The sequence below is a fragment of the Prochlorococcus marinus str. MIT 1013 genome (assembly GCF_027359395.1).
Classification (GTDB): Bacteria; Cyanobacteriota; Cyanobacteriia; order PCC-6307; family Cyanobiaceae; genus Prochlorococcus_B; species Prochlorococcus_B marinus_E.
The window spans coordinates 1,172,643-1,634,015 of sequence record NZ_CP114778.1; the positions used below are offsets into that span (position 1 = coordinate 1,172,643).

General features: G+C 34.6%; 447 protein-coding genes, 8 tRNA genes, 1 other RNA gene, 3 pseudogenes and 1 riboswitch (2 of these 460 running past the window's edge). Of the genes and pseudogenes, 215 read left to right on the top strand and 244 right to left on the bottom strand.

Translation table 11 applies throughout. From position 1 onward, the window contains the following. Positions 1–427: the end of a photosystem I core protein PsaB gene (gene psaB / locus O5633_RS07015; RefSeq protein ID WP_269608922.1), read on the top strand. It extends 1,802 nt beyond the left edge of the window; the window shows 427 of its 2,229 coding nt (coding positions 1,803–2,229); the start codon falls outside the window, past its left edge; the stop codon is at positions 425–427. Positions 428–701: 274 nt separating this feature from the next. Here the strand turns inward: psaB and O5633_RS07020 are convergent, their stop codons facing one another. Then, positions 702–1,229: a photosystem I reaction center protein subunit XI gene (locus O5633_RS07020; RefSeq protein ID WP_269608923.1), complete on the bottom strand. Its 528-nt coding sequence runs from the start codon at positions 1,227–1,229 to the stop codon at positions 702–704. Positions 1,230–1,266: 37 nt separating this feature from the next. Then, a complete protein-coding gene (locus O5633_RS07025; RefSeq protein WP_269608924.1) occupies positions 1,267–1,383 on the bottom strand; it encodes a photosystem I reaction center subunit VIII in 117 nt (38 codons plus the stop codon). Between the two features lie 133 nt (positions 1,384–1,516). Between O5633_RS07025 and O5633_RS07030 the strand changes: the two genes are divergently transcribed. Continuing rightward, positions 1,517–1,999 (top strand): HEAT repeat domain-containing protein, encoded by a 483-nt coding sequence (locus tag O5633_RS07030; RefSeq protein ID WP_269608925.1) that lies wholly within the window; start codon positions 1,517–1,519, stop codon positions 1,997–1,999. Here O5633_RS07030 and O5633_RS07035 read toward each other — a convergent pair. Further along, complete coding sequence (locus O5633_RS07035; protein WP_269608926.1) at positions 1,957–2,919, bottom strand: glycosyltransferase family 2 protein; 963 nt, start codon at positions 2,917–2,919, stop codon at positions 1,957–1,959. The genes O5633_RS07030 and O5633_RS07035 overlap by 43 nt on opposite strands. Further along, positions 2,920–3,705, bottom strand: coding sequence for a C40 family peptidase (locus O5633_RS07040; RefSeq protein ID WP_269608927.1), 786 nt, complete (start codon positions 3,703–3,705; stop codon positions 2,920–2,922). A gap of 21 nt (positions 3,706–3,726) precedes the next feature. Here O5633_RS07040 and O5633_RS07045 point away from each other — a divergent pair, with 21 nt between their 5' ends. Then, the gene (locus tag O5633_RS07045; RefSeq protein ID WP_269608928.1) at positions 3,727–4,620 is read left to right on the top strand and encodes a serine hydrolase; all 894 of its coding nucleotides are present in this window, start codon (positions 3,727–3,729) and stop codon (positions 4,618–4,620) included. On the opposite strand, the gene O5633_RS07050 is transcribed toward O5633_RS07045, so the two are convergent. From O5633_RS07050 to O5633_RS07060, 3 genes are all read right to left on the bottom strand, one after another. Then, the gene (locus O5633_RS07050; RefSeq protein ID WP_011295180.1) at positions 4,613–4,747 is read right to left on the bottom strand and encodes a hypothetical protein; all 135 of its coding nucleotides are present in this window, start codon (positions 4,745–4,747) and stop codon (positions 4,613–4,615) included. The genes O5633_RS07045 and O5633_RS07050 overlap by 8 nt on opposite strands. A gap of 122 nt (positions 4,748–4,869) precedes the next feature. After that, complete coding sequence (locus tag O5633_RS07055) at positions 4,870–5,433, bottom strand: hypothetical protein (RefSeq protein ID WP_269608929.1); 564 nt, start codon at positions 5,431–5,433, stop codon at positions 4,870–4,872. Between the two features lie 91 nt (positions 5,434–5,524). Continuing rightward, the gene (locus tag O5633_RS07060) at positions 5,525–6,550 is read right to left on the bottom strand and encodes a hypothetical protein (RefSeq protein ID WP_269608930.1); all 1,026 of its coding nucleotides are present in this window, start codon (positions 6,548–6,550) and stop codon (positions 5,525–5,527) included. A 350-nt stretch (positions 6,551–6,900) separates the two neighbouring features. On the opposite strand from O5633_RS07060, the gene O5633_RS07065 reads away from it, so the two are divergent. The 5 genes from O5633_RS07065 to O5633_RS07085 all read left to right on the top strand — a co-directional run bounded on the left by O5633_RS07065 (position 6,901) and on the right by O5633_RS07085 (position 12,769). Further along, positions 6,901–8,706, top strand: a complete 1,806-nt coding sequence (locus O5633_RS07065) for a tetratricopeptide repeat protein (protein WP_269608931.1) — start codon at positions 6,901–6,903, stop codon at positions 8,704–8,706. A 56-nt stretch (positions 8,707–8,762) separates the two neighbouring features. Beyond that, positions 8,763–9,344: a class I SAM-dependent methyltransferase gene (locus tag O5633_RS07070; protein WP_269608932.1), complete on the top strand. Its 582-nt coding sequence runs from the start codon at positions 8,763–8,765 to the stop codon at positions 9,342–9,344. A 5-nt stretch (positions 9,345–9,349) separates the two neighbouring features. Continuing rightward, positions 9,350–9,751, top strand: a complete 402-nt coding sequence (locus O5633_RS07075; protein WP_269608933.1) for a DUF6165 family protein — start codon at positions 9,350–9,352, stop codon at positions 9,749–9,751. 562 nt (positions 9,752–10,313) lie between these two features. Continuing rightward, positions 10,314–12,170 (top strand): tetratricopeptide repeat protein, encoded by a 1,857-nt coding sequence (locus tag O5633_RS07080; RefSeq protein WP_269608934.1) that lies wholly within the window; start codon positions 10,314–10,316, stop codon positions 12,168–12,170. A gap of 2 nt (positions 12,171–12,172) precedes the next feature. Then, the gene (locus O5633_RS07085; protein WP_269608935.1) at positions 12,173–12,769 is read left to right on the top strand and encodes a 2OG-Fe(II) oxygenase; all 597 of its coding nucleotides are present in this window, start codon (positions 12,173–12,175) and stop codon (positions 12,767–12,769) included. Between the two features lie 347 nt (positions 12,770–13,116). On the opposite strand, the gene O5633_RS07090 is transcribed toward O5633_RS07085, so the two are convergent. Beyond that, on the bottom strand, positions 13,117–13,998 hold the full coding sequence (locus O5633_RS07090; protein WP_269608936.1) for a tetratricopeptide repeat protein: 882 nt from the start codon (positions 13,996–13,998) through the stop codon (positions 13,117–13,119). Positions 13,999–14,788: 790 nt separating this feature from the next. Between O5633_RS07090 and O5633_RS07095 the strand changes: the two genes are divergently transcribed. The 5 genes from O5633_RS07095 (at position 14,789) to O5633_RS07115 (ending at position 21,079) form a co-directional block, all read left to right on the top strand. After that, on the top strand, positions 14,789–16,501 hold the full coding sequence (locus tag O5633_RS07095) for a tetratricopeptide repeat protein (protein ID WP_269608937.1): 1,713 nt from the start codon (positions 14,789–14,791) through the stop codon (positions 16,499–16,501). Between the two features lie 236 nt (positions 16,502–16,737). Further along, on the top strand, positions 16,738–18,639 hold the full coding sequence (locus O5633_RS07100) for a tetratricopeptide repeat protein (protein WP_269608938.1): 1,902 nt from the start codon (positions 16,738–16,740) through the stop codon (positions 18,637–18,639). Between the two features lie 64 nt (positions 18,640–18,703). Then, positions 18,704–19,369 (top strand): Fe2+-dependent dioxygenase, encoded by a 666-nt coding sequence (locus tag O5633_RS07105; RefSeq protein WP_269608939.1) that lies wholly within the window; start codon positions 18,704–18,706, stop codon positions 19,367–19,369. Positions 19,370–19,495: 126 nt separating this feature from the next. After that, complete coding sequence (locus tag O5633_RS07110) at positions 19,496–20,473, top strand: tetratricopeptide repeat protein (protein ID WP_269608940.1); 978 nt, start codon at positions 19,496–19,498, stop codon at positions 20,471–20,473. Between the two features lie 6 nt (positions 20,474–20,479). Beyond that, positions 20,480–21,079, top strand: a complete 600-nt coding sequence (locus O5633_RS07115; protein WP_269608941.1) for a 2OG-Fe(II) oxygenase — start codon at positions 20,480–20,482, stop codon at positions 21,077–21,079. A gap of 1,045 nt (positions 21,080–22,124) precedes the next feature. Here the strand turns inward: O5633_RS07115 and O5633_RS07120 are convergent. Both O5633_RS07120 and O5633_RS07125 read right to left on the bottom strand, forming a co-directional pair. Next, the gene (locus tag O5633_RS07120) at positions 22,125–22,268 is read right to left on the bottom strand and encodes a hypothetical protein (RefSeq protein ID WP_269608942.1); all 144 of its coding nucleotides are present in this window, start codon (positions 22,266–22,268) and stop codon (positions 22,125–22,127) included. Between the two features lie 110 nt (positions 22,269–22,378). Beyond that, positions 22,379–22,819, bottom strand: a complete 441-nt coding sequence (locus O5633_RS07125; RefSeq protein WP_269608943.1) for a hypothetical protein — start codon at positions 22,817–22,819, stop codon at positions 22,379–22,381. Between the two features lie 518 nt (positions 22,820–23,337). Here O5633_RS07125 and O5633_RS07130 point away from each other — a divergent pair. From O5633_RS07130 to O5633_RS11655, 3 genes and pseudogenes are all read left to right on the top strand, one after another. Beyond that, complete coding sequence (locus tag O5633_RS07130) at positions 23,338–23,619, top strand: hypothetical protein (protein WP_269608944.1); 282 nt, start codon at positions 23,338–23,340, stop codon at positions 23,617–23,619. Further along, a pseudogene (locus O5633_RS11710) lies at positions 23,620–23,694 on the top strand (AlpA family phage regulatory protein); the annotation flags it as partial. Positions 23,695–23,876: 182 nt separating this feature from the next. Further along, positions 23,877–25,364 carry a tetratricopeptide repeat protein gene (locus tag O5633_RS11655; RefSeq protein ID WP_332299674.1) on the top strand — a complete coding sequence of 496 codons (1,488 nt, stop codon included), beginning with the start codon at positions 23,877–23,879 and terminating at the stop codon, positions 25,362–25,364. Positions 25,365–26,331: 967 nt separating this feature from the next. On the opposite strand, the gene O5633_RS07140 is transcribed toward O5633_RS11655, so the two are convergent. The 3 genes from O5633_RS07140 to O5633_RS07150 all read right to left on the bottom strand — a co-directional run bounded on the left by O5633_RS07140 (position 26,332) and on the right by O5633_RS07150 (position 28,124). After that, positions 26,332–27,186 carry a class I SAM-dependent methyltransferase gene (locus tag O5633_RS07140; protein ID WP_269608945.1) on the bottom strand — a complete coding sequence of 285 codons (855 nt, stop codon included), beginning with the start codon at positions 27,184–27,186 and terminating at the stop codon, positions 26,332–26,334. A gap of 536 nt (positions 27,187–27,722) precedes the next feature. Then, the gene (locus O5633_RS07145; RefSeq protein ID WP_269608946.1) at positions 27,723–27,893 is read right to left on the bottom strand and encodes a hypothetical protein; all 171 of its coding nucleotides are present in this window, start codon (positions 27,891–27,893) and stop codon (positions 27,723–27,725) included. Further along, entirely contained in the window at positions 27,894–28,124 is a 231-nt protein-coding gene (locus O5633_RS07150) for a hypothetical protein (protein ID WP_038654304.1), read from the bottom strand. It lies immediately after the preceding gene. A 459-nt stretch (positions 28,125–28,583) separates the two neighbouring features. Between O5633_RS07150 and O5633_RS07155 the strand changes: the two genes are divergently transcribed. The 3 genes from O5633_RS07155 to O5633_RS07165 all read left to right on the top strand — a co-directional run bounded on the left by O5633_RS07155 (position 28,584) and on the right by O5633_RS07165 (position 31,114). Then, positions 28,584–30,059 carry a tetratricopeptide repeat protein gene (locus O5633_RS07155; RefSeq protein WP_269608947.1) on the top strand — a complete coding sequence of 492 codons (1,476 nt, stop codon included), beginning with the start codon at positions 28,584–28,586 and terminating at the stop codon, positions 30,057–30,059. Positions 30,060–30,223: 164 nt separating this feature from the next. Beyond that, positions 30,224–30,394, top strand: coding sequence for a hypothetical protein (locus O5633_RS07160; protein WP_269608948.1), 171 nt, complete (start codon positions 30,224–30,226; stop codon positions 30,392–30,394). A gap of 99 nt (positions 30,395–30,493) precedes the next feature. Then, entirely contained in the window at positions 30,494–31,114 is a 621-nt protein-coding gene (locus O5633_RS07165) for a tetratricopeptide repeat protein (protein WP_269608949.1), read from the top strand. A 3-nt stretch (positions 31,115–31,117) separates the two neighbouring features. On the opposite strand, the gene O5633_RS07170 is transcribed toward O5633_RS07165, so the two are convergent. Beyond that, positions 31,118–32,113 (bottom strand): hypothetical protein, encoded by a 996-nt coding sequence (locus O5633_RS07170; RefSeq protein ID WP_269608950.1) that lies wholly within the window; start codon positions 32,111–32,113, stop codon positions 31,118–31,120. A 166-nt stretch (positions 32,114–32,279) separates the two neighbouring features. Here O5633_RS07170 and O5633_RS07175 point away from each other — a divergent pair, with 166 nt between their 5' ends. Beyond that, positions 32,280–32,489 carry a hypothetical protein gene (locus tag O5633_RS07175; RefSeq protein WP_269608951.1) on the top strand — a complete coding sequence of 70 codons (210 nt, stop codon included), beginning with the start codon at positions 32,280–32,282 and terminating at the stop codon, positions 32,487–32,489. A gap of 789 nt (positions 32,490–33,278) precedes the next feature. Beyond that, positions 33,279–34,985: a tetratricopeptide repeat protein gene (locus O5633_RS07180; protein WP_269608952.1), complete on the top strand. Its 1,707-nt coding sequence runs from the start codon at positions 33,279–33,281 to the stop codon at positions 34,983–34,985. 470 nt (positions 34,986–35,455) lie between these two features. Here O5633_RS07180 and O5633_RS07185 read toward each other — a convergent pair. Further along, positions 35,456–35,544 (bottom strand) — tRNA-Ser (locus tag O5633_RS07185). A gap of 60 nt (positions 35,545–35,604) precedes the next feature. Beyond that, a complete protein-coding gene (gene alr, locus O5633_RS07190) occupies positions 35,605–36,813 on the bottom strand; it encodes an alanine racemase (RefSeq protein ID WP_269608953.1) in 1,209 nt (402 codons plus the stop codon). Between the two features lie 73 nt (positions 36,814–36,886). Here alr and O5633_RS07195 point away from each other — a divergent pair, with 73 nt between their 5' ends. After that, entirely contained in the window at positions 36,887–37,393 is a 507-nt protein-coding gene (locus tag O5633_RS07195) for an HNH endonuclease (protein ID WP_269608954.1), read from the top strand. Between the two features lie 4 nt (positions 37,394–37,397). Here the strand turns inward: O5633_RS07195 and prfA are convergent, their stop codons facing one another. The 30 genes from prfA to rplC all read right to left on the bottom strand — a co-directional run bounded on the left by prfA (position 37,398) and on the right by rplC (position 53,929). Further along, the gene (gene prfA / locus O5633_RS07200; RefSeq protein ID WP_269608955.1) at positions 37,398–38,495 is read right to left on the bottom strand and encodes a peptide chain release factor 1; all 1,098 of its coding nucleotides are present in this window, start codon (positions 38,493–38,495) and stop codon (positions 37,398–37,400) included. A gap of 39 nt (positions 38,496–38,534) precedes the next feature. Then, complete coding sequence (rpmE, locus tag O5633_RS07205; protein ID WP_269608956.1) at positions 38,535–38,795, bottom strand: 50S ribosomal protein L31; 261 nt, start codon at positions 38,793–38,795, stop codon at positions 38,535–38,537. Between the two features lie 37 nt (positions 38,796–38,832). Continuing rightward, positions 38,833–39,240: a 30S ribosomal protein S9 gene (gene rpsI / locus O5633_RS07210; RefSeq protein WP_269608957.1), complete on the bottom strand. Its 408-nt coding sequence runs from the start codon at positions 39,238–39,240 to the stop codon at positions 38,833–38,835. Beyond that, positions 39,237–39,689, bottom strand: a complete 453-nt coding sequence (gene rplM, locus O5633_RS07215; protein ID WP_269608958.1) for a 50S ribosomal protein L13 — start codon at positions 39,687–39,689, stop codon at positions 39,237–39,239. The genes rpsI and rplM overlap by 4 nt, the downstream gene beginning before the upstream one ends. A 219-nt stretch (positions 39,690–39,908) precedes the next feature. Continuing rightward, positions 39,909–40,721: a tRNA pseudouridine(38-40) synthase TruA gene (gene truA, locus O5633_RS07220; RefSeq protein WP_269608959.1), complete on the bottom strand. Its 813-nt coding sequence runs from the start codon at positions 40,719–40,721 to the stop codon at positions 39,909–39,911. 71 nt (positions 40,722–40,792) lie between these two features. Further along, positions 40,793–41,143, bottom strand: coding sequence for a 50S ribosomal protein L17 (gene rplQ / locus O5633_RS07225; protein WP_158467287.1), 351 nt, complete (start codon positions 41,141–41,143; stop codon positions 40,793–40,795). A 39-nt stretch (positions 41,144–41,182) separates the two neighbouring features. Beyond that, on the bottom strand, positions 41,183–42,121 hold the full coding sequence (locus O5633_RS07230) for a DNA-directed RNA polymerase subunit alpha (protein WP_269608960.1): 939 nt from the start codon (positions 42,119–42,121) through the stop codon (positions 41,183–41,185). Positions 42,122–42,172: 51 nt separating this feature from the next. Beyond that, positions 42,173–42,565 carry a 30S ribosomal protein S11 gene (rpsK, locus tag O5633_RS07235; protein ID WP_011295451.1) on the bottom strand — a complete coding sequence of 131 codons (393 nt, stop codon included), beginning with the start codon at positions 42,563–42,565 and terminating at the stop codon, positions 42,173–42,175. 63 nt (positions 42,566–42,628) lie between these two features. Continuing rightward, entirely contained in the window at positions 42,629–42,994 is a 366-nt protein-coding gene (gene rpsM, locus O5633_RS07240) for a 30S ribosomal protein S13 (protein ID WP_269608961.1), read from the bottom strand. Positions 42,995–43,107: 113 nt separating this feature from the next. After that, a complete protein-coding gene (rpmJ, locus tag O5633_RS07245; protein ID WP_011295453.1) occupies positions 43,108–43,224 on the bottom strand; it encodes a 50S ribosomal protein L36 in 117 nt (38 codons plus the stop codon). Between the two features lie 44 nt (positions 43,225–43,268). Next, complete coding sequence (locus O5633_RS07250; protein WP_269608962.1) at positions 43,269–43,817, bottom strand: adenylate kinase; 549 nt, start codon at positions 43,815–43,817, stop codon at positions 43,269–43,271. Between the two features lie 21 nt (positions 43,818–43,838). Next, positions 43,839–45,158: a preprotein translocase subunit SecY gene (gene secY, locus O5633_RS07255; protein WP_269608963.1), complete on the bottom strand. Its 1,320-nt coding sequence runs from the start codon at positions 45,156–45,158 to the stop codon at positions 43,839–43,841. Between the two features lie 60 nt (positions 45,159–45,218). After that, positions 45,219–45,671: a 50S ribosomal protein L15 gene (gene rplO / locus O5633_RS07260; protein WP_269608964.1), complete on the bottom strand. Its 453-nt coding sequence runs from the start codon at positions 45,669–45,671 to the stop codon at positions 45,219–45,221. 5 nt (positions 45,672–45,676) lie between these two features. After that, on the bottom strand, positions 45,677–46,303 hold the full coding sequence (rpsE, locus tag O5633_RS07265) for a 30S ribosomal protein S5 (protein WP_269608965.1): 627 nt from the start codon (positions 46,301–46,303) through the stop codon (positions 45,677–45,679). Between the two features lie 14 nt (positions 46,304–46,317). Next, positions 46,318–46,686 carry a 50S ribosomal protein L18 gene (rplR, locus tag O5633_RS07270; RefSeq protein ID WP_269608966.1) on the bottom strand — a complete coding sequence of 123 codons (369 nt, stop codon included), beginning with the start codon at positions 46,684–46,686 and terminating at the stop codon, positions 46,318–46,320. Between the two features lie 33 nt (positions 46,687–46,719). Further along, a complete protein-coding gene (rplF, locus tag O5633_RS07275) occupies positions 46,720–47,259 on the bottom strand; it encodes a 50S ribosomal protein L6 (protein WP_269608967.1) in 540 nt (179 codons plus the stop codon). A gap of 17 nt (positions 47,260–47,276) precedes the next feature. Further along, positions 47,277–47,678 carry a 30S ribosomal protein S8 gene (rpsH, locus tag O5633_RS07280; protein WP_269608968.1) on the bottom strand — a complete coding sequence of 134 codons (402 nt, stop codon included), beginning with the start codon at positions 47,676–47,678 and terminating at the stop codon, positions 47,277–47,279. A gap of 19 nt (positions 47,679–47,697) precedes the next feature. Further along, complete coding sequence (rplE, locus tag O5633_RS07285; protein WP_269608969.1) at positions 47,698–48,237, bottom strand: 50S ribosomal protein L5; 540 nt, start codon at positions 48,235–48,237, stop codon at positions 47,698–47,700. A gap of 93 nt (positions 48,238–48,330) precedes the next feature. Then, positions 48,331–48,642: a 50S ribosomal protein L24 gene (gene rplX / locus O5633_RS07290; protein ID WP_269611330.1), complete on the bottom strand. Its 312-nt coding sequence runs from the start codon at positions 48,640–48,642 to the stop codon at positions 48,331–48,333. A 47-nt stretch (positions 48,643–48,689) separates the two neighbouring features. Beyond that, entirely contained in the window at positions 48,690–49,055 is a 366-nt protein-coding gene (gene rplN / locus O5633_RS07295) for a 50S ribosomal protein L14 (RefSeq protein ID WP_011295463.1), read from the bottom strand. Further along, positions 49,052–49,318 (bottom strand): 30S ribosomal protein S17, encoded by a 267-nt coding sequence (gene rpsQ, locus O5633_RS07300; RefSeq protein WP_269608970.1) that lies wholly within the window; start codon positions 49,316–49,318, stop codon positions 49,052–49,054. Before rpsQ ends, rplN begins: the two co-directional genes overlap by 4 nt. Before the next feature lie 9 nt (positions 49,319–49,327). Further along, positions 49,328–49,540: a 50S ribosomal protein L29 gene (gene rpmC, locus O5633_RS07305; RefSeq protein WP_269608972.1), complete on the bottom strand. Its 213-nt coding sequence runs from the start codon at positions 49,538–49,540 to the stop codon at positions 49,328–49,330. Next, a complete protein-coding gene (rplP, locus tag O5633_RS07310) occupies positions 49,537–50,022 on the bottom strand; it encodes a 50S ribosomal protein L16 (protein ID WP_269608973.1) in 486 nt (161 codons plus the stop codon). Before rplP ends, rpmC begins: the two co-directional genes overlap by 4 nt. Before the next feature lie 12 nt (positions 50,023–50,034). After that, positions 50,035–50,769: a 30S ribosomal protein S3 gene (gene rpsC / locus O5633_RS07315; protein WP_269608974.1), complete on the bottom strand. Its 735-nt coding sequence runs from the start codon at positions 50,767–50,769 to the stop codon at positions 50,035–50,037. Beyond that, positions 50,769–51,149 (bottom strand): 50S ribosomal protein L22, encoded by a 381-nt coding sequence (gene rplV / locus O5633_RS07320; RefSeq protein WP_269608975.1) that lies wholly within the window; start codon positions 51,147–51,149, stop codon positions 50,769–50,771. The genes rpsC and rplV overlap by 1 nt, the downstream gene beginning before the upstream one ends. 2 nt (positions 51,150–51,151) lie before the next feature. After that, the gene (gene rpsS / locus O5633_RS07325) at positions 51,152–51,427 is read right to left on the bottom strand and encodes a 30S ribosomal protein S19 (protein WP_269608978.1); all 276 of its coding nucleotides are present in this window, start codon (positions 51,425–51,427) and stop codon (positions 51,152–51,154) included. Between the two features lie 35 nt (positions 51,428–51,462). After that, positions 51,463–52,326, bottom strand: a complete 864-nt coding sequence (gene rplB, locus O5633_RS07330) for a 50S ribosomal protein L2 (protein ID WP_269608979.1) — start codon at positions 52,324–52,326, stop codon at positions 51,463–51,465. A gap of 4 nt (positions 52,327–52,330) precedes the next feature. Then, positions 52,331–52,642, bottom strand: coding sequence for a 50S ribosomal protein L23 (locus tag O5633_RS07335; protein WP_269608980.1), 312 nt, complete (start codon positions 52,640–52,642; stop codon positions 52,331–52,333). After that, positions 52,635–53,270, bottom strand: coding sequence for a 50S ribosomal protein L4 (gene rplD, locus O5633_RS07340; RefSeq protein ID WP_269608981.1), 636 nt, complete (start codon positions 53,268–53,270; stop codon positions 52,635–52,637). The genes O5633_RS07335 and rplD overlap by 8 nt, the downstream gene beginning before the upstream one ends. 2 nt (positions 53,271–53,272) lie before the next feature. Further along, positions 53,273–53,929 (bottom strand): 50S ribosomal protein L3, encoded by a 657-nt coding sequence (gene rplC, locus O5633_RS07345; protein WP_269608982.1) that lies wholly within the window; start codon positions 53,927–53,929, stop codon positions 53,273–53,275. A gap of 370 nt (positions 53,930–54,299) precedes the next feature. On the opposite strand from rplC, the gene O5633_RS07350 reads away from it, so the two are divergent. From O5633_RS07350 to recA, 5 genes are all read left to right on the top strand, one after another. Beyond that, entirely contained in the window at positions 54,300–54,764 is a 465-nt protein-coding gene (locus O5633_RS07350) for an NAD(P)H-quinone oxidoreductase subunit N (protein ID WP_269608983.1), read from the top strand. A 12-nt stretch (positions 54,765–54,776) separates the two neighbouring features. Next, complete coding sequence (locus O5633_RS07355; RefSeq protein ID WP_269608984.1) at positions 54,777–55,799, top strand: LdpA C-terminal domain-containing domain; 1,023 nt, start codon at positions 54,777–54,779, stop codon at positions 55,797–55,799. Between the two features lie 183 nt (positions 55,800–55,982). Beyond that, positions 55,983–56,054: transfer RNA gene (locus tag O5633_RS07360), tRNA-Gln, on the top strand. Between the two features lie 13 nt (positions 56,055–56,067). Continuing rightward, the gene (locus tag O5633_RS07365; RefSeq protein ID WP_269608985.1) at positions 56,068–56,844 is read left to right on the top strand and encodes an HAD family hydrolase; all 777 of its coding nucleotides are present in this window, start codon (positions 56,068–56,070) and stop codon (positions 56,842–56,844) included. 112 nt (positions 56,845–56,956) lie between these two features. Further along, entirely contained in the window at positions 56,957–58,090 is a 1,134-nt protein-coding gene (gene recA / locus O5633_RS07370) for a recombinase RecA (protein ID WP_269608986.1), read from the top strand. Between the two features lie 20 nt (positions 58,091–58,110). Here the strand turns inward: recA and O5633_RS07375 are convergent, their stop codons facing one another. Both O5633_RS07375 and O5633_RS07380 read right to left on the bottom strand, forming a co-directional pair. Beyond that, positions 58,111–58,350 (bottom strand): DUF2839 domain-containing protein, encoded by a 240-nt coding sequence (locus tag O5633_RS07375; protein ID WP_269608987.1) that lies wholly within the window; start codon positions 58,348–58,350, stop codon positions 58,111–58,113. Positions 58,351–58,388: 38 nt separating this feature from the next. Then, positions 58,389–59,837 (bottom strand): helicase, encoded by a 1,449-nt coding sequence (locus O5633_RS07380; RefSeq protein ID WP_269608988.1) that lies wholly within the window; start codon positions 59,835–59,837, stop codon positions 58,389–58,391. A 73-nt stretch (positions 59,838–59,910) separates the two neighbouring features. On the opposite strand from O5633_RS07380, the gene O5633_RS07385 reads away from it, so the two are divergent. Continuing rightward, entirely contained in the window at positions 59,911–60,786 is an 876-nt protein-coding gene (locus O5633_RS07385; protein WP_269608989.1) for a prephenate/arogenate dehydrogenase, read from the top strand. Here O5633_RS07385 and crtD read toward each other — a convergent pair. Next, positions 60,779–62,296 (bottom strand): C-3',4' desaturase CrtD, encoded by a 1,518-nt coding sequence (crtD, locus tag O5633_RS07390; protein WP_269608990.1) that lies wholly within the window; start codon positions 62,294–62,296, stop codon positions 60,779–60,781. The genes O5633_RS07385 and crtD overlap by 8 nt on opposite strands. Positions 62,297–62,324: 28 nt before the next feature. Here crtD and O5633_RS07395 point away from each other — a divergent pair, with 28 nt between their 5' ends. Then, positions 62,325–63,212 carry a fructosamine kinase family protein gene (locus O5633_RS07395; protein ID WP_269608991.1) on the top strand — a complete coding sequence of 296 codons (888 nt, stop codon included), beginning with the start codon at positions 62,325–62,327 and terminating at the stop codon, positions 63,210–63,212. Between the two features lie 37 nt (positions 63,213–63,249). On the opposite strand, the gene O5633_RS07400 is transcribed toward O5633_RS07395, so the two are convergent. Next, positions 63,250–63,612 (bottom strand): CAAD domain-containing protein, encoded by a 363-nt coding sequence (locus O5633_RS07400; RefSeq protein ID WP_011295483.1) that lies wholly within the window; start codon positions 63,610–63,612, stop codon positions 63,250–63,252. 122 nt (positions 63,613–63,734) lie between these two features. On the opposite strand from O5633_RS07400, the gene O5633_RS07405 reads away from it, so the two are divergent. Then, positions 63,735–64,247 (top strand): M67 family metallopeptidase, encoded by a 513-nt coding sequence (locus O5633_RS07405; RefSeq protein WP_269608992.1) that lies wholly within the window; start codon positions 63,735–63,737, stop codon positions 64,245–64,247. A gap of 23 nt (positions 64,248–64,270) precedes the next feature. Next, the gene (gene moeB, locus O5633_RS07410) at positions 64,271–65,419 is read left to right on the top strand and encodes a molybdopterin-synthase adenylyltransferase MoeB (protein WP_269608993.1); all 1,149 of its coding nucleotides are present in this window, start codon (positions 64,271–64,273) and stop codon (positions 65,417–65,419) included. A gap of 2 nt (positions 65,420–65,421) precedes the next feature. Here moeB and O5633_RS07415 read toward each other — a convergent pair whose 3' ends face one another. Next, a complete protein-coding gene (locus tag O5633_RS07415) occupies positions 65,422–66,573 on the bottom strand; it encodes a cob(I)yrinic acid a,c-diamide adenosyltransferase (protein ID WP_269608994.1) in 1,152 nt (383 codons plus the stop codon). Between the two features lie 133 nt (positions 66,574–66,706). Between O5633_RS07415 and larE the strand changes: the two genes are divergently transcribed. Further along, positions 66,707–67,549: an ATP-dependent sacrificial sulfur transferase LarE gene (larE, locus tag O5633_RS07420; protein ID WP_269608995.1), complete on the top strand. Its 843-nt coding sequence runs from the start codon at positions 66,707–66,709 to the stop codon at positions 67,547–67,549. Positions 67,550–67,603: 54 nt separating this feature from the next. On the opposite strand, the gene speD is transcribed toward larE, so the two are convergent. Both speD and recF read right to left on the bottom strand, forming a co-directional pair. Beyond that, on the bottom strand, positions 67,604–68,071 hold the full coding sequence (gene speD, locus O5633_RS07425; protein ID WP_269608996.1) for an adenosylmethionine decarboxylase: 468 nt from the start codon (positions 68,069–68,071) through the stop codon (positions 67,604–67,606). 41 nt (positions 68,072–68,112) lie between these two features. Then, entirely contained in the window at positions 68,113–69,213 is a 1,101-nt protein-coding gene (recF, locus tag O5633_RS07430) for a DNA replication/repair protein RecF (protein WP_269611331.1), read from the bottom strand. 79 nt (positions 69,214–69,292) lie between these two features. Here recF and O5633_RS07435 point away from each other — a divergent pair. Then, a tRNA-Arg gene (locus tag O5633_RS07435) sits at positions 69,293–69,366 on the top strand. A 14-nt stretch (positions 69,367–69,380) separates the two neighbouring features. On the opposite strand, the gene O5633_RS07440 is transcribed toward O5633_RS07435, so the two are convergent. The 8 genes from O5633_RS07440 to O5633_RS07475 all read right to left on the bottom strand — a co-directional run bounded on the left by O5633_RS07440 (position 69,381) and on the right by O5633_RS07475 (position 80,246). After that, on the bottom strand, positions 69,381–69,833 hold the full coding sequence (locus O5633_RS07440) for an N-acetyltransferase (protein WP_269608997.1): 453 nt from the start codon (positions 69,831–69,833) through the stop codon (positions 69,381–69,383). A 1-nt stretch (position 69,834) separates the two neighbouring features. Next, complete coding sequence (gene ppc, locus O5633_RS07445; RefSeq protein ID WP_420063636.1) at positions 69,835–72,825, bottom strand: phosphoenolpyruvate carboxylase; 2,991 nt, start codon at positions 72,823–72,825, stop codon at positions 69,835–69,837. Between the two features lie 29 nt (positions 72,826–72,854). Further along, positions 72,855–73,994, bottom strand: a complete 1,140-nt coding sequence (gene gshA / locus O5633_RS07450; RefSeq protein ID WP_269609000.1) for a glutamate--cysteine ligase — start codon at positions 73,992–73,994, stop codon at positions 72,855–72,857. After that, positions 73,991–75,511, bottom strand: coding sequence for an anthranilate synthase component I family protein (locus O5633_RS07455; protein WP_269609002.1), 1,521 nt, complete (start codon positions 75,509–75,511; stop codon positions 73,991–73,993). Before O5633_RS07455 ends, gshA begins: the two co-directional genes overlap by 4 nt. 61 nt (positions 75,512–75,572) lie before the next feature. Then, on the bottom strand, positions 75,573–75,998 hold the full coding sequence (psaD, locus tag O5633_RS07460; protein ID WP_269609003.1) for a photosystem I reaction center subunit II: 426 nt from the start codon (positions 75,996–75,998) through the stop codon (positions 75,573–75,575). 96 nt (positions 75,999–76,094) lie between these two features. Beyond that, a complete protein-coding gene (locus O5633_RS07465; RefSeq protein WP_269609004.1) occupies positions 76,095–77,444 on the bottom strand; it encodes a sensor histidine kinase in 1,350 nt (449 codons plus the stop codon). 435 nt (positions 77,445–77,879) lie between these two features. Further along, on the bottom strand, positions 77,880–79,151 hold the full coding sequence (gene rodA / locus O5633_RS07470) for a rod shape-determining protein RodA (protein ID WP_269609005.1): 1,272 nt from the start codon (positions 79,149–79,151) through the stop codon (positions 77,880–77,882). A gap of 9 nt (positions 79,152–79,160) precedes the next feature. Further along, positions 79,161–80,246, bottom strand: coding sequence for an Mrp/NBP35 family ATP-binding protein (locus tag O5633_RS07475; RefSeq protein WP_269609006.1), 1,086 nt, complete (start codon positions 80,244–80,246; stop codon positions 79,161–79,163). A 180-nt stretch (positions 80,247–80,426) separates the two neighbouring features. Here O5633_RS07475 and hemF point away from each other — a divergent pair, with 180 nt between their 5' ends. Further along, entirely contained in the window at positions 80,427–81,473 is a 1,047-nt protein-coding gene (gene hemF, locus O5633_RS07480; protein ID WP_269609007.1) for an oxygen-dependent coproporphyrinogen oxidase, read from the top strand. An 11-nt stretch (positions 81,474–81,484) separates the two neighbouring features. Here hemF and O5633_RS07485 read toward each other — a convergent pair whose 3' ends face one another. Beyond that, on the bottom strand, positions 81,485–82,237 hold the full coding sequence (locus O5633_RS07485) for an N-acetylmuramoyl-L-alanine amidase (protein WP_269609008.1): 753 nt from the start codon (positions 82,235–82,237) through the stop codon (positions 81,485–81,487). 12 nt (positions 82,238–82,249) lie between these two features. Next, a complete protein-coding gene (locus O5633_RS07490; protein WP_269609009.1) occupies positions 82,250–82,807 on the bottom strand; it encodes a cofactor assembly of complex C subunit B in 558 nt (185 codons plus the stop codon). Between the two features lie 185 nt (positions 82,808–82,992). On the opposite strand from O5633_RS07490, the gene O5633_RS07495 reads away from it, so the two are divergent. Further along, complete coding sequence (locus tag O5633_RS07495; RefSeq protein WP_269609010.1) at positions 82,993–83,637, top strand: ribonuclease D; 645 nt, start codon at positions 82,993–82,995, stop codon at positions 83,635–83,637. 21 nt (positions 83,638–83,658) lie between these two features. Here the strand turns inward: O5633_RS07495 and O5633_RS07500 are convergent, their stop codons facing one another. Then, positions 83,659–83,928 carry a hypothetical protein gene (locus tag O5633_RS07500; RefSeq protein WP_269609011.1) on the bottom strand — a complete coding sequence of 90 codons (270 nt, stop codon included), beginning with the start codon at positions 83,926–83,928 and terminating at the stop codon, positions 83,659–83,661. Positions 83,929–83,985: 57 nt separating this feature from the next. After that, positions 83,986–85,206 (bottom strand): lipid-A-disaccharide synthase-related protein, encoded by a 1,221-nt coding sequence (locus O5633_RS07505; protein WP_269609012.1) that lies wholly within the window; start codon positions 85,204–85,206, stop codon positions 83,986–83,988. 57 nt (positions 85,207–85,263) lie between these two features. Here O5633_RS07505 and O5633_RS07510 point away from each other — a divergent pair. Together O5633_RS07510 and O5633_RS07515 are read left to right on the top strand one after the other, a co-directional pair. After that, a tRNA-Cys gene (locus O5633_RS07510) sits at positions 85,264–85,334 on the top strand. A 342-nt stretch (positions 85,335–85,676) separates the two neighbouring features. Next, positions 85,677–86,108, top strand: coding sequence for a hypothetical protein (locus O5633_RS07515; protein WP_269609013.1), 432 nt, complete (start codon positions 85,677–85,679; stop codon positions 86,106–86,108). 67 nt (positions 86,109–86,175) lie between these two features. On the opposite strand, the gene O5633_RS07520 is transcribed toward O5633_RS07515, so the two are convergent. Continuing rightward, complete coding sequence (locus tag O5633_RS07520; protein ID WP_269609014.1) at positions 86,176–86,355, bottom strand: hypothetical protein; 180 nt, start codon at positions 86,353–86,355, stop codon at positions 86,176–86,178. 50 nt (positions 86,356–86,405) lie between these two features. Here O5633_RS07520 and O5633_RS07525 point away from each other — a divergent pair, with 50 nt between their 5' ends. Beyond that, positions 86,406–87,377, top strand: coding sequence for an aldo/keto reductase (locus O5633_RS07525; protein ID WP_269609015.1), 972 nt, complete (start codon positions 86,406–86,408; stop codon positions 87,375–87,377). A 6-nt stretch (positions 87,378–87,383) separates the two neighbouring features. On the opposite strand, the gene O5633_RS07530 is transcribed toward O5633_RS07525, so the two are convergent. Both O5633_RS07530 and purM read right to left on the bottom strand, forming a co-directional pair. Continuing rightward, entirely contained in the window at positions 87,384–88,016 is a 633-nt protein-coding gene (locus O5633_RS07530; protein WP_269609016.1) for a histidine phosphotransferase, read from the bottom strand. Between the two features lie 160 nt (positions 88,017–88,176). Beyond that, the gene (gene purM / locus O5633_RS07535) at positions 88,177–89,217 is read right to left on the bottom strand and encodes a phosphoribosylformylglycinamidine cyclo-ligase (RefSeq protein ID WP_269609017.1); all 1,041 of its coding nucleotides are present in this window, start codon (positions 89,215–89,217) and stop codon (positions 88,177–88,179) included. Between the two features lie 122 nt (positions 89,218–89,339). Here purM and O5633_RS07540 point away from each other — a divergent pair, with 122 nt between their 5' ends. After that, the gene (locus O5633_RS07540) at positions 89,340–90,890 is read left to right on the top strand and encodes a bifunctional pantoate--beta-alanine ligase/(d)CMP kinase (RefSeq protein ID WP_269609018.1); all 1,551 of its coding nucleotides are present in this window, start codon (positions 89,340–89,342) and stop codon (positions 90,888–90,890) included. On the opposite strand, the gene O5633_RS07545 is transcribed toward O5633_RS07540, so the two are convergent. From O5633_RS07545 to O5633_RS07560, 4 genes are all read right to left on the bottom strand, one after another. Next, positions 90,880–91,353, bottom strand: a complete 474-nt coding sequence (locus O5633_RS07545) for a low molecular weight protein-tyrosine-phosphatase (RefSeq protein ID WP_269609019.1) — start codon at positions 91,351–91,353, stop codon at positions 90,880–90,882. The genes O5633_RS07540 and O5633_RS07545 overlap by 11 nt on opposite strands. An 18-nt stretch (positions 91,354–91,371) precedes the next feature. Next, the gene (locus O5633_RS07550) at positions 91,372–92,148 is read right to left on the bottom strand and encodes a phycoerythrobilin:ferredoxin oxidoreductase (RefSeq protein WP_269609020.1); all 777 of its coding nucleotides are present in this window, start codon (positions 92,146–92,148) and stop codon (positions 91,372–91,374) included. Positions 92,149–92,155: 7 nt separating this feature from the next. Further along, positions 92,156–92,878: a 15,16-dihydrobiliverdin:ferredoxin oxidoreductase gene (locus O5633_RS07555; protein WP_269609021.1), complete on the bottom strand. Its 723-nt coding sequence runs from the start codon at positions 92,876–92,878 to the stop codon at positions 92,156–92,158. 159 nt (positions 92,879–93,037) lie between these two features. Next, positions 93,038–93,745, bottom strand: a complete 708-nt coding sequence (locus O5633_RS07560; protein WP_269609022.1) for a heme oxygenase (biliverdin-producing) — start codon at positions 93,743–93,745, stop codon at positions 93,038–93,040. Positions 93,746–93,824: 79 nt separating this feature from the next. On the opposite strand from O5633_RS07560, the gene O5633_RS07565 reads away from it, so the two are divergent. Then, positions 93,825–95,249 (top strand): NADP-dependent isocitrate dehydrogenase, encoded by a 1,425-nt coding sequence (locus O5633_RS07565; protein ID WP_269609023.1) that lies wholly within the window; start codon positions 93,825–93,827, stop codon positions 95,247–95,249. A 26-nt stretch (positions 95,250–95,275) separates the two neighbouring features. Here O5633_RS07565 and O5633_RS07570 read toward each other — a convergent pair whose 3' ends face one another. The 5 genes from O5633_RS07570 to O5633_RS07590 all read right to left on the bottom strand — a co-directional run bounded on the left by O5633_RS07570 (position 95,276) and on the right by O5633_RS07590 (position 101,252). Then, complete coding sequence (locus O5633_RS07570) at positions 95,276–96,628, bottom strand: four-carbon acid sugar kinase family protein (RefSeq protein WP_269609024.1); 1,353 nt, start codon at positions 96,626–96,628, stop codon at positions 95,276–95,278. Between the two features lie 29 nt (positions 96,629–96,657). Beyond that, complete coding sequence (locus O5633_RS07575; protein ID WP_269609025.1) at positions 96,658–97,842, bottom strand: alpha-hydroxy acid oxidase; 1,185 nt, start codon at positions 97,840–97,842, stop codon at positions 96,658–96,660. A 146-nt stretch (positions 97,843–97,988) separates the two neighbouring features. After that, positions 97,989–98,846: a galactose mutarotase gene (locus O5633_RS07580; protein ID WP_269609026.1), complete on the bottom strand. Its 858-nt coding sequence runs from the start codon at positions 98,844–98,846 to the stop codon at positions 97,989–97,991. A gap of 3 nt (positions 98,847–98,849) precedes the next feature. Next, positions 98,850–99,761, bottom strand: a complete 912-nt coding sequence (locus tag O5633_RS07585) for an alpha/beta fold hydrolase (RefSeq protein WP_269609027.1) — start codon at positions 99,759–99,761, stop codon at positions 98,850–98,852. Between the two features lie 117 nt (positions 99,762–99,878). Continuing rightward, entirely contained in the window at positions 99,879–101,252 is a 1,374-nt protein-coding gene (locus O5633_RS07590) for a cation:proton antiporter (protein WP_269609028.1), read from the bottom strand. Between the two features lie 164 nt (positions 101,253–101,416). On the opposite strand from O5633_RS07590, the gene O5633_RS07595 reads away from it, so the two are divergent. Further along, positions 101,417–103,936, top strand: coding sequence for a glycogen/starch/alpha-glucan phosphorylase (locus O5633_RS07595; RefSeq protein WP_269609029.1), 2,520 nt, complete (start codon positions 101,417–101,419; stop codon positions 103,934–103,936). Positions 103,937–103,940: 4 nt separating this feature from the next. On the opposite strand, the gene O5633_RS07600 is transcribed toward O5633_RS07595, so the two are convergent. From O5633_RS07600 to O5633_RS07610, 3 genes are all read right to left on the bottom strand, one after another. Continuing rightward, the gene (locus tag O5633_RS07600) at positions 103,941–104,393 is read right to left on the bottom strand and encodes a hypothetical protein (RefSeq protein ID WP_269609030.1); all 453 of its coding nucleotides are present in this window, start codon (positions 104,391–104,393) and stop codon (positions 103,941–103,943) included. A 37-nt stretch (positions 104,394–104,430) separates the two neighbouring features. Further along, a complete protein-coding gene (locus tag O5633_RS07605; RefSeq protein WP_269609031.1) occupies positions 104,431–104,769 on the bottom strand; it encodes a hypothetical protein in 339 nt (112 codons plus the stop codon). Positions 104,770–104,869: 100 nt separating this feature from the next. Beyond that, a tRNA-Arg gene (locus O5633_RS07610) sits at positions 104,870–104,943 on the bottom strand. A gap of 35 nt (positions 104,944–104,978) precedes the next feature. Here O5633_RS07610 and rnpB point away from each other — a divergent pair. Both rnpB and rnc read left to right on the top strand, forming a co-directional pair. Then, positions 104,979–105,380, top strand: an RNA gene (gene rnpB / locus O5633_RS07615) — RNase P RNA component class A. 74 nt (positions 105,381–105,454) lie between these two features. After that, complete coding sequence (gene rnc / locus O5633_RS07620; RefSeq protein WP_269609032.1) at positions 105,455–106,198, top strand: ribonuclease III; 744 nt, start codon at positions 105,455–105,457, stop codon at positions 106,196–106,198. A gap of 26 nt (positions 106,199–106,224) precedes the next feature. On the opposite strand, the gene O5633_RS07625 is transcribed toward rnc, so the two are convergent. Beyond that, complete coding sequence (locus O5633_RS07625; RefSeq protein WP_269609033.1) at positions 106,225–106,410, bottom strand: NAD(P)H dehydrogenase subunit NdhS; 186 nt, start codon at positions 106,408–106,410, stop codon at positions 106,225–106,227. Between the two features lie 46 nt (positions 106,411–106,456). On the opposite strand from O5633_RS07625, the gene rimM reads away from it, so the two are divergent. Together rimM and O5633_RS07635 are read left to right on the top strand one after the other, a co-directional pair. Further along, positions 106,457–106,987, top strand: a complete 531-nt coding sequence (gene rimM / locus O5633_RS07630) for a ribosome maturation factor RimM (protein ID WP_269609034.1) — start codon at positions 106,457–106,459, stop codon at positions 106,985–106,987. 52 nt (positions 106,988–107,039) lie between these two features. Beyond that, positions 107,040–108,497, top strand: coding sequence for a mannose-1-phosphate guanylyltransferase/mannose-6-phosphate isomerase (locus O5633_RS07635; protein WP_269609035.1), 1,458 nt, complete (start codon positions 107,040–107,042; stop codon positions 108,495–108,497). A 69-nt stretch (positions 108,498–108,566) separates the two neighbouring features. Here O5633_RS07635 and glmS read toward each other — a convergent pair whose 3' ends face one another. Next, positions 108,567–110,471 carry a glutamine--fructose-6-phosphate transaminase (isomerizing) gene (glmS, locus tag O5633_RS07640; protein WP_269609036.1) on the bottom strand — a complete coding sequence of 635 codons (1,905 nt, stop codon included), beginning with the start codon at positions 110,469–110,471 and terminating at the stop codon, positions 108,567–108,569. 65 nt (positions 110,472–110,536) lie between these two features. Beyond that, positions 110,537–110,782 carry a photosystem I iron-sulfur center protein PsaC gene (psaC, locus tag O5633_RS07645; RefSeq protein WP_011295528.1) on the bottom strand — a complete coding sequence of 82 codons (246 nt, stop codon included), beginning with the start codon at positions 110,780–110,782 and terminating at the stop codon, positions 110,537–110,539. A gap of 136 nt (positions 110,783–110,918) precedes the next feature. Here psaC and acpP point away from each other — a divergent pair, with 136 nt between their 5' ends. The 3 genes from acpP to tkt are packed head-to-tail and all read left to right on the top strand — an operon-like array spanning position 110,919 to position 114,485. After that, the gene (gene acpP, locus O5633_RS07650; protein ID WP_269609037.1) at positions 110,919–111,161 is read left to right on the top strand and encodes an acyl carrier protein; all 243 of its coding nucleotides are present in this window, start codon (positions 110,919–110,921) and stop codon (positions 111,159–111,161) included. Between the two features lie 7 nt (positions 111,162–111,168). Further along, positions 111,169–112,416 carry a beta-ketoacyl-ACP synthase II gene (gene fabF / locus O5633_RS07655; protein WP_269609038.1) on the top strand — a complete coding sequence of 416 codons (1,248 nt, stop codon included), beginning with the start codon at positions 111,169–111,171 and terminating at the stop codon, positions 112,414–112,416. A 56-nt stretch (positions 112,417–112,472) separates the two neighbouring features. Beyond that, positions 112,473–114,485, top strand: a complete 2,013-nt coding sequence (gene tkt / locus O5633_RS07660; RefSeq protein WP_269609039.1) for a transketolase — start codon at positions 112,473–112,475, stop codon at positions 114,483–114,485. 55 nt (positions 114,486–114,540) lie between these two features. On the opposite strand, the gene thiC is transcribed toward tkt, so the two are convergent. From thiC to ruvB, 5 genes are all read right to left on the bottom strand, one after another. Further along, a complete protein-coding gene (gene thiC / locus O5633_RS07665) occupies positions 114,541–115,941 on the bottom strand; it encodes a phosphomethylpyrimidine synthase ThiC (RefSeq protein ID WP_269609040.1) in 1,401 nt (466 codons plus the stop codon). 42 nt (positions 115,942–115,983) lie between these two features. Then, a riboswitch (TPP riboswitch) is annotated at positions 115,984–116,087 on the bottom strand. Between the two features lie 39 nt (positions 116,088–116,126). Next, positions 116,127–116,354, bottom strand: a complete 228-nt coding sequence (locus O5633_RS07670) for a DUF3188 domain-containing protein (RefSeq protein ID WP_269609041.1) — start codon at positions 116,352–116,354, stop codon at positions 116,127–116,129. A gap of 12 nt (positions 116,355–116,366) precedes the next feature. Next, on the bottom strand, positions 116,367–117,551 hold the full coding sequence (locus O5633_RS07675; RefSeq protein WP_269609042.1) for an amidohydrolase: 1,185 nt from the start codon (positions 117,549–117,551) through the stop codon (positions 116,367–116,369). Beyond that, positions 117,548–118,336 carry a tetratricopeptide repeat protein gene (locus O5633_RS07680; RefSeq protein ID WP_269609043.1) on the bottom strand — a complete coding sequence of 263 codons (789 nt, stop codon included), beginning with the start codon at positions 118,334–118,336 and terminating at the stop codon, positions 117,548–117,550. Before O5633_RS07680 ends, O5633_RS07675 begins: the two co-directional genes overlap by 4 nt. Next, positions 118,333–119,406 (bottom strand): Holliday junction branch migration DNA helicase RuvB, encoded by a 1,074-nt coding sequence (ruvB, locus tag O5633_RS07685; RefSeq protein WP_269609044.1) that lies wholly within the window; start codon positions 119,404–119,406, stop codon positions 118,333–118,335. The genes O5633_RS07680 and ruvB overlap by 4 nt, the downstream gene beginning before the upstream one ends. Positions 119,407–119,453: 47 nt before the next feature. Between ruvB and smpB the strand changes: the two genes are divergently transcribed. Beyond that, a complete protein-coding gene (gene smpB / locus O5633_RS07690; RefSeq protein WP_269609045.1) occupies positions 119,454–119,951 on the top strand; it encodes an SsrA-binding protein SmpB in 498 nt (165 codons plus the stop codon). Between the two features lie 67 nt (positions 119,952–120,018). On the opposite strand, the gene O5633_RS07695 is transcribed toward smpB, so the two are convergent. The 6 genes from O5633_RS07695 to O5633_RS07720 all read right to left on the bottom strand — a co-directional run bounded on the left by O5633_RS07695 (position 120,019) and on the right by O5633_RS07720 (position 125,121). After that, positions 120,019–120,270, bottom strand: a complete 252-nt coding sequence (locus tag O5633_RS07695) for a hypothetical protein (protein ID WP_269609046.1) — start codon at positions 120,268–120,270, stop codon at positions 120,019–120,021. Positions 120,271–120,311: 41 nt separating this feature from the next. Next, positions 120,312–121,832, bottom strand: a complete 1,521-nt coding sequence (lysS, locus tag O5633_RS07700; protein ID WP_269609047.1) for a lysine--tRNA ligase — start codon at positions 121,830–121,832, stop codon at positions 120,312–120,314. 70 nt (positions 121,833–121,902) lie between these two features. Then, on the bottom strand, positions 121,903–122,643 hold the full coding sequence (gene rpaB, locus O5633_RS07705) for a response regulator transcription factor RpaB (protein ID WP_158467370.1): 741 nt from the start codon (positions 122,641–122,643) through the stop codon (positions 121,903–121,905). A gap of 179 nt (positions 122,644–122,822) precedes the next feature. After that, on the bottom strand, positions 122,823–123,323 hold the full coding sequence (locus tag O5633_RS07710; protein WP_269609048.1) for a hypothetical protein: 501 nt from the start codon (positions 123,321–123,323) through the stop codon (positions 122,823–122,825). Next, a complete protein-coding gene (gene mreC, locus O5633_RS07715) occupies positions 123,316–124,065 on the bottom strand; it encodes a rod shape-determining protein MreC (RefSeq protein ID WP_269609049.1) in 750 nt (249 codons plus the stop codon). The genes O5633_RS07710 and mreC overlap by 8 nt, the downstream gene beginning before the upstream one ends. A 3-nt stretch (positions 124,066–124,068) precedes the next feature. Continuing rightward, positions 124,069–125,121 (bottom strand): rod shape-determining protein, encoded by a 1,053-nt coding sequence (locus tag O5633_RS07720; RefSeq protein WP_269603652.1) that lies wholly within the window; start codon positions 125,119–125,121, stop codon positions 124,069–124,071. 85 nt (positions 125,122–125,206) lie between these two features. Here O5633_RS07720 and O5633_RS07725 point away from each other — a divergent pair, with 85 nt between their 5' ends. Then, entirely contained in the window at positions 125,207–125,596 is a 390-nt protein-coding gene (locus O5633_RS07725) for a single-stranded DNA-binding protein (protein ID WP_269609050.1), read from the top strand. Between the two features lie 10 nt (positions 125,597–125,606). Here the strand turns inward: O5633_RS07725 and O5633_RS07730 are convergent, their stop codons facing one another. Both O5633_RS07730 and ahcY read right to left on the bottom strand, forming a co-directional pair. Further along, complete coding sequence (locus O5633_RS07730; RefSeq protein ID WP_269609051.1) at positions 125,607–126,263, bottom strand: DedA family protein; 657 nt, start codon at positions 126,261–126,263, stop codon at positions 125,607–125,609. 24 nt (positions 126,264–126,287) lie between these two features. After that, the gene (ahcY, locus tag O5633_RS07735; RefSeq protein ID WP_269609052.1) at positions 126,288–127,721 is read right to left on the bottom strand and encodes an adenosylhomocysteinase; all 1,434 of its coding nucleotides are present in this window, start codon (positions 127,719–127,721) and stop codon (positions 126,288–126,290) included. Positions 127,722–127,745: 24 nt separating this feature from the next. Here ahcY and tsaE point away from each other — a divergent pair, with 24 nt between their 5' ends. Then, complete coding sequence (tsaE, locus tag O5633_RS07740; RefSeq protein ID WP_420063611.1) at positions 127,746–128,237, top strand: tRNA (adenosine(37)-N6)-threonylcarbamoyltransferase complex ATPase subunit type 1 TsaE; 492 nt, start codon at positions 127,746–127,748, stop codon at positions 128,235–128,237. Here tsaE and O5633_RS07745 read toward each other — a convergent pair whose 3' ends face one another. Continuing rightward, positions 128,238–129,233 (bottom strand): carbohydrate kinase family protein, encoded by a 996-nt coding sequence (locus O5633_RS07745; protein WP_269609053.1) that lies wholly within the window; start codon positions 129,231–129,233, stop codon positions 128,238–128,240. Positions 129,234–129,269: 36 nt separating this feature from the next. Continuing rightward, positions 129,270–130,424, bottom strand: a complete 1,155-nt coding sequence (mutT, locus tag O5633_RS07750; protein ID WP_269609054.1) for an 8-oxo-dGTP diphosphatase MutT — start codon at positions 130,422–130,424, stop codon at positions 129,270–129,272. Positions 130,425–130,604: 180 nt separating this feature from the next. On the opposite strand from mutT, the gene O5633_RS07755 reads away from it, so the two are divergent. Beyond that, on the top strand, positions 130,605–131,504 hold the full coding sequence (locus tag O5633_RS07755) for an alpha/beta fold hydrolase (protein ID WP_269609055.1): 900 nt from the start codon (positions 130,605–130,607) through the stop codon (positions 131,502–131,504). Here the strand turns inward: O5633_RS07755 and O5633_RS07760 are convergent. After that, positions 131,489–132,496, bottom strand: coding sequence for an RpoD/SigA family RNA polymerase sigma factor (locus O5633_RS07760; protein WP_269609056.1), 1,008 nt, complete (start codon positions 132,494–132,496; stop codon positions 131,489–131,491). The genes O5633_RS07755 and O5633_RS07760 overlap by 16 nt on opposite strands. 100 nt (positions 132,497–132,596) lie before the next feature. After that, positions 132,597–134,006, bottom strand: coding sequence for a magnesium transporter (mgtE, locus tag O5633_RS07765; RefSeq protein WP_269609057.1), 1,410 nt, complete (start codon positions 134,004–134,006; stop codon positions 132,597–132,599). Positions 134,007–134,068: 62 nt separating this feature from the next. On the opposite strand from mgtE, the gene O5633_RS07770 reads away from it, so the two are divergent. Further along, the gene (locus O5633_RS07770) at positions 134,069–134,545 is read left to right on the top strand and encodes a glutathione peroxidase (RefSeq protein ID WP_269609058.1); all 477 of its coding nucleotides are present in this window, start codon (positions 134,069–134,071) and stop codon (positions 134,543–134,545) included. Here the strand turns inward: O5633_RS07770 and O5633_RS07775 are convergent. Genes O5633_RS07775 through gyrB form a run of 4 tightly spaced genes read right to left on the bottom strand, consistent with a single transcriptional unit; the run spans position 134,542 to position 137,572 of the window. Then, positions 134,542–134,886 (bottom strand): fluoride efflux transporter FluC, encoded by a 345-nt coding sequence (locus O5633_RS07775; protein ID WP_269609059.1) that lies wholly within the window; start codon positions 134,884–134,886, stop codon positions 134,542–134,544. The two genes, O5633_RS07770 and O5633_RS07775, sit on opposite strands and share 4 nt — an antisense overlap. Beyond that, complete coding sequence (locus O5633_RS07780) at positions 134,879–135,262, bottom strand: CrcB family protein (RefSeq protein WP_332299676.1); 384 nt, start codon at positions 135,260–135,262, stop codon at positions 134,879–134,881. The genes O5633_RS07775 and O5633_RS07780 overlap by 8 nt, the downstream gene beginning before the upstream one ends. A 1-nt stretch (position 135,263) precedes the next feature. Next, positions 135,264–135,605, bottom strand: a complete 342-nt coding sequence (locus tag O5633_RS07785) for a hypothetical protein (RefSeq protein ID WP_269609060.1) — start codon at positions 135,603–135,605, stop codon at positions 135,264–135,266. After that, complete coding sequence (gene gyrB / locus O5633_RS07790; protein WP_269609061.1) at positions 135,605–137,572, bottom strand: DNA topoisomerase (ATP-hydrolyzing) subunit B; 1,968 nt, start codon at positions 137,570–137,572, stop codon at positions 135,605–135,607. Before gyrB ends, O5633_RS07785 begins: the two co-directional genes overlap by 1 nt. Before the next feature lie 171 nt (positions 137,573–137,743). Here gyrB and miaA point away from each other — a divergent pair, with 171 nt between their 5' ends. The 4 genes from miaA to cysE all read left to right on the top strand — a co-directional run bounded on the left by miaA (position 137,744) and on the right by cysE (position 141,145). Next, positions 137,744–138,643 (top strand): tRNA (adenosine(37)-N6)-dimethylallyltransferase MiaA, encoded by a 900-nt coding sequence (miaA, locus tag O5633_RS07795; protein WP_269609062.1) that lies wholly within the window; start codon positions 137,744–137,746, stop codon positions 138,641–138,643. A gap of 60 nt (positions 138,644–138,703) precedes the next feature. Continuing rightward, on the top strand, positions 138,704–139,312 hold the full coding sequence (infC, locus tag O5633_RS07800; protein ID WP_269609063.1) for a translation initiation factor IF-3: 609 nt from the start codon (positions 138,704–138,706) through the stop codon (positions 139,310–139,312). A gap of 90 nt (positions 139,313–139,402) precedes the next feature. Beyond that, positions 139,403–140,392 (top strand): GntR family transcriptional regulator, encoded by a 990-nt coding sequence (locus O5633_RS07805; protein WP_269609065.1) that lies wholly within the window; start codon positions 139,403–139,405, stop codon positions 140,390–140,392. Between the two features lie 18 nt (positions 140,393–140,410). Next, positions 140,411–141,145, top strand: coding sequence for a serine O-acetyltransferase (gene cysE / locus O5633_RS07810; RefSeq protein ID WP_269609066.1), 735 nt, complete (start codon positions 140,411–140,413; stop codon positions 141,143–141,145). Between the two features lie 38 nt (positions 141,146–141,183). Here the strand turns inward: cysE and O5633_RS07815 are convergent, their stop codons facing one another. Genes O5633_RS07815 through secA form a run of 3 tightly spaced genes read right to left on the bottom strand, consistent with a single transcriptional unit; the run spans position 141,184 to position 146,183 of the window. After that, positions 141,184–141,963, bottom strand: a complete 780-nt coding sequence (locus O5633_RS07815) for an ABC transporter permease (protein WP_269609067.1) — start codon at positions 141,961–141,963, stop codon at positions 141,184–141,186. After that, entirely contained in the window at positions 141,953–143,326 is a 1,374-nt protein-coding gene (locus O5633_RS07820) for an ATP-binding cassette domain-containing protein (RefSeq protein WP_269609069.1), read from the bottom strand. Before O5633_RS07820 ends, O5633_RS07815 begins: the two co-directional genes overlap by 11 nt. Positions 143,327–143,348: 22 nt before the next feature. Further along, positions 143,349–146,183 (bottom strand): preprotein translocase subunit SecA, encoded by a 2,835-nt coding sequence (secA, locus tag O5633_RS07825; RefSeq protein WP_269609070.1) that lies wholly within the window; start codon positions 146,181–146,183, stop codon positions 143,349–143,351. Positions 146,184–146,401: 218 nt separating this feature from the next. Here secA and gmd point away from each other — a divergent pair, with 218 nt between their 5' ends. From gmd to O5633_RS07850, 5 genes are all read left to right on the top strand, one after another. After that, on the top strand, positions 146,402–147,451 hold the full coding sequence (gene gmd / locus O5633_RS07830) for a GDP-mannose 4,6-dehydratase (protein ID WP_269609071.1): 1,050 nt from the start codon (positions 146,402–146,404) through the stop codon (positions 147,449–147,451). A gap of 255 nt (positions 147,452–147,706) precedes the next feature. Continuing rightward, positions 147,707–147,889 carry a DUF6447 family protein gene (locus O5633_RS07835; protein WP_269609072.1) on the top strand — a complete coding sequence of 61 codons (183 nt, stop codon included), beginning with the start codon at positions 147,707–147,709 and terminating at the stop codon, positions 147,887–147,889. A gap of 53 nt (positions 147,890–147,942) precedes the next feature. Beyond that, entirely contained in the window at positions 147,943–148,674 is a 732-nt protein-coding gene (locus O5633_RS07840) for a peptidylprolyl isomerase (RefSeq protein ID WP_269609073.1), read from the top strand. Between the two features lie 4 nt (positions 148,675–148,678). Continuing rightward, positions 148,679–151,639 carry an ABC transporter transmembrane domain-containing protein gene (locus tag O5633_RS07845; RefSeq protein WP_269609074.1) on the top strand — a complete coding sequence of 987 codons (2,961 nt, stop codon included), beginning with the start codon at positions 148,679–148,681 and terminating at the stop codon, positions 151,637–151,639. Then, a complete protein-coding gene (locus tag O5633_RS07850; protein ID WP_269609075.1) occupies positions 151,639–152,829 on the top strand; it encodes an HlyD family secretion protein in 1,191 nt (396 codons plus the stop codon). Before O5633_RS07845 ends, O5633_RS07850 begins: the two co-directional genes overlap by 1 nt. 372 nt (positions 152,830–153,201) lie before the next feature. Here O5633_RS07850 and O5633_RS07855 read toward each other — a convergent pair whose 3' ends face one another. Beyond that, positions 153,202–157,344 (bottom strand): DUF4214 domain-containing protein, encoded by a 4,143-nt coding sequence (locus tag O5633_RS07855; RefSeq protein ID WP_269609076.1) that lies wholly within the window; start codon positions 157,342–157,344, stop codon positions 153,202–153,204. A 458-nt stretch (positions 157,345–157,802) separates the two neighbouring features. Between O5633_RS07855 and O5633_RS07860 the strand changes: the two genes are divergently transcribed. Then, positions 157,803–158,798, top strand: coding sequence for a GDP-mannose 4,6-dehydratase (locus O5633_RS07860; RefSeq protein WP_269609077.1), 996 nt, complete (start codon positions 157,803–157,805; stop codon positions 158,796–158,798). A gap of 2 nt (positions 158,799–158,800) precedes the next feature. Here the strand turns inward: O5633_RS07860 and O5633_RS07865 are convergent, their stop codons facing one another. Together O5633_RS07865 and O5633_RS07870 are read right to left on the bottom strand one after the other, a co-directional pair. Next, positions 158,801–162,457: a glycosyltransferase gene (locus tag O5633_RS07865; protein ID WP_269609078.1), complete on the bottom strand. Its 3,657-nt coding sequence runs from the start codon at positions 162,455–162,457 to the stop codon at positions 158,801–158,803. Continuing rightward, a complete protein-coding gene (locus O5633_RS07870) occupies positions 162,454–163,716 on the bottom strand; it encodes a class I SAM-dependent methyltransferase (protein ID WP_269609079.1) in 1,263 nt (420 codons plus the stop codon). The genes O5633_RS07865 and O5633_RS07870 overlap by 4 nt, the downstream gene beginning before the upstream one ends. A 165-nt stretch (positions 163,717–163,881) precedes the next feature. On the opposite strand from O5633_RS07870, the gene O5633_RS07875 reads away from it, so the two are divergent. Continuing rightward, complete coding sequence (locus O5633_RS07875) at positions 163,882–164,343, top strand: GNAT family N-acetyltransferase (RefSeq protein ID WP_269609080.1); 462 nt, start codon at positions 163,882–163,884, stop codon at positions 164,341–164,343. A 157-nt stretch (positions 164,344–164,500) separates the two neighbouring features. Here O5633_RS07875 and O5633_RS07880 read toward each other — a convergent pair. From O5633_RS07880 to psbZ, 3 genes are all read right to left on the bottom strand, one after another. Further along, positions 164,501–164,572 (bottom strand) — tRNA-Gly (locus O5633_RS07880). Between the two features lie 84 nt (positions 164,573–164,656). Then, the gene (gene ribH / locus O5633_RS07885; RefSeq protein ID WP_269609082.1) at positions 164,657–165,133 is read right to left on the bottom strand and encodes a 6,7-dimethyl-8-ribityllumazine synthase; all 477 of its coding nucleotides are present in this window, start codon (positions 165,131–165,133) and stop codon (positions 164,657–164,659) included. A gap of 105 nt (positions 165,134–165,238) precedes the next feature. Beyond that, on the bottom strand, positions 165,239–165,481 hold the full coding sequence (psbZ, locus tag O5633_RS07890; protein WP_269609083.1) for a photosystem II reaction center protein PsbZ: 243 nt from the start codon (positions 165,479–165,481) through the stop codon (positions 165,239–165,241). Between the two features lie 123 nt (positions 165,482–165,604). Here psbZ and mutS point away from each other — a divergent pair, with 123 nt between their 5' ends. Beyond that, complete coding sequence (gene mutS / locus O5633_RS07895) at positions 165,605–168,379, top strand: DNA mismatch repair protein MutS (RefSeq protein ID WP_269609084.1); 2,775 nt, start codon at positions 165,605–165,607, stop codon at positions 168,377–168,379. Positions 168,380–168,400: 21 nt separating this feature from the next. Here mutS and O5633_RS07900 read toward each other — a convergent pair whose 3' ends face one another. Further along, positions 168,401–169,033 carry a precorrin-8X methylmutase gene (locus tag O5633_RS07900; protein ID WP_269609085.1) on the bottom strand — a complete coding sequence of 211 codons (633 nt, stop codon included), beginning with the start codon at positions 169,031–169,033 and terminating at the stop codon, positions 168,401–168,403. Between the two features lie 57 nt (positions 169,034–169,090). On the opposite strand from O5633_RS07900, the gene holA reads away from it, so the two are divergent. After that, a complete protein-coding gene (holA, locus tag O5633_RS07905) occupies positions 169,091–170,119 on the top strand; it encodes a DNA polymerase III subunit delta (RefSeq protein WP_269609086.1) in 1,029 nt (342 codons plus the stop codon). A gap of 27 nt (positions 170,120–170,146) precedes the next feature. Continuing rightward, a complete protein-coding gene (locus O5633_RS07910) occupies positions 170,147–171,913 on the top strand; it encodes an aspartate kinase (protein ID WP_269609087.1) in 1,767 nt (588 codons plus the stop codon). A gap of 7 nt (positions 171,914–171,920) precedes the next feature. On the opposite strand, the gene uvrB is transcribed toward O5633_RS07910, so the two are convergent. Then, the gene (gene uvrB / locus O5633_RS07915) at positions 171,921–173,957 is read right to left on the bottom strand and encodes an excinuclease ABC subunit UvrB (RefSeq protein WP_269609088.1); all 2,037 of its coding nucleotides are present in this window, start codon (positions 173,955–173,957) and stop codon (positions 171,921–171,923) included. Positions 173,958–174,047: 90 nt separating this feature from the next. Then, positions 174,048–174,827, bottom strand: coding sequence for a DUF561 domain-containing protein (locus O5633_RS07920; protein ID WP_269609089.1), 780 nt, complete (start codon positions 174,825–174,827; stop codon positions 174,048–174,050). 130 nt (positions 174,828–174,957) lie between these two features. Between O5633_RS07920 and tilS the strand changes: the two genes are divergently transcribed. Then, positions 174,958–175,938, top strand: a complete 981-nt coding sequence (gene tilS / locus O5633_RS07925) for a tRNA lysidine(34) synthetase TilS (RefSeq protein ID WP_269611336.1) — start codon at positions 174,958–174,960, stop codon at positions 175,936–175,938. Positions 175,939–175,955: 17 nt separating this feature from the next. Here tilS and O5633_RS07930 read toward each other — a convergent pair whose 3' ends face one another. The 3 genes from O5633_RS07930 to O5633_RS07940 all read right to left on the bottom strand — a co-directional run bounded on the left by O5633_RS07930 (position 175,956) and on the right by O5633_RS07940 (position 179,918). Then, positions 175,956–177,905: a ribonuclease J gene (locus tag O5633_RS07930; RefSeq protein WP_269609090.1), complete on the bottom strand. Its 1,950-nt coding sequence runs from the start codon at positions 177,903–177,905 to the stop codon at positions 175,956–175,958. Positions 177,906–177,978: 73 nt separating this feature from the next. After that, positions 177,979–178,887, bottom strand: a complete 909-nt coding sequence (gene dapA / locus O5633_RS07935) for a 4-hydroxy-tetrahydrodipicolinate synthase (protein WP_269609091.1) — start codon at positions 178,885–178,887, stop codon at positions 177,979–177,981. Next, positions 178,884–179,918, bottom strand: coding sequence for an aspartate-semialdehyde dehydrogenase (locus O5633_RS07940; protein WP_269609092.1), 1,035 nt, complete (start codon positions 179,916–179,918; stop codon positions 178,884–178,886). The genes dapA and O5633_RS07940 overlap by 4 nt, the downstream gene beginning before the upstream one ends. Positions 179,919–180,071: 153 nt before the next feature. Here O5633_RS07940 and tig point away from each other — a divergent pair, with 153 nt between their 5' ends. From tig to O5633_RS07960, 4 genes are all read left to right on the top strand, one after another. Then, entirely contained in the window at positions 180,072–181,490 is a 1,419-nt protein-coding gene (gene tig / locus O5633_RS07945; RefSeq protein WP_269609093.1) for a trigger factor, read from the top strand. Between the two features lie 43 nt (positions 181,491–181,533). Then, on the top strand, positions 181,534–182,190 hold the full coding sequence (clpP, locus tag O5633_RS07950) for an ATP-dependent Clp endopeptidase proteolytic subunit ClpP (RefSeq protein WP_269609094.1): 657 nt from the start codon (positions 181,534–181,536) through the stop codon (positions 182,188–182,190). 105 nt (positions 182,191–182,295) lie between these two features. Beyond that, on the top strand, positions 182,296–183,651 hold the full coding sequence (gene clpX, locus O5633_RS07955) for an ATP-dependent protease ATP-binding subunit ClpX (protein WP_269609095.1): 1,356 nt from the start codon (positions 182,296–182,298) through the stop codon (positions 183,649–183,651). A gap of 153 nt (positions 183,652–183,804) precedes the next feature. After that, on the top strand, positions 183,805–185,505 hold the full coding sequence (locus tag O5633_RS07960) for a DNA polymerase III subunit gamma/tau (RefSeq protein WP_269609096.1): 1,701 nt from the start codon (positions 183,805–183,807) through the stop codon (positions 185,503–185,505). A gap of 9 nt (positions 185,506–185,514) precedes the next feature. On the opposite strand, the gene O5633_RS07965 is transcribed toward O5633_RS07960, so the two are convergent. Further along, positions 185,515–186,831 carry a glycosyltransferase gene (locus tag O5633_RS07965; RefSeq protein WP_269609098.1) on the bottom strand — a complete coding sequence of 439 codons (1,317 nt, stop codon included), beginning with the start codon at positions 186,829–186,831 and terminating at the stop codon, positions 185,515–185,517. Positions 186,832–186,876: 45 nt separating this feature from the next. Continuing rightward, complete coding sequence (locus tag O5633_RS07970) at positions 186,877–188,430, bottom strand: SpoIID/LytB domain-containing protein (protein WP_269609099.1); 1,554 nt, start codon at positions 188,428–188,430, stop codon at positions 186,877–186,879. Between the two features lie 93 nt (positions 188,431–188,523). Here O5633_RS07970 and rpmI point away from each other — a divergent pair, with 93 nt between their 5' ends. The 7 genes from rpmI (at position 188,524) to O5633_RS08005 (ending at position 193,307) form a co-directional block, all read left to right on the top strand. Beyond that, positions 188,524–188,721 (top strand): 50S ribosomal protein L35, encoded by a 198-nt coding sequence (gene rpmI / locus O5633_RS07975; RefSeq protein WP_038654742.1) that lies wholly within the window; start codon positions 188,524–188,526, stop codon positions 188,719–188,721. 52 nt (positions 188,722–188,773) lie between these two features. Further along, positions 188,774–189,121, top strand: coding sequence for a 50S ribosomal protein L20 (gene rplT / locus O5633_RS07980; protein WP_269609101.1), 348 nt, complete (start codon positions 188,774–188,776; stop codon positions 189,119–189,121). A 143-nt stretch (positions 189,122–189,264) separates the two neighbouring features. Continuing rightward, positions 189,265–189,822: a tetratricopeptide repeat protein gene (locus O5633_RS07985; RefSeq protein WP_269609102.1), complete on the top strand. Its 558-nt coding sequence runs from the start codon at positions 189,265–189,267 to the stop codon at positions 189,820–189,822. Positions 189,823–189,851: 29 nt separating this feature from the next. After that, positions 189,852–190,658 (top strand): thiazole synthase, encoded by an 807-nt coding sequence (locus O5633_RS07990; protein WP_269609103.1) that lies wholly within the window; start codon positions 189,852–189,854, stop codon positions 190,656–190,658. Positions 190,659–190,707: 49 nt separating this feature from the next. Further along, on the top strand, positions 190,708–190,875 hold the full coding sequence (locus O5633_RS07995) for a high light inducible protein (protein WP_269609104.1): 168 nt from the start codon (positions 190,708–190,710) through the stop codon (positions 190,873–190,875). Between the two features lie 56 nt (positions 190,876–190,931). Next, positions 190,932–192,125: an NAD-dependent epimerase/dehydratase family protein gene (locus O5633_RS08000; RefSeq protein WP_269609105.1), complete on the top strand. Its 1,194-nt coding sequence runs from the start codon at positions 190,932–190,934 to the stop codon at positions 192,123–192,125. A 36-nt stretch (positions 192,126–192,161) separates the two neighbouring features. Next, positions 192,162–193,307 (top strand): glycosyltransferase family 4 protein, encoded by a 1,146-nt coding sequence (locus tag O5633_RS08005; RefSeq protein ID WP_269609106.1) that lies wholly within the window; start codon positions 192,162–192,164, stop codon positions 193,305–193,307. 3 nt (positions 193,308–193,310) lie between these two features. Here the strand turns inward: O5633_RS08005 and O5633_RS08010 are convergent, their stop codons facing one another. The 5 genes from O5633_RS08010 to O5633_RS08030 form a co-directional block, all read right to left on the bottom strand. Continuing rightward, positions 193,311–193,571 (bottom strand): hypothetical protein, encoded by a 261-nt coding sequence (locus O5633_RS08010; RefSeq protein WP_269609108.1) that lies wholly within the window; start codon positions 193,569–193,571, stop codon positions 193,311–193,313. Positions 193,572–193,696: 125 nt separating this feature from the next. Beyond that, positions 193,697–196,603 (bottom strand): aminomethyl-transferring glycine dehydrogenase, encoded by a 2,907-nt coding sequence (gene gcvP, locus O5633_RS08015; protein WP_269609109.1) that lies wholly within the window; start codon positions 196,601–196,603, stop codon positions 193,697–193,699. Positions 196,604–196,704: 101 nt separating this feature from the next. Beyond that, positions 196,705–197,091 (bottom strand): glycine cleavage system protein GcvH, encoded by a 387-nt coding sequence (gene gcvH, locus O5633_RS08020; RefSeq protein WP_269609111.1) that lies wholly within the window; start codon positions 197,089–197,091, stop codon positions 196,705–196,707. A gap of 21 nt (positions 197,092–197,112) precedes the next feature. Further along, positions 197,113–198,378, bottom strand: coding sequence for an aminotransferase class I/II-fold pyridoxal phosphate-dependent enzyme (locus O5633_RS08025; RefSeq protein ID WP_269609112.1), 1,266 nt, complete (start codon positions 198,376–198,378; stop codon positions 197,113–197,115). A 37-nt stretch (positions 198,379–198,415) separates the two neighbouring features. Continuing rightward, the gene (locus O5633_RS08030) at positions 198,416–199,150 is read right to left on the bottom strand and encodes a hypothetical protein (RefSeq protein ID WP_269609114.1); all 735 of its coding nucleotides are present in this window, start codon (positions 199,148–199,150) and stop codon (positions 198,416–198,418) included. Between the two features lie 79 nt (positions 199,151–199,229). Between O5633_RS08030 and O5633_RS08035 the strand changes: the two genes are divergently transcribed. From O5633_RS08035 to O5633_RS08055, 5 genes are read left to right on the top strand one after another with little or no spacing between them, the layout of a single operon-like run. Further along, positions 199,230–200,159, top strand: coding sequence for an acyl-CoA desaturase (locus O5633_RS08035; RefSeq protein ID WP_269609115.1), 930 nt, complete (start codon positions 199,230–199,232; stop codon positions 200,157–200,159). Positions 200,160–200,200: 41 nt separating this feature from the next. Continuing rightward, complete coding sequence (rplI, locus tag O5633_RS08040) at positions 200,201–200,659, top strand: 50S ribosomal protein L9 (RefSeq protein WP_269609117.1); 459 nt, start codon at positions 200,201–200,203, stop codon at positions 200,657–200,659. Between the two features lie 57 nt (positions 200,660–200,716). After that, positions 200,717–202,135 (top strand): replicative DNA helicase, encoded by a 1,419-nt coding sequence (dnaB, locus tag O5633_RS08045; RefSeq protein ID WP_269609119.1) that lies wholly within the window; start codon positions 200,717–200,719, stop codon positions 202,133–202,135. Positions 202,136–202,168: 33 nt separating this feature from the next. After that, a complete protein-coding gene (gene mnmG, locus O5633_RS08050; protein WP_269609120.1) occupies positions 202,169–204,139 on the top strand; it encodes a tRNA uridine-5-carboxymethylaminomethyl(34) synthesis enzyme MnmG in 1,971 nt (656 codons plus the stop codon). A 5-nt stretch (positions 204,140–204,144) separates the two neighbouring features. Beyond that, positions 204,145–204,732, top strand: coding sequence for a chorismate lyase (locus O5633_RS08055; protein ID WP_269609121.1), 588 nt, complete (start codon positions 204,145–204,147; stop codon positions 204,730–204,732). A 6-nt stretch (positions 204,733–204,738) separates the two neighbouring features. On the opposite strand, the gene O5633_RS08060 is transcribed toward O5633_RS08055, so the two are convergent. After that, positions 204,739–205,272, bottom strand: a complete 534-nt coding sequence (locus tag O5633_RS08060; protein WP_269609122.1) for an RNA helicase — start codon at positions 205,270–205,272, stop codon at positions 204,739–204,741. 86 nt (positions 205,273–205,358) lie between these two features. Then, positions 205,359–205,910 carry a SprT family zinc-dependent metalloprotease gene (locus tag O5633_RS08065; protein ID WP_269609124.1) on the bottom strand — a complete coding sequence of 184 codons (552 nt, stop codon included), beginning with the start codon at positions 205,908–205,910 and terminating at the stop codon, positions 205,359–205,361. A gap of 118 nt (positions 205,911–206,028) precedes the next feature. Between O5633_RS08065 and O5633_RS08070 the strand changes: the two genes are divergently transcribed. The 3 genes from O5633_RS08070 to O5633_RS08080 are packed head-to-tail and all read left to right on the top strand — an operon-like array spanning position 206,029 to position 208,720. After that, positions 206,029–206,451, top strand: a complete 423-nt coding sequence (locus tag O5633_RS08070; RefSeq protein WP_269609126.1) for a hypothetical protein — start codon at positions 206,029–206,031, stop codon at positions 206,449–206,451. Positions 206,452–206,469: 18 nt separating this feature from the next. After that, entirely contained in the window at positions 206,470–208,542 is a 2,073-nt protein-coding gene (gene ligA / locus O5633_RS08075) for an NAD-dependent DNA ligase LigA (protein ID WP_269609127.1), read from the top strand. Between the two features lie 19 nt (positions 208,543–208,561). Next, complete coding sequence (locus tag O5633_RS08080; protein WP_269609128.1) at positions 208,562–208,720, top strand: hypothetical protein; 159 nt, start codon at positions 208,562–208,564, stop codon at positions 208,718–208,720. On the opposite strand, the gene O5633_RS08085 is transcribed toward O5633_RS08080, so the two are convergent. From O5633_RS08085 to O5633_RS08095, 3 genes are all read right to left on the bottom strand, one after another. Continuing rightward, positions 208,717–209,340: a TVP38/TMEM64 family protein gene (locus O5633_RS08085; protein ID WP_269609130.1), complete on the bottom strand. Its 624-nt coding sequence runs from the start codon at positions 209,338–209,340 to the stop codon at positions 208,717–208,719. The genes O5633_RS08080 and O5633_RS08085 overlap by 4 nt on opposite strands. Before the next feature lie 12 nt (positions 209,341–209,352). Then, complete coding sequence (locus tag O5633_RS08090; protein ID WP_269609131.1) at positions 209,353–212,154, bottom strand: valine--tRNA ligase; 2,802 nt, start codon at positions 212,152–212,154, stop codon at positions 209,353–209,355. 73 nt (positions 212,155–212,227) lie between these two features. Continuing rightward, positions 212,228–212,683, bottom strand: coding sequence for a protein phosphatase (locus O5633_RS08095; protein ID WP_269611337.1), 456 nt, complete (start codon positions 212,681–212,683; stop codon positions 212,228–212,230). Positions 212,684–212,746: 63 nt separating this feature from the next. On the opposite strand from O5633_RS08095, the gene O5633_RS08100 reads away from it, so the two are divergent. Further along, positions 212,747–212,998 (top strand): hypothetical protein, encoded by a 252-nt coding sequence (locus O5633_RS08100; RefSeq protein ID WP_269609133.1) that lies wholly within the window; start codon positions 212,747–212,749, stop codon positions 212,996–212,998. Positions 212,999–213,025: 27 nt separating this feature from the next. Here O5633_RS08100 and O5633_RS08105 read toward each other — a convergent pair whose 3' ends face one another. After that, positions 213,026–213,376, bottom strand: coding sequence for an AIR synthase (locus O5633_RS08105; protein WP_269609134.1), 351 nt, complete (start codon positions 213,374–213,376; stop codon positions 213,026–213,028). A 19-nt stretch (positions 213,377–213,395) separates the two neighbouring features. Further along, positions 213,396–213,467 (bottom strand) — tRNA-Val (locus O5633_RS08110). Positions 213,468–213,609: 142 nt separating this feature from the next. On the opposite strand from O5633_RS08110, the gene mazG reads away from it, so the two are divergent. The 3 genes and pseudogenes from mazG (at position 213,610) to speB (ending at position 216,188) form a co-directional block, all read left to right on the top strand. Further along, positions 213,610–214,422, top strand: a complete 813-nt coding sequence (gene mazG, locus O5633_RS08115) for a nucleoside triphosphate pyrophosphohydrolase (protein ID WP_269609136.1) — start codon at positions 213,610–213,612, stop codon at positions 214,420–214,422. 10 nt (positions 214,423–214,432) lie between these two features. Further along, positions 214,433–215,299, top strand: a complete 867-nt coding sequence (speE, locus tag O5633_RS08120) for a polyamine aminopropyltransferase (protein ID WP_269609138.1) — start codon at positions 214,433–214,435, stop codon at positions 215,297–215,299. Further along, a pseudogene (gene speB / locus O5633_RS08125) lies at positions 215,296–216,188 on the top strand (agmatinase). The gene speE and the pseudogene speB overlap by 4 nt, the downstream one beginning before the upstream one ends. 17 nt (positions 216,189–216,205) lie before the next feature. Here speB and O5633_RS08130 read toward each other — a convergent pair. Then, a complete protein-coding gene (locus O5633_RS08130) occupies positions 216,206–216,409 on the bottom strand; it encodes a metal-binding protein (protein ID WP_269609140.1) in 204 nt (67 codons plus the stop codon). Between the two features lie 151 nt (positions 216,410–216,560). On the opposite strand from O5633_RS08130, the gene gcvT reads away from it, so the two are divergent. From gcvT to O5633_RS08165, 7 genes are all read left to right on the top strand, one after another. Next, a complete protein-coding gene (gene gcvT / locus O5633_RS08135; RefSeq protein ID WP_269609141.1) occupies positions 216,561–217,679 on the top strand; it encodes a glycine cleavage system aminomethyltransferase GcvT in 1,119 nt (372 codons plus the stop codon). A gap of 74 nt (positions 217,680–217,753) precedes the next feature. Next, positions 217,754–219,574: an aspartate--tRNA ligase gene (gene aspS, locus O5633_RS08140; protein ID WP_269611338.1), complete on the top strand. Its 1,821-nt coding sequence runs from the start codon at positions 217,754–217,756 to the stop codon at positions 219,572–219,574. A gap of 103 nt (positions 219,575–219,677) precedes the next feature. Then, the gene (locus O5633_RS08145) at positions 219,678–221,345 is read left to right on the top strand and encodes a CTP synthase (RefSeq protein WP_269609142.1); all 1,668 of its coding nucleotides are present in this window, start codon (positions 219,678–219,680) and stop codon (positions 221,343–221,345) included. Continuing rightward, the gene (locus tag O5633_RS08150; RefSeq protein ID WP_269609144.1) at positions 221,346–221,987 is read left to right on the top strand and encodes a 7-carboxy-7-deazaguanine synthase QueE; all 642 of its coding nucleotides are present in this window, start codon (positions 221,346–221,348) and stop codon (positions 221,985–221,987) included. It abuts the gene before it with no gap. 46 nt (positions 221,988–222,033) lie between these two features. Then, positions 222,034–222,711 carry a 7-cyano-7-deazaguanine synthase QueC gene (gene queC / locus O5633_RS08155; protein WP_269609145.1) on the top strand — a complete coding sequence of 226 codons (678 nt, stop codon included), beginning with the start codon at positions 222,034–222,036 and terminating at the stop codon, positions 222,709–222,711. Continuing rightward, the gene (locus O5633_RS08160) at positions 222,711–224,051 is read left to right on the top strand and encodes an anthranilate synthase component I family protein (protein WP_269609146.1); all 1,341 of its coding nucleotides are present in this window, start codon (positions 222,711–222,713) and stop codon (positions 224,049–224,051) included. Before queC ends, O5633_RS08160 begins: the two co-directional genes overlap by 1 nt. Continuing rightward, positions 224,048–224,875, top strand: coding sequence for an aminotransferase class IV (locus O5633_RS08165; RefSeq protein WP_269609147.1), 828 nt, complete (start codon positions 224,048–224,050; stop codon positions 224,873–224,875). Before O5633_RS08160 ends, O5633_RS08165 begins: the two co-directional genes overlap by 4 nt. Before the next feature lie 22 nt (positions 224,876–224,897). Here O5633_RS08165 and cobA read toward each other — a convergent pair whose 3' ends face one another. Next, positions 224,898–225,683 (bottom strand): uroporphyrinogen-III C-methyltransferase, encoded by a 786-nt coding sequence (cobA, locus tag O5633_RS08170; protein ID WP_269609148.1) that lies wholly within the window; start codon positions 225,681–225,683, stop codon positions 224,898–224,900. Next, positions 225,680–226,492 (bottom strand): CbiX/SirB N-terminal domain-containing protein, encoded by an 813-nt coding sequence (locus tag O5633_RS08175; protein WP_269609149.1) that lies wholly within the window; start codon positions 226,490–226,492, stop codon positions 225,680–225,682. Before O5633_RS08175 ends, cobA begins: the two co-directional genes overlap by 4 nt. A gap of 234 nt (positions 226,493–226,726) precedes the next feature. Between O5633_RS08175 and O5633_RS08180 the strand changes: the two genes are divergently transcribed. The 5 genes from O5633_RS08180 (at position 226,727) to O5633_RS08200 (ending at position 231,538) form a co-directional block, all read left to right on the top strand. Then, complete coding sequence (locus tag O5633_RS08180) at positions 226,727–228,388, top strand: ferredoxin--nitrite reductase (protein ID WP_269609150.1); 1,662 nt, start codon at positions 226,727–226,729, stop codon at positions 228,386–228,388. Positions 228,389–228,429: 41 nt separating this feature from the next. Next, complete coding sequence (locus tag O5633_RS08185; RefSeq protein WP_269609151.1) at positions 228,430–228,591, top strand: ferredoxin--nitrite reductase; 162 nt, start codon at positions 228,430–228,432, stop codon at positions 228,589–228,591. Positions 228,592–228,653: 62 nt separating this feature from the next. Continuing rightward, complete coding sequence (locus tag O5633_RS08190; protein WP_269611339.1) at positions 228,654–229,544, top strand: formate/nitrite transporter family protein; 891 nt, start codon at positions 228,654–228,656, stop codon at positions 229,542–229,544. Between the two features lie 218 nt (positions 229,545–229,762). Continuing rightward, a complete protein-coding gene (locus tag O5633_RS08195; RefSeq protein ID WP_269609152.1) occupies positions 229,763–230,473 on the top strand; it encodes a capsid protein in 711 nt (236 codons plus the stop codon). Between the two features lie 6 nt (positions 230,474–230,479). Continuing rightward, the gene (locus tag O5633_RS08200) at positions 230,480–231,538 is read left to right on the top strand and encodes an anthranilate phosphoribosyltransferase family protein (RefSeq protein WP_269609153.1); all 1,059 of its coding nucleotides are present in this window, start codon (positions 230,480–230,482) and stop codon (positions 231,536–231,538) included. Between the two features lie 21 nt (positions 231,539–231,559). On the opposite strand, the gene O5633_RS08205 is transcribed toward O5633_RS08200, so the two are convergent. Next, positions 231,560–231,991 carry a GNAT family N-acetyltransferase gene (locus O5633_RS08205; protein WP_269609155.1) on the bottom strand — a complete coding sequence of 144 codons (432 nt, stop codon included), beginning with the start codon at positions 231,989–231,991 and terminating at the stop codon, positions 231,560–231,562. A gap of 109 nt (positions 231,992–232,100) precedes the next feature. On the opposite strand from O5633_RS08205, the gene O5633_RS08210 reads away from it, so the two are divergent. The 4 genes from O5633_RS08210 (at position 232,101) to O5633_RS08225 (ending at position 237,370) form a co-directional block, all read left to right on the top strand. Continuing rightward, positions 232,101–233,345, top strand: a complete 1,245-nt coding sequence (locus tag O5633_RS08210; RefSeq protein WP_269609157.1) for an MFS transporter — start codon at positions 232,101–232,103, stop codon at positions 233,343–233,345. Between the two features lie 60 nt (positions 233,346–233,405). Then, positions 233,406–235,535, top strand: coding sequence for a polyphosphate kinase 1 (gene ppk1 / locus O5633_RS08215; protein ID WP_269609158.1), 2,130 nt, complete (start codon positions 233,406–233,408; stop codon positions 235,533–235,535). Positions 235,536–235,690: 155 nt separating this feature from the next. Continuing rightward, positions 235,691–236,713, top strand: coding sequence for an RpoD/SigA family RNA polymerase sigma factor (locus tag O5633_RS08220; RefSeq protein WP_269609160.1), 1,023 nt, complete (start codon positions 235,691–235,693; stop codon positions 236,711–236,713). A gap of 3 nt (positions 236,714–236,716) precedes the next feature. Continuing rightward, on the top strand, positions 236,717–237,370 hold the full coding sequence (locus tag O5633_RS08225; protein ID WP_269609161.1) for a diacylglycerol/polyprenol kinase family protein: 654 nt from the start codon (positions 236,717–236,719) through the stop codon (positions 237,368–237,370). A 14-nt stretch (positions 237,371–237,384) separates the two neighbouring features. On the opposite strand, the gene O5633_RS08230 is transcribed toward O5633_RS08225, so the two are convergent. After that, positions 237,385–238,455, bottom strand: a complete 1,071-nt coding sequence (locus O5633_RS08230; protein ID WP_269609163.1) for a 3-deoxy-7-phosphoheptulonate synthase — start codon at positions 238,453–238,455, stop codon at positions 237,385–237,387. A gap of 153 nt (positions 238,456–238,608) precedes the next feature. Between O5633_RS08230 and acnB the strand changes: the two genes are divergently transcribed. After that, positions 238,609–241,209 (top strand): bifunctional aconitate hydratase 2/2-methylisocitrate dehydratase, encoded by a 2,601-nt coding sequence (gene acnB / locus O5633_RS08235; protein ID WP_269609164.1) that lies wholly within the window; start codon positions 238,609–238,611, stop codon positions 241,207–241,209. A 10-nt stretch (positions 241,210–241,219) separates the two neighbouring features. After that, complete coding sequence (locus O5633_RS08240; protein WP_269609165.1) at positions 241,220–242,578, top strand: ClC family H(+)/Cl(-) exchange transporter; 1,359 nt, start codon at positions 241,220–241,222, stop codon at positions 242,576–242,578. On the opposite strand, the gene O5633_RS08245 is transcribed toward O5633_RS08240, so the two are convergent. Further along, positions 242,570–243,889, bottom strand: a complete 1,320-nt coding sequence (locus O5633_RS08245) for an O-antigen ligase family protein (RefSeq protein ID WP_269609166.1) — start codon at positions 243,887–243,889, stop codon at positions 242,570–242,572. The two genes, O5633_RS08240 and O5633_RS08245, sit on opposite strands and share 9 nt — an antisense overlap. Continuing rightward, positions 243,886–244,740: a formyltetrahydrofolate deformylase gene (gene purU / locus O5633_RS08250; protein WP_269609167.1), complete on the bottom strand. Its 855-nt coding sequence runs from the start codon at positions 244,738–244,740 to the stop codon at positions 243,886–243,888. Before purU ends, O5633_RS08245 begins: the two co-directional genes overlap by 4 nt. Positions 244,741–244,820: 80 nt before the next feature. Here purU and O5633_RS08255 point away from each other — a divergent pair, with 80 nt between their 5' ends. Further along, positions 244,821–245,936 (top strand): NAD(P)/FAD-dependent oxidoreductase, encoded by a 1,116-nt coding sequence (locus O5633_RS08255; protein WP_269609168.1) that lies wholly within the window; start codon positions 244,821–244,823, stop codon positions 245,934–245,936. A 14-nt stretch (positions 245,937–245,950) separates the two neighbouring features. Here the strand turns inward: O5633_RS08255 and dnaK are convergent, their stop codons facing one another. After that, positions 245,951–247,843, bottom strand: coding sequence for a molecular chaperone DnaK (gene dnaK / locus O5633_RS08260; protein WP_269609169.1), 1,893 nt, complete (start codon positions 247,841–247,843; stop codon positions 245,951–245,953). 116 nt (positions 247,844–247,959) lie between these two features. On the opposite strand from dnaK, the gene O5633_RS08265 reads away from it, so the two are divergent. From O5633_RS08265 to rpsF, 3 genes are all read left to right on the top strand, one after another. Then, positions 247,960–248,847 carry a shikimate dehydrogenase gene (locus O5633_RS08265; protein ID WP_269609170.1) on the top strand — a complete coding sequence of 296 codons (888 nt, stop codon included), beginning with the start codon at positions 247,960–247,962 and terminating at the stop codon, positions 248,845–248,847. Between the two features lie 22 nt (positions 248,848–248,869). After that, positions 248,870–249,328 (top strand): Tic20 family protein, encoded by a 459-nt coding sequence (locus O5633_RS08270; protein WP_269609171.1) that lies wholly within the window; start codon positions 248,870–248,872, stop codon positions 249,326–249,328. 74 nt (positions 249,329–249,402) lie between these two features. Continuing rightward, positions 249,403–249,864 (top strand): 30S ribosomal protein S6, encoded by a 462-nt coding sequence (rpsF, locus tag O5633_RS08275; RefSeq protein ID WP_269609172.1) that lies wholly within the window; start codon positions 249,403–249,405, stop codon positions 249,862–249,864. Positions 249,865–249,896: 32 nt separating this feature from the next. Here the strand turns inward: rpsF and O5633_RS08280 are convergent, their stop codons facing one another. Together O5633_RS08280 and O5633_RS08285 are read right to left on the bottom strand one after the other, a co-directional pair. Next, positions 249,897–251,099, bottom strand: a complete 1,203-nt coding sequence (locus O5633_RS08280; protein ID WP_269611340.1) for an argininosuccinate synthase — start codon at positions 251,097–251,099, stop codon at positions 249,897–249,899. 132 nt (positions 251,100–251,231) lie between these two features. Continuing rightward, complete coding sequence (locus O5633_RS08285; RefSeq protein ID WP_269609173.1) at positions 251,232–251,441, bottom strand: hypothetical protein; 210 nt, start codon at positions 251,439–251,441, stop codon at positions 251,232–251,234. A 276-nt stretch (positions 251,442–251,717) separates the two neighbouring features. Here O5633_RS08285 and O5633_RS08290 point away from each other — a divergent pair, with 276 nt between their 5' ends. The 3 genes from O5633_RS08290 to O5633_RS08300 are packed head-to-tail and all read left to right on the top strand — an operon-like array spanning position 251,718 to position 253,394. After that, the gene (locus tag O5633_RS08290; protein WP_269609175.1) at positions 251,718–251,993 is read left to right on the top strand and encodes a DUF3134 family protein; all 276 of its coding nucleotides are present in this window, start codon (positions 251,718–251,720) and stop codon (positions 251,991–251,993) included. A gap of 16 nt (positions 251,994–252,009) precedes the next feature. Continuing rightward, a complete protein-coding gene (gene mraY, locus O5633_RS08295) occupies positions 252,010–253,125 on the top strand; it encodes a phospho-N-acetylmuramoyl-pentapeptide-transferase (RefSeq protein ID WP_269609176.1) in 1,116 nt (371 codons plus the stop codon). Between the two features lie 17 nt (positions 253,126–253,142). Then, positions 253,143–253,394, top strand: coding sequence for a hypothetical protein (locus O5633_RS08300; RefSeq protein WP_269609177.1), 252 nt, complete (start codon positions 253,143–253,145; stop codon positions 253,392–253,394). A 44-nt stretch (positions 253,395–253,438) separates the two neighbouring features. Here the strand turns inward: O5633_RS08300 and O5633_RS08305 are convergent, their stop codons facing one another. The 3 genes from O5633_RS08305 to O5633_RS08315 form a co-directional block, all read right to left on the bottom strand. Beyond that, positions 253,439–255,565, bottom strand: coding sequence for an HAD family hydrolase (locus tag O5633_RS08305; RefSeq protein WP_269609178.1), 2,127 nt, complete (start codon positions 255,563–255,565; stop codon positions 253,439–253,441). A gap of 204 nt (positions 255,566–255,769) precedes the next feature. Then, positions 255,770–258,712: an excinuclease ABC subunit UvrA gene (gene uvrA, locus O5633_RS08310; protein ID WP_269609180.1), complete on the bottom strand. Its 2,943-nt coding sequence runs from the start codon at positions 258,710–258,712 to the stop codon at positions 255,770–255,772. Positions 258,713–258,756: 44 nt separating this feature from the next. Further along, positions 258,757–260,442, bottom strand: coding sequence for a DNA repair protein RecN (locus O5633_RS08315; protein WP_269609181.1), 1,686 nt, complete (start codon positions 260,440–260,442; stop codon positions 258,757–258,759). Positions 260,443–260,515: 73 nt separating this feature from the next. On the opposite strand from O5633_RS08315, the gene O5633_RS08320 reads away from it, so the two are divergent. The 7 genes from O5633_RS08320 (at position 260,516) to purF (ending at position 270,314) form a co-directional block, all read left to right on the top strand. Beyond that, positions 260,516–262,375, top strand: a complete 1,860-nt coding sequence (locus tag O5633_RS08320; protein ID WP_269609182.1) for an ABC1 kinase family protein — start codon at positions 260,516–260,518, stop codon at positions 262,373–262,375. Beyond that, positions 262,376–262,936: an alpha/beta hydrolase gene (locus O5633_RS08325; RefSeq protein ID WP_269609183.1), complete on the top strand. Its 561-nt coding sequence runs from the start codon at positions 262,376–262,378 to the stop codon at positions 262,934–262,936. Positions 262,937–262,962: 26 nt separating this feature from the next. Beyond that, positions 262,963–264,069: a threonine synthase gene (gene thrC, locus O5633_RS08330; RefSeq protein WP_269609184.1), complete on the top strand. Its 1,107-nt coding sequence runs from the start codon at positions 262,963–262,965 to the stop codon at positions 264,067–264,069. A gap of 375 nt (positions 264,070–264,444) precedes the next feature. Further along, the gene (gene dnaN, locus O5633_RS08335; RefSeq protein WP_269609185.1) at positions 264,445–265,605 is read left to right on the top strand and encodes a DNA polymerase III subunit beta; all 1,161 of its coding nucleotides are present in this window, start codon (positions 264,445–264,447) and stop codon (positions 265,603–265,605) included. 2 nt (positions 265,606–265,607) lie between these two features. Beyond that, entirely contained in the window at positions 265,608–266,390 is a 783-nt protein-coding gene (locus O5633_RS08340; protein WP_269609187.1) for a PRC-barrel domain-containing protein, read from the top strand. Positions 266,391–266,393: 3 nt separating this feature from the next. Next, positions 266,394–268,796 carry a phosphoribosylformylglycinamidine synthase subunit PurL gene (gene purL, locus O5633_RS08345; RefSeq protein ID WP_269609188.1) on the top strand — a complete coding sequence of 801 codons (2,403 nt, stop codon included), beginning with the start codon at positions 266,394–266,396 and terminating at the stop codon, positions 268,794–268,796. Between the two features lie 60 nt (positions 268,797–268,856). Beyond that, entirely contained in the window at positions 268,857–270,314 is a 1,458-nt protein-coding gene (purF, locus tag O5633_RS08350) for an amidophosphoribosyltransferase (protein WP_269609189.1), read from the top strand. On the opposite strand, the gene O5633_RS08355 is transcribed toward purF, so the two are convergent. The 3 genes from O5633_RS08355 to queG form a co-directional block, all read right to left on the bottom strand. Beyond that, positions 270,311–272,794 carry a DNA gyrase/topoisomerase IV subunit A gene (locus O5633_RS08355; protein WP_420063612.1) on the bottom strand — a complete coding sequence of 828 codons (2,484 nt, stop codon included), beginning with the start codon at positions 272,792–272,794 and terminating at the stop codon, positions 270,311–270,313. The two genes, purF and O5633_RS08355, sit on opposite strands and share 4 nt — an antisense overlap. A gap of 83 nt (positions 272,795–272,877) precedes the next feature. Next, a complete protein-coding gene (locus O5633_RS08360; protein ID WP_269609192.1) occupies positions 272,878–273,744 on the bottom strand; it encodes a tetratricopeptide repeat protein in 867 nt (288 codons plus the stop codon). A 2-nt stretch (positions 273,745–273,746) separates the two neighbouring features. Beyond that, on the bottom strand, positions 273,747–274,691 hold the full coding sequence (gene queG, locus O5633_RS08365) for a tRNA epoxyqueuosine(34) reductase QueG (protein WP_269609193.1): 945 nt from the start codon (positions 274,689–274,691) through the stop codon (positions 273,747–273,749). A gap of 181 nt (positions 274,692–274,872) precedes the next feature. On the opposite strand from queG, the gene O5633_RS08370 reads away from it, so the two are divergent. The 6 genes from O5633_RS08370 (at position 274,873) to O5633_RS08395 (ending at position 281,304) form a co-directional block, all read left to right on the top strand. After that, on the top strand, positions 274,873–275,595 hold the full coding sequence (locus O5633_RS08370; protein WP_269609194.1) for a DUF502 domain-containing protein: 723 nt from the start codon (positions 274,873–274,875) through the stop codon (positions 275,593–275,595). 21 nt (positions 275,596–275,616) lie between these two features. After that, positions 275,617–276,237 (top strand): transcription antitermination factor NusB, encoded by a 621-nt coding sequence (gene nusB / locus O5633_RS08375; RefSeq protein ID WP_269609195.1) that lies wholly within the window; start codon positions 275,617–275,619, stop codon positions 276,235–276,237. Between the two features lie 2 nt (positions 276,238–276,239). Next, positions 276,240–277,535: a signal recognition particle-docking protein FtsY gene (gene ftsY / locus O5633_RS08380; RefSeq protein WP_269609196.1), complete on the top strand. Its 1,296-nt coding sequence runs from the start codon at positions 276,240–276,242 to the stop codon at positions 277,533–277,535. A gap of 59 nt (positions 277,536–277,594) precedes the next feature. Beyond that, positions 277,595–278,971, top strand: coding sequence for a PP2C family protein-serine/threonine phosphatase (locus tag O5633_RS08385; RefSeq protein WP_269609197.1), 1,377 nt, complete (start codon positions 277,595–277,597; stop codon positions 278,969–278,971). Positions 278,972–279,044: 73 nt separating this feature from the next. After that, positions 279,045–280,436 (top strand): argininosuccinate lyase, encoded by a 1,392-nt coding sequence (argH, locus tag O5633_RS08390; RefSeq protein WP_269609198.1) that lies wholly within the window; start codon positions 279,045–279,047, stop codon positions 280,434–280,436. A 127-nt stretch (positions 280,437–280,563) separates the two neighbouring features. Further along, a complete protein-coding gene (locus O5633_RS08395) occupies positions 280,564–281,304 on the top strand; it encodes an RNA recognition motif domain-containing protein (RefSeq protein WP_269611341.1) in 741 nt (246 codons plus the stop codon). A gap of 19 nt (positions 281,305–281,323) precedes the next feature. On the opposite strand, the gene dusA is transcribed toward O5633_RS08395, so the two are convergent. Continuing rightward, on the bottom strand, positions 281,324–282,331 hold the full coding sequence (gene dusA, locus O5633_RS08400) for a tRNA dihydrouridine(20/20a) synthase DusA (protein ID WP_269609199.1): 1,008 nt from the start codon (positions 282,329–282,331) through the stop codon (positions 281,324–281,326). Positions 282,332–282,422: 91 nt separating this feature from the next. Between dusA and msrB the strand changes: the two genes are divergently transcribed. The 5 genes from msrB to rsgA all read left to right on the top strand — a co-directional run bounded on the left by msrB (position 282,423) and on the right by rsgA (position 286,114). Beyond that, entirely contained in the window at positions 282,423–282,890 is a 468-nt protein-coding gene (gene msrB / locus O5633_RS08405; protein ID WP_269611342.1) for a peptide-methionine (R)-S-oxide reductase MsrB, read from the top strand. A gap of 93 nt (positions 282,891–282,983) precedes the next feature. After that, entirely contained in the window at positions 282,984–283,766 is a 783-nt protein-coding gene (gene grpE, locus O5633_RS08410; protein ID WP_269609200.1) for a nucleotide exchange factor GrpE, read from the top strand. Between the two features lie 44 nt (positions 283,767–283,810). After that, positions 283,811–284,944 carry a molecular chaperone DnaJ gene (gene dnaJ / locus O5633_RS08415; protein ID WP_269609201.1) on the top strand — a complete coding sequence of 378 codons (1,134 nt, stop codon included), beginning with the start codon at positions 283,811–283,813 and terminating at the stop codon, positions 284,942–284,944. Next, positions 284,944–285,189 (top strand): sulfurtransferase TusA family protein, encoded by a 246-nt coding sequence (locus tag O5633_RS08420; protein ID WP_269609202.1) that lies wholly within the window; start codon positions 284,944–284,946, stop codon positions 285,187–285,189. The genes dnaJ and O5633_RS08420 overlap by 1 nt, the downstream gene beginning before the upstream one ends. Beyond that, positions 285,176–286,114 carry a ribosome small subunit-dependent GTPase A gene (rsgA, locus tag O5633_RS08425; protein WP_269609204.1) on the top strand — a complete coding sequence of 313 codons (939 nt, stop codon included), beginning with the start codon at positions 285,176–285,178 and terminating at the stop codon, positions 286,112–286,114. The genes O5633_RS08420 and rsgA overlap by 14 nt, the downstream gene beginning before the upstream one ends. On the opposite strand, the gene O5633_RS08430 is transcribed toward rsgA, so the two are convergent. From O5633_RS08430 to murC, 3 genes are read right to left on the bottom strand one after another with little or no spacing between them, the layout of a single operon-like run. Then, the gene (locus O5633_RS08430) at positions 286,083–286,430 is read right to left on the bottom strand and encodes a YbaB/EbfC family nucleoid-associated protein (protein ID WP_269609205.1); all 348 of its coding nucleotides are present in this window, start codon (positions 286,428–286,430) and stop codon (positions 286,083–286,085) included. The two genes, rsgA and O5633_RS08430, sit on opposite strands and share 32 nt — an antisense overlap. Before the next feature lie 37 nt (positions 286,431–286,467). Further along, positions 286,468–287,343: a UDP-N-acetylmuramate dehydrogenase gene (gene murB, locus O5633_RS08435; RefSeq protein ID WP_269609206.1), complete on the bottom strand. Its 876-nt coding sequence runs from the start codon at positions 287,341–287,343 to the stop codon at positions 286,468–286,470. Positions 287,344–287,346: 3 nt separating this feature from the next. Continuing rightward, entirely contained in the window at positions 287,347–288,831 is a 1,485-nt protein-coding gene (gene murC / locus O5633_RS08440; RefSeq protein ID WP_269609207.1) for a UDP-N-acetylmuramate--L-alanine ligase, read from the bottom strand. 149 nt (positions 288,832–288,980) lie between these two features. Here murC and gap point away from each other — a divergent pair, with 149 nt between their 5' ends. Continuing rightward, on the top strand, positions 288,981–290,003 hold the full coding sequence (gene gap, locus O5633_RS08445; protein ID WP_269609208.1) for a type I glyceraldehyde-3-phosphate dehydrogenase: 1,023 nt from the start codon (positions 288,981–288,983) through the stop codon (positions 290,001–290,003). A gap of 16 nt (positions 290,004–290,019) precedes the next feature. On the opposite strand, the gene thiL is transcribed toward gap, so the two are convergent. Next, entirely contained in the window at positions 290,020–291,003 is a 984-nt protein-coding gene (gene thiL, locus O5633_RS08450; RefSeq protein WP_269609210.1) for a thiamine-phosphate kinase, read from the bottom strand. Between the two features lie 12 nt (positions 291,004–291,015). Continuing rightward, positions 291,016–292,092, bottom strand: a complete 1,077-nt coding sequence (locus O5633_RS08455) for a peptidylprolyl isomerase (protein ID WP_269609211.1) — start codon at positions 292,090–292,092, stop codon at positions 291,016–291,018. A gap of 63 nt (positions 292,093–292,155) precedes the next feature. Here O5633_RS08455 and efp point away from each other — a divergent pair, with 63 nt between their 5' ends. Then, complete coding sequence (gene efp, locus O5633_RS08460) at positions 292,156–292,719, top strand: elongation factor P (protein WP_269609212.1); 564 nt, start codon at positions 292,156–292,158, stop codon at positions 292,717–292,719. Then, on the top strand, positions 292,716–293,213 hold the full coding sequence (gene accB / locus O5633_RS08465; protein ID WP_269609213.1) for an acetyl-CoA carboxylase biotin carboxyl carrier protein: 498 nt from the start codon (positions 292,716–292,718) through the stop codon (positions 293,211–293,213). Before efp ends, accB begins: the two co-directional genes overlap by 4 nt. Before the next feature lie 9 nt (positions 293,214–293,222). On the opposite strand, the gene pdxA is transcribed toward accB, so the two are convergent. The 4 genes from pdxA to O5633_RS08485 all read right to left on the bottom strand — a co-directional run bounded on the left by pdxA (position 293,223) and on the right by O5633_RS08485 (position 296,561). Then, positions 293,223–294,248: a 4-hydroxythreonine-4-phosphate dehydrogenase PdxA gene (gene pdxA / locus O5633_RS08470; RefSeq protein WP_269609215.1), complete on the bottom strand. Its 1,026-nt coding sequence runs from the start codon at positions 294,246–294,248 to the stop codon at positions 293,223–293,225. 178 nt (positions 294,249–294,426) lie between these two features. Next, the gene (locus O5633_RS08475; protein ID WP_269609216.1) at positions 294,427–295,323 is read right to left on the bottom strand and encodes an SDR family oxidoreductase; all 897 of its coding nucleotides are present in this window, start codon (positions 295,321–295,323) and stop codon (positions 294,427–294,429) included. A gap of 261 nt (positions 295,324–295,584) precedes the next feature. Then, positions 295,585–295,995: an HNH endonuclease gene (locus tag O5633_RS08480; protein ID WP_269609217.1), complete on the bottom strand. Its 411-nt coding sequence runs from the start codon at positions 295,993–295,995 to the stop codon at positions 295,585–295,587. 143 nt (positions 295,996–296,138) lie between these two features. After that, entirely contained in the window at positions 296,139–296,561 is a 423-nt protein-coding gene (locus tag O5633_RS08485) for a DUF6554 family protein (protein WP_269609218.1), read from the bottom strand. A 244-nt stretch (positions 296,562–296,805) separates the two neighbouring features. Here O5633_RS08485 and O5633_RS08490 point away from each other — a divergent pair, with 244 nt between their 5' ends. Beyond that, positions 296,806–296,994: a hypothetical protein gene (locus O5633_RS08490; protein ID WP_269609219.1), complete on the top strand. Its 189-nt coding sequence runs from the start codon at positions 296,806–296,808 to the stop codon at positions 296,992–296,994. A 23-nt stretch (positions 296,995–297,017) separates the two neighbouring features. Here the strand turns inward: O5633_RS08490 and O5633_RS08495 are convergent, their stop codons facing one another. Then, positions 297,018–298,172 (bottom strand): pyridoxal-phosphate-dependent aminotransferase family protein, encoded by a 1,155-nt coding sequence (locus tag O5633_RS08495; RefSeq protein WP_269609220.1) that lies wholly within the window; start codon positions 298,170–298,172, stop codon positions 297,018–297,020. Positions 298,173–298,251: 79 nt separating this feature from the next. Here O5633_RS08495 and cbiD point away from each other — a divergent pair, with 79 nt between their 5' ends. Next, positions 298,252–299,397 carry a cobalt-precorrin-5B (C(1))-methyltransferase CbiD gene (cbiD, locus tag O5633_RS08500; protein ID WP_269609221.1) on the top strand — a complete coding sequence of 382 codons (1,146 nt, stop codon included), beginning with the start codon at positions 298,252–298,254 and terminating at the stop codon, positions 299,395–299,397. A 66-nt stretch (positions 299,398–299,463) separates the two neighbouring features. Beyond that, the gene (gene guaA / locus O5633_RS08505; RefSeq protein WP_269609222.1) at positions 299,464–301,050 is read left to right on the top strand and encodes a glutamine-hydrolyzing GMP synthase; all 1,587 of its coding nucleotides are present in this window, start codon (positions 299,464–299,466) and stop codon (positions 301,048–301,050) included. Between the two features lie 237 nt (positions 301,051–301,287). Here guaA and O5633_RS08510 read toward each other — a convergent pair whose 3' ends face one another. The 4 genes from O5633_RS08510 to O5633_RS08525 all read right to left on the bottom strand — a co-directional run bounded on the left by O5633_RS08510 (position 301,288) and on the right by O5633_RS08525 (position 308,006). Then, a complete protein-coding gene (locus O5633_RS08510) occupies positions 301,288–302,871 on the bottom strand; it encodes a tetratricopeptide repeat protein (protein ID WP_269609223.1) in 1,584 nt (527 codons plus the stop codon). Positions 302,872–303,445: 574 nt separating this feature from the next. Continuing rightward, positions 303,446–305,107: a tetratricopeptide repeat-containing sulfotransferase family protein gene (locus O5633_RS08515; RefSeq protein WP_269609224.1), complete on the bottom strand. Its 1,662-nt coding sequence runs from the start codon at positions 305,105–305,107 to the stop codon at positions 303,446–303,448. A gap of 405 nt (positions 305,108–305,512) precedes the next feature. Further along, positions 305,513–307,096, bottom strand: coding sequence for a sulfotransferase family protein (locus O5633_RS08520; protein ID WP_269609225.1), 1,584 nt, complete (start codon positions 307,094–307,096; stop codon positions 305,513–305,515). A 592-nt stretch (positions 307,097–307,688) separates the two neighbouring features. Further along, on the bottom strand, positions 307,689–308,006 hold the full coding sequence (locus tag O5633_RS08525) for a pyrimidine/purine nucleoside phosphorylase (protein WP_269609226.1): 318 nt from the start codon (positions 308,004–308,006) through the stop codon (positions 307,689–307,691). 48 nt (positions 308,007–308,054) lie between these two features. On the opposite strand from O5633_RS08525, the gene O5633_RS08530 reads away from it, so the two are divergent. Continuing rightward, the gene (locus O5633_RS08530; RefSeq protein ID WP_269609227.1) at positions 308,055–308,240 is read left to right on the top strand and encodes a hypothetical protein; all 186 of its coding nucleotides are present in this window, start codon (positions 308,055–308,057) and stop codon (positions 308,238–308,240) included. Here the strand turns inward: O5633_RS08530 and O5633_RS08535 are convergent, their stop codons facing one another. Further along, positions 308,241–308,516, bottom strand: a complete 276-nt coding sequence (locus tag O5633_RS08535; RefSeq protein WP_269609228.1) for a DUF1651 domain-containing protein — start codon at positions 308,514–308,516, stop codon at positions 308,241–308,243. It abuts the gene before it with no gap. Positions 308,517–308,695: 179 nt separating this feature from the next. Here O5633_RS08535 and O5633_RS08540 point away from each other — a divergent pair, with 179 nt between their 5' ends. Both O5633_RS08540 and O5633_RS08545 read left to right on the top strand, forming a co-directional pair. Beyond that, entirely contained in the window at positions 308,696–308,866 is a 171-nt protein-coding gene (locus tag O5633_RS08540) for a hypothetical protein (RefSeq protein ID WP_269609230.1), read from the top strand. A 900-nt stretch (positions 308,867–309,766) separates the two neighbouring features. Then, a complete protein-coding gene (locus O5633_RS08545; RefSeq protein WP_269609231.1) occupies positions 309,767–310,129 on the top strand; it encodes a hypothetical protein in 363 nt (120 codons plus the stop codon). A 381-nt stretch (positions 310,130–310,510) separates the two neighbouring features. Here the strand turns inward: O5633_RS08545 and O5633_RS08550 are convergent, their stop codons facing one another. The 4 genes from O5633_RS08550 to O5633_RS08565 form a co-directional block, all read right to left on the bottom strand. Then, positions 310,511–312,160, bottom strand: a complete 1,650-nt coding sequence (locus O5633_RS08550; RefSeq protein ID WP_269609233.1) for a tetratricopeptide repeat protein — start codon at positions 312,158–312,160, stop codon at positions 310,511–310,513. A gap of 847 nt (positions 312,161–313,007) precedes the next feature. Next, a complete protein-coding gene (locus O5633_RS11660) occupies positions 313,008–314,498 on the bottom strand; it encodes a tetratricopeptide repeat protein (RefSeq protein ID WP_332299677.1) in 1,491 nt (496 codons plus the stop codon). A 75-nt stretch (positions 314,499–314,573) separates the two neighbouring features. Continuing rightward, a complete protein-coding gene (locus O5633_RS08560) occupies positions 314,574–315,056 on the bottom strand; it encodes a hypothetical protein (protein ID WP_269609235.1) in 483 nt (160 codons plus the stop codon). A gap of 505 nt (positions 315,057–315,561) precedes the next feature. After that, the gene (locus O5633_RS08565) at positions 315,562–317,358 is read right to left on the bottom strand and encodes a tetratricopeptide repeat protein (RefSeq protein ID WP_269609236.1); all 1,797 of its coding nucleotides are present in this window, start codon (positions 317,356–317,358) and stop codon (positions 315,562–315,564) included. An 893-nt stretch (positions 317,359–318,251) separates the two neighbouring features. On the opposite strand from O5633_RS08565, the gene O5633_RS08570 reads away from it, so the two are divergent. Beyond that, a complete protein-coding gene (locus tag O5633_RS08570; protein WP_269609237.1) occupies positions 318,252–318,842 on the top strand; it encodes a hypothetical protein in 591 nt (196 codons plus the stop codon). Positions 318,843–319,346: 504 nt separating this feature from the next. After that, complete coding sequence (locus tag O5633_RS08575) at positions 319,347–319,553, top strand: hypothetical protein (protein WP_269609238.1); 207 nt, start codon at positions 319,347–319,349, stop codon at positions 319,551–319,553. A 55-nt stretch (positions 319,554–319,608) separates the two neighbouring features. On the opposite strand, the gene O5633_RS08580 is transcribed toward O5633_RS08575, so the two are convergent. Continuing rightward, positions 319,609–319,929: a DUF805 domain-containing protein gene (locus O5633_RS08580; protein WP_269609240.1), complete on the bottom strand. Its 321-nt coding sequence runs from the start codon at positions 319,927–319,929 to the stop codon at positions 319,609–319,611. Positions 319,930–320,189: 260 nt separating this feature from the next. Next, complete coding sequence (locus tag O5633_RS08585) at positions 320,190–321,068, bottom strand: hypothetical protein (protein ID WP_269609241.1); 879 nt, start codon at positions 321,066–321,068, stop codon at positions 320,190–320,192. 1,299 nt (positions 321,069–322,367) lie between these two features. Between O5633_RS08585 and O5633_RS08590 the strand changes: the two genes are divergently transcribed. From O5633_RS08590 to O5633_RS08610, 5 genes are all read left to right on the top strand, one after another. Then, entirely contained in the window at positions 322,368–323,414 is a 1,047-nt protein-coding gene (locus O5633_RS08590; RefSeq protein WP_269609243.1) for an amino acid ABC transporter substrate-binding protein, read from the top strand. Positions 323,415–323,432: 18 nt separating this feature from the next. Next, positions 323,433–324,332 (top strand): ABC transporter permease subunit, encoded by a 900-nt coding sequence (locus tag O5633_RS08595; protein ID WP_269609244.1) that lies wholly within the window; start codon positions 323,433–323,435, stop codon positions 324,330–324,332. 3 nt (positions 324,333–324,335) lie between these two features. After that, positions 324,336–325,370: an amino acid ABC transporter permease gene (locus O5633_RS08600; protein WP_269609245.1), complete on the top strand. Its 1,035-nt coding sequence runs from the start codon at positions 324,336–324,338 to the stop codon at positions 325,368–325,370. A 6-nt stretch (positions 325,371–325,376) separates the two neighbouring features. Further along, a complete protein-coding gene (locus O5633_RS08605; RefSeq protein ID WP_269609246.1) occupies positions 325,377–326,123 on the top strand; it encodes an amino acid ABC transporter ATP-binding protein in 747 nt (248 codons plus the stop codon). Positions 326,124–326,750: 627 nt separating this feature from the next. Next, positions 326,751–327,500, top strand: a complete 750-nt coding sequence (locus O5633_RS08610) for a hypothetical protein (RefSeq protein WP_269609247.1) — start codon at positions 326,751–326,753, stop codon at positions 327,498–327,500. Positions 327,501–328,064: 564 nt separating this feature from the next. Here O5633_RS08610 and O5633_RS08615 read toward each other — a convergent pair. The 3 genes from O5633_RS08615 to O5633_RS08625 all read right to left on the bottom strand — a co-directional run bounded on the left by O5633_RS08615 (position 328,065) and on the right by O5633_RS08625 (position 330,027). Beyond that, a complete protein-coding gene (locus tag O5633_RS08615) occupies positions 328,065–328,460 on the bottom strand; it encodes a hypothetical protein (protein ID WP_269609249.1) in 396 nt (131 codons plus the stop codon). Positions 328,461–329,008: 548 nt separating this feature from the next. After that, positions 329,009–329,248 (bottom strand): hypothetical protein, encoded by a 240-nt coding sequence (locus O5633_RS08620; protein ID WP_269609250.1) that lies wholly within the window; start codon positions 329,246–329,248, stop codon positions 329,009–329,011. Positions 329,249–329,709: 461 nt separating this feature from the next. Continuing rightward, on the bottom strand, positions 329,710–330,027 hold the full coding sequence (locus tag O5633_RS08625; RefSeq protein ID WP_269609251.1) for a hypothetical protein: 318 nt from the start codon (positions 330,025–330,027) through the stop codon (positions 329,710–329,712). Positions 330,028–330,463: 436 nt separating this feature from the next. On the opposite strand from O5633_RS08625, the gene O5633_RS08630 reads away from it, so the two are divergent. Genes O5633_RS08630 through mrdA form a run of 3 tightly spaced genes read left to right on the top strand, consistent with a single transcriptional unit; the run spans position 330,464 to position 333,318 of the window. After that, positions 330,464–331,075, top strand: a complete 612-nt coding sequence (locus O5633_RS08630) for a hypothetical protein (RefSeq protein WP_269609252.1) — start codon at positions 330,464–330,466, stop codon at positions 331,073–331,075. Positions 331,076–331,091: 16 nt separating this feature from the next. Further along, positions 331,092–331,469, top strand: a complete 378-nt coding sequence (locus O5633_RS08635) for a hypothetical protein (RefSeq protein WP_269609253.1) — start codon at positions 331,092–331,094, stop codon at positions 331,467–331,469. A 19-nt stretch (positions 331,470–331,488) separates the two neighbouring features. Continuing rightward, a complete protein-coding gene (mrdA, locus tag O5633_RS08640; protein ID WP_269609254.1) occupies positions 331,489–333,318 on the top strand; it encodes a penicillin-binding protein 2 in 1,830 nt (609 codons plus the stop codon). Positions 333,319–333,326: 8 nt separating this feature from the next. Here mrdA and O5633_RS08645 read toward each other — a convergent pair whose 3' ends face one another. The 3 genes from O5633_RS08645 to O5633_RS08655 are packed head-to-tail and all read right to left on the bottom strand — an operon-like array spanning position 333,327 to position 337,531. Continuing rightward, the gene (locus O5633_RS08645) at positions 333,327–333,851 is read right to left on the bottom strand and encodes an NADPH-dependent FMN reductase (protein ID WP_269609255.1); all 525 of its coding nucleotides are present in this window, start codon (positions 333,849–333,851) and stop codon (positions 333,327–333,329) included. 50 nt (positions 333,852–333,901) lie between these two features. After that, a complete protein-coding gene (locus tag O5633_RS08650; RefSeq protein WP_332299683.1) occupies positions 333,902–335,698 on the bottom strand; it encodes a diflavin flavoprotein in 1,797 nt (598 codons plus the stop codon). 57 nt (positions 335,699–335,755) lie between these two features. Next, on the bottom strand, positions 335,756–337,531 hold the full coding sequence (locus tag O5633_RS08655; protein WP_269609257.1) for a diflavin flavoprotein: 1,776 nt from the start codon (positions 337,529–337,531) through the stop codon (positions 335,756–335,758). Between the two features lie 292 nt (positions 337,532–337,823). Between O5633_RS08655 and alaS the strand changes: the two genes are divergently transcribed. Beyond that, on the top strand, positions 337,824–340,484 hold the full coding sequence (alaS, locus tag O5633_RS08660) for an alanine--tRNA ligase (RefSeq protein WP_269609258.1): 2,661 nt from the start codon (positions 337,824–337,826) through the stop codon (positions 340,482–340,484). A gap of 1 nt (position 340,485) precedes the next feature. Here alaS and speA read toward each other — a convergent pair whose 3' ends face one another. Further along, positions 340,486–342,429 (bottom strand): biosynthetic arginine decarboxylase, encoded by a 1,944-nt coding sequence (speA, locus tag O5633_RS08665; RefSeq protein WP_269609259.1) that lies wholly within the window; start codon positions 342,427–342,429, stop codon positions 340,486–340,488. Positions 342,430–342,571: 142 nt separating this feature from the next. On the opposite strand from speA, the gene ndk reads away from it, so the two are divergent. Beyond that, positions 342,572–343,027, top strand: coding sequence for a nucleoside-diphosphate kinase (ndk, locus tag O5633_RS08670; protein ID WP_269609260.1), 456 nt, complete (start codon positions 342,572–342,574; stop codon positions 343,025–343,027). A gap of 37 nt (positions 343,028–343,064) precedes the next feature. Here ndk and thiO read toward each other — a convergent pair whose 3' ends face one another. Further along, entirely contained in the window at positions 343,065–344,168 is a 1,104-nt protein-coding gene (gene thiO / locus O5633_RS08675) for a glycine oxidase ThiO (protein ID WP_269609261.1), read from the bottom strand. A gap of 99 nt (positions 344,169–344,267) precedes the next feature. On the opposite strand from thiO, the gene gatB reads away from it, so the two are divergent. Continuing rightward, positions 344,268–345,743 carry an Asp-tRNA(Asn)/Glu-tRNA(Gln) amidotransferase subunit GatB gene (gatB, locus tag O5633_RS08680; protein WP_269609262.1) on the top strand — a complete coding sequence of 492 codons (1,476 nt, stop codon included), beginning with the start codon at positions 344,268–344,270 and terminating at the stop codon, positions 345,741–345,743. On the opposite strand, the gene coaE is transcribed toward gatB, so the two are convergent. Then, positions 345,740–346,384, bottom strand: a complete 645-nt coding sequence (gene coaE / locus O5633_RS08685) for a dephospho-CoA kinase (protein WP_269609264.1) — start codon at positions 346,382–346,384, stop codon at positions 345,740–345,742. The genes gatB and coaE overlap by 4 nt on opposite strands. Before the next feature lie 15 nt (positions 346,385–346,399). On the opposite strand from coaE, the gene argJ reads away from it, so the two are divergent. Beyond that, positions 346,400–347,662: a bifunctional glutamate N-acetyltransferase/amino-acid acetyltransferase ArgJ gene (gene argJ / locus O5633_RS08690; protein WP_269609265.1), complete on the top strand. Its 1,263-nt coding sequence runs from the start codon at positions 346,400–346,402 to the stop codon at positions 347,660–347,662. Between the two features lie 193 nt (positions 347,663–347,855). Here the strand turns inward: argJ and O5633_RS08695 are convergent, their stop codons facing one another. The 4 genes from O5633_RS08695 to O5633_RS08710 form a co-directional block, all read right to left on the bottom strand. Next, positions 347,856–347,993 (bottom strand): hypothetical protein, encoded by a 138-nt coding sequence (locus O5633_RS08695; RefSeq protein ID WP_269609266.1) that lies wholly within the window; start codon positions 347,991–347,993, stop codon positions 347,856–347,858. A gap of 139 nt (positions 347,994–348,132) precedes the next feature. Beyond that, positions 348,133–348,306: a hypothetical protein gene (locus O5633_RS08700; protein ID WP_269609267.1), complete on the bottom strand. Its 174-nt coding sequence runs from the start codon at positions 348,304–348,306 to the stop codon at positions 348,133–348,135. A gap of 74 nt (positions 348,307–348,380) precedes the next feature. Further along, positions 348,381–349,808, bottom strand: a complete 1,428-nt coding sequence (locus tag O5633_RS08705) for a hypothetical protein (RefSeq protein ID WP_269609268.1) — start codon at positions 349,806–349,808, stop codon at positions 348,381–348,383. Further along, a complete protein-coding gene (locus O5633_RS08710) occupies positions 349,786–349,995 on the bottom strand; it encodes a hypothetical protein (RefSeq protein ID WP_269609269.1) in 210 nt (69 codons plus the stop codon). The genes O5633_RS08705 and O5633_RS08710 overlap by 23 nt, the downstream gene beginning before the upstream one ends. Positions 349,996–350,218: 223 nt before the next feature. Here O5633_RS08710 and O5633_RS08715 point away from each other — a divergent pair, with 223 nt between their 5' ends. Beyond that, complete coding sequence (locus O5633_RS08715) at positions 350,219–353,851, top strand: CHAT domain-containing protein (protein ID WP_269609270.1); 3,633 nt, start codon at positions 350,219–350,221, stop codon at positions 353,849–353,851. Between the two features lie 36 nt (positions 353,852–353,887). Continuing rightward, positions 353,888–354,637: a neutral zinc metallopeptidase gene (locus tag O5633_RS08720; RefSeq protein WP_269609271.1), complete on the top strand. Its 750-nt coding sequence runs from the start codon at positions 353,888–353,890 to the stop codon at positions 354,635–354,637. A 6-nt stretch (positions 354,638–354,643) separates the two neighbouring features. Here O5633_RS08720 and O5633_RS08725 read toward each other — a convergent pair whose 3' ends face one another. The 3 genes from O5633_RS08725 to O5633_RS08735 all read right to left on the bottom strand — a co-directional run bounded on the left by O5633_RS08725 (position 354,644) and on the right by O5633_RS08735 (position 357,515). Next, positions 354,644–355,039, bottom strand: a complete 396-nt coding sequence (locus O5633_RS08725; protein WP_269609272.1) for a hypothetical protein — start codon at positions 355,037–355,039, stop codon at positions 354,644–354,646. A 300-nt stretch (positions 355,040–355,339) separates the two neighbouring features. After that, on the bottom strand, positions 355,340–356,131 hold the full coding sequence (locus O5633_RS08730) for an SIMPL domain-containing protein (protein WP_269609273.1): 792 nt from the start codon (positions 356,129–356,131) through the stop codon (positions 355,340–355,342). A 223-nt stretch (positions 356,132–356,354) separates the two neighbouring features. Further along, positions 356,355–357,515 carry a tyrosine-type recombinase/integrase gene (locus O5633_RS08735; protein ID WP_269609274.1) on the bottom strand — a complete coding sequence of 387 codons (1,161 nt, stop codon included), beginning with the start codon at positions 357,513–357,515 and terminating at the stop codon, positions 356,355–356,357. Between the two features lie 644 nt (positions 357,516–358,159). Between O5633_RS08735 and O5633_RS08740 the strand changes: the two genes are divergently transcribed. The 4 genes from O5633_RS08740 (at position 358,160) to O5633_RS08755 (ending at position 364,855) form a co-directional block, all read left to right on the top strand. Then, positions 358,160–359,743, top strand: a complete 1,584-nt coding sequence (locus O5633_RS08740; protein WP_269609276.1) for a type I restriction-modification system subunit M — start codon at positions 358,160–358,162, stop codon at positions 359,741–359,743. Then, positions 359,733–361,025 carry a restriction endonuclease subunit S gene (locus tag O5633_RS08745; protein ID WP_269609278.1) on the top strand — a complete coding sequence of 431 codons (1,293 nt, stop codon included), beginning with the start codon at positions 359,733–359,735 and terminating at the stop codon, positions 361,023–361,025. Before O5633_RS08740 ends, O5633_RS08745 begins: the two co-directional genes overlap by 11 nt. Further along, positions 361,025–364,126, top strand: coding sequence for a type I restriction endonuclease subunit R (locus O5633_RS08750; protein ID WP_269609280.1), 3,102 nt, complete (start codon positions 361,025–361,027; stop codon positions 364,124–364,126). The genes O5633_RS08745 and O5633_RS08750 overlap by 1 nt, the downstream gene beginning before the upstream one ends. 453 nt (positions 364,127–364,579) lie before the next feature. Further along, the gene (locus tag O5633_RS08755) at positions 364,580–364,855 is read left to right on the top strand and encodes a cupin domain-containing protein (protein WP_269609281.1); all 276 of its coding nucleotides are present in this window, start codon (positions 364,580–364,582) and stop codon (positions 364,853–364,855) included. A gap of 9 nt (positions 364,856–364,864) precedes the next feature. Here the strand turns inward: O5633_RS08755 and O5633_RS08760 are convergent, their stop codons facing one another. Both O5633_RS08760 and O5633_RS08765 read right to left on the bottom strand, forming a co-directional pair. Beyond that, complete coding sequence (locus O5633_RS08760; RefSeq protein WP_269609282.1) at positions 364,865–365,047, bottom strand: hypothetical protein; 183 nt, start codon at positions 365,045–365,047, stop codon at positions 364,865–364,867. A gap of 4 nt (positions 365,048–365,051) precedes the next feature. Then, positions 365,052–365,333, bottom strand: coding sequence for a galactose oxidase (locus O5633_RS08765; RefSeq protein ID WP_269609283.1), 282 nt, complete (start codon positions 365,331–365,333; stop codon positions 365,052–365,054). Positions 365,334–365,890: 557 nt separating this feature from the next. On the opposite strand from O5633_RS08765, the gene O5633_RS08770 reads away from it, so the two are divergent. Next, the gene (locus tag O5633_RS08770) at positions 365,891–366,052 is read left to right on the top strand and encodes a hypothetical protein (protein ID WP_269609284.1); all 162 of its coding nucleotides are present in this window, start codon (positions 365,891–365,893) and stop codon (positions 366,050–366,052) included. Positions 366,053–366,203: 151 nt separating this feature from the next. Next, entirely contained in the window at positions 366,204–366,440 is a 237-nt protein-coding gene (locus O5633_RS08775) for a hypothetical protein (RefSeq protein WP_269609285.1), read from the top strand. A gap of 432 nt (positions 366,441–366,872) precedes the next feature. On the opposite strand, the gene O5633_RS08780 is transcribed toward O5633_RS08775, so the two are convergent. The 9 genes from O5633_RS08780 to O5633_RS08820 form a co-directional block, all read right to left on the bottom strand. Beyond that, on the bottom strand, positions 366,873–368,795 hold the full coding sequence (locus O5633_RS08780) for a hypothetical protein (RefSeq protein ID WP_269609286.1): 1,923 nt from the start codon (positions 368,793–368,795) through the stop codon (positions 366,873–366,875). Further along, positions 368,792–369,523: a glycosyltransferase family 2 protein gene (locus O5633_RS08785; protein ID WP_269609287.1), complete on the bottom strand. Its 732-nt coding sequence runs from the start codon at positions 369,521–369,523 to the stop codon at positions 368,792–368,794. The genes O5633_RS08780 and O5633_RS08785 overlap by 4 nt, the downstream gene beginning before the upstream one ends. A 16-nt stretch (positions 369,524–369,539) precedes the next feature. Next, complete coding sequence (locus O5633_RS08790; RefSeq protein ID WP_269609288.1) at positions 369,540–369,863, bottom strand: hypothetical protein; 324 nt, start codon at positions 369,861–369,863, stop codon at positions 369,540–369,542. 8 nt (positions 369,864–369,871) lie between these two features. Continuing rightward, entirely contained in the window at positions 369,872–370,942 is a 1,071-nt protein-coding gene (locus O5633_RS08795; RefSeq protein WP_269609289.1) for a hypothetical protein, read from the bottom strand. Continuing rightward, a complete protein-coding gene (locus O5633_RS08800; RefSeq protein ID WP_269609290.1) occupies positions 370,942–371,574 on the bottom strand; it encodes an HAD family hydrolase in 633 nt (210 codons plus the stop codon). Before O5633_RS08800 ends, O5633_RS08795 begins: the two co-directional genes overlap by 1 nt. Next, positions 371,567–372,223 (bottom strand): hypothetical protein, encoded by a 657-nt coding sequence (locus tag O5633_RS08805; protein ID WP_269609291.1) that lies wholly within the window; start codon positions 372,221–372,223, stop codon positions 371,567–371,569. The genes O5633_RS08800 and O5633_RS08805 overlap by 8 nt, the downstream gene beginning before the upstream one ends. Positions 372,224–372,235: 12 nt before the next feature. Continuing rightward, entirely contained in the window at positions 372,236–373,027 is a 792-nt protein-coding gene (locus tag O5633_RS08810; RefSeq protein WP_269609292.1) for a glycosyltransferase family 2 protein, read from the bottom strand. A gap of 2 nt (positions 373,028–373,029) precedes the next feature. Next, entirely contained in the window at positions 373,030–373,467 is a 438-nt protein-coding gene (locus O5633_RS08815) for a GtrA family protein (RefSeq protein ID WP_269609293.1), read from the bottom strand. A gap of 120 nt (positions 373,468–373,587) precedes the next feature. Beyond that, complete coding sequence (locus O5633_RS08820) at positions 373,588–376,992, bottom strand: S8 family serine peptidase (RefSeq protein WP_269609295.1); 3,405 nt, start codon at positions 376,990–376,992, stop codon at positions 373,588–373,590. Positions 376,993–377,240: 248 nt separating this feature from the next. Here O5633_RS08820 and O5633_RS08825 point away from each other — a divergent pair, with 248 nt between their 5' ends. Together O5633_RS08825 and O5633_RS08830 are read left to right on the top strand one after the other, a co-directional pair. After that, positions 377,241–378,704 carry a hypothetical protein gene (locus O5633_RS08825; RefSeq protein WP_269609297.1) on the top strand — a complete coding sequence of 488 codons (1,464 nt, stop codon included), beginning with the start codon at positions 377,241–377,243 and terminating at the stop codon, positions 378,702–378,704. A 21-nt stretch (positions 378,705–378,725) separates the two neighbouring features. Next, positions 378,726–379,631 carry an FKBP-type peptidyl-prolyl cis-trans isomerase gene (locus O5633_RS08830; protein ID WP_269609298.1) on the top strand — a complete coding sequence of 302 codons (906 nt, stop codon included), beginning with the start codon at positions 378,726–378,728 and terminating at the stop codon, positions 379,629–379,631. Positions 379,632–379,843: 212 nt separating this feature from the next. Here the strand turns inward: O5633_RS08830 and O5633_RS08835 are convergent, their stop codons facing one another. Continuing rightward, a complete protein-coding gene (locus tag O5633_RS08835) occupies positions 379,844–380,374 on the bottom strand; it encodes a hypothetical protein (RefSeq protein ID WP_269609299.1) in 531 nt (176 codons plus the stop codon). 328 nt (positions 380,375–380,702) lie between these two features. On the opposite strand from O5633_RS08835, the gene O5633_RS08840 reads away from it, so the two are divergent. Beyond that, on the top strand, positions 380,703–381,011 hold the full coding sequence (locus O5633_RS08840) for a hypothetical protein (protein ID WP_269609301.1): 309 nt from the start codon (positions 380,703–380,705) through the stop codon (positions 381,009–381,011). Between the two features lie 57 nt (positions 381,012–381,068). Here the strand turns inward: O5633_RS08840 and O5633_RS08845 are convergent, their stop codons facing one another. Then, positions 381,069–381,194 carry a hypothetical protein gene (locus O5633_RS08845; protein ID WP_269609303.1) on the bottom strand — a complete coding sequence of 42 codons (126 nt, stop codon included), beginning with the start codon at positions 381,192–381,194 and terminating at the stop codon, positions 381,069–381,071. Between the two features lie 748 nt (positions 381,195–381,942). Here O5633_RS08845 and O5633_RS08850 point away from each other — a divergent pair. The 3 genes from O5633_RS08850 (at position 381,943) to O5633_RS08860 (ending at position 384,149) form a co-directional block, all read left to right on the top strand. After that, positions 381,943–382,362, top strand: coding sequence for a hypothetical protein (locus O5633_RS08850; RefSeq protein ID WP_269609305.1), 420 nt, complete (start codon positions 381,943–381,945; stop codon positions 382,360–382,362). Continuing rightward, positions 382,359–383,474 (top strand): NAD(P)-binding protein, encoded by a 1,116-nt coding sequence (locus tag O5633_RS08855; RefSeq protein ID WP_269609306.1) that lies wholly within the window; start codon positions 382,359–382,361, stop codon positions 383,472–383,474. Before O5633_RS08850 ends, O5633_RS08855 begins: the two co-directional genes overlap by 4 nt. 402 nt (positions 383,475–383,876) lie before the next feature. Next, on the top strand, positions 383,877–384,149 hold the full coding sequence (locus O5633_RS08860; RefSeq protein WP_269609307.1) for a hypothetical protein: 273 nt from the start codon (positions 383,877–383,879) through the stop codon (positions 384,147–384,149). A gap of 52 nt (positions 384,150–384,201) precedes the next feature. Here the strand turns inward: O5633_RS08860 and O5633_RS08865 are convergent, their stop codons facing one another. Together O5633_RS08865 and O5633_RS08870 are read right to left on the bottom strand one after the other, a co-directional pair. After that, a complete protein-coding gene (locus tag O5633_RS08865) occupies positions 384,202–384,504 on the bottom strand; it encodes a hypothetical protein (RefSeq protein ID WP_269609308.1) in 303 nt (100 codons plus the stop codon). Positions 384,505–384,983: 479 nt separating this feature from the next. Continuing rightward, complete coding sequence (locus O5633_RS08870) at positions 384,984–385,343, bottom strand: DUF2237 family protein (RefSeq protein ID WP_269609310.1); 360 nt, start codon at positions 385,341–385,343, stop codon at positions 384,984–384,986. A gap of 1,289 nt (positions 385,344–386,632) precedes the next feature. Between O5633_RS08870 and O5633_RS08875 the strand changes: the two genes are divergently transcribed. Beyond that, positions 386,633–387,166, top strand: a complete 534-nt coding sequence (locus O5633_RS08875) for a DUF4912 domain-containing protein (RefSeq protein ID WP_269609311.1) — start codon at positions 386,633–386,635, stop codon at positions 387,164–387,166. A gap of 333 nt (positions 387,167–387,499) precedes the next feature. On the opposite strand, the gene O5633_RS08880 is transcribed toward O5633_RS08875, so the two are convergent. Further along, positions 387,500–387,736, bottom strand: a complete 237-nt coding sequence (locus tag O5633_RS08880; RefSeq protein WP_269609312.1) for a hypothetical protein — start codon at positions 387,734–387,736, stop codon at positions 387,500–387,502. Positions 387,737–387,818: 82 nt separating this feature from the next. On the opposite strand from O5633_RS08880, the gene O5633_RS08885 reads away from it, so the two are divergent. Next, positions 387,819–388,484, top strand: a complete 666-nt coding sequence (locus O5633_RS08885; RefSeq protein WP_269609314.1) for an SDR family oxidoreductase — start codon at positions 387,819–387,821, stop codon at positions 388,482–388,484. 72 nt (positions 388,485–388,556) lie between these two features. Here O5633_RS08885 and O5633_RS08890 read toward each other — a convergent pair whose 3' ends face one another. Then, complete coding sequence (locus tag O5633_RS08890) at positions 388,557–388,826, bottom strand: helix-hairpin-helix domain-containing protein (protein ID WP_269609316.1); 270 nt, start codon at positions 388,824–388,826, stop codon at positions 388,557–388,559. Between the two features lie 250 nt (positions 388,827–389,076). Here O5633_RS08890 and O5633_RS08895 point away from each other — a divergent pair, with 250 nt between their 5' ends. Continuing rightward, on the top strand, positions 389,077–389,748 hold the full coding sequence (locus O5633_RS08895) for a ParA family protein (RefSeq protein WP_269609317.1): 672 nt from the start codon (positions 389,077–389,079) through the stop codon (positions 389,746–389,748). Positions 389,749–389,965: 217 nt separating this feature from the next. Here O5633_RS08895 and O5633_RS08900 read toward each other — a convergent pair whose 3' ends face one another. Together O5633_RS08900 and O5633_RS08905 are read right to left on the bottom strand one after the other, a co-directional pair. Continuing rightward, positions 389,966–391,801: an ABC transporter ATP-binding protein gene (locus tag O5633_RS08900; protein WP_269609319.1), complete on the bottom strand. Its 1,836-nt coding sequence runs from the start codon at positions 391,799–391,801 to the stop codon at positions 389,966–389,968. Positions 391,802–391,984: 183 nt separating this feature from the next. Further along, positions 391,985–392,497 carry a hypothetical protein gene (locus O5633_RS08905; protein WP_269609320.1) on the bottom strand — a complete coding sequence of 171 codons (513 nt, stop codon included), beginning with the start codon at positions 392,495–392,497 and terminating at the stop codon, positions 391,985–391,987. Between the two features lie 46 nt (positions 392,498–392,543). Between O5633_RS08905 and O5633_RS08910 the strand changes: the two genes are divergently transcribed. The 3 genes from O5633_RS08910 (at position 392,544) to O5633_RS08920 (ending at position 394,462) form a co-directional block, all read left to right on the top strand. After that, positions 392,544–393,608, top strand: coding sequence for a glycosyltransferase family 4 protein (locus tag O5633_RS08910; RefSeq protein ID WP_269609321.1), 1,065 nt, complete (start codon positions 392,544–392,546; stop codon positions 393,606–393,608). 181 nt (positions 393,609–393,789) lie between these two features. After that, a complete protein-coding gene (locus O5633_RS08915; protein ID WP_269609322.1) occupies positions 393,790–393,975 on the top strand; it encodes a hypothetical protein in 186 nt (61 codons plus the stop codon). Positions 393,976–394,144: 169 nt separating this feature from the next. Further along, complete coding sequence (locus O5633_RS08920) at positions 394,145–394,462, top strand: DUF3303 domain-containing protein (protein ID WP_269609323.1); 318 nt, start codon at positions 394,145–394,147, stop codon at positions 394,460–394,462. 79 nt (positions 394,463–394,541) lie between these two features. Here the strand turns inward: O5633_RS08920 and O5633_RS08925 are convergent, their stop codons facing one another. Continuing rightward, positions 394,542–394,718: a hypothetical protein gene (locus O5633_RS08925; protein WP_269609324.1), complete on the bottom strand. Its 177-nt coding sequence runs from the start codon at positions 394,716–394,718 to the stop codon at positions 394,542–394,544. 611 nt (positions 394,719–395,329) lie between these two features. Between O5633_RS08925 and O5633_RS08935 the strand changes: the two genes are divergently transcribed. After that, positions 395,330–396,454: a THUMP domain-containing class I SAM-dependent RNA methyltransferase gene (locus tag O5633_RS08935; RefSeq protein ID WP_269609325.1), complete on the top strand. Its 1,125-nt coding sequence runs from the start codon at positions 395,330–395,332 to the stop codon at positions 396,452–396,454. 1 nt (position 396,455) lies between these two features. Here the strand turns inward: O5633_RS08935 and O5633_RS08940 are convergent, their stop codons facing one another. Both O5633_RS08940 and O5633_RS08945 read right to left on the bottom strand, forming a co-directional pair. Then, entirely contained in the window at positions 396,456–396,842 is a 387-nt protein-coding gene (locus O5633_RS08940; RefSeq protein WP_269609326.1) for a phage holin family protein, read from the bottom strand. Further along, complete coding sequence (locus tag O5633_RS08945) at positions 396,842–397,306, bottom strand: DUF883 family protein (protein WP_420063613.1); 465 nt, start codon at positions 397,304–397,306, stop codon at positions 396,842–396,844. Before O5633_RS08945 ends, O5633_RS08940 begins: the two co-directional genes overlap by 1 nt. A gap of 217 nt (positions 397,307–397,523) precedes the next feature. Here O5633_RS08945 and O5633_RS08950 point away from each other — a divergent pair, with 217 nt between their 5' ends. The 4 genes from O5633_RS08950 (at position 397,524) to O5633_RS08965 (ending at position 402,925) form a co-directional block, all read left to right on the top strand. Then, on the top strand, positions 397,524–397,661 hold the full coding sequence (locus tag O5633_RS08950) for a hypothetical protein (protein WP_110859680.1): 138 nt from the start codon (positions 397,524–397,526) through the stop codon (positions 397,659–397,661). Positions 397,662–397,751: 90 nt separating this feature from the next. Continuing rightward, the gene (locus O5633_RS08955) at positions 397,752–398,141 is read left to right on the top strand and encodes a hypothetical protein (protein WP_269609327.1); all 390 of its coding nucleotides are present in this window, start codon (positions 397,752–397,754) and stop codon (positions 398,139–398,141) included. A 76-nt stretch (positions 398,142–398,217) separates the two neighbouring features. Next, a complete protein-coding gene (gene smc, locus O5633_RS08960) occupies positions 398,218–401,823 on the top strand; it encodes a chromosome segregation protein SMC (protein WP_269609328.1) in 3,606 nt (1,201 codons plus the stop codon). Positions 401,824–401,881: 58 nt separating this feature from the next. Further along, on the top strand, positions 401,882–402,925 hold the full coding sequence (locus O5633_RS08965) for a PRC-barrel domain-containing protein (protein WP_269609329.1): 1,044 nt from the start codon (positions 401,882–401,884) through the stop codon (positions 402,923–402,925). Here O5633_RS08965 and O5633_RS08970 read toward each other — a convergent pair whose 3' ends face one another. Continuing rightward, positions 402,926–404,203: a glycosyl transferase gene (locus O5633_RS08970; protein WP_269609330.1), complete on the bottom strand. Its 1,278-nt coding sequence runs from the start codon at positions 404,201–404,203 to the stop codon at positions 402,926–402,928. Between the two features lie 26 nt (positions 404,204–404,229). Continuing rightward, positions 404,230–404,311, bottom strand: a tRNA-Leu gene (locus tag O5633_RS08975). A gap of 125 nt (positions 404,312–404,436) precedes the next feature. On the opposite strand from O5633_RS08975, the gene accC reads away from it, so the two are divergent. Beyond that, positions 404,437–405,780, top strand: a complete 1,344-nt coding sequence (accC, locus tag O5633_RS08980; protein WP_269609331.1) for an acetyl-CoA carboxylase biotin carboxylase subunit — start codon at positions 404,437–404,439, stop codon at positions 405,778–405,780. Positions 405,781–405,793: 13 nt separating this feature from the next. Here the strand turns inward: accC and O5633_RS08985 are convergent, their stop codons facing one another. Next, positions 405,794–406,093, bottom strand: coding sequence for a YggT family protein (locus O5633_RS08985; RefSeq protein WP_269609332.1), 300 nt, complete (start codon positions 406,091–406,093; stop codon positions 405,794–405,796). A gap of 87 nt (positions 406,094–406,180) precedes the next feature. On the opposite strand from O5633_RS08985, the gene psbX reads away from it, so the two are divergent. Next, on the top strand, positions 406,181–406,351 hold the full coding sequence (gene psbX, locus O5633_RS08990; RefSeq protein ID WP_269609333.1) for a photosystem II reaction center protein PsbX: 171 nt from the start codon (positions 406,181–406,183) through the stop codon (positions 406,349–406,351). An 83-nt stretch (positions 406,352–406,434) separates the two neighbouring features. Further along, complete coding sequence (locus O5633_RS08995; protein WP_269609334.1) at positions 406,435–407,406, top strand: Ycf66 family protein; 972 nt, start codon at positions 406,435–406,437, stop codon at positions 407,404–407,406. A gap of 11 nt (positions 407,407–407,417) precedes the next feature. On the opposite strand, the gene O5633_RS09000 is transcribed toward O5633_RS08995, so the two are convergent. From O5633_RS09000 to def, 5 genes are all read right to left on the bottom strand, one after another. Next, positions 407,418–407,657, bottom strand: coding sequence for a chlorophyll a/b-binding protein (locus O5633_RS09000; RefSeq protein ID WP_269609335.1), 240 nt, complete (start codon positions 407,655–407,657; stop codon positions 407,418–407,420). A gap of 8 nt (positions 407,658–407,665) precedes the next feature. Then, the gene (locus O5633_RS09005) at positions 407,666–409,654 is read right to left on the bottom strand and encodes an ABC transporter ATP-binding protein/permease (protein ID WP_269609336.1); all 1,989 of its coding nucleotides are present in this window, start codon (positions 409,652–409,654) and stop codon (positions 407,666–407,668) included. A 122-nt stretch (positions 409,655–409,776) separates the two neighbouring features. Then, positions 409,777–410,058 carry a hypothetical protein gene (locus O5633_RS09010; RefSeq protein ID WP_269609337.1) on the bottom strand — a complete coding sequence of 94 codons (282 nt, stop codon included), beginning with the start codon at positions 410,056–410,058 and terminating at the stop codon, positions 409,777–409,779. Between the two features lie 110 nt (positions 410,059–410,168). Continuing rightward, positions 410,169–410,504, bottom strand: coding sequence for a histidine triad nucleotide-binding protein (locus O5633_RS09015; RefSeq protein WP_269609338.1), 336 nt, complete (start codon positions 410,502–410,504; stop codon positions 410,169–410,171). Between the two features lie 69 nt (positions 410,505–410,573). Further along, on the bottom strand, positions 410,574–411,182 hold the full coding sequence (def, locus tag O5633_RS09020; protein ID WP_269609339.1) for a peptide deformylase: 609 nt from the start codon (positions 411,180–411,182) through the stop codon (positions 410,574–410,576). A gap of 1,371 nt (positions 411,183–412,553) precedes the next feature. On the opposite strand from def, the pseudogene O5633_RS09030 reads away from it, so the two are divergent. After that, positions 412,554–413,194, top strand: a pseudogene (locus O5633_RS09030) (prolyl oligopeptidase family serine peptidase). Here the strand turns inward: O5633_RS09030 and O5633_RS09035 are convergent. Genes O5633_RS09035 through sufB form a run of 4 tightly spaced genes read right to left on the bottom strand, consistent with a single transcriptional unit; the run spans position 413,191 to position 417,960 of the window. Beyond that, entirely contained in the window at positions 413,191–414,438 is a 1,248-nt protein-coding gene (locus O5633_RS09035) for an aminotransferase class V-fold PLP-dependent enzyme (RefSeq protein ID WP_269609343.1), read from the bottom strand. The pseudogene O5633_RS09030 and the gene O5633_RS09035 overlap by 4 nt on opposite strands. Further along, on the bottom strand, positions 414,435–415,679 hold the full coding sequence (gene sufD, locus O5633_RS09040) for a Fe-S cluster assembly protein SufD (RefSeq protein ID WP_269609344.1): 1,245 nt from the start codon (positions 415,677–415,679) through the stop codon (positions 414,435–414,437). The genes O5633_RS09035 and sufD overlap by 4 nt, the downstream gene beginning before the upstream one ends. Next, positions 415,676–416,467, bottom strand: a complete 792-nt coding sequence (gene sufC, locus O5633_RS09045) for a Fe-S cluster assembly ATPase SufC (protein WP_269609345.1) — start codon at positions 416,465–416,467, stop codon at positions 415,676–415,678. Before sufC ends, sufD begins: the two co-directional genes overlap by 4 nt. A 50-nt stretch (positions 416,468–416,517) precedes the next feature. After that, the gene (gene sufB / locus O5633_RS09050; RefSeq protein WP_269609346.1) at positions 416,518–417,960 is read right to left on the bottom strand and encodes a Fe-S cluster assembly protein SufB; all 1,443 of its coding nucleotides are present in this window, start codon (positions 417,958–417,960) and stop codon (positions 416,518–416,520) included. Between the two features lie 399 nt (positions 417,961–418,359). Here sufB and O5633_RS09055 point away from each other — a divergent pair, with 399 nt between their 5' ends. From O5633_RS09055 to O5633_RS09075, 5 genes are all read left to right on the top strand, one after another. Then, complete coding sequence (locus O5633_RS09055) at positions 418,360–418,803, top strand: hypothetical protein (protein ID WP_269609347.1); 444 nt, start codon at positions 418,360–418,362, stop codon at positions 418,801–418,803. 291 nt (positions 418,804–419,094) lie between these two features. After that, the gene (locus O5633_RS09060) at positions 419,095–420,177 is read left to right on the top strand and encodes a DUF4912 domain-containing protein (RefSeq protein WP_420063637.1); all 1,083 of its coding nucleotides are present in this window, start codon (positions 419,095–419,097) and stop codon (positions 420,175–420,177) included. A gap of 19 nt (positions 420,178–420,196) precedes the next feature. Further along, on the top strand, positions 420,197–420,367 hold the full coding sequence (locus O5633_RS09065; protein WP_269609348.1) for a hypothetical protein: 171 nt from the start codon (positions 420,197–420,199) through the stop codon (positions 420,365–420,367). Positions 420,368–420,433: 66 nt separating this feature from the next. Beyond that, positions 420,434–422,083 (top strand): alpha-D-glucose phosphate-specific phosphoglucomutase, encoded by a 1,650-nt coding sequence (locus O5633_RS09070; RefSeq protein ID WP_269609349.1) that lies wholly within the window; start codon positions 420,434–420,436, stop codon positions 422,081–422,083. 87 nt (positions 422,084–422,170) lie between these two features. Further along, positions 422,171–424,375 (top strand): AAA family ATPase, encoded by a 2,205-nt coding sequence (locus tag O5633_RS09075; protein ID WP_269609350.1) that lies wholly within the window; start codon positions 422,171–422,173, stop codon positions 424,373–424,375. On the opposite strand, the gene O5633_RS09080 is transcribed toward O5633_RS09075, so the two are convergent. Then, the gene (locus O5633_RS09080; RefSeq protein WP_269609351.1) at positions 424,372–425,028 is read right to left on the bottom strand and encodes a 4'-phosphopantetheinyl transferase family protein; all 657 of its coding nucleotides are present in this window, start codon (positions 425,026–425,028) and stop codon (positions 424,372–424,374) included. The genes O5633_RS09075 and O5633_RS09080 overlap by 4 nt on opposite strands. On the opposite strand from O5633_RS09080, the gene bcp reads away from it, so the two are divergent. After that, the gene (gene bcp, locus O5633_RS09085) at positions 425,027–425,494 is read left to right on the top strand and encodes a thioredoxin-dependent thiol peroxidase (protein ID WP_269609352.1); all 468 of its coding nucleotides are present in this window, start codon (positions 425,027–425,029) and stop codon (positions 425,492–425,494) included. The genes O5633_RS09080 and bcp overlap by 2 nt on opposite strands. On the opposite strand, the gene O5633_RS09090 is transcribed toward bcp, so the two are convergent. Together O5633_RS09090 and O5633_RS09095 are read right to left on the bottom strand one after the other, a co-directional pair. Continuing rightward, entirely contained in the window at positions 425,481–426,182 is a 702-nt protein-coding gene (locus O5633_RS09090; protein WP_269609353.1) for a type III pantothenate kinase, read from the bottom strand. The two genes, bcp and O5633_RS09090, sit on opposite strands and share 14 nt — an antisense overlap. Before the next feature lie 14 nt (positions 426,183–426,196). Beyond that, positions 426,197–426,967, bottom strand: coding sequence for a phosphoadenylyl-sulfate reductase (locus O5633_RS09095; protein WP_269609354.1), 771 nt, complete (start codon positions 426,965–426,967; stop codon positions 426,197–426,199). Positions 426,968–427,038: 71 nt separating this feature from the next. Here O5633_RS09095 and O5633_RS09100 point away from each other — a divergent pair, with 71 nt between their 5' ends. The 5 genes from O5633_RS09100 to O5633_RS09120 all read left to right on the top strand — a co-directional run bounded on the left by O5633_RS09100 (position 427,039) and on the right by O5633_RS09120 (position 433,474). Further along, positions 427,039–428,211: an NAD(P)/FAD-dependent oxidoreductase gene (locus O5633_RS09100; RefSeq protein ID WP_269609356.1), complete on the top strand. Its 1,173-nt coding sequence runs from the start codon at positions 427,039–427,041 to the stop codon at positions 428,209–428,211. 99 nt (positions 428,212–428,310) lie between these two features. Then, complete coding sequence (locus O5633_RS09105; RefSeq protein ID WP_269609357.1) at positions 428,311–430,128, top strand: SLC13 family permease; 1,818 nt, start codon at positions 428,311–428,313, stop codon at positions 430,126–430,128. Between the two features lie 103 nt (positions 430,129–430,231). After that, positions 430,232–431,617, top strand: coding sequence for a TrkH family potassium uptake protein (locus tag O5633_RS09110; RefSeq protein WP_269609358.1), 1,386 nt, complete (start codon positions 430,232–430,234; stop codon positions 431,615–431,617). A 12-nt stretch (positions 431,618–431,629) separates the two neighbouring features. Next, positions 431,630–432,334: a potassium channel family protein gene (locus O5633_RS09115; protein WP_269609359.1), complete on the top strand. Its 705-nt coding sequence runs from the start codon at positions 431,630–431,632 to the stop codon at positions 432,332–432,334. 3 nt (positions 432,335–432,337) lie between these two features. Further along, complete coding sequence (locus tag O5633_RS09120; protein WP_269609360.1) at positions 432,338–433,474, top strand: anhydro-N-acetylmuramic acid kinase; 1,137 nt, start codon at positions 432,338–432,340, stop codon at positions 433,472–433,474. Between the two features lie 18 nt (positions 433,475–433,492). On the opposite strand, the gene O5633_RS09125 is transcribed toward O5633_RS09120, so the two are convergent. Continuing rightward, positions 433,493–433,795 carry a ribbon-helix-helix domain-containing protein gene (locus O5633_RS09125; protein WP_269609361.1) on the bottom strand — a complete coding sequence of 101 codons (303 nt, stop codon included), beginning with the start codon at positions 433,793–433,795 and terminating at the stop codon, positions 433,493–433,495. A 138-nt stretch (positions 433,796–433,933) separates the two neighbouring features. Between O5633_RS09125 and O5633_RS09130 the strand changes: the two genes are divergently transcribed. Both O5633_RS09130 and O5633_RS09135 read left to right on the top strand, forming a co-directional pair. Beyond that, positions 433,934–434,293 carry a hypothetical protein gene (locus O5633_RS09130; protein ID WP_269609363.1) on the top strand — a complete coding sequence of 120 codons (360 nt, stop codon included), beginning with the start codon at positions 433,934–433,936 and terminating at the stop codon, positions 434,291–434,293. 33 nt (positions 434,294–434,326) lie between these two features. Further along, positions 434,327–434,557 (top strand): hypothetical protein, encoded by a 231-nt coding sequence (locus O5633_RS09135; protein ID WP_269609365.1) that lies wholly within the window; start codon positions 434,327–434,329, stop codon positions 434,555–434,557. 4 nt (positions 434,558–434,561) lie between these two features. Here the strand turns inward: O5633_RS09135 and O5633_RS09140 are convergent, their stop codons facing one another. Further along, complete coding sequence (locus O5633_RS09140) at positions 434,562–434,726, bottom strand: hypothetical protein (RefSeq protein WP_269609367.1); 165 nt, start codon at positions 434,724–434,726, stop codon at positions 434,562–434,564. Positions 434,727–434,812: 86 nt separating this feature from the next. On the opposite strand from O5633_RS09140, the gene O5633_RS09145 reads away from it, so the two are divergent. Further along, the gene (locus tag O5633_RS09145) at positions 434,813–436,531 is read left to right on the top strand and encodes an ABC-F family ATP-binding cassette domain-containing protein (RefSeq protein WP_269609368.1); all 1,719 of its coding nucleotides are present in this window, start codon (positions 434,813–434,815) and stop codon (positions 436,529–436,531) included. Positions 436,532–436,560: 29 nt separating this feature from the next. On the opposite strand, the gene O5633_RS09150 is transcribed toward O5633_RS09145, so the two are convergent. Then, complete coding sequence (locus O5633_RS09150; RefSeq protein ID WP_269609369.1) at positions 436,561–437,733, bottom strand: trypsin-like peptidase domain-containing protein; 1,173 nt, start codon at positions 437,731–437,733, stop codon at positions 436,561–436,563. A 229-nt stretch (positions 437,734–437,962) separates the two neighbouring features. Here O5633_RS09150 and O5633_RS09155 point away from each other — a divergent pair, with 229 nt between their 5' ends. The 5 genes from O5633_RS09155 to xseB all read left to right on the top strand — a co-directional run bounded on the left by O5633_RS09155 (position 437,963) and on the right by xseB (position 440,438). Continuing rightward, positions 437,963–438,241 carry a DUF2973 domain-containing protein gene (locus O5633_RS09155; protein WP_269609370.1) on the top strand — a complete coding sequence of 93 codons (279 nt, stop codon included), beginning with the start codon at positions 437,963–437,965 and terminating at the stop codon, positions 438,239–438,241. A gap of 54 nt (positions 438,242–438,295) precedes the next feature. After that, positions 438,296–438,679 (top strand): hypothetical protein, encoded by a 384-nt coding sequence (locus O5633_RS09160; protein ID WP_269609372.1) that lies wholly within the window; start codon positions 438,296–438,298, stop codon positions 438,677–438,679. Between the two features lie 102 nt (positions 438,680–438,781). Continuing rightward, positions 438,782–438,928 carry a chlorophyll a/b-binding protein gene (locus O5633_RS09165; RefSeq protein ID WP_011294091.1) on the top strand — a complete coding sequence of 49 codons (147 nt, stop codon included), beginning with the start codon at positions 438,782–438,784 and terminating at the stop codon, positions 438,926–438,928. 31 nt (positions 438,929–438,959) lie between these two features. Further along, positions 438,960–440,120 carry an exodeoxyribonuclease VII large subunit gene (gene xseA, locus O5633_RS09170; protein WP_269609374.1) on the top strand — a complete coding sequence of 387 codons (1,161 nt, stop codon included), beginning with the start codon at positions 438,960–438,962 and terminating at the stop codon, positions 440,118–440,120. A 27-nt stretch (positions 440,121–440,147) separates the two neighbouring features. Then, positions 440,148–440,438, top strand: coding sequence for an exodeoxyribonuclease VII small subunit (gene xseB / locus O5633_RS09175; RefSeq protein WP_269609375.1), 291 nt, complete (start codon positions 440,148–440,150; stop codon positions 440,436–440,438). A gap of 2 nt (positions 440,439–440,440) precedes the next feature. On the opposite strand, the gene O5633_RS09180 is transcribed toward xseB, so the two are convergent. The 6 genes from O5633_RS09180 to O5633_RS09205 form a co-directional block, all read right to left on the bottom strand. Then, positions 440,441–440,770 (bottom strand): hypothetical protein, encoded by a 330-nt coding sequence (locus tag O5633_RS09180; protein WP_269609376.1) that lies wholly within the window; start codon positions 440,768–440,770, stop codon positions 440,441–440,443. Positions 440,771–440,832: 62 nt separating this feature from the next. Beyond that, on the bottom strand, positions 440,833–441,747 hold the full coding sequence (locus O5633_RS09185) for a YihY/virulence factor BrkB family protein (RefSeq protein ID WP_269609377.1): 915 nt from the start codon (positions 441,745–441,747) through the stop codon (positions 440,833–440,835). 135 nt (positions 441,748–441,882) lie between these two features. Further along, positions 441,883–442,704, bottom strand: coding sequence for an inositol monophosphatase family protein (locus O5633_RS09190; protein WP_269609378.1), 822 nt, complete (start codon positions 442,702–442,704; stop codon positions 441,883–441,885). Positions 442,705–442,722: 18 nt separating this feature from the next. After that, the gene (locus O5633_RS09195) at positions 442,723–444,300 is read right to left on the bottom strand and encodes a TolC family protein (RefSeq protein WP_269609379.1); all 1,578 of its coding nucleotides are present in this window, start codon (positions 444,298–444,300) and stop codon (positions 442,723–442,725) included. A 37-nt stretch (positions 444,301–444,337) separates the two neighbouring features. Next, a complete protein-coding gene (locus O5633_RS09200) occupies positions 444,338–445,687 on the bottom strand; it encodes a TIGR03279 family radical SAM protein (RefSeq protein ID WP_269609380.1) in 1,350 nt (449 codons plus the stop codon). A gap of 130 nt (positions 445,688–445,817) precedes the next feature. Next, positions 445,818–446,078, bottom strand: a complete 261-nt coding sequence (locus tag O5633_RS09205; protein ID WP_269609381.1) for a hypothetical protein — start codon at positions 446,076–446,078, stop codon at positions 445,818–445,820. Positions 446,079–446,098: 20 nt separating this feature from the next. Between O5633_RS09205 and O5633_RS09210 the strand changes: the two genes are divergently transcribed. Beyond that, positions 446,099–446,737: a DUF3120 domain-containing protein gene (locus tag O5633_RS09210; RefSeq protein ID WP_269609383.1), complete on the top strand. Its 639-nt coding sequence runs from the start codon at positions 446,099–446,101 to the stop codon at positions 446,735–446,737. Positions 446,738–446,750: 13 nt separating this feature from the next. Next, positions 446,751–448,451, top strand: a complete 1,701-nt coding sequence (gene nadB / locus O5633_RS09215) for an L-aspartate oxidase (protein WP_269609384.1) — start codon at positions 446,751–446,753, stop codon at positions 448,449–448,451. Here nadB and O5633_RS09220 read toward each other — a convergent pair. The 7 genes from O5633_RS09220 to O5633_RS09250 all read right to left on the bottom strand — a co-directional run bounded on the left by O5633_RS09220 (position 448,438) and on the right by O5633_RS09250 (position 453,302). Then, entirely contained in the window at positions 448,438–449,379 is a 942-nt protein-coding gene (locus tag O5633_RS09220) for a vitamin K epoxide reductase family protein (protein ID WP_269609386.1), read from the bottom strand. The genes nadB and O5633_RS09220 overlap by 14 nt on opposite strands. Before the next feature lie 177 nt (positions 449,380–449,556). After that, complete coding sequence (gene petL / locus O5633_RS09225; protein WP_011294102.1) at positions 449,557–449,649, bottom strand: cytochrome b6-f complex subunit PetL; 93 nt, start codon at positions 449,647–449,649, stop codon at positions 449,557–449,559. Positions 449,650–449,711: 62 nt separating this feature from the next. Beyond that, positions 449,712–450,113 (bottom strand): DUF4346 domain-containing protein, encoded by a 402-nt coding sequence (locus tag O5633_RS09230; RefSeq protein ID WP_269609388.1) that lies wholly within the window; start codon positions 450,111–450,113, stop codon positions 449,712–449,714. A gap of 82 nt (positions 450,114–450,195) precedes the next feature. Then, complete coding sequence (locus O5633_RS09235; protein WP_269609389.1) at positions 450,196–450,462, bottom strand: hypothetical protein; 267 nt, start codon at positions 450,460–450,462, stop codon at positions 450,196–450,198. 31 nt (positions 450,463–450,493) lie between these two features. After that, the gene (locus tag O5633_RS09240) at positions 450,494–451,675 is read right to left on the bottom strand and encodes a GNAT family N-acetyltransferase (protein WP_269611345.1); all 1,182 of its coding nucleotides are present in this window, start codon (positions 451,673–451,675) and stop codon (positions 450,494–450,496) included. A gap of 22 nt (positions 451,676–451,697) precedes the next feature. Beyond that, on the bottom strand, positions 451,698–452,375 hold the full coding sequence (locus O5633_RS09245; protein WP_269609391.1) for a RibD family protein: 678 nt from the start codon (positions 452,373–452,375) through the stop codon (positions 451,698–451,700). Next, positions 452,376–453,302 carry a 6-pyruvoyl trahydropterin synthase family protein gene (locus O5633_RS09250; RefSeq protein WP_269609392.1) on the bottom strand — a complete coding sequence of 309 codons (927 nt, stop codon included), beginning with the start codon at positions 453,300–453,302 and terminating at the stop codon, positions 452,376–452,378. It abuts the gene before it with no gap. A gap of 52 nt (positions 453,303–453,354) precedes the next feature. Between O5633_RS09250 and O5633_RS09255 the strand changes: the two genes are divergently transcribed. Beyond that, positions 453,355–453,951 (top strand): shikimate kinase, encoded by a 597-nt coding sequence (locus O5633_RS09255; protein ID WP_269609393.1) that lies wholly within the window; start codon positions 453,355–453,357, stop codon positions 453,949–453,951. On the opposite strand, the gene O5633_RS09260 is transcribed toward O5633_RS09255, so the two are convergent. Continuing rightward, on the bottom strand, positions 453,905–454,168 hold the full coding sequence (locus O5633_RS09260) for a chlororespiratory reduction protein 7 (protein ID WP_269609394.1): 264 nt from the start codon (positions 454,166–454,168) through the stop codon (positions 453,905–453,907). The genes O5633_RS09255 and O5633_RS09260 overlap by 47 nt on opposite strands. A 22-nt stretch (positions 454,169–454,190) precedes the next feature. On the opposite strand from O5633_RS09260, the gene O5633_RS09265 reads away from it, so the two are divergent. Then, positions 454,191–454,898: a DUF6816 family protein gene (locus O5633_RS09265; RefSeq protein ID WP_269609395.1), complete on the top strand. Its 708-nt coding sequence runs from the start codon at positions 454,191–454,193 to the stop codon at positions 454,896–454,898. Here the strand turns inward: O5633_RS09265 and O5633_RS09270 are convergent. After that, a complete protein-coding gene (locus O5633_RS09270; RefSeq protein ID WP_269609396.1) occupies positions 454,885–455,604 on the bottom strand; it encodes a glutathione S-transferase family protein in 720 nt (239 codons plus the stop codon). The two genes, O5633_RS09265 and O5633_RS09270, sit on opposite strands and share 14 nt — an antisense overlap. Positions 455,605–455,665: 61 nt before the next feature. On the opposite strand from O5633_RS09270, the gene O5633_RS09275 reads away from it, so the two are divergent. The 4 genes from O5633_RS09275 to O5633_RS09290 all read left to right on the top strand — a co-directional run bounded on the left by O5633_RS09275 (position 455,666) and on the right by O5633_RS09290 (position 458,796). Then, entirely contained in the window at positions 455,666–455,872 is a 207-nt protein-coding gene (locus O5633_RS09275; protein ID WP_269609397.1) for a DUF751 family protein, read from the top strand. Between the two features lie 2 nt (positions 455,873–455,874). Next, positions 455,875–456,258 (top strand): 30S ribosome-binding factor RbfA, encoded by a 384-nt coding sequence (gene rbfA, locus O5633_RS09280; RefSeq protein ID WP_269609398.1) that lies wholly within the window; start codon positions 455,875–455,877, stop codon positions 456,256–456,258. Positions 456,259–456,275: 17 nt separating this feature from the next. Then, positions 456,276–457,910 carry a glycoside hydrolase family 3 N-terminal domain-containing protein gene (locus tag O5633_RS09285; RefSeq protein WP_269609399.1) on the top strand — a complete coding sequence of 545 codons (1,635 nt, stop codon included), beginning with the start codon at positions 456,276–456,278 and terminating at the stop codon, positions 457,908–457,910. A 100-nt stretch (positions 457,911–458,010) separates the two neighbouring features. Continuing rightward, positions 458,011–458,796 (top strand): uroporphyrinogen-III synthase, encoded by a 786-nt coding sequence (locus O5633_RS09290; RefSeq protein ID WP_269609400.1) that lies wholly within the window; start codon positions 458,011–458,013, stop codon positions 458,794–458,796. A gap of 2 nt (positions 458,797–458,798) precedes the next feature. On the opposite strand, the gene O5633_RS09295 is transcribed toward O5633_RS09290, so the two are convergent. Further along, positions 458,799–459,251: an SRPBCC family protein gene (locus tag O5633_RS09295; protein ID WP_269609401.1), complete on the bottom strand. Its 453-nt coding sequence runs from the start codon at positions 459,249–459,251 to the stop codon at positions 458,799–458,801. Between the two features lie 3 nt (positions 459,252–459,254). Further along, positions 459,255–460,715, bottom strand: coding sequence for a 9,9'-di-cis-zeta-carotene desaturase (gene zds, locus O5633_RS09300; protein WP_269609402.1), 1,461 nt, complete (start codon positions 460,713–460,715; stop codon positions 459,255–459,257). Positions 460,716–460,820: 105 nt separating this feature from the next. Here zds and O5633_RS09305 point away from each other — a divergent pair, with 105 nt between their 5' ends. After that, on the top strand, positions 460,821–461,210 hold the full coding sequence (locus O5633_RS09305; RefSeq protein WP_269609403.1) for a HesB/IscA family protein: 390 nt from the start codon (positions 460,821–460,823) through the stop codon (positions 461,208–461,210). Between the two features lie 29 nt (positions 461,211–461,239). Beyond that, positions 461,240–461,373: the 5' portion of a tetratricopeptide repeat protein gene (locus tag O5633_RS09310; protein WP_269609404.1), read on the top strand. Its footprint extends 286 nt past the window's final position; the window shows 134 of its 420 coding nt (coding positions 1–134); it begins with the start codon at positions 461,240–461,242; the stop codon falls past the right edge of the window.

The window sequence follows — 461,373 nt, forward strand, 5'->3', positions numbered from 1 at the left end:
TTGGCATTGGAAACATTTGGCAATTTGGATGGGCAATACGGCTCAATTCAATGAATCTGGCACCTATTTGATGGGTTGGTTCAGAGACTACCTATGGCTTAATAGCTCTCAGTTAATTAACGGCTATAACCCGTTTGGTGTAAACGCTTTATCTCCATGGGCTTGGATGTTCTTATTTGGTCATCTAATATGGGCAACTGGATTTATGTTCCTGATCTCTTGGAGAGGATATTGGCAAGAACTTATTGAAACTCTTGTTTGGGCTCATCAAAGAACACCAATAGCTAATTTAGTTGGTTGGAGGGATAAGCCTGTTGCATTATCAATTGTTCAAGCTAGATTAGTTGGTTTAACTCATTTTACCGTTGGAAACTTTGTAACCTTCGGAGCTTTTGTAATAGCCTCTACGTCAGGTAAGTTCGGATAAATCCGTAACAAGCAAGCTTACGAAACATAAAACACTGTCTTCTTAGGCGGTGTTTTTTTTTGAGAACTAATATTAATTCGGATGGTCAATTGATATTTATATATAAGGAAAATAGATCAATTTGATATAAAGAATTAGGCACTGAACTATAAACAAAGCAAACTAAAATAATCTAAGTTAAAGCTTTTGAAAATCATCAGTCAATAATTTAGAAAATTAAAAAGCCCCTTATTCAAGGGGCTTTTTAATTAAAATTCTCTTAGAAAAGATTATTTTAAGCTCCAAGTAAATGATATTCCTTAATCAAAGGGAGAACAGTATCTAAATGCAAAGTACCTATTAGCAACCAAGCAAAAACTACACCTCCTGTACCTCCTAACCAAAAACCATTTGTAAAATCACTCCATCCTGCTCTAGTAAATAAATCAGAAGGAGGATTAGCTACTGTTGCATCAGGAGGTTGCACATTAGGCGCCTTACCTGCAGCATTGTAAAGAATAAAAAGAGCAGTCAATATTTGAATGGCTCCAACTCCGCCAAGCAATCCTGCCGTTAAGGCAAAATCAGTATTTCTCAGAGGCCCTGTCATAGAAAAAGGACCAAAAAGTAAATAACCAAAAATTGCACCTGTTTCTAGACCTCTGAAGTTTGGCGATAAGCCTTCTCGATAAACAGGGAGATTATTTATAACCATCTTAGTAAACCAACCACTGTTAACTGGAGTTTGAAGATTGCCAACAGTTGGGTCTGAGACTGTTTTCACAGCCCACTTTTGCAAAAGTGTTTCTTGAGATTTAGTCATGGGCAAAAAGATTTGGTAGAAAATTAATTTTTTGAAATTACTCAGTAGCGGTTATGTACCTACCAATCAAAACAATGAAAACTGCTGGGCCCATTATTCCAACTAAGGGAATCAGAATAGCGGGAAGCAAAGTTGAAGCTAGTTCACTAGTCATTACTTATTTCTATAAATCCACTTTTATTTTATAGAATTATGATCTAATCAAACCAAATTCAACCCATTGATGACATAAAAGTTCAATCCGTATATCTTCTTTAAAGATGCATTACTAAACAAATTTTCTCATCATGAATCAAGTTTTTGCTGGTAGTTTAGCTCTAATTATTGCATTAATCCTTTGGAGTTCAAAAAAACAATCCAAGGCATCAGTTTTTTTCAAATATAAAAAGGATTCCTTATCGAAAGCTCAGGTAACATCATCCGAACTGATAATCGATAAGAATTTACAAGATCAAAAATCAAATAAACTGAATAATAAAAAATCAAATCCTTTTTCACAGTCAACTTCACTTAATTCAATACAGACAAAAAAACAATTAACTAAATTAATCTCTAGCAACCCAAGTGATCGTCTATTAGCTATTCAAATTGCTAGTAAATGGGAGAACAAAAAAGCATTACCTTTTTTAAAAAGAGGATTGAAGGATTCTGACAGTAGAGTTGTTATTGCTTCTGCTGCTGCCATTGCAACTTATAAAGGGACAACTATTAATTTAAATAAAAAATCTCAAGCTTCTCGTCCTCCTCGAAATGTATCTCTAATGCGATAAATTGGTCTATTTTGACTTTCATGATAAGTGCGGATTTGCAGCTCTCCAAGCAATCCAAACCCAAAAAGTTGAACTCCAGTCACTGCAAGAAGTAAAGCAAAAATAAGTAAAGGTCTATTACCTATATCTTCGCCTAAAAGTTTTATGGTTAATAAGTAAAAGCTTGTTATGAAGCTCCCAATAATTGCAAGAATTCCACCAAAACCAAAAACATACATAGGTCTTGTTAAAAATCTATTCATAAACCAAACAGTCAACAAGTCCATCAAGACTCTAAATGTTCTATCTATTCCATACTTACTAGATCCAAATTGACGGGCCCTATGATTAACTTTAACTTCCGTAATTCTAGCTCCTTCAATATTTGCAAGAACAGGCAAAAATCTATGCAATTCACCATATAATCTCATATCTGTAAGCACTTCTTTCCTATAAGCCTTTAAAGAACATCCATAATCATTAAGTCGAACACCAGTAACCTTCCCAATCAATCGGTTAGCAATTTTTGATGGAAGCTTTCTACTTATCGCAGCATCTTGCCTTCGATATCTCCATCCACTCACGAGATCAAATCCATCCCTGATCTTATTAACTAATAAAGGAATATCTGCAGGATCATTTTGCAAATCACCATCAAGTGTGACAACTACCTCCCCAGAAGACATATCAAATCCTGCTGCCATAGCAGCCGTCTGTCCATAGTTTTTACGTAGAAGAACTCCAACTAATTCTGGTATATCAAAGCTTAGTTTTCTAATTACCTCTGCGCTGTTATCTGATGACCCATCATTAACTAAAACTAATTCAAAAGTTTCCTCCATAGGCTGTAAAACTTCTAATAACTGATTCACCAAAAAAGGAAGACTTTCTTCTTCGTTATAGATAGGAACAACTATTGATAGGGCAACATTAGAATTCATTCAATACTCCTCGTAAGGGTCAATTAATCTTCTTGAGAGTTTTTCACTCTGATAACAAGAGATCACTCTTCCAGCAGATCTAAATTTAGATCTGTAAAAAGAAGCAATTTTTCCAGGGTTGGGTTGAAATAAACTATCAATCTCTATCCCATTATGCCCATCAGTTACCCCAGAACTATGAATATAAAAACCATTCTCAATATGCAATCCAACGTGAGTACATTTTTCAGATGATCCAAAGAAAAGTAAATCACCAGGTATTAATTCTTCACCTAAAGCTTCAATATCAAATGCAATATTTTTGCAGAATTTTTCCTGCTGATAAGCATCTCTGGGTATCCAAATGCCTGAACTTGCAAAAGCAGATTGAACCAAACCAGAGCAATCAAAATTTGGACCAATAGTTCCGCCCCACAAATATTGATTACTAATTTTTTTCGCAACCTTAGTCCAAGACAATATTTTAGGAATCCTAGAAATAATTTTCTCTACAGTAAAAAATTCGGGTTCCCATGATTCTATTTTTGAAGCTTGATGAATTAATTCAGAAAATCTAAACCAACAAATATAGTCATCTTCCAAAAGACGTACTTTAACTCTATCGATAATTTTAGTATTTTTAAAATTAGATTTTGAACAGTCAATTAATTCAAACCTCCTACCAATACTTGCTTGTGTAACCAATTCTTCACTATTTTCACTTTTAAATCCATCAATATTTATTCGCAGTTTCCATAAACTTCCCAAAACAAATGAAGCTTTAGTTAGCAAAACCTCTAAGGTCATATTGAATTCGTCTCGAGCGCTATGGCGTTCTACCGACAAGACTCTGAGATGGCATATTGCCTAAAAGGTCTCCTCGATAGATTTGAAAAAGAAGGTCGTCCAAACCTTCAAGAAAATATTGCAATAACTTGCATACGTTATGACAAGCAAAGTCCATCGACATCCAGTGGATATGGGACAGGGTGGAATTCAAACAGAAATTTTTATCCTGCAAGCATAGTAAAAATAGTTTATGCATTAGCGACTCAGGTATGGCTAAAACAAGACTTAATTGTTGACTCAGAAGAACTTAGAAGAGCATTACATGAAATGATCGCAAACTCCAATAATGACGCTACAAGTTATATTTTAGATCTTTTAACAGGTACTACAAGTGGTCCATCTCTTAATGAGTCAAACTATCAAGCATGGAAAATCCAAAGGCAATTAATTAACCACTGGCTAAATGATCTTAGGTGGCCTGAAATAAAAAATTGGAACTGCAGTCAAAAGACTTGGAATGAAGGACCTTTTGGAAGGGAAAAAGATTTTTATGGAAAAAAAAATGAGAATCGAAACAGTATGACAACCGATGGGAGTGCAAGAATCTTTGAATCATTAATGACACTTGAAATCCTCCCAAAAGTAGCAAGTGAGCATTTAATAAAAGTTTTTCAACGCTCACTCGATCCAGTTAGTCGCAAGCAAGATTTAGAGAATCAAGTAGATGGTTTTTTAGGCGCAGGACTTCCTTTGGGTTCTAAACTTTGGAGCAAAGCAGGTCTCATGAGTGAAGTTCGCCATGATGTCGCATGGTGGGAAGCGCCCAATCAGAATCCTATGCTTGCAGTCGTTTTTACAACTGGCAAAGAATTAGTAAAAGATCAATTCTTACTTCCTGCGATTAGCAGTGAGTTAAACAAATTAGCTATTTAGCAATAAGTAAAATTCCAGCAAATAAAATAGATCCCAAAAGAAATCCAACAGCCAAAAGCACAGCTATTATTGGTGTATTTAAATAAACAGATATAGTTGCGAGTTGATTACCCTTTGCTTCAGACACCTTTAAAACTCATAAAAACCACATTGATTAAAGCATCTAACTCTGCCAAAAAACAACAAAAGTTGAACTGATAAAACAATTTTTAAAAAACAAAGAATTTTTTTTGACATCCAAAAAATAATTCAAATAAAATTTGATTTTGGTTTCTTATTTTGTAAAATTTTAATATCTTTATTACTTTCAATTTCTTTTATTGAAGTCTCTTGTTTATATATTTTTTTATTTATTATTTTATCATCCGCTTTTTTTAAATCATCATTTAATGATTTGATTTTATTTATTTTTTCTAAGTCTTTTGTCTCAACATTTTGATCGATTTTGTAATTCGTTGAATCTATATCCTTTAATCTACTTTTATTTACAGCTATATTTTTTTCAACATTTACAATATCGTTAATTGCAGAATTATTAAATAAATTAAAATCAAATCTACCTTTTGCAAAAGATATAGAGGTAAATACAAGTATTGAACCTAGAATAATAATCAAAAATATATTCGATAATAAACTATTTATTGGAGTCCAAAATAATGTGACTTTAGCATCTTCATTTTTTTGTTTAAATGTATCAGCAGAGGGACTTAAATCTAAAAATATATCTTGATTAATCCAACCTTTATTAGCTTTCCTATAGGGAGACTCACTTTTAGTGAACTCAAAAACCTCCTGGATTCTTTCTTTAAGCACAGCTTAGATTTATCTAAAACTACAAGAACGAAAACATAGCAGAAAGTCAGAATAAAAAAGTTGCTTTCTCATAGTTATTCGTGAAATTGAATTACCCAGCAATAAATACCATCGCAGAAATAAGAATAGCCGAAGCCAAAATCCCTATAGAAGCTATTGACACAATCTTTCCAGTGTTTAAGGAGACTGAAACCGATAACAATTCTGTTCTTGAGTCTCGTTTCTGTTGTGAATCAATTTGAGTTCGAGAATTAACAGTTTTGCTGGCTTGTGCTTTCTTGTCTGCTGCGGCTTTTTTATCTGCTGCAGCCTTCCTCTCCGCTTGAGCTTTCTTCTCTGCTAAGGCTTTTTTATCTGCTAAGGCTTTTTTATCTGCTAAGGCTTTCTTCTCTTCTGCAGCCTTCCTCTCCGCTTGAGCTTTCTTCTCTGCTAAGGCTTTTTTATCTGCTAAGGCTTTTTTATCTGCTAAGGCTTTCTTCTCTTCTGCAGCCTTCCTCTCCGCTTGAGCTTTCTTCTCTGCTAAGGCTTTTTTATCTGCTAAGGCTTTCTTCTCTTCTGCAGCCTTCCTCTCCGCTTGAGCTTTCTTCTCTGCTAAGGCTTTTTTATCTGCTAAGGCTTTCTTCTCTTCTGCAGCCTTCCTCTCCGCTTGAGCTTTCTTCTCTGCTAAGGCTTTTTTATCTGCTAAGGCTTTCTTCTCTGCTGCAGCCTTCCTCTCCGCTTGAGCTTTCTTCTCTGCTAAGGCTTTTTTATCTGCTAAGGCTTTCTTCTCTGCTGCAGCCTTCCTCTCCGCTTGAGCTTTCTTCTCTGCTAAGGCTTTTTTATCTGCTAAGGCTTTCTTCTCTGCTGCAGTCTTCCTCTCCGCTTGAGCTTTCTTCTCTGCTAAGGCTTTTTTATCTGCTAAGGCTTTCTTCTCTTCTGCAGCCTTCCTCTCCGCTTGAGCTTTCTTCTCTGCTAAGGCTTTTTTATCTGCTAAGGCTTTCTTCTCTGCTGCAGTCTTCCTCTCCGCTTGAGCTTTCTTCTCTGCTAAGGCTTTTTTATCTGCTAAGGCTTTCTTCTCTTCTGCAGCCTTCCTCTCCGCTTGAGCTTTCTTCTCTGCTTGAGCTGTTTTCGCTTGCACTTTAAATCCAAAAATTTGCCTTATTCAAGCATCCAGATCACAATGATTTAAAAAAAATAACTAGTTGCAACGAAGTAATGCAATAGAATTTATTTTCTTTTAACCCATTTAGATCTTTTGCACTTAATTAAATAGGAGATGAACTTCATTAGTAGCGCCGTAAATAAACGGCATAGGAAGGAAATGAACTAAATCAACTAAAAAATGGGAATATTGCTACCAATTATTTAAATATTAATTAAGAGCAATAAATAATTAATCTAAATCTATTAATTATTTACACGTATTCTTCTAAAGAGTTTCAAGTAGTTAGTAGTAGAATTAATACCATCAGAAGTTCTCAAAAGATTTTGGAATCTAGCGATAAAAATCAAGGGAGAAAAAGATTCACTGAAATCAAAACATTCCCCATTCCTTTTACTTTAGAAGAAGGTAAAGACCTTATTTCAATTTCTAATAATCAACCTAATAAAACTTCTAAAGAAACACTAATTAATCAAGCACTAAAATTTCATCTGAAAGGTAATCTTTCAGAGGCAATAAGATATTATAAATACTGTATTAGTCATGGTTTTAATGATCACAAGATTTTTTCTAATTATGGAGGAATTCTAAAAGATCTTGGTAAACTAAAAGAAGCAGAGCTATATACCCGCAAAGCAATTCAACTTAAACCTAACTATGCGATAGCATATTCTAATCTCGGAATCATATTGGCAGATCTTTGTAAACTAAAAGAAGCAGAACTATATACCCGCAAAGCAATTCAACTTAAGCCTGACTTCGCAGAAGCGCATTCCAATCTGGGAAATATATTAAAAGATCTTGGTAAACTAAAAGAAGCAGAAATCTCCACTAGAAAAGCAATTAAATTCCAACCTAACTATGCCTATGCTCTCTCAAATCTTGGAATGATATTAAAAGATCTTGGCAAACTAAAAGAAGCAGAAGTTTACGCTCGTAAAGCCATTGAAATTGATCCTCATATCGCAATGGCATATTCCAATTTCGGAATCATATTGAGAAGTCTTGGCAAACTAAAAGAAGGAGAAGTTTATGCTCGTAAAGCCATTGAAATTGATCCTCGTATCGCAATGGTACATTCAAATCTCGGAATCATATTAAAAGATGTTGGTAAAACTAAAGAAGCAGAATTATCAACCCGCAAAGCAATTAAACTTAAACCTGATTACGCAGATGCTTATTTCAATCTTTCATACTTAGAACTTCTAAAAGGAAAATATAAATCTGGCCTAGAAAATTATGAATTTAGATTCAAAAAGAAAGAGACTCCATCTCTGCACGGAAATCCAATTATCAAAAGACTCGATAATCAAGATTTACAAAAAGAAGAAAAGATCTTAGTCATTAGTGAGCAAGGTTTAGGCGATACTCTTCAATATATGCGCTACATACCATATCTAAGAAATCAAGGTTTTGATATTTCTTTTTGTGCTCAGGAGAAACTACATTCATTAATCCAGGCATCAGATATTGATCCAAATCCATTAACCCCAGATCAATCCACTTTGGTTTCAGAAGGTCAATGGATTCCACTCTTATCTTTACCTCGGTCTCTCAAGGTAACTCCCAAAAATCCAATAATTTCTAAACCATATATCTTTTCAACAGATGAATTAAATAAGAAGTGGAAACAATTACTCTCCAAAGAAAAAAAACCGATTATTGGTATTAATTGGCAAGGTAATCCAAAAATGGAAACCACTTATCAAGGACGATCAATTCCTTTAGAAGAATTCTCAAGGCTCTTTAACAGTAATGAGATCACTATGCTATCTCTCCAAAAAGGATTTGGTTCAGAGCAATTAGAAACTTGCTCATTCAAAAATAAGTTTGTTAGTTGCCAAAAAGAAATTGATTCAACTTGGGATTTTCTGGAAAATGCTGCCATTATTGAGAACTGTGATTTAATTATTACTTGTGATACGTCAATTGCTCATTTAGCTGGAGGTATGGGCAAAAAAGTTTGGTTACTATTAAAAGACATTCCCTTTTGGACTTGGGGACTTAAAGAAGAGAGTACATTTTGGTATCCATCTATGAGATTATTCCGACAAAAAGAACGACATAATTGGTATGAAGTGATGGAAAGAGTATCAAATGAAATACAAAAAGAAATAGAAGATAAAATATAACTGCAAAAACTCAAAAGAAGATTAATATTATAAATGTTTCTTGAAGAAACTTCCTGATGAATGCTCTTAAACTAAATCTAGGATGTGGAGAGAAGAAACTTCAAAATTATATAAATGTAGATAAGTTTGGGACCCCAGACATAAAGCTTGATTTAGAATCATTTCCTTGGCCTTGGGAAACAAATTCAGTCTCAGAGATTCAATTAATACATGTACTTGAACATCTAGGTAAAGATGTAGAAATATACTTTGGAATATTCAAAGAGATGTATAGAATATGTCGTAATGGGGCAGAGATTCTAATAAAAGTTCCTCACTTTAGGCATCAATTCTTCTATGATGATCCAACTCATGTGAGAGCTATCACTCCACTAGGTTTACAATTATTTTCAAAAAAATTAAACAAGCAGTGGATAGAGAAAAAAGCATCAAATAGTCCTCTTGGAATATATTTAGATATCGATTTTGAACTAAAGAAAACAGGTATCAAGCCAAGTCAAGACTGGTTCAGGCTACATCCAGAAAAAAATACTGATATTAAATTGCTTATTCAAGAATCTAACATATATAATAATTTAATTGAAGAGTATGAGCTAGTGCTTGAAGTAATTAAAAGTAAAGATTTAGAAACAGTTTAAATGATATGACTTCAAAAGCTAAATACTTATCTAATATTCTCGTTCCAGTCTCTATAGGAGAACTAATAGATAAAATCACAATTCTAGAAATAAAAAAAGCACATATGACTGGCATAAAGCTCAAAAATGTAGAGAAAGAGCTGGAACTACTAAAATGTATTCTTGATGATAAGAAACTAGAAATCAATATTGATTTAGTTCATCGTCTTAAAACAATAAATAATAGTCTTTGGGAAATAGAAGATAAAATCAGGATCAAAGAAAGTAAAAAAGAATTCGACAACGATTTTATTCAACTAGCACGATCAGTATATCAAGAAAATGATATACGGGCTGCTATAAAACAAGAAATAAACTATAAGTATAATTCAAACCTGGTAGAGGAAAAATTATACAATGAATACTGAAAATAAATCAAAACAATTAGAAAGTAATATGGAAGTAAATTTTTATAAGTTAAATGGATCTTCATTCATGTAGGTTCCTAAGAAATACTAAGCTACTTACTTATAAACTTAAGTTTTAATACTAAAATAATTATTGCAAATTTTATGCTAAATCTTATACGGGACGTATCTAAACTCATAGCATTAAAAGATGTGATTAACTTAGAGACATCCTGAAAAATAATTCGAAACTAGCAGTAATTTATCTCGCTCTAGATTATAAAGAAGAATAATTTTAAAGTTAGTAGTAGAATTAAACCATTAGAAGATAGTCAAGAGGAAAATGAAGAAATCTGATAAAAAAGATAAAGACAAAAAAATTATACCTGAAGCAGCTACATTTTAAGTGCCATTTAGATCAGAAGAGATCCATCAGAAAATCAATATAAATACAAACATTTAAAGATTGAGCGCCAGATTATGAGAACTTCTCAAAACCTAAGATTTACAACTAAGGCGAATATAAAAGCTTTATATAGTAGACTTCATGGTTATTATATATAAATGAATCTGAGGACTTAGCTTGACAATAGAAATAGCTAACTCACTCTTTAAACAAAATAAATATCAAGAAACAATTTATACTTGTAATCAAATATTAACTACTAATAATGACTCGGTAGAAGCTTTAAAATTAATCGCAAAATCTTTTTTAGCAATCAGAAAGATAGATGATGCTCGTTTATATTTTAATAAGGTGCTAAAAATTAAATCTGATGATTATGAAGTCATTAAAGATCTCGGAAATACATATCAAGCGGTTGGAGATGTGAATACTGCTAAGGATTATTATCAAAAGGCACTAGAGATTAATAGTTCTTATGCTCCAGCTTTAACGAATATAGGGAACATTGAAATCAATATACATAACAAAAAAGAAGGATTATCTTTATTAATCAAAGCGACTAAATCTGACCCAAAATTCGCTCCTGCATGGGTGAGCCTTGCCAATGGGTATGGTCGATTTGGGAAAATAAAAGAAGCTGAGATTTGTTGCCGCAAAGCAATAAAACTTGACCCCAATCCCTTCAACTCTCATTTCCTTCTCGGAACAATCCTTCTTGGACAAAAAAAACTTCAAGAAGCTGAACTACCTCTTCGCAAAACTATTGAACTCAAGCCTGATTTCTTTCAGGCTCATCTAAACCTTGGAGCAGTTTTAAAAGAACTTGGACAACTACAAGAAGCAGAAGTATCTATACGAAAAGCAATAGAACTTAACCCCAATCTCTTCAACTCTCATTTCCTTCTCGGAACAATCCTTCTTGGACAAAAAAAACTTCAAGAAGCTGAACTACCTCTTCGCAAAACTATTGAACTCAAGCCTGATTTCTTTCAGGCTCATCTAAACCTTGGAGCAGTTTTAAAAGAACTTGGACAACTACAAGAAGCAGAAGTATCTATACGAAAAGCAATAGAACTTAACCCCAATCTCTTCAACTCTCATTTCCTTCTCGGAACAATCCTTCTTGGACAAAAAAAACTTCAAGAAGCTGAACTACCTCTTCGCAAAACTATTGAACTCAAGCCTGATTTCTTTCAGGCTCATTCAGCTTTAGGAGGTTTATTAGGCGAGCTTGGCAATATACAAGAAGCAGAGACATCACTGCGTCAAGCAATTCTAATTAAACCTGATTTCGCAATGGCGCATTCCAATCTAGGACTCACATTGAAAGATCTTGGTCAATTACAAGAAGCAGAAATCTCCACTCGCAAAGCAATTGAACTAAAACCTGATTTCGCAGAGGCGCATTCCAATCTAGGACTCATATTGAAAGATCTTGGTCAATTACAAGAAGCAGAAATCTCCACTCGCAAAGCAATTGAACTAAAACCTGATTTCGCAGAGGCGCATTCCAATCTAGGACTCACATTGAAAGATCTTGGTCAATTACAAGAAGCAGAAGTCTCTACTCGCAAAGCAATTGAAATTAAACCTAATTATTCAGAGGCGCATTTCAATCTGGGAAATATTTTGAGAGATCTTGGTGAGTTACGAGACGCAGAATCATCAATTTGCAGAGCAATTGAGCTGAATCCTAATTACGCAGAGGCGCATTCCAATCTGGGAAATATCTTTAAAGATCTTGGTCAATTCCAAGAAGCAGAAATCTACACTCGCAAAGCAATTGAAATTAAACCTGATTTCGCCGAGGCGCATTACAATCTTGGAATCATATTGAGAGAGCTTAAAAAACGAGATAGTGCGATTTCCAGCCTCGATAAAGCTAGTAAACTTGGAATGGACTACAAACTATGTCTATCGGGAATTGGAGGTATGCTGTTAGAAAAAGGAAAGCATGCTGAAGGAATATCCAAGCTCAAAGCTGGACAAGGAAGAATTGAATTCAATCTCAAACAAGGCTTATCTTTTAATTAATAATGAAAAGATCCGACTTAGGTAAAACAAATCTTACTCCCAACTTTATTGGTTCATGGACAATAGAACCGTCCTTATGTAATGAGATAATCTCATATTTTGAAAACAACAAACAAAAACAAACCCAAGGTTCAACCTCAGAGGGTATAAATCTAGAAGTTAAAAATAGACAAGATATCAGTCTTACTCCAGAAGAATTAAAACTCCCAGAAAATAAAGTATTTAAATTATACTTTGAAAGTCTATTTGAATGCTACAAAGACTACAATATCCAATGGCCATACTTATCTTTAATTGCTTATCGTTTAGATATAGGTAAGTTTAATATTGGTAAATATATGCCTGGTCAACATTTTCAGGAAACACATTGTGAAAGAGCTGGATTAAGTACTCTCCATAGAATCTTTGCCTTTATGACCTATTTAAATGATGTAGAAGAAGGTGGTTCAACATATTTCAATCATTACGATCTAGATATAAAGCCAAAGCAAGGTTTAACTTTGATTTGGCCAGCTGAATGGACTCACTCTCACAAAGGGAATGTATTAAAATCAGGTCTAAAATATATAATTACTGGCTGGCTGACATTTCCAAATTGACTAATATTTTAAAATTCAGAGTGATTGATTAGTGCAATATTGCTTCTATATTAGAAACCTTTTATTCCGTTGATTTCATTAGTTTTTCTCTTAAGATTCCTTACCCTAGATTTTTTGAATATCTGCAACCATTTAATTAAAGAAGATCTCTTCCTTACATGGGCAATCTCTTTCTAGATAATCTTAGAGAGTTTGTTATTAGTTAACAGAGGACTTTGCTTGATGATGAGTGAAATGCTCTGACAGATCAAGGTCTGAAGTTCGAACTAATTGAAGTAGTTCTCTAATCAGTTATTAACTAGAGAACTATTTTAGGATGACATCCCTTCAATTCCAAAAGTCTTTTCTTATGATTTTCTAAAATTTCTCAATTTGTTTCCCAAATTGGAATGAGCCTCTTCAATATCATGTTTTAGTTCAATTGCTTTTCGCGTGGAGATTTCTGCTTCTTGTAATTGACCAAGATCTTTCAAGATGCTTCCTAAATTATAATGCGCCTCAGCGAAATCAGGTTTAATTTCAATTGCTTTGCGAGTGTAGATTTCTGCTTCTTGGAATTGACCAAGATCTTTCAAGATATTTCCCAGATTGGAATGAGCAATTGCGTAATCAGGTTTGATTTTAATTGCTTTTCGGGTTGATACTTTTGCTTCTTCTAACTTGCCAAGATTACTCAATATTTCGCCTAAATTCGAATAAGCAATTGCGAAATTAGGATTCAGTTCAATTGCTTTTCGAGTGGAGGTTTCTGCTTCTTCTAACTTGCCAAGATCTCTTAATATGTTTCCCAAATTAGAATGAGCCTCTGCAATATCATGTTTCAGTTCAATTGCTTTTCGCGTGGAGATTTCTGCTTCTTGTAATTTGCCAAGATCTCTTAATATGTTTCCCAAATTGGAATGTGCTTCTGCATAATTAGGTTTCATTTCAATTGACTTGCGAGTTGATACTTCTGCTTCTTTTAGTTTATTTTGATCTTTTAAAATTATTCCATAATTGGAAAAAACCTTGTGATGATTAAAACCTTGATTAATAAAATATTGATAAGATTTTTCTGCTTCTGAGATATTTCCTTGTGAATGAAACTCAAATGCTTGATTCATTATTTGCTCTTTAGAAGGTTTGGTCTTCTTATTACTTTTCTTTTTAGATTTATGCTGCTCTCCAAAGCCTTTTATCTTCTTATTGCATTTCTTTTTAGATTTATGCTGCTCTCCAAAACCTTTCATCTTTAAAACTTCAGTTACTTTCTTTAATGCGATAATACTATCTCTCCATGAGAATCAATAACATCAGTCTATTTTTTGGTTGGAAATATTAAATGAGAATAATTCACTTTCCAGAAAACAATAATTCACAACGACCAACATGCGTCCTAAATCGTCAGTCATCTTGTGCCTGAAATTTATGGATACTGATCTATTCATCTTCCTAAAAGCATCTTCTTAGTATGTGTTGGTGAAATACTTTTACCAAATCACATGTTGGTTTTGCAAGTAAATATGAAACTGATTAAATACTTTTCACCAAGAATTATTTTTCAAATTAAAAACATAAGTTTAGTCTAGAGATATTAGGTCCACATTAGGAAACCAACCTCCAAACAACTCATCTCCAGAGATCCCTTGCATAGACTGAATTCTCTCCCAACAATACACGAGTGAATTAATATAAATCCTCCTGAATCTCTTTAATCAAACATTTCAATAGATTGGAGTGATTATGAACTCATCTTAATCCATCTGAACCTGATGAAAACGGAGAGAGCGAGAGGGATTTAACAGTTTAAAGGTTGATTAGCGATATTTCCCCTTTAAAAAAGATTCTAGGCAGTAAAAGGCCAATCCCTTATCTGAAAGTAAAAACTTCAAACTTGTTGCCGCAAAAGAAATTGGTGCTATCTGTTTATATCCAAATTAAAGATATTGCTTTAAAAATTTAATTATTGAGTCAAAGGGATTCCTTCAAATAAAAATTATATTGAGTAGTAGAATTGCTAAATTCATAAGTTCCTAGAAGATGTTGGGATCTAGCGATAAAAATCAAGAAAAAAGAAGGATCATAGAAATAAAAACATTCTCAGTTCCATTTTCTTTAAAAGAGACTCAAAAAGATATTGCTCTTTCTACGAATGCTTCTTCAAAATATTCTAAAGAACAAATAATTAATCAGGCAATTCAATATCATCTACAAGGTAATATTCAAGAAGCTTCAAAGTATTATAAATATTGTCTTTCTCAAGGATATAAAGACCCAAAAGTATTCTGTAATTATGGAATCATATTAAACAATCTTGGTAAATTACAAGAAGCAGAACTATATACCCGCAAAGCAATTCAACTTAAGCCTGACTTCGCAGAAGCGCATTCCAATCTGGGAAATATATTAAAAGATCTTGGTAAACTAAAAGAAGCAGAAATCTCCACTCGCAAAGCAATTCAACTGAAACCTAATTATGCAGAGGCGCATTTCAATCTGGGAAACATTTTGAGAGATTTTGGAAAATTACGAGATGCAGCATCATCAATTCACAAAGCAATTCAACTTAAGCCTGACTTCGCAGAAGCACATTCTAATTTGGGAAATATATTAAAAGATCTTGGCAAATTACAAGAGTCAGAATCATCAATTCGCAAAGCAATTGAGCTGAATCCTAATTACGCAGAGGCATATTCCAATCTAGGACGAATATTAAAAGATGTTGGTAAAACTAAAGAAGCAGAATTATCAACCCGCAAAGCAATTAAACTTAAACCTGATTACGCAGATGCTTATTTCAATCTTTCATACTTAGAACTTCTAAAAGGAAAATATAAATCTGGCCTAGAAAATTATGAATTTAGATTCAAAAAGAAAGAGACTCCATCTCTGCACGGAAATCCAATTATCAAAAGACTCGATAATCAAGATTTACAAAAAGAAGAAAAGATCTTAGTCATTAGTGAGCAAGGTTTAGGCGATACTCTTCAATATATGCGCTACATACCATATCTAAGAAATCAAGGTTTTGATATTTCTTTTTGTGCTCAGGAGAAACTACATTCATTAATCCAGGCATCAGATATTGATCCAAATCCATTAACCCCAGATCAATCCACTTTGGTTTCAGAAGGTCAATGGATTCCACTCTTATCTTTACCTCGGTCTCTCAAGGTAACTCCCAAAAATCCAATAATTTCTAAACCATATATCTTTTCAACAGATGAATTAAATAAGAAGTGGAAACAATTACTCTCCAAAGAAAAAAAACCGATTATTGGTATTAATTGGCAAGGTAATCCAAAAATAGAAACCACTTATCAAGGACGATCAATTCCTTTAGAAGAATTCTCAAGGCTCTTTAACAGTAATGAGATCACTATGCTATCTCTCCAAAAAGGATTTGGTTCAGAGCAATTAGAAACTTGCTCATTCAAAAATAAGTTTGTTAGTTGCCAAAAAGAAATTGATTCAACTTGGGATTTTCTAGAAAATGCTGCCATTATTGAGAACTGTGATTTAATTATTACTTGTGATACGTCAATTGCTCATTTAGCTGGAGGTATGGGCAAAAAAGTTTGGTTACTATTAAAAGACATTCCCTTTTGGACTTGGGGACTTAAAGAAGAGAGTACATTTTGGTATCCATCTATGAGATTATTCCGACAAAAAGAACGACATAATTGGTATGAAGTGATGGAAAGAGTATCAAATGAAATACAAAAAGAAAGCAGAACGAATCTACTAAAATAATAGTTTTATATTAGAAATAATTCTATTAGAAGAGTTTTTTCAAGCCTTTAATTATGGATTCAAGGACCTAACTAAGTTGGATGCCTTCAATTAAGTATTTGATAAGGAAAAAAATTCTTTTCACAAAGGAATTAATCATTCATCTCACTTATTGAATTAAATAAAAATAATCTCAGAAAGAGTTTCAAAGGGCATATATTGAATAATATAATTATTGAGACAGAAGTTCGTGGAAGATGGTGGAATCTAGTGATAAAGATCAAGTGAAAAAGAAGATCACTGATGTTAAAACGTTCCCTGTTCCATTTGCTTTTGAAGCAATCAAAGAGAACATCGCTTCTTATAGTAATAACACCAATAAGCCAACTAAAGAACAAATAATTAATGAAGCATTTAAGCTTCATTCAGAAGGAAACACTCAAGAAGCAGCAAAAATTTATCAATATTTGATTGATCAAGGGTTTAGTGATCACAGAGTTTTTACTAATTATGGAAACATATTGAGCGCTTTTGACAAATTAAAAGAAGCAGAATTATTAATACGCAAAGCAATTGAACTTAATCCTGACTACGCAATTGCTCATTACAATCTGGGAAATATATTGCTAGATCTTGGTAAATTAGAAGAAGCAGAATTGTCCACTCGCAAAGTAATTGAAATCAATCCTGATTTCACTGAGGCGCATTCAAATCTAGGAATTATATTAAATAATCTTGGCAAATCACAAGAAGCAGAATTATCACTACGCAAAGCAATTGAACTGAAACCTAATTACGCAGAAGCACATTCTAATCTGGGATCAATATTAAGAAATCTTGGCAGATTAAAAGAAGCAGAATTATCACTGCGAAAAGTAATTGAACTTAATCCTAATTATTCAGAGGCGAATTTCAATCTGGGAACAATATTGAGAGATCTTGGTAACTTACAAGAAGCAGAGACCTATATTCAAAAAGCTATTAAACTTAAACCTGATTACGCAGAGGCACATTCCAATCTGGGAAATATATTGCTAGGTCTTGGTAAATTAAAAGAAGCAGAATTATCACTACGCAAAGCAATTGAAATTAATCCTGACTACGCAATTGCTCATTATAATCTGGGGATAATATTAAAAAATCTTGGAGTATTACAAGGAGCAGAAAAATCCTATCGTAAAGCAATTGAACTTAATCCTAATTTCGAAGACGCTTATTTCAACCTGGGAAGCATATTGAAAGACCTTGGTCAATTAAAAGAAGCAGAGTTATCACTACGCAAAGCGATTGAAATAAATCCTAAATTCGCGATGGGACATTACTTACTTAGTCTTATTTACAGTGAAGAGAAGTTATATAGCAAGGCATATAAGGAAATTAATTTAGCATTTAAATATGACTCAAAAAATCATTTAATTCAAGGAGAACTAACCCGTATAAAATTTATTATTGGTACATATGATGAGAAAGAATCTGAAATAAATGGTCTTTGGAGTGATAAAGATGATTATTTTTATGAAGATAATAATTCGGATATTCTATTAATATCCTTCGGTAGTATGGGAAGAAATAGAAAGTTTATACCATCATTTAATTTCTATAATCTATTGAAAAAAGATAAATCATTTGATAAACTTTTTCTCAGAGATATCGATAGAAATTACTATTTAACTGGTCTTAAGAATAGTACAAGTAATTTAGAAGAGACAATTGAGTTAATCAAAAATCTAAGTTCAGTAAAAAGATATAAAAAGACAGTCTCAGTAGGAGCTTCGGCTGGTGGATTTGCTGCCATACTATTTGGAAATCTACTAAAGTTCTCAAAAGTTATAGCCTTCAATCCTCAAACTGCTATTTCCGGAGAAAAGGAAACAATAATAAAAGATACATTCTATACAGTAGATCTTTGCAAAAGATTAAGAGATCTAAATCCTTCAAATGCTTTATATCAAAAATGCTTAAGCCTAAAGAAACTAATACCATTCAAAACTAATGTAGAAATTCATTTCTCTAATCTTTCAGAAATTGATAAGAACCACGCAAAATTTATTGAGCATAAAAACTGTAAATTAATTAAACATAATTCATCCAGTCATTTATTAGCCCTTCAACTAAGGGAAAGCAAAAATCTCAAAGAGATAATAAAAGAGAGTCTTTAGATATAGAGATATTTTTTAACTTAAAATATATTTATTATATAATATTAGATTATCAGTTCAAACCATGCTTTATTTTACCCATAAGTTATTTGAAGAAACAAAAGCTAAGGATCTAGCAAAGCGTTTAATCATGTCAAATGAGTGGGTAGATGGAAAGGCATCATCAGCTAGAGGGAGTCAAGTAAAAAAAAATCTACAGTTAGATTTTGGTACGGAGCAATATTCAAAATTATCAACCGAGATAATTAACATTTTAGAGAATGATCATAAGATTAAAAACTATTCTTTTCCAGCCAAGATATTTAACATTTTATTTACAAGAACTGGAGAAGGTATGTTTTATGGAGCGCATATAGACGCACCTTATGTTCCTACTGGTCGTAGAGACTTATCTTTTACAATCTTCTTAAATGAGAAACAAACTTATAAAGGAGGTGAATTAATACTTTATATTTCGCCTGAACAAAAGCAAATTAAACTTAATCCAGGAGAAATGATTATATACCCTACTAAGTATCTTCATGAAGTAAAAGAAGTCACGGAAGGAGAACGAATGGTTTGTGTTGGATGGATTGAAAGTCAAATACCAAGAGATGATGATAGAGAATCCCTATTTTTAATGAGAACAGGAATATCTGAAATAACCAAACAATTAGGAAATACTCCTACTCCAGCTATACATGATCTGAATGTTAGTTTCAATAAAATTTATAAACGTTTTTTGAATTAATCTCATCAAATAAACCAATCATTTTTCTAAATCTATGAATTAAATGAAAAAAAATCTCAGGAAAAGTTTCAAATAGCAATGATACGAAATAGTAGACTTACTATAATTAGGAATTCTTAGAAGATAATGGCATCTAGCGATAAAAAGAAGGTAAAAAAGAAAGTTCCTGAAATTAAAACATTTTCAGTTCCATTTGCTTTAGACGAAATTAACGAAAGTAGTCCTATTAAAACTCAGGCACCTTTGAAATCTACGAAAGAAGAAATAATGAATCAAGCCTTTAAGTTTCATTCACAAGGAAACATTTCAGACGCAATAAAATATTATCAACAGTTCATAAATCAAGGCTTAAATGATCACAGAGTTTTTTCTAATTACGGGACAATTTTAAAAGATCTTGGCAAGTTAAAAGAAGCGGAAATCTCAATTCGCAATGCAATTGAACTACGCCCTGACTACGCGATAGCCCACTCGAATCTGGGCCTAATATTGAAAGATCTTGGCAAATTACAAGAAGGAGAATTAAGCATTCGCAAAGCGATTGAACTTAATCCTAATTTTGCTGATGCTCATTCGAATCTAGGGAACACATTAAAACAGCTTGGCAAATTAAAAGAAGCAGAAATCTCCTATCGTAAAGCAATTGAGCTGCAACCTAATTTCGCAGAGGCACATTCCAATCTAGGAAATATTTTAAAAGAGCTTGACAAATTTAAAGAGGCGGAAATCTCATATCGTAAAGCAATTGAACTGAAACCTAATTACGCAGATGCACATCACAACCTGGGAAATATATCGATGAATTTAGGTAACTTAAAAGAGGCAGAATGTTCATATCGCAAAGCAATTGAGCACAGGCCTGATCTAATAGAAGCTCATACCAGTCTAGGATTTAACCTCATAAATCAACAGAGATTAGATGAGGCATCTTCTAGTTTTCAAAGCGCAATTAATATCCAAAAAGATTATAAAAAGGCCATAAGTGGATTTGGAAAAGTCTTAATGAAACAAGGAAAATATTTAGAAGGTATGAAAAAATTAAGAGAAGGAAATGGTTCTATTATATTTGACTATAGTAATTTAAAAATGACTATAGTCTCATAATTAAAGATGAAAAGAGTAATCACTAATAAAGCATCCCTGAATCCAACTTTTATTAATTCATGGATCATAGAACCACTATCATTATGTGAAGATCTGATCAACTATTTTGAACTCAATTCAGCCAAGCATCAGAAAGGAAACTCAGCCTCTGGCGTCAACCCCAATATCAAAGATAGTACAGATGTAGCAATTCATCCCAAAGATATTCTTATCCCAGGTAATGAGATATTCAAACAATACTTTGAGGAATTATTTGAATGCCATAAGGATTACATTTCACAGTGGTCTTTTTTAAAAGAAAATTCTCAAAAGTATGAAATTGGTACTTTCAACCTTCAACGATATCAACCAGGGCAACATTTCAAAAAGATCCATACCGAACGTTTTTCTATAGAAAATCTTCACCGTATTTTTGTATTTATGACTTACTTAAATGATGTGCAAGAGGGCGGTTCAACATATTTCAGTAATTATGATATTGAGATACAACCCAAAAAAGGCTTAACATTGATTTGGCCCGCTGAATGGACCCATGCGCACAAAGGAAACGTTTTAAAAGCAGGCAATAAATACATCATTACTGGTTGGATTAATATCACGAACTAAATATAGGAAAGGATAACAGGTAAAAGAATCTCCCACATCCAAAAAAAGTTTCCCTACGCGTAGCACCCTAAATAGACCAACATACCTGAGATCTCCCTTCCATTCAATAAACTCAGAGCACCGTTTCTGTGGCGTACTTAAGGAAGGTAATCATCTTTTTAGTCTTCTAATCCCTGCTGCTACTGCGCTTTTTCTGTTTTCTGAACTCTACAAACTCGCCTGAACCAATAAACAATGGAGAGGGAGAAACTTTATCTGATGCCAAGAGGACTATGGTGGTGGAGCAGCAGAGTCCCTTTCTTAATGCCTTGAATTCGCAAAAAGCGATTTAGATCATTTGCTCTTTTGTCTATTTTGAAGAGCTAATAAATTTATTTTTGCTAATGAAAAAAGTACATGCAGGAGTAGAAAAGGAATAATAGAACAACTCCTCACACATACTTCTGTTAAACAAAAAGCACCCAACTCTAATGAGAAGGATGCTTTTTTAATCGCAAATGTTTTTGTTATCTAATGATCATGATGATGTCCTTTATGATCATCTTTGTGATCATGCTCTTCTATCTTTTCTTCCGAATCCATTTGGCAACAACCAGTTACAAGAAGAGGTGTAAATAAAGAAAAAGCAGCGCACAAAGAGATTGAGAACTTACCGCATTAAGAAATTCTGAAAATAGTATTCATTTTCAATTTATCTATTCCTCGCTTCCTCGCTTCCTCGCTTTTTATTGTGCCAATCTTCAAACCAACCTGCTAGGGGTTTATTACTAGTCCTATTCAGGTAAATTTATTTTGTGAGGAGTAGAGATCCTCCGCAGTGGAAACAAGGAAACACTTGCGCCTGATCTCACAAAGAAACCGCCTTTTTCATAACGGGCGGTTTTTTTGTGCCTATTAATCTTCATACCCAATATTGTTTTCAGGATTAGTAATAAAGAGAATTAGTTGAAAAACAAAGTTTGCAGGCAATGAAAGTTTTTTAAGAAGTAACAGGGTCATTCCCTGTGTCACGTTGAAAATCTCTTTCTTTTTACTCATATCTTTCTTATTTCATCAATACCTTTCTATTAACCACTCTGCAAAAGGGATTTCTTGCTTTTGCGACCTTATCGGCATCCTCAAATTTGTCTACATCAACTATTTCTTTGATGACCATCCCTCCAACGAAACAAGAAACTTCTACTTTCATTTTTGACCTCCTCCCAGTTGGGAATGAAGAGTTCATCTTTAATGGACATGTCTATGAAAACCCATTCACCTTTCTCAAGCAATAGAGCATCAAATCAATGGGGATGCTGTCTAACCATAGTTAACTCTAATTTGCTCAAAAGGAAGACCAGTTTTACCTTCAAACTCTTTTTCTAACGAGATCCACCATTCCTCTTCGTCTAGCGATAAGTCATAAAACCTTCTTGCAAAATGTGCGTTGATTTCATCAATGCTTTTAACTCCATATTCATCTAACGCTTTTTGCTCTGACTTAAAAATTCCTTCACCATCTTCATCCATAACAACACCTACTTGCCACCAATTTTTACTTTCCCATTCGGGTAGCAAATCAAGTACTGCTTGTGGGACAACAAGTTCTACTGACCAATTTCCACCACCTCTAAATCTCTTGCTTCCGTTTATATCTCCTTCGTCTATGTGATCCAAATAATTATCTACTCGCATCCGCTCAACTTGTTCTGGATTGAATGCCTTAATCCATTTCTCAATTTCTTTTTTATTTTTATACATTTCTCAAGACCCTTTGGATAGAAATAATAGAGCGATTAGGAATAATTTCCGATTCTTCTCTTTGATTATTGGATTAGAAAACAAAAGCAGAACAAATCCTTACCAGTGTTGGTTCTGCCGACAGAGAAAGAAGGGGACTCAAGGTTGCTGAAGCAGCAGGGTCCCTTTCTTAATGCTTCAACGAAAGATTCACATCATTGATCAACTAGACAGAAGTAGTTTTTCAGCCCCAATCACAAACATCAAAGGAACCATAGTGAAAAGATAGTTTTTTGTTTCTATTTTTAGAATTAATGAGAAGAATTAATTTACTCCTAAATCCTTGTATCTATAGGTGTTGGAATAAGAACTAAAAATGCTAGAAATAGTTTATATTTCTACTTAATATTCAAAAAATATTATTAAATTCATAGGATAATATGTCAGCAGATTGATGCCAAGGTAAAGGGAAAGATTTGGAAAAAATAAGAACCAAGCATTCCAAAATTTTATGGATCGTGCTTTAAATAAATATCATAATGTTTGTAGTTGAACTTATAAATAAAATTCATGCTAATTCACTTTCTCTTGCTGGCGAGTCACTTGATATACTTGGAGATTCTCTTGTGTATTCTAGTAGTTTATTTCTTATTCATAGATCCCAAAATGCTCAAGCAAGAGTATCATTGCTTAAGGGTTTTATTATGAAAAATCTGGGAGAGAGATTGCTTCGCTTACCCAATGTATTAGAAAGATTTCTATTTGAGAAAACAACTCTTTCTACCCCTATGCGTGAGGGTTCATTTCCTCAAAATATATAGTTAGGCAGCGATATGGTCGCTTGGGTTCCATCCGAGATTGAGGAGTGGATTAACAAAAAAATAAAGAATAGATAGGTGATATATAGAACCAATAAAAAGAGGTGGTGGTAAGTATTATATTGGCAAATATAGAGTACCAAGCAAGAGACAAGTACTTGATTATCAAATTGGAGTATTTGGTAATAAAAAACCTAAATTAATTCCTTCAGAAGCAATGCTAAAGTAGAATTAATTCATACAGAATTTCTGAGAAGATAATGGGATCTAGTGATAAATATCAAGGACAAAAGAAGATCACTGAAGTAAAAATATTCTCAGTGCCATTTGCTTTAGGAGAAATCAAAGAAAACATTATTATTTCTACTAATAATCCATCTAAACCTTCTAAAGAAAAAATAATCAATCAAGCATTTAAGTTTCATTCACAAGGGAAGATTTCAGAAGCAGCAAAATATTATCAACTTTTTATTAATCAAGGGTTTAAAGATCACAGAGTTTTTTCTAATTATGGAGTGATATTAAAAGATTTTGGTAAATTAAAAGAAGCAGAATTATCACAACGCAAAGCAATTGAACATAATCCTAACTTCACTGAAGCTCATTTAAATCTGGGAATCATATTGAAAGATCTTGGACAATTACAAGACGCAGAATTATCCACTCGCAAAGCAATTCAACTTAACCCTAATTTAGCAGAGGCGCATTCCAATTTGGGAACCATATTGAAAGATCTTGGGCAATTACAAGACGCAAAATTATCTATCCTCAAAGCAATTCAAATTAAGCCTGACTTCGCAGATGCGCATTTCAATCTGGGAACCATTTTGAAAGATCTTGGGCAATTACAAGACGCAGAATTATCCACTCGCAAAGCAATTCAACTTAACCCTAATTTAGCAGAGGCGCATTCCAATTTGGGAACCATTTTGAAAGATCTTGGGCAATTACAAGACGCAGAATTATCTATCCTCAAAGCAATTCAAATTAAGCCTGACTTTGCAGACGCGCATTTCAATCTGGGAAATATATATTTCGATAATAGTAAATACAATCAAGCCTCAAAGTGCTTAAGTAATGCTTTAGCTTTAGATCCAGATAGGCATGATATAAATTATATATTAGGATTTTCTCTAGAAAATGAATCTAAATTTGAATTTGACCATCATTTGAAATTTTCTTTAGAAAATAAATCTAAATTTCAATTTGGTCAAGCCTTCAAAAAAAATGATGTAAGAGCTAAGATGAATTCATTAAATCAGAAACTTATAAAATATACCAAAAGAAATATTAAAATTAATCAGAATATCATTGAATTACTAAATAAAATTTCTCAATCAATTAACTATATATATGGTTTCACTCATGATGGAAAACCGAAAATAAACACTGGTAATTGCGCAGTATTTGCTAATGAATTTTATATGTTATGGAATTCACGATTTATAAATGAAGTTAAATTTGGCTTTCTAACTAAAATTAACCGATCTCATCCCTTTCATGTATTTATTAAACTACCAAATAATCAATTATTTGATGGAGGGCAAGGCGTTCATCAAGTTAATACTTATAATAAAGAAAATACTGAATTAATTATTATGGAAACATATAATTTAGAGACTTTAGATAAATATTCATGGGGAATAGTTTCATTCAAAAATAGAAAATTACCCGAATTTTCAAGACGTGAAGCCTCAGAGATTATATCTAAATATTTAGATGAAATTTATTATTCCCTATCTGAATAATAGGTAAGAGACAAGCCCCCAAAGCATCAAAAAAGTTTCCCTACACGCAGCACCCGAAAAAGATAGATATACCTGAGATTTCCCTTCCATTCAGTAGTTTGCCTCTCTACACACAGAGCATAGTTTCTGTGGCACACTTACGTAATGCTATGAACTCTTTGATCATCAAATCCTATACTTTAACTGCGTTTTAACTCTTTTCTGAACTGATATAAACTCGCCCGACCTTAATGAGAACAAAGAGGGAGTAATTCCGATTAAAGAATAAAAGAACGTATATGTTTTTTTTTTGATTTAGTACAGAAATAAATTTTATTCAACTTTCTTATAATTACTCCATTTAATTAAATACCACTAACGAATTATTTCCCAGAAAACAAAATAAAACAGCTTACAAAACTGGGCAAGATTTGAAGAGAAGCATACAGATCCTTTCAGAGCAGGGAATCCTATTTCTCTTGAGGTAAAAGCACCTGCTTGGTAGGTGTTTTTTTAATGCCTTAAATAATAAACAGATCACACATATCCACCCAAGAAACTTCAATCCCCTCCACACAGCAAAAAACCCCCTCCACGAGCTTGAAGCCGATTGACATACCTGAGATCTCTATCTCCTACTGAGTTCTCAAAATCCCCCCTCAAAATCCCCCTCCACATTTCCGCTCTCTATGGCACACTAAGGGAACGCTTGAAACTCTTTATATCTCTAAACCTTTACTAATAATGTATTTTTAATCTGTTTAGAACTGCTTAAAACCCTCTTACACCAAATAAGAACGGAGAGGGAGGACTTTCGTTTGAACCTGTATGCCCCCATTTGAACTTGATTGAACGGGTAATATTCAAAATTCGATTTACCAACAACAATACCAACAACACGTTAAAATGTTAACTAAGGATTGCTTTTTTGTCCTCAAATATATTATTTAAAAAATAAAAATACAATCAAGAATTCAAGATTTTTCTTTTATTTTAAAGTCATTTCTTCATAATTATTTGAACACATTTTTGAATATTTTTTTGCTTTATTTTGGAGTTCAGATAATCTTTGATTATTATATTTTGAATCGTTTTTACCCAATTCATAAAATTGATTTAACTGTTGATTAATTGTCTCAAAACTTGTCGGTACTTTAGAAAATCCCTTGATTATCGCAAAATCACGAACGACTGTTAACCTAGAGCAATTTTTTATATTTACATTGGAAAGAATACCTTCATGAAATAACTTTGCCATATGCGTTACACATAAATAAATCTTATTTGCACCAGAAAAAAATGGTACAAATCTTCTTGGTCTATCTATCTCACAAAAATCAAGAACTGCTGCTTCTATTCCTGGAAATTCAGGGTCTTGATAATCATCAACAACTATTATCCCATTATTTATGACATATGGAGAAAAAGATAATAGCGAATGAAAGACTTCATGATATTCATGCCCAGCATCAATATGAAGTATTCTTATTCCCTTTCCATCAATCTTTGCTTTTATATCATCATTATTTAATTCAGAAGTATCTGCTTTGATTAATTCATATTGAACATTTGCTCCGTAATTTTCTAATGCTAAGTTAGTAGATTCATAGAAATCTTCAGGAAATGTATCATACCCATATAAATTTTCAGTATCTTTTATAAAATGACTAAGGAAGGAGAATGATTTACCCTTATATACTCCTATTTCAACTATATGACCTTTGATATTATTTTTAGAATGCAATTCATTAAAAATTGCCAAAGAGAGCATATCTTGAGGAAAGAACCAACCTTCTAAATCATGTTCATCTTTTAAAAATCCATTTAGAACATTTACATCCATAGATATTGAATACCGCTTTTAAAATCATACATTGAAGCATCTACAAAACTAGTTTATCTAGTTCAAAAAACAGGAATCAATTAATTTGCTTTTACAGCAAAATTGATAGTTTTCAATTTGACAATGATATTTCCTAGTGCCAGAAAAATCTTACCAACAACACATTTCCTGAGATCTATTGCAGTAACTTAACTTCTTACCAACAACAATACCAACAACACGTGTTTGAGTTAGTATAAATCCGTCCGAATCCTTGTGAACCCCTTTAATAATTCATATCAGTAGTTTGAGCGATTATGAACTCTTCTGAATCCGTCTGAATCTAATGAAAAAAGGAGAGGGAGGACTTTTGAGTGACACCAAGTGGACTGTGGTGAAGCAGCATGACGCAAGTGGATGAGATTTTGGGGTTATTCCACCCAACACATTTAAAATGTTATTTAAGGAGAACGATTACACTCTAAAATATACTTTCAAAATGAAGAGAGGGACTCATTGTCGCTGAAGCAGAAGGGTCCCTTTCTTAATGCAAAAAATTAAGGTTTCCAATACTCATCCCATTCATCCTCAAGTTCTTTCTGCGATAAAGAGTTGTAGAAACCTCTCCACTTCTTTTCTGAATTTGCGTCAGTTGCACTCAATGACACCATGAGATCTATTGCTTCTTCTTTAGGAAAGGATTTGCCTTGATTTGATTTGAATATCACTTACGAAGCAATCTCTTCCCAAGGATCACGTGAAGACAGTTCCTTGAATGGTATCAATTTAAAATCACCTCTCCTGATACCACTACAGATCAATCCATCTGGATGTTCTCTCTTAAATATTTCAACTGCATCTTCTTTTCGTTCTGATGGAATAGTGACTTTATAAATCACATCACCTGAATCACGAATCTTATAAACAAAAATCCAATCATATTCTTTACTATCCATCATCAGTTCATGCTGACTAACTTTGTTTTAACTCACTTTGGTCTGATGAACCAATTACACAAATGGAAACAGGTGTTTTCTCTCATGTTCCAATGATTTTGTTTGATTAGAAATGGGTTGGAGTTCTAGCACTTGTCTTCCCGTAGGTCAGGGAAGTGGTTAGTTAAAGGGAATCGGATTGTTCACAAGGATAAACAAGTGCTGAACTTAAAGGGGGCAACCAAAATCTTGCCCCCTTCTTTATGCCTAAAAAATTTATATCAAAATTTAACTATGGGTTAAAAGAGATAACCAAATTGGATAACTTCAATCAAGTAGTTGATTGGGAAAACAGTTCTTTTTATCAATCAACTAATCAATCATCTAGCGTTATTAGTTAAGTATCAATAATCTCAGAAAGAGATTCAAATGGCACTTATGGTTAGTAGTAGAATTACTTCATACAGAAGTTCTTAGAAGATAATGGAATCTGCTGATAAAGATCAAGGGAAAAAGAATATACCTGAAGTCCAAACATTTACTGTTCCATTTACTTTAGCTGAAATCAAAGAAAATATTACTCTGAATACCAGTACTCCTTCTAAACCTTCTAAAGAACAAATAATAAATCAAGCAATTCAGTTTCATCTAAAAGGAAATATTCCAGAAGCAACAAAATATTATCAGTATTGTATAAATCAAGGTTTTAATGATTACCGAGTTTTATCTAATTATGGAATAATTTTACAAGGTCTTGGTAAATTACAAGAAGCAGAATTATCTATACGCAAAGCAATTGAAATTAAACCTGATTACGCAGAAGCACATTACAACCTAGGTAACATATTGAAGGAAATTGATAAGTTAAAAGAAGCAGAATTGTCATACCAAAAAGCAATTGAAATCAAACCTGATTTCAAAGAGGCGCATTATAATCTGGGAAACATATTGAAGGATCTTGGCAAATTAAAAGAAGCAGAATTTTCACTACGCAAAGTAATTGAAATCAAACCTAATTTCGCAGAAGCACATTCCAAGCTGGGAAACATTTTGTATGATCTTGGCAAACTAAAAGAAGCAGAATTATCTGCTCGCAAAGCAATTGAAATCAAACCTGATTTCGCAAATGCTCATTCCTATCTGGGAAATATTTTGAGAGATCTTGGCAATCTAGAAGAAGCAGAATTATCTATTCGAAAAGCAATTAATCTTGATTCTAAATCAGCAAAGTTTAAATTAAACTTAGGAATTTGTCAGTTTGCTCTTGGAGATATAAATTCTTCATTAGAAACACTAGACTTAGCTTATAGAATAGACCCTAATGATCAACAAATTAATAGTTTAAGGGCTATTCTAAAGGGAAGGAAAAGAAAAAATTCTAAAAGCCTAAGAGTCAAAAATATAATAGATTCTTTATATGAAGAAGAATCCAATTGGAATCCAATCGTTTTACATAGACCTGTAGAAGAAGAGCTAATTCAAAAGTTATATACACTTAAAGCCGAGGCATCTTACCGTCCAATATATGGAAATATCAAAGGATCAGACTATTCTTTATTCGAGAATGATATCCCCATATTAAGATGTTTTCGGGAAGATTTAATGAAAAGACTAAGTGACTATTTTGAATCAGAAATACATATCAAATCATCCTTTTTTAATATAATCAGACCAATAGATGGAGTTGGAGGGGGTAGCAAAATTCACGGACATTTAAATCCAATAGACAGAATACCCCAGATTGACATCGCAAAGCAGAAGTTTAGCTTAGTTTATTATTTATCTATAGGTGACAAAAGTGGCAAAGATCAAGGTATATTGAAATTCCATAATCCAAATAAAATCTTTCTACCCGAAGAGGGAATGATAGTTATTTTCCCAGCATCCAGATTACATTCTGTTTATTATGATGGGAAGAAAGATAGAGTTGTTTTAGCAGTTAATTTTTACTTGATATAATTATAATAAGTTATACTCTTAAAGACTCCTTTTAAGATAGAAGAAATGATGATCTACCTCAATTAATTGAGGAGTATTCAGAACAGTTCAACCTATCCAAAGCGAATACTATTGCTGAGATTCTTAGAGCGTTTCCAAAACTTCTTGCTTACAACCACAGAGTATTGGAGCAAGAAAACAGATTACTTCGCTTGCCCGAAGTATTAGAGAGAGTTCCAATAGAAGAGTTTTCGCAAACCTTTGATTATGGATTAAAAGACATCACCAAATTGGACGACTTCAATCAAGTAGTTGATTGGGAAAACAGTTCTTTTAATCAAGCAACTAATCAATAATCTAGCGTTATTAGTTAAGTATAAATAATCTCAGGAAGAGGTCAAACTGGCACTTATAGTATTAGTAGAATTACTTCATACACAAGTTCTTAGAAAATAATGGAATCTAGTGATAAAGATCAAGGAAAAAAGAATATACCTCAAGTCCAAACATTTACTGTTCCATTTCCTTTAGGGGAAAATAAAGACAATATCACTATTACTACTAATGCGCCTTCTAAACCTTCTAAACCTTCTAAACCTTCTAAATCTTCTAAATCTTCTAAATCTTCTAAATCTTCTAAGGAACAAATAATCAATCAAGCAATTAAGTTTCAGCTAGAAGGAAATATTCCAGAAGCAACAAAATGTTATCAGTATTGTATAAATAAAGGTTTTAATGATCACCGGGTTTTTTTTAATTATGGAACAATCTTAAAAGATCATGGTAAATTACAAGAAGCAGAATTATCTACTCGCAAAGCAATTCAAATTAAACCTGATTTCGCAGAGTCGCATTACAATCTAGGAAACATATTGAGAGATCTTGGCAACTTACAAGAAGCAGAATCGTCACACCGCAAAGCAATTGAAATCAAACCTGATTTCGCTGATGCTCATTACAATCTAGGAGACATATTGAGAAATCTTGGTAAAAAAGTTGAATCAAATAAATGTTATCAAAAAGCAATAGAATTGAAACCTTGGCATGTCGCAACCGCTTGGAAAATAAATAGTTAATATCTAGAAGGAATTATCTATTGTTTGAAGCTCTATAGATAAAGATTTTATTAATGATTTGGAGTAAAAGCTATTTAAACCTCCTATCTTTTCAATTACCTCTATTCTTGTTTTGATATTATAATCTATAATCTTTTCAAGTATATTATCTAAGTCAAATTTGACATTTATACTTTTAGATAAATAAGAAAGATAATTCATAGGAAAGTTCTTTAAATTAATATTTGCTATTGGTAAGCCTTCTATTATAAAACTTTTATTTATCCTAGGGAAATTTATTTGCTCTGTATCTAAATATTTTCCTTTACAGAAACATTTTAAGCCAGATTCACTTATCCTGAATTCAAGCGGTAATGAAAAAACCATTGGTTCCTGAACACTAAATCCACATAGAATCCATCTTGCCAAAGAACTCATATAACAATAATGATGTGTTATTTCTTGGTCTAATCTATCAATTTCAGGATGATATATACCCTCATTAGTATATAATAGAGTAGATGATTTTGGAGAATAGTTAACCAACTCTAGATATGGAGCTAAAACTATTTTCCCTTTAAATTTAAACCCTCTATTAATAAGAAAAGTTTTATGAATGAACTCATCAGAGAGCATATTATGTCTTTGATTAATATCAATTATTCCTTTTTCTCTCAAAAAATCTTTAATATGTTCAGGAAATTTAGCTAAATCTTTCTCAAAAGCTTCAGTTGATTCTTTACCTCCATTTCCCCAAGAAAAATGTTTTTGATAAAAATTAAAAAAATCGACTACTTCTTTTGAATAATCTGTACCATCTTTTATCTTTAATTGACCCTCCTTAAGAATAACATCTTCGCGATTTATTAAAAGATTACTAGGTACAAAAATTTTTGACTTTAGTTTAGGATCTACAGGAAATATTCCACGACCATTAATACCTACTTTTTGAAAAATATTTTCAGCTACTCCTCCACAACTTCTAAACTTAGATATTCCAATCTCCCATATTTGATCCATTCAGATGATTCATTATAAATATTGTTCATCATACCTTATATCAAAATAAATAATCTTAAAAATCGAGGAAACATTTAAAGAGAAAATCCAAATACCTTCAGAGCGATGTATCAAGCCTGGGTTTCTAAAGACGAATAAATAATTATTATAAAAATAAGAAAATCAAATGAGAGCACAAGGCATTTACTTAAATGTTTCAAGCAGAAATGATGATCTACCTCAATTAATTGAGGAGTATTCAGAACAGTTCAACCTATCCAAAGCGAATACTATTGCTGAGATTCTTAGAGCGTTTCCAAAACCTCTTGCTTACAACCACAGAGTATTGGAGCAAGAAAACAGACCATTTGGGAGGCTATTTTCTAATGCCGTATGAGAAAGAATAAAACCGCCTCCCAAGACGAGGAGTGGTTTGAGAGAGAGCAAAGAGAAGAGTTAGTGAATACATAGAACAGAGAATCCTATTTCTCATTTGGAGTAGAGAGCACCCACCGTTACGGGTGCTCTTTTTTTATGCCTTCTTTTAAGAAGAAAGAGGAAAAAAGAAACCCCCGCATCCTCAAAAAAGTTTCCCTACACGCAGCACCCGAAAAAGAAAGATATACCTGAGATCTCCCTTCCCTTCAGTAATTTCCATTCCCCCCCCCACACAGAACTCGGAATCTGTGGCACACTACGAACAGGTGCGAACTCTTTATTCTTCTAATCCCTTACTGCTACTGAGTTATTTCTGTTTTCTGAACTTATACGAACACGCCCGAACCAATAAAGAACGGAGAAGGAGTGATTCAGAATAAGAGGAAAAAGAACGGGATAGAACGGGTTGGGAAGAGATAAGGAGGGGAGGGCGATTAAATCCCCCTCCACAGAAAAATGTTACTTAAGAGCACTAATTAACCAAGCCTGACTAAAGAGATAAAAGACCCAAATACCTTGCCAAAAAACGAATTTTGCGCTATAAAATTTATATCAAAATTTAACTATGGGTTAAAAGAGATAACCAAATTGGATAACTTCAATCAAGTATTTGATTGGGAAAACAGTTCTTTTTATCAAGCAAGTTTCCATCTAACTCTATGAATTAAGTAACAATAATCTCAGTTAGAGTTTTAATAAGAATATACTGAGTAATAAAATTACTCAAATTAGAAGTTCTTAGAATATAATGGTATCTAGTAATAAAGAGCAAGGAAAGAACAAAGTCAATGAAGCAAAAACATTCAATGTTCCATTTGCTTTAGAAGAAATCAAAGAAAATCTTACTATTAATACTAATGCTCCTTCTAAACCTTCTAAACCTTCTAAAGAAAAAATAATCAATCAAGCATTACGGTTTCATTCACGAGGAAAGATTCAAGAAGCAGCAAAATATTATCAATATTTTATTAATCAAGGTATTAAAGATCACAGGATTTTTTCTAATTATGGAGTCATCTTAAAAAATCTTGGCAAATTACAAGAAGCAGAATTATCTCAACGCAAAGCAATTGAAATAAAACCTGATTACGCAGATGCGCATTTCAATCTGGGAAATGTATTGAGAGATCTTGGCAAATTAGAAGAAGCAGATTTATCTCAACGCAAAGCAATTCAACTGAATCCTAACTTCGCAGAAGCGTATTCCAATCTGGGAGGCATATTGATCTATCTAGGTAAATTACAAGACGCAGAATTATCTCTACGCAAAGCAATTGAAATAAAACCTGATTACGCAGAGGCATATTACAATCTTGGAAACATATTAATAGATCTTGGAAAACTAGAAGAAGCAGAATTATCTCTACGTAAAGCAATTGAAGTTAAACCTGATTACGCAATGGCACATGCCAATTTAGGCACCATAATGAAAGATCTTGGCAACTTACAAGAAGCAGAAATATTCACTCTCAAGGCAATTGAAATTAACTCTGATCTCGCCCAGGCGCATTACAATCTAGGAATCATATTAGAGGATTTGGGCAAATCAAAAGAATCATTAAGACATTGGATTAAGGCAGCTGAATTAAAGCCTAAAGATGAGAAATTAATTATAGGATTAGCTCATAATTTATGTTATGGGAACAAATATGAATTAGCATTAAAATATCTAAGTAAAAATCAATCTAATTCTTCTCAAAGTGTATATCTAGGTTGTTTACTATCTCTTGATAGGGAAAAAGAATTCAATGAGAAGTACAAAGTACTCTACGAGAAAAAAGTTTGCAATGCCGATATCGGAGGCATAGTAGCGCATGCCAATATTATTTACGGAAAACAATACGAATCGCATTTCTGTAATGAATCAATTAAGTATGTATTAATAGATAAAATAAATGAAGAATTATTCTCCGAAAGTAACTTAAATCAACTAATCGCTTATAATAAAATGAGTAAGAAGGAAGGGAAATCTCAGGTCCTTCTCAGTAATGGTATTCAAACTTCGGGGAATTTATTTTCATTAGACTACTCATTTATTAAAGCAATGAAAAAGGCTTTAGAAATGAAGATTGAACAATACAAACAAAAATTCAAAGATAGTGGGCAAGGTTTCATAAATAATTGGCCCGAAAGTTATGAACTTCGATCATGGATGATTAGCATGAAAACTGGTGGATTTCTGAAGAGCCACAATCATGAATATGGATGGATTACTGGTAGTTTTTACCTTCAAATTCCCAAATATAATGATAATAAGAATGATGATTCAGGTAACATAGCTTTTAGCTATCAAGGTCCTAGATATCCTAATAAAGACAAGAATTTTAATTTAACTGTTAAGAAACTAGAAACTAGAGATATTTGTATATTTCCTTCTTCTTTATTTCATCATACAATTCCGTTTGAAAGTTCAGAAGAACGTATATGTTTTGTTTTTGATTTAGTACAGAAATAAATTTTATTCAACTTTCTTATAATTACTCCATTTAATTAAATACCACTAACGAATTATTTCCCAGAAAACAAAATAAAACCAACTTACAAAACTGGGCAAGATTTGAAGAGAAGCATAAAGATCCTTTCAGAGCAGGGAATCTTATTTCTCTTGGATTAAAAGCATCTACTTGGTAGGTGCTTTTTTAATGCCTTAAGTAATAAACAGAGCACACATATCCACCCAAGAAACTTCAATCCCCCTCTGACGCAGCAAAAATCCCCCTCAACGAGCGTGAAACCGATTGGCATATCAGAGATCTCTCTCTCCTACTGAGTTCTTAAAATCCCCCTCAAAATCCCCCTCGCACTTTTCGTTCTGTATTGCACACTAAGGGACCGCTTGAAACTCTTTATCTCTCTAAACCTTTACTAATACTGTATTTTTAATCTGTTTAGAACTGCTTAAAACCCTCTTACACCAAATAAGAACGGAGAGGGAGGGATTCGAACCCTCGACAGAAGTTACCTCCTGTAACTCCTTAGCAGGGAGCCGCTTTCAACCACTCAGCCACCTCTCCATAATAAATACCTTATCAAGTCAACGCTCCAAAAAATTAGATTGTGCTTCTCTACAAATTTTAAGTGACAATCCTAGGAAGTCGATTCCTGAAACTGCAAAGAACTTCCCATGGAATTGATCCAGACAAATCACACCAATGCTGAGGAGAAAGAAAAACCTCACCATCAGTTCCAAGAAGTGTTAAAACTTGACCTGTTTTAGTATCTGGTTTGTCAGTTATATCAAAAACCATTTGATCCATTGCAATTGCGCCTACTTGAGGAACCAACACTCCATCTATCGAGGCTGAAATTTTCCCAGAAAGAGTTCTGCTTACTCCATCTGCATAGCCAATAGCTACTACGGCAAGCTTACTTTTTCTTTGGGTTTTAAAAAAATGTCCATAACCAACTCCTATCCCTTTTTCAACATCCCTAATCAAAGTAACTCGAGCCCTAACTTTCAAGGCTGGAGTAAGGTTTAAATCAGACTCAAACTCATTTAGAGGAAGGTAGCCATAGAGGCTAAGTCCTACACGAACCATGTCAAAATGAAGACGACTATCTGAAAGTGTTCCCGCCGAATTTGCGAGGTGTCTACATAGAGACTCATTTCTTTTGCTCAAATCTTTTAAAACCTTTTTAAATCTATTTAACTGAATCCAAGTAAAACTTATTTGAGTATTGTTTTCTAAATCTTTTTCAGCAATTGCCAAATGACTATATATACCTTTTAAAGATATGTTTTCTAAACAATCAATTTTAGAAATTAATTCTTCCACTTCATTACAATCACAGCCAAGTCTTGTCATACCTGTGTCAACTTTTAAATGAATAACAAATTTTTTATTATTATTTTCCGCGATATTATTGCAAATTATTGCCTCACGAATTCCACTAATTGTAGGAATCAGATCCCAGCAAAAGGAAGAATAAAGTTCTTCTGCATTTATTAAATTTCCAAGAATTAATATCGGACACTTCAAGCCAGCATTTCTTAATTGAATCCCCTCTTCTAAAGTTGCTACTCCAAGACTATCGGCGCCTCCAGTCAAAGCAGACTTAGCAACAGTCTCTGAACCATGTCCATATCCATCAGCTTTTACAACTGCCATTAATAAGCAATCTTTGCCAATAAAATTTTTCAAAACTCTTGCATTATTTTCTATAGCTTTCGAATCAACCTCAACCCATGCGCGACTTTGGGGATCAGGGCTCATTACATTTTCAGTCGTCCCATCAAAAGTGACAAATTTTTGACTTCTATTGATCTTTGTCATACTCAGCATGCAATCAATGTAATAAGGGAAACTGCAACAAGGTCGGAATACCACTAGCATGCCGCTTATATAGCTTGCTTGCATGGGTCAAGTTCTTGTTTTGAATGCGTCCTATGAGCCATTGAACATCACTTCATGGCGACGCGCGACTGTTTTAATGCTTAAAGGTAAGGCTGAAAGTCTTGAAGAAGATACTGCGCACAATATTAGACAAGATTTCAAAGCTCCTACCGTAATAAGATTAAGACAATTTATTAGAGTTCCATATCGAGATATTCCTCTATCTAGAAAAAATATATTTCAAAGAGACGATAACTGCTGTCAATATTGTGGGCAGAAAAATAAAAAGCTTTCAATTGATCATGTCTTACCTCGAAGCAGAGGTGGAATGGATAATTGGGAAAATGTGATTACTGCATGTCTTCAATGCAACGTAATGAAAGGTAATCGAACTCCTGAAGAAGCAAAGATGCCATTAAAAACAAAACCTTATAAACCTTTAAACAATATGAGTTTTGAAACTACAAAGCAAATTCACTCTGGTCGCCATCAGGAATGGAGTAAATATGTAATTGGGTGGGCAGCTTAGTTTTTTACTCTTCAGATTGATTGCTGAGCTCTTCCATTTGCCTTTTTTGTTCCTCTGCAACACAAGCTCCGATAACATCCTCTAATTGACCTGCTAGAACTTGTTCTAATGGGAAATTAATTCCTAATCTATGATCAGTTGTTCGATTATCTTTATAATTATAAGTCCTTATTTTTTCACTTCTATCACCTGTTCCAACCTGAGACAATCGAGCAGATCTTTCTTTTGCATTGGCTTCAGCTATTTCTAATTCTAATAATTTAGCTCTTAAAATCTCCATGGCTCTTTCTCTATTTTGCAGTTGAGAACGTTCCTGTGTACAGAAAACTCTTATACCTGATGGCTTATGAAATAAATCAATGGCTGTTTCCACTTTATTTACATTTTGCCCACCAGCGCCACCAGACCTTGCTGTACTAATTTCTAAGTCAGTAGATTCTATTTTAACCTCAACTGGATCAGCTTCTGGCATAACAGCAACAGTTGCAGTGGAGGTATGTACTCTCCCTTGAGATTCAGTTGAAGGAACTCTTTGAACTCTATGAACACCTGCTTCAAACTTTAATTGACTATAAACAGACTCTCCTTTAACTGAGATAATCATTTCTCGAAAACCACCCATATCAGCTTCTGTTGAACTAATAGGTTTTACATTCCAACCTAATTTTTGTCCATATCTCTCATACATTCTTGCCAAGTCACCAGCCCATAAACAAGCTTCATTTCCTCCCGCTCCAGCCCTTATCTCAAGCATCACACTTCTCTCATCTCTTGGATCTTTGGGTAAAAGAGCCAAAGTCAATTTTTGAATTAATTCATTTTTTGAAAGTTCAAGATTTTGGAGCTCTTCTCTAGCTAAAAGTTCCATTTCCTTGTCATCTCTGCTCTCTTTTACTAAACCTTTGGCTTCTAAACATTCTCTCTCTATTATTTGAAGTTTTAAATAATCATTAACCAAAGGTTCTAGTCGAGACCTCTCTCTAGCAATTTTCTCTAGTTGTTTAGGATCTGATGCAACATCGGGATCTGCAAGTTGCAACTCTAAATTTTGAAAACTACTTTTAGCTGTCTCTAAACGTTTTATGAGGGTTGAAGAATCCATTCTTTGAATGCCCTACCTAAATATTTCAATCAAAAGCTATCAACTTTCTTTTTTTTCTTTTGAAGATTCATCTTTTTCTTCATTTAAATCTGATGAAGCCATACCATATTTTCTCATAAATCTATCCACTCTTCCTTCCGTATCTAAAATCTTTTGAGTCCCTGTGAAGAAAGGATGATTTCCACTCCAAACATCAACCTGTATTTCTGGCTGCGTGGAACCTGTTGTCATGACAACTTCACCATTACAAATAACTTTTGCTTCTGGATACCAAGTTGGATGTATATCTGATTTAGGCATGATAAAAAAAGAGCAAGATAGAAGGTAAAAAATAAAATTATCTCTTTGAGAATTGTGGAGCTTTACGAGCTTTTTTTAGACCATATTTACGTCTCTCTTTTGCTCTAGGATCGCGACTAAGGTGACCCTCTACTTTAAGAGGCTTACGATTATCGAGAGATAATTCACACAAAGCTCTAGCAGCACCCTGCTTGATAGCATCTGACTGGCCAGTCAAACCACCACCAAATACATTAACTAGAACATCGTAAGATTCACTCAAACCTAATGTTTTCAAAGGAGCTTTTACAGCAGATATATAAGCGGGATTGAAATTCAAATAATGATCGCCTGGTCGACCGTTGATAACTATTTCACCTTTTCCAGGGGTTAACCTTACTCTCGCAACTGATGTTTTACGTCTACCAGTTCCCCAGTAAACTACATTGTTTGTGGAACTAGTCATTTCGCAACAGATTCAGAATTTAAAATGAGAGTCTTTGGCTCTTGGGCTGAATGGGGGTGATCAGAGCCTTTGTAGACTTTGAGCTTAGTAAATAATTGCCTTCCAAGCCTTGTGTGAGGAAGCATTCCTTTGATTGCCTTTTCCACTATCCTCTCTGGAATTCTAGATTGAAGAGCCTTAAAAGTTTCAACTTTCATTCCTCCAGGACGTCCAGAGTGTCTGCGATAAAGTTTTTGATCAGTTTTTCTGCCAGTTACTTTAATCTTTTCTGCATTTACAACAATCACAAAATCACCAGTATCTAAGTGAGGGGTGAAATTTGGTTTTGTTTTACCCCTAAGAACACTAGCAACTTCCGTTGCAAGTCTACCTAGGGTCTGATTCTCTGCATCCACAAGAAACCACTGGCGATCTATAGAATCCGGAGATGGAACGGATGTTTTGTTCATTTTTCCTGAACACCTTTAACGCTGAATAAGCATTATCGTTGTCATAATGCTGTTTTAAGGAAGTTATCAAGTCAAATAATTGATCTGATTCTTCGGAAAATTAATTCTACACTTTAATGGCTGAAAACTGGCCTTTTTGTTGGCATAAAATTTAAATTACTGATTTCATAAAACTCCAATCTCTGAATTACTCATAATTAATAGTTTTTAGTATTTTGATTAATCAAATATTGGGAGCGAAAAACTAGGAAACGTGTCAAAACTTTTCTCTTTTGAAAAGATTTTGTCCTCATAACCAACTCGAATCAAACAGAGTCCATGAGGTGGAGCAGCCTCCTTAACCTCAGAGCGCAAACCCTTTCTCCATATGTATTTAAACTTTTCAAGAGGAAGTCGTTTTTCTCCTACAGCAACTAATTGACCCATCAGGAGTCTGACCATTCCATATAAAAAGCCACTAGCTTGTATTTCAACTGTGACTATGTCACCATTACGGCAAATTGAAACATCTTGCACGGTGGTCAATGAATTAGTTCTATTACTTCCTGCTTTTTGAAAAGCTGAAAAATCATGTAAACCTAATAAGTCATTCAATGCATTATTCATTAAATCGACATCTAGTCTAAATCGATATTTAAGCCAACTGATATTTTGAAGAAAGAGATTTGGACAGGATCCGTTGAAGATAGTATATCTATATCTTCTATACTTCGCAGAATAACAAGCATGCCAATTCTTAGGAACACTCGCTGCTTCAAGGACTTTAATAGATGATGGAAGCCTGCCATTCAATGCTGATGGCCATTTATGAATAGGAATTGGACCTACGCAATCAAAATGAGCAACTTGTCCAGAAGCATGAACACCTGAATCAGTTCTGCCTGCTGCTATTACTTTGACTGGTCTAATGGGATCAAGTTCAGCAACTTTCTCTTCTAAAGTTCCTTGAACGGTTACTGAATCTTTTTGATTTTGCCAACCTCTGAATCCTGAGCCATCGTATTGAATAACTAGAGCAATTCTGTTAGTCAAATTAAAACTAAACAATCAACTTGGTGAAGAAATTAGAAAATATTGAATTACTTTTCCGAGGAATTAATACCCTATACAAGCTCAACAATAGCCATTTCAGAATTATCTCCTCTTCTTGGTGTAGTTCTCACGATTCTCGTGTATCCCCCTTGGCGATCACCATAACGCTCTTGGGCCTTTTCAAAAAGTGCATGAACCAATTGCTTATCGTATACATAACCAATAGCTCTTCTTCTTGAAGAAAGACTGCCATCCTTAGCCAAAGTAATCATTCTTTCAGTTTCATCTCTCAAAGCTTTTGCCCTAGCTTTGGTTGTAGTAACTCTACCTTCACGAATTAGTTGAGTAGTTAATCCTCTTAAAAGTGCCTTCCTTTGATCAGCAGGGCGACTCAGTTGTGGAATTCGACGTTGATGACGCATTTGATTAGCTTTGAAACGTAGTAGGAATAAAACTGAAAGTCATGCAGAAGTTCTACTTTGTGGAATAGAAATTCCAATTCTTTCTAGAGCTTCAATAACTTCATCAGCAGATTTAGAACCGAAGTTCTTAATTTCCAACAAATCCTCATAACTGAAACCCATCAAATCTGAAACAGAATTAACTTGGGCACGTTTTAGGCAGTTGTAAGCTCGTACAGATAAGTTTAGCTCTTCAAGGGGGATTTGAGCCTCTGCAGCAGGTTCTGGTTCCTCTGGAATCTCTTCTACCATTGAGACAGTTGCAAGAGGCTGAAAAAGTTCGATTAATTGATTCGCAGCTTCCGCTAATGCATCATCAGGAGAGGTAGATCCATCAGTAACTAGCTCCATCTTCAATCTTTCTCTAGTAGAACCTCCCTCAGCTACAGCAGTTTCATCAATAGTGAAATTAACTCTATTTATAGGCATAAAGACAGCATCAATTTGAAGCAAATCAATTGCGCTTGTCTCTTCATTCCTTCTATCAACGGGTCGATATCCAACACCTCTTTCTACATGTAATTCCAGTTCAAGGTTGTGACCCTCATGGACTGTTGCTATTGGACGATCACCATCAACAACGTCAACTTGAGATGAGAACTGAATATCCCTTGCTTTAACTTCAGCTGGACCAGTCACAACAATCCTTCCTATTTCAAGTTCTTGACTGCGACTATCAACGGCAATTTGTTTGCAATTTAGAAGAATGTCTAAAACGTCCTCTCTCACACCAGGGATGGTTGCATATTCATGATTTACACCTGCAATCCTAACGGCAGTAACTGCGCTGCCTTCGAGTCCGCCCATTAATACTCTGCGTAGAGAATTACCCAAAGTGGTTGCCTGACCTCTTTCAAGAGGTCCAATTAGGAAGACGCCTGTTTGGGAACGATCGTTAGAAACTTGATGATCGATCCTGTCAATCTGGTATTGCAACACGGTCTAATGCGATGTGGAAAAAAAAGAAAAGTTCACTAATGTGAATAGAATTTAAACGCGTCTGCGTTTAGGCCTCCTACAACCGTTATGAGGGAGAGGAGTTACATCTCTGATTAAAGTAATTTCAAGTCCAGCTACTTGCAATGCCCGTATTGCGGTTTCACGACCTGAGCCTGGACCTCTTACAAGAACTTCTATTTGTCGCATTCCTTGCTCTAAAGCTCTTCGGGCTGCAAGTTCAGCAGCGGTTTGAGCAGCGAAAGGAGTACCTTTTCGAGCCCCTTTAAATCCGCTTGCTCCAGCTGATGACCATGAAATGACTTCACCAGAAGTGTCAGTAATTGAGACAATGGTGTTATTGAAGGTACTTTGAATATGCACAACTCCATTTGGAACGTTGCGCTTTGATTTCTTAGAACCGGATTTCTTTGAGGTTGTAGCCATTTGGCTGTTCCTTATTTAAAAAGATTTAGTAAATTAACAAGTGGTAACAGGAGACTTAAGAAATTATTTCTTTCTTCCTGCAACAGTTTTCCTGGCTCCTCTACGAGTACGAGCATTAGTTCTAGTTCGCTGTCCACGAACAGGGAGACTCATTCTATGCCTACGTCCACGTACACATCCTATATCTTGAAGTCGTTTCAACGCCATTCCTTCTTGGCGCCTCAGATCTCCTTCAAGTGTGAATTCTTCAGTAACAGCTCTAAGCTTCTGAACATCACTATCGTCTAAATCCTTTACACGAATATCAGGATTAACTCCTGATTTTTCAAGGATTTTTTGAGCTCTGGTTAAGCCGATACCATAGATGTATGTAAGAGCAACTTCTACCCGCTTTTCGCGAGGTATGTCGATGCCTGAAATCCGTGCCACTTAGGAATAAAATCGAAGAGGACAATTAAAATCATCAAAATTAATGATGACATTGCTTAAGAAGTTAACGAGAAGAAAATTAATCGTTAAGGGCTTCTAAAAGAAGTCAGGAATCAGCCCTGACGCTGTTTGTTTCGAGGCCTTTTCTTGTTGATCACATAGATCCGGCCTCTGCGCCTAACGATCTGATCGTCAGGACTAATTTTTTTGACTGAGGATCTAACCTTCATTTGGTGAGACTCTCCTATTTCCAAACTATAACTTTACTACATCATCAGCCTAAAGCTTTCTCAATAGATGAAAAAACAACATCTATGTCAGCATTACCTTCTATCTCCTCAAGAATTCCTTGTTTGTTATACAAATCAATAAGAGGAGAAGTTTTATCTCTATATATTTGAAGTCTGTTAACAATTACTTGTTCATTATCATCTTGTCTTCCTCTTCCTAAAAGTCTTTTAATTAAATATTCGTCTGCAATTTTTATTAAAATCACACCTTCTAAAGGTTGATTGATTTTTTCTAAAAGAATTTTTAGAGAATTAGCTTGATTAACGTTTCGAGGGAAACCATCAAGCAACCAACCATCATTAATATTTAGCAATCTTCCCTCAACAATTGATAAAACTAATTCATCACTTACTAATTCTCCTTTATTCATAATCTCAGCAGCCTTAAGTCCTAATACAGATCCTGATGAAACCTCATCTCTAAGCAAATCTCCAGTTGAAAGATGATTTAATCCGTATTTCTTGCAAAAAAGATTTGCTTGGGTGCCTTTACCTGCCCCAGGTGGACCAAGGAATAATAGTTTCTTTTTCATATGAAAATCATAGTAAAGATTTTATTGACGTACTAATCCTTCATATCTTTGAGATATCACATATGTCTGAACCTGCTTAGATGTATCTATTGCAACTCCTACCAAAATTAACAATGAAGTGGCTCCAAGCCCTTGAAAAGTTTGAACATTAGTTGCTCTCTCTACTGCAGCAGGAACAATTGCTACTGAGCCAAGAAACAATCCGCCTAGAAGAGTTAGACGGTTTTGAACACCTGAAAGGTAATTAGAAGTAGACCCTCCTGGCCTTACACCTGGGATTGCGACACCACCTTTTTTTAAATTAGACGCAATATCTATTGGATTAATTGTTAAGGAAGCATAAAAATAAGCGAATCCCAAAATCAATGCAAAAAAGGTTATTGCATATGGCCATGGATTAGACGAACCTGGATTCAGTGAACTAGCAGCCTTAATAAGTAAGGGGTTTTGAGTGAAATTTGCAATTGTTATTGGAAGAAAAATCAATGCAGAGGCAAAAATTATTGGCATGACACCTCCCGCATTCAACTTAAGAGGAAGGTAACTTTGTCTACTTGGCAAGAGGGCTGTTCCTCCCATTTGACTTTTTGCACTTACGATAGGAATTCTTCTAGCGCCTTCTTGAACAAAAATAATACCTACTATGGTTATTAAAAAAACTATCAAAAGAATTATTATTCCAAGAACATCTGCTCGATCACCAGTCTGAGCTTTTTCAATAGTAGAGCTAAGTGCCTTAGGCAAAGTTGCAACAATATTCAAAAAAATAACTAAAGAAGCTCCTTGGCCTATTCCTTTATCAGTAATAATCTCACTGAGCCACATAACTATCATCGATCCAGTAACTAATGCCAGAGATGTTTGAACAACAAATTCAGTTTCTCCAAGGCCTTCGACTGAATATTGTCTAAGAATTAAGGCAAAAACTGTACTTTGTACTAATCCCCACCCTAAAGCAACATATCTAGTGATTTGAGCAATCTTCCTTCTTCCTGCTTCCCCCTCGTTTTTCTGTAGGTCTTCTAATTGAGGTAAAGAAGCTGTGAGCAACTGTATAATTATTGATGCATTAATGAATGGCAGAATACCTAATGCAAAAATACCCAAAGTTGAAATACCACCGCCTGTGAAAATATCAAGAAATCCAATTAGTTGCCCGCCTTGATCAATAAAAGTTTTAAAAGCCTCCCTATCTATTCCAGGCATAGGAATATAAATTCCCAATCGAACAATTAATAATAAACCCAAGGTAGTAAAAACTCTTCCTCTAAGTTCCTCGTTACTTAAAAGCTGAGTAATTACTTCACCTGCACTTGGATTTCGACCACGACTAATTAACATTGAATTATGTGAATTTATTTAATGCTAATGTATAAAAAAGAATTTTTAATAAAAAATAAATTAGGTGTATAACTCACATGTCCCTCCAACGTCTTCAATTTTCTTTTTGGCCGATGTTGTAAACGCTGCAGCTTGAACAGTCAATTTCACTTCTAATTTACCGTTACCGAGAATTTTGAGAGGATTTTTTGGCTTTGTCAAAATACCTTCTTTCACCAATAAATCAAGATTAACAACAGTTCCTGCTTTCAATTCATTCAAACTGGAAACGTTGAGAACAGTAAAACTTTTCTGATTAACTATTGGGAAATGTTTTAATTTTGGTACCCGCCTATATAAAGGCATTTGACCACCCTCAAATCCTGGCCGAGTAGGTCTTCCAGATCGGGATTTTTGCCCCCTCATTCCAAATCCGCAACTAGCTCCTTGTCCAGCAGCTATACCACGACCTTTCCGCATTTTTTTACGCCTAGATCCTTTATTTGATTGAAGGGATTCCAATTTAATAGTCATGATTTTTAAGAATAAATCTGCTCAAGTGAAATACCACGCTCTTTGGCTGTGGCTTTATGAGTTCTCAACTCACTTAATGCAACCATTGCCGCACGAGCATTATTAAGAGGGGTCTTACTACCTAATCTCTTAGCAAGTACATTTTTTATTCCGGCCAATTCTAAAACAGTACGAATTGAGCCCCCTGCAATTACACCCGTACCAGGAGCTGCAGGACGTATCAATACACTTGCTGCTCCATCTCTACCATTAGAGAGAGTTGGAATGGAGTTGTTTCTCGTTAGAGGGACACGAACCAAATGTTTTTTTCCATCAGCTACACCTTTACGAACAGCTCCAATGACATCTCCTGCTTTTCCTACTCCAACTCCAACTTGACCTTTTTCATTTCCTACTACAACTATCGCCCTAAAACTCATTTTTTTCCCCCCTTTGACTGTTTTCGAAACTCTTCTAATTTGGACAACGCGTTCCTGCCATTCAGAGTCTCTTTCTTGTCCTCTTCTGTCTCTCCTTCCTCCACGTTTATCGCCTCTATTTCGACGGTTTTCCTGCCTTCCATCTGCAGCAGGAGGAGCATCTGATGAACCAGAAGTTCTTTTATTTTGAGACTGGTTTTTGGTGTCTGTCATTATTAAAGCAATAATTAAAAGTTCAAGCCTGCCACTCTGGCAGCGTCGGCTAGAGCTTTAACCCTGCCATGATAGATGTTCCCACCTCTATCAAAGATAACTTGTTTGATGCCTTTTGATAAAGCTTTTTTCGCAACAAGCTCACCTACTGCTGTAGAGGCATCACAACTTCCAGCATTGGCTGTTAACGAAGATTTCAAGTCTTTATCCAGGGTTGATGCAGCACATATAGTGTTTTGAGCATCATCATCTATTATTTGAGCATAGATGTGGTTGTTAGAACGAAAAACAGCAAGTCTTGGTCGAGCTTCTGTTCCGCTTAAGTTTCTCCTCAAGCGTTTATGTCGTTTTTGTGTCTGTTGTTTTCTTGAGAGTTTTGACATGGCTAAAAAATTTTAAAAAACAAATAAGCAAGATTAAGCTTTGCCAGACTTACCAGCTTTTCTAATTATCTGTTCTCCTTCATATTTGATTCCCTTCCCTTTATAAGGTTCTGGAGGTCTAATTGCTCTTATTTTGGCAGCTTCATTGCCAACTAATTCTTTATCAGATCCAGTGACAGTAACATTTGTATTATTTTCAACTTTGAAAGTTATACCTTCTGGAGGCACAACCTCAACAGGATGACTATAACCGGCGCTAACGACAAGAGTTTTTCCTTTTACTTGGGCTCTTGAGCCAACACCAACAATCTCAAGTTTTTTTGTAAAACCATTACTAACTCCTTCAACCATATTGGCCACAAGCGATCTACATAGCCCATGCATTTCCCTGGACTGTCTCTTTTCGTTTATTGGTTTAACAACAATAGTGTTGTCTTCTTTGCTTAGGCTTACTCCATCAGGAAGAGTTCGTTGCAATTCACCTTTTGGACCTTTAACAGTAATAGAAAGTCCTTCAAGTTTTACATCTACCTTTTCAGGAAGGGAGATTGGTTTTTTTCCAGTACGAGACATAATAAATACCTAATCAATCAACAGACATAGCAGAGGACTTCTCCTCCAACACCTTGTTTACGAGCGTCACGATCACTCATGACTCCCTTAGAGGTAGAAATTATTGCGACTCCAAGGCCTCCTAATACTTTTGGTAATCCTCGAGTATTTTTATAAATCCTTAATCCTGGTTTACTCACTCGTTGCATTGAACGAATAATGGGTGAGCGGTGCTTACCAGTATATTTCAATCCAAGAATGAGCTGCTTTCGAAAGCCTTCTCCTTCTTCATTGATATCTGCAATAAATCCCTCTCGCTGAAGAACCTTAGCGATACTAAGAGACATTCTTGAAGCAGGGACTTTAGTTTTTTCATGCCGTTTTTCACTTGCATTTCGTATGCGAGTGAGCATGTCTGAAATTGGATCGTGGTTGGCCATAGTATTTAGCTAATCAAACTCAATTTTTACGGAAGGGCATTCCCATTTCACTAAGAAGAGCCTTACCTTGTTCATCAGAGGAAGCACTGGTCACAATTGTGATATCCATGCCTCTAATGGTGTCGACTTTGTCAAAAGTAATTTCAGGGAAAATAAGTTGCTCTTTGACTCCAATGGTGTAATTTCCTCGGCCATCAAAGCTTTTTGGACTGACACCACGAAAATCTCTGATTCTTGGAAGTGCCAAATTAATGAACCTTTCCAAAAATGCATACATTCGATCACCTCTAAGTGTGACTGCGCAACCTATAGGCATTCCCTGTCTGATCTTAAATGTAGCAATAGCTTTTTTGGCCCTTGTCACAAGAGCTTTTTGCCCAGAAATTGTTGCCATTTCTGCTAGAGAAGCTTCTAAAGCTTTTGAATTAGATGCAGCTTCACCAAGTCCTCTATTTAAAGTGACTTTCTGCACCTTTGGAACTTGATGAACATTTTTCAGACCAAGATCTTTTAAAAGCTTTGGTCTTATTGTCTCTCGATAGCGGGTTTTTAGTGACATGGCTGGAAAAAAAGTTGACTCTGGTCTTGGTCAGAATTCAATTAGGTAAGAAAGTCTGCTTTAGTTAATTCAGACAAAGGAAAAGTGAATTAATTAATCAATTAATTCTCCTGTCTTCTTTAATCGTCGTTTCTTTGAGCCATCTTTATCTACAAAAATCTCAACCTTGCTAGCAACTTTTTCCTTGGTTGAGTAGATCATTACATTTGAAGCATGCAAAGAAGTTTCTTTGGTCTCTATTCGACCAGTTTCTCCTTCTTGTGATGCTTTTACATGCTTTGTTCTTTGATTAATTCCTTGAACTACAACTCTATTTTCATAGGGAAGTGTTTGAAGGACTTCGCCGGTTTTACCTTTATCCTTTCCAGAAATAATCTGAACTGTATCTCCTTTGCGGATCTTCATTTTGATCCGATCAGCAGAAGCTTTGGTTTTGTTAATTGCTGGCATGACTAAATAACCTCCGGTGCTAAAGAGACGATTTTAGTAAAATTGCGTTCTCTTAATTCTCGTGCGACAGGACCAAATACCCTCGTTCCTCTTGGGTTTTGATCATCATTGATAAGAACAGCAGCATTGTCATCAAAGCGTATTGAATTTCCAGTCTCTCTTCGCATTGTTGCTCTAGTACGAACAACAACCGCTTTCACCACATCTGATTTTTTGACTCCCATATTTGGCATCGCATCTTTAACAGAAGCAACGATCACATCGCCTACGTGAGCATAACGACGATTGGAACCCAAGACTCGAATACATTGCAAACGCTTGGCGCCACTATTATCTGCAACGGTTAAGAATGTTTCTTGCTGAATCATTTTGCAGCCTCCTTAGATTTCATACCCTTAACAAGAACATCTGTAACCGTCCAACGTTTGTGAGCGCTCATAGGAGGTGACTCTTTAATACGAACTCGGTCACCCACTTTGCAATGATTTTCTGCATCATGAGCTTTATATCTAGTCGTACGACTAATAATTTTCTGGTAGATAGGATGTGGAAATCTATTTTCCACAGCTACAACTACTGTTTTTTGCATTTTGTCACTGACAACAGTGCCGACCATTTCCTTAAGTGCCATAACTAAAAATCAAGATGATGTGTTTGAGCGGCTTCGCTCGTTAGTAACCGTTAAAAGTTGTGCCAATTCAATTCGTGCCTCTTTGAAACGGTGAGTTTTAGCTAGCTGTCTAGTGGCTTGCTTAAAACGAAGATCAAAAAGTTCTTTACGAAGATTTTCAATCTTTTCTGATATCTCGGAATCAGAGAGATTCCTTACATCTTTCGTAGTTGTTTTGCTCATGATGATGACTCCGAATCATCTGCTGCAACTGGCGTTTTAGCAGGTTTATAATTTCCCTTATTGAGATCTTCATCTAGGGAAATAAATTTTGTTTTTACTGGCAGCTTGTATTGAGCAAGACGCATTGCCTCTTTTGCAATTGTCTCTGTAATTTCTTCGCCACCCATTTCAAACAAGATTCGACCAGGCTTGACAACTGCAACCCAAAATTCTGGGTTACCTTTACCAGATCCCATTCTTGTCTCAGCAGGCCTCATCGTTACGGGCTTATCAGGGAAAATACGAATCCAAATTTGTCCTCCCCTTTTTACATAACGAGTCATCGCTCGTCTACTTGCCTCGATTTGTCTTGAGGTAACCCAACCACAATCTTGAGCTTGCAATGCAAACTGACCAAAAGCGATTTTGTTGCCTCTAGTAGCAACGCCACGCATACGGCCTCTCTGTTGTTTGCGAAATTTAGTTCTTTTGGGACTAAGCATGATTAAAACTCCTTATTTAGCTTCATTGGAACGATCCTCAAATTGTTGAGGTCTTCGATTCCCCCTATTGCGTCTAGGAGAAGAACCAACAGGTAATGGCTGTTCTTCTTTAGGAAGAACTTCACCTTTGAAAACCCATACTTTGATTCCTAAAACTCCATAGGTTGTACTAGCAACTTTGGTTGCATAATCAATTTCTGCTCTCAAAGTGTGGAGAGGAACTCTTCCTTCTCGAGTCCATTCAGAACGTGCGATTTCAGCGCCATTCAACCTTCCGCCTACTTGTATTTTAAGACCTAAGACACCAGCTCTTTGTGCTCTTTGAACCGCCATTCGAATAGTTCGTCTAAAGGCAACACGCTTTTCTAGTTGCTGAGCAATATATTCGGCAAGAAGATAAGCATCTGCATCAACTTTTTCTACTTCGACTACATTTATGCGTACTTGTCTATTTCTATCACCGATTGTTTTTTGAATACCAGATCTGAGTTCTTCAATACCACTTCCCTGCCTACCAACAATTACTCCTGGCCTAGCAGTTTTTAATTCGACCTCAAGCTGATCTGCTTTTCGAGCAATCAATACATCGCTTATCCCTGCTGCTCCATACTTTTTCTTGATGAAAGTGCGGATCCGATCATCTTCTTGGAGTAGTAAAGGATAAGTTTTACTTGGTGCATACCATTTAGAACGATGCTCTTGGGTGATGCCAAGCCTAATTCCAGTGGGGTGAATTTTATGTCCCATCAGTCTGAGTCCTCAGAATTGGTTGATTGAGTGGCCGAAACAGCAATGCTGATGTGGCATGTCTGCTTTTTAATTGCAAATGCTCTGCCCTGGGCCCTAGGCCTATAACGTTTCATTGGTGGGCCCATATCAGCGGTAGCAGTGCTAATCACCAGCGAAGAAGGTTCAAGACCAAGATTGTTTTCTGCATTCGCAACAGCTGATCGCAATACTTTTGTTATTGGCTCAGTTGATCGATAAGGCATAAATTCAAGCATGATCAAAGCATCCCTGTAAGTTCTTCCTCTTATTTGATCAAGGACACGTCGAACTTTTGAAGCAGATCCGCGAATATAACGCCCATGGGCCTGGGCTGTCGTTTTGGTAGATGAAGTAGTCATGATTAGCGTGCTCCTTTTTTATCTCTGATGTGACCTCTGTAGGTTCGAGTTGGTGCAAACTCTCCTAACTTGTGTCCAACCATTTGCTCAGTTATGAAAACGGGTATGTGACTCTTTCCATTGTGAACAGCAATTGTATGGCCAATCATCATTGGCAAAATTGTTGAGGCTCTGGACCATGTTTTGATGACAGCTTTATCGTCATTAGAGTTTTGCTTCTCGATTTTACGAAGCAAACTGTCTGAAATAAATGGCCCTTTTTTTAGTGAACGTCCCATAACTGTTTAAAAGAATTGGTAAAGAAAGATAGAAATCATGAATCGCGACCTCCTCTACTCCGTTTAGATACCTTGCGTCGTTTTCGAAGAACATACTTATTACTTGGCTTGTTCTTCTTCCTGGTTTTCAAACCAAGAGCAGCTTTACCCCAAGGTGTCACAGGACCAGCACGTCCAACAGGTGCCTTTCCTTCTCCTCCTCCATGTGGGTGATCACATGGATTCATGACACTTCCTCTAACTTGAGGTCGTCTGCCAAGCCATCTTCTTCTTCCAGCTTTTCCTAGGCTTGTATTTCTAATCTCAGAATTACCAACCTCTCCAAGGGTGGCATAGCATTCCTTTCTGACTAAACGAACCTCAGTTGAAGGTAATTTCAACGCAACGTAATCTCCTTCTTTAGCCATGACTTGGGCGCTAGCTCCAGCTGTACGAACCATCTGTCCGCCTCGACCTGGATAAAGTTCAACACAATGAACGCTCGAACCTAAAGGCATTGAAGAAAGTGGTAAAGCATTACCAATTTCAATTGGTGCATCTGGACCTGAAATAACTTCTTGCCCAACTGTTATGTCCGCAGGTGCAAGAATGTATCTCTTTTCACCATCAGAGTAAAAGATTAGAGCAAGTCTTGCATTCCGATGTGGGTCATAATGAATTGCCGCAACTTTGGCCGAAACGCCATGCTTATTTCGACGAAAATCAACAATCCTATATAGCCTTTTATGCCCTCCTCCTCTGTGACGACAAGTAATTACCCCTCTGTTATTACGCCCTTTCTTTCGATGTTTGGATACGACAAGTGAGCGCTCAGGTTTATTGGATGTAACTTCACTAAAGTCAGTTACTACTCTTGTACGAGTACCAGGTGTGTAAGGTTTGAAACTTCTTATGGCCATTGTTTTAACCCTCCTCTGATTCTGGGAACAACTGTATTGAGTTGCCTTCTGCTAGGCGAACCACAGCCTTCTTCACTTGAGGTCTCTTTCCAGAAAACCTACCAACTCTTCTGCTTTTTGTTGGGGGATTCATAGTACTAATACCAAGAACCTTGACATCAAACATCTTTTCCACAGCAGCTTTTATGTCAGGCTTAGCTGCTCTTGGATCGACTTCAAAAGTGTACTGGTTTAGATCCAAAGCTTTTGTAGCCTTCTCGGTTATCAAAGGACGCTTAATCACATCAGTAAGTCGATTATCAAAAAATTTAGTCATTACCGTAGACCTCCTTAATGGTTGATAATGCGTCTTCGCCTATTACCAAAGAATTGGCATTGAGAAGGTCAAACACATTTAATTGATCAGCAGAGATAAGCTTTATCTTTTCTAAGTTTCTAATTGAGCGCTTTATAATTTCTGATGGCTTATTGAGAATAATAAGAATTTTCGCATCAGCATTGATGCCTACTCGCTGGAGTAGAGCAAGAATTTCGCTTGTTTTAGGAACTTCTAGCTTTGAACCAAAGTCTTTAATTATTTTTGCGTCTGAAATCCTACTCATTAGAGCAGTCCGAAGAGCTAGCCTTCGTTCCTTCCTATTCATTTCCAAGTTATATTTGCGAGGCTTGGGACCAAAGATAATTCCACCTCCTGGTCGAAGAGGAGTCCTGATTGAGCCTTGCCTTGCTCTACCAGTACCCTTTTGCTTGTAGGGTTTACGGCCGCCGCCTCGAACCTCAGATCTAGTCAAAGTACTTGCAGTACCTTGACGGCTGTGAGCTTGTTGACGCAAAACAGCACGATGTAATAAATCTGCCGCCGAGGATTCTTTGGCAGTTTTCAAATCAATTGATGATTCTCCAGCCTCTTTTCCTTGCCAATCAAGAACAGTACAGTTAGTCATGATTATTTACCTCCTTGCTGAGTAGAAACGCCAACTCTTTTGGCAGGTCTTATGTTTAAAAGAGATCCAGGCTTCCCTGGAACAGATCCTTTTACAACTAATAAATTGTGATTTGTATCTATCTTTAAAATTTCAAGGCCTCTGGTAGTGACTTTTTTACCGCCCATACGACCAGCCATCCTTTTCCCAGGGTAAACACGACCAGGAGTTGTTCCAGCGCCTGTCGAACCAGGCAATCGATGATTCTTTGAACCGTGACTCATAGGCCCGCGGCTAAAACCATGTCGCTTTTGATAGCCTGCGAATCCTCTACCCATGGTGTCGCCACTAACATCAACTTTTTGACCTTGTTCGAAATCATCGACAGTTATTGCGGCTCCAAGTTGAAATTCACCTGAATTTTCTACTCGGTACTCCCGAAGATGACGCAAAAGGTCATCTCCTGATTTTGCAAGATGACCTTTTGAAGGCTTGTTAATAAGTTTTTCACGAATCAATTGGAAACCTATCTGTACAGCGGCATAGCCATCCGTATCTGCAGATTTCAATTGAGTGATTCGACAGGGACCCGCTTCGATCAAAGTGACTGGAACGGCTCTGCCTTGATCATCGAAGAGTTGGGACATACCCAACTTCTTACCTAGGATTCCTAAAGACATGAGTTAAATAAACGCCAGCTCAAAGGTCAATCTGTAAAGAGAGAGACTTGGAATCTGAATTAAATCGCTTATCTAGCCAAAAAAGTTGAAGTTAATTGAAGTTCAAATTATTTGGAAAAATGCTAGCGACAATCAGCTGGCTGAGACTTTTTCAAACTTTTTAAAAAGTTCAAAGAGTATCTCGACAAAAGAAAATAAATTCTTCTGCACTGGCCAAAAAGACTAAACGCAAACGTCTAGTCTGCTCAAGCGTCTAGAGGCCCGGCTAGCGGGCGGGCATAGAAAAGCTTTAGCAACTTAAAAGATTACACTATTAACACCCATTTTGTGTGATGCTTCACTTGAATAAGATAAAGAATTTGATTTAAGGATGCCTTTATTACTCTCTGGTCAGAAATTTCGCACTGATCTTGAATCATTCGGCTGCCTTGCCATCCTTAGCCCATTAGAAGGCGGAGCAGAAACTCGTTTACTTCGAAGACTTAGAGCTAGCGGATATCAAACACAGATAACTTCCGCTAGAGGATTAGGAGATCCAGTTGTCTTTCTTACTCAATTACATGGAATCAGACCACCACATTTGGGACATCAAAATGTTGGGAGAAATGGGGCCTTAGGGGAAGTTCAACAAGTTATTCCTCAACTAAATGAATTGTTAGTCGAAAATAAACCCTTGGTTCTATGGTTGTTAGAAGGTCAAGTCCTGTCCAAGTCAGAACTATTAGCAATAAATAATCTCTGCCAAAAGGAACCTAGAATCAAAATTGTTATTGAGATGGGAGGAGCTCGAAGTATTAAATGGCAACCATTAAATGAATTCATCAATAGAGATTAGAAACTCATCAAGGTGATTACTCAAAATTCGATTTGCAATTCTGAAGCTCTCAAAAAAGGTAACTGGGTAAAATTAATTTGTGGCGCAAGTAATCAAGACTTAGCTGCAATAAATGATCTTTGCTCAATTTATGGAGCTGCAGGGGTGCATTGCATTGACCTAGCTGCCGACGAAGCTGTTATCCATGCTGCTCGCAATGCTATTGATTGGGTTTTCGAAACTTATGGAAAAAAACCATGGCTGATGATCAGCTTAAGTGATGGAAAAGATGCACATTTTCGCAAAGCTTGGTTTAATCCAGACCTATGTCCTTCGAATTGTTTAAGACCCTGTCAAAGCATTTGTCCAGCTCACGCGATTGAAAACGAAGGTGGTGTAAAGGCTAATAAATGCTATGGATGTGGCCGATGTATTGATTCATGCCCATTAGGAATCATTCAAGAAAAGGATCGAAGACTAACTCTGAAAGATTTTGCTCCGTTGTTAAAAACTATCAGACCAGATGCAGTAGAAATCCATACTGCCCCAGGAAGAGGCCAAGAATTTGAAAAAACAATCAAGGAGATTTTTAAAGTCGATCTGGAGCTACAACGATTATCTGTCAGCTGCGGTTTACAAGGGCATGGAATAAACCATGAAAAATTAGCAGAAGAACTTTGGCTGCGACATAAATTCCTGAGAATTCATAATCAAAAACCTCTTTGGCAAATTGATGGGCGTCGAATGAGTGGAGATCTCGGAGCAGGTGCGGCCAAAATTGCAGTAAAACTCTGGGAAAGAATACGCCCAATAGCTCCACCAGGCCCCTTACAACTTGCTGGAGGGACTAATGAATCAACCATTAAGTACTTACCAGAGATTAAGGGGCCTGAAGGAGTTGCTTTTGGAGGGAAAGCAAGAAAGATAATCCAACCATGGTTAGAAGAGGCTCAACGAAAAAGAATTAGTCTTAGAGAATGGCCTGAAGGCTGGGAGGCGGCTCTTGCAGAGGCAAAACAACTTATAAATCCTTGGCTTATAAGAAAATCTTTATAATTGAATTTCCCCTAGCTAAATCAATCATTCGAAAGCCCGCGTTGAGCTGTATTAATGAAGAAATCTACCGATTCACTAAAAAAAACTGGATAAAGACATGACAGGATTGAATCAAATATGCAATTATCTAATAGAAAGAATCCAAATCTATGTCTTTCAAGTGCAAACATAGATCTGGAACAATGGGCCGTCGCCAAGTGGTAAGGCATCGGGTTTTGGTCTCGACATTCCTAGGTTCGAATCCTAGCGGCCCAGTTTTCAACAGTTAGTGATAGAGCCTCTACTTGTTCTTGATTTTGATGGCGTCATCGTTGACGGCATTAAGGAGTATTGGTCAAGTTCTCGTCAAACTTGTCTAAATATACTTTCTGCCAAAGAACAAGAAATTATTTCTTTTCCTAGTGAGATTCCCAAAGCTTTTAAGGCAATGAGGCCATGGGTTCATCATGGTTGGGAAATGGTTATTCTGGCTGCTGAATGTTCAAATAAAACTAGTCAATTAAACTTAAAAGGTTTACAAAATTTCTCAAGAAATTATCAAAAAGAATGCTCCTTAGCTCTTGAAAACTGGGGTTGGACACCTTTTCAATTACAAGAAGCTTTAAATCAAACTAGGAGAGAAGCAATATCAAATAATTTTAATCAGTGGTTAAATTTTCATCAGCCTTTTTCTTTAGTCACTCAACGCCTCAAGACACTTGAGAGGGAAGGTATTGAATTTGCTGTTTTAACAACAAAAAGTATTGAGTTCACAAAAAAACTTTTGGATTGTTTCGATCTTCAGCCAAAGCTTGTTTTCGGTCACGAATCAGGAAGTAAAGTTGATGTCTTAAACCAACTCTTACAGACAAGAATAATTCAAGGTTTTATTGAAGATCGAAGAACTACCTTAGAAAAAGTCTTGGAAGATCCAAAGCTGAAATCTATCCCTTGTTACTTAGCAAGTTGGGGATACTTAAAACCTCAGGATAAAAATAATCTTCCTTCCGGTATCAAATTATTAAATTCAGATACTTTACGAAAACCTATTTCTAAGTGGTCTTGACTTAATAGCGTACGTCTGTACTATCGGTTTAATTGCTATTCGTTGAGGAGCTGAGTATTTCATCATCAATCCCAACGTCTGTTGTTATTCCTCTGAATTAACGTTATTTGTCATGTCAAACGAAGGTAAGTCACTCCAATCAACTGAACCTAAGAAAATAGTCGCAAAATCTGGAGAAAAAGAAAAAGCATTGAGCTTAGTGGTTGGGCAAATAGAACGCAATTTCGGGAAGGGTTCGATCATGCGCCTTGGGGACGCGTCAAAGATGCGGGTAGAAACAATATCTACGGGTGCCTTAACTCTTGATTTAGCTCTTGGTGGCGGCTATCCCAAAGGACGTGTAATTGAAGTTTATGGTCCCGAAAGTTCTGGGAAGACAACGCTGACATTACATGCGATAGCTGAGATTCAACGTAATGGCGGAGTTGCTGCATTTGTAGATGCAGAACATGCTCTTGACCCAGTCTATGCAGCTTCTCTTGGTGTTGATGTAGAGAATCTTCTCGTATCTCAGCCAGATACAGGCGAGATGGCCTTGGAAATCGTTGACCAACTTATTAGATCTGCTGCAGTCGATCTAGTTGTTGTTGATTCAGTCGCTGCACTTACGCCTCGTTCAGAGATAGAAGGAGAAATGGGTGATCATTCAGTAGGTGCTCAAGCTCGTCTAATGAGTCAAGCAATGAGAAAAATCACTGGAAACATTGGCAAGTCTGGTTGCACAGTAATTTTCTTAAATCAATTACGTCTAAAAATTGGTATTACATATGGGAATCCAGAGACAACAACTGGTGGAAATGCTCTTAAATTTTATGCCTCAGTAAGATTAGATATTCGTCGTATTCAAACTTTAAAGAGAGGAACTGAAGAATATGGAATTCGTGCAAAAGTGAAAGTCGCAAAAAACAAAGTTGCACCTCCATTCCGAATAGCCGAGTTTGATATTCTTTTTGGAAAAGGAATTAGTACTCTTGGTTGTCTTCTTGATTTAGCAGATGAGACTAATGTTGTTACTCGTAAAGGAGCGTGGTATAGCTATGAAGGTGACAATATTGGGCAAGGGAGAGATAATACCATTACTTGGCTTGAACAAAATCCTGAATCAAAAGAAATAATTGAAAAATTAGTCAAAGAAAAATTAACTGAAGGCTCAGAAGTAAGTGCTAATTCAATGAGACCGTTAGCGGCAGCTGCTCGACAGGCTTCATCACGACCAAACCTAAGCCAAGTTTCAGCGAACGGTTAAAGGTAAAAACATACTATGGTTTATCTGATATCAGCAGGAATCCACCACCCTGCAGCAGGTCCAACAAAGCGAACAATGATCCAAAGAATAACTAAAGCAGCAATACCTACCCATCCTGCACGAACACTTAATTGTATAAATTGATCTCTTTGCGCTTGTGTAACAGGAAACCAAGAGACAATACGAGGTGACTCATTCCTAGGGTTTTTCTTACCACGAGGTTTCAAGCCTTGCTCAGATCTTCGGCGTGCTTCTCCCATTATAAAAAAACAATATTTTTTAATCTAAGAGATTGATTTTAATAAGGCAATAAGCGCTCTAAAGAGACCCATGGTTCAAGAGCTTCGAATATTAGTTTTCCCCAACTTCTATAGTGCATACGGCCGTCAAGTATGGCGACTCGAACATCTTTACCCCTAATGATTACAAGCGATTTAAGAAGAGTAGTAATGGTTTCTGGGAAAAGGAATTCTCGAAACCAGTCACGACCTTGATGCTTAAGCATTTCAACTTTAGCGGCAATCCAGGGTGATTCTAAAGTAGGCAATGGAATCACTGGAAAAATTAATTGATCTGGAGTTGGCAAATTGTACTGATTAATAATCCACCAATTACAGCTACAACAAATAATTCCATTAGTCTTAATATTAGTAGTTTCATGAACGACTCTCAATCCAAATTCCCCAGCTAATTCACTAGTTATCTGAAGTCGTAGTTGCACATCATCTACCAAAATAATAGTTGAATGAGTACGACCAAGAATTAATCTTTGACATTGTCTTATAATATGACGATAAAAGTGAGATGTATTTGGCAAAGGTTGTCTTTTAGGAACAAATAAAGGTGTAGGTTCTTGATCAAATTTATTCCCTAAATTCACCTTCACATCGAAAGTAAATTTTTTCCTATTTAAATCTAAAAAGAAAGAATCACTTTGACCTAAGTTATTCAGCATCAAAAGAGTATTTTTTGATAGCAAGCCTGAGAGAGTCTGCAAAGGAAGCAAGGGTTGAATATACCAGTCCCAACTAAGTTTTTTATTATCTAGTTTTGCCCATGTCACCCATTCATCGTTGACGACATTAAGAGCTCGTTTCCAAGGCATTTCTGAAGGTAAGTCATCTTTGAGAATTTCTTTTAATGCTAAAAGTTCCCTATAATCAATTCTTATAACAGCATCAGAACTTTGGGACTGACTGAAAAGACTTCGACTTAGACGCTCATGAAATTCAATAATTGGGACTTCAAAATGTGAGTGAGAAGTAAGCAAATTCTCCCAATCTTTTGCAGTAATTTTAATAGACATCGATTCTCTTAGCTCACTAGAAATAAACTCAGATTCAATAAAAATTAATTGGCGATTTTTTAATAAATCTTTTTCATTTGCAGAAGTAAGATCTTGATATCTTAGAACCCAAATTTTTTTGTCTGAAGGAATTAATTCAATTCCTTCTACATAATCAAAACCTAATTGACTAGATCTTAACTTTGGTAATTCCACTTCAAACAAGAGTCGATTTTGTCTCTCTGAAAGAATCAGCACAATATTATTGTTATACAAGCAAAGTGGAATCAAAAGACCAGGCCACCAAAAATTTTTACTGTCATTTGACAATTGAATAAAAGTATTATCTTTACGACTTAAGCTTCTAGAGATCAATCTAGCTAGGGTCAAATTATGAGGCCATAGAGCAAGATTGTTTTGATAGTATTTTTTTAGATGTTTATGTGAATTCACCTCAAGCATTAGTAGGACCTTTTATCAATAAATTCTTTTAATCATGTTGCCCTATCAATAAAGATATAGAACAATACTATTTATGGAGCTTAAAACAAAACCCTCTAAAAATATTGGAATTGTTGGATTAGGTCTAATTGGAGGCTCCTTAGGCTTAGATCTCCAAAAGCTTGGATATACAGTTTATGGGATTACTCATCGAGAAAAAACTGCACACAAAGCTAGAGAAAGAAAACTAGCCCAAATCGTTAGTACTGATCCAAGTGTATTGAAAGATTGTTCTCTTATTTATATTGCTTTACCACTTAAACAACTCCTAAATCCTTCATCCGTTTTAATCAATGCCATTCCTAGGAATGCTGTTGTTACTGATGTTGGATCTGTAAAAGTCCCTATTTTAAATACTTGGAACAAGCTACATCCGCGTTTTGTGGCCAGTCATCCAATGACAGGAACTGAAGAATCTGGTGTTAACGCAGGTCAACATGATTTATTTAAAAATAAGCCATGGGTCGTTACTCCAAATAAAGAAACTGATCAAAAAGCCCTCGAAATAGTTCGCCAAATTTCTTTATCACTTGGGAGTCAATGGATAAGCTCTGAAGCTCAAATACATGATGAAGCTGTTGGCTTGATTTCACATTTACCAGTTCTAATTAGCGCAGCATTGATCAATACACTCAGTACAGATGTAAAGCCTTCCTTATATTCACTTGCAAAAAGTATTGCATCCAGTGGGTTTGCTGACACCTCTAGGGTCGGAGGTGGCAACCCAGAGCTAGGAGTCTCTATGGCAAAATTTAACAAGAAAAATATACAGAGACATTTAGCATCTTATAGATATTCTCTAGATCTATTTGAAAAATATTTACTTGAAGAGAACTGGGATGAACTCAAAAAAATGCTAGTTCATACAAAGGAAGAAAGACAGAATTTGATTTTGAAACCTCCTAATTAAAGACAGGAATATTCAAATGTCTACCTTTAGATTCCATTAGTTGTCTAACAACCATCATGGCTGATTGGCTTACGCCAGCTGTACCTTCACCGGGATAAATCGAATCCCCACAAAGCCAAAAGCCTCTAAGAGGGGTTCTACTTGACAAGCCAAAAGGGCCAAATTGATCTGGATGTTGACCGAGCCCTCCGACTATTCCACGAGGGCGTCCTGTCCACCTTTCAAAGCTTCTTGGGGTTGAAAGTTCTTGATGATCCCAACTCGTCTCGAGCAAATCAAACTTTTTATTTAAAATAGTTCTAATCTTTTTTGCGAAAATATTTTTTTTCCTTGCATAGGATTGACTATCTAGATTAGACCATTGATCAATATCAACAAATACACTTGCAATTAAAGTAGCCATGCCAGCTGGTGCACGCTGATCATCTTCCATACTTATTGAAATAAATAAAGAGCCAAAAATCTCATCGAATATTTGAATATGCCCTGGACAATCAACTGGCAAGTCAGAACGAGGGAGAGCCCCGTAAAATACAAGGGCACCACTGGGCTTGGGTAGTTTTTTTATACTTTCACGATATGTTGTGGGTAAACCTCCATCAATAGGAATTAAATCTAAAAGAGATTGAGGAGGCAAGCTAAAAACAATATCTGATGCTTTCAGCTGTATCAAATTCTTTCTACTATCAATTACATTAACATCAAAAATATTTGAATTTTTTTTACTTACTATTTTGGTCACTCTATGCCCAATCAAAAGGCTTCCACCATCTCTCAAGAAACTATCTTTCAACAAATCGCTAAGAATTTGCATTGATCCATGAAGATGCCATAGGCCTCTTGGGGATTGGGCCATTTGAAGAACAGTTGCACCGTATAAAGCTGCCGTTCTACTTGCTGGCTCTTGAGAATAAAGTTTTAATTGAAGGTCTAGAAAACTACGTAGACGTCTATCTTTATGACAACCAGTTATAGTAAGCAAGTCTGCAATAGTCAACTTACTCAAAAAACCTGTTAAAAGATTTGAAGGACGTATGGCTCTAATTAATTGACTTAAATCCCAAAAATTTCTTACCGGAAGTATCGGATCTCTTTCGACAAAGCCCCAGTTACTTTCGTGAATTTTAGAACATAATGACCAGAAGATCTCACTCCCGGGAAACTGTTCTTGTCTTTCTTTCTGCCATCTCCATGGATCATGCCAAAGATTAATTGGCCTACTTCCATCACCTAAAACAACTGAACATCCAGGATCTAAAATTTTTGCATCAGGTAACGGAATATCTAAATAATTAAATAAACGATGATGGATTCCTCCACTCTCAAGGCCTGCAACTTGGGTAGCGCCTACATCAAAAGTATAAGAACCTCTTTTAAAAGTTCCTGCACAACCACCTAATTGACTATGTGATTCGATCAAAGTTACCTGATAACCCTCTTTAGAGAGGAGAGCAGCACCTGTTAAGCCAGCTATCCCTCCCCCAACAACAATGATAGATTCTTCAGACATCAAAAATTATTAAGCGAGAATACAGTGAATGGAGGAATTAATCCAAAAGGCTCTTTTAAGTTCAAATAAAATAAGCAACAACTCATTAATAGAAAAAATAATTCCGGTAGGCGGAGGTTGTATCCATAAAGCTTGGTGCATTCTTTTCCAAAATGGCAAGAGAGTTTTTGCCAAATCAAATCATATTGACAATATTAATATGTTTAAGTTCGAACGTGAGTGTCTTTCTGTTCTCACAAAATTTGCCAATAAATCGTATATCTGCGTTCCTAAAACACTTGATCTCATAAGTTATCAAAATATATCTATACTTTTTTTAGAATGGATAGATCTCAAACAATCCCAACAAAATCTCCTTGGTAAAGGCTTAGCACTCCTGCATAAATCATCCAGTGAATGCAGTCAAAAAAATTTCGGATGGGAAGAAGAAGGTTTTATAGGTTCTAACAACCAAATAAGAGGGTGGGACAGTAACTGGGGAGAATTCTTTGTAAATTATCGTCTTAAACCACAACTTATACAAGCAAAAGCATGGGGGGTTAGAGTTGATGATTATGAGGATGTTTTAATATATTTAAGCTCATATCTAAATAATCATCACCCAAGGATCTCAATAGTTCATGGTGATCTATGGTCCGGTAATTGTGGAAGTACTAAAAATGGTTTAGGAAGTCTTTATGACCCTGCGAGTTATTGGGCTGACAGAGAAGTTGATATCTCAATGACTAAATTATTTGGTGGTTTTAATAAAGAATTTTATCAAGGATACGAAGAGATTTGGCCACTAGATAAATTTTCAAAAGATAGGACTGATATTTATAATCTTTACCATTTGCTTAATCACGCAAATATATTTGGTGGATCCTATAAAGAAAATTCACTACAAACGCTAGAAAATCTGAGATCTCGTGCGTAACGAAACCTCAGATCTGATGGTCTCTCTCTTATTTAGTTTATCCTAAGTACTCTTTTTTGAGATTTTGAACTTTGTCAAATACAGCTGTTCTTTTTTCACTTGTTGTTAAGTTTTGCCAACTCCATTGGCCTAAAACAACAATTCCAAGAAGTTCCAGCAAACCAGGAAGAATTGGGAAAAAATTAACTGTATCAATAACAACCTTGATTAGTACTTGAGCTAAAACAACAACGGCAATGATCCCTGCCGCCTTGCCATACTTACCCATTTGAGTCCAATCAATTTTGCTCAAAGATTCATTAACTTTTCCCATTACGTCACTGTAACGTTCTGAAAAATTAACACCTTCTGTTTTCCCTGCCTTTGATTCATCTTTAGAATCAGGATTTACATCAGACATGAACACAAGCTACTAAGCAAATATGGACTGAGCGTATCGAATTAATTTAATAAATGCCATAGGCTGAATAGAGATAAGTCCGAACCAAAATAGAGAGGATGCCGAATCAAATCATTTTTTTCATGAAAATCCCAAAATATATAGAATTCCATAACGAAACGAATTATGTTCTCTCTAGATTTTTAAAGGCAGCAGAGCCAGAGGAAGGCTGCTGTATATTAATTGGCAAAACCAACAGCTCAGCTAAAGATCACAAAAAACATATTTGGGAGATAACTCACATCTGGAATTGTCGAAATATTTGGGGAGAACAAGAATCGAAATTAATTGATCAAAAAATAAGAGGATTTTCTAATCAAAAAGATATGCAATTGTCCAAAAAAAATCGGTTCGAAATAGACACTAAAGATCAAATTGCATCTCAAAAATGGGCAAGAAAAAATGATCTAGAAGTTTTATGCTGTGCTCACTCTCATCCTACGGGTGAAAACAAACCTTCGAAAATGGATCTATTCTTACACCAATCGCCTGGTCTTATGGTTATCTCAAATAAAGATGGAGATTTAAAAGCATGGTGGGTCAAAAATAAATTAAACTTTCAGAGCGTGAAAATTGAAATTTTTTCTTTAACGTAAATCAATCAGGAAAGGTTTGATTAATGGAGCAAAGCCAGAATGAAACAAATTTAAGTTCTGAAGAAATTGCTAGGTATGCAAGACACATAAGTCTTCCTGAAATAGGTATTAAAGGCCAAGAGAAATTAAAGACAGGCTCAGTTGCTTGCATTGGAACAGGAGGACTAGGATCTCCACTTTTAATTTATCTTGCAGCAGCTGGAATTGGGCGTATCGGAATAGTTGATTTTGATGTCGTTGAATACTCAAACTTACAAAGGCAAATCATTCATACAACAAATTCAATAGGTCTATTAAAAACAGATTCTGCCAAGCAACAAATACTTAAAATAAATCCTTCTTGCCGAGTTGACTTATTCAATCAAAAGCTAACAAGTAGTAATGCTTTGGAAATACTTAGGAGTTATGATGTGATATGTGATTGTTCAGACAATTTCCCAACGCGATACTTAATTAATGATGCTTGTCTAATACTTAAAAAACCTAATATATATGGTTCAATTGCAAGATTTGAAGGTCAAGTAAGTGTATTTAATCTGAAAAAAGATAGCCCTAACTATCGAGACCTTATCCCAACACCTCCTCCACAAGAATTAATTCCATCATGCTCTCAAGCAGGCGTAATGGGAATTCTTCCAGGAATTATTGGTACAATTCAAGCAGCAGAAGCTATCAAGATAATAACAAATATTGGTTATCCACTTAACGGTAGGCTCCTAATTTTTAATGCATTACAGATGAGATTTAAAGAGCTAACATTGAAATCAAAGAAAGAAAATAGAAATATAAATAAACTAATAGATTATCAAAGTTTCTGTTCAGAGGTCACGGTTAAAAATGAGGTGGCTTGTGATATACAAGGTATTTCAACTAAGGAATTAAAAATACTCCTTAGCCAATCATCAAAAGAAATACTCTTAATAGATGTTCGCGATCAAAATGAATACAATCAATGTTCAATTAAAGGTTCAAAGCTTATCCCTCTTAGCACTATTGAAAGTGGGGAAGCCATTAATGAAATAAAAATCCTTACCGCAAAAAAAAATCTTTATGTATTTTGTAAAAGTGGAAAAAGATCATTACGTGCATTAAAGCATTTAAACAAATTTGGAATAAGAGGTATTAATATCGAAGGAGGTATTGAAGCATGGAATAAAGCAACAATTAATTAGAGTTAATAATCAACTCCCCTTTTCAAATCAACTCCTTTTTCTGCATAGTGTTTGTGACACACCATCTCAGAATGAACACTTGCTAAATCAAAATATATGGGTTGATGTTTACATCTTCCTGTGATAATCACTTCTGTCTCTGATGGTTTGCGTAGCAATGTTTGAACAATTGGCTCGACTGGTAGGAGTTCCAAATCAACTGTTGGATTTAACTCATCCAAAATCACAGTCTTATAAAGACCACTGGATATAGCTGCCCTTGCAATTTCCCAGGCTCTTTCAGCTTCTATATAATCAATGGGCTTTTGCTGGCCCCTCCAAACAATCGCATCTCTACCAGATCGAAGATGGTCAACTAGATGAGGGTAGCTTTCTCGAAGAGCTGCAATAGCGGCATCTTCTGTGTAACCACTACCACCCTTAAGCCATTGCAAAATCAATACACGATGACTTTTATCCTGGCTAATCCCTCTTCCAATAGCTTGTAAAGCTTTACCCAAAGCGCTGGTAGATTTGCCTTTTCCTTCTCCGGTATATATTTCAATCCCACCAATATTGTTCTCAAAAATAATTTCATCGTTATTAATTTCAGGGCGTCTATGAGCTTTCATCTCTGAATGAAGTTCCGCAACTTTAATCAGAGGGTTTGGTGCAGCTCTTCCCGTAACGATAACTTCCATACCATTTGGTCTTGAAGTTAGAGTCTTAACAACTTCTTCAACAGGTAATAATCCTAAATCTAGAACAGGATTCAATTCATCTAGAACAACAACTGAATATAAAGCACTAGCAATGGCACCCTTTGCTATGTCCCATCCTCTTTGAGCTTCTTGATAATCAAATTTTGTAGATTGGTCGGAGTTAAAAAATTCACCCCTGCCAGTTCTAACTTGATCAATCAGGTGAGGGAATCCTTGTTGTAAAGCGTCTATCGCTGCATCTTCGTCATACGAGCGACCAGGCCCTTTCAAGAATCTCAGAAGTAATACTCTTGTTTGTCTTTTCTCACATATGCCAAGGCCTATAGTTCTCAAAACCACCCCCAAAGCCGCCTGGCTCTTCCCTTTCCCCTCGCCGTCATAAACATGTAATTGTCCGTGACTACGTTCCTGGCTTTCCGATGCTGTAGTAATTCCTATTCCGTTTGATACCACGATCGAAAATTCTGCTTCTTATGCATGCAACTTAACTTCTTCTTCATTAGACGTCATAGTATGTGCGAAATACATACAAAGATGAAAGAATGTAGAAATTTCAATTTCATCAAATTAATGATCAATTAAAAAAGTGTTTTTTAGTCAACTTGAATCTTTAACCGAATCAGAGCTGAAGCAATTAAGGTTGTTAAGAGAATTTATTAAAGACATAAATAATGCTTGTGTTGCATTCTCTGGTGGTGTTGATAGTTCTTTAATAGCAACAATAGCGCAAGAACAACTAGGTTCAAAGGCCTTTGCCGTAACTGGCATCTCTCCTTCGTTGGCTCCATACTTACTTAAGCAAGCACGTCTTCAAGCAAATTGGATTGGCATTCGTCATGAAGAATGCCAAACGAATGAAATCAATGAGCCAAATTACTTTAAGAATCCTGAAAATAGATGCTTTGCTTGTAAACAAGAATTGCATAAGCATTTAAATCAAATTTCAAAAAGATTCAATAATGCTCAGGTGCTCGATGGAGTTAATTATGACGATCTTCACGACTTTCGACCAGGAATTAAAGCATCCAATCACGCAGGAGTGATATCACCTCTTGCCGAACTGAAAATAGATAAAAAATCAATTCGTTCGATTTCTAAATCATTGGGTTTACCTTGGTGGGATAAACCTGCTCAACCATGTTTAGCCTCTCGGATTCCCTTTGGAGAGGAAATAAGTTCGAAAAGGCTTGAGCAAATTGCCTTAGCAGAAGAATGGATTATTAATCAAGGTTTTTCTCGAGTTCGTGTCAGAAGTCAAGGCCTATCAGCCAGAATCGAATTACCCGCAAATGAAATAGATAAATTTATTCAGCTTATTGAAAGGAGTAAATTAGTTAAATATTTTTTATATTTAGGCTTTCATTCAATAAGTCTCGATCTAGAGGGGTTGGTTAGTGGAAAACTCACCAGAGACATAAAAACTACTTAAAAATAAACTCTGATAATGAAAGGGTTGTTGATTTACTTTCACCATTAATTTTGATCAAGGCTGGCGATGCAAATTTTGAATTTCTGAAGGTATTTCTCTTGCGATATTTTTAAATGAGAAGTTCTTAGCCAAAAACTCTTTAAAAAGTAACTTGCAAGCTTTTTCAGGCATCGTATGATCTCCACACGTGAATACATCTATAGCGGCATAACCAATCTCTGGCCAAGTATGTATTGAGATATGAGATTCAGCCAATAAAGCTAACCCCGTAACTCCCTGAGGCTTAAAACCATGTGTTACCAAATTTATAAGCGTTGCACCGGAAATTTTAGCTGATGATGTGATAGTTGTCCTTATAAAAGCTTCATCATTAAGCTTCGCATGATCACATTGATAAAGTTCAAGTATGCAGTGCCTGCCAATATTCTCACGAGAATTTGTATGTAAGGTTTCTATGTCATTCGACTTGCAAGAGCCATGCCATCCAGGATTTGGATGTAATTCTGTAAAAAAAGGTTCCATATCTATTTAAAAAGCATTCCCACAATAACCGACCAATAGTTTCAACAAAAGGAATCTAATTGCATTAATTGCGAGTTTCTTACCCATTCACCTTCAAATGATTCCAGATGTGTTGCACTTATTAAACATTGATGTTTTTGACCGACAGCATCTAAAAGCAATAATTGTCGTTTAGGATCCAGTTCAGCCAAAACATCATCTAAAAGCAATATTGGAGATTTACCATACAAAGATTTGATTAACTCTAATTCCGCCAATTTCAAGGCCAAAACAATAGTTCTCTGTTGTCCAGCAGAACCAAAACGTCTAGCATCCACTCCATTTAATAAAAACTGAACATCATCACGATGAGGACCTACTCGACAATTACCCGTTATCTCTTCCTCAGATCTAATTTCTAAAAGTTGACGTTCAATACTCTCCCTCCAAAGTCTTTCACTTTCTTCACCCTCGAGTTTGCTACCAGGCAAATATAGAATATTTAGTTTTTCCTTACTGTTGCTTAAATGTTGTTGCCAACTTGCAGCAATAGGAAGTAGACGATTTAATATACGCCTCCTTCTTCGATGAATTCTTGTACTCACCAAGGCCATCTGCATATCAAAAGAATCTAATAAAATATTTTGATCCTTGTTCGATTCAAGATTTAAGTTACGCCATAGCTGACTTCTTTGTCTAAGCAATCTAGAAAACCTTCCCATTAAATCAGAATATATAGGCTCGAGTTGTTGAACGATTCTATCCAGCCAATTTCTTCTTAGAGATGGTTCCCCCCGAATTAATTCTAGATCAAGTGCGCTAAACCCTACACTTCTCATAGGCCCAATCAAATCAATTTGACGAGTTAAAAGTTTTTCATTTTTGTAGGCTTTTCTGCCACCTTTTCTATTTATTTCTAAAGAAAGTTTTTGATCATCTTCAATCGTCGCAGTTAAACAAGCTTTATCTTGATCCCAATAAATCAAATCCTGATTTCGGTTTGATCGATGAGAACGTAAACTAGATAAGAGCTCTACAGATTCAAGTAGATTAGATTTCCCAATTCCATTTGGCCCTATTACTATCAAACGATTTTCAGTAAACTCAACCTGAAAACGTTGATAATTTCGAAAATAATTAAGTTCTAACTGGTGAAGTTGGATGTTTCTTTATGGGATTTGTATGTAAGCTAATTTTAATAAGGTCTCAGTATTTGGCCTTTTTTAATAACAACCCTTTATTGGGCATGTAGCTCAGTTGGATAGAGCATCAGATTCCGGTTCTGAGAGTCGGGGGTTCGAGTCCCTCCATGCTCGTAAAAATTAATTTTTCAAAATCTAAATCCCATTGTTTTGATCCCATTGGGATCTAATAAAAATCCATTTGCGTTTAAAGCTTTAAGTGAAATATTTGGAGCAGCAACAGAAATGCTACAGCCTGGCAACTCACGTCTAATGATTTCAATTGCTTTAAAAACTACAATAGACATGTATTTATCTTGTTGATCACCGGGCTCGGCCACCAAATCCCACAGATTTGCATTTAAACCTTTATCACTAGTCACACGAACAAAACCTACAAGGTTCTCAGAAGTCTTTTGAAGGAGAGTTAAATAAAAATCACTACTTTTCAAGGCTAATTCCAACTTCCTTGGTTGATGAGTATCTTGATTACATCTTGATAGTAGCCTATTTATTTTTCGTACAGAAACAAACTCACTCCTAAGAAGGACAAAGCCCTCAGGAATTTGAGGAGATTTATTTAATGAATTTAATCCAAGCATGTCATCCTGTGTTCCTCATCCCTGCAGCAATACCATTAATGGTCAACAAAGCTCCACGCAATAATTCACTACGGCTATATGTTCGTGAACTTTGAGAGGCGTCAACACTCAAATCCTCACTAATTGGTGGTTGACGATTCTGATCTCTTAATCGTTTCAGAAGAGCAACTTGTAAAAATCCTAAAGGGACAATAGTCCTATTTCTAAGGTTTACAGACAATTGCAAAGCAGGGTCTGCACTTAATAATTTTGATTTGTCAGTAATTTCTAGAATTAGTTTCTTGGTCAAACTATATTCACTTGAAATAATCTCAAAAATACGAGCAAAGGCATCTCGATTATCATCGCCACCTAAACTAACCATATAGTGATGGGCGACCTCCAAATCAACTTTTGAAAGAGTCATCTCTACTTTAGATATCAACATTCTAAAAAATGGCCATCTCTGATTCAACATTCGCAACATCTCCATCTGGTCGGGGTCTGTCTTAAGTTCAGTAGCCAAAGCCGTCCCAACCCCAAACCAACTTGGCAAGAGGAAACGACTCTGAGTCCAACCAAAGACCCATGGGATAGCACGAAGACTTGATAAGTCTTTTGCACCACTCTTTCTTCGAGCAGGGCGACTAGAAATTTGTAACTTACTGATTTCCTCTATTGGAGTCACTACTTGAAAAAATTGAACCAATTCGGGGTTATCATGTACTAGAGCTCGGTAGTGCTCCCTTGAACGAGCTGCAAGTCTAGTCATTAATTCATTCCAATTTGGCGTAGCATCTAATTTATTTGTAACCAAGCTATTCTGAAGAACAGCTGTAGTAACAGTTTCAAGATTATAAAGAGCTAATTCAGGAAGACTATATTTTGATGCAAGGACCTCCCCTTGCTCGGTTATCTTAATTCGGCCCTGGATAGTACCACTCGGTTGAGCCAAAATCGCTTGATAGGCTGGTCCTCCTCCTCTACCTACAGACCCTCCTCTACCATGGAAAATGCGTAATGCTATTCCTTGTCTACTAGCAAGATCTTGGAGTGCTATTTGGGCTTTATGAATTTCCCAATTACTTGAAAGGAAACCGGAATCCTTATTGCTATCAGAATATCCAAGCATGAGTTCCTGAAGTGGTTGAATTTTCTCACCTACTCTTGGAAGTAATTCACGATAAACATCTGTCTGGAGTAAGGACTCCATTACAGAAGGCGCACGTTGCAAATCCTCAACCGTTTCAAATAATGGAACAACGAGAAAATCAGCAGATCCTAAAGCTGGATCAATCAACCCAGACTCTTTAGCTAAAAGAAGAACTTCTAACAAATCAGATGCTGTATGACTCATTGAAATCACATATGAGCGACATATCCGAGTACCAAATTCTTTCTGAAGCCTATGAAGCATGTGAAAAACTGAGATAGTTTCTTGAGTACTTTTAGACCACTCAAGCGCAGGTGGAATTAGTGGTCTCCGAGTTTGCAATTCCTTCATTAACCATGTAACTCGGCTTTCCTCATCCATTTCTCCATATGACTTAGGTAAATCTAAATAACGAGTAAGTTCATCCAAAGCATCACTATGTCGTGTACTTTCTTGCCTAATATCTAAGCTGGCCAAAGAGAAGCCAAAGATATGAACTTGATTCAACAAAGTATCTAGAGGTTCACATGTGAGATCTGTACTAACTAAACTATTTCTGATAAGCTCTAATTCATTCTTAAATTCATCTACAGATCTATAGTGAAGAAACTCATCAAAACTATTATTTGTAGATATTAAAGGCTTTCCTTCTGGAGAGAATTGCCATCCAGCATCAGCCAACTGCTTATTACGTAGTTGAGTAAGCCTTAACCTCTCTAATGTATAGCTAAGTTTCAATCGATAAGGTTCCAGACGATATCTAGCAGCCCTTTCCTCATAGACCTCAGGGAAACGAACTCTATCCATCTCTAATGATTCTAGCAAAGGAGAACTTACTTGACTCCATTGCATAGATATACTCAGTTGATCTCTTAGCTCTTGAACTGTTGCAAGATACCGATCCAACATTAATTGTCTTTGATAACACGCTGTTCTCCATGTGATTTCAGGCGTTACTGACGGGTTCCCATCACGATCTGAACCTACCCAAGAGCCAAATGTACAAAAAGCTTCATTAGGAATCTCTACATCTGGATAACTTGAAGCCAGGGCAGTAGTCAGTCTCCTTCTTAATTGAGGCATGGCATCAAACAAAACCTGCTGAAAATAATGAAGCGCATAGTCAACCTCATCAAGAACAGTTGGTTTAAATTGATGAAGCTCATCAGTTCTCCACCAAAGTCTTATCTCCTCCTCTAATTGCAACCTAAATATTTCCTTTTCAGCTTCGGAAATTGAGTTATTAGATTGAAGTTGTTGTAAAAGAGTAGCTACTCTTCGTTGCTTGTGGCGAACAGTATGTCTAACTATTTCAGTTGGATGAGCTGTAAAAACAAGGCGTATATCCATTTCTCTCATCAAAGCATCAAGCTGTGCTGGAGGAACATTCAAACGACGTAATCGCTCAAATAATTGTCTAAAAGTTGCTGGCGCAGTCTGACTAGCTAATGCAGGAGCAAATGGATCTATTTTGTAATTACTGTTCTCTAGATTCTCTTTTTTCATACTGTTTAAATAACTATCTTCCTCTATACGTTGCTCAAGAATATTTACAAGCTGAAAATAAAGAGAGAAAGCCCGAGCCGCAGATATCGCCTCCGCCAAGTCCATTTCCGTAATCAATTGGACAATTGCTTGCGAGGAATTATCTTGCTTTGAATTACTTGGGTCACTTAATTGTTTTAAACGCAATAGTCTCTCTGTTTGATCAGGAGGACATTCACTTTTGAGAACTGTTTTCCAAAGATCTTCAACAAGTTCAAGCCTTTGCTGCAATAAATATCCAGGATCTTGATCATCAACACTTACTGTCGAGTGATTAGAGATATTTTCGTTAGGAGGATTTTTCAACATAAACATATTATGAGGCAGTTCTACCGACTTAGTCACTAGTAGGTTGATTTCATTTGAAGGAAATTTGTCTCTTCTTGTTCCATTTCACTTATACCGTTCTGCAGCAAAGACTGAATTGATACACCCTTAGAATAAGAATCAAGCCATATCATTGATTGATTTCCATTTACTAAAACAGATTCGATAGGTTGAAGTAACTCAAACATATTAAGCTCCTTAGCTAAAGGAGTTACATCTAATAGAAGTTCTTTTATCCAATCACGGCAATTGATTTGTTTCCCATTTTTCCAATGAGATAAATTTGCATTAAGACTAGATTTAGCTGCAATCAAATCATTTTCATCTGCCATTAGAGCCAATTCTTGTTGCGTTTTAGAGCTTGCTTCAATTGGATCATATTTTTTTACATTGTTTTGAAGATTAATAATTCTGAGTTCTAGTAAAGCAGTTATGGCCAAAAGCAAATCAACACTACCGACCAAATCACATATCCTTAACTCTAATCGATTTAAAATATGTGGCCTATCTGGGCCATTAGGCCTTACTGATGTCCATAAATGTCTTTCATTTTGCATTTTGCCCTGACCTAGTTGCTCCTCAACCCATTTCACATAGTGTGTGTGATCCAAAAACATAGGAACATTGGGAGGTGTTTTAGGGAATTGAACCCATCTTTGAGAATGGACCCCCGTTGCAGTACCTTCTAAAAAAGGAGAGCTAGCACTTAATGCAAGAAATAAAGAGGCTTCACATCTAACCAACCGAAGAGCAGAAAAAAGTAAGGACAAGTTTTCAATACCTAAATTAATATGAATACTTGCTGTTACAACATTTGTTCCATAATTTTTTTCTATAAAGGAATGATATGAATTTTCTAAATCTGACCTTTCAAAAATTTTTGTATTTCCAAGACTTAGAGTACTACCTGGAAGAATTGTCAATTTTTTATAATCAAGCCATTTTCTAAGTTTTTGTCTTGGCAGCAAAAGTGCATGTTTTAAAACTGCATATCTTTGATCTGGAACAGTTATGTACTCAAGATTTCTTTGATCCGGTTCTTTAACAAAATCTGATAAATCTTCCGTAATAGCAGTTGCAACACCTACATTTTTACCGGCAAATGTGCCAGTAAAAAGCTCCACTTCAAACCCCTTTAAAAGCATAAAGTCGGTCATAAATCATGGGCTTCTAAGCAAGCTAAAGCAGTAAACATACCTTTCGCTTTATTTAAAGTTTCTTGATACTCATTAGAAGGTATGGAATCTGCAACGACCCCAGCCCCTGCTTGGACCTGAACAGTAAAATCATTTTTATTATTCCTTCTTACAACCATTGTTCTTATTGTAATAGCTGTATTCAGTGCTCCATTTAAATCAATAGAGCCATATACTCCAGAATAAGGGCCTCTACGTTGTTTTTCTAATTTATTGATGAGTTGCATAGCTCTTATCTTTGGAGCCCCACTAACAGTTCCAGCAGGGAAAGAAGCAATTAATAAATCCCATATATCCTTTCTTTTTTCTAGAGTTCCCTCTACCTCACTGACTATGTGCATTACGTGCGAATATTTTTCTATGACCATTAATTCTTTTACAGAAACACTACCTGGAGTGCAAACTCGACCTAAATCATTTCGTCCTAAATCCACTAACATGACATGCTCTGCTCTTTCTTTAGGGTCTTTTAAAAGTTCTTTCTGTAGGATTGCATCTTCCAAATCATTTTGACCCCTGGGACGTGTACCTGCGATTGGTCTCAAACTTGCTTGAATTCCCTTATCTGTTTGCTGGGCCTTAACCATTACTTCTGGACTAGAACCAATAAGTTGCCAATCTCCAAAGTCAAAAAATGCCATGAATGGAGAGGGGTTTACCATCCGCAGGCTTCGATATAATTCAAAAGGTTTTTGTATAACAGTCGACTCCAATTTTTGACTAATAACTAACTGAAAAATATCACCTTTCTTAATGAATTCTTTCGCGGATTTTACACTATCTTCAAATTCATTTCTTGATGTATTAGAAGTCATATCAATTGATCTATTGCCTTTTTCATTCCACCTTAAAGACTTTATAGGCTTTAAAGGAGCAGCCATCAAATCTTGAAGTTCATTAATTTGTCCACAGGCAGTTATATAAGCATTTTCAGGAGACACTCCATCACTTAAATCTCCATATGCAACAGCAGTTATTAGACGTTTTACTTGATCAAAAATTAAAACTTTATCCATAAACATCCAAATACCATCTGGCAAGTCTTTATCTGATAATTGATAGGTAGGCACTGTGGGCTCAATCCATTGAATTAGTTCATACCCCCACATACCAAACAGTTGTCCTAGTTGTGGCAAGCCTGGCAAAGAGACAGATGAATAAGGAGCAAGCATTTTTCTGAGTATTTGAATTGGACTTCCATAGAACTTTTCTTGTTTTCCATTTCTCCAGCATCTAGTCAATTCATTACCTCTTACTATCGCCTTCCAGAGAGGATCAGATGCCACCACACTCCACCTACCAAGAGTTTCTCCGCCTTCTACTGATTCAAGCAATACTCCTGGAGAACTATCGTTGCCAACTTTAAGCCATGTAGTGAGTGGGGTTTCTAAATCTGCTGGCCAACTTTTTGCCAAGGGAATATAGTTTGCCCCTCTGGAAGCTGATAAAAGAAATTGTTCCTTATCTAAACTAAGCATGACTGCATAATGGCAGCCCAATATATATATTTAAAGGGGGCAAAAGTAAAAATTGAATCACTCATGCATCGTAAGTTTTTTTTCCGCTAAATTTCAAGCTTGCTGGATTTGGATTTTCTCCAATACGCCTATTATTATATCCTTCTTTTTGACGCCCTTCATTTGGCTTCTCCGAGAAAACACCATCTTTAGGGAAAAGTAATTCTCTATCTCCTCCAGGGTAAATTCTATAAATTTTACTTGTTTCTATTCTTGGCTTAAATCCTCTCAATTGAGTATTTAATGCAAAACACTGCTCTTTTCTAGCAAAGTACATAAGATTATCACCCTCATGCATTTCTGCAGCTCCTCCCGTTGGAAGTTCAAAGACCTCTGACGTTTTACTTGTCCAAGTAATTGCATATTTCTCTTCGGTTTCAGCCGAGTTTAATAGTCCACCAGTGCTACCAATGTGTTTTGGAAGTGCTCCAGGTAATACTTCAGTCATGCTTTAAATTAAACCAACTTATTCTTTATATTTTTAAATTAGCACTTTATTTTGTGCCTTTTGACTCATTTCTCGTCAACTTCACACGCGTCAACATTAATCCAGGAGATCAAGTTCTTTTAATTCAGAAATAGGAAAAAATATCGTCATTCCACTATCTCGCCTATTAGTAAGACGGCCACCAAGACTTTTTAAAAGCCTTTGCGTTGCGGCCTGACTAAGCTGCAAATTACCGGTAGATGGATTCCAACTGAGTACTGGCCCAATTTCTTCATTAGAAACATTTTCTGATACTCCATAGTTAGGTATTGAGGTGAGCTGGGTTAAAATTTGAAGCTTTAGTCTCTGCCCTGCTGGCCTTAATTTCAAAGTTAATTCTCCACCCGTTTGTAATCCACGACTATTGCGATCAATAAGACCGGTCAACATTAATTCAAGTCCTTCAGAATCACTCAAAACTTTAGGCAAATCAGGAGTTATATCAAGAATCAGTTTCAAGCCTTTTCTCTCTAACTGATTACTCCAGACGGGAGAAAGCATTGTGAGCATTTTGCCTAAATCAGTTAAAGCTAAATTAGTTTGTTCAGGCTTGCTTCTTTCTAACTCCACTGCATTAAAAATCAAACCAAAACGATCAATTTGTTCTGTACATTCAATATCTATTTGCTTCAAACGGTTTTCAACAACTTTAGGCAAATCTTGCTTCCTAAGAAGAGATCTTATTAATGTTCTTATGGTTGCTAATGGAGTTCTGATTTCGTGCGTTAAAGCTTCAAGTAAGGAGATTTCACTATTTTTTGCACTTGATTTGTGATCATTAATTATGTTGTCTGGTAAAGTCTGAATATTTAAACTGGGTGCGATATCTGCGAGTCTTTGTGATAATAAAGGCCAAAATACCTTAGACAAATCATCATTTGTTTTAAGCTGTCCCATTTCTCCAAGAGCGTTTCTAAGATTATTTGCTTGTTCAACATTTTCTGTGTTTAATCTGTTATCTAATAACGTCAAAAGATCACTCAATGTCTCAGGATCACTCCGCATTAATAGTTTTCTATCCTCAGATTCCCCTTCCAAAGCTAAAGCAATTTGAATTTCAGGAGTAATAACTATCAGCAATGGATCGTTTCCATCTTCCTCTAGAAGAGTCAAACGCTCATAACCTGAGGAATCATCATGAAAATCCGGCGAAACTGATTGACTAGGAGGCAATATCCCAACAGAAGGATTGGTAAGATTTAACAAATCCTTTGGAGCCCACACCCATCCTCGAAATTTATTAAGTAATTTCGGTTCGTACAGTGCAGGCAAAGGGGAAGACAACCACAAACCTCGAGTAAGGTTCATTGGTAGCAATATTTCTGATTGAAGAATATCAAGAGCGGCCCACCACATTCTTCTTCCTGCAGATTCACTACAAGTTGAATGGGGGACCCCCTTAGCCATCCTTTTTTGTAAAGCTTGAATGGTTACGAGAGACGAACTCACAGAACCCTCCCAACCTTGCAGAAACCTTTAAATCCATCTATTTGATTTGGTTTTAATGGATGAAAAAGCATAAAAAGAAGTGTTTAGCTCGTGAGGTGCTTTAGCTGATATTATTTACTGAAATTGAATTGAGAATTTCTCAATCAATCTATTGAAGAAGCCAAAGAAATTGTGTTTGAACAAATTAAAAATCAGGAGATTTGTTTACTCGAGAGAATCAGAAGAGCTAATCAAACGTTAATACATTAAAGTACATTTTAATTAAATCCGTGCTTGAGAAGAAAGTGAGGATTCCTTCCTTTACATTGATAGTCAAACTCAACCTCAAGATGTTATTTGCGAATTAATAGCACTAAGGCTCAAACTCTAATACAACGAAATTAATACCCTTAATCAAAGATTTTTTCTAATTGATTGTCCACGTCTAGAGACAGACAAACAAAAACCCAAACTTATAAAATTCACTAATAATGCCGTTCTTCCATAGCTCATAAAGGGTAATGGGATTCCTGTAACTGGACCTAGGCCAATAGTCATAAATATATTGACCATAATTTGAAAAATAAACATTGAAGCTATTCCAATAACTACTAACGCTTCAAAATCAGTACGCGCCTCAAGGGCTATTTTTATTAATCGAAAAATTAGAATAAAAAATAAAAATATGACCAATAAACTACCCAAAAAACCTGTTTCTTCGCCAAGAGCACTAAAAATAAAATCAGTATGTTGTTCTGGTATGAATTTTAATTTAGTTAATTGACCTTGCATTAAACCTGTGCCAATCAATCCTCCCGAACCGATACCTATTTTACTTTGAAGCATGTGATATCCACCACCTAAAGGATCTTGGCTGGGATCAAGAAAAATAATTAATCGATCTCTTTGATAATCTCTTAAAACTGTTTCCCAAAACCAAGGCGTTAGTTTTGCTATTAACGAATGAAAAATGATAACTAATAATGTTAATATTTTCCTATTTGGCAAAGATTTATAAGATAAAAAACCAATTATTGGAATCCAAATGAAAAGTCCAATTGGATACAAATATGCTAGTAATCCTGTAACTAAAGTAGCCAAAATAATAAATGCCCACTCATATGGCATCCCTGACCAATACAACATCCCCAGAAGTATTGCTCCAAAAACAAGAGATGTTCCAAGATCAGGTTGTATAAAGACCAAAAGCCAAGGCAAACAAGACACTAATAAGGGTTTTATTAAGTGTGATAATTTAGAAAATCTTTTTCGATCTAAAATAGACGCCAAAACTAGTATCAAAGTTATTTTTGCAAACTCAGATGGTTGAATATAAAAACCTGCAAAGCTGAACCATCTTTGTGCTCCTAGAGCAGAAGTTCCACTAAAATTTACATATAAAAGTGTTAAAATAGCTATAATATATATTGGAAAAATATATTTTCGTAAATTTTGCAAGGGAAATTGAGCTAAGAAATAAACAATTAAAGAACCTATATAGGCAATAATTGCATGTTGATACCAATCTGTAATTCCAAGATTTCTTTGAGTACTTGCAATTAAGAAACAAGATAAATGTACTAAAATAAGGGGTACGATCCAAATTATTAAATCTACATCTTTCCAAAATTTTTTATTTCTAATTATTTTAAAAGTAGGTATTTTATTGCGACCAAAACCCATCATTAGTTTAAATCACTGTTTAACAGATAATGCATTACATAAAGTTCCAGCAAGTTCTAAAAATACTTTTGCTGTTATGGAATCTCGAGATGTATAAACCACCGGTAGATCGTTACCTGTACCAGAAAAAGTATCTGACTCTATTGGTATCTGAGAAAGTAAAGGGACATTATTCTCTTTAGCTAATTGATTACCTCCTCCTGAGCCAAAAATCTCATATGACTTTTGTGGTTGATCTGGAGGAATAAAATAAGTCATATTTTCGATCACTCCGAGTACAGGAATATTCAGTTGTTTAAACATGGCCAAACCCCTTCTTGAGTCTTGAAGCGATACATTTTGTGGAGTTGTGACTATTATCACACCTGCCATAGGAACTGCTTGAGCCAAAGAAAGTTGAGCATCTCCGGTTCCTGGTGGAAGATCTACTATTAAAAAATCACGCTCACCCCAAGAAGCTTGATATAAAAATTGTCGAATGATTCCATTAAGCATTGGGCCACGCCAAATTACTGGCTGATTTTGATCAATTAATAATCCCATTGAAACCATCCCGATCCCACATGTTTCAATTGGAATAATCTTTTGTTCTGCACCCGTACCACTCACTTCAGGAGTTATTTCGCTAACACCGAGCATATAGGGCGTATTTGGTCCATAGATATCAGCATCAAGCAAACCAACCTTGAAACCCTTTTGACTAAGGGCACAAGCTAAATTCACGGCAACAGTACTTTTACCGACACCACCTTTACCGCTACTTATAGCAATAACATTTTTCACTTTTGGTATTGGAGTTAATCCCTGAGATTGACCACCATGACCTGCTTGACCAATAGGAGACTCCTCAGATGAAGATGAATCACCTATCTCAATTTGTACATCTTCTATATCTTCCAATGACTTAATGCTTTCCCTAATATCATTTGCTATTTGACTTCTTTGAGCTAACGCAAAATTAGGGAGAGACAGTCTTACAACAATTTTAGGGGGCTTTACTGAAACTATTTCCAGCCATCCAAGTTCAACAATAGATCGTTTACTTCCGACATCTTTGACTGAATTAAACGCTTTTAAAACCTTCTCGTTGGTTTTCATTCTTAATTTCTATTACATTCGATGATAGTAAAAAAATCGACAGATTTTCCACATCACTATCCAATGATATTGCCTTTAGTAATAAGTAAAAAATATTTGCAATACAAACTTTTCCAATATTGGTGTGAAATTTGCATCATTTGAAAGTATTTTTTTAGAGAAAGCAAAATACAGTTAATTTTGTCCTCCTTACAATATCAAGCCAATTTACCGGCCAAAAACTCAAGAGATCGAGCCAAAAAGCTTGTTTTAGGTCTTCAAGATGAAATTTGTAGTGGCTTGGAGACTATCGATGGAGAAGGCAAATTCCTAGAAGAATCTTGGGAGAGACCAGAGGGTGGTGGTGGACGCTCAAGAGTATTGAAAAATGGAAAAATCTTTGAACAGGGAGGGGTGAATTTTTCTGAAGTACATGGCAATGAACTTCCACCCTCTATCATTAGCCAAAGACCAGAAGCAAAAGGTCACTCTTGGTTTGCGACTGGAACCTCAATGGTTCTTCACCCCAAAAGTCCCTACATACCAACTGTTCATCTTAACTACAGATATTTCGAAGCAGGTCCTGTTTGGTGGTTTGGGGGAGGGGCTGATTTAACCCCTTTCTATCCATATCTATCTGACACGCGTCACTTTCACTCATGCCATAAAGCTGCATGTGACACAATCAATAAAGATCTTCATAAGGTTTTCAAACCTTGGTGTGACGAATATTTCTTTCTAAAACATCGAAATGAGACAAGAGGAGTTGGAGGTATTTTTTATGACTATCAAGATGGATCCGGCTTGCTCTATAAAGGACAAAATGCCAATGGGAAGGCCTCTAACATCTCAAAAGAGCTAGGGAACTATTCTTTGAATTGGGAAAATCTTTTTTCACTTGCCAAAGCATGCGGGCAGGCATTTCTGCCCTCCTATGAGCCAATAATAAAAAAGCGCAAAGATCAAACCTTTTCAACAAAAGAAAGAGACTTTCAACTTTATAGGCGCGGTAGATATGCTGAGTTCAATTTGGTATGGGATAGAGGCACCATTTTTGGATTACAAACGAATGGAAGAACGGAGTCAATATTGATGTCATTACCGCCCTTGGCACGATGGGAGTATGGATACAAACCAGAAGAAGATTCACGAGAGGCGCTTTTAACAGATTTATTTACTAAGCCTCAAGATTGGTTTACAGATAAATCTCTGGAAGAGAGGTGTTTACCTTATCAAGCATTGGATTAAATACTGCACTTCTAGATAATTCCATTTAAAAAAGCCTGAACTATTTCATTTGAAATGAGCTCTATTGTTTTTTTCCTGGTTTTGAAATTTCTGAGATTTTTTTCTAACAAACCCTCTAATTTCCCAATTTCAAGAATCCTTATTTGCCTCCTTGGAGCACCTAAACCTCCTCTAAATAAAACAGGAAACCGTCCAAATGTTCTTGCGATTGACTCGTCTATTTTGTTTGGCGTCTCAGAAAAAGGAGGTATCAAGCCTGAACCCACTCCATACTGGCCATATGCATCAAAATGAATCTCAATCACATAGCCACCACGTTTGGCGAATCTCCTACCTACTGACCAATTCGTTCTTGGATCATTAGCATCATCTATATTTCTTATCCCTGGGTCATAAGATCTAATATTTAAACCTTTCTTTTTGCCCAGTTTAACAATTGATTCTTGTAGTTTTAAATTCCAAAAAAGTTCATCACTAATTCCAGGATGCATTGGATTCAAACCAAACTTATCAACAGCTTCACCAGGTGTGCCAGCCCCAGCAAATCCCTGAGAATCTGCATGGCCAGCTAATATTAAAATAGGGATATTTTTATCTACATTTCTACTCCCAACCCAGTTTGCAGGAAGACTTGAAACTTCGCCTATGATTAGTTCAAAGTCTTCAGTGAAACTAAAATTCCTAGTGTAATAAAGTTGAGAAACAGAATAAAAAGTAATTAAAAATACTATTAATTTTAAACTATTTAATACTTTATTTATCACTGCAAATACTAATTAAATAGGAGAAGAAAGTAGAGAGTTTTCACTACTAAGCTCAAGACTTTCAGATAATTCCAACTGAATTGCTATTAGCTCATCACGATGAGCTTTGATTCGTAAAATACTGATGTCAGATAAATCTGAACTTAATAGCTTAACTTCTAATGATTCCTCTCGTTTAGATTTAATACGATAAATGATTCCGGCCAGAGGTGCACCAATTGCAGCCAGTAGTAAAGGCCACCAACTCAAAGAAGGATAAAGCTGAATCAGAACCAGACCCAAACAGGCTGAGCCCACTCCTCCGAGGCAAGATAAAAAGATAACCAAAAAAGTACTAGAAGCAACATTGCCATTAAAGATCAACAATTTCTCTTCAACATTACCTCCATTTCTTTTCCAACCACGTTCTTCTAACCAAAAACTAATACCTTTCAAAACCTCCAGAGGAGGCAAAGGAGACTGAACATCTACAACTGTTGTGCGGTCCTTACTCGCTGCTCGCAGAAAAAACCCCAAACCTATCGCCAATAGGATAGTGAGAAATAAAGTTGAGGAGAATGCAGATTGCATCTCAAAAATACGACCTCTTTTATTTTAATTGTTCTGTATGACATAGCTACAAAAGTGAGCTAAATAAATTAAAAAATATTTGAAAAGATAAAATCGTTGAATTTACTAAATATTTTTCATCATTCAGGTATTACAATTGCATCATACAGAAATTACTGATGAATTAAATTCTCATTAAATTTGTTATGCCAAAAAAACTTGATGAACCTTCGACTTTCAAGATCTTTGATAAAGACATAGATAATGAAACTGAAATTGCTTTAAGTTCATCTATAGCTTTAGCGGTTGATACTGAAGCCATGGGATTAATTCATGGCAGAGACAGGCTATGTTTAATACAAATATGTGATGCATTTGATAATGTTATTTGTATTCGTATAGAACGAAATCAACATTCAGCACCTCACTTAAAATCTATTCTTGAGAGAAAAACAATTGAAAAAGTCTTTCATTTTGCAAGATTTGATGTAGCTGCCTTAGCAAGTAATCTAAATATTGAAGTTAATCCAATTTTTTGTACAAAAATAGCAAGCAAAATAGGTAGAACTTACAGTCCAAGGCATGGATTGAAAGAAGTAGTTATGGAAACTGTTGGAGTGGAGTTAGACAAACAAGCTCAAAGTAGTGACTGGGGAAAAGTTGGTGATTTAACTCAAAAACAACTTATCTATGCGGCTAATGATGTTAGATATTTACTAGGAGCAAAACACAAACTGGAAGAGATGTTGAAACGTGAAGAAAGATGGGAATTAGCCAAAAAATGTTTCCAATGCGTACCAATTTTGTCCGAGCTTGATAGAAGAAGATTTACAAATATTTTTGATCATTAATTTTTTTAATCTAAAGATCTATTAATCCTCAAGCATAAAATTCTCCTCTTCTTTTAGAGCCTTTAATAATTTATCAAATGATTCAGTTGTCGATAGACCTTGCTGTTTATCCTCATTTAAACTTTGCTCAAGAATCTTTTGAGCAATTTCTTTTCTTGATTGCAAATCTTTTTTCCCTTCTTTAGCTGCAGCAACCTCTACTTTTCGTCGAGCGGCTGCGATACTTATACTTAAAGAAGATGCTAGCTGAGCACAAATTTTAAGATAATGATGATCTTCAATAAGTGGCATATGCAGAAGCTTGAATAGAAAGTCTTTATAAAAAATCTTCCACTAGATTACACCGCACTATAAACCCTCAGACAAGTGAGTCAAAATACTAAGGGCTATAGCATGACTTCCACCCTCGGGACCCATTCTTTTAGCCCCTCTGATCCCAATAACCTCTCTATCAAAATCAGAATTCAGTAAAAACTCCACTAGTTTTGCAAGAGTTTGAGAACCCTTAGCAATAACTACCGCACCTCCTAATAAACGACTTTGACGCTTAGCAAAATTGAAATTAAATTGATGACCTTTTCCTGGCAAGGACACGCATGGAATACCTAAACCTACTAATTGTTCTGTAGCTGTACCTGCATTAGCCACTCCTACTTCTCCCCACTTAGCCCAACAAGAAAAATTATTAAAGCCAATCAATATAAGTAATGAGTCTTTTTTCCATGTTTCCGAAATCCCATTTTCACCTGTTGATTGATAAGTAGGTTTAAAACCTGAGTCAATTAATATCAATTCTATTTTTTTTCTCATTAAAGAAGAACTTAAAGGCACAAATACTGCAATGGAAGAAGAAATTTGAATAAGCTGAATTGCAATTAAAAGTTTTTTAAAATTCTGGTACGCTTCAGGCAAACGACTTCCACATAACAAAATCAAACGTCTATGTTTTTTAAAGTCATTAGGACATTCTCTATTAGAAATTCCATCCATCATTGGATTTCCCGGCGATAGCGCCTTTACTCCATGATTTCTCAAACCTCTAGCAGTGATTTTGTCTCTTACTGCAACCATCCTGCAACGACTAGATCGCATCAACCAATATTCCCATGGATCCCACTCAGTTCCTTTCAATCGATGGTAACAATCACTCAATGCGGATCTTGGCCCACTCGCCCATGTGTAATCACTTTTAGGAGTGCCAATAAAACAATAATTCGCCCCACTAGCCCATGCAAAAAGAAGAGGTAATAAATCTCCAACTGCAACGATAATTGTTCCTTTTTTAGCTGATCTATATATCAAAGTCCATTGCCTCCAGAGACTTTTTAATAATCCAGCTTTTAAATCTAAAACCAAACCACTAAAACTCTGATTACTAAATCCTCCGCTTGGCAAAAATGTGGAGGGACCAATCTTGGCAAGCCAGCCATCTTTTACAAGCTTGGAAAACGTCTTCCCATCTCCAACCATCGGGAGAACTTCTTGGGAAATATCTGGATTAATTTCATGCAGAGCTTCTATAACCCTGCAAGCAATCGTGTCTTCTCCATGACCATTACAAAGAAACAAAAGGTTTTGTTCGGTTTGACTGATACGATTTGAATTGGAAATGAAAATTTCATTTTTGGCGGCATGGCCAAGTGGTAAGGCAGAGGATTGCAAATCCTTTATCCCCAGTTCGAATCTGGGTGCCGCCTTAATTATTTTTAGTTTAATTTTTCTGAGGAAACCCTCCAGCACAATGCTCAATGTGTAGCGAGTAGCAAGTTTCAAGAAGGTTCAGAAATTAATAAATTGATTTTGGTACTAGATCTAAAAGATTGATCATATCTCTATTCTTACAGTTAGCCTTTAAAAGAACCACTATCGAAAAGCTTGTAGATAATCAAGATAACAAATATTTACATCTTATTTTCACTTCTTGATTGAATATTTTTTTCCGATGTTGTGAAGGTTTTTTTTCATTACAATTAAACAGAAGAATTCACATAGAAACATTATTCATGAATTAATATTAATCATATTAAGCAATAAGAACAGTGTCTGATCAAATTGAATTCAGTTCTTTTTATAGATTATTAAATTCAATAAAGGAAGGTGAATCTGAACAAATATCTTTACTCGATGAGAAAATTAATGAATTCAAAAATGGTACAAATTCAAAAAGTTTTCTTGATGAATTAGGATCTCTTTATCTCTCTATAGGAATAACAGAATTATATAATTTCACGAATACTAAAAATCTCCAGGAAATTGGACTCATCGATAAAGAAGGATGGGAAACTTTATCTTCTACAAATCAACAAGAATTACCTGTATACCTTGCAAATAAAATGATTGAGTACATTAAAGTAAATAAAAAAGTAAAGGAAATGTCTAACAAGTGGAATATCAAAGAAGGTGAAATCAGAAAACACATAACAAAAATGGCAAGATATATAACTGAAGGGATTATTGATGTAATTGAATAATATCAAATATGGGTTGATAATTTAAATTAAAAATGTATTATTTTACTCTCATATCTAAATAGATAAATTAATAATCATTATCTGCTACACAAATACCTAGACATCTTATACCGTTACTAGAAGTTCTTCCACAATGATTACATAGCACTTTTTCTGGCTGATCTTTACTTACATTATCTTTTTGATTTTGTTTATTACTGTGTTTTTTTTTTAAAGAAGAATCTTTAAAACTATTTAATTTATTCATGTAAGATAATGATATTAGTTTTCTTTATTTGAAATAACATCAATGAAGTCATGACTAAGAAAAAAATTGGGATTGGTTTTGGAACTTGGGCGTGGGGAAACAAGCTTGTTTGGGGCTACAAACCTGAAACAGATGATAGTTTACTTAAAAAAACTTTTTTTGATGCAATAGATGGAGGATTAGATCTTGTAGACAGTGCAGATTCATACGGCACTGGAAGTTTATTTGGGCAAAGCGAAAAGCTGATCGGCAATTTCCTGGAAGAGTTACCCAAGAGAAATCTGAAAAAAATTACTGTCGCAACAAAGCTCGCACCCTTTCCATGGAGAATTGGTCGGAATGGCCTAAATAAGGCTTTTGAAGAAAGTAATCAGCGTCTTAAAGGGAATATGACAAGAGTACAGCTTCATTGGAGTACTTATCGCTATGCTCCTTGGCAAGAAGAGCAATTACTAAATGGTCTAGGAGATTTATACGAGAAAGGTTTAATTAAAGAAATTGGGCTCTCTAATATTGGCCCCAAAAGACTAAGTTTTTTATTCCAAAAACTGAAAAAAAGAGGAATTAAAATTAATAGTATACAAATGCAACTTTCATTATTAACGAAACCAACCTTGGAAGATGAAAAGATCAAAGATATATGTAATGAGAATGAAATTGAATACTTAGCCTATAGCCCATTAGGGCTGGGAATACTAACAGTTCCACCTAATAAATCTCCCAAGCCTAAAACTTTATTACGACAACAATTATTCCAAAGGATACTTCCAAAAACTATAGAATTGAGAACCTTAATAACTAATATTGGTAAAAAGTATTCAGCCTCCCCGGCTCAAGTTGCCTTGAATTGGGTGAGGTCTGATGGAGCTAAACCAATAGTAGGAATTCGTAATCCATTTCAAGCTAAAGATGCAATTTCTGCATTTAATTGGTCTTTAACTAAAAATGAAAAGGAAATTCTGGATTTTTATAGGAATAAATGTTTAGCAAATATGCCTCAAAACCCTTTCACTAGTCCCTAATAAAATTTAAGTATCAGGGCTGACAATAACCTTCATTGAATCTGACGAGGTAGGAAGACTAATAACTTTTGCAGGAGGAATTGGCAAGGAATTAGAGCTTTTTTCAATTGTTTCTTTCTCAGGCTCTGTTTCATCTTTAGAACAAGCTTCTAATGCTTCTCTCAACAACGAATCAAAAGTTGCACCTGGCAATCTATGCCTAGCAACTTCAAGGAATGTGAGTGGTAAAGATTCAGATGCCGCATCTTTTAATGCAGGATTATTTTTTCGATGCTCTTGTTCGTCTTGAATGGCTCGAATAAATCTAAGAGTGACTTCGTGTTTAGTAGAGGCCTTAATTAAAGTATCGTTGTCTCTTTGACCATTAATTGCTTCTTGTTCTAAATCATTAATTCTGCTCTCTAAACTAGTAAGCACTTCATCAGCTTCCTTACCAATGTGTGAAAGCTGTCCATCAGACAAATTTGGTAAATCAGCTACATAAACTTTTCCATGATCTCTAAGAGTGAGGAAAGTTGGTCTTGGCCCTCCATTTTGTCGCATGCCCAATTCTGGTTGTCCTCCTAAAGGCTTTCTCGGAGGGGTTGGACCTGCAGAACTTCTCCTACGCGTCAAACGCTGTTGATTTTCAAAAGGCATAGAGCTAATTAAGATCTAACTTCGCATTACCCGAACTAATATTCGGCTTGCGTTTTTTTACATCTTACTGTTTTTTACCGATATAGAAAATCTTTTTTAACCTTCATTTAATTTGTTCAAAAACTATACTCCAAAATTTCATAAAACTAGGCTTATAACCTCAACAAGGTATTCCAATAATATCTATATCCTTTGAATTATTTGAACTTTCAACAACTTTTCCTATATTCCAGGCTTGAAAATCATTTTTAATACATATTTCTAAAACAGAATGCACTGCATTTTTAGGAACAATTAAACAAAAACCTATACCCATATTAAACGTATTCCAAAGATCAATTTCAGGAATATCTCCAGCATTTTGCAACCAATTAAAGATTTCAGAGATTTCCCAACTAGTTATATCCAAATGTGGTAATAAACCAGAAGGAAAAATTCTAGGAAGATTCTCAGGCAATCCTCCACCTGTTATGTGCGTCATTCCATGAACTGGGAAATTCTCTCTCAACAATTTCTCAACAAGTTGAACATAAATTGCGGTTGGCTCTAATAAAGATGTAATCAAGTTCCTTTGATTGTTCCCATAAAGAGTATTTTCATCCACATTCGCCATGGAAAGTACTTTACGAACAAGACTAAAACCATTGCTATGAAGTCCATTACTTTTGATCCCAATAATCTGATCTTCAGAATTAATTTGCGTGCCATCTATCAAGTGATTATATTCAACAATACCAACACAAAAACCTGCCAGATCATATCTTCCATTGGGATAAAAACCTGGCATTTCAGCAGTTTCACCTCCCACAAGAGAACAATCAGATTGACTACAGCCTTCAGCAATTCCCTCTATCACTTCAGCCAAAGAATCGGGAGTCAACTTTCCGCTTGCGATGTAATCGAGAAAAAATAAGGGTCGCGCGCCATTAGTTATTACATCATTGACGCACATCGCAACCAGATCTATTCCAACGCCAAAATGACAACCATATTGCTGAGCTAATTCTAATTTTGTACCAACACCATCTGTCCCTGATACCAAGACTGGACTTTCATAGCCTTTTGGAATTCTTATACATCCTCCAAAACCTCCCAACCCTCCTATTACCTCACTTTTATGAGTTTTTTCAACGCATGATTTAATTCTCTCCACAAAGGCTCTTCCAGCAGTAACATCAACTCCCGCAGTTTTGTAATCCATCAGTAAAAAGCTTTCTTATTCAAAAGATTGAACCCTAATATGAAATCCATATGGGATCAGTATGCAATCAACTTATTTCATTTCAATCATAAGTTTATGAAATTAATTTATTTACAAACATAGTGGTACAAAAAATCTTCCAAACTAATGCTGAATTAAGAGAATGGCTCAGTAAACAAAATTCAGCAATAATTTTCATCCCTACTATGGGCGGACTTCATCCTGGCCATCAATATTTAATTCAGAAAGCAAAAAAAAGAAAAACAAAAAAAATTCAAATTATTCTTGTAAGTATTTTTATAAATCCATTGCAATTTGGAAAGGATGAAGACTACAAAAAATATCCCAAAAATATAAGTCAAGATGCTGAATTAGCTTTTAATGCTGGAGCAGATGCAATTTGGGCTCCAGATTATTTTGAAGTTTTTCCTGGGGGAGAAAATTCACATTTTAAAATTCAAGTTCCTCAAACATTACATGATCGATTATGTGGAGCAGAGAGGCCAGGACATTTTGATGGAGTTGCAACAGTTATTATTCGTCTTATCAGAATTATCAGACCAGAGAAACTAATCCTGGGAGAAAAAGACTGGCAACAATTGATTATTATTAGAAAGCTGTTTCAAGAACTATCCATACCTATAAAAATTGAATCCTATTCCACACAAAGAGACCAAAGTGGATTTGCTTATAGTTCAAGGAATTCTTATCTGAGCGATTCTGAAAGAGTCAATGCTCAATCATTACCTAAAGCAATCCAAATAGCAAAAACAGAATTTGAGAAAGATAAAATAATAAACCTCAGAAAAATAGCTTCTATACTTAAAGAAAACAATTTAAAAATTGAATATCTAAAAGTCGTAGATCCATTTTCATTAAAAGAAACAGAAAATATAAATAGACTGTGCCTTTTGGCAGCAGCAGTAAAATGTGGATCTACGAGGCTAATTGATCACACTTTTCTTATGCAACGAAAACCAATTATTGCAATTGATGGTCCAGCTGGTGCAGGTAAAAGCACAGTAACTAAAGCATTTGCTAAACAACTTGGTTTTATTTATTTAGATACTGGCGCAATGTATCGAGCGGTGACTTGGTTGATAATAAGCAATGCAATAAATCCAAGTGATCAAGCGGAAATCAAAAATAACTTGAAAGATTCAAAATTAGAATTTAAAAACTCAAGCTTGGGTGAGCAAAAAATATTGATAAATAATATTGACGTAACAGAGAAGATACGATCCCCAAAAGTAACTTCAATGGTTTCTGAAATTGCCAAACAACAATATGTAAGAGATTTACTCACAAAACAACAACAGGTTATTGGAGAAGAAGGAGGTTTAGTTGCGGAAGGAAGAGACATTGGCACAGCAGTTTTCCCAAATGCAGATATAAAAATCTTTCTAACAGCTACTCCAAAAGAAAGAGCAAAACGAAGATCTATTGACTTAGAAAAAAGAGGTTATGAATACTCAAGCATTGAAGATCTTGAAAAAGAAATTGAAGAAAGAGATAAGCAAGATAGTGAAAGAGAAATCGCCCCCTTAAAAAAAGCTCATGACGCGGTAGAAATTTGTACTGATGGAATGAATATTGAAGAAGTTTTAGAAGAACTAATTTATATTTTTAGATCAAAAATTCCAGAAGAGGTTTGGGCTACCCCTAATCTATAAGACTATCTATCAATTCATCAATAGCATCATTCAATAAATCCAGAACCTTTTCAAAGCCATTTTGACCACCATAATAAGGATCTGGGACTTCATCTAATTGAGAGTTTTTTGAGTAACTTAGAATAAGCTTTATTTTAGAATTTACTGGATTCATATCATCTTTAGTTAATGATTTAACAGCCTCAAAATTATCTTTATCCATAACAAGAATCTGATCAAATTCATACAAATCATTTTCTTCTATCTGTCTCGATCTACTTGTCAGTTCAATACCCCTAGATAATGCTGTTGCACGCATTCTTCTATCAGGCAGGTTCCCGACATGCCAACTACCAGTTCCTGCGGAATCAACTACAAAAAAATTTTCTAATTCTCTTTCTTTAATTTTTTGATTAAAAATTCCCTCAGCTGCAGGAGATCGACAAATATTTCCCAAGCAAACAAAGAGAATTTTTTTTACCATTTTTTTAATGTCTTTACTTTACTTTAGGTCAAAAAGAATATTATTTATATAGCTTTCAGTCCATAGCTCCCCAAAAAAGCCTCGTAACATCCCTCTTGCAGGATCTTTTTCCGCTCGATATCGCATATATTTTTTCTGACCATTTAATAATTGAGAAGATCTTTCCTTAGAAATCATCTTTGCATCTCTGACTAAATCTAAGAAACAATTCAAGTATTCATCAAATGCAGGTTTAATTATCTGACTAATTAATTTGTCACCTTCTTCGCCTAATGAAATTCTAGACCAAAGAAAAGCTGGTGAAAAGTATTGTCTAGCCTCAGAAGGGATATGACCACCCAAAGGAAGTTTAGATTGCCATTTTGCATGTATGGGTTTTAATTTATCCCAAACATATTTAGTGTGAATTGTATCATTTTTCAAAGCAGGTTGAAGATCTAATGCAATAAGATGTCCATTTGGAAGTGTTACAAAATCGGCTCCAAAAAAAGGTAAATCATAATTATTTAAAGGTGAAATTACCAAATTCATGACAGAAGTAATTTCACCAGCTTGCATGCAAGCACATCTAGCCTGTCGTATTTTGTTTGTCTTTAAACCCCATGTTTCCAAAATAACTTTTTTAGGATTAGACCTTGAACCAAAAGAAGACTCTCTAAAAAGAAAATCATTCTCTATTTGATAAGGTTTAGGTTCAAAAATAGAAAATGCCTTAATAGTTTCATCTAAGAAAGCAGACCAACGCCAATTATAAATTGAAATAGGCTCAAGACTATTTTTTCGTTTAATTTGCATTTAAAAACTAAAATGAAGAATTAATATTTTCTAGGCTTAATGGAAATAAAAACTCTTTCATATATTTCTCTGACCATTCTTTACCAAAAAAGCTAGAAAATAAACCATGAGCTGGATCTTTTTCAGCACTATATTTATCATAATCTATATGCAATAATTTGACCTCATGAGATTTAATATAATTTTTATTAGCTTTAGATAAATCAAGATTTACCCAATAATATTTAAGAAAAGAGCTAAAAACTTTTGGTAAAATATTTTCAGCTTCAAAAATATCACCCTTGCAAAATAGAGCCCATGGAGAGAAATACTTGGTTGGATCATATATATTACTCTTCATTTCAAAATCAAACTCATTAAAACATTTTTTAAGGCTTTTCAAGCCATCAAAGTATCTATCAAAATATTTTTTATCTTGTACAAGAGGCTGAAAATCAAGAATTGCAACTAGCTTTTCTTTTTTTTCAAACCACAAGAGGTCAATACCCATAATTGGCATATCATTTTGATGATGAGGATAAGCAACTGAATTTAATACTTGAAGACGGTCACCTGCATTCAATCTAGTCACTCTCCATCTTCGAAATTCAGGAACATCCCATAACCAGCTATTCAATTTGCAATTGCCGTTTGTAGAAACACGTTCACAAAATTCATTCGGAACAAACAACTTCTTACCGCCATGTTCAAGAATATCTCTTGTCAACTCACTTAAAAGATTATCAAACATATACCTTCATCTCCTTAGATAATTGAATAATTCACTCACACTTAAGGTAATGAAACCAGGTAAAAAAAATAAATACAAAACTTTTTTACGATCCTAATAGATATCTTAATAGATACTGAATATAAATAAAGCGATATCCTTGAGAAAATATAAATTTCATTACTCCGTACTACCTTTTCGCTTTTTATTTGCAAAAAATCTAAATAAAACCTTGCCTAAAGCAGCAACTAAATTTCCTTCTAATTCATTAAAAATATCCATATTATATTTAAAAGATCTATTAGCCTCTTCTATAATTGAATCTGCTATCTTTTGATCAATCGGAAGATTATCTAAAGTATTTCTATACTTAATTTTAAATTCTTTTTCATCTCTGATTTCCTCAAAAATATAGAAACTAAGTCCCTCATCATCATGTAAATTCATAGCTTTTTTAGTGATGGTTTTCAAAAGCTGTCCACCAGACAAGTCACCTATATATCTGCTGTAATGATGCCCAATTAAAAGTTCAGGATTATCTTTGGCGATTTCTCTAATTCTTGCTTCATATTCAATAGCTGGCTTGGAGGGCTTGACCAATTCAGACCAATTACTACCAAAGTAAAACGACAAATCTTGCTCCAATTTTTCCTTGCGAAAAAGCTCTTTAAATCCAATTGGAGAAATTATCGGATGTGAGTTTTCACAAAGTTTTCCAATCTCTTCCTCCATAGCAGAATACACAAAATATAAATCAGCTAATAAATTTCTATATGAGGACTTATCAACTACTCCCTTAAGAAAACAACTTATAAAACCTGTATTTTCAGCCATCGTATGAGACTTTTTAGTCCCTTCACGAAGTTGCCTAGCTAAGGCTACTGCCATGAGTTCAAAATCATTTAATCAAAACTTACCACTTAGACATAAGCTCAACACTAGATCTATTAATCGCTGAATAAAAATTATGGAAAATTTTGAAAAACTCACTGCTCCATCAGAAGGCCAAAGGATTACTTTTGTGGATGGAAACCCAGTAGTCCCAGACCATCCAATCATTCCGTTTATCAGAGGTGATGGAACAGGGATAGATATTTGGCCTGCTACACAATTAGTAATCGATAAAGCTATTGAAAAAGCTTATGGGAGAAATCGATCCATTGAATGGTTCAAAATCTATGCAGGTGATGAAGCTTGCGACTTATATGGAACATATCAATACTTGCCAAACGACACTCTTGAGGCGATAAGAACTTATGGGATAGCAATCAAAGGACCTTTAACTACGCCTGTAGGGGGAGGGATTAGATCTTTAAACGTATCTCTAAGACAGATTTTTGATTTATATTCATGCGTTAGACCTTGTAAATATTACGAAGGGACACCAAGCCCTCATAAGAAGCCGCAAGATTTAGATGTAATTGTTTATCGAGAAAATACCGAAGATATTTATATGGGCATTGAATGGGAGTCTGATGATCCCGAATGCATCAAATTGATTAATCAACTCAATAATGAAATAATTCCAGCCAGCCAAAAACTAAAAAACAGGAAAATTCCTATCGGAGCAGGAATAGGAATTAAACCGGTTAGCAAAAGTGGTAGTCAAAGACATATCAGACGAGCAATTAAACATGCACTCAACCTTGAAGGGAACAAAAGACATGTGACCTTAGTTCATAAGGGAAACATCATGAAGTTTACTGAAGGAGCTTTCAGAGATTGGGGATACGAATTAGCAACCACAGAATTCAGGAACGAATGCGTAACCGAGAGAGAAAGTTGGATTTTAGATAACTTAGAAAAAAATCCTCGCATCTCCAACGAAGAGAATGCTGAGTTGATTGATCCAGGTTTTTCATCTCTAACAAAAGAGAAAAAGCAAGATATTTGTGATGAAGTTTGTTCAGTTCTAACCAATATTGGAAGTAGTCATGGCAATGGGAAATGGAAGGAGATGGTGATGGTTGATGACCGAATAGCAGATAGTATTTTTCAACAAATTCAAACTCGTCCTCAAGAGTATTCCATACTTGCCACTCTCAATCTCAATGGCGACTATATATCAGATGCGGCCGCAGCAATCGTTGGTGGACTGGGGATGGCACCAGGAGCAAACATTGGAGATACGGCGGCTATCTTCGAAGCCACTCATGGAACAGCTCCAAAACATGCAGGCTTGGACAGAATCAATCCAGGTTCAGTAATACTAAGTGGAGTAATGATGCTGGAATATTTAGGTTGGAATGAGGCAGCAAAATTAATTACAAATGGATTGAGCAAATCTATTTCAGATAAAAAAGTTACTTATGATCTTGCACGATTAATGGAACCACGCGTAGAGCCTCTTAGTTGTAGTGATTTTGCTAAATCGATTGTTGAAAGATTTTAATTAAATATTTTTTAGTCTTTGAACAATTAAGAATTTGACTCCATCAATCTAAATGATTCTAGAAGTGTTTTCTCATTGCCTAGATTACCTGGAAAAGTAACAACTGGTAAATCATATTGATTAGATTTACTTGTTACTATTGACAATCCTGGTAATATCTGGCCTTTTAAATCTACTTGATTATAATTCAACCCTTTTTGAAGCAAGAGTTGTGTTGTAATACCTCCTTTACTAATAATATAACCTAACTTATTAGTTATTTTTCCAACTAGAATTGCCATAAACTCTGCAAGTTCCAATCCAAAATTCATTCTTTTAGAGTCAGAAGAAAACTTCATTTCTTCTCGAGAAGTATATAAAACAGGTACTTTTTTTATATTCAAAATATCATCTATTTTCGATAACAAAATATCCTCAAGATCTAAGATTGCCTGTTGCCAATCTCCTAAAGTAAAAATATCAGCTAATTTACTGACTGGTATTTCTAAACCTTCACAGGAATTATCTTTCAATAAAACCTCTAATTGATCTGTCGCTAATTTCACATAGGAGCCTACCATTATCAAACCCGACTTATCTTTAAAATCATTATTTTTCGATTTTAAAGATACTAAATCTGCAGTATTTTGAGGGTTAGGTGGTAAACCAGATAAAGAATTGATAAAGCTTGCTGCTGTTCTAAAAAGAAATCTTTTTTCTTTAGAAACTACTTTAATCGCCCTTGCGAATGTTTCTAAATGATGCGGTAATTTAGCATCCACAACTACTGAAATATTATTTTCTAATTTAGATAAGAAGCTTAAAAGAGATTTAAAACCATCTTCATTATTAAAAGCCATATCTAATTGTTTAATTTCAACGTGCAAGATATTTTCCGCCTGTATCTTTCCAAAACTTTTTTCTTCAATCCATTTAGCTAAATCACTAGTGGAAAATCCAAAGATATTATCATGACCAAAATCAGTAGTATGGACAGGTATCCCATTTAGATAATGAATGCCGTTTTCAGTTGTTCTTCCACCTTCAAAAAAAGCTGGAATGTGAAATGTTGCATGAAATGGTCCTAATTCTTCCGCAAGAATTTCAGGTTCCAACACGCCATGACCACGTAATGTTGAATCACCTCTACTAATATAAAAATAATCATCTTTGGAATATCCTTGTCTTAAAAAAAACTTCTTAATAGATGAGCATATTTCTCTAGTTTTCTTAACAGCTAAAACAGAAGATAAAGATCTTGTGTTCGCAAGTATAAATATTAAAGACGAAGATTTTGTAAATGCTTGCTCTAGAGTTTTTTCATCCCAATTTAATAATAATGGGCATCCATAAACAGTTTGAGATCCAGTTGGATCATCATCAAAAATAATTATTTTCATGAAAAATAATCTATTGTTTACTCAACGATTTATTCGAATCTCTCCCAACTTTCAGGAAATTGAATATAAGATTTATTTAAATCCGCAACAGACCCACAGCCCAATAGTTTCATAGTTCTCAATATATCTGTTTGAAGAATTTCTATAGCTCTAGCAACACCTTTCCCTCCTGCAGCAGCAAGTCCATATGCATAAGCTCTACCTATCAAAACTCCTTTTGCACCAAGACATAATGCTTTAACGACATCACTACCCCTTCGAATACCTCCATCTAGCAACACATCTGTTTTACCTTCAACTGCAGCTAAAACTTCTGGCAAAAGACGGATCGTGGGGGCAACGCTATCAAGTTGCCTAGCTCCATGATTAGAAATAACGATCGCATCAGCACCTAGCTCTACCGCTTTTTTTGCGTCATCACCAATATGTATACCCTTAACTATAATTTTTCCACCCCACGCCTCACGTATCCATTGAAGATCATCCCAAGTAACAACTGATTGCTCTAAAGCAGGACCAATTGCCGTGTATCCCATAGGGCCATCATCAAGTTGGACATTTGGAAAACTCATTAAGCCTCCATCACTTAACCATTGAGTCAACCAGCATGGTTTAACTAACATTTGAGGAATATAAGGAAGCATCTCAAAAGGATTCCTCGATAAAAGCTGTTGAGTTCCTGATCGCATATCTCTTCCCCTTAAACCAGATACGGGTGTATCAATGGTTACAACTATTGCTGAGAATCCAGCTTCTTTAGCTCTAGAAATTGTTTTCAATGCGACTTCTTTCCCACCTAGTAAATAAAGCTGATACCAAGCTGGTCCATTTGTAGCAGCTTTAACATCCTCTAATAAACAGCCTGAAAGAGTCGACAAAGTATATCCAGTCCCAGCTTTACCTGCCTCCCTAGCTGCAACCACTTCTCCCTGGGGATAGAACATTCTGCTACTCCCTACTGGCCCCAACAAGAAAGGAAGTTGAAATTTTTGATCTAAAACAGATATTCCAAGATCACACGATGGTACAGAGACTGCACATCTAGGTCTAAATAAGATTTCATTATATGCGTTGCAATTTTGCGAAAGTGTTTGTTCTCTATCTGCACCACTATCTATATAGTTAAAAACCATTGCCGGTAGACGATTTCTAGCCCTAGACCTGAGGTCATCAATATTAAGTACGCCTGGAGAGGAAACATCTGTTCCTAACATTATTCATCACAAATTCATGAATTATGAATCTATAATATATTGATCATAGATGCAAAAAGCGACAAAACATTGAAATATTTGACATACAAAAATCTATAAGTTGAATTTAATTAGTTAGAAAATATACTCCTCTAAAACTTAAATAATTAAAAAGAATCATGCTTAAAAGTGGTAAATAATTCTATAAATTCTTCTGGCTTAATTTCAAGTTTTCTATCTCCAGTCACCAGTGAATTCCTTGGGCTTGTCCAAGGCTCAAGACAAACCATTTTTCTAGGAGGGTCAGTCCAGATTACTGTTGTATCAATTGGCTCTTGATGAATTAATTCAATTACATTGCTGGATAAACAATCGACAAGTTTAACCGAACAAGAAGGATAGGAAAGGAAATCAACCCCCTTATCTAAAATTCTAATCTGGTCAGAAACATTAGTGACTTTCATATTAGTTTGATCAATACATTTTTCAGGCAAACCATCTATCATTATTTTTTGTAAATTTGAAATCTGAAAATATGGGTGCAGGCCAAAACTAAAAGGCATAGAATTATGTCCCTGATTAAAAATTTTAACGGATATTTGAAGACTTTTTTCTTTCAAGCAAACATCCATCAAAAGAGTAAAGAGAAAAGGAAAATAAGAACGTGTATCTTTTGTATCACTAAGTTTTAGTCTTATCCCTAATTTATCTTTTAATAAACCAATTGACCAAGGTAAATCTCTAGCAAAACCATGTTGTTTTAAGAAATACTCCTTACCAGCAATTACATAGCCTTCAGATAAATCACCGCATATAGGGAAAAGGATAGGTATTCCTCCTCTGACACTTTTATCTTTATCTAGAAAACGCTCTAAATCGAAGTACAAAAGTTCTTTCCCTTCGCTTAGCCATTCAGTGATCAAACCTCCTCTTTCAGGGACAATTCTTATTAATGAATCTAATTCAGGGTTTGAATATTCCCAGTGAGGATAAGGAGTTGTCTTTTTTTCGAAACTGACCGCCATCGATTAAAGCTGATTAATCCATTCTATAAGAGCGGAGTTAACTTGATCTGGAACTTCATCATGTGGACAATGGCCAGCATCTAAAACAACTTCTTTTGTATTTTCAGGTGTGTGTTTTTTATAAGTAGCCCTTTTACCGGGTGCATTCATCCAAGGATCTCTATTACCCCAAAGCAATAACAATGGTGATTTTAACTGAGCGAACAACTCATCGAGTGGTCTTCCCTGAGGTCCGGCGGGATCAAAAACACTTTTGAAGACATTGAAAGCACCCGCATCCAAAGATGGTTTTCGGATCGCTTCCACTAGTTCATCATCAACATTTGATGTATCAATATAGACTTGATTTAAAGTACGTTTAATTGTTGAGGGCTGTCTAAGGTTTTCAAAAATTATTCTTTGCAATAGAACATTTTTGAGAAAGATACCCGCAACAGTTTTTCTAGCTGTAGCCCAAAATCCTTTAGTTGGTTTCTTATCTTCGCTGAAATATCCAGCAGCATTTAATAAGACAACACCTGCAGAATCCTCACCCAAAGCAGCAGCACTAGCGAGCGCGGCATATCCACCTAGGGAGTTACCAACAAGTATTGTTGGTCTACCAATATTATCTTTAATGTAAGAAACTATTTGATCTTTCCAAAGTGAACCTCCATAAGCGAGGCCACTCGGTTTAGAGCTTTTACCAAAGCCTATAAGATCTAAAGCGTGCACTTCATAATGCTTTCCAAGTACTGGTAAGTTGTGCCTCCAATGAGTGGTAGAGGCACCAAAACCATGAATTAAAAGAATTGCTGGACCTTTTTCATCATCGGTCTTATTTTTGTGATCTTCAGGAATAATGCTCAAACTGTGGACAGAATGTCCTAAAAATTTCCAATCAGAAAGATTTTTTTTTACAACTGAGGAAACCATTTAAGAATAATCTGATGTAAGTAGATATTAGTAAATCATTGATATAAAGAGATTAGTGATTTTATTTCTTTTTTTCGAAATTTCCTCACCTTTTTTAAAAAGAGTTTTCAAGAATTTCTAAACTAATCCAACTGGATCAGCTGCGACCTCATCAGGAATAGAATTACCGCCTGAAGGGGGTTTATCTTTCAAAACAACTCTCAGCAAAACAGGTGCTAAAAATGTTGTTCCAATAACCATTAACAATATTGCAGCCTCCAGAGAAGGAGTAAGCAAACTAGCACTTGTTCCCAATCCAAGAAAAATCAATCCGACCTCACCCCTAGGCATCATTCCCAAGCCAACTACTAGTCTATTTGTTGGTTTATCAATGACAAAGCACCAACCAGCAGCAATTTTCCCTACAATTGCAACTATAAATAAGAAGCCTGCCACAATTAGAGCAGAGCGACTCTGGGGATCAAGGGGATTAATTACAGAAAGATCCATACCTGCTCCAACAAGCACGAAAAAAATAGTTGCGAATAGTGAGACCAATGGCAAAACAGATTGTTGAATTGCGTGATTATTTTTTGAACTACTTAGTATCAATCCAGCGGCAAAAGCACCCAAAGCAGCTTCTAAACCAATAGCAGTCGCAACAAAACAGCTTAAGACTAATATCACAAAAGAAGCGACAACAACTGCTCCAGGTGCTTTAAGTCTTTCAAGCAACCAATCAAAGGCTGGAGCAGCTGTTCGACTCAAAGCAATTGCAGCAAATACAAAAACAGTTGCAGCCACAACTAATTTGACAATAGGAGCAATTTGCAAGGATCCTCCCGTGGCAAGAGCTACTACAACAGCAAGAATAACAATTCCAAGTATGTCATCTAATACTGCTGCGCCAATAACAATTTGACCCTCACGAGTTTTTAAATAACCAAGCTCACCAAAAACACTTGCAGTAATACCTATACTCGTCGCTGTCATAGATGCACCAGCAAATATCGCAGGAATGATATCTACTTGAAAAATAAACATTAATCCAAAAGTTCCAAAGGCAAATGGCAAAATCACACCTGCCATTGCGACAGTGAAAGCTTGCGCTCCAACTGCTACAAGTTCCTCTAATTCACTTTCCAGACCGGTAAGAAATAACAACGCGTATAGCCCTAAAGTTGCTACTGCTTGTAATGATGGAAAAGTTTCAAAATAAATATCCGGGACTGCTTCTTTGGGTACTGAGGCAAGTGTGCTAATAAGTGAAACAAAACCTTGATTTAATTCAGCATGAGCACTTGGCGGCAATAGAAGATGTAATCCTGAGGCACCAATTAAAACTCCCGCAAGTAGTTCACCGACAATTGTAGGCAAACTTAGTCGAACTAAGATTTCAGCCAAAGTCCTTGCCGCAACAAAGATCATTAAGAAGTTAATGACCCCTATAAGTGTTTCCGCAACCTCAACATCATGCGTATTTAGGGCTGAGACTAAAGGAGTTAATACCATCAGGTTTTCTAAAAAAGCCTTTTCTTTAAGACATAAATTAACTAATCACAGGGCATATTTGGCATAAGTATCAAAGGTGACTTAATTAATAAGGTGTGGATCTGAAGTTACTAACTGATTACTAAAGCTTTATTGGCTAGCGTCCAGAAACATTTGATGCCTTTATGAGCAGCTCCCAGTCACTTGACCTGCGTCTGCCGACCCCTGGATGCTATGCGGATCCTGTTAGGGCTGGCATGGATGCTGATGCAGTCTTCGACGGAATGACTGAGCATCTCTTTTTTACTCTTGGCAAACTTGCTACATCGGCAAGTCTTAGAGACCTCTACATGGCTTTGAGCTTTGCTGTTAGAGACAGATTGATGAGTAGATATTTAACAAGTCAAGAAACAATCAGAGCAAGACCTCAAAAAACAGTTGCATATCTTTCAGCTGAATTCCTAATAGGCCCACAACTAAATAATAATTTACTAAATCTAGGCATCAAAAAAGAGGCAGAAGAAGCTCTTAAAAGGTTTGGTATTGAATCATTAAATGACATATTGGAAGTAGAGGAAGAGCCTGGACTTGGGAATGGAGGATTAGGGAGACTTGCAGCTTGCTATATGGAATCACTTGCAAGTCTTCAAGTCCCTGCAGTGGGTTATGGCATAAGATACGAATTTGGTATTTTCAATCAATTAATAAGAGATGGTTGGCAAGTCGAAGTTACTGATAAATGGCTTAAAGGAGGTTGGCCATGGGAATTACCTCAACCAGATGAAGCTTGTTTAGTCGGTTTTGGTGGACAAACCGAAAGTTATACAGATGACAATGGAAATTATCGCTCACGATGGATTCCCAGTGAACATGCCATAGGTGTTCCACATGACGTACCTGTGCTTGGTTATCGGGTGAATAGCTGTGATCGGTTGCGATTGTGGAGAGCTGATGCAACCGAAAGCTTTGATTTCTATGCATTTAATATTGGTGACTACTACGGTGCTGTTGAAGAGAAAGTAGCTTCAGAAACTCTATCCAAAGTTCTGTATCCCAATGATGGAACTGATGAAGGAAGAAGATTGCGTTTAAAACAACAACACTTTTTTGTAAGCTGCTCCTTACAAGATATGCTTCGCAGCCTGGAGAAGCGATCCATACCTGTTGAGGAATTTCCAAATCACTGGACGGTTCAACTGAATGACACTCATCCAGCTATTGCAGTTGCAGAGTTAATGAGACTCTTAATCGATCAACATAGATTGGATTGGGATAAAGCCTGGGAAATCACCAATAGATCAGTGGCATATACAAACCACACTTTGTTGCCTGAGGCTCTTGAGAAATGGGACCTTAGCTTGTTTAAAAACTTATTACCTAGACATTTAGAACTTATATATGAAATAAATAGAAGATTCTTACAGCAAGTAAGGCTAAAGTATCCAGGTAACGACTTGATTTTGAGAAAGCTTTCAATTATTGATGAAGAAGGTGGAAAGGCTATAAGAATGGCACATTTAGCTACAATTGGAGCACACCATGTCAATGGAGTAGCTGCGCTTCATTCAGATTTAATTAAGAGACAATTACTACCTGAATTTGCAGAACTTTGGCCTGAAAAATTCACCAATGTCACAAATGGAGTTACTCCACGTAGATGGGTAGCATTAGCAAATCCTGAACTTTCTAAACTGCTTGACAAGGAGATTGGTCCCAATTGGATTACTAATATGGACCTATTACTAGAGTTAGAAAAAAAAGAAAATGATTCTAATTTTTTAGATCTTTTTGCGTCAGCTAAGCTATCTGGCAAAAGGAAGCTCGCTGGTTACATACATAGACAAACTGGTGTCCTGGTTGATCCTTCAAGTTTATTTGATGTTCAAGTGAAAAGAATTCATCAATATAAAAGACAGCATTTAAATGCTTTGCAAGTCATTGCACAATATCTAAGAATTAAAAATGGAAAAACAAAAAATATTGCACCTCGTACTATCATTTTTGGTGGTAAAGCTGCGCCAGGCTATTTCATGGCGAAGTTAATGATTAGATTTATCAATGGAATAGCAGATGTAGTTAATGCAGATCCTGATATGGATGGATTATTAAGGGTAGTTTTTCTTCCTGACTATAATGTGAAACTAGGTGAACAAGTCTATCCAGCTACTGATCTTTCAGAGCAAATATCAACTGCTGGAAAAGAAGCTTCAGGAACTGGAAATATGAAATTCGCTATGAATGGTGCCTTGACAATTGGAACGCTTGATGGAGCTAATGTAGAGATAAGAGAAAGAGTAGGATCAGAAAATTTCTTTTTGTTTGGAAAAACAGAATCAGAAATAATGGAATTAAGAGATCAAGGTTATAGCCCAAGTAGTTTTATTTCAAAATCAACCGAACTACAAGAAACTCTTAAATTAATAGAAGTTGGACATTTTAGTAACGGAGATAGTGAGCTATTTAGACCAATAATAAATATTTTGACAGGAAGTGATCCTTTCTTTGTTATGGCAGATTTTGATGATTATCTTCTTGCACAAGATGAGGTAAGTAAAGCCTGGAAAAATAATCAAAAATGGAACCGTATGGCACTATTAAATACAGCAAGATCAGGTTTTTTCTCATCAGACAGGTCAATTAGAGAATACTGTCAATCAATATGGAAAGTTAAACCATTACCTGTAGAAATAAGTTGCGAAAAATAAAGATCTATTTATCAGGTAAGTCTGGGGTTTGATGCAATAATCTATTCAACTTTAATCTATCAACATTTAATGGGTCTGGAGCTAATTCACCAGCAATCTCTCGAAATTTATCCTCAAATTCTTCAGGAACTTTAACATCAAAGATTCTTTCCATAAGAGCTTCAATGGAATACAAATGAGCATTGATATTTTCTAGATCAGAAATTACTTGTGTAATAGATTTTTCTTTCTTTTCAATAGTTCCATTTTTAAAATTCTCATCAATTTGATTAGATGAATTTGAATTAACTTGCTTCTGCAAATCTTCTAAAACTCGTCCACTTAAAGTTCTAAAGGATTGAAGGGCAGCCCAACTAATCTCTTGTTGCTGACGCAGAGTGGGGAACTCTCTTATTAAACGATCATGCTCCCTATAAAATCTGAGGCAATCTGGACATTGGCATGGTTCTTCAGGCACCTTCATCAAGGCAGCTTAGAAACCATCATTGCATTTATTAGGCCGTCATAGGGGGCTCACCATTAAATAAATCTCCTCCGGCATCTTTGCCATCAATATCAGCACTCTCAGGAAGGGGGATTTCAATGCTTGTAACTACTTGAATAACATCACGCAATCTCATTGAGTCTGCGAACCATCCCATTGCCTGCTCAGTATCACCTCTTGCCTCCGCATCATTAGCTTGATCTTCATGTGCCTCAGCTAGAAGTGTTAACCAACATAAACATCTGGCTTGAACAATTGATAAATCTAAATCATTAGGTTGGGAATTAGATATGTGCTCACTTTCCTGCTGAACAAGCAATCGCAAGCGAAGATCGTGAAGCTGGGCCATCTTGACTTATTCACTACACCAACGCTAGCGAGAGAGTATCAATTTTGCACACCCACCACATATAGGACTACATTTTTTTTGTTTTCCTTCGTTTTTCGCACGGGGCTGGCGGGACTCGAACCCACGACCTACGGTTTAGGAAACCGTCGCTCTATCCAACTGAGCTACAGCCCCCTGAAATTAATTATGCCTTGAGGCATGATGTAGTTGAAAGTAGGGGAGGTAATCGCAATTGAAGTTCAGCAAAGCTGAAGAATTCAATTGAGGAAAGTCCGGGCTCCTATATGGCCAGGCTTGCTGGGTAATACCCAGTGCGGGTGACCGTGAGGATAGTGCCACAGAAATACACCGCCTAATGCTTCATGGGGAAATCCCAACATGCATGGCAAGGGTGCAAAGGTGCGGTAAGAGCGCACCAGCAGCATCGAGAGGTGCTGGCTAGGTAAACCCCGGCGAGGAGCAAGGCGAGGGGCACTGGATGGCCATAGACCTTGTCCCTGAAGAGAGCCGCTTGAGGCTATCGGCAACGCTAGTCCCAGATAGATGATTACCCATTCACTTTCTAACGAAAGAAGAATGAACAGAACCCGGCTTACGACCTGCTTTCACTTTATTAATTTACTCAGAAAGATAAGACTGAAAATCTTATTACTTAAATCAATTCAAGTGTATCCTTTCAATAATTATGAATATCTCCAATCAAAGAGCAGAAGAAATAATAAATTTTATTAGAGGTCTAAATTTAGATCAAAGATATCAAAAGGAATTTACTCATGAAAAAATAAATAATCTTTTATATATCAATGAGTCACTAACTCATAGTTCAGCAAACACTGAAATTAATTATGAAAAACTTGAATTCCTTGGAGATGCAGTTCTAAGATTAATTGCATCAGATTTTATAAAGAAAAAATATCCATATATGCAAGTGGGAGAAAGATCTGAACTGCGTTCACATCTTGTAAGTGATCAATGGTTAGCACAAGTTGGTTACAAAATAAACATCAAAAGTGTATTAATTATTGGGAAAAAAGCACTTAAAGACAAATCAGCTAGCACAACCATTCAAGCAGAGGCAACTGAAGCTTTAATAGGAGCTCTGTATGAAAGTCTCACTAATTTAGAACCTATAAAAAATTGGCTTATTCCATTCTGGGATGATAAAAGCAAAGAAATTCTATCTGATCCATATAGAAAAAACTACAAATCAGCACTTCAGGAATTGACTCAAAGTAAAGGCTTATCAATTCCCAAATACAAAACCATAGAAATTGATCAAAAGCATGACAATCCAAAGAGATTTTTTTGTACTGTTCATATCAAAAATCGATCAATAGCTGAAGGTTGGGGAAAATCAATGAAACAAGCAGAAAAAAATGCAGCCAGTAAAGCTTTGAAATCTTTAGATGAGAATTCACTTGATCATTAATAAATTGCTTATCAAAAAATTCTCTATTAGCTTTTCAAAAGATCTTTTAGAGGAAGTGTAAGCAATTTATCCCAATTACCTCCTTCAAAAAGCACGGCAGCTTGATCACCACTTATTCTTTGAACAAATCCTTCATAACCATTATAAATTGACTCTTGGTTATTAACAGTTACTGTTGTACCAGGGAGAATCGGATCTTTTGAATCATCCATAATTAAACATATACAAATAAACTCTTAAAAAAGTCTACCCATAAAAATGATCGATAAAGATAAATGGATGACAATAGGTGAAATTGTTGCTCCCCAGGGTTTAAAAGGAGATATTAGAATTAAACCTAAAAGTGAATTTCCTGAAAGATTTACCAAACCCGGAAAACGTTGGATTCAAAAAGCTAATGAATTACCCACTGAAATCAAATTACGAAAAGGAAACCTTATTCCAGGTAAATCGATCTACATAATTTCCATCGAGGGTGTATCTAATAGGAGTTCTGCAGAGGAAATCATTGGTTGGAAATTAGTCATACCAGTTGATAGCAGACCAATATTGAGTAAAGATGAGTACCATTACTTTGATTTAATTGGTTTGGAGGCAAGAAGAGGCCCAAAAAAAACTCTAATTGGTTTTGTAACTGACTTAATCAAGGGAGGGAATGACCTTCTAGAGATAGAGTTAGTAGAAGGTAAAAAAGTTTTGGTACCTTTTGTTAAAGAAATTGTCCCAGAAATAGAAATCAAAGAAAAATGGCTGCTAATCAATCCACCGCCTGGGTTATTGGAACTCTAATAATCATTAAGGTGTTTAATCATAACTTCAAATATGGATTAGAAAATTCTTTATGGAAATAACTGATAACTCGATAATTCCTGTAATTCTCAGTGGTGGATCGGGAACAAGGCTTTGGCCACTTTCAAGAGAAAGCTACCCTAAACAATTTTTAGCCTTAGATTCAAGAACAAAGAAAACTCTTTTGCAGAAAACTTATGAAAGACTTTTAGGTTTAGAGGGATTAGAAAATCCAATATTGATATGTAATGAAGATCATAGATTTATAGTTGCAGAGCAATTTAGAGAGATCAATACTGATCCTAAAGCAATTATTCTGGAGCCCGTAGGACGTAACACTGCTCCAGCAATTGCAGTTGCTGCACTTCAAGCAATTTCTTTAGGAAAAGATCCTTTGCTTTTAATTTTGGCAGCCGACCACTTAATAGAAGATGTAGTTGAATTTCAAAAAGTAATTCATACAGCAAAAGCATATGCAAATCAAGGGAGGCTGGTGACTTTTGGTATTGTTCCAACATGCGCAGAGACTGGTTACGGTTATATTGAAGCAAAAGAATTTCCTACTGAAGAAGATAAAATAAGTGGTTTAGAAATTAATAAATTTATAGAAAAACCTAGTAAAGAAGTAGCTGAGAAATTAATCAAAGATTCTCGTTACACTTGGAATAGTGGTATGTTTCTTTTTAAAGCAAGTTCAATAATAAGTGAATTAAAAAAATTCTCTCCAGAAATAATCAATTATTGTAAAATTGCTATTGAAAAAGATGTAGAAGATCTTGATTTTCTACGATTAGAAGAAAAGTCATTTAAGAAATGTCCAAAAATATCTTTAGATATAGCAGTGATGGAAAAAACAAAAATAGGAACCGTTCTACCGCTAAATGCTGGTTGGAGTGACATAGGAAGTTGGAAATCTTTATGGGATATTAGTCAAAAAAATCATGAAGGAAACTATATAAATGGGAGAGTAATAGTTGAAAAAAGTAAAGACTGTTATTTAAAAAGTGAGCAACGTCTAATTGTAGGAATAGGAATCAAAAATCTAATAGTTGTAGATACAAATGATGCTATATTAGTAGCCAATAGAGATCAATCTCAACATATTGGAAATATAGTAAAAAGTCTAAGTTCATCGGACTTTCCAGAAGGTAAAATGCACAAAAAAATTTATAGACCTTGGGGTAATTACACGACAATAGTTGAGGGGGATAGGTGGCTAGTGAAGCTCATAGAAGTAAAGCCAAATGCTTCTCTTTCTTTACAAATGCATCATCATAGAGCTGAACATTGGGTTGTAGTTAACGGAACCGCATTGATAGAAAAAAATGGAGAGAAGCAACTTTTGACTGAAAATGAAAGTACATTTATCCCTTTAGGTTGTAAGCATAGATTAAGCAATCCAGGAAGGATGAAACTTGAGCTTATTGAAGTTCAAAGCGGAACGTATTTAGATGAAGAAGATATCATTCGTTTTGAAGATTCTTATGGAAGAATAAAAAACATTAGTTAATAAAAATATTTTTAATTAATAAAAGCTGCTGACAAATTAATTAGATAAAATAATTAAGATTTTAAGTTTTTATTCAACAGTGACACTTTTTGCTAAATTCCTAGGCTGATCAACATCTAAACCTTTATGAGCTGCTATGTGATAACTAAATAACTGTAAAGGTACAACGGTCAATAGAGGGCTAACCCATTCACTAACTTTTGGAATAGTAAATAATTCGTCAAACATTTCCGATTCCGGTCCAATTGTCGAGACCCCAATTATACTGGCATCTCTAGCTTTAGCCTCTTGCGAGTTACTGAGAACCTTTTCATAAACGACTCCAGGAACAGCAATAGATACAACCGGAACATGTTGATCTAAAAGTGCAATTGGTCCGTGCTTTAACTCTCCAGCTGGATAGCCTTGAGCATGTATGTAGCTTATTTCTTTTAGCTTGAGAGCACCTTCAAGTGCAATTGGATAATTTATTCCTCTACCTAAGAAAATGACATCTTTTGTTTCAACAAATAAATGTGCTATTTCCTGAGAGAGAGAATCATGTGTTTTTATAAGATCTGTTAACTGTTTAGGAATTAATCTCAAATCATTAGAGAGATCTTCAATTTCCTGAGGGGTTCTTTTTTGTCTTTGAGAAGCAAATAAAAGTGTCAAACCATAAAAGGACAACATTTGACCAAGAAAGGTTTTAGTTGCTGCAACACCTATTTCAATGCCTGATCCAATATCAATAACATTATCGAGTTCGCGACCTAATGAACTATCAACTCTATTAGTAATTCCCAATTGATGAAAAGAAAAATTAGCATCTTTAGTCGCATCTCTTCTCTCCTTTTCCATTCTTAGTGCAGCTAAAGTATCTGCTGTTTCGCCCGATTGACTTACTCCTATTGTCAAAGTATTTGGTAAAAGTGGAGGGGGAGAATATCGAAATTCACTTGCGAAAAATACATTTGCAGGAACTCCTGCAAACTGTTCCAATAGATAAGCACCAACCATACCAGCATGCCTGCTTGTACCACAGGCTAATATTTGTATTTGTTCTATCTTCTCAAGGATAGGTTTGGATATAGGTAGAGCACCTGAATTCCCCAAAGGCAAATCGATAGGTAAAAACCTATCTATCCATTGTTGTGCTGTCTCTGGCTGCTCATAAATTTCTTTAAGCATGAAATGACGGAAATTTCTTTTATCCGCAAACAGTTCTGTGCCCTTTAAAAGTGATGGTGCTCTGTGCTGCCTATTACCATCATCATCATAAAGTTCAATTCCTAATGGAGTTAAAAGTGCAATTTCATGATCCTTTAAAGGTAAAAATGTACGGGTAAATCCAACTAATGCTGGCGTATCACTCGCACAAAAAAACTCACCTTCACCAAAGCCAAGAACTAATGGTGCTTGTTCCCTAGCGACTACTAGAGCATTGGGCGCCTTAGACCAAATCACTGCTATTGCATAAGTCCCCTTTAAAAGAGTCAGAACCTTTTGAACAGCATTTAATAATGTTTGTTCATTAGGGGAAAGCCCATTTGCCAGAGACTGTTCTATCTCTAGCCCAATCAAATGAGGAATTATCTCAGTATCAGTTTCAGAGATCAATTTAATTCCTTTAGTTTTCAGGCTTTGAGATAACTCTCTGTAATTTTCGATAATCCCATTTTGCACAACTGCAATTTGCCCTGACGAATCAAGATGAGGATGTGCATTCCTTTCGTTAGGTTTACCATGAGTAGCCCATCTGGTATGGGCAATACCAACATGACCCTCTAAAGGGTTTTTTTTAATTAAATTTGAGAGATTAATCAGCTTTCCTTCTGATTTTGTGACATTTAGTTGTCCAATTTGATCGTTATTTAAATTATTAATTGTTGCTATCCCCGCTGAATCATAGCCTCGATATTCAAGTTTTCTTAATCCATCAATAAGTACAGAAGATACTTCTCTTGATCCAATAACAGAAAATATCCCACACATATATCTAAATTAACATCAAAAATTATTTATATAAAATAAACCTTCGTTATGAAAAATACTAATTTTTAGTAAGCCAAACCCATACTTCTAGTTGTTTCATCACCTAAGTAGACCCTAATACTGAGGAAATCAGTTGGACAAGCAGTTTCACACCGCTTACATCCAACACAATCTTCAGTCCTTGGAGATGAAGCTATCTGTGAAGCTTTGCAGCCATCCCAGGGAACCATTTCAAGCACATCCAGTGGACAAGCCCTTACGCATTGGGTGCAGCCAATACAGGTGTCATAGATTTTGACGGCGTGTGACAAATTACCAACCCATATTTCCTTGATGTATAAAACTATACCTACGTTTCGCTACATAAAAAAAAATAGTTGCAATGCCGTCACTTTTGTTAACTCGACACTCTAACCCGTAGTATTAGAAGTCAGGTCTAAGAAGGTTATGTCCCAGGAAGCAATCCTTGAAAAAGTTCGTTCTATTGTCGCAGAACAACTTAGCGTTGAAGCCGGTGAAGTAAAACCGGATTCAAATTTCCAAAACGACCTCGGAGCTGACTCGCTCGACACTGTCGAATTAGTGATGGCTCTTGAAGAGGCATTTGACATAGAAATCCCTGACGAGGCTGCTGAAGGCATTGCCACTGTCGGGGATGCAGTCAAATACATCGAAGACAAACAGTCTTGAGGTTTACATGATGGAGAAACTCCATCGAGTTGTTATTACAGGTCTTGGAGCCATAACTCCAATTGGCAACAACCTCGAAAGCTACTTGGAAGGGCTTCAATCTGGGCAAAATGGAGTTAGTCAAATAACCCTCTTTGATGCCTCATCCCATGCATGTAGATTTGCAGCAGAGGTCAAAAGTTTTGACCCAACAGGAAAATTAGAACCAAAAGAATCCAAAAGATGGGATCGTTTCTCAAAATTTGGAGTTGTTGCAGCAAAAGAAGCACTGAAGCATTCAGGTCTCATAATTGATGATTCAAATGCTCCAAGAATTGGTGTGATTATTGGTTCTGGTGTTGGCGGATTACTAACTATGGAAACTCAAGCTCATGTTTTAGATAAAAAAGGGCCTAGTCGAGTTAGTCCATTTACTGTTCCCATGATGATTCCCAACATGGCTACTGGACTAGCTGCAATTGCACTAGGCGCTAAAGGTCCAAGTTCTGCAGTTTCAACTGCTTGTGCTGCTGGATCAAATGCAATTGGTGATGCATTCAGACTTCTCCAACTAGGTAAAGCAGATGCAATGGTCTGCGGGGGGGCAGAGGCTAGTATCACACCCTTAGGGGTAGCAGGTTTTGCCAGTGCGAAGGCCCTATCATTTAGAAATGACGACCCATCAACAGCTAGTAGACCTTTTGATTCTCAAAGAGATGGTTTCGTAATTGGCGAAGGGGCAGGAGTATTAATTTTAGAAACTCTTGACCATGCCTTAAAAAGAGATGCAACAATCCATGCGGAACTAATTGGTTATGGAACAACATGTGATGCCCATCACATTACCTCTCCTACCCCAGGAGGATCAGGAGGAGCAGAAGCAATGAAATTGGCATTAAGTGATGGACAAATTAATCCAGAACAAGTCGATTACATAAATGCTCATGGAACTAGCACTCCAGCCAATGACAGCAATGAAACATCTGCAATAAAAACTGCTTTGGGAAATCATGCCTATCAAGTACCCACAAGCTCAACCAAATCTATGACTGGACATTTATTAGGAGGTTCTGGGGGTATAGAAGCTGTTGCTTGTGCTCTGGCAATAAAACATGAAATAATTCCGCCAACAATTAATTATTCAAATCCAGACCCAAATTGTGATCTTGATTATGTACCCAACAAAGCAAGAGAAAAGAAATTAGGCGTCGTACTATCTAACTCATTCGGGTTTGGCGGTCACAATGTCTGCTTAGCTTTTCGGCAAATGACCTAATCAATTTCATTTTCACTTTCCTCTTAAATTTCTTTTTCCCCACTCACTAATTCAAAATGGTTGCCTTGACTACTTCCCTAGACACACTTTGCGTCAACAGCATCAGGATGCTCGCTGTTGATGCAATTAATAAATCCAAAAGTGGTCACCCTGGTCTCCCTATGGGTTGTGCCCCTATGGGTTATGCATTGTGGGACAAACACTTACGACATAATCCCAAAAACCCAAAATGGTTTAATCGAGACAGATTTGTTCTTTCAGCAGGACATGGATGCATGCTTTTGTATGCTCTTCTGCATTTGACTGGATATGACTCTGTCACCATTGAAGATATAAAAGAATTTAGGCAGTGGGGAGCTAAAACTCCAGGACATCCAGAAACTTTTGAAACTCCTGGAGTTGAAGTAACTGCTGGACCTCTGGGAGCAGGAATTTCTAATGCAGTTGGATTAGCCATTGCGGAAGCTCATCTATCTGCAAAATTCAATAAACCCGACTCAACAGTTGTAGACCATTACACCTATGTGATCATGGGAGATGGATGCAATCAAGAGGGTATATCTTCCGAAGCCTGTTCTCTTGCTGGTCATTTAAAGCTTGGAAAATTAATCGCTTTATATGATGACAACCACATCACTATTGATGGAAGAACTGACGTTTCATTTACTGAGGATGTCTTAAAAAGATATGAAGCATATGGATGGCATGTACAAGAAATTGCTGAAGGCAATACAGACATAGAAGGGATATCGAAAGCTATTGAGAATGCAAAAGCAGTAATAGATAAACCATCTATTATCAAAGTAACGACAACCATTGGCTACGGCTCACCCAATAAAAGTGATACTGCGGGCATTCACGGCGCACCTTTAGGTGAAGAAGAAGCGGAACTCACAAGAAAACAACTAGGTTGGTCTTATAAACCTTTCGAGGTTCCCCAAGATGCCTACGATCAATATCGTCAAGCCATCGAAAAAGGAGCACAACTCGAAGAGCAGTGGAATAAAACTCTTGCTAGTTATAAAGAAAAATATCCTAGTGAAGCATCTCAATTTGAGCGTATGTTGAGAGGCGAACTCCCACAAGGTTGGGATAAAGATTTACCGACCTATTCAGCCGATGATAAAGGGGTCGCTACTAGAAAACATTCTCAGATATGTCTAGGAGCTCTTGGTCCGAATATTCCTGAACTAATAGGAGGTTCTGCAGATTTAACGCATTCAAATTACACCGATATAAAAGGTGAAACCGGATCTTTTCAATATGAAAGTCCTGAAAAACGTTATTTACATTTTGGTGTCAGAGAACATGCTATGGCAGCCATATTGAATGGTATTGCTTATCACGATAGTGGTTTAATTCCTTATGGTGGAACCTTCTTAGTCTTCGCAGACTACATGAGAGGATCTATGCGTCTTTCCGCTCTGAGTGAACTTGGTGTTATTTATGTTTTAACTCATGATTCCATAGGTGTTGGCGAAGATGGTCCAACACATCAACCCATAGAAACAATTCCATCATTGAGAGCAATGCCAAATATGATGGTTTTTCGTCCAGGCGATGGCAATGAAACCAGTGGTGCTTATAAAGTTGCAATTAAAAATCGTAAGAGACCCAGTTCCTTATGCCTAAGTAGGCAGGGTATGGTCAATCAACAACATTCATCAGTAGATAAAGTTGCTCTAGGCGGATACGTACTTGAAGACTGTGGTGGTACCCCTGAACTAATACTTATCGGTACTGGAACTGAACTTGATTTATGTGTGCAAGCAGCGAAAAAGCTAACTTCAGAAGGGAAAAAAGTGCGTGTGGTTTCTATGCCATGCGTTGAACTTTTTGAAGAACAAAGCGACAGTTATAAAGAAGAAGTTTTACCTTCTAACATCAGAAAACGTCTAGTAGTTGAAGCCGCAGAGAGCTTTGGATGGCATAAATATATTGGTCTTGATGGGGACAGCGTAACTATGAATAGCTTTGGAGCATCTGCTCCAGGTGGACTATGTATGGAAAAATTTGGATTTACAGTTGAGAACGTACTAGAAAAATCTAGAAATCTTCTCAACAAATAAAATTTATTATTTAATTTCCACTAGTCAATCCCAACGAAAAAAGTTAAACAAAGAACTAATTTTCTTTGTTTAACTTAACGGGAGTTAGTTCAGCTGCACCTTTTAAATTTATTTGATCATTTAATTTATCAAGATCTTCATCTGTTATTTTTGTATTCATTGGACAATGATTAGGACCACACATTGAACAAAACTCTGCTTTTTTGAAAATTTCTTCAGGTAAAGTTTCGTCATGATATTGCTTAGCTCTCTCAGGATCCAAGGACAATTCAAACTGTTTGTTCCAATCGAATTCTTTCCGAGCTTTACTTAATTCATCATCACGATCACGAGCCCCTGATCTATGTCTTGCGACATCTGCAGCATGAGCGGCAATTTTATAAGCAATCAGCCCTTCTCTTACATCCTCAGGATTTGGCAACCCAAGATGTTCCTTAGGTGTTACGTAACAAAGCATCGCTGTCCCGTACCAACCTGCCATCGCTGCACCAATCGCACTTGAAATATGATCATAACCAGGAGATATATCAGTGACCAATGGACCTAGGACATAGAAAGGAGCTTCTGAGCACTCCTCCATTTGCTTCCTAACATTAAATTCAATTTGATCCATAGGTACATGACCAGGCCCTTCAACCATTACTTGGACATCATGTTTCCATGCTCGTCTAGTCAATTCACCAAGGGTTTTCAACTCAGCGAGTTGAGCTTCATCTGACGCGTCATGCAGGCAGCCAGGTCTTAGTGAGTCTCCTAAAGAGAAAGTGCAGTCATATCGTTTAAATATCTCGCATATATCATCAAAACGCGTAAACAAAGGATTTTGCTTGTAGTGATAAAGCATCCATTGAGCAAGAATTCCTCCGCCACGACTAACTATTCCAGTAATACGACCTTTAACCTTGGGTAAATGTTCAATCAATAAGCCTGCATGAATAGTTTGATAATCAACTCCTTGCTGACAATGCTTTTCTATTATGTGTAAAAAATCATCCTCAGTTAGCCTTGAAATAGAACCATGAACACTTTCTAAAGCTTGATAGACAGGAACTGTTCCAATCGGGATAGGTGAGGCATTAATAATTGCAGTTCGTACTTCATCTAAATTAACCCCTCCAGTAGAAAGATCCATAAGAGTATCTGCGCCATATTTTACTGCCAGCTCAAGCTTCTTTAATTCTTCACTAATGTCACTTGCATTAGGCGAAGCGCCAATATTTGCATTGACTTTGCATGTTGAGGCAATACCTATTGCCATCGGCTCTAAGTTCGTATGGTTAATATTTGCCGGAATAATCATTCGGCCTCGCGCAACCTCTTCCATCACTAGAGACTCAGGAAGATTCTCACGCTTTGCCACATACACCATTTCTTCAGTCATTTCACCTTTGCGGGCAAAATGCATCTGAGAAACATTGGATTTACCTTTTCTGGAAGCCACCCATGAATTCCGCATGAATTAAAAAGCTATTGAATAAACAAGGAGCAATATGAAAAAGATCACAAGATTTCACTTTCCTTACACTGGTTCAAACCAGGTCAAGTTCAGAGGGTGTGATCTCAGCCATATAGCTTAGCTATATGGCACCCCTAGTGATAAATACAAATTAGCTCGAAATCCGTAACTAAACCCTAAAGTTTTTATTGATAAAAATTTTTATCATTCATATCCTTTTTCATCTCTAGAAACAACATTCGTCGTCGCCTAAATCTTCTAACCGCTCCAGTCAAAACTAATCCACTTCCAAAAACTAAAGCAGGTATTGCTTGGATTTTATCTTTGCCCTCTCTATGTAAAAAACCTGTAATTGCTAATAAAATCAGCAAAGGTGCCGAAATTGAGATTAATGGGTTGCCCAATCTGTTCATAAAATAAAGAAATTAGATGTCTTGAGGAGTTTTCGATGCCATAATCATTGTTTGGGACAAAATTTTTATTCCTAACTCCAGGCTTCTCTCATCCAAAGAGAAATACCCACTATGCAATGGGGCACAACCTTGATCTCCAGCAACTCCTAATCGAAACATCGCCCCTGGAACATCTTGCAAAAAGAAAGCAAAGTCTTCAGCCCCTAATGACGGATTTTCTAAATAAACAATATTTTCTTCATCCATAAAGTTCTTTGCACAAGTGGATAATAAAGTAGTCAACTCAGGATCGTTATAAACTGGAGGAGCGATTGACTTGAACTTTATTTTAGCCTTAGCTCCATAATTAGAGGCTATATTTTGTACTATTTTCTCTATCCATTGAGGCAATTTTTCATAAAGATTGCTATCAAGACACCTAACTGTACCTAAAAGCTTAACCCTCTCAGCGATAACATTAAAGGCATTTCCCCCTGAAATTTTCCCAAAGCTAATAACTACTGGCTTAAGAGCATCTAAACGTCTACTAATAGCCTCTTGAAGTCCACTAATAACTTTTGCAGAAATCCAAATTGAATCTATGCCTTCATGGGGTCTTGCTCCATGCCCGCCATTACCAATAATATCTATTTCCAATTCTGCAGCGGCAGCTGTAAAAGTACCACTTCTTATTCCAATTTTGCCAACTGACAAATCTGGATAAACATGAACGCCAAAAAGAGCTTGAACTCCCTCAAGCACTTTTTCAGCTCTCATCCAATTTGCACCTTTAGCAATTTCTTCAGCAGGTTGAAAAATGATTCGGATTCGAGAATTGGTAAATTTGTTTTTTGCTAATACTTTAGCCACACCCAAACCGATACAAGTATGTAGGTCATGGCCACATGCATGCATCAAGCCTTGAATTGAAGAAGAATAATCTAAACCTGTTCTCTCCTCGATTGGCAAAGCATCCATATCAACTCGTAAGCCAACAACAGGTCCGCTTTTATTACCCATTTCAGCAACCACTCCAGTTTTACCAACTGCTTCTTTTACTTCCCAACCTGTTTTTCTAAGCTCCCCGGCAACAAGAGCAGCAGTTTGATATTCCTGCCCGCTTAACTCTGGGTGTGCATGGAGATGACGACGCAATTTAATCAAATCGGGCAGTGACTCCTTAGACAAGTCGTCAATTTCTTTTCCTAAATCTTTCATCTATCCTCCAACGCAAGAAATGCAATCAAATCACTTGTGGGTTTTGGAGGCCAACGGCGAATATTCAACAACCAATCTCTATCAGAGTATCGAATATCTAGTCCAGACGCCGCCGCCCAATTACTTTCAGCTTCACCTAAGAAGCCTTTACGCCATAGAAGCGCACTTAATGCTGCTCGAGCATCTGCGAATAAAGGATATTTACTAATTAATATTCTGATTTTCTTTTCAGCGAGTTCAAGATCACCCAATTGATAAATCGCAATCGCCTCACTCGACCTGGCCATGGCTATGGAATTATTTGATGAGGCAGCTTGAGAAAACAATTTCTTCGCTTCAATCCAATTATCCATAGATCCCATTACATTAGCTAAGTTATATAAGGCTGAAACATCTTGAGGATTCTTCTTTAAAACGTATTTATAATCTTCCGAAGCGTCGTCCCAAAGCTGCAAGGCTTCTTCAGCAATTCCTCTATTAAGGTAAGGATCTAGATCTTCAGGCGAAATTTTTATGGCAATAGTTTGATCTCTTATGGCCCCCTGAGGATCACCTAAAGCAAGACGAGTATTACCTCTATTACTCAATGCAGCTGCGTCATCTGGATTTTCATTCAAATACAAGCTCCAATCTTTTTCAGCTTGAATGAAATCACCATCATTACTTTCTTGAAGGGCTTTCTCGAATAAAAACTTAGGTGAGGCATTGGCTTGAGACGGAAGTGGTACAAAAACAAAAACGATGGAAAGTAAAAGTAAAACATTAAAAACTTTTATTTTTATCATTTATCTTTTTTTATTTTTGGCGAAGTTAGCAGATAGTGTTTTTCAGCTGCTGGAGTAACAACCCTTCCTCTAGCAGTTCTTTGTAAAAAACCAATTTGCATTAAATAAGGCTCAACTACAGTTTCCAGAGTAGTTGAATCTTCTCCAAGAGCAGCAGCCAAAGTTTCGAGTCCTACTGGACCACCTTGATATTGATTAACTAACAAGCCTAAATAACTTCTATCTGTTGCATCTAATCCTCTTTGATCTACACGATGAAGATCTAGTGCATCATTAACAACTTGAACATCAATCATTTTTGAGGAGGAATGCACTTCTGCATAATCTCTCACTCTTCTTATGAGCCTATTTGCGATACGGGGAGTACCACGACTTCTTTTGGCTAATTGATGAGATGCTTCGTCTGAAATCGATAAATCAATAAGATTTGCAGATCTTTTAATAATGTTTTCAAGATCCAAATAGTTATAAAAATCAAGTCGCTGAGTTATTCCAAAGCGATCTCGCATAGGTGAGCTCAACGCAGCTGGTTTTGTTGTAGCACCCACTAAGGTAAAAGGAGGAATTTCGATTGATCGCATTCTCGAGGAAGTGCCTTTCCCTACAGTTAAATCCAACCTTCTATCCTCCATCGCTGGATACAAAAGTTCCTGTGAAATGCGATTCAGTCTGTGAATCTCATCAACAAAAATTAATTCACGTGGCTCAATATTGATCAATAATCCAACAATGTCTCTTGGACGTTCAAGTGCAGGAGCACTTGTAACTCTGGCTTTAACACCTAATTCCTCAGCAATAACCAAAGCCATAGTTGTTTTTCCCAATCCAGGCGGCCCGTAAAGCATTAAATGATCAAGTGCTTCCCCTCTTGTCAATGATGCTTTGACTGAAATTTCAAGAACTTTCTTTAACTCAGATTGACCTACAAATTCATCAAAAGATTTAGGCCTAAGTGAATCTTGCTTAGATAATTTCAACTCCTCCTTTAAGAGATTGGAACAAACCAATCTTTCCTTTCCTTTATCATTAGGAAGGGACGAATGATTAGTAATTGAAGACACAATTGCCATGAACGAAGGGTAGTGGCATCTCAACAAAAATGTAGGTAAATAGAAGAATGAGCAAAAAAGGAAAGAAAAAATCAAAAAAAGATTCCTCAGTCGATGGAAATCGTCGCCTAGCTGAAAATCGAAAGGCAAAGTATGAATATGAAATCCTAGAAACACTTGAAACTGGCTTAGAGCTTCTTGGGACCGAAGTTAAATCTATTAGAGCTGGAAAAGTTAACTTGAAAGATGGATTTTGTTTAATTAAAAAAGATCAAATTGAACTTCACAATGTTCATATATCACCTCATAATCATGCCGGTAAATTTTTCAATCATGAACCTCTAAGAATCAAAAAACTTCTTGCTCATAGAAAAGAAATCGAAAAACTAAAAATAAGTTTAGAGAGAAAAGGTTTAGCAATAATACCTCTATATCTCTATCTGAAAGGCTCATGGGTCAAGTTAAGAATTGGAGTAGGGAAAGGTAGGAAGTTGCATGACAAAAGAAATCAAGAGAAAGTTAATGACTCAAAAAGAGATGTAGCCAATGCTCTAAAACGTTTTTAAAGGAAAAAATATTTTAATATTTTCTAGCAAATTCTTATTAGAAAAATAATACTTTAAATATTCATTTTCAGTTAACGTCCAAACTAACATTTTCGGGTGGAGGTGTTGGATCAGGATCAGCAATGAGCATATGTTGCAAAACAATTTCAGGACGCTCGCTATCTCTCCATCTAATGCGATAAGCAGGCATTTTTGTCCCCCTGCTTGTCGTTTGCTCAACAGGTTCCATAACCCAGCCGCGTCTTGAACGCCCCTGGGGATTCCGTTTCACAACAGCATCTGCGTGCTTGAAACGAAAACCAACTCTCTCACCGCTCATCTGAACAAAATCCTTACTCGCCTATTATCCACTTTGATGGGTCACTTTCCAGTTTGTTTTAAATTTGATTCTGGCCGCAAAAGTGGAAAAGCTATGACATCTCTTATGGAAGGACTGTCTGTTAATAGCATTACAAACCTATCTATTCCTATGCCTAGTCCTCCTGTTGGAGGCATTCCTACTTCAAGAGCATTAATAAAATCTTCATCCACACTGTGCGCCTCAAGGTCCCCTGCTTCTTTTTTTTCTTGCTGCAAAAGTAAACGTTCTTTTTGATCTATTGGATCAATTAATTCACTAAAAGCGTTAGCAATCTCTCTTCCAACTATAAAAAGTTCAAATCTTTCAACTAAACCTTTTTTAGTTCGGTGTTTTCTAGCCAATGGAGAAATATCAATTGGGTAATCCATAACAAATGTAGGTTGCACCAGATTAGGCTCTACCTTTTGTTCAAAAGCTTCATTTAAAAGTCTTCCAACGCTATCAGCTTTATCTGGCACTTGAAGTCCCTGAAGAAGCATTGCAGCTTTGGCATCGTCAAACTTATCTTCAAACACTTCAAAGTCAATACCCGTAAACTCCTTAACTATTTGATGCATAGTAACTCTTCTCCAAGGAGGTTTCAGATCTATTTCTTGCTGTTGATAGGTAATTTTGGTCGATCCACAAATCTTTTCGCAAACATAAGAAAGAATATTTTCTGTTAATTCCATCATGTCAAAATAGTCTGCAAAAGCCTCATAAATTTCTACAGAAGTAAACTCGGGATTATGCCGAGTGCTTATTCCCTCATTTCGAAAAATTCTTCCAAGTTCATAAACTCTTTGAAAACCGCCAACTACTAATCTTTTAAGATGCAATTCTGTTGCAATTCTCAAATACAAGGGCAAATCAAGTGTGTTGTGATGGGTAACAAACGGCCTTGCATCGGCACCACCTGCCTCTGACTGTAAAACTGGTGTTTCAATCTCAAGAAAGTTTTTTTCATCTAACCATCGACGAATTGAACTAACTAATAAAGCCCTAGTGCGAAATGTTTTTCTTGACTGCGGATTCACAATCAAATCTAAATATCTTTGTCTGTATCGCTTTTCCACATCAGCAAGTCCATGCCATTTATCTGGTAATGGCTGTAAAGATTTAGAAAGCATTGACCATTCGAAAACTTTGATAGAAAGTTCACCTCTATCTGTTCTTCTTAATATTCCACTGACTCCAATCCAATCCCCAGAATCAACAAGAGAGGTGATGTTATCAAAATTATTCTTTGGATTTTCGCTAGTTTCATTATGATTTAAGGTCGCCTTTTCCAAAAACAATTGAACTGTGCCTGTCTCATCAGCAAGAGTAAAAAAAGCAAGTTTTCCCATCACTCGTCGGGAAATTACGCGCCCTGCGATAGATACTTCGTTTTTGTTTTCTTCGCCATTTGGCAAGTCTGCATATTTCTTTTGTAATTGATCGGCTGAGTTAGTAGGCCGAAAATTCAAACCATACGGACCTAGACCAAGGCTTTTTAGTGCTTTGGCCTTCTCAAGGCGGGTATCTCTTAATTCAGACAAGACAATTCATACATACGGCAGAAATAAAAGAAATCAAATGATAAACCTATCAATTTTGAGCTATTAATCTTTAACTGGCAATAGCAGTAGGAAATTCTCCCATTCTTTGAGAAGCATAGCCAATACCTCTTACAGTTAATATCAATTCAGGATTTCTTGGATCTGGTTCAAGCTTGCCTCTTAAACGGGCTACATAGACATCTACTACTCTTAAATCTGCCGCTCTTCTTGGAGGGTAACCCCAAAGTTGTTCCAAAATCTCTGCACGAGGAACAACACGGCCAGGATCACGAAATAATAATTCCAGCAAGCTAAATTCTGTATATGTAAGGCCTATTCTTTCTCCGCCTCTACTGACTTGCCTCCTATTGGTGTCTACGACAAGATCACCAAGCTTCATCACTCCTTGACCTGATGGAACCTCTCTGGGCTCATCAACTGTCGGAGCAGGTCCAACTCTTCTCAAAATCGTCGCTATTCTTGCCTCTAACTCCTTAGGGCTAAATGGTTTAGCCAAGTAATCATCAGCTCCTAGGTCCAAACCTGCAACTCTTTCTGAAATCGCTTCTAGAGCAGTCAAAAATATTATTGGCACACAAGACTCTGCTCTTATTCTTCGACAAACTGCAAAACCATCCATCTTAGGAAGCATGACATCCAGCACCACTAAGTCAGGTGCTTCTTTGTGAAAAACCTCGAGTGCTTGCTCTCCGTCCTGTGCAGATAAAACTTGATAACCAGCAAGATTAAGCCTTGTAACCAAGACTTTTAATACTGCTGGTTCATCATCTACAACCAAAATACAGGTCATGAGATTAGCTGTTGCCTTAGTGACAAAACCATCGAAATTTTATATCGAAATGGCTTCTTGTTATATGAAGATATCATCTTCAAGTCTGGTATTCAAAGCCCTTTGACTAATATAAAAGACAGAGTCCCCACTAATAAATAAGTATTTATTCTATTTTTAAAGGTTTAAAAATTTTCTAATTATATTTTTTTATAAGTAAGCAGAAGCCAAGAGGAAAAAAATGGGGCAACTAATCCAGTAATTATGACCTCTGAAATTAATACATAAATCGACCAAGAATGAAACCAATGATTTCTTAAAACACTATACAAAATAATTTTTTGAACCCAAATCGAAAGTCCAACAAAAAAAGTTCCAAAGATAGCCATTAAACCAATATTTAAAAATAATTCAATTTTTTTATTATGCAATCCATATACACTAAAAGCTAAAGACAAAATAAGCAAAGACGGAATATAAGAAACATCGCTAATTGTAAAAGAATCTATAAACACTCCTAATAATAATGAAGCTGTAGCTGACTTCCAAGGAGGATTCTTAAGTGAAAATGGCAATAATAAAATCACAGGCCAGCATGGAGTTATTCCATTTATTTTAAGCCAGTCAGGAGTGATAATTATAAAAGATGGTAAACAAATTATAGTAAAAAATATTAATATATTTTTAGTAGTTTTATTCATTATATTTCAAAACTTGCACCCAATCAATAGCCTCTGGCGATGCAGTTAATTGTACTATTGCATATGGAGACGGTAAAGCATTCTCGTTAATAAACTGAACAATTCCGATTGTCAAATTTGGGGGTAATAATGTACTTGCCGGAGATGTAGTTACAGCGTCGCCAATTTTAGCCAAACTATTTTTATTTAAGAAGATTAGTTTGGGTCTGTTTGTGCCCATCCCAGTCAAAATCCCATGACGCTTAGTTCTATCAATCCAAGCTCCCACCTGATGACCGGGATCAGTCAATAATCTAACTCTTGAAGTGAGAAAGGTTGTGCTGTCAACCAAGCCAATTAAGCCTCCTGGTCCAATAACTGTTTGCCCTTTTAAAACTCCATCTCTTGCTCCCTTATTAAGTTCTAGCTGTTGCCACCAATTTCTGGAGGATCGAGATATCACAGCAGCTGAAATTCTTTGATCACTATTAAACTCTTGCAAACCAAGAGCTCTTCTCAAACGAGTATTATCCTCCTCGAGTAATTTTAATCGAATATTTCTTTCAATATTCTCACCTTCCTTAATCCATTCTCTTTGAGCCGTACCAGGGAGTATAGGTTTTAATAAAATCGAGTATAAATCTAAATATCCTGCTCCTTTTGTCCAACGAATCCCAAATAAGAAAGCTATAAATAAAAAAATTACCCAGAAATTACTTTTTAAAAGCAAATGGAAACCAATTCTCCGTCGGGCTTTAATCATTGTTCAATCTCTTATTACATTTCTTGCAAAATCAGGCGTATCTAAAACTCTTCGCATTGATTTAAAATCATCCAAAACCAAACCACATCCATTTACAACGCACAACAATGGATCCTCCGCTACGTGAGTGAAAATTCCTGTTTCATGACTTAAAAGATCACTAATTCCTCTAACTAGTGCTCCGCCTCCTGCCAGCATGATCCCCCTATCAACAATATCTGCAGCTAGTTCGGGTGGAGTTCTCTCTAAAGTTCTTTTGACAGCATCAACAATCTTATTGAGAGGCTCTGACATGGCTTCTCGTAAATCACCCGCTTTCAAATTTATTGAACGAGGCAAACCTGAAAGTAAATGCAATCCCCTTACATCAATTGATTGCAAATCAAATTCATTAGATGGAAAAGCTGATCCAATTTTAATTTTTATCTCTTCAGCTGTTCTTTCGCCAACTACTAAGTTATGTACTTTTTTTAAATAGGTAGCTATGGAATCATTAATTTCATCACCTGCGACCCTTACTGATTCACTTAAAACTGTTCCACCAAGGCTTAACACAGCCACTTCGGTCGTTCCCCCTCCAATATCAACGATCATGGTTCCAATAGGCTCTGTCACTGGCAAAGACGCTCCAATTGCAGCAGCTACAGGTTCATCAATTAAATGCACCTCTCTTGCTCCCGCAAGCCCAGCTTCACGAACTGCTCTTCTCTCTACACCAGTCACGCCACTAGGAATGCCAACAACTAATCGAGGCGCAATAATTCCACGACCTTCATTACACTTTTGAATAAATGTCTTAAGCATTTGCTCAGCTGCATCAAAATCGGCTATCACACCATCCCTAAGCGGCCTTACTGCCCGGATATTCCCTGGTGTTCGTCCTAACATTAATTTGGCATCATCACCTACAGCAAGAGGAACTCCTTCTTCTAAATCCATTGCGACAACTGAAGGTTCTTGCAATACGATTCCTTTACCAGATACATAAATCAAGGTATTTGCTGTACCTAAATCAATCCCAATATCTCGGGAAAATTTGAAACGGTTAAAAAACACGGATTTCAATCATTTGAGCCATCATAAAGAGAGTTGATCTAAGATAAATATATTATTTAGCAACCAGTAAACTGGGGAGGTAATTATGGCAATAAATTCAGTCACGCTTGTTGGCAGAGCAGGAAGAGATCCTGAAGTTAGATATTTTGAATCTGGAACTGTTGTAGCAAATCTAACAATGGCTGTAAATAGAAGAAATCGAGATGATGAACCAGATTGGTTCAATCTAGAAATTTGGGGTAAACAAGCCCAAGTCGCAGCTGATTACGTAAAAAAAGGCTCTTTAATAGGTATAACAGGAAGCTTCAAATTGGATAGCTGGAAGGATCGGAATACAGGTGAGGATAGAAATAAACCAGTTGTTAGGGTTGATCGTCTTGAATTATTAGGATCCAAAAGAGATTCAGAAAGCAGTAGTTTCCAAAACAACAATTCATTTAATCAACAACCAAATAATGACGAAATCCCATTTTAAAAATCTCGTTTTAATTGTTAATTATTTTACTTAGAGTTCTATAAAGTAAAGTTATCAAAGCGCCAGAGATAACTAAAATAATAATTATCTTAAAGACACTTGAGAAAGGACTAATCCAAGTCTGAATGTTTTCGTAATTATCGCCTAAATAAAAGCCCGTAATTGTTAAGAACAAGGTCCAAATCAAGCTTCCTGCAGTCGTCCAAATCAGAAAGGGAGTTATGGGCATTAACTCCACCCCTGCAGGTACTGAAATCAAAGTCCGAATTCCAGGTACTAATCTTCCCCAAAAAACTAGGGATACTCCATACCTGTTGAACCATTTACGACTTCTAGCAAGTTCAAGAGGTTTAATTCCAATCCAACGCCCATGTTTCTCAAGCCATTTCTCAAGTCTTTCTTCGTTAACTAATCTACCAATTCCGAACCAAGGCAAAGCACCTATTACAGTTCCTATTAAACCTGCTAAAACAACAGGAAAAAAATCTAATTGCCCTTGAGAAACATAAAAACCGCCAAGAGGCATTATTAATTCCGAAGGAATTGGCGGAATTAGATTTTCCAAAAACATTGCGAGTAAAATAGCCCCATAACCAATCCACTGGTTAGTCTCAACTGCATTTCCTATTAATAAGGGTAAAGAAGAGATATATTCTGATATTTCCATTTAGTTTGAATTGTTTAAATAAAATCAATAACGATATTGATCTGTCTTATAAGGACCTTCAACTGGAACATTTATATATTCAGCTTGTTCTTTAGTTAATTTAGTCAACTTTACTCCTATCTTATCTAAATGAAGCATGGCCACCATTTCATCTAAATGTTTTGGCAAAACATAAACTTTATTCAAATATTTCACTCCAAATTTGAATAATTCAATTTGAGCTAATACTTGATTAGTAAAAGAATTACTCATAACAAAACTTGGATGACCCGTTGCACATCCAAGGTTGACTAATCTTCCCTCTGCTAAAAGAATGATTTTATTACCACTCGGTAAAGTTATGTGATCAACTTGAGGTTTAATATTTTCCCAGTCATAACTCTTTAAAGAGGAGACCTCTATTTCATTATCAAAATGACCGATATTACATACTATTGATTCATTTTTCATCCTGATCAAATGCTCATGACGTATAACTTGGAAGTTACCAGTAGCAGTAACAAAAATATCTACATCCTCAACTACTTCATCCAATCTCACAACTCTAAAACCTTCCATTGCAGCTTGAAGAGCACATATAGGATCTATTTCGGAAATCATTACTGTCGCACCTAATCCCCTTAAAGACTGAGCAGAACCTTTTCCAACATCCCCGTAGCCCATAACAAGGGCTACCTTGCCTGCCACCATTACATCTGTAGCTCTTTTAATGCCGTCAACCAAAGATTCTCGACAACCATAAAGATTGTCAAACTTACTTTTAGTCACAGAATCATTTACGTTAATTGCTGGGAAGACAAGTTCCCCATTTTTTTCCATTTGGTAAAGGCGAGCTACACCAGTAGTAGTTTCCTCAGTAACTCCTTTTATCAATGATTTAGCTTTTGAGTAAAAATTTGGATCTAGAGAAAGTTTTTTCTTGATAGAAGCAAATAATGCGATTTCCTCTTCATTTGAAGGGTTATTAAGAACTGAAATATCTTCTTCTGCTTTGCTCCCTAAGATAAGTAATCCAGTCGCATCACCACCATCGTCAAGAATCATATTTGCAGATTCACCATCTCTCCATTCAAAAATTTTGTGTGTGTATTCCCAGTATTCATCTAGGGTCTCACCCTTCTTAGCAAATACTGGGACACCTGAATTTGCGATAGCAGCTGCAGCATGATCTTGTGTAGAAAAAATATTACAAGAAGCCCATCTAACTTTTGCCCCAAGTGCAACAAGAGTCTCAATTAGTACACCTGTTTGGATAGTCATATGGAGACTACCTGCAATAAAAGCGCCTTTTAATGGTTGTTGGGATCCATATTTTTCTCTAAGTGCCATTAGGCCAGGCATTTCTGTTTCAGCAATTAAAAGTTCTTTTCTCCCGAATTCTGCCTCGGTAATATCTTTAACTACATAATCAGTATTTTTTTCAATACTGTTGAGATTTGACTTGGTTGCTGCAAACATAACTTGAACTATCTATGGGAGATTGTGAAAAAAAATAATAAAAAACAATTCGAGGTTTTCAATTCATTTGCTCAGCAAAATAATTATTTCTGCTGGACTCTAGACAAACCTGAATCAACGATCTCATTAGGTTCAACATTAACAAAAAAATTTCCAGATATAAGCATTCTCCTTTTAAATGGGCCTCTTGGTGCAGGAAAAACCACATTAGTTAAAGGAATTGCAAAAAGTCTAAGCATCAAAGAGCCCATAACTTCACCAACGTTCCCCTTATCCCAACATTATCCATGGGGATCTCCTCCATTGATACATCTTGATCTTTACAGAATTGAAGAACCAAATGCAGCAAACGAATTTTTTTTACAAGAAGAAGAAGAATCCAAAGCCATGGGAGCATTGATGGTCATTGAATGGCCAGAAAGATTATCTCTTCCAATTAATGATGCTTGGAGAGGAAAATTAGAATATTCCACAGACAAGCAATCCCGCCTTTTTCAGCTGATTCCTCCTCTATGATTAAGACAATAAATTATCAATATCTTCAAGGTAAGGTTGTGGGTCTATCGCCCCGATTCCAGTGCAAACATGAGAACCACATGCAATTCCAAATTGAATAATATCTTCAGCAATTTGTTGACTTATTTGATCTAAATCAACAGACAAAAGTTTATAAATCAATCCTGCTGTAAATGCATCACCAGCTCCAGTCGTATCAACTACAGACGAAGGAGTTATTGCAAATGATTTGCCAGTATGATAATTAAGTCGCCATGAAATGGGATTTGATCCATCAGTAACAACAACAGATGGTCTATGAACAAAAGATGAAGAAATTTGAGTTGGATCAGATGAGTTGAAAAACCATTGGGCCTCTTCTTTTGCGAGTTTGATTAATGAAACGTTTTTTAAAATTGAAAGTATTTGATTTTTCTCTTTCGTGGATGGCTCTAAGACCGTTGAAACTTGATTTCGCCAAAAAGTCGGACGCCAATTCAGATCCAATGCGATTCTTATTCCTGCATGCAAAGCATTTTCTATAGTCCACAACAAAGCTTTAGATGATATTTCTGAAGCCAAAGGAATTGTTCCCGCAATTAACCATTGCGCCTTTTTTGCAACTAATGGCCAATCTCGAATAATCTTCTCTCTCGATATCGCTTGATCAGCAAATCCCAAGCCTTTATCACCATCAAATCCTTCAAAAGATCTTTCTCCATCAGAGTCTCTACGAACCAATACAACTCTTGTAGGACGATGGGTATCATGCTGTAAGCCCGAGGTGTTAATTCCTCTTTGAATCAATAAATTTTTTAAATTTTTCCCAAAAGCATCATTTCCTAAACAGCCAATAAAAGAAACATTCACCCCTAGTCGACTTAATGCACAAGCAACATTAGCTGGAGCTCCTCCAAAACAATCTGTTACTGGCAAATCAAAAGATGGATCACCGCCAAGAGGACCAAGTCGATCTATCAAGGCTTCTCCAATAGCAATTACACTTCCAGTATTCATGCCTAATCAATTCTCAATGAAGTTATTATTAGCGATTTATAGTTTTTTATTTTCAATGCAAAGATGTTTATACAATTCAGAAATAATTTTTGTATTAGCAGCTGGAAAAGGAAACTCAAAAAGTTTGTCTGGAGACACCCAAAGTAATTTTTGACTAGCTAAAGGTTTTGGCTCTCCTGATATCCATTCACAAATATGAACAGTAAAATAAAGTTTCTTATGAGTATAAGCGTGTTCAAAAGATAAAAGCTTTTGCCCAACTTTGACAACAATCCCTAGTTCTTCTTTTAATTCTCGCTCGATAGTATTTTCAATAGATTCACTGGAGATTTTTTTTCCTCCTGGGAATTCCCACATCCCACCCATACTTGAACTTTCCAATCGCTGGTCTATTAGCAATTCGCCATTTTTATTAAAAACAAGTCCAATACCAATTTCTTGAATAGGTTTTATTCTGGTCATTTCTTTTTTAGGAAAATTATTAGGATCGTAGTCTGCATAAGCAACACAAAATTTTTGTAGTGGGCAAGAAGAACAACTTGGTTTTTGGGGAGTACAAATATTTGCCCCCAAGTCCATCAAAGCCTGATTAAAATTCCTCGGACTAATTTTAGAGATCAATAAAGAGCTAAATTCCCATAATTTTTTCTCATCCTTAATAGATTTTCGCTCAATCGCAAGCAATCTAGACAAAATTCTTTTTACATTTCCATCCAGAATTGGTGCAGGCAGGTCAAAGGCAGAAGAGACGATACTACCTGCAGTGCTTCTACCTATACCAGGAAGAAACATCCACTGATCTATTCTATTTGGCCAAGAATATGGATCTTGGTCAGTATTTTCCCCAAGAAATTCAATTAATTTTTTAGAGGATTGATGTATTCGATTAGCACGTGAATAATAGCCAAGACCTTGCCATAGCATAAGGACACTCTCTAAATCAGCCTCTGTTAGAGAAGGCAAAGAGGGAAAAACCTCCATCCATTTTTCCCAGTAAGGAATAACGACCTTCAATTGAGTCTGCTGAAGCATTACCTCTGCAATCCAAATGCCATAAGGAGATAGACTTTCACCTGATTGAGGAATAGAACCATCTTTCTTCAATTTCCAGGGTATCCAATGTCTACCATTTTCTCTAAACCATTCCAGAAGTGAATTTTGGATACTTTGTGGAGAAACAATCATGTCCATCAAAATAAATCAAAATTTACAAACATATTTTTTTAATACTATCATTATTTTAATAATTTTATCGACTCAAAATAATACTTTCTAAATGGCTAATACATGGAATAATATGAATAAAGAAATTATTTACTTTACTAAAGATATACCTTTAAGTAAAAATAATTTATATTGCTCTCTAAAGTTATGAAGCAAGTCTGGAATTGGAAAAATTATCAAATTGCATGGCAAGTAGAAGAGAAAGATAATACATCTGAAATTGCAATATTGTTTATTCATGGCTTTGGAGCATGCAAAGATCATTGGAGATTCAATCAAAAAAATATCAGCTCAATTGCACCATGCTATGCATTAGATTTAATAGGTTTCGGAGAAAGTAGTCAACCAAATTCACAGATTTCATATGAAAATAAAAACTCTAAAAATTTCAATTATTGTTTCGATAACTGGAGTCAACAAGTTAATGATTTCTGTCAAGAAATAGTTAAAAAGCCTGTCTTATTAATAGGTAATTCAATTGGGGGAGTGATTGCATTAAATACATCAAAACAATTATCTCAGAAATGCGTAGGAGTAATACTAATTGATTGCGCACAAAGGACAATGGATGATAAGCGCTTAGCGGAACAATCATTATTGATGAGATTTCTTAGACCAGTGATTAAAACTTTAGTAAGACAAAGAATTTTAAGTTCAAAACTTTTTAAAAACGCAGCAAATCCAGCTTTTATTGAAAAAATCTTAAAAGTTGCTTATCCAAGTGGAAATAATGTTGATGAAGAGTTAATTCATATGCTCTTCAAACCAACACAAGGGAAAGGAGCTCATGAGGCGTTTAGAGGATTTATTAATCTATTTGATGATTATCTTGCTCCAGATTTACTAAAGAAATTAAATAAACCCGTACATTTAATATGGGGAGAAAAAGATCCTTGGGAACCAGTAAAAGTAGCCCAAAAATGGTTTGAAACTTTTGAGTGTATAAAATCTCTAGATATTATTCCTGAAGCGGGGCATTGTCCCCATGATGAAATGCCTGAAAAAGTTAATCCTATTCTTAGAAAGATAATTCAAGAAACCATATAAGCTTGAACTGAATCTCCAGTTTTTCTTAAACCGCGTAAACCATCTCTTTCTAAATTTCTAACTCTATCTCTACTAATACCCAATACTCTTCCAATACCAGTAAGGCTCATTGGATCATCACCATCCATGCCATATCTCATTCTTAAAACACGATTTTGTAATTCAGGTAGTTGTTCTAATAATGTTTCTAAGTCACCTTTCATGCAATCACTTTCTATTTGCTCAGAAGGCATATCAATTTCGTTAGATAATAAGTCCAATAAAATAGTGTCTTCACCGTCACCAATTTTTGTTTCTAAGCTGACAGGCTGTCCAGCTTTGCTCATTAGATCTTTCACATCACTTTCAGGCAGTTCAACATATTCTGAAAGCTCTTTAATAGTTGGGGTCCTGGAAAGTTCTTGGCTTAATTCTCTTTGGCCCTTTTTGAGCTTGTTTAACATTTCTGTTATGTGAATTGGCAACCTTATTGATCTGCTTTTTTCAGCTATTGCTCGCGTGATACCTTGCCTAATCCACCAGTAGGCATAGGTTGAAAACTTATATCCTCGAGTAGGATCAAACTTTTCTACACCTCTGACTAATCCAATTGTACCCTCTTGAATTAGATCTAATAATTCCATATTCCTTTTTGTATATTTCTTCGCGACACTGACAACCAAACGAAGATTGGCTGCAACCATCCTTTCTTTGGCTCTTTTACCACTTTTCAACTTCTTTTTTAATTGAGCAGAAGAAATTCCCGCTTTATCAGCAAAAATAGCAAGATCAGGTTTTTCACCTAAATCGCTTTCCAACTCTGACTCAAGATTTTCAAGAACCATGAGATCTTGAACCTGTCTACCTAAAGTTATTTCCTGCTCATGTGACAACAACGGGACTCTTCCAATATCTCTTAAATATGAGCGGACGAGATCAATATCTGTTAATGACCTAGTAGAAATAGTAGTAGATGGTTTTTTTGCCTGAATTGCCTCTACTGCCGTTGTCATAAGTTTGTTGAGTTTTGTTAAGCCTACTACTAAGAATTGTAAAGATCAATTAAGTAGGGCCCGGCTTCCACCACTTTGAGTAGAAACACTCATTCGGCTTCTACACCAGTCTTCCCAAAAGCCAAGAAGCTGTTTTCAAGTAAATCAACACTCCTGCAACATCTGTAGCAGTGGTTATGAATGGAGCAGACATTAGTGCAGGGTCTAATCCCATGCGATGAAAAAGCAAAGGCAATGATGCTCCTGCAGTCGCAGCCAAAGTTGTAATAGCCATCAAGCTTATTCCTACAGCTGTTGCGACCAAAGGTCCTTGTCCTTGCCACCAGGCGAAAGGCACAACAAATAGAGCCATCAAAATTCCTAGTAAAACCCCTGCCAAAGCTTCTCTTGCAATAGCTCTAAAAAGACCAAGTCGCTGAATTCGCTGAGTACTTAAACCTCTAATAACAACTGTCGAACTTTGAGCTCCAACATTGCCCCCAGCACCAATTAACAAAGGAATGAAAGCAGCTAACAAAACCACTTGTTTTAAAACCTCATCATTCATTGCAATAACTTGAGTTGTTAATCCATTAGCCAAGACCAAAACAGCAAGCCAGACGATGCGCCTTCTAGCTACAACAAATAAATTACTTTGAAAATAATCATCTTCATCCCCTGCTTGAACGGCACCAGCTGCATAAATATCTCTAGTTGCTTCTTGTTCAATAACATCAATCACATCATCCACAGTAACTATGCCAACTAATCTTTTTTCAAGGTCTACAACTGGCAAGGCTAAAAAATCATATCTTTGAATTGCTCTTGCAACTTCTTCCTGATCAGTATCTGTTCGCACGTTAACAACTTCCCTTGTCATGACCTCTCCAATGCGTGATTCAGGGTCAGCAACTACTAAGTCCCTCAGCGATAAAATTCCAGTTAAGTGCCTTTCTTTATCCGTAACATAAAGACTATAGATAGTTTCAGAAACAGTAGCTCGTTGTCGAACAAGATTCAATGCTTGTGAGACACTAAGGAATTCTTTCAGATCTATAAATTCAGTGGTCATTAATCTGCCAGCCGTCTCAGATTCATAACCTAGAAGTTGAGCAGTTACACGTCTCTCCTCAGGGCTGAGTTCAGAAAGCAAGCGCCTAACAACTTTTGCAGGCAACTCATCAAAAAGACGGACTCGATCATCAGGTGACATCTCTTCCACCAAGTCCAGTACTTCATTTGATCTCAATCGATCTAAAAGATTTTGTTGAACTGATGGTTCTAAATATTCATAGACTTCTATTGCTTCATTTTTATTCAATAACCTAAATGCCAAAGCCTGCAAAATCATTGGCAATGTCCCAATCGCCTGGGCAATATCAACAGGTTGGACAGGACTGAGTAATGATTTAACGCCATCGTAATTCCCTGCTGAAAGCATTGCCTCCAATTGTTCAGCAACTGCCTCGGCAACCAAACTGCCATTATCCAAAGATCGAGTCTCATTGTATGCCCCTAATTGTTCTTTCATATTTGGAGCAGCAAGCCTCTATTATTTTATGACTAACATCTAATTTTGTTACTTCAATATCCATGTCCGTAAATATCAGCAAAGTTGAGGTCCTCTCTTTCGAGAATGAAAAATTAACTTTTGAACATTTCAAAGGAGATGTTTTGTTAATTGTTAATGTCGCCAGCAAGTGCGGATTTACGAAACAATACAAAGCACTCCAAAATCTTCAAGACAACTACGCTTCTAGAGGTTTCAGAGTCCTAGGTTTTCCTTGCAATGATTTTGGAAACCAAGAGCCTGGTGAGTTAAAAGAAATCAAAAAATTCTGTTCAATGTCTTTTGGGGTGAATTTCCAACTTTTTCAAAAAGTTCATGCAACAGGTCAAACAACAGAGCCATTTACAACCTTGAATAAAGTCAGTCCATCTGGCGATGTGCAATGGAACTTTGAGAAATTTCTAATTAATCAAGAAGGAGAGGCAATCGCAAGGTTTAAAAGTGCTGTAGAACCGGAAAGTAGAGAGATCAAAAAAGCTATTGAGGCTTTACTAAATTAATTTATTATTTTCTTAGCAACGAAATGGCCTAAACAAACAGCAATAAATCCGATTAATACAATTAATAATATATTTAAAAAAAATAATTTGTAAAAACTATTATTTATTAATTCAAATAACTGAAAGGACCATCCACTAAATGTAGTAAAAGATCCACAAAAACCAAATCCAAAAATTAATTTCAATCTCCTACGAATTGGCAATGCATTAATAAAACCTAACAAAAAGCAACCGATTGCATTCACAAAAAAAATCTGATCAATTTGCCATCGAAATAATGCAGCAGGAATAGCACCGATAGAAATAAAAACAAAATCATTGTTTTTCAAAAGATTATCCACTGTATTGATTAGATAAGAACAATCCAAACGCCAAAGAAACTATTCCAGAAGCAATTGAGATAATTAATAATTTTAATGCCCTAAAAAATTTAAATTTAATAAATAAATCAAATAGGTTATGTATAAACGAAGAAAAAGTACTTAGGCTTCCCAAAAAACCTATTGAAAAAAATAATACTAATTCAAAAGAAAAATTGAAATATCTAATCTGGGGGACAGCAGAAAGAAAAAAACCCAGAAGAAAAGAAGAAAAATTATTGATGATTAGAATAGCTACATAATTAGCTATTTTTAATTTTTCTAGTTTCTTATACAATATAAATCTCATATTAGCACCGAATGCTGCACCTATAGAAACCAAAAAAACGTCTTTCAATTTATAAAATATCTTTAATATTTACCCATCCTTTTCTATAAAACAAATGATAAGAATCCTGACTAATAACATTAACTAATAACCATTTACCGCTATTATCACAATCCCAAAATTTGATAACATTAACTGGAGTTCCAGCTTTAACTGTAGTTAAAATAGATGAATTCTTAGAGACCGAGGAAAGCAAATTAAATTCTTTTAAAGCAATCAATGGTGCCGTAATATTATCTTTTCTTTGTTGAACTATTGATTTTTGAGCACCTCCAGCAGGTAATGTAGTTGGAACTACTAATGCAATTCCTAACAACCAAGTCCAAACTATAAAAGTACTAAGTAAATTCATCAAATATCTAAAGTTGCAAGATCAAGTTCAACGCTATGAGTTTCAATAAATTCTCTTCTTGGTGCAACCTTATCACCCATTAAAATTGTAAATATTCTATCGGCCTCCAAAGCGTCCTCTATTTCAACTCTTTTCATCATTCGAGTTGAAGGATCCATTGTTGTTTCCCACAATTGTTTTGGCATCATTTCTCCTAAGCCTTTAAATCTTTGAATCGTATAATTGGCCTTTTCTCCAAAATTTGAAAGAGTTTTTTGTAAATCGGATTCGTTATAGCAATAAGTATGATTCTTTCCTCTTTCTACTTTGTAAAGAGGAGGGCAAGCAATATATATATATCCCCCTTCTACAAGAGCCTTTTGATACCTATAAAAGAAAGTCAAAAGCAAAGTTCTAATATGCGCACCATCAACATCAGCATCAGTCATTATCACTACTCTGTGATATCTGAGATTTTTCACTTCAAAATCTTCTCCTTTAATTCCCAAACCTAGAGCTGTTATTAAAGATTGGATCTCAGTATTTTTATAAATCTTCGCATCATCAGTTTTTTCAATATTTAAGATTTTTCCTCTCAAAGGTAAAATTGCTTGAAATTTCCTATCTCTTCCTTGCTTCGCTGATCCACCAGCAGAATCACCCTCAACGATGTAAATTTCTGATTCTGATGGATCTCTTGAACTGCAATCTGCCAACTTTCCTGGCAATGTAGAACTTTCTAAGACACTTTTCCTGCGAACAAGCTCTCTAGCTCTTCTTGCTGCTTCAGCAGCATTAAAAGCTTGAATTGCTTTCTCTAAAATTAAATCAATCACACCAGGATTAAACTCTAAGTATTGACTTAGAGACTCCCCCACTAAGCTATCTACAATTCCTCGCACTTCAGTATTACCTAATTTTGTTTTTGTTTGACCCTCAAATTCTGGGTCTGGAACTTTTACAGATAGAACAGCTGTTAATCCTTCTCTAATATTTTCTCCTGCTAAGTTCGAATCTCCCTCTTTTCTTTTACCTCTTTTTTTTGCAAACGAATTCAAAGTTCTTGTTAATACTGTTTTTAATCCCTCAATATGAGTACCACCATCTATCGTTCGAATATTATTAGCAAATCCTAGAATGCTATCTGAATAAGCATCAACACACCACTGCATTGCTGCTTCAACTTGAACTCCATCTTTTTCTGAATTGACATAAATAATTTCTGGATGTAATGAGTCTTTTTCTTTAGTCATATAATCCACATATTCTTTAATACCTCCCTCATAAAAATAAATTTCCTCATGAGGCTGTTGATCAACATCTAACGACTTCTTTCTCTCGTCACGAAAAACAATACGTACCCCTCCATTCAAATAAGCAAGTTCTCTAAGTCTCGATGACAATATTCCATATTCAAAAGTTATACCATCAGTAAAAATCTGATCATCAGGTTTAAAACAAACCGTAGTTCCAGTTAATTCATGGTCCGATTTCGAGAGATTCTCTGATTTTAAATTCCCAATTGATGCACCTCTTTCGAATCTCTGGAAATGAACTTTCTTTTGTCGACGGACGGTGACCTCTACCCACTCACTCAAAGCGTTGACTACAGAAATACCAACACCATGCAAACCTCCAGAGACTTTGTATCCACCACTTCCAAATTTTCCACCTGCATGCAAAACAGTTAGTACTGTCTCTAATGCACTTTTACCTGTGCGAGGATGAATATCTGTTGGAATGCCACGACCATTGTCAGTTATGGATGCTGAGCCATCTTCACAAAGTAAAATTGTAATTTCATCACAGTGACCAGCAAGCGCCTCATCCACAGCATTATCAACAACTTCATAAACAAGATGATGAAGCCCTTTAGGCCCTGTTGAGCCTATATACATTCCAGGGCGTTTTCTAACAGGTTCAAGTCCTTCTAAAACTTGGATCTGCTCAGCACCATATGCAGCTTGGACTTTTGAATCTTTACTCATTCGGATTAAAGCAAACAGGCAAGATTGTCTTTGATAAGAGCATTAGTCGAAACCTTTCCTGCAATTTCAATTTAACATTGGTGACAGAAAAATCTTAGGAAAATTTTAAAACCCAATCAAAAAAATTAATTGTCATGCACTTACTGCTAATAAACCTTCTGAACGTGAATTATGCAAGCTAATAAACCTGTTGTCATAGCTCTAATGGGTCCAACTGCTAGCGGTAAAACTGAACTAGCAATTGATATTGCTAGAAAACTCAACACCAATATTCACAATGTTGATTCGCGTCAAATTTACATTGACATGAATATTGGGACGGCGAAACCAACTCGAGAGCAACAAGAACAAGTTCCTCATTTTTTAATTGATTTATGCTTCCCTTCTAATCCAATAAATCTTCATGAATTTCAATTGATTGCAATTAGTTCTATGGAGAATGAATTAAAAAAAAGAAATTTAATACTGCTGGTAGGAGGAAGTGGATTATATCTTAAAGGCTTGATTGGAGGACTTAATCCCCCAGCCGTATCACCCCAAAAATTCTTACGAGATCAGCTCTACAAAATCAAAAAAGTTGAAAGGCATAATTTATTAAAATGTTGTGATCCAATTGCTGCAGAGAAAATTCATCCAGAAGACTCAATCAGAACAATTCGTGCTCTAGAGGTTTTTTATGCTACAGGAAAAACATTTTCTAAACAAAAGATCCAGACCTCTATTCCATGGAAAGTTTTAGAACTTGGATTAAATCCAGACAATTTACAAACAAGGATCCAAGATAGAACTAAAAAAATGTATAAAAATGGCTTGATCGAAGAAACGGAAAATTTGATTATTAAATACGGCAATGATTTACAGTTGCTTAAAACTATTGGATATGGTGAAGCAAAGTCTATTATCAATGGAAAGACTAACTTTGAGGAGGCTTTAGCAATAACAATCCAACGAACATGTCAATTAGCCAAAAGACAAAAAACTTGGTTTAGAAATAAGCATAATTCTAAATGGCTAAATAATAAGAACGCATTACCTGATGCTTTATCGATTATTGATGAGTTTCTAGGTTGATTAGTTCATATATGCTTAGAATCGATTCAAAAGGTACTTTTCCCATAAATTAGTCACTGAATGCCACCACGTCCTCGTTTTGATCGTCGCGCTCCAGAAAGAGAGCTGCCCAACATAAATGAAAGAATCAGCTATTCAAGCTTAAGAGTTGTTGATTCAGATGGAACACAACTTGGTGTCATAAGCCGAGAAGAAGCTCTAGAAGTTGCTAAAGACAGAGAACTAGATCTTGTTTTAGTCAGCGAGAAGGCAACCCCCCCAGTATGCCGAATCATGAATTATGGAAAATTTAAGTTTGAGCAAGAAAAAAAGGCTAAAGAAGCAAAAAAGAAATCACATCAAACCGAAGTCAAAGAAGTAAAAATGAGATACAAAATTGATCAGCACGATTATCAAGTTCGTATTAGTCAAGCGACTCGATTCTTAAAAGCTGGAGATAAAGTTAAATGTACAGTGATTTTCAGGGGTCGAGAAATTCAGCATACTGCTCTTGCTGAAACGCTTTTGAAAAGAATGGCTAAGGATCTTGAAGAAAAAGCAGAAGTCCAACAATCGCCTAAAAGAGAAGGAAGAAATATGATTATGTTTTTAACTCCGCGTAAAACGCCATTATTAAAGAAAGAAACAGATACTACTGAACCCCAAAAAGCCAAGAGAACAATCAATTAAATTAAATAAACTTTTCTTTAGACAAAGAAATAATTGTCACTAGTCATTCTATTAACTAATGTGGCCACATTCACACCTGGCATATAGCGCGTGAGATTCCACATACAACAGGAAAGTGAAATCCCTGCATCAAGTCAATTATATAATCAAATTTGTTTTGCCATTGCAGCAAGGCATTACCCTCCTGGTCATAGATTGCCCAGTACTAGGCAACTGGCAATGCAAACAGGTTTACATCGAAACACTATAAGTAAAGTTTATCGACAACTTGAGACTGATGGCGTCGTTGAGGCTATCGCTGGCTCAGGTATCTATGTTCGAGATCAACAAAAACAAAAAGACCTCAGAAGTAGCTCTCATTCAATACGTAAAAAAGGCATCAAAGACATAGACCATGAAGTGAGGAAAAGTATTGATGAATTGTTAAATGCTGGATGCACTTTGCAGCAAACCAGAGAGTTATTTACTCGTGAAATTGATTGGAGATTAAGATGTGGAGCTCGCTTACTTGTTAGTACACCCAGAGAAGATATTGGGGCATCGTTATTAATTGCTGAAGAATTGGCTCCTCATTTAGATGTCCCAGTCGAGGTTGTACCAATGGAGGAATTAGAAAGTGTTTTAGAAAGTTCAAGTAAAGGTACCGTTGTAACAAGCAGATATTTCTTACAACCTTTAGAAGAATTAGCCAAGCGACACAAAGTGAGAGCAGTCGCTGTAGATCTCAGTGATTTTCAAAAAGAACTAACTATTTTAAAAAAGCTGCGCTCAGGGAGTTGTGTAGGAATAGTAAGTATAAGTCCAGGGATCCTGAGGGCTGCAGAGGTTATCTTGCATAGCATGCGTGGCAATGAAATACTTTTGATGACTGCAAATCCAGATGTAGGAAGCCGATTAATTGCTTTATTGAGAGCTGCTAGTCATGTGATTTGTGATAGCCCTAGCTTGCCTGTTATTGAACATACTTTGAGACAAAATAGATCTCAATTAATGAGAATGCCACAAATTCATTGTGCACAAAAGTATCTTAGTGACTCTACAATTGAAGAGTTGAGTAAGGAGATTGGTCTCCTCGAGTAAACATTGCATTTTAAATCAATGTTTAGATCACTAAGATCCGATTTCGCAATAATAAAAGAAAGAGATCCAGCCGCAAGAGGTGTTTGGGAAATATTATTCTGCTATCCGGGCTTTCAAGCTTTATCAATACATAGAATCAGCCATAAACTTTGGAAATACAATCTCCCTCTTCTTCCAAGGTTACTCAGTCACTTCACTAGATTTTTGACTGGTGTAGAAATTCATCCAGGTGCCCAGATCGGTAAAGGTGTTTTTATTGATCACGGAATGGGTGTGGTTATTGGAGAAACAAGTGAAATAGGTGATCGATGCTTGCTATATCAAGGAGTCACTTTGGGCGGCACTGGAAAAGAAAGTGGCAAGAGACACCCAACTCTTGAAGCAAATGTAGTTGTAGGTGCAGGAGCTAAAGTCCTTGGAGGAATTTGCGTAGGAACTAATACAAGAATCGGGGCTGGTTCAGTAGTAGTAAAAAATGTGGAGGCAAATAGCACTGTTGTTGGAATACCTGGAAGGATAGTTCATCAGAGTGGTGCCAAAATAAATCCCTTAGCTCATTCTGCACTGCCAGATACAGAAGCAAACGTTCTTAGAAATCTTATGGAAAGAATTGATCAATTAGAAAGTGATATTATGGGACTTCAAGATTTAGTGATTAATATTCAAACCAATAGAAAAAAAGAAGATATAATTATTGGGGAGTCACAGAACTTAAGAGATAAAGAAATTATAGAATTCATTGGAGATGATTAACTGAGAAAATCGATTCATTGATAAGCTTAAAATCCTATTTAAAGTAAGAAAGGTAATCTTTTACTCTCAAAATTGAGTAACCTAATCGTACAAAATAGTCCTATCAAATTAAATAGTAAAAGTAAGATTGAATTTTGATAATTTATAGAGCCATTAATAATACTATCTCTAAGAGGATCTAAAATCTGATAAATAAAGTTTAAATTTGTAATCCACTCTAAAGCTCCTAAGCTTTCTTTCCTATAAAGTATTGGTGAAATCAAAAAAACCAACTGAAGTACTATAGGAACCAACTGTGCAAAATCTGTAAATCGAACGCTAATTAGACAAATTATTACAGGGAACCAATATATAAAAATAAATAAATTCAAAAATGGTATCCATGAATATATTAATACATTACTTATCAATGAAAATTTTAAAAAAAGAAATACAAAAAAAACTAATATGAAAGACTGAACAAAAGTTTGTAATTGAAAAGACCATTCTTCTAAAGTATAAAAAATAGGCTTTAGATTCATATTCTTAATATTCGATGAATTATATGAAAAAAGATTAGGTGAATTAGAAATTGATGCACTGATTGTATTCCAAATAACCAAACCAAAGCCTAAGTATATAAAGTAAGACTTAAAATCTTCTACTGAAAAAACTGTACCATAAACAATTCCTAAAGTACCTATAGATAATAGATTTGAAAAACCTAACCAAAAACTTCCAAGGGTGGTTCTAGCAAACCTTGCTCTTGATCTTGAAGTTGCTGTATACCACCATGCCTTCCTAGTTTTAAAAGCAAATTTAAAATTATCAAATAACATTTTGACGATAATAGTCTTGAGTATGATAATAATTCAAAGCCGCATCTAAAGGACCATCATATGCAATAGAACCATGACTAAAAACAATTCCTCTATTACAAAACTGTTTTAAAAGTTCTTCAGAATGACTAGCTAAAAACAAAGTTGCAGCTGATTCCATAAATTGCTTCATTCTCTCTTCAGCACGATCACAAAAATCAGCATCACCAGTACCAAAGCCTTCATCTATAGCTAAACAATCATGAGGACTTGAAGTGAGAATTGAAAAAATTAATCTTGCAGACATACCCTCACTATAGGTTTTTATAGGTAAAGAGATATATGAACCAAGTCCTGAAAAATCTACTATTTCATCTATAAAAGATTCAAATCCATCTAGGCTATGGTTTTTGAGTAAATAATGAGCTTTGCACGCATCAACTCCAGAAAGTTCTGAACTAGTCAAAAAAGTCTTTTGAAGCATAGGATAAACATCAACTAACACTCTAATACTTCCACTGGTAGGCAAATAAATACCCGAAATCAGCCTTAAGAAACTACTTTTTCCAGACCCATTATGACCAATCAAGCCTACCCTCTCTCCTTTCATAATAGTCAAACTAATATTATTTAGAGCGATAATATTAGTCCTATTCCTTGATTGATCCAATGCTCCACCTGTAATATTTATTACTTTTTTTGTAAGTTTTTTGGTTAAAGATCTATTTTCTAAATGATAGATAGGAATAGATAAAGAAATATTTTTAATTTCTATAGCAGTATTATTAAGATTGCTTATTGAGGCTTTAGATAATAAAGAAATCATATTTTTTACCTTATCAATAGAGACTCTCTTATAGGTAATATTATTTAGAAAATTAGATACTCGAATGAATGATTTCCCTGATCGCCAAGGTGAGATAGAATCGGGTTGATACAAATCAATTAAAGATATACTTTTACTAATTTGCTTTGTAAATAATTCTGCAGCAAAAATCTTATTCTCCAATATTTGATAATCTTTTCTTTCTTGTTCAAAATTAATTAAGTAAGGTTTTTGCCTTGAAGAAACTAATTCAAATACAATATCTGCAATTTTATAATCATGTCTATTAACCATCTCCATCCAATAATTCAAACCATCAAAATCTGCTTTTCTATGAAATAAATTTGAATATAATTTATTAATCTTAAATTCAAAAGATTTATCATGAGCAATATATTTTGTATACTCATCTTGCCTTGAAAGTTCATCAGATATTTGTCTTAAAGTAAATGATTCATTACAGCGTGAAAGCCAATAATTTATACCTGAGGGATCTCCTGGTCTTCCAAAATAGGCTATATATAGTTTTTGTAAATCATTCGAACCAACCTTAATCATATAACTAAATTCAATTCTTATTTTATACTTCTACTTTCTTTTTGGCTGGTTGAAACATAAACATAGAATAAATCACATTCCTTCTCATATTTATCATCATGTCTAAAAACATATCATATCCTTCATTTTTGTATTCGATTAAAGGATCTTTTTGTCCATATCCTCGTAAGCCAACTGATTCACGAAGTGAATCCATAGATTGCAAATGCTCTCTCCAAAGAGTATCTAACTGTTGAAGTATAAAGAATCGCTCAGCTTGCCTCATTATTCCTGGATGAGTTTGTTCTACTTTAGCTTCCTTAAAATCGTAAGCATTTCTTAATTGCTCTTTCAAAAAATCCTTTAATTCATTTTTATTTAATCCAAGGACATCTTTAGTTTGAAGATCTTCTAATATATAAACAAATTCTTTTACTTTAGATACTAAATTATTTAAATCCCATTCTTCGGGTGGCAGATCTTCGTTAACATATGCCTCGACTATTTCTTCCATTGTTCTTTGACCATATCCAATAACTTGAAGTTTCAATTCTCTACCATCTAATACTCTTCTTCTTTCTGAATAAACAGCTTTTCTCTGATTATTCATTACTTCATCATACTCAAATATTTGTTTTCTTATATCGTAATAATATGTTTCTACTTTCTTTTGAGCACCCTCTAAAGACCGAGTAAGCATTCCTGACTCAATTGGCATATCTTCTTCTACGCGAAATGCATTCATAAGACCTGCAACTCTATCTCCACCGAATATACGAAGGAGATTATCTTCTAGTGATAGAAAGAATCGAGTACTGCCCAAATCACCTTGACGCCCAGCCCGACCTCTTAATTGATTATCAACCCTTCTTGATTCATGTCTTTCAGTGCCAATTACATGAAGTCCCCCAACTGCTTGAACATTAGTTGCTTCTTGACTAAGTACCTCTTCATATTCTTTTTTTATTAATTGTATTGCACTTCTCAAATTCTCTATGTTTTTATCTTGAGTAGGTGTTTTTTCAGCAGCTGTAGCAATATAGTCATCTAATTCTATGGAGCTTAAGCTTCTATCTCCCCATTCCTTAACTAACTTGGAGGCTAATGCAACAAGTTTTTGTTCAGTTTGATCAGTCAACAAGACAGGAAAAATATTTTTTAAAGATAGAGATTGAATCTTTTTTTTACTCTTAGATTCCTGATTATTATTTTCCTTAAATCCAACTGATTCAGAATTTCTCTGAAGAGGTATGGGGGGTTTATGGCCTTCTTCAGGTTTTACCAAACGAGAACTAAGAATTTCTTTAATCTTCAATCTAGACATGTAGTCGCTATTTCCTCCAAGAATAATATCTGTTCCTCTTCCAGCCATATTTGTAGCAATAGTTACTGCTCCTGATCGTCCTGCTTGCGCGACTATTTCAGCTTCTCTCTCAACATTTTCAGGTTTTGCATTTAATAAATTATGCTTTATTTGTTGCTCTGACAGAAGAGTACTTAGAAGCTCGCTCTTTTCAACACTTGTTGTACCCACAAGAACTGGTCGTCCTTGTTTATGTATCTCAGCGGTTTCCTTAGCTACCGCTCTCCATTTTGCTGATTCAGTTTTAAATACTTGATCCACCCAATCATCTCTTGAGACTTTGCGATTAGTAGGAATAACAGTTGTCTCTAATTTATATGTTTTTTCGAATTCCACTTCTTCGGTTTTCGCAGTACCTGTCATACCTGACAGCTTTGGGTAAAGAAGAAAGAAATTCTGATATGTAATTGAAGCTAACGTTTGAGTCTCAGGTTGAATAGGCAGATTTTCTTTAGCCTCTATTGCTTGATGTTGGCCATCACTCCATCGTCTTCCTGGCATTACCCTCCCTGTAAATTCATCAACAATTACCGCTTCCTCATTGCGAACTATATAGTTGACATCTTTAACAAAAAGCTCTTTAGCTTTTAGTGCATTAGTTACGTAATGTGCCCAAGGATCTTTTGGATCAAATAAGTCTGTAACTTTTAATAGTTGTTCAGTTTTAGCGAAACCTTCATCCGTAAGAATACAACTCCTTTGTTTCTCATCTACTTCATAATCCCCTTCAGGATCAATCCCGTCTTTACTACTATCTAGTGACCTTTGTAATTTTTCTACAACTGCTGCTGCTGTTTGATATTTTTCCTGCGGCCGTTCTACCTGTCCCGAAATAATTAAAGGAGTTCGAGCTTCATCTATCAAAATGGAATCAACTTCATCGATCACACAAAATTGAAAATCTCTTTGAACAATTTCGGATTTATCAGCTGCCATATTATCTCGCAAATAATCGAAGCCCAACTCTGAATTCGTTGCATAGGTGATATCACAGTCATAATTTTTTTTTCTTTCCGATGGTGACATGGATTGCTGCACTAAACCCACACTTAGGCCAAGAAAACGGTGGACTTGTCCCATCCATTCAGAATCTCTTCTTGCCAAATAATCATTAACAGTCACTACATGAACTCCCTTCCCCGTTAATGCATTTAAATAACTTGGAAGTGTTGCAACTAATGTTTTACCCTCTCCAGTTTTCATTTCTGCAATTTGACCCTCATGTAAAACCATTCCACCAACAAGCTGCACATCGAAATGTCTCATTCCTAAAACCCTTAAAGAGGCTTCTCTAACAACTGCAAATGCTTCCGGCAATATTTGTTCCATTAGAGAAATTTCATCTTCTATAGAAGAAATTTTTCCAAATTTTTCTCGAAAAGTTATCGTTCTTGCTCTCAACTCATCATCAGAAAGACGAGTTATGTCCTCTTCTAGGATATTTATATCTGAAACTATTGGGTTGTAACGCTTGATTTTCCGAGCATTTGGATCACCAAGTAAGTTCTTAAACATTAAAGCTGTGGGATCAATTATACCAATCAATACAATATACTCTCTTTGACTTGAAAGTTGTAAAGTAAAAGTATTCGTACTCAGAAAGTATTTATTAAAGAGTTAACGATTTAAGGAATTACGACTATTATTTAAAAACCAACGAATAGAAATAAATATCAATTTATATAGTACCAATAATAATGTAAAATAAAAATAGGAAATTTAAACTTTTTCGCATGAAGACGGCACTAATAACAGGCATTACAGGACAAGATGGTAGTTATCTTGCAGAATTATTATTAAAGAAAGGTTACACTGTTCATGGCATAGTCAGAAGAAATAGTGTATCAAATACATTAAGGGTGAAAAACATTGAAGATAAAATTAAATTACATTATGGAGATCTAACTGATAGTCTTAATATTGTAAGAATAATAGATGAAATTAGGCCTGATGAAATTTACAATTTAGGTGCACAAAGTGATGTGGCTGTTAGTTTTCAATCTCCTGAATATACAGCGCAAACAGATGCATTAGGACCACTTAGAGTGCTTGAATCAGTAAGAGTACTAAATCTTATTGATAAAACAAAAGTTTATCAAGCTAGTACTTCTGAACTTTTTGGAAAGGTGGTAGAAAGTCCGCAAACTGAAAACACTCCTTTTTATCCTAGAAGTCCATATGGTGTAGCAAAATTATATGCTTACTGGATAACAATTAACTACAGAGAATCTTATGGAATATATGCATGTAATGGTGTTCTATTTAATCACGAATCTCCAAGAAGAGGAGAAACATTTGTTACTAGAAAGATTACTAAAGGCTTAACTAGGATTGACGCCGGGCTACAAGAATATATAGAGATGGGAAATCTTGATTCATATCGAGATTGGGGACATGCGAAAGATTATGTAGAGATGCAATGGAGAATGCTGCAACAAGATAAACCTGAAGATTATCTAATTGCTACTGGGCAACAAGCCAGTGTAAGAGAATTTATCAATTTGTCTGCTATACAATTAAATTGGGGTGGAATACAATGGGAAGGCAAAGGTATAAATGAAATTGGAAAAAGATTAGATACCGGCGAAATCGTAATTAGAATTAATTCTAATTATTTTCGTCCAGCAGAAGTTGAAACTTTACTCGGAGATCCTCGCAAAGCATTTCTAAAGTTATCTTGGACCCCCAAGATAACTTTAGATGAACTAATCTCAGAAATGATTATCGAAGACAAGAAGCAAGCTCAAATTGAATTGTATCTAAAGAAAACAAATTCTAATTAATTTTTAATATTAATGATTAAAAAAATTAATAAAAGCAATTCCATTTAAATTTTGATTAATACTAAACATTTGGAAAAGAAAAATAGAAATAGAAGTAGAAAAAATGAATTAAATATTTTAAAGTAAAGTTAAAAAGATAAATTTTTAAAAAATAAATAATTGCATATGATTTAACCTTATAGTACGGCTATCCGATCTGTACGTAATCTCCTCAATTGAATAGTTTTGCTAAGGATTTCTTATTTAATTTTAAAAATGGCAAAAATTACAATTGATGGAACAGAGTACGACACAGATGAACTTTCTGAAGACTCCAAAGCTAATCTAGCAAGTTTACAATTTGTAAGATCTGAACTTAACAGACTTCAAGCTCAAACTGCTGTTTACAAGACTTCAGAAGTGGCTTATACTAATGCATTAAAGCAATCAATTAGTTAGCTTCAGGATGTATTATTATCTTTATAATAATACATCGCGTTCGTTAATAAAAAATGAATAGTCTTATTTGCTTGAATAAAGCAAGCATTGATTTACTTAATAAACATGGTTTATTGAGAAATTTAATAAGTGCAGAAATATTAGAAAATTCAATAAAGGAGGTTTCACTTTCAGACATACAAAAGGAAAGAGCTTTTACTAGATTTTGTAAAAGTAATAATTTATCAACCAAAGAATCTCTTGATAAATTTCTCGAGAAAAATTCTTTGACAATAGACACACTTAACCAAACATTACAGATCTCTTATAAAAAAGCTCTTTACTCAATAGACAAATTTAGTGGTAGAGCTGAGAGCAGATTTTTAGAAAGAAAAGAAGAACTTGATTCAGTAATATATAGTTTAATAAGAGTGAGAGAGAAATATAAAGCCCGAGAAATATGGGTTCAAATTAACGAAAAAGAATCTGAATTCAGTGATATGGCTTCCAAGTTTTCTGAGGGGCCAGAGAAAATGAAGCAAGGTATTATTGGCCCAGCCCCTTTAATCCAAGCAAACCCAAAAGTATGTGAGACACTCAGATCTCTCGAGCCTGGCGAGTTAGCTCAGCCAATTTTTCTAAATGGATTTTACCTAATTATAAGACTTGAAAAATATTTTCCAGCCACCTTAGACGAAGAAACAAAGAAAGCCATGGCGATAGAACTCTTTGAGAAGTGGTTAAAGGAAGAGACAGAGCTTATGCTCAATGAGATACTTTCTTCGACAAAAACTCCAATCACATAAAAATATGACAAAAAAACACGATATAAATCTTAGAGAGATTGAGGGTTTTAAAAACATCAATGAAGAGTCAATTGAAAAAATAAACGAAAACAGTGAATTACTTCAATATGATTTCAGTCAAGTATTATCAACCTCTCAGATTATTTCTAATAAAATACTTTTTTTACTTGAAGGTGAAGCAAGGTTACTAATACAAAATGAAGAAAATCTGATTACATTAGATAAATTGAAAAGCCCAACAACAGTTGGGCTTATTTCTCTACTACGTGCTGAGCCTTGCGAGGAAGTAAGCGCAGTTTCAGACGTCACCGCAATAGCTATTCCAGACAAGTTAATACTAGAAATATATCAAAATGATCAAATATTTAGAGATTGGTGTAATAAATTAATTTACTCTGTTGAAATTTATTCAGTCCTATCTAGATGTAATATAGAATACCTTAAATCTGGCATAAACCAAGATATTATATTTAGTTTAATCAAATCCAACTCAAATATAAAGACTTATACAAATAACGAATTAAGTATCACGAAGAAAAATTATTTCAGCTTTATAAGTAGTGCCAATTTAATAGATTTAAAACCTGGCGACTTACTAAACAATAATCAGAAGATAGAATCTAGACCTCCAATGAATGTTAGAGTACTAGAAGTTTCAAAAGATGTAGAACATTTAATAGAAAAACTTAGCACTAACAAGTCAAACTTGAATCAAAATATAGAAACGACCGGATCACTGAATACAAAAAATAATATCTCGAAAGCGCCAATTGCTCCCTACGTCAGTGCTATTGAGTTAGGAAATTACAGTACTAATCAACCATTCACAATCATCAAAGCAAATGGGAAGTTAGAAGAAACACTAGCCTGTTTACAAATGCTATCTTCTTTCATGAAGCTTCCATTCAGGAAAGATAGTATTGAGAAAATTCTTCGAGATACAGTATCAAGGAACCAAACTATATCTATTGAGTTGTGTGGTGCAATTGCTTCAATGCTTGGCTTACATACAGCAATTGCAAATAAAGTTAATTTTATTGCAGCAACAAGACTTCAAACACCATGTTTAATTACGTGGAAAGATAGTTTTGCAATAGTCACAAAAAGCGATTCAAGTGGTCTTGAAATAGCATCTCCAAGTGCAGGTTCAATAAGAATCGAGCAAGATAATCTTGAAAATGAATTCCCAGAAGGATTTGATATTTTAATGGTAGATAGAACAAATGCAACGCCCAATAAAAAGTTTGGAGTCAATTGGTTCTGGCCATCTTTAAAGAAATATAGAGCAAGTCTCATACAAGTTTTAATCGCATCTTTTGTCGTTCAACTTTTCACTTTAGCTAACCCTTTATTAATACAAGTTATTATTGATAAAGTCATTTCTCAAAGAAGTCTAGATACTCTTCAAGTTTTAGGAATTGCTCTTGTTGTTGTTACAATAATTGGTGGTTTAATTAGTAGCCTGCGAACATTTCTATTTACTGAAACAACCAATCGCATTGATGTAAGGTTAAGTGCAGAAGTTATCGATCATCTTTTAAGACTCCCATTAAATTATTTTGATAAAAGAGCAGTTGGTGAATTAGGAAGCAGAGTTGCAGAATTAGAACAAATTAGAAACTTTTTAACAGGTCAAGCCCTAACGACGATACTTGATGCTGCTTTTTCAATTATTTATATAGTTGTTATGGTTATGTATAGTTGGCTTTTAACTATAGCCGCCTTATTTGTAGTCCCTATTCAAATAGGTCTGACACTTTTAGGTGCTCCAATAATTAGAAGGCAAATTAGAGAAATAGCAATAGAGAATGCAAAAACCCAGAGTCATTTAGTAGAAGTATTAACAGGTGTACAAACAGTTAAAGCACAAAATGTTGAAACAGTTAGTAGATGGAAATGGCAAAATTTTTACAAAAAATATATTTCAAGGTCATTTGAAAAAACAATTACAGGAACAACACTTAGTGAGATAAGTAATGTGATGCAACAGTTATCTCAATTAATAGTATTGTGGATTGGTGCAACATTAGTTTTAAAAGGTCAGCTTACTTTAGGTCAATTAATTGCATTTAGAATAATCTCAGGTTATGTGACACAACCATTACTTAGGTTAAGTACTATTTGGCAAAATGTACAACAATTAAGGGTTTCGTTTGAACGTTTATCAGATATTATTGATACTCCAGAAGAATCAAGTGAGGCAGATAAAGCTAATTTGACATTACCAACTATAGAAGGAAAAGTATCATTTAAAAACGTCTCATTTAGCTTTCCAAATAGTGATAAAAAAATACTTTCTAATGTTTCGCTAAATATTAAACCTGGCACTTTTGTAGGCATTGTGGGTCAGAGCGGAAGTGGTAAAAGCACATTGATGAAACTTTTGCCTAGGTTATACCAAACAAATTCAGGTAAGATTTCAATAGATAACTATGACATAGATAAAGTTGAACTATATTCTTTGAGACGACAAATTGGGATTGTTCCTCAAGACCCATTACTTTTTGCAGGAAGCATTAGCGAAAATATTTCTTTAGCAGATCCAAATGCGAAAAGTGAAGATATTGCTAATGCAGCAAGGATTGCATCCGCTCATGATTTCATAATGGATTTACCTCTTGGATATAGTAATGACGTTGGAGAGAGAGGATCTGGACTTTCAGGGGGGCAAAAGCAAAGAATAGCAATTGCAAGAACAATTATGAGTAATCCAGGAATGATTATTTTAGATGAAGCAACAAGTGCTCTTGATTATGAGACAGAGAGAAAAGTATGTGAAAATTTGAGAAAATCATCCAAAGGTAAAACAGTATTTTTTATTACACATAGGCTATCAACCATAAAGAATGCGGATCTAATAGTTATGCTTCATGATGGTGTAATAGCTGAAACTGGTACTCATACAGAGCTAATAAATAGAAAAGGCCGTTACTTTGCACTTTATCGTCAACAAGAGTCAACTTAATGAAAAAAGAGATTAACAAAAATGATGGTTCAGTAAACCAATCTAAAAAAGATGCAACTACAAAGAGAGATTTTATAAATCAAACTAAGTCAGTATTGACATGGATTGAGAAAAAATTAAACAGTAGAGAATCAGATAAATCAAAAGTAAAGATAATGAAACAAGAAATTAAACAAATTGATAGTTCAGAAAGCCATTCTGAAACAGATAAAACCAGAAGAAAAGATTATCTAAATCAAACCAAGTCAGCAATTGCATGGATTGAGAAAAAGCTAACCAGTAGAAGCTCAGAAGAAACAATACTCAGCCAATCTCAATACTGGACAAGAGCAATCACGTGGTCATTAATTGGTACCACTGCTTTTGGTGTTGGATGGTTATTTATAGCTAAAACCGAAGAAATAGTAATTGCTACCGGCAAACTAGAACCAATTAAAGGAGTCGTGGACGTTCAAATGCCACTAAAAGGAGTTGCTAAGGAGATCTTGGTAAAAGAGGGCGATATAGTGAAAGAAGGGCAACTCTTAATCAGATTAGATTCAGAAATAACTAATAGCCAATTCGCTTCTATACAGCAGAGATATGAATTAAACAAAAATATCCTTAACAGAATGGAAAAACTAGTTGATGAAGGCGCAGTAGCGGAAATTCAATATTTAGAGCAGAAAAATAAAATGATCGATTTAAAAAGCAAATTAACAGAAAGCGAAGTAATACTTAAATATCAGAAGATTTTATCTCCAGTCGATGGAAGAGTATTTGATCTAAAGCCATGGGGGCCAGGTTATGTAGCTCAATCTAGCGAGCCAGTTCTAAAAATAGTTCCATTTGATAATTTGCACGCTAAGGTTGAAATTGAAAGTAGAACAATTGGTTTTGTTAGTTTAAATAAGCCAGTAGATGTAAGCGTAGATTCATACCCAGCAACAGATTTTGGAGTAATAACAGGAAAGGTTGTAAAAATCAGTTCTGATGCATTACCACCAGATCCAAGATTAAACAAAGGATATAGATACCTTGCGAATATAGACTTAGACAAACAAGCTTTAAATACTAAACAAGGGATAAAACTTGCATTACAACCAGGAATGAGCATAACAGCCAACATAAAACTTCGAAAGGTCTCTTACTTACAGCTTCTTTTAGGAACATTCAAGAACAAATCAGATTCATTAAGAGAGATCAATTAATACAAACAAGTTAAAATAGAAGAATAAAGATTTAATGAAATAAAAAATTAAAGTACTGATAAAGGAATATAAAAAGTAAATAACAGGTGACTTTAAAGTAAATTAGATGAAAAAAATTATAGAAGAAAACATAATATTATTAATGAAAGAATAAAGGTAAGGAAAGCCTCAATTTAGATAAATAAAAAATAGATAACATTTCAACTCTAAAAATCTATGAACACAGTAAACAGTGTTTTGTTAATTAAAAACGATAAAAGATATCAATAAAAATATCCCTTTTATTAGTCTATGAGTGAATACTTAATTTGAGGTAAAAAATAGACAAAAAAAAACCACCCTTGAAGGGTGGTTTTTAATGTTAAATGAGATTTAGTAGAAAGCCATGTTGGAAGTACTGAATGTACCAGTAACATCAAGAACCGATACAAGAGTTACATCATCATCTCCTGTCATAACGGTATTGGTATTAGCAGCGTGGGCGTCAATTTTGTAAACACCAACTTGCGTACCAGCAGCATTTTGAACAGCAACGAATGATGCATCATCAGCAGTGGAGTGTACCGCGCCAAGAGCAGCGTAGAAACCAGCTTCTGAAGTGAAATCATTAAGCGTTGCACCAGTTAGTAGAGCAAAACCAGCACTAGTAGATGAGTTGAAGGCACCACTAGCAACTGAACCTACAATTGCTGGAGTGACTTCAATATCACCAGTAGCGACTGCAATTTGGTCTTTAGTTGCATCGAAGTCAGTAATTCTAACTGCGTCAGCAACTATAGCGGTGAAGGAACTTGCGCTATCAGAGTGCAAGTTACCTGCGTCCTCACCACCGATTCTAACAATGTCAACACCAGTTCCAGTTGCGATACTAAGTGTACCTGCAGCGTTGGTTGCGAAGGTTTCAATAGTATCGTTACCTGATGTACCAACGATACTTGTTGAAGTCATCGCTGAAGTAGTGATACCACCTAAGTTTATAGATGCAGCCGCATCCATGTTATAGGTAAGGGTAGCGTTAGTGTTACCAGTAATTGAGTTTATAGCTCCAGCAAAGAAACCATTATCAACTGTGAGGTTTATACCAGCTGTTAGGGCTACATCATCAAATTGAGAAGCAGTGATTGTTACATGTGAAAGGTCAACAGTTTCAGTGATAGCGATGTCAGTGCCTGCATCACCAACAAGAGTAACCGCTGTGGAACCTAAGGTTGCTGCATCTAACGTAAGGTCACCATTACCAGCATTAGTAGTAATAGTATCGAAACCACTAATTGTTGTGTTGCTAAGGTCAACTGCGTTGTTAGCAGCACCAACTCCATTAATTGTCAAGTTTGAATCGCCACCACCAGTAACAGTAGTGAAGTTAGTAGCTGAGAAGTCAGCTTCATCAACTGTAAGTGTCTGGTCTGTTCCACCGATTGTCACTGTATCGATGTTTGTAATCGTATAGAGCGAGATGTTGTCGGAATCGTTGAAATTGATCCTAGTAACGACGTCTGCGAATTCACCGGTTACACCACCAGCGAAACCAGTGAAGTCAGCCGCATCAACAGTAAGAGTCTTAGCTAGGGTATCAGCTGTGTTTAGATCAAGAGTACTAGAAGCTGTAGTAGCCAATGTTATTGCAGAGAAGTCATATGTTCCTCCAGCAAGTTCGATGGTATCTACACCACCAGCATCTAAATCAAGACTAGTTACGTCAGTTAAGTTGTCGGTATCAAATTCGTATAAAACAGCCTCATTTACAGTGACAATGGTCTCAATCTTACGAAGGGTAATAGGCTTAAGGTCTACTGTTCCACCAGTAAGAGTTAGAGACTGAGTAGAAGTAGATACACCAGTGATGCTATTAGTCTCAGCAGCTGTTAAATCAGCCACATTCATTGTGATGCCTGAGATGTTACCGCCAAGTGTCATCGTCTCAACGTCGCTATATGCGATTCCGGAGAAACTAAATGTTGTACTAGGAGATGCGGCTGTGACATTAATAGTGTCATCACCTCCTTTACCATCAATTGTTGAACCTGCTAGGTGAGCAACAGTAGTAACAATAGTGTCATCTTCGTTTGTTAGGGCCTTGCCTTCAGTGAAGTGAGTCTTAGTTGCTGTATTGAAAGCTGCTTGTTTTGAAGTAGCTGTCACACCACTTCCTAATGTTAGGTCTGAAGATGTAATAGAGGTAACTCCATCGAGCTTGACCTGAAAATCAGTAGCACCTTCTAGAACTGAGTCTTCATCAATGTCAACCCAAAGAGTACTGGTGGCTGCGTTGAATACTGCAACCTTTGTTCCGTCAAGTAAACCTTGTGCTTCAGAGAAACTTGCTCCTACACCAGCAAACTGGGAACTAGAAATAATTCCAGCGAGACCAGAATTTAGAGCAAGTCCAGTTAGGTCAATATCATCTGAACCGCTTACAAATCCCTTAACTGTGTCTCTATCAGTATCTGACTGGAGTTTCGCTGTGTAAACAATAGTGTCTTCACCACCTTGAGAAAGGTCAATGGTGTCAGCACCAGTTGCAGTTGCGAAAGTTAATGTGTCATTAGCAGAACCTAATGTGATTGTAGCTCCACCTTTAGCAAAGTCAGTCCCAGAAATAACTACTTTATCTGTAGCAGCACTAGCATCTAGTGTTGCAAGAACTGGAGTTGATGGGTCTGTTGTAGCTGTAAGTGTAATTTCTGAATCACCACTTAAAACAATACTAGTTGCGTCTGATGCAACCAAAGTAGCGATGGTGAAAGTACCTTTCGCATCTGTGGTGTCATCGTCGACTGAAATATTCAGAGTTTCAGCATCAGCAGCATTCAGTGTTGCAATTCCTTCACCGGCTGCAACTGCGTCTATCGCAACAGTTACAACATCAGTTGATCCATCAGTCTTAAGGTCGACAACTAAAGAACCATCAGCAGCTACAAGGTTGGCCGCATCAACTTCAACAGTTATGCCTGAAACAGCATCATCAACAGTAGCTGTACCATTCGCAGTGATACCAGCGTCGTATACAACTCTAGTGATACCAGAGAAACTATCCATATCGATAGTTCCTGTACCTGAATCTGAGACTGTTAAATTCTCAACGCTAGATAAAGTTCCATTGATAGTTCCTGAAGCAACTGCCTGAGTCAACTTGATTGAGTCAGTTCCATCTCCTCCAGTGAAACTATCGCTTGCTTCGAAACCATCGGTAAAGTCTGCTGTGTCATTACCAGATCCACCAGTAACAACAACATCCTTAGTTGTTGTATCAGAATCAACTACAACGGAAAGATTTCCAGTAAATGCATTAGCATCGATCGTAGTTACACTGGCAAGCGCTCCAGAAATAGTTAGGTCTTTATCTCCAGTAACATTAAGAGTAGTTAAACCACCAGCTATTGTTGTGATTTCACTTGCGGCGCCTGAAGAATTGACGTTAACAGTCTCAACTCCTGCAGATGAATTATTACCTAATGTGATAGTACCAATGGAACCACCAGCAGTAGTTACGTTTCCATCAAGGTTAAGGGTGATAGCGTCTGAAGAACCCTTTAAAAGATCATCGTTGAACTTGATTGTTGTATCGCCAGCCTGAACATCTTTCAATTCAACAGTTGTTAGAGCTTTCAATCCATCTACGGTTACATCAGTAGTAGAGAGAGTGTTTATAACTGTGCTTACATCTGTAGAACCAGTAGCAGTGAAAGTAGTACCGCCAGTTGCATCAGATTGAATTTTGAGAGTCTCAACAGATGAGGTTGTAAAACCGTTCTCCGTTACCGCAGCAGCACCAGTAGCTGTATATCTAAGAGTATCTGTACCTGAACCACCAGTTAATGAATCACCAGTTGTCAATGTAGCGTTACTTCCTACGAAAGTATCGTTGTAAGCTCCACCAGAAACTGAATCAACTTTGTCAGTTAGAGTTACAGTTGTTCCCGTTGTAGTAGTACTTGCAGAAGTCATGTCAGAGACTGCTGTATCAACGGCTGCATCTGTCGCAGCAGTTGAAGTTACAGTCGCTAGCCATGTTTTTGCTGAATCAAAAGCTGCACCGGCTTTAAAGTCTGCTCCAGTTGTCTCAGGCACATAAGCAAGAATCGCAGCAGTATCAGCTTTTACATCAGCTGTGAATAATTCAGCTGCTGCAACCTTATTGGTGAGAGCTAATGCATCAGCTGCACCTTGTACTTCGTTACCTTCTATTGGGTTAGCAGTTGACCAAATCAAATCAAGAGCAAGACTTGAAAGAGATTTTCTACCAGCCTTAACTTCGCCAGTCCAGAAGAGTAATCCTTCAGCTTCTGCTGACCGACCAAAAAGATTTATAAATAACGAATTTACTTGATCTTGTTCCGACTTTGAAGCGATAGTTGTGTTCTTATATTCGTCCTGAGCGTAAATTTTTTCAGCAAATTCAGTTTCAGTAAGGCCACTTTCTAACCAGAAAGTAATTCCTGTTGGATGTCCAGGCCTTCCAAAGTAAGCGATGTACTGTTGTTGAAGCTGGGTAGTAGTTAGTGTTGTTGACATCGAATGTAAAAGAGTCAGAGCTTTTAGATAGGGGACTCCGCAATTGCGGTGCGGGTGCCGAGAACCCTGTCTTTGGGTCTGGCATTGATGCAATTGGTTACTGCATGAAGCAATTACCTATTGCAGTAGGCCGGCTAAATATACACGCAGACAGGATCAAGTAAATAGGAACTCGTATTATCAGTAGTGATTTCAACACAAGTAATTAGGTACTAACCGACCACAGGGACCTTAATCTCTAAAGCATTAAAAAATCTATAAATCTAGTTATTGCAGGCACTCTAAGGATATTTGAAATTGTTAAGTTTGACAAAACGATTCAGCTTTTTACCTAATAATTTCCATAAAAAAAGGATACACTAATTTAACTGTCACATAGAATTTATTCAATTCTCACAGTGGTTTTCGAATTTTTTTGATCTTCGTGTTTTTCTTATTCAATGAGATAAGAATAATTAGTGAAATCAATTCGCCAATCAGAATTATTAATTATGAGACCCAAAGCACTTGTCATTGGATGCTCGGGACAGGACGGTTCGTATTTATGCAAGCATTTACTTGGTCACGGTGAAAAAGTTATAGGCACATCAAGAAGTAACAATTGTACTTTTAAAAACCATCTTTTACTTGGAATCAACGACAAGTTTCCCATAAAAGCTATTAATCTTTTTGATTTAGGTGAATTAAAAGAACTTTTGATTAAAGAAAACCCGACTCATATATATAATTTTTCAGCCCAATCATCCGTAGGCTATTCTTTTAGTAATCCAATCGAAACGCAAAAAAGCATTTCACTAGTCACTATTAATTTATTAGAGGCGTGTAGACAAATTTCATATAGTGGAAATATTTTTTTTGCAGGAAGTAGTGAAGTGTACGGTAATACAGAAATGGCTGCCAAAGTCGAATTTCCCTTCGACCCACAAAATCCTTATGCGATTGCGAAAGTAGAGAGTATGTATCTGATTAAATTATATAGAGAAATATATAACTTACGAGCTGCAACCGGGGTACTGTTTCCACATGAATCACCACTAAGAAATGAAAATTTTATAATTCATAAAATCATCGCTGGAGCTGTTGAATGTACAAGAAACAAATCGCATAAAATAACTATTGGGAATATCAATATAGAAAGAGATTGGGGCTGGGCTGAAGAATATATAAAAGGAGTACACAAAATGAATAACCTTAAAATTTTTAAAGACCAAATTATTTGTACTGGTGAATCGACAAAGTTAGAAGAATTTATTAATATAACTTTCAATAAATTAAACTTAAATTGGAAGGAACACGTTATTGTTGATAAAAGTCTATTTAGAGGAAAGGATATCAATAAAAGTATTGGTGATCCTTCACAAATGTTTTTAGATAGCAATTGGAAAGCAACTATAAAAATTGATCAGATAATTGAAAGGCTGCTGGAGAGTAAGATAAATAAGTCTCCATTTTAATTTTAATTAATTTCCAAGCTCTTAATCATTTTAAATAGTCTTTGACTAACTTTAGAGAAACTTCTATTATTAATGAGATCAATTTTTTTTGCCTCTAAAACCTCGGTATAATGCCTAGACATATTTGCAGATTCGATAACGTTCAAAATACCATTAGCTATATCTTGAGGTGAAAACCCTTTCAGCCTATGAACCAAATCAGAGACATCATCAAATATTGGTAAAGGTGTTACTAAAACAGGTCTTAAAGTTGAAAGACCATATCTAACTGCAGCACTCGAGGATTCATTTGAGAACTGATAAGGGAATATTAAATAATCATTGTGACTTAATAGATCTAATGATTGATTATCCGTCATATATTTTGAATTAATTGTAACAAATTCTGATAGATTTAAAGTATTAACTAAATCAATTAATTCATCAAAAGTGCTTTGATAATTTTGATTATAAATCGCAGAATATATACTTAAATTGATATTTAAACCTTTTTTGATAAGCAAATTTGTAGCTAATATTAATTCTTTGAATCCTTTATTCGGCAGACAAAAGCCATAGGATCCAATATTTAAAGTTTTAGAAGTTGAAGAAGATATATCTATTGATTTTATTTTTTTGTACTGATATTTATTACATAAAAGTGGATGAGGAAGTAAGCATACATTATCTATTAAACCAATTTTTTTAAGTCGATTTAAATCGCTTATAGTATGAACAATTAGTCGTTGACATTTGCTAAAAGCATCAAATAATAAAGAAAGTTTTTTTGAATGATCGTCCTCTGGGTCAATCGTAGAATGAAGAATAATGAATATATTAATATCTCTCTTATAGATTGTATTAATAAATTTAGATAAACATTCAAAGTCAAAAAAACCATAATTAAACTGAATAACCAAAGAAGTTATATTAGAAGTAAATACTCTTTGTGCGAGGTCTAAAAGTTTATCCTGATCATCCCAAGAAGGAAAAACTTTTTCTCCCTTAATCGGAGACAACTCTTCATCATAAGGAGTAAAAAATAAAACTTCATCATTTATAAATTTAAATAAATTCTTAGAATATGAAGCGATTCCACATTTTGAGTTCCATGTAGTAATACATCCTAACTGGGTTTTATGATTATTAAATACAGAAAGTTCATTGTTAACGAAGTTCAAATTATTTTTGGCAACTTCATCCCAGGTGAAATTATTAATTTCCTCTTTTGCTTTAAGAGTTTTCTTTTTTAAGACTTTAGGATTAGCATCATAGACTTGTCGTAATAAATAGCTTAAGTGATCTACTGAAGGTTCAGCCCAATATGAACTATCTAAATTAAAATGAGATTTAGATGGAACAAAATCATAATCAATTAGCCAACTATTATCTTCATTACAAAAATCCAGCTGTCCTCCCCAATTAGTTGTTACAACTGGAACTCCTATCCTCATAGCTTCACCAATGGGAAGTCCAAAGCCTTCTCCTCTACTCGGTGCTACTAGCATGTCTATTTTTAAAAAGAGTGCTTTAATTTCTTGATCAGTTAAATCTTTTTTAATTAATAAAACATGAGGAAATAAAGGATTAGAAGAAATTAATTTTTGAATTTGCTGATCTACATTATTATGAGGATTATCGAAAGTTTTAATAATTAAAGTAATATCATCATTAATGGAAAAAGATTTCTCATATGCCTTAAGTAAGATATCAATACCTTTCCTAGGAAAACAAGAAGATATGTGTAAAATCTTATAATTTTTTACATCTAAAGCATCTAAATTATAACCTCTATCTAATTCATTATCTTTTGTACTATCTAAATGATCTAAACCCAAGCCAGTTACTTGAATAGGGATACATACACCATTATCAATGAGTATCTTTTTAACCTGTGAAGACATAACTGTTATTCCCTGCAAGTAACTATTAAAATCATCTACCCAATTAGAAGGGAATTCTGATTCTTCCCATCCATAACAATGAAGTAAATTAAATTTAGAACTCAGGTCATGAACTCTTGGAGGATAAAGATTGCGGCTCACCACATCGGTAATTAGATTTGAGTTAAGCGAATTTTTATACAAAGAATAGATTTCAGTATATTTGCTCAAAAAAGGAAGATTAGGCTCATAGTCACCAGGTCCCTCTGTTATGTGTATTGAAAGATTATCTATTAATTTATGCATTGAATTTATAAAACACCTATTTAGAATGGCTAAACTGTATGATGAATCGATAGGACCTTCAATTCTCCAAGATAGATTATTATTTTTAGTTGATATTTTCCTGGCTAGGTTATCTAATTCACTAGTATTTTTATCAATAGAAGCTGCTACTTGAAAATGAAATTCTTCATCAGTAATTTTTCTAAATAATTTAAACTTATTGAGCTTTTGTATTAATAAATTCAACTGTTCGATATTATTTATAGAAATAGTTTTCCAATCTAATAAATGAGATTTTGGTTTACTTGAATCAATTATAATTTTACAAGCATTTACCGCAGCCTTTGCTGTACTCTTCCATGAAAACTTTTGACTTTGTTTAATTGAATTTGCTTTGAGAAAATAATTAAAATTCTTATCTAACAATGCCCTTGTAATTAAATTGCTAATTTGATCGACATCTTTTGGATCAAACATTGCAGATTCAAGCTCTATAACCTCAGGAATACTTGTAGTATTTGAACCTATAACAGGTGCCCCGCAACACATAGCCTCTAAGACAGGCAAACCAAATCCTTCATGTAAAGAAGGAAAAACAAACAAAGAACATTTTCTATAAAGTTCTACCAAATCAAAATCCGTTACATAACCTATATGAACAATCTTATCTGAATCAATATTGAATAATTTTATCCAAGAATTCAGAAGTTCAGACTCAGCCTTTAATAATTTACCAACAAGAACTAATTTATATGTACGAAGTTCCATTGGAAGCAAACTATAAGCTTCTAAAAGGCTTTTAACATTTTTTCGTGGGTCATTAGCACCAGAATATAAAATAAATGGAGTATAATCACTAACATCAATTAAATTAGAAGTCTCTATCTGAGTAAAAGTATTAAAAGTCTTTTTATCACATGCAGATGAAATATTAAATATCTTATTTTGATGATAACGTAAATGTTTCTTTGCTTCTTTTAAAGCTGAATTTGAAATAGCTAATAATCCATCAAGATTTCTAATCTTTTTAATCTTAGATCTATAATACTTTTCAAAATCTGGATTATTGTTTAAATATAAATCTGGATTGATTAAAGGTATTAAATCATAAAATATTGCTACTGTTGGTACATCTAGAATATCATAATCAAAATCAACACAGCAATTGTCAGAAAAGCCTTCAAAATAACTTGTAATTAGAATAATATCAACATGGAGACAATTAAATACATATGACCTTAAAAATATAGCAAGTTTAGTTTTTATTTTATCCATCGAAACATAATCATATGGAGCTGGTGAATACCATTGAAGATAAGTAACATTACCATTATCAATATAATTTTTTAAATCTAATCTAATGTCAAATAGTAAAGAGTTAGCAACTAGAATTATTTCATCTTCTGGATGTTCTTTGATAATATTTTTAATCACCTCTAAAGAATATCTACCAATGCCCCGTGTCCGACTACCTTCACTTTGAACACCTTGAAGATCTATGGCAATTCTCATTTATTTCTTCCTGATAATTTTTTTTTATATTCCTTAGCCTTCGGTGAACCTTCAAAATGTAATGATAATTTTTGATTAAATCTAGTAAGATTATTATCAAGTTTTATTATCTTGTTGGCTTTATTAAGAATATGATTAGCATTAATATTTATGGGGTTACCTAATAGCCTATTAAGTATAAAATTTATTATAGATAACACTATTTTTGAGGTAAGGAAATTACGTGTAAGTTTATACTTAACTAATATCTTAAAAATCTTATTACATAAAAGAAGCATTAATCTTCTAATTAATTTTAAAATAAAAACAATTGGTCTAATGATTAATCTGAAAAAACCAGCTATATAAATAATATATTTTAATCGAGCTTTTAATAATCTAATTTCCTCTTTAGATAAAGTTACTTCTTCATTTAGGAGATAAATCTTGTCTTCTAACTCTCGTTTCTCAAGTTTTATTTTTTCTTTATAATCCTTCCTGTAAGTCTCGTATTGATTTATTAAAGTTTCTAACTTAAGATCATAATCTGTAGCAGCTTCAAATGTATTAACACCAATATTTAAGCTTGATTGCCAATTAGTATTATCAGAAAATATGAGATCATATTTTTCTTGTTTTTTAGTAGAAATAATGCATAAATCCTGAGCTACTCCATTTAGTATTCTTGTTATTTTTAATGGACTAGCATTTTCTAAAGGTCCACCATTTAAATACAAATATTTAGCGTTAGTAAAACCTGCTTTTTCTAAATGAAAGCATATGCCATCTGGGTTGATCGGACTAATATGTGTAGGATCAACATAAAAAGTTTTTGATGAAACTATTAAATTATCAATACTTGGAGTCTCCATAATAAGAAATCCATTATCACTCAAAACTCTTTGGCATTCACTAATTAATGTAATTAAGTTTTCATACTCAAGATGTTCAATCATATGAAATATAGTTATTACAGTAACGGATCCATCTGAGAAATTAGATAATTTTTCAATCGCGTCGCCCTCTATCACATTCAAACCATTATCTTTACAAAGATTTATCATTGACAAGTCAGATTCTATACCAATGCAATTATTAAATTTTTTACTACATTTCTCAAGCCACTCTCCTCTTCCACAACCAATATCAAGAAGACTAGCTAATGGATCTTGTTCTAAAATTAAATCAATCAAAGAATCATAAGTAACAAATTTTTTCAAAATGTTTTCACGCTCGCCTCTGAATTTATTTTCAAATTCAAGATAATAGTTAGATTCCATGATCATTATATTTAGACATGAGATAAGTTAGTATTTATCAAATCAGATTGAAGATCAATAGATAATAAATAGAATGACTTTTGAGTTATAATTATAGCATTCATAGAATCAAAAATTAAATTGATGGCTTACTAATGATTTATTCTCTTGTATAGATTTTACAATATGAAAGATTTTATCCTAGTAAAGCATGCCACAGGTGCACCTGGCTTAAGACTACTTGGATTAGGTCCAATGCTCTTACCTCAAAGAGGGGTTATAAAGCTTAAATCCTTTTTAGATAGAAATACCTTATGGGCAAAAAGGCGAAGAAATGATGAAATCAAAAAAATGTTATCAAATAGTGTTTGTACTGTAAGTGTTTGGAAAAATAATCAGATTATTGGATTTGGTAGAGCCACAAGCGATGGTATATATAGAGCCGTTTTGTGGGATATAGTTGTTGAAAAAAAATATCAAAAATATGGGATAGGTAAGTTAATAGTTAATTCAATATTAGAAAATAATTCAATAGTTAAAGTAGAAAAAGTTTATGTAATGACAACAAATTGTGAAAGATTCTATTTAAGTATGGGCTTTAAAACTGAAAGAGATCAAACACTTATGATTTTAAAAAAAGGAAGATAGTTTGATTTTTTTTGTAACTATATATTGATTTAATTAATCTATAGCTAGATTTGAATATCCTAAAAAAATAATTTTCTAAATAAATTAAATTTAAATTATTTCTTGCTTTTATTTGAATGAATATAAGTACTGAGATTTTATTTCACTTGTTACATAAAGCGGATGAAGAGATTCGAACTCTCGACATTCTCCTTGGCAAGGAGATGCTCTACCACTGAGCTACATCCGCATAAACATTGTTAGTGTTTAATATATTAAGCATGCCTTAAAAGAGGTGTTGTGGTCAAATAATTCTCTCAATTGACAAGATTATTTAAGTCACTGCCTTCATTAACGAACCCATTTCAAGGGCTTGCAAAGCATAGTTCCACCCTAGATTGTTCTTAATCCCTGCTCTCTCAAGTGCTTGCTGCATAGTATCGGTGGTTAAAACACCAAAAACAATTGGCACCCTAGTTTCTCTTGAAACAGTAGCAATACCTTTGCTCGCCTCTGACACCACCACATCAAAGTGTGGAGTGTCTCCTCTAATCACTGCTCCCAAAGTAATTAAAACCTCGTATTTACCCGTTCGAGCAAGTTCTTGAGAAATAATTGGTAATTCAAAAGAACCAGGCACCCATGCAATATCCAATTGCTTGCTTGACTCTGACACATCAATCCCATGCCGAGACAAACAATCTAGACATCCACTTAAGAGCTTATTTGTAATTAGATCATTAAATCTAGCTATAACAATAGCCACTCTTAAAGACGATGATTTTTGAAAGGTACCCTCTATTGTCGCCATTTTTTAAAGGCTTTTACCACCTACTAACAGTAACCTCTTATGAGTAAAATTAAAACATTCAGTTGAAAATTATTCCATATAAGCAATTCTTCTTAAACGTTTTTCTTACACACTCATTTGATGAGTGATGTATTCGCCAACTAAGGCTTGAAGTAGTACTAAATGAAACCATACTCCCGCAAGGATCTCGATCTTTTTAATGTTGGGATTTCTATTGTCCTCAGGATTGGTTTGGGTCATGTAAAAAACAGGAACACCAATTACCAAAAGCAATGATGAGAACAAAAGTGCGTTCGCGACGATTGAATTAATAGCCAGCATAATTGAAGCTGCAGAAAAATTTCTCAATATTCAATAATTCTCCCATGTAAGTGTTTTTTTGACGTATTCCTCTTCATATTTGTAGCGAGGCTTCACATGCAAAAAAAGTTAATTCTTCTAAAATGCATTGATTGAATAGTGAGCAATTAAATGGCTGCCAGCCAAAACCCCATACAAGGCAGTCTGTTTGGGGCAAATGAAAAGAGTGGTGCCAATGAAACTGAACAACTTATTAGTTCAAAAACATCTAACGAAAATCTTTCAAATCAACAACTGAAAGATGACGCATCACTAAGACCTCGCAGAAAAAATACTTCTAAAAATCGAAATCAAAAAATAGATCTCGATGCGTTTTCTCATGCTGAGATCGAAGAGCCAAAATGGTCCCATCATAATTTGCCAGAAATTGATGATCTCACTCCTGCATTAAGACATTATGTCGAATTAAAAGTAGAGAATCCTGATCGAATTCTGCTTTATAGGCTTGGAGATTTCTTCGAGTGTTTTTTTGAAGATGCAATAACACTTTCACAGCTTCTAGAAATAACACTCACCAGTAAAGAGGGTGGTAAAAAAATTGGCAAAGTGCCTATGGCTGGAATACCGCACCATGCATCTGATCGATATTGCACAGAGCTCATCAAAAAAGGTTTATCAATTGCTATTTGCGATCAACTTGAAGCAGCCCCATCAAAAGGCAATAAATTAATAAAAAGAGGCATAACTCGATTAATCACCCCTGGTACAATTTTAGAGGAAGGGATGCTTAGGGCTAAACAAAATAATTGGCTAGCTTCTGTTCTAATAGAATCAAAAACGACAAAAGACACAATTAACTGGTCTTTAGCAAAGATAGATGTCAGTACAGGTGAATTTATTGTTCAAGAAGGAAAAGACACTAAAGATTTACGTCAAGAATTAATTAAACTAAATGCAGCTGAAGTGATATCAGAAAAAAAATCAATTTCAAACAAAAACTGGCATGAAGGATTACTAGATATAACGGAGTTTAATCAAACATCATTTTCCCAATTAGAAGCAACAGCAACTATTAAAAATCATTATTGTTTAAATAATATTGATGGATTAGGTATTGAGTCAGATTCTCTATCAATAAGAACAGTTGGAGGTTTGATAGAATATTTAAACAAAACTCATCCAAATCTAAATGATAATTTCAAAAAAGGAATCAAGACAAATATATGTATTGATTTTCCTAACATAAAAAATAATCAAACAGAACTAATTATAGATAATCAAACAAGAAGAAATTTAGAAATTACTTCAACTCAAAAAAATGGTCAATTTCATGGTTCATTACTATGGGCAATTGATAAAACATTGACTGCAATGGGGGGTAGATGTATGAGGAGTTGGTTAGAAGAACCTTTAACAGATCTTTATACTATCGAAAGTAGACAAAAAATAATAGGCTTACTAGTCCAATCCTCAAGGTTAAGAAGAAATATCCGAAAAGTTTTGAAAGCAATGGGTGATTTAGAACGACTCGCAGGTAGAGCAGGAGCCCAACAAGCTGGAGCAAGAGATTTAGTTGCTATCGCTGAAGGTATTAACCGTTTTCCTATCATTAAAAAGTATCTTAATGACCCAATATTTGAAGAAACTAAATTTTTCGAAGCTCTAATAAATTTAGATCAAGACTTAATAGATCTTGCTTTAAAAATAAACAATCAAATCATAGAAAACCCACCTCTTAGCCTTACTGAAGGCGGATTAATTTATGATGGTATTAACCCTATACTTGATGGACTTAGAAATCAACTTGATGATCACAATTCATGGTTAAGATCTCAAGAACTAGAAGAAAGAAAGAACAGTAATATTAATAATTTAAAGCTTCAATATCATCGGTCTTTTGGTTACTTTTTATCAGTAAGCAAAGCAAAGTCTATTAATGTACCAGATCACTGGATCAGAAGACAAACATTAACAAATGAAGAACGATTTGTCACACCAGATCTCAAAGAAAGAGAAGGAAAGATCTTCCAAGTAAAAGCTAGAATATCACAACTTGAATATGAACTTTTTTGCGAACTTAGAATTCTTGTTGGAAATAAATCAAATATTATTAGAAAAGCTGCCAAAGCAATATCTTACTTAGATGTTTTATCTGGACTATCTGAATTAGCAGCTACAAATAACTACGTTCAACCAAAGGTAGTTGGTAATCAAAATAAAAATCAATCAAGAAAATTATCAATTGTAGAGGGGCGTCACCCTGTGGTTGAGCAGATTCTAATAGATAAAGAGTTCGTTCCTAATGATATTGAGCTTGGATCTAAGACAGATCTAATAATTCTTTCAGGCCCCAATGCAAGTGGCAAAAGTTGTTACTTAAGACAAGTAGGTGTCTTGCAAATCATGGCTCAAATTGGCAGTTGGATACCAGCTAAATCTTGCACTTTAGGAATTGCTGATCAACTTTTCACACGCGTCGGAGCAGTAGATGATTTAGCGGCAGGTCAATCAACTTTTATGGTTGAAATGATTGAAACAGCATTCATTTTAAACAAAGCGACTGAAAAATCATTGGTTTTATTAGATGAAATTGGACGAGGAACCTCAACTTTCGATGGCTTATCTATTGCTTGGTCAGTGAGCGAATTTTTAGCAAAAAAAATCAAGAGTCGTTCAATATTTGCAACTCATTATCATGAATTGAATCAAATTTCGGAATATATTGATAATGTAGAAAACTATCAAGTTCTGGTTCAACATAAAAATAATACACTTTCATTTCTTCATAAAGTTGAAAGAGGAGGAGCGAATAAAAGTTATGGAATTGAAGCTGCGCGCCTTGCTGGCGTCCCCAGAGAAGTAATAAATAATGCAAAGATGATATTAAATAATCTTGAAAAAAATAGCTCGAAAACTATTCAAATAACCAAATCAGTTAAAAGCTGAAAATAAAAATATTCTCTTAATTTAATTTTCAGCAGCTCTCAATAAGGCATTTATAGCGGCTGCAGCTGTAGATGCACCTCCTTTGGAACCCTCCAAGACAATATATTGACATTCACTATTCAATAATCGAATTTTACTCTCAGAAACACCTATAAAACCAACTGGCATTCCAATAATTAAACTAGGTATTTTATAACCAGCTTCAACAAGATCTAATAAAGACATTAAGGCTGTTGGCGCACTCCCAATCACAACTAAAGGAGCATTCAATAAATTATCTTTCTCCTCAAAATCTAACCATACATTTCTCATCCCAATTGCACTTCTAGTAGATGAAGTCGAATCACTGGACTTGGGAGCCTCAGCTAAAATGCATTGAACGTCTGAATTTAAAGTTCTTTTAGCCATGGGAGATATTGCCGCCTTTGCCATATACGTATCAGTCAAAATCTTTGCCCCATTTCGCAAAGCATTAATAGCGTCCTCGCAAGCCCTGGAACTAAACCTCACGGATGACTTCAAGCTAAAATCTCCACTTGAATGAATAATCCGTTCTAAAATTGATTGCTGAACCTGATCCAGTCCGGTGAAGCCGAGTTTAGATCTAATATATTTAACACTTTCAAGAAAAATTGGATGCTCTGGTGTTTTCACTGTTAAATTTCTCTAGTTAATTTAAGATCAGTTCTTTTAACAACATATCTCTAAGTAATGCCGATACATTTAATATGGGGGGATGATTATGAAGCCAGTAACAGGGAAATAAAAGAAATAATTGAAAAGGTTATTGATCCAGTATGGAAAAGCTTTAATTACAGTCAAATAGATGGAAATGATCCAAAACAAAATTTCAGAGCTCTTGAAGAAGTTCAAAGTGCTCCTTTAGGAAGCGGAGGAAGAATTGTTCTTGTTCGAAGAAGTCCATTTTGTAACGGATGTTCTCTTGAGCTTGCTGAGAAGCTTGAACAAGCAATTAAATTAATTCCTGATAATACACATCTGATTCTAAATAATTCAAATAAACCTGATAAAAGACTTAAAACTACTAAATCAATACAAAAAAGTATCCAATTAAATTCATTCTCTAAGGAAAAAAGTTTTATTCTTCCGCTACCATGGGATATCAATGGACAGCGGAACTTAGTCAAGAATAATTTACATAGATTAAATCTAAAAATGAATCATGAAACAATTGATTTAATAGTAGAAAGTATAGGTAATGATAGCTCTTTAATAAATACTGAGCTTCAAAAACTTGCATTATTATCAGAAGCACTTAATGAACAATCAAAGACAGATAAAGTACAAGAAATATCAAAAGATTTAGTCATCCAACTAGTTCAAAATAATTCGACTAATGCTCTTGAAATTGCAAATTCACTACTTAAAGGAGAGAGAATTATAGCTCTAAACCAAATTCAATCCTTACTTGATAATGGAGAACCAGCTTTAAGGCTCATTACAACGTTAACTGGTCAATCTAGAGGATGGCTTTGGGTACATCTCTTAGACTCAGAGGGAAATCAGGACGTCAAAGAAATAGCCAGACTTGCTGGGATTGCTAATCCAAAACGTATTTTTGTTATACGCAAACAAATTCAAACCAAATCGTTGGAAACGTTGCTTGAACTAATGAAAAAATTGTTAAAAATCGAAGCCTCAATAAAATCAGGAACCAATCCAATCGATTCTTTTAAAGATAATCTGCTAACAGAAAGTAAAATTTTGACTAATAACTGAAATAATCAATACATTAACGAGAGTTCAATGACTTTGCTGGTTCAAAAATATGGCGGCACCTCTATAGGAAGCATTGAGCGAATAAAAGCTGTCGCCCAAAGAATCAAATCAAGCAAAGAGAAAGGAAATGATCTTGTAGTTGTTGTGTCGGCGATGGGAAATACAACTGATGAATTAACACAGCTAGCAACACAAATAACAGTTAAACCTCCTCAGAGAGAGATGGATATGCTCCTATCCACTGGAGAACAGGTTTCAATAGCATTATTAACAATGGCCCTTAATGAATTGGGCACACCAGCAATCTCCTTAACTGGAACTCAAGCTGGAATTATTACAGAATCAGTCCATGGGCGAGCAAGAATACTGGAGATAAGAACAGAACGAATAAAAAATCTCATAAATCAAGGTAAAACCATAGTTATTGCTGGATTCCAAGGGACAAGCCTTGGTATGGGAGGAATTGCTGAAATTACAACTTTAGGACGAGGAGGATCAGATACGTCTGCAGTCGCATTAGCAGCATCTCTTGAAGCTGAAAAATGTGAAATTTATACTGATGTTCCTGGCGTTTTAACAACTGATCCAAGAATTGTTAAAAACGCACAATTAATGAAAAGTATTAGTTGCGATGAAATGTTAGAACTTGCAAGCCTTGGAGCTGCTGTTTTGCATCCTCGAGCAGTTGAAATAGCAAGAAATTTCGGCCTAACTCTTGTAGTGAAGTCAAGTTGGGACAATCTTGATGGAACCACTTTGACTAGTAAAAAGAATCATGTGTTTTCTAAAGCCGGGATAGAACATCGCAGTCCTGTCGATGGTTTAGAACTTGTTGAGAATCAAGCAGTCGTAGCTCTATCTAATATTCCAGATCGTCCAGGAATTGCTGCTGAGCTTTTTGAATCTTTATCAACAGGTGGTGTAAATGTAGATCTAATTATTCAAGCAACCCACCAAATCAACTCGAACGATATTACGTTTACTGTTGCAGAACATGAATTAAACAATGCACAAGATCAATGCAAAAAACTCATGCATACTATTGGAGGGGAAATATCTTCTCAAAAAAGTCTGACCAAACTAAGTATTTATGGAGCTGGAATAATGGGGAGAACTGGAATAGCATCATCTCTATTCCAAACTCTTTCTGATTCTGGAATTAATATAAGACTTATAGCAACTAGTGAAGTCAAAGTAAGTTGTGTTATTGATGCAGAATTAGGAAAAAAAGCATTACGTAGCGTAGGAGAAGTATTCAAGCTTACAGATAAACAAATTACTCTTAATCCTATTATTGAAACTAACAACGAGCCAGAAGTAAGAGGTATAGCTTTAGACAAAGATCAAATCCAAATCAGTGTTAAAAATGTACCAGACAAGCCAGGGACTGCTTCAACTATATGTTCCACATTAGCTGAAAAGAATATCAGCTTAGATACAATAGTTCAATCAGAAAGAAAGCATCAGGATAAAACTAAAGATATTAGTTTCACATTAAAGAAAAATGATAGAAGCGATGCTAAATATGCATTAAGAGAATTAATTTCCAATTGGAAAGGGGCAACACTTGAAGAAGGAGAATCCATAGTCAGAATTAGCGCAGTAGGATCTGGAATGCCTTTCACAAAAGGAACCGCTGGTAAAATATTTAGAGCGCTAGCAAATCAAAAAATCAATATCGAAATGATCGCTACGAGTGAAATCAGAACAACTTGTATTATCTCAGAAAAATATGGTGAAAAAGCATTAAATGAAATTCATTCCTGCTTTAAATTAGGAAAAAATCAAATCTAGCAAAAGTTTATTTACCAACTAATCTATGCCTTAATTTCTTTATACGATCTCTGAGAATTGCAGCTTTTTCAAAATCTAAATCTTTGGCCTTTGTTTTCATTTTAGATTCTAATTTTTCAATTAATTCTGGCAATGAGTCTAAGGATATGCCGCTATCGGAATCTTTAGAACTATGATCAATTAACTTATCTGCAATATCAACAAAATCATCTGAATTTCCATCCTGATTTAATCTTCTTGAGAGCTCTAAAAAAGAAAGAATTGAATTATTAGCTTTCTTACCTGCTGGTTTAGGAGTTATATCATTTTCAATATTATAAATATTTTGTATTTCACGGCGTCTTTCTGTCTCACTAATAGCCTTTGCCATAGAGTCTGTCATTTTATCTGCATAGAGCAAAGCTAAACCTTCAACATGCCGTGCTGCTCGTCCGATTGTTTGAATCAAAGATCTTTGAGCTCTTAAAAATCCTTCTTTATCTGCATCGAGAATTACTACAAGAGAGACTTCAGGTAAATCTAGACCTTCTCTTAAAAGATTAACTCCTACTAATACATCATATTCACCCAGTCGCAAATCTTGAATAATTTCAATTCTTTCTATCGAATGAATCTCTGAATGTAAATAACGAACTCTTATTTTATTTTCAGATAAATAATCTGTAAGATCTTCAGCCATTCTTTTCGTAAGAGTTGTTATAAGTATTCTTTGATTTTTCGATGCTCTTTTTCTAATTTCGAAAAGTAAATCTTCAACTTGCCCCTCGGTTGGACGTACTTCAACCAAAGGGTCTAGAACTCCAGTAGGTCTAATCACTTGCTCAACTATATTACCTATACTTTGAGACAATTCCCAATCACCAGGAGTCGCACTTATAAAAACAGTTTGTTTGGCTTTTTTCCAAAATTCAATATCCTTTAAAGGACGGTTATCAGCAGCACTTGGTAGTCTAAAACCATGATCAATTAACACTTTTTTTCTAGCTTGATCACCATTATACATAGCTCTCAATTGAGGACAGGTAACATGACTTTCATCAATAAGTAATAACCAATCTTTAGGAAAATAATCAATTAGACACTCTGGAGGAGAACCAGGCTCTCTTGCAGAAAGATGACGAGCGTAATTTTCAACTCCATTACAATAACCAACTTCTTTTAGCATTTCTAAATCATAAATTGTTCGTTGTTCTAATCTTTGAGCTTCAAGTAATTTTCCTTCTTGATTAAAAAACTCTAATCTATCTTTTAATTCTTTTTTTATTGCTTTGATTGCAGATTCTAAACGATCTTTTGGTGTTACAAAATGTTTTGCCGGATATATATTTATTGAGTCAAGTCTATTTAATATTTCGCCAGTAGTAGGATCGACATAAGAAATACTTTCAATTTCATCTCCAAATAACTCAATTCTAACAAGTCTGTCATCATAGGCTGGGCCTATTTCTAATACATCTCCTCTTACTCTAAATCTACCTCTACTGATTTCTATATCGTTGCGTGTATATTGATTTGAAACTAATGATCTAAGGCAAGATCGTAAATCAATACTTTGACCAACTTTAAACTTAACAGAAGCTTTTAGATATTCGCTTGGAATTCCTAGACCATATATACAACTAATTGACGCGACGACAATGACATCATCTCGTTCAAATAACGATCTAGTTGCAGAGTGACGTAACATATCAATTTCTTCATTAATTGATGATGTCTTTGCTATATAAGTATCACTGACTGGAACATAAGCTTCTGGCTGATAATAATCATAGTAAGAGATAAAATATTCAACAGCATTCTCAGGAAAAAATTCCCTTAATTCATTACATAATTGAGCTGCAAGTGTTTTATTGTGAGCTAAAACCAGAGCTGGCCGACCAGTTTGCTCTATCACATTAGCTATCGTAAAAGTCTTTCCTGTTCCAGTTGCACCTAATAAAGTTTGAAACTTTTCGCCATCATTTACGCCTCCAACTAGTTCTTTTATAGCTGCAGGTTGATCGCCTTTTGGAACATAAGGAGCTTTAAGTTGATAGTCAGGCATATACTTAATTTATTGCTAAAAAAGGCCTATTTATTAATTCCATATTCTTCAAATTGTGATCAAAAAAAATTATAGATTACTTTATAAAATTCATTGACTAATCGTGGAAGCCAATTTAAAAGAATTTAAAGCCTGGCGAAGACCTTTTACAGTCGCAATCATAGCTAATTCAGTATTCAATTTATTAACAGCCGAACCAATACCAACCCCACTAGCTCCAACTGATATAGCCATTGGGACAGTCACTTCAGAGAGTCCAGAAGCACAAATGACAGGAATATCACAATGACACTCCTTTAAAGCAGCGGCAATAGCGAAAGTTCCAGCCAAAGTAGGTGAAGCTTTTTCTATTAAACCTAAAGTTCCAGGACTAATGGGATGAGAGCTCGTCCCTCCCTCTGTCTGGATCAAGTCGATCCCTCTATCAATAAGATTTAACGCTAATTGAGCTTGACTATCTAAAGGCAAAAAATGGGGAACGGTGACTGACAAAACAACTTCAGGTAAAAGACGTCGAGATTCAACTGCCAATGAGAGCACCTCATCAGCTGAGAAAAAACGTCCATCTGGATAAAAAGAATCAAAGTTCCCAATTTCAATAATTGATGCTCCTGCTTTAACGGCTTCAGGGAAAAGTTTTGGTTCAACAGAACTTACGCAAACAGGAGTATTCGAAGCCTCCACAGCTAGCTCTACTAAATTTGGTTCACAAGCAATGTCCAATAAATCTGCACCCCCAAGACCTGCCGCTTTTGAAATTCTCAATACTGATTCTGGATTAAAATTATTCAAACCAGAAATTACTTTCAATAAAGATCTATCTTGAATACTCTTTTGAAGTGAAACTGGCAATGTCTGCAAACGTGTCATAAAAGCATTAACTATTAATCTGATTGTGACACTGACTAAGCAAAAGAACTAAAAAAATGCGAATAGAGCTCTGAAACCAAAGCAAATGTCACAATCTTCTAAAAATGACAGGTCTTGGAGTAAATGGCATATGCGTTTGCACAAAAGGCTGAAACAAAATAAATCTTTGCTTCCCAGAAACTCCACCCTTCTTCTAGCTATATCTGGTGGGCAAGATTCGATGGCTCTTCTTAAATTAATTATTGATTTAAGAAGACTATATCAATGGCAAATCGAAATCTGGCATGGAGATCACCAATGGCATGCAAAATCCGAAAGAACAAAAGAAGAACTAAAACGTTGGTGTCTTAATGAGCAAATATCATTTCACTCTAAAAAAGCACCTAAACAAGATGTAACTAATGAAAAAAAAGCAAGAGATTGGAGATATAAAAACCTAATAATTAAAGCTAAATTATTATCATCAAAAAATATTTATTATCCTTGTACAAGAATATTAACTGGTCATACAGCTACTGATCGAGCAGAGACAATAATTATGAACTTAGCCAGAGGCAGTGATCTAATTGGCCTTAGTACCCTCAGAGAGCAAAGAGCTTTAGAGAGTAATTTAGAATTAGCTAGGCCTCTACTAATTTTCAATAGAAACGAGACTCTCGAAATTTGCAAAGAGTTTAATCTACCAATTTGGATTGATCCTTCAAATGAAAATATAAATTTAACAAGAAATAAAATTAGAAAAGAAATTTTACCAATTTTAAATTCAATCTATAAAGGTGCAGACTCAAGAATAGCCTCTTTAGCTAATAGACTTGAAAGTTACAGCGAAGACCAACAATCATTAGCAAAAATAGCAATAAAATTTTGCCAAGGAGACGAAATCAATTCTCTTTCCAGGCAAAAACTTAGCGATTTCAGCAACTCTATAAGAAAAGTAATACTCGCTAATTGGTTAAAAATGTTAGGAGTAACAAGATTAACTGCTTTGCAAATCGAAGAAATAAATACAAAAATATCTCAAAGAAATCCACCAGGGAATATCCATCTACATGGGAATTTCCTAATAAGTTGGAACAAAAAAACTATCTATATCTCAAGCAAGACTCAATAAGATAAGTTTTTCGTAGATCAGCTAATTGCTGATCTACGACGTCTTGTTCTTCCAGTTGGCATTTCTTCAGGGTTGACTTCGCTATTTGTTTTTTGTTCTGTTCCTGAACTTATCTCTTTTTTTGTTACGGAGGCATTAGTCGCATTAGGTGCTTTATCTGCAGTCTTCTTAACTACTTTTCGAGAATCTGGCTGTTGATCAAGTTGAGGTTTATATGCACGAGTCCCACCAGGAGCAGGTTGAACAAGGCAAAGAATTAATGGCTCAGCTTGAACCTCTCTTCTCAATCGACGAGATAATCCTGATTCAACCTCTCTTTGTAATCCAATCCAATCGACCTCTACTGACTTACCTCCAGTTTTAAGAACAAGCTGTTTCCATCGATTTTCCAAGACCCAATTAATTTCTCTTTCAGTCCAATTGACCATTGTTTTGGCATCAACATTAGTAATCACACCTCGAAGATTCACCCTCGGTGGTGCAACCATTACGCCATCAGTGCTAATTGGGGTAAGAACCGTGATGACTCCATCATCAGCAAGTTGCTGACGTTCTTTTAAGACTCGAGTATCGACAATCCCTGTTCTAGAAGAATCGAGTAATTCCACGCCTGATTTAACTGGTGACCCTTGAACGAGAGAGTCAGGTCTTAATTCAGCAACGTCCCCATTTTCCATAACCAATACATTATCTGGATGAACCCCCATTGATACTGCAGTTTTCCCATGAAGAACTTGCATTCTGTACTCTCCATGCACAGGAATGAAATATTTAGGTCTAGTTAAGCCAAGCATCCATTTTTGATCTTCTTGACATCCATGCCCTGAGACATGAATACCTTTGTCTTTGCCATAAATAACTTTTGCACCCAATTTTATTAATTTATCAATCGTATGCATTACGGATATAGTATTTCCAGGAATAGGACTAGCAGAAAAAATGACAGTATCACTAGTTTTCAACTGAACATGTTGATGCTCGCCTCTCGCGATACGGCTCAAAGCAGCCATTGATTCTCCCTGGCTACCTGTCATCAATAAAAATGTCTCTCTATCCGGCAAATCTCTGATCTGTTTAATTGGGAAAAACAAATCATCAGGGAAACGCATGTATCCAAGTTCTCTTGCTTTCCCAACCACATTCAGCATTGAACGACCTAGTAAACCGACTTTTCTACCATTTTTCATTGCTAACTCTAAAAGCATCGCTACGCGATGAGTTGAACTAGCAAAAGTCGTTACCATCACTCTGCCCTCAGCAGTAGCAATGTATCTATCTAAATTTGGAAAAACAGAATATTCAGAAGGCGTGAATCCTGAAACTTCAGAGTTGGTTGAATCAGAAAGAAGACAAAGAACACCCTTATCTCCATAGTGGGCCATTCTAGCTAAATCTGAAGGCTGTCCATCAGGTGGAGTATGATCGAACTTGAAATCACCCGTGAAAAATACTATTCCGACTGGAGTCGTTACCGCGAAAGAATAACTATCAGAAATTGAATGTGTATTTCTAACAAATTCGACTGAAAAATGTTGCCCAACTTTGATTACTTCTCTAGGTCCACATACTTGTATTGTTGTCCGATCAGCAACTCCTGCTTCCTCCATTTTCCCCCTCAGCATAGACATGGCAAGAGGCGGTCCATAAACAATTGGAATATTAAAACTCTTTAAATGATGAGAAATTCCACCGATATGATCTTCATGTCCATGAGTCACAACCAAGCCTCTTATTCGACTTTGATTTTCACGTAAATAAGTCGTATCTGGCATAACAACATTTACCCCATGCATCCCATCAGTTGGGAATGCCAGCCCAGCATCAAGAATCATGATGTCGTCACCATATTCAAATACACAAGTATTTTTTCCAATTTCCCCTAGGCCACCTAAGGGAATAATCCTCAAACAAGGAGATTTTGATTGATTATTTTTTGAACCTTGAAAATTGATTGAACTTGATGTCATGGAAAAATTTATGTAAAAAAACTTGGTTGTTACCTAAATGAAAGTCTGATCCACTCGGAAACGAGGGAACAGATCAAATCAATCTCATAGAAGAGAGTATCTTCAAGAGTTCTTCTTTCATTTCGCTGTTTAAAGAGACTAAAGGACTTCGAGGAGGGCCAACAGACCAACCAATTAATTGAAGTGCCGCTTTAACAGGAATAGGATTTGTGGTTGCAAAAAGAGATTTAAAAAGAGGTTGTAATATCTCATGCAAATAAAGTGCCTCAGCGTATTTACCTTCTAAAAAACTCTCTATGATTAATTTCAAATTTGGACCAACTAAATGACTTGCAACACTAACCACACCTACTGCCCCTACTGAAAGCATTGGTAAAACCAAAGCATCATCACCGCTATAAATAGCTAAGTCTGATCCACAATAGTTTCTTAATTGAGTCACTTCCTCGGTTGTTCCACTTGCAGCTTTAAAACTGACTACATTACTGCAATCCATAAGCTTACTTACAATACTAGGCGATATCGAACATCCTGTCCGCCCTGGAATGTTATAGAGCATCAAAGGTAACTTAGGAGCTGCATTTGCTATAGCGCGAAAATGAACTTCTAATCCTTCTTGCGGTGGTTTGTTGTAATAAGGAACAACTACTAATGCACCATCAGCCCCTGAACTAGCTGCTTCCTTTGTGGCTGCAATAGCTTCAGAGGTAGAATTACTTCCTGTTCCAGCCAAAACTTTAGCCCTGGAGCCTAAGGCATTTCTCACTGTTTCCAGCATCTTTTGTTGTTCTTGCCAGGTTAAAGTCGGTGACTCTCCTGTAGTGCCACATACAACGATGCCATCTGAACCTTGATCTACTAAATAATTTGCCAAATCAGCTGCAAGACCATAATCAACTTTCCCGTCTTCATTAAATGGAGTCACCATTGCGGTTAACATCCTTCCAAAGGGTGCTGGTGATAATAAAGCTGACTTATTCATGATTTTCTTGGCAATAAAAGTTCAGCAATCTGCACTGCATTAAGTGCGGCTCCCTTACGGATTTGATCACCACATAACCATAATTCCAAAGCATTGGGGTTACTTATATCCTGCCTTATACGGCCAACAGATATTGGGTCTCTACCAGTTACATCTAGTGGCATCGGAAAACGATTGTTTCCAAAATCCTCAAGGATCTCAACTCCTGGTGCAAATTCTAAAATCTCATAAGCTTCTTTTAATGGAAAAGGCTTTGTAAATTCAATATTGACCGCTTCAGAATGCGCTCTGAAAACAGGAACTCTTACACATGTTGCGGTCAGAGAAAGCTCGGGATCATCAAGAATCTTTCGGGTTTCGTTTACCATTTTCATCTCTTCCTCGCAATAATTATTCGATTGCAAAGGTGAATTATGCAAAAAAAGATTAAATGCCAAAGAATGAGGAAGAACTTTACTTTTTGGAGTTATTCCATCTAAAACTTCTTGACTTAATTTTCCTAATTCTTCCATTGCCATTGCACCTGCACCACTAGCGGATTGATAGGTTGATACAACGACCCTCTTTATAGGAATATGCCTGGTCAATGGAGATAGAACCAACGCTAATAAAATAGTGGTGCAATTAGGATTAGCAATTAATCCTTTGTGCTTACTCGCTTCGACAGGGTTGACTTCGGGAACGACTAAAGGAACATTCTCGTCCATTCGAAATGCACTGGAGTTATCAATCATCAAAGCTCCAGAACTTAGAATTTTATCTTTCCACTTACGTGATATTGAACCACCAGCTGAAGCTAAAACTAAATCTACATTTTCAAAACTTTCTTTAGTTGTCTCTTCCACTTTCAACTCATTTTCACAAAAGCTCTGAATCCCTCCTGCTGAACGATGAGAGGCCAATAAAATTAATTTTTCAATAGGAAAAGATCTCTCTTCAAGCAAAGTTAATAATTCCTTACCTACAGCTCCACTCGATCCAAGGATCGCAACTGTAAGAGGTCTATTTGGAAGAAGAAACTGTGGGTTCAAACTTAATGCAGAGAATTAAAAGGTTTAACAAAAAATTTTTTCTTATTGGAAAAATCAACAAATAACAAATTTTTCGATGCTTTTTAGGCCACAATAGCTTTGGAAGTGAATTAACGCTTTCTTACGCTAACCAAATTTGAGAATTCCGTTTCAATGAGTGCTGCAAAATTAAAAGTAAAAACCAGTTCGAAACCTAATAGCAGAATTGCTGTAGAGGTAGAGGTACCAGCAGATAGATGCAAAAATAGTTATGACGAAGCTTTAAGCAAACTCAGCAGATCTATCTCAATACCTGGCTTTCGCAAAGGTAAAGTCCCAAAAGCAGTAGTAATCCAGCAACTTGGAGTCAAAAGAATACAAGCTTCTGCATTGGAATCACTCTTGCAAAAAGTATGGACAGAAACATTAGATCAGGAAGGAATTGAACCTTTATGTGAACCTGAACTCGAAGAGGGCTTTGAAACTATTTTAGAAAATTTCAACCCTGACAAACCTCTTACATTAAAACTTGAAACTGATATAGCCCCTATCCCAATTTTAAAAAAATCTTCAGGGCTAACTGCTGAAGTAGAGAATTTAATCTTTGATCCAAAAAAAGTAGATGAACTTATTGAACAATCCCGATCTCAACTAGCAACTAAGGTGCCAGTTAGTGATCGTGCCGCAAAAAAAGGAGATATTGCTTTAGTAAGCTTTAAAGGAAGTTTCTCGGATAATGGAAGCGAAATTGAAGGTGGAAGCGCAGATTCGATAGAAATAGAACTTGAAGAAGGCCGAATGATTCCTGGTTTTATTGAGGGTGTCATTGGAATGAAGATTAACGATAAAAAAATATTAAAATGTGAATTTCCAAAGGATTATCATCAAGAAGATGCCAAAGGCAGAAAAGCTGAATTTAATGTCAGTTTGGAAGATTTGAAAATCAAGGAATTACCAGAACTCAATGACGACTTTGCAAAGCAAGCGAGTGATAAAGAAAATATGTCGGACTTACGCGCAGATCTTGAAAAAAGGCTGAAGGAGGATACTGATAGAAAACAAACGAAAAATCGACAAAATTCACTTCTTGACGCTTTGGTCAAAGAACTTGAAGTTGATCTACCAAAAAGTCTTATTGACCAAGAAGTGCGCGTAATTGTTGAGCAAACAGCTCAAAATTTTGCTCAGCAGGGTATTGATGTCAAATCAATGTTTACTCCAGATCTGGTTAAATCGCTAATGGAATCTTCAAAAGGCGAAGCAGAGACAAAGCTCCGTCAAAAACTCGCTCTAAATGCTTTGGCTGAGTCGGAAAAAATTGAAGTTTCACAAAAAGAAATCAATTCAAAACTTAAACAAGTTGAAGCTGATATCAAACTTTCAAACGAAAAAAATATCGACAAAGATCGTCTCAAAGAGGCGATTACTGATGATTTATTGCAAGAAAAATTGTTTGTTTGGCTCGAAGAAAATAATACTGTTATAGAAAAAGCCCCAGAAAAAACTAAAGACCAAAGCAAAGAGAAAAGTTCTAAAAAGACAACAACAAAAAAAAATAAAGAAAAGAAAAGTTCTAAAACACCCAATTCCTAGTTTCTACACATAGATTACAAGTAACAGCTATCTACAGTTCAAGTTGATTGAAGCAAGACAAAATCACCTGGTTAATAGTTTATGGAATAACTCCTGTCTGTTTTCAGGACCGGGAGTTCTACCAACAGTAATCGAACAATCAGGTCAAGGAGATCGGGCATTTGATATTTACTCTCGATTACTTCGAGAAAGAATCATCTTTCTTGGAACTGATGTAAACGATCAAGTTGCTGATGCATTGGTGGCTCAAATGCTTTTTTTAGAAGCTGATGATCCAGAAAAAGATATTCAGTTGTATATCAACTCTCCTGGAGGGTCTGTAACTGCGGGACTAGCTATCTATGACACGATGCAACAAGTTAGTCCTGATGTCATAACAATTTGCTATGGCCTTGCAGCAAGCATGGGGGCTTTTCTTTTATCTGGAGGAACAAAAGGAAAAAGACTTTCATTGCCCAATTCCAGAATAATGATTCATCAACCTCTTGGTGGAGCTCAAGGTCAAGCTGTGGAAATTGAAATTCAAGCCAAAGAAATTCTCTATTTAAAAGAGACTCTGAATTCACTTTTAGCTGAACATACTGGGCAAAATATTGAAAAGATTTCAGAAGACACTGATAGAGACCACTTTCTTTCTCCCCAAGAAGCGGTTGAATATGGCCTGATCGACAAAGTGGTTTCAAATCTCAACTCCATATGAATCATTAAGGAAAGCTGACAAGGCATCAATCCTCAATGATCCTATTAATTGAGACTGAATAAAATTAATTATCGGTCTATCTAACCTGTTTTTTCTTAGAGCTCGATGGCAAAATTTGAGGCCCATCTTAAATGCTCCTTTTGTGGCAAGGCACAAGATCAGGTGAGGAAACTCATTGCTGGTCCGGGAGTTTACATATGCGATGAATGTATCGACTTGTGCAACGAAATTTTGGATGAAGAATTAATTGATAATCAAACTCATCAAAGGAATGGAAATGATCAAAGCCGTAAAGGTAAAGCTCCCAAAACAACAGCTAAACCTGCTCCAACTTTGGCTTCCATACCAAAGCCTATTGAAATTAAAAAGTTTTTAGATGAACAAGTAGTGGGGCAAGAACCAGCAAAAAAAATCTTATCAGTAGCTGTTTACAACCACTATAAGAGACTTGCATGGAAAGGTGATGGATCTGGTGAGACTGATTTAACAGCAACAAAATTACAGAAATCTAATATTTTATTAATTGGCCCAACGGGATGCGGAAAGACATTACTTGCACAAACATTAGCTGAAATGCTAGATGTTCCATTTGCTGTTGCTGATGCAACAACTCTTACTGAAGCCGGATATGTTGGTGAGGATGTAGAAAACATTCTCTTACGTCTCCTACAAAAAGCAGATATGGATGTCGACTTAGCACAAAGAGGGATTATATATATCGATGAAATTGACAAAATTGCTAGAAAAAGTGAAAACCCATCTATTACCAGAGATGTTTCGGGAGAAGGCGTCCAACAAGCTCTATTAAAAATGCTTGAGGGTACTGTTGCTAACGTGCCACCACAAGGAGGCAGGAAGCATCCTTACGGTGATTCTATTCAAATTGATACCAGCCAAATACTCTTTATATGTGGTGGAGCATTTGTTGGTTTAGATGATGTAGTACAAAAAAGACTTGGAAAAAATTCAATTGGTTTTATACCAAATGAAAATAGAGCTAGAACCAAATCAAATCGAGATCGTATTGGTGCAGACTTAATTAATGACCTAGAGCCTGATGATCTAGTGAAATATGGCTTGATTCCAGAATTTATTGGAAGAATGCCTGTAAGTGCAATATTAGAACCATTAAATGCTAAAGCTCTTGAATCTATTCTCACAGAGCCAAGAGATGCCTTGGTAAAACAATTTAGAACCTTATTAAGCATGGATAATGTAGAGCTTTCATTTGAAGAAGATGCTGTTGAAGCAATTGCACAAGAAGCCTATAAAAGAAAAACTGGTGCTAGAGCTTTGCGAGGAATAGTTGAAGAAATAATGCTAGATTTAATGTATAGCCTTCCATCTCAAACTAAGATTAAAAGCTTCAACGTAACAAAAAAAATGGTTGATGAAATTACAGGCGGAAAAGTTGTTCCGCTATTATCAAATGAAAAGCGGATCGTTAAAGAATCTGCCTAGAAAGAATAAACTTTTTGAATATCTTTTTTGAGGGCAATAGAAAAATCATAAAATCTTGAAGAATTAAATTGGTCAAGTATTTCTTAAATAATTTTCAACTTAGATTATGATCAATTAAATCAAAATTAAATTCATAAATATTTTTAATTGCAAATGATAAATAATTATGAGCCATTACACCATAAATATCGTCCTAATAGCTTTGACGAGCTTGTTGGGCAAGGTCCAATTACATCTACATTAAAACAGGCTTTAACCAGTAATCGTATTGCACCTGCATATATATTTACTGGTCCTAGGGGAACAGGTAAAACATCAAGTGCAAGAATTTTTGCAAAATCTTTAAATTGTTTACGAAGTGAAAAAGCTACAACCGTACCTTGTGGTGAATGTGAACTCTGTAAAGGGATTAACTTAGGCAATGCATTGGACGTAATTGAAATTGATGCTGCTTCCAATACTGGTGTGGAAAATATTCGTGAATTAATAGAAAGGTCTAAATTTGCTCCTGCAAAAGCTCGCTGGAAAGTTTATGTCATAGATGAATGCCATATGCTTTCAACTGCAGCTTTTAATGCACTTCTAAAAACCCTAGAAGAGCCACCTCGTCAAGTTGTATTTATTCTTGCGACAACAGATCCTCAACGCGTTTTACCTACAATTCTTAGTAGATGCATGCGCTTTGATTTTAAAAGAATAGGTTTGAATCATTTAGAAAGTCATTTAATCAATATTGCTAAAAAAGAAGAGATTGTGATCAACAAAGAGGCAATAGCATTGATTGCAAAGCATTCTCAAGGAGGATTAAGAGATGCAGAAAGCTTACTTGATCAAGTCAGTTTACTTCCTCAACCAATAACTCAATCAAATATCATTAACCTAATAGGTTCTGTTCCAGAAGAAGAGTTAATTATATTAGCCAAATCATTATTAAATAAAGATCCTAATTCTATTTTAAATATTTGCACTCGCTTAATTAACCATGGTAAAGAACCAATTGCTATTTTACAAGGAATAGCATCTATATTACGAGACTTAGTTGTCAAAAAAGTCTCAAATAACCCAACAAATTTATATAATATTTCACAAGAGAATAGTGAGAATTTAAAAGACTTAGCAGATTCAATCAAACTTGATCAAATACTGAGGCTTCAGGCTAAATTAAAAGGGTCAGAAAGCTATATTAGAAATAGTAATCAGCCAAACTTATGGTTAGAAATTCAATTACTAGGAATGCTCTCAGATGAAAATTCAAAAGAAAATAATAAAGAAATAGAAACCTTTAGTAAAACAACAAAAATAAAACTTTCTGATTTTGAAAATAAGAATGATACTGCAGAGAAAACAGAATCAAATAATCAAAAAGAATTAATACAAAAGACCTCTTTTGAAGAAGAAACACAACTAAGAGAAAATAGAAATCTTGATACTATTTGGAAAAATGTGATAGCGATGTTAGAACTTCCTTCAACCAAAATGCTACTTTCACAACAAGCAAAATTAATAAATTTGAACTCAAATTCTGCTGAAATTTTGATTTCAGAAAAGTGGATCAATATGATTCAAAGTCGAAAAAGTCTTATTGAAGATGCTTTTTACAAAGCAAGAGGATCCGCAACTAAAGTTATTTTAAAACAACAAAAAGAAAACTTCTCTAATTATAAAAAAAGTGAAAACAATTCTAATCAAATTGAACAAAAAAATGAATTTAAAATTGATAGAGAAATCAATGAAAATAATTTAGAGGAAAAGAAAAAAATACAATCAAATAATAATTTAGATGCAAGCTCTATTGATCAAAAAGCTAGGCAATTTGCAGACTTCTTTAATGGAGAAATAGTCAATCTTGAATAAACAACTTACTCAAGAACCAACATGATCAGTTTTCTCCCAAATCAAAGTCTTACGAAATAATGACATCTTAAATACTATAAATGGTATTACAATAAACCAATGTGCAAGATAAATTGTGGCTCCAAGTATATTAATAAAATTAGGGGAAGGCAATCTTGGACCTTCACTATTTCGAGAACATCCTTTCCAATAGGCTAGACTAGAAATACCAAAAGCAACTATAGATAAAGGCCAGTATAAGGGCATTTTAAATAAAATAATTGATACAGTAAAATCTATAAATGACACAACTGGCAAGACATATTGTAATAAGAAAAAACAAGCTAAATCTAATTTTTTAAAATTTGATAAGCGCTTTGAAATCAATAAAGGCCAATAATCAAAAAACCTTTGCAAGCCTCCTTCAGCCCATCTTTTTCTTTGTCGAAATAAAGCCGACAATGATTCCACTGCTTCCTCTTGAATTGGTGGATCCCACATAATTACTATTGGCGATCGGGTTAATAAAAACCGGAAACTTAAATCTAAATCATCAGTGATAGTTTGTTCATTAAATCCTCCACAAGATTCAAGAGCTTTTCTATTAATCAATTGACCATTTCCTCTTAACTCCGATACACCACCACAAGCAAGTCTCCCTCTTTGAATAACAGCATCCATTGCCATTTCCATTGCTTGATACGCAGCAATTGGATTCAAGTCACAATTTACAACTGATTTTCTTAACTGCACACCAGACCATCCACCATCCAAAGCAAGTGCTATTGCTCTAAGTAAAATATTGCTCTGTAATTGTGCATCAGCATCAAGAATAAATAACCATTCTCCATCCGTTTTATTCAATACAGAATTGAGAGCTCCTGATTTACCACCACCACTCATAAATGGACGACTTAAGACGTTAATTCTAGAGAAGCTTGTACGTAATTTTTCTAATAAATCAGATGTTCGATCTTGACTTCCATCATCAATTATCCATAGAGAAAGCTTCTCCTCTGGGTATTCAATTGATAAAAGTCTTGAAATTAATCTCTCTATTACATTTTCTTCATCACGTGCTGCCACCAGCACATCAACTTTGGGAAGAGTTTCTAAAAATTTTTCATCCTTAATTAGGTAATCTTTTTGTAATTGATAATTTTCCCTGCGATCTCTTAAAACAACTCTTAACCCATACCCACCCAATAAGACTGCCAAGGTAATTGAAGGGAATAAATTCTTGCTAGGCTCCACCAGATGAGGAGTAACACCTGCCAAAGCACAGCAAATCAAAAACAATATTGATTTAATGCGTCGGTTTTCTCCACTGATTTTGGCTAAAGCCATGGAGTAGTCCTTTTATCAACTAGTCACTCTAAGAGGCTTTCATCACTAAGGCAAAAATCCATATTTAGTTTTTGGATAATAATGAGAAAGAATTTGTTTGGTAGTCCATCCATTTTTTGCCAATTCTATAGCCCCAGACTGAGACATTCCTGCTCCATGGCCAAAGCCTCCACCAGAAAAAAGCCATTTACCTTCTTTAATTTCTTTAACAACAAATAATGTGCTCGGTAATTGTCTAAGAACACGTCGTATTTCATCAAGTTTAAGGAAAATTTCTGAACCACTCTTTCCTTCAATTTTCAAAGAAGTAACTCTCCCACTACTTCCTCTCTTATCAACCTTGATTTTACTTGGATAAAAGGAACTGCTAACTTTTTTAGCTTGATTGAACTGTTTAGATATCTGAGAGGACTCTAGCGTTCTTTCCCATCTGAAAAGTGGATGATCAGAACCAAAAGCCTCAGACTTTGAAAATAAAAAAGATTTCAAATATTTTTCATTTGTTAGAGGTAAATCAACCAGACGTGTCCAACGTGTTGGCCCATCCAAGCGCATTTGCAGATAAGGAACTTGATTGATTGACCAAGCTTCATCGACTGAGGCCATTACTCCACCATTTGTAGCGTGATAAACGGTATTTATTGGCTTTTTATTCCAGGTCAAAATTTTACCAGCAGTTTTTTTTATGGCCGTTTTAATTTTTTGATTGGCTTTAGATGGATCCTTGTAAACCTGACATTGGGTATCACTGCAAAGATTGTATCCATCAACTTTGAATCTATGACTATTAGCCACAGCCCAAGTTCTAGCTAAAACAGCCTGCGCTGCTAAAGCTGCTGCTGGAGAGTTTGCTCCAATTTCATAAGGAACTACTCCATTTAAATATCTCTCAATAGGGACATGCTCAACTAAAGTCCAACTTCCATATGCATCTGGCTGTATGGAAAAAGGACCCAAGTATATTCCCTTCTCCCAGCGCAACCCATCAGGGGCTCGCAAAGAAATAGGCCCTTTGAGAACAATCTTTCCATTATTTCCATCTAGATAAGGAAAAACAGTGTTTGAAACTTTTATTTTTTGATAGATCGACTTAATTGATGGTGGAATTTTGATGTGAGCCGAAACCCAAACCTCCCAATCAAACGGATGAGCAATAGTTGATTCAATACCTTTATCTTTTAAATCATTTGCCAATCTTTCAGCAGACTCGAAACTTGCAAAGGGACCAATTGTCTGACGAACAAATACTTTTGGTTTTAGCAATTTTTCTGCTCGCCAACCAATATTAATTTCTTTAGCCTTTCGAATGATTCCATCAGCATCTTTCAAAATCAAATTTCTGCCATTACTTAAAAGTCTCAAAGATGGCGAATTATTATTACCAATGATCTCCTTTCCTAAATATGGCTTGATCCCAACAAGCAGTACATTTTTTTCTAGGCTAATTAAAGGCGTATTAGGAAGTGCCTGATGAGTTGCAAAAACCTCAACTTTGCCAGGATTAGCTATACAAACTTGATTTGAATCATATCCGCCAATCAAGAGAAGCAAACCACAAATCAAGAAACGTTTTTGAACCGGTAAATAACTTTTAATCACAACAAAAATCTCCTTTCAGCAAGAATTTAATAATTTTGGGTTGGCTTAAGTGAACTTAAGGACGTATTCTTATAATCTAACTATGCTTTATCAATGCCAAAGCTCAAGACCCGCAAAGCTGCTGCAAAGCGGTTCAAAGCAACAGGCACTGGCAAGTTCATGAGACGTCGTGCATTTCACAATCACTTACTCGACCACAAGAGTCCTAAATTAAAAAGGCACCTTAAAACAAAAGCAGTCGTAGATGAACGTGATGCAGAAAACGTAAGCCTCATGCTTCCCTATGCATAAGACTTCTTAAAAACGTTTATTAATTCAATTTCTTGATTTCTGATTATTAATTATGGCACGCGTTAAAAGAGGTAATGTTGCTAGAAAACGTAGAAACAAAATCCTTCGTCTAGCCAAAGGATTTAGAGGCGGAAATGGAACTCTTTTCCGAACGGCAAATCAAAGAGTAATGAAAGCACTTTGTAATGCATATAGGGACAGAAGAAGAAGAAAGCGCGATTTCAGAAGGCTTTGGATTGCAAGAATCAATGCAGCAGCTAGATTAAATGGCTTAAGTTATAGCAAGTTTATGGGTAGCTTAAAAAAAGCTGATGTAATAATAAACAGAAAAATGTTGGCTCAATTAGCTGTTACTGATCCTAAAACATTCTCAAATATTGCAGTTAATTCAAAAAGTTAAATATGCTTGAACCTTTTTTCATTATTAAACTTATAAATGATTAATTAAGATAAAAGAATACAGAAGAAATTCCAAAAATTAAGAATATGATGATTAGGAATAATTAGCATATGCTCAACAAATTAGTATTTTAGCTTTAGACGATGATTGTTAATCTTCCTCAAACTTATTTAATAGGACTATGTCTGCTTTTAGTAATTATCGCTATTTTAGTAGGAAAACAACTGTATAAAGTAAGAAAAGATGAGATGAAGCTAATAAAATTAGAGAAAGAAGATTCAAATACAAAAGAAGATTCAGCTAAAATGTATGAATTAGCATCTGTTCAATTAAAGAAAAGATTATATCCTCAAGCCACATCAACTTTAAAACAAGCCTTAAAGAAACTAGATGGAGAACCACAAGAAGCTAAAGCACTAATAGAGAATGCATTAGGCTTTGCACTCGCTGCTCAAAATGACTTTAAATCAGCAGTGATTCATTACAAAAAAGCATTAACTGCAAAATCTGAATATCCAGTTGCACTAAATAATCTCGGTTTTGCTTATCAACGACTACTAAAAGAAGATGAAGCTTATAAAAACTATCAAGAGGTTTTAAAGCTAGATCCTAATAACAAAACTGCAATATCTCAAATTAAAAGACTTGAACGTATAATTGGAAAAGATAAAGATCAATTATTGAATAAAAAAGGTTTCTAAATAAATCTTAATTCATCATATTTTTACCAATGAAAAAAACAAATCAATTTCTCAAAATAGGAAATAAAGAATTCAAAAGTCGGCTTCTTGTTGGAACTGGTAAATACTCATCCTTAGAAGTCATGAAACAAAGCTTGGTAAATACAAAATGTGAAATAGTTACTGTCGCAGTTAGAAGAATTCAAGGACTAGAGCATGGACATAAAGGATTAATGGAGTCAATAGACTGGAAAAGTATATGGATGCTCCCAAACACTGCAGGATGCTCAAATGCTGAAGAAGCTATACGAATAGCACGACTAGGCAGAGAGTTAACCAAGTTAGCTGGTCAAGAGAATAATAATTTTGTCAAATTAGAGGTCATTCCTGACAAAAAATATTTATTACCCGACCCAATTGGAACTTTAAAAGCCGCAGAACAACTAGTTAAAGAAGGATTTACTGTCATGCCATATATAAATTCTGATCCATTAATTGCTAAACAACTTGAAGAAATTGGATGTGCAACTGTTATGCCTCTTGGTTCTCCCATTGGATCTGCTCAAGGCATAAAAAATGCAGCAAACATTGCCATAATTATCGAAGAATCTCGAATTCCAATAATTATTGATGCAGGCATTGGAGTTCCCAGTGAAGCAGCTCAAGCATTGGAAATGGGCGCAGATGGAGTTCTAATAAATAGTGCTATTGCTTTGGCTAAAAACCCCGCTTTAATGGCTGAAGCCTTTTCTAAGGCCACTGAAGCTGGTAGAGATGCTTATCTATCTGGAAGGCTCGAAGAGCAACTGCTTGCCCACCCTAGCTCTCCATTAGATGGAGTTATTTCAAATAATTAGAGGAATTCGTTAAAAATTAGTAACGTAATAGGCTAATAAACAAAAAATCATGGCAGTCACTAAAGAAAGTCAAGGCAGGCTTAACGTTTTTGCAGATGAACCAAGAATTGAAATACTTACAAAAGAAAGCAGTGGCAACAAAGGTTCTTGGCTTTTTACCCTTGCTGGAGTTATCCTTGTAATTGGGCTTATCGCATATTCTTTAACAATCAAGTGAAACCCTTGTAGTAGCTTGAATAATATGAGCATTTGCTCTGTCTTTTGGAGTTTAGAGTGAAAGTTTTCGTTCTTGGTGGTGACGGCTTCTGCGGATGGCCTTGTGCAGCAAATCTTGCTGACAAAGGTCATGATGTATTCATCGTGGATAATCTCAGTCGTCGAAAAATCGATATAGACCTTGAAGTTGAATCCTTAACTCCCATTACCAGTATTGGAGAAAGGATTAAAGCTTGGTCTGAGATAGGTGGAAGACCTATTCAATTTATTCATTTAGACCTTGCCTCTGAATATCAAAAACTATTAGATCTGTTAATCGAGGAACAGCCTGATTCAATAATTCATTTTGCTGAACAGCGTGCTGCTCCATATTCAATGAAAAGCAGTGCAACAAAGAGATATACGGTTGATAACAATGTCAATGGAACTCATAATCTCCTGGCCGCAATTGTTGAATCTCAATTAGATATTCACATTGTTCATCTTGGAACAATGGGGGTTTATGGATATGGGTCTCATAGAGGTGCGACCATTCCAGAAGGTTACTTAAAGGTGGAAGTGCCTCAACCGGATGGCAGTCGTTTTGAAGAAGAAATCCTTCATCCAGCAAGTCCTGGAAGCGTTTATCACATGACAAAGACGCTTGATCAATTGCTCTTTCTTTACTACAACAAAAACGACCAGATAAGAATCACTGATCTTCATCAAGGAATTGTATGGGGAACAAATACTGATGTCACAAGCCGTGATCCAAGACTGACTAATCGATTTGACTATGATGGTGATTACGGAACAGTATTAAATCGATTTTTAATGCAGGCTGCTATTGGATATCCACTAACAGTTCATGGTACTGGTGGTCAAACGAGAGCTTTTATTCATATTCAAGATTCAGTAAAATGTGTTCAACTGGCACTGGAAAACCCTCCAGAAAAAGGTGAAAGGGTAAAAATTTTCAACCAAATGACTGAAAGTCACCAAGTCGGAGAATTAGCTAAAAAAGTAGCCTCTCTCACTGGAGCAAAAATTAATTATCTTCCAAACCCAAGAAACGAAGCAGTAGAAAATGATCTAATAGTAGATAATCGATGTTTTATTGAACTTGGATTAGATCCCACAACTCTCGATAATGGACTTTTAGAAGAAGTTGTTAATGTCGCAAAAAAATTCTCCAATAGATGTGATTTAAACCGAATACCTTGTGTATCTGCATGGACATCAACCCAAGCAAAAGCAATCAATAAAACCTAAACCTAACTAGTACAAAATCTTGAAAATACACGCTCAGTGAAAATAGCTTTCTTTACAGAAACTTTCCTACCCAAAGTCGATGGGATAGTCACTCGTCTAACTAAAACAATTCAGAATTTAGTTGAATCAGGCGATGACGTTACTGTTTTTTGTCCAGAAGGCTGTCCATCAAGCTATCTGGGTGCAAAAGTTATAGGTGTCCCAGCGATGCCATTACCCTTATATCCAGAACTCAAATTAGGGCTGCCTGGTCCAGGCGTTTCAGATGAATTAGAAAAGTTTAAACCTGATCTAATACATGTAGTTAATCCTGCTGTACTTGGATTAGGTGGTATTTGGCTAGCTAAAACGAACAATATTCCCCTTATAGCCAGTTACCACACTCACTTACCTAAGTATCTAGAACACTATGGAATGGGGATGTTAGAGCCTCTTTTATGGGAGTTGTTAAAAGCTGCTCATAATCAAGCAACTCTTAATCTATGTACTTCCACTGCAATGGTGCAAGAACTTTCAGAAAAAGGAATTCAAAATACCGCCTTATGGCAAAGAGGAGTTGATACAGATATTTTCAAGCCAGAACTAAGAGACGAACAAATGAGAAAGCGTCTTTTAGGAAAATATAGCGATAAAGGCTCTTTATTGATTTACGTTGGAAGACTCTCAGCAGAAAAACAAATTGAAAGAATTAAACCTGTACTTGAAGCACTGCCAAACACTCGACTAGCTCTTGTTGGAGATGGTCCATATAGACAACAATTAGAAAAAATTTTTCAAGGAACCTCAACTACCTTTGTGGGATATTTAAGTGGAAATGAATTAGCAAGTGCTTATGCCTCTGGTGATGCTTTCCTTTTTCCCTCAAGTACAGAAACTTTGGGATTAGTTCTTTTAGAAGCAATGGCTGCTGGATGCCCAGTCGTAGGAGCAAATAAAGGTGGAATACCAGATATCATTTCAGATGGAGAAAATGGATGTTTGTACAATCCTGATGGAGAAAATGATGGGGCTTTAAGTTTAATTCAAGCTACAAAAAAATTATTGGGCAACGAAGTAGAACGCATAGCGATGAGAAAAGCTGCTCGTTCAGAAGCTGAGAGATGGGGGTGGGCAGGTGCTACAAAACAATTAAAAAGTTATTACGAAGAAGTTCTAGACAAAAAACAAAATGTTGCTGCTTAGTTTTTATGCCGCATGAGGCGGCGGAGTTGGGGAATCAAATGATTGCAAAGGTAATACCAAAGTTGCCCATCGAGAAAGTTTGGCTGGCCTTTGTTTCTTAGGCTGACGAACCCCAAATGGGACTCTAACTACATTAGTTCCAGCAACTTGTAAAAGTTCTCCTTTATTTAAAACAGATTCAAAGTAATTAGAAAAAGAAGGCAAGGATAAATCATCCTTTTTTTTCATTTGATCTAAAAGATCAAAAGATGTCTTTTTATTCATTTGGTCCCCATAGAATTTAAAGCTACAGCAAAGATTAATAGAAAAAATTGCAAAGCAGCCCAAAGAAAACCAATAATTTAGTTTTCGCTTGAAATTTAACTAATAAAACAAGTTTTAACCAGTCTTCAAATAGAATTAATATCTTCTAAATCTTCAACTGAAGGACAAGTACATATCAAATTCCTGTCTCCGTAAGCATTATTAATACGTGAAACTGATGGCCAAAATTTATATTTTTCTTGATCAGGCAATGGATAAGCTGCTTCTTTACGAGAATAAGGTCTATCCCAATCATCTGATGTAACTGTTTTTAAAGTATGTGGAGATTGTTTTAAAGGATTATTAATAGGATCAATCTTTCCTAATTTTATTTGTTCAATTTCTTCGCGAATTCCAATCATAGCCTCACAAAAACGATCTAATTCAGACAAACTTTCACTTTCTGTTGGTTCAACCATCAAAGTTCCAGCAACAGGCCAACTAATTGTTGGTGCATGAAATCCATAATCCATCAATCTCTTGGCAACATCCTCAACTTCTATGCCTACCTGACTCTTTAAAGGTCGTAAATCTAATATGCATTCATGAGCTACCAAGCCATTGGGATCTTTAAATAAAACGGGAAAATAAGGATCAAGTCGTTTTGCTAAATAATTAGCAGAGAGGATTGCGATTGAACTTGCCTTGCGTAAACCATCTTTCCCCATCATTCGAATGTACATCCAACTGATCGGCAATATTCCAGCACTGCCAAATGGAGCTGCAGAGACTGCCGAAATAGCCTTTTCGCCTCCACACTTAACAATTGAATGTCCAGGAAGATAAGGAACCAAATGGCTGGCAACAGCTATGGGGCCTACGCCTGGGCCTCCACCTCCATGAGGAATGGAAAAAGTTTTATGAAGATTCAAATGGCACACATCTATCCCATAAGATCCAGGCCTGCAAATACCTACTTGAGCATTCAGATTTGCACCATCCAAATAGACTTGACCGCCCTCTTGATGAATGACTTGGCAAATTTCACGAATATTCGGCTCAAATACTCCATGAGTTGAAGGATAGGTAACCATCAATGCAGCCAAATTCTTTGAATGAATCTTTGATTTATCTCTTAAATCTTCCAAATCAACATTGCCGTATTCATCACATTTGACAGAAACAACTTTAAAACCAGACATGACCGCGCTAGCTGGATTGGTACCGTGGGCACTTGTTGGAATCAAGCAAATATTTCTATGCCCTTCTCCAAGAGATTGATGCCACGAACGTATTACAAGCAAACCAGCAAATTCTCCTTGGGAACCTGCATTTGGCTGAAGGGAAACTCCCTGAAAACCAGTTAAAGCTGACAGCCAACTTTCAAGATCATTAATTATTTCATTGAATCCAGCTAATTGAACATTTGGAGTAAAGGGATGAATAGAGGAAAACTCGCTCCATTCAATAGGCAAAAGTTCCGCAGCTGCATTCAATTTCATAGTGCAGCTGCCAAGAGGAATCATTCCTTGAACTAAAGAAAAATCTTTCGAAACTAAAAAATTTATGTATCTCATTAAATCAGTCTCACTCTGATATTTGTTAAATACCAATTGTTCAAGCCAAGGTTGATCTCGAAGTGGGATTCCTGTTAGTGAATAATTTTCATCCAGAAAAGTAGAAAGATTATTAACTTTTTTTCCTTTCACTTTTGCAAGTATTTTATGTAATTTATCAATTTCTTCATCACAAGTTAATTCATCAAAAGTTACTCCAAAACCCTTGATATTTTGATTGTCTGAACCAATAGGGAGAACTCTCAGGTTGTATCCTTCCTTAGAAGCAACCTTAATTACTTCTTTTGCTTCTGGACAATAAATATCAAGACTATCAAAACCTGAATATTTTTCTAAAGGATAATTTAAATGCGTGATAATAGATTCAAAACATGATCTGTATTTAACAATCTTTTTAGCGATTTCTTTAAGACCATTTGGACCATGATGTACTGCATAAAAAGAAGAAAGAACAGCTAATAATACTTGAGCAGTGCAAATGTTACTTGTTGCTTTATCTCTTCGAATGTGTTGCTCTCTAGTCTGAAGGGCAAGCCTCAAAGCCTGATTACCTTCTACGTCAACTGATTGACCCACTATCCTTCCTGGTATTTGTCTTTTATATATTTCTTTAGTTGCAAAAAAAGCAGCATGTGGTCCACCAAAAGCAATAGGAACACCAAATCTTTGCGCACTTCCAACTACAATATCTGCCCCAAATTCTCCCATAGGTTTAATCAAAACTTGAGCTAAGGGATCAATTGCAATAGTGACAATTGCATCAAATTTGTGTGCCTGATCGATTATTGAGGTTGGATCCCAAATGCGACCATTTTTTCCGGGTAACTGAATAAGTATTCCGAAGACATGATTATCAATTTCAAAATTATTGTTATCAAAGATCTCAATTACAATTCCTAATGGTTCACATCGAGTTTTTAATACATCAAAAGTTTGAGGGAGAATTTCTTTATCTACTAAAAATTTATTAGCATTTTTATTTTTTCTAACAGCCAAACTTAAACTTATTGCCTCAGCTGCCGCAGTCGCTTCATCAAGTAAAGACGCATTTGATATGGGCAAACCTGTTAACTCACTGATTAAAGTCTGAAAATTAAATAAGGCTTCTAATCTGCCTTGAGATATTTCTGCTTGATAAGGAGTATAAGCTGTGTACCAATTGGGATTTTCTAGAACATTTCTTTGTACAACTGGTGGTATCTGAGTCGAATGATAACCCAGCCCAATCAGCGAACGATTTTCAATATTTTTCTTTGAGATTATTTTGATTTCTTTTAAGGCTTGATTTTGATCACATCCATCAGGTATAGATGCAACAAAATTTTCAGAATCAAAAATTTCATTAGGAATTACAGAAGATATGAATTCTTCCGAAGTGTCAAAACCAAGATGTTTAAGCATTAAAGCTTCATCTTCGTTAGTTGGACCTATATGGCGAGACTTAAAAGTTAAATCCTTTAATTCTGCTTTTGACATGAGCTTGTTCTCAAGCACAAGCAAATTAAATTATTGTAAGGAAGGCTAGTGTAGAGAAAAATTTCCAAATTTGTTGTAAGAAAAAATTATTCAGTTAAATTTTATGCAGCAATTTTCTTGGAATAAGTTTCAGAATCCATAAGCTCTTGTAATTGATCGGGGTTATCAGGACGAATTATTAATAACCACCCCTCGCCATGAGGATCATTTTGAAGTTCCTCTGGGCTGGCCAAAATAGAATTGTTTCTATGGACAATTTCTCCACTAACTGGAGCATACATATCCTCAACAGCCTTTACTGATTCTACTGAGCCAAAGCTCTCTCCTTTGACTATGGCAGTCCCCTCTTCTGGTAGATCAACAAAAACGATATCTCCTAACTGATCTACCGCAAATTCACTAATGCCAATTCGAACTAAAGCATCATCAGCAAACGCATATTCATGACTGTCAGCAAAACGAAAATGATCTGGGAAGGAAAAAGCCATTGCGTCAAAACGAAAAAACGCTTAACCATTCTGGGGCAATTTGATCAATCCTGCCTGAAATAAATTAGATAATGCATGAATTAAAGCAATTTTGACATGAGAGCGATGGGATCCTCCTTGAATAAATAGATCAAATGGAGACTTCATGGGGGCATCAGCTGAAAATTCACTAGTACTACCATCAACGAAAGTTCCTCCAGCCATTACCAAGTTATTTTCATACCCTGGCATTTGTGCAGGTACTGGATCGAGAAAAGATCCAATAGGTGATTTCTCCTGAAAAGACCTACAAATAATTTGTAAAATTTCTGGGTCGCCTATTCTTACTACTTGAATCAAATCAGTTCTAATAGAACCTGGGGTTGGCAACACTTGAAAGCCCAATTCGCTGAACGTTTTGGAAATAATTTCAGCACCAATCAAGGCCTCTGCAACCATTTGAGGCGCCAGAAAAAGTCCTTGTAAAATAGTTCTATTCAAATCAAAAGTAATACCACCCTCAGATCCAATGCCTGGCGCAGTCAAGCGACAACATGCTTTGTCAACTAAACCAGCTTTTCCCGCAATATATCCACCAGTTGGAACGATAGTTCCACCTAAATTTTTTATTAAAGAACCTGCAATCAAATCTGCACCTACTGACGTTGGTTCCTTAGTTTCGACGAATTCTCCATAGCAATTATCAACAAAACAAATACAATTAGGTTGAATCTTATGACATAAATAACAAATCTCTTGAATAACATCAATACTCAAAGATGGACGCCATGTATAACCACAACTACGTTGTATAAAAATTAATTTCCTAGGTATATTTAAAGCTTTTTCTAAAGCTATAAAATCTATATTTCCATCATTTTTTAAAGATACTTCTTCATAATTAATACCAAAATCAATCAAAGATCCTTGACCATTACCCCTTAATCCAATAACTTCTTCAAGAGATTCATAGGGCTTTCCAGTAACAGATAATAAATTATCCCCTGGTCTTAAGACTCCAAATAAAGATGATGTAATAGCATGCGTTCCACTTACAATTTGAAGCCTGACTGCTGCTTTTTCTGCTTCTAAAACATCTGCAAAAATTTTATCAATTACATCTCTCCCTAAATCCCCATGACCATATCCTGTTAAAGAGGAAAAATGTTGTACATTAAGATGAGAATCAGAAAAAGCTTTTAATACTTTTTCTAATTTATATGTTATACTATCAGTCTTTTCTTTAATAGTTAAACCTAATTTTTTTTCTATCTTATCAACAAAATTTTTTGCAGGATTTATGAACATATTAGTTTTTAATTAAGTATAAATAAGTTTCATAAGATTAATCAGAAAAAATAATTTCTAATTTTTCTTGATCTTTAAGTAATAAACCTCTTTGGCGAAGATTTTCCAAAAAGTCATCTGCACCTTGCAAATTGTTTGTATTTAACAATTTATTTGTTGCGTGCAAATCTAACAATTCACCATCAAGTTCCTCTGCTGTGTAATCTTTTAACCCAGCCATAACCGCTTCAAATCTGTCTCTTCGTTGTTTTTTACTTACGGGATAGGCTGACATGACTTGTTCTCTACAAATTCTCCATGACCTCCCTTTACATAAATAATCAGCCAAAGCAGCACTGAGAACAGGTGCCTCAGATTCCTCGATAAACCAATCAAAGGAGGCAGGTAAAGAAGCTAAACCAACAAAAATCTCAAAAAAGTCACCCGCAGAAAGTGGATGATTGTCATTTCCTTCAACAGCAATAGCTGATTCTTGAAGTGATCTATGTAACTCAGGATGAACGCTCAGTATTTGACTTTCTATATTTTCTAACCCACGAGAAAGAACTTGATTGACTTTCCCTAAAGCAAAAAATACTTCAGGACTTGGAGATACAAGTTTTCCATTTCGTAGATTTGAGATTTGAGAGCTATGAACTCTACCTAGATCCAAACATTCTGCCAAAGCAGGAAGAACTTTATGAGACCAGCCATTGCGCTCATGCCATACATGCACTAGATGAGCCATCGCCCTTCTACCTGCAGTCAGTTGGTCTCGAAAACTAGAGGTCACAAATCACATTCAAGATTAACAGATAGGCCTGATAAGGATCCTTATCGTATATTATATACATCATGTAAACGGATCACTAATGGTTTCAAGTTTAATCGAGGCTTCGGCTCCATTAAAAAAACCAGTTGCTGCCGATAAAGCTATGGCTGCATCGAAGAAGCTCCAAGGGCATGTACCAAGACGGATTCATAACCAAAGGAAAAGAAAAAGATGGGGAACAGTTATATTCATGCTAACAATACATGCTCTGACTATATATACATTGCAAGCTCAATTTTGGAGCTGGATAGCATTTTCTGGATTTATTTTCCTGTATTGGGTAACTGCTTGCTTGGGAGTAACCACAGGATATCATCGCCTTCTTTCACATCGATCTTTTCAAGTTCCAAAATGGCTGGAAAGATTTTTTGCAACTTGTGGAGCATTAAGTTGCCAACATGGACCAATAGATTGGGTTGGTCTTCATAGGCATCATCATACTTTTTCCGATACTGAAGCTGATCATCATGACAGCAACAAAGGATTTTGGTGGAGTCACATGGGATGGATGTTTGAAGACGTACCTGCCATGAAAGCAGTTCCAAGACTGTCTGGAGATCTAATCAAAGATCCTTACTATCGCTTCTTAAATAAAAATTTTTTACTTTTGCAAATACCTTTAGGTGCAACTCTTTATTTAATTGGCCAATCAGCTGGTGTTGGAGGATGGGCAATGGTTCTATGGGGGATTCCTCTAAGACTGGTTTTTGTTTATCACATAACTTGGCTAGTTAATTCAGCAACTCATTGTTGGGGTACAACTGCATATGAGAGTGGGGATAATTCAAAAAATAATAAATGGGTAGCTGCACTTACATTTGGTGAGGGGTGGCACAATAATCATCACGCTTTCCCTAATTCAGCTAAGCATGGCCTTCAACGAAAACAAATAGATTTAACTTGGCAACACATACGTTTTTTAAAAGCAATTGGGCTAGCAAAAAAAATTAGACTCCCTATCGCATCGTAATATTATCAACAAGATTAAAAGTATTAACTCATTTTCGATCCATGGCTAAGAGAGTTCAAGTTGTTCTAAATGAAGACATAAAAAGTCTCGGCAATGATGGTGATCTTGTTGAGGTCGCTCCTGGTTTTGCAAGAAACTTTTTATTACCCAACAAAAAAGCATTACCAGTAACTCCCACTGTTTTAAAACAAGTGGAACACAGAAGAGCAAAACAAGCAGAAAAAGAAGCTGCTAAAAAGCAAGAAGCCATTGACTTCCAAACAGCTCTTACAACAATTGGAAGATTTACTGTCAAAAAGCAAGTAGGCGAAGATGGAGTCTTATTTGGAACAGTGACAAATGGTGATGTAGCAGAAGCTGTGAAAGAGGCTACTAAAAAAGATATAGATCGTAGAGACATCTCTGTCCCTGAGATACATGGTGTTGGCAAATATAAAGTGCAAATCAAGCTTCACAACGAGGTAAATGCTGAGATAAACCTTGAAGTTGCAAGTTACTAATAGTTGCAAATTTGTCTGAACAAGCCAAAGTAGGAGTCCTTGTCCAACAAGTAGTAAATGATAAGTACCCCCTCTGCAAATAACGGGGATTTTTCAAAACAAACTAGAGATTTTGGAGCTTTTAATACTTCCAAGATTGAGAAACCTCGTTTTGAAGCTCAACCTGACCAAATACCACCACAAAACCTGGAGGCAGAAGAATCTGTTCTTGGTGGAATTTTATTGGATCCTGATGCAATAGGAAGAATAGCTGATTTACTACAAGCTGAAGCTTTTTACATTTCTGCTCATCGAGAAATTTATAGAACTGCATTAATGCTTCATAGCCAAGGCAAGCCCACAGATTTAACAGCGATGAGTGCTTGGCTAGCCGATACAAATTCTTTAGAAAAAGTTGGAGGCAATAATCGATTAGTTGAACTAGTTGAGAGGGTTACATCTACAGCTTCAATCGAACAAGTTGCTAAATTAATCAGCGATAAATTTTTGCGCAGACAATTAATTAAATCTGGAAATGATGTGATCAAATTAGGCTTTGATCAAAGCCTTCCAATGGAAGAAGCCATAGATCAAGCTGAACAAAAGATCTTTGCTATTAGTCAAGAGCAACCATCCAAAGGTTTAACACCTACTGCAGAAATTCTGACAAGTACTTTCAATGAAATAGAAAGTAGATCACTTGGTACATCAGTGGCAGGCATACCAGTTAATTTTTACGATCTGGATGCAATGACACAAGGACTTCAGAGGAGCGATCTAATAATTGTTGCAGGAAGACCAGCAATGGGAAAAACTTCAATTGTTCTTAATTTAGCTAAAAACGTAGCGCAACTTCATGACTTACCTGTTTGTGTATTCAGTCTTGAGATGAGTAAAGAACAACTAACTTACAGACTGCTATCAAGCGAGGTAGGCATTGAAAGCAGTCGATTAAGAACAGGACGTTTGCAACAAGATGAATGGCCATTACTCGGTCAAGGTATTAATACACTTGGTCAATTACCAATATTCATTGACGACAAACCAAATTCAAGTGTTCTTGAGATGAGGTCCTTATGTCGTCGCCTAATTGCTGAACAAGGCAAAGAGCTGGGACTAATTGTGATTGATTATCTACAACTAATGGAAGGTACTTCACCCGATAATCGAGTTCAAGAAATCTCAAGGATTACTAGAGGTCTTAAGGGTATGGCAAGAGAACTTAAAGTCCCAGTAATCGCTTTATCTCAATTAAGTAGAGGAGTTGAATCAAGAACCAATAAAAGACCAATGCTTAGCGATCTGCGTGAATCTGGCTCAATAGAACAGGATGCGGACTTGGTTCTAATGATTTATAGGGATGAGTATTACAATCCAGAAACGACTGACAGAGGAATTACAGAAGTTATCGTGACAAAACACCGAAATGGACCGGTTGGAACAGTTAAATTACTTTTTGAACCCCAATTCACTAGATTTAGAAATCTTGCGGCTTAATTGTTCGAAAATTAAATTCCTATTGCTTAATTGATGGTTACTAAACAATCTTCAAATGAAAGTTTTGACGTAATTGTTGTAGGAGGTGGTCATGCAGGCTGCGAAGCTGCGCTGACTTCAGCAAGATTAGGATTAAATACAGCTTTATTTACACTCAATTTAGATCGAATCGCATGGCAACCATGTAACCCAGCAGTAGGGGGACCAGCTAAAAGTCAATTAGTTCATGAAGTTGATGCACTAGGAGGGATCATCGGGAAATTAGCCGATTTAACAGCTCTTCAAAAAAGGGTCCTTAACGCAAGCAGAGGGCCTGCAGTACGAGCATTGAGAGCACAAACAGATAAGCGGTTATATGCACATGAAATGCTAAAAATCCTTCAAAACACCCCAAATTTAAAGATTAGAGAGGCAATGGTTACTGGGCTAGAAATTGAACATTATCCCAATCAGATTGAAAAAAAAACACCAGAAATTCAAGAGAGAATTGGATTTATAAAAGGAATTAAAACCTATTTTGGAAGCGTTTTTCATGCAAAGGCAGTTGTACTTACAACAGGAACCTTTTTAGGAGGCAGAATTTGGATTGGCAATCAATCTATGAGTGCAGGTCGAGCAGGAGAGCAGGCCTCTGAAGGGTTAACTGAAGAATTACAAAAGTTAGGCTTTACTACTGATCGTTTAAAAACAGGAACCCCTGCACGCGTCGATAGACGAACAATTGATCTTGACTCCCTAGATGAGCAATTGAGCGATGCTTCAGATAAATTCTTTTCTTTTGATCCTCTTTCATGGAAAAGTGGGGAACAAATGAGTTGTCATATAACGCGAACAACAAAAGCAACTCACCAACTTATTAAAAATAATCTTCATTTAACTCCTATTTATGGAGGTTTTATTGATAGTAAAGGTCCAAGATATTGCCCATCAATTGAAGATAAAATTGTACGTTTTGCTGACAAAGATTCACACCAGATTTTCTTGGAACCCGAAGGTAGAGATACTCCAGAAATGTATGTGCAAGGTTTCTCAACTGGACTGCCCGAAAACTTACAGTTAGAACTGCTAAGAACTCTTCCAGGCTTGCAAAAATGCGTAATGCTTCGACCTGCTTATGCAGTTGAATATGACTACATACCAGCCACACAATTAGAAGCAACACTAGAAACAAAAAGAATAAGTGGTTTGTTTAGTGCAGGGCAACTAAATGGAACAACAGGATATGAAGAAGCTGCAGCACAAGGTTTAGTAGCAGGTTTAAATGCTGCAAGATTAGTAAACAATCAAGAAGGAATTATTTTTGAAAGAGAGAGTAGTTATATTGGAACTATGATTGATGATTTAGTCACAAAAGATTTAAAAGAACCATATAGGGTATTAACTAGTAGAAGTGAGTATCGATTAATTTTAAGAAGTGACAATGCTGATAGGCGTTTAACTCCCCTCGGTTACAAATTAGGATTAATTGATGAAAGAAGGTGGAAAATTTTTAATACTAAGCAACAATTAATCGATCAAGAAAAAACAAGGTTAGAAAAAGAGCGCATTAAAGAAAGTGATCAATGTGCAAAAAAAATATATTCCTCTACTGGAACAGCTATTAAAGGTTCAATAACACTGGCCAATTTCCTCAGAAGAACAAATATTCACTATAAAGACCTAATTAATTATAATTTAGCAACTAAGGATATTCCTTTAGATGTTGAAGAAGGAGTTGAAATAGATATTAAATATACCGGTTATTTAGAAAGACAAAAAGCTCAAATAAATCAATTAAAACAGCAAAGTAAAAAGTTATTACCAAAAAATTTAAATTACAATGATATAGAAACACTATCTAAAGAAGCGAGAGAAAAATTAACAATTTCTCAGCCCAAAAGTCTTGGACATGCTGCTCAACTTCCCGGTGTAAGCAAAGCAGACCTCACTGCACTTCTTGTATGGTTAAAAATAGAGCAAATGAAAAAAGCTGAAAGAAAAGATCCACTACAAATAACAAGCTGATAACAGTGAATTCACATCAATCTCAATTACCTTCCCCTGAAGTGATTTGGAAAGCCTCGAAAGAAAATGTTCTCTCAGGGAAAGGAAATCATAAACTCTCTGGAGCATGGCAATTAATGCTATTGGGTGATGGCAGCCCAACCAGACATCTCAAGCTTTTAACAGGGCATGAGGTTGCCATAAAAGTCATATCCATGGAAATGGAAAATAATGATCAAAATGGAGTCCCAGAAGAAGTCAATGAACTAGAGCCTCCTTTGCTACGAAGACAAGTTTGGCTTACATGTGGAAATTTAACCCTGGCATGGGCGGAAAGCTGGTGGAATTATCAAGAAGCAGAAAAACATCTGCAAAATAAGGATCAACCAATCTGGAAAAGCTTGACCCAAGGACGCTCCGAGCTTTTTAGAGAAGTTGATGGCTTGGGATTAGTTAATGCCAATTGGTTGAAAGCAGAATTTCAAGAAGATGGCCCTTTTTGGAGCAGGCATTATCGATTTTTTCGCCATCAAAAAGAATTAACTGTAATCAGAGAAGTTTTCAGCCCAAAGTTAGAAAAATGGTTAGGACCAATACCAAGAAAGGCTTTTTAACAACAACTAGTATTTTCTCCGACTAGATCTTGGTATGTTTTTTCTTCTTTGAGGAGTTCGCTCATCTTGAAAAGAATCGTTTAACTCGGGTACATTTTGCTTAAGTTCACTATCTTTTCTTTCCCACTTACTTAATTTAAAAGATTGATCATCTGGCCATTCATCCAATTCGCCTGAATTGCTTCTCCTTCCTTGAATCTGAGGTGGTAAAGCTTTAGGAGCTCTCAAAGAAATAGCAGTTAAGGGTCTTTTTGTATTGTTTATGCTTTCTCGAAGCGGTTCATCATCTAAATCTTCATTATCCAACCAATCGTCATCATCTTCAAAAAACCAATCAATTTTCTCTTCCATCCAACGACCAACTTTTTTGAAATTTGCTGAAGTCTCTTTATCTTGCCATCCTCCCCTTCTTTGACCAGGTCGATTACCTGCAACACCATCTACAACCTGTTTCCCAGTTTTTATCCATTGATCCATTCTGCGATCAAGAGGTGCTCGAGATCGCTGTCGAATTGGATGACGATTGTTATTAGAGCTCATCTTTTAAATTTAACGCTTTCAAACCAACAAGTGAATCTCCGTAAAGATGAAATTATTCAAAAATTAAAGCCAATTATAGAAAAAAATTATTTATTACTTTTAGATAAAGGTTCAAATTCAAGTAAGCATTTTTGATCCCATCTACCTCCAAAATAATTGTTACAACAACTTCGACAAGCAGCACCTCTAACAATACGCCGATAGCTAAAAGTTCTCTTACATGAAGGGCAAGTTGCCACCCATTTTGGGGCTTTTTTTGTTATTGGAAACGAATGACGAACTGTTACTTGGAAATCCGTTTGAGCGGAATTGATCTCTGCCATACGTTGATGAAAATTAGGCCCATGTGCTTCCTCAACTTTCAGAACGTGGTCAATCCAGGCATGAATCATTTCGTGGCACAAGGTGCTCATCAATGCTTTGTGGGGAAGATGTTCCAATATTGGTCTAGACAAAATTATTTCACTAGCTTTAACTCCGAAGAAATTCGTTTTACTTCTATAGATCCCAGCCGTAGTGCTCATGCGGCCATCACTCCAACGAAGAGAGACTCTGGGAACTTCATTCTCGAGCAAAGAGTTCTGAAAATATTGTCTGTTTAATTCAAGAAATAATGGTAAAACAGGTATTAAAGACATTGATGCCGAGAACTCGTTAGCATTATTATTCCGATAACATTCTGTCTAACTATCAATAACAAACAAGCTAATCTCATGGCTAATAAGTCAGAATCTTTAACTAAAAGGAATTAAAAAAATGGATAGTGCTCTTATCAAAGCAATTGGATTAAAAGCTCTCTTGGTTGGAGTTGGCGCACTTCTCCTTTTTTGGACTTTTAACGCAATCAAACTGGTCATAAGTGCTAGAGGTATTAATCCTCTTGTGAAAAAGTTTTTTGATCAGATTGCAGCTGGCCGAATAGATGGGGCTTATAGACTTACTACAAAAGCTTATAAATCACATGTCAATAGACAAGACTTCATCAAATTTTTGGGTAGCTTGCAATTAAATCGATATAGAAACTTGAAGTCAGGGCGGCCAAGAATAGAAGACAATCAAATAATGCTCACACTAAGCTTGAAATCAGAAGATAAGAAAAATGAAATGCCCCTAGACTTCACTTTTATTAAAATAAACGAAAATTGGCAAATAGATCGTATTGCGAAAGCCAATACATAATGAAGCGAAATGTGAGAAGTGAATTCAAACTTAAATCAACATTATGAACGTGCAAAAGAGCTTAGAGCTTTACTCAATAAAGCAAATTACTCCTACTATGTATTAGATGCACCCGAGATAGACGATGCTGTTTATGATCAACTATATAGAGAGTTAATTGAAATTGAAAATATCCACCCATCTTTAATTACTTATGATAGCCCTTCCCAAAGATTAGGAGGTGTCCCTTCTACAGGTTTCAAAAATGTTGATCATAATATTCCTCTTTTAAGCCTAGACAATGCTTTTAATGTAAATGAATTAAAAACTTGGTACGCAAGGATCAGAAAATTAATAAGTTCAGAAAATAAAAATTTCAAGGAAGATGATAATCCAGAACTAATTTGTGAATTAAAAATTGATGGGAATGCTATTTCACTAAGATATGAAAATGGGATTTTAACTAGAGCAGCAACTCGTGGAGATGGAAAAACTGGAGAAGATATCACTACTAATATCAGAACAATTTCTACAATTCCATTAAGTTTATTATTAAAAAATCCACCCTCTTGGATTGAAATTAGAGGAGAAGCTTTCATGCCTAATAATATATTTGATAAACTCAATATTGAGAGAAAAAATACTGATCAACCACTCTTCGCAAATCCTAGAAACTCTTGTGCAGGAACATTAAGACAATTAGATCCCAAAATAGTTGCATCTAGAAAACTTGACTTCTTCGCATATAGTATTTATTTACCAGACAATTGGGAGCCAAATGATAGCAATTTGAAAAAACCAAATTCTCAATCTGAATCACTTGAGTTTTTAAAAAGTATTGGTTTTAAAGTTAATACTGCTTATGAAACAAAAAAAAACTTAAATGAAGCAAATGCCTATTATAAGTATTGGGAAATCGAAAAAGATTCTTTAGCTTATGCCACCGATGGAATAGTAGTAAAAATAGATAAATTTGAGATACAAAACATCCTAGGATCTACACATAAAGCTCCAAGATGGGCCATAGCTGTTAAATATCCAGCAGAAGAGAAAGCGACTAAGTTAAAAAAATTAATTTTCCAAGTAGGTCGCTCTGGCGCTGTAACACCAGTAGCAGAGTTTGAATCTATTGAGCTTGCAGGAACATCTGTGAATCGTGCAACTCTTCATAATGCAAACAGACTTGAATCTTTAGATCTTCATTATGATGACACCATAATTGTGCGAAAAGCTGGAGAAATTATTCCTGAAGTTATTAGAGTTATAAAAGAATTTAGAACAGTTAATGCAAAATTAGTAAAATTTCCTGAAAACTGTCCAGCATGTGATTCCAAGTTAATTCAAGAAGAGAACGAAGCAATAACGAAATGCGTTAATTCTAGATGCCCAGCAAAATTAAAAGGTCTTTTGCGTCATTGGGTCAGTAAAGGATCAATGAAGATAGAAGGATTAGGTGAAAAGATTATTAATCAATTAGTAAATGAAGGATATGTACAGTCAATCGCAGATTTATACAAACTTGAAATTGATTCCCTTTTAAAACTTGAAAGATTTGGTGAAAAATCTGCAAAGAATTTACTAATAGAAATTAACGAGTCTAAAAACAAAAATTGGCACAAACAACTCTACGGTTTAGGGATACCTCACATAGGAGAAGCGAATGCTAAATCTCTTTCAACAAACTTTCATAGTATCGAGGAACTTAATACTGTTGCTAAGGAGTCACCTGAAAATATATCGAATATTTATGGATTCGGAAATGAGATGAAAGATGCAATAATTAAGTGGTTTGATGATTCTAATAATCAAACCTTAATTAAAGAATTAAAGGCAATTGGATTTTCTCTAAGAGAGAATTTAGAGTCAAACTACAATTCAAACCAATCCAATATTTTTCATGGTAAAGTTTTTGTCTTAACAGGAACTTTAGATTCGCTTACAAGAGATGAAGCAAAAGAATTGATAGAGAGTGCTGGAGGAAAAGTCAGCTCTTCAATTAGTAAAAAAACTGATTTCTTATTATCAGGAGAAAAAGCGGGGAGTAAATTAAAAAAAGCAGAAGAGCTTGGAGTAAAAATAATTAACGAAACTCAATTTAAGCTATTATTGTAAAAATGATTAGAATTTAAAAATGGATAAGAATCTAATCTTTTCTTTAATCAAAACAGAATGTGGACGCGCAAAATATGAAATGCTTGTTTCTAAAAAAGGTATCTTTAATCGCATAAGACTTTATTGGTTTATCGTATTTGCAGCGATTGAAGATTGGAATTTAAAAGCTGATGATTAATCTAATGATTGAGAATCCTGGTTGAGTTTTTTTGTTGAACGTAAAACTAAAATAACAACTAAAATAGTCGATAAAATACTAATTAAGCTCCAAATAAATGAACTAGTATCAGATCTTCCTGAGAGTACTGCACGAAAATTTGAAACTTTGAGTGCTAAGGAACCTAAACTGCAATATAAAATTGTGCCAGGTAATATACCAATCATTCCAAGAGTAAAATCACGAACTTTTACCTCACTCAAGCCATATGTAAAATTAAGTAAGCCAAATGGAAAAAGTGGAGAAAGTCTTGTGAGAAGAATGACTTTGAGACCCTCACGTTTAACAGCTTTCTCCATTATTTGAACTTTTGGAAAATTAGAGACTTTTTTTCGAGCCCATTCTTTTAAAAAAGTTCTCCCTAAATAAAAAGTTAGATGAGCTCCAATAAAAGCTCCCACAAAAACCACCGAACTTCCAAGCCAGGTGCCATAAAGAAAGCCAGACAACATGGAAAGCCATGAGCCTGGCAACAAAAAAGACACCCAAAAAACATACACCAAAGCAAAAACTAAAATTCCAAAAGGGCTACTTAAAAAAGGAATGAAATTATTAACCAGAATTTCTAAGTTGTCAGACATAGTTAAGAGAGTTCAATCCAATCCCATTAGACGCTCTTTGACTAGACGGACTTGCGCTTCTGACTCCGTTAAGTTTGCTCTGCATTCCTCAACAACCTCTTTAGGTGCTTTATCAACAAAATTTTTATTTGCTAGACGTCCAGAGAAACTTTCTATTTCCTTTTGTGCTTTATTTAAATCTTTTTCAAGCCTTGATCGTAAAGAAGCTATATCTATCAATCCTTCAATAGGAAGAACCACCTCTAGCTCTCCACTTACGCCGGCTAAAGCTTTCATAGAAGGTAATGATTTTGCTTCTTCTGGAGATAATATTTGGACTTCCTTAGCCTTAGTCAAAACAGCAATATCATTGATTGATGTTTTTAGAGTGTTTTGCAAGACTTCCTTGCCAGAGACCAACATGACAGGAACTTTTTGAGAGGGTTTCAACCCAGCAACTGCTCTTAGATTGCGAATCAATCTGATAGATGCAAATAAATCAGAAAAAGAAATCTCTAAATCAATATTCAAGTCTTGTTCATTTAATTTTGGCCAAGGCTGCAAAGCTAGGAATTGATCCTCAGCTAAACCAGTTAATCCATGCCAAAGCTCCTCTGTTAAATGAGGCATTAGAGGATGAAGCATAATCAAAAGATCACTTAAAACTTTGTATAAGATACTTTTCGCTATTTTTTGATCTAGTAATTCATCAGGAGAAAAATTTTCTGAAGTATTCAATCGACGTTTGATTAGTTCTAAATACCAATCACAAAAATCATTCCAAGCAAATTCATATAATCCCTTAGCTGCCTCTCCTAAAGCATAATTTTCATATCGATTAACAGTCTCACGATTGACTCGAGCAAGTCTTGATAAAATCCACTTATCTGATAATTGCAACTTCGATAAATCATATTTCTCCAAATTTTCAAAATCTTGACCCTCAAGATTGATAAGAGCAAATCTAGTTGCATTCCAAAGCTTATTAGCAAAATTTCTAGAGGCCTCAACCGTTACTGAAGTTTGATTTTGACGATCAAAGTCAAGACGTATATCTTGTCCAGCACCGGCAACTTCACGAACAAGAGCAAACCTCAAAGCATCTGTTCCATATCTTTCTATTAGTAATAAAGGATCAATACCATTTCCTGCACTCTTACTCATCTTTCGATTCTGCTCATCTCTAACAAGTCCATGAATATAAACGTCAGAAAATGGCATCCTCTCCGTAAAGACTCCAGCCATCATTGTCATTCTTGCTACCCAAAAGAAAATAATGTCAAAGCCAGTAACTAGGGTATTGGTGGGATACCAACGTTGAAAATCAGGATGAGTTTCATCAGGCCATCCTAATGTGGAGAAAGGCCATAATCCGCTAGAAAACCATGTATCTAGAACATCTTCATCTTGCTCAATTTTGACTGAATCTCCATATTGTTCACGTGCTAATTTCTTCGCTTCATCTTCTGTTCTAGCGACAATATACGGTGTTTCATTAACAACTTTATTATCTGTTTCACTAATCACAAACCAAGCCGGAATGCGATGTCCCCACCATAATTGTCTACTAATACACCAATCTCTGATATCAGTTAACCAATCTCGATAAACTTTTGACCATCTATTAGGAATAAATTTAGGTTGTCCTTTCTCAAAAAATTCAGAACAACTTTTTGCTAAAGGATCCATTTTGACAAACCACTGAGTTGACAACAATGGCTCTACTGGTACTTTCCCTCTGTCAGAAAAAGGGACACTATGTTTATAAGCTTCTATTTTGGTTAAAAGACCAATCTCCTTTAAAGAATCAATAACAGCTTCACGAGCATCAAAACGATCCAAGCCTTCAAATTGACCTGCATTGTGATTCATTGTTCCTTTTTTAGTCATGACTGTTATTTGAGGTAAGTCATGTCTCTGACCTATCTCAAAATCATTAGGATCATGAGCTGGAGTAACTTTGACACATCCAGTTCCAAAATCTTTATCTACATGAGGGTCTCCAATAATGGGAATAGTTCTGCCAACTAGAGGCAAAGTAAGTTGCTCACCTATGAGATCTTTATACCTTTCATCTGATGGGTTCACAGCAACTGCGACATCACCAAGCATCGTCTCAGGACGTGTAGTCGCTACTTCTAAGTAACTAATTTGTTTCGCACTTGATACAGATGATGTGACTAACGGATATCGAAAATGCCATAGATGTCCATCTACTTCTTTCATTTCAACTTCTAAATCACTCACAGCCGAACCAGAGGCAGGGCACCAATTCACTAAATATTCTCCTCTATATATCAATCCTTTTTCATATAAACGAACAAATGCCTCGGAAACAGCTTTACTCAGGCCCTCATCCAATGTAAATCTCTCTCTACTCCAGTCTACGGAATATCCTAAACGCTTTAATTGATCAACAATTCTTCCACCACTTTTTTCTTTCCACTCCCAAGCTTTTTCCAAAAAAGAAGCTCTCCCAAGATCACGACGATTTTTGCCTTCTTCCTTTAGCTGTCTCTCCAGAATAGTTTGAACCGCAATTGAGGCATGGTCTGTTCCTGGAAGACAAAGAACATTCTTTCCTTTTAATCTCTTATATCTGACAACTGTATCAATTAAGGCGGTATTAAAAGCATGCCCCATATGCAGACTACCTGTGACATTTGGGGGAGGAATAACTACGGAGAACGGTTCTCCAGGGGCTGATGGATCAGGTTTAAAAGCTCCTTTTTCTTCCCAAGCTTTCTGCCAGCGATTTTCAGTACCAACTGGATCATATGTTTTAGGAAGCCCTGAGGCTTCAGATAATTTTGTAGTTTTTGCCCGCTCGATCACAGAAAAAAAAAGTGTTTAATTTAATTTACTCATTCCCGACAAAAGTTTTACATCATTCTTGCTTTTCCTAAATTCAAATGTCACTTTTCACGTTCCAAGGAATCGCAACTATTGAGTCATGCCTTTCCCATGCAGCCGAAGATAAAGAAACCTTTTCACTTAAACCAATCGTTTGTAAGGCTTGAACTATATCTTTATCATCAATCTCCTTATCTATAGTTATGGGCATTATCAAAACTTGCGCTTCTGCAGGGTCAGCCATCACATGTAATGACAAATCTTCTAAAGCTCTTTCAAAAAATATGTTTCTCATTCGACTTGTTAAGGGAGAACCCATAGCTTGCGCAAACAATTCCAAGCTTTCTTTCTCTCCAGAAAGCCCACAATTTAAACTTAACCAGATTAAAAATTTAACCCAGCTATCCACGCTCCACAGTGGCTGAAAGCTATCTCGCTTACTATAAATTAATTCCATCAATGCAAATTCAAATGCTTTTGCTTGAATAGAAGTACGAGATATTTGTTCCATAGAAGACATTTTCTCCAACTACAGCCAAACTAGTGTTTATTGTTCATTATCTGTTTATTTGTCATGGATCTGAACGACCCTGAACTTGAGTTCTCCGATCTTGTCTACGCATATCAAAGCTGGATAATTGCTGTAATCAACGATGAAAAATTAAATAGTAAGGAAAAGTTGCTTACAGAAGAAATATCGGACGAGGCTTTAAATGCTATGAGATTCTTACCGGGCGAAGTAACTAGTGCCATTGAAACAAGTTTAGCTCGCGTCTATGAAGTTGATCCTGAGGAACTCTCGTCAATCTTGTTTCCAGAAGAATAAAGTCAATTCTCTAACTGTTTGAAGAAATTATTGAGCTTTTGAAAGTTTTCTAAAGCCTGATCCACATGGAGAAGCTTCTGCCCCTTTTGGCGTGCTAATTAGAAATCCACCTCCACTTAAATCACCAAAATAATTCAGCTTTAGACCTTGAAAAAATAGGACTTGATCTTGGCGAGCATACAAAGTAATCCCATCAGCTCTAGCAAGGGGAACACCATCATTTTTCCCTGGCCTAATTCTTATAAATTTCCATCCCTCTCCACACTTATCATCCAGTAGATCAATATGCATAACTCCTGGTGTTCCAGTAAAAGCAGCTTGCCTATTTAACTCTGCTACTGCTGTTGCTGAAATTTTTAATCCGGGGCCATTTTGCATAAATCAAGAATTGTTTAGATGGGCGATCCAGGGTTCGAACCAGGGACATCCTGCTTGTAAGGCAGGCGCTCTACCGCTGAGCTAATCGCCCATACAACTTTTAGTCGTTAGACTAATTCATGTACTTTATACCTCAAGCTGCTCTGTTGTTGAGAATTAATCATAATTAGATCAACTATTCAAAAAAAATCGTTTTCTGGGCGTAGTAACAAGCTCTCTCAAGACAACTAGAAATGACAAACACAAGCGAAATAAATTCAGAAGAAAAAATCGATAAGCTCCTTGGAGTGGTTTCAAAACTACGAGATCCAATCAATGGTTGTCCTTGGGATCTCAAGCAAACTCATCTCTCTTTGATCCCATATGTTCTAGAGGAAGCATATGAAGTTGCTCAGGCAATAAGAGACGATAATCCGAATTCATTAAAAGAAGAGCTTGGAGATCTCTTATTACAAATAATTTTGCACGCTCAAATAGCAAAAGAAAAAAACTTATTTGATTTGACAGACATCATTGACGTGATTACTGAAAAGCTAATTAGAAGACATCCACATGTATTTCAAAATAATGCAAAAGTTAGTATCAAAGAAGTGGAAGACTCTTGGGAAAAAATCAAGAATAATGAAAAGCCATTAAATAACTCAAAAAGCCCAATTAGTGACAGATTAAAATTAAAGATAAGGCCACAACCTTCTACAAAAGCAGCACTAATTATCTCCAAAAAAGCTGCAAAAAATGGATTCGAATGGGAAAAAAGTGATCAAATCTGGGATAAATTATATGAAGAATTAGAAGAATTAAAATGTGCATTAAAAGCAGAAAAATTGTCCGAAGCCGAGGCTGAAATAGGAGATGTATTATTTACATTGATAAATATTGCAAGATGGAATAAAATATCTATAGAAGAAGGGTTAGCAAAAACTAATCAAAGATTCCTAGAGCGATTAGCTTATATTGAAAAACATATAGAGGGGGAATTAAATTCCCAATCAAAAAAGAAATTAGAGAAATATTGGAAATTAGCAAAGATTAATCTCATGCATTAATATTACAATTATGAATCACAAACTAAATACAAGATCCGATTGGCTTGACGAGTATCATCAAGGCGTTAGATATGGACTCCAGGGAAAAATAATATTAGAAGAGTCTAGTCCTTTTCAAAAAATTACCATATATGAAAGCAAAAGATATGGCAAAGCACTATTACTTGATGATTGTTGGATGACAGCAGAAAAGTCTGAAAAATATTATCACGAATGTCTTATTCATCCTGCCTTGTGCTGTTCTACGCAAATAGATAATATTTTAATTATTGGGGGAGGTGATGGAGGTAGTGCAAGAGAATGTTTAAAATATAAAGAGGTTAAGTCTATCGATTTAATCGAAATCGATCTAAGAGTTATTGAATTAAGTAAACAGTATTTACCTACTATCGGAGAAAATGCATGGTCTGACTCAAGATTGAATTTACAAATCAAGAATGGAATTGATTGGGTAAAAAATACAAAACAGAATTCATATGATGTGATTATTATTGATGGTGCAGATCCTATTGGACCTTCTAAAGAATTGTACAGCAATTCTTTTCTTAAAGATTGCAAACGAATACTTAAACCAGGGGGGATTTTGGCAACACAAAGTGAATCGCCAGAATCTTTTCAGCAAATTCACATAAATATTGTCAAAGTTCTTCGTGAAATTTTTGACTACGCAGATCCAATTTATGGATCTGTATCCATATACCCAAGCGGTTTATGGAGCTGGACATTTGCATCTATGGAGAATCCAAAATACATGAATCCCAAAAAAAGTCGCGTGAAAGAGATCTCTGAAAATTGTCAGATTTGGAGTGAGCGATGGCAAAAAGGTGCATTTAATACAATTCCTGCATTCATAGAAAGAGAGCTAGCAAAAATATGACCAAATACAACCTAAAAGATCTATCACTATTTAATAACGATGATGCAATATTTATGGGAGCACAAAGGAGCATCGATCAGTGCAAAGTATCGCTGTTAGGAGTTCCTTATGATGGAACTTGTTGCTTTAGACCTGGCGCACGATTCGGTCCTTCTGCTGTTAGGGAAGATAGTTATGGAATTGAAACATATTGTCCGCAATTAAATTTAGATTTAGAAGATATAAACTTTGCTGATTTAGGCTCTTTAGATGTTCCCCTTGGAGATGCAAAGTTAACAATTGATTATATACAAGATGCGATAGGTATTTTACTTAAAAATAATTTAAAACCTCTTGTTATTGGTGGAGAACATTCAATAACGAGTGGAATTATTAAATCAATAATTACTAATTATCCTGAATTGATTATGATTCAATTAGATGCTCATGCAGACCTTAGAGATGAATGGTTAGGTAGTAAGTTTAGTCATGCTTGTACCATGAAAAGATGCATAGAAATACTGCCAAGTAAAAAGATCTTTCAAATAGGAATCAGAAGTGGGACAAAATCAGAATTTCATGAAATGAGCAATACTAAAAGATTAATTCAACATACTTTGGGAGAGAATGCAAAATATTTAGAAGAAGCTCTAAAAAGTTTTAAAGGGACACCAATCTATTTAACTTTTGATTTAGATTGGTTTGATCCTTCAATAATGCCGGGAACAGGCACTCCTGAACCCGGAGGCTATTTCTGGGGGATTTTGCAGCAATCGTAGATGTTATCAAGTCTCATAACTTAATTGGTGCTGATGTAGTCGAATTATCTCCCAAATTAGATAACTCTGGTATTAGTAGTATCCTTGCTGCAAAAGTTATACGTTCATTAATTATGTTACTGGACAAATAATCGTAAAAATTTTGCGTTTAATTCTCATTTATAACTAATATCTTTCCAAAATCGAGTTGTTGATGAACAAATTTTTCAGAAATTTTTGGGGAATTAGGTTCTTTTTTTATCCAATGACCACAAGCAACAACTGAAGCTATCTCAGAATGTATTTTTATCTTTCTAAGTTTACACCATGAAAATGAATCAAAATGACTTGAAACACACTGATTGCAGCTCATACAAGAACTTTTTGGAATCATTAAGTCTTAACCCAAGACTCATAGATTAGTAAAACTTTCCGGATCGAGCCACAAAGCATTAAATTTAGTTTTAGAAATTCTTATAGGTTCACGTTATTACTAGTGAATTTCTTTTACCGTTCAACAAAAAATGAAATTACTGCAAACTCCTCTTTACCAAGAATGCAAAAAGTTAGGCGGTAAAATGGTCCCTTTTGCCAATTGGGAAATGCCTGTTAGTTTTTCTGGGTTAATAGAAGAACACAATGCAGTAAGAAAAAATGTTGGAATGTTCGACATCTCTCACATGGGTGTTGTCCAATTAAAAGGTAAAAATATCAAGAGCGCATTACAAAATTTAGTTCCCTCAGACGTGTTTCGAATAGGACCGGGTGAAGCGTGTTATACAGTTTTTTTAAAAGAAAATGGAGGAATTCAAGACGATCTAATCATTTATGATCAAGGGATTTTAGATACAAAAGAAGAAAGTATAGTTCTAGTCATTAATGCCTCAAGAAAAGAATCTGACATTGAATGGTTGAGTTTAAATCTTTCTAAAAAGGAAATCACAATATCCGAATTCATGCCAGAGGGTGCATTAATTGCCATCCAAGGTCCAGAATCAATTCATACGTTTGAGAAAATTCTTCAAGAGCCTTTATCGGATTTGCCACGTTTTGGTCACAGAACTATTACTGCTAATCCGAATATAACTAACTCACAAGAATCAATTTTTATTGCACGAACTGGTTATACAGGAGAGGAAGGGTTCGAATTTTTATCATCGCCAGAAACAGCTAAGTCCATCTGGAAGAGTCTAATTACATCGGGAGTTACTCCATGCGGGCTTGGAGCACGAGATACGCTGCGATTAGAAGCTTCTATGCATTTATATGGCAACGATATTAACTTAGATACAACTCCCTTTGAAGCTGGCTTGGGTTGGTTAGTTCATTTAGAAATGCCTAATGATTTTATAGGTAGGAAAGCTCTAGAAAAACAGACCGAAGTTGGAACGAGAAAAAAACTTGTTGGTATCAAGGTGCAAGATAAAGGAATAGCAAGAAAAGGATATCCAGTTTTATATAACAGCAAGACTGTTGGGCAAATAACTAGCGGAACTTGGTCTCCAACATTGAAAGAACCTATCGCTCTTGCTTATGTGCCTAGCGAAATTGCAAAAATAAATACTCAATTGGAAGTAGAAATTCGAGGGAAAAATCATCCTGCAATAATCGTAAAAAGACCTTTCTACAGAAAAGGTTTTTGAGCAAGTAGAAACTGTGTTGTGCATAAAAGCCGGTCTTTGTGGGAAACTCATTATTCATGATGATTGAGAATTTCATGCGCACTAAGACTTGTGGAGAACTACGAGCTTCCGCAATTGGCGCAAATGTTCAACTATGTGGTTGGGTTGATCGCAGGAGGGATCATGGCGGAGTAATTTTTATTGATCTAAGAGACCGCTCTGGAACAATTCAAATAACAGTTGATCCAGATCAAGGTCAAAATCTTTTTAGCATCGCTGAAAGTCTAAGAAACGAGACTGTTCTTCAAATCAATGGATTAGTAAGAGCAAGACCTGATGAAGCTATTAATAGAAAAATCCCAACCGGTGAAGTAGAAGTCTTAGCTGAAAATATAAAAATTCTGAATGGTGTTACTACTACTCTACCCTTCTCAGTTTCAATTCATGATGAAGAGAGTGTTAAAGAAGAAATCAGGCTGAGGCATAGATATTTGGATCTAAGAAGAGAGAGAATGAATAAAAATCTTCGATTGAGACATAACACAATCAAAGCGGCTAGAAATTTTCTTGAAAACGAAGGATTTATAGAAGTTGAAACACCTATTTTGACTCGATCAACTCCTGAAGGCGCAAGAGATTACTTAGTCCCCTCACGTGTATGCGGTGGCGAATTTTTTGCATTGCCGCAATCACCACAATTATTCAAACAATTATTGATGGTTGGTGGCATTGAACGTTACTACCAAGTTGCACGCTGTTTTCGTGATGAAGATTTACGCGCAGACAGGCAACCAGAATTTACTCAATTAGATATTGAAATGAGTTTTATGGAGGAAAAAGAAATCATTGAGTTAAATGAGAAGTTAATCAAACACATCTGGGAAAAAATTAAAGGGATTGATCTACCAAATTCATTTCCAAGGATGACTTGGCAAGAGGCTATGGATCGGTTTGGAACTGACAGACCTGATACTCGATATGGAATGGAACTTGTTAACACAAGTGATTTATTTTCTAAAAGTGGATTTAAAGTTTTTTCAAATGCTATTTCTTCTGGTGGATGCGTCAAATGCATCACCATTGAGGATGGAAATAATTTAATTAGTAATGTAAGAATAAAACCAGGTGGAGATATTTTTAGCGAAGCCCAAAAGGCTGGCGCGGGCGGGCTAGCATTTATTAGAGTTAGAGATAATGAAGAAGTCGATACTATTGGAGCCATAAAAGATAATTTAACTACCTCACAAATAAAAGAACTCCTATCAAAAACCCAAGCAAAAGCTGGTGATCTGATCCTTTTTGGTGCAGGACCCACAAATATTGTTCATAGAACCTTAGATAGAGTTCGTCAATTTATAGCTCAAGATCTAAAAATCATTTCCGACAACGGACTAAAAACACAATGGAATTTTCTTTGGGTCACTGATTTTCCTATGTTTGAATTTAATTCTGATGAAAATCGTCTTGAAGCAATTCATCATCCCTTCTGCGCTCCTAAGCCTGAAGATATTGGTGAATCAGAGAGCTTATGGAAAGACAAATTACCCAAGTCAAATGCTCAAGCTTATGATCTAGTGCTAAATGGACTAGAAATTGGTGGAGGATCTCTAAGAATTCACAACTCAGAACTTCAAAAAACTGTACTTGAAGTAATTGGTCTATCTAGAAATAAAGCAGAAGAGCAATTTGGGTTTTTAATTGATGCACTTTCAATGGGTGCTCCTCCACATGGTGGAATTGCATTTGGACTTGACAGAATAGTTATGCTTTTAGCCAATGAAGATTCAATTAGAGATACTATTGCTTTCCCAAAAACACAACAAGCTCGTTGTTCCATGGCTAAAGCCCCTGCAAACGTGGAAAATCAACAATTAGAAGACCTCCACATAGCCTCAACTTGGATCGAACCTGATTAAATTGATAGAAATTAGGGGAAAAAACATTATCCTAAAGAGAAAATATGTAAATTTCTTGGCGTTTAGCTGGATCAAGGTAGCTTAAAGAATGATTGAAAAGTAAATGGCAAAATTTGTTTTCGTCACAGGTGGTGTAGTTTCAAGCATTGGCAAAGGAATTGTTGCCGCAAGTCTTGGCAGACTTCTCAAATCAAAAGGATACAGTGTTTCGATTTTGAAGCTTGACCCATATTTAAATGTTGATCCTGGGACAATGAGTCCTTTCCAACATGGAGAGGTTTTTGTAACTGAAGACGGTGCTGAAACTGATTTAGACCTTGGGCATTATGAGCGCTTTACAGATACTGCAATGTCAAGGCTAAACAGTGTCACGACAGGTTCCATTTATCAAGCTGTTATTAATAAAGAAAGAAGAGGTGACTATGACGGAAGAACAGTTCAAGTCATCCCCCACATCACTCGTGAAATTCGCGAAAGAATTAAACGTGTAGCAGACAATAGTGGTGCAGATGTAGTGATATCAGAAATTGGAGGAACAGTTGGAGATATTGAATCTCTACCTTTTCTTGAGGCAATTAGAGAATTTAAAGGGGATGTAAAGAGAAACGATGTTGTTTATGTTCACGTCACATTATTGCCTTACATCGGTACATCTGGAGAAATCAAAACCAAGCCAACACAGCACTCAGTAAAAGAATTACGTTCTATAGGTATTCAGCCAGATATTTTAGTTTGTCGCAGTGATAGGCCCATTAATGATGATTTAAAAAATAAAATAGGAGGTTTTTGTGGAGTCAATTCTGATGCGGTCATAGCATCCCTTGATGCTGACAGTATTTACTCAGTGCCATTAGCTCTCAAAGATGAAGGACTGTGCAAAGAAGTATTAGATTGCTTGGATTTGAATGATCATGAAAGTGATTTAAAAGACTGGGAACAATTAGTCCATAAATTGCGCAATCCAGGTCCTTCTGTCAAAGTTGCATTAGTTGGCAAATATGTACAATTAAATGATGCCTACTTATCAGTAGTCGAAGCATTACGTCATGCGTGTATCTCGCAAGATGCATCGTTAGATCTTCACTGGATCAATGCGGAGAACATCGAATCAGAGGGAGCAGAAAAACTACTTCAGGGAATGGACGCAATTGTCGTTCCTGGAGGTTTTGGTAACCGTGGCGTAAATGGGAAAATAGCTGCTATCAGATGGGCACGGGAGCAAAGGGTTCCTTTTCTTGGACTTTGCTTAGGTATGCAATGTGCTGTCATTGAATGGGCTCGTAATTTAGCTGGTTTAGAAGATGCATCTAGTGCCGAACTAGATCCAAATTCAAAACATCCTGTAATTCACTTGCTGCCAGAACAACAAGACGTAGTTGATCTAGGAGGAACAATGAGATTAGGAGTATATCCTTGTAGACTTCAAACCAACACAACCGGGCAAAGTTTATACAACGAAGAAGTTGTTTACGAAAGGCATAGACATCGTTATGAGTTCAATAATTCATATAGGACTCTCCTAATGGAATCTGGCTATGTCATTAGTGGTACTTCACCTGATGGTCGATTGGTAGAACTAATAGAATTAAAAAATCATCCATTTTTTATTGCATGTCAATATCATCCAGAGTTTCTCTCTAGGCCAGGGAAACCACACCCTTTATTTAGTGGATTGATTCAAGCTGCACAATTACGCGTACCATCCTCTCCAAGTGAGGCATTCAATCCACAATCAAAAATTATTGAAAAAAAATCTCTAGAACAGCAATAAATGGAACCATCTCTACCAGTAGTGGAATGTTTTCATTCTCTACAAGGAGAAGGAGAACATGCTGGTAGAAGCGCTTACTTCATCAGATTAGCTAGTTGTACAGTTGGATGTCCTTGGTGTGATACGAAAAATTCATGGAATTCCGAACTTCATCCACAACAAAGTTTGATAGATTTATCAATTAGCACAGCCAAAGCCCAAAAAGAAGGTGCAGCTTTTGTTGTAATCACTGGAGGTGAGCCATTACATCATAATTTGGATCATCTCTGTAAAGAAATTAGAAAATCTACACTCAATCTAGAGAAAAAATCTATTCCAATTCATCTCGAAACCAGTGGCATAGATAAACTCAGTGGTAACCCAGATTGGATAACATTATCTCCTAAACGTCATTCTCCTCCACGCATTGATAATCTGTTATCTTGCCAAGAATTAAAAGTTGTTATACAAAACGCTGAAGATTTACTTTTTGCTAAAAAAATGGCTGATTTAATAAAAAACAATGGAAAGATTAAACCTCAATTATTTTTGCAAGCAGGATGGGAAAATAAAGAGGGACAAACACTCGCAATCAAATTTGTAAAAAACAATCCTGATTGGAAATTAAGTATGCAAACTCACAAATGGCTAGGTGTACTCTAACCATCTAGATAAATGAGATTTTGCTTCATTAGATTTAAAAAAAATAATGATTGAACAGACAACAATTGCATTACTTTCCGGAGGAATTGATTCAGCTACAGCTGCTTGTATAGCTATGGAAGCTGAGCAAAAAGTGATTGGATTATCCTTTGATTATGGTCAACGACATCTTAAGGAGTTACAAGCAGCCGCAGATTTAGCAAAAGATTTAAATCTTGAGGATCACATAACAATCAAGATTGATTTATCTTCTTGGGGTGGATCCTCCTTGACAGACACGTCACAAATAATTCCAACTAAAGGAATAGAAAAAAATACTATTCCTAATACTTACGTTCCAGGTAGAAACACTATCTTTGTTGCTATTGGGTTAAGTCTTGCTGAAGCTCGTGGAGCCAATCGAATAGCATTAGGCATCAATGCAATGGATTATTCTGGATATCCAGACTGTAGACCGGATTATTTAGAGACATATCAAGAATTAGCTAACTTATCCAGCAGAGTAGGACGCGAGGGGAAAGGTATAAAACTCTGGGCTCCACTACTAGATTGGGAAAAAGCAAAAATCTTTAAAGAGGCATTACGCTTAAAAATTCCTATAGAAAAAACCTGGAGTTGCTATCAAGGTGAAAGTAAACCGTGTGGTAGATGTGATAGTTGTCGTATTAGAGATAAAGCATTAAAAGAAATAGGTCGTGAAGATCTATGTAGTCAAAATATCTAGTGAATAAAATTAAACGAATACTAATTCAGTGGGAATCACCTGAACTAGTAGCTCACAAATTGATTAAAGAATGGGGAGAGGCAGGATTTGTATGGCTTGATGGCGATGGGAGTGATTTAGGTCGATGGGTTACCTTAGGAATTAATCCCTTAGAGCAGTTTTGTTCTAGAGAATTAGAAATTTCAAAAAAGAACTCAAATCCTTTTAAGATTTTACATGAATTGCCGCCAGGGCATTGGACTGGTTGGCTGAGTTATGAAGCTGGATTTTGGACAGAGCCACAAAATCCATGGCAAACAAGTTCTATGGCTACTTTATGGATAGCCTCGCATGACCCTATATTAAAATTTGACCTTCAAAATAAAGAGCTATGGCTAGAAGGCAAAGATGAAAAGCGCATCTCAATTATGGAAAATTTTCTAAAAAGTACTTTTCATCAAAAGCTTTCCAAAGCTCACTCTGAAACGACAAAACAAACAGAACGCAAACATAGTATTCCCCTAGAATCTTGGGACTGGAAGTTAACAAGTCAAGAATATTCTGAAAAAGTTGATGAAATCAAAGAATGGATTGCGAAAGGTGATATTTTCCAGGCTAATCTAACTACATCATGCAAAGCCCCATTGCCAGAATCCATGCGTCCAATAGACGTATATTCAAAACTTAAAAAATGCTCCCCTGCTCCATTTGCTGGAGTAATTATCGGCGATCAGATGGCAAAAGGAGAGGCTATTATATCAACTTCACCAGAAAGATTTTTAAAAGCGTTACCCAGTGGTGAAGTGGAAACGAGACCAATCAAAGGAACTAGACCCAGAGATAGAGATCCAGAAAAAGATGCTGATTGGGCAGCAGAGCTTATTTGTAGTCCAAAAGATCATGCTGAGAATGTAATGATTGTAGATCTACTAAGAAATGATCTTGGAAGAGTATGCCAACCTGGTTCAATCAAAGTCCCTCATCTACTAGTTTTAGAAAGCTATTCCCAAGTTCATCATCTCACTTCAGTAGTTAAAGGTAGACTCAATACAAATAAAACTTGGGTTGACTTGCTTGAAGCGTGTTGGCCAGGTGGTTCCGTAACAGGAGCACCCAAGCTTAGGGCATGTAAAAGATTGTATGAGCTTGAACCAACAGCGAGAGGTCCATATTGTGGATCAATATTAAATATAAATTGGGATGGGGTCCTTGATAGCAATATTCTCATTCGATCTTTAATGATTAAAGAATCCTCTATTACTGCTAATGCTGGATGTGGAATTGTTGCAGATTCAGATAGTCAAAAAGAAGCTGAGGAAATGAATTGGAAATTAATGCCACTTTTAAAAGCATTAACATGACTGAAAATAAGACCGAAAAATTAGGCTGGATTAATGGTCACTGGGGAATCTTCAAAGATTTAAAAGTACCAATTAATGATCGAGGTCTCAACTTTGCAGATGGAATCTTTGAAACGATTTTCATTTTGAATGGAGTTCCGCAGCTTCTTAATGAGCATTTAAATAGATGGGAAAAGAGTGCAAGTATTTTAGAAATGAGTCCTCCACCATCAAAAGAATGGTTGATTTCACTCGTTGAAGATGGCATTAACCGATCACAATTAAATAATGTCAATGGAGTAATTCGTATTAATTGGACTCGAGGAGCATCAAAACAACGTGGAATTGATATCAGCAATACAAGCCATCATAGTTTTTGGTTGGAGATAGATTCTTGTCAACCAAATTTTGAATCTATATCTACAATAATTAGTCAAACTGAAAGAAGAAATTCTTTTAGTCGATTAAGTTATTGCAAAACATTTTCCTATAACCAAGGGATTCAAGCGCGCATAGAAGCAAAGAATGCAGGCTTTAGTGATGCAATATTATTAAATAGTCAAGGTGAAATATGTTGCGCCACTACAGCAAATATATTAGTAAAAAGAGAAAATAATTGGTTAACTCCACCATCTACTAGTGGTTGTCTACCAGGTATCATGCGTCAACGAGCAATTGATTTAAATATAGTAAAGGAGACACTTATTGAAGCCACACCAAAAGATAATGATGAATGGTTTTTAATCAATAGCTTAAGTTGTCGTCCAATTCAAAAAATAAACAAAAAAGAATTAAAAATATCAACTAACCCCAAAGAATTTTGGCTAAGTTTATTAAAAATCTAAAAAATAATAACTTAAAAACTGTCTATATAGGAATTGGGAATGTCACTTCAGCTGGCTTTGGAGAGCAAGCTTCTACTTGAAAATCCACAACTGAACCTATTACAACAATCGCAGGAGACCTTAAATTTTCTTCTTGAACTCGCTCAAAAAGCCTAACCAAAGGGCTCTTAATATAACGTTGACCAATTACAGTCCCCTGCTCAATAACTGCCGCAGAAGTCTCAGGATTCATACCACCAGCAATCAACTCTGCTGAGATAAATTTTAAATTATGAACACCCATATATATAACGATTCCATCACTGGATTTCGCTAAAGACCGCCAATTTACAGCTGGGCGTTTTTTATCAATCCCCTCATGTCCAGTCACAAAAGTAACTGAAGATCCAGCAAGTCTATGAGTAACAGGTATCCCAACATAAGCAGGAGCAGCTATACCAGATGTAACCCCAGGTACGACTTGTACTGGAACCCCTTTTTTATGAAGATAAGAAGCTTCTTCCGCACCTCTACCAAACAAAAATGGATCACCACCTTTTAATCTAACGATACAAGAATAACTCTTTGCTAAATCAAACAAAATATCATTCGTTGTCCTCTGAGGTACCGAATGATGACCACGCCTCTTGCCTACTGAATGGAGTTGACAATTTGAGGAAACTAATTCAAGTAGCTCTAAAGGAACTAAAGAGTCGTATACAAGCGCATCACATTTACTAATTAGTTTTTGCGCTTTAACTGTTAATAAATCGGGATCACCAGGACCGGCTCCGACAAGATGTACAGTGCCAAACTGATTTGTATTCATGGCAAGTTACCCAAAATATTAACAAGACCACGATGAATGATATCAATCTCAAGCAAAGATTTCAGCTGCTCTCCTTTACTATCAATTTCTACATTTTTGTTGGGAGTCAAAAGATAGGGAATAGGAAGATAATTCTTCTCCTTTTTAAAAGTATATTGATTCCATATAGACCATGAATAAAGAGGAATATTGAGTAATTTTTCTAAGGACTTAAGAAAAACACTTGAAATATCTGAAGAGACAGGGTGATGAATCAATGCAGGTTTAACAAAAGGTCTCTGACTAGTTATCAGATCATCTATTAATGATAGCCATGGCATAAAAGAACCTAGGAAAGGAAACAATTTTATATTTTGTCCCTCTTCTTGCAAACGTTTAAATATTTTTGGTACATCAATACAAACATGACTTCCAGGTAACAGAAAAAGAGGAACTAAAACCACTGATCTATTACCGATGTCAATTTGCTCTGGATTATCATCAGTTAAAGCCTCTATTGAAACAGAGCGATTTTTAAGCCGTTTTAATTGGTCAACCAAAGAAAGAAGAGATGGATGTATCTCACCACCTCGAGAACCATGAACTAATAAATGTAAATGGTGAGGAGGCTCACAATTAATTCTATTTGGTAACAAAGACAACTTTTGATGGACATCTGAAGATGTATTAGTACTTTCAACTAATTTATTAAAATTCAAATGATGAGAAGTTTTAGATACTCGGGAACAAATAATTTCAGACGAGGAGAAGGCGTTGATCGAAGAAACACTCAATACAGAGGAAGAAGAAGATTCAAAAGTACGTTTCATAGAGACCTTTTTGCTATGAAAGAGGTTTGGGAAATGCTCAAAAGTGGAGCGATTAGAAGCCTCGGAGAAATTGGACGCCAATACTAAATGAGAAACTTTGAAACCAATTAATCAATTAAATGGATAAATATGGTGTATTGAATGATACCAAAAAAAATTATAATTTTGGTAAAAACTGATACATACAAGCCTTAGATTTTGACGGTTAATAATATATGTCATTTCTCAATACTAATGGTTCAATATTATCTAGAAGGCAAAAAACTAAATCAAGTCGAGAAAAATAAAGCTGCTAAAGATGGACTTGAAATAGGAAAGGATATAGATAAATTTGCTGAAATGGGATGGGAGGAAATGGATAAAACAGATTTAGAATTAAGATTGAAATGGTACGGGATGTTTTGGAGACCAAAAACACCTGGAAAGTTTATGTTAAGGCTAAGAATACCTAATGGAATAATCAATGCAGAACAATTAAATGTAATTGCGTCAATTGTTGCAAGATATGGAGAGAATGGAAGTTGTGACATAACAACTAGGCAAAATATACAACTTAGAGGTGTTTTAATTAGTGATTTACCTGAGATATTAAATAGATTAAAAAAAGTAAACATATCAACAACTCAATCTGGATTTGATAATCCAAGAAATGTTACTGGAAATCCAATTGCTGGAGTTGATCCAGAAGAAATTATAGACACAAGAAAATATACATCAAAAATGCAAGATCATTTAATTAAAGAGGGCAAAGGAAATTCAGAATTTTCAAATCTTCCAAGAAAATGGAACACAGCTATAGCTGGCTCTAAAGATAATTTTCTTTTACATAACGATTTAATTTTCCATCCAGTTAAAATTAATGATGTTTTAGGTTTTAGTGTTTGGGTTGGAGGTGTACTTTCATCAGTAATGAATGAATATGCAGTTCCATTAAATGCCTGGGTTGAAGAAGAAAAAATTTATGAATTAACATCAATTATTTTATCCCTCTGGAGAGATAATGGGGAACGCAATATAAGACCTAAAGGTAGGTTTAGATTTTATTTAAATAAAATTGGTATTGAAACATTTAGAGATCTTGTAGAAAAGCAATATGGAGAATTAAAAGAAGATCCAGGTTCAATCTTTGCAGATAAACCAAGATCATTTTTTGGAATTCATCCTCAAAAACAAGAACATAAATTTTTTGCAGGAATTCATGTTCCAGTAGGTCGCCTTTTAGCTGAAGATTTACAAGATCTAGCAAATATATGCGAAGCTTTTGGTGATAGTGAAATAAGACTAACCGAAGATCAAAATATTATTTTTACTAATATAGATACAAATCTAATTGAAGAATTTAAGGGGCAATCTCTCTTACAAAAGTTTCCATTAGAACCAGAAACTATTGCAGCAGGTACTGTTTCTTGTACTGGAAATACCTATTGTGGATTCGCTCTAACAAATACAAAAGATCAAGCTTTAAAAATCTCGCATGAATTAGACACAGAATTAGATTTGAAAGACGAATTAAAGATTCATTGGACCGGATGTCCTAATAGTTGTGGGCAAGCCTACATGGGAGGAATTGGTTTAACAGGTAAAAAAGCTAAAAACAAAGAAGGAAAAACCGTTGAAGCTTACGATATAAGCATTGGTGGATCACAAGGACCTAATTATAAATTAGGAGAATTAATAAAAAAATCTGTCCCTCAAGATGAATTAAAAGATGTACTAAAAGATTTACTTATCTCAAATTTTGAGGCAAAAGAAAAAATATTTTTAAGTAAAAAATCTGGTTCATTATCTCGATTTATGAATTGGTTTAGTCCTCTTGGCAAAGATAAACCGCTGATTAATCGAGCTAATGGCAGCCCAGACTTCTTTTCCAAATTTATGAATCGAATTAGTAATTAATTCGATTTTATAAAAAATTATTTTTCTTACTTTTTAAATTTATGACTCAAAGTACTTCTCAAATGAACTACGTCTTACCTAAAGATTCTATTTCTCGTTTCATGAATTGGTTTAGTCCTCTTGGCAAAGATAAACCGCTGATTAATCGAGCTAATGGCAGCCCCGACATCTTTTCCAAATTTATGAATCGAATTAGTAATTAATTCGATTTTATAAAAAATTATTTTTCTTACTTTTTAAATTTATGACTTCAAGTGCTTCTCAAATGGACTACGTTCTACCAAATGAATTGGTAGATGGAATGATTGCTGCAGGTGGAAAGAAATCATCTGTAAGCGTAAAAAACTTGCTAATAAGAGGCTTCTATTCAGGAGCAATTTTAGGTTTAGCGACATGTCTTGCAATTACTATAGGTATTCAATCTGGGATGCCTTGGTTAGGTTCTTTTATATTTCCTTTTGGTTTTGCAAGTATCGTCCTTTTCGGTATGGAGCTTGTTACTGGTAATTTTGCGTTACTACCAATGGCCGTATGGGCTGGAAAGAGTTCTTGGTCTGCAACTGTAAGGAATTGGCTATGGGTTTGGATCGGTAATTTTCTAGGTACAGCATTTGTTGCAGTTCTACTATCCATAAGCTTGTCCAGTGCTGGAAATGTTGATCCATTAACTGCTGCTGAAGGTGGAAAGGGATGGGCAGTTGTTGCAGCAAAAATAATAGCTATACATAAAGCAAACACAGTTGTTAAATATGAAGCACTTGGCAGTACTGGTTTTTTCCTTGCATTTTTACGTGGAGTAATTGCAAACTGGCTGGTTTGTTTAGGTGTAACAATGGCACTTGTAAGTAAAAGTGTTCCAGGAAAGATACTTGCTTGCTGGCTACCTATAACTGCATTCCAAACAATGGGAATGGAGCACATAGTAGTTAATATGTTTTTGCATACAACTGGTCCTCTACTTGGTTCTGGTATTCCTTTTACAAAAGTAATTTTTTGGAATTTCTTACCAGTGACGATTGGAAATATTGTTGGAGGAATGGTATTTATTGGAATGCTTTTCTATAGCACTCACAAAACTCCAATCTCTAACGTTTTACCTGCCGTCAAAGATGAAAAACTAGAAAGAGAGGTAGCAGCACAACTTGGTGCAAGATAAAATTAAAAAAATTAAATTTTAAACTAAATTAAGAAAGCCTAGAAAGTTGTATTCTAGGCTTTCTTAATATGTCTACTATTCAATAGTTATTAATAGAGTTTTAAAAGATTTTCAATTAATCTCTAAACAAATCAGATACTTGACTTGATTAATAAACAAATAGTAAATTAAAAAATTATTCTGATTAATTATTTTCTAATCCACTCAATTTAAATTCTATGATTATTGAAGAAAGCAATATATGGGATACCATTAATAACGCGAAAAAAAAGAAGCCAAGCGCTGAGTGGCTTAAGACTGCATACAATCCAAATATTAACTTTGAACTTAGACAAGAAATCGCTATTCGCTTGGGACAATTATCAAAAGTAGGATGGATAAAAATAAAAGATCTACTTAAGACGTATGGAAATAAAGACGAACTAATCCTTGCTGCAGGACTGACTTATCAAGATGATGCCAAAGAATGGCTCTTAAACCATCTTTATAGTGATGACACAATGAACATCAAAGTCGTAGAAGCTTTGGCTTGCTTTGGAGGAACCTTACCGATTGAGCTTATTAAAAAAACATTAGAAGAAAAAAGTGAACAAATGAAAATAGCTGGTTTAGAATTATTAAAATTCAAAGCTCATTTACTTTCTGATTGTGATTTACTTGACATAGCAAAATCTCCTTTAAATGATTTCAGAGAAGAGATAGTGATCAAAACACTGACAATAATTCAAAGACGTGAAAGCCTAGATATCTGTAAAGCCATCCGCGATGTAATACAAAAAGGCTCGGATAAATCTGCATACTATGGACTAATGGCTCTTGGTTCAATCGGTACTGAAATTAGTAAAAAAATCCTATTAGATTTAGTTAAAAATTTAAAGAATGCTGAGCGCAAAGAACTTGCAAAAAAACAACTTAACTTTGAAATATAAACCCCAATGACAAATAAATATGAAGAATTTAAAACCTATTTAAAAAAAATAGGTAGTGGTGAGTTTACAGGAAAAAGTCTTACTCGCGAAGAAACTAAATCAGCTCTCAAACTGATGCTGAATGAAGAAGCAAGTGCAGCACAAATTGGTGGCTTCATGATTGCACATAGAATTAGACGTCCTATCCCTGAAGAATTAGCCGGGATGATTGATGCCTATATAGAACTTGGACCAAAAATTCAATCACCCAGTAATCAACGTCAACCTATATTTTTTGGAATGCCTTTTGATGGTCGAAAAAAAACTGCACCTATATATCCTCTAACATCTTTACTATTACTAACGCAGAAACAACCTGTTATTTTGCATGGTGGTTCTCGTATGCCTGTGAAATACGGCGTTACTCATAACGAACTTTTTCAAGCCTTAGGATTAAATTTAACCGGTCTATCAATTACTCAACTGCAAAGTTTTTTCAACCATAACGAACTTGCTTTAATCCATCAGCCAGATCATTTTCCACTAGCTGAAAATTTAATACCTTATAGAGATCAAATAGGTAAACGACCACCGCTAGCCAGTATGGAATTAATCTGGACATGTCATCAAGGAAAGCATCTACATATAAGTGGCTATGTTCATTCTCCTACTGAAGAAAGACACTGGAAAACACTTGAGCTTATGGATGAAGAAAACGTAATTACTGTTAAAGGACTTGAAGGTGGAATAGATCTGTCAATAAGTCGTGCATCAACAATTGGTCAGTATAAAAATCAAAATGGAACTAGAGCAGTTTTTCATCCCAAAGACTTTGAATATTCAGGACAAGATCTTGAATGGACCAACATCGAAGACTGGCAGAGATTTGCTTTCCAAGCTCTTAATGGCGAGGGCCCATTAATTAAAGCACTAGAATGGAATGCTGGTATTTACTTTTTTTATGCAGGCTTAAGTTCTGATATTAAAGTTGGAATCAATAAAGCAAAAGAAGTAATCAATTCAGGATTTGCTTTAAAGCAATTAGAAAAATTAATTAATTGGAGACAAGCAAATATTGATTCATAAGAAGACTTTTAAAAAAGATATTCAATGCAAAGTTTTTGCCATTAAATAGCGTAAAAAATGAACACCTCCTATTTGAATCTCCTCAGGAGCAATAATTGTCCATCCATGACGTAAAAGCAATTGATAGCTACATAAACTTGCCTCTGTTTTTAAATTGAAAGGTCTATCTTTGAGAGTGTCTTCCTCAATTTGATGTAATAAAGCTGTAGCGTGACCCTGTCGTGACGAACGCCCTCGGCAATAAAGTAATGCTAAACGATTAGTTGGATATCTCAAAGCAAATGCTTCAATCGTCTTATTAACACAACTCACCCAACCAACTCCTTCCCTAAGAGGTTTATCTAAAATCCCAGGGAGATAAGCCAAGGAAGTCCAAGCATCAATCTGCTTCTGGCTGTATAAGGATTTATCACAAGTTCGAATAGCATCTTCATAAACTTCTCTTAGAGCCATTTCATCAGAACTCTCACAAGGTCGCAAATATCGATTTAGACTGTTTTTACTAAATGAAGCCAAGTTCTCTGACAGTATGAGAAGGTGAATAAATTATGAGCTATTTGCATTGAGAAGGCTAAAAATTCCCACCCTTTTAGGAGCTTTCATAACACTTCTAGATGATCGATTAGGCGAAACCATTGTTTTGCCTTTATTACCTTTTTTATTAGAACAATTCACGACAAGCGCGACTACTCTTGGTTTTTTAACTGGAACTTATGCAATATCTCAGTTTGCTGCAGCCCCACTAATTGGAGCTATGAGTGATCGTTTCGGTCGTAAGCCAATCATGATCACATGTGTATCTGGTTCAGTAATAGGAATATGTCTATTTGCATTAACTGTAAGCCTGAATTGGGATAATTATTTACCTTTATGGGCCTCAACTTTACCTTTATCTTTACTATTTTTAGCCAGAATAATTGATGGTATAAGTGGTGGTACCGCATCTACTGCTACTACAATACTTGCAGATATATCAACTCCCGAAAATCGCGCAAAAACCTTTGGATTAATTGGAGTAGCGTTTGGTTTAGGTTTTATTCTTGGGCCAGGATTAGGAACAGCTCTTGCTAAATTTAGTGTTACTTTACCTGTATGGGTGGCAAGCGGATTTGCAATATTTAATCTTATTTTTGTAATTTGGTTTCTACCGGAAACACTGCCCAAAAACAAAAGAAATTTACTACCAAGAAAAAGAGATTTGAATCCAATTAGTCAGCTATTAATTGTATTTAAAAACCCCTTAGCTAGAAGACTTTGCTTATCATTTTTTGTTTTCTTTATGGCATTTAATGGCTTTACAGCTGTTTTAGTCCTTTATTTAAAAGAAAAATTTGGATGGAGTCCTGAATTATGTAGTGCTGCTTTTATTGTCGTTGGAGTTATTGCGATGATTGTTCAAGGAGGCCTAATTGGTCCTCTTGTAAAAAGATTTGGGGAGTCGAGATTAACTTTTGCTGGTATTGGCTTTGTAATGACAGGATGCATTCTTTTAACGCTGGCAAATATAGACACGTCAATTCCACTTGTATTTTCTGGCGTCGCAATACTTGCAATGGGAACTGGACTAGTAACTCCTAGTTTAAGAGCACTAATTTCAAGAAGACTAAGTTCCATAGGTCAAGGAGCAGTATTAGGAAATCTGCAGGGTTTACAAAGTCTGGGAACTTTTCTTGGAGCCATAGCAGCGGGACGCTCATATGATCTTTTGGGTCCAAGAAGTCCATTCTTTGGGACAATATTGCTTCTACTATTTGTTATGTTTTTAATTTCAGGGAAAAGTCCTACTAAGCAAAAAGTAATTTCCTAGACTAATAGATGATCAAAATATTAAAATAATAATTAGAAATTGAATAAATTGGTTGTAGATATGACAAATCCAAAAATCAATAATGAAACTTATATTAATCGTGAACTCAGTTGGATAGATTTTAACAAACGTGTTTTAGAACTTGCTATAGAAGAGGAAACGCCACTACTAGAAAAAATTAAATTCAGTTCAATCTTTAGCAATAATTTAGACGAGTTTTTTATGGTTAGAGTTGCTTCTTTAAAATCACAAGTAGAAGGTGGAATCTCAAAAAGAAGCCAAGATGGAAAATCACCTGAAGAACAACTTATTGAAATTCGAAATTATTTAGACCCTATTTTAAAGACTCAGCAATATAAAACAATACAATATATAGAAGAAGATTTTAAAAAAGAAAATATATATATTCTTGAATATAAAGAATTAAATCAAAAACAAAAGGTTTGGATAGATAATTATTTTATAACTGCAATTTTCCCTATACTAACCCCCTTAGCAGTTGACCCTTCTCATCCATTCCCGTTTATAAGTAATCTTAGTTTAAATTTAGCTGCAATTATCGTCGATAGTGAATCAGATAAAGAACAATTTACCCGCATAAAAATTCCTGGGGAGAGTATTTCCAGATTTATAAGTATTCCAGCTGAACTACATGGTAATGAATCAATAAAATACACAGGTATTGCGATAGAGCAAATCATTGCAAATAATCTATCCATGCTTTTCCCTGGAATGAGTGTTAAAGAATATTCGTTCTTTCGCGTTACAAGAGATGCTGATCTAGAGCTTCGAGACATTGAAGCTGATGATTTAATGAGTGCACTAGAAGAAGGTTTACGCAAGCGTCGCAAAGGAGGTGAAGTAGTCAGGCTAGAAGTCTCTACAAATACGCCAAAAGTAATTCTTGATCTTTTACAAGAAGGGATGAATATTGACAAAGAAAATTTATATCAAATTGAGGGATTATTAGCATTAGATGAATTAATAGAATTAACAACTTTCAATCTTCCTAAATTAAAATTTAAAGAGCATCAAGGCGTTACTCATAATTCACTCAAAAATAGTCAATTGCGTGAACAAGAAGAATTAGATATTAGAAATAAAAGCAATTTTAAAAGTATATTCTCTATTATTCGCCGTAATGATTTACTAGTCCATCACCCATACAACCTTTTCTCGACATCAGTCGAGGAGTTTATTAATCAAGCTGCGGAAGATAAGCAAGTAATGGGAATAAAAATGACTTTATATAGAATTTCCAAAGACTCTTTAATTATTGATGCATTAATAAGAGCTGCTGAGAAAGGAAAGCAAGTTATGGCTCTAGTTGAGCTAAAAGCAAGATTTGATGAAGATAATAATATCCAATGGGCAAAACAATTAGAGCAAGCTGGAGTTCATGTTGTCTATGGAGTCATTGGACTAAAAACTCATACAAAAATCGCTTTGATTATAAGAAAAGAAAAAAACAGATTAAGAACATACTTTCATATTGGGACTGGTAATTATAATTCGAAAACTTCTAAAACATATACAGATTTTGGCTTGCTATCTTGTCAACCTGAACTTGGTCAAGATCTTATTGAGCTATTTAATTATCTGACGGGATTTGCTAAACAAAAATCCTACAGAAAATTATTAGTTGCACCGGTAACTCTTAGAAGTGGTATAGAAAAACTAATAAAAAGAGAGATCAATTATGCAAAAAATGGCTTACCAGCCAAGATAATAGCCAAAATGAACTCCTTAGTTGATCCAGAAATCATAAAATTACTTTATGTAGCATCACAGGAAGGAGTAAAAATTGAACTTATAATTAGAGGAATGTGCTGCCTATATCCTCAGAAAAAAGGCTTAAGCGAAAATATAAAAGTAACAAGCATTATTGGTAGGTTTTTAGAGCATTCAAGAATCTTTTGGTTTAATAACGATGGAGATGCAGAAGTATTTATTGGTAGTGCAGATTGGATGAGGCGTAATTTAGATAGAAGAGTTGAAGCAGTTACTCCTATTGAAGACAATAAGATTAAAAAAGAAATTAAACATTTATTAGATTCTTATTTAGAAGCAAATAAAGACTCTTGGAACATGCAAAGTGATGGAAGCTACACCAAAAATCAAATTTTGAATGATAAGAAAAAATTTATTCAAGAAAAAATTATTAAGCTATATAAAAAAGAAGAAACTTAAAAAATTTCATAGCTTTTTTCAAAACATTTAATCTGTTTTTTTGATGCGCTTTATACCTAATTAGGCAAAAAATCATAAATTTTTCGTTTCAATTAGTCAACTTCTCCTTATAAGTGCTAACTTCTTAATAAATCTAATTTCAAGAGGCCAGGGTGATGGGGATCCCGCTGGAATCTGCCAAAGAAATTTCTGATGTTTCATCAGGGAAGTCTAATTCGGCAAGCACAAGTCAAAAACTATCTGCATCAACTGTAAGCAGTCAAAAATCTCGAAGTTCTAGAAGACAAAGTAATCGTCTAGCTACTGATTCGATAGGTTTCTATCTCACAAGTATAGGAAGAGTCCCACTTCTGACTCCTGCAGAAGAAATTGAGCTTGCTCATCATGTTCAACAAATGAAAGATTTGTTAAGCCTTCCTCTTGAACAACGCTCTACCCGTCAGAAACACAAAATAAAAATGGGTAAGCGGGCAAGAGATCGCATGATGGCTGCAAATCTGAGACTTGTTGTAAGTGTTGCAAAAAAATATCAAAACCAAGGTCTCGAATTACTTGATTTAGTTCAAGAAGGAGCAATTGGATTAGAAAGAGCTGTTGATAAATTTGATCCTGCAATGGGTTATAAATTCTCAACCTATGCGTACTGGTGGATAAGACAAGGGATGACTCGTGCCATTGATAACAGTGCTAGAACTATTCGACTGCCAATACATATCAGCGAAAAACTTTCAAAAATGCGCCGCATATCGCGGGAATTATCGCATCGATTTGGTAGGCAGCCAAATCGACTGGAGTTGGCAAATGCAATGGGTATTGAACCTCAAGATCTAGAAGATCTAGTCTCGCAAAGCGCGCCATGTGCGTCTCTTGATGCTCATGCAAGAGGCGAAGAAGATCGTAGTACTCTTGGAGAATTAATTCCAGACCCAAATTCTGATGAACCCATGGAAGGGATGGATAGAAGTATTCAAAAGGAACACCTTGGAGGATGGTTATCTCAATTAAATGAGAGAGAGCAAAAAATCATGAGACTTCGCTTTGGCCTCGATGGAGAAGAACCACTTACTCTTGCTGAAATTGGAAGACAAATAAATGTTTCTAGAGAGCGTGTAAGACAACTTGAGGCAAAAGCAATTTTAAAATTGAGGGTAATGACTACTCATCAAAACGCTGCTTAAACATTGGCTATTCAAATAGCTATTTTTGTTATTACGTTATGGATAATTATAATTTTATTAATTGCATTTTTATGTAAAAGATATTTTCCTCAGAAAGAAGAGTTAAGTAGAAAAATTATTCATATTGGAACAGGGCCTGTAATTCTTTTAGCGTGGTTATTTGATATTCCAAAAAATATAGCTTTTTTAACTGCATTATTGATCACCATAGCCTTAGGTGTTAATTATCAATATCGTTTATTACCTGCCATTGAGGATATCGAGAGAAAAAGTTTTGGAACAATTGCATATGGTATCAGTATCACAGTTTTACTTTTACTTTTCTGGCCTCGCTATGCGTCATCTATTTCCATAGGAGTACTATCAATGGCTTTTGGTGATGGATTAGCAGGTTTGATCGGAAGGTCTATTAACTCTCCAAAATGGTCAATACTTGGTCAAACGAAATCAATTGTTGGAACATTAACAATGGGGTCAGTAGTAGCTATAACAACTTCAATTATCTCTTCAACTAATAATTTAGGCATACAGCCTCTAGAAATTATAGTCATCTCGCTAATAGCAACTGTTTTAGAACAAATAAGTCCTTGGGGTATTGACAATTTAACTGTTCCTATTGGAGTAACTTGTATAGGGATATGGTTAGTAGGAATATAAAAAACCAACTAAATTTATTTGACTGATTCAGCTAATTCCTCTAATAAAACTTCAGTTGTAGAAAAGTTTATGCATGCATCCGTAACACTTTGCCCATAGGTAAGTTTTGACAAGTCTGAACTTAACTTCTGATTACCCTCAACAAGATGGCTTTCAATCATTACGCCCATTACATTCTTTGATCCACCTTTTAATTGTGATGCAACATCCCGTAAAACTTCAGATTGTCTACGAAAATCTTTATTTGAGTTGCCATGACTACAATCAACCATGACTTTTCCAGGCATCTTAAATTGTGCCAATTCATCTGTAATTAAATTAATTGCATCAAAATGATAATTAGTTCCATTCTTACCACCTCTTAGAACAAGATGACCATCTGGATTACCTGTAGTACTCACTATCGAAGCGTGACCATCGTTATTAATTCCTAAAAAATGATGAGGTTTTGAAGCCGCTTGCATTGCATTAATCGCTATCGTTGCTGTCCCATCAGTACCATTCTTATAACCAACAGGCATTGACAATCCAGACGCCATTTCACGATGAGTCTGACTCTCTGTCGTTCTTGCTCCAATAGCAGTCCAACTAATCAAATCAGCAATATATTGAGGAACAACTGGATCAAGCAATTCAGTAGCAGCAGGCATTCCTTTTTTAGCTAAATCAAGCAATAAACCTCTTGCTTTTCTTAAGCCAGTATTAATATCGTAAGAATCATCAAGATGAGGGTCATTAATAAGTCCTTTCCAACCAACAGTTGTACGAGGTTTCTCAAAATAAACACGCATAACAATTTCTAGCTGCTGACTATATTTATTTCTCAATGGAGCTAAACGATTTGCATATTCAATAGCAGCATCAACATCATGAACCGAACATGGTCCAACAATCACCAAAATTCGTGGATCAATACCATGAAGAATGGATTGAATCTTTTTTCGAGTAGTAGAGACAACTTCTGAGGTTCCCTTATCTAAAGGCAAATCTCTATGAAGTAATGCTGGTGACATTAATGGACGAGTCTCAACTACATGAAGGTCAGAGGTGCTATCCACCATTGAAAAATATGATGAGGTGGACATTTAAAGCGTGATCATAGATATAAGATTAGAGAAGTATCAGTCATAGGGGGGTAATAAATTGCATTATCTGAATGATTATTCAAAAAACATGCAGTTGTAAACAATGAAAACAAAAGACTCTCACTCAAATACCTTCTCTATTGAGATTTAAAAATGCTAAAAAGCTACTTATCACATGTTGCAGAAAGAGAAGCATTAGGAGTCCCTCCGCTTCCTTTAGATGCAAAACAGACTCAAGCTTTAACAGAATTATTAGAAAAACCAGATAAAGAAATCGATCAAAACTTTTTACTTGATCTTCTTATCAATCGAATTCCTCCTGGGGTTGATCAAGCCTCTTATATCAAAGCCACTTGGCTTAGCTCAATTGCTCTAGAAGAATCAAAAAGTCCATTAGTGAGTCCTTTAAAAGCAACTGAACTTTTAGGTACAATGATTGGCGGATATAATGTATCAGCATTAATTGAAATACTAAAATCTAAAGATAAAGAATTAGCAGCATCAGCCTCCAAAGCATTAAGTAATACTCTTTTAGTTTATGATGCTGTAAACGACATTTTAGAATTAGCAAAAAATAATATTTATGCAGAAAAAGTTATAAATAGCTGGTCCGATGGAGAATGGTTTACTAATAAACAACCCTTAGCACAGGAAATAACAGTAACGGTATTTAAAGTTGAAGGAGAAACAAATACAGACGACCTTTCTCCCGCAACTCATGCAACAACAAGACCAGATATTCCTTTACATGCTTTAGCAATGCTAGAGACTCGAGATCCAGAGGGTTTAAGCACTATTGAAGAATTAAAAAAGAAAGGACATCCAATAGCATATGTTGGAGATGTCGTTGGAACAGGAAGCTCTAGAAAGTCAGCAATAAACTCTGTCCTTTGGCATACAGGACAAGACATACCTTACGTGCCAAATAAAAGAGGGAGTGGTGTTGTAATAGGAGGCAAAATTGCTCCTATTTTTTTTAATACTGCTGAAGATTCAGGTGCTCTTCCAATTGAATGTGATGTAAGCAATCTCAAAACAGGAGATGTAATTACTATTTTCCCTTACAAAGGAGAAGTTAGAAGAAGTGAAAATAAGATAAAGAGTGGAGAACTTCTTTCAAAATTTGACTTAAAACCACAAACTATTACTGATGAAGTAAGAGCAGGTGGGCGAATCCCTTTAATGATTGGAAGAGCTTTAACAGACAAAGTTAGAGCAAAATTAAAACTTCCTGCCTCTACTCTTTTTATCCGTCCTGGTCAGCCACCTGCATCAAAGCATGGGTTTACACAAGCTCAAAAAATGGTTGGGAAAGCTTGCGGTTTAGAAGGCGTACTCCCTGGTGCAAGTTGTGAACCAATAATGACAACAGTTGGTAGTCAAGATACTACTGGTCCGATGACTAGAGATGAAATGAAAGAATTAGCTTGTTTAGGGTTTTCTGCTGATTTAGTTATGCAGAGTTTCTGCCATACGGCGGCATATCCCAAGCCCGTTGATATCAAAACCCAAAAAGAACTTCCTGATTTTTTTGCTGAAAGAGGGGGCGTAGCATTAAAACCTGGTGATGGAATTATTCACAGTTGGTTAAATAGAATGCTTTTACCAGACACTGTCGGGACTGGTGGCGACAGTCATACACGATTCCCCTTGGGCATCTCATTTCCAGGAGGTTCGGGAGTTGTGGCATTTGCTGCAGCCATTGGTTCCATGCCTTTAGATATGCCAGAGTCAGTTCTTGTACGTTTTAAAGGATCTTTACAGACTGGCGTCACTTTAAGAGATGTAGTTAATGCCATTCCTTGGATGGCTATACAACAAGGTCTTCTGACAGTCGCAAAAGAGAACAAAGTTAATGTGTTTAATGGAAAGATATTAGAAATAGAGGGTCTACCAAATTTAAAATTAGAGCAAGCCTTTGAACTAACTGATGCAAGTGCAGAAAGATCATGTGCGGGATGCTCTATTCAACTCTCAGAAGAAACAATCAGTGAATATTTAGAAAGCAATATTGTTTTACTTAAAAATATGATTGCTAGGGGATATAAAGACGCAAGAACAATAAATAGAAGAATTAAAGAAATGAAAGATTGGCTAAAAAAGCCAGATTTACTAAAAGCTGATTCAGATGCTCAATACTCAGAAATTTTAGAAATAGACTTGAATGAACTTAAAGAACCTGTTTTAGCTTGTCCTAATGATCCTGATAACGTCAAACTTTTAAGCGAAGTAGCAGGTACTCCTATTCAAGAGGTTTTTATTGGTTCTTGCATGACAAATATTGGACATTATCGAGCCGCTGCGAAGATCCTCGAAGGAGAAGAAGAAAATGCCGCACGATTATGGGTCAGTCCGCCAACAAGAATGGACGAAGAAATTCTGAAGAAAGAAGGATACTACGAAATCTTTGAAAAAGCTGGTAGCCGAATGGAAATGCCTGGTTGTTCTCTATGCATGGGCAATCAAGCTCGTGTAGAAGATAATTCAACTGTTTTCTCAACCAGTACAAGGAATTTCAACAACAGATTAGGAAAAGGAGCTCAGGTGTTCTTAGGAAGTGCAGAACTAGCCGCTGTTTGCGCTTTGTTGGGTCATATACCTACAACTGACGAATATCTTGCAATAGCTTCCAAAAAAGTTTCCCCTTTAACTCACGAAATATACAGATACTTAAACTTTGATGAAATACCAAACTTTATCGAAGATGGCCGTGTAATAACAAAAGAAGAAGAGGCCTCTATTTTACAAACCTAAATTGAATTAAATGATCAAAAGTCAAAGTCAAAATCCCGTTCAAAAGAAATCAAGTCAAAGCATAAAAAAACTTCTTCAAAGAAAATGGTTAAACGTAATTCTTGCTCTCATACTCACAGGTTTAGGAGCAGCATTAACGGGAATATTATTTAAAACTGGAATTCATGCTTTAGAAGATTATCGATCAACTCTTCTTATATATATGCCTAGATGGATAGTTTTACCAATATTAGGAGCATTAGGAGGCTTAATTTCAGGATCACTCATTCAAAATTTTGCACCTGCAGCAAAAGGAGCAGGAGTAAGTCACATCATTGCATTTCTTCGCCATAAACGAGTCCCTATGGGATTAAGAGTGGGGATTGTAAAACTATTTGCTGGAATAATTGCTATTGGGAGTGGATTTCCACTAGGCCCAGAAGGCCCAGCAGTACAAATGGGAGGATCTGTTGCCTGGAAAATGGCTAAATGGCTAAAAGCCCCTATTTCATTTCGCAGAGTCATAGTTGCAGCAGGGGGAGGAGCGGGAATTGCAGCAATTTTCAGTGCACCTATTGGAGGATTTGTTTATGCAATTGAAGAACTCCTAAATTCAGCAAGGCCAGTAGTTCTCTTACTAGTAGTAATAACAACATTCTGGGCTGATAGTTGCGCAGATATTTTGCAAGCAATTGGACTAGATCAAAAAGCTGGTGGATTTGTTAATAATTTAGGTTTTCAATTAGAGAGAGCATATACACCAGTAATCGAATTCTTTCCAATAGATTTTATATACCTAATAGTTTTAGGAATCTTACTTGGATTCTTAGCAGAAATGTATTGCAAATATGTTTTAAAGATGCAAGTTCTAGGAAACAAATGGTTTAAAAATAAAACTATTCAAAGAATGAGTTTGTCAGGATTATTACTTGGCTCAATGTATTCAATAATTCCAGAAAGTTTTCACAATATCGAAGGATTGCAAAAGATTATTGTTAATGAAAGCAGTAGTTTCACGCTTGCAATAAGTATATTTTTAGTTTTATTTTTTGCTTCTGGTTTAGCAGCCGCCTCTGGAGCTCCAGGTGGTTTATTTTATCCAATGCTCACCCTAGGAGGGGCAATAGGATTAGCCAGCGGTATCGGAGTAGAAGCACTTACGGGCCATGTGCCAACAACATATATTTTTGCAGGTATGGGTGGATTTGTAGCTGGTTGTTCAAGGACACCTTTAACAGCAATGTTTTTAGCCTTCGCCTTAACTAAAAATCTCTTAATACTAAAACCACTTTTAATTACATGTATAGCTAGCTTTTTAACTGCTAGAATATTTAATGAACATTCAATTTATGAAAGACAAATTACAATTGAAGAAGGAGAATTAAGATAAAACTTTTTGAAATTTTTTTAATGAAATTTTATTGCTTGTAGATTCATCAATCATACATTTAAGACCTATCAATAATATCCAGCCTAAAATATTTATTCTGCTATCAAATAGTGGAATATCTGTCGCATGAAAACAAATCAAAATCAAAGTAGAAGTCCACCAAGCTCGATCAATAATTATGTTTTTTTGATGATTTAAATTATTAAATATTCTATAAAAAGAGGAAATCAATAATAAGCCAAACACAAATATATTAATCAAAAAAGAAACTATTATGCCATGGCTAACTGCTAATTCTAAAGGCAAATTATGGGAATGGCCGTGAAACAACCCTGTCCTTAAAGGGTAAATAATTGAGAAAGCTGCTGCTCCCCAGCCTAACCATGGTTTTTCAAAAATTAATGTAGCTGCTGTTGTCCATTGGCCAATACGTGTTGCTTCAAAAGGTCTAGTATCTATAAACTTCATATCATTCAATCTCATCCATATAGATTCAGGCACAATACTTCTTGCAAATTGTTGTATGCCAAAATCAAAAATTGGCAAAACCGCAATAAAAACTGGTAACAAACAAATAAACATTAAAGGTATTAACCAACTCCATGATGCTGAACCAATAACTAGCGGCAATCCTAAAAAAATTGCACCCCATGCGTTTCGAGAGTCAGTCAAAATCATTGCGGAAACAAACGCAATCAAGAGAACAAAAGAAATAACTCGATTTCGTCCAAGAATAAAAGGATACAAAACAGAGGCCAAACAGAATGACCATACGCCTGATAACCATGCAGCAGTGATATTCGCGTAATCAAACAATCCAGACAATCTACCTAAAGGCTCTCCACCTGGAGAAATAAACCAAATTATTAAACCATCAAAAAGCTTCCAAGGCCCCTCCCATCCAAGCCATAACTGACCAAAACCAGTGATCAAAACAGGAAGACTTCCTAAGACAAGCCAAGAAGCACATTTTCTTCTTCGTTCAGGAGTTATCAAATATGGTTGAAAGCCCCAAAAGCACCAAAAAAATGGCAACCAATTAAAAAGACCAAGCCATGCTAACCAACCCTGATCAGAACGAATACAACCAAGCAACATCAAAAAAGAAGCGAGAACTAGCGGATAATTCCAATATTCCCTCCAATAAAAATCCCATCTTTTGAAACTTCCTTCAAAAAGAGCTACAAGCAAAAAAACATAAGAAATCAACGCACTTGAGGGCAAACAAAATACACCTATCTGAAAACAACTCCAGCCAACATTCTCTGAGAAATTATTTTTTAAATTACAGAAGTAAGCATTATTTATCATGTAAACACAGCAGTTCTACCCCTATAAACAATAACTTGTCGCCTTAAATGCAATCTTAAGGCTCTTGCTAAAGCAACTCGCTCCAGATCTCTACCCTTTCTTATTAAATCTGACACTTCATCACGATGACTAACAGTAGAGATTGTCTGTTCAATTATGGGCCCAGCATCAAGATCCTGAGTAACATAATGGGCCGTTGCTCCAATTAATTTCACTCCCCTTTCCCAAGCTTGATGATATGGTTGAGCACCTTTGAAAGCGGGTAAAAAAGAGTGATGAATATTGATTAAATTAGGAAACTTTTCTAAAAATGAACTACTTAAAATTTGCATATATTTAGCCAAAACCCCTAAATCAATTTCGTACTCTTTTAATAAAGCTAAAATTTTACTTTCTGAAAACGCTTTATTATTTTTATCTACTTTTATAAGTTTAAAAGGAATAGAAAAACTTGAGCAAATCTCCTCTAAATCTGAATGATTCGAAATGACTAAAGGAACATTCATACATAATTCGCCTGCCTTAACTCTCCACAAAAGATCAACTAAACAGTGACTCTGCTTGCTAACAAATATTGCAACATTAGGAAAATCATCAGAGAAGCTCAATACTGCTTTCCCATTCAATCGCTGCTCAAGTAAACTTACCTCAGTATTTATTTCATTTTTATCAAGCAAAAAACCATCTAAATCCCACTCAATACGGCTAAGAAACAATTTTGCATCTGCATCTGTATGGTGATCAGCATGTCTAATATTCCCATTTTTACTTGCTATCCAACTTGCTAAATCACTTACAAGCCCTGGCTGATCAGGACAAATGAACTGCAAGATAACTGTTTTGATGCTCACTCCAGCTATATCGTTAAACTATTCTCTTTTTTAGACCACCCATAGAAAATTAACAAGCGAATTTAATAGCATTTGTGCAAATGAATAGCCAAAAAGCAAACAAGAATCAAACAGAAATCTCAGTCATTGGTGGTGGGATAGCAGGAATTACAACTGCCTTTTATCTAGGAAAAAAAGGTTATAAAGTAAATTTAATCGACCCAAGAGTCAACTCAGAAATAAATAATTTAAGTCCTACAAATGGAACACAAGCTGCTCTCGGTGTCCTTATGGGAAATGTCCACAAGAAATCAAAAGGAAGGTCTTTTTTACTACGAAATAAAAGTATGAAATTATGGAAAAAATGGCTTATTGAAATTAACTCTTCTGATTCAAATGTCTCTTTCGAGAAACCATTAGTTAAATTAGCAAGTTCTGAAAAAGAATATCAATCTATGATTGAGCTGAGTAAAAATAAACAGGAATATGGAATTGAACTTTTGGATAAAACCTCTTTAAATTTTTGGAATTCAATCTTTGAAAAAAAATTAATAGGAGGGTTAATCTCTACTGAAGATGGTCGATTAAATCCTATAAATTTAATAAAATCATTATTGAAAAGTCTTGATCAAATCAAGGTAAATAAAATTGAAAATAGTGTTATTAAAATAAGAAAAAATCTAACTTCAAATAAAAAAAGATGGAAAATCTATTTAGAAAATAACCAATATATAAATCAAGATTTTATCGTGATTTGTACTGCATTAAATACTCAAAAATTAGTGAAACCATTAGGTCATGAAATACTTTTAGAGCCGATATTAGGACAAGTTTTTGAATTAGAATTAGAAAATATTAATATGAATTGGAATAAATGGCCTGCAATATTAAATTATCAATCTATAAATTTTATACATCATAATAGCAATAATATGATTGTAGGAGCAACCGTCGAAAATGGCAATATACCAAGTTTATCTGAAAAAAAAGAGATGTTAAATATGAACAACACTGCTCCAAAATGGATGAGACAAGCAAAAGTATGCCGTGAATGGAACGGTATCAGAGCTAGACCAAAGAATGAGGCTTCTCCATTAATAAAAGAATTAGAACCTGGATTATTAATTAATACAGGTCAATACAGAAATGGTATTTTATTGGCTCCTTCATGCGCTGAATGGATTGGACTTAAGATAGATATAGCGAATCAATATTAGTTGAAAATTTTAACTTATTTTGATTCAGTAAATTCAGCGTCAATAACATCGTCACCATCAGTTTTGCTATCAGTATTAGAACCATCAGCAGCTTGTGAAGCAGCATTTGCTTGTTGATATACAGAAGCTCCTAATGCATACAATTCTTGTTGAAGCTCTTCAACTAAAGACTTCATAGTTTCATAATCATCTTTTTCAATGGCATCTTTTAACTTAACGCGTTTCTCTTCGACTTTGGTTTTTGCATCATCATCAACTTTATCGCCAAGTTCTCCTATTTGTTTTTCAGCTTGATAAACAAGTGTTTCAGCTTGATTTTTTATATCAATTTTGTCACGCTTTTCTTTATCAGCAGAAGCATTCATTTCTGCATCTTTGACCATTTTATCAACTTCATTATCTGACAAAGTAGATGCACCGGTAATAGAAATACTTTGCTCTTTACCACTTCCTTTATCTTTTGCGTTGACACTAAGAATTCCATTAGCATCAATATCAAAAGTCACTTCAATTTGAGGAACTCCTCTGGGAGCAGGAGGGATTCCATCTAAACGAAAGGTCCCCAAGCTTTTGTTATCAGAAGCCATTTCGCGTTCGCCTTGTAAAACATGAATTTCTACATTTGTTTGGCCATCAACTGCAGTTGAATAAGTCTCGGCTTTTTTGGTAGGCACAGTAGTATTTCTTGAAATCATTTTCGTCATAACCCCACCCAAAGTTTCAACTCCAAGAGATAAAGGAGTTACATCAAGTAGCAAAATATCTTTAACTTCACCAGCAAGAACACCACCTTGAATAGCAGCTCCAACAGCAACTACTTCGTCTGGGTTGACAGTTTGATTTGGATCTTTAGTTGTAACTCTTTTGACTAACTCTTTGACTGCTGGCATTCGGGTAGACCCTCCAACCATAACAATCTCATCTATTTCTCCAGTAGATAATTTTGCATCCTTTAAAGCTTGTTCTACAGGAACCCTACAACGGTCAATAAGTTTCGACGCTAACTCCTCGAACTTACCTCTTGTGAGAGTCAAATCAAGATGCTTTGGTCCTTCAGGCGTAGCTGTAATGAATGGAAGATTTATTTCACTTTGAGTCGCATTAGATAATTCTATCTTGGCTTTTTCAGCGGCTTCAGTTAAACGTTGTAGTGCTTGTTTGTCTTGGCGTAAATCAATGCCTTCATTCCCTTTGAATGTGGAAGCCAAATGATCAACAATCACTCGATCAAAATCATCCCCACCTAGATGAGTGTCTCCAGATGTAGAAAGAACTTCGAATACTCCATCACCTACTTCTAAAACAGATACATCAAAGGTACCTCCACCCAAATCAAAGACTAAAATTCTTTCATTGCTTTTTTTATCTAAACCATATGCTAGTGCAGCAGCAGTTGGCTCATTAATAATTCTGAGAACTTCTAAGCCTGCAATCTTTCCTGCATCTTTAGTGGCTTGGCGTTGCGAGTCGTTGAAGTACGCAGGTACTGTAATTACAGCTTGAGTGACTGATTCGCCTAAATATTTTCCAGCATCTTCAGAAAGTTTTCTTAAAACTTGAGCACTTACCTCTTCAGGAGAGAACTGCTTATCAAGTATTGGGCATTTTAATTTAACGTTAGAACCTGCCTTTTCAACTCCATAGCTTACTTCTTTAGATTCGTCATTTACCTCATCAACCCGTCGACCAACAAATCTCTTTGATGAATAAAAAGTATTTTCAGGATTCATCACCGCTTGGCGTTTAGCAATTTGTCCGACTAATTGATCCTGATTCTTTGTATATGCGACCACAGATGGAGTTGTTCTAAATCCTTCAGCATTTGCTATTACAGTAGGCTTGCCGCCTTCCATAACAGCAACACAACTATTTGTAGTTCCTAGATCGATTCCTACAACCTTCCCCATGAGTGAGTAGCTCCTAAATTCTTTCTTTAAGTAACATCCTCGTCAGTGAAACCTATTTGAGGCGAGGCGTGGTTCCCGAACAGTCTCTTAGCACTTTTGAACCTAACTAAGCATAAATGAACACTATCACAGGAAAAACTAGTCTGGCAGGACTTCTCGGACAACCAGTAAATCATTCTCTTTCACCGATTATGCATAACGCCGCATATGAAGAAATGGGACTTGACTGGTGTTATGTAGCGATGCCCTGCGATGGAGAAAATCTAAAGAAAGTCATAACAGGCTTAAGAAGTATAGATTGCAAAGGATTAAATATAACTATTCCCCACAAACAAGAAGTTATAAAAACTTGTAGCAAACTAACTAAAGTTGCAAATGATATCCAAGCCGTTAACACACTAATACCAGAAAAAAATAATCAATGGATAGGAGCAAATACTGATATGGAGGGGTTTCTAATGCCATTAAAAAATCAAAATTTAATCAATAAACATGTGGTCTTACTTGGTTGTGGAGGGAGCGCGAGAGCAGTAGTTATGGGGTTAAGTACTTTAAATATTAAACGAATAACAATAATAGGCCGCAATGAAAATTCATTAAATACTTTCGTAAAAAGCATGAAAAACTTATTATTAAAGAAAAATATATTAATTGAAGGTATTAATAATATTAAATTCAATATTACACAATATATTGCAGATGCTGATTTAATTGTTAATACAACTCCAATAGGGATGAATAACAAACAATCTGAACCAGAAAATATTCCACTTGGCCACAAAGTATGGGAAATTTTATCTAATAAAACTATTTTATATGACTTGATTTATACTCCAAGACCAACAAACTGGTTAAAGCTTGGAGAACAAAAAAATTGTTTAACAATTGATGGGCTTGATATGCTCGTAGAGCAAGGTGCTTTATCAATAAAATTATGGAGTGGTTTTAATAACGTTCCTGTTCAGAAAATGAAATCATCTGCAAAAAAACATTTAATGGTTTAATCTAATAAAAATCAAATTGCTAATGCCTTCAATAGGAGCAAAATTATTAGGTGTTTTTCTATATATGATTCCATGGGCTGATTGTCTTATTTTTGGTAATCATTTATATATTAAATATCCGATTACTCAAATTATTCAAATCCCAGCAATTCCAATCATATTAATAGAAAGATCAATACCTTTTGGAAATTTATTATTATTTTTAGCTATTTTTATTGGACTAGTAAGAAATAGTAAAGCATCTTATTTTTTACGTTTCAATGCACTCCAATCGTTATTAATCAATATTTGTATAATCATAGTTGGTTTTATATTCGAAATTTTCCTCAGTCCTTTTGGAAACTCATTAATTATAAGAACATTCTCAAGTACTTTATTAATAAGTCTTTTTTTCATGATTACTTATTGTGTTTGGTCTTGCACACAAGGAAATGAACCAAATTTGCCAGGAATCAGCCAAGCAACAAAAATGCAATTGTGAAAAGTTACCACTTCAGTATAAGATTAAAATTCCGCCGCTCTTAATGAGCCATAAAGTCCTAGTCGGAAATTTCTATGTCTGATCAACCCTATTACGAAACTATGTACATTCTTCGTCCGGACATACCGGAGGAAGAAGTTGATAGTCATTTAAAAAAATATAGTGAAATGCTTGAGAAAGCAGGTACAGAAGTATTGGATAGTCAAATGAGAGGCAAAAGAAGACTTGCTTATCCCATTGCAAAACATAAAGAGGGAATTTACGTTCAATTAAGCCATAAAGGCGATGGACAGCAAATTGCAATTCTAGAAAAAGCTATGAGACTGAGTGAAGACGTTATTCGTTATCTAACAGTTAAACAATATGGACCTTTACCTACTCCAAAACCCACTTCTAAAGATGGTGATGGTGAACCTAAGATAACTGCAACAGATAATGAAAACAAAAAACCTCCAGAAAATAAAACTGAATCTCCCACTCAAGAAACTACTAAATCCACCACTAAAGACGAGACAAAAGAAGAGGCCAACGAGTAAAGATATAGCTTAAAAATCAAAAATTAATTATTTTACTTATTTATCCAAGACCAAATTCGACTTGGTAATCCCCATACATAAATAAATCCTTCAGCAGATTTATGGTTGAACTTATCCTCTCTTCCATAAGTAGACATATCAGAAATATATAAACTATTGTCTTTTGACTGTCGACCAATTACATCAGCGTTACCCTTAAAAAGCCTTATTTTCACTGAGCCATTGACCTGCTTTTGAGAATAATCTATAAATGCATCCAAAGCTTCTTTTAAGGGACTAAACCAGAAACCTTGATACACCAAATTAGCCCATTGTCTTTCCAGTCTGAATTTAGTATTTAATAAGTCAGCGGGTAAAGTTAAACTTTCAATTTCTTGATGAGCTTTAATTAATAAAAGCAAACCTGGTGTTTCATAAATTTCTCGACTTTTAATTCCCACTACTCTGTCTTCAATAATATCCAAACGTCCAAACCCATGTTTTCCTGCCAAGCTATTAGCCTTCTTGATAAGAGATACTGGCTCCATTGGGGCACCATCAATAGCAACTGGATTACCATTTTCAAAAAAGATTTCAACTATCTCAGGTTCATCAGGTGAATCAGCAATAGAAGAAGTAATTCCAAAAACTTCATCTGATGGCATCTCAAATGGATCTTCAAGAGGACCAGCTTCAATACTTCTACCTAAAAGATTCAAATCAATAGAATAAGGATTTTTTTTACTTACAGGAGGAACTATTCCATATTTTTCTCCATAAGCAATTGTTTCTTCACGACTCATACCCCATTCTCGTGCTGGTGTAATCAATTTCAAATCAGGAGCTAAAGCTCCAATAGTGACGTCAAAACGAACTTGATCATTACCTTTACCAGTACACCCATGAGCAACTCCATCAGCATTTAATTCCCTTGCAATTTGAACTAGTTTTTTTGCAATTAATGGCCTTGCTAAAGCAGTTGAAAGTGGATATTTACCTTGATACAAAGCATTAGACCTAATTGCTGGAAAAGCAAAATCTTCAATAAAAGGCTTTACTAAATTGCCAACAAGTGATTCAGAAGCACCAGCAGAAATAGCCTTTTTTTTAATTTCATCAAGTTCATCACCCTGACCAAGATCTGCTGCAAAAGCAATTACATGCTCAACTCCATACTCGTTTTTCAAATAAGGAATACAAACACTCGTATCGACTCCTCCTGAATAAGCCAAAACAACTTTTTTAGCTCTTCCCATATGTTTATCTCCTTGAAGGAAATTCAATTTTCACTAGTAAATATAGAGAACTATTGGACAATTTTCTGATTTAGATAATCAATGCTGATTAAAATATTTTTAAGGTCAAATGACTTTAGAAAAAACGAAAATTTATTCCCATGGCTGTTTAATCGATTTTCCTGATTTCCTTTCACCTAAAAACCCTAGGAACCATACAAAAACAAAACCGATAGAAGTTAATCCAAAAAAAATAAGTACATAAATTAACCAAGTATCAATGTTATGACCAAAAATCAATAAATCTTGAACATCATTATTTGACGTAAAAATTAAATAATGATATGAAAGCTTAAAAGTCACTTCAACATAAATTAAATAGAGGTATTTAGAGAAACAGTTCTCCTAACCAAAAAATAAATTAAAAGGAAAAATGAAGGAGTAAAAACCAAAAACCACACTAAAAAATGGTTTATGAAAAAGGGTTCAAGATGAATAATACCCGCTATGCGAAGACAAATACTCACTAAAAAAGCCATGCCCCAAGTAAAAGTCATCAAAATCAGCTTTGAACTCAGCATAAAGATTAGAAAATCAATCCATAATGGACTATGTTAATTCATGGACTAAATTTTTGATATGAGCGATCTAGAACAAATCGAATTATCTGATTTAGACGGCATTAATCCTGCGCTAACTCGCTATGGCAGGCAAGAGCTCGCTCCTGTTCTCCCACTGCGAGAAGAACCCGATTTATTGTCATGGTTAGAAACCAGTGGAAGATTAGTTTCTGACGAAGATTCCAATGATCAAGAAATAAGTACCGTTGAAGAAGAAGAGCTTTCCGCTTTAATGGGAGAAAAAGAAGATTATAAAGCTGAAGAAGAATCAACAGATGAAGAATGGGAAGATTAATCTACTAGCTTAAATTTTGACAAAATCTACAAAGGTTCTAAATAAAAAAAAAATATCATTTTTAAACAAAATTAATCAGCAAATATTTATCCTCTTTGGATTAATAACAATAGTTTGTGTATTTTCTGATTTTTATTTTGAAAATAGCAATTTAACTGTTCCGTTTATAATTACAGCTCTAATCTCATTTATTATTACTTTTTTCAGTATACCTATATTAAAAAAAATCAAAATCAAACAAATTATTAGAAAAGAGGGACCAAAAAAACATTTGCTTAAAGAAGGGACTCCAACTATGGGTGGAGTTTTTTTTATTCCTACAGGAATAATAATAAGCAATATTATATATATTAATAACGAAAATTATAAAATTATTCTAACTTTAAGCTTACTTATTGTGTTTTTTATGTTAATAGGTTTAATTGATGACTTAATTAGTTTGAAAAAGAAATTAAATACTGGTTTAACTTCGAATGAAAAATTAATTTTACAATTTTTTATCAGTCTTATTTTTATTATTATTTGTGCGTTCAATAATTTTATACCTAATAACATTCAAATCGGAAATCAAAGTATTAATATAGGTAATCTAATTTATCCTTTAGGGATATTTGTACTACTTTCAGAAAGTAATTCAAGTAATTTAACTGATGGTTTAGATGGTTTATTAAGTGGCTGTAGTGCATTAATTTTTACGGGTTTAGCTATAAGTATTTCAATTGAAAATCAAAGTATTGGTGAAACTCTAGCTCCTTTTTGCATCGTAATGTCTGGATGCTGTATGGGATTTCTTTTCTTAAATAAATATCCTGCAAAATTATTTATGGGAGATTCAGGGTCTTTAGCTATAGGAGCATCTCTTGGTGGTATAGCTTTGATATCAAATAATCTTTGGTCTCTATTAATTATGGGAGGAATACTTGCAGCAGAGTCTATTTCTGTAATAGTTCAAGTAAGTATTTTTAAAATTTCTAAAAGAATAAAAGGTAAAGGTCATAAATTATTTTTAATGACTCCTATACATCACCATTTTGAACTTCAAGGTAACAAAGAGAGTCAAATAGTAGGTGGTTTTTGGTTCATTACATTATTATTAGTAATAATAAATCTAATATTTTTCATTAAACCTTAGATCTTCAAATTCAACTGATGACTTATTTTACTTGGAAAGAAGAAGGATTAACTAAAGACTGTGAAACTCTAGATTCTATGGCGGCTCGATTTGAAGAGTCTGCAAGACTTATGAGAACAATGTCAACAGAGGGTTTTAAATTAGAAAATAGAAATAAACGTCAAATAATCACTCATATAGACTCAAAGATTTTCAATGATTGGGGTTTTATAAGTGAAGAGCCACCATATCAACAACTTACATTAATACTTGAAGAAGAAATAAAGTAATCAATTGAATTTTTGAAGTACAACAAGTAAGGAAAATTTAAATATTAATTACTTTTAAAAAGTCGAAAATGCTTTAAACCATCAACAACTCCCTCTTGAGCATCAGAAAAGAAAACCCTTTGTTGGGATCTTAATCCATCTAATGATGAATCATGATCAAAAGGAATAACACTATTAGTCAATCCCTTGATTAACTCTGCATCACCTTGTTTACTCGCAACAATAAAAACTTTTTCTAGAGATAAACCCCAACGTAAAGTCAAAAATCTAATAGCTTCTGCTCTTGATGCTCGCAAAGGAACAATATCCAAGTACCAATGACATTTCAGATGTGGAGATGCCGCAAGTCCAGACTGCCTTAATCTTTTACGAACTAAAGGTAAAATGGCATCACTAGGTTCTTTCAATAAATAGCTAATCTTAAAAATACCTTGCTGATCTGTTGATTGAAGCTCTAAATAATCTTTTAAATCAAACAAAACTTTTTCTACCCCTGTTCGATTCCAATCAACGCTTATGGAATCTTGCCAAAAAATATCCGATTTATTTTCATCAGCATAATAAATTTCTGTACCAGCTTGGCATATCCAAACTGCTGGTGTAGGTAATTGTGTTTCTGGATATCTTTGCCGAGCAGCTTTAACTGATCTTCCAGTTAATATTCCTAACTTAATATCAAGGTCAAATGAATGTTTTTTTAACTGATTTCTCAACTTTGATGAGGCTTGGGGTTGCTCAAGATAGTTATCTAAATCAAGAAGTAATAATTTCTTACCAATAGGGCTTGTGTCCTTAGCATTCCCCAATGTCCAGTGTCGAGGTGCAAGAAATTTCAAACGCTTCTGCATCAATGCAATGTAATTACAAATATGAGCGTCCCAACTGAAGTGCCTGCTTACTCCCTCAATTCCATTGTTACTCCACGTTTTCCATAAAGAAGGGTTTGAACCAGCAGTCTCTAAACCATCTCGTAACGCTTCTAAGTCAGTTACATCAACGAGTAGTCCATTTTCACAACGAGACAGAATATCCCTTGGGCCACCATCATCAGTAGCTACCATAGGCAATCCACATGAAGCAGCTTCCAATAATGTTAAACCGAATGGCTCAGTTAAAGCAGGGTTAACAAATAGTCCCTTTTTATGGGCAACCCAACGATAAATTAAGGGGATTTGGTCTCTTTTATGTTGTTTGGGATAAGCAACTTTTCCGTATAAATTATATTTATCAACCAATTCAAAAACCTGCTGAAATACTTCTCTTTGTTGTTTATCAAGCTGACGTGAATCATCTCGACTACCTAAAATTAAAATAAGATTATGTCTTTGCTGCAAAATTGGCGAACGTCCATAAGTCTCAATCAAAGCAGGAATATTTTTTCTCCTTACTGCTCTTGATATAGCTAAGAGAGGAGGAAGATTTATATCTCTCAAAAAAGGTTTAAAAAGTTTGTGTAATTCTTTTTCTTCTTCCTTCAAATTAGAATCTATTGAATGAAAACGATTTAAATCAACACCAGGTGGAATTATTTCTACGTTCTTTGAACTAAATCGCCCATAACGCGCGTACTGTTCAACTGATTCCTGCTTAGTACTTGTTATAAGTAAGTTTGAATGCGCTAAAGCCAATTCTTCTGCATCTATTCTTTTACTAATTGAATAAGTTTGCTCTATTTGATCATGATCTATACCAGCAGCCAATAATCTTCTAAGTTTTTCCCGGCCTAGTGAGTGACCAGTAAAAACCAATGGCAATCCTAATCTTCTACTTACCAATGCGCCAACATATCCAGCATCTGCATAATGAGCATGAATCCAATCAGGAAAATTATTTTCTTTCTGTAATCTTTGAACTATTTGATCGGCTAAATCATCTAAATAAGGCCACAATAATTCTTTCCTAATATAACGCTTAGGACCAAAAGATAACCGAATAATTTCCGCACTATTTGATATCTTTTCAACGGGATTTGAATAATCGGATGATACTCTCCTATCAATAATTAATCTAGTAATAAGTTCAACTTTCTCAACTTCTGGTCTTGCAGCAAGTCCTTTTACTAATTCTAAAACATATAAAGTTTGCCCTCCAGTATCTGAATCTCTGCCCAATTCAAGATCATGTGAACGGATTAAACCATGCAAATTTAAATGTAAAAGTCTTAATCCCAAGCAAAATCAATGTAAGAGACAATGAATAGATAACTGATTTTATGTTTTTTAAATCTAAAGAAAGCATAATGTTTTTTTTTAAAATAAAAATTAATCTTTAAAAACCCTTCTATAACTTGATTTTTAAGAGTTTTTAGAAATCAGAAACAATTATATTTACCGTATAAATTAAGAAATGTGTACAAAAATAAAAAATATTCAAACTTATTTTGGAGGATGTAATTCCAAAACTTTTTTTAGATAATTACCTGTATGACTATTTGAATCTGTTGCCACTTCTTCAGGAGTTCCCATAGCAATAATTTCGCCTCCTCGATTACCTCCTTCAGGACCCATATCAATAATCCAATCTGAGCATCTAATAACGTCCAGATTATGCTCAATAACAATAATTGAGTTTCCTTTATCTACTAGTCTCTGTATTACATCCATTAATTTATGAACATCGTAAAAACTTAAACCAGTTGTAGGTTCATCAATTAAATAAAGAGTTTTACCAGTAGCTCTTCTAGATAACTCAGTCGCAAGTTTTACTCTTTGAGCTTCTCCGCCAGATAATGTTGGAGCAGGTTGACCAAGCTTTATGTACCCAAGACCAACATCTAAAAGTGTTCTTAATCGATCTGCAGCTTGAGGTATTGCAGAGAAAACATCCACTGCTTGCTCAACAGTCATTTCTAAGACATCAGAAATAGAATAATTTTTATACTTAACTTGTAATGTCTCTCGATTAAATCGAGCTCCTTTACATACATCACATTGAACATAGACATCGGGTAGAAAATTCATCTCAATTACGTTTACACCCTGGCCACGACAAGCTTCGCATCTCCCACCTTTTACATTAAAACTAAATTGTCCTGCTTGATACCCTCTCGCTTTTGCTTCGACAGAAGTAGCAAAAAGTTGGCGTATAGGATCAAATGCACCTGTATAAGTAGCCGTATTAGATCGTGGTGTTCTACCAATTGGAGATTGATCAATCACAATAACTTTATCAATAGATTTGATACCTTTTAGCTCTTTCAATCCTTTTGGAAAAGGAACTTTCAAGCCTAAAGAATGATTTAAAGCAGGATGAAGTAGTTCGTTTATTAAAGTACTTTTCCCACTTCCACTAACTCCAGTAACAGCGACTAATCTACCTAAAGGAAAATCAACTGAAACGTTTTTTAGATTATTTTTATCACAACCAATCAAGCGTAACTTTCTTTGTACAGAGTCTCTCCTATTAGCAGGAGTAGGAATAGATGAGCGCCCACTAAGATAAGCACCAGTTAATGACTCTTTTGCAGTTAACAAGCTATCTAGAGATCCTTCAGCAATAATTTCTCCACCATGCACACCAGCACCAGGCCCTATATCAACTAAATGGTCAGCTGCTCTTATAGTATCTTCATCATGTTCAACAACAACTAAAGTATTACCTAAATCACGTAGTTTTTTTAGTGTAGATAATAATCGATCATTATCTCTTTGATGCAGTCCAATACTAGGTTCATCTAACACATAAAGAACTCCTGTTAAACCTGCACCTATTTGCGTAGCAAGTCGTATTCTTTGAGCTTCCCCACCGGATAGCGTCATTGCTGGTCTATCTAAAGTTAAGTAATCAAGTCCAACATCCAAAAGAAATTGAAGACGTAATCGAATTTCTTTTAAAACTAATTCCCCAATCTTTTTTTGTTTATTGGAAAGTAATGGCTTTGATTTTTTTGTTGTCTCAAGATCCATTAAATCCTCAACATTCTGAAGTGTGGTAGAAACACTTGATGCAGTGAGATCAGTTATTGAAAAAGGTCCAAGTTTTACTGCAAGAGCTTCAGGACGTAATCTTTTGCCATGACAACTTGCACAAGGAACTAATTCAAGATATTTTTCTAACTTTTGGCGAACCGCTTCACCATTAGCGTCCTGTAACTGTCTTTCCAAAATAGGTAAAATACCTTCAAAAGGTCTTTTAAATCCTGAATCTTGTTTATATCTGCTATCTACCTTAATTAAAATAGGTTCTTTACTTCCATTTAATAAAATATTTTTTTGCTCTTCTTTTAAATCTTTCCAAGGAGTTTTTATCTCAAAGCCAAATGCCTCGCCAACTGAAAATAATAATGAAAAATAATATGAATTATCCTTATCACTCCATGGTGCAACTGCAGCATAAACAGGTAAAGATGGATCAGGTACAACTCTCTCACAAGTAAATTTTTTCAAGTGACCAAGACCATGACAATCTGGACAAGCACCATATGGACTATTGAAGGAAAATAATCTTGGAGATAATTCTTCAATCACCGCACCATGAACTGGACAAGCAAAGTTTTCAGAAAATAATCTTTCTCTATCAATGCCTTGAGGAAGTTCCTCATTCTTTTTAGGTACTGCTTCGACTATTGCTAAACCATCTCCCCTTTTCAAAGTAGTACTTAATGAATCAGTTAATCTCTCTTCGATGCCCTCTCTCGCAAGCAATCTATCAACTACTACCTCAATAGAATGAACTTGATTTTTATCTAATTCAATATTATCTGCCAATTCTCTCACTTCTTTGTTAATTCTGACTCGAACAAAACCTTCTGCTGCAAGTCCAGACAATAGCTTTGAATGTGTTCCTTTTTTTCCTCTAACAACTGGTGCAAGTAATTGATATCGCGTACCTTCTGGAAGAGTCTTAATTTGATCAACCATCTCATCAATACTTTGAGGCTTAATTGGCCTAGAACACTCTGGGCAATGAGGTTCACCAGCCCTACCAAAAAGCAAACGAAAATAATCTTGTATTTCCGTAACCGTTCCGACAGTTGAGCGAGGATTATGACTTGTGGATTTTTGATCAATAGAAATGGCTGGGGATAAACCCTCAATTGAATCAACATCAGGTTTATCAACCTGTCCTAAAAATTGTCTTGCATAAGCAGACAAACTCTCTACATAGCGCCTTTGTCCTTCAGCAAAAATAGTGTCAAACGCTAAGGAACTTTTACCACTTCCACTAACACCTGTAAAAACCACCAATTTATTTCTTGGAATTGATAAATCGACATTTTTTAAATTATGTTGTCTTGCACCGCGAATAGTTATGACTTCTTCACTAGAAGAACCAATATTTAATGTCTTTTTTTTAGAAGTAGATTTTGAACTTCCCATTAGGGAAAAATATTAATAGTTAATTGTATAAAAAAATATGCTCATCACGCAGCTTTGTGTTCCAGCAAGCTCGCCGCATAAGCATTCGCTTCTACAATTTCACCTCCAGCCAAGAGAGCCAATTCCCTCTGCCTATCTACGATTTCCTTTAAATTAGTAACAATGGACTTAGTATCGCCATCGATAACACTCTTTTTTAAAGCAAAATGATTATCAGCAAATGCTGCAATTATAGGTTGATGTGTAACGCAAAAAACTTGGCAATGATTTGACAATTCACGTAGCAAAGTAGCTACATAGCTACTAACTGATCCGCTCACTCCTGAATCTATTTCATCAAAAATCAATAGGTTAGTTTGATCAAATGAAGAAAAAATTGCCTTTATTGCTAAAAGAATTCTAGATTTTTCTCCACCAGAGGCAATTTCTGCAAGTGGTGCTAAAGAAAGGCCTGGATTTGCTGAAAACATAAAATTAACTTTATCAATTCCATTAACTGTTGGTTCACATTCTTCAAAAACAACTTTAAAACGAACATTAGGAATACCTAATTTTTTTAGACTAAGAATTAATTTATTTTCAAATTCTAAAGCTAAAGTTTTTCTTATAGTTGATAAATCTTTATTAGACTTATCTCGTATAATTCTTTTTTTATTTTCAGAAGAAGAAAGTTCGTTAATATTATTAGAACTGTCCTGAAAAGATAAACAATTAAATAACTCATTTTTATAACTGATAAGATCTGGTATATTTCTTTGATATTTTTTTTGATAGAATTTAAGGGTAGACAATCTGATTTGTAAATCATTTAAAAAGGATGGATCAATATCTAATGTTTTTTCGTAATCATTAATCTGATAAGTTAACTCATTAAGATTATTAGTTAATGAATAAAAACTATCAAAAATTGGCTCCAAAGAAGAATCAATTTGAGATAAAGATTTTAATTCATTAATACAAAAATTAGCATGATCCAAGATAGATGGGTATTCGTCTAAACTTTCATTTAATCTATTCAACAAAGATTTAACTCCCTCTTTTAATCTTAGAAGATTAGATAAACGATTCTGGTCAGTTTCTAACTTAGTTTGCTCGTTTGGATCTTCTAATTCTAGTTTTTCTAAATCTTGAAATATATATTTCATTTCTTCTAGCTCTTTTTTTGAATCTAAGATTCTATCTCTAGCTTCCTTTAATTTGGAATTAGATTCATACCATATCTTCCAATCTTGCTTGACTTTAAAAATTGATCCTTGAATTTTTTTTAAATCCAAAGAATCTAATAAACTTAATTGATTTAATGAATCATTTAAAATATAAGTATCTCCTTGTAGCGTAAAATCAAATAAAAGTGATCTTAATTCTGATATTTGATCTCTATTAACTAATACACCATTAATTCTAAATCTAGATTTATATTTATCTTCTTTTAAACGCCATTCCCTAGTCACAATTAATTCATCATCAATATCAAATTCCTGATCAATTAACCAATCTTTTGTAGTTTGCAAAACAGAAAAAACACCTTCAATTGATGAAAACGAAGAAGCTTTAGCTACCAATCGATTATCTAGAGAGGTTTTTTTATGGGCCAATAAAGCATTTAAGGTATCAATAAATATTGATTTACCCGAACCAGTCTGCCCAGTAAAAACAGTAAATCCCTTATCAAAATCGATCTCTAAGTTCCCAAATAGAGCTATATTTTGAAAGCGTAGGCTGTTTAGCATAATTCAAAGAATCAAAAAGACACAAAGTAGGCCTAAAATGGATTAGAAGGGATGTAAACACTGCCATATTAAAATGGCCGCAGAATTAAGCGATTTTATTGAAGCTTCAGGTCTGCTTGAGTATGACCCTGAAGCTATTGAATCAATCTACAAAAAAAATCCAATTCGTCTACTTCGTAGAATTTGGCAAACACTTTTACCAATAGGATTATTTTTACTTGGTGTTGGTTGGGAAAAGTTAATTGGTTCTTTAGAAAAAAATGAAAGAAAAACTTTTAGAGCCAAAGAATTTACTAAACTTCTTGTAGATTTAGGACCAGCATTCATAAAAGCTGGGCAAGCACTATCTACTAGACCCGATATAGTTCCACCAATAGTTCTAGAAGAATTAGCTCAGCTTCAAGACCAACTGCCAGGTTTTGAAAGCGAGCTTGCAATGGCATGTATTGAAGAAGATTTAGAAAATCAAATAAACAACATTTTTACGCAAATAGATAAAGAGCCAATTTCAGCAGCATCTCTTGGTCAAGTTCATAAAGCAATACTAAAAGGGGGAGAGAAAGTTGCCGTAAAAATACAAAGACCAGGTTTAAGAGAACAAATCACTTTAGATTTATATATAGTAAGAAATATCGCTATATGGCTTAAAAATAATATTGGAATTATTAGAAGTGATCTAGTGGCATTGATTGATGAGCTTGGTAAAAGAATTTTTGAAGAAATGGATTATATAAATGAAGCTAATAATGCAGAAAAATTTAAATTACTTCATAGTAAAAATAATAAAATAGCAGTTCCAAAAATCTACAGAGAAGTAACAAGTAGACGGGTGCTTACAATGGAATGGATAGATGGTATAAAATTAACGAACATAGAGGCTGTAAAAAAGTTAGGGATTGATCCAAATGAAATGATAGAAATTGGCGTAAGTTGCAGCCTTCAACAACTTATAGAACATGGTTTTTTTCATGCAGATCCTCATCCAGGAAATATTCTAGCCATGAAAGATGGTCGATTATGTTATTTAGATTTTGGTATGATGAGTGACATTACACAACAATCAAGAATTGGATTAATCAGAGCAGTTGTTCATCTTGTAAATAGAAGATTTGATAAACTTTCATATGATTTTGTTCAATTAGGATTTCTGTCCGAAGAAGTCGATTTAAAGCCAATAGCACCTGCATTTGAAAGCGTTTTTACAAGCGCTTTAGAAATAGGCGTTAACAAAATGGACTTCAAAGCCGTTACAGATGATATGTCAGGAATTATGTATAAATTTCCTTTTAAATTGCCGCCCTATTACGCATTAATTATCAGATCTTTAATTACTTTGGAAGGAATAGCTCTTAGCGTCGACCCAAATTTTAAAATACTTGGAGCGGCTTACCCGTATTTTGCAAGAAGATTAATGGAAGATGAAAATCCAGAACTAAGAAATAGCTTAAAAGAAATGCTTTTTGATGAAAACAATTTAAAATTAGAAAGGTTGGATGATCTACTTAAAAGCGCTACAAAAGAAAAGGAACTAGATAGCGGAAAAATATTAGATCAAACAATTGATTTTTTATTTTCAAAAAAAGGTATTATACTTAGGAATGAATTAGTGAATATTTTAGCTACAAAAATTGACTCAATTGGATGGAAAACATTAATCAAAATAAATAATAAGCTTCCATCAAAAATAAGGTCAAAAACTATAGAAAAATCATCAAAAATAAATACTAATATAAACTTGAATATGTCTACAATTCAAAAAATGTTTAATATGTCAAAAATGCAGCCTGGTTTTAAAAGAAAAATAATTTTTAAAAAATTACCTAAAATTTTAATTACTAGAGATACTTACGAGATGGGATTTGGATTAATGAAGAAAACATCTGAAAAAGGTATAGTAAGATTGGTTAAAGTTGCTGCTGGTGTTCCGCAATAAATGAATTTAAAACATAACATCTTAATATTTTTAATATTATTTTTAATTCCACCAACTAAAGCAGCAGAAACATTATTTCTTTATAAAGGTACCTTTAATAGATCAATAAAAATAGAAGAGCTATATAACTTTAAGAAAACGAAAATAGCTAATACTAAACTAAAAAATCTAATAAAAATAACCAATCAAAATGAAAAAGAACTGCATGAAATTTTATCTTATAAAATAGAAATACCCCTATCGCCTAGCAGCAAGTTAATGAATAGTAAAATAGGTGAGGTTTTTTTAAGTAGACTCACTGAAATTATACATCCTCATAAAATATCTAATCAAAAAATCAGTACAAAAGCTATAAGATCAGGAATTATATTAGGTTCTTATAAAAATAATCAAAAAATTAATCTAATAGATTTTTTTAAAGCTTACCCAACTAAAAATATTGCTATTGATCTAAATGCATTGAATAAAACCTTAAAAAAAGTTGAATCATTAAAAGACTTAATCGAATTCTATTCAAATTCACCTTTAAAAAAACTGAAAGATGGAAGGTCTAGCACTTAGATTATTTGAAAATACTTGGTGAAAAAGTGTCATTTTCGGAAAAATTAAAAAAGATTTTTACCTCTAGTCCCAAAAAAAATAATTGGGATGGTCTTATAGAAGCCTACAAACCTTGGTTACCAATAACAAAAAAAACGCCAATTATTACTCTAAAAGAAGGCGCAACTCCTCTCATAGAAGTAAAATCAATATCTGATCGAATAGGAAAAGGAGTAAAAGTATATGTCAAATATGATGGACTAAATCCAACAGGCTCGTTTAAAGATCGCGGAATGACAATGGCAATAAGTAAAGCCAAAGAATCTGGTTGTGAAGCTGTAATTTGCGCAAGTACAGGAAACACCTCAGCATCTGCAGCTGCCTATGCAAGAAAAGGAGGTATGAGAGCCTTTGTGGTTATTCCAGACGGTTATGTTGCTCAAGGAAAACTAGCTCAAGCATTAGTTTACGGAGCAGAAATATTGGCAATCAAGGGAAATTTTGATAAAGCACTAGATATTGTTAGAGATTTATCAAATAAATACCCAATAACATTGGTTAATTCTGTAAATCCTTATAGATTACAAGGACAAAAAACGGCAGCTTTTGAAATAATAGAAAATCTTGGAAATGCACCTGATTGGTTGTGTATTCCAATGGGAAATGCAGGAAATATAAGTGCTTATTGGATGGGATTTAAAGAATTTTTTGAAGCTAACAAATCTAAACACTTACCAAGGATGATGGGCTTTCAAGCAAGTGGTTCTGCACCTTTAGTTGAAGGGAAAACCATTACTAATCCAGAAACAATTGCTACGGCTATAAGAATTGGTAATCCTGTCAATAAAGAAAAAGCTCTTCTAGTTAGAGAAGAAAGTAATGGTAAATTTTCATCTTTAACAGATTCTGAAATAATAGACGCATATAAAATTCTCGGTAAAGAAGAAGGTATCTTTTGCGAACCTGCCAGTGCAGCATCAGTTGCTGGTTTATTAAAACTAAAAAATGAAGTACCGAAAAATTCTACAATCGTTTGTGTATTGACTGGTAACGGACTAAAAGATCCTGACTGTGCAATAAAAAATAATGACTCTATTTTTCACGCTGGTGTAGAAGCAGAAGTAAATTCAATATCAAAAAGAATGGGCTTTTAAAGACATATAACTATCCAAAAAAAAAAGTGTCTGTGCATTTCACTTTTTAATATGTCTATTTCTTTGTGGAAAAACATTAAAAACTCTAAAGAATTTTCTATTTTTTTTCCACAGTTTAACAAACTTGTGAAAACGAAACTTTTTATCCCCTATAAAAGCATTTTTTCCACAGGTATTAATTAAAAAATTACAGATGAGCACTACATTTTTTTTAATAACCACAAAAACCACAAGAACTACTACTACTAATTCAATTTCATATAAAGAATAAAGAATATAGTTGAAAGTAAAAAATTTTTGTTTTATTTAACGGTATTGCTTTTTTGAAATAGCTATGAAATTGTTATATCAGTGGATTTTATTTGAAATAACAGGATGAAATTAAATTGCTCTCAATCAGAATTGAATTCTGCTTTACAGTTAGTAAGCAGAGCAGTTTCTACTCGACCGACACACCCTATATTGGCAAATGTTTTATTAGCCGCTGATGAAGTAACGGGTAAACTTCGTTTAACTGGTTTTGATTTAAGTTTAGGAATACAAACTTCAATATCTGCTTCTATAGAAACTAGTGGTGCTATTACTTTACCAGCCAAATTATTTGGTGAGATTGTCTCTAAATTATCTAATGATTCACCATTAATTCTTACTTCTGATGATACTAGTCAACAAGTAGAATTAACAAGTAAGAGTGGTACGTATCAAGTCAGAGGAATGCTTGCAGATGATTTTCCAGATTTACCTTTAGTAGAAACAGGGACATCACTTCAATTAAATCCATTATTATTATCTAATGCTATTAGATCTACTTTATTTGCAAGTAGTACAGACGATGCTAAACAATTACTTACAGGTGTTAATCTTACTTTTGATGGGTATGGTATTGAATCTGCTGCTACAGACGGACATAGATTAGCTGTTTTAAATTTAAATAATATTTTATCTGAATCAAAAGATATAAATAAATCTGATGATTTTGATAAATTTTCTATTACACTCCCTTCTAAATCTTTAAGAGAAGTAGATAAATTTTTAAGTACATGCGACATTAGTAAACCAATCAATTTCTTTATTGATAAAGGTCAAGTTGTTTTTATATCTGCTGACGAAATTATAACTATTAGATCTTTAGAAGGCTCTTATCCAAACTATTCACAATTATTACCAGATACATTTTCAAATATTTTAGAATTTGATAGAAAAGATTTTTTAGCTTCCTTAGAAAGAATAGCAGTCATAGCTGATCAACATAACAATGTTATTAAAATAACAATAGATGGTTCCTCAAATTTAATTAAAATTACAACTGACGCTCAAGATATAGGAACTGGCTCTGAGTCTTTACCTGTTTCTTTTAAAGGCGAATCATTTCAAATAGCATTTAATGTAAGATATTTATTAGATGGATTAAAAGTTATAAATTCAAATTTAATTAAACTAAGTTGTAATGCACCTACGACACCTGCCGTTTTTTCACCAATTAACAGTGACGTTAATTTTATATATTTAGTTATGCCAATACAAATAAGAAATTAATTTTGACCATACCATCTAAATTATTTCTAAGTGATTTATTAAAGCATAATGTTCGCTGTGATAAAGGGATTGATCATGGTCCAGGAGTTAGCCCATGGATGCATCCCCCTGTTCATAGAATATTAGGATGGGTAAGTCGCCCTTCTAGCTTGAGATTAAAAAGAGAGGTATGGAGGTTAGATCAATTAAAGGGAATCAATGACCAAGAAGTTTACGTAAAAGGAGCTTCTTCTAATTCAGACGAACAAACTTTGGAACGTTTTCCTACTTTAATGAATGCAAATGTTTATAATAGAAATGGCCAAAAATTGGGTTTAATTGCTGATTTTGTTTTTGATGTAAAAACTGGAAAGATTCAGTATTATTTAGTTAGTCGATCAAATCCATTAATACCTGGAACAAGTCGATGGCGTTTACTCATATCTCAGATAAGTGATAAACAACCTGGGTCTATTTCTTGTGAAATTGATTCATTTGAAGATCTAGTTATTCAGAAAGCAAGCTTAAAAGAAGAATTTCTTAATAAGAGTAGGAAATTGAAAGCACAATTTCAGGATTTTAGTTATGGAGCTTCTGATAGACTTGAGGGATGGATTGACGATCAAATTAGTGATAATCAGGTTAATTCTGATGATGATTTCAATCAATATGAGAGGAAACCTGACTTGCATGATGATTGGATAGATAATCTAGATATAGATAGTTCTGAAGAATTTAATACAATGAATAAAAGAAAGAGAAAAACAAGTTTGAACAATGAAAGAGATCTTGATCCTTGGATTTAATTAATGGAAAATTTTACTGAGAATAAAGACTTTAATAAATTAATTAACTCATCAGATTTTTTTGTTGAATATGATGTTTTGTCTTCTCTTGTCCAAGAAGGTTTAAAAAAAACTGATTACTTAGAAATTTGTAGAAGACTTAATAGACCACCAAATAGGAACGAATTAGGAATGTTTGGTGTGATGTGGTCTGAGCATTGTTGTTATCGAAACTCTCGCCCTTTGCTTAAAAATTTTCCAACTTCAGGTTCACGCATTCTTGTTGGTCCTGGAGAAAATGCAGGAGTAGTCGACATTGGTTTAGGTCAAAAATTAGTTTTTAAAATTGAGAGTCATAATCACCCATCAGCTGTTGAGCCCTTTCAAGGAGCTGCAACTGGTGTTGGTGGAATATTGAGAGATATTTTTACTATGGGAGCTAGGCCAATAGCCTTATTAAATGCTTTAAGATTTGGACCCTTAGATGATGAAAAAAACATCAGTTTATTGGAAGGTGTAGTCGCAGGGATTTCTCATTATGGTAACTGTGTAGGGGTTCCTACTGTTGGAGGAGAAGTTGGTTTTGATAGTAGTTATTCTGGTAACCCTTTAGTTAATGCAATGGCTTTAGGGTTAATGGAAACAGAGGAAATAGTTTGTTCAGGAGCTAGTGGGATAGATTTTCCAGTTCTATATGTAGGAAATACTACTGGCAGAGATGGAATGGGAGGAGCAAGTTTTGCTAGCTCTGAACTTTCAAAAACTTCAATAGATGATCGACCTGCTGTACAGGTTGGTGATCCTTTTCTTGAAAAAGGATTAATAGAAGCATGTTTAGAGGCATTTAATACAGGATATGTAATTGCAGCTCAGGATATGGGCGCTGCAGGACTAACTTGTAGTTGTTCTGAAATGGCTTCAAAAGGTGAGGTTGGAATTGAATTAAATCTTGATCTTGTTCCAGCTAGAGAAAAGGGAATGACTGCATATGAGTATTTGTTATCAGAATCACAAGAACGAATGTTATTTGTTGTGAAACCTGGTTCAGAAAAAGAATTGAGTGATCTGTTTACTAAATGGGGTTTATATGTTTCAGTTGTAGGAAAAGTTTTAAAAGAAAAAGTTGTAAGAGTTATACATAAAGGGAAAATAGTAGCAAACTTACCAGCATCTTCACTCGCTGATGATACACCCATAGAGGAGCATATATTAATTCATTCATTGCCTGAATATTTACAAGAACATTGGAAGTGGACAGAAGATTTATTACCTAAAAGTTTAAATAATGGAATTATTAATTTAAAAAATAATTTATTTGTTACTTGGAATAATATTTTATTAAATCTATTAAGTACTCCTTCAATAGCATCAAAAAATTGGATTTATACACAATATGATTATCAAGTGCAATCAAATACGGTTGTTTCTCCAGGAGAAGCTGACGCAGCAGTTATTCGAATTCGCCCGCAAAATGATTTTAAAGGCCAATCAAATCAAGATAGAGGAATAGCATCTGTAGTAGATTGTAATGATAGATGGGTTTACTTAGATCCTCAACGTGGAAGTATGGCTGCTGTTGCAGAAGCAGCTAGAAACTTAAGTTGTGTTGGAGCCGAACCTATAGCTATCACTAATAATTTAAATTTTTCTTCTCCAGAAAAAGCAATAGGTTTTTGGCAATTATCCATGTCATGCAAAGGTATAAGTAATGCTTGTAAAGTATTAAATACTCCTGTAACAGGAGGAAATGTATCTCTTTATAATGATACAAAATTATCAAATAATACTGTTATTCCAATTCATCCAACACCTGTAATTGGTATGGTTGGAATAATAGAAAATATCAATAATATTTGTACAAAATCTTGGCAGAATTCTGATGATCAAATATGGATGATAGGCTTACCATTGGAAATTAAAGATGATAGAATTTCACTATCTGCTTCATCTTATTTAGAATATATTCATGGATTAAAAACTGGAAGACCTCCAGAAATTGATTTAGATTTGGAAAAACAAGTTCAGTCTTTTTTAAGACAAATAATACAAAAACGCATTATTAATTCAGCTCATGATTTGGGTGACGGTGGATTAGCAATTGCAATAGCTGAGTGTTGTATTTCCTCAGGATTTGGAGCAAATATTATGCTTTCCGCAAGTGATTTAAGATTAGATCATCTTCTTTTTTCTGAAGGAGGAGCACGAGTTATAATTAGTTGTTCAGAGAATCAAAGTTTAGAATTAAAAAAAGATTACAAAAGATTATCTTTAGAAGAATCTATCAGTTTTTCTTTATGTCATTTAGGTACTGTAAATAATCAAAATAATTTATCAGTATATCAGTCTAATAATTTAATTATAGATGCTAATATTCTAGATTTAAAAGATGTATATAAAAATGCTATTTATAAAAAAATATCTAAATAAAATATCTATGATTTATAATTTTAAAAATAAAATTTGCTTATTTAAAAAAGGAATATAATTATGTGTGGAATAGTAGGCGTTGTTTCAACTGATCAATGTAATCAACAAATTTACGACAGTTTGTTATTGCTGCAGCATAGAGGACAGGACTCTACTGGGATAGCAACAATGGATGGAAGTGTTTTTCATATCAATAAATCTAAAGGCCAAGTAAGAGAAGCTTATAGAACTAGAGACATGAGGGCTTTGATTGGAAAGACTGGATTAGGACATGTCAGATATGCGACCAAAGGAGCTGCTCATAGAGAAGAAGAAGCACAACCTTTTTATGTAAACGCTCCATATGGGATTATTCTTGTTCACAATGGAAATTTAACTAATACAAGAGAGTTAGAAAAAGATCTTTTTAAAGTTGATAGAAGGCATACAAATACTTCAAGTGATACTGAAATGTTATTAAACGTTTTGGCAACGGAATTAAATAGTTCAATACAAGGAAAAGATATAAATCCAGATGATCTTTTTAATGCTATTAAAAGACTTCATTCAAGAGTAGAGGGATCTTATGCTTCTATTGCTTTAATTGCAGGTCATGGTCTTTTAGCTTTTAGAGATCCTTTTGGAATTCGTCCTTTGGTTATTGGTAAAAGGTTGAATGAAAAGAATAAACCTGAGTGGATAATTGCAAGTGAATCATTAGTTATTGAAAATAATGATTATAAAATTGTTAGAGATGTTGAACCTGGAGAAGCGATTTTTATTACCTCAGATGGTGAGTTTTTCTCTAAACAATGCTCAGATAATCCTCGATTATTTCCATGTTCTTTTGAATATGTTTATTTAGCTAGACCTGACTCAATAATGAATGGTATTTCAGTTTATGAGTCAAGATTACGAATGGGAGATTTATTAGCTGAAACCATAAAAAAACAAATTTCTCTTGGCGATATAGATGTAGTAATGCCAATACCTGACTCTTCTAGACCTGCTGCAATGCAAGTAGCAAGACAGTTAGGAATAGAGTATAGGGAGGGCTTTTTTAAGAATCGTTATGTTGGAAGAACATTTATAATGCCAGGCCAATCTTTAAGAAAACGTTCAGTTCGTCAGAAGTTAAATGCAATGAGTACTGAATTTAAAAATAAAAATGTTTTGATAGTTGATGATTCAGTTGTTAGAGGAACAACATCTCAGCAAATTGTTCAAATGGCAAGAAGTGCTGGCGCTAATAAAGTTACTTTTACTTCTGCTGCGCCGCCAATTAGGTTTCCACATGTTTATGGAATCAACATGCCAAGTAGAAATGAATTGATTGCTTTTAATAGAAATATAAACGAAATAGAGAATACTTTATTGATTGATAAAATGATCTATCAAGAAGTAGAAGATCTTACAAAAGCAATTACTATTGGTTCTCAACTCAATGAATTAGATTTATCTTGTTTTACTGGAAAATATGTAACTGGAACAGTTACAGATGAATATTTAAATTGGGTTGAAAAAACTTCTTTATCTTAATCTTCTTCTGGTAAAATCATTGAAAAAATAGATTGAATAAATTCATTATCATTTAATTTTATATTTAATTTTTTTTCTTTTTTATATAAACTATTATTAATTAGTTCTGTTTCTAATTTTTCATACCTCTCTTGATTCGTTTTAATAAAAACGTATTTATTGTTTAAAAAACAATTAATTACTCTATCTTTCATTTCTTTATTATTTTTAAAATTTATTCCAATTGTTCCTAACTCTCCTTTTTTAGATATTTTGATTTCTTTCGTATTATGTTTTATAAAAGTACCTTTACTTGTTATTAAAATTAAGTCTTTAATTTGTTTTTCTCGAATATTTATTGCTTCAATTATATTTTCACTGGGGAATAATTTCATGATACTGGTTCCTTGAGCTAATTTTCCCATACAAGGGAACTCATTCTCTGTTATTTTGATTTTGATTATTCTTCCTATGTTACTTATTAAAAATAGATAGCTATTTTCTTCACAAAGAACACAAGACTGAAGTGTAATATTGTTTTTTAATTTTAAAATTGTTGTAGATCTATTAGAAATATCGCTAATTTCATTTATTGAAACTCTTTTGAATTTTCCATCACTACTTATTAATCCTAAACTTATATCTTTTTTTTCTTGTAATGGAATTAAATTAATTATTTCATCATTTTCCAATCCCGCTGGTAAGAAATTTTCAAGAGGACCAGGCTTCTTTCCTGCAAATTCCCATTTAAGAAGACCTATTTTTCCAAGTTGACTTATCGCTAATATTTTTGGTTCATTTAATATTGGCCATATTAGTTTTGTAGGTAGAATATTTTTTCTTTCTTGATTACTTTCTTTTATCTTTAATTTTTTTATTGTGATTGAAGGGATTATTTTTACTTCATTATTTGCTTGAATAATAATTTCTGAATCTTTCGATAATTCTTTTAAAGCATTTATTCTTTGCAATTCCTTATTTGGTCTTTGATTTGCCATTCTTTCAGCAATGAGAGCATCTCCACCCTCTATTAATTTTGTTTTTCTAACACTTCCAAATCTTTTTTTTAGTTCTTTTAATTCTTTAATCATAACTTTCATTAATTTTTCTTTATCATTAATTATTGACTCGAGCTCAGCTCTTTTACCTTGCAGATCTTCTATTTCATTTTTTAATGAATTCTTTTCTAAACTTGTGATTTTTTTTAAAGGCATTCCTAAAATTCCATCTGCTTGTCTCTCATTTATCTTCAAGTTACTAATTAAACTATTTTTTGCTTCAGCTGTATCTTTAGATTTTTCAATTAAATTGATTATTTCTCGCAGATTATTTATAGCTTGAATTAGAGCTTCAACTATTTCTTGTCTTTTTTTTATATTTTTTAATAAATAATTGCTTCTAAGTAAAATAGTATTTTCTCTAAATTCTAGAAAATTATCTAATAGCTTTCTTAACGTAAGTTGTACTGGTTGACCATCAACTAATGCAAGTAAAATTGCACCAAAATTACTTTGGAGACTAGTTTTTTGATATAAAAAATTTAGAATTTTCTTTGGATCAGAATCTCTTTTTATCTCTACAAGAATTCTCATCCCATCTCGATCACTTTCATCTCGGATATCTGCTATTCCAGAAACTTTTCCATTATTTACTAGCTCAGCTAGTTTTTCAATCCAACTAGCTTTGTTTAATTGATATGGCAGTTCTGTAATTATAATACCACTTCTTTTATGTTTACCTTTGCCTGGATTAATTTCCTCAATATGAGCTATTCCCCTCATGGTTATACTTCCTCTTCCTTTTGTGTAAGTGTCTTTTATTCCGTTGCTAATTAAAATTTCCCCTCCTGTTGGAAAGTCAGGTCCAGGTATTAGTTCTAATAATTTTTTTTCTTCTAAAGATGGTTTTTTAATTATTGCTATTAAAGCCTCTACCACTTCATTTAAATTATGAGGAGGAATACTTGTTGCCATTCCAACAGCAATCCCTGCACTTCCATTTAAAAGAAGGAATGGTAACTGAGCTGGTAAAACATCTGGTTCTTGTTGGGATCCATCAAAATTTGAGGAGAAATCAACAGTTTCTTTATCTATTTCCTTTAAAATTGCATCGTTGGAGATTGGAGATAGTCGTGTTTCTGTATATCTCATCGCAGCAGGAGGATCATCATCAATAGATCCAAAGTTCCCATGCCCATCAAGAATTGGATATCTTGAACTAAATATTTGTACTTGTCTTACTAGCGCATCGTAAACAGCTTGATCTCCATGTGGGTGATATTTACCGAGAACATCTCCTACAACACGGGCACATTTTCTATAAGGTCTATCAGGTGTAAGTCCTAATTCGTACATCGCAAAAAGAATTCTTCTTTGCACCGGTTTCAATCCATCCCTAGCGTCTGGCAAAGCTCTTCCAACGATTACGCTCATTGCGTACTCGAGATAAGAGCGCTGCATTTCTTGATGCAACGATATTGGTTTCAGGCGTTCCTTGGCCATCTTTGAGTTTGTAAGAGGCCTATATTTCTTTATTTAGGCTACTAACTAATCTGTTAAAAACCAGTTTTTTGTTAAACATTAATTCATCGACTTTTTTCAATAGCTTCTCTAACTACTTTTTTCATTTCTTTGTCTTTAAATAAAAGTTCTGCCGATTTTTGTAGTTTCTTCCCCCACAATTGCTTTGCTTGATAGTTTTTTGAAACATATCGATGATTGGAATTTAAAGCATTTTTTGCTAAGTTCAACGACTCAATAGGTTTATTTTTTGAAGAATATAGAACTACTGCTAAAGCTAACATTGGTTCAGCATCATTGCTAATTTTAAGTGCTGATTTAAACCTTGAAATGGCCTCATTAAAATTATTTAATTCATATAAAACAAGACCTTCATTATTAATAGATTGCCAAAAATCTGGATTAATTTTTGATGATTTTTTGAATGCGATCAATGCTAACTTATAATTATTTAGCATGATTTCAACATTACCTAATTGAAAATATCCTTTTTCATTATTTTTATTAATTGATAAGCCCTTCTTTATCGCAGCCTTCGCTTTTTTGGGATCATTCAAATCCATATAGATGGAACCTTGTATAAAATATATACTTTGATCTTTCGGTTTTAACTTTATTGCTTCATTTAATGATGATAATGCTTTATGTTGTCTATTTGATCTAGTCTGAGCTTCTGCAAGACTTATCCAAAGATCTTTTTCTTTAGGATTTAATTGAACTGCAAGTTCTAAAAGTTTAATTGCTTCATCATTTTGACCAAATTGAATTAGTTGTATTGCTGTCTTCCCAATTTGTATTGAAGTAGATTCTAATTCTTGTTGATTTGGTTCATTGATTCTAGGAAAAAATGCATTTGATGATTTTGTTGTAAGCAAAGATTCAAAGAGAGTTAGACAGAGAATAAATAGAGAAATCGTTGGAATTTTTTTCATTTTTACGGATTATTTGATATTGAATTTATATTTCTTCGCCACATCCAGGGTTTAATTCGTTTTAATGCTGAGTTGTTTAAATTGTCTTTCCATTTTGAATCACTCCAAGACAACGCATCTTTTTTACTTATATTTAATATCCATTCAGAAGGTTGTAGATCCGGTTCTAAAGTGCTAGGAATATTTTTTTGATTCCACGGGCAAACATCTTGACAAATATCACAACCTGCTACCCAATTACCCATTTTATTAATAATATTTTTAGGTAATTCTTTTTCTCTGTTTTCTAAGGTGTGATATGCCAAACATTTATTTGAGTTGACAATAAATGGTTCTTCAATTGCATTAGTTGGGCAGGCTTCAATACATTTTTCACATTCACCACATATGGGTTTTGAGGGTTTATCAGCTGTTAAATCTTCAGTTGACAAAAGATGACCTAAAAACATCCAAGACCCAATTTCAGAATTAATTATATTGCTGTGTTTTCCAATCCATCCAATACCAGCTTCCTCTGCCCATGCTTTATCTAAAAATGCGCTCGTATCTACACATATTTTCCATTTAGAGTTTGGCCTTTCTTTTTCAAGAAATCGGGCAACTTTCTTTAATTTTTTTTCAATAACTTTGTGATAATCTTGCCCCCATCCGTATCTGGCAATGGATATGTCTTTAGGATTGTTTTCTGTATCTACATAGTAATTAAGACCAACTGCGAGAACACTTTGCACGCCTTCAAGCATGTTTTCTATATTTTTTCTTCTTGGACTTTTCATCCATTCCATTTTTGCTTGATGGCCAGCTTGCAACCATCTTTCTAAGGAAGCAGATCGAAGTTTGATTCTCGAAGATCCTGGAACTTTTGCAATCCCTACTGCATCAAAACCTTCTTTAAACGCTTTTTCTTTGATTTTTTTTGTTAAAAGAAGAGATTTTTTTAAGTTCACAGTAAGTTTTTCATGAATAATTTTTTTGCCTTAATAAAAAGGTTTTCAAGTTAATTGCGATTTTATTTGGGCTTCAAATGCTTTCTTTTAATGTTTTATTTTTATTAATAGCTTAAATTATTTAATTAATGCACTTAATTTGGTTAGATTATAGATATGTAAATTTTCGGACTCTCTTTATTTGGTGCAGTCCTCTCCCAAGGAAGACCTGACTCTTGGCTCAAGGCTTCAGCAGGATCTTAAAAATGACCTGATAGCTGGTCTGTTGGTGGTTATTCCTTTAGCTACCACTATTTGGTTGTCTACAATTGTCAGTCGCTTTGTTCTGGCAATATTAACTTCAATACCAAAACAATTAAATCCCTTTATTACTCTAAATCCTTTATTGCAAGACTTGATAAATCTTGCTTTAGGTTTAACGGTTCCATTACTAGGAATTTTATTGATAGGTCTTATGGCTAGGAATTTTGTAGGGAGATGGTTGCTTGAGTTTGGAGAAGGAACTCTTTCACGAATACCTCTTGCGGGATCAGTGTATAAAACCCTTAAGCAACTTTTAGAAACTTTTCTGAGAGACAATTCAACGAGATTTCGTAGAGTTGTTTTAGTTGAATATCCTCGTGAAGGTTTGTTCAGTGTTGGTTTTGTGACTGGTATTGTTGGACCATCTCTTCAAACCGAACCAGACAAACCTCTGTTAAGTGTTTTTATACCTACAGCACCAAATCCTACTACTGGTTGGTATACCTTAGTTCCAGAAGGTTCTGTTAAAGATTTAGATATATCTGTTGAGGATGCGTTTAGGACAATTATTTCTGCTGGAATTGTAAATCCTGATGATAGAAATAACTCTACAAATACTTCTTTTTCTAGTTTGTTTTCTCAGCTAAGAGCTTCATCATAGTAAAGTATCTGACTTATACTTATGCAATTAAAATCAATTTCTAGAGAATTAGCTCTCTTACTTTTAGGACAAATTAAAACAAAAGATATTAATAATATTAATTTTGAAAGTATACTTAGTAAAGCGATAGAATCTTTAACTCAACATTGGAGAGAGCAATTAGACTTTTGTGCCTCAAAATTAGAAAAGGCAAATCAAGAATTATTGGATAGTGAATTGCAAGAAGAAGCAGGGTTGTTAAAAAATTCTCGTAATTATTTGAAAACCTGCTTAATTGAGTCAGAGAATATACTTAATAGTTTGTCTGAAAGTATTGAATTACCAAGAATATTAGCACTAGTCGATCAAAAGGAAATACGTGAGCTAGCTTTAAAACGGGTTCATTTAGTCATTGAAAAACAAGATGAGATTGATAATAATATTGATAGTGTTATGGAAGGTTGGCGATTAAAAAGATTACCTAGAATTGATAGAGATATTTTAAGATTAGCTTTGGTTGATTTGATTGATTTTAATACTCCTACAGCTGTTACTTGCAATGAAGCTGTAAATTTGGCTAATCGTTATAGCGATGAACAAGGACGGAGAATGATTAATGGAGTTTTAAGGAAACTTCAAAACTCTACTTTAAAACTAAATTAGAAATGAAAGATAAATTTTCTCAGGAGGAACAAAGTCCTACTAATTCAAATCAAATTGATGATTTTTCATCTGTTAAGGATGAATCTATAGATTGGGCAAAACAAGTGTATTTGCAACTTAAGCAAAAGCAAAAAGAGGAGAAAGAATTACTTAATAAAGAAAAGAACGAAGAGGAAAAAGATAATAAAGACAATAATATAAGTAAGGATCTTAAACCAAATATTGCGGATGAAAATATACTTAAAGCTCATCCAGATTCAAAAGAAGAAGATGAGCTTCAACTGGGAGATTTTGATGATACTTTTACATGGTCAGCTGAAGTTTTAGCTGCACAAGGTAAAAAAATCGGTCAGTTTTCATTAGATGAAATTGATTGGCTTAGTACGTTAAAGAAAGGATTAGAAAAAACTCGTAAAGGTTTTGTTACTGATTTACTAGATAAATTAGGTGACGATCCATTGACGCCTGAAGTTCTTGATGATTTAGAAACTCTTTTACTTAGAGCAGATGCAGGAGTTTCAGCTACAGATCAAATTTTAGACTTATTAAGAAGAAAGTTAAATGAGGAAGTTGTTGAAGCATCTGAGGGTTTGCGTTTTTTAAAAGAGCAATTGGTTAACGTTTTAGAAAAGCCAATAAAAGATAGTGGTGTTGATTTGTTGTCTCCAAAAAAAGGTAATTTAAATATTTGGATGTTAGTTGGTGTTAACGGGGTTGGTAAGACCACGACTCTGGGTAAATTGGCAAGTGTTGCAAAACGAAGTGGATTTTCAGCAATGATTGCTGCTGCAGATACTTTTAGAGCTGCAGCAGTACAACAAGTAAAGGTTTGGGGCCAAAGAACAGGCGTTGAAGTTATTGCCAACGAATCTAAGAACGCTGATCCAGCATCAATCGTGTTTGATGCTATTGGTGCAAGTAAATCAAAAAATATAGATTTATTGTTGGTTGATACTGCAGGTAGATTACAAACTAAAAATAATTTAATGGAGGAATTAAAAAAAATTCGAAAAATTATTGATAAACTTGCTCCAAATGCAAGTGTTGAATCTCTATTAGTGCTTGACTCTAGTCAAGGTCAAAATGGACTTAAACAGGCATTAGCTTTTGCTGATTCAGCAGAATTAACAGGAGTAATACTTACAAAACTTGATGGATCATCTAGAGGAGGTGTTGCAATGGCTGTTGCATCAGAAGTGAAACTTCCAGTTAGATTTATCGGAGCTGGAGAAAAAATTAGAGACTTACGACCATTTAATAGTTTTGAATTTATTGAAGCACTTTTATCTACTCGATAATATTTTAGAAATTCTCTGTATCTTTTGCTAAATTTTAATTTCTTTATTGCTGGAGAATAGTGAAAGAAAATTCTCCAATTTCTGAACAACAATATTTAGATTCAACTCACTCATTTTCAAGTGCTGCATCTAAGTCCCTAACAGATTTAATTCATAGCCTTTCTCAAGAACAAATTATTAATCAAGATTTATTGCTGTCTTTAAGCTTTGCATTACGTAGCTTTACAAATCTACAGCGTTTTCTTGAACTGATTCCACTTCTTGTCGCTCAATTAGTTGGTGTTAAAGGTGCATTGATAATTCCTTTTCATGATGATGGAACTATTTGGCGTGAGCAATTACAAATGGTTCCTAATGGTGAAGACCAGGAATTATTTACGAAATTATTTCTTTTAGAGGAGGGAAAAAAAACGGGTTTTGGCATGCAGGAAAGGAATATTGCATTGTTAGATCATTTAGTTAAAAGACATTTTGACTCATTTAATGTAATTGCTACATCAATAGTTTCTCGAGGTAGACAGCGAGGTCGATTGTATGCGTTTGATAAAAAAGAGATTGTGTTTGGAAGCAATGTTCATCGAAAACATATTCAAATAGTTGCTGATCTCACTGGTGTAGCAATAGAAAATGATGTCATATTTCAGGTAATTCGGAATCATGAAAAAGTTGATAGACAAATAAGTATTGGTGCTGAAATTCAATCACAATTATTACCTGATCAATGTCCAATCATTGAAGGAATTGAATTAGCTGCTTGCTGTAGGCCTGCTTTTCAAGTAGGTGGTGATTATTACGATTTCATGCCAACTCGTCCAGATTTCACTGAAAAAGGAAAATCTTCTGGTCGTTGGGCTTTTGTGATTGGTGATGTTATGGGTAAAGGTGTTCCTGCTGGATTGTTGATGACTATGTTGCGAGGGATGCTCAGAGCTGAGGTTTTAACAGGATTGGCTCCTGATTCTATTTTGCATGACTTGAATCAATTAGCTCTTGAAGATCTGACTCAATCACATCGGTTTGTAACTTTGTTTTATTCGGACTTTGACGCGCAATCAAGAAAATTACGTTTTGCTAATGCAGCACATAATCCTCCTTTGCTTTGGAGCGCTAAGTCAAAATCAATACATAGATTAGATGCTCCTGGTTTATTGATCGGTCTTCAACCTGAAGCAGAATATGGATGTGGCGAGATATTTCTTCAGCCAGGTGATGTTCTTCTCTACTACACCGATGGAGTTACTGAGGCCCCTGGTATATCAGGTGAACGTTTTGACGAAAATCGTTTAATAACTTTTTTAGATAAATTTGCCAGGGAAGGTTTAGGAGCCAAACAAATATTAAATAAACTTTTTGAAAGATTAGATGGTTTTGTTGGTGTGAGTGACCATCAACTTGAAGATGATGCATCAATGGTCGTTTTAAAAGTTAATGAATAATCAACGCTTCCTAAATTAACTTAGTAAATCTCCTGACAATCTCCAAGACTCTTGCTTTATTTGTATTAGTAATTTGGAAAATGCATTGAGCAAAACTTGGAGCGATAGATTTGAAAAAGGACTTAATCCTTTTATAGAAAAATTTAATGCTTCAATTGAGTTTGATGTTTGTTTATTAGAAGAAGATTTGGATGGATCAATCGCTCATGCACGCATGCTTGGAATTCAAGGAATTATTACTAAGGAAGAGGCTTTTAAATTAGAACATGGTCTTGAACAGATTAGGAAAGAGGCTTCTGATGGATTATTTCAACCTGATATTTCAGATGAAGATGTTCATTTTGCAGTAGAAAAAAAATTAATAGATTTAATAGGCCCTGTTGGAAAGAAACTTCATACTGGTCGTAGTCGAAATGATCAAGTTGGAACAGATTTAAGATTATGGCTTAGAAAGCGTATTGATGAAATTGATATAGATTTGGAACGTTTTCAGAGATCTCTTTTTTTATTAGCAGAAAAAAACCTTTATACGCTTATTCCTGGTTATACGCATTTACAAAGAGCACAACCTGTCTCTTTAGCTCATCATTTATTGGCATATGTTGAGATGGCACAAAGAGATAGAAATAGATTAACAGATGTAAGAAAAAGAGTTAATATCTCTCCTTTAGGAGCAGCTGCTTTAGCTGGGACTTCTATCACTATAAATAGAAAGATTACTTCTTCAGAATTAAATTTTCAAGATATTTATTCTAATAGTTTAGATGCTGTAAGTGATAGAGATTTTGTCGTAGAATTTTTAGGAGCCTCAGCGTTAATTATGGCTCATCTAAGTAGATTATCGGAAGAAGTTATTTTGTGGGCATCTGAAGAATTTTCATTTATTCAATTAACTGATCGATGTGCTACGGGAAGTAGTCTTATGCCTCAAAAAAAGAACCCTGATGTTCCTGAACTGGTTCGAGGTAAGTCAGGGAGAGTATTTGGACATTTACAAGCTATGCTTACTATGATCAAAGGATTACCTTTAGCCTATAATAAAGATTTTCAAGAAGATAAAGAAGCAATTTTTGATAGTGTTACTACAGTAAAAAATTCGTTAATTGCCACATCAATTTTGTTTGAAGAAGGTTTGATTTTTCGCACAGAAAGACTCAATCATGCTGTTTCATCGGACTTTTCAAATGCAACTGATGTTGCTGATTATTTAGTGGCCAAGGACATACCATTTCGAGAGGCTTATCAATTAGTTGGACGAATTGTGAAGACTTCTTTGGAGGATGGGATTTTATTAAAAGATATTCCTTTGGAAAGATGGAAAACATTTCATAAATTCTTTGAAAAAGATATTTATGAAAAGCTTTTGCCCTCAACTGTGGTTGAGTCTAGATTAAGTGCTGGTGGAACTGGATTTGAGAGAGTACAAGAACAGCTAGTTTTTTGGCGGGAGAAATTATTTAAGTAAAAAAATTGTTTTCAATCTATTTGAGGGCTTTCGGTATTAAAGTGTTGAATGATGACTCGTTTTAGAGTTATTAATTTTGGCTATTCATAGCCTCTTAGTTACATTTTATTTTCAGTCCAATTTTCAAGTGAGTATTTTTGTCGGCAACTTACCCTTCCGCGCTGAGCAGGAAGATGTCATTGAATTGTTTTCTCCCTTTGGGGAGGTGGCAAACTGTTCTTTACCTTTAGAACGAGATACAGGACGCAAAAGAGGTTTTGCTTTTGTTGAGATGGCTGATGAAGCAGTTGAAGCTTCAGCAATTGAATCTCTCCAAGGTGCTGAGCTTATGGGTCGTCCCTTAAGAATTAACAAAGCTGAACCTAGAGGTAGTGCACCTAGAAGAGGCGGCGGCGGTTACGGCGGTGGCGGCCAAGGCGGTTACGGCGGTGGCGGCCAAGGCGGTTACGGCGGTGGCGGCCAAGGCGGTTACGGCGGTGGCGGTTACGGCGGCGGCCAAGGCGGTTACGGCGGTGGCGGCCAAGGCGGTTACGGCGGTGGTGGCCAAGGCGGTTATGGCGGTGGCGGCCAAGGCGGTTATGGCGGTGGCGGCCAAGGCGGTTACGGCGGTGGCGGCCAAGGCGGTTACGGCGGTGGCGGCCAAGGCGGTTACGGCGGTGGTGGCCAAGGCGGTTATGGCGGTGGCGGCCAAGTTGATCAATCAGCTCAAGACAGACCTTCTGGAGCCAAAGGCTGGGAAGATCGTAGTCATGGCAATACTTCTCAAGATCCCAATGGCTTTGACCAAGGTCGTAGTAGAAGAAGAAGAGGTGCTTCGCCTGAAGGGGGAGACGACTCTACTGCAGATTATGGTGGCGCAGAATCTTAAAGATTTTGTTCCTTATAAGTTAATGCCCAGCATCTTCTAGTTGTTGGGCAATTTTTTTTAAAATTGAAATATCAGCTTTCTGATTTTGACATTTTTCACTTAATTCTTGTCTCAAAATTCTTGCATTAGGTATATTTTTAATAAGATTTAAAATATGTTTTGAAATTTGCCAAAGACGCCCATCATTTTCTAAATGTTTTTGAGCAAAAGGAATAACTTTTTTAATTATTTTTGATCTAGAGAGATATTCTTCCTTATCTCCAAAAATCATTGAATCTATTTTTGTCCAAAGAAAGGGATGTGAGTATGCAGCTCTACCAACCATTGCTCCATCAAATATTTTTAGAGTTTTAATACAATCATTTATTGTATTTATGCCACCATTAAGTTCGATAATTAATTCAGGTCTGTTGTTTTTTAATTTTTCAACTCTTTCATATTGAAGAGGTGGAATTGTTCGATTTTCTTTTGGATTTAGTCCATTTAGCCAAGCTTTTCTTGCATGAATGATAAATCTGTCTGCTCCTGCAATTGAGCATTGATCAACAAATTGCATAAGGTAATTATCATCGTCGAGATTATCAATACCAAGTCGATGTTTGACTGTTATTGGGATATTGCATGATTTTTTCATTTTCTCAATGCAGTTGGAAACTATTTTCGGTTTTCCCATAAGACAAGCTCCAAAGTTGCCAGATTTAACTTTTGAACTAGGGCACCCAATATTTAAATTAATTTCGTCATAACCCCAGTCTTCAGCCATTTGTGCTGCTTCAGCTAAAAGATTTGGATTGTCTCCTCCAAGTTGTATGGAAATTGGATGTTCAATCTCATCAAAATCTAATAGTGCATTTCTATTTTTACTATAATGAAGTGCTTGGGCGACAATCATTTCCGTGTATAGAAGAGATTTTTTTGTGATTTGACGCATAAGCACACGAAAATGCCTATCTGTACAATCCATCATTGGAGCAATGCTTAATCGGTAGTTAGCTAATTCATTTCTTTTCAAAGAGTTTGAAATCATTTTTTTATCAATTAATTTTTTTCACCTTTTAAAGGGTAAATTTTATTAATATTGAATAAGTTGAAAAACTTTTTTGAACCGTCGATTTTTAATGATTGGATTTTTTAATACTCTTTTGGACTTTATTATCAAACCAAAGAGTGCTTTTGCTGCAACTAAATCTATGGATAACTATAAAACTTTAACGGACGCAGAATGGGAAAAACGGTTACCCAAAGACGCTTTTTACGTTTTGCGCAAGGAAGGAACAGAGAGGCCGTTTTCAAGTTCCTTGAATGATGAAAAAAGGAAAGGAATTTTTTCTTGTGCAGGATGTGGGCTTGCTTTATTTTCTTCCAAAACAAAATTCGACAGTGGAACAGGTTGGCCAAGCTTTTTTGATCATTTACCTGATGCAATCGAAACAAAAACAGATTTCAAATTAATTGTTCCTAGAACTGAATATCATTGTCGTCGTTGTGGTGGGCATCAGGGGCATGTATTTAATGATGGCCCAAGACCAACTGGCAAACGGTATTGCAATAATGGGGTTGCTCTAAAATTTGAAGTGGATTCTTAAATGACTTTCATATTGTCTAAATAGGTGTGGGCTTCCGTAGCTTGTACAAAAAACTCTTTCCTATCAACATGTATTAATAGCTAATTAAACAATATGAATTCAGATGTTGTTCCCTCCTCAGAACATGAATTATCTAAGGATGGCTCATTAGAAAATGATTCCAATGAAAATTCTGTCAGTTCTCATACAAGTAATGCAGTACCCAATCAGGCGGACCTCTCTGACAATCACGAACAAGAGTCTCAATTGAATAATGATTCTCCAGATAAAGACAACGATCAACCCTCACCTACATCAGATCCAAATATTCAAGTTGCAGATACTGAATCAAGATTACAGCAATTGGAAAAAGAGCATGAAACGCTTAACAGCCAATATATGAGAATAGCTGCTGATTTTGATAATTTCCGAAAGAGACAGTCGCGTGATCAAGATGATCTAAAAATTCAGCTTACTTGCACCACGCTTAGCGAAATTCTTCCTGTTGTGGATAACTTTGAAAGAGCAAGACAGCAATTAAATCCTGAGGGTGAAGAAGCTCAAGCTCTACATAGAAGTTACCAAGGACTTTATAAGCAATTGGTTGAAGTGCTTAAGCAATTAGGTGTTGCTCCAATGCGTGTTGTAGATCAACCTTTTGACCCCTCTCTGCATGAAGCTGTGATGAGAGAACCAAGTGAAGAAAAATCTGAGGATATTGTCACAGAAGAATTACAGAGAGGCTATCACTTGAATGGACGCGTTTTAAGGCATGCTTTAGTCAAAGTTTCTATGGGCCCAGGACCTAAAGCTGCTAATGAAGAAATTTCTGACAAGAGTGCTTCTAATCAAGAACCCAATGAACCTTCAGTTGCTTCAACTAAAGATGAAAATTAAATATACATTTATCGAAAAGGAAATGAATTTGTTTAAATATACTAATGGCTGATTTTTACGAACTATTGGGTGTCAGTAGAGATGCTGATGCTGACACTTTAAAACGAGCTTATAGACAACAAGCTCGAAAATATCATCCTGACGTGAATAAGGAAGCTGGAGCTGAGGAAAAGTTTAAAGAGATAGGGAAAGCATATGAAGTTTTAAGCGATTCTCAAAAACGATCTCGTTATGACCAATTTGGAGAAGCTGGACTAGGTGGAGCAGCTGGCATGCCTGACATGGGAGACATGGGTGGCTTTGCAGATTTGTTTGAGACCTTTTTTAATGGATTTGGTGGCTCTGGATCTCCAGGAGGTTCTCGACCTCAAAGACGAGGACCTCAGCAGGGAGACGATTTACGATATGACCTCACTATTGACTTTGATAAAGCTATTTTTGGACAAGAAAAAGAAATTAAGGTTCCGCATTTAGAAACTTGTGATGTTTGTGGTGGTGCTGGGGCAAAAAAAGGAAGTGGTCCTGTTACATGTTCTACCTGTGGTGGCGCTGGTCAAGTAAGAAGAGCTACTCGTACTCCTTTTGGCAGTTTTACCCAAGTTGCTGAATGTCCAACTTGTGGAGCGAGTGGACAAGTTATTAAGGACCCATGCAATGCCTGTGGTGGAAAAGGGGTTAAACAAGTAAGAAAACAATTAAGGATTAATATTCCTGCTGGAGTTGATAGTGGAACACGTTTAAGAGTTTCAGGTGAAGGTAATGCTGGATTGAAAGGTGGTCCATCTGGTGATTTATATGTATTTTTAAAAGTTAAAAATCATCCCAATCTTAAGAGAGATGGTTTGACTATTTTATCAGAAGTGAACATAAGTTATCTCCAGGCGATTTTAGGAGATACTATAGAGATAGATACTGTAGATGGCCCTACTAAGTTACAAATTCCAGTAGGAACACAACCTAATTCTATCTTGAATTTAGAAAACAAAGGAGTTCCAAAACTAGGAAATCCTGTGGCGAGAGGAAATCATCAAGTTACAGTAAAGATTAAATTACCTACAAAACTATCTGATTCTGAAAGAAATTTATTAGAAGAATTAGCTGGACATTATTCTGCACGTGGACCTCAAAATCACCATCATAAAAGTGGTTTATTTAGTAAGTTATTTGGCAAAATATAGTGAAAAAAAACATCTTAACAGATCATTATTTAAACTTATGTGGACTTGTTTGCCCAGTCAATTTTGTTAAATGCTGCTTGGCTTTGGAAAACTTATCTTACAATGAAGTTTTAAAAGTAGATTTGGATGTAGGTGAATCTGAAATTAGTGTTATAGATGGATTAGAACAGAAGGGTTACGAGGTAAAAATAACGTATAAAGACGCTAAAAAAGTAACTTTGATAATATCGAGTGAATACAAATAAATCTAAGAATTTAAAAGGTATCGTTGTTGCACTTAAGGCAAATTTTTTAATTGTAGAAGTTGATTATATAGATTTTAAAGAAGATTCATTGGAGCAATTTTCAGAAAAAACTAGATTGCTTTGCACACGACGAAGTAAGTTAGATTATCAAGGCTTATTTATAGATGTAGGTGATATCGTTTTTGTTGAGTCTATAGATTATAAAAATAAACGAGCTGTAATTTTTGAAGTAGAGCCGCGAAAAAGTTTTTTAAAACGTCCATCAGTGGCAAACGTTACATTAGTTGCTATTTGCATCTCAGTTGATGAGCCTTTATTTGATATTGAGCAAGCAAGCCGTTTTTTATTAACGGCTGAATGTGCAAACATAAAACCTTTGATAATTTTAACTAAAATAGATTTAATTACAAAAAATAATTTGATCTTATATGTAAATAAATTAAAATGCTGGGGTTATGATTGTATTGCAATATCTATCGAGAATTCTAAAGGCATTGATTTGTTAATTAAACGATTTAGAAATACAAAATTAACTGTACTTGCTGGTCCCTCTGGAGTGGGAAAGACAAGTTTGATTAATCATTTAATTCCAACTCTTTCACTACCTACTTCATCTGTTTCAAAAAAATTAAAGAGAGGTACTCACACGACTAGACACGTCGAATTGTTTGCTATTGGAAATGGATCTCTTCTTGCTGATACCCCCGGTTTTAATCGTCCAGAAATTTTATGCGAGCCTTCTGGTTTTGCTTATTTGTTTCCTGAGTTTCGAACTCAATTAACTAAGTCTAAATGTAAGTTTCGCAATTGTTTGCATAGAGATGAACCTGGGTGCGTAATTAATAAAGATCTCGAAAGATATTCTTTTTATCGTGAAAACCTTGAGGAGATGATTAATTCTCATCTCCCATACCAGGGAGGTTAAGCTTGAACCCACCTGTTAAATCTTCCATCTTCTCTTTCATCGTTGAAGTTGAGACTTCGTGAGCGGATTTCATAGCATCCAATATGGCTTCTTCGACTATCGCTTTTTCTTCAGAAAGAAGTGAAGAATCAATTTCTATTCGTAAAGGCTTTTGATTGCCTGACATCCATATTTTTGCCCTATTGTCATTATTCGCTCCTTCTATTTCCATAACCTCAAGCTCTTCTTGAAGTTTTTGAGCATTCTGCTGAATTTGTTGTGCTTTTTTAAAAGCTTCAGTGAGTTGTCCAAAATTTGGTAGTCCGAATCCAGCCATGAGAATTTCCTATTGGTATTGATCTTAGGGTTTAAATTTAAAAGCCACATAGTTTGACTTCTGTTTCTAACAAGATCCCATAAGCATTAAAAACTCTGTTTTGGATATATTTAATTAATTCTCTTACGTCATAAGAGGAAGCTTTGTTTGCGTTAATTATAAAATTTGAATGTATTTTAGATATTTCAGCTCCACCAAAACGAAATCCCTTTAAACCAAGTTCTTCAATTAATCTTGCAGCTTTCAAAGGTTCAGGATTACGAAAAACACTACCGCAGGTTTGGGCTTTATAAGGTTGAGTTCTTAATCGATGATTTAGGTTTTCATTTGTGACTTGTTTAATTTTTTCTGCTTGACCTGACACCAGCTTCAGTCGAGCAGATACGACAATTAATTTTTCATCTTGAAGAAGACTGTACCGGTATCCAAAATTGAGATCTTTTCCTTTGATAACTTTGTATTCACCTCTCAAAGATAGCGTTGTAACACTCTCGAGATAGTTGGATATGCAATGTTCTTGTGCTCCTGCATTCATAACTACTGCTCCCCCAATAGTTCCTGGTATTCCTATAGCCCATTCGAATCCATGAAGTCCGTTTGCAGCAGCTTTTCTGGCCACAGTTGGAAGCATCTCTCCGCTAAGGACTTCGATAATCCCATTACTTTTATCAATTTGAATTCCTTTAAAATTACGCATACATAAGCTCAAGCCTTGAATTCCCTTGTCATTGATTAAAAGATTTGATCCAGCACCAAAAATATTGCAGGGAATATTTTTCTTATTAATCCAATTAATTAAATATTTAATTTCTTCATTATTTTTTGGTTGAGCAATCCATTCTGCAGGACCTCCTATTCTCCAAGTTGTAAAATTTGATAAGGAAATATTTTTTTCTAATTGAATTAATTTCATATATTAAGCGGCTAAATTACTGCTAATTGAATTATTATTCATTACCTCTAAAAGTAGATTAGTAGATATTAAATTAATATCTCCTGCACCCATAATTAAAAGTAAATCTTTTTCAATTGTTTTTTCTTTTATTAGCTGTATCAACTTTTGATTGTTATCTGGAGTATATATTTCTAGATTTGGTTTTAATCTTTTCAACTCATATCCAATAGTCTTATTATTTATTCCTTCAATTTCATCTTCTCCAGCCGAGTAAATTGGAGTTATGAATACTAAATCAGATTTGCTGAGACTTTTTGCAAATTCCTTTTGAAATTGTTTAGTTCTACTATATCTATGCGGCTGAAATATAGTCACTAATCGATTAGCGGCTATTTTTGAAAAGTTATTTTTTGTTTTAATTATAGTAGATGCTATTGATATTGAAGCATCAATTTCACTAGGATGATGAGCATAATCTTCAACTATTAATCTTTTTTTCCATAATCCTTTAAAGTCAAATCTTCTTGCAGGTAGCTGTAAATGATCAATTCCTTTTTTTATCTCTTTAAAAGAAATACCAGCTATTCTACATGCAGCTATTGCAGCTACTGCATTACTTAAATTGTGAATTCCTGGAACAGGTATTTTTAGGAAATCAATAAATTTTTCTTTTTCATAATACTCTGCAAAAACTTCACATCCATTAGATTTTTTTGGAATTAGTGCAAAATCTATATTTTTAATTTTTTGTGTTGAAAACCATTTAGAAACTTGTATATTATTTCTAATATTTTTACAGTCAAAATTACTAATTAAGCATTTACAATTTTTAGCAAATTGATTCATTGTTGTTATTAAATCTTCTAGATTTAAATAATGATCAACATGTTCAAGTTCAATATTAGTTATTATACCAATATTTGGATAAAATCTGACTAGTGATCCATCTGATTCATCAGCTTCTGCTATTATTAATTCATTATCACTAAAATTATAGTTTTTTTTGTAAAGAGGAACAATTCCTCCAATTATAGCTGTTGGATTTCTCTTTGCGTAAGAACATAATGTTGCAATAAAAGTACTTGTTGTTGTTTTTCCATGAGATCCTGAGATGATTATTGATCTTTTTTGTTCAATTAAAAAGGCTAGAATTTCAGAGCGGTGTTTGATTTTTAAATTATATTCTCTTGCTTTACATAATTCTAAATTATCTTCATCAATGGCTGAACTTCTAACAACTAATGTATTTTTCCCATGAACTTTAAAAATTTTGTCAATATTAGATTTTTTTTGAGTTTGAAAGATATGTAATTGATTTCCAGCTAGTTCTTTTAAAATAGAACTTGTTTTTTGGTCAGAACCAGATATTGAATATCCATTTTTGGCCAGAATCATTGCTAGAGCAGACATACCAATACCTCCAATTCCAATAAAATGGATATGAAATGGTAATTGTTGTGATTTCTTCAATTTTGATTCAGTGTCGAGTGAAAGATAACTCTTCATTCATCTAAAGGCACATTTTTTAAAGAATTAGAGATTTTTTATACTTTTTATGTCCTTAACGCTTCAATTATTTTTCAAAATGCACAGAAAATGATCATCGTTCTGTATGATCAGCGGCCAGTAGCTTATGCGGTTTTACCGTTTTTGAAATGACTTTGCGTGTTGCGATTAATGGATTCGGAAGAATTGGACGCAATTTTATGCGTTGTTGGCTGAGCAGGGGCGCTAATACCAATATTGAAGTGGTTGGTATTAACGTCACTTCTGATCCAAAGACATGTGCCCACTTGCTCAAATATGACTCTATTCTGGGTGCGATAAACAATGCTGAAATTTCACATACAGACGATACATTTCAAATTAATGGTAAAACCATCAAATGTTATTCAGATAGAAATCCGTTAAATCTTCCTTGGAAAGATTGGGGAATTGACTTAGTAATCGAGTCCACAGGTGTGTTTAATACAGACGTTGGCGCTAGTAAGCATTTACAGGTTGGGGCTAAAAAGGTCATCCTTACAGCACCTGGTAAAGGTGATGGTGTAGGTACTTATGTAGTTGGTGTTAATGCTGATAAGTACTCTCATGAAGATTTTGATATTTTGAGCAATGCAAGTTGCACCACCAATTGTTTAGCTCCGATAGTAAAAGTTTTAGATCAAAAGTTGGGAATTAATAAAGGTCTAATGACCACAATTCATAGTTATACGGGAGACCAAAGAATCTTGGATAATGCTCATCGTGATTTACGACGTGCAAGAGCTGCCGCAATGAATTTAGTCCCTACTTCAACTGGAGCGGCAAAAGCTGTTGCTCTTGTTTATCCAGAAATGAAAGGGAAACTAACTGGTATTGCTATGAGAGTTCCCACTCCTAATGTTTCTGCAGTTGATCTGGTTTTTGAATCAAGTCGTAAAACTAGTGCTGAAGAGGTAAATTCATTATTAAAAACTGCTTCACAGGGCGAAATGAAAGGAATCATCAAATATGGTGATTTGCCTCTTGTTTCTACTGATTATGCTGGAACAAATGAATCAACCATTGTTGATGAAGCTTTAACAATGTGTATAGATGACAATTTGGTGAAAGTTTTAGCTTGGTATGACAATGAGTGGGGTTATAGCCAAAGGGTTGTCGATTTGGCAGAAATTGTTGCTCAAAAGTGGAAATAAATTATAAATTTAATACTTAAAAATGTTGAAATATATTAGAGTTTTCAACATTAATTTCTTCTAAGTTATCCCAGAAAACATTGGGTTTACCTTCTTTTATAAACCCAATAATTTGGGCAGATTCTAATTTATTTGATAAAGCTTCAGCCCACTTTTTAGGAAGACTCAAAATCAATTCATAGTCTTCTCCCCCATAAAGCACCCACTCATCCCAAATAGAACCTTCTGGCCAGTCAGGATCTTTAAGAATAGAGTTTTTAGTTAAAACAGCTTGGCAATTACTGCTTTGGCAAATGCCTCTAATTGATTCAATAAGACCATCGCTGCTATCAGTTCCTGCGGCTCTCCAACTCGAAGATTCAGGTTTGCACTCTATTAATGCTTGTAGTGACTTCACGGCTGGATAGGGACGTTTGTGTGAGTTGATAGCTCGATTAATAAGCTCAGGACTTATTTGGACTTCACTTGGAAGTTTTTCGGATGACAAAAGGGCTAAACCTAACCTGCTTAATCCATGGAATCCAGTGCTAACAATATAATCTCCTGGTAAAGCATTTCCTCTATGCAGCCTGGGCGGGTTCATTTCTCCAATTGCAGTAATTGAAATCATTTTTATTTCTCCACAAGAACAATCGCCACCAATTATTTCTCCTCCAAATTCTTGCATCGCTTCCCCCATTCCTTCATATAGGTTTTCTACCCATTTCCAATGTGTGCTTGGCGGTAAAACAAGCCCAACATTAAATGAGATTATATTTTTTGAGCCGCTGCAAATAAGATCAGAAATATTTGTGGTAATACATTTCCAGCCAATATCTTTAGCATTAGATATTTTTTCAGAAAAATGAATTTTCTCAACAAGTAAATCAGTATTAATCAATAAATTTTTGTTGATCATATTTATTTCTGCTATATCATCTTCTATTTGTCCACATCGCATAAATCTTTTTAAACGATTTAGCAATTCTCTTTCACCTAAATCTTTAATAGTAGTTGTCACTTTATTCAAAATTTAGGCTTGAGATTTTAGATTTTCTGAACCATTTAACACTTTGATTGCAATAATTTTATCATCTACTCCAAGTTTATTTAATATTTCAGAACCTTCTATTACATAGCCAAAAGCTGCGTTTCTTCCATCAATAAGATTACGTCCGGCCGGATTTAACTCAGCTTCATATAAGAAGAAGAAAAACTGAGATGAACCATCATTTAAATCCGTATCAGAGTGTGCCCAGCCAAGTGTTCCTAAAGTTGCGAATGGAAGAACTGGCGTTTCAGTGTAAAGACCAACGTCTTCAAAAGTTTGTCCATAAAGTGTATCTTGAAGATTAGGTGTTCTTATTTCTAGTGGAACTTTTCTTAACTCATTATTATCAGGGTTTACATATCCAATCTCTTCTCCTTTTGGATCACCAGTTTGAAGAATAAAAAATTCTTCAGCTCTATTAATTGGCAACCCATCGTAAAAACCCTTTAATGAAAGATCTATAAATGCACCAGCCGTTAAAGGAGCATTATAACCATCAATAATTGCACTCATATCTCCTTTTGATGTTTTTATCTCTACATTTGCTCTGCCTAAAAGCCGTGGTAAATTGTCATATTCAATTGGTATTTTATATGGAAAGTTATTAGTTATTAAAAGAGATTCTAAATCATCAATTGTTTTTAAACTTTTACGTCTGACGTCAAGAAATGAGACTTTATTCTTTTCGTTCGCTATTTGCCCTAATTCATCAAGTTCTTCTTTCAGATTGGATAGCAGATTAGATGCTTGGTTCTTATTTTCATCTGGTATGGAGTCAAGAATTTGATTTTTTCTGTTACTAACTAAGAATTGACTTCTTGAGGTGGCTTTGCTGATTGCTGACCATCTGCTTCCTCGAAGATCATCGCTGGTATCTTCCAGTTTGTTTTGTAATTCACGTAATTCCTTTTGGTCAATCGGTAAAGAATTTCTTAAGATTGCATATGGATCCTTTAGCCGATTACCCTTAGGAAGGCTTGCAACAGCAGGTTCAATCCATGGAGAGCTCAAAGAAAATAGGATTGTTATCAGGGCAAGAATGCAAATCTTTTTTGCCATGTTAATTCTATGTTTTGCATGACTTTCGCACAGACTTATGATCGATTGGTATCTTTTGTGTGAATGATTTCAACTAACGACTTTCGCACTGGCACTACGATCGAGTTAGACGGTGCGGTTTGGCGTGTTATTGAATTTCTACATGTCAAGCCTGGTAAGGGTTCTGCATTCGTCAGGACTAAATTAAAAGCTGTTGTGAGCGGTAGTGTTGTAGATAAGACCTTTAGAGCAGGGGAAATGGTTCCACAAGCTCTTCTGGAGAAATCAAAGTTGCAACATACATACATGGACGGAGATGATTTTGTATTTATGGATATGACTTCTTATGAAGAAACAAGCTTAACAGCTAAACAAATTGGTGAAAGCAGGAAATATCTAAAGGAAGGTATGGAGGTTAATGTAGTGTCTTGGAATGAAAAACCTCTTGAAGTTGAATTACCCAATTCAGTTGTTTTAGAAATAAAAGAAACTGACCCTGGTGTTAAAGGTGATACTGCTTCGGGAGGTACAAAGCCTGCAATCTTGGAAACAGGAGCTCAAGTAATGGTCCCATTATTTATTTCAATTGGTGAGAAAATTCGAGTAGATACTCGAAATGACACTTATCTAGGCCGAGAAACACAATGACTATGAATCTTGATCACGAAGAGCTTCATCGCTTGTTGGCAACTTTAGCTGAGAGCGATATTCAAGAGTTTCGACTTGAGGGAGAAGACTTTTTTTTGGAGGTTAAACGCAATCTTGGCGGTTCTTTTGATTCAATCTCCTCTCAAAAGAGAATTACATCAGAAGAGATTGATACACCAATGCCTCAACGCAAAATCGAGGCTTCCTCAGTACAAAGCACGCCTCCGCCTTCGGTCCCTGGATCACGCTCTGATTTGGTCGAAGTAACTGCTCCTATGGTTGGCACCTTTTATCGTGCACCAGGCCCAGAAGAGCCACCTTTCGTAGACATTGGGTCGAAAATTAGTGTTGGCCAAGCTGTTTGTATTCTTGAGGCAATGAAATTAATGAATGAGCTCGAGTCAGAGGTTAGTGGAGAAGTAATTGAAATTCTTGTTGAAAATGGAACACCAGTTGAGTTTGGACAGGTTTTAATGCGATTAAAACCTTTATAAAGTTTTTTCTTATTGAGAAAGAAGCCAAGCATTATTTATTGCAGCAATCATGCTTGTTTCTCTAGCTTTGAACTTACCTGCAATATCAAGAGCAGTGCCATGATCAGGTGATGTCCTTACAAAAGGTAGTCCTAGTGTTGTATTAATAGCTTCATCAAAGGCAATTAACTTGACGGGTATTAGACCTTGATCGTGATACAAAGCAAGAATTCCATCAGGAGCATTATTTTTAATTGATTTGCCATTCCATGCATCTGCTGATGAAATCCAGCAGGTATCTGGAGGTATAGGACCACTGATTTTGATTCTTGGATGATCTAGTTTCCATTCATTTAAAATAGGAATAATTATGTTTTGTTCTTCTATTCCAATTTTTCCTTCTTCTCCTGCATGTGGATTTAAGCCCGCTATATGTATTAATGGATTCTCCTTGAACTGAAGACAGAAATTTAATAAGCTATCTAACTTGTATCTAATTAACTCTTTTGTTAAATTATTTTTTATTTTATTAAGAGGTATATGTGTTGTGGCTAATAAAGTATTAAATCTCCATCCATTGTTTGGTGATACTGCGGTAAAAAGCATAGATGTTGTTTTATTAGTTAATTTACCTAATAATTCAGTTTGCCCTGCAAATTTATGACCAGCTTTGTGCCATGCAATTTTTGAAATTGGTGCTGTTACCAGGGCATTAGCTTTTCCTTCTAAAAGTATATTAACTGCATTAAAAAGCCATTCAAAGCTAGCATTACCACTATGAGTATCTACTATTCCTGGAATTATTTTTCTTTCTAAAGGGATATCAATAATATTAAGACTTTTTGGATTGACGATATTACTTATTCCATGCTCAATTAACTTTGAATAAGTTTGATAAATATTCTTTTTGCATCCTACAAGTAAAGGCTGAATATTTTTATTTAAGTATTTAGAACTAAGAGCTTTTAAAGTTATTTCAGTTCCTATTCCTGCAGGATCACCTAATGAAATGATAATGGTATTTTTTTTATCTTTTGATGTTTTAAATTTTGCCATGTTGCAATCCTTTTTGTGATTTTAATTTGCTTAGCTTAAGTAATGAGTGGTCTGTAATTAATTGGAATAAGTTTTCAAATGATATTAAATTAATTTCATTTGATTCTAATTATTAATTAAATCTATATCAATTTTTTAACAAAATAGCGATTAAAAACAAGATGGAAAATAAGGATTATTAATTTATTTTTAATTTTGAGAAACAATTTTTTAAACCAGATTTAAAATCAGGATAAATTAGAGAATAACCAAGTTTTTTACACAATAACTTATTATCAACTTTTCTATTCTCTTGCCAAAAAGAAAGCGCCATAGGGCTCATTGTTTTTTTTGCAATTTCAAAAGGCACTGTTGATGGTAGAGATTTTTTAGCTATTTTCGCTGCTAAAGCAATCACTTCAATATTATTTGTTGGTAAGTTATCGGCTACATTTACTACACATGGATTTTTACCTTTAGCAAAAAGATTTATTAAAAATAAAACAGATCCAGCAATATCGTCGACATGAATCCTTGAAAACACTTGCCCTGGCTTGTCGACCATTTTTGTTGTTCCATTTAAAAGGCTTTCAAATGCAGATCTGCCAGGTCCATAAATTCCTGGCAATCTGAGTATTTGAATAGGCAGCTTTGTCTCTAACCATTGTTTTTCACAAGAAAACCTACGAATGCTTCTTTCTTGTTTAGGATTAGGAGAAGAGTTTTCATTGACCCACTCCCCTTTTGTATCTCCATATACACCGGTAGTTGATAAGTAGCCAACCCATTTTAAATTTCTTGAATTTAGTAATTGAGTCTTGAGTTTAAGTAGAACAGGGTCTTCTCCACTGGATAGAGGAGGAATACAACTTAAAACATGAGTTGCTCCCTCGAAAACTTCATTCGAAAATTCTTTATCAGAGTTAAATATGAAATCAGCTCCTTCGCTATTTTCTTGTCTTCTGCTGCACAATACTTTTACTCCTAGATGTCTTCCTACACTTGCGATCCTTTGACCACTGAATCCACCTCCAAATATAATTAATTTTGATTTGGGTGGCAGAGGATCTAATCGCTTGACAATATCTTCAATCATTAGTACAAATGTATTATGTTGATTTTTTAGCAATGATTGCTTCTTATTTAAAGCCTAGTCTGAATTCCATTAATGGTCATACCAAATTCACGAACGATAAAAGATTATTGGTTCGAAAGAATAATAAAAGCTTGATAAAGCCTTTTCTTGCTTCAATTTTCTTTCTTTATTGTATTCTTTTAATCCCTGAAAGGCCTTCTCATATAGCGTCTATATGTGAAAAATATAATTCTTCTGCCGCTTGTCAAGTTTGGTAGAAATTTAAGCTGCTTGCCAAGAAAAATCTTCATTCAATCCGGATTTTGTTTTCTCAATACTTCTGTTTTGTTTAGGTTGAGCCCATTTAAGAAGTCTCAGAGCTAAACGTATGTCCCCTTCCGTCCATGCTTTGATAGCCATAGAACGTCTTGGGTCGTAAAAACGTTGTTTTCTATACCATTCAAACGCATCATTATCTGTTTTGCTGCCGTTACATGAGAGGCAGGCAGGTACACAATTTTCAGTAATGCTTAATCCACCTTTACTTCGTGGTAAAACATGATCAATTGATTCTGATTTTTTTCCACAATATATACAGCTTTTATTAGTGAATTCATGCAATGATTTGCGCCATCTTCTGTCTCTTAGCTTAGGGCAGAGATCTTCTAAGAAAACCGCATCCCTTTTGTGCATAAGTATTTGTTAACTAAAAGAATTTTGCCTCTATTGACCAATAAGTCAATGTATCGAAAATTGCATTTTTAGAATTTATAAGAATTTTTTTATTTAGCAAGATTGAGTACGAAGCTTTTTTTACTTTTATAACTTAAATTTAATTAATAATTATAACGATCTATATTTTTACCTTTAGGAATTTTTTCTGTATTTTCGATAGATGATTTTACTTCATTTTCTAATTCATTATCATCACTAAACTCTATTGAGCTTGATTCACCTGTATATAAATCGCCTAAATAATTAATGCAATCTTCATATTTTATAGGATCTTGCACTACTTCTTCAACAATGAATGAGGCAGCTTGTTTAGGCGAAGTTTTGAATAAACCTTGTTTTTTATTTTTAATAAATTCATAGGCTGCTTGCCAGCTTGGTTCATGAGGGTTACCTCCATTCCTCATAAAGCAATATATGTCTGCTCCGTTTGTTACTGCTGCGTTAGTTTTTAATCCTAAAGTAGTACCGCAGACCAAACACATTATTGAAATAGGTAAGAAGTTTCGCTTTATCTCAAATGGCATGATTTTAAGAGAATTATCAATATTAAATTATCTATTTTTCTTTCTTCTGTCTAGCTGAGGTTCGTATTAGTAGTTCTGTTTTATTGCTTAATTTTCTTAGTTTTTGATTTGATAAAAAATCGTATTTATAAATCGATGAATGAAATGTTTTATTTGTGATCTTGTTTATTTTTTTAAATTACTAAAATATCTATCTTTTGATATAGTGATTTGATAAAAATTGTTTGTACTTAAAAACTTAATAATGGATCAAGTACAAGTTAAAAAACAAGCATTTTTAAAAGAAGCTGGCTATTTTTTTCAGAATGCATCTGAGCATGCTGATGAAGGAGATTTGCAATCATGTGCTTGCTTTATCTTGAAAGCACTTAATAAAGAGAGAAAGGCTGGCCGAATAGGGCCTCAAGTGCTTCAAATAATTAAAACTAGATGATAATTGTATAAATTCTGAAAATATTATTCTTTATTGAGGACTGAAATTGTTTTTGCAATTCCTTGTCCAGTTGGCGATTTGAGCTTTCCCATTTTATCTAGAGTGCACTCCAAAGCAGATATAACGCTAACAATATCTCTATCATTTACAAATCCTAAATGACCAATTCTAAAGATTTTGCCTTTTAAATGATCTTGACCGCCAGCTAGAAGTATATCAAAATCATTTTTTATTGATTTTCTGATATTCTCAGCATCTATATTTTCAGGTTCAACAGCTGTTATGGCTGGGCTTCCAAAACCTGCTTTTGTAAATAATTTTAGACCCATGGCTTTTATTCCTTCTTCTGTAGCTTTTTGATGACGAGCATGACGACTGAAAATATTATTTAACCCTTCTTTTTGCATCATATTTAGTGAAGCTTCTAAAGCGAAATATAAATTTATTGCAGGAGTAAAGGGATTACTATTCTTATTTACTGTTTTTAAATATTGTTTTAAGTCTAGATAAAATTTAGGTAAATCAGATAAAGCATTTGCTTCCCATGCTCTTTTGCTCATGGCAACAAAACTGAGACCTGGTGGAATCATATAACCTTTTTGAGAACCTGATGCTATTACATCAATTCCCCATTCATCCATTGGGATATTGCATGCACCAAGGCTTGTTACGCAATCTGCAATGGTAATAGCCTTGCTATGAATTTTTACTTCATTATTAATTGCTTTAAGATCGTTAATTACTCCTGTTGATGTTTCTGAGTGAGTCAGAATTACCGCTTTAATTTTGTTATCAGTATCTTCTTCAAGAATCCTCTTAAATTGATTTGGATCTAGAGGTTGGCCCCATTCAGCCTTTACTACTTTTACATTTAATCCATATGCTTTTGCAACTTTTATCCATCTTTCTCCAAATTTGCCATTCTCACCACAGATGACTTCATCACCTTTGCTTAATGTATTGATTATTCCTGCTTCCATTGCCGCTGTCCCACTTCCTGTAATTGTTAGGACGTCTGCTGTTGTTTGGTGAAGCCATTTGAGTTGCTCTGTTGTCTTTTGAACAATTTCTTGAAAATCCCCACTCCTATGACCGATTGGGTGTTTACTCATACAACTCAAAACATTTTCCGGAACCGGTGTTGGTCCAGGAATCATTAGATTCAGTTTGTCCTGCATTTACTTATTTAAATCTAGATTATTATTATTTTAAAAAATTATTTAAGGAATTTCCTCTATCGTCAGCTCTTCGAATGATTTGAATGAATTTACTCTTCCAGTTTGGGTAGTAGCGGCTGCAAAGTCTGCAACGAATATCCTCATTGGGAATAAATTCAAAGAAACTGAGACAATTGATTTACCCAATAATCAAGATTCAATAACGGTTCCTATTTCTTCTTCTGCATTACTTGATAATGGTGAGCGATCATTAGGAGTTAGTCATTGTCAATCTGGATTATCTCTTGATGTAACAAGAGGATTAGAAGTATGGGCTTATATTCAATTAAACAAAGCAAGTTCTCATTCGCGAAAGATAGTTAAAAAGGACTTTCCTGATTGGCTCGATTTTCATGCTGGTTATGGAGTCGGTAAATTCGAATCATCTGGTCAGCCATGCATTTCTAAGTTTACGCGTGACTTGTTATGTATCAATCTTTATCCCTTATTGCCCAAAGGTTATGAATTTAAAGTAGAAATTGTTTTACCTGAAGGCAAAGATCGTGCTTTAAAGACAAGTAATAAAGCATTTGGCGTTGTAGATGGATTATCACTTATTGGGACACAGGCTGAGGTGCAAATTAGTGCTTCTCCAGAGCAATTACAAAATTGCAAAGAAATTTTGCGACATAGGTCTTCTGAATCAGCATTTGATGGATGTTTGACTTTTGTGATTGGTGAAAATGGAATGGATTTAGCTTTAAAATTTGGACTTCCAGCAAAGCAAATTATTAAAACAGGTAATTGGTTAGGTCCTCTCCTTGTTGCAGCTGCGGAAAGTGGTGTAAAAAATCTTTTAATCTTTGGCTATCACGGCAAATTAGTAAAACTGGCTGGAGGTATTTTTCATACTCATCATCATCTTGCAGATGGAAGACTTGAAATACTCACTTCACTAGCTGTTAGAGAAGGTATTTCTATTGACTTAATTCAAGTTATAAGTAAATCAACTTCTGTGGAAAATGCTTTATTAGCACTTGAGACACATAATCCAGACGAAGTTGCTTTGATTTGGAGCCGAATGGCAAAAGAAATCGAAATTAAAAGTCGGAGCTATATGAATCGATATTTGTCTTCCTCAATGAAAATTGGTTCTGTTTTGTTTGATCGTAAAAGACAAATTCGTTGGGCTGGTTTTCAGGGGTTAAAACACATTAATTCTTTAGGGTTATTTCTTAAGTCATAGGCATATTCCTATGCTCTTAATTAGTCTGTTTGATAAGAATGTTTCATAAGGATTCATCAAGTTAATATGGCATCAATGATTTCAGAGGAAAAACGTAATCCAGCAATCGTCATTCTCGATTTTGGGTCTCAATATTCAGAACTAATTGCCAGAAGGATTAGAGAAACAGAGGTTTACTCATTAGTAATGAGTTACACAACCTCTGCTGAGCAATTACGATCTCTTAAGCCTAATGGAATTATCTTAAGCGGAGGCCCTGGATCTGTTTATGAAGAAGGTGCTCCATATTGTGATCCAGAGATTTTCAATTTAGGAATTCCTGTTCTTGGTGTTTGTTATGGAATGCAATTAATGGTTCATCAGTTAGGAGGCTCTGTTAAACCTGCTACTGGTAAAGCTGAATATGGTAAAGCTCCTTTAGAAGTTGATGATCCTACAGCTTTATTAACTAATGTGATAAGTGGTTCTACTATGTGGATGAGCCATGGAGACTCAGTTGAAAAATTACCTAAGGGATTTGTCAGATTAGCTCGTACTTCTAATACGTCAGAAGCAGCTATCGCTCATCATGATAAGAGCTTTTATGGAGTTCAATTTCATCCTGAAGTTGTTCATTCAACTCATGGAATGGTTTTAATTAGAAATTTTGTATTTCATATTTGTTCGTGTGAATCAGATTGGACAACAAATCTATTTATAGATGAAGCTGTGAGCCAAGTACAGCAACAGGTAGGAGATAAAAAAGTTTTATTGGCTCTATCGGGTGGAGTTGATTCATCAACTCTTGCATTTTTATTAAACAAAGCAATAGGGTCTCAATTGACATGTATGTTTATTGATCAAGGTTTTATGAGAAAAGGTGAGCCGGAATTTCTTATGTCTTTTTTCGACGAGAAGTTTAATATTAATGTTCAGTATATCAATGCTAGAGAAAGATTTATTTCACAATTAAGAGGAGTCACAGATCCTGAGCAAAAGCGAAAAATTATAGGTAGAGAGTTTATTAGGGTTTTTGAAGAGGAGAGTCTTCGTCTAGGCCCCTTTGATTACTTAGCTCAAGGGACCCTCTATCCAGATGTGATTGAAAGTGCAGGAACAAACATTGACCCGAAAACAGGGGAACGCATAGCTGTAAAAATTAAAAGTCATCATAATGTCGGTGGTTTGCCAAAAGATTTACAATTTAAATTGGTAGAACCTTTGAGACGTTTATTCAAAGACGAAGTTAGAAAAGTTGGTAAATCACTTGGATTACCTAATGAGATAGTTCGTCGACATCCATTCCCAGGACCAGGATTGGCTATAAGAATTTTAGGGGAAGTTACTCATGAAAAACTCAATTGCTTAAGAGATGCTGATTTAATAGTGAGAGAAGAAATAAATAAAGCTGGCTTATATAATGATATTTGGCAAGCTTTCGCTGTCTTGCTACCTGTGTATTCTGTTGGGGTGATGGGAGATCAAAGAACCTATGCATGGCCTATTGTTCTTCGTTGCGTATCAAGTGAAGATGGAATGACGGCTGATTGGTCTCGCTTACCTTATGAAGTCTTAGAAAAAATTTCTAACCGCATAGTTAATGAAGTCGAGGGAGTAAATAGAGTTGTTTTGGATATAACAAGCAAACCTCCAGGAACTATTGAGTGGGAGTAACGGAAACGTCTACTCTCTAGTGATAACTTGATTCTTATCGTTTCACACGGCATTTACTCGCCAATCAATCCTAGTGATGGCAAGGGTTTTCAGGAGTGCGTTTCACATAGGCTTCACAAAAAATCTTTTTACTGTCTCTACAGAAATATGGTAGAAAGTCAGAGTTCTCTACAAATCAAAATTTTTTCTCTTCTATGAAGAGTTAGATTAATTTTCTTTGAAAGCAAAGTAAATAAACTAACTATCCTCTCTACGTCCAAATAACAAAGTTACATTGATTCGGCGATTTTCATATCCGTCTTTGAATTCATAACTATCAGTTTCATGAAATAAATTAGAATTGAAGATAACAGCGCGATTTTGGTTATGTGGAATAACTTGTGTATTGCCTTTGCTTTTTTTTAGTTCTTCTCGGATTTTTGTTTTGTCATTAGGATTATTGTAAATTTTAAAATCCCAATCATGTGGAGCTTCTACGTCGTAAACGATTAAACCACCAGATTTGGGATTTAAGTTGGCTTCTTTAGGAGTAATCCAAAAATTTACATTTATTGCTGCCTGATCTGCGTGAACTTTGATGCCTCTGAGTAATGAATTTTCATTTTTTGCGCGACTATCATACTTGTAAGCCCAGATCCCCTTTATTGGATGATTTTTGAAAATTTTTGGGAACTTTTTTCTAAGCTCTTCCGCTATTTGAATAATTAATGGACTAGCTAAACCTTCTTTCAAATAAGCCCCAAGATATCCACCACTTTTAACATCGAACCAAATTGTACTTCCCAGTAAAAATTTGCGAAGAGATTTCAGAGCAGTAGGATTTAAGAAATTATCAATGTAAGTCAACCCGAATTCATGATCGAAATAGTTCTTTGTAATTTCTTCAATATTTAAGGAATTGTTTACTGCTTCTTTTTGTAATCTAGGTGCTTCTATTACATTAATTAAACGATTATAGCTATCTTTCAGAAGGCTTTGATGTTTATTATTTAGAGTAATTAATTGGGTTTCAGATGGCCAGTTAATCTCAGTAGCAATTTTTTTATAAAGAATGGCAAGCTTAGTAAATTTTTGGGTCTCGTAATCTTGGGAGACTAAATATTCAAATTGTTCAATATCATGTTCGATTTTAGCTTTACTGATATCTTTGAATATTGAGGTATTAGGGTCTTGATTATTCTCTCCTCTAAGTAACTCAGCACTGTTTGAAAAATATTTAAGGGATAATTCGTGCGAACCTTTTTCAAGGAGTATTAATCCCAGATTGGAATGATTATTTGCCAAATCAGGTTTTAATTCAATTGCTCTGCGAGTAGATAATTCTGCTTCTTCTAATTTGCCTAGATCTTTCAATATGACTCCCAGATTGGAATAAGTATCTGCGAAATCAGGTTTAATTTCAATTGCTTTGCGAGTGGATAATTCTGCGTCTTGTAATTTGCCAAGATCTTTCAATATGCCTCCCAGATTGGAATGTGCTTCTGCGAAATCAGATTTGATTTCAATTGCTTTTCGATATAACAATTCTGCGTCTTCTAATTTGCCAAGATTTTTTAATATGACTCCATAATTATAAAAAACTCTGTGATCTCTACCTCCTTGATTAATAAAAAGTTGATAATATTTTGTCGCTTGTGGAATATTTCCTTGTGAATGAAACTTAAATGCTTGATTGATTATTTGTTCTTTAGAAAGTTTGGAAAGAGTGTTCGTACTAATAGTTATATTTTCTTTTTTTTCTCCTAAAGCAAATGGAACTGGGAATGTAGTTACTTTAGTGCCTGATGTATTTACTTTCTTTGTTTGCCTATGTTTCTCCATCTCTGCCGTTTCTTTTCTCTGAATCCTTTTATGTTACTACTTATCTTGAATCCTGTTTTATTCTTTCGAAAACCATTTTTTGCCTTTTTGAGTGAAACTAAAACGTAGGTTTGTATTATATTTCTACGTAGAGAACATAGGACAAGGGGACAAAATCACCAAACGGAAACAGGATGTAATATGATTTACGTAATCTCTATATGAATGTCTAAAACGGAAATATAAAAGGGCAAAAATGTCTCCTACACGTTTCCCATACGTTTCCCACCAGAATTGAGAGAAAATTAGTTGAGTGAAGCACTGGGATTCCAAGGAATATTTGGGGTTGAAACTATTGAGTGGGAATAGTCCACAGGGCAAAAACGTAGTCCACCACTCAAATTCGTTGTCCCCCGTAAGTTCCCCGTGCTATATTGCATTTAAGAAACCCTGTCACTCACTGCGTTTTTACACCCCATATATAGTAGGAACTATTGAGTGGGAGTGAATATAACTACAAAAGGTAGTTATAGATTAAAAGATGTAGTTCCACGTGAGTTCAAAGTAAAAAGTTATGAACCTAGTTCTAATGATTTTAGGAGGTTATGTAGTGATATTTATCCGTTTGAGTAAGGATTTCAATAGCAGGTTTCAGCATATCTTTGTAGTTCTTCCATCCATTAATTGATTTTGAATTGATAGGTGAACGAACTTCAACATTACTTCTTGTGAAGATTGAGCGAGGGTTGAGATGCGGTGTTAGATATGATTCATTCCACTTCCAACCTAACCAAGAGATCAAAGATTTAATTTCTATATTAGGATTGCTTACTAACAAATCGTAATTCAAGTCGTATATTTTTGATCTAAATCTATTCTTATACCCTGTCATTAAGTCTTCTTGATTTAAATAAACTCTTGCACAATCAACCAAGGAAGAGGAATATTCATTCCCTATAGCAAAATTTGCTCGGTAAATTGAAAGAATATTATCTAAAGGATTCCTACAGCAGTGTATGATTTTGGCATTCGGTATTTGATTACAGATAATACCTGCATATTGATAATTATATAAGTTTTTATTAGTTGTAATATTAATTGCACCCTTTAAACTATTAGCCTTCTTCCAATATAATTGAGCAATAGTTAGTTTTTGATCAACTTCTTTTTGCTCTAGGAATGATTCCTCGAGGATATCACTCTCTCCTAAATCATTAACACAAGTATTCATAGTGAGAATTGATTCCAATAATGTAGAACCACTTCTTGGCATTCCTACAATGAAAATACTTTTTGGAGATTGCATTTGTTCTTTTTTAGTAATCTCGTTTTTATATGATTGAATTAGTAATGCTCTAGATTTATTGATAATAATTTCAGGTTTAGATGGTTTGAGATAAAGTTTTAATGTATTTGCTAAGTTAAGCCATTTGTAACTTTCTTCGTAATTTTTCTCCTTATGAAGAATATTTGCTCTAGCGAAGTAAATATGAATTTCATCTTCTTTTGATTTGTTTTTTAAGATAGTTTCAGAAAATAGGTTATCCTTCCATATTGTATTTTTATTGGAATATTTAAGAGTCGATAGAGAAAAATATGCCCTTGCGAAATCTGGTTGCAGTTCAATTGCTTTGCGTAATGAGATTTCTGCTTCTTCGAAGTTTCCAAGATTACTCAATATTCCTCCCAAATTGTAATGCGCCTCTGCCAAATCAGGTTTGATTTCAACTGCTTTGCGTAATGAGATTTCTGCTTCTTGTGATTTGCCAAGATCATTCAATATGTTTCCCAGATTGGAATGCGCCTTTGCGTAATCAGGATTGAGTTCAATTGCTTTACGTAATGAGATTTCTGCTTCTTGTAATTTGCCGAGATCTCTCAATATGTTTCCCAGATTTAAATGCGCCTTTGCGTAATCAGGATTGAGTTCAATTGCTTTGCGTAATGAGATTTCTGCTTCTTGTAATTTGCCGAGATCTCTCAATATGACTCCATAATTAGAAAAAACTCTGTGATCTTTAAAATCTTGATTTATAAAATGCTGATAATATTTTGCTGCTTCTGAAATGTTGCCTTCCGACTGAAATTCAAATGCTTGATTGATTATTTGGTCTTTAGAAGGTTTAGAAAGAGTATTGGTATAAATAGTAAGATTTTCTTGATTTTCCCCTACAGGGAATGGAACTGGGTATGTTTTGATCTCAGGAATTTTCTTCTTTCCTTCTTCTTCTTCTTCTTGACTACGATTATCCATCATCTCTTATCTTTGCTCTCTTTTGGTTCTTCGGATTTTACTACTAATTTCAATCTTTATTAATTCTTTCTGAAATTATTTTGAACTGATAGAGAGAGAATAAAAAAAGGTCTGTATATTTTTTTCTACGTAGAAGAGCAGGTGACAAGGTGACAGAAACATAGTTATTGCCATGAAATTGAATGAAACACTCTACTACTTCCCTACAAAAGCATCACTGAGTGTATTTTCCCTTGTGATCCATTGGTATAAATGGGTTTTGTGTGGCAAACTTTTACCGTCTCCATGGAGAAATCGTAGAAAGATGCTTTTCTATACAAAACCAAATTATTTTTATACTTGTTAAGTAGTCAGATTTACGGTTTTCAAACTCAGAACTGATATATATCCGCGAAAATTTTTGGATATTTATCTTGAAATTTTCTTCAGTTTTCTAAGTTGGTTTTGTGAGGTTATGTCTTGATATTTATCAGTTTGAGTAAGGATTTCAATAGCAGGTTTCAGCATCTCTTTGTAGTTATTCCATCCACCAATTGATTTTGAATTAATTGGTGAACGCACTTGAATGCTACTTGCCGTGGATACTGTGCGTGGATTTTGATGCGGCGATAGATATGAGTCATTCCATTCCCAACCTAACCAAGAGATCAAAGATTTAATTCCTTTATTAGGATTGCTTACTAAGAAATCATAATTTAAGTCGTATATCTTTGCTCTAAATCTATCCTTATATTGAGTCATGATTTCTTCTTGATCTAAATATACTTTTGTGCAATCAACTAAGGAAGAGGAATATTTATTTCCTCTAGCAAAATGTGCTCGGTAAATTGAAAGAATATTATCTAAAGGATGTCTATAGCAGTGGATAATTTTTGCGTTTGGTATATGCCGAGCAATAATACCTGCGTATTGGTAGTTGTATAACCATTTATTAGTTGTGATATTAAGTTCAGTCTTATTATTTACTTTTTCCTCATATAATTTAGCAAGATTTATCTCTTGTTTAAACTTCTTATATTCAAGGAATGATTCCTCTAGAATATTAACTTCACCTAGATCATATACATCATTACTCATACTTAGAATTGATTCCAATAATGTTGAACCACTTCTAGGCATTCCTACTATAAAAATACTCTCAGAAAAATTTCTGTGTTCTTTTTTATTAATCTCCTTTTTATTAGATTCAATAAGTAATACTTTAGATTTATTGATTAAACTATCTGCTGTAGATTTTTGAAGAATTAGTTTTAATTCATTCGCCAACTCAAGGTATCTAGAACTTTCATTGTATTTCTTTTCCTTATGAAAAATATTTGCTCTTGCGAAGTAAATATCAACTTGATTTTTTTTTGATTTGTTAATTAAGATATTTTCAGAAAAGAGTTGATTCTGCCATATCTTATTTTGATCAGAATATTGAATTAATGATAGTGAATAATATGCTTCTGCGAGATTAGGATCAAGTTCAATTGCTTTACGAGTTGATTTTTCTGCTTCTTTTAAGTTGCCAAGATTTTTCAATATATTTCCCCGATTGGAATATGCTTCTGCGAGATTAGGATCAAGTTCAATTGCTTTACGAGTTGATATTTCTGCTTCTTTTAAGTTGCCAAGATTTCTCAATATAATTCCCAGATTGGAATGCGCCTTTGCGTAATCAGGATTAAGTTCAATTGCTTTGCGGATTGATAATTCTGCTTCTTGTAACTTGCCAAGATCTTTTAATATGACTCCATAATTAGAAAAAATCCTGTGATCATTACACCCTTGATTTATTAACTGTTGATAAGATTTTGTTGCTTCTGAAATATTCCCTTCTAAATGAAACTTAAATGCTTGCTTGATAATTTGCTCTTTAGAAAGATTAAAATGAGAATTAGTATTAATAGTGATGCTTTTTTGATTTTCTCTTAAAGGAAATGGAACTGAAAATGTTTTTACTTCAGTAATTTTATTCTTTCGTTCTCCTTCTTGACTAGAATTATCCATTTTCTCTTTTTTGGTTCTTCCGATTTTACTACTAATTTCAATCCTTATTCATTCGTTCTGAAATCATTTACCACTTATAGAGCGAGAGTAAAAAGTAGATCTTTATATTATTTCTCTACAAAATGATCATTGAGTATAATTCTCCTTATAATCTATTGGCCCGATTGGTTTTACGTGGGTTTCAAGTGCTATATGTAAAGATGAAATTCGTTGGTATGACTGGGGTTTAGGAGTGCTCTTTTGTGATTGACTATTGAGTGGGAGTAAATATAACTACTAAAAGATAGCTATAGATTAAAAATTGTAGTTCCACGTGAGTCTAAAGTAAAAATTGATGAACCTAGTTCCAATGGTTTTTGGAGACGCGTTCCACGTGAGTTCCACGTGGCCCCTTGTCACCTTCTCTGTAAAGACATCGTAGAATGTTTGATTTCTCTAAACTTGTGATTTTTCAATGCATCATTTACAAGGAATCTATTGACGACTTCTCTACATATTCTTTTGTCCTTAGGATTTAAAAAGGCACAAAAAAACCTTTTCTAAAGCAGGTTTTCTTGAAGATCAGTCGCAAGTGTTTCCCTGCTCTGATTTTTTAATCATCAAAATAAGAGCATGTGTAGTTTACTAATTCTGAAACCTCTAAACAAAATGAAGAATTTGGGGGGACAATAAAATCCATACCCTCTGTTATTAATGTCCAATCTTTATCACCTGCGATTTTTACATTTAGTTTTCCAGAATGGATTTCCATGAGTTCTCTTGACGCAGTTTTAAATTCATATCCACCCTCCAACATCACTCCTAATGTTTTTTTTGAACCATCTTTTAAAAAGATATTCCGACTAATAACTTTACCTTCAAAATAAATATTTGCTAATTTATCAACATCTACATTTTGATAGTTATTCATTTAGAAATACCCCAATCTAATTTTCTAATCACTAATCATAATATATAGATGTTGAGTTTCATTTATGCACTTGTTATCCCAGTACTGATTTTGGGATTGCTTTATCTATTCATCATTGAGAATAATGGTCTTCCAGATTGGATGGAACGTGTCTCAAGAAATAGTGGCTCCGTCTGGACTTATGGAATTATTGCTATCGCCCTCGTTGGTATTCTTAGATATCTGATTCGATAATTAAGCAGCAGCATCATTGATTTGAGGCTCTATTAATTCCCAATCATTAGATAGCAGTTCATTCCACGTTTCATGGGCAGATTTATAATCAAGTCTTCTTGTATTTTTTAATTTGGTTGGAATGCCTTCTTCAGTGCAATACCAAAGTTGAGTAAAGACAGTGGGTGCAACCATGACCGACTTTGGATCACGAATAAAGAACAAACAAAAATCTCTTGTTGGTCCAACTAGCCAACCTGTTGGTGTTGGCAATGCTTCTCTGATTGGTTGATTCATACTTCTCTCCTTTAATTCAAGGCATCAAAAAAGCACCTTGCTCACTGGTATTACGCAGGTGCTTTATGAGTGAGGACTGCTTGCGTGAGGAATGTCCTAGTACAGATATACTATTAAATATTTAGTGGTTCGTCAAGCATCTGAATCTTTTTTTGGGTGCATTGAAATACTCTATAAAAATGATATTCGAATCAAACAAAGGAAAATCCTTTATCAAAGAGCAAGCAATAGACCTAATGGTGTCATTTAGTGCAACTGACGCAAATTCAGAAAAGAAATGGAGAGGTTTCTATAACTCTTTATCGCAGAGTGAATTAAAGAATGAATGGGATGAATATTGGCAAACTTAAACGCATGAAGAAGGGGGCAAGATTTTGGTTGCCCCCTTTAAGTTCAGCACTTTTGTATCCATTTGAACAATCCATTTCCCGTACTAACCCTTCGCCGACCTACGACAACTCAAGTGCTAGTACTCCAACCCATTTCTAATCAAACCTAGAGATCGGAACATGAGAGTAAACACCTGTTTATTGCCCAAAAAGAAAAACCCCTTGCCTAATAGTGGCACTAAGGGTCTTTGTCTACCGCAGAACTTATTTTGTTGAGGAGTGTTCTGCTATTTCTTTTTTAATCAATTTCAAAAGAGGTCAACATTAGAATTTATTCCTAATCAAAGATCGTCTTCATGATTTCCAAAGGGCTTATATCTGATATCGAAAATCAAAACTACTGCTGTGCTTAAAAGCAGTAATCCAAAAACAACTTGGGGAGGTGGAAATATCATTAGAACATTCTAGAAAAGGCACAAAAAAACCGCCCAGTTCTCTTAGGGCGGTTTCTTTGTGAGATCAGGCGCAAGTGTTTCCTTGTTTCCACTGCGGAGGATCTCAACTCCTCACAAATTAAACTTAATCAACGTCACGAAAAGAGAAATACTGAGTATTAGAGTTCTTTAACTGTCACATGTGCCAATTCTTTAAAATCAACCATTAAAAAAGCACCCTACTTACGCGAATTCGAGTGCCTTTTTACAACAGAACTATTGTGTGAGGAGTTGTTCTGTTATTTCTTTTCTACTCCTGTCTGCACCTTTTGTCACTACTAAAAAGACAAACTGATGAGAACCTACAAAATAGGAATAAGAACAAAGGATCCAAGAATAAAAAGTGGGGACTTTTAACGAGTTCTATCAATCATTAGATCCTGAATCAAATAAACTCTCTTAGTGTATTGAAGAAAAATAGAAGATTATGGATGAAACTTGGTTAAAAGAACTCAATCAAAGAAATCTTGAGTTGGAAGGAGAAGATAGTTCGAAATGGGATTGTGTAACCGTTTCTGTTTCGTCCTCAGTTTTAAACAAATTAAGTCAGGCAGAACAAGGGAAATTTGAAATTACTGAATTCAAAAGAGCAACGAATGAAATTGAGCATTGGGCAAGAGTAGAAGAAATATGTGATTTCTTTGGAGTTGAAGATCCCGATCTAGCAGGAGATGTCTATGTCAGAAAGTTCAAAAACTTGACTGTAGATGAGGAGAGTAGATGGATGGATTTAAAAGATATCAATGACGAGATACCTGAGGGTTTTGGCGTAAAAATCGATCGTAGTTAAGGAAAGTTAAATAATTGTTTGCTCCCTTGCTAATGGAAATATTTGCTAATTCAATGTTGCCACGTGAGTTCCACGTGGAAAAATAGGGGAGAAAATCCCTATCCACCACTCAATAATTTGAGCAGGTGCTATTGATTGGGAGCAACGGAAACGTCTACTTTCCAGTGATAACTTGATTTATACGGTTTTACGTAGGTTTGAAGTGGCACATTTTTACCGTCTCCATGGAGAAATCGTAGAAAGATGCTTTTCTCTACAAATTAAATATTTTTATTCTGTGGAAGTTGTCAATTCCCCCTTTTATAAACCCAGAACTGATACATCTCTTTGAAGGTATTTGGATGTTTTTCGTCAAATTTTGGCCAGTTTTGTAAGTTGTTTCTATGAGGTTATGTCTTGATACTTATTAGTTTGAGTAAGTATTTCAATAGCAGGTTTCAGCATATCTTTGTAGTTCTTCCATCCACCAATTGATTTTGAATTGATTGGGGAACGAACTTCAACATTGCTCCTCGTTTTAACTGATCGAGTATTTAGATGTGGTGATAGATATGACTCTTGCCAATCCCAACCTATCCAATTGATTAAAGATTTGATTTCTTTATCAGGATTCTTAACTAATGAGTCATAATTTAAGTCATATATTTTTGATCGAAACCTATTCTTATACTTACTCATTACTTCCTTTTGGTTTAAATAAACATTTGCGCAATCAACTAAGGAAGAAGAATATTCATTTCCTTGCTCAAAATGTGCTCGATAAATTGATAAAATATTATCTAGCGGATTTCTATAGCAGTGAATAATTTTTGCGTTTGGTATATTCCCCGCAATAATACCTGCATATTGGTAGTTGTATAACCATTTATTAGTTGTGATATTCAATTCAGTCTTATGATTTACTTTTTCCCAATATAATTCAGCAAGATTTATCTCTTGTTTAGGTTTCTTACACTCAAGCAATGATTCCTCTAGAATATTAATCTCACCTAGATCATGTACATCATTACGCAGACTAAGTATTGATTCCAATAAGGTAGAACCACTTCTAGGCATCCCTACAATAAATATACTTTCAGGATATTTTCTAAGTTCTTTTCTATTTATTTCTTCTTTATCAGATTGAATGAGTAATACTTTAGATTTATTGATTAAAAGATTCGCATTCGATGGTTGAAGATAAAGCTTTAATTTATTCGCCAATTTAAGGCATTTAGAACTATCTTCGTATTTTTTTTCCTTATGAAGAATATTTGCTCTTGCGAAGTAAATATTAACTTGATCTTTTTGTGATTTTTTATTTAAAAAACTTTCTGAAAAGAGTTTATCTTTCCATATCTTATTTTCATCGGAAAATTTTAGTAATGATAGTGAATAGTATGCTTTTGCTAAATCTGGATTCAGTTCAATCGCTTTGATTACTGATAGTTCTGCTTCTTGTAATTTCCCAATATATCTCAATATTTTCCCCAGATTTAGATAAGCATCTGCGAAATTAGGATTGATTTCAATTGCTTTGCGAGTGTATAATTCTGCTTCTTGTAATTTACTAATATATCTCATTATTTCTCCTAGATTTAGATAAGCATCTGCGAAATTAGGATTGATTTTAATTGCTTTTAGTAGTGATATTTCTGCTTCTTTGACTTTCCCAATATCTATCAATATGTATGCAAGATCGTAATATGCTTTTGCGTAGTTAGGATTCAGTTTAATTGCTTTGCGAGTATATAATTCAGCTTCTTTTAATTTCCCAAGATTTTTTAAAATTACACCATAATTAGAAAAAACTCTATTGTCATTAAAACCGCGATCAATAAAATATTGATAATATTTTTCTGCTTGTTGAATATTTCCTTCTGAATGGAACTTAAATGCTTGATTAATTATTTGTTCTTTAGAGGGATTAGAAGGAGTTTTGGTATTAATAGTAATGTTTTCTTTAATCTCACCTAAAGGAAATGGAACTGGAAATGTAGATACTTCATAGACTTTCTTTTCCCCTTGATCTTGCTCAGCAGATGGTTCCATCTATATCTTTCTATCATTTGATGCAAGGTATTTTACTACTAACTCTGCAATAATTATTATTTTATTGTGAGCGCCATCAATTAGCAGTCTCTTTGAATAGTTGCCTACGATATTTCTAAGGCAATGTCATCATTAAGAAGTTTCACTCAGAAACTATTGAGTATCAAATACTATGATTTCTTCAGTTATAAGAATAGATCCTGAACTGTATATTTTTAGAGGAACTATTTAGTGGGAATAGTTATAGGTGTAAATCCCAGCTATAGATTGAAAGTAGTGATTTGTTACGGGTTTGTTTCGTAACCTTGTCATATTCTCTATAGAGAAGTCGTAGAAGAATTGATTTTTCTGCTTTATTAAATCCATCTTTTTGAAGAAATCAATGCTCTTAGCAACTATGTCTATAAAGATGAGACTTATTTGGTAAAACTTTAAGTTCTATATAGGTGATTTTCAAATAATATAGAAAGGGATTTCGGAGACAGGTGAAATTGGTCGCACATATGAAGGTTGTTATTTTCTCCATTTCTAGTTGATGTCAATGTATAAATATCTAAAAAATAGGAACCCCTAGATAAAACTTCTTTCTTTAAGCATTCATTGTATCGTTTGATCATTTTAATTCTCTTTATATCTAACTCATCAAGAGAATCCTTTTCTTTTTCCGATTTTACTACTAATTTTGATCCCTATTAATTCTTTTTTCAAATCATTTTTGTTTAATTTTTTATTACTATAAAACACGAGTCTGTTTGAATTTTTCTCTTTAAATTTTGACCAGTTTTGTATGAATATGCCTTATCTTCTGGAAATATTTTATTCTTAAAATATTTAGAATTGATGATTATCAGAAGCCATAGAAATTAGCACTTAAAACTATTCTATCTTTTCTACCATGATAGGAAACGGAATGATATCTTTCTGCACCAATGATTACCAACATATTGTTAGTTGGTAATATTTCTTCGTCAGGCTCATATAATTTTAGTATTCCAGGATCTTCGCCATTTTGATCTCCTATATCTAGATAATAGATTAAGCTGTATTTATAAAATTTTAATCCAAAGAAAGAATCTCTTTTGCCTATATGCCAATGAGACTTGGCACCAGCACTAGATCCGGATTTGAAAATATTAAAAAATGATTCGCAAATTATTATTTCCTTTAATCCAAGCTCGGCCTTACAAATGTTCTTTAAATCATCTGAAAGGTTTGATATGGTAGGTGATTGATCATCAAAGAAATGAAGATCTTGGGAACAATACCCTTTTCCATATCGAGCATCTACTGTGTTATTTAGCTCTCGATTCTTGACACCATATAGATAAGTTAATAATTCATCTTCTCTTTTCCGATTTAAAATTAATTTATTTTTACTTTTATTAATTAATGATTTTGACCTTTTTTTAATATCTAAGTTTTTTGAATATATTAAATTATTTCTTGCTAGGCCTGTTGCGTTTAGTGCGGCATTTATATAAGCTTTTTGATGGTTCTCTAGCTCTAGTGACTTTGCTTTCAATAGGTTATTTGTCACAACTTCAAATGCTTTTCTCTTAAAAATACAACCAGCATATAAAAAATATGCTTGCCAATCAGGTTTAAGTTCAATTGCTTTCTTTAGTGATAATTCTGCTTCTTTGAATTTCCCAAGATCACTCAATATGAACCCCAGATTGGAATGCGCCTCTGCGTAATCAGGACTGATTTCAATTGCTTTTCGAGTGGATAATTCTGCTTCTTTGAATTTGCCAAGATCTTTTAATGTGTCTCCCAGATTGAAATGAGCATTTGCAAAATCAGGTTTGATTTCAATTGCTTTTCGAGTGGATAATTCTGCTTCTTTGAATTTCCCCAGATTTTTTAATATGACTCCCAGATTGGAATGCGCCTCTGCGTAATCAGGACTGATTTCAATTGCTTTTCGAGTGGATAATTCTGCTTCTTTGAATTTCCCAAGATCACTCAATATTAGTCCCAGATTGGAATGCGCCTCTGCGAAATCAGGACTGATTTCAATTGCTTTTCGAGTAGATAATTCTGCTTCTTTGAATTTCCCAAGATTTTTTAAGATGACTCCATAATTAAAAAAGACTCTGTGATCATTAAAACCTTGGTTTATGAAATCTTGATAATATTTTATTGCTTCTAATATATTTCCTTGTGAATGAAACTTAAATGCTTTATTGATTATTTGTTCTTTAGAAGATTTAGAAAGAGTATTGGTATTAAAAGTAATTTTTTCTTTTATTTCTTCTAAATTATATGGAACTGAGAATGTTTTCACTCCAGTAATTTTCTTCGTTCCTTCTTTTTCTTGACTAGAACTATCCATCATCTCTTATCCTATTTGGTTCTTCTACTTTTCCTTTTCTAATCAAATTCATAAGGGTCAGTATCGGAACATTATTAATCAACAGTCAGCGTTAGCAATGCCCATACCAAGAACAGCACCTAGAGGAATAGACCATGCATAAGCATCTTTCTTGGAGATTGCAGCAGCAAGTCCACCTCCAAGAAGTCCTCCTGTGGTTGTATTACTTGAATTACAAGTACTTCCACTAGTTCTATAACTGTGAGAAACTAATACTTTTTGGTGAGTTGGCTTGTAATACCTGCGATGAGTGTGAGGGAAATAATGAACGTGATTATTGTGATAACGATATTTGGGAACCGGTGGAATCCAACTCAATGAAGAACAAGGCACTTCAACCTTATCCAAATAGGACTTCACATAACCCATTAATTTTCTAGTTCCAGCAACATATTCCTCTTTGTAGATTTCCTTGTAGCAAGTTCGTTGAGTTGTATAACCCCTCTGGTGATGATATCCATCTGCCATTGCTGCCATTGGAGAGAGAAGTATTGCAGTTAGGAGTAATAGTCGCATTCTCATTGTTTATTTCCATCTTTAATATAAACATAGGATTCTTCTAATCCAATAACAAGCAATTCAGACACTATGTGAATTGATTGGTGTATTAAGAAACAAGTTTTTTTAATTCAGTTATTATCTTTTTCCTTTGCTTTTTTTTCACCAATTGCTTGATTTTTGCCAGTGCTACATCATTGATTTAAATTGTAAGCTAGATTAAGTATGAAAACCATAGGACTTATAAGAGCTATATATTGATATCGATTGGCTGTGGATCCGAATTTCTTATGATTTTTCGACTTAGAGATGTAAAATAAGAGGATACCATTGCCAGACCGAAACAGCATATAATTCGATTTACGTAATCACTAGATCAATATCTAAAACTACAAGATCATTTCATAGATGTTTCCTATGCCTTTCACATGGGTTTCAAAAAAGAATTGACGAGAAATAGGTTGAGTAAGGGATTTGGATAACCATGAATGTTTAGGGTAAAGACTATTGATTAGAGTAGTGGAAACGGCTACTTCCTCGTGGCTATTCCATTTCTGAGTTCATTTGATACTCTTTCCATCACTTCTTCCCAGTTATATATCTCTTTTTGTCTGAATAATCGCATTGATGGATACCAAAATGTACTTTCTCCCTCAATTCCCCATCTCCATTCTGGAATATGTTTAAGAAGTAACCAAGTCGATTTGCCCATCCCTCCAGCCAGATGAACAATTGAAGTATCAGAAGTAATAATTAAATCACAGTTTTCTATAATGGCAGCATTTTCAAGAAAATCCCAAGTCTTATCGACTTGTGGTTGACATTCAACAAACTGATTTTTAAATGAGCAATTGTTTAATTGCTCGGAACCAAAACCTTTTTGTAGTGATAAAAAATTGTAATTATTTTTCTTAGCAAGTGTAGAGAAAGTTTCTAAAGGTAGTGAACGGCCTTTTAAATCTTTCTTTTCGACATTTGGATTCCCTTGCCAATTTATACCAATAATTGGTCTTTTCTCCCTAGAGAGTAGATGTTTCCATTTTTTTTTATGTTCACTTGTTGGATAGATATAAGGTTCGGAAATGATTGGATTTTTTGGATTTATTTGTAGATATCTAGGTAAGGATAATAGTGGGATCCATTGATCTGCAGAAAGGGTATTTGCTTGTTCTGGAGTTAATGGATCTGAATCAATAAATGATGCCTTGATTAATGAATGGAGTTTTGTTTGAGCACAAAAAGATATATCAAAACCTTGCTTTTGAAGATATGGGATATACCGCATATATTGAAGCGTATCTCCTAAACCTTGCTCGCTAACGATTAAGAGTTTTTCTCCTTTTTGTAATTTTTGATTTTTGAATTGCTTTAGCTTTGTATTTGCGTGAGTAATAGCTGGTTTTTTTGTTTTAAATCTAAACTCATAATTCTCAAGACCAGACTGATATTCTCCTCTTAAAAGTTGAATCCACGACAGATTGAAATAAGCTTCAGAGTAATCAGGCTTGAGTTCAATTGTTTTGCGAGTGAATAATTCCGCTTCTTGTAAATTGCCAAGATCTCTCAGAATTAACCCTAGATTGAAATAAGCTTCAGGGTAATCAGGCTTGAGTTCAATTGCTTTGCGAGTGAATAATTCCGCTTCTTGTAAATTGCCAAGATCTCTCAAAATGCCTCCTAGATTGGAATGTGCCTCTGCTAGATTAGGTTTTAGTTCAATTGCTTTGCGAGTGAATAATTCCGCTTCTTGTAAATTGTCAAGATCTCTCAAAATGCCTCCTAGATTGGAATGCGCCTCTGCGAGATCAGGTTTTAGTTCAATTGTTTTGCGAGTGAATAATTCCGCTTCTTGTAAATTGCCAAGATCTCTCAAAATGTCTCCTAGATTGGAATGTGCCTCTGCGAGATCAGGTTTTAGTTCAATTGCTTTGCGAGTGAATAATTCCGCTTCTTGTAAATTGCCCAGAGCTGTCAATATGGATCCTAGATTTAAATGAGCTTCAGGGTAATTAGGCTTAGATTCAATTGCTTTTCTATAGCATTTTTCTGCTTGTTGTAATTTACCAAGACTTTGTAAAATTGATCCATAATTAGAAAAGACTCTATGATCAGTAAACCCTTGATTGATGAAATTTTGATAATATTTTGATGCTTCTGAAAAATTTCCTTGTGCATGAAAATTAAATGCTTGATTAATGACTTGTTCTTTTGAAGGTTTAGTAATTGTAATGTTTTTTTGATTTTCTCCCAAAGCAAAGGGAACTGGGAAAGTTCTTATTTCAGTCACTTTTTTTTTTCTTCGCTCTTTTGGATTAGATCTATCCACCTTTTTTTGCCAAGTTTTTTCTTCCTTGCACCTTACTACTATTTTTAATTCTTTTTGACCTTATTGGAATTCATTTAGTCAGATTAAAATGAAGAGCTATATATTATTTCTCTATATATAGATTTGGGAAAAGGTTACAAAATATCCCAATTTAAACATGATGGAATTTGTTCTACGAAATTTCTAATTAATGTCTAAAACGCAAAAATCAAAGGATAAAAGCGTCTCATGCACTCAATCTATACGTTTTCAAGGAGAATTAAAGAATAATTATTTGAGTGAGTAACTGGCAATTGAAATAATATTTGGTGTAAGAACTATTCAGTGGGCGTTATTACCACTACTGAATTGTAGTGATATTTTTCGAAATCTCACTTCTTTAGACTTTTATATAGAAAATAAAGTACCAAAGTGATATAGATTTCAAATGTCACTTCCATTTGTTCTCTTTTACCTTCTTTTTAAAGACGTTGTAGATAGGTTATTTTCTTTGAACTTGGTATTGTATTACAATTTATATGTAAAAAGGCATAAAAAAACCTGCTCAAAAGCAGGTCTTATAAAAGATCAGTCGCAAGTGTTTCCTTGTTTCCACTGCGGAGGATCTCAACTCCTCACAATTACAACATAATCAAAATGGCGATGAGAGGAATAATGACTATTTGAGTTTCTTAACTGTCACATGTGCGAATTCTTGATAAAAGTGAGAGCAAAATACAAGCCTTATAATACTGGTGTCTTACTATTCTTTGCTTTTCAACTCGTGACGATAATTTCATTTTTAGTCTAAGTTGTGTAGGTAGCATTAATACTCATTCAAATTAAATAGATAAGTAAAGAAGTCTAGCCTTATTTTTTAGAGGGGTTTTAATATTTAGAGTTATACCTTTTAAATGTCTCTCGCAATCACTGAGCTTGAGTTGACCGATAATAATATAATTTCAATTCCTACAGATGTCATATCGATGCTCTCTCTATTAATTGTCTTTGCATTAATAGGTTATTTCTTTCATAACTTTATAGAGAAACAAACAAATAAATTTGTACATAAAGTAGACGATAATTCAAATCTTGAATTAGTCAGAGAAAAAATAGACGATCAATTAATTCTTCAGTCAACGATAGTAAATCACGAAAAATTAGAACAACCCAAAATTAAAAGATTAAATTTCTTACCACTATCAAAATTATTAGGGATTGGTAGCTTGGCCGTTGTAGCTATAGGTGGGTCAAATCTTTTAAGGAACCTAAATATTCAAAATTCATATAAAGGATTACACAACAGTCAGGTTAATATCAAGACAGAAAATGAATCGGCAAAATCTTTATTATCAATGGCAAAAATAAAATCATCAAATCAATCTCAAATGAAAATAAAAAAGATCAGTTATGTTGACCCTATATTATCAACTAATAATAGTTCCAAAAACAATAATTTTTACCAGATTAAGGAAATAAAAACAGCAGATTTTTTCTCTTTCTAAGACCTCCTATGAACTAATCACGAGCATTTTTTGCAAAGAAATCTAGCAAATAATTACTAAATCGTTAATGTTTTTGGACTGATTTATGAATATCCGATCTACGATCTATATCAGCTAGGAATGCAACTAAATCACCTGCTTCAAGCTTAACATTTTTCCTCTACATGAGTAACCTTAGCTTCACACTCAACCAATAAGTAAGTCTTTTTTCTGCATAAGTTCAATCGAAAGAGCTTGCTTCAAAAGGCGAAATTGGTCATTTCTAAGTACTAACTTTTTAACGATACTTTCATGACAATGACATTTGACTGATAGAGACAGGAGATAAAAAGATAATGGACTTTTATTTAGACATAATGGGAAAAAGTAGTCTAATAGCTCTACAAATTTTCGATAAAATATTTGAATCATCCCTCTTAGATAAAGAGATAATAAGTTTTCTTGGCCTATACTTGTAGTTAAATAATTTATTTGTTTTATTAGCTTAGAATAATACATGAATTAATGGATTCTGCTAATCACATCCAATCGCTAGTTGATCAAGTAGAAAAAAACTCTGAATATAAGATTAGCGAGCAAGAGGCTAAGGGCTTCTTATCAGAAATAAAACGAATTACACAAGAAGATAAGACAAATATGCCTCCATTGGTTGTGATAATAATGGTTTATATCAACATGCTTTTTCCAGAACTAGATGAAGTGAAGCTCTAAGGCAAAAGCACACAAAATAAAATAAATTTCTCTTTTCAATTTTTGAGATTTTGGTTTATACAATTGGCACAGATGGTCTACACAAAATAATTAAAAACAAAATACCTCCAGCCATTGGAATAAAATTAATAAAAATCCATTGCCAAGATTTACCTATATCTCTAAGACGTCTAATTGACATAGAAATATTGGGGGTGAAAGTGGCAAAGTAATACAAGAGATACAACGCCATGAATGGTTCTGATATGGAACCTAATATGGCTAAAATTAGTGCAACTAGAAATGACGCCAGTACTGCCCACCAATAATCTGGTCTACTAGTCCTACCTTTAAATTCAAAAGCAAGAGTCCAAAATCTTTTATACGCCTCGATCATTATATGGGTTAATAACTTTCAATAAAATTTAGCAATAATAAATATCAAATAAAGCTCGATTTAAATTCAGTAATGAAGAAATACTAAATTCTTTTTCTTTTTCCTTTGCTTTTGGTGATTACTCCCTCAAAAGCAGATACTTACTACTTTGGTGCAAGAGGAGTTTTTCGAATTAGATCTGACTGATGGTGAGATACTTTTTCATTATTGAGACACCTGTAAAACAATGTCTATATTAATTTCGTTAATTAAGCTAGAGATTAATTAGGCACATTCACTGGGATTGGACTACTAATTTTGACTGTTATCTCGTTAGAAGACTCGTCAACACAATCTGATCTATAAGTAAAGGAATCATCGAAAAATGCTTGAGAAGTTGCCGGAGTTGATCGAATATCACTAACTACATTCCTTTTTAAGCTCAAACTTCCTGAGGTACGTCCAAGAGAATCACCTATAACAGCGCCTGTAACTCCTCCTAATACTGCACCTGTAGCAATTGAAGTTGTAGATCCAATAATATCACCAATTACTGCTCCAGTTGAACCTCCTACTATGCCACCAATCCGTCTATTTCTTGCACTGGCAGGTGTGTTTCTATTTTCATTTAAAGATGCCGTAGAAATATGATCCGTTCCCGAGACTGCATCTTTCCCGCGTGAGGTACATTTAGTAGTTGGTCCAGCTTGGTCATGATTAGCCGCAAGACCAGATAAAAGTTCTAGAGAACCTAAAAAACTTTGAGCAGATTTAAAATTAAAAAAACCAATTTCACTAACCCGTCGTTTACCTGAGCCATTAAAATATTTAATTAAAAACCTATAGTCTTCATTTTTTCCAACTAGCAATACACCTCCTCTATTTGAAGCATTAGTTAATGTCCACCCGATAATTCTATCTGAGCTTATTCTTATCCCATTACTAGTCACTATACTTTCACCATTAATTCCAATAATACAAGAAGAATGTCTTCCACAGGTGCCTTCTAATTTTAAAAATTCTTTCGAACCTAAAGCATTTGAGTTGATTGCTGCGGCATGTTTCTCAGCTAAAAATTCAGGATGTATTGTGTGTGCATTAACTACGCTAAATAATTGAAAAGGAAACAAAGCTGAAATCAAAATGTAAAAAGGTTTCATTCCCGGATAACTACTATGTATATATAATATATAACATCTATATCAGCGCCCTACAATTTTTAGGTGAGAAACCTTGTTTGCGTTTATTTCTAAAAAAATACCTTTTGTTTTTTGATAATTGGAATTTCGAATTTACCTTACAAGCACGCCTTCAATACAAAAAGGATTAAGCGACTAAACACTTAAAATAGGAGGTTATTGATCTAACTTCTAAACGAGTTCTTAACAATTGATCAATATATCGATAGTTATTAAAAATTGTTTTGTGAAAATCTATCTCAACTCCCTATCTGCTTGGAAGACAATTACTTACTTTCAGCTAATCCAGACAATGCCGAGGGGGCTCAGTCTAAATACATTCAACAATCCACTAACTGACGGAGTCGCGCATAAAATACGACAATGACATATGAATATTATTAATATGACTAATAAATCTATCAGTTTGTAAGAATTAAAAAACGAAAAAATAAAAAACTACAGATTCTAAAAAAGAAAAATTCTTTCCAAAAAGAAATCTTTATACATAACATTGAATTCCCCTTCATCTTAGGTATCAAAACCCACTATTGTTAATCGTAAAAATGAGCTGACAGATTTTTTCTAGATATAATATTGATCTAAAGATGGAAAAAGTTAATTAAAGGTATAGAAGTCAAAGGACGAAATAATTTAGTTATCATTAATTTTTTTTAGCCAATAAGGAATAAATGTTTTTTCCTTATTGGCTGAATCATCTAGATACTCAGAAGTAACTTCTAATAAAGCTGCGATGGTTATACGCACACTAGGAAAAGTTAGAGCACAAAGAATAAAAATTAAAAAGATTATCTTCAAAGTATACTAAAAAATATTTATTAATCATACTTCAAATTTATGCAAAATAAATTTCTTATGCTGTTTCGGCTATTGAACTAGGAATTGCTTCCCCAATTGGGTCATACAATCCTGGAAGACATACTCATCTAGAATAATACTTTTATGTCTTTCAAATAAACTGTTCTAAAAGGGTTTAAAGCTTAAATGTTGTAATCGGAGTCAATCAAACTCTTGAAAATTGATTTTATTGACAAAAATTAGTTTAATTTTACTTTGGCTGAAAGAATTGTATAAAAAAGTTAAAAAAATCATGTAAATTGTAAATAAATTTTTAGCATAATCAAACCTTTTCTTTATTCATTATTGAAAATTTTATTTTTAATATCACAACTTTCAATGAAGAAAAAGTAAAAGATTTTCTTTAGTTGTGCAAAAAAACATAAAAAAATAGCGAAGATCAGTCTTAGTTATTTAAAAATTATGCGTCGATTGGTTTCAGGAATACTTGGAATGACAATGCTATTAACTGGCTGTGCGAGTCCTAGTCATGAAAACAGTTCGAGACTTAATCTAATAAAAAAACGAAACGAATTGATATGTGGAGTTAGTGGCAAAATTCCTGGATTTAGTTTTCTTGAGAGTGATGGTAGTTATCAAGGATTAGATATAGACATATGCAAAGCATTTGCTGCTGCAATAATAGGAGATTCAAAAAAAGTCCAATATAGACCTCTTACTGCTGCAGAAAGATTTACAGCTATTAAAACTGGTGATATTGATTTATTATCACGAAATACCACTTTTACTCTAAGTAGAGATTCATCAGGAGGAAATGGACTGACATTTGCCCCAGTCGTTTTTCATGATGGTCAGGGATTAATGGTCAAGAAAGATAGTGGAATAAATAGTCTTGAAGGACTTGCAAATAAATCTATCTGCGTAGGCTCAGGTACAACTACTGAGCAAAATATTAATGATGCATTTGAGAGTGCTTCGCTCCCTTATACTCCAATAAAATATCAAGATCTAAATCAAGTAGTTGCAGGATACTTGCAGGGTCGTTGTTCAGCTATGACTTCTGATCGTTCACAGTTAGCAGCAGCTAGATCAGGTTTTAAAAATCCAAAACTCCATATTATTCTCGAAGATGTACTCAGTAAGGAGCCACTGGCTCCAGCCTCTGATGGCCAAGACCAGAAGCTGGCCGATGTCATGAGATGGGTCGTTTTTGCTTTGATTTCAGCAGAAGAACAAGGAATAACAAAATCAAATATTGATGAAAAAGTTCAACTTGCAAATAGTAATCCTCAATTAAAACCATTAAGAAGATTTCTAGGTATTGACGGCGGACTAGGAGAAAAACTTGGACTTAGCAATGATTTTGTAGTGAAGGTAATTAGAACAACAGGAAATTATGGAGAGATTTACAATAGACATCTTGGACAAAAGAGCGATGTACCTATCCCAAGGGGGTTAAATGAGCTATATAACAAAGGAGGAGTACATATTTCTCCACCATTTAACTAAAAAATTAATAAATTTAGGATGAAGAGAAGCAAAAAAATATTGGTACAATTTGGAATTTGTTTTTTCGTTTTTAGTCTGGTTGGACTATTGATTAATAATCTAATAATTAATCTTATTAGAACTGATATTGGTTTTGATTTTAGTTGGCTTTTCAAGCCAGCCAGTTTTGCTTTGGCTGAGCATCCTTTACCCTATTCATCTTCAGATAACTATGCTTGGGCATTATTTATTGGTTGGCTCAATAGTCTCAAAGTAATAGTCTCATCATTAATACTAGCTACTATCTTGGGGACATTAATAGGTTTCGCGAGAACAGGTAAAAATGCTTTACTAGGTCTAATTTCAGCTGGTTATATAACCATAATTCGACAAACCCCTCTTTTGCTTCAACTTATGTTTTGGTATTTTATTGGATTTTTAGGTTTAAAAGATAATACATTTATCCATATAAAAAATATACTTAAAATTTCAAATCAAGGAATAGAGTTATCAGGGTTAACATTATCCTCAGAATTTTCAGCATTATTATTTGGTCTAAGTATATTTACAAGTGCTTATATAGCTGAAGTCATTCGTGGAGGAATCATGTCTGTACCAAAAGGACAATGGGAGGCTTTTAGAAGTTTAGGACTTTCTGAAAATAAAGGTCTTCTAAGTATAATAATTCCACAGGCATTGCCAGCAATTTTACCAGGGTTAACAAGTCAATATTTGAACCTTGCTAAAAATAGTACTTTAGCTATAGCAGTAGGATATTCAGATATTTACGCAATCAATGATACTATAATCAATCAAACAGGAAGAGCTATTGAGTGTTTTATTATACTACTAACTAGTTTTTTATTATTAAATCTATTGATATGTAATAGTATGGAAATAATTAATAAAATAAGCATTAACTCAAGAACATATAATTAATTCATGACTAATATAAGTTTAAATTCAATTATCATTTTCTTTCATAAAATAAGGAAAGATTTATTTTCTAATGTCTTCAATACTTTCATGAGTTTAGTTCTCATATTGAGCATTAGTTTAGTATTTTTAAATACTTTTGAATGGCTTATTTTTGACGCTAATTGGAAAGTAGTAGGATCAAATCTTCATTTATTCGCATTTGGTAGTTTTCCATCTGATGAACAATGGAGACCTGCTATTTGGATTATTAGTCTTCTAGGCATCAGTATCGTTACTCTTTTTGGCCCTAAGTGGAAATGGCTACGTCAAAATCTCTTAATAGCGTGGATAAGCACTATACCTCTTGGCCTTTATTTACTATATGGTGGTTTTGGCTTAACACCTATAATGAGTAGGCATTGGGGTGGATTAACATTAACTATTCTTCTTACTACTTTTAGTTCATTATTATCTCTGCCATTGGGCATAGTTCTAGCATTGTGTCGTAATGGTTCATTGCCATTAATTAAAAAGCTAAGTTCAGTCTATATAGATGTCATGAGAGCAATTCCTCTTATTTCAGTCCTGTTCTTTGGTCAACTACTAATCCCTTTATTTCTTCCAGTAGGAATAGAAATTGATCGTGTTTGGAGAGCTATTTTTGCTTTCACCCTATTTGTCTCTGCCTACATAGCGGAAGACATTCGTGGTGGCTTGCAATCAATCCCTAAAACTCAAATAGATGCAGCCAATAGTCTTGGCCTTAATCAATACCAAATAATTCAACTTATACTAATTCCTCAAGCCTTACGCATTGCATTACCAGCACTTACTAATCAATCTATCGGACTTTTTCAGAATACATCTTTAATGGCCATCTTAGGATTAGTGGAATTACTAGGCGTTGGAAGAAGTATTCTCGCTAATCCGGAATTTATTGGTCAATATATTGAAGTTTATGTTTGGCTCGCATGTGTGTATTGGTTGGTTTGTACAATTATGGCTATTCTAGCAAGACATCTTGAACAAAGAATAACAATTAATTCGGGAAATTTTTGATAGTTTATGGAACCGATTGTTATTGCTAAAAATCTAACCAAGTCTTATACAAAAGGGTTGCTAGCTCTTGATAATGTTTCTCTTACAGTAAATCAAGGTAAAGTCCTTGTAGTTATGGGACCTTCAGGATCAGGCAAAAGTACTTTGATTCGTACTTTCAATGGTCTTGAAACTTTTGATAAAGGAGAAGTCAATGTTTTAGGAATTAAAATAGATCCTAATCATAATGAACGAAAAATCCAAAAAATAAGAAAAAGAGTAGGAATGGTTTTTCAACAATTCAATTTATTTCCTCACCTTTCCATCCTTGAAAATATCACTCTCGCTCCAGTACATGTACAAAAACGTCGTCAAATTGAAGCTGAAGAATATGGTATGTATCTTTTGAGCCAAATGGGAATAGATTCACATGCAACAAAATATCCATGTCAACTTAGTGGTGGAGAACAACAACGAGTAGCAATTGCTAGAGCACTAGCCTTAAAGCCTGAATTACTTTTATTTGATGAACCGACTAGCGCTCTAGATCCAGAGCGAATCAACGAAGTCCTTGATGCAATGAGAAGACTTGCCAAGCAAGGAATGACAATGATTGTAGTAACTCATGAAATTGGTTTTGCTAAAGAAGTAAGTGATCAGGTTTTGTTTATGGACTCAGGGAGAGTTATAGAAACAACTACGCCAGATGTTTTCTTCTCTCATGCAAGTCATGAGAGAAGTAGAAAATTTTTAAACCAGCTTGATAAGTCCTAGCTATAGCCAATCATTATTCATCTTTGGCAGACATTATAAAAAATAATTCGCATACAACAAGAAGTAACTATCTTTTCACAGTTCGCTAAACGATTGGATCAAAAAAATCCTTGGTTCTTATTATTGATAAAATGTTTTATTGTCTCAGAAAGGTGAATGGGTTTTCATAGAAATATTATTTAAAGATCAACTCTTCATTCCCAATTGGGAGGAGGTTAATAATGAAAGTTGAAGTTTCTTGTTTCGTTTATCTATAAAGGGAACCTTTTTAATTCCATTAAGAAAGACCCCCTGCAAAAAAGTGGCATTGAGGGTCTTCCTGAATCACAGAACTAATGTGTGAGGAGTTGTTCTGTTATTTTCTTTTTAATTCGACCAATAGAAGAAAATCAATAGAAAAAGTACCTATTTTTTGTATTCCAAAGATAGGACAATAACTAATAGATCATTTGATAGATAATCAAAGTATTAAAAATAAAGGAAAAGACCTCACGAAAATATTCTTTTTTTATGATTCTCACGCCTTTTCCGCTGCTTGGTCGAACTTTGCATTAAAAACCAGCAAATTAAATATGGCGAGAGTGCGAAAAAGGCGTGATCATTTCAATAAGATATAGTTCAGATTCAATGTCATTTGAAGTTACTTACAACGGGGATATTCAATACATTAAGGTCTTCTATTCAACTGAAAAGACGAGAGCGGGCAAATATTATGGCGAGTTCTATAAAAAAATGGATGCACTTGCGAGTGACATAAAACGCTTGAAACAGGAACTTGATGAAGATAGTGCAAAGGCAGCGAAGATTGCTAAAGATGCTGCTAACAAGGCACTTTCTGAGAGATTTGGTTCGCTCCGATATGTTATTGATGATCGTCACTGGGACGAAGACATGGTCATCAGCAAAATTCTTGATGACAGAAAAGGAGAAATGTTGGCACTAGCTCAGAAAACTTTTAATAATGAAGTTCTTCTTGAAGAGGATGGGGCAGAGGAATATCAGATTCACTTGGATGAAGGACTGATAGAAGTTGATGGCGAGGGTATCGAGACATCTGTGTTGGAATTTTTTGATTCTGATGAATACCACGAAGAGAATGAAGCAAAACTAGAAAAATTGGAAAAACTTGATTGGTTTATTATCTGGTCAAAAACAGAGGCAGGAGAGTTTAAAACTGAGGGTGGACAGCACAATGGAAATTTTTTATCAAAGGAACTAAACATGGAAAATTGTTTGCTCACCTATAGAAATTTACCTCTTGTTGTTCCCTCAAACGGTACGGATGTCTTTAGTAATGAACTTGAAATCCATTTTGGAGATGAAACTAGAGCATCTCTTGAGATGAGGGACGGTAAAATAACATCCTCATTAAATTGATACTCAACTAATCCTGACTACTTGCATTAAGAAATACATCCTGTTTCATTGGTGTTTTGCGGGCCTATTTTCGTTTATGGACGTATATAAGGAGTTGTTCTGTATTCCTTTAATTGCCACTAGAAGATTGAAGCATTGCTATTAATATCTGGTGATTCGCATATTTAAGAAAACTCTCATCTAGGAATACATTTTCGCGACTTTATATTGCTGAGGTGATATTAATGAAGAGATCCCCGAGAGTTATGAAGTCAAAGTTCATTGGTTTTAGGAAAAAAATAAATAAATTTAAATATAAGAGATATTGAAGACAGGAAACTTGTGCAAGTTGACTTAGAAATAAAATTAGCAAAGAAATTAAAAATTTTGATTTAATGCAAGGTAAGATGGTATTCATTGCTAACAACTTTGATTTTCTTCAATCTTTATTTATTGGAAATCTAGAGAAGCCAATTGATTTTAAATTAAAAAGAATCTTTAAGATTTAGATAATTAATATGTTGTTAAATATGATTCAATAGATCAAAAATGACAAATTTTTTAGTCATTTTTTTGCTCTTAGATTTAATGACTAAAAGCACAAACCTGATCTATTACGCCCAAGATAAGTTTGTCTCCATTTGGATGTTTCCACTTTAAATCTTTATTTTGGAATTCATTAAATTTATTGGCACCTACTACAACATCTCTGAAGGTGCCTTCCGAACATTTGATATCCATAGTATAAAGAATATCTTTTGTAATTTTACTAGTGCTTTTGGGGATAAATTTACTCAACACTCTTATGGAGCCATCTGAATTTTTCTGAATATTGTTCTTGTCCCATAATTGTTCTCCATATTTACTTTTTGGTACTCCTACCCATTCGGGTGATATAGCATCCATTGGTTTAAGTGGAATAAAAATAATTAATAGCGTTAAAAAATTAAGACAAATATTTTTAATTGAATTGATCTTCATTTTAGAGAAGTAGTTGCTTTGACCAATGCTACTTAACTCAAGCAACATTCTTACTATTTAATGCTCGATTAATTCCCATACATTGGTGATTAGTTCTGTTCAAGTTTCGATAAGACTCTCTAAATCTATCCTTCTGCTGTTTTTCATAAGAGGGGGATTCTTTCAAAAGTAAAATACGAAAGTTGACTCGTTGAGTCATAACATCAGGAAAATTTGAGACTTAGAATCTCATTGAAGAATAAAACAATATTTCTTGTTGATGAAATCAACAATCTTTAGGGGTTAGGGAGTGACTGTTGAACGGCTTAAATAAAACTCTCTTCATTAATGAAAGCCATAAAGTGAATTGATCTAAGATAATACTCAAGTTTTTGATGGATTAGAACTATTGAGTGATAAGAAAGTTAGAACATATTAATTATGTTTTTAAATTTGCTTAGCGTTTAGAAGTGTTAGCAAAAAAGCAAAGTGATTTCAATTGTACAAATCACTTTGCTTGATTAAATGAGTTAAATGGATAAAGGATCCTTTTACCTTTTCAGTATTTATTACTTACCGCCATTGCAGAAGCGGACAGCACTTGAGGAACTTTTACCAAGGGCTCGAACTTCTTCAACACAATCATTGAAAACTGTTGCTTCTTTTTTCACTGTACAAAGACTAAACGCAATAGCTGCAAGAGCAACTGCAGAAACCACGTTGGAAGTTAATTGAATAATTCCATAGGCAAACATCGCTTTACCTTTGTTGCCGCATTTCTTTTTTTCTTTGTTAATTTCCTCAGTCATTTAATTTAATTTAATTTTCAATATGTTAATTGATTTTTAAAAAATTTTTCTTGAAAATTGTCTAGAAAACCGTTCTTATTACTTTATTCCTGTTTTGGACAACAACAGGAATAAAAAACCTCCCCTGTTACGCATAAGTCAGTTTTATCGAGACCATTATCAAGTATTTCCTTGTTTCCAGCGCTGAGAATCTCACTACTCACAAATTAGAATTATTCCTGGGTGGCAATACTTTAAGTGGAAGCAGAGTAGTTTCTTGATTGTTATGCGTACAAATTCGCTCAATTAATTATTTAAAAGCACCCTTCTTACAAGAAGTTGGGTGCTCTTTTTAACAGAACTATTGTGTGAGGAGTTGTCCTGTTAGTTTATTTTTACTCCTATGTGGACTTTTTGTCACTATTAAAAAACAAAATGACTTAGATGAAGAAGTTCATTTGATTTTAAGTCCAATAGACAGATTAGTTTTCTGCGTTTTCAAACTGTTTTGCTAATCTAAACCCTTTTCGGATAATTAAATAAACTCCATATAAACCAGCAATTAAAGGAAGCACAATTAAAGGGTTTGGACTGTAGTTGGAATAATCTTTTACACCATCAATATATTCGATGCCTGAACATTTGAAGAATAGAAAACTTGTGAAAATAATCCCCCACCCAATTATTGAGAATATTCCTCCTTTTCTATCACCTTCATAAAACCTATCTAAACCCCATCCCCAACCGATAGCAAGGATAATTCCCCTTGCGATAGCATTTTTTTCTTGCTTGCGGAGCATTGTAATTTTTTTAATTTGTTCGCAATGAACATAACTGAATTATTGATGTATTGCCAAACCTATTAAAAAAAGATACTTATTCCTGTAAGAATTAGGATGTATTCTTTAATATTTTAATAAATTAATTTATGGCAAGAAGTGAGGGAGTATTCGAAACGAGATTACAAATATGGAGAACCAGATAAGACTTTATGAGAAAACAATTATCTATTTTCATTTTTTTTAATAGAAGAAGATTAAAATTCTTTTAATTCCAGAATCAAATTGCTCTGTTTGATATTAATCAATTTTGCTTTAGAAATGATTTCAATATTTGATACAAGTCCAATATTTTTTAGAAGTCAGATCAACTTGGACATTGTTTAGTGGGGTAATTCAATGAAGGGGTGGTCTAGTTCAAAAAAAAAAGATAACTTGGTTCAATAGCTGAATACTTTTGACAGTTGCACAACAGACTGATGTAAGGTTGAATCGACGCCTTCAGAAAGATAGTATAACTATCTCAGGAAAGGTTATTTATATTAATCCTTTTTTATATTGGCGACGTTTTGATAGCAATACTGATAGATGGTTGAGAGAGCCTGGGCAGTTAAGTGAAGAGCAGATAAACCTCAATAGAGCACGGTTTTATCCTGAAGTTGATTGGACTTTTCTAAAAGATGAAGAGCGATTGATAAAAGATGCTGCAGTGGAAATGTTTTTGAAAACGCTTGAATTAATAGGCACTTTTAACCCTACTCTTACTGCAGGACAACTGTTAGAAGTCGAGAGAAAAATGGCAGTAACTAAGAAAAAATCTTTTGAACGTTGGGTCGAAAAATCTTTTAGAAAAAAAATTAATCAAGCTTCAAGAGAACGTAACAGATTTGCTAGAGAGCGTTTGGTACGAGGTTGGCGAGAATGGTTAACACTTGAAACGACTCATCAAGCTTTTCTCCCATTCGCAACAATAATTGTGATGTCAATTTTTGGTGGTTGGTCTATAGGGATTTCAAATAATAGTTGTACTCCTTACTTTTCCTCGTCAGAAACAAGTATTCTTAAGTAGCTTTTGTTAAGCCATTATGGCTAAAGATCACTTAAGGGATTTGCATTTATTTGCAATGGAGTCTGCCTTGCCTTTTGGTATGGGTATTGTAAATAATGCTAAGGCTGGTGGATTGCAAAAAATAATGGATATATTGAAATCAAAAGATCCATTCTCAGAATTCCAGGTTGACGGTGAAACCTCTGCAAAGAAAGTCAGGGATAAGATTGATCAAATCATTCCTGGCTTAGGTCATCCAGTTGTTTCAGTTGAGGTTACTGTTGAAAACAGTTATCCTGATTATGAAAGTAATGATAACAATTCTTTAGTCTCAACTTTACATAGAATTGATAGCCAACTAGATGAATTGAGACAGTATTTAAGTAATGACTCAGAAAGTATAGAAAATGAATAGATATTGTTGAATTGTAGACATGCTTAAAAGGGAAAAATTACACTTAAGTTCCAAAAAGCATGTAGGTGCTTTCAATCAACCCTTAGTTTTCTTTTTGTTTATTTGTTTGATTTTTTCAGTAACAGGTGCTCGTCTTTTTTGGATACAAATAATTAATGGTTCCTACTATAAAAAACTTTCAGAGGAAAATAGAATTAAGCTTATTAGCAATCCACCAATAAGAGGACGATTATTAGATCGTAATGGTGTAGTTCTAGCAGATAATAAATTATTTTATTCTTTATCCATTCAACCTCGACTTTTAACCAAGAGTGAATGGATTGATCTGAGAAAAAACTTATCTGACTTATTAAATATTTCTACTACTCAATTAGAGATTGCATTTAATAAAAGTCATTCAGATACTCCTTATAAAAAAGTGTTAATCACTAATTTATCGGAAGAGCAAGTAGTTAAGTTTAAAGAACAAGAGATAAACTTGTATGGTGCACAAATAGATATTGATTTAGTCAGACATTATCCTTTTAAGTCGTTAGCTGCGCATGCTTTGGGTTATACACAGTTGATCACTCAACAAGAGTTTTCTCAGCTTTCAGATAAAGGGTATAAATTATCTGATCGAATTGGAAGAAAAGGTATAGAAGCTGCTTTTGAATCCGAATTGAGAGGTAAGTGGGGAGGTGAAATGCTTGAGATTGATTCAATAGGTACGGTTCAACGAAGTCTAGGGTTAAAGTTGCCAAAAGCTGGCAAGGATATCAAATTAACTCTTGATCTAAAGCTACAACGTACTGCAGAAAAAGTTTTATCTGACAAAGTTGGTGGAGCAATAGTAGCGCTGGATCCACGTACAGGTGCAATTAGAGCAATTGCTAGTCAACCGACTTTTGATCTAAATTTTTTTTCTGAGCCTTTTACAAGAAATCAATATGACAACTTATTATTGTCATCAAAGCGACCTCTTCTGAGTAGAGCATTGAATGCATACGATCCAGGTAGTACATGGAAGCCTGTAACAGCTATTGCGGGTATGGAAAGCGGTAAATTTCCTGCGAGTCGGAAATTAAATACAGTTCCTTGTATTACATATGGGAGTCATTGCTTTCCAGAATATAATAAAAGAGGATTTGGTTGGATTAAATACGAAGATGCATTTAGAGTATCTAGTAATACTTTTTTTTATCAAGTTGGGGTTGGGGTTGGATCACAGGCTTTATATGATGCAGCAATCAAACTAGGCTTCGATAATTATACAGGTATAGAAACTTTTATTGAAGAAAATAAAGGGTTAGTAGGGAATAAGAAATGGGCTGATGCAGGCCGTGGGTGGAGTAAGTCTGGAGAAACTCCTTGGATAGTAGAGGATATGGCTAGTGCATCTATTGGTCAATCCGTAGTTCTGGTTACTCCATTGCAATTAGCACGAGCATATGCAGTTTTTGCAAATGGTGGTTATTTGATTACTCCTCATTTATTTAATGGAAACAGAGATTGGAGATCAGAACAATACTTACAAAAAGTAGACCTTCAAGAAACTACACTCAATACAATTCGACGTGGACTGAGAAAAGTAGTAACGAGTGGTACTGCTATAGGAATGAATGTAGACAGCTCTATTTTTCCTCCAGTTGCTGGTAAAACTGGAACAGCTGAAGATAGTAGTGGAGGTGCTGACCATGCATGGTTTGTTGGCTTTGCACCTTATGACTCAGGAGAAATAGTCATTGTTGCATTTGCTCAGAACACTCCTGGTGGTGGTTCAGTACATGCTCTACCTATGGCAAAAAAAATATTGCAGACTTGGTATGAGCAAACATCTGATAATGAGTTAACTAGCAGTAAAGATTAGATATTGAATCAATTAGAATGATTTAGTTTTAGTAGTTGACTTATAATTGCGTTGATTGATTTATCCTCAGCTATTTTTGATTTATTCGTAGCTAATTGACGACCTAAGACTAAAGATCCAAGATGAGTTAATTGAATGCGCATCGAAAGTAATAACTCCATACATCCTCCTCCTGAAAAACTTGCAATTGCAATTGGACGTTCGTTAAATAAACTACGAAAATCTGTTCCTTGCACAGACAGCCAAGCTATTGCATTTGTAAGAATTGGAGGAATTGAGCCGTTATATTCAGGCGCGCAAATGACCCAGTGTGAGTGACTCTCCATTTGAGTATTGATCGACTTAAGATTTTCTGGTGCTTTATCTTTTGAATTATGACGTGGATTAAATATAGGTAAATCATTTTTTGACTCTGTCAAATCAAGTAATTCGCATGAGTAATTTAGTTCCTTGCCTGCGACTAGAAATCTTTTGGCTAGTTTGAGATTTTCACCATTACTAGCAGCTATAACAAGAAGCTTTTTATTAGACATTGTGAATCAAAAAGGAAGTGTGAATGGATGATGTCGTTTTTGTAATGGATCTAGTAGCTCGCTCCGGTTTTTCGATGATGAACTGCTGTTACTCCATCTTTTTTAATGACTTTTCCATGTTTAATCTCAGCATATATCAGCCAATGATCCCCACACTCCATTCGTTGACTAACTGTACCCTCCAGCCACGCTAAAGCTTCGTTTAATAATGGCTGATTGCTTGGACTTAATTTAATCTCTAGATCGGTAAATCTATTATCTCCAGGTTTGAATGATTGGAGAAATTGTTTAAGGAGGCTTTGGTGATTGTTTTGCTCTAAAATGTTTAGAGCAAAGTTATCTCCTGTATGAAGTAAGTTTTCTACAGCTCTTTCTTTAGCGACTGCAATCGTAATACCAGGAGGAGAAAAGCTTGCTTGACTAACCCAACTTGCAACCATAGCTCCGCTAATCAGATTATTTTCATCTCCTTTTTGAGCAGTCAATATACATAGTGATCCGACGACTCTTCCTAGTGCATTAATTGTTGGATCACTTTTACTTGTATTTAAACCTACATTAGCCTTTCTTTGTTGACGTAATTTTGCATTAATTAATTGCTTACCAAATTGGATACCTGTTTCTTCAAGTTTTTTAATCATTAAAGGATCAGGACTAAATTTGATTTTGATGGGTTCGAATCCAAATTTAAAGCCTCCATCTTTTAATTTTTTTTCAAGTAAATCAAGAGCTTCCCCACTCCATCCATAACTTCCAAATACTCCAGCCGGCTTTCCTCTATCTCCCTCAGCCAAAAGCGAGCCAAGTGCTGAAACAATCGGTGTGGGTGCATGTCCTCCTAATGTTGGTGATCCAATTAAATATCCATCTGCTTTACGAATTTCAATGACTAAGCTATCTGATGCGGTGAATTCACAATTAATAATCTTAACTTTGACCCCTGTTTTACTAATTCCTCTAGCAATGGCATCAGCAATAGCAGCAGTATTTCCATATGCACTTGCAAATAATAGAGCAACTCTTAAGTTGCTGTATTTTTGGCTTTCTCCCCAGCTTTGGTAGTTGTTTAATAAACTCCTCCAACTACCGCTGATTGCAGGTCCATGTCCAGGTACTATCGTATCAATCTCAAAGTCTTCAAATTTTTCGATAATACTATTGACTTGTGTAGACATTGGTGCCATTAGACAATCGAAGTAATGTCTTCTCTCTTCTTCCGTGCTACTACTGTTTAATTCAGCCCATTTTTCTTCATAAACATGCGCACCAAATAATTTATCACTCATCAATAAACCAGTTTGCTTTTCAAAAACAATTAGTCCACCAGGCCAACGAGCTGTTGGCGCGGGAATGAAAATAACCTCAAAATTACTTTCGAGTGAAAGAGTTTCTAATTGTTTAATGATTTGTATATTTGGAAGAACTTCAACTGTCTCCAATGCTTCTTTAGGATTTGTATTTTGCGAGGGTTTTCGTAAATTCCAAATCTCTTTGAATAATTTTGCACCTGGATTAGAACAAATAATAGTTAAATTTTTATATTTCATATTCATTCTTTTCACAAAAGCTACTTTATTGGGATTGATATGACCCATGACTAACTTAATTGCAGACGAATCATTGCTAATTAATGTCTCAAACTCGTCTAAAAATTCTTTTTCAAATGTTAAACCAGGAGGGTGAATTAAAATATAATCTTGTGATTTAGAATGTTCATCTTGAGAAGACTTAAATAAAAAAGAATTAGTGCAACTACCTTTTTCAAGAGAATATTCAACTTCAAATCTTGTTCTTTTTGGGTTTAGGCTTCTTAAGCAAATGAAGTTCTCCTCAACGGGAATCTGAATGGTTTTTTTTTATGAAAGTATTTAAATTTGGCGAAGAAATATTTTCTACTGTCATTATTAATAATTACTACCAACTCTTCTGTGATGAACTGCTGTTTTACTTTGAGTATTAGATAAATTACCTTTTTCAACTGATGAATAAATAATCCAATGATCTGTTGTCTCCATTCTTTGAATAACTTTACATGAAAGGAACGCTAACGCATCAGATAGAACTGGTCCTCCAGCTGCGAGATCATTCATTAATTCAATTCCTTCAAATCGATTAGCACCTGGTGGAAAACGTTTTAAAAAGTGTCTGAAGAGGTGCAAATAGTTATTTTCTTGAAGGATATTGAGAACAAAACGATCATTGACTTGTAATAGTGATTCAATGGCTCTATCTTTAGCCACAGCTACGGTTATTCCAGGGGGTTCAAAACTTGCTTGACTAACCCAACTTGCAACCATCGCACCGTCTCGACTGTCCGAGCCTTCACTATCTTTCGCTGTAACAATGTAGAGTCCACCGCTTAAGCAACCAAGTGCTTTATTTAAGTCTCCATCAAGGCTTTTAGTAGCAGCTAAATTTTTCTTTCTAGTAAGAATTTGACCTAAATCTGTACCAGCTTCTTCAAATTGTTGATAAACACTTTTGTTTGGTTCGTCACGAACTCGAAGTGGTTTAAAAGCTTCTTTTTGTCCAAGCTTTCTTAATTGGTTGGTAATAAAGTCAATAGGCTCTTCATTTCCACCATAGGAGTCATAAGTCGCTACCCACTGCTTTTGTTTTAAGGATGCAAGTAAGGTTCCAATATTGCTTTGTAATTCTGAATCAGATTTGATGGGCCAAGTTGGTACAACAACTGCACTGGCGTCACTAATTAAAGCACTTAACTCTTGAGTGTCTGAAGCAATAAGATCGACTAATTGGACTGGAGCATTTGCCTTGCCTATGCCATGAGCAATTGCTTGACTAAGCCGATCACAAAAGCCATATTGGCTGAGATAGCAAACCACAGCGTAATTTTCTCCTGTACTTCTTTGCTTACTCCATTCTCTGTAATGATTCAGCCATAACTGCGTATTAAAATTAAGAATTGGTCCATGTCCAACACCAATAGTATTGATAGTTGGCAATGCATCAATTTTTTTTAATGCCTGAACTACGCTGCGGGCATTAGGACCCATGAGGCAGTCATAATAAAATCGAAAATCTTCATTTAATGAGCTTGGATTTTCGTCATACAATTTTTCTGAGCAATAATGTAAACCAAACGCATCACAAGTATATAAAACTTGTGTACCGTGATCAAAAGAAAAAATAGTATCGGGCCAGTGTAGATTTGGTGCACTAATAAATTCAATTTTATGCTCGATTCCGCTGATTGAATTAATTTCTAAATTGAGTTCTTCTCCACTTTTGACTGCTCGTGACCTAAAAGGTTGATGAATTTGATCTTCTAGGAATTTTATAGCTACTTTAGATGCGACGATTTCAATATTTGGATTTAATTCAATTAAGTATTTTATGAGTCCTGAATGATCCGGCTCCGTATGACTGACTATTAAATAATCAATTTCTGTTGGATTGATTTGTTGTCTTAGCTTTTCAAACCAAATATCTTTAAACTTTAAATGACTTGTATCTATAAGAGCAGTTTTTTTGCCTCTTATTAAAAAACTATTATATGTTGTCCCATTTCGAAGGCCAAATTCAATATCAAACCTGCTTCGATCCCAATCCAATGACCTTAAAGTGTGTGTATCTGCAGCAATTTGTTCATATTGCAGTGAAAGCTTTGGAGTATCACTTTTCTGATTTTCTAAAGCTGTCGATTCAGTAAAAATCATGTTCCTAAAGCCATTAATTAGAGGAAGCCTGAAGGTTGCAATAAATCAGGTAGCTAAGTGAAAATACCTAGTTCATTTCCAAATATAATAGGATATTGGGGTTTGTAAGTGTGATACTGCTTCCCGTAAATAGTATTTGTTTGCAATAAGCAAGCTTGTCGAATGATTTTTTTGAATATTTTGTCTTTCGAAGTCTCACGGGTTTCCATTTTGGTATTGTTTAGGGTGAGTTGAGCACATTTGAAGTTTTTGTGATTGTTTTCAAAAACCTTTTTAGAGATAATTTTTAGGTATGCAAAAAAATTCTTCCTCCTCAATAAATCCGCCATTCCTTTCGGGAGATGAGATAAGAGAAGCATTTATAAATTTTTTTATCCAACATAATCATAAGAAACTTGCAAGTTCTTCTTTGATTCCAGATGATCCAACAGTTTTATTGACAATTGCGGGTATGTTACCTTTTAAGCCTATTTTCTTAGGATTAAAAGAGTCTTCTACTCCGAGGGCAACATCCAGTCAAAAATGTATAAGAACGAATGATATTGAAAATGTAGGGAAAACTGCGAGGCATCATACTTTTTTTGAGATGCTAGGTAATTTTTCTTTTGGTGACTATTTTAAAAAAGAGGCAATTCAATGGGCCTGGGAATTAACTACTGAGGTTTTTCGACTAAATCCACAGAATATAGTTATTAGTGTTTTTGAAGAAGACTCAGAAGCAGAGAAAATATGGAAAGAGGTTGTAGGGGTTGATGCAAAAAGAATCATTAGAATGGGTGCTTCTGATAATTTTTGGTCATCTGGTGCTACAGGACCTTGTGGTCCATGTTCGGAACTTTATTTTGATTTTAAACCGGAATTAGGAAGTGATGGAATAGATCTTGAAGACGATAGTCGATTTATAGAATTTTATAATTTGGTTTTTATGCAATACAACCGTGACTTAAATGGCAATCTTGAACCATTGGCGAATTGTCATATTGATACAGGAATGGGCTTAGAAAGAATGGCTCAAATCTTGCAAAAAAAATCTAACAATTACGAAACGGATCTTATTTTTCCTCTCATTGAGGCAGCGGCTTTATTAGCTCAAATTACTTATGAAACTACAAATAAAAAAAATAAAACATCATTAAAAATTATTGGAGATCATTGCAGAGCTGTCACTCATTTAATTTGCGATGGTGTAAGTGCTAGTAATCTAGGGCGAGGCTATATACTTCGTCGTCTCATACGGCGTATGATTCGGCATGGTCGACTGGTAGGTATTAATCAGCCGTTTTTACCACAGCTGGCTGAAGTGGCTATTGAGTTGATGAAAAATGCTTATCCTCAATTACTTGAGAAAAAGAAAATTATTCTTAATGAGTTAAAAATAGAAGAATCTCGTTTTCTTGAAACGCTTGAACGGGGAGAGAAACTTTTGGCAGAGATAACAGCTCATGAATGTGATCTTATCTCTGGTTCGCAGGCATTTGAGCTTTATGATACTTATGGTTTTCCTTTGGAATTAACAGAAGAGATCGCGAATGAAAAAGGTATTTCTGTTGATATTAATGGTTTTGAGAGGGAGATGGCAAAGCAACGCAAACGTGCAAAAGATGCTTCTGTCAGTATTGATTTAACTGAAGAAGGTTCAATTGAGAGAGAAATTTCTTTATTTGATGAAACAAAATTTGAGGGCTATGAAAAATTAGAAACCACTGCAACTGTGATAGGCATCTTTAAAAATAATGAATTAGTAAAACAAGCTGTTCAGGGTGATTTAGTCAAGATTATTGTTAATAGAACGCCTTTTTATGCTGAGTCTGGTGGTCAAATCGGAGATAAAGGCTTAATAACGTCTCAAGATCTTGAGGTCTCTATAGAAAATGTTCGAAAAAAGAAGAATATTTTTATTCATTCCGGAATTGTTAACACTGGAGTTCTAAAAGTTAACTCACCTGTTCAGATGAATGTTACTCCATCTTTTCGTCAACGAACTACATCAAATCACACCGCTACACATCTATTGCAATCAGCTTTAAAGTTATCGATTGACTCAAGTGTAAGTCAAAGAGGCTCGTTAGTTTCAAATGATCGATTGAGATTTGATTTTAATGCTCCAAAACCTCTCACAATAAAAGAACTTGAAGATATGGAAGTACGAATAAATCAATGGATTATTGAAGATCATCCAATTCAAATTAAAATAATGCCAATTCAGGAGGCTATGGCTGCTGGTGCTTTGGCAATGTTTGGTGAGAAATATGGCGATGTGGTACGTGTTGTGGATGTTCCAGGTGTTTCTATGGAGTTATGTGGAGGAACCCATGTAACTCGCACGTCACAACTAGGTACGTTTAAGATTATTAATGAGACAGGTATTGCTTCTGGTATCAGACGAATAGAGGCCATAGCTGGTCCATCAGTTTTAGATTATTTTAATGAACGTGATTTGGTAGTTAAGGAGTTAAGTAAATCATTCAAAGTTCAATCATATGAAATTGTTGAGAGAGTCTCATCTCTTCAACAGGAATTGAAAGATAAAACAAAAGAACTTATCAAAGTAAAAAATGAACTCGCTTTGTCAAAGGCATTGTGTTTGGCGAGTTATGCAAAATCTGTTGGTAAAAGTAAATTATTAATTAGACGTTTAGATGGAGTTGACGGGTCTGGATTGCAATCTGCGGCTTCAAGTTTAATAGATCATTTAGGCAAGCATTCTGCTGTTGTTTTTGGAGGCATTCCAAATCAGGAGATCGATACTAAATTAGTTTTTGTTGCTGCATTTTCTCCTGATTTAGTCTCAGATGGTTTACATGCAGGCAAATTTATAAGTGGGGTTGCAAAAATGTGCGGCGGCGGCGGCGGCGGTCGTCCAAATCTCGCCCAAGCTGGTGGTAGTCAACCTCAATCGTTGGATCTAGCTTTAGAAAAAGCTAATGAGGATTTGACTCAACAATTGTCTTGATTTAGCTCTGTAGGTAAGTGCTTTGGCGGAGGCTGGCTTCTACATGCTCTATTAGTTTTTGCGCATCATGGATTTTTAGATGCCCGCCTTGAATAGCTAATTCGCTTGATTTTCGTAATCGCTCTAATAATAATTCTGGATCATGTTCCAAATATTCAAGAACATTTGATTTTGTATTCCCACGAATGACATGCTCAACTTTATATTTCCCTTTTTCTGAAAATCTTATATGGACTGCATTAGTACTCCCAAATAAATTATGTAGATTTCCCATTACTTCTTGATAGGCGCCACCTAAGAAAAGACCAATTAGATATTTTTCGTCTTGATTAAATTCATGAAGAGGTAGCAAATTTTTAATTTTTCCATTATCAATAAATTGGTCAAGCTTTCCATCTGAATCGCATGTTAAATCTGCAAAGTGACCGAGTTTCTTCGGTTCTTTGTTAAGCCGATGGATTGGCATAATTGGAAAAACTTGATCAATGGCCCAAGTGTCTGGAGCCGATCTAAATACGGAAAGATTTGCGTAATACGTTACGGCTAAGCTTTCACTTAATTTCTTTAGTTCTTTAGGTAGAAGTATATTTTTTGGTAACTGATTAACTATTGTTTTTGCACAGGCCCATGTCAACTGCTCAGCTTTTGCACGTTCAACTAAATCTATATAACCGAGTCGAAAAGCCGCTAGTGCATCTGCTTTAAATTTAAGAGAATCATTCCATGCTTCTTGTAGTTTGGCTAAATCTTCTTCTTGCTTAAGTTCTAGAGCATTTAGATGGACTAATGTTTCACGTAAATTTCTTACAGAGAGACATTCTTTTTCATCTTCTTTAGGAATGTCAGAAGGCAACGAATTTTTGCCTAAAATATTGAAGATTAAGATTGAAAAGTGACTAGCAATAGCTCTTCCACTCTCTGTAATTAAAGTGGGTAATGGTATCTTTTTTGATTCACAACATTCTTTAATTGTTGCTACTACATCATTTGCATAATTTTGAAGCGAATAGTTAGTAGATGCTATTGAGGCAGTTTGACTTCCATCGTAATCAATTCCTAAACCACCTCCAACATCTAAGTATCCCATAGGTGCCCCAAGATTAATTAATTCGGCATAAATTTGTCCTGCTTCTTGTAAGGCATCTTTTAAAACACCTATATCGTTAATTTGACTCCCTAGATGAAAATGTAAAAGCTTTAATTCATTGAGAAGATTTGCTTCTTTTAACCTTTTGATTGCTTTCAAAATTTCTGGAATTGAAAGTCCAAATTTCGACTTGTCACCAATCGAGCTTCTCCATCTTCCACTGCTTTGACTTGATAGTTTCGCTCGTATTCCTATGAGTGGAGATGCTCCCAGTAAATTACTAGATTTGATTATAAGATCAACATCACTCGCTTGTTCTATAACTACTATAGGTTGACGTCCAAGCTGACGTGCTAAAATAGCTGTTTCAATATAACGTTTATCTTTATAGCCATTACATATGAGTAAAGCTTTAGGATCTTCTAAGCTTGATAAAGCAATTAGTAACTCTGGTTTGCTTCCAGCTTCTAAGCCAAAATTCCATTTGGAACCACAGGTGATTAATTCTTCAACTACGTGACGCTGTTGATTACATTTGATTGGGAATACACCTTGGTATTTTCCTTGATATTGATAGTCATTAATTGCTTTTTCAAAAGCTTTATGTAAGTTTTTTAAGCAGTCTTCGAGAATATCATCAAATCTTATTAACAGAGGAAATTTTAGTTTTCGACTTTCGAGTTCATCTAAGAGTTCCATCAAATCATGAGATTTATTTTTGGAACCGTTAGGACAAATACTAATATTCCCTTTTTCATTGATTGTGAAATAACCCTTTCCCCATCGATCAATCCCATAGAGGTCTGAGCTGTTTTGGACAGTCCAATAGAGAGATTGATTAGTATTTTTCACAGTCATTTATGCGATAACAAAGTGGCCAAGTTTTGATCATTCACGATTAATACAATTAAATCTAAGAACAGTTTTATTAAGTGTCATGTTTTACTTGCCAAGAGGGTAGTTTTAGGAAGACTATGGCTTCATATTATTCAATATCGCAATGACTTTGGAAAGAACCTTTGTTGCTATCAAGCCAGATGGTGTGCAAAGAGGTTTAATTGCTGAGATTCTTGGTCGTTTTGAAACGAAAGGATTTAAATTAGTAGGTCTAAAGCAACTAACCCCAAGCAAAGAACTTGCTGAAAAACACTACGGTGTTCACAAAGATCGTCCTTTCTTTTCAGGTTTAGTTGATTTCATAACAAGTGGGCCTGTTGTCGCGATGGTTTGGGAGGGTGAAGGTGTTATTGCAAGTGCAAGAAAATTGATTGGAGCAACAAAGCCTCTTGAGGCTGAACCGGGAACTATTAGAGGTGATTTAGCTGTGAACATTGGTCGTAATGTCATTCATGGTTCTGATGGTTCTGACACAGCAGCTTTTGAAATCGATCTATGGTTTCAGGAAAATGAACTTGTTGATTGGACACCATCAGATCAATCATGGAGAGTTGAATAAATTATTGTTGAACTCCACAATCTGTTTTGAGTGGTTTTTAAAATCTATCCCATCTGAATTGGGACAAAAAACTACTTTCCTCATTACTTAAAGTGGTCGAGCAAATTGATTTTCCAATTAATTCTGCAGTTATTGCCGCCAATAGAACTCCATTGCGATGATGCCCAGTAGCAAGCCAGAGCCCATTAATTGATGACATTCCAAGTAAAGGTCCTTCGTCGGGTGTGCATGGACGAAAACCCCACCATCTCTCCATATGAGGTAGTTGATTAAGTTCAGGAATAAGAGATTGAATTCCTTTTTGTAGCTCGCTTTGTCCTTTTGGAGTAAGTCCTTTATGGAAGCCTGCCTCACGCTCACTAGTTGCCCCTACGATTATCAGACCGTCATCTCTTGGAACTAAGTAAATGCCAGGGCCAAAAATAATTCTTTTTAGAATCTGTTTAGGTCCCTGAATAGATAACATCTGGCCTTTAACAGGAAAAATAGGGAGTGTTTTGAAAATTTGTTTGCTCCAGGCTCCGCAGCAGAGAACTGCCTCTTCGCTTTTTAAATGATTTATATTTCCATTAATGTCTTTAATTTTGACTCCATTAAATTTATTTGAATCTTTCATTATTTCAATCACTTCAACTCCTTCTTGAAAGTGAACACCTAATTCAACACAAGCTTTTTCAAGTGCTCTCATTAATAGTCTTCGATTGTCGATTTGACCGTCTTGCCTAAAAAGTAAACCTAATTTCCATTTTTCTGACAGTCCTGGAACTTCTTGAAGTAGCTCATTCCTGTTTAGCTTTTCACCAAATTTATATGTTGGGTAGGACTCACAGTCTTTGATTCTTTCAAATGGAACAACAATCCCACAAGTTTTCAGACCACATGACATTTTGCTATTGGTCTCAATGCTTTCTATCCAACTCGGGTGGCTTTGAAGACTACTTTGACCAAGATTTAATAGATTGCCTTGAAGCCCTTCAGCGTGGGGGGCTAGCATTCCTGCAGCAACAAAACCTGCTGCTTCACTTCTGCTTCTACTTAAAATTTCTACGCGTTTCCCTTTTTGAGCAAGTTCATGGGCGATTGCAAGACCCATTAATCCTCCTCCGAGGATTAACAATGGTTTTTCATTTAAGACACCCATTGCTTGAATTGGGAAAATGTTATTTTCAATGTTTTAGATTACGTTAGCTTCCATGACTGAGCTTTTCTTTCATAGGATTCATATATCTAGGTCAAATTAATGTCAGAATCAAATGTTTCTTGGGAAGTTGTAATCGGATTAGAGACCCATGTTCAGTTGGGGACTAAGAGCAAAATATTTACTAGCGCATCAACCAACTTTGGTGACGATCCAAATACTCATATCGATCCAGTGGTATGTGGATTGCCAGGCACTTTGCCAGTTCTAAATAAAAAGGTTCTGGAATATGCAGTTAAAGCAGCGATGGCTTTAAATTTAAATATTGCCTCTCATAGTAAATTTGATAGAAAGCAATATTTTTATCCAGACTTACCAAAAAATTATCAAATATCTCAATTTGATGAACCTATTGCAGAAGATGGTTGGATAGAGGTAGAAGTAGCTGAAAAAGGCAAAGAAACTTATATCAAAAAAATAGGTATTGAACGATTACATATGGAGGAGGATGCTGGAAAACTTGTTCATGCAGGTAGTGATCAATTGTCAGGCTCCACCCATTCTTTGGTTGATTACAACAGAGCAGGGGTAGCACTTGCTGAAATAGTTAGTAAACCTGATTTAAGAACAGGTAGAGAGGCTGCGGAGTACGCAGCTGAAATTAGAAGAATAATGCGTTATTTGGGAGTATCTGATGGGAATATGCAAGAGGGATCTTTGCGATGTGATGTAAATATTTCAGTTAGACCAACTGTTGATGATCCATTTGGTACAAAAGTAGAAATAAAAAATATGAATTCATTTTCAGCTATTCAGAAAGCTTGTGAATATGAAATTAAGCGGCAAATTAAAGCTTATGAATCTGGAGAAGAAGTAAAACAAGAAACGAGGTTATGGGATGAAGCTAAGCAACTTACTAAAAGCATGAGATCAAAAGAAGGTAGTAGTGATTATCGTTATTTTCCTGATCCTGATTTAGGTCCGATTGAAGTAAGTCATGATTTAAAAGAAAAATGGCGCTCAGAATTACCAGAATTGCCAGCCGCAAAAAGAAATAGATACGCATCAGAACTTGGCCTTTCTATTTATGATGCAAGAGTTTTAACTGACGAATCTTCAATGGCTATATATTTTGAAAAAGTTGTTGCTGAAGGTGGAGCAGCAAAAACTTCAGCAAATTGGATAACTGGAGATATAGCAGCATTTATTAAATCTAATAGATTATCATTTGATCAATTATCTTTTAAGCCAAATGAATTAGCAGAAATGTTGAAAATGATTGACTTAGGAGAAATAAGTGGAAAAATTGCTAAAGAAATATTGCCTGAACTTTTAAGTAAGGGTGGTTCTCCAAAGCAATTAGTCAAAGAACGTGGTTTAGGTATGATTGGTGATCCTAAAGTTATTGAGGAAATTATTGATAAATTGATCCTTAATCATCCTAGTGAGGTTGAATCTTTTAGAGCAGGGAAGACGAAATTGTTAGGTTTTTTTGTGGGTCAATTAATGAAGGAAACAAAAGGGAAAGCGGATCCAAAACTTGCTAATCAAATATTAAATAAAAAGTTACTAGGCTAGAAATTATATAATTTTTTTAACTGTATTTTCCATGTCTCATCATTATTAGCATTAGTAATAATATAATCTGAAAAATGTTTTTTTAAAGCGTTGTCCCATTGCGCATCAATTCTTTGATTAGCTTCCTCAAGGCTTAAATTATCTCTTGACTGGAGTCGTTGTAATTGCATGTCTCTAGGACAATCTATGTAACAAATTTCACTACATAAACCTGTATAATTTTTTTCAAATAGGAGTGGAATAATTAAGATTACTATAGAATTTGATTTCAATTTTTCTAATTCTTCTTCAATTCTTTTGTTTACGAATGGATGTATTATTCCCTCTAGCCATTTTTTTTCAATATGATTTTGAAAAATTATTTTGGCTAATGCTTTGCGATTAATAATTTGATCACTTTTACTTGAATTTTGAATTATTTTACTTCCATATCTTAATAAGACTTTTTTGACTATTTGACTTTCAGCTCTTAATGCTTCATGAGCATATACGTCAGCGTCTAAAATAGGCCATTGCTTGGCTTGAAATAGAAAATCTCCAATAATTGTTTTTCCACTGGCAATACCCCCAGTGATACCTAATCTTCTTTGCTTGCCTTTCCATCTAAGACAAAGTTTGTTTGTTTGTTGTTGGTCAATCATTAATATTGATAGTAAGTGAAAAATGCTCTTCTGAATTTGAGTCTTTTGACATCTTCTCTATGGTCTCCAATATCTGGTGGTATTACTACCCCTGATGGTTTTTTAGCAGCGGGCATTGCCGCAGGATTGAAGCCTTCTGGGAAGAAAGATCTTGCTTTGTTATATGCACCTGATGGTGCTTGTTGCAGTGGGACATTTACTCAATCAGTCACTCGTGCTTATTGTGTGGATCTATGTATTGATCGAATCAAGGCATCTGAGGGAAAAATACGTGCCGTAGTTATCAACTCTGGACACGCAAATGCTTGTACAGGTAGTCGAGGCAAAATTGATAGTGAAATTATTACAAACGAGCTTGCTCAACGCTTGGGATTATCTAATGAAGAAGTTTTGATATGTTCCACCGGTTTAATTGGTGAGCCAATACCTGTTGCAAAGGTTATTAGTCACTTGGATCACCTTATAAATAGTTTAGATAAGGAGGCATATTTGGATGCGGCAAATGCAATTTTGACAACCGATCTTAAAGTAAAGCAAATTGCGTATCAAGCAGTTTTAGGAGGAAGACGAATATCTATTGGAGGAATGGCTAAAGGCTCAGGCATGATTCATCCTTCAATGGCAACAATGTTGAGCTACATTACGTGTGATGTAGGCATAGATTATACTTTGTGGTCGGAGATGATAAAGCGAGTTACAGAATCATCTTTTAACGCCATTACAGTTGATGGAGATACGAGTACAAATGATACTTTTTTAGCGTTTTCTTCCGGACCAAAATTAGATCCAAGATATTTATCAACCCTTGAAGAGGGACTACATTTAACAGCTCAATACCTTGCTAAAGCAATTGCAAGAGACGGAGAAGGTGCTAATTGCTTGATTGAAATACAAGTTGAGGGTGCTCCAAGTGACTTAGAGGCTCATGTGATAGCTCGCACAATAGCTTCATCCTCTTTGGTTAAAACGGCAGTTCATGGTCTCGATCCTAATTGGGGACGAATTATTGCTGCACTTGGTCGTGCAGGTATTTCTTTTAATTTTAATGATGTTCAACTATGGATTGGACCTTATCAAATATTTTCTAATGGAACACCTCTGGAATTTGATAGACAAATAGTTAGCAACTTTATGCAAGCAAGGATAAAAGGGAAATATTTAATCGACGATCTTATAAGTATTAAATTAAGGATAGGGAGGGGAAGAGGTTCGGCTACTGCTTGGGGCTGTGATTTGTCTGATCAATATGTTCGAATTAATGCCGATTATACTACGTAGCCTATAAAGCCAGTAACAGTAAAGGATTTAAAGGCATGAGAGAAGAAGGGTAACACTAAGGTAACAGTACTAAAAGATATATTCCTTAGTCCTAGGTAGCGACTGGATAAGGGGTATGAGGGGTAAATAGTGTCCTCCCTTATACGTTAATGGGGAAGAGAAATTTATGCTGAAAACTAAAGGACTTAAATAGTCATCTATCTTTAATCTTTAAGGATGAAGCCTTTGGTACTAAAGATATTAACAGTGCCTGTGTATAGGGCAGAGGTTTCTTTTTAGAGCCTTGCTCTAACTTCTGATTTCTTATTTTTATTAAATTCATTGTTGTCATTGGATACTTGTTATACGTATTTAGTTCGTTAGGGGATGTTTGAGGAGGTTGGGAAAACTCACTCCTTCGCTTCGCTCAGTCGTTCGTTTTAGAGTTACTAAATTGTTGTCTTGCGAGCGTAGCGAGCCTTTGTCTTTCTCTAACTAATAACCTTCTCAAGCCTTTTAAGGATGTTGGCTTGTTTTAGGAATAGTTCTTTTGCTTTATCTGGATTGTCTATGGCTTCAGCCTTGTCAATCAGTTGATCGAAGACAATTACTTTATTCAGTAGGTTTCGGCAAACTCTTTCTTTTGCCTCGTTGATGATTGGCATTATCGGTATGGAATTTCTTTTTTGAGGTCGTTACCTCTAAATAGAGTAGGAGGGTCAGACTGAAAACTCAGTGTTTATCGCATGTCTGGGTGATGCTCATTCCACCATTCAATGATCTCTTTGTTTGTCATTCTTAGACGACTATCTAATTCTGCTTTTAAGCGTTCGATGTCTTCATGTCGTTTCTTTTCTTCTGCAGATTTTAGCCTTTGCTTGATAGAATCACGTGCTCTCTCTTCTTGCTTCATTATTCTTTCCTCTCTGCTTAGATCTAGCCCATATTTTTTAGCCGTTTTCTTAAACTTTTTATTGAGTTCAGCCATCCTTTCTTTTGCTTGAGCTGCATTCTCTTCTTGCTTTGTTTTTATGTTCTCTAAGACATTAAGTGGGAAAGCTCTATTGAAGTATTCGTCTGCAGTTTCGCCGTCTCTCCTTTTGTATTCTTTGTCTGTTTTAAAAGAGATGACATCATCATAAAAAAAGATTCCATTCAGCTCAGGTCGATTCAAAAAGAACAACTCAGGGCTTTGATCTATTAACTCTTCATCAGAGCAGCTATTTAAAAATTCCTCTTCTTCTCTTTCTCTTCTATTGATTTCATATATGTCATTAGCCAATTGATCGTCTTCTGTTCCAGGCGGGAAAGATGCTTTTATGCGTTCGATTTCCTTTTCTCGTTCACTTAGCTCTTCTAAACCAATAATCCATTTCTCAAAACTTTCACTATTTAAACTCGCCTCATAGTCATCAATAATTTGTTGATCTAATTGCCAGCTTTGATCTGCATCTTGAAGAGCAGCCCACATAGCGAGACTCCCATCTTCTTTCATTAACTCGAGGGTCTCACCTCTTCTTTTATATTCCTCTTCTCGTCTTTCCTCTTCTTTTTCTTTTGCTTTTTCGTAAGCAGCATCAGCAGCTTCACTGAGTGCAGTTAGCTTGGAACCTTGTTCTTTGTCGTAGGTTTTACTCCACTCTCTAGCTAGTTTTTTCTGGCTAACTCGTGGACTTTTGGTGAGCTTAAAACCTTCATCCTTAACGCTCATCGCAAGCCAGATAATCGCCAGTCTGACTGTCTCTTTGCTCGTCAGTTTGCAGTTGGTTTGCAACTCATCGAACACCGCCTTCTCAGGCTTCGGAAGCTTGGCCGTAACCTTGCTGGAGCGACTTGTGTGACCCTTTTCTTGGCTTTCCTTGCTTGCATATTTCACAAGCCTTAGAGGAGCTTCTAGGGACGTTGTGGAGAGCTCGTAAAGTGCGATTCTGATAGCGTCTCTTTGGCTTGTCTGGACCGCATTAACCAAGCCTTCAAGCATCTGTTTCTCTTGGAAGCTCAGAATGGTTTCTACCTTGCTTGAGCATTTAACTTTGCTGATGAGGACTGGATGCTTTTCGGTTCTATACCTGTTCTTTGCAAACTTCCAAAAAGCTAGTGCAGTCTTGGTTCCCTCTTGGTTTGAGTGACGTGTCTTATTAAATCTATTTGGTCTGTTTAGTTTCATTAGTTTTCATTTCTAATTTTTCTTTTAAAAGCTTTTGTTCTCTCTCTTGCTTCGGTGTCAAAGGTATCTCGCTATCGCCAAGATCTAATTCGAAGAGTCCTCCTGCACCAAAGTGATTGGTATCTGCTTTTGTGAAAGAGATGGCTGTTAAAGATAATAAAAGGATGAGTATTAGGTAGCTTTTCATTTTACAAATACAGAAAATTTAGTTAATTGTTGCTCCTAACTTTTCAAGTTAAGCCTTGAAAAATATCTGATGATTTAGCATATAATAGTTTTGGCAATTATGCTTTTGATTTTAAAGGGCGAACAAGCTGACTATCTATTCTTATTTACTAATCTTTTAACTTGATTGGCTTGGACTATCTATGATTCGAAGACTTTATAAAATTTTATTTTTTACTTTTTGTGTGATCCCTATATCAGTTAGTCATATACCTTATGTAATTGCTAATGAGGTAATACTTGCAAGTCAAAAAGATGATCTAAATCTTTTACAAAAATTCTTTAATAGTGGTTTCGAAAAGCAAGAATCAGGAGATCATGAAGGAGCAATTGAAGATTACTCCAAAGCTCTAGAAATTGATCCTAAATATGTGTTGGTATGGTGGGGGCGAGGACTTAGCAAAAATCAGCTAGGAGATTATCAAGGAGCTATTGACGATTATTCTAAAGCTCTAGAAATTGACCCTAAATATGTATGGGCATGGTCAAGCAGAGGAGGTAGCAAGGCTCAGATAGGAGATCATGAAGGAGCAATTAACGACTACTCCAAAGCTCTAGAAATTGATCCTCAATATTTACTGGCATGGTCAAGTCGAGGGTATAGCAAGAATCAGCTAGAAGATTACGAAGGAGCGATTGATGATTATTCCAAAGCCCTAGAAATTGATCCTCAATATTTACTGGCATGGTGGGGTCTAGGGACTAGCAAGTATCAGCTAGAAGATTACGAAGGAGCGATTAACGATTACTCCAAAGTTTTAGAAATTGACCCTAAAAATGTATTGGTATGGGAGCGGCGAGGGAAAAGCAAGGAGCAGCTAGAAGATTATGAAGGAGCAATTAACGACTACTCCCAAGCCCTGGACATTGATCCTCAATATGTATTTGCATGGTCAAATCGAGGCTATAGCAAGTATCAGCTAGAAGATTACGAAGGAGCGATTGATGATTATTCCAAAGCCCTGGACATTGATCCTGATTATGTTTTTGCATGGTTTAGTCGAGGGAATAGCAAGGGTCAGCTAGGAGATTATGAAGGAGCAATTGAAGATTACTCCAAAGCTCTAGAAATTGAACCTCAATATGTATTTGCATGGTCCGGCCGAGGAAGTAGCAAGAGTTCGCTAGGAGATCATGAAGGAGCGATTAACGACTACTCTAAAGCCCTCGAAATTGATCCTGATTATGTTTATGCATGGTCCGGCCGAGGAAGTAGCAAGAGTTCGCTAGGAGATCATGAAGGAGCGATTAACGACTACTCTAAAGCCCTCGAAATTGATCCTGATTATGTTTATGCATGGTCCGGCCGAGGAAGTAGCAAGAGTTCGCTAGGAGATCATGAAGGAGCGATTAACGACTACTCTAAAGCCCTCGAAATTGATCCTGATTATGTTTATGCATGGTTAAGACGAGGAGATAACAAACGGGTGTTAGATGATAAAGAAGGAGCTCTCAGTGATTATGAGCAAGTAATTAATTTGGGTGGTTCCAGAGAAGAGATTTTAGTTGCTATTGAAAGTTCTATTTCTTTGTATCTTGAGAGATCTGAATTTACTAAAATTCCTAATTTAGTATCAAAGGCTAAAACACTTCTTAAATACAATAAAGCAGAAAAAGGAATTGCTAACGCAAGATTTAATTACCTTGAAGCTTTATATTACTCGAGTAGTGGAGATAATACAAAAGTTATCCAATTACTTGAAGAAAATCAAGCTATTTTCTCTGCATTAAATCTCATTGAAGAGGATCCTTCTGAATTACTTTCCAGGAATCTTTTAATTGTTACTTATATGCAACAAGATCAATATAAAAAAGCAAAATCTTTGATTCAGCGAGGAACATCAGAAGGTGAACTTTATTCTTCATTTATTGCTTTGCAAGAAGGCGATCTCAAAAAAGCAGAGAGAATATTAAAACGATTAAATAATGTTTATAAGCAGAAATCAATAAATAATAAAGCAGATCCAACTATTTTATCAACATTAGGTTTGGCATATTGGTGGCAGGGAGAAAATAAGAAAGCTCAACCATATATAGAAGAGGGGCTAGAACTTTATAAAGAATATTATGGTGAAAATAATCCTATTTTAATACAACCGTTACTTAACATTGCCATGGTTCATTTTAAGAATGAAGAATATGAAGAAGCTGATGATTATTTGAGAAAAAGCTTAAGACTGCAATTTAAGGAAATTCAAGAAAAAGCATTTTATTTACCTATATCTAAGAGACAAGATTTTGTTAAAAGACTGGGTATTTCATATGCTGCTATTTTCTCGGCATCTGATATTCATCCAATAGGAAAAGATTTGGCGTTCTTTGCTCGTATTAATCGTCATGGATTATTGGAAGAAATTGAACGAGAGCAAAGTAAATTATCTTCTTTAAAAGGATCTCAACGTAAGTTACTTGGAAAAATTAAAGCAATTACCAATACTATTTCATCTAATCAAATCAAAGATCAGATGTTGATAAATAAACTTATCTCAGAAAAGGAATCATTGGAGATAGAGCTTTATAGAACAATAAACAAAAGACAATCACGTATTGTTGAAGTGTCTGATATTGCAAATGTTCTATCTAAAGATTCAGTTCTTATAGAATTTCAAAAATATAGACCTTTTAAGTTTGATCAGCCAAGAGATGCATTGGAGGTTAAAAATTGGGGTAAACCTCTTTATCAAGCATTAATTCTTAAGCCCAATGGAGAAATTCATAGTATTAATCTTGGATTTGCAAAATCGATCGACATAAAGATTCAGGAAGCATTACAAGCTTCAGAAGAGATACAAGTGAATGCACAAGCTTTATGGGCTGAGGTAGGTGATTTGGTTATAGAACCCTTAGCCAATGTGATTGGGAATATCGAAACTTTATTTATTTCACCAGATGGTGAGCTTAATAGAATCCCATTTGCGGCATTAAGTTCATCTAAGAATAATAAACTACTAGGAGAAGAAGTTAATTTACGTTTATTAACTACTGGGCGTGAGTTATTAGATCTTCAAGAAGAATATAATCTAACCAATCAAACATCTCTTGTTGTAGCGAATCCATCCTTTAATTTGATTAGTGATTTATCTAATGATGAGATATCTGATGAAACTATTTTGGCTTCTCAAAAACGTTCTGGAGATTTAGGTTCATCAACATGGGATTCTTTGCCAGGCACAGTTCAAGAGGGACAAAGTATTGCTCAACTAACGAATGGTCGATTATTGATGAAATCTCAAGCTACTGTCTTAGCAGTACAAGAAAGTTACTCTCCAAAGATTTTACATATCGCCAGTCATTCTTATTTTTTAATGAATGATAAAAATAAAGATGAGAATATTACTTCTATGTTTATTGGACAAACTAGTTCTAATCAATTCTCCGTGAACGAAAACTCATTGTTGAGAAGTGGCATAGTTTTAGCTGGTGCTAATCAACCAGATTTAAATCCTCAAGATGATGGATACTTAACTGCACTAGAAGTCACCAAGCTTGATTGGCAAGGTACAGAATTAGCGGTGATATCTGGTTGTGAATCTGGACAAGGTGATATTCAATCTGGAGAAGGTGTATATGGACTCAAGCGTGCTATAGCAGTCGCAGGTGCAAGATCAAGTTTGTTGTCGTTATGGGAAGTAGATGATCGTGCAACGGCTTCTTTTATGACCAGTTTTTATCAGAAACTAAAAGATGGAGAAGGTAGAGCAGACGCATTAGCTAATACTCAAAAAGAATTTAGAAATCACTCTATTCCTGGTTATCGACATCCATATGTTTGGGCTGCATTCCAATTAAGTGGAGATTGGAGACCGATTCTGTGGTGAACTAGAATTACTAGATAATGATTTATAAGTTCAGAAATGTATAGCAAAATACTTGCAGGATTAATTTCGTTGAGTGTGATACCCCTGAGTGCTTTAGCGAATCCAAATCTTTTCCAAAAAATTAAAGATGCAAAAATGAATTCAGTTATTGATAAAACGACTGGTTATCTTTTCACAAAATGGGTTGCAAATGACGAAATCTCACTTCCGCCACCTCAAGTAATTCCAATAGCAGCTGGAACTACTGTTTATGGAGTTTGTGGTTCGTATATGTCTGGAGATGATGTGGGTGGGAGTTCATATTGCCCAAGAACTAACACAATATTTTTGGTTCCAGAGCAATTAAGATCTTTCCAAAAAGAATTTGGTCTATCAGCAATTGCATATGTAGTTGCACATGAATTTAGTCATGCCATCCAAAAAGCTTATAAAATTCGCTTACCTTTACCTGATCTTGAATTACAAGCAGATTGTATGGCAGGGGTGATGATTCATAAAGGTAGTGAGGAGCTTGGTATCACAAGAGAAGATACTATTGCCATGTCAAAATTTGCCTACTCCAGCGGCGATCCAACTCATGGAACAGGGGAACAACGTGCGTATGCACTAGCAGTTGGGATGGGCGTAATAAAGGGATCATGTGAAGCGAGTGAAATGAGCTTGCTTGCAGAAGATAAAATTGATACATCTCGTTTTGCCAACACAAGATCCATATCTAGAAAGGTTAATTTAAATGCAACTCCTTATCCGAAGACAATTCTTGGCTCAATTGGGCTCTCGGAGTGAATATGTCTATAAATCTATGTCGTAATAATACTCGTAATCTTTTTTCCCATTCATCAATGATTTAAAACCAGTCGGCTTGCTATCGAGACTTTGCCAAACTACTTCATTGATTTTTTCGCATCCTCCATGTAGGTCAATAAAATCGTCAGTGTCTTTAGCCCAGCTTTTTCTTTGCATTAAAGTAGCAACTTGATATGGCTCAAGGTTATGTTTTTCTTTACTATATTTGACAATAAGGTCAAAGGCTAGCTTGTCGGTTATGTATCCATATTCGGTTCCACAATAATTAACTGCTGAAGCAAAAACAATTGTCTGATAAGGAGTTTTAGCTGCTTTAGACGATTGATTATGAAATACAAAAACACTTAAAAATATACTTGTCAATGCAATGATTTTTTTCATTTGCTGGATAGAAAGTCTATTTATACTAGTTCTATTTATTTTTTCTGCTTATTAATATTTATGATTGTGAATTAGTGAGCTCCAATCCACCTCAGACTTTACTTTTCTGGCTTGATCTTTCTACCTTTACCAAGAATCTAAATAGACTCATCAGCTCTGTGATAGAAGTAATGGTCTTGGGCTATCTCTATGTTTGTAGATATGTTGGTAAGTCTTTTAATCTTTTGAGTGAATACCATCTCGATACATAACGATCTGCCAATCGCCAGTTTCTATTAATGATATTTATCTAAGACTGTTTTAATTGACCTCGAATGTGACTCCCATCACAGCAGTGATATCTTTTTTTATTGTGCTTGTGTCATATGAACCCCAGCTACTGACTCTCGTTGAGTTTGGGACTGTGATTTGAAAGACCCCAGTATCAACTTTTCTTACATTGCCTAGTTCTGAACCGGTTTGATAGACGATGGCTTCTGCTCTTGTATGTGCATCTTTGGTTGCTTTTGCAAGCATATCTACACGTTTAGCTGCGAGTTGTGTATAAGTAAATTCTGGACGTCTTGGTCTTACAATCACCCCTTTCCCAAGTAGATCACTCATCTTTCGGTATGTCTGATCAATATTGAAAACATCATTACTCTCAATTTCTATCCACTGAGTTGTTACCCATTTCTTAGAAATTATTTCTCCAGTTTTTGGATTCTTATTGATTTCTTTTGATGTTGAGGCAGGTAGTAAAGCAATTGATTGGTAGTCATTATTTATGACTCCCTGACGATCAAGGAATGTAATTGTTTTATCGATAGATACTTTATGTTTTTGATAAGAATCAACTTGTGAATTACCTTCCGTTTCCACTTTGATATCCCATTTTGCGATATCACTTTCTATACGTTCGGTGCTCGCTCCAGTAACTGTGATTGTGTTTGCAGCAGGTTTTAGTCCATCAACCAAAATCTTAGATGCACTGGTAAATCCAATAAGCCCTCCAATGGATAAAACTGTAGTTGCGAAAACAAGAGGAGGAGTGCGTCGAATAATTTCAACCGCATTAAAAGGTAAAGCTCTTATGAGAGATAGAACTTTCATTAGATTTAATTGTGAGGAGTTGTATCTAGCGAAAAATCAATTCAATTCGAATAGATGAATCTCTGGCTTTCTGTGATTGACCAAGGAACTGGTATTTCGCTTCCCATCGGAACATCATTAGATGGCGTCCCGATTTGTGAGTTGGTTCCTGATTGTGCAATATCTTGATTAGGCTCGCAAGAGTTTAGATGTACTAATTAAGCGAATTAAAAAAGTATAAATTTCAACTGCTTGATCCAATCCATCTAAGACTTTCTTCTGCTGGCTTTATCTTTCTACCTTTACCAAGGATCTCAGTGGACTCATCAGCTCTGTAATGGAAGTAATGCTCTTGGATATATTTCATGCTCGTATCTGTATTAGCTGCAACTGTTGGAAGAGGTACACCAGCAGATAAACGCATGGTGATGTATGTATGCCTAAAGCTATACCAAGTAATGTTCTTACCTGAGTGAATGACTACTTTTTTAACTTGACTATTTGCATCCTCTCTCCAGTCAGCAAGTCTTGCTTCGACTAACAGATCAGCAATTGAATCTTGCCAAATTCTTTCACTGATTTGTTTCCCTGAATCTTGATTAGTGAAGATATAGTCATCCATCTTTTTGTATTTAGTAATCACTCGTATTCGTTCTAAGAACTTGGCAATTGGAGCAGCTACTCGGTATGACCTTCCTGTTTTTGTCTTCTCAGCTGGAACATCAATATTGACCCATATCTTCCTTTCTTCCTTTGGTATTGCGGTGTTCTCACCGATATCTCTCCATTTTAATTTCCGTAAACTCCCTGGTCTCATCCCAGTATCCATAGCAACTCTCATGGCTAAGTAAGCAAGCTCTCTATGGACTAATTGCTTCTTACCTCTCTTACCTCCAAAGGCTTGATTTGATCTGGTCTGATACTTACCGTTGTTGTCTTTAGTGATTGTGTAATTCTCATCGAGGATTCTTGTTAATCCTTTTATCCAATACAGCCTGGCAACTCTTTCAAGTTCTTCCCATTCTTTGGCTGTGAGATCATCTCTTCTGTGTTTCTGATCTTTAGGTAATCGTATGGATGGTATATCAGGGACTGTATCTTTACTGATAAATCCATGAGTCACAGCCACTTCTGAAAAGACTCTTCTTAGACAAGACATCTCTTGATTGATAGTCGTTTGTTGTGGAATCTCTTTTTTAAATTCAATTGCTCTTTCTTTTCTCCATGTTTCGTAGTTCAAGAAGGCATTACGTTTGAGCTTATGGATTTGCTTTTTATCATCATTGATGTAGTCCCTAAGCCACCTGCATTGGTTCTGTAGCAGTCGATATCGAGCTTTTGTGATTCCTTGTTGTGGGATGCTGCTGATTCTTTTCTTCTCCTTATCTAGGAACTGTTGAATCAAATTCCCGAAGGTAAGAGATTTAATTGCATCTCCTCGATCTGACTTCCCTTTTAGTTCAATAAACTTCTCAACACCTAATAACCAAGCTTGATCTTGTCCTTTGATTGTTGCTTCTGGGAATGTGTTTTCTTTAGTCCTGAGTGCAAAGCGATGTCTATTCCCTTTATCTCGATCATAGAAATAGAGATGCCACCTAGATCCTTTATCTGCTCGACGATAGATGTAGGCATTGGTATCACCTGGAATATCTTTTCTATCTAAGACGTTATTAGTAGTGGATTGAGAAGTAGGAATTAGCCTAAAAGGTAACGATTGGGTAACACCTATATGTCGAGGACTGATCTCTCAGGCATTATGCATCAAGGGTAACACTAAGGTAACGCTATAAGTGAATGGTTAAAAGCCTGTAATAACAAGGATTAGGCTATTACATCCACATTAATGCCGATTACACAACATAACTCGGAAATATAGTCATATCAATCTGTTTGAAATTCTATTCTTCTTGGGCACGCTTTAGGCACGATGCATTGGAACCTATTTGTAATTTTTGATTGTTTATTTGTTACTTCAATCAGACTATGTAAGTAATCTTCTTGTTTTGAATCATAATAAGTTATTGGTTCAGTTACTCAAGAACGTCCTTGGCAGTCAAAGGTAATAAAAAGAAAGAGACATCTGCCAAAGATTTCAAAGCAGTTCTTTGGGCGAGTGCAGATAAACTTCGTTCCCAGATGGATGCTGCTGAGTATAAACATCTTGTTCTGGGGTTGATTTTTCTCAAATACATTTCTGACACTTTTATTGAGCAGCAAAATAATGTTTTGAAGATGGTGAGTGATCCAGACTCGGATTACTACCTTGGAGAGAATTCATCAGATCATCAAGAGGCATTAGAGGATCGTGATTACTACACCCAAGAGAATGTGTTTTGGGTTCCTGTTGAAGCACGTTGGGAATCTCTTAGAAATCAAGCAAAGCAAGCAAACATTGGACAACTCATTGATAAGGCACTTGTTGTGATAGAGAACGAGAACTCAACTCTAAGAGGCAAGTTAGATAAAAGATTTGGTGCTGCTCAATTAGAACCAGGAAGAATGGGTGAACTAGTTGATCTCATTTCAACTATTGGTTTTGGTGAAGGTGGTAATTCAGCAGATGTCTTGGGTGAAGTTTATGAATATTTCTTAGGTCAATTTGCAAGCAAAGAAGGTAAAAAGGGCGGTCAATTTTATACACCTGCTCATGTGGTCAAAACATTGGTTGCAGTTTTATCACCACATAAAGGTCGTGTTTATGACCCCTGTTGCGGTTCAGGTGGAATGTTTGTTCAGAGTGAAAGGTTTGTGGAATCACATGGGGGAAGAAGAGATGATATTTCTATTTATGGGCAAGAAAGCAATCCAACTACATGGCGTTTAGCAGCAATGAACTTAGCGATTCGTGGTTTTGCTGCAGATCTCGGTCCAGAACCAAGGGATACATTTGCAAAAGATCATCATTCAGATCTCAAATTCGATTACATCCTTGCTAACCCACCCTTCAATATTTCTGATTGGGGTGGTGAAAAATATGAGAGTAATCCTCGTTGGGTTTTTGGAATACCACCTGTAGGGAATGCCAATTTTGCATGGTTACAGCACATACTTTGGAAACTTCGACCAGGTGGACAAGCAGGAGTCGTTCTTGCGAATGGTTCACTAAGTTCTAACACCAATGGTGAAGGAAAGATTCGTGAAGAGATGGTTAGAAAAGATGTTGTTGAAGTAATAGTTTCTTTACCCGGAAATTTATTCCTCAATACTCCAGTTCCTGCTTGCTTATGGTTTTTTACTCAAGATAAAACTCAAAGAGGTAGAGATAGAAGAGGTGAAACTTTGTTTATAGATGCTTGTCAAATGGGCAAAATGGTCAACAGAAAAGAACGAGTTCTTACTGCTGAAGATATCTCGAAGATTGCTGAGACTGTTCATTCTTGGCGTAATGAAAATGAATATGATGATGTTGCAGGTTTTTGCCATAACTCAAAGTTTGAGGAGATTGAAAAGAATAATTTTGTGCTGACTCCTGGACGTTATGTAGGAGCAGTCGAGGAAGAAAAAGACAGTGAACTTTTTGACGACAAGATGAAAAGACTTACTTCTTTACTCAAAGAACAACAAGAAAAAGGAATGAAATTAGATCAGCAGATTGCTGAGAATTTGGAGAGGATTGGATATGGTTTTTGAATGGAGAGATTTTCGTTTAGGAGATCTCACAACTTGGTCATCGGGGACAACACCCTCTAAGCAGAATCCCTCTTTCTGGGGAGGTGACATTCCATGGATCAGTGGAACAGTTATGAGAAGTAAAAATCTCTGCGAATCAGAACTTTATCTAACTCAAGAAGGATTAGACAATAAAGGAAAACTATGCAAAAAAAATTCAGTATTATTGCTGGTTAGGGGAGATCTTTTCAATAGAATACCTATTAGTATTGCTACTAAAAGTCTAAGTTTCAATCAAGATATAAAAGCAATAAACTCAGTTTCAGACGATCTTTTACAGCATTATATTTATTATCTTTTAGAGGGCAATAAAAAAAGATTATCTAATATTGTGGAATTCACTGGACTTGGAGCAGGGAAATTAGATACTAAACTCTTACAAGATCTAACTTTCAAAATCCCATCGATTGATTACCAAGAATCTCTGATAAATTTTTTCACTTCAATCGATTCTAAAATTGAACTCATAAACAAAAATAGTGAAACGCTGGAAGCATTAGCGAAGACACTCTTCAAATCCTGGTTTATTGATTTTGATCCAGTAAGAGCAAAATCACAAGGGTGTTCAACTGGATTACCCAATGGGATCAACGAGTTATTTCCGGATTCATTTGAAGAATCTGAATTTGGCGATATTCCGACTGGGTGGAAACTTGGAAATCTTGATCAAATTGCTCTAAACCCTAGAGAAACTGCAAAACCATTCCAGATGGATTCTTCTTATCGTTATATCGGTTTAGAGCATATGCCAAGAGAGAGCATTGCTCTTTCTGATTCAGGTACGGCAGAGAATCTTGCAAGTAATAAAAATGTATTCAAGAAGGGAGATATCCTTTTCGGAAAACTTCGTCCTTACTTCAAAAAAACTGGTTGTGCCCAGTTTGACGGTGTTTGCTCCACTGACATTGTTGTTGTAAGAGAAAAGTTCAAATTATGTAGAGGATTTATTTGTTTTTTACTTGCAAGCAATACTTTTATTGATTTTACTGTTGCCTTGTCTTCAGGGACGAGAATGCCTCGTACAAGTTGGAATCAAATGTGTGAATTCTTGCTACCGATCCCACAACTACCTTTAGTACAAATTTTTGGGGAAGTTGTTTCTCCAATACTGGATAAAATTAGAATCAATTCTGATCAGTCTATTAGTTTATCCTCTGTCAGAAATACTCTTCTACCTAAACTTATCTCAGGTGAACTAAGAATTCCTGATGCAGAGAAGATGCTTGAGGAGGTTGGTATCTAATGGCATTCATCAACGAAGAATATTTAGAGGATATGTCTATTGAGTGGTTCAAAGAGATTGGATATTCGTTTGTTCATGGTCCAGATCTTGCTCCAGATGGGAAATCACCAGAACGTGAAGATTACTGTCAAGTCATCCTTATAGATCGTCTTCGTACGGCACTAAAAAAATTCAATCCAGAAGTTCCACCAGCAACGATTGAGTCAGCAATTCTTCAACTATCAAACCCAAATATCCCTGCACTGCTTTCTTCTAACATGCAGTTTCATCAATGGATTATAACTGGTCTGCCAATTACATATATGGATGGAGACCAAGAGATTGGCATTCGTCTCAAGGTTATTAGATTTGATGATCCTGCTTCAAATGATTGGTTAGTAGTCAATCAATTGAAAGTAAAAGGTCCTAAGCGAACTCGAATTCCTGATGTAGTCGTATATATCAATGGTCTACCCATAGCAGTGATTGAACTCAAAAATCCTACTAATGAGAAAGCAGATATATGGGCAGCATTCAATCAACTGCAAACTTATAAGGACAATATTCCAGATCTATTTACTCCAAATGTTCTTTTAGTCATCAGCGACGGTACTTACGCAAAAGTTGGGTCTCTTTCTGCTTCTCAAGAACGTTTTCAACAATGGAGAGTGATTGAGCAGGAGCAAGATCTTGACCCCTTAGGTAAATTCCGAGAGTTAGAAACTCTTGTCCGTGGACTATTTGATAAACAGCGATTACTTGATTTCATCAGATCTTTTTGTCTTTTTGAGGATGATGGAGAGATCATCAAAAAGATTGCTGCTTATCACCAATTCCATGCAGTAAGAACAGCAGTCGAGAGAGTGGTAGAGGCAAGCAAACCCGATGGAGATAGGAAAGGTGGGGTTGTATGGCATACCCAAGGTGCTGGTAAGAGCATTGAAATGGCATGTTTGGCAGGTAAGTTACTTACTGATCCACGTCTACAAAATCCAACTTTGGTGATGGTTACTGACCGTCAGGATTTAGATGGTCAGTTGTTTGGAGTCTTTGCTGGAGCAAAAGCACTTTTAGGTGAATCACCAAAGCAAGCAGAGTCAAGACAGGATTTACGAGATCTCCTTGATAACAGACCTAGTGGTGGAATTATCTTCACTACTATCCAGAAATTCGCAATTGAGTCAGATGAGGAAAAGTTTCCAACTTTGACTGATAGGAAAAATGTCATAGTGATATGTGATGAGGCACATAGAACTCAATATGGATTCAAGGGACGTATTGATTCAAAAACAGGAGAGATCAAATATGGATTAGCAAAAGCACTAAGAGACGCTCTGCCACAAGCAACATTTCTTGCTTTTACAGGCACACCTATCTCTCAAGATGATCGAGATACTCAAGCAGTTTTTGGACATTACGTTTCCATATACGACATTCAACAAGCAGTAGAAGATGGTGCAACAGTTCCGATCTTCTACGAATCACGATTAGCAAAATTGAAACTCAAAGATAGTGCTTTGCCATTAGTAGATGAAAAAGTTGATGAGATTTTTGAAGATGAGGATGATATTTACTCTAATGAAAGAGCAAAAGGTAGATGGGCAGCATTAGAGGCACTTGTAGGTGCTGAACCTCGTCTCAAGGAAGTTGCATCAGATCTAATCGCTCACTATGAGCAACGTTCTAAGACTCAACCAGGAAAGGCATTGATTGTAGGAATGAGTCGTGATATTTGTGCTCGCCTTTACAACATAATTATTGCTCTACGTCCTGATTGGCATGACCCTGATCATATGAAGGGTGCAATCAAAGTTGTCATGACAGCATCAGCATCTGAGTCAAAACTTCTTCAACCTCATCACACTAGTAAGCAACAAAAGAAAGATTTAGAAAACCGTTTCAAAGATCCTGCTGATCCTCTCAAGATTGTTTTGGTTCGAGACATGTGGTTGACGGGATTTGATGCTCCTTGCTTGGCAACTATGTATGTAGATAAACCCATGAAGGGTGCAAACCTTGCTCAAGCAATTGCACGAGTCAACAGGGTCTTTAGAGATAAACCAGGTGGTCTTATTGTTGATTACATCGGCATTGCTCCTCAACTCAAAGAAGCATTAGCAACCTATACAGCAGCAAAAGGTAAAGGTAGACCAACTCTTGATACCAGTGAGGCAGCACGTATTCTCAAAGAGCAAATACAGATTGCCAAAGATATTCTTCATCCAGTGGATTGGAGTTCATTTGAAGAGAAAGGAAAAGTACTAGAACTTATCTCTAATTGTTTAGATCACATCCTTGGCATTGCAGATGGTAAGCAAAGATTCTGTGACACAGTCCTGAAGATTACGAAGGCATTTGCGTTGTGTGGAGCAACAGATGAAGCAATTACCCTCACTAAAGAAGTTGCATTTCTTCAGGCAATTAGAGCACCTCTGATCAAAGGAGAAGTTCAAAATAATCCGCCTGGTAAAGGAGTTGATTATCAACTACAGCAACTGCTTTCAGAATCTTTAGTTGTCGAGGGTGTCACCGATGTTTTCAAAGTTGCTGGTCTCAAGAATCCTGATATCAGCATCATGTCTGATGCTTTCTTAGCAGAGGTCAGCAAAATTCCACAAAAGAATTTGGCAGTTGAATTACTTCAACGCCTCATAAAGGATGAACTGAAAAGTAAGTTCAAAACTAACGTAGTCAAACAAAAACGTTTCAGTGAAATGTTGAATGCATCATTGAATAAATATTCAAATCGAGCAATTGAAGCAGCACAGGTAATTGAAGAATTGATTGCAATGGCGAAGAAGTTCCGTGAGGATCTTGAACGTGGTATTGCCTTAGGACTTGATTCTTCTGAGCAATCTTTTTATGACGCCTTGGCAGATAATCCATCTGCTCAAGAATTGATGAAAGAAGAGATATTAGTAAAAATGGCAAGAGAACTTGCTGAATTGTTGAGGAGAGATGCCACTATTGATTGGCAATATAAAGAGAATGTTCAAGCAAAACTCAGACTCAAAATAAAGACTCTGCTAAAGCGTTATAAGTATCCTCCTGATCAACAAGCAATTGCAGTTGACTTAGTACTACAACAAGCGGAGACGTTAGGAGAAGAACTTACTAATTGATATTTCAAACGTCTAATATTTCTTTCTTCGTTATTAGTTTTTAGTTGTTTATAGTAGTTCTCTTTGGCACGGTTTAGTGGAAGATGCTATCGCCCGGACTTGGATTTGAAGAGTTAGGCACGCTTTTGGCACGCATAGCATCCGCAGTATAAAGTCAGTTATTGCAATCGTTTTTAGAGAATATTAATCGCGGGTTGAGATCAATGCCGATTATACAACGTAGCTCAAGAATGCTGTTATAGCAGTAGATTTAAAGAGTATAGATCGAAGGGGTAACATTAAGGTAACAGTATTATAAGACGTATTATCTTGCTATTAGAAGGGGGTAGGGGGACTCTCGATCCTCGTTCCATACGTAATAGGCTCTCAAATATTTTTTGTCAAAATTTGAGTAGCTATTAGACAACTGCATCTATTAGTAGCTAAAAAAGAAGTCCACTAAGTTTTTATCTCTTGTCTATATCAGTCACCTCTCCTTGTCCTGAGAGCACCGTGGATGAACTAGGAATTAAAAACTGGCCAATCTGGACGTGTGATGCCAGCTCTTTTGATTGGACATATGACGACAAGGAGACTTGCTTATTGCTTGAAGGTGAAGTCACAGTTACTCCTGAGGGAGGAGAACCTGTAAGGTTTGGAGCAGGAGACTTAGTTGTTTTCCCAGCTGGCATGGACTGTCGATGGGATGTTCATAAAGCAGTTCGCAAGCACTATCGATTTGGCGATTGATTGATCTGTTTAGAAGTTAGATGAATAATCTTCCCTATTGATTCCGTACTGTCCTGCGATACCTTCTAAGTCATCCATCGAAAGATCAGAAAAATAACGGCGAATACATTGAAAGGCGTGAAAGCTTTCTAGCTTTCCTCTCCCTTTATAGATTTCTCTAGCAATTTTTTGTGCGAGCTGTTCTTTTGTCATTTGATTAAGCAGCCTCGGGACACCATCCAATCTTTCTCTCTAGTCGCTGCATCCAACACAGACATTTTGAAGTCAAATGATCTCCATGTGGAATAAGACGTTGGTGTAGATGACAGGTAAGAATTGTTCTGCAATGCCTGTCGCAGCAATAATTGAAATGTTGACATGTCATGCAAACGCTAGCTGAACGTGTGTGTTTAAGAGTGTCTTCTTCAAGATAGTCCCACTCCTCTGCTGGGTTGTAACGCTTCTGGGGTAAAACTTTTTGGGTGCGATACGAAGACATTGCCTTAATCCAATAGGTTCTGCTACCACTGAATTCCAATCTGATGCACGAAAAACGGCATAGGGCGAGGACGTTGGAGCCATATATCTGTAGCAGTACACATGTACTAGCAACGGTAAGGAGGTGTTGTCAAGTAATTCTGAAGAAAGTTATTTCTCTTTGTGAACAGAGAACTCTTTTTGCGCGGTCTCTGAAACGGTCAAGCAACCCAAAACCCTTTTTAATTTCAGTGGTTTTTCTTTTTGTGAAATAAACAGGTGTTTTCTCTGATGCTCTGATAATTAGGTTTGATTAGGAATGGGTTGGAGTTCTAGAACTTGTGTTCCCCTAGGTCAGGGAATTGTTAGTTAAAGTGAAATGATTTTTTATATGGATACAAAAGTGCTGAACTTAAAGGCGATGACCAAAATTTCGACCCTTTCTTCAAATATAAGAAAAAAAGTGACTTGACCTGATAGACAAAGGTAGTATATTTGTATTAGTTTAATCCCCATCACAAGCGCAAAAGGATCATCCAGTGAGCAGGATGCTTTTTGTCTCTCATACGGAGAACCAAGATGGGACGATCCAAAACACCAAAAGTTGTTCCCCAGTCGAAGTACTGGAGAATCCAGAGGAATGGAGTTATTTCACTGATCTGGAACTCATCAAGTCCAGAGGAAGTTCCGTTTGCCTCACATGTGAACACTTCACCTATATGTGTGATAAGTCATGCCTGACTCTTTTAACTTGCCCTTTGCATAAACGCCTTATCCATCAAGGTGAGCACCTCACAAAGCGTTGTCGAAATTGGCAAAAGAAGAGAGTTTTGCAAATCGGATGGTGTCAGGAAGTCGCCTAACCACCAACACAAAAATTTTCTAAAAATCAATGAATTTAACCTCTACTGCTGATGAAGTTGTGATGTTTTGTATTCTCGCTTCAATGACAATCTTTGATGCTTTACTGACTCTTCTTTCGATATTCAAGAAAGGAGTATGTATTGATCAAAGAAAATTGCTTATGCAAAAAACAAATAAAGAACTTCGATCACTTTTGGTTGGAGTGAAAAATACTTCTAAAATGAATAAAGCTCAGTTAGTGAACTTGCTGCTCGAGTTGACATAATTAAATCTATAGTTTTGCTCAATACACACCTTTCTTGTTTAGGTATCAAAGGTATCTTGTTATCGCCTAGATCTAATTCGAAGACTCCTATTTCACCTAACTAAGAGTGGGATGCATGTGAATGTGATGCACTAAATCCATCAGAGAAAAGACAAGAGGTAGGAAGAATGCCTCATCTAAGCAATCAAAGCAACAGTATCTGTAAAGCAATTACTAGTGAAGTAATCAGGCATTTGCTACAGATTTTTATAGTTGGCGTATTGAATATTGCCATCAACATGCATGACAGCTTGTAAGTAGGCAGAATTGTCTACCTTGTTCCAATACATCTCCTGAAACTTGTCTCAGTCATAGTCACCCACTGTTTTCAGAATAAGGCTATTGACTGGATCAAAGAATGAATCTATAGATATTAATTAAAGAGAAGAGATGTTACTTGATTTTCTCAATTACTAATCGATTAATATAAATACTTGAACCATTATCAATATAGGATCGAGCCTCGTAACCTTGTGAGCAGTTATCTTTCTTAGAACTATTGATCAATAGTTCAGTAATTTCTCCATAACCTATGCTCATATTAATTGATTTTAAGTTTTTAAATTTTTTATCTTTCGATAGGCAGCCTATCTCTAAAAAATTATTTGATAAATTATTATTGTTAATTAAAGAATAGAAAATTTTAATTTTATACTTACCATTACCAAGATTAACATAGGGTCCATAGCTTGCAAATCCCTTATTTTTAGCGAAGAGAACTCCATTCTGTTTTAGTTGTTCTCTTGAGGAAGACGGTAATTGATTCCCATACCAAGATCGAGTGTTTTTATAATTCCTTAAAATATCAAACTCAAACTTCGAGATTTTTGAATAATATTCAATAAAATCTTTTGCATTATTGTTTAGTGACTTTATTACTATTCTATTATCTTTACATATTTTATAATCTTTAAACTTAAATGGTAATAAATATTTTTGATTATCTTTGCTTAATAGATAAAAATTATCATATCTACTACTTAAAGTTCCTATATTCTGCATCCACAGTTTTGGTGAACCTGATGCATTTAGCACAACAATATCTATCCGAGGATCTTTTAATGTTGCAGCAGAAATATTCGCATCCCAGTAGTCTTGAACCCCAATACCAATTCTTGTATCCTTCTCAGTTAATAAAAGTGAATTATTAATGCAATTTGCAATTCCATTACTATCAATTATTTGAATTGATTCTTTTAATGAATTTGTATTATACTTAATAAACGCGTAATAGGGTAAGAGAGAAATTGTAATTCCAAAAATAGTTATTAATTTTGGAAATCTTTTATACGATATACTTAATAAGTATATTATATTTACTATAAAAATAATTATATTAGCATAAAAATATCTATAATAACCAGCATCAACTATGCCACGTAGATTCAATAATATGATAAATAGTGACGCTGATGATATCGCATTGATTTTATTTACTTGCTTTAATAAGCTTGGGATATTTGAATTTTTATAAAGAAAGATACTTAGGAGACCAAAAACAAAAACAAATGGTGTAATTCTTGAATTAAGAACGTGTTCAAACGCAGAAAAGAACGGTATGTTTTTTTGCCCAATAAGTCTCTCTCCAAGCCCATTAAGATTTAAAATTCTACTGTCAGATAAATATCCAAAGATAAGTCCAGAGAATATAGCGATAGTATAATTTTTATTAGTTCCATGATAGAAATCTATAAAAGTCTTTTTTAGACCTTGATCTAACCAATTTTGAACTAAATATCCAAAAGTAAAAGAAAACATAACTAGTAAAGTAATTCGAGTACTAATAGCACTAATGAAACAAAGCAAAAATGTAATAATAGTCGAAGTAAAATTTACTTTAAATGTTCTTTTTATTAGTTTTGGAATAACTAAAAGTGTTGTTAATATATAGGCAAAATGGTTATTCTCAATACGATACAAGGGCAATATCCCACTTTTATATGATGGGACAAACATTAGTACCACAATTGTACTAATAATATATGATTTAATATTAGATGTAGAATACAATGTTTTAATATAATATTTTAAAACATACCAAAGTAATAAAATTTTACTAATTGCAAGAATCAATATTGTCTTTTCGATATTAAATATTTTCCGAAATATAAAATATATAATTTGATCAGGAAAATAAGCTGAAGCTGGCATTTTTAGCCATCTATCTCCTTGTAGAATATCTCTGAAATACGATTTTTGAAATACCTCTATATATAGAGAATCACTATTTAGTTTTAGATTATAAAGAGATATTATTATCAATAATAATAATATGCATAAAACTAAAATACTAAAAAATATTCTTCTTAATTTCATATCTTATGATCAATAAAATATTGAAGGTCATCTGGTGTCCCAAGACCATACATATTTTGACCATCTTTATCTATATTATATAGCTCTATTCTTTGTTTATTTTGTATCATATATTTATAGACCGGTGCAACATAATATTCTCCCTTTGACATATTTTTATCTATAATCATTTGTTCTGCATATTTGCAAAATATTTCACCTCGTGAGAAATTATATATTCCTACTGTCGCTTGATTAGAAACTACTATCTTCTCTACAACATCAATTATATTTCCATAATTATCAAAATTAATATATGACCATTTAGGGTCATTAGAAAACATTGTCATTATTTGACCTTCTACATTCGAATTTTGACAAAAATCCAGATAATCATTTATCGATATATTTACCCATTGATCCGAATTAGCTATCATTAATGGCTGATCATTATTAATATATTTCTTGCTCTTTAAAACTGAACAGGCTGCACCTTTTGTGATTTCTTCTATTGGAATAATAATACAATCTGGACTTAATGATTCAAGTAGCTTATTAACTGTATATTTTTTTATATGTTCTTTTTGAACAATAAATATAAATCTATGTGGACTACTTGGTTTGAGATTTTCTATTACTAATTGGATCATAGTTTTACCATTTATCTCAATAAGTGGCTTTGGTTTACTAAAACCCTTTTTGACAAAACGACTTCCTCTCCCTGCCATTGGAATAACAATATTGAGCATTTGACAAATTAATTGCTTATTTAATAGTTATCTTATCATTAGGGTTAGAAGGGTACTTGACTATCACTAATGAAGTATCTTCAATACATTCGAATTCTGATACATCTCCAGGCTCAAGCAAAATAATTTCATTCTTTGATAATATTTTATTGTACATTTTTATTTCACCTGATATGACAATAGTTATTTCCCAGGTGTATTTGTGGACAGACTTTTCTTCTTTTTCTCCTTTTTTATATGATTTAATACCTACTTCAATTGCTTTCGTTCTAAATATTGCGGGCATGAAGTCTCCCACAATCCAACCTCTAGTATATTCTTCTAATTTAAAACACTTCATATATATAGCTAATTAATAAATTCTTTTATAGAAATAATTTTAGTATTTATAAATTGAATTATATTTATTGATTCTATAACTCTATTATTTAAATTGGTATTGACTTGACAAATAATCGTTTTATTATCTATGAAGGATGAGCTAATTATTTCCATTCTAATGTTTGATTTAGAATTAAATAATTTTTCATAATATAACATTGCATTTGCATGCCCATCTATTCTCTCATTATGTGCCCAATTAAGCGATATATTCTCAGCTATTAATTTTGATAAATTGCATTTATCTCTTAAATTAATATAATTATAATAATCTTTTATAATTTCGCAATTTACATTTTTTTTATCATCTAAGTATTTCTTAAATTCATCTTTAACACTGTGTGCATAAAAATTAAAATAGTTTTTTGTTGGAATAGCTGAAAAAGCTACCGTATAATTATTTATAATTAATTCATTCATACAAGGTGCTAAATAATATCTATTATTAACTAAATCTCTCCTAATAATATTTCTTTTGATACTATCTGTCATTAGGTGTCCTGTAGAGAAATAGTAAGTACTAGTAAGTGCATTTTGGCTAATAGGAACTTTTTCTATGACTCTTGTTATATAGTTTTTTTCATTAACTTCAGCATATGACCATTTTGGATGAACCGATTTGAATCCAATAGTTCCACCAGCTGCTTTCATGTCTTTGAACAAATCGATATGATAATTGAGATCAGTTTCAATATATTGATCTGCTGATGTCACTAGAAATGGTTCATCAAGATTGTATTTGTCAATTCCCATCAAAACTGCACAGGGCATTCCCATCGTGTTTCCATTTAAATTGATAATGTTAATCTCTGAGTTTGTATGTAATGATATAACTTTATCAATGTAATTCTCTTGTATATATGTATCCGTTGAAATTATAAAATATCTTTTTGGCTCATTATATTGTTCTATATGTGTTAGAGACCAGGATAATATCGATCTATCTTGTATATGATCTAAAATATCAACTCTATTATTCGAGTTTAAATTTTTATTTTCTTTTTTTAGTCCATATATTGGAATGATTATATTTAACATTATTTTTTTTCTAAGTTCATAATAAATTTTTTAATATTATTATATGTAACTTCATTTGTTGACTCTACTTCTAGTACATTAGTCCCTGCTGCCTTTGCTGCTTCAATGCCATTTTTATTATCTTCAACAACAACAACTTCTTTTGCATTTAAATTAAGTTTTCCAAGGGCTTTTATGTAAATCTCAGGACTAGGCTTAGGGTCATTTACATCTTCATTCGATAAGCTAAATTCTAAGTATTCAGATAATGAAGCTAATTCCATCATAGTATTAATTGTTTTGATTACACTATTTGAGGCTAAAGCTAATTTGTAACCATCTAATTTCAACATAGAAAGGGCATATTGATGAATGAATCTTGGCTTACATCTTACAGCTGTTATCTCCATGGTAAATGCTTGCTTTAGTTCATTAATGAATTCATGTAAATGAATTGGAATTCTTCCACTTTTAGATAACAAATCTAATTTACTTCTAGTTGGTAACCCATCAAAAGATGAAAGATGCTCCGATCTTTCAATTTTTTCACCAAATATTTCTAGAGCTTGATTAAGAGCATCGTAATGCCATTCTTTAGCATCAATTAGAACACCATCCATATCAAATATAATTGCTTTTATATTTTTACTCATGATTAAAGAATAAAAAAGCTTCTTTTGGCTTGTCTGTACATAATAGTACCTTATCCGAACTTACTTTTCTGCTCTGAATCCATTTTTTAAGCATTACCCAGAATTCTATTTCAGACCGACTATGTAGTTCGGGTGATACAAAACAAAAAATATATTTAGAATTTAGAAAAGTGTCTAAGTAATTAAATTCAGGATAATTTCCATAAAAGGAATCTATCCAGAAACCTTTAGATTCATTTATAAATAATGGATATTTTTCTATATCACTTATTCTTGTAATAAAATTAATACAAGAATCTTCTGCATATTTCTTTGTTTCAGGTATAGACATGTCAAATAAATAATAATTAGAAATACCATATGAATTTAAATTATTTTTTATAATTTTTATGATTCCATCGCTTTTTATATTGAGAAATAATGGTAAGTTTTTCTTTGAATTTCTATATAATTTAAGAAATTCTTTTAGATATAAAACATCCGTATCAATTTGAATATCATGAGATATTATAATTTCTCCATTTTTATCTCTCAAGTCAGTTTCTATACCATAGTTATTTATTAGTGATCTACTAAATGCTACCATAGTATTTTTTTCATTATCTTTTTGCCAGTAGCCTCTATGGCTAATTATTTGTATTGTATTCATTACTAATTAATTTTATTCATACTGTTTATAGATAATATTTAATATATTGTTAGAGATTTTATTTAAAGATTTATCTTTATTGATGAAATATTTTTTATTTAGACAGTAACTGAGTAAAAGTTTTAATGTAATTATTGATTGCGAAATTATTTTTACATTTGAAATTTGATCATCTTCTCTCCATGTAATAGGAATAAATCTTATCGATCTTTTTCTATATGAATGAGAAATTATCCCACAATAATCAAAGGTGAGATCATTTGGAAACTTTTGATAATCCCTATCATGAAATGCATCTAATTTATAAATATTTATTCCAGCACCTAAGTCTAATATTTTTTTGCCTAATATCACACTAAAAATAAGATTATATACTTTATTCCCAAACGTTCTAAACCAAGAGTAGTTTTTAAGTTTAGATTTAGGGTGAAATCTAGCTCCTAAAGTACAATCATATTCTTTAATTGATTGGTCATTAATGTATGGGATCATATCCATTACATCCCCTTGATCATCACCGTGCAATATCATAATGAAGTCATAATTCTTTTCAATTGCATAATTAAACCCTATTTTTAACGTTCCTCCATAACCTACATTATTTGCATTGGTGCATACAAAACCATTTAGGTGTTGATTTTGTTTGAAAGCATTGATAGCTGAATTAATTGTTTTATCTTTACTTTTATTCTCAATTATCATTATTTCCTCGAAGAGAGGACTAATAGTTGGATTGAATTGATTTATAACTCTACCAATTTGATGCTCGCAATTATATGCTGGAATTAAGACTAATATTCTCAATTTTACTTCCTGCCTGTGAAATATTTTTCAATTATACCATAAGTTATTATATAGTTTGCTAATAAACTAAATGGAGATATAATTAATTTAATTATTGAGAGAATTAAATCTTTTGTTATTAATTGATTTAATATGAGTGTCAAACTTGGAAGTAAATTAGCTTCCAGTATTAATAAAATAAATGAGATTATATTAATTACTATTATTTTCGCTAAAGTCTGAATAAGCAATTTCCTTTTGAAATGTAATTTTTCATGATCAAATATATAATACCAAGAGATAATATATACAAAAATTAGAGCTGAAATATCACCTATAATATTGCTGCTGTAAGCTTTAAGTTCTAATATACTTTGACAAATATAGAAAATGATAACAGAAGACAATAATCCAAAACCTGAAATAATCGAATATTTTATAAATTTGATTTCATGATTCATTTTTATATATCTTATTTATTAAATAGATAAATTATATATTCTATTTAGCTTAATATTAAACTTTCTTTTTTATGAAATATTGATATTTCTAAATATTTATTTTTCCAATATCTAAGTATTCTAGATAATTAAAGCAACAGTATCTGCAAATCCATTACTCGTTAGATAATTAGTCATCTGATCTAAATTCTGATAATTAGCGTATTGGATATTGCCATCAGCATGCATAACGGCTCTTAAGTAGGCAGTATTGTCTACCTTGCTCCAATACAATTCTTGAAATCCATCCCCATCAAAATCTCCAACAGTTTTAAGTATTAGATTATCAAGTTTTAGATCATTGAAAAAAGTTTTAGAGCTATCAAAATCACTATCTTTTTGCACAGTACCATTAGCAACTAAAGGATCTTCGTAGATGCCAACAATTCTTGTAGAACCACCTTCGCCGTAGTTCGAAAAATCGAAATCTCCTGTCACAGGATCAATAGATGCAGTGACCCAGCGGCCACTTTCGTGGTTTGTATAGATGGCTTCTTTATTCCCATCATTATTAACATCTAAGGTGCCTTGATATTTATAACTATTATTGACTTTTAATGGGACACTGCCAATAAATCCATGAGGATTTCCATCATAATCTTTTACTTTATCAAGCTTATATTTATTATTTATTACTAATCTATTTGTTTGGTTTGCTATCTTTGTTTCTTTATTTTCTTTAATATCAATAACATTGATTGTTTTATAGTATGTCCCTTTAGAACTTTTACCATTTTGATCTATTGCCTGTATAACTACTGTGTATGAACTCTGTTTTTCATAATCTGGTTGGTCTTTGATAATTAATTTATTTCCATCTATTATAAATGAACTATTACCACTACTTTGTAAGAAGCCAGAGAGAAATGAGAAAGTATGAGTGTCTCCAATATCTTCATCTACTCCATGTATTGTTGCGATAGTCGTACCTGGAGGAATATTTTCCTCTAATGTATAGCTGGATAGATAAAAATCAGTTGGTTCTTCATTAAGATCATTCACTGAAAGTGATACTCTCTTTGTATAAGTATTGCCACCAATATCTTCTGTTTTTATTCTAATTGTGTAGGAGGACTTAATTTCATAATTAGGCGAATTTTTAATTTTGAGTGAGTCATCAATAATTTTAAAATAATTATTATCTTTATCACCTTCACCACTAATTAACGAATATACAAAATCATCATTAATATCTTGATCAACAGTATTTAATTTAGCAATTGTAGTATTAGATGGAATATTTTCATCAAAATATGATGAAGATAAACTAATATCAGTTGGTGCTTCATTATATTCAAGAACGTCATTTACAGTTAATACTACATATAAATCATTTGTACTCAATCCGAATTGATCGGTTGCTTTAATAACAATTTTATATGAGTTTTTAGCTTCGTAATTTGGCGAACTATTAATTTTTAATTTATCACCCTTAATAGTAAAAAATTTATTATCGTATTTCTCCTCATATCCATCTACTAATGAGTATGTATGAGTATCAGATTGATTTTCATCGACTGCATATAATATTGCTACTGTTGAACCTGGACTAATATTTTCATCGAAGTTAGTTGTTGAAATGTACCAACTTGTTGGAGCTTTATTTGTATCAAACCCTGGAGAAAAAGAAATTGCCTTCTGCAGATTTAGGAAATTATTTGAATTAACTCTACCCTCTAGCCATTTATATTTATCTCCACTATTCATTAGTATTTGTTTTATTTCTTCTGGAGATAAAGAAGGGTTCTCAGCCAGAATTAATGCTATTCCACCCGAGACTAGAGGAGCTGCGCTTGAACTACCACTTACTGCTTCATAACGATTATTTGGAATAGTACTTAGAATTTGAGACTCTTTTCCAGAGTTGAAATCCCCACCTGGGGCAGCTATCGAGATGATATTTCCATAGTTTGAATAAGATGCAATTCTTCCTTTATTTGATGCAGCAGCAACTGAAATCATCCCTGGAATTTCAGAAGCAAAATCAGCAGGAATACACGTGAAATCATCATTACTACTAAATTCATTTCCTGCCGCGGCAATTATTGAACAACCTTTATCTGATGCATATTTTAAAACTGAGTACCATCCATTATAAAAGGCTGGTGCAATTTTTTTAAAGTCATTAAAAGAACCTTTATAATAATATCCACCTTCAACAATTTGTCTTCCAATATCAATTCCAAGTGAAAGATTTATAATATCAGCCCCGTTATCTGCTGCATATATGATTGCATCCCAAATATCTGAAACATAAGCCGTTTTAATTTCTTTATAATCAGAAAAAACTTTTAAGTTCATGAGTTGAACATCCCAAGTTACTCCTGCTACTCCTTTGCCATTATTTCCCTCAGCTCCAATAATTCCTGCTACATGTGTACCATGAATATTTGAGGAACTATGTGGATGAGGATTTTTATCATTGTTATAAAAATCCCAACCTTGATTATCATCTATATATCCATTCGAATCATCGTCAATTCCATTATTAGCGATCTCTAGTTTATTTTTCCATATATTTTTTTTTAAGTCTTCATGATTATAATCTATGCCACTATCTATAACTGCAACAACAACATTTGGTGATTGATTTCTTAACTTCCAAGCTCCTGGTGCATATACATCAGCATTATCAAATCCATCACCTTGGCCATGGTTTAGTAAGCTCCATTGTTCCTCAAATAGAGAGTCATTAGGAATGACTGTATTTTCATGGAATGTTTTCGTATCAACTTCTAATTTATAGGATTGGTTATTTTTATTCTCATAGTTAGTTATAGCAATTATATAACTGCCTGGATCTAATATTTTGAAGAAACTTTCTAAAATATCACTATTACTTTGAGAATTAAAAATATTTTCCCATTCCTCAATTTCATTGTTATATCTTAAGAGTACTAAATCTAAATCTTGTATAAAATCTTTTAATTTAAAATTTATATAGCTTCTTTTATAACAATCAAATTTGTGATATTTGTAACCTTGAGAGTTTACAGAATCATCAATTGAGATTATTTGATTTTTATCTATAGCTCCTAATTCATTTCCCCAGGAATCTCCTTGGAAATAATTTTTATCAAGATCAAAAGAAGTATAATTACTAAAATGTATTGCTTTTTGAGAATACCCTTCAATATATCCACTTTCGTTTCCTAATCCATAAGTTATTTTTGGATTAGGAATTAATACTATCTGTGCATTTGAATCATAATAACTTAATACTTTTAGCCCGTTTAAGTTTCTATGTGAACTACTGTCAATTGTACCTGGGTAATTAATGACTTCATCAAGGATATAATAGCCTAGATTATCTGTATTATTGAATGAATCCAAATATTCAAATCCATCAATAGGTGAATAATTCCAAAGTATTTTTTGCCCTGCATAATAGTTACCCCCTCCCCATAAGTTTGTTATAAATCCATCAATATAATAGAAATCTCCATTTCCATAAAAATATTTTCCCGATACTCTTGAATACGACATTAATAGAACAAATTACATAAAGAATGGTTTTTAATTTTGATAAACATAAAGCTGTTCTTATAAAAACTACTCTGAAGCTCTACTATTGCATATGCGTAACAGAGTAAATTGTTGGTTCCATGCTAATTTAAGCAAGTGTAGTGGTTGTTTTGAATTGTAAGTTGAGAAAAAGTAAATCATTGACCTTTTGTTTTATATTACACAATTTTTTATTAGTCTGGGTATAATTTATAGGAGTAACTATCATTTTGAATTTAAGTTTCTATAACAGCGGAAAGCTTACTAATGTAAGTGATCACGGTCCTTTTAATCGTACGATAGCAGTATATGGACTTGAAGTCGCAGGGCTAAGGGGAATTGGAGGTAATTCAGCTGTTGATGATGAGTTCATTCGAAAAGTAGCGCAAACAATAAAAATATTACTTGATCCTAATGGTAAAGATATAGATAAAAATGCACAATTAAATGCTATAAAAAAACTTAAAGAGATTGATACTTTACAGAGAGTAGGTGCTGGAGAATATACGTCGTATAACCCAAGATTAGATGATGGCAATTATTCAGGTTGGGATATAACTAATGATAGCCATTCTGTTACTGATTTTATTTGGCAATATAATCTTCCAGGCGAACCCATGAAAACAAGTAATGATCAAATCACAGAAGTCTTAGAACATTTACTGCATACTTTGGTTAGATTTGCACTTCCAGGTGCTTACCCTGATGTATTCTTATTAATTGATGAAAGAAGTGAAAACTATAAAAGTTATCAACAACCAATTTTATCTGGGTTGCTTTACGAGGCCGCTAAAGAAGCAATAAAGAATAAGGTATTTGATCCTTCTAGTTATTATCATCTAGGTCAAGACAGTTATGATTATTGGAAAACTGTAATGGTTGAGTATCAATATGCTCTCACTTTCGCTGAGTGGAATTATATTAAAAAATATGTCCAAGGTGGAAGTCTAGATCCTGAATGGTCTGATTCTTTTCTAACTGTTGATGCTATAAAAAATCATAATCCTTTGGGACATAAACTATTTGACGAGTATATTTCAAAAGTAATAGTAAAACCTTCTGAGTATCAACTTGAAGAAATGTTTAGAGCGGATAATTTAGGAATTTCTAATTATATCCCTGATAGTGAAGATTACCAATTAGACTCACTTTATACTTTGGACAATATCAAGGACTATGATGGTAATTTTCATGGATATTTGGGGGACAGTGCTTCTATTGAGGTCATTTCTGGATATAAGTATCAAGGTAAATTAGATGTAAACAACGATGGAATAATTGAAGCGATTTTTACCAATTCAGTTAGTGGAAGATGGGTAACAGCATCGATTGATCCAATTACAGGAGCCTTTGATTACACTAAGCATGGAGTAGGGGGAACAACAAGAATCGTAGGGATTTATCAGGATCCGTTAGTGGCGAATGGAACGGTTGAAAAAGACAGCGTTTTTGATGGTTCGAGAACGTTTATTAATGATTTAAAACTTGATAATCTCATTCTTAAAACCGTCGGAGACTTTGATTCTGATGGTTTTCAAGAACTTTATTGGAGCAAAGTGGATAATTCTGCCTACTTAAGAGCCGTAATGCATGCAGATGGCAATATTCAATACGCTAACTATCAAAATCTGCAGCAAATGACTGATTACTTAACTAGTAATGATTTCATTGATACAATTAAAATAATTGCATAATTATCTTAACGAGGCTATTAAATGACAACATATGTTTCTTCTAATGGATTAACAATACAAGAGTTAGTTGTAGGTCAAGGCCCAGAAGCTTCGTCCGGAAATCCTTTGATAGTTAATTATCTTGGAACACTTGATGATGGAACTGTTTTTGATAGTACTTATACTCTTAAATCACCTTTCAGCTTCCAATCAGGAGCAGGTATCGTTATTCCAGGATTTGAGCAAGGTGTTATTGGTATGAAAGTTGGTGGTAAGCGTAAGCTAGTTATTCCACCTGAACTTGCTTATGGAGACAAAATAAACGGATTAATACCTGCTAATTCAACTTTAAATTTTGAAGTTCAATTATTAAGTACATCATATGATCTAAAAAAGAATAGTACTTATGCTATCAATCCACCTTTCAAAGATTACGATGGGAATGTGCATGGGTATTTAAATGAAGCACCTGAAGATATTAAACCTCTCTATAAATATCAAGGCACCTTAGATGTTAATAATGATGGTGTTTATGAATTCATTTTTACTAATCAAGGAAGTGGGCGTTGGGCTACTTCATCAATAGATCCAATTACTGGATTTATTGATTCTACAGAGTATGGTGAAGGTGGTTCTACAAGAATTGTTGGCATCTACGAAGATCCTTTAGTTGCTAATGGTACTGTGCAAAAAGATAGTGATTTTGATAGCTCTAAAACTTTTTTCAATGATCTAAAACTTGATAATCTAATACTTAAAACTGTTGGAGATTTTGATGGGGATGGATTTCAAGAATTGTATTGGAGCAAGGTAGACAATACTGCCTACTTAAGAGCCGTTATGCATGCTGATGGCAATATCCAATACGCTAATTATCAGAATTTAGATCAGATGACTAATTATCTAACGAGTAATGGATTTGCAGATACTGTTGCTTTAATTGCCTAAGTCTCTAACCAGAGCTAAGTTACTTTTTCACCAAAAGGTAGATAATACTGACTATAGATTAATTGTTTACTAGATCATGAATATAGATAACTATTAATAACTAGTCGATTCAGTATAAAATATTTTATTTTGTTTTTAGTAATTTTCAATATAATTTCTTGATTTGAATTTATAGCTATTTACAATGTATTTATGGGTGGTTTGTGATTTTCTTATTTAATTTCGCATTGGAGTTCTGCCAAAGCTTCATTGGGAAGGCCAAGGAAAGTATCCAAAACTTTATTTCCAGTAATAGGAATTGTGGATATACCTACTAGCTTTCCTTTGCCATTTTTTTGAAGAGCAAGACCTTTTCCTTCATGTAATTTACCTTTTACTTTTTCTGTCGTAAGTGTGGTTTGAACTAATAAAGCAGGAAATTTAATTATAGCTCCAATACTAAAAATAAATTTGGATTCAAATTTCAATAACACTTCTCCAGAATTAATATCAACCGTTCCCTCTAGCTTATCCAAAGACATATCGATTTTTAAACCTGGAGGTAATGGAAGAGATAGAAATTTTGTTGTTCGTGATGTAAGAGCAGGAATTGAAAATGTTTTTGACGAAAATCTTAAGGAAAGGATACTGTTGCTTGGACTTGGAAGTAATGTTGCTTTACCTCCCCCTCCATAAGCATTGTAGGTAAAACTTGGATATGAACCAATTTTTAATCTACATCCATCTAAACTTTTAAGTTGCATGTGCTAATCAATAACTCATTGATGATACCCTCATACATAGATATCAATTATCTCAACTAAGTAAACAATAGCTAATCATGTAGAGATTAGTCCGCTATTTTTGAACTTACTTAAATTGATCGCATGAAGACGATCAAAGTAGTTCATAATTTTTTCTATAATATTACTGAGATCTTAGAAATTCAGCAGTTTTTTTAGCATAGTTATCTTTAGTTTTATTCTATGTGGGTACATTTTGATTTTTAATTAAATCATTATGTGCATTTGGTCATTACACGTATTATTAATGATCATATAAATTATAATAAAAAATTAAATATTTCTCTTGATGCCTTCAAATTTAACTCCAGATTGGTCTTCAGAATTTGAACACTATAAGCAATTATCTAGAGAAGTAGTTACCAATGAAGATATAATTAATTTTTTTAATCAGAACCAAAAAGCCTTTTATCTTGATAACTTTTCCTCCACTTGGGCTCAAATGATGGAAGCGTATGAAGCTAAAGAGAGTTTAAGTTCAGACCAATTAAATCAACTTGAAGAAATGCAATGGCAGGATATGCCTGAATCATTAAAACTTTTTGCATATGATTTTTGTATAAAGAATGGTTTTTGTTATACTGGTACATATAGTTAAACTAAGAATTATTTAGCTGTAATTGACAATATAAAGTGACTTTTGAAAAGATAAATTTTACTTATCTTTTCTTTTATCTTTTAACTTCTCTCTATTTGATAGCCATGATTTAAAGTTTTCATCTTCTACTTTTTCTCTCCACTCCTTTGATGAAATAGGCAGTTTTGTTTTATTCTTTTGCATTTTTATTTTCTTAAAGGTTAAATATAAATTTAAATAAGCAGCGATTACTAAAAGAAAGAGTAAAACAGTATTGATGCTCATTTTTCTTTAGCTTTTTAATTATTTGTATAAATAATAATCTAATTGATGCAAGAAGTATAGAAGCTAATAAGTCATAATAACTTCCTTTAGTCAGAAAAGTGATTATTAAGTCTTTAATCTAAACTTTTTATATAACTGAAGTGCTTTTAGATTTACAACTGATTCTACAAAACCTAAAGATTTATATATCTAGTATCTATTTGACTATTGAGTTGACTTAATCAGTAGTTTACATCGCTAGTATCCTTATCCTGGCCTCTGATATATTCAGTATGCGTATGGTCAAGGTTGCTAGCAGTGTTGTTCCATAACGTTGTAGGAATTGGGTATATTGTAAGAAGAGAAAAGAACTTGTAAATGATCTTTAGCTCAAGTTTTCCAACAAAAAGTAGACTATCTTGATCAGATAGAAATTTAAATCAGTAGTTATGTAGATGAAGTATAGCTACTAAATTTTGAAATAAAGAAAGTATAGATTGAAACTATTAATACTTTTAAAAGGTAGTGATTTATAAGCTTTATGAGCCATTATTAGAATTAATAGTTTACTTATCTTCCATATCTCGTAACTTTTTTGATTTTTTTATATAATATTCGTATAAAACCTTTTTAAGTAGCCATTAGTAGATAATTTCATCTTCTAAAATATTTTTTGAATTTTATTACAGTGAATTTTCAACCTCCTTTTAATTTTAAAGTTAATAAACTATTTTCTTTAGTTAGAATTATTAGTTTATTTTTAATCTTTTTCTTAAATACACCAATTTTACAAGCAATAGAGTTAGATTTAACTTCAGCTAAAAATTCAGTCGGAAATAGATTTGCAAGTAAATTTTGTGAAGCTAAAGAAGAAGGATTTTCTTTAGAATCTTCAAGTGAGTTTGCCTTAAATAATACTTATCTAAAATTTGTAGTTTTTCCTAATGATGAAGATTTTATAGAAGATCTTTGGGGATTTACTATTGGACGAATTAGAAAAAATTGTGGTGACTTTATGACTAAAAATGAAGAGATCGATTTAAAAGATTTCTTTCAAGAAGAGGGTGAGATTGCAAGTAATCGTGATTTATATTTGCCATATGAATGAATAGTTTTTATGACTTTATCGTTGTAGGATCTGGTATCTCTGGATGTACTTTTGCATCATCTTTGAATAAAAGATTTTCTGACGCTTCTATATTATTGGTTGAATATGGAAGGAGAATTGGAGGTAGGTCAACAACGAGAAAATCAAGAAAAAATAAAATTCTTGAATTTGATCATGGATTGCCATCAATTAGCTTTGGTGAAAACATTTCACAAGATTTACTTTCAATAATTTCTCCATTAATAAAGTCAAAAAAGTTGATTGATATAACTCAAGATATTTTAGTGATTGATCAATTTGGCGAATTATATCATGCATATAGAAATAAGAAAGTTTATAGGAGTTTACCTTTTATGATAAATTTTTGTGAGGAAATAATTAGTCAATCTATTAATCCACAAAATATAAATTTTTTATTTCAAACAATTACTAAATCGATAAGACGTAAGAATGATTTATGGGAGGTGGAAATTAATAATCAAAAGTTCCTTAGCTCTAAAAATCTAATTTTGTCCAGTTCTTTAATAGCACATCCGCGATGTTTAAGGATTTTGAATATTGATTCCTTGCCACTTCGGGATGCTGTTATAAAAGGTAATGATAAAACTTTAGATTCTTTACTTAGAATAACAAGCAAGCAAGAATATATAAAGAGAAAAAATTATATTCTGCATGTATTAAAGTCCCAAATCATTAGTAAATTTAATTACAAGTATTTACAAATACACTTTTCAAGATCTATTAGGGATGATTTTAATTTTGAAAGAATAATTTTTCAAGTTCAATCAGATGGATCTATGATTATAGTCCTACACTGTTGTTCTATTAATAGTTTATTTGATCGTGATTTCGATGAAATTATTGAATCTTTAATTATGATTTTTGATAAGCATAAAAATTTCTTAGATTTATTTTTGCAAGCAAACTTTTTCGATACAATGGATTGGAGAGCATCTCAACCTATTAATAATTTCGTGCCTAAGGAATTAAATTGGTCTTCAATTAGCAATATTGGTTTCTGTGGAGATTGGCTGGATTTTGACGGTTGTTCATGCGTAGAGGTCGCTATGAATAGTTCAATCAGCTTGGCCCAATCGATTGGCTGGAAATGATTCTCCTTAAAAATCATATAAAATGATAGATTTATCTAACTTATAAAATAATATTATTATACTTATTTAGTCTTTATACAAATTTCTTATCTTGATTTTATAAGAAAAATCTTTCAACTTATATATATTATAGTAAAAAAGAAATTTTCTTATCAAGACTTTCATTCATCAACTTAAATTTTTTATTATTTATACCATTTTAACTTGAATTTTTTATTTCATACCCAAAAGAAATTGATTGGGCTTTATTTTAATTTCTAAAAAAATAAATAATATTCTTTTTCAAAATTCATCTTGGAATATAAAAATATTTTAAGTTTATTAAAATTCCGAAAAAGACATGCATTAAAGCTTGCTTTCTTTGTGAGAAATAGATATACATAATTTGTATTCTTCTTTACTATGATTACGATCGTTTTTTTCCTTGTTCTTGGCTTGGCTGGGTGGACTGTCTCAACATTAATGAGTAAAGGGAAGCATCAAGAGGAAATTCAAAATGAGTTAGGAAATATACTTGAAAGCTTTAAGTATTTATCTGCTTCCATTATGGCACTTGTAAAGCTCTTGATGAAAGATTCTATAGCCTCTGCTAAAGATGATGACTTCGGACCTATGAAGTCTAATGTTATTGATTTACTCAAGCTTGAAAAGAAAGACAAAGAAGAAGCGGCTTGATTATTTTACTTTAAATTTTATTCGTATACTAAATAATTTGTTCAGTTAAATTCTAACTTCTTCGAATCCATGAAGGTGATCCTGAGAACCATTCTCCAAGATCATCTTCTTCTGGATTGTATGTTGAATGTGGGTCAGTTGAGCATAAATCAAGTCCATTTAATAATTCGTCTATTGGATTAGTGCTAAGTTTGTTTCTTTGGATATGTGATGCTTTTCGTAACCAAGAAGATACGTTTTGATTACGTGATGCATATTTGTTGATATAAATTCTTTCTTCAAGAGTTACTTCATTTCCATTACTTATTCTATTTAATATTTCTTGTATTCGAACGCGAGTAGAAGTTGTTAACATTCAGTTTATATATATTTTTTTAGTTTTAGCTTCAAATTGATAAAGTGCAAGTTAAGTAGCTAAAAATTTAGAATTTATTAAAAAAACACCTGTCAAAATTTTTTCAAAATGTGATGATTTCAAGATATCTTTCTAAATCTTTTTTTCTTGATTTCTCTTAGTCTCTTCCTTTTTTTAACTCTTTTATTTTAAAGGACTTTGTAGATGCTTTCACTTTTTTACTTTTATACTTTATAGAAACAAAACTATTATAAATTTATTGTTGTATGACTTTAATAGAGGATTTTTTAAGACAGAATTTATGGCTTTAGAATAATGAATGTTGAAAATTAATGCTACTTGACTTTAAATATTATTTTCAGACCACAGGCCCTGATTTTTATGTGAAACTCTATTTAACTTCATTATTTGGAATAATTAATTTTTCATTTTAATCTTTTCCCTTGATATATGAATAATAAAAAAATTTACTTTATGCGTTAGTTGTTATGAGAGAATTTCTTTAATATCTCTATTTCAATAATTTTTAATGTACTCACCTCTGTAGCCTCAAGGTCAATTAAAGGTGCCATTCCGTCATAAAATGCTTCTTTCCATCTAGGAGCACAAAGGCACCAATGATCACCTTTTTTTAATCCAGGAAATCCTATTTGTGGCGTTGAGAGATCATTTCCTTGAGCTTTACTGTAAGAGAGAAACTGTTCGGTCATAACAGCACAGACCGTATGCATGCCTTGATCGGAAAGGTCTGTTTTACATGATCCATCTCTATACCACCCTGTCATGGGCTTGCAACTACAAGGTTGTAGTTCAGTTCCTAAAACATTTTTTTCAGACATGACTTTTTTTAGTTGCAGTATGAATTAATTGTATGATTCTAATTATTAAATATAAAATAGATTATTTTACAAATTAAATCAACATCCTTTGGTGAATAAGGTTAGTTATTAAACTATGGCTTTCCTAATGATAATAAGCAAGGAATTTGCGATTAAATCTCGCTTAAATATTGAAAAATTTTTCCTTTGAAATATTCATTTTAGTCATCAGCGACGTTTCTAATTTCTATAACTTCATAATATGGTCTATCATCATTTTCTGCATCAGAGATCTTCATAAATATTGGCTCATAAAACATAGGCTTCATCATGTTTTTCGAATAATTGTGCGCTCATCTCATCATACTCCCGTCTATTATTTTGATTTTATATTTCATCTTGTTGATTGAAGTTTTAATATTATAATTATTTTTCATGTTTTACAGTAAAGCTTATCCAGTATCTTTATAAAATGATTTGAAGTATTTAATTTTTATATCTTCGAAAGTTGCCGAATTTTATGTTAAACATTAAAGTTGTAATTTTATAAAGTTCTAACATATTTTTCTCTATATTCCATTGATTCAAAAAGATTCTCGTATTCTTTACATATAGTGAAATCTTTTTTTATTCGGAAAATGTTACCTAATTTACTGATTTGGTTCATTTTTTAGCTATTGTCTTAATATGTTTATCTTTAGGAGGTGATCCATTGTCGCATCTACCAATCGGTCAAGAGTCAATGGTAATGAGAAAACTATTTTATTCTATTGCTCCTGCCTTGAAGGGTTTTATAATTAATAGATTTATATAGTGGTATCTATCTATTAATTTTTTAGCCAGTTACATAGTAACTGGCTTTTTTTATTCTTTTTTTCCGATCTTTCTTGAAATGATCGTTTTTCTAGCATCACATTTTATTATCTATTGATATATCTTTCTAAATCGTTATTCTTAAGGTATAGAAGTCATTTTTTATTTCGATGTCTAATGAAGAAAAGATTGAAGTAGCCGAACAAAGGATAATCGAGTTGAAGACCTTAATCAATCACTGGAAGACAAGTAACATCTCATCAAGAAAATCTACTGTAGATTTTGTGGAAGCCATTCTATCTGAAAGACAAAAGCCGACTGCAGCTTAATTTTTCATAACTAGGTATTTTTGACTAAATATCTTTTAGCTTATGGACCATGGGTGAAGATTTCATTTATGTATTCAATAGTACAAATAAGCTTATTGATAACAAAATTTACAGCAAAGACTTTAAAAATTATTATAATATAATATATTTATTTATTTTATCAGAAAAATGAACCCTAGGCTTCATTTAAATGTAAAAGAATACTTTTGGAATAGTTTAAAAAAAATTACTAATACTTTTAGTAACCTTAAAGTTAATAATCTAGGTAATGGTTATATAAAATGCTTTTGGGAGATAAGTCCTATTGACAATTTGAGAATTGATTTAAGTAAAAGTTGTTTTTATGCCATTAGATTATTTGATATCAGTAATAATAGAAATCAAAATAATTCAACTTGTATTATGAAAGAGATTGAGGTAAATAAATTTCAATCTTCTATTTCATTTCCAATTCCAATAAATAAAGGTGTGTATTATTTCGAATTTGGCTATCGAAAGAGAAATGGTGAATGGAGAAAGCTTGCTTATCAAAATCTTAACTTGGGATATAGGATTAAAAAAGCAATTCAAAGTTTTGATAATGATAATTGGTTTGATACTAGATATTTAAGAAAAAATTCTTCTCTAACATTGCACGAAAAGGCTTATCAAATGTCATTGACTACAATTATTGGCGGATCTGAAAACATTATTTATGATTAAAAAAATATCAAATAGTAATATTAAATATTTATAAGATCAATTTATTTTATTAAATTTTTAGAATATTTTACTTTCTTTAAAGTCTAGATATAGAATTATTTATTATTGAAAAGATAAAATGATTCAAGATTTGCTAATTATATAAAATTTAAAAAAGAATGATTTTACTAAAATTGATATTGATCAAATAATCAATTATTTGGAGACTTTAGATTATGATCTTCAGAATACTAGATATATTGGAAAAATTATTGCAAACAATGAAAGACTAGCAAAATCTTTTTTTTTAAGAGATCAATTAAAGATGGAAATTCACTCTTTAGATGAAACCTTTCACATTAATGAGATCCTAGACCAGTGAATAGATTGGAGTGAGTTTTGGAGATTACTTGTTATCAAAAAAGGATTTTGTTGTATTAGATTATCTGCAGATTTGTCCGTTCGAAAAACATTTACTTTTTTATCTGGTCCCAATATCCTTTCAGGACCTTTTTCAGATCTATCTGATTCAATATATGATGATATGGATGATTGATGAACTGCTTTAACTTCTCCTCTAATGTTTAACACCTGGTCGTAATTTGTATCAATTGCATTTTATTATTTTATTTTTATTTTTTTGTTTTAGTCTAGTTGTAGCTTAAGGTTGATTTTGTCTACTTATTTAATTACAGGGGCTAATAGAGGAATTGGCCTTGAATTGGCTCGACAATTAAATAATAGAGGAGAAGAAGTAATTGCCACTTGTAGATCTACCTCTTTAGATTTGAATTCCTTGTCAGTAAGAGTTGAGACAGGCATAGACGTCTCCTCAGGAGACTCTGTGATTAGGCTTCGAGAGAACTTAAAAGATACTAAAATTGATGTTTTGATTCAAAATGCTGGCATTTCAGAATTTAATTCTCTTTCTAATTTAGATCCGCAAAGTATCGTTGATCAATTTGAGGTGAATGCTCTAAGCCCATTGTGTTTTGTACAAAGTATGCTCAGTCATCTTAGTAAACCTGCGAAAATAGCTTTGATAAGTAGTCGTATGGGTTCTATAGAGGATAATAGTTCTGGTGGTTCCTACGGATATAGGATGTCTAAAGCCGCTTTGTGTATGGCTGGAAAATCTTTATCAGTAGATTTAAAGTCTAAAGATATTTCTGTAGCAATTTTGCATCCTGGTTTAGTAAGTACTCGCATGACATCATTTACTTCTAGTGGGATTCAGCCTGAAGAATCCGTCAAAGGACTTATTCAAAGAATTGATGAACTTACAATTGCTACTACTGGAACTTTCTGGCATTCCAATGGAGATGTTTTACCTTGGTAGAATTTTTATTGAATGAAAATTTTTTTTATAATCTAGATATTAAATCTATCTATTTAACTTTAGTCTTTGTATTTATAGTCTACCTAATGTTTTTCTTAGTTTTTTAATAAAGCTAATACCTACTCCAGGTATGGTTAAAAGTTCTTCATCGGATGCTGAAATAATTGACTCTGGGGTCATATATCCTGCCTCATAGAAATTATTGCAATTTTTTGCTCCTATTCCTGGAATAGATGTTAGGTTTTCAAACCTATCTGATAAGTTTTTTTCTTTTATTTTAAAAAAACTAAAAATTCTGGAAAATTTTCTTTTTGTACTTAGTAAAATCTTTTCACTTAACATTTCTGTCTCTAATAAATATAACTAAATATGCATTAGAAATAACTTCTTGCAAGCATAAATATTTTCTTTTGATGATTGATCTACTAATAATGACATAAAATTGTTGTATTAAATACAGAATAAACTTACTAGTATTTGTTTTTCTTATGCTTGAAATTGATCTTATTAGTATTGTCTTATGATTCTTTATTTTGCTACTTGACTTTGTCATGAGATCTAGCAAATTATTTTTAGATGTTAATTCCCTCCTTTGTTCATAACTGTATGTGGCCAAAAAGGTGGAGTAGCTAAAACTTGTACTTCAATCCATCTAGCAAGTGTTTGGTCTTCTCAAGGAAAAAATGTTTGTCTTGTTGATGCGGATAGAAATCGATCCGCTCTTGCGTATGGATCAAGAGGTAATCTTAAATTCAATATTGTTGCAGTTGAGGCCGCTGCTAAAGCAACGAGATTATCTGAAATTGTTATCACTGATGGTCAAGCTAGTACTGATGAAGAAGAGTTGAAACATTTAGCAGCTGGGTCTGATCTGGTTCTTTTGCCTACAGCTCCAAAAGCAAGATCTGTAGAATTAACTGTTGAATTAGCATCTTTACTGAAGCAGTTAAATATTCCTCATGCAGTTTTACTTGTTAAAGTTGACTTTCGCCAAAAAAGAATTGCAAATGAAGCAAGAGAAGCTCTTAAGAAATTTGATTTAACTGTATTAGAGGGCGATATTCCTTTGTTATCAGCCTTTGATAAAGCAGAAAACCAGGGAGCAGCAGTAATTGATGCTGTTGATGATAAAGGTCGATCCGACCCAAGACGAATGTCAGGTTGGTCGGCCTATTGTTCCATTGCTAAACAAATTCAATGCCAGATTTCGAAGCACTTGTTAGACATCAACAAATCAGTCGCAGAGCTACCCCTGAGCGCTTAAAAGTAGTTGAAAAACTCCCTATTTCCTCTAAAAGCACGACCTCTGATGGCAAAAATTTGAGTATATTATTTTTTGGTTTTATAGGAGGGTTAGCTGGATCCATCTTTGGAACAAGTCTGATTTTTTATCTTTCCGTTAAAGAATTAATAGATTTCAAAATTCTTTTTTAAATTTGGCTTGATATCAATTACTGCCTATATTTTGATTGACGTATAATTTATATATTTGATTCGCTTGTCCTTTTTGCAATTTCAACCATATCGAAAAAGGTATTTGATTTATTTAGTAGCTCTTTATAATTACCAAAGCCAATTATTCTTCCATTTTTAAATTCGTATATGCAATCTGATCTTTCAATAGTAGATAATCTGTGCGCAATAGTTACTATTGTGCATCGTCTACCGATGATTTCAATTGCATTCATTACTTCTGCTTCTGTTCTGTTATCTAATGCACTAGTAGCTTCATCTAAAACTAATAATTTTGATTGTCTGTAAAAAGCTCTTGCTATAGCCAATCTTTGCCTTTGTCCTCCAGATAGTCTGATGCCATTATCACCAACTTGAGTTTGCAAACCCATTGGCATTTCTGAGACTAATTCAGCTAGTTGAGCAGCCTTAAGTGCATCCCATAGTCTTTCATTATCTATAAATTCTTTATCTAAACCGTATGCGACATTTTCAATAATATTGCTATTTAATAAAGTAATTGATTGGGGGACGTAAGAACAACAGTCTTGCCATGCAGGTACTTCTTTATCAGTAACTGCAATTCCATCTAATAATAGATTTCCTTCTGTGGGTCTAAGAAGACATAGTAATTGATTAGCAGTGGTTGTTTTACCACTTCCAGTTTCTCCAACAAAAGCTATTCTTGCACCAATAGGGATAGTCAAATTAATACCTTTTAATGTGTATTCATCACTGTTGGGATATTTATAATTTAAATTTTCAAGTTTTATGTTGTTTCTAGGTTCTATTCCTTGTTTTGTAGGGACGCCTATTGAACTTTTTGTGAGCCTATTCGATGGAAGTTCTATCAACTTCAGTATTTCTTCTAAATCTGGTATTGATGCTCGCATTGATGTTAGAGCTCTAAATGAATCTTGTAATGGAGGCGTTAGTTTCAGTGCAGCAACTGCTATTGTTGCAAGGAATGGAACTATCTCAATAAGTATTGAATCGTTTTGCCCTGTCATATAAGGGTAAAGACCAATAACGAAAATCAAGGTAATACCAAAAGGCTCTATTAATGATCTTGGGAACTCTGGTAGAACCTCAGCTTTCCAAATAAAAGGGAAAGAGTTTTTACCGGCCAATTTGTATCTCTTTTCAAAATAAGATTCTGAGCTAGTAAGGTGTACGTCTATAATTGTTCTCATTGATTCAGTTAGAATATTATTTGTTTCTTTCTCTAATTTTATTCTTTGACTAGAAGAGTATCGTATATAAGGTGTTACAAATAATGATATAAATATATAAAAAATTAGGAGACTAAAAATTAAATAAAGTGCTATTGATTTAGCTATAAAAAGAACAGCAATACATATACAAGTAATAACACATATGCCGCTAGAAATTTGCAGTATTGGTCTAACTAGAAATTCTGAAACCCTGGATATATTGATTAAAACCTTTGAAGATAGATCAGATCTTTTCTTGTTTAAGAAAAATTCATATGGTTGAGATAGTAATTTTTTTTGTGCTAGTTCTGATAAATCTCGCCAAATTGCTACTCGAAGTCTTTCTTGTGCTGCTTTCAGAAATAATTTAGAAAATGATGCAAGCCAATTCATCGCAATGTATATAACGACTAGACTGATAACTTTTGTTTTTGGATCTTCAGGTATAAAATTTTGAAATGGTAAAGCAGGTTGATTAGGCTGACCTATAAAGACAGTGAATAATCTAGAAACAATTCCAACTACAATTACATCTACTAACCCAGTCAAGGCTGCTACTGGAATTAATTTTAATAAAGACTTTCTTCTTCTAATTGGTAGTGCCTTTAGTAGACGCACCAAAAGATGATAAGTTTTGCTGGTGCTAATCATTTTATAAAATTACTTAATTTTCAGAAGTTATTTATGCGGATTAAGCCAGTTCCTTGGGTGTTTGCGAATTAGTTGTTTATGCCAATGCTAAGAAAATCTAAAGGATACTTTTTAAAAAGTATTCCTTAGATGATTAAATCATATTTTAATATGATTTAATCTTGATTTATATTAAAAGATTGATTAATATTTTTTTGTAGCTAATAAATAGCCTATGAAAATTAATATTAACAGTGGCAGTAAATAAATAATAATCATAAAACCAGACAAAAATATAAATATACTTAAAAAGATGAAAAATCCTAAGAAAATAATTGTCAGAAATCTTTTGAATTGATTGAGCCAAAATGTACCTTTAAGTTTTTCTAGGTTAATTTGTAATTCTCTTCTTTTTAAATACAATTCTTGGATTTGTTTTTGATGCCAATTAATTGACTCCTCTAATTTTTTCTTGTAGACATTTGTGCTCAATTTTTCTATAAAATTATATGATTTTGAGAAAGTCGATCTTAATCTTATAGTTTGTGCTTGAAGCAAAGCTTTGCTGTTTTCTGCTATTTTTTGATCTATATCTATGATTTCGTTATTTATTTGATTTTGTAAGTCATTTTTCTTATTTGCATTGTATTTCACAATTTCATTGCTATTATTTTTTCTGTATCTAAAAAACTTATAAAAAAAGTTTGCTCTCAACATGTGACTTACTATTATCTAAATAGATTTATATGCGAATAGTATAACCATGTCTTCTATAGTTTTTAATGGTAGCTACATAACCAAAAAAGATACAGGAATTGGAGTTGTCTCTAGGGAACTGTTGAATTCTTTATCTTCTCAAAAAATAACTTCTCTCATTCCAAAAGATTTAGGAATTAAAGGTGATATTTACATTCCTAATAATCTTTCTCCAGGACAGGGTTTTAGAAGTCATTGCAGACGTTTGTATTGGCTTCAAAAAGTTGTTCCAAGTATCATGGATAAATTAAATGCTGAATATTTTTTATCACCATTATTGGAAGCCCCAATATTTGAAAATGTGAAATCCATTGTTTTGGCGCATGATGTTATTCCCATTAGGTATCCTTCAATATCATTTTTAACTCTGTATCATTTAGTTTATATCCCTTTAATTTTAAAACAATCTAAGATAGTTCTATGTAACTCTACCTCTACCGCTAATGATTTGAATAAATTTTATAAAGTACCAAAGTATAAATTATTTCCAATTAAATTAGGTTATAATAATAAAAAGTATTATCCAATAAAAAAAACAAGAAAAAAATTCTTTCTTATCATCGGAAGACATAATCCGCATAAGAATTTAGAAAGGGTTATTAAAGCATTTTCATTTGCCAAAATTAATGATTATAAACTTGTTTTTGTAGGTGCAGCTGATAAAAGGTATACACCCAGTCTTTTGAAAATAATTGATGATCTAAATCTGAGACATTTATGTATATGGAAAGGTTGGATTGATGATGAAGAAAAATTATTACTATTAAACGAATGTCAAGCATTAATTATTGCGAGTCTTTGGGAGGGCTTTGGTCTCCCAGCTCTCGAGGCAATGGCTTGTGGTACGCCTGTTATTGCCTCTGAAAGAGGTTCACTTCCTGAGGTGATTGGTGACTATGGTTATTGTGTGAATCCATTTGATATTCAATCAATAGCATCTGCAATGAATGCAGTTATAAATGATAAAAAATGTTTTGAAAAAGCTTTTCATAAAGGCCCAGCGCGAGCTGAATCTTTTAATTGGTTTGAGACGGCTAAAGCAATAGAAAAAATTATTTATTCAATTGATTAATTTTCTCTAGATATTTCAAAAAAATTGAATTTATTTAATCGAAAATCTTTTATTATCTAAGATTAATTTCTGTCTAATATTTTTATTTATTCTTATCCAAATCTTTAGAAATTATCCTTTAATTAGATGAAATTACTTTTTTAATATAGCTTCTCTAATATAATTGCTATTATAGTTTTTTATGTCTATTTTTGCTATGCCTAGTAAAAAATCAAGAAAAAATATATCTTCTAAGATTGTTGATCAAAATGGAGACAAACAAACAACACCTAGAACTGCAAAAATTGTTCTATTTGTATTTGGCGTAGGGCCTTTGATTCTTATGTGTTTATTTTTATTCTCCAATGGTTTTTTTAACTCTCCTTAATAATTTGAGGGCCGCTAAGAAGACAAATTGAAATTATTTGTCTATAAAAAAGAGTTTATGATATTTTTACTCTCCTATGTCTCCTTTTTACAACAGGTTTGTTTATTGATCAATATATCAATCATTTATTTGGCTTTTCTCGCTAAAATTAGTTTTTATCACATTACTAATGCAACTTTATTTAGTTGATTGTCAATTTCCTAATATTGAAAATCAAGTTGCTGCATATAAGCAATTTGTGGACTTTTGGGAAAATGGAGAGATGTCTAAACAAGATAATTTTGATGGATTTGAAATGCTTTTTCGTGTTCATGCTCCTGGAGAAGGACGTGTTGTGATACTTTGTAATGCAAATGGAGACAAGGAACTTTTCTTACACTTTGCCCCATGGAGAGCACAGTTTGGAATCGACATGGAAATTACTCCAGTGATAAGTTGTCAAAATGTGGTTGATTATCACAAGGACTTATTTGAAAAGATGTCTTAAACGTAATTAAAAAATCTATTTTATATTTTATATTTTTAATTTTAATCATTATATTTGATTAAAATTAAAAATATATTATTTATCGATTTGATAGAGCATTTCCGCTAGTCCATATATTTTTGAAATTAGCTTTACTCTTAAGTAATAAAATAGGCAGGGCAGCTAAAATTCCTAATGCAATAAGCGCAAATGAATCAGTTGTAAATCTCGCAACCCCCCATGCTGATGAGGCTAAAGCGATAATAGATAACTGCATAGAAATAACTTTTTATTATCAACATATTATCAAAATTATTTTTTTTAATTAAATTACTTATCAAAAATTATTGTAGCTAGTAATTTTGTAAAAGTATAAAAAAATAAAAATTTTGTCTTGCTTATGATAGCCAATTAAACCACTTTTTATTACTGCTAAGTAGTAATTTTAATCTCTTTCTTTTTTAGGAGAATTATTGGATTTTGCCCTTAAGTTGTTTTTGATGTTTTTTGAGATTCTGAGACCATTACGCTGAAATTTAAAAGGACGCCTTCCAGCGTCCATGGATCAATTGGGTAATAAGGCTGATCTGACCCCATCTCCGTTAAAGAATCAAGCAGCAACAGGGGCTGTTTGACGGGAGAAACTAACGATGTTGTTAGCAGTTATGGTTTTGCTCTGACCGAGCAGGCTTCAGTCACTCTCCTGATACCCCGTCGAAGCCATTGCAGCCCCATTACATGGAGCTGAGCGGAATCGAACCGCTGTCCGAGATACTGGTGTGAATCACCTAGTCCATTGGAAATAGACAAATATATTCTGACAGATATTTGGGAATAATCGATTAGTGTTTAAAGAAGTTTTCGATAGTTTTTAATAACTTAAAAATAATGAAACTTGTTGCATCTATTTCACAAGGCTTGGAACAAGAGGGTGCAAAAGAGTTAATTGAACTTGGAGCTAAATCAGTTCAACCTTCAAGGAGGCATGTTTTATTCGAAGCTGATTTGGCTTGTTTATATAGATTACATTTAAGGGCTCGCTTGTCTTTTAGATTTTTAAGAGAAATAAGCAGATTTCCTTGTCATAGTCCTGATGAACTTTATAGCGGTGTTCAAAGAGCAACTGATTGGAAAAAATGGCTCCATCCCAAAAAAAGTTTTCGAGTAGATGTCACTGGATTTGGTGAAGGATTATCACACACTCATTTCACTGCTTTGCAAGTGAAAAATGCAATTATTGATTTACAAAGAGAACGATGGGGTTTGCGTTCGAATGTTGATTTGAGCAATCCAGATATTTGTTTTCATTTGCACTTGTCAAATAATCAAGCCGTTTTGAGTGTTGATGGTAGCAACTCAAGTCTTCATAGAAGAGGATACAAGCCCGCTGTTGGTATTGCACCGATTAAGGAGACACTGGCTGCAGGTTTAATTCGAATGACTGGTTGGGATGGAACAAATAATTTGGTTGATCCCTTCTGTGGTTCTGGAACATTTTTAATTGAAGCAGTTAGTACTTTGCTTGGAATTGCATCTGGTATGGATAGACAATTTCTGTTTAAAAATTGGCCGGATTTTGATATATCCATTTGGAACAAAGAATTAAAAATGGCACAGAATAAGAAATCTTTTAACAGGCAGTTACCAAAAATAATTGGGTGTGAATTTGATGAAATTATTGCTAATTCTGCTAGGCAGAACGTTATAAAAGCAGGCTTGAAAGATTACATAGAAATCATTAACTGTCCTTTTCATAAATTTACATTACCACTTGGATTCGGACTTTTGATTTGTAATCCTCCTTATGGAAAAAGAATAGGAGATGAAAATGAATTACCTAATCTTTATAAACAATTAGGTGAATATTGTAAAAAAAATGCCTCTGGCTGGGATCTTTGGTTACTCAACGGAAATCCAAAATTAAGTAAATATTTAGGGATGAAAGCAAATCGTCGTTTTCAAGTAAATAATGGTTCTATAGATTGTCGATGGTTAAATTATAAAATAAAGTAATTTAATTTTTTCCTAAAACAGCTTTTGTAGTTTTTGCTATTCCCTCCAAGGTCTCTGGAAGATAAGGTCCTTTTGCCAGATGTCCTCCAATTCTGAGACTCATTCCTGCTAAGACAAGATTGATAAAAACTAAAATTAAGATTGTCGATTTGTTATCTATATCAAACAAGTCTCTAAGCCAAAATCCAAGAATTAATTCAGACCCTAACAAGGCTAGTAACATCAATATTCCTCCAGTTGCTAAGAAAATCCCACCACTTATCAGGCGGCGTTTTTCTCGGTCCATCTCTTGCAGTGCAATGCGCACATGAAGATCCATAACTGAACTTGCTAATGCAGTAACTCTCGCTGCAGCACCTAAACCTTTTTTACGTTCTGAGTTTGTCATTAATTTCTTCTCCCCCCACCAATAAGTATGCCAAATAAAACTCCAATTCCAGCAGCAATACCTATGGCTAAGAGGGGTCTTTTTCTTACTGGCTTCTCAATTCGTGGCCTTAAAGTACTGTTTAATTCGTCTAGCAGGTCTTCAAGCTGTTGTTCGAGTGGCTTTAAAGAGTTTGCTAACCCCTTAGTTGTGTGAGTTGCAGATTGAAAAATTTCTTCTAGTTGTTCTTGCACTCCAAAACTGTTTTTACCTGAATGTAAAGATATGACATTGATTAAATCGTCAAGACTGCCTTTCGTGGCTTCTAATGTTTGTTTAGCTAAATCTGGCCAACGTTCTTGAATTTTTGGCAATAAATTCTCAAATTGTTCATTGAACCATTGTTCAGGCGATTCCTCAGCAATTGATTCTTCAGCTTCCACTGAATTAAATGTTGTAGAGGATGAGGAATTCACTGATTCCATAAATCCAAAGGTTTATTAAAGAATAGAGAGATATTGTCCTAATCGAAACCCCTTAGTGGAATTCAATTTTTAAAAGTTGCCCCAGATGAATCCTTTTTTTGAGTTTTAAATGTTTGAAGTCCAAAATTTCAAAAGAATTTTTCGTCGTCTTTGCTTACAAATATTGCTATTCGAATACTTATAGTGCTAAACGTCATTGATATCTCCTTAACAACCCATGGGCGTCGGAATTTCATCAATGGTTTTTGCTTCTAATACAATTCCTACTGATTTTGGCCTAGTATTAGCCTCAATAGCAGGTGCTGGAAGCCTTCTTTTAATTGCCTTGAGGTTTGTACCTGAGGCTAAAAGCTAAAAGGTTTGTCTTTCGGTAGTTTCTTCTGAGGAGACTGGTCTCCTGAAAGATTTTCATGGAAATTCTTTTGTATTTTTTTATTATTTCTAATTGAATACTCTTAGTAAAAAAAAACCTTATAGGTGGGTTTTATTAAGACATGCTGGATCACCTGATGATTTTAAAGGCATTCACTTTGATTTTCTTTTAGAGGATAAAAATTTTTGTAGAACTTGGCGTTTAAGTGATATTCCATTATTAGATGGACCTTGTGTGCATTCAGTTTATATCGCTCCTCATAAGCTTGAATGGCTTGAAATTGAAGAAAAGATTGTCTCTGGCAATAGAGGAGTTGCAACAAGAATTAAAAAAGGAATTTTTTTGGAATCTCTGTCATCCATTGATAATAGTTTTATAAATTTATCCCTTAAATGGGAAGATGTTCAATGTCATTTGGTAATAGATAAAAATGGTTGCAGGATTGTTAGAAAAAGATATTAATTATTTCTAGTGAATTAGAAAGACTTGAGTTTTTCTTATATTTCGCTAACGTCATCCTTATTGTGTATGGGTTCTGTTGGTCCATATCAACCACGTAGATTTGTCTCATTTCAAGTCCTTCGGTGGGTCGATGTCGATTCCACTTGAAGAGGGCTTTACAGTGGTAACAGGTCCAAATGGTTCTGGTAAAAGCAATATTCTTGATGGAGTTTTATTTTGTTTAGGCCTTGCAAATAGTCGAGGCATGAGAGCAGACAGATTACCCGATCTAGTCAATAGTGGAGTATTAAAAGCTGGAAAATCTTCGGAAACAAAAGTAACTGTCAAATTTGATTTAACTGATTGGCAGCCCGATGAAGCCGAAGAGGGTATAGAACCTACTGAGGAAGGGCCTTGGATTAAGCCTGATCAAAAAGAATGGACAGTATCAAGAAGATTAAAAGTTATGCCAGGAGGATCATATTCTTCCACTTACAGCGCAGATGGTGAGACTTGTAATTTACAGCAATTACAAACCCAATTAAGGCGTCTTAGGATCGATCCTGAAGGCAGCAATGTTGTCATGCAGGGAGATGTTACTCGAATTGTTTCTATGAGTAATAAAGATCGTAGAGGTCTAATAGACGAACTCGCTGGTGTTGCACTATTTGATACTCGTATTGATCAGACTCGTGCAAAGTTAAATGATGTTTATGAAAGGCAGGAACGTTGTCGTATTGTTGAACAAGAATTGATTCTTTCAAAACAGCGTTTGCAAAAAGATTGTGAGAAAGCAAGTTTATATAAAGATCTAAAAACTCAATTATTAATTGGCAGACAGCATGAATTAGTTTTATCCTATGAAAACGCAAAAAAGGGATTAGAAAAATTAGATCTAGATTATCAAGAATTGATTAAAAAAGAAAAAATAGATTCAGAGAAGTTACTTGAAGATGAGAATGATTTAAGTCAATGCATAGCTAAATTAGATATTTTACAAAAAAATGTTAAAGAACTTGGTGAAGATCAGTTGCTTGAAGTTCAAGGTAAACTAGCAGGTATTGAATCTCAACACAGAGAGATAGAAAGACTAGGACTTAATCATAAAAACGAAGGGGAAAAATTACAGGAATCTAGAAATAATCTTCTACAAAAGAAGAAAGATTATCAAACTGATTTACAAAATAAATTGAATGAGATAAATCCTAAAGAACTAGAAGAAGCTGACTTAAGATGTAAAGAAGCTGAGTCTTGGGTTGAATCTTCTAGAAGGAAACTTTCAGATGTGGCGGGTCGTTCTGGTGCTTGGATAAAAAAACATCAGAAAGCCAGAGAGAATCTTAATAAAATCAAATTAGAATTAGATCCTAAAAGACTTGAGAAACAAAATATTGAAGAAAGTTTATTGCAATTAAATGTTATTTTAAAAGAGTTAGAGACTGATCAAAAAGCTGATCAATCTTCCAATGAGAAAGTACATATAGAAATTAGTAATTTGGATAAAGAATGGGATACTATTTTAGATTTACTGTCTAATAAGAAAGAAGAATTTCAATTATTAGTATCTGAGAAAGGCATTCAAGAGCGCACAAAATATAGATTAGAGAAAGAACAAATAAAGCTTCAAAATGATATTGCTCGTGTAGAAAGTAGGAAAGAAATTATATCCGAAAGCCGAGGGACTAATGCAATCACTTTGTTATTAGAATCTGGCTTAGAAGGTATACATGGCCCTGTTGCTAATTTAGGCGAAGTGGAAGATCGTTATAGGATTGCTCTTGAAGTAGCTGCTGGTTCCAGACTTGGGCAAGTTGTTGTGGATAGCGATCGAATTGCTGCAAAATCAATTGATCTTTTAAAACGAAAAAGAGCTGGAAGGTTGACTTTTTTACCTCTTAATAAGATTTTTAAAAACTCTCAAAATAGGTCTGATGTATTTCAGAGATCCGTTCACACTAACCTTAATAAAAATACCGGATTAATTGGTAATGCTATTGACTTAATTCAATTTGATTCAATATATAAAAATGTTTTCTTGTATGTATTTGGTGAGACAATTGTTTTTAATGACTTGTCATCAGCTCGTGATCAAATTGGTATAAAAAGAGCTGTTACTTTAGAAGGCGAATTGTTGGAAAAGAGTGGAGCGATGACTGGCGGAAGTTTAAATAATAGAGCCTTTGGCTTAAGTTTTGGAAGAGTGAAAGATAATGATGATTGTGATCTTTTGAAGAATAGATTATTAGAAGTTGGTGAGACTTTAGCTAATTGTCAAAAGAACGAAAATCAACTCATCCATAAACTAGACAAGCTAAGAACTCAGCTAAGTGCATTAGAACAGAAGAAAGCAGCAATTGATGCTGAAAGAGTGACTTCTAAAAGATCAAATTCACCTTTATTAGAACGTCAAAGATATCGCTCAAAAAGGATTGATGATCTTCAAAAATCTAAAAAAGAAAAACTATTGCAATTAGAATCTATTAATTTGAGTATTAAACCTTTAGAGGTCGTTTTATCAGAAATTGAAAAGGAAGAAAAAACAATAGATAAATCAAGTGACTCATCTATTTGGTCTAAATTACAAAATGATTTAGAAAATGCTGATAAAAATCTTCTTGTTTTTAGAAATAAAAGAGATGAGATTTCAAATAAGCAATCCCAAAATAAGCTTGCAATAGAGCGATTAAATGATAAAGAAGCTTCTATAATCAGCGAAGAAAAACGCTTAAAGGATTCTATAGAAACTCTTGCTTCTGCTCATATCGCTTGGCGTGAGCAAAGCAAACTACTTAATACCAATAGACAAGATCTGATCAATCAACAAAAAGATTTAGAAACTCGCTTTGGAGAACAACGAAGAGAAAGAGATTGCGTGGAAGCTGATATATCTAAAAAACGATTAAATGTACAAGAGATGCAATGGGGTCTCCAATGTTTAAGGGAAGATCAAAAAAACATGAAGGAAGAGATACGAATGGAAACCATTCGATGTAATGAATTGGAGAAGAAGCTTCCTAATCCAATGCCTTTGATCTCAGATGAAATAAGAGATAATGGTTTGGATGTTTTACTGTCTCGATTGGAATCTTTGCAGAAAAGAATGGAAGAATTGGAACCTGTCAATATGCTTGCACTAGAAGAATTGGCTAAATTAGAAGACAGACTGAATGAACTTGAAACTAGACTTCAAGTTCTAACTGATGAAAGATCGGAGTTATTGGTTCGAATAGAGACAGTTGCAACTTTGCGTCAGGAGGCCTTTATGGAGGCTTTTCATGCGGTTGATACACATTTTCGTGAAATATTTGCAAGTCTCTCTGAAGGAGATGGACATTTGCAGCTTGAAAACCATGACGAACCTTTGGACGGTGGCTTGACTTTGGTTGCTCATCCAAAAGGTAAGCCTGTAAGAAGGCTTGCGGCGATGTCAGGTGGAGAAAAATCTTTAACAGCTTTGAGTTTTCTTTTTGCCTTGCAACGTTTTAGACCTTCTCCTTTTTACGCCCTGGATGAAGTAGATAGTTTCTTGGATGGAGTAAATGTTGAGAGGTTAGCGGCTTTAATTGCTCAGCAAGCTAAACAAGCACAATTTCTTGTTGTAAGTCATAGAAGACCTATGATTGGGGCCTCAATGAGGACTATTGGAGTTACGCAAGCGAGGGGAAATCATACTCAAGTTGTTGGGTTGCCAATCGCAGCTTGATTGAATTTACTAAGATGATTCAATATGGTTCTACTAATCTCATTACTGCATATTTGAGTTGACCAACACGCAAGCTCCACAAGAATCCACATCTGCTGTCCCCAGTGACAGATTATGGCTTCGTTCTGAGTTGATGGGCACTCAGGTTATTACACGTGATACTGGACGTAGGTTGGGTCTTGTAGGAGAAGTTGTTGTTGATATTGATCGTAGAGAAGTTGTTGCTTTAGGACTAAGAGATAATCCCTTAACGCGTTTTTTACCTGGCTTGCCAAGATGGCTTCCTCTTGATCAGATTCGTCAAGTAGGTGATGTCATTTTAGTTGATACAATAGATTCTTTAAGCGAAAATTTTGTTCCTGAAAGATTTAATAAAGTTATCAATTGTCAAGTTATTACTGAATCTGGAGATCAGTTGGGGAGAGTACTAGGATTTTCTTTTGATATTGAAACTGGAGAATTACTTACTTTAGTTATGGGAGCACTAGGGGTCCCTTTATTAGGCGAAGGGGTTTTAAGTACTTGGGAGATGCCCGTTAATGAAATTGTAAGTAGTGGACCTGATCGAATAATTGTTTATGAGGGCGCTGAGGAGAAATTAAAACAATTAAATAGTGGTTTCCTTGAAAAGCTTGGTGTAGGTAATTCGGGATTTGAAGAAAGCGAAAGAGAAAGGTACAGAGTTAATCTGGTTCCAGTGGAAAATCAATTAACTTCTGGTGAGATTGAAAATGATGATCAAAGACTTCTAGAACAATCCCAAGAGGAAATATTTGAAGAAGAAGAGATGGAATTCGTAGAATTACAAGATTCAGAAGAACAACAATATAATAAAGAATTAAGATATTTAGATGAACCTAATCAGTCATCAATTTATTCTGAAATTGATGAAGATGAAGTAAACTATAATCAATCAAAAATCAAAAATACATCTGACAACTTGCAGGCTAAAATGTCCTATCAAAATACTAAGAATAGATCAAAAATTTCAAGAGTAGAAGAACCGATGGATGTCGAACCTTTAGAAAAATCTTCAACAACAAATTCTCAAGATATGAAACCTAATGATAAAGAACTTATAGACATTGAAGATCCATGGTGATTAATTTAAAAGATTTTCTTCTTTAAGAAGATCAATAATTTGCTGACAAAATTTTTTGGTTGCTCCTTTACTACCCCTAAGTGCTTGTAAGTCTTTTTTTTGTCCGGAAAGCCTTGAGGGTGAATTAAGCCAATCAATAGTTTCTTCAGCTATTTGTTTGGGGGTTATATGCCCTACTCTTTCTGGAACAATCATCCTTTTTGCAGATATATTTGGCCAAGCCATATATCCTCTTTTTTTGAGTTTTATAAAGCTAATTAATAATCCTAAGCACCATTTTAAAATTGGTAATCTAGCTATTAAACCTACAAATCCATCCCATGCTTCCATAACTAAAATGTGTTGTGTAGGAACAACAACTATCATTGGAATATTTAATGATCCCAGCTCAGATGTATTTGCCCCTATTGTTGTTAGTGCAATATCACACTGGCTTAAATCACTATATGCTGGATGCTTCTCTTGTATTAAAATGACTGTAGAATTTTTGGTTATCAATATTCCTCTTCCTTCTTTTTTATTCGCTTTAGTAATTGACTTGATTCCAGATTTATATTGTTTTGAAATTGGATTTTTGCTGCTACCAAAGTATTTCAGTTCATTTATATTTGTGGTTGGAGCAAGTGGCATTAGAAACTTACAATCTGGCATTGATTTTGATATTTTATCTGCTACATCAAGAAAGAAAGGTATTCCAATTTTTAGTTTCGCACTTTTTGAACCTGGCAGGAGAGCAATCCACTTTCCAGAGGGGAGTGGATCATCAATTTTTGCAGTTTCAGTTAAGTCAGCTGTTAGGTCTCCTATGACTGAACAACGAGGTTGAATTCGTTTTGGTAATTTATCAACAATCCTTTTGGACATTGCAACAATTCTATTATTCCAAAAAGGCCATCTGGCAATCCACTCTGCATATGTCATATGTAAATATCCCAATCTTGCTGAAAGTAGAACACTCCAAAATTGATCTCCTCCTAAAAAAATTACTAAGCCGTTGGATGGCCATGATCCAAACTTTTTAGGGTTTAAAAGAAGCTCCAAGAAATTTTTTGCTTTTATTATTTTTTCAAATTGCAACCATTTTTTGGCAGCAATAATTTCAAGACCAGTTGCATTTGGGCATGGAACAAGTACCAAATTTAAAGATATTGAAGAATTATTTACTCTAGGTTTTAGCTCTATATGTTTATGAAGTTCTTTAGCAAGTGGCTTCACCCAAGTCGCTAGTTCGCCTGGTCCATTTGAGACAAAAATAATTGCTAAAGAATTATGACTCATTTATTGATGAGTATCAGTTTTAAGAATGCGGATGGCGAGACTTGAACTCGCAAGGCCGAAGCCACATGTTCCTTAGACATGCGCGTATACCAATTCCGCCACATCCGCAATTTACTCAGTTAAGCACTAAGTAACCCTGATCATAATGCTTAACCTATTAAGGTTCTACTTAATGGGTTTCAATCTTGGGCACCAATACTGATACGATCCAGATGAGGACTTAATAATTTTGAATGCCCATAGGCAAACTGCTGATAGCTAATCGTGGCGAAATAGCTTTAAGAATTCTCCGAAGCTGTCGTGAGATGGGGATAGCTACGGTAGCTGTTTACAGTACTGTTGATAAAAATGCGTTACATGTTCAATTAGCTGATGAAGCTGTATGCGTTGGAGATTCGCCTAGCAGTAAAAGTTATCTAAATGTTCCAAACATACTTGCTGCCGCAACTTCAAGAGGAGTAGATGCTATTCACCCTGGTTATGGCTTTTTAGCTGAGAATGATCGATTTGCAGAGATTTGCGGTGACCACGGGCTTATTTTTGTAGGCCCATCTCCTCATGCAATACGTTCCATGGGTGACAAGTCGACAGCTAAATCGACTATGCAAAAGGTTGGAGTACCTACCGTCCCTGGAAGTGAGGGTTTGCTCGATACTGTTTCAGATGCATCCAAGCTTGCCGCTGAAATGGGTTATCCAGTAATGATTAAAGCAACTGCAGGAGGCGGTGGAAGAGGCATGCGTTTAGTTAGTCATGCTGATGAATTGGAGAATCTTTTTAAAGCTGCGCAGGGGGAAGCAGAGGCTGCATTTGGCAACCCAGGACTTTATATGGAGAAATTTATTGATCGCCCAAGGCATGTAGAGGTTCAAATTCTTGCTGACCGATTTGGTAACGTCGTTCATCTCGGAGAAAGAGATTGCTCGATTCAAAGACGGCATCAGAAATTGTTAGAGGAATCACCAAGTCCAGCTTTAGATGATCAGCTAAGAATAAGAATGGGAGAAGCTGCAGTTTCAGCAGCAAAAAGCATCAATTACGAAGGCGCTGGAACAGTGGAATTCTTGCTTGATCGACACGGAAGTTTTTATTTTATGGAAATGAATACTCGAATACAGGTAGAACATCCTGTTACTGAGTTAGTTACTGGTATGGATCTAATTTCAGAACAATTACTTATAGCTGGAGGAGAAAAATTAAAATTTACTCAAGCAGAGATCAAGCTTGAGGGACATGCAATTGAATGTAGAATTAACGCTGAAGATCCAAGTCACAACTTTCGACCTTCTCCAGGAAAAATCACAGGTTGGTTACCTCCTGGTGGACCGGGTGTAAGGGTAGATAGCCACGTTTACACTGGTTACGATATTCCTCCTTTTTATGATTCTTTAATAGGAAAATTAATTGTTTGGGGAAGGGATAGAGAAGCTGCACTAAAAAGGATGGAAAGAGCTTTAAATGAATGTGCAGTCACAGGAATTACTACAACTATTGATTTTCATTTGAAATTACTTAAAAGAAAAGAATTTATAAAAGGTGATGTTCATACAAAGTTTGTCGAACAAGAAATGTTGTAAATAGCTATAAATATCAAAATATAATTTGAGTCAATAAACCTTGTTGACCAAGAAACAATTCTCGAAAAAGACTTAAGAGGCCTACCCAAATAATCGGAGTAACATCTACACCACCTATCGGAGCAACAATTTTTCGAGTAGACACTAGAACAGGTTCAGTTGGCAAGAAGATAATTGGCCAAAAACCAGTTCTTAAATCTATTTTTGGGTACCAAGTCAAAATAATTCTTAGAAGGAATGCAAGGGTTAGCGCACCTATTAAAAAACTCATTAAAAAATGTAGGGTTGGGAGACTTTTAACTAACAGAGGCATCACAAAGCTCAAAGCATTATTGAATAGATGGTTTAAATCATCTTTTATTGCGTAAGATTACTCGGTCTTGCATAAGAATTAGCTGAAATGGCTTTTCATTTATTAAATTTGTTCCTTAGTGCTGGAGCTTCTAGTCAAGCTGCTACAAGTTCTGCTGTTGGAATGATAGGAAGTTTTCTTGCAGCTGGAGCTTTGATAGTTGCACCTGCTGCTGCTGCCTTGATTTGGGTTAGTCAAAAAGATGCATTGAGTAGATAGCCCTAGCAATCACCTATTTATGCCATAGACTAATAACAATAAGGTTGTTTTCAACCTGAATATGTTTATTTAAGAGGACAAACTTGGTCAATGCCAGTCTCAATTGGGCCAGCATTGTTGGCATAGTTCTTGCTGTATGCGGAGCTGGCTTATATTTTCTTAGATCTTTTAAGCCAGCATTGGCAAGAGATTACGATGTTTTTTTTGCTGCCATTGGCTTGCTCTGTGGCGGAATACTTTTTTTCCAAGGATGGCGTTTAGATCCTATTCTTCAATTTGGACAGTTTTTGCTTGCTGGGACCACTGTTTTCTTTGCTTATGAAAGTGTTCGTCTGAGAGGTATTGCAACCGATCAAGCACGAAGATCTTCATATTTTGATGATGAACCTGAGTTACCAAGATCCTCCAGAGGAGGTTTGTCTGATGCAGGCTCTGATAGAAATTATGATCGATTTGAGGAATCTCAACCTATTAATAGAAGATTTTCAGGGAGAGAAGATTATCAAGAAGAATATGCAGATGATGAAAATTATGGAAGACGTCCATCGAGGGCGGTAATTCCTGAGCAGGCTGTAAGTAGAAGGCCAAGAAATATTAGTTCTTCAGAAATTAATACTCGAAGAGCTGAAACAGAAAGTAGAATGGGACGATTTGATAATTCAGAATCTTCCTCAGTTAGAGGCTCAAGTTTTGGAGACAGGCGAACTAGCCGACAAGAAACTAGAAGAGGCTCCCGTCCCTCCGCTAGTGGTCAAAATTCAAGTCGTAGAAGAAATGTAGCCCCTAACTCTTCTCAAGAATCATCTTCAAGGCTAAATTCTGATAATCAAACTAGTAACTATAATGCATCCAGGAGGTCTTCTAAAACTAATAATAGTATTGAAGATGCAGCTTTTTCTAGTTCTGAAAAAGGTGTAAGACGAGTAAGTAGAAGACCTGCGCAAAACTCTGATGCGACCCCTACTAAAGAAAGACCATCTTCTAAAAGCTCGTATTCATCATCCAAAAGAAAGTCGTCGAGACCAAGAGATAACAGTTCAAGATTTGATGATTAATCCAAAAATTATTATTTACTAATTATTCCAGCCCATTCCAAAAAAGATATCTTACTAAGTGCTTCTACAAGTAGAACTGCCATTAGACCAATCATTGCAAATCTTCCATTTATTCTCTCGGCATAACCACTCCAACCAAATTCAGGAATATCATTTGTGGTTGCGCTAGGTTGAAGATTTTTTATTTCTGAATCAGTTTTTTCTGGTTCGGTTGACTGATTATCTTGGATTGTTTCAGTATTTGAGTTCATAAAATACACTAGCTTTGATTGAATTGATAACTTTCAGCGGGCAATAATCGCCAACCTTTGTTCTCAGTGATTTCAAGTACAGTTTCATGATAGTTCTTCAAGGTTGGCCTATGACCAACGCTAATACAAGCCATCTCGCGTTGGTTAAGAAGTTCATATAGATGCTTTTCTGTATTTACGTCTAATGCACTTGTTGCTTCATCTAAAACAACATATTTAGGTGAATTTAGCAAAAGTCTTGCGAAAGCTAGCCTTTGTTGCTCTCCCAGAGATAATAGTCTTTGCCAATCTTGTTTGATATTTAGGTTAGGATACCTCTGGATAATTTGAGGTAACTTGACTTCTTCTAAAACGGCTTTTAGATGTTCATCACTGAATCGGTTCTTATCTAAAGGGTAACAAAGCTGTTCTCTTAAAGAGCCAAGAGTCATATATGGTTTTTGTGGGATAAAAAGTAAATCACCATTTGAGGGTGTTTCTATCTCACCAGATTGTATTGCCCATAGACCACTAATAGCTCTAAGCAAAGACGTCTTCCCACAACCAGAAGGTCCTACTACAAGTAAACTTTGGCCTGTCCCAAGACTTAGATTTAGATTATTAATCAGGAAATTATCTTTTCCAGGAGTTTTGATGCTTACATTTTTAAGAATAATAGAATCGTTGGCTTTAATTTCTACTTTAAAGTCATCAAATTTGTTATCTCTAATCTCATTCATATTTGATTGAAATCCTTCAAGTCTGCCTATGGAAGCTGAGAATCTAGCTAAAGCCTCTATTTTATAAATAATAAAAAATAATGATCCCTCAAGAAGGTTATAGTTTAAATTGGCTTGTTGAAAACTTCCATAGTCCATTTGGCCGCTAAGAATTGGTCCTGCGAGAATAATGAACGGAATAAAGACACTTCCATAAATTCCAGAGCGTTGGAGTACCCTTAATAATGCTTCCCATATTATTAAAAGATTAAAGTTATCAACTACAGACTTGAGTCTCCTACTGACTTCTTTTTCTTCTTGGTTTTCACCAGAATAAAAAGCAATTGATTCTGCATTGTTTCTTACATGTACAAGACCATAACGAAAATCTGCTTCAAATCGTAATTGATCATAATTTAATTTAAACAGTTTTCTACTAGCAAAAAGTAGTAAAGATGAAACTATTGTGGCGTAAACTATTAGAGCAAGTGTTAGCTCTTTACTTATACTTAGTAAAATAAAAATGTTTAATGAAAATACTAATAAAGAATCAAAAATATTTAACGAAAGATCAATAGTTTGTGCGGTAAAGTCTCTTGCATCTTCTGTAATTCTTTGATCCGGATTATCGACATTAGTTTCAGATTCATCGTTGGGATTTAATATGTAATATGTCCTATCATCTAAATAGTCGGTAATGAGGCTTTTGGATAACCATTCTCTCCATAAAAGCTGAAGTTTTGCTGAAAAATAAAATTGTAAGCTTCTTATTGGAAGAGCTGCAATAAAACAAATTCCAAGAATCCACAAATTCTTATAACTTTCATTTTCATCTTTTTGTATTAAGGCATTAGTTATATCTCTGACGAGAAAAGTAATTCCTGCGTTAATTCCATTGACAGATAACAACATCAATATGATTACTCCTAGTAAAAGCCAAGGGAGCCATCTCCTTTGCCTTAGCTGGCCACGAAAAGTGATAAATGAAAAACTGCCTAAGGCAAACAAACCTGAAATTATTATTCCTGAAGGGCCATTCCAAATAACCTTTAAGGAATTTTGAACCCCTCCTAAAAATTGGTTGGTTACCTCTGGAACTAAATTAGTTAACAGGCTCATTAAACCTGTTAGTAAAAATAAAACTGTTCCACCCACACAAAATAATAAAGCTATTAATAAATAGACAAATAGCCAGCCATTATTCTTTGTATAAGGTAGAAAATATGGCTGAGTGAGCTTTCTTAATTTAATTAGTTGGCTTACTAGTCCTTTTTGAGCTTTAGTAATTGATGAAGTCATATTAATTTGATTATTTCAAAGTCAATAATTACTTGATAAGGAATAAGGCTAGCTTATTTTTTAAAGTTCAATTTGACACTTCTCAAGTTCAGAAACTCATCAAAGTCATTTATTTTTATATCTTAGCTAAAACCCAAATATGTTTTTATTATCATTGGTAATGGTAGCGAAGAAATAAGTTGCATATTAAAAGAATGAACTGCAGGAATAGTTTGATCTAAAACCCAAATAACCAAAAAAGGGACATTGAGAATTATCTGCCACTGCCATTTGTAAGTTAAAATTGACCATAGTTTTTTTAAAATAGATTGCTGGTTCTCACTAAGATTTGACCAAAAATCTTCTAGATTTGTGTTTATTTTATTAATAATGCTGTTTTTATCTGCAGCAGTTTGGGAGTCCATTGAACACGATTAATTAAATACCTTATAGCGCATAAATGGGTGAAGTTGAGAAAGCAACTAAGCCAGTAAGACAATCGTGTGCGTTGATCAAAATCATGAAAATCCAAAAGTCACCCTGGTGGCCAACTTAATTTCCTTCCGCCAATGATATGAATATGTAAGTGAAATACTGTTTGACCAGCTTCTTCGCCTGTATTAATAATGGTTCTCCAACTTTCTAAACCAGAGGCATTAGCAATTTCGGTCCCTTTTAGAAGTAAGTGACCCAGTAATTCTTGATCTTCTTTTTTTATATGTTGCAGACTTGGAATAGGTTTTCTAGGAATGATTAAAATGTGAGTAGGTGCTTGGGGGGTAATATCTTTGAAAGCTAGGCATTTGTTATCACTGAAAACCTCGTCACATGGTATTTCACCACTAAGAATTTTATCAAAAATTGTTGTCATTGAATTTGAGGAGAGACCAATAATAAGAATCTAATTTGACTCTTTATAGTTTTAATTGAAATGAGTCTTTCAATTCATTTCTTTTATTACATCGCTTTGATTGAAATTATTTTCATTTAATTGTTTTTTCAGCTCTTCTTCATCAGTTACTTTATCAACAAAACAGACACCATTTAGGTGGTCTATTTCGTGCTGAATGCATCTTGCCATTAGACCATCTGCATTCATTTTTTTTGGCCTACCCAATTCATCTCGATAAATTAATTTAATTGATGAGGGCCGTAAAACATTAAGGTAAACGCCAGGTATACTGAGACAACCTTCTTCATATGTAACTAAGCTTGCATTAGATGAAATTATCTCAGGATTTATAAATACCATCGGTGGAGCATTTGGATCTTCAAAATTTAAATCAATAACTAACAATCTCTTTTGTATTCCGACTTGAGGCGCTGCTAAACCAATACCTTTTGAAGAATACATAGTTATGAGCATATCTTTAACTAACTTTCGAATTGAATCATCAACTTTGACGATACGATTGGCTGGTGTTCTTAAAGCCTCGTGTCCCAGTTGATACACCTTTAAAGGGGGATTCTTGACAGGTTCTTTCGAAACTGAAATTGAGGGCTTCTTTTTTTCTGCATTTTTTGCAAGTTGAGCAAAACTGCCAGCCAAAGGAGTCTTAATACAACAACTTTTATACTTTACTTTGTTTTAAGTTCCATGAGTGAATTAATCATTGACTCTCAACATCAATGAGGAGAAATAATGACAATTTTCGATGCTGAAAAGGTTTTTGGAGAAGCTCCCATATTTAAAGAGCCTCGGATAATAGGTGAGTGGGTTTTATGGTTAGAACAACGACCAAACGAAAAGGGAAGAACTACAGCTTTAATTAGACCTTGGGGTCGAAAAGATTTATTACCTCAGGAGTTAACACCATATCCAAGTGATTTAAGGACAAAAATTCATGGATATGGTGGTGCTCCGTTAACAGCTACCCAGAATGGGTCAGATCTAATATTGACTTGGGTCGACAATAAAGATAATTGCTTATGGATAAGAATTTGGTCTTCTGCGGAAGAAAATGAAAAATCTTCTTCTTTTAAATTAATACCTAAAATACAATCAGTTTGTCTTTCAAAAAAACATAATTGTTTTCTTGCAGGTGGCGTAATTGATCTTGAAAAAAATATTTGGATTGGATTGATGGAAGATGAAGAAGGAGATCATATAGTTTCTTATTCTTTAGATAAAACTTATCAATATCCAAAAATTCTTTATTCATCTAAGGGCTTATTAGGTTATCTTGCGCTGAATTCTAAAGATAGAAAGTTGGCATGGGTTGAGTGGGAAAATACTTCAATGCCTTGGGATTTAAATGAATTAAAATTAGCCAAATTGGATGAAAACGTAAATATCATAAATATAATCAATTTTAATAATGAATATTTAAAGTGCACGAAAAAAATTTCATTTTTTAAGCCCACTTGGTCTGATATAGGTGATCTTTTTGTCGCTGAAGATAGTAGTGGCTGGTGGAATATCACAAAGATTAAAACTGACAATAAGAATCATTTAATTACTATTTCTCAGAATCAGTGGACTATGAAGGCTGAAATTGCTTTTCCACAATGGGTTCATGGGATGTCGAGCTTTTCATGTGTGGGGGATGATGTCGTTGGAGTTTTTGCTCAAGAAGGAATTTGGACTTTAGCTTTATTTCAAAAAAATGGATTTATCCGAATTATTGACCAACCTTTTATTGATTTCTCAGGTCTTCATTCGTATCAAAATCGACTTGTTGCAATTGCCAGTAGTTCAGAAATTAGTGAAGGGATTCTTGAAATAGATTTAGTGGATGAAAGTTGGGACCATACTCCTGCCTCTTCATTTAGCTTGGATCCAAAGGAAATAAGTATTGGCGAATCTTTTTGGTTTATCGGATCAAATGAAAAGAATGTTCATGCTTGGTATTATCCACCTCTCAATAGACAAATATTATTACCACCATTGTTGGTGAAAAGTCATAGCGGGCCTACTGGTATGGCTCGATGTGGATTGGATTTAGAGGTGCAATTTTGGACATCAAGAGGTTGGGCAGTTGTTGATGTTAATTATGGAGGTTCTTCTGGTTTCGGTAGGGAATATAGAGATCGATTGAGCGGAAACTGGGGGTAATCGATGTTTTGGATTGCACTAAGGCAGCTGAGTCATTGATTGCATCTGGTAAGGCTAACAAAGACCATATAGCAATTGTAGGGAGTAGTGCATCAGGCTTTACAGCTTTAGGCTGCTTGATATCTACTGACATTTTTAATGTTGGAGCTTGTAAATATGCTGTAATTGATTTGATAGGTATGGCTAATTCAACTCATAGATTTGAAGAATTTTATTTAGATTATCTAATAGGCAATATAGAAACTGATTATGAACAATATCTTAAAAGATCTCCAATTCAAAATGTTAATTCTATCAATATGCCATTGATTTTATTTCATGGGTTAAAAGATAAAGTTATACCCTGTGATCAATCTATTAAAATCAAAGATGAATTATTAAAACGTGAAATTCCAGTGCAAATAGATTTGTTTGAGAACGAAGGTCATGGATTTAAGGACGGCAAAATAAAAGTTGATGTATTAAAAAAAACAGAGGCTTTTTTTAAACAATATCTAAATATTTAAGAATTTTTCTTTAAAAAAGAAATTACTGATTTTAGTTCTTCAGTAAGAGAGTCAATTTCTGATGGAGTAGAAATAAAGCTTAAGCTTGCTCTCGCTGTGCTTTTTATCCCATAGAAGCGATGGAGGGGTTGGCAGCAATGATGACCACTCCTAATGCAAATATTGCTGTTATCAAGTAACTCCGCAACATCATTGGAATGAATACCTTTTATATGAAAAGTTGCTAATGGTCCTCTATCAGGCTGAATTAATGGGCTAGGACCAAGAATCTTTAAATCATCTATCTCTTCAAGTTTTTCAAAAAGATATTTTGTTAATTCTTTCTCGTAATTATGGATTTCGTTTAATCCAATTGATTGTAAGTAATTAAGTGCGGTTCCCATACCGATTGCTTCACCTATGGCTGGAGTACCCGCTTCGAATTTATGTGGCAAGTTTGCCCAAGTGCTGTTGTCCTTAAAAACTTCATTAATCATTTCTCCTCCACCAAGGAAAGGAGGAATTTTGTCTAAAATTTCTTCTCTTCCCCATAAAAAACCTATACCAGTAGGCCCGCAAAGTTTATGAGAAGATCCTGCCAGAAAATCAATACCAAGTTTTTTAATATCTACCGGTTTATGAGCAAGACTTTGGCAAGCATCTAAAAGAACTAAGCTACCTTTTTGATGTGCAAGGTCTGAAATTTCCTCGATAGGATTACAACTTCCTAGTGTATTACTTACATGAACAAGACTTACTATTTTAGTTTTATCACTCAATTTTTTTCTAAAATCATCAAGATCCAATTCTCCATTTTTATCAATATTGATATAAATGAGCTTGCACTTTTTTGCGTTAGCTATTAATTGCCAAGGAACTATATTACTATGATGTTCCATTAAACTTATTAAGATTTCGTCGTTTTCCTGAAGTTCATAATTTCCCCATGTATAAGCCACAAGGTTGATAGCTTCCGTAGCATTTCTAGTAAAAATAATCTCTTTTTCATTATTACTATTAACAAAATTTGCTGTTAACTTTCTTGAATTTTCAAATTTTTCTGTTGCGATTGCACTCAACTGATGTGCACCTCTATGAACATTAGCATTTTGAAAGCTATAGTATTTTTTTAAAGAATCTATAACTTCTTGTGGCTTTTGACTAGTAGCTGCATGATCTAGATATATTAAATTATTATTATTTCCATTAAAAAGTGGAAAATCATTTCTATATTTTTCGGCAATATTTTTTACTAAATGGTTCACTTTTTTATATCTTGTATTAACTTTTCAATAAAATTCCACTTTCTAGCACTTTTAGGAAAGTTTGAAATTATTTCATCATAATATCCTTTTAATAACAAAGAATTAGCATGTTTATTATCAATACCTCTACTAAGTAAATAAAATAATTCCTCATCTTGGAGTTGGCTTACAGTTGCTCCGTGAGTACACCTAACATCATCAGCAACTATTTCAAGCTCTGGTTTTGTATCTATTCTGGCGCGTTTGGAAAGTAATAAATTTCTACTCAGCTGTGCAGCTTCTGTTTTTTGGGCTTTTTGAGGAACATTAATCGAACCATTAAAAATGCAATGAGAATATTCAGAAGCTACGGCTTTTTGTAATTGATCAAGCTTTCCATCTGGACCTTCAAATCTAATTAGAGAGTGTGTGGATATTTGCTCTTTTGATTGAGTGACTTGGAGGCCTTTGATAATTGTTGAAGCGTCTCCTTCACTTTGAATGATTCTTGGTTCGAAGCGGGCATAATCCCAACCATGATGTATTGAATGAAGAGAATATTTACTTTTTTTTGATTGTTCTACAGCTAAAGTACAAATTGAGGAGGATTCTTTTTCTTCACCCAAAGAAATTAATCCATGAGTTAACTCTACTTTGGATTCCAGCTTTATTTCGATTAAATGATTTTGTGCTGAATTCTTATTACCTATTAGAACTTGTAAAAGATCTAATTTAGCTCCCTCTTCAACAAGTAGAAAGATTCTAGTTGAGATTGACTTCTCCTCTATCGATGGAATTACGATTTCTAATGATTGACTGAAACTAGGCTTAACTTTTAATGCTAAAAGCTCAGAGCTTGATGCCTGGTTAAGAGATACTGATACGTCATTTTTAATATTAGTAGACTTAACTATTTTGCCAAGGTTCTCTTCAATTTCTTGATCATTCAGTTTTTCAATACCATTAGGTAAATTAATATTTAAAATTGGATTTTCATTAGGATTAATTATAACCCTTTCTCTATTTTTATCCTTTTCTGGAAAGATAGATTTGAATTTAATATCTTTGCTCTCAATAATTGTTGGTAATGACAAAAAATTATTTAACTTATTGAAGTTGGATAATCGCCAGGCTTCATCTTTCTTAGTGGGCATCCCTTGCTTTAAGAGAAATTCTCGTCCTATTGATTGTTCGTTTTTTAAATAACCATCAGTTGGCTTAAGAGAGTCAAGCCATTCTTGGCAAATAGTTGATGATTTCATGTTGCCATTTCCTTATCTTTGGTATTTTTGTCAATAAAGTCATAACCTGATTTTTCCAGGTCAATTGCTAGTTCTTTGTTGCCAGTTTTTATTATTTTTCCATCAGCCATTATGTGTACAAAGTCAGGAGTAATCTCATTAAGCAGTCTTTGATAATGCGTTATTAAAATTGTTGCCGAATTTGGTTTTGAGAGTTTATTGATGCCAGATGCAACAATTCTCAGAGCATCAATATCAAGTCCTGAATCAGTTTCATCGAGTATTGATATGACTGGTTCAAGAAGGGCCATTTGAAGAATCTCGTTACGTTTTTTCTCTCCACCAGAAAAACCCTCATTTACGCTTCTTTCTAGAAAGGCTGGATTCATTTCAACTATTTTCAATCTTTCTTTTACTAGGTCTTCGAATTCAAAAGTATCTAATTCACTTTTAAGTAATTCTTTTCTTCTTGAATTGGTAGCAACTCTTAAGAACTCTAGATTACTAACACCAGGAATTTCTACTGGGTATTGGAAACCAAGGAAAATTCCGATTCTTGCTCTTTCCTCAGGGGCTAGCTCAAGAATATTCGTACCTTTAAATTGGATAGAACCTGATAGAACTTTGTAAGCTGGATGCCCAGCAATAACTTTTGAAAGAGTACTTTTTCCACTTCCATTGCGACCCATAATTGCATGGATTTCCCCTTCTTTTACTAACAGATTGACTCCATGAAGAATCGCTTGATCTTCAACACTGGCATGAAGATCGTTAATAGATAATATTGTTTCTGAAGTTGATAGAATCACTAAATTAGAGGGAAATTTGTAGAGGGAAAAAGTATGGTTTTAAATTATTTTTATCCAACAGAACCCTCCAATTTTAAAGCTAGAAGTTTATCTGCTTCAGATGCAAACTCCATAGGTAATTCATTGAAAACATCACTACAAAATCCACTAATTATCATTGAAACAGATTCTTCAAAATCAATTCCTCTACTTTGTAAGTAAAACAGTTGATCTTCTGAAATCCTACAAGTACTAGCTTCATGTTCAATATTTGATTGAGGTTGCTTGGATTGAATATATGGATATGTGTTTGCGCTGGCCTTGTCGCCGATCAACATAGAGTCACATTGACTGTAATTTCTAGAGCCTTCAGCATTTGGGCTTATGGAGACAAGACCTCGATAGCTGTTCTTAGATTGTCCAGCGCTGATACCTTTACTTACGATTTTTGATTTTGTATTTTTTCCTATGTGAATCATTTTTGTCCCGGTATCTGCTTTCTGAAAATTATTTGTGAGTGCAATTGAATAAAACTCACCAATTGAATTGTCTCCTTGCAGTACGCAACTTGGGTATTTCCATGTGATAGCAGATCCTGTTTCGACTTGAGACCAGCTTATTTTGCTTTTCTTTCCTCTGCATTCTCCTCGTTTAGTGACGAAGTTATATATTCCTCCAACCCCTTCTTCATTACCTGCATACCAATTTTGCACTGTTGAATATTTAATAGAGGCATTATCGAGTGCGACAAGCTCAACAACAGCAGCATGTAGCGTATTGGTATCAAACATAGGCGCCGTACAACCCTCTAGATAACTAACAGAGGAAGATTCTTCTGCAATAATTAAGGTTCGTTCAAATTGGCCAGTGTCTCCAGAATTTATTCGGAAATAAGATGATAATTCCATTGGACATTCGACACCTTTAGGTATATAAACAAATGAACCATCACTGAAAACAGCAGAATTTAGGGCTGCAAAAAAATTATCATTTATAGGAACAACTGTTCCCATATATTTTTCAATTAAATCTGGATATTCACTAATTGCTTCACTGATAGAGCAAAATATTACTCCATGTTCAGCTAGCTTTTCTTTATATGTAGTAGCTATGGAAACACTGTCAAATACAGCATCAACAGCTACATTAGATAACCTTTTTTGTTCACTAAGTGGTATGCCAAGCTTTTCAAAAGTTTCAAGTAATTTAGGATCAACTTCATCTAAACTCTTCTTTTTTATATCTTGTTTTGGGGCTGCATAATAAACTAGATCCTCATAATCTACTTTGGAATAAGTTAAACCAGACCAATTCGGCTCTTTCATCTTCAACCATTGTTCATAAGCTCTTAAACGAAATTTCAATAAGAAATTTGGCTCATTCTTTTTTGCAGAAATCAACCTGATAACATCTTCATTCAATCCTTTTGCTATCTTTTCAGTTTCTATATCAGTGATGAAACCATATTTATAAGGCTGGGAAACAATTTCTTCGACAGTATTAGTTTGAGTCATTTTATTTTGATTAAATCAAGTCGTAGTAGTGTTTTATTTATGAAAAGTTTGGCTTTTAAGATCCAAGATAATCTTCAATTATGACATTTGGGGTTCGTCATTGGATCAGAGTGTTTTCATAGTTGGATCTCAAACGACATTCTAAGTCAAATCAAGGGGGAAAACCCAGTGTTACGAAAGTAGTTTTAATCTCACAACACCATAAACCAAAATACTTAGAATCGTTTCAAATTTGAAATGTGCTGGAATAAAACTCTTAACCCTTTTTGAATTTCTAGATGACTTTAACATATATTGAAATAGTGGTATAAACCCCTGTGAATGCTGATAACCTTATTTATAAATTTCTGTTTTGAACTTGTAATATTTAATGAATGAGTATCTTTATTTTGTATATAAATGAAAGAAAGTGATATAAAATCTATTATAAATATAAATATTCTTTTAAACTTTACTGGCCATAGTTGCTCCCACTCTCAGATGATGGAATCTGCTTTTGAAGATAATTCTGAAAATAGTCCCTTAAGCAAAGACGATATAAATTTGATTGCTTTGACCAGCCTTTCAGTGAGTGAAAAGCATCATCTCAGAATGCTTGCGCACTGCTTGCAATGTTTTAAATCCATGCGTAAGAAAAATTCAGAAGGGTTGATCCCTGTTAAAGAGGAATGGCTGGAATGGTGTTTGAAGAATCCCATAATGCTTAAAGATGACGAGTTTGTTCAAGTTATGTTTGAGCAATTTTCCGGGGCAGCTATCCAGTTGGAAAGACTGTCAAATGATTTAAAAGTTGCTCCATTGGATTTGACATTGAGAAATTTAATTGACGCATATGACGCTTGAAATTGTTCTGGGCCGAACATGAAAAGAAAATGATCCCAAAGAAATTAAAGTTTTCGAAATTTCAAAAATTAGGAAATTTTTTAAATTCTCTTTGAATTAATTTTGTTTGTTGAGAATTTTTGAATACTAAATCAACTCCTAGTTCCTAGTTACAGCAATGCTTTTTAACAGCAAGTACCAGTTTATGATCTGTTCTTGGAGTCAGTAGATGCTGACCACACTAACGAGAAGAGCACATTTCATCACATACTTATCGGACTGATCCCAAATAAAAAATGGAGGTTTATGGGCGTGACTTTTGATCAAGAATCCCTGTCACGTTTAACACTTCGTCAGCTTCGTATTAAAGCGAGTGATTTAGGTATTCCTCTTTATAGCAGAAAATCAAAAGCTGATTTAGTTAAAGGTGTTTTGCTATATGAAGAAAAAAAGGAATTAGAAAGACAGTTGATAAACGAAAAAACCACACCCTCTCAAGAAACTATATCTTCAAATTCATCAGAGACCAAAGTAGTCTTTCTACCTCGTGATCCCGAGTGGGCGTATGTATTTTGGGAGATCTCAGATTCAGATCGTTCTAATGCGCAAAATGAAGGTGCTAATAGGCTGTGCTTGCGTTTAGCCGATGTTACTCATAGAGACAATGGAGAAGTCAATCCTGGAACTCTTCAAGAAGTTGTTGTTGATAGTCACAGCACTGAGTGGTACTTACCTATTCCTTTAGGAGGTAGAGACTATAAGGTTGAATTGGGTTATCGCATTGGCCATAAATGGATGTCACTTGCTTTTTCATCTTCAGCGAAAGTACCCTCACTACATCCAAGTGATCAAATTCTTGATCAATTTGTACCTTTTAGTTTGGAAGCGCCAATTACTACATCTTCTGAGGCTGTGGATGATAGTGTTTCTTCTGATCAGCCAGATAGTGGTCTTCATGAGCGCTTATATCAATCTGCTACTACAAAATTTAGAACAAGACGAGTTGGGTCAGAAGAATTTCAAGAGGGTGCACCTAATGATCAGAATTTTAACAATGAATCTGGAAGTGGACTTTGGGCTAGTGGATTAAATGAATCGGGTATTGGATTGGTTCCTCAACCACGTTCTTTTTGGCTAGTTGCAGATGCTGAATTAATTGTTTATGGAGCTACTGACCCATCCGCTAAATTATTTATCGAAGATGAAGAGATTCCATTAGCCAATGATGGAACTTTTAGATTGCAAGTCCCTTTCAGAGATGGGATTCAGAACTATTCAATTAAAGCGATAGATAAAGATAGGGTAGATTCAAGGAACATAACAATGAAATTCGAAAGAGTTACTCCGGTTGATAATACGAATCCAAATGCAAAAGCTGAATCAGAATGGTTTTAAATCTAATCCCACTTAATTCATGGTTCGATTAATTGTAGCTTTTACTCCATTAGTAGGGGCTATTGCTTTTCCTTTATTAATTCCTACTACGATTGAGCGTTTAGGATTGGGTCCCGGTGTTTTAAGTGCGTTGATTTTAAGTACTCTTTGGTTTGTCGCAATGCTTCGTACTTCTGAAATGCCTCACTGAATTCAAAGTGTTACCATTTTGATTTTCGATTCATTTTTTAATATTATTCACTAATCTATTTTCAAAGTGTTTTCTTCAGAATTTAGCCAACTTACAATTAAGTTAAACTCCCCTTTTACTGATCAGAAACCAGGTACCTCTGGATTAAGAAAAAGTACTTTGCAATTTGAAAAGGCTCATTACCTTGAGAGTTTTATTGAATCAATCTTCAGTTCCCTGCCTGGAGTGCAAGGAGGTGTTTTGGTTGTAGGGGGTGATGGTAGATATGGCAACAAAAGAGCGATTGATATTATTATCCGGATGGCAGCTGCACATGGAATTCAAAAAGTCATAACAACTGTAGATGGAATTTTGTCGACCCCTGCGGCTTCTAATTTGATTCGAATTAATAAAGCAATAGGTGGAATTATTTTATCTGCCAGTCACAATCCAGGTGGACTTGAAGGTGATTTTGGAGTCAAGCTAAATGGCCCAAATGGTGGACCTGCCTCCGAACCTTTAACTGAAGAAATTTATAATTACTCCAAAAATCTTAAAGAATATAAGATCATAAAATGTCAATCAAATAGGTCTTATTCACCTGGTAAATATAAATTAGCTTCAATGGTTGTGGAGATAATTGATGGAATAGAAGATTACTTAGATTTAATGAAAAAAATATTTGATTTTGATTTGATTAGTTCATATATTAACAAAGATTTTCCAATCGTTTTTGATGCATTAAATGCTGTTACAGGACCATATGCAAAGCGTCTTTTTGTTGATTATTTAGGAGCTAATTCAGAAACAGTAAGGAATGGAATACCTTTGGAAGATTTTGGGGGTCTTCATCCTGACCCAAATTTGACTTATGCAAAAGATCTTGCTGACTTGCTTTTACAAGGGAATTTATTTTCGTTCGGAGCAGCATGTGATGGCGATGGTGATAGAAATATGATTTTGGGACGTGGTTGCTTTGTAAATCCTAGTGATAGCCTTGCAATTTTAGCTGCGAATTACGATTGTGTGCCAGGGTATGCCAAAGGTTTATCTGGTGTTGCTCGTTCCATGCCGACGAGTTCCGCTGTAGATGTTGTCGCGAAACATTTAGGGATAAATTGCTTTGAAACGCCTACCGGATGGAAATTCTTTGGTAATCTTTTGGACTCTAATCAAATTACTCTGTGTGGAGAGGAGAGCTTTGGAACTGGAAGTGATCATATAAGAGAAAAAGATGGATTGTGGGCTGTTCTTTTTTGGTTGCAGATACTTGCGTCCAAGAAAAAGTCTGTTTCTGAGATATTGAGAAATCATTGGCTATTTTATGGTCGTCATTACTATTCTCGTCACGACTATGAATCTATTCCATCTGAAGTTGCCAATTCTCTTTATTCGAGATTGAGCAATATGCTTCCCAGTTTAAAAGATCAATCTTTTGCTGGAAGGACAGTAACAAATGCTGATGATTTTAGCTATACAGATCCAGTTGATGGTTCAATTACGCTTAATCAGGGTTTGAGAATTTTATTAGATGATGGTAGTAGAGTTCTAGTCAGACTATCTGGCACTGGCACTCAAGGAGCTACGTTAAGGGTTTACTTTGAAAGCTTTACTCCAAGTGATGGTGATATCACTCAAGATCCGCAGTTGGCTTTGGATCCTTTAATTAAAAGTATTGATTCTCTAGCTGAGATCTCAAAACGAACAGGCATGTCCGTTCCAACAGTTATTACCTAGATCAAAATCTTCCAATTGGAAATCATCAAAACACCTTTATAAGTTTTTTTTTGCTTTTAGAGTAATAAAAATATTTGTTTATTAGCTTTGGCAAAAGATCTGTTTGCTTTTAATGGTGAACAGCTAATACAGAATAATGCTCCTTTAGCTGATCGCTTACGGCCTCAAACACTTGATGAATTTGTTGGTCAAGATCATATTCTTGCTCAAGGACGTTTATTGAGACGTTCAATTGTTGCTGATAAAGTAGGCAATTTATTACTATATGGACCTCCTGGAGTTGGTAAGACTACTTTAGCTAGGATTATCGCCTCAAATACCCTATCTCACTTTAGTGTCATAAATGCTGCCTTAGCAGGCATCAAGGATTTGAGATCTGAGATTGAGTCTGCAATCGATAGATTAAATAAATATGGTAAACGCACGATTTTGTTTATTGATGAGGTTCATAGATTTAATACTGCTCAACAAGATGCCTTATTACCTTGGGTTGAAAATGGAACGTTGACCCTTATTGGGGCAACTACGGAAAATCCATATTTTGAAGTGAATAAAGCGTTGGTAAGCAGATCTAGATTATTTCGTTTAAATAGCTTGAATTCAAAAGCATTACATCAATTACTGCAACGAGCTTTGAGCGATAAGGAAAGGGGTTATGGGTTGAAATTAATCAATTTAGCTAGTGAAGCTGAGGATCATTTGGTTGATGTTTGCAATGGCGATGCACGCATTTTGCTGAATGCGCTTGAACTAGCTGTAGAGAGTACTATTGCAAATCAAGATAGTTCAATCAGTATTGATCTCAAGATTGCTGAGGATTCAATTCAAGAACGAGCAGTTTTATACGATAAAAAAGGTGATGCTCATTTTGATACGATCAGTGCCTTTATTAAGTCATTACGAGGTTCGGATCCTGATGCGGCATTGTTTTGGCTGGCTCGAATGTTGGAGGCTGGAGAAAATCCACGGTTCATTTTTAGACGTATGCTTATCGCTGCAGGAGAAGATATTGGTCTAGCTGATCCCAATGCAATTGTCATAGTTGAGTCATGCGCCGCGGCTTTCGATCGAATAGGTTTGCCAGAGGGGATTTACCCCCTGGCTCAGGCAACCTTGTACTTGGCTTCAACTGAGAAAAGTAATAGTGTGAAGGCTATTTTTAAGGCAGTTCAGAAAGTTAAAGATTCCCACAATCAAAATGTTCCATCTCATCTTAAAGATGCAAATCGAGATCAAGAAGCTTTTGGAGATGGCATGGGTTATAGGTATCCCCATTCATTTTCAAAAAATTGGGTTCCACAGCAATATTTGCCAGATAGTCTGCTAAAAGAGATTTTTTGGGAGCCAACTGAAAATGGATGGGAAGGACAAAGACGATCTCTTTTGAATGAGAGGAGATCTGAACAGTTAGCTTCATTAGTTGAAGTTGAGCAACAAAATCCTTTAACTATTACATCTAGAAAAGTTGATAATGCTTTGGAGAAATTGTTTTCTTGCCAACTTTCGAAAGAGGGGGAACGATTAAAAAATTTGATGGTTAAATTATGGTCGGGTATTACTTGGAAAAATAATCATAGAGTTTTAGTCCTAACACCTAGTTCTTTGCTTTGGTCTCTAACTCCTTTAAGAGAAGCCTCTGAAGGTGGGGTTATTTGTGCTGTATCTGAAGATAATCATCCAAGACTATTAGCTGAATTAGAAGTTTTGGCTCCGATGGAGCGACCTGTTTTAATTGATTCAAAAGTTGAATCAATTAAAAAGTTAGAAGACAATCTCAAATTTGAGGTAATTGGAGGAAGGATCCCTTGGAAAGTTTTGAATGAAACAAATTTTTCCGAGTTGTGGCCGATTCTTACGGAAAAATCTACAGCAAATACAGAATTAAGTTTGATTATAAGTAACCCATGCTCTGGCCCTGCACTCTCTTTAAAGGAAAGCTTAGAAATTTATAGCAATAATAAAAATACTGATTTTTCATTATTGAATGATTTAATTTGTAAAGAAGAGAAGTGGTTAAATAATCAAGATAATACAAAGAAATTTATTCTACAATTAGAAAAATTAGGCTGGAATATTTCTTCTGCGGAGTGGACTGAGTTTGTTTATCAAAAGGTTGATAGCACTATAATTAAAAGGTGGCTCAGTAAAGGAAGTGAGTATAGAGAAATTATTCTAGAAAATTGTGAAGAAGAAACATTAATGCGATTGAAAGAATTATTTAAAAGTTTGGATGGATGTACTATAAAACAGAAGCTTATACATACTAAGTTGCTTGCCAAAAATAATAATTAATTAAGGCAAATTATTGGTTTACGTGTTATGGAGTTTCCATCTAATGCGATTGCATAAATCCATCGATCATGATTTTGTTCGTAAACTTTTACTTTGTGACCAAGTTTTTTATGATATGCAAAGGATGATTTATTTTGCCAAATCCATTGGTTAATATTATTTGCTATCTTTCCACTCTGCCATTTGATTGCGGCTTCTTTTACTACCCATCTTTTTAGTACTAGCTCTTGAGCTTTGCTTGGAGTTAAATTTTCTATTTCGTAATTCTCGTTTTGAGTGAAAAAACGTTTTGACAATTTGTGAGCTTGGAACTTTCTATCCATTCTTTCTATATCTACCCCAATTTTTGCTGAGGACCATCCTATTAATAAAGCATCAGAACAATGACTCATACTGATATGCCCCCATCCTTCAGCCAATAAAGGCGGTTTACCTGGATAGGCTTTAAGAGGTATATCAAGAGGACCTAAGCCTGTCATGCTGGACATAGCATGTCTGAGGCAGCCTCTGGAAAAGTGGTAAAGCAACCCTCTCTTTGGTGTTAACATTTTAACCCATTTTTTTTCTTCGCTGGTTATTGGGAAAAGTTTTGATGGCATCAAAAAAAGCCAAAGACCTAGTACGCTTTTATTGTTTATTTGAGTTGTAATCATGACTCTTTGTATAGGCCATTATGCACCAGATTTCACTCTCCCTAATCAAGATGGTGTTGATATCAGTCTCTCATCATTCAAAGGATCGAGAGTTGTAATTTATTTTTATCCAAAAGACGATACCCCTGGCTGCACTAAGGAAGCTTGCAGCTTTAGAGATAATTGGGAGTTTTTCAAATCAAACAATATTCAGGTTTTAGGTATTAGTAAGGATGCTTCGAAATCGCATATAAAATTTATTGATAAACATAAATTACCTTTTACACTTTTAACTGATAGTGTGCCTTGTCCTGTCGCAACCTTATATCAAAGTTATGGCTTGAAGAAATTCATGGGTAGAGAATATTATGGAATGATGAGACATACTTTCGTTATAGATGAAGAAGGCAAAGTTGAATTAATATACTTAAAAGTAAAATCAGAAAATATGGCTAATCAGATTCTCAATGATCTTAAATTGAGTTGATTTTTTCGTTTATATCAATCATTCCTTCTAGAACTAGATTTGGACAGTGATTTATATCAATATTTGTATTTTTAAGTTCATTTAATATGATCGGTGCATCACCTCCGCACATCCATATTGGTAACTTTGTCTCTTCAAAAATTTTCATGATAAATCCTATTAACCCATTTATTGAGCCTCTTATCATTGCATTATGAGTCTCGTATTGAAATATTTCAGTTGGGATATTTTTATCAATGGGAGTTTCTAAATTTAATGCACCTTTTCCCATTGAAGATAATTGAAGTCTGAAACCAGAAATTAGTTGACCACCAGCAAAATCTCCTTTGTTTGTTATCTTTGTGACGCTTAAGATTGTACCTGCATCTATGACAAGAAAATCTTGTTCTTTGCTTTTTAAAGATGAGTACTTTTTAAAAGCACTCCATGAAGCAAGAGCTCTATCAATTCCTAAACTAGCTGGAAGATTGTTTAAGGGAATATCATCTAAAATTATTTTTTTTGAAGGGCATAATTTAATATCCTCAGGGATTGGCCCTACTGAGGCCCAAGTTAATTTAGAATAATCTTTATCTTTAAATTCGATTGGATTTGGTGAAGTATGAAAAAATTTCCAATCTTTTTTTATCTTGCTTGCCCAATGCCATCTTGTATTACCAATCATTAAGTAATTTTCTTCTGAGTACACGAGTTTATTCCTTGTTATTGCGTATTTAAATGGATCCCACACTCTTCACTGAGTCCTCCAAATCTCGTTGACCTTCCTTTTGTACTAGTATTTTCTGCGTTGCTAGAATGCCAATCCCCTACAGTGGAATAACCCTTTTCAAATAATGGATGTTGAGGTAGTTTATTTTCCTCCATGTAATAGAAAATATCTTTTTTAGTCCAGTTTAAAAGTGGTCGGAGAGTTAAACGTTCTCTAATGTAATCAACATGAGACATGGATTTTCTATTAGTAGTTTGTCCTTTTCTTACTCCGCTTGCCCAGCAGTGAACATTTAGCTCTGAGAAAGCTTTTTCAAGAGGTTCAACCTTCCTAATCTGATGATATTTTTCAAGATCTCTTTGTAAACCTGTTTCCCAAAGACGACCATATGAGGCCTCCATTCTTGCTGGGGATATGGGACTTTGGACAACGACTAAATTTAATTCAAATAGGTTTGTTAATTCTTCTGCGTAATTATAAGTTTCTTTTGGGAGGTAGCCGGTATCAATCCAAATAACTTTTGGCTTTTGATTAGATTTTAATCCCACCGTCATATGAAGTAAGACAGCAGATTGGATACCAAAACTGGTTGTTAAGACAAATCTTTCATTAAATTGCTCAAAGCCCCATTTCAGTTGAGCTTGAGAGGAGAGTTTCTCTAGATCTTTGCTCGTCTCATGAATTGATTTCATCAGATAAGGTTGAGGAAATTGAGCGGCGTTTCTCAAATCATTGGTGTATTTGTCTTTAGATTTTTTCTTCATGTTTGAGCTTTGAATGCCGAATTAGTCAAAGTTTGTTTAGGGTCTTTGAAATCATCTTAGATCTAGTCCCTATGGACTTGAACAATTTGAAATCTGATCCAATTGTTGTTGTTGGTGGCGGCTTTGGAGGCCTCTCTACTGTCCATGCATTATTAGCTCGATCAGATGAAACACCAATCATTTTGATTGATCACAGCCCAAGATTTCTATTTAAGCCATTGCTTTATGAATTATTAAGTGGTGAGCTTGAATTATGGGAGGTTGCACCTAAATATTCTGCTTTAGCTTCAGAATTAGGATTTGTTTTTTTACAGGAGAATGTTATTGAGGTTGATGAATTCGAAAGAAAGTTAATTACTTCATCTGAGACTGAAGTGAAATACTCTCAACTTGTAATAAGTACAGGTGTAACAACTGATTATTCTCTTGTCGAAGGTTTGAATGAACATGCGTATGGTTTTTCTAATTTAAATGACCTCCAAAAAATCAAAGAGTTAATAACTTCAATCAATAATTCCTCTAATTTCACAAATCCATTGGTGATCGCTGGAGCAGGACCAACTGGTGTTGAACTTGCATGTAAATTATCTGATTTAGTTAAAAATAGAGTAGAAATATATTTAGTTGATAAAGGTAATAAAATTTTATCTAAATCTAAATCTTTTAATAGGGAAAAAGCAATAAATGCAATTGCTGAGAGAAATATCAAGATTTACTTGGAACATTATATTGAAGCAATAAATGAGAATATTATAGAATGTTCTACTGTTCATGCCGAAAGAAATAATTCCTTAAAAATTAATTATTCAGGCTTAATATGGACTGCTGGATTAAGACCTTCTAGATTAAACCTAATAGATAATCTTTTAGATGAAAATAAGAAGATTAAAGTAAACGAATTTTTGCAAATAAACGAATATCACAATATTTTTTTTGTTGGTGATATCGCATTTTGTGAAAACTATCCTTTTCCTTCCTCGGCTCAAGTGGCTATGCAGCAGGGTTATTTAACAGCTCAGAATATTATTTCTCTTAGAAAGGGAAATAAACTTAAATCATTTCAATATGAAGATCTTGGGGAAATGTTGAGTCTGGGTATCAGTAATGCATCTATCACTGGATATGGAATCACTTTGGCAGGACCTCTTGCTTTTGAAATAAGGCGTTTAGCATATTTAGTGCGAATGCCGGGTTTTTCTTTATCTTTAAAATCCGCAGGATCATGGTTATTTAGTAAAAAATAATGAATCGTTTATTTTCTGAATATCCTTAGATCCTTTTCACAGTATTCTTAAAATTAATACTTGGACATAGTCAGTTGAACAGGTTATTAATTAAAGAATATGAATGAGATATTAACTGTTTTAGAGAATCCTAAAGCTGTCATAACTTTGGCAGTATTGATTATTGCAGTTTTTTTGTTCGTAAGTAGTGCTTTGGCTCCTGAACTTACTGGGCTTTTGAGCGTTGCATTATTGATGGCTACAGGAGTTCTTTCTCCTCAAAAAGCATTGGCTGGTTTTGGAAGCCCTGCTTTGATTACATTGATGGGGTTATTTGCAGTCTCTGCTGCACTTTTTAAAAGTGGTGCCCTTGATCGTTTAAGAGAGTTAATTGCTTCTGAAAGTATTCGAACTCCTCGCAGATTAATAGCTTTGCTTGGATTAGTTGTTGCTCCTGTTTCAGGTGTAGTCCCCAATACGCCTGTAGTTGCTTCACTTTTGCCAGTAATCGAAGCGTGGTGCATTAAGCGAAAACTATCTCCATCTCGTGTATTGCTACCATTATCTTTCGCGACGGTTTTGGGTGGAACTTTAACTCTTTTAGGTAGTTCAGTGAATTTGTTGGTCAGCGATATTAGTGATCAACTTGGCTACGGTTCTTTTGATCTATTTACGTTTACGGCAATAGGAGTGCCTATATGGCTATTTGGGACAGCATATATGTTGTTAGCTCCACAATCTCTACTACCTGATAGAGGGAAGATTAGTTCTGAGTATGGAGGCAGTTCGGATCAGACAGGTTATTTTACGGAAGTTACAATTCCGTCTGATTCTGAACTTGTTGGACATTCATTGAGAAATAGCCGTTTACAAAGAAGATTTGATGTTGATGTTTTGGAAATACAGCGAGAAAATGAAATACTTTTACCACCCTTAGCTGATCGTATAATTCATTCTGGCGATCGCTTGTTGATAAGAATTACTCGCTCCGATCTTTTGCGTTTAAAACAAGAGCATACTGTTCAGTTAAATAAAAACTTAAATATTGAAAAAAATTTTTTTCTGTCCAATGTTGATGAAAGCCAACAAACTGTAGAGGTTCTTCTGCCAGCTGGTTCAACCTTGGCTGGTGCAAGTTTGCGTGAATTGCGATTTAGACAAAGACACAATGCCACTGTTTTAGCTTTAAGACGAGGTCAGCAAACTGTTCAAGAACGATTGGGTCAAGCAATTTTAAGAGAAGGAGACGTATTACTCCTACAAGCTCCTAGAGATTCAATTCGAGGGTTACAAGATAGTAATGACCTTCTGGTTTTAGATCAATTTGACAATGATATACCTACTGTTACAAGAAAACCGATAGCAATTGGCATCGCTATCGCTATGTTGATCATTCCCTCAATTACTGATTTGCCTTTAGTAGCTTCTGTTTTAATGGCAGTAATTGGGATGGTGTGGGGTGGATGTTTAAGGCCCGCAGAGGTCCAAAGATCAATTCGACTTGATGTAATCCTTTTGCTTGGATCTCTTTCTAGTTTTAGTGTTGCCATGCAGACCACTGGCCTTGCTGATGCTTTTGCAAATATTTTAATTTTTATATTGCAAGATTTACCTAATTACACTGCTTTACTAGTTATTTTTCTTTCGACTACTATTTTTACTCAATTTGTTAGTAACGCTGCATCGGTAGCTCTTTTAGCACCAATAGCTGTTCAATTGGCGCCAAGCATGGGCCTACCTCCTTTGGCTTTATTGATAACAGTTCTTTTTGGTGCGAGTCAATCTTTTCTTACTCCTATGGGGTATCAGACAAATCTGATGGTATTTGGACCTGGGCGTTATCAGTTTTTAGATGTAACTAGATACGGAGCTGGTTTGACAATTTTGATGACGTTTCTTGTCCCTTGGTTGATTTTATTAAAGTATAGTATTTATTAAATATCTGGAATATGACTATTAACCTAGTTGAGATTTTGGAGCTTGCATTTGATTTTGATTATTTAACCTTTTCAGAATTAGTCTCTATCTATTGTCAAAGAAAGTGAGTATTAGGCAAGAAACTTATAGAAGGCTTACTGTTCCACAGTTCACTGTGGTAACAGGATTAATTGTGATTACTTGTGGAACGTTATTATTAGCGACTCCTATTTGTTCTAATTCAAGTGTAGGCCTATGGGAGGCATTATTTACTGCAACTTCTGCTGTCACAGTTACGGGATTGTCAATTATTGATGTAGGGCTAGATTTGACATTTTTTGGACAACTAATTTTGGCAATTATGTTACTAATTGGTGGCCTAGGCTTGATGGCAATTACTACATTTTTACAGGGCTTTATTGTTAGTGGAACAGAATTGAAAACACGACTTGATAGAGGAAAAACCTTGGATGAATTTGGAGTAGGTGGTGTTGGAACAACTTTTAAAGGAATAGCTATAACAGCAGCTATACTTATTTGTTTAGGCGCTGTTACTTTATATTTTTTTGGCTTTAATAATATAACTAACTCAAGCGATAGGATTTGGGCATCAGTTTTTCATAGTATCTCTGCCTATAACAATGCAGGCTTCAGTTTGTGGACTAACAGTTTACAAGATTATAGAAACAACTGGGTCGTGAACTTTGTTTTAATTGTCTTAATTGTATTAGGTGGTTTTGGATGGAGAGTGACAAATGATATTTGGATAAATCGTAGATCATTAAAATTAAGAAACTTAAGTCTTCATACACGCTTAGTAATTAGATCCTCTTTCATATTAATTTGCCTGGGTTTTTTGGGTTTAATTTTTACTGAATCATTAGCTAGGGGTAGTTTCTTTTCATTAATTGATTTTGACGATCGTATGTTAACTGCTTTATTTACCTCTGTTAGTGCTCGAACTGCAGGCTTTACGAATTTGCCGATATCAGTCGAAAGTGTCTCTGATTCAGGTCTTCTATTGATCATGTTTCTAATGTTTATTGGGGCAAGTCCTGGTGGTACTGGAGGAGGGATTAAGACCACAACTATTGCTGCATTAATGGCGACTACAAGAGCAACTTTGCGAGGTCAAAATGAAATTATTATTCGTAATCGTCAAATATCTGACAAGGTAGTTCTCAAAGCTGTTGGAATAACAGTTGGTTCATTTTTATTTGTATTAATTATGGCCCTGTTATTAAGCTTAAGTAATGGATTCAATGTTGGAGACAATTTTTCATTTTTAGAAATGCTTTTTACATGTATTTCTGCCTTTGCGACCGTAGGTTTCGATCTTGGTGTTACATCTGAGCTAGGACATCTAGGTCAATTAATACTTATTATAGGGATGTTTGTTGGCAGGCTAGGTATCCTTTTATTCTTGAGCGCTATATGGCAAGCTCTTTATAAGAGCAAGCTTCAACATCGTAATCGAATTGGGTACCCGAGGGAGGATCTCTATGTTTAAGGAGGACAAATCATGAGTGATTGGTGGCAATGGTCTCCCATAAAAGCAAATCAGAAACTAGGTTTTGCTGTGGTAGGAATTGGTCGTTTTGGAAGCGCGGTCTGTAGAGAACTATTGAGAAATGGAGCTGATGTTTTAGCTGTTGATTCATCAGAAAAGGCCATAGAGGAATTACGTCAACTCGAGCCAACAATTGAAGCAAGGGTGGTTGATTCAACTGATGAAGAGTCTATGAAAGAGGCAGGTGTTCTTGAGATGGGGACTGTTGTAGTAGGTATTAGTGAGCCAATTGAGGCAAGTATTACGACAACTCTGATTGCTAAAGATACAGAGGGAAGTTTAGTGAAGCAGGTTATTGCTAGAGCAACAAGTGATCTGCATGAAAAAATGCTAAAAAGGGTTGGTGCTGATCGGGTTGTTTTCCCTTCAAGAATGCAAGGAGAAAGATTGGGTTTGGAATTGGTCAGACCTAATTTAATTGAAAGACTAGAACTCGATGATAAAACTGGTATTGATGAGATTAAAGTGCCTGAGGTATTTGTAGGCCGTTCTTTAAGAGACTTGAACCTTAGAAAAAATTATTTTGTCAACGTTTTAGCAGCTGGTCCAGCTCAATTACTAACGGTCAACCCTCCAGCGAAATATATTTTAGAAAAAGACCATGTTCTTGTAGTTATGGGTTCAATGGAAGATCTTCAAAAGCTACCTCAAACTTAATTTATGCGTGTATTGGGGTTGATGAGTGGTACTAGTGCTGATGGAATAGATGCAGTTTTAGTTGAATTTAAAGGTGACCCTTCAAAGCCAAAATGGAAAATTTTAAATACAGCTTCTTATGAATATCCTTCCTCAACCAGAGAAAAAATAATACAAGTTGGTCAAGGATTAAAAATTAGTAGCAAAGATTGGCTTGAGTTGGCCGAGGAAATAACTGAATTAAATGCTTTTGCAGCAAGGGTTTGTGATCCTGATTCAACCGCACAGGTTGTTGGATGTCACGGACAAACTTTATTTCATAGAGGTGTAAAAAAATCTCAAAGAGGAGGAAGTCTGCAAATTCTTTTAGGACCTTTACTTGCAAATCTTTTAGATCAAATTGTTATTTATGATTTCAGATCAAAGGATATTGCTTCAGGTGGTCATGGTGCTCCTTTGGTAGCGTTAGTCGATGAAGCCTTAGTTGGAAGACTATACGGATGGAGAGGAGTTCTAAACCTTGGTGGCATTGCTAATCTTACAATTATTCCACCTATAACTGGAATTGATAAAACTGCTGAATGCTTAGGCTGGGATTGCGGACCAGCTAATTCTTTGATTGATTTAGCTATTAACGAAAGTACTAATTCATCTTTAAAGTTTGACCAGGAAGGATTATTAGCATCTCTAGGGATACCTAAACTAGCAATCATAGAAAAGTGGTTGCGGGATCCTTTTTTTCATTTAGAACCTCCCCGATCTACAGGCAGAGAGCAATTTGGTTCTCAAGATTTACAAAGGAGGAAAAAGGAATTGGGTAATATATCAACAGAAGATTTACTGTCCACATTAACTACATTTACTGCATCAATAATCTCTCAAGATTTAGATAATCTTTTTAGGCTTAAAAATATACGTCTGATTGACCTTTTGGTTGCTGGAGGCGGAACTAAAAATTTATTTTTAATGAGGCAACTAGAGCAACAATGTTGTGGTGTAACTGTCCGTCAAATAAATGAAATTGGTATGCCATCACAGTATAGGGAGGCACTTGTCTTTGCAACTTTATCTTGGTGGAATTTTTTAGGGAAAAAGGTTAATCCTAAGTACGTAACAGGAGCAAATAAATCTATTTTATATGGAGTACGAGTCGATCCTTGATGTTAATTGATTTAATAGTTAATTTCTTTTAAATCTTAATCTTTTTGGAATACCTTTTAGTCTTTGTGTTTTTTGTTTTTCTAATGATTTTATAAAATTTTGTGTTTTTGTTTTTTTTGTTTCTAATTCATTAGATGCTGAACCTTCTTTTAACTCGTGATTTTTAACTCCTTCTTGAATTAAAACTTTGGCCATATTGCTCACAGTTCTAGATTCTGTTTCGGCTAATGCTGACAATTTTTCACATAAATCTTCTGGTAGAACAACTTGTATGCGAGGCGATTTTTGCTTCCCGTTCGATGAGTTTTGACGAGTAGCCATGTGGACAAAGAACTACCAAGTAGTAAATAGTGTACACTTATACGTAAGGGTAGTATCCTTGTGTATGATACTTGCACATCTGGCTAGTTTTGCCTTGTCAACCTTTACTTAAGTTTTTTGATTTTAAAGGAGTATTTCATGTCTAAGCCAACTCTTCCGCAAACATCTCAACCTCTTTCTACAAATGTTGTTGCTGATAAAGGAACTGTAAAACGACAAAGAAGAAAGAGTCTTAATAATGGTAAGAATGGAGATGTTTTAATTTCTGCTGTTGTGAGTTCTTATTTATTGACTCATCTGCACCATGTTTTGCAAAGAGCAGAATATGGGGCTAGTAAAGAAGGCAGATCTTCTCATGCTGCTAACTTCGCTCAACTTCGTAAAGTCCTTTGCATGGATGCTAGAAGCATGAAGGATGCGTCTGCTTTAGGTTTAAAGGAAAGTGATTTAGATATTATGTGCAATGAATCTACCGGTTTCGAGACAAAAGCTGCATAATTGAATATTGTTTAATTAGTCAATGTTTTTCTCATGAGCGGCAATGCTGCTGAGCTTTATAAGCTTATAAATGCAGATCCTAAGAAAAAACAAGATCTTTTTCGTCAAGCTCTTCAAAACCCCAAAGGTGCAATGCAATCAATATGTGCATTTGGGATTGAAAATAATTTACCAGTAACTTCAGAAGAGGTAAAAGAATATTTGACTACTATTGATGATTTAGATACCAAACAATGGTTAATAAAGGCCAGAGGTGGTTTGTGATTAGTTATTGAATGAATGAAGAAGGAATTTCTAATCCATTTTGACCATTTTCTCTGATTCCTCTTTTGTCATAGCCACCTCCGCCTGCCATCGTCCAAAAAAACCAATAACTGGGAATTGCGAGAGCTGCGGCGAGCACTAAAGCTGTAATTTGTTCGAGTCTTAACATGGCTTTACTAGCTCAATGTAATTTACATTAGTTGGCATCTTTTAAACCTAAATGTTTAAAGGTAATTCACTCGAGGTTTTGTTGTAGTGTTGCGACTTGAGAAGATTAGTAAGATTTATCCCACTGGTGAAGTCTTGAAAGATGTTAGTTGGGAAATAAAAAATGGAGAGAGAATTGGTTTGGTTGGAGTCAATGGAGCAGGTAAATCGACACAATTAAAAATTATTGCTGGGTTAGAAGAAGCAACAGATGGATCTTTGATTACTGAAGGGGATCCTTCGATTGCATATTTAAAACAGGAATTTGATGTTGATTTTGCAAGAACTGTTAGAGAAGAGTTATTTGAGGCTTTTCACGAAGCATCTGACTTACTTCAAAGTCAAAAACGAATTCAAGAAAATATGGAATCTGATTTAGCTTCTAAAGATTTAGATTATCTGGATTCATTAATCAAAGAATTAAGCATTATTCAAAGCAAATTCGAATCAATAAATGGCTATGATTTGGAGTCTAAGGTCGAAAAGCTTTTACCGACTATTGGTTTCAATCAAGATGACGCAGATAGGTTAGTTGGAGACTTTTCAGGTGGCTGGCAGATGAGAATAGCTTTAGGAAAGATTCTCTTGCAAAGTCCTGATTTATTGTTATTAGATGAACCAACTAATCATTTAGATTTAGAAACTATTGAATGGCTAGAGAATTATTTACTTAATCAGAAAATTGCAATGGTAATTGTTAGTCATGATAGATCTTTTTTAGATAAAATTTGTACCAGAATTGTTAATACAGAGCGAGGACAGTCAAAAAGTTATCTTGGCAATTATACATCGTATCTACATCAGAGAGATTTTGAATTGGAATCAAAAAAGATTGCTTACGAAAAACAGCAAAAAGACATGCAAGTTCAAAAGACATATATAGAAAGATTTCGTGCTAGTGCCACCAGAAGCACACAAGCAAAAAGTAGAGAAAAGTTATTAAATAAAATTGAAAAAATAGAAACACCTGAGAACAAATTAAAAGGACCTATCTTTAAATTTATGGATGCACCTCGCACTGGTAGGGATATATTAAGTATAAAGGATTTAACACATAGTTATGAAGATAATATTTTATTTTTAGGAGCATACTTAGAAGTTGAGCCAGGTGAAAGAATAGCTTTCCTAGGAGCAAATGGTTCTGGAAAATCTACTTTGTTGAGACTAATTATGGGTTTAGAAGAACTTGAAGAAGGATCTATTGCAATAGGTAAATATAATATTATCCCTAGTTATTTTGAACAAAATCAGGCAGAAGCATTGGAATTAGAAAAGACAGTAATTGAGACAATGTCTCAAGCAGCACCAGATTGGACTCAAACACAGTTAAGGTCCTTGCTAGGTAGCTTTGGCTTAACTAATGATTCAGTCTTTAAGGAGGTCAGTCAAATAAGTGGAGGAGAAAAAGCAAGACTGGCTTTGGCTTTAATGATTATTCAGCCGTCAAATTTGCTTATACTTGATGAACCTACTAACCATTTAGATATACCTTCGAAACAAATGCTTGAGCAGGCATTATCTAATTACAATGGCACTGCACTAATAGTTTCTCATGATCGATACTTTATTTCAAAAGTTGCAAATAAAATTGTTGAAATAAGAGATGGTCAATTAATTAAATATCAAGGGGATTACAAATATTATAAAGAGAAAAAAATAGAAGAAGAACAAGAAAATCAAAAAGAATTAAAATTGGCGGAGCGAGAAAGAAAAAGGTTATCTAACCGTGAAAAATCTCGAAAGAAGAAAAAACCTAATAAAAAATAATTTTTATAGGAAGTCATTTTAACTGATGATCAAAGATCATAAATATCAATGGGTAAGATATTTTTTATTAACTCTTTATTATTTCTTAGTATTTTAATTTTCAAAGTCGATTTTAAATTATTCTGATTGATTTTTTGTACCACATCTGCAGGAGTTGAAATTTTTTCATTATTGATGGCAACTATTAAATCATTAACTTTTAATCCCCCTTTTTCGGCAGGACCATTTGCCATCAAATATTTAATAATCGCTCCGCTTTCTTTTTGGGAAAGAAAATTACTTTTTTGTTTGATATTCCTTGAAAGTGTGACTCCTATCATCGGGTGTTTAGCTCTGCCAGTAGTAATCAAATCTTTGGCAATTTTTCTAGCTCTATTTATCGGTATTGCAAAACCTAACCCTGCTCCTGGCCCTGAACGAACAAGAGTATTTATACCAATCACCTCCCCATAAGAATTTAATAATGGACCTCCAGAATTACCTGGATTAATTGCTGCATCAGTTTGAATTAAATCTATTCTTTTGTCGGAGATGCCTAACTGGGCAACGTCTCTATTGAGGTTGCTAATTATTCCAAGGGTAACGGTATTTTCAAGTCCAAAAGGATTTCCAACTGCAATGGCCCAATCACCAACTTTTAGATTATCGGAATTACCCAATGGAGCAGTGGGCCAAGGACCATTTGCTTTAAGTTTAATAACTGCAAGATCTGTTAAAGAATCTTGTCCAACAACATTTCCAAGCACTCTTCGTCCATCTGATAAACCCACTATGAGCTGATCGGTTTTTTCTATTACGTGAGCATTGGTTAAGACAAGGCCATCTTTAGAAAAAATCACTCCACTCCCTTGACCTTTTTCAATTCGAGATCGTGGAACTTGGAGGCCTCCCATACCAAAGAAACGTTCAAAATAAGGATCATTCAAGATCCCTGGAGGAAATATTCCTTGACTTGAAGATAAAACTTTTCTCTCTGTTTCAATTGTGACAACTGCATCTCCACTAATATTTAACGCTTTTGATACGAAAGATTGTTGATTTAGATTTTGAGGTGCTGCTAGTAAAGCGTCACCGGAATGCATCGGAGGATTAAATCGGAAATTACATACAATTAGAACAACTAAAGCAAAAATCTTGAAATATTTTTGTTGGTTTAATTTCAGGGATACTAGTAAAAGTCTCTTAGTATCAAATCCATGCATGATCTTTTGAAAGGAATGAGTTTTCTATCTCAAAATTAATAATAGCTAATTTAGAAATTCAAAGATCCACTAATTTGATTACCGTGGATTTTTACTAAATAACTGCTCTTATAACTTAATTTCCTTTAGAATCCAAATTGATTTACTCTTTTGATTAAAGATGAAATTAGAGCGACTTTAAAACTTAACTTGATTAATCCATTTAGTTTTTTGATTTCTCATTTTGCAAATGTTGAGCAATTTCTTACCATTTTTTTATGGCCTTTCAGTTTTCGTTTTGTTGATTGTGGCTGCCAGAATTATGCTGAATGGTTTTTTTTCAGGTCAATCGTCATTCAAGATTCAAAATTCATTTTCAAAGAAAAAAGGCGACGATCGTACCGGTTTGGTTACTGTTCATCCTGAGCTGTTAAACAAAGATGGTTGCATTACTGATGAAGATTTGCTCACAGTTCGTTTTTCAAAGGACACTGATCATCCACAATCATTTGAAAAGCCTTCTGAATAATTTTCATTAGATTTTTTGGTTTGACATTAAATAGTTCTCAAAGAGGTTTTGATTTTGGAACAAAGAACCCGCATAGTCGCTTCCGTTTTGAAAAACATGAAGTTACCTCCAAGGTTTCGTCTCAGATTATTAAAGGAAGATCCTGTCAGGTTAGAACTAAGCATTACTCCAGCTTATGGAAAAGATCCTATTCAAGTTGGATTGGTAGAATCTCTTGATTTGGTTGCCAGACGAGACAGAGAAGGAAGAATGCCTAGAGATCTACAAGGAACATGGGATTGGACAGTAAGACACGGAGAAGTTAGTACTGGTGGCTGGAATCCTTATCTAAAAGAAGCTCTTCAAACCATGTTCGAAACTGGATTGCCAGCAATCATTTATGAAGAACTAACCGGAGAGGATTATCATCCAGTTGATGGTGCAAAACATGTTCGATAGGTTCTTAAGGTTTAAAAAAATAAATTAATTTCAATAGTTAAGTTATATGTTTTCTCATTTTGAGCATTTCTTTAGTATTATTAAATTAAATTTGATTTACAAATGAAAGATAACTTTGAGCCTCGTTATGGATTTGTCAATTTTGCTGAAATATGGAATGGTCGATTAGCCATGATGGGTATTTTAATAGGTTTAACAACAGAGCTTTTAACAGGGCAGGGAATTTTAACTCAGATGGGAATCGGTTGAAAAATAATTATTAGACTTTAATTTTTATAGTTTGACTAAGCTTCAGACCAAAAAAGAATCTTTAAATACATACAGTGTAAAAGAATTAAATGAATCTATTGGTTTATTATTGTCAAGAGGATTCGCACCAAAGTTTATACTTAAAGCGACTGTTTCAAAAGCGCAAATAAAGAAAGGTCATTTATGGTTGACTTTAACTGATGGGCAAGCAAGTGTGGATGCAGTTGCATGGTCATCAACAATAAAGTCTTTAAAATTTTTACCCAAGCAAGATGACGGAGTTGTTATTATTGGCAAATTAAATTTCTGGGAATCGCAAGCAAGAATATCTGTTCAAGTTTTTGATATTCGAGCAAGTATTTCTACTGTTCTTAAGAAGTTCGAAATCGTTAAGTCCAAACTATTTAAAGAGGGGTTGATAAATGATTCATTAAGAAGAAAATTACCAAAATATCCTAATTCAATTGGTATTCTTACAAGTGTTCCAAGCTCTGCTTTGGCAGACATGCTTAGAACCGCTAAGGAACGATGGCCTTTAACAAAATTGCACATAATTCCTATTCCAGTTCAAGGTAATAATGAAAATGAAGTGAAGTCTATTTTGAGTAAATTGAAGAAAAGTAAGTTAGATCTAAATGCGATAATTATTGCTAGAGGAGGAGGGAAAAGAGAAGATTTAATGCTCTTCGATAGTGAAATCATAGCGAAAGAAATAGCAACATTCCCTATTCCTGTTATTACAGGAATAGGGCACGAAGATGATCTAACAGTTTCTGATCTTGTGTCAGATCATAGATCTGCTACACCAACGGCAGCTATTGTTGATCTATTACCTTCAAGAGAAATTGAAAGAAATAATTTTTTGCAAAATCAAACAATTTTTGAAAATTATTTGAAGTTATTTTTTCAAAATAAAAAGAATACTTTAATTACTAAAAAATCTTTTTTTCAAGCTCACTCACCTCGGCTATTAATCAAAACTAAAAGAACAAAGTTACATTATATTTATGGTCTTTTGAATGCACTTTCTCCGGAAAAATTGTTAAAAAGAGGTTTTGCATTGATTACTGATGAGAAAGGACATTCGATTTATAGTGTAAAAAGTGTTAAAGAAAAAGATAAGTTCTTCGTTCAATTTTTTGATGGAAAAATTATCGCAGAGGTTGATAGAATCAATTATGATAAAATATGAATTTAATAAATAATAGTTTAATATTGCATGTCAAATGCAGATCATGTTAAAAAGGATCACATAGAAATTTCTAACAAAGTAAATCACATGAAAAATATAGAAACTTTTAAAAAAGATATTAAGAAATTAAGTTACGAAGAATCTATCTGTGAATTGGAAACCATTTTAAAAAATGTACAAGATGAGAATATTTCACTAGATAAAATTCAAATTAATTATATCAAAGGTCATTTATTACTTAAACATTGTGAAGAATTACTTGAATTTGTTGAACAACAGATAAATGAGATCAATCCTGAAATGTTAAATATAAAATAATCTTATTGATCTATCTCTTTGGGTTTTATGTCAATTGTTGCTGCACTTGCAGGAATATTTTCGAGAATATCATTAGTGTTTTTTATAGTCGTTCCACATATGGGACAAATAATTTGATTATTTAGAAAACTTGAGCCACAAGCTTCACAGGTTTGTAAATTTGATTGGAATCTTTTCCAAGAAAACCATCCAAGTCCTACTAAAATTAATGGAATGATTGTAATTATAAGGAATATTCCACCTGCTAAATCAATAATAAATTTCCCAGCTGGGGTAGGCAAAATAACAAGTAAAATGAAGACCATCCAAATTAATGAAGATGGCTTATTCATAACTAATTTTGTAACTTACGTATTCATTCTAATTAAAATTTTGCTGTCTGTTTCATTGATGTTTAAACGTATCGATTACGACGCATACTTGCAATGACAACGCTCCAACATTGACCAAAATAAATAATTACTCCTACCATCCAAACCCAAAGAGTTAAAACTAGTACTCCTCCAATGAATCCATAAGCTTGAAATCTTGACCCCAAAGAGAGGATACTTCTGCTAACTGCTAAATTTAAAATAGTTAGTAAAGTTCCAATCATAAAAGCTCCTGGTATTAGTGGCTTCAAAGGCACTCTTCTACTAGGAAGTAAACCCTGTAAAAGTAGTGCCATAGTAGAAAAACCTATTAAAGGAAGCATAAATTGTCCCACTTGAAGTACGGGTATTTTTGACATTGCGTTTTCAATCCAAGGTGTTGTATTTGCTAATTCTTCGAAAACGGCACCAGGAATCATACGGATATTGGCACTAATTTGATCTATAACCATTAAAAAACCAACTAATAAAACGACAAAAAAAGCTTCTATTCGATTTCTGATAAATCGAAATGCTTGAATTTTGAGAGGATCCGGTTTTGATTTAATTGGTAGAACGTCTTCCCATAATCTATCTGCTCCTCTTTGTAATGTTAGATAGGCATTTCCAGCAGTGATCATTAAGAACATTGCTCCAAGAATTCCAGCTCCAAATCCTTGATTAACTAATTTTATTAGAGTTGAATCAACTAAGCCAACCACTGATGGAGGTAAAACTTGAGCAGCAAGAGCAATGATTTGCTGATCTAAGCCTTGCTGTTTGCCTAAAAACCATGATGCAACTGATAGGGATATTAGTAATATGGGAAAAAAGGACTGAAGAGTGTAATAAGCAAATGCTGCACTCAAATCTACGCAATCACACTTAGACCATCTTTCATAAGCTCTCCAGAGGCTACTAAAAAACCATTTTGTTTTTTTTCTCCAGTTCAAGCCCACTTTGGTTTTAGAGTACTTACTATTAAGCTAGCTCTTATTGAGAAGATTTTTCTAAGTTGAATAGGTAGATTTAAAATCATTTATCTGTTTAGTGAATCAAAGTTAATTTTTTAAATACAAACAAAAAGCACATTGTTAATTACTGTCTTGGATTAAAGCTGAAGCCCAAGGAAGCATCTTGTTCAATTGATCTTCAGAGGATGCTGTTAATAATGGAAAATTAACAGAAGTAAGATCTGTTCCTGAGAGAATATCTTTTGGATTAGTTTCCAACCAGTTGATAAGACAATTCAGTTCCTCAAGAATTAACCATGCTGCAGCAATATCCCAGATTTTTGGTGTTGCCTCTAAAGCAGCAATTGTTTGACCAATGGCAACACTAGTCATATTTAAACTTGATACTCCAAGTAATCGGATTTTCCCTGGGAAAGATTTCTCTGGTTTCATTTGTAGAACTTTAATGGACCGGCTACAAAGGGAAATGCAGTCACTATTTTTTTTGAAGCGAGACTCAGCTTTAAGTTGCTTGCTGTTTAACCAAACTCCTTTTCCTCGGATAGCCAAAATTCTTTTTTTCAAAGCTGGTATGTCAAGAAAAGCTGTCTCAGGTTGCCCATTTGTGAAACGTGCTATTGATATTGCCCAGTATGGAATGCCTGCTGCGAAATTAGTTGTTCCATCAAGCGGGTCAACTACCCAATATTCACTTGAGTTCGGAATTGACTTATTACCTTCTTCACTTAGGACACCCTCTCCGCTAGCGATTTTCCCTAAACCTTGAACTATTGTTTTATCACTCCATCTATCACACTCTGTAATCAGAGTTCCATCAGGTTTAATATCTGAATTGATTTGACCAAAATCTTGAAGTTGACGTCTTCCAACCTCATCAACTAAATGATGAATTGACATCAGTTGTGCTTGGCTCAAGGGGTTAGATATTGAATTTTGAATCATTGTTATTAAGTTAAAAGCCTATAGCTGACATAAAGGAATTAAATTTGTTTCATGAAGATTTGATTTGCTTTCAGTATTCTTTTGATTCTGTTGATCAACTTTGATATCACATGGTTTGATATTATCTAAACCAGTTTGTCTACTTAAGTCAGCTAACAGAATATTATAGTTAGTAATAGAAATAATATAACGAACCTCTGAATCTGTTAGATCTCTTTGGTTATTTACAACTTCTCGCTGTGTAGTAATACCTGAATTATATCTAAGCTTTGCAAGTCTTAGAGACTCTCTTGAAGATAAAACTTCTATATAAGAAGAAGAAATATTTAGTTTGGCTGTTTCTAGTTTAAAGAATACTTCTTCAACCTCTTTTCTAATTCGAGCTCTTCTTAGTGCAAAATTCATCTTTGCTTCTTCTGCTTTACTTTTATTGTAATTATATAAAGATCTTGATTTACCTCCATCAAAAATAAACCAAGTTGCATTAAGACCAATCGTGTTAGAAAAACTAGAAGATGTATTATTCGTATTTGGTGCGATCTGATTTAATTCACCTTTAGCAAATGAAGAAGTAGATGTATTGACTATGCTTACTTTTGGTTGCCCAGCTGCTAATGCAGCATTGGCATTGCTATTGTTAATTGATATGTCTAATAGGATACTATCAAGTTCTTTGCGAGAATTATAAGCTGCAATAATACTATCTTCTAATGATAAGTCCCATACACCTATTACTTTGGTTTTCGATCCAATTAATGGCGTTACATCTTCTGGGAGATTAAGTATTTCAGCAAGAGATCTTTGACCGACTTTTCGATCTCCTGATTTCATATTTAATAATTGTTGATCTCTAGCGAGCTGTGTTTTTGCTTGTAGAACTTCTAATTTTGTCCCAATACCTGCTTCAAATCTAATTTCTGCGTCTTTTAATCCAAGAGTCGAAGATGCAATCGACTTCTTGGCTACTTCAATTTCTTCATTTGCCTTTTGCAAATTGTAGTAGCGTTTTTTTGCCTCTAATTTTAAATCTCTTAAAATTATTGAGTACGAAAATTTTGCCTTTTCAAAGGCATCTCGTGCTGAGGCTATTTCGGGAACTCTTGCAGGATTAATTAAATCCCATTTGATTTGAGCACTGATAGAAGAACTCCATTGTTTGCTTGAAGTGTCTTGTATTAAATTAGATTCATTGTAATTACTAGATTCAAAATATTGAGGAAGACCATTAGCTGTTAGGTTTATTGTTGGGTACCAGGAGGATAATGAACTTTTTAATAATGATTTAGCTTGATTAATTTTTTCTAAGTGAACTTTAATCGTTCTATTATTATTTATAAGTATATTTTCTAATTGATCTATATTAATATTCTTATAAGTTTTTACCAATACCTCTCTAGATCTGGAGGGTATAAAAAGATCATTAGGCGAATTTAATTCATATAAAATTCCCTCTGTTTTGGTACTTTGATTTGTATTTTGGTCTCCTTGTAAGGTTGTTTTAGAAATTATTTTTTGCGAACTTGTAGCCCATAAAGGATTTATCCCAGATATAAATAAACCTGCAACAATTAGGAATTTTCTCTTCACTCTCCTCATAGTTCTAAGAAAAACTGAAATGGGTTTAGTAAAACAATTATGCTTTACCAAGTGCTTTGTTCACGATGTCCTGCGCATCATGGACAATTTTTATAGTTACTTTAAGTGACGAAGAGAGCTCTTGAAGAGTCATGTCATCAAGAAAGATTTTTTCATCTTGTCTTAACATGACCGATGGTAGAAGTAACTCATCGCCTAAATCTTTCCCTTTCAATCCTTCTATCAGATCTTGACCTGTGAGAAGGCCTGTCACTATTTGTTCTTGCCCCCAGTACGGGCTTGGAATCCCATAGAGATGAAGTTTGAAATGATTTATTTTATTGAGTCTTTTGCAAGGCTTTTCTAATTCATTTTCCACAAGTTTGCCAACAACCCAGCTGCAGGTTCTTTTTTTATCAGTTTTGATAGGCAGTTTCCTTGTGGCTTCATCCATCGCTTTCAGAAAGCTGCGAATACTTCCTACTCCATTTTCTTTTTGAGGTAAATCTTCATAAGAATTGAGGGAAGGTAATGGTTTCTTCGCTATTAAATACCATTCATCAGATAACCAAGCAAAACGTGAGCCAGTTGATTTATAAAATACTTTCTGCATTGACTCAACTTGATTGATGACTTTTAGTGCACAATCAGAATCTACGGGAATTAGCCCATCATTACTCGGACGAAATCTAGTTAAACCAACTGGAACAATTGCTGCTGAAAGTACAACTGGAAAATCTCCTTGCGCGAAACTAAATAGATCATTAATGGTTCTTTCTAAAGCTTTCCCATCATTTATTTCAGGGCAAACAACAATTTGAGCATGAATTTGTATTCTTTTTTTCGTGAACCAAGTTAACTGATTTAAAAGGTCAATAGCTTTAGGATTCCTCAGTAATTTAGACCTTAAAAAAGGTTCTGTTGCATGCACAGATACGAATAAAGGAGTGAGTCTTTGTTGATCAATTCTCAGCCAGTCTTCTTCGGAAAGATTTGTAAGTGTTAAGTAAGAACCATATAAAAAACTTAGCCTATAGTCATCATCTTTGAGATATAAGCTTTTTCTTTTTCCTGAAGGCTGTTGGTCAATAAAACAAAATGGACATTGATTATTGCATTGTTTTAATCCATCAAATAATGCCTCAGTAAAGGCAAGTCCCAACTCATCGTCATAATCTTTTTCGATATCAATTGTATGTGTTTTCCCTTTTTCATCTAATATTGTGAGTTGAACATTTTCTTCGGCTATAAGAAACTTGTAATCAATAAGATCTCTTGGTTTTACACCATTAATACTAATTAATTGATCTCCAACTTCAAATCCAAGCTCTTCGCCTATTGAACCTTTTTCGATAGAGGCAACAACAGCAGGTTTAATATTTTTTTTGGCTATTTTTAATGTGTTCATTTATGCTCCTAAATAAAAAAATAAATCTTCTATATTTTTCGGGTGGTTAGAAAGAATTGAATTGATCTTGAAGAATCACTTATTTTTAATATAAGTAAATTTTCAACAAAAAGTAATTAAAAAGCTTTTTTCAATCACTTATTTCCCAAGGATTAACAAACTGGGCCTTTAAAAGCATTGCAATTATTGTAATTAAAAGGCTTGTAAGAATTTTTTTTTTTAACTTTGTTATTTGTATTCTGAAGACTGCTTGGTTTGGGTATCGACTTGAATGTAAATTCATAGAAGGTTGAGCTGAAAACCAACTCAGTTTTATTAATTCTGATTTACTCAAACAATCCCACCAAGCCCCTAAATCAAGAAACGTCCTATCTGTCAAAGCCAAGGACATTGCAATTTTGGGCTAGCACAATGGTTGTCCTGCCCGTTTTTGTTCAGGCTCCATGGGTTCATGTGTTTCCTTTTTCAGCTTTTTTATTTAGTTTCGTAATATTTTTTCTTGGATTTTATTTACTTAAACTTTGTAGCGATAGATGGGCCTCTGTTGGCTCGTTATTGGTTGGCGTTAGTTGGAGCTGGTTAGGAGGATGTCTTTTTTGGGGATGGTTAAGAGCTCATCCTGTGTGGCATTTACCTGTTGAGTCAATAGCTTTGCCAATAGCAGTAAGCCTTTTAAAGACTCGATGGAAAATTGGAGCCAGTTTCTATTTGGCATCTTTATTAGGAACTGCTTTTACTGATGTAATGATTGTTTTAACAGGTGTCATGAAGGCTTGGCCCGAAGTGGTTGATGCGCCTTTTTCGGAAGCTTCCCAAATGTTGAGTTTCACTGCGGAACAATTATTGGAACCTTTTTCTTTATTATCAATTTTTATTGCGGCACTTTTAATCATTTTCATAGCAAATTGGATGAATCAAAAATCAAAAAGTGAACCTTTATCTTCTGATGCTTGGCTTGTATCAAGTTCAGCTTTGACAACAACCTTATGGGTTGATGGCTTATTTTTTGCGACCACATTGATTCAGCCTCAATTAAGCGGATTGATCTGAAAACTAATCTTTTATGGATTTAAATACTGGGTTTAATAAAAATGATATTTACTCAACTAATTGGGATGTAATTGTTATTGGAGCAGGAGCTGCGGGTTTGATGTCTTCTCTTGAATTGCCATCAAATCTGAAAATTCTACTTTTAAATCGCAATACCAGTAAGCGTTCTTCGAGTAGGTGGGCACAAGGAGGAATGGCTGCTGTTACTCGAATCGAAGATAGCGAGGATATTCATGCTAATGACACAATTAAAGCTGGGGCAGGTCTTTGTGATTCAGAAGCAGTTCAGATGTTTGTTCATAGTGCTCCGAGATTAGTAGATAGACTTTTGAAACTAGGAATGGAATTTGATAGAACCTCTGGAAAATTATCTACAACTCTTGAAGCTGCTCACACTCATAGAAGAGTACTTCACGTAAAAGATAGAACTGGTAAGGCATTGGTTGATGTTCTTAACGAGCAAGTTGATCAAAGAGCTAATGTTCTGCATCAAAGAGGAATAAGAGTTACACAGATTTGGGTTGAAAGAGGAAAATGTTCCGGGGTACAAGTTCTAGATGGACCAGCTTTGCGTTGGATCAAAGCAAAGGCAGTTGTTTTAGCTACTGGCGGCGGAGGCCATTTATTTGCCAATACTACAAATCCAACTCAAGCAGCAGGGGAGGGAATTGCTCTGGCGTGGAGAGCTGGGGCTTGCATAGAAGATCTCGAATTTTTTCAGTTTCACCCAACTGCTCTGAAATTGGATGATGCGCCTTCGTTTTTGATTTCTGAAGCGGTAAGAGGAGAGGGTGCAGTTCTAGTGGATTCATTCGGAGAAAGCCCCGTAGCCCATCTTGAAGGGAAAGATCTTGCATCAAGAGATCAAGTCAGCAGGGCATTGTTTCAAGCGATGCAAAAGCAAAAAGTTGATCACATTGGTCTTAATGTTAAATCCATTTCTTTTGAGGATGTAGAAGCGCGCTTTCCGTCAATTTTTCAAAGGTGCAGAGAGCTTGGTTTAGAACCTTTAAAAGAATCAATCCCCGTGGCTCCATCTGCCCATTATTGGATGGGTGGTGTCGCTACAAACTTGAAAGCACAAACAAATGTCAAAGGACTTTTCGCTATTGGTGAGGTGGCATGTACTGGCCTGCATGGTGCGAATAGACTTGCAAGTAATTCATTAATGGAATGTTTGGTCTTTGCAAATCAAATGAGAAATATTGAATTAACTGATTTTATAACATCCGATATTTCAGGAAATAATTTAAGTTTTAAAAAATCAGATCTTCGCTTTTCTAAGGATCAAGGAACTAGTTATTTATCAAAAGAAATTGAAAAACTTAGACAATTATGCTGGCGTGAAGCTGGAGTTGATCGATCAAGAAAAGGAATGAATTCTGCTCTTGTAAAAGTTCAAAGAGATTATCAAAATCTTTTAAACGAGCCCTTATTAAAGTTGGTTTTTTCTCAGTCAAAATATGAAATTAATGAATTCGAGGAACTTGCCAGGAGAGACCTTAATTTGCTACTTGATTTGAGTAATCGACAAATGTCAAGTTTACTTATGTTGGAAGCTTGTTTGTTTCGTGAAGAAAGTAGAGGAGGCCACTTTAGAGATGATTTCCCTACCTCAGTTCCTTTTTGGCAATGTCATACTCGTCAAATAAAAGGAAAGAATATTCATACAAGACCCATTGTTGATAAAGCTTATTTCCCTAAAAATCTTTAGAGTCTTTGTAATTGGTAAGGTCAGCTAATTCTTCTAGGCTTTTTACTCCTGAATCAATTGAGCCATTAATTTCCCAAGAAGGGAAACCTGTTATCCCTTTAGCTTCGCAAAGTTCTCTTTTGTTGTTAAAGCCATCTTTTGCACACTCAACTAAATTTAATTTTTCTGCAGCTTCTTTACCGAACATTTCTTTTTGATCATGACAATGTGGACACCAATAAGCGTTATACATGACTGCTCCTTCTTTTGTTAAATGTTCAGCGAGTTTTATTTTTTCCGGAGAACTTATCGCTATTACCGCAGGTGGCATGCCTGGAATATTATTTGAAACTTCCTTAGTAGCAGGATCGACTGATGATGACCAGATTAGCCCTGCCAAAAGAACTGCTACTGACATAAGAAAACCTCTGAAAAATAATTTACCATAATCTTCCCAACCGCCTCCAAATATATTTAATAATAGAACTGAAAGTGATATAAGAAAAGAAAGAAGACAGAAAAAACAGAAAGCTTTAATTTTAAATATCATTACTGATACTAAAATTAAACTGAAAATAAAAGTAGATGTAGATATATAAAAAGATCCCCACCATGCAACTTTTGAGATATTATTTTTTTGGTTTTTGAGAATAGGTATTAATGGGAATATTGCCATTAATAATATTAATAAATAACTAATTAAACCTATTAATGATAATGGAATAGAGAAATTATTTGTTTGAAAGAAAGTTCCCCAAGGGCTATTTAAAACTTTATCGCAGCCTCCTAATCCACCTGGACAGTTTAAATTCCCTATGAACCCCCATTTATTTAGTGTTATGGATCCTGTATCAATAACACCCACTGTTGATAAAATAGCTATTACAACTCTCGTCCATTTGGAACCTAGATCTTGACGACGACGACTCTTTAGTCTTGAAGATCCCATGCAGGTGAATTTTAAATAATTGAATTTTCTTTATTCTAATGAAGAATTTTCTTTTAAGTCTGAATAATGTAAATGAATTCTAATGTTCTTTATATTTTAAGAACAATAAATATCTGAATGAGTATTAAATATAAACCTCTTTAAGTAATTCAGTACTAATCATAGTGATTTATTCATTCAGATTAATTTAATAGCTTTAAGGGCTTTTTGAATTAAGAATGCTGCAGAAAGGCCTGCACCAACAAAAACTAAGTAAAAAAGAATTCCCATTTGATTTGAATTTCTCCACTAATAATAGAACATCAGTGCTTTATCGTTTGAATTTATTAATTTTAATCTTGAATATATTGTTTACCACTGATCAGGCATTGCTCCGCTTTCTGTAATTCACGACCAATGTAAATCGCATGATCTAAATGACTGATGGGGAATGGACCATGACCCTCGGAGATTTGAATACCTAATTGCTTGGCACTCTTCCCTCTATAAATATTGTTTGGTTGATTTCTACTTTTTGTTTTACAACCAATTGGTTCTCCGGAATCTGGATCAATAGCGCGACCTTTTTGATCAATATCATTTAAATAATGTTCCAGTATTAACTCATTCGTTTTAGGTTCAATTTTTATTAAGAAATAACCTTTTGGGTCAAGTTCTATTTGCCGCTTGGATAATTTATCGTCTAAAAGCGTTATTGAGTTAATTAAGTCTTCTCGAAGATCTAGATTGTTCATTTCTTTAATTTACAAATTAAAAAGAAGATACACAAGTAACTTATTTTGTAGTTATTAAATTTTTAGATTTTCCTGCAAAAAATTATCCTGAAATAAAGCTTTTTAAGATTAAAAATATAAGCAGGTTTACAAAAATAAAAGATAAATAAACAAGACCTGGATTTTTTAGACCTGCTGGTGCTGTTAGTTCATAGCCAAAAAGAGTAATAACACCTTGAGTCCCTTTGTCTTTATAACTAAAAATCCCTTGAGCAAAGAAAGGTTTTTCTTCATTAGAATCAACTGTATCTTTCTCGGTGGAAAGTGATTTATTGGTCTCAGGAGAATCTAGTAAATTGTTATCTGTCATTGAGATTAAGTCTTTAATTTGTCTGAAGTTACTATGTATTTGATAGTTTTGGCTCTTCAAACTTAAAAGGTACTTCATTATTTGTAGCGTTTATTTGATCAAGCATTAACTTATTTGCTTTTGGTAGCCATTCTCTAATTAATGAATCCATAGGTAAGTTGTACCATCTATGAAGACTTGCATTGGGTTTAGCAATAAAACCTCTTCGTTTTTTGTGACTCCCGCCCGCTCCAGGATCAAAATATTTTATTTTATTTGCTATTGCCCACTCAATCGGGGAATAATAACAAGCTTCAAAGTGTAAATTATCTATATTTTTTTCTGAACCCCAATATCTACCCCAAAGCATATTTTCATTTTTTACGCATAATGACATTCCAATTGTTTTATCAATTCTTTCTTCTTTCGCCTCAAATAAAACAATATTTTCTTTGAGTTCAGTTGATGTAAGCTCGGTGAAAAATGATTCGGTTAGGTATTTACTTCCCCATACTCCCCATCTTGAGCAATGAAGCTCATAAAAATAATGCATTTTTTTCAAATTCATTACATTTATTTGAGACCCACTAAGAGGTTCAACTTTTACTCCACATTTTTTTATGCTTTCTCTTTCTCTTTTAATATTTCTGCGTTGATTGGAATTAAATTTTTTTAAAAAATCAGAAAAACTGTTTTCTTCATTCAACTTCAACAAACTTTGTTGGTTGATCCACTTAGCACAATTTAGAGATTCAGCTACTTTCATCCATTTAGGATCTACATACAAAAAATTACAACTTAGAATACTATTTTCTTTGGCAAAACTATCAATTTCAGACATTAATATTTCGGTAAGATCCATCTCACTCACTCCTTCTGCGAAAAGAAAGCGATACCCCTCTATTGGACTTAATGGACTCATTCCTATTAGTTTTGGATAATATCGAAGTCCCATATCTTGAGCTAGTTGAACAAAGGCATTATCAAAAATAAATTCTCCATAACTATGAGATTTAAGATATAGAGGTGCACATGCAATTAAATCATTTTCTCTCCAAGCTGAGAGGAATAATGGTTGCCATCCATATTTTATACTTACACTTTTTGATTTTTCTAATGCATTTAACCAATCCCACTTATAAAAAGGAGTTGAATTTTCTTCTAAGAAATTATTCCAGATAATCTTAGGTATTTCTTGTATTGATGAATGCCATCTGATTTTGATATTTTTCATTTCTTTAATACTAAATCTATCTTCAGGACCAATTATTTCTAAAATATCTGATAAGTAATTCATTATTACCGAGCTTTTTAGTTTCTTTTAGAATCCAGCCATTTTTTGTTTTCATGATTGTATTTAACTTTTTTAATTCAGATGAAACCCAGCAGTAATCTCCTCCTAAAAGATGAGGGGTAATGGTAATTTGTAATTCATCTATTAGATCCTCTAAAAGAAAATCTGAAATAAGATTTGCCCCTCCTAGTAATACAATTTTCGCAATACCTTTCTTATATAAATCATCAAGGGCATCACGCCAAGTGAATTTTAAATTTATTTTTTTATCGAATCCATTAGGAGGCGTAATCTCATTTTTCTTATCTTGTTTTTGGATCAACCATCTTTGAAGTGGTTGTCTAAAAAAAAGCCAATTTCCTGGAAAATCTATTTGATTACTAGCTATGAGAGCAATTGGCTGTTCGTTTTTTCCTTCTGAAGTTCTTTGCTGTAATAAATTTTTATTCTTAATGACACAAATTGATTGATGATCTCTCAGTGTTTGCCCTCCCATTAAAATCCCATCTGACCAAGCAAGTGATTCTTCTAAAACTAAACGATCTCCAGACTGACCTAATTGTGTTTTTCCTCCTTCTGGATATGCGATACGTCCATCAATACTAGAAGCTAAAACTAATTTAACCCAATTTTTTTTCAATTATCTCAGCAAACCAATCTGATTCTTTGAGCCTTTAGTATCGATCTTTGATTCAGGTACGTTTGCATAAACCTCAGCTGCATTATTTGGACTCTCCTGTAGTTTTATTTTATATAAATTTGCTCCAATCGCATTGATTGGATTTGTTAATTTATCTGAAATATGCAATGCAATATTTTCAGCTGTGGGAACACAATTTGCAAAATAAGGAATATCTTTATTTAAAAAGGTATGATCAAAAGGCTCTACAACCAAATCATTAATTAAACTATTTAATGCAGATAAATCACATATCATTCCTGTTCTAGGATTAATCTTTCCTTTGACAGTTATATCTACTAAGTAATTGTGACCATGTCCATTAGGCCTAGCACATTTTCCGAATATTTTGTCGTTTTCGTTTTGAGGTAGATCTTCTCTGGCTAAGCGATGAGCAGCTGAAAAGTGTGTTTGAACTGTTAAATAAGCATCCATAGCATTTCCTTGATAGTCAGCCCAGAGTTTTGGGTTTTCGTAAAGACGAAGAGATTTTAGGGGTAAGTGAGATTTAAGGCGCTCCCATATAATACGAACTAAACTTTCACTTGTGGGAAGGCAACCTTCGGGTTTAGAAAGGTCAAATTCTGGCCATGTGTCATTTAAAAAACGAAAGTCAAGTTGACTTGTTACTTCGTTTTTTATGGCATGTTTTACATCTGAAAGGTTTAAGACCATGCCATATTTATTAAGTTCTCCTTCCATGGTTACGATTAACTCGTAATTATGACCGTGGCCAGGAGCTATTGAGCATGGGCCAAACAAAGCTGAATTATCATCATCAGATAATTCAGGAAGTCGATAAAGGTGGCTTGAGCTAAAGCAGGCTCGCCTTGTTATTACACAGCTTCTCCCCTCTCCGTGGGGAAAATTAGATGTGATTGCTTCCATAAATTTTTCACATCAAAACACATCTTAATAACTTTTAGTTACTTCTGTCTTTATGGCTATCCAGTCAACCCCTAAAACTCTTAAAGAAAAGTTAGGTGGTCGAAATATATTTTTGATAGGAATGATGGGTTCTGGCAAAAGTCAAACCGGACCAGTTCTAGCCAAAATGATCAATTATGCTTTTGTTGATAGTGATGATGTTATAGAAAAAGCTTCTAAACAATCTATTGCATCTATTTTTGAAAAAGATGGAGAAAAAGTCTTTAGGGATGTTGAAAAAAAAGTTTTAAAAGAAATTAGTCAACATCATTCTCTTGTAATTGCTACTGGAGGTGGTTTAGTTACCGTGCCTGAAAACTGGGGCATACTTCATCAAGGAATAGTTATTTGGTTAGATCTTGATTTGAAACGTTCAATTAAACGATTAGAAAGTGATAAAAAGAAACGCCCTTTATTAATTGGAGATGATTTAGCTGAGAATTTTAGTCAGATCTATGAAAGTAGAAAACCAGTATATTTAGAGTCGGATTTGAGAATAGAAGTTGAGGATCAATCTCCATATGAGGTTGCAACTATGATTTCTGAACGTTTGCTAAGTATCCTTATTGACCCGGAGACTCAAGCCGAACGGCATACCACTGAATTGTAAAACCTGTTTTGATTTCCAGGTCGCAGGCTGTATCAAGCAAATGTTGCGCAGCTTCTTCTATTGAAGACTTACATGCAAGATCTAATGGTAATGAATCGAATTTATTTAACCAAGATTGAAGCCATAAAAGAGTTTGTTCTTTATCCAGGAATTGTTCACTTTCACCAGGAACCAAAACAACATAATTATCCATTTCTCTAATTAGCGGATCAGACATGAGACAGAAATTTTTCTTTTTTTTGATTTCTATTTTAATTATTTTTACTTATACAGGTCCTGCTCTTCCTGAAACTATTCTTGAAATAAATAATTTTCAACCATCTAAGCTTTATGAACGCAAATTAATTTGGCCTGATTGGCGCTTTCCTTCTTTTATTAAGCGCCCAGGATTAAAAGATGATTTGATTTACCCTTATTGGTTTGAAGGAGTATGGGATGTTACTAGTAAGGTAGAAAGCGAACAGAATCAAGAACCTATTATTCACTCAGCTAAATTTATTCGCAATACCTCTGGTAATTTAATTGCCGACCGTGAATACAATACTAAGTCTTATGCTTTGAGCACAAAGACTGGTGGTTTTTTATCAGTAAAGAATGATCCTAAATCACCTAATCGTCAGTTTGCCAAATTAACTGAAGATAGGTATTTAGAGACAAAAATCATAGGAAGACTGCAGGAAGAAATAGATAATAATATTTTTATTACTGATGAATTAATTTTACAAATTTTGCATACAACAGAATTGAGCAGAGTTAGCCAGGTCGAAACTTTAACTGAGTTTAAAAGATGTGGACCTAACCAAAATAATAAGATAAATTTAAGTGATTTTAATATTTGTGGAGAACAATTCCAGGCAATTTACAATCAACCTGGTCAAAATTTTATTTCTTTGCCGATTAAACTAGAAAAATCTAAATTAATACTTAGAAAGCCTAATTATGATTAGTTATTGTTAATTTATCTTCAATTAAGTCTCTCCAGTTAAAAAGATTTTGGAGACTTGGATCATTTATATATAAAGAACACCCTTTACCTTTTAGATTTTCTCCAGATGAATTTGGAAATTTGAGTAGTGATAAGTGTGAAGCTACAGATATATCAGCAATAGAAAGCTTGTCTCCAATAAGAAAGTTTTCTTGATCAATTAAATTTGATAGATATTCTAGATTTTGTTTTAGAGATTCTTTCTCTTTCTGGTTTATTAATCCAGAAATCTGACTAGCAATTTTTGTAGGAATATTAAGAAGAAGTTTTTGCATAGAATCTGAAATTTCGTTGGTGAATAAAGAGGAAATCAATTTTGGATTCTTCGTAAGCTCTTCCAAAAAGACAATTTTTATAGATTTTGCCAAAGTTGTATCTGCCCAATTTTCAATTATTTGAGCCTGTGAAGCTTCCTTTAGACTCTCTGGAATTAATTTTGGTTCTATTTCAATTTTCTCTAAGTGTCGTATTATTGAACTTGATTCATGGATTGTTGTTTCCTTATCAAAAAGCACGGGTAATTTTTTTTGTCCTGTTTTTTGAAAGATATCTATTTGGCCTATGGCTGGAGTTATCTCAACGGTTCGATATTCAAGCTTTTTTGCAGCCAAAGCCATTCTTACTTTCAAGCAATAAGGTGAGTGCCTAAATTGATGAAGTTCCAACATTTTATTTTCCTTCAAATGTTTAGCAGAGTAGCTATTAATTCAGTCTTGTGTTGGTGAAAAAATGGGTGAGTTTTTTTCTAATGTTTCTAGATATCCCAAATATCTCATAACAATAGTTTTGGGGGTTTTCACTTCTGCAATTTCTCCATTAATTAAACGAGGTAGTAATCCGATCACAGCGATTGCTCTTGTTGGGGCGTTGCTAAGTGGACTTCTGACAATAATTTTCTTATTAAAGGCTATGGCTTTCCCTGTCCCAATTACTTAGATATGGCTAATTCAAGAAGAGTAGAAAAATTAGCAGCTTTACTCAAAAAAGAAGTTAGTGAACTTTTAGTTAATGGGGTTAGAGATGAAAGAATTCATCAAGCTATGATTACCATTACATCTGTTGAGGTCTCAGGTGACTTACAGCATGCAAAAATTTTTGTAAGTCTTTTTGGCGAAGAGAAAAAAAAAGCTGAGGTGCTAGTGGGTTTAGAAGAAGCAAAGAGATTTATTCGTGCTGAGCTTGCTCGAAGGCTTCAAATGAGACGATCTCCTGAGCTTGTTTTTAAGATTGATAAAGGTATGACAAAAGGTCCGGCAGTTTTAGATCTTCTCAATTCATTAGAACTTGAACGTAAAAGTAAAGATATAAGTAAAGACTTATAGATTAATCAATATTTTTGATGAATAAATCTGATCTTAGAAGACAAGTTGCTGAATTATTTATAGTGAGAGCAAGTGGATTTAATCTTGATTCGCAACGTTTATATCCCAACTTAGAAGAATCTAATTCAAATCTTAAGAGACTTTTAGAAGAAGGTGTTGGTGGAGTTATTTTTTTAGGAGGAACTGTAAAAGAATTAGAAATTCGTTGCAAGGTCTTAAAAAAATGGTCGGGTAAACCTCTTCTCTTATGTGCTGACATTGAGGAAGGTGTTGGCCAACGATTTTATGGAGGAACAAAGTTTATTCCTCCAATGGGTATCGCTCAGATTTATAAAAAAGATCATAATTTAGCAATTTCTATTGCTGAGAAAATCGGTTATTTTACTGGTAAAGAAGCAAAATTTATTGGTTTAAATTGGCTATTAGCACCAGTCTGTGATATCAATAACAATTCAAATAACCCGGTTATAAACCTAAGAGCTTGGGGAGAAGAAACTGAAACAGTTAAAAGTTTAACTTGTGCTTTTCATAGGGGTGTTTCTAGATCACAAATGCTTACTTGCGCAAAACATTTCCCTGGGCATGGCAATTCCGAAATTGACTCTCACTTGGATCTTCCAGAAATACAGAATGACTTATCTAAATTAGAGAAATTTGAGTTAATTCCCTTTAGATCTTTAATCAATCAAGGAGTCAATAGTATCATGATCGGACATTTACTTTTGTCAAAAATTGATCCTATTTATCCTGCAACACTTTCAAAAAAATTGGTTACTGATTTGTTACGTATCAAATTAAAATACGATGGTTTAGTTGTTAGCGATGCCTTGGTTATGAATGCAATATCTAATAAATATAGTAGTGGAATATCTGCAGTTATGGCTTTTGAAGCAGGAATTGATTTGATTATGATGCCAAAAGATATTGATGAGGCAATTGATTCTCTTACTGATGCTTTTTATTCAGAAAAAATTTCATTAGAAAGGTTACATATATCTAGAGAAAGAAGAAAAAAACAACTTGATTTAATTGGTAATGAAAATGATTTAGAAAAAGAAGAATTCAGGCATGAAGATGTTAAGAATGAATTTTTAGCTGATGCTTATAGATTTAGTAATTCTATAATAAAAAATTCAATTTTTGTCAGAGGAGAAAGTAGTATAAAAGCTAAAGTTAATGATATTAATCTTATACAGATTGATAATTTTGATCAAGTGTCTAATAAATTTTTGCCTGCATTAAATTTACCCAAGGAAGTAGGCTTTAGAAATTTAATTATACATCCCCTAGGCATCAGTCCATGGCAAGATAGTAATAAAAGATTTTTAGAACTAGGGCGATTTCGTAATAGTAAAATTCTTGTTCAGCTTTTTGTTAGAGGTAAACCATTTATAGGATTAGCATATCATAACGATCATTGGATAGACACTATAAAAAATTTAGAAATTGAGGAAAGATTATCAGGAATTATTATATATGGATGTCCATATTTGTATGATAAAATAAAGAAAACTATTCATGACTCTATCCCTTTAGCTTATAGTCCTAGTCAAATAGAGGAAGCACAAACTCAAATTTTAAGTCGTATTTTGCAATCAAAAATAGTTCAAAAGGAAGTTGATAAAAAATCAAGTAAAGAATTTACTGATTGAAAATTGTTTAATCGAGAATCTAATATTCAAGAAAAACCTTATCATTGTTTAAATAATTGGATAGTGATTCTTTAGACTTCCTAGAAAGAAGCATATAGAAATGGCTTTAACAGACAAGAAGATAATTATTACTCGCGCCCAAGAACAGACTTCAGAGGCTCGTAAGATCTTTCTAGAAAATGGAGCTGAGGTATTCGATCTTCCTTCATTAGTGATTGGGCCTCCAGATGACTGGGCTCCTTTAGATGAGGCCTTAAAGGAAATTACTACCTTTGACTGGATCATTTTTTCTAGCGCAAATGGTGTTAGAAATGTTGAAGATAGACTGAAAGAAATAGGATTATCTTTATCGAAAATTCCCAAGACTATTCAAATTGCTGCTGTCGGTAGAAAAACAGCTTCTTTGTTATTAGATATTGATGCAAAGATTAGTTTTGTTCCTCCTAGTTTTATTGCAGATAGCTTGGTTGAATATTTCCCTCAGAATCAAAAAGGTTTAAAATTATTTATTCCCAGAGTACAAACTGGAGGCAGGTCAATATTATCTGACTCTTTCAAATTAAAAGGTGCAGAGGTTACTGAAGTGGCTGCTTATGAATCTTCTTGTCCTAAAGATATGCCTCAAAAGACTATAGAGGCTTTGAATAGTGGGGAAATAGATATTATTGCTTTTACCAGTGGTAAAACAGTAAAAAATACTGTCAGCTTATTTAAAAAATACTTTGGTGAAAATTGGTTGACATTAATCGAAAGGATTAAACTTGTTTCGATTGGACCCCAAACAACTATTAGCTGTAACAACCTTATTAGAAAACCTGATAATGAGGCTTCACCGCATGATCTAGATGGATTATTAAAAGCTTGTTTGGAACTAAAATTTAATTAAATTTATGCAGATTTTTCGACAAGTTCTTTAAATCCATCAAGATTTTTTTGTAATTCTTTTGTGACCATTCCTCCAAGAATATTTGCTTTCATTAGATTTGCTAAAACTTGAGGTAATTCATAAGATATTTTTAATTTAACCACAGTTTTAGTGATCTCTTCATTGTAAAAGCGTACTGAACCCTTGGTAGGTAAACCACCAACTGACTTCCATTCCAATTTCTCTGCTTCTATTCTTTCAGTGATTTGAGCTTTCCATTTAAAACGAAAGCCATTAGCTGCAAGTGTCCACTCCGTTAAATCAGGAAGTGTCGAGGTTTTTTCATTGACAGTCTTAACCGATTCAATCCAAGTCATCCACAAAGGCATCGAATCTAAATCACTCCAAAACTTCCAGACAAGTTCAACTGGAGCATCAATTTCACTTATCACTGTGTGATCAAGCCACTTTCCCATTTCTTAAACAACCGAAGAATTTTTTGTTAGTGAAACAGACTTTGAGAGCATTGCTGAAGCAGCAAGATGACCACTCATTGTTGCTCCTTCCATAGAGTCAATGTAATCCTGTTTCGTGTAACTGCCTGCTAAGAAGAAATTACTAAAAGAGGTTTTTTGATCTGGTCTATATGGCTCCATTCCAGGTGCCTCTCTGTAGAGAGAATGAGAAACTTTGACCACATTGCTCCATAAAAGCTTCAAGCCTTTTGAAGAAGGGAAAAGTGTCCTGACCTGTAGATCAGTATGTTTTACAATTTCATCTGAGGGCTTGGTAATCCAGGGATCTCCAGGCGTTAACACACATTGAAGTAGTGAGCCCTGACCATCTTTTTTATAGTCTTCTGGGCTTGATAAAGCTAAATCAGCAAAACAACTAAAATCAGCATCGGCTGTATATAGCAAATTGTCTAAACCAGATGGACTTTTTAGATTTATTTGAGCTTTTTCATTATTAATCTCTGTTACCCAGCCATCGTATCTAAGTTGTACTGTCGCGACTGGTACAGCATCAAGATTGAAAAGTGAGTCAAACTCTTTAAAACGTCTCCATGATCTAGGAATTATCCTTTTAATACCAGATACATCGCAAGCAGCTAAATATTTGTCTGCTTGAATTTTTTGTTCACCATCTGGAGTTTGAAGAGTTACTCCAGTCACGGATGGTTGGTCGGAATCCTCTGAATGAATTTCTTTAACAATATTCTCTAAGTGAAGTTTTCCACCTCTTTGTTCAATGTAATCGAGTATTGGCTTCGTGAGCCATTTGTGTGGTGAGCCCTTCAATAGGTTGAGCTTGGATGCCTCTGTTTTTGAAGCGAACATCATAAAGATGGTAAGCATGCATCTTGCTGAAATAGCTTCGCAATCAATGAATCCCAGAGCATATGCAATAGGATTCCACATCCTTTCGATACTATTTAGGCTTCCTCCATGGTTTAGAAACCATTGTTTAAAGCTTATGGAATCTAGTGAGCGTATTGTTTTCATCGCCCCCTCATAGTCAATAAGCCCTCTTACAATTGGACTTGTTCCAAGAGCAAGAGCATTCCTTAGTTTGTCAATCCAATTTAATTGAGGTGTAGTGAAGAAGGCTTTTAAACCGTTGAAAGGAGCTCCTGCAAAAAATCGAAAATCAAGTGACTTAATGTCACCGCCCTTGTTAACAAAAAGGTGAGTGTGGTCTTTTGGTAAAAGATTTTCAAATGCCCCAACTTTTCTCATTAAGGCAAACAGATTGGCATAGTTGAAAAAGAACACATGCAAGCCCATCTCTATATGATTGCCATCGGAATCTTCCCAGCTTCCAACTTTGCCTCCAATAAATGGTTTTGCCTCATATAGGTCGACCTCATGTCCTTCATCAACAAGGTCAACTGCAGCAGTCAATCCTGCTAAACCTGCACCTATTATTGCGATTTTCACTCGTTTAATTAGATGGATACACTAACTCTATGAATAAAAACTCGTTTTTGGCACTTTTAAAATCGAATATAATTAATAGAGTGTTATTAAAGTTCAGAAAAAACAATGAGTGAATCAAACGCACCTCCCGAAATTCATAAAGCTGAAGATGGCAAGGGAGTACTTATTACCACTCCTGCATTGGATCAGTTGTCTAGACTTTGCAAAGAACAAGGTTCAGGGAAATTATTGAGAGTTGGAGTTCGTTCAGGAGGATGCAGTGGTATGAGTTACACAATGGACTTTGTGTCTGTTGATGATATTCAAAAAGATGATGAAGTTTATGAATATTCAGTAGGTAGCAGCTCTTTTAAAGTGATTTGTGATCCTAAGAGTCTTTTATATATATATGGTATGCAGTTAGATTTCAGTACAGATTTAATTGGTGGAGGCTTTAACTTTACTAATCCCAATGCATCACAAACTTGTGGTTGTGGAAGTTCCTTTGCAGTTTAACTTTAACTAAAAGAATTTAAAAATTAACAATGGATCAATCAGAGGAAAGTCTTTTTGAAGAGGCCCTAAATCGCTATAAAGCTGGTTCATCAGCAGATGAATTGATTGAAGATTTTCAGAAAATAACTTCTACTACTCCAAATAATGCTGCTGCATGGACATG

Coding starts and splice junctions, on each gene's coding strand:
- O5633_RS07020 (WP_269608923.1), bottom strand. CDS start 1,229: ATGACTAAATCTCAAGAAACACTTTTGCAAAAGTGGGCTGTGAAAACA.
- O5633_RS07025 (WP_269608924.1), bottom strand. CDS start 1,383: ATGACTAGTGAACTAGCTTCAACTTTGCTTCCCGCTATTCTGATTCCC.
- O5633_RS07030 (WP_269608925.1), top strand. CDS start 1,517: ATGAATCAAGTTTTTGCTGGTAGTTTAGCTCTAATTATTGCATTAATC.
- O5633_RS07035 (WP_269608926.1), bottom strand. CDS start 2,919: ATGAATTCTAATGTTGCCCTATCAATAGTTGTTCCTATCTATAACGAA.
- O5633_RS07040 (WP_269608927.1), bottom strand. CDS start 3,705: ATGACCTTAGAGGTTTTGCTAACTAAAGCTTCATTTGTTTTGGGAAGT.
- O5633_RS07045 (WP_269608928.1), top strand. CDS start 3,727: ATGGCGTTCTACCGACAAGACTCTGAGATGGCATATTGCCTAAAAGGT.
- O5633_RS07070 (WP_269608932.1), top strand. CDS start 8,763: ATGAATGCTCTTAAACTAAATCTAGGATGTGGAGAGAAGAAACTTCAA.
- O5633_RS07075 (WP_269608933.1), top strand. CDS start 9,350: ATGACTTCAAAAGCTAAATACTTATCTAATATTCTCGTTCCAGTCTCT.
- O5633_RS07085 (WP_269608935.1), top strand. CDS start 12,173: ATGAAAAGATCCGACTTAGGTAAAACAAATCTTACTCCCAACTTTATT.
- O5633_RS07090 (WP_269608936.1), bottom strand. CDS start 13,998: ATGAAAGGTTTTGGAGAGCAGCATAAATCTAAAAAGAAATGCAATAAG.
- O5633_RS07095 (WP_269608937.1), top strand. CDS start 14,789: ATGTTGGGATCTAGCGATAAAAATCAAGAAAAAAGAAGGATCATAGAA.
- O5633_RS07100 (WP_269608938.1), top strand. CDS start 16,738: ATGGTGGAATCTAGTGATAAAGATCAAGTGAAAAAGAAGATCACTGAT.
- O5633_RS07105 (WP_269608939.1), top strand. CDS start 18,704: ATGCTTTATTTTACCCATAAGTTATTTGAAGAAACAAAAGCTAAGGAT.
- O5633_RS07110 (WP_269608940.1), top strand. CDS start 19,496: ATGGCATCTAGCGATAAAAAGAAGGTAAAAAAGAAAGTTCCTGAAATT.
- O5633_RS07115 (WP_269608941.1), top strand. CDS start 20,480: ATGAAAAGAGTAATCACTAATAAAGCATCCCTGAATCCAACTTTTATT.
- O5633_RS07120 (WP_269608942.1), bottom strand. CDS start 22,268: ATGAAAGTAGAAGTTTCTTGTTTCGTTGGAGGGATGGTCATCAAAGAA.
- O5633_RS07125 (WP_269608943.1), bottom strand. CDS start 22,819: ATGTATAAAAATAAAAAAGAAATTGAGAAATGGATTAAGGCATTCAAT.
- O5633_RS07130 (WP_269608944.1), top strand. CDS start 23,338: ATGTTTGTAGTTGAACTTATAAATAAAATTCATGCTAATTCACTTTCT.
- O5633_RS11655 (WP_332299674.1), top strand. CDS start 23,877: ATGGGATCTAGTGATAAATATCAAGGACAAAAGAAGATCACTGAAGTA.
- O5633_RS07140 (WP_269608945.1), bottom strand. CDS start 27,186: ATGGATGTAAATGTTCTAAATGGATTTTTAAAAGATGAACATGATTTA.
- O5633_RS07150 (WP_038654304.1), bottom strand. CDS start 28,124: ATGATGGATAGTAAAGAATATGATTGGATTTTTGTTTATAAGATTCGT.
- O5633_RS07155 (WP_269608947.1), top strand. CDS start 28,584: ATGGAATCTGCTGATAAAGATCAAGGGAAAAAGAATATACCTGAAGTC.
- O5633_RS07165 (WP_269608949.1), top strand. CDS start 30,494: ATGGAATCTAGTGATAAAGATCAAGGAAAAAAGAATATACCTCAAGTC.
- O5633_RS07170 (WP_269608950.1), bottom strand. CDS start 32,113: ATGGATCAAATATGGGAGATTGGAATATCTAAGTTTAGAAGTTGTGGA.
- O5633_RS07175 (WP_269608951.1), top strand. CDS start 32,280: ATGAGAGCACAAGGCATTTACTTAAATGTTTCAAGCAGAAATGATGAT.
- O5633_RS07180 (WP_269608952.1), top strand. CDS start 33,279: ATGGTATCTAGTAATAAAGAGCAAGGAAAGAACAAAGTCAATGAAGCA.
- alr (WP_269608953.1), bottom strand. CDS start 36,813: ATGCTGAGTATGACAAAGATCAATAGAAGTCAAAAATTTGTCACTTTT.
- O5633_RS07195 (WP_269608954.1), top strand. CDS start 36,887: ATGGGTCAAGTTCTTGTTTTGAATGCGTCCTATGAGCCATTGAACATC.
- prfA (WP_269608955.1), bottom strand. CDS start 38,495: ATGGATTCTTCAACCCTCATAAAACGTTTAGAGACAGCTAAAAGTAGT.
- rpmE (WP_269608956.1), bottom strand. CDS start 38,795: ATGCCTAAATCAGATATACATCCAACTTGGTATCCAGAAGCAAAAGTT.
- rpsI (WP_269608957.1), bottom strand. CDS start 39,240: ATGACTAGTTCCACAAACAATGTAGTTTACTGGGGAACTGGTAGACGT.
- rplM (WP_269608958.1), bottom strand. CDS start 39,689: ATGAACAAAACATCCGTTCCATCTCCGGATTCTATAGATCGCCAGTGG.
- rplQ (WP_158467287.1), bottom strand. CDS start 41,143: ATGCGTCATCAACGTCGAATTCCACAACTGAGTCGCCCTGCTGATCAA.
- rpsK (WP_011295451.1), bottom strand. CDS start 42,565: ATGGCTACAACCTCAAAGAAATCCGGTTCTAAGAAATCAAAGCGCAAC.
- rpmJ (WP_011295453.1), bottom strand. CDS start 43,224: ATGAAGGTTAGATCCTCAGTCAAAAAAATTAGTCCTGACGATCAGATC.
- O5633_RS07250 (WP_269608962.1), bottom strand. CDS start 43,817: ATGAAAAAGAAACTATTATTCCTTGGTCCACCTGGGGCAGGTAAAGGC.
- secY (WP_269608963.1), bottom strand. CDS start 45,158: ATGTTAATTAGTCGTGGTCGAAATCCAAGTGCAGGTGAAGTAATTACT.
- rplO (WP_269608964.1), bottom strand. CDS start 45,671: ATGACTATTAAATTGGAATCCCTTCAATCAAATAAAGGATCTAGGCGT.
- rpsE (WP_269608965.1), bottom strand. CDS start 46,303: ATGACAGACACCAAAAACCAGTCTCAAAATAAAAGAACTTCTGGTTCA.
- rplR (WP_269608966.1), bottom strand. CDS start 46,686: ATGTCAAAACTCTCAAGAAAACAACAGACACAAAAACGACATAAACGC.
- rplF (WP_269608967.1), bottom strand. CDS start 47,259: ATGTCTCGTACTGGAAAAAAACCAATCTCCCTTCCTGAAAAGGTAGAT.
- rpsH (WP_269608968.1), bottom strand. CDS start 47,678: ATGGCCAACCACGATCCAATTTCAGACATGCTCACTCGCATACGAAAT.
- rplE (WP_269608969.1), bottom strand. CDS start 48,237: ATGTCACTAAAAACCCGCTATCGAGAGACAATAAGACCAAAGCTTTTA.
- rplX (WP_269611330.1), bottom strand. CDS start 48,642: ATGAAGATCCGCAAAGGAGATACAGTTCAGATTATTTCTGGAAAGGAT.
- rplN (WP_011295463.1), bottom strand. CDS start 49,055: ATGATTCAGCAAGAAACATTCTTAACCGTTGCAGATAATAGTGGCGCC.
- rpsQ (WP_269608970.1), bottom strand. CDS start 49,318: ATGGCACTTAAGGAAATGGTCGGCACTGTTGTCAGTGACAAAATGCAA.
- rpmC (WP_269608972.1), bottom strand. CDS start 49,540: ATGAGCAAAACAACTACGAAAGATGTAAGGAATCTCTCTGATTCCGAG.
- rplP (WP_269608973.1), bottom strand. CDS start 50,022: ATGCTTAGTCCCAAAAGAACTAAATTTCGCAAACAACAGAGAGGCCGT.
- rpsC (WP_269608974.1), bottom strand. CDS start 50,769: ATGGGACATAAAATTCACCCCACTGGAATTAGGCTTGGCATCACCCAA.
- rplV (WP_269608975.1), bottom strand. CDS start 51,149: ATGACTACTTCATCTACCAAAACGACAGCCCAGGCCCATGGGCGTTAT.
- rpsS (WP_269608978.1), bottom strand. CDS start 51,427: ATGGGACGTTCACTAAAAAAAGGGCCATTTATTTCAGACAGTTTGCTT.
- rplB (WP_269608979.1), bottom strand. CDS start 52,326: ATGGCCATAAGAAGTTTCAAACCTTACACACCTGGTACTCGTACAAGA.
- O5633_RS07335 (WP_269608980.1), bottom strand. CDS start 52,642: ATGACTAAATTTTTTGATAATCGACTTACTGATGTGATTAAGCGTCCT.
- rplD (WP_269608981.1), bottom strand. CDS start 53,270: ATGACTAACTGTACTGTTCTTGATTGGCAAGGAAAAGAGGCTGGAGAA.
- rplC (WP_269608982.1), bottom strand. CDS start 53,929: ATGTCTTTAGGAATCCTAGGTAAGAAGTTGGGTATGTCCCAACTCTTC.
- O5633_RS07350 (WP_269608983.1), top strand. CDS start 54,300: ATGCCTTTATTACTCTCTGGTCAGAAATTTCGCACTGATCTTGAATCA.
- recA (WP_269608986.1), top strand. CDS start 56,957: ATGTCAAACGAAGGTAAGTCACTCCAATCAACTGAACCTAAGAAAATA.
- O5633_RS07375 (WP_269608987.1), bottom strand. CDS start 58,350: ATGGGAGAAGCACGCCGAAGATCTGAGCAAGGCTTGAAACCTCGTGGT.
- O5633_RS07380 (WP_269608988.1), bottom strand. CDS start 59,837: ATGCTTGAGGTGAATTCACATAAACATCTAAAAAAATACTATCAAAAC.
- O5633_RS07385 (WP_269608989.1), top strand. CDS start 59,911: ATGGAGCTTAAAACAAAACCCTCTAAAAATATTGGAATTGTTGGATTA.
- crtD (WP_269608990.1), bottom strand. CDS start 62,296: ATGTCTGAAGAATCTATCATTGTTGTTGGGGGAGGGATAGCTGGCTTA.
- O5633_RS07395 (WP_269608991.1), top strand. CDS start 62,325: ATGGAGGAATTAATCCAAAAGGCTCTTTTAAGTTCAAATAAAATAAGC.
- O5633_RS07400 (WP_011295483.1), bottom strand. CDS start 63,612: ATGTCTGATGTAAATCCTGATTCTAAAGATGAATCAAAGGCAGGGAAA.
- O5633_RS07405 (WP_269608992.1), top strand. CDS start 63,735: ATGAAAATCCCAAAATATATAGAATTCCATAACGAAACGAATTATGTT.
- moeB (WP_269608993.1), top strand. CDS start 64,271: ATGGAGCAAAGCCAGAATGAAACAAATTTAAGTTCTGAAGAAATTGCT.
- speD (WP_269608996.1), bottom strand. CDS start 68,071: ATGGAACCTTTTTTTACAGAATTACATCCAAATCCTGGATGGCATGGC.
- O5633_RS07440 (WP_269608997.1), bottom strand. CDS start 69,833: ATGCTTGGATTAAATTCATTAAATAAATCTCCTCAAATTCCTGAGGGC.
- ppc (WP_420063636.1), bottom strand. CDS start 72,825: ATGTTTATGTTGAAAAATCCTCCTAACGAAAATATCTCTAATCACTCG.
- gshA (WP_269609000.1), bottom strand. CDS start 73,994: ATGACCGACTTTATGCTTTTAAAGGGGTTTGAAGTGGAGCTTTTTACT.
- O5633_RS07455 (WP_269609002.1), bottom strand. CDS start 75,511: ATGCTTAGTTTAGATAAGGAACAATTTCTTTTATCAGCTTCCAGAGGG.
- psaD (WP_269609003.1), bottom strand. CDS start 75,998: ATGACTGAAGTATTACCTGGAGCACTTCCAAAACACATTGGTAGCACT.
- O5633_RS07465 (WP_269609004.1), bottom strand. CDS start 77,444: ATGGCTAAGGGGGTCCCCCATTCAACTTGTAGTGAATCTGCAGGAAGA.
- rodA (WP_269609005.1), bottom strand. CDS start 79,151: ATGATGGGTTTTGGTCGCAATAAAATACCTACTTTTAAAATAATTAGA.
- O5633_RS07475 (WP_269609006.1), bottom strand. CDS start 80,246: ATGAAAACCAACGAGAAGGTTTTAAAAGCGTTTAATTCAGTCAAAGAT.
- O5633_RS07490 (WP_269609009.1), bottom strand. CDS start 82,807: ATGCAATCTGCATTCTCCTCAACTTTATTTCTCACTATCCTATTGGCG.
- O5633_RS07495 (WP_269609010.1), top strand. CDS start 82,993: ATGCCAAAAAAACTTGATGAACCTTCGACTTTCAAGATCTTTGATAAA.
- O5633_RS07500 (WP_269609011.1), bottom strand. CDS start 83,928: ATGCCACTTATTGAAGATCATCATTATCTTAAAATTTGTGCTCAGCTA.
- O5633_RS07520 (WP_269609014.1), bottom strand. CDS start 86,355: ATGAATAAATTAAATAGTTTTAAAGATTCTTCTTTAAAAAAAAAACAC.
- O5633_RS07525 (WP_269609015.1), top strand. CDS start 86,406: ATGACTAAGAAAAAAATTGGGATTGGTTTTGGAACTTGGGCGTGGGGA.
- O5633_RS07530 (WP_269609016.1), bottom strand. CDS start 88,016: ATGCCTTTTGAAAATCAACAGCGTTTGACGCGTAGGAGAAGTTCTGCA.
- purM (WP_269609017.1), bottom strand. CDS start 89,217: ATGGATTACAAAACTGCGGGAGTTGATGTTACTGCTGGAAGAGCCTTT.
- O5633_RS07545 (WP_269609019.1), bottom strand. CDS start 91,353: ATGGTAAAAAAAATTCTCTTTGTTTGCTTGGGAAATATTTGTCGATCT.
- O5633_RS07550 (WP_269609020.1), bottom strand. CDS start 92,148: ATGCAAATTAAACGAAAAAATAGTCTTGAGCCTATTTCAATTTATAAT.
- O5633_RS07555 (WP_269609021.1), bottom strand. CDS start 92,878: ATGTTTGATAATCTTTTAAGTGAGTTGACAAGAGATATTCTTGAACAT.
- O5633_RS07560 (WP_269609022.1), bottom strand. CDS start 93,745: ATGGCAGTAGCCTTAGCTAGGCAACTTCGTGAAGGGACTAAAAAGTCT.
- O5633_RS07565 (WP_269609023.1), top strand. CDS start 93,825: ATGGAAAATTTTGAAAAACTCACTGCTCCATCAGAAGGCCAAAGGATT.
- O5633_RS07570 (WP_269609024.1), bottom strand. CDS start 96,628: ATGAAAATAATTATTTTTGATGATGATCCAACTGGATCTCAAACTGTT.
- O5633_RS07575 (WP_269609025.1), bottom strand. CDS start 97,842: ATGTTAGGAACAGATGTTTCCTCTCCAGGCGTACTTAATATTGATGAC.
- O5633_RS07580 (WP_269609026.1), bottom strand. CDS start 98,846: ATGGCGGTCAGTTTCGAAAAAAAGACAACTCCTTATCCTCACTGGGAA.
- O5633_RS07585 (WP_269609027.1), bottom strand. CDS start 99,761: ATGGTTTCCTCAGTTGTAAAAAAAAATCTTTCTGATTGGAAATTTTTA.
- O5633_RS07590 (WP_269609028.1), bottom strand. CDS start 101,252: ATGGTATTAACTCCTTTAGTCTCAGCCCTAAATACGCATGATGTTGAG.
- O5633_RS07595 (WP_269609029.1), top strand. CDS start 101,417: ATGAGCAGCTCCCAGTCACTTGACCTGCGTCTGCCGACCCCTGGATGC.
- O5633_RS07605 (WP_269609031.1), bottom strand. CDS start 104,769: ATGGCCCAGCTTCACGATCTTCGCTTGCGATTGCTTGTTCAGCAGGAA.
- rnc (WP_269609032.1), top strand. CDS start 105,455: ATGAATATCTCCAATCAAAGAGCAGAAGAAATAATAAATTTTATTAGA.
- O5633_RS07625 (WP_269609033.1), bottom strand. CDS start 106,410: ATGGATGATTCAAAAGATCCGATTCTCCCTGGTACAACAGTAACTGTT.
- rimM (WP_269609034.1), top strand. CDS start 106,457: ATGATCGATAAAGATAAATGGATGACAATAGGTGAAATTGTTGCTCCC.
- O5633_RS07635 (WP_269609035.1), top strand. CDS start 107,040: ATGGAAATAACTGATAACTCGATAATTCCTGTAATTCTCAGTGGTGGA.
- glmS (WP_269609036.1), bottom strand. CDS start 110,471: ATGTGTGGGATATTTTCTGTTATTGGATCAAGAGAAGTATCTTCTGTA.
- acpP (WP_269609037.1), top strand. CDS start 110,919: ATGTCCCAGGAAGCAATCCTTGAAAAAGTTCGTTCTATTGTCGCAGAA.
- fabF (WP_269609038.1), top strand. CDS start 111,169: ATGATGGAGAAACTCCATCGAGTTGTTATTACAGGTCTTGGAGCCATA.
- tkt (WP_269609039.1), top strand. CDS start 112,473: ATGGTTGCCTTGACTACTTCCCTAGACACACTTTGCGTCAACAGCATC.
- thiC (WP_269609040.1), bottom strand. CDS start 115,941: ATGCGGAATTCATGGGTGGCTTCCAGAAAAGGTAAATCCAATGTTTCT.
- O5633_RS07670 (WP_269609041.1), bottom strand. CDS start 116,354: ATGAACAGATTGGGCAACCCATTAATCTCAATTTCGGCACCTTTGCTG.
- O5633_RS07675 (WP_269609042.1), bottom strand. CDS start 117,551: ATGAAAGATTTAGGAAAAGAAATTGACGACTTGTCTAAGGAGTCACTG.
- O5633_RS07680 (WP_269609043.1), bottom strand. CDS start 118,336: ATGATAAAAATAAAAGTTTTTAATGTTTTACTTTTACTTTCCATCGTT.
- ruvB (WP_269609044.1), bottom strand. CDS start 119,406: ATGGCAATTGTGTCTTCAATTACTAATCATTCGTCCCTTCCTAATGAT.
- smpB (WP_269609045.1), top strand. CDS start 119,454: ATGAGCAAAAAAGGAAAGAAAAAATCAAAAAAAGATTCCTCAGTCGAT.
- O5633_RS07695 (WP_269609046.1), bottom strand. CDS start 120,270: ATGAGCGGTGAGAGAGTTGGTTTTCGTTTCAAGCACGCAGATGCTGTT.
- rpaB (WP_158467370.1), bottom strand. CDS start 122,643: ATGACCTGTATTTTGGTTGTAGATGATGAACCAGCAGTATTAAAAGTC.
- O5633_RS07710 (WP_269609048.1), bottom strand. CDS start 123,323: ATGAATAAAACTACTAAAAATATATTAATATTTTTTACTATAATTTGT.
- mreC (WP_269609049.1), bottom strand. CDS start 124,065: ATGATTAAAGCCCGACGGAGAATTGGTTTCCATTTGCTTTTAAAAAGT.
- O5633_RS07725 (WP_269609050.1), top strand. CDS start 125,207: ATGGCAATAAATTCAGTCACGCTTGTTGGCAGAGCAGGAAGAGATCCT.
- O5633_RS07730 (WP_269609051.1), bottom strand. CDS start 126,263: ATGGAAATATCAGAATATATCTCTTCTTTACCCTTATTAATAGGAAAT.
- ahcY (WP_269609052.1), bottom strand. CDS start 127,721: ATGTTTGCAGCAACCAAGTCAAATCTCAACAGTATTGAAAAAAATACT.
- O5633_RS07745 (WP_269609053.1), bottom strand. CDS start 129,233: ATGAATACTGGAAGTGTAATTGCTATTGGAGAAGCCTTGATAGATCGA.
- mutT (WP_269609054.1), bottom strand. CDS start 130,424: ATGGACATGATTGTTTCTCCACAAAGTATCCAAAATTCACTTCTGGAA.
- O5633_RS07755 (WP_269609055.1), top strand. CDS start 130,605: ATGAAGCAAGTCTGGAATTGGAAAAATTATCAAATTGCATGGCAAGTA.
- O5633_RS07760 (WP_269609056.1), bottom strand. CDS start 132,496: ATGACAACGGCAGTAGAGGCAATTCAGGCAAAAAAACCATCTACTACT.
- mgtE (WP_269609057.1), bottom strand. CDS start 134,006: ATGAAAGAACAATTAGGGGCATACAATGAGACTCGATCTTTGGATAAT.
- O5633_RS07770 (WP_269609058.1), top strand. CDS start 134,069: ATGTCCGTAAATATCAGCAAAGTTGAGGTCCTCTCTTTCGAGAATGAA.
- O5633_RS07785 (WP_269609060.1), bottom strand. CDS start 135,605: ATGAATTTACTTAGTACTTTTATAGTTTGGACTTGGTTGTTAGGAATT.
- gyrB (WP_269609061.1), bottom strand. CDS start 137,572: ATGAGTAAAGATTCAAAAGTCCAAGCTGCATATGGTGCTGAGCAGATC.
- miaA (WP_269609062.1), top strand. CDS start 137,744: ATGCAAGCTAATAAACCTGTTGTCATAGCTCTAATGGGTCCAACTGCT.
- infC (WP_269609063.1), top strand. CDS start 138,704: ATGCCACCACGTCCTCGTTTTGATCGTCGCGCTCCAGAAAGAGAGCTG.
- cysE (WP_269609066.1), top strand. CDS start 140,411: ATGTTTAGATCACTAAGATCCGATTTCGCAATAATAAAAGAAAGAGAT.
- O5633_RS07815 (WP_269609067.1), bottom strand. CDS start 141,963: ATGTTATTTGATAATTTTAAATTTGCTTTTAAAACTAGGAAGGCATGG.
- O5633_RS07820 (WP_269609069.1), bottom strand. CDS start 143,326: ATGATTAAGGTTGGTTCGAATGATTTACAAAAACTATATATAGCCTAT.
- secA (WP_269609070.1), bottom strand. CDS start 146,183: ATGTTTAAGAACTTACTTGGTGATCCAAATGCTCGGAAAATCAAGCGT.
- gmd (WP_269609071.1), top strand. CDS start 146,402: ATGAAGACGGCACTAATAACAGGCATTACAGGACAAGATGGTAGTTAT.
- O5633_RS07835 (WP_269609072.1), top strand. CDS start 147,707: ATGGCAAAAATTACAATTGATGGAACAGAGTACGACACAGATGAACTT.
- O5633_RS07840 (WP_269609073.1), top strand. CDS start 147,943: ATGAATAGTCTTATTTGCTTGAATAAAGCAAGCATTGATTTACTTAAT.
- O5633_RS07845 (WP_269609074.1), top strand. CDS start 148,679: ATGACAAAAAAACACGATATAAATCTTAGAGAGATTGAGGGTTTTAAA.
- O5633_RS07850 (WP_269609075.1), top strand. CDS start 151,639: ATGAAAAAAGAGATTAACAAAAATGATGGTTCAGTAAACCAATCTAAA.
- O5633_RS07855 (WP_269609076.1), bottom strand. CDS start 157,344: ATGTCAACAACACTAACTACTACCCAGCTTCAACAACAGTACATCGCT.
- O5633_RS07865 (WP_269609078.1), bottom strand. CDS start 162,457: ATGAGAATTGCCATAGATCTTCAAGGTGTTCAAAGTGAAGGTAGTCGG.
- O5633_RS07870 (WP_269609079.1), bottom strand. CDS start 163,716: ATGGAATCTAACTATTATCTTGAATTTGAAAATAAATTCAGAGGCGAG.
- O5633_RS07875 (WP_269609080.1), top strand. CDS start 163,882: ATGAAAGATTTTATCCTAGTAAAGCATGCCACAGGTGCACCTGGCTTA.
- ribH (WP_269609082.1), bottom strand. CDS start 165,133: ATGGCGACAATAGAGGGTACCTTTCAAAAATCATCGTCTTTAAGAGTG.
- mutS (WP_269609084.1), top strand. CDS start 165,605: ATGGCTGCCAGCCAAAACCCCATACAAGGCAGTCTGTTTGGGGCAAAT.
- holA (WP_269609086.1), top strand. CDS start 169,091: ATGCCGATACATTTAATATGGGGGGATGATTATGAAGCCAGTAACAGG.
- O5633_RS07910 (WP_269609087.1), top strand. CDS start 170,147: ATGACTTTGCTGGTTCAAAAATATGGCGGCACCTCTATAGGAAGCATT.
- uvrB (WP_269609088.1), bottom strand. CDS start 173,957: ATGCCTGACTATCAACTTAAAGCTCCTTATGTTCCAAAAGGCGATCAA.
- O5633_RS07920 (WP_269609089.1), bottom strand. CDS start 174,827: ATGACACGTTTGCAGACATTGCCAGTTTCACTTCAAAAGAGTATTCAA.
- tilS (WP_269611336.1), top strand. CDS start 174,958: ATGCGTTTGCACAAAAGGCTGAAACAAAATAAATCTTTGCTTCCCAGA.
- O5633_RS07930 (WP_269609090.1), bottom strand. CDS start 177,905: ATGACATCAAGTTCAATCAATTTTCAAGGTTCAAAAAATAATCAATCA.
- dapA (WP_269609091.1), bottom strand. CDS start 178,887: ATGAATAAGTCAGCTTTATTATCACCAGCACCCTTTGGAAGGATGTTA.
- tig (WP_269609093.1), top strand. CDS start 180,072: ATGAGTGCTGCAAAATTAAAAGTAAAAACCAGTTCGAAACCTAATAGC.
- clpX (WP_269609095.1), top strand. CDS start 182,296: ATGGCAAAATTTGAGGCCCATCTTAAATGCTCCTTTTGTGGCAAGGCA.
- O5633_RS07960 (WP_269609096.1), top strand. CDS start 183,805: ATGATAAATAATTATGAGCCATTACACCATAAATATCGTCCTAATAGC.
- O5633_RS07965 (WP_269609098.1), bottom strand. CDS start 186,831: ATGGCTTTAGCCAAAATCAGTGGAGAAAACCGACGCATTAAATCAATA.
- rpmI (WP_038654742.1), top strand. CDS start 188,524: ATGCCAAAGCTCAAGACCCGCAAAGCTGCTGCAAAGCGGTTCAAAGCA.
- rplT (WP_269609101.1), top strand. CDS start 188,774: ATGGCACGCGTTAAAAGAGGTAATGTTGCTAGAAAACGTAGAAACAAA.
- O5633_RS07985 (WP_269609102.1), top strand. CDS start 189,265: ATGATTGTTAATCTTCCTCAAACTTATTTAATAGGACTATGTCTGCTT.
- O5633_RS07990 (WP_269609103.1), top strand. CDS start 189,852: ATGAAAAAAACAAATCAATTTCTCAAAATAGGAAATAAAGAATTCAAA.
- O5633_RS07995 (WP_269609104.1), top strand. CDS start 190,708: ATGGCAGTCACTAAAGAAAGTCAAGGCAGGCTTAACGTTTTTGCAGAT.
- O5633_RS08010 (WP_269609108.1), bottom strand. CDS start 193,571: ATGAATAAAAAGACATCTTTTGATCTTTTAGATCAAATGAAAAAAAAG.
- gcvP (WP_269609109.1), bottom strand. CDS start 196,603: ATGTCAAAAGCAGAATTAAAGGATTTAACTTTTAAGTCTCGCCATATA.
- gcvH (WP_269609111.1), bottom strand. CDS start 197,091: ATGGCTTTTTCCTTCCCAGATCATTTTCGTTTTGCTGACAGTCATGAA.
- O5633_RS08025 (WP_269609112.1), bottom strand. CDS start 198,378: ATGTTCATAAATCCTGCAAAAAATTTTGTTGATAAGATAGAAAAAAAA.
- O5633_RS08035 (WP_269609115.1), top strand. CDS start 199,230: ATGGTTTCAAGTTTAATCGAGGCTTCGGCTCCATTAAAAAAACCAGTT.
- rplI (WP_269609117.1), top strand. CDS start 200,201: ATGGCTAAGAGAGTTCAAGTTGTTCTAAATGAAGACATAAAAAGTCTC.
- dnaB (WP_269609119.1), top strand. CDS start 200,717: ATGATAAGTACCCCCTCTGCAAATAACGGGGATTTTTCAAAACAAACT.
- mnmG (WP_269609120.1), top strand. CDS start 202,169: ATGGTTACTAAACAATCTTCAAATGAAAGTTTTGACGTAATTGTTGTA.
- O5633_RS08060 (WP_269609122.1), bottom strand. CDS start 205,272: ATGAGCTCTAATAACAATCGTCATCCAATTCGACAGCGATCTCGAGCA.
- O5633_RS08065 (WP_269609124.1), bottom strand. CDS start 205,910: ATGTCTTTAATACCTGTTTTACCATTATTTCTTGAATTAAACAGACAA.
- O5633_RS08070 (WP_269609126.1), top strand. CDS start 206,029: ATGGATAGTGCTCTTATCAAAGCAATTGGATTAAAAGCTCTCTTGGTT.
- O5633_RS08080 (WP_269609128.1), top strand. CDS start 208,562: ATGGATAAGAATCTAATCTTTTCTTTAATCAAAACAGAATGTGGACGC.
- O5633_RS08085 (WP_269609130.1), bottom strand. CDS start 209,340: ATGTCTGACAACTTAGAAATTCTGGTTAATAATTTCATTCCTTTTTTA.
- O5633_RS08095 (WP_269611337.1), bottom strand. CDS start 212,683: ATGGAACAAATATCTCGTACTTCTATTCAAGCAAAAGCATTTGAATTT.
- O5633_RS08100 (WP_269609133.1), top strand. CDS start 212,747: ATGGATCTGAACGACCCTGAACTTGAGTTCTCCGATCTTGTCTACGCA.
- O5633_RS08105 (WP_269609134.1), bottom strand. CDS start 213,376: ATGCAAAATGGCCCCGGATTAAAAATTTCAGCAACAGCAGTAGCAGAG.
- mazG (WP_269609136.1), top strand. CDS start 213,610: ATGACAAACACAAGCGAAATAAATTCAGAAGAAAAAATCGATAAGCTC.
- speE (WP_269609138.1), top strand. CDS start 214,433: ATGAATCACAAACTAAATACAAGATCCGATTGGCTTGACGAGTATCAT.
- O5633_RS08130 (WP_269609140.1), bottom strand. CDS start 216,409: ATGAGCTGCAATCAGTGTGTTTCAAGTCATTTTGATTCATTTTCATGG.
- gcvT (WP_269609141.1), top strand. CDS start 216,561: ATGAAATTACTGCAAACTCCTCTTTACCAAGAATGCAAAAAGTTAGGC.
- aspS (WP_269611338.1), top strand. CDS start 217,754: ATGCGCACTAAGACTTGTGGAGAACTACGAGCTTCCGCAATTGGCGCA.
- O5633_RS08145 (WP_269609142.1), top strand. CDS start 219,678: ATGGCAAAATTTGTTTTCGTCACAGGTGGTGTAGTTTCAAGCATTGGC.
- O5633_RS08150 (WP_269609144.1), top strand. CDS start 221,346: ATGGAACCATCTCTACCAGTAGTGGAATGTTTTCATTCTCTACAAGGA.
- queC (WP_269609145.1), top strand. CDS start 222,034: ATGATTGAACAGACAACAATTGCATTACTTTCCGGAGGAATTGATTCA.
- O5633_RS08165 (WP_269609147.1), top strand. CDS start 224,048: ATGACTGAAAATAAGACCGAAAAATTAGGCTGGATTAATGGTCACTGG.
- cobA (WP_269609148.1), bottom strand. CDS start 225,683: ATGAATACAAATCAGTTTGGCACTGTACATCTTGTCGGAGCCGGTCCT.
- O5633_RS08175 (WP_269609149.1), bottom strand. CDS start 226,492: ATGAAACGTACTTTTGAATCTTCTTCTTCCTCTGTATTGAGTGTTTCT.
- O5633_RS08180 (WP_269609150.1), top strand. CDS start 226,727: ATGGTTCAATATTATCTAGAAGGCAAAAAACTAAATCAAGTCGAGAAA.
- O5633_RS08185 (WP_269609151.1), top strand. CDS start 228,430: ATGACTCAAAGTACTTCTCAAATGAACTACGTCTTACCTAAAGATTCT.
- O5633_RS08190 (WP_269611339.1), top strand. CDS start 228,654: ATGGACTACGTTCTACCAAATGAATTGGTAGATGGAATGATTGCTGCA.
- O5633_RS08195 (WP_269609152.1), top strand. CDS start 229,763: ATGATTATTGAAGAAAGCAATATATGGGATACCATTAATAACGCGAAA.
- O5633_RS08200 (WP_269609153.1), top strand. CDS start 230,480: ATGACAAATAAATATGAAGAATTTAAAACCTATTTAAAAAAAATAGGT.
- O5633_RS08205 (WP_269609155.1), bottom strand. CDS start 231,991: ATGGCTCTAAGAGAAGTTTATGAAGATGCTATTCGAACTTGTGATAAA.
- ppk1 (WP_269609158.1), top strand. CDS start 233,406: ATGACAAATCCAAAAATCAATAATGAAACTTATATTAATCGTGAACTC.
- O5633_RS08220 (WP_269609160.1), top strand. CDS start 235,691: ATGGGGATCCCGCTGGAATCTGCCAAAGAAATTTCTGATGTTTCATCA.
- O5633_RS08230 (WP_269609163.1), bottom strand. CDS start 238,455: ATGTCCACCTCATCATATTTTTCAATGGTGGATAGCACCTCTGACCTT.
- acnB (WP_269609164.1), top strand. CDS start 238,609: ATGCTAAAAAGCTACTTATCACATGTTGCAGAAAGAGAAGCATTAGGA.
- O5633_RS08240 (WP_269609165.1), top strand. CDS start 241,220: ATGATCAAAAGTCAAAGTCAAAATCCCGTTCAAAAGAAATCAAGTCAA.
- O5633_RS08245 (WP_269609166.1), bottom strand. CDS start 243,889: ATGATAAATAATGCTTACTTCTGTAATTTAAAAAATAATTTCTCAGAG.
- O5633_RS08255 (WP_269609168.1), top strand. CDS start 244,821: ATGAATAGCCAAAAAGCAAACAAGAATCAAACAGAAATCTCAGTCATT.
- dnaK (WP_269609169.1), bottom strand. CDS start 247,843: ATGGGGAAGGTTGTAGGAATCGATCTAGGAACTACAAATAGTTGTGTT.
- O5633_RS08265 (WP_269609170.1), top strand. CDS start 247,960: ATGAACACTATCACAGGAAAAACTAGTCTGGCAGGACTTCTCGGACAA.
- O5633_RS08270 (WP_269609171.1), top strand. CDS start 248,870: ATGCCTTCAATAGGAGCAAAATTATTAGGTGTTTTTCTATATATGATT.
- rpsF (WP_269609172.1), top strand. CDS start 249,403: ATGTCTGATCAACCCTATTACGAAACTATGTACATTCTTCGTCCGGAC.
- O5633_RS08280 (WP_269611340.1), bottom strand. CDS start 251,099: ATGGGAAGAGCTAAAAAAGTTGTTTTGGCTTATTCAGGAGGAGTCGAT.
- O5633_RS08290 (WP_269609175.1), top strand. CDS start 251,718: ATGAGCGATCTAGAACAAATCGAATTATCTGATTTAGACGGCATTAAT.
- O5633_RS08300 (WP_269609177.1), top strand. CDS start 253,143: ATGACTTATTTTACTTGGAAAGAAGAAGGATTAACTAAAGACTGTGAA.
- uvrA (WP_269609180.1), bottom strand. CDS start 258,712: ATGGGAAGTTCAAAATCTACTTCTAAAAAAAAGACATTAAATATTGGT.
- O5633_RS08315 (WP_269609181.1), bottom strand. CDS start 260,442: ATGCTAAACAGCCTACGCTTTCAAAATATAGCTCTATTTGGGAACTTA.
- O5633_RS08320 (WP_269609182.1), top strand. CDS start 260,516: ATGGCCGCAGAATTAAGCGATTTTATTGAAGCTTCAGGTCTGCTTGAG.
- O5633_RS08325 (WP_269609183.1), top strand. CDS start 262,376: ATGAATTTAAAACATAACATCTTAATATTTTTAATATTATTTTTAATT.
- dnaN (WP_269609185.1), top strand. CDS start 264,445: ATGAAATTAAATTGCTCTCAATCAGAATTGAATTCTGCTTTACAGTTA.
- purL (WP_269609188.1), top strand. CDS start 266,394: ATGGAAAATTTTACTGAGAATAAAGACTTTAATAAATTAATTAACTCA.
- purF (WP_269609189.1), top strand. CDS start 268,857: ATGTGTGGAATAGTAGGCGTTGTTTCAACTGATCAATGTAATCAACAA.
- O5633_RS08355 (WP_420063612.1), bottom strand. CDS start 272,794: ATGGCCAAGGAACGCCTGAAACCAATATCGTTGCATCAAGAAATGCAG.
- O5633_RS08360 (WP_269609192.1), bottom strand. CDS start 273,744: ATGAAAAAAATTCCAACGATTTCTCTATTTATTCTCTGTCTAACTCTC.
- nusB (WP_269609195.1), top strand. CDS start 275,617: ATGCAATTAAAATCAATTTCTAGAGAATTAGCTCTCTTACTTTTAGGA.
- ftsY (WP_269609196.1), top strand. CDS start 276,240: ATGAAAGATAAATTTTCTCAGGAGGAACAAAGTCCTACTAATTCAAAT.
- dusA (WP_269609199.1), bottom strand. CDS start 282,331: ATGATTTCAAACTCTTTGAAAAGAAATGAATTAGCTAACTACCGATTA.
- msrB (WP_269611342.1), top strand. CDS start 282,423: ATGATTGGATTTTTTAATACTCTTTTGGACTTTATTATCAAACCAAAG.
- grpE (WP_269609200.1), top strand. CDS start 282,984: ATGAATTCAGATGTTGTTCCCTCCTCAGAACATGAATTATCTAAGGAT.
- dnaJ (WP_269609201.1), top strand. CDS start 283,811: ATGGCTGATTTTTACGAACTATTGGGTGTCAGTAGAGATGCTGATGCT.
- O5633_RS08430 (WP_269609205.1), bottom strand. CDS start 286,430: ATGGCTGGATTCGGACTACCAAATTTTGGACAACTCACTGAAGCTTTT.
- murB (WP_269609206.1), bottom strand. CDS start 287,343: ATGAAATTAATTCAATTAGAAAAAAATATTTCCTTATCAAATTTTACA.
- murC (WP_269609207.1), bottom strand. CDS start 288,831: ATGAAGAGTTATCTTTCACTCGACACTGAATCAAAATTGAAGAAATCA.
- gap (WP_269609208.1), top strand. CDS start 288,981: ATGACTTTGCGTGTTGCGATTAATGGATTCGGAAGAATTGGACGCAAT.
- O5633_RS08455 (WP_269609211.1), bottom strand. CDS start 292,092: ATGGCAAAAAAGATTTGCATTCTTGCCCTGATAACAATCCTATTTTCT.
- efp (WP_269609212.1), top strand. CDS start 292,156: ATGATTTCAACTAACGACTTTCGCACTGGCACTACGATCGAGTTAGAC.
- accB (WP_269609213.1), top strand. CDS start 292,716: ATGACTATGAATCTTGATCACGAAGAGCTTCATCGCTTGTTGGCAACT.
- pdxA (WP_269609215.1), bottom strand. CDS start 294,248: ATGGCAAAATTTAAAACATCAAAAGATAAAAAAAATACCATTATCATT.
- O5633_RS08475 (WP_269609216.1), bottom strand. CDS start 295,323: ATGATTGAAGATATTGTCAAGCGATTAGATCCTCTGCCACCCAAATCA.
- O5633_RS08480 (WP_269609217.1), bottom strand. CDS start 295,995: ATGCACAAAAGGGATGCGGTTTTCTTAGAAGATCTCTGCCCTAAGCTA.
- O5633_RS08485 (WP_269609218.1), bottom strand. CDS start 296,561: ATGCCATTTGAGATAAAGCGAAACTTCTTACCTATTTCAATAATGTGT.
- O5633_RS08490 (WP_269609219.1), top strand. CDS start 296,806: ATGGATCAAGTACAAGTTAAAAAACAAGCATTTTTAAAAGAAGCTGGC.
- O5633_RS08495 (WP_269609220.1), bottom strand. CDS start 298,172: ATGCAGGACAAACTGAATCTAATGATTCCTGGACCAACACCGGTTCCG.
- guaA (WP_269609222.1), top strand. CDS start 299,464: ATGGCATCAATGATTTCAGAGGAAAAACGTAATCCAGCAATCGTCATT.
- O5633_RS08510 (WP_269609223.1), bottom strand. CDS start 302,871: ATGGAGAAACATAGGCAAACAAAGAAAGTAAATACATCAGGCACTAAA.
- O5633_RS08515 (WP_269609224.1), bottom strand. CDS start 305,107: ATGATGGATAATCGTAGTCAAGAAGAAGAAGAAGAAGGAAAGAAGAAA.
- O5633_RS08520 (WP_269609225.1), bottom strand. CDS start 307,096: ATGGATAATTCTAGTCAAGAAGGAGAACGAAAGAATAAAATTACTGAA.
- O5633_RS08525 (WP_269609226.1), bottom strand. CDS start 308,006: ATGAATAACTATCAAAATGTAGATGTTGATAAATTAGCAAATATTTAT.
- O5633_RS08530 (WP_269609227.1), top strand. CDS start 308,055: ATGTTGAGTTTCATTTATGCACTTGTTATCCCAGTACTGATTTTGGGA.
- O5633_RS08535 (WP_269609228.1), bottom strand. CDS start 308,516: ATGAATCAACCAATCAGAGAAGCATTGCCAACACCAACAGGTTGGCTA.
- O5633_RS08540 (WP_269609230.1), top strand. CDS start 308,696: ATGATATTCGAATCAAACAAAGGAAAATCCTTTATCAAAGAGCAAGCA.
- O5633_RS08545 (WP_269609231.1), top strand. CDS start 309,767: ATGGATGAAACTTGGTTAAAAGAACTCAATCAAAGAAATCTTGAGTTG.
- O5633_RS08550 (WP_269609233.1), bottom strand. CDS start 312,160: ATGGAACCATCTGCTGAGCAAGATCAAGGGGAAAAGAAAGTCTATGAA.
- O5633_RS11660 (WP_332299677.1), bottom strand. CDS start 314,498: ATGATGGATAGTTCTAGTCAAGAAAAAGAAGGAACGAAGAAAATTACT.
- O5633_RS08560 (WP_269609235.1), bottom strand. CDS start 315,056: ATGAGAATGCGACTATTACTCCTAACTGCAATACTTCTCTCTCCAATG.
- O5633_RS08570 (WP_269609237.1), top strand. CDS start 318,252: ATGTCTCTCGCAATCACTGAGCTTGAGTTGACCGATAATAATATAATT.
- O5633_RS08575 (WP_269609238.1), top strand. CDS start 319,347: ATGGATTCTGCTAATCACATCCAATCGCTAGTTGATCAAGTAGAAAAA.
- O5633_RS08580 (WP_269609240.1), bottom strand. CDS start 319,929: ATGATCGAGGCGTATAAAAGATTTTGGACTCTTGCTTTTGAATTTAAA.
- O5633_RS08585 (WP_269609241.1), bottom strand. CDS start 321,068: ATGAAACCTTTTTACATTTTGATTTCAGCTTTGTTTCCTTTTCAATTA.
- O5633_RS08590 (WP_269609243.1), top strand. CDS start 322,368: ATGCGTCGATTGGTTTCAGGAATACTTGGAATGACAATGCTATTAACT.
- O5633_RS08595 (WP_269609244.1), top strand. CDS start 323,433: ATGAAGAGAAGCAAAAAAATATTGGTACAATTTGGAATTTGTTTTTTC.
- O5633_RS08600 (WP_269609245.1), top strand. CDS start 324,336: ATGACTAATATAAGTTTAAATTCAATTATCATTTTCTTTCATAAAATA.
- O5633_RS08605 (WP_269609246.1), top strand. CDS start 325,377: ATGGAACCGATTGTTATTGCTAAAAATCTAACCAAGTCTTATACAAAA.
- O5633_RS08610 (WP_269609247.1), top strand. CDS start 326,751: ATGTCATTTGAAGTTACTTACAACGGGGATATTCAATACATTAAGGTC.
- O5633_RS08615 (WP_269609249.1), bottom strand. CDS start 328,460: ATGAAGATCAATTCAATTAAAAATATTTGTCTTAATTTTTTAACGCTA.
- O5633_RS08620 (WP_269609250.1), bottom strand. CDS start 329,248: ATGACTGAGGAAATTAACAAAGAAAAAAAGAAATGCGGCAACAAAGGT.
- O5633_RS08625 (WP_269609251.1), bottom strand. CDS start 330,027: ATGCTCCGCAAGCAAGAAAAAAATGCTATCGCAAGGGGAATTATCCTT.
- O5633_RS08635 (WP_269609253.1), top strand. CDS start 331,092: ATGGCTAAAGATCACTTAAGGGATTTGCATTTATTTGCAATGGAGTCT.
- mrdA (WP_269609254.1), top strand. CDS start 331,489: ATGCTTAAAAGGGAAAAATTACACTTAAGTTCCAAAAAGCATGTAGGT.
- O5633_RS08645 (WP_269609255.1), bottom strand. CDS start 333,851: ATGTCTAATAAAAAGCTTCTTGTTATAGCTGCTAGTAATGGTGAAAAT.
- O5633_RS08655 (WP_269609257.1), bottom strand. CDS start 337,531: ATGATTTTTACTGAATCGACAGCTTTAGAAAATCAGAAAAGTGATACT.
- alaS (WP_269609258.1), top strand. CDS start 337,824: ATGCAAAAAAATTCTTCCTCCTCAATAAATCCGCCATTCCTTTCGGGA.
- speA (WP_269609259.1), bottom strand. CDS start 342,429: ATGACTGTGAAAAATACTAATCAATCTCTCTATTGGACTGTCCAAAAC.
- ndk (WP_269609260.1), top strand. CDS start 342,572: ATGACTTTGGAAAGAACCTTTGTTGCTATCAAGCCAGATGGTGTGCAA.
- thiO (WP_269609261.1), bottom strand. CDS start 344,168: ATGGGTGTCTTAAATGAAAAACCATTGTTAATCCTCGGAGGAGGATTA.
- gatB (WP_269609262.1), top strand. CDS start 344,268: ATGTCAGAATCAAATGTTTCTTGGGAAGTTGTAATCGGATTAGAGACC.
- coaE (WP_269609264.1), bottom strand. CDS start 346,384: ATGATTGACCAACAACAAACAAACAAACTTTGTCTTAGATGGAAAGGC.
- O5633_RS08695 (WP_269609266.1), bottom strand. CDS start 347,993: ATGACAACAATGAATTTAATAAAAATAAGAAATCAGAAGTTAGAGCAA.
- O5633_RS08700 (WP_269609267.1), bottom strand. CDS start 348,306: ATGCCAATCATCAACGAGGCAAAAGAAAGAGTTTGCCGAAACCTACTG.
- O5633_RS08705 (WP_269609268.1), bottom strand. CDS start 349,808: ATGAAACTAAACAGACCAAATAGATTTAATAAGACACGTCACTCAAAC.
- O5633_RS08710 (WP_269609269.1), bottom strand. CDS start 349,995: ATGAAAAGCTACCTAATACTCATCCTTTTATTATCTTTAACAGCCATC.
- O5633_RS08720 (WP_269609271.1), top strand. CDS start 353,888: ATGTATAGCAAAATACTTGCAGGATTAATTTCGTTGAGTGTGATACCC.
- O5633_RS08725 (WP_269609272.1), bottom strand. CDS start 355,039: ATGAAAAAAATCATTGCATTGACAAGTATATTTTTAAGTGTTTTTGTA.
- O5633_RS08730 (WP_269609273.1), bottom strand. CDS start 356,131: ATGAAAGTTCTATCTCTCATAAGAGCTTTACCTTTTAATGCGGTTGAA.
- O5633_RS08745 (WP_269609278.1), top strand. CDS start 359,733: ATGGTTTTTGAATGGAGAGATTTTCGTTTAGGAGATCTCACAACTTGG.
- O5633_RS08750 (WP_269609280.1), top strand. CDS start 361,025: ATGGCATTCATCAACGAAGAATATTTAGAGGATATGTCTATTGAGTGG.
- O5633_RS08760 (WP_269609282.1), bottom strand. CDS start 365,047: ATGACAAAAGAACAGCTCGCACAAAAAATTGCTAGAGAAATCTATAAA.
- O5633_RS08765 (WP_269609283.1), bottom strand. CDS start 365,333: ATGTCTTCGTATCGCACCCAAAAAGTTTTACCCCAGAAGCGTTACAAC.
- O5633_RS08770 (WP_269609284.1), top strand. CDS start 365,891: ATGGGACGATCCAAAACACCAAAAGTTGTTCCCCAGTCGAAGTACTGG.
- O5633_RS08775 (WP_269609285.1), top strand. CDS start 366,204: ATGAATTTAACCTCTACTGCTGATGAAGTTGTGATGTTTTGTATTCTC.
- O5633_RS08780 (WP_269609286.1), bottom strand. CDS start 368,795: ATGAAATTAAGAAGAATATTTTTTAGTATTTTAGTTTTATGCATATTA.
- O5633_RS08785 (WP_269609287.1), bottom strand. CDS start 369,523: ATGCTCAATATTGTTATTCCAATGGCAGGGAGAGGAAGTCGTTTTGTC.
- O5633_RS08790 (WP_269609288.1), bottom strand. CDS start 369,863: ATGAAGTGTTTTAAATTAGAAGAATATACTAGAGGTTGGATTGTGGGA.
- O5633_RS08795 (WP_269609289.1), bottom strand. CDS start 370,942: ATGTTAAATATAATCATTCCAATATATGGACTAAAAAAAGAAAATAAA.
- O5633_RS08800 (WP_269609290.1), bottom strand. CDS start 371,574: ATGAGTAAAAATATAAAAGCAATTATATTTGATATGGATGGTGTTCTA.
- O5633_RS08805 (WP_269609291.1), bottom strand. CDS start 372,223: ATGAATACAATACAAATAATTAGCCATAGAGGCTACTGGCAAAAAGAT.
- O5633_RS08815 (WP_269609293.1), bottom strand. CDS start 373,467: ATGAATCATGAAATCAAATTTATAAAATATTCGATTATTTCAGGTTTT.
- O5633_RS08820 (WP_269609295.1), bottom strand. CDS start 376,992: ATGTCGTATTCAAGAGTATCGGGAAAATATTTTTATGGAAATGGAGAT.
- O5633_RS08830 (WP_269609298.1), top strand. CDS start 378,726: ATGACAACATATGTTTCTTCTAATGGATTAACAATACAAGAGTTAGTT.
- O5633_RS08835 (WP_269609299.1), bottom strand. CDS start 380,374: ATGCAACTTAAAAGTTTAGATGGATGTAGATTAAAAATTGGTTCATAT.
- O5633_RS08840 (WP_269609301.1), top strand. CDS start 380,703: ATGCCTTCAAATTTAACTCCAGATTGGTCTTCAGAATTTGAACACTAT.
- O5633_RS08845 (WP_269609303.1), bottom strand. CDS start 381,194: ATGCAAAAGAATAAAACAAAACTGCCTATTTCATCAAAGGAGTGGAGA.
- O5633_RS08855 (WP_269609306.1), top strand. CDS start 382,359: ATGAATAGTTTTTATGACTTTATCGTTGTAGGATCTGGTATCTCTGGA.
- O5633_RS08860 (WP_269609307.1), top strand. CDS start 383,877: ATGATTACGATCGTTTTTTTCCTTGTTCTTGGCTTGGCTGGGTGGACT.
- O5633_RS08865 (WP_269609308.1), bottom strand. CDS start 384,504: ATGTTAACAACTTCTACTCGCGTTCGAATACAAGAAATATTAAATAGA.
- O5633_RS08870 (WP_269609310.1), bottom strand. CDS start 385,343: ATGTCTGAAAAAAATGTTTTAGGAACTGAACTACAACCTTGTAGTTGC.
- O5633_RS08875 (WP_269609311.1), top strand. CDS start 386,633: ATGAACCCTAGGCTTCATTTAAATGTAAAAGAATACTTTTGGAATAGT.
- O5633_RS08890 (WP_269609316.1), bottom strand. CDS start 388,826: ATGTTAAGTGAAAAGATTTTACTAAGTACAAAAAGAAAATTTTCCAGA.
- O5633_RS08900 (WP_269609319.1), bottom strand. CDS start 391,801: ATGATTAGCACCAGCAAAACTTATCATCTTTTGGTGCGTCTACTAAAG.
- O5633_RS08905 (WP_269609320.1), bottom strand. CDS start 392,497: ATGTTGAGAGCAAACTTTTTTTATAAGTTTTTTAGATACAGAAAAAAT.
- O5633_RS08910 (WP_269609321.1), top strand. CDS start 392,544: ATGTCTTCTATAGTTTTTAATGGTAGCTACATAACCAAAAAAGATACA.
- O5633_RS08915 (WP_269609322.1), top strand. CDS start 393,790: ATGTCTATTTTTGCTATGCCTAGTAAAAAATCAAGAAAAAATATATCT.
- O5633_RS08920 (WP_269609323.1), top strand. CDS start 394,145: ATGCAACTTTATTTAGTTGATTGTCAATTTCCTAATATTGAAAATCAA.
- O5633_RS08925 (WP_269609324.1), bottom strand. CDS start 394,718: ATGCAGTTATCTATTATCGCTTTAGCCTCATCAGCATGGGGGGTTGCG.
- O5633_RS08935 (WP_269609325.1), top strand. CDS start 395,330: ATGAAACTTGTTGCATCTATTTCACAAGGCTTGGAACAAGAGGGTGCA.
- O5633_RS08940 (WP_269609326.1), bottom strand. CDS start 396,842: ATGACAAACTCAGAACGTAAAAAAGGTTTAGGTGCTGCAGCGAGAGTT.
- O5633_RS08945 (WP_420063613.1), bottom strand. CDS start 397,306: ATGGAATCAGTGAATTCCTCATCCTCTACAACATTTAATTCAGTGGAA.
- O5633_RS08950 (WP_110859680.1), top strand. CDS start 397,524: ATGGGCGTCGGAATTTCATCAATGGTTTTTGCTTCTAATACAATTCCT.
- O5633_RS08970 (WP_269609330.1), bottom strand. CDS start 404,203: ATGAGTCATAATTCTTTAGCAATTATTTTTGTCTCAAATGGACCAGGC.
- accC (WP_269609331.1), top strand. CDS start 404,437: ATGCCCATAGGCAAACTGCTGATAGCTAATCGTGGCGAAATAGCTTTA.
- O5633_RS08985 (WP_269609332.1), bottom strand. CDS start 406,093: ATGCCTCTGTTAGTTAAAAGTCTCCCAACCCTACATTTTTTAATGAGT.
- psbX (WP_269609333.1), top strand. CDS start 406,181: ATGGCTTTTCATTTATTAAATTTGTTCCTTAGTGCTGGAGCTTCTAGT.
- O5633_RS09000 (WP_269609335.1), bottom strand. CDS start 407,657: ATGAACTCAAATACTGAAACAATCCAAGATAATCAGTCAACCGAACCA.
- O5633_RS09005 (WP_269609336.1), bottom strand. CDS start 409,654: ATGACTTCATCAATTACTAAAGCTCAAAAAGGACTAGTAAGCCAACTA.
- O5633_RS09010 (WP_269609337.1), bottom strand. CDS start 410,058: ATGGACTCCCAAACTGCTGCAGATAAAAACAGCATTATTAATAAAATA.
- O5633_RS09015 (WP_269609338.1), bottom strand. CDS start 410,504: ATGACAACAATTTTTGATAAAATTCTTAGTGGTGAAATACCATGTGAC.
- sufD (WP_269609344.1), bottom strand. CDS start 415,679: ATGAAATCATCAACTATTTGCCAAGAATGGCTTGACTCTCTTAAGCCA.
- sufB (WP_269609346.1), bottom strand. CDS start 417,960: ATGACTCAAACTAATACTGTCGAAGAAATTGTTTCCCAGCCTTATAAA.
- O5633_RS09055 (WP_269609347.1), top strand. CDS start 418,360: ATGAAAGAAAGTGATATAAAATCTATTATAAATATAAATATTCTTTTA.
- O5633_RS09065 (WP_269609348.1), top strand. CDS start 420,197: ATGGTTCGATTAATTGTAGCTTTTACTCCATTAGTAGGGGCTATTGCT.
- bcp (WP_269609352.1), top strand. CDS start 425,027: ATGACTCTTTGTATAGGCCATTATGCACCAGATTTCACTCTCCCTAAT.
- O5633_RS09080 (WP_269609351.1), bottom strand. CDS start 425,028: ATGATTACAACTCAAATAAACAATAAAAGCGTACTAGGTCTTTGGCTT.
- O5633_RS09095 (WP_269609354.1), bottom strand. CDS start 426,967: ATGAAGAAAAAATCTAAAGACAAATACACCAATGATTTGAGAAACGCC.
- O5633_RS09100 (WP_269609356.1), top strand. CDS start 427,039: ATGGACTTGAACAATTTGAAATCTGATCCAATTGTTGTTGTTGGTGGC.
- O5633_RS09105 (WP_269609357.1), top strand. CDS start 428,311: ATGAATGAGATATTAACTGTTTTAGAGAATCCTAAAGCTGTCATAACT.
- O5633_RS09115 (WP_269609359.1), top strand. CDS start 431,630: ATGAGTGATTGGTGGCAATGGTCTCCCATAAAAGCAAATCAGAAACTA.
- O5633_RS09120 (WP_269609360.1), top strand. CDS start 432,338: ATGCGTGTATTGGGGTTGATGAGTGGTACTAGTGCTGATGGAATAGAT.
- O5633_RS09125 (WP_269609361.1), bottom strand. CDS start 433,795: ATGGCTACTCGTCAAAACTCATCGAACGGGAAGCAAAAATCGCCTCGC.
- O5633_RS09130 (WP_269609363.1), top strand. CDS start 433,934: ATGTCTAAGCCAACTCTTCCGCAAACATCTCAACCTCTTTCTACAAAT.
- O5633_RS09135 (WP_269609365.1), top strand. CDS start 434,327: ATGAGCGGCAATGCTGCTGAGCTTTATAAGCTTATAAATGCAGATCCT.
- O5633_RS09140 (WP_269609367.1), bottom strand. CDS start 434,726: ATGTTAAGACTCGAACAAATTACAGCTTTAGTGCTCGCCGCAGCTCTC.
- O5633_RS09150 (WP_269609369.1), bottom strand. CDS start 437,733: ATGCATGGATTTGATACTAAGAGACTTTTACTAGTATCCCTGAAATTA.
- O5633_RS09155 (WP_269609370.1), top strand. CDS start 437,963: ATGTTGAGCAATTTCTTACCATTTTTTTATGGCCTTTCAGTTTTCGTT.
- O5633_RS09165 (WP_011294091.1), top strand. CDS start 438,782: ATGAAAGATAACTTTGAGCCTCGTTATGGATTTGTCAATTTTGCTGAA.
- xseB (WP_269609375.1), top strand. CDS start 440,148: ATGTCAAATGCAGATCATGTTAAAAAGGATCACATAGAAATTTCTAAC.
- O5633_RS09180 (WP_269609376.1), bottom strand. CDS start 440,770: ATGAATAAGCCATCTTCATTAATTTGGATGGTCTTCATTTTACTTGTT.
- O5633_RS09190 (WP_269609378.1), bottom strand. CDS start 442,704: ATGATTCAAAATTCAATATCTAACCCCTTGAGCCAAGCACAACTGATG.
- O5633_RS09195 (WP_269609379.1), bottom strand. CDS start 444,300: ATGAGGAGAGTGAAGAGAAAATTCCTAATTGTTGCAGGTTTATTTATA.
- O5633_RS09200 (WP_269609380.1), bottom strand. CDS start 445,687: ATGAACACATTAAAAATAGCCAAAAAAAATATTAAACCTGCTGTTGTT.
- O5633_RS09205 (WP_269609381.1), bottom strand. CDS start 446,078: ATGTCCTTGGCTTTGACAGATAGGACGTTTCTTGATTTAGGGGCTTGG.
- O5633_RS09210 (WP_269609383.1), top strand. CDS start 446,099: ATGGTTGTCCTGCCCGTTTTTGTTCAGGCTCCATGGGTTCATGTGTTT.
- nadB (WP_269609384.1), top strand. CDS start 446,751: ATGGATTTAAATACTGGGTTTAATAAAAATGATATTTACTCAACTAAT.
- O5633_RS09220 (WP_269609386.1), bottom strand. CDS start 449,379: ATGGGATCTTCAAGACTAAAGAGTCGTCGTCGTCAAGATCTAGGTTCC.
- petL (WP_011294102.1), bottom strand. CDS start 449,649: ATGGGAATTCTTTTTTACTTAGTTTTTGTTGGTGCAGGCCTTTCTGCA.
- O5633_RS09230 (WP_269609388.1), bottom strand. CDS start 450,113: ATGAACAATCTAGATCTTCGAGAAGACTTAATTAACTCAATAACGCTT.
- O5633_RS09235 (WP_269609389.1), bottom strand. CDS start 450,462: ATGACAGATAACAATTTACTAGATTCTCCTGAGACCAATAAATCACTT.
- O5633_RS09240 (WP_269611345.1), bottom strand. CDS start 451,675: ATGAAAAATATCAAAATCAGATGGCATTCATCAATACAAGAAATACCT.
- O5633_RS09250 (WP_269609392.1), bottom strand. CDS start 453,302: ATGGAAGCAATCACATCTAATTTTCCCCACGGAGAGGGGAGAAGCTGT.
- O5633_RS09255 (WP_269609393.1), top strand. CDS start 453,355: ATGGCTATCCAGTCAACCCCTAAAACTCTTAAAGAAAAGTTAGGTGGT.
- O5633_RS09260 (WP_269609394.1), bottom strand. CDS start 454,168: ATGTCTGATCCGCTAATTAGAGAAATGGATAATTATGTTGTTTTGGTT.
- O5633_RS09270 (WP_269609396.1), bottom strand. CDS start 455,604: ATGTTGGAACTTCATCAATTTAGGCACTCACCTTATTGCTTGAAAGTA.
- O5633_RS09275 (WP_269609397.1), top strand. CDS start 455,666: ATGGGTGAGTTTTTTTCTAATGTTTCTAGATATCCCAAATATCTCATA.
- rbfA (WP_269609398.1), top strand. CDS start 455,875: ATGGCTAATTCAAGAAGAGTAGAAAAATTAGCAGCTTTACTCAAAAAA.
- O5633_RS09285 (WP_269609399.1), top strand. CDS start 456,276: ATGAATAAATCTGATCTTAGAAGACAAGTTGCTGAATTATTTATAGTG.
- O5633_RS09290 (WP_269609400.1), top strand. CDS start 458,011: ATGGCTTTAACAGACAAGAAGATAATTATTACTCGCGCCCAAGAACAG.
- O5633_RS09295 (WP_269609401.1), bottom strand. CDS start 459,251: ATGGGAAAGTGGCTTGATCACACAGTGATAAGTGAAATTGATGCTCCA.
- O5633_RS09305 (WP_269609403.1), top strand. CDS start 460,821: ATGAGTGAATCAAACGCACCTCCCGAAATTCATAAAGCTGAAGATGGC.